Below are 461,373 nucleotides of genomic sequence, written 5' to 3' on the forward strand. Positions count from 1 at the left end.
AATCAGTCGCTGTTTGCTCTCTTCAGCGTAACGTTTCTCCGCAGAGGTGTTCTCAATGACGTCCGCCATGTAGTTAAAGGTCTCACCGATCTGGACAAATTCCCTCTCGGCTGAGATCGACATCCGTGTACTATAATTTCCTTGTATCATCTGCGTAAGACCCGAGGAGAGGATGCTGAGTGGTTTTTTGATTCTCCGTGCGACCCAATAGCTATAGACAAAGATCAATAATAAAACCAAACCGATGCCAATCATAATGTAAAAGGATAATGGATGTTTCAGATTGGTAATCAACTGATTATCATTAATTCGCACGCTGACCAGATCACGCGGGATTTTCAGCAACACATACGCTGCCGCTCCTTCTGTCGAGAGAGGAGTGATCGAATAATAGTATTCCTGGTCACTCCGATTTTCCAGTCCATCATACAGATCGGCTTCACTGTATTGTGTGAACACATCTTGCTTGTCTCCCACATGACGAATGACATTGCGATTCGCATCCAGAATTTCAATCCAGCCACCGCTGTCCTTGAGACGTTGAATCTCTGTGTCTTTGCCTTTCGACACCGAACCTCCACCGGAATAAAATTCGTTCTCCAGCTCTTCCACATACACGTGGGCTTCAACATTCAGATCCGGATCAACCACCTGATCCGAAATGCGAAAATCCACGACATCAAGTGAAACCATAAGGTACACGATCAGTACCAGTAACAGCAAAAAGAAGTTGAACAACAAGAAGTCCAGTGTCAGAGATGTCTGTAACAGTCGCTTTTCTCTAGCTTTCCATGGGCGCTTCAATTTTGTATCCCAGTCCCCTTATCGTTTTGAGATATTCCGGTTGTCTGGAGTCACGCTCGATCTTCTCCCGAATGTTGCTGATATGTACCATAATCGTGCTGTCCTCGTGCGCATAATAATCGCCCCAGACCGCTTCGTATATTTTTTTACGGGTGAACACTCGGCCAGGTTGATCAAGCAACAATTCCATAATTTTATACTCTGTAGAGGTCAATGTTACAGGCGTTCCTGAACGAAAAAGGATACATTGGGATCGATCCAGGGTCAGATCACCTAATACCAGATTCTGTTCTTTCGCTGCGGGGATCTCCGCTGCATCAAATTGATTGACTCTTCTGAGCAACGCCTCTACTCTGGCGACAATCTCAAGCGGGTTGAACGGCTTCGCTATATAATCGTCTGCCCCAAGTCCGAGTCCAAGGATTTTATCGTGATCCTGACTTTTGGCGGACAGGAACAGTACAGGCATGTGATGTGTAGCCCTGATCTGTTTGATCAACTGCAATCCATCCATTACAGGCATCATAATGTCCAGTATGACCAGATCGATCTGTGTTGAACGTATACATTGTAACGCCTCGGCTCCATTCACCGCAGTCTTAATCGTATAGTCCTTCTCCAGATAGAGCTGAAGCAGTTCCACAATTTCTGGTTCGTCATCTGCAATTAATACGGTGTATCTCATGTTATTCCTCTCATTTCCTATACTCTATGCCTATCTCTACATTAATACTATATACTACGTCTCTTAATTCAACCTAAATCATTTCTAAAGATAATCTAAATAAATAGAAATAGAGCCCTGGCGCAAGCCAAGGCATCAACTAAAATAGGGCTGTTTTCAGCCTACATTCAAGCTTTTCATTCTTAATTCAGGCTTTACAATCTTCATTCGGACCATTTGTTTTATCATCAGATCAGTCCTTAAGCGAACGAAGCCACGGTTCAACTTTTCCCAATAAACGTTCCTTGTCATACTGCACATATTGGTTCGCCCGATTGCGCACGGGATCACCCGCGTAGAAACGTTCATATAGATCATGCCTTGCTCCGAGTGGACTTCCAGTCAGCTCCCATGCGAGTTGAAAGAGACGAATCTTCTCCGGGGCTTGCATCGTTACTCCACCAAGATATTTGCCTACCATAGAACCCATCATTTCATTTATTTCAAACGTACCTGAAGGAATCTGAATCAGACCACCCGCAGCAATGGTCTTCAAAATCTCCACCGCACGGGGATAATAGCGATTGCCCAGATTACGTGCGGTTTCAATATATTTGAATTCCGGCAACCAGTTGCCAAATGTGTCTGGTTTGGACTGTGCTTCAGCAGCAATAATCAGTCCCTCGATAGTCTGCATCTGACTGATCAGCTCTCCAAGTTGTTCCTGCACATTCAGGAAAGAGTCCACCCCAATCTCCTTGGCAATGGATGAGGTCACGGCTGTAATAAACTCCAGTTTCGAGTGTAATCGAATGACACTCTGATGGTAGGCCAGACTGGCCGAAGCTGTATTGCAGCGAATCTGCCATACGGCTTCAGGGTTATTGTGCAGTAATACACGTTCCCAGGGCACAAATACATCGTCAAAAAATAATACAGCATCCATCTCATCATACTGCGCACTGAGTGGATGTGATTTATCTGTATCTTTTGTGGCAAAAGATTCACGACACATCATGTGCAAGCCCGGACTGTCCGCGGCTACAATTACCATATGGGCCAGCTCTGGCAGGTGGCCTGGAATTCGTTGAACGGGATAAGCAATGATATCATCGGCATAAGGCGCTGCTGTTGCCACCATTTTGGCCCCGCGAATGACTACGCCCTCCGTATTGCTTTTGACAATTCGCAGCATGGCATCCTCATCTTCACCAACAGGCAAGGAACGGTTAATCTGCGGGTCGCGCTGGACAATGGTCAGGAATGCATCGTTTCGTTTGGCTTGTTCAAAATAAGCCGATATTTTACCTGCAAATGCAGGATCATGTGCTGTCATCTCATGTCGTGTTGCATACCAACCGGTCAGCCTGGATCGGGCATAATCAGACAATCGGCTCATCACCCCATACGTCCGATCGGCCCACAGCCGAAAAGCATCCGCCCTGCTGTTCACGTCAGGAAGTGAACGAGGCACAAGAAAAGAGTGATGCACGTAACTTCCCGTCTGTTCGTCCCAATAGGCCACGGTTTCCCTTGTCTCCGGGTCATCCACCAGATTGAACAATCCTTCTATGGTTTGAAGTGTTCCCTGAAAGGCCTGATGCCCAGTTACCTGGATACGCTCTCCGTCCAGCCATACATTCCGCTCATCATTCAGACGCTGAATGTAAGCTTGTCCACGAGACATCGTGATACTCATGATATGTCCTCCCTCTCAGGCACCGGCCTGACATTTCTGTAACTCCATCCTTCTAACTGCTTGAGAAACTATGTAATGATACATTCTGTATCTAACAAAATAGTACTGTGCCAGAGATAGAAAAGTCAACAGACACCGAGCGAAGAGTCCGGTGTCTGTTGGGCCATGCTATTTTAGACTAACTTGGAATACATATGACGCAAGTACCGCCAGCGCACAAGTGCAAAATACAGGATCTGCATGGAAGCAAACACCAGGAAGATGCGAAGACTGTATCCGAAGACTGAGAAATCAACCAACTGTTGCAACGCTACAAAGGCCACCGAACTGTGGATGACGGCAATCAGAATCGGCAGGAAGAACATAAGTAATAGCTGCCTTGTTACGATCTGGCGGAGTTCGGGACGGCTGAGTCCCATCTTGCCAATCATGCGATACTGCGCTTCATCCCGTTCAAGGTCTGCGTAGAGTCTGAAATAGGTGAAGCTTGCTGCAAAGGTGAAGAAAACAATGCCAATCAGGCCGCTCAAAATTAGAATGATGCCATTGGTCTGCTTGGAATTAAGCCAATCCACCACAAGCGCGCTAACCTCGTAATAACCTTTGTCGGAATAATCATCTTCAATCGATTTGATCAATTCAGGAGCAAAACTGCGTGTGCCCATCCAATCTTTCACGATAAATTGGATCGTTCGCCTCGAATAGAAACCTTCAGGCATGCCAACTTCCTCGTTGTACGCAGGCCTCATCTGATTAAATAATTCGTCAGTTACGATATAGAGATTAATTTCACCTTCAAAAGGAATCACAATCTCGGTGCCAGGTGTCGATAGCTGAACAGGTACGCGCTCACTAGTCACCTCCAGAGTGACCTTTCCTCCCGAGAATCCTTGTTCAGCCTGTTTACGGTACGTCTTGCGAACCGCCAAATTGCTTGGTGTCATAAATGACTCATCGACTTGTTTCAACGTACGTTCTTCATACCCAAGTGCCTTCGCCAGACGGTTATAATCACTTAACTTGATAATCTCTCCATTATTATTTTCAGATACAGGAGCATAACTGCCCTTCACGTAGGGAACTTGATGATCAATCAACGCTTCTTCAATCTGTTGAATATGTTCGTCTGACTGAGGAGTATCCCATGAATTCATATAACTGAATGCGTACGGATTCGACATCGACGACAACCCCGGGTCAGCAATCGCGAGCATGGTGCCAATTCCCGTAAATGAAGAAGCCGAAATGATACTTACCATGAAAAACATAATGGCGTTATCTTTCATTCGATACGTAAGTTCTGATAGAAAGAGCATATTGGTTTTACGGAAAAATAACCGTGAATTGCCTTTGAGTGCCCGGATAACGTACACACTGAGCTGTGTGAACAGTAAGTATGTACCTGCAATCACGACCATAACACTCGCAAATAATAGCGGAAACGAGAAGCTTACCCAGACAAAGGTGAATACCCCAGCATAGCCCCCGCCAATGAACAATACGGATAACAAGGCGAGCAGACGCGATGCTTTCGGTTCCGGTTTTGGCTTTTCCTCCGATTTCACAAGTTCAATAAGTGAACCTTTGCGTATGAGCAAGGATGAACACATCGCGATGACAACGAACAACAGCAGAAATGCGCCAACCGTCAGGGCAATACCCTTCAGTGGAAAATAGAACCGAAGACTGTTCTCGACAGCCAGCATGGAGCCACAGATGAGCAGAATCAATTTGCCGAAAATGAGCCCAAGTCCGATGCCCGTAACGATCGAAGCTAATCCGATACACATATTCTCCATAAACAGGAGCCGGTTCATCTGTTTGGGTGTCATGCCAAGGATCAGGAAAATACCAAACTCTTTCTTGCGTGTCTTCAGAAATGAACCTACCGAATAGAGCAGGAACAGAAATGAAAAGATGAATATAATGATCTCCGCAATCATAAACCCCTGGTTGGCAAGCAAGGTAACCGTTCCATTGGAACCCTTTAACCCTTCTTTCAAATCGGGATGGAAGAGGAGCAATGCGTAGATAAAGAAGATCATGACGGAAAATGTACTGCTCAGAAAATGAGCCAGATAAATTCGTTTGTTGCGAACAACGTTATTAATGGCGAACTGGCGAAAATTCATGTCCGGACCCTCCCATTAGGGATAATACATTAATAATCTTCTGGTAAAAGGCTGCACGATTATCGCCGTAGTGAATTTCGTTGTAAAGTTTGCCATCCTTGATAAAGACGACCCGGCTGCAATAACTTGCGGCGACTGCATCATGGGTAACCAGCAGCATCGTAGCCCGGTCTTCCTGATTGCGGGTTTCCAGAATCTCCATCACATCTCTTGCCGCCTTCGAATCCAGATTACCTGTTGGTTCATCAGCCAGAATCAGCTTGGGTGAATGAATTAGCGCTCTGGCAATAGCCGTACGTTGTGCCTGTCCACCTGAGATCTCATAGGTCCGCTTGTTCAAAATGCTTTCGATTCCCAGCTTGCCCGCAAGTCGTTCCACACGTGTGTTCATCTCTGTCAGTGAAACGCCGTCAAGCGTAAGGGGTAATACGATGTTTTCCTTAACCGTCAGTGTGTTCAACAGATTGAAGGACTGAAAAACAAATCCCAGCTCTTTACGCCGGAACAGCGCAAGATCGTCTGGTTCAAGTTCAAACGGATTCTTGCCTGCAATCCGCAGTTCTCCGGATGTGGGATGATCGATTGTAGAGATCATGTTCAGAAGTGTCGTTTTGCCACTACCCGATGGTCCCATAATCCCGACAAACTCTCCTTCCTGAATACTGAGGTCAATACCTGATAATGCTTCATACGATACAACGCCTTTATAGATTTTGCTGATCTGTTTGACAGAACAAATCTCCATAGTTACAACTCCTTAGTCATGTATAAAATTTAAATCAAGATACGTTCATGCTGTGTGCATGCGGTTTATGCATGGCCTTCCTTTGATCTTCTGACTACAGTCTATCGAAGTTTCGGCCATTCTCCTATGGTTTAACCTTTCACTAACATGACAATGTTGTAAGGTTGCATCATGAAAATCAAAAAGACGCCTTCGCCCCGATCAGGCAATAGACGTCTATACTTACACTTACACTGTAATTCATACTCCACTCACACTTCTTCAACCTGTCACTTCAGGAGTTGAATGTAATTCGGACAGTCGTTCCTTCGCCGTACACGGATTCAAGATCAATCTGATGATTCATCCGCGTTAACACTTCTTTTGCTATATACAATCCCATGCCTGTGGACTCTTTGAAATGCCGTCCGTTCTCCCCGGTGAAGAAAGGTTGGAATACCCGATTCAGATCAGACTTCGGAATCCCGATGCCCTGATCCTGCACTTCCAGCATGATAGAGCGTTCCGCTTCATACGCACGCAGATGAATCTTTTGTCCGTTGCCCGCAGAGTACTTGATTGCGTTCGACAGTAACTGTACCAAGACAAAACGAATCCACTTGGCATCGGATTGTACAACCAGCGCAGAATCTATATGCATCTCTGGATAGACGTGATTGCGAATAAAGAATCGCTTGAGCTCATGGATCGCTTCTTCCCCAGCGGTCTTCAGTATCACAGGTTCCACACTGAAATCCTGCTCGAAGGTATCCAACCGCGCCACATACAGCACAGTCTCCAATCCCCGTCTCATCTGGTCTGCTTCCTCTCGAATGCTTATGAGCCTAGGGTCGTCATCTTCCTGACCTTCCACGGTCAACTCGATGACGGATAACGGTGTCTTCATCTGATGGACCCACTGGTTCATGAATGTCAGATATTCTTGCTGCCGTTGTTCCAACCGATGCAGATGTGCGTGATACTGGCCGTATTGTGAATCCAGCAGCTTTTCCAGTGCCAGTGATAATGGACTTGTTTCGTTCAAGGGTACAAATTCCTTCAGCGAATCCATCGACCGTGACATCCGGGTATAAAAGGAGCGATGTGAATAATAACGATACACCAAATATCCAACGTACAAAAATAATCCCAGCGTTACGGCATAAGCAGCCGTGACCCAATCGTTGTAACCGTCATACCAGAACACTGCAACAACGGTGAACAAGATGGCAACAACCCAGCACGTTAAAGCGAGATGTTCTCGTATAAACAATCTCATGATGGAGAAGAAGCTTTCCAGTTATTGTTCAATCGGTAACCCGAACCTCTGACCGTTTCCAGTGCATCCGTAATACCAAGCTCAGCTAATCGCTTACGCACCCGAGTAACGTTAACGCTGAGTGTATTGTCATCTACAAAAGAGTCATCCCACAGCTTCTCCAAGATTGTCTCTCTGCTCACCAGCTTGGGACTGCGGCGCAGTAACGTTTCCAGCAGAATCGTTTCCTTCTTCGTCAGCTGCACTTTGCGATCACCAAGCTGAATCTCCAGTCTTTCCAAGTACACGACCAAGCCGTCCAGTTCCACCTTGCGTTCTTCGTCACGTGCAGCATAATCCCCATATACCCGGCGTAGCTGACTTCGAATTTTCGCTATAACAATCTCATGCTCAAATGGCTTCGTAATATAATCATCCGCCCCGTTCTCCAGTGCCATGACCTGATCCATCTTCCCACTCCGCGCGGAGATAAACAAAATGGGGCATGTGGACAGCGTACGAATCTGGCGGCACCAATAGAAACCATCGTAACTGGGCAAGTTGATATCCAGAAGTACCACATGTGGCTGTACCTGCTCAAACTGTTGCACAATCATCTCAAAATCCTCGACCAGAACGGCCCGGTCCCCGTAGCGTTCAATATGTGATTTCAATAATCCCGCAATCTTGGGATCATCCTCTATTATCATAATGGTATACATTATTGGATCTCACCTCTGGCAAAATCATAACACAGGATTTATTATCTAGCATCGATTTGCTTACGCCAATCCACAATATCTGCATTCAATTGCTTCAGGTCTCCAGAAGCTTTCTGATCATCCGATAACTTGTATTGTTGCTTCAATGCCAGGATACGATATACACTTTCATCAATTCGGGACTCGGTGATCTTGCCTGACTTCACTGCACTTATTAGCGTATCAAAAATCGTCTTGGCACTCTCATAACTATGAGCTACCAACAGAATGTCACTTCCTGCTTTAACCGTTGCTAGGGCAGCTTCATCCAACTTGAAGTTCTTCGCGATTGCACCCATACTCAGGTCATCTGTGATGACCACACCATCATAATTGAACTTCCCGCGCAAATGTTCACCAATAATGACATCCGATAAGGAAGCCGGATGATCTGGGTCCAGCTTCGGGAACAAAATGTGTGCAACCATGACCGCCTCTACCTGCTCCTTCACTGCGGCCTTGAATGGAATCCATTCAAGTTCGGCCAGTTGTTTTTCAGTTTTGTTCACAACAGGCAGATCAAGATGGGAGTCCACGGACGTATCACCATGACCCGGAAAATGTTTCACTACCGGAATAATGCCTTCACTACGTAGTCCCTTCATCTCTGCAATCCCCATACGTGACACCAGTTCTGCCGAGCTGCCGAATGAACGATCTCCAATCACCGGGTTCTTCGGGTTACTGTTCACATCCAGCACAGGAGCAAAGTCCACATTAAAACCTGCAAGCTGAACTTGTCTGGCCAGCAATTCGCCCATCGTTTCAGCAAGTGCGCTATCATTCGTCTCGCCTACTTTTCTACTGGAAGGAATGGATTCCACCGTCTCTGGCATACGACTGACTTTGCCACCCTCCTGATCCACACTCATGAAGATCGGTACCGGGTTGGATTGATTCGCTTCCTTGATGGATTGTACAAACTTGGCTGTTCCCTCGAGTGTCGATACATTGTTGGCATAGAAAATAATGCCCCCTACCTTTTGATCCGTAATCATCTGTTTGGCTTGATCATCCAACGTTGTCCCTTGAACACCGGCCAGTATCATCTGTCCAATCTTCTCTTCTAACGTTAATGAACTGAGCTGCTCCTGCACCGGATCGACTTCTTCTTGCGGTTCCTCTGGTACTTCTTCCTGCGGTGGAGCGGTATTCTGCTCCGGCGATGAGGAAGATTGCCCTGAGTTGGAGCCAGCGTTTGAGCCGCCGGTATTCGAGTCTGTTGCGGAGGAAGGTTTCTGTGCTTGGCCACATGCCGATAAAAGCAAAACGATTCCCAGCAGAAGACACAGCATATGCAGTGGTTTTCTCCATTTATTGTTCGAGTTGTACCTATAATTGTGCAAGGATATTCATCCTCCTTATGTAATGTCATCTTGGTAATTCGAAGGTTCAGGCCTAACCTTATCACAAGGTGAATGATTTTCAAAATGAGCGCTTCTGAGGATTGAATCGTTGTACTGACACTTAAGCGGCAAAAAAAGTGGTTGCTATAGAACCTGAAATATTGAACTTAATGGTGTTGTGACCAAGCGCGTGCGGGACGTGTGGGGATAATCAATAGGAGCAACGGCGCAGGAAAGTGTTTTACTATTATGAATTTTTCATATGTTGAAATTATTATTATAGCTACATCAAAAAGCCGCCCAAAGGCGGCCTATTTGTTCGTTTTTGTTTTACTTTTCGTTGTAAATCGTTGCCGTTCAGCGTTGGTTCACCTTTCACCAAACGTTCTTAGGCTTCTATTAATGGAGTGTTTGCAACACTTCCGTTGTAAATGGAATGATTTCGGATATGCGACCTTCACGAACTTTGGCAGGCCATTCGGGATCACTAAGCAGAACACGACCCAAGGCGATCAGGTCAAATTCATTGTTCTCCAGCTTCTCATTTAATAGATCCAGATGGGCATCCCCTGTTCCCTGGTTCTCGGTTGCTCTGTCCACAAATTCAGCTTCAAGACCTACCGATCCAACCGAAATGGCTGGTTTGCCAGTGATTTTCTGCGTCCAACCCGCAAGGTTCAGCTCGGAACCTTCGAACTCCGGTAACCAGAACCGGCGTGTAGAGCAATGGAATATATCCACGCCAGCAGCACTGAGTGGTGCCAAGAATTGCTCCAATTGTTCTGGCGTCTCCACCAGACGTGCCTCATAATTCCCCATCTTCCATTGGGAGAACCGGAGCACAATTGGGAAATCAGGACCAACCGCCGCACGACAAGCTTCAATTACTTCAACCGCAAATTGAGTTCGCCGTACCAAATCACCACCATATTTGTCGGTCCGTCGATTCGTCTGCTCCCAGAAGAATTGGTCAATCAAGTACCCATGGGCTCCGTGCAGTTCAATGCCGTCAAACCCGATTCGCTGTGCATCCGCTGCCGCTTGGGCATATGCCTGTACAAGCCCTTGAATCTCCTCTTCCGTTAAAGGTTCACGTGATGGTTCACCTGCCATGCTAACCCCTGACGGACTTACAGGCTCAGCTTCTGCGTTAGGCAAGTCACCGGAACGACGTGCTGTACCCACATGCCACAATTGTGGCATGATTTTGCCACCCGCTTCATGTACTGCTTTCACAACATTAGCCCATCCTTGCAACGAATCTTCACCATGGAATAATGGAATACTGGCTCCACTAACCGAAGATGGATGATTAATGCCTGTACCTTCCGTTATGATGAGCCCCACTCCACCTGCTGCTCTGCGACGATAGTATTCAGCAACTTCTGGTCCAGGTACACCCTCTGGTGAGAATCCGCGAGTCATGGGTGCCATAACGATTCGATTAGACAATGTTAGCTTGTCCGAGGTGAAAGGTTTGAATAATGCTGAAGGTACGTTCATAGTACATTGCTCCTTTGCAATTGGAAGTATGGAACTCCGCATCCACATGAAATGCGACATGCTTTTGTATATTGTAACAAGTGTACTCCAGTTGACTGGTTTAGGATTATTTCTCTATCCATTTTATAGTTTCTTAATTTTATTTTCAAATTTTCGAAGTTGGGCGTTCAAACGTATCTTATAGAAAAAAAAGAAAGCTACCTTACGGCAGCCTCTGTTTGATCCACTACGGAAGCAGTCTGACATGCACTCTACTACATCTTAAAGTATTTTCCCGGTCACCAATAATGTGGATGTAGCATAGTATATAATCCATAATCTTCCTTCGAATTTAATTAGCATTCACAGGGATATCACTGCGGTTCACTCGAAGCAATTTCCCTGATGAAGTCGATAACACATCCGGATCGGTACCCAGACCAAAGTAGAAGTCACCCTCGTTCTCTTCGAAAGACTTGGCATAGGTGTCCTGATTAAAACGTAAAATCTCATTCCATGTGGTCAGATCCGTGGATTGGTAGACCCGATTGATATACAGATTGGCACTTTGGCGAGTGTACGTAAGCACATATACCTTGCCGTCTCGTAACAGCACATCCGTAGGAAGCGCCTTGGCATCTGGGAGATTAACTCGCCTTGCCTGATTAATGTCGGTCATGACATTCAAGGATTTGGGCAGCAGCTGCCCATCATTGAACACGCCTCCCGCTATATAGAGCAACTTGTTATTGAAGTTAACATTTTTGCCTATTTTATTATAAGGAATCGTGCCCGTTTGATAGGTTAGTCCAGGCAGCATTTTGCTGCCATAGATGACAACATCTCGTTTCTCAAGCTTTTCGTTAATCTCCAGAATATTAGTTTTGTCATTCCATATTTTATTGGCAGGATACATCATGCCAGATGCATATAACTTGCCATTAAGATGGAACATGGTATAAGCCCGGAAACCAAACGTATTAATGGTCGCATATTTCTGCCAAGTTTCACCTTCATCATGAGAGATTAATATCGTTGGTTTGGAATCTGTCCCCAGCGCGGCAAACATCTTACCCTGATAAGATGCCAAATCGTATACGTGTACACCAAGCGGCAGATTGCGATATTTGGTCCACACCTCTCCATCCAGACGATAAAAGTTACCCAGTTCCCACTGTTCACTATCGGAATCATTGCCAGGAATATATAACTTGTCGTTTAGTACTCTGTAGATATCAATCTGTTCCTCATCCACATACATCTTCGTTGATGGCAAGATGCCCGGGTTGCTGTTAGTCACCGATTGGGTCTTAAATTTCGCGTTCGCTGTATCATAATAAATGACTGGAATAGGGCCTGAATTTGGAGCTACGCCCAGATTGCTGCTATTTCCGTGGCCCAAATATATTTTGCCGTTGTACAGTTGCATGTCCCAGACGTTATTAGCATATGGTGTTTTGGTAAAAGGTCTGCCTAACAGTTCGATCTTCGATGTTACATCCGCTGAACTGATCGGTGCATTCGACACCTTGGCAAGCCCACGTTCCGTCGCAGGGGGTTGACTCGTTGACGTGGTGTTTTTCGGTTTGGAGTTCCCCATTAGCATCCAGCTCATTCCTGCGACAATGGTCAAAATTACGGCTGTCCATTTTGTATGTCTCTGCATGTCCGCTTCCTCCTTCATTTTTTCATCATCATTACCTTCACACCAAGATGATACAAATTGTATCTTTTTATACTATGTAAAACCACCCGCACATGCAACAAATTCCGCCCTATTTATACAAAAAAAGTAGACAATCACATCTGTTGATGTGCTGTCTACTTGTTCTTACTGTCTGTGATTTCTATTCAGCTTTTACCAAAATCTTAACCTGATTTTTCTCTTTCAACAGTGCTTCAAATCCATGCTCTACCACTTCATCCAACGAAATTCGTTTGGTCACCAGCTTGTCAGCCGGGAAGAAACCTTTATCCATCAGACTGATAACCGCCGGGAAAACATCGCGATAACCAATAATGCCATTAACTGTACGTTCTTTCATGACAATTGAGTTCGGGTGAATCGGTGCTTCCTGTTCAAAAATACTGACGATCATCAACTCTCCACCAATACGTGTTGAATCGATGGCTTGTTGCAGAACACGTGGAACACCAGTTACTTCATAGGCTACGTTAACGCCACCTTGTGTACGTTGATGGATCTCTTCCACTACATTAAACTGCATAGGATCAATCACAATGGCACCGAGCTCTTCGGCTTTTGCTTTCCGTTCATCCGATAACTCCACCACATAAATATCCGACGCTCCCGAAGCTTTAAGCGCTTCGATGACCAGTAGTCCGATTGGGCCTGCGCCAAACACGGCTGCCGTATCTCCCACTTTCAGTTTGCTTTGGCGCACAGCGTGAAGTGCTACAGCTGAAGGTTCAACCAACGCACCTTGCTCATACGAGATTGAATCCGGAATGGCATGTACCATGTTTTCTGCAGCAGTTACATACTCGGAGAATCCTCCTCCGCCTCCAGCGAGTCCAAGGAAACCCATCTGATCGCAAAGATTGTATCTGCCCTGTTTACAAGCTTCGCAGTGTCCACATGCATAGATGGGTTCTACCACAACACGATCGCCCGCCTTGAAACGTGTAACACCTTCCCCTACTTCAACCACCTGTCCTGAGAATTCATGCCCCATGACTATAGGCGCTTGTTCCCCTGTTAGCGGATGTGGCGCTTGAGCCGGAATGAAAATCGGACCTGCTGTGTACTCGTGCAAGTCACTGCCGCAGATGCCGCACCATTCCACTTTTATTTTGACCTTACCTTCTTCAGGGTGAGGTTCATTAATATTTTCGAGACGTAAATCTTTGACTCCATGCCAACGTAATGCTTTCATTCATTTCATCTCCCAGATCATAATGTGTGATATAATCGGAAACGTTTCCGTAAATTAAATATGTCACATTTTAGATACGCTGTCAAACATATTTCTCCACTAATATGTCTATTTCGTGATCATATCGAGTTTACTTTAGAATGCTTATACTTTAATTCAAGTGATCTTAAAACGATGTAATCCTTATTATTAACATATATCATGGCAAATAATATTGCAGACTGAATGAAATATAATCATACCTCGCCATAAATCTGGTCCTTTCACGGGATACTTCATTGCTCAAATGTTATAATCAAGTTATATAACTATCGTGAAGTTCATACATATTCCTAATAATTCGGAATCGTTTCCGATAAAGTGAGGTAACCGTACATTGAGGAAAGAACAGAAACTTACGATCAAGGACGTTGCAGAGCGTGCCGGCGTGGGCATCGCTACCGTATCCCGGGCCATCAACAATTCAGAAGGCATCAGCAGTAAAACACGGGATAAGGTGATGCAGGCCATTGAAGAACTGGGGTTTGTACCCAACACCTCGGCACAGAGTCTGAAAATCCGGCAAACGCACCAGATCGCGCTTGTTGTACCCGACATACGTAACGCCATCATTCCGGAAATCTCCTGGTCTGTAGAGCAAACGGCGAAGCAGCATGGGTACCATGTCGTGCAGATCAATACGGCAGGCAATGCCAGAACCGAGCTGGAAACCATTCGTAATGTCAAAAAATTGCATGTGGACGGACTGATCTTCATGCCTCTGGCGTACCCCAAAACGTTACCCGGACTGATTGATAAAGCGCCACTCCCTATCTCCATGATTAATTACGGCAAAAAACTGGAACCGGGCATGAAGGCAGATATCGTCTCTCTGTCTCAACCTGAAGGCAAATTGGTGATGGAACATCTGTTCAAAATTGGCCGGACTCGAATCGCTTATGCAGGAGCACCGAAGGACATTATTGAAGAACGCTTTCGTGCGTATGAGCAAGCCATAGGTCACGTAGACATTTCTCTCGTCTACTTTGGTGAGGACTTTTCATTGAATACAGGTGCCAATGCTGCAGATTATTTCTATGGACTTACGCATATGCCAGATGCCGTCTATGCCATTAATGATATGGTTGCCATCGGATTGGTTAATCGGTTCAAGGAGTTAGGGGTTCGTGTACCTGAAGATGTGGCTGTTGTTGGTGTCGATAACAATCAATGGACGACCGTCACGTCTCCTCAGATTAGTTCCGTCTCCATAATGGGCGAAGAAGTCGCCAGACTTGCTACCGAGCTGTTGTTAAAACGAATTCGGGAGATGAATACGACCGATTACGAACATATCCAATTTGAACCGCGCTTAATCGTTCGTGAATCAAGCGTAGCCATGATTCATTCCTCCCAGCGAGGACCACACAGTTAAGCTATTCCTTCATTTGTTCTGCTACACAGATATACTAAAAAGGTGTTGCTCAGGTCTAACTCTTTCCTGGCAGCACCTTATTTGTCGTTGATTCTATATAATTATAGCCGAGTCATACTCCGCATACGTTCATTCTAAGAAAGCAGTTGCCTGATTGGTGTTCCCTTCAGGAACATCGCTATATTCTCCACGGTATGATCATAATAGATTTCATAATTGCCACGAGTCACATAACCCAGATGCGGTGTGGCCAGAACGTTGGGCAATGTTCGCATCACATGGTTAACTGGCAGCGGTTCCTGCTCATATACATCCAGACCTGCACCAGCAATCACACCACTCTGCAATGCCTCCACCATAGCTTCCTGATCGACAATGCCCGCTCGCGACGTATTGATGAGTAGCGCACTCGATTTCATTAGTTGAAACTCGGCTTGTCCGATCAGATTCCGCGTACGATCACTCAATACCAGATGAATGGATACGATGTCGCTCTGTGCAAGCAATTGCTCCTTGGTCTCGGACCAGATGACACCATGTTTTTCGGCTTTCTCTTGTGTTAGATTCTCGCTCCAGGCCATCACATTCATACCAAATGCTTGTGCGATCTCAGCCATGCGAGTGCCTATCTTGCCCAAACCGAGCAATCCAAGTGTTCTCCCATGCAAATCCAACCCTACAGTGCTCTGCCAGTTTCGATTGGAGCGAAGTGCATTATTTTCCGTAACCAGTTGTCTGGACAGCCCCAGAATCAGTGCCCATGTAAGCTCCGTCGGCGGATTAGAGCTTCCCTCGGTTCCACACACAATGATCCCGTTCTTCTCTGTAGCCTTGAGATCTATCGACGCGTTGCGCATACCACTTGTAATCAGAAGTTTTAGCTTAGGGAGCTGAGAAATGACCTTCTCCGGAAACGGTGTACGTTCCCGCATCAGAACCACAATATCGAAATCCTGCAATTCCTGAATGACTTTTTCTTCCGAGCCCATATAGTTGTTGAATGTCTGAATCTCTACCTGATCCATCAATGGACTCCAGTCCGCCGACGTCAGCGCAACGTTCTGATAGTCATCCAAAACAGCACAGCGCAACTTTGTATTCATTTCTGATCTCCTCCTATATCTGCTCAATTCTTATCTGTATAAATTGTCTAAAGAATCTTTACACTGGTCACTCCAATGACAGAACAACCTTCTGATCGCTGTTATCCCCAGATTTTCTTCGATTCCTTTTTATAAAGGAAAAATCCGGGGATAAAGGCGAACGCTCCGCTTCCTCAGCTTATTTCTGTCCTCTCCGTTTTGTGTAAATGTTTAGTCCTATTTATGTATATTGTAGCAACTCTGGCTTCATCTGCCCAATGCCATCAGACACAGATAAGAGCAGGGAAGCAACTTACATAACCCTCGTATATTGAGGTACTCTGCATCATTTTAAAAAGTATCATTCCGATTACTGCAACAAAGATAGTGTAACCTGGATGCTCTGCTCTACAAACAAGCGGTCCGGTCCTGATTTCATCAGTACAGTCAGTCCAATCATGGATACTACCAGAGACTGTGCGACCGCATTCGCGTTCATGTCAGTAGACAACTCCCCGCTCTGTTGCCCTCGTTCTATCGTTTCCTTGAAAAGAACACCCAGATACATCTGATGCTCCCGTGTAAGGACAGCGAATTTGGGATCATGTGGAGCCAGTTCAACCATCGTATTAATGCAAAAACAGCCGTGACTAGGCTCGGTCACACTTCCCTCTGCTCCAATATGTTCAAACAATCCACGAAACGCTTCCCTCACGGATGAGCCCTGTTGAAGTCTGGCTCTGACTTGAGCCGCATGCTGAGTGGTATACCTGCGAAGTGCTGTTTCAAATAATTCCTTTTTATCGCCAAAAGCCGCATACAGACTGGGACGTTGTATGCCCATTGCGGTCGTCAAATCATTTAAAGATGACGCTTCGAACCCTTTGTTCCAAAACGTATGCATCGCTGCATCGAGTGCTTTATCCGTATCAAATTCCCGTTGTCTAACCATACAATTCACCTCTTTATGTATCGATCAGTATGTTTATATATTTTAACCTCATACCAATGGATAAGTCAAAGATCACTCAATAAAGATTATTAAAATTAAAAAAACTCTTCCATAAAGCGTTTTTAACTAAATTGAAAATCTCATCCAATTCTCTGTTGACAGAATTCACGTAAATAAAGTATGGTTATCCCGAAACATAACATACCGATCAGTACATAATAGAAAGGTGACAAATACGCATGCAAACTTCTTCTTCAGATGCACAATTATCCAATAAGGATCGTCCTGCCATGTCACGGTTAGTTGCTCTTCTCTTTGCCGTGTGCAGCGGACTTGCGGTCGCCAATATTTATTATGCTCAACCTCTGCTGGACTCCATTGCTCAAGAATTCAGTCTCTCTCCATCATCCATAGGGATTGTCATCACAGTGACTCAAATCTGTTATGCCTTGGGGCTGTTCCTTCTCGTTCCGCTTGGTGACCTCTTAAATCGCCGCAAGCTGATCATCATTCAAATGCTCTTATCTGTGCTTGCACTGGTTCTCGTAGGAACCGCACAATCCAGCTCACTTTTATTCACGGGCATGGCTGTCGTTGGTTTATTAGCCGTCATTACGCAAACGCTCGTTGCCTTTGCTGCACACTTGGCAACCCCGTCCGAACGTGGTCGCATTGTCGGGCAGGTAACCAGCGGAATCGTCATTGGCATTTTACTTGCACGAACGGTTGCAGGTACACTGAACGATTGGCTCGGGTGGAGATCGGTATATCTGTTCTCTGCCAGCCTTACATTACTCGGAATTGTCGCATTATTTTTTGTTCTCCCAAAGCAGCAATCACCACAAGTGAAACAAAGCTATATCCAATTACTCGGTTCCGTCTTGCAACTGTACCGTGAGTTGCGTGTGTTACGAGTACGAGGTGTGCTGGCCATGTTGATTTTTACAGCCTTCAGCATCTTGTGGACTTCTATGGTACTGCCACTAAGTAGCCCTCCACTGTCCTTGTCTCATACGGTCATAGGTGCATTCGGTCTGGCAGGAGCGGCTGGGGCACTGGCCGCTGCCCGTGCAGGTAAACTCGCCGATCAGGGCCTTGGGCAGAAAACAACCGGTGTCGCCCTTGTCATTCTGCTCTTGTCCTGGCTGCCCATCGGTTATGTCCATCATTCTCTCTGGTTCCTGATCCTGGGTGTTATCCTGCTCGATCTCGCCGTGCAGGCCGTACATGTTACCAACCAGAGCCTGATCTACGAAGTTCGCCCCGAAGCACAGAGCCGCCTGACGGCAGCTTATATGATCTTTTATTCCATCGGCAGTGCAATCGGCTCCATCGTTTCTACCCAAGTGTATGCATGGGCGGGCTGGACAGCCGTATGCTGGTTAGGTGCTGGCGTTAGTGCAGCAGCCCTTGTGTTCTGGATGATCGATCGTTATATGCATCGGAATCTCAATCGTTGAATTAGTCCAGTTTATTCCAGACCACAATAAAGAGGGTTGCTAACGGACCAAATAACAGGGAAATCAGAAACCAGTTCCGACCACTTCTGTTTTTTCCCTGGGCCAGTCCGGCATTAATCAAGGCAAGTGTGCCCCAACCTACAAAATATTCATTATCCATCAAACGTCTTCTCTCCTCTATCCCTTCAATTCTGGCTACTGTTCAAGTATCACTTTGAGCTTACGATTACGATCCTCTAGAAATGCCTGCATGTATCTCTTCAGCACAAGTCGCTCCGTTGCCCATCCCAGCAATCCTAGTGGAGCTTCGAATCGAAGTGTATCTCTCATGCAAGTCATCTGATCTCCGCATTCGCTAAAATGATGTTCATGTCGCATGCTCTTGAAAGCCCCTTTCTCCATCTGATCCACAAAGAGGAACGGTCGTTCAAACTGCACAATTCGGGACTTCAGCTTCTGTCTGACACCAAAGTGGGTAGCCTGAAATGTTACTGTATCCCCTGCTCCAATTCTTCCTGTGGTTACTCCTGCGACTGCTCGCTCTCGCGTATGTTTCCAGACGGTCTGAGTATGTACATCAATATCCCGGGCATAGTCAAAGCACCGTTCAATCGAGGCATGTATCGTAATCTCGGTTGTCACTTCAATCATGGCGATCGCTCCTTGGCAGGAAAAATAAGGTCTTTGCAAAGTATACGCTTGCTTCCTTGGTCGAACAACACATCTAGGATGATATAACAAAAAACGGGTCCCCTGTCTTAGTACAGGAGGCCCGTCCTCAATATAAGTAAGGAATACAGATCATATTCAGATTAAATAAGCAATTCATCAATGGCAAGCGTACGCTCTTTGGAGAGATCGCGATATTCTTCAGACTCCACTTTGATGAGTGGTTTGAAAATATCAGATGTATTGTTCATGACAATCACACCTTTTTCTCCATTGCTGAGCAGAACCTGTTTCCCGATGAAATTAGGAAGCAAATGCTGCATCAATGCCTGAACCGGTTTTTCATTCAGTTTACCAAATCCCATTCCATAGATATCTCTAAGGTTGTTGATCAGATTTGGATTGCTTCCTCCGTGATTCCCGGATCTCATGCCTATATAGATATCCGCTACAGATACAATTTGTGTATATGGATGAATTTCACTTTTCTCAAGTTGCATCGGATAACCCGACCCATCTTCCCGTTCGTGATGCTGCAGAGCAACCAGTGCTGTCGCTTCATCCGTCATCGAATTTTTGATAATTTCATGGCCATATATGGTGTGACGTTGCATTTCAAGCTGCTCATCAGCCGTCAACGGTTCTGTTTTGTTCCGAATCCGGTGGGATACTTTGCACTTTCCAATGTCATGCAGATAACCACCGCGACTAATCTGATAACTCTCCTTCTGAGAATATCCAAGCCAGTTCGCAAGGTAGAAGGACAACAATCCTACCTGGATTGAATGTGTATAGTTATTGACGTCATCCCGCTCCAGCATCATCAGGAGATGAACGACATCTTTCTGCTCATCCAGTCCCTCAACCATCGGTTGCAGTGCATCATCCACCATGGTGGCGTTGAACTTGCCAACGGTCAGAGCTTCGAGAAAAGCATTTTGATAATTATGTACAGTCTGAATAAATTGGGACTTCATCTCTTCTTCAGGCACTTCTTCCTTCGTGCTAGTACTTAACCCGGAAGCATGCTTTGCCGCTGCAGCAAAAAATTCTGCTTCAGTGATTTCCTCTTCGCGTGATTCAATATCTACATAATCTACACGGTGCTGCATAAGCAAGGAGATATCCTCACCTTTGATCACAGTTCCCTTCCCGAGAACGTGTAATCCTGCATCGCTGAATGTATCCGCAGTTAGACGGTCTCCGTCTTGCAGGTTCATAATATGGATTCTCAAATCGGTATTCCCCCTGAACAATTCATTATAGTAACAGCACCCAACGGAACGGGGCCACAAAAATACCTATACTTCTTTATATCGTTATAATTCTTCATTTCATACATAGTTCAAACGACCTTAATCACAATGGTAAATACGAACGTATAAGACTTTATCCTCACTCCAATATCCAAATTAGTCCCGGTTTTAAACTTTTACACACTTTTGTGCCTCATTACCGTATCAGAATAAGCAAAAGAAGTTCAAACTCTTTCGTTTGAACTTCTTCAGGACATCTCAAATTAGATTTTGATCGAACCCAGACTAGCCCCTTTAACAAATAAACGTTCAATGCTCTTCTCTACCGAAGCATCGGGAATCAGCGGCGGTGCCTGGTGAGGTTTGGTACGTGCATCAATAATGACCTGATCACAACCCCAATGCTTGTGGTCATATCCGCTATTAACCCCGTACATGTCATGTGAAGGGTTGCTTCGAGTAAACGTTGCCCATAAGAAGTTGCTGAGGTTAGCACTCAGGAACGAACTGTCGTCACATAGAATGATCATCGGACACGAGTCCAGATCGCCTTGTTCTTTCAATAGAGAAGTGAATGCTTGCATCTCCTGTGCTGTATCCGCATAACTCGTGAAGGCCGATGTCTGGATCGAAACGATACCCGGCATGATGAGCCGCGGATTCTCATAACCACGAATGTTTTTCAAAGACTCCGGCACTTCCGTGCACAGATCCCGAATCTTGTCGCCATAGGCTGCAAAAACAACTTTGCTACCGCTGTTTAGCCCTGTACCCGAGTAATCCAATGTATCAATGGTCGTATGGGTATGGAAATGAATATCCCGCTGCATATCCATGCGCTCCAAGATATAGGTCAGGAATTCAACTTCCTTATGCGTGTCCAGAGGCTGCTGATCCTCAGCGGTAATAAACAGGTACTTCGCCAGACTGAGCTGACCCGTACCCAAAATACGATTGGCAATCGTAAGCAACTCTGTCGGCTGCTTCACCGCCTGATACGGCGTGTAACGTTCACTGCCAATTGCAAATAGCAATGGATGGACCCCTGCCGCATCGACCGCATGCACTTCTTTGACACCTGGAATCTCCTGTTTGATCGCGTCTCCAGTAATCTCATGAATCAAATCCCCAAAAGCCGTATCCTCTTGCGGTGGACGACCAACAACCGTAAACGGCCAGATAGCATTAGGTTTGGCATATACTTTATGCACACGCATTAGCGGGAATTCATGCGTCAGACTGTAGTAGCCCAGATGATCCCCGAACGGACCTTCGGGCTTTGTCTCGCCTGGGTAGATATCACCCGTGATGACAAAATCGGCATCATTGCTAATGCAATACCCGTCCTTGTAACTGTACCGGAAACGACGTCCGGCGAGCAAGCCGGCAAATGTCATCTCACTGAGTCCTTCAGGCAAAGGCATAACCGCCGAGAGTGTATGTGCTGGTGGACCACCAATGAAAATACTAACTTTTAGTGGTTCTCCCTTTTTCACCGCTTTGGCTTGATGTATACCAATTCCGCGATGAATCTGATAGTGCAATCCAATTTCTTTGTTCATTTCAAAATCATTGCCATTTAGTTGAACCCGGTACATCCCCAGATTGGAATTCATGATGCCTGGCTTATCTGGATCTTCGGAATACACCTGTGGCAACGTTACGAATGCCCCACCGTCCATAGGCCAGTGTTTGATGAGCGGCAGGTCCGAGATTTGAATCTCTTGTGCCGACACGGGTAGGCTGATAGACTTCTGCTTTGGCAGTGCCTGCCATGCAGCAAGACCTGTGCGGACATGCTGAAATGGCGTCTTAAGCGCCTTCATGGGATCGTCACGAACAGCCATGACCCGTTGTACGCCTTCGAGTGTACCGCGGAACATGAATTTGCTTCGTTCCACCGTGCCGAACAGATTCGATACAGCCTGGAACTTTGAGCCTTTTACATTTTCGAATAATAACGCAGGGCCTTTAGCCTCGTGCACTTTCATGTGGATCGCTGCCATCTCCAGATGAGGATCAACCTCTTCTTTGACCCGAATCAAATGACCGTGCTGCTCCAGATCGTTAATACAATCTTCCATATTGCGATATTTCATTGGATGGCTCCATTCTGTGTATAATAAATTGATTAAGTTCATAGATTAACGTCTCTTCTATTTTATCAAATGATCCTCTGCTAAACAAAACTATATGTGAAATTTTGTCGCGAATACAGATATCAAAAAAAGCAATATGAATCAATCTGAATCCTGAACGCACAGGGACCGATTGTTTCCATATTGCTTCTCTCTATTTTGACTTGCCTTAAGATGTAATTACCGATCTGGGAATCGTGACAATAAACTGCGTACCTTTTCCGACTTCGCTCTCTACATCAATTGTACATTGATGCAATTTCAAAATTTTAATCACAATGGACAACCCCAATCCATTGCCTCGAAGCGAGCTGCTTCGGGCTTTGTCCACCATATAGAATCGATCAAAGATATACGGAAGAGCTTCCTCAGGAATGCCTTGTCCAGAATCTCTAATCAATACCTTCACAAATGAAGATGACGTCTCAATTTCGACATGAATGGTACCCTTAGGACCGGTGTATTTGATCGCATTGTTTATTAAATTCTGCCAGACCTGATCAAACAAATCTTTGTCCACTGTGATTTCGCAGGGCAACAAGTCCAACTCGATCTGGATATCCTTCTGCGCCCACTGCGGCTCCGCCAGTAAGATCGCCCTTCTTAATTGTTCATCCAACTGGAACGTGGTGAAATGAACCGGATGATGCTCTGAATCCAGCGAGGCTAACCGAAGCAGATTATCACTGAGCCTCGATAAGCGCAGCGTTTCCTCATAGATAATATCCAAATGCTCTTTCTGCTCTTCCAGAGGAATAACACCATCTTGTAGTGCTCTGGTAAATCCCCTGATCGAAGTGAGCGGAGACTGCATTTCATGAGAGACGTTGCTGACAAAGTCATCACGAACCGAATCGATTTTTTGCAACTCACTCGCCATATGATTAAAGCTCTCCATTAGTTCGCCAAACTCATCCTTGTTATTATGTTTCAAGCGGACCGATAGATCTCCTGATGACATCTCTTTCGCTGCCATCGTTAATCTCTTAATCGGTTTCACAATGTATCCGGACATGAACAGGATTAATAAGCTACCAATCACCAGAACCGTTAACAGTGAGGTTAAGAGCGTGTTTCGCAGTGTATGAAAAAGAGAGGAAAAATCACTTTGAATCAGAAATGTGCCAATTCCCTCGTTTGTTCCGGGAACACCTATGGTTGCAATTCCATCTTTACTGGACAAAAAAATGGCATCTATTGTACCCGTTTCAAATAACGAATGAACTTTGTCCTCTGGCATGGAAGATAACACTTCACTTTGTTCATTCACGGGAGTGATATTCAAGCCGTAGCGAGCAAAGATATCGAAGCTTGATTTCACTTTTTCAGGATCATCAATCAGGTTAATCAGTGTAGCGAGATCTTCAGCAAAAGTAACCATAAACCGATTAGGTGTCTTCTCCTGGGACCCGTTATTTAACATAAAGGAGAGAATCAAACTCACCAAAACAATCCCGATAAACGTAGCTACGATGCGAAGTCGCAAGCTTTTCCTAAACATGTTCATGCCCGCTCCAGACGATATCCAAGTCCTCTTATCGTTGAGATCACTAGCTCAGGTACAGGTTCAAGCCGTTCCCTTAACCGTTTGATATGTACGTCAACCGTACGCTCATCTCCTTCGTAATCGATGCCCCATATGTCATCTATAAGCTGTGTACGTGTGAATATTTTCCCTGGCGAACTCGCCAGAGAAAATAACAATTCACATTCCTTCTTTTTCAATTCGATAGTTTGTCCATCCGCAATGACCATCAGATTGCCCAAATCAATCGTCACACCGCTGATCTGAATCATGTTTGATGAATTTTTGTTATATCGTTTCAGTAACGATTTTACACGCAGGATTAACTCCACAGGATCAAACGGTTTAACCAGGTAATCGTCTGACCCGGCATTAAATCCTCTGACTTTGTCCTTGGATTCTCCCTTGGCCGTCACCATCAAGATTGGAATATCCAGATAGGACCGAATATCTTCCGTCAGTTCAATGCCGTCTATTCGCGGCATCATCACATCCACAATCGCCAGATCAACTTTCGTATGAGAGAGGATATCTAACGCCTCTTGACCGTCTGGTGCTTCCAGCACGGAGAATTGATTCTTTTCAAGATAAATTCGGATTAATTTGCGGATATGGGAATCATCGTCCACCACCAGAATTGTGTTCATGCAGCCATTATCCTTTCCAAAATTGATATTTATTCGTATCGTAAGGATTCCATCGGGTCCAGCTTCGCCGCTTTTGATGATGGCATCAAACCGGCAACAACACTAATCGCTGTACTTACCACGATACCAAACAAGATATAATATCCTGAGAGATTAATGAGTTTGGCTCCAAACGCATTGTCCAATAGAATATTTAATACATAACTAATGATCACTGCAAAAATTACCGCAATAATACCACTAAATACGCCTAATAAGGCAGATTCGGAGAAGAATATGCGCTTGATATCTTTCTTTCGTGCTCCAATGGCCCGAAGAATGCCGATCTCTTTCGTCCGTTCCACGACACTAATATAGAGGACAACCAATATCATAATACCAGATACGATCAACGAAATGCCTGCAATACCCGCGAGTACAATGGAAGCCATACTTACATATGTGGTGATATTCTCCATAACTTTGGCCATCTGGGAGCCTGCGAAGCCCGCATCAACAGCAGCTTCATTGATTTCATTTACATATTTCATATCGGTTGCATAGGCGTTAAGCTGAATCGGCCCGATTGTTATTCCCTTGTCCGTATACAATTGCTCCAACGTCTCTGATGAAATGTATCCCGGGGATTGCTGCATTGGAGATCGTGGATCTGCCGCTTCGTAGATCCCTGAGATGGTTACTTCTTTCTCCAACGTTAACGGTTTATTATTGCCATCCATCTCGTTGATATATAGAAACACAGACTTGCCGATCATGGTTTCAGCTTGATCATTTCCGCTTAATTGTTTCGCCGTATCGAGGGGTAACAACATCTCATTTTCTACCGGCAGAACACCCGTTGTTATCAATGCTGGATCAAAAGCATCCGTTAACGTTGTTAATTGCGTGAGTCCCACACTTTGTTTTTCATTCACTATAGTCGATTGGCCTGTAATGGTCGTAATTGTCTCTACGTGATCTACATTAGGGAAATTTCGGATCGTCTCGATATCAGCTTCGGTGAACGGTTCACCTGGTGCCATCAAAGCCTCGGGGCCTTGCATGTCCTTGGCTTCTTCACTCGGCTTTGTTATATCCACGAGCAAAGGGTCCATACTTGAATTGATCTCGTCATTCATATACGTCGTTATACCATTCCCCAAGGAGAGCATCAGGAGTACACTTAATATACCGATAGATCCACCCAATGCTACCAGTACATTACGCTTGCCGTTGAGTTTCATATTTTTGAGTGCCATCTTGAATGAAGCAAGCAAGCTCAGGCTCCGGGAAGAATCCTGACCACTCTCGTAAACAGCCTTAGAAGGATCTTTCAGGTAAATATCGTCACTAATGCGCCCCTCTTCAACCTTCACAATACGTGTACCGGAGTCAGCGACTTTCTGCGAGTGAGTTACGGCAATCACCAGCATTCCCTTTTTGGCTATACTGTCCAGCAAAGCGAGGATTTGATCTCCGTTTTCCCTATCCAGAGCACCCGTCGGTTCATCAGCCAAAATAATATCGGGATTGTTGGACAAAGCCCGTGCGATGGAAACCCGTTGCTTCTGCCCCCCGGATAACTGGTTGGGACGTTTGTTCAGATGATCCTTCAGTCCGACCTCTGTCAAAATATCAACAGCACGTTGGTTCCGCTCCTTCTCATTGGTATCCGTCATTTGCATCGCAATCGTCACATTTTCGAGGACAGACAGATGCGGGATCAGATTGAAATTTTGAAAGACAAAACCGATATTATTCTTCCGATAATCATCCATTTCCTTCTCTGTCATGGCACTTAAGTTCTTGCCACGAACAACGACGTCCCCTTCATAGTCGGAGTCCATGCCACCAATGATATTCATCAGTGTCGACTTACCGCAGCCAGATTCGCCAAGGATGGAGACAAATTCCCCTGTCTCAAAACTCAGGTTCAAACCGTGGAGTACGGGAACTTTTTCTTTTCCATATAAGGTGTATGATTTTTTCACATTTTTAACTTCCAGTATTTTCATATGGATCTCTTCCTCTCCTGATCATGCACAATATCTATCTATTTGATGTTTCATATCGTAACAAATCATTGTGAACTGATAATGAACTGGACCACTGCACCTATAAGAGATTCGAGAAAAACGATATGCAAAAAAACACCTACAGCTTGCTTGAAATAAATCATTTCAAGTAAGTGTAGGTGCAAAACAACCCGAATCCTTAGATATAAGGACTCGGGTTGTCTTATTTCGATACTGCATTTGATAATATAAGTTAAACTAATCATTTACACATAACGGAGAGGACAGAAAAAACCTGAAAAAGCGAAGCGTTCGCCTTTATCCCCGGATTTTCCCCTTTGGAAAAGGGAATCAAAAAATCTGGGGATAACAGCGATTGGAAGGTTATTCTGTCATCGTAGTGTCAGTGTAAATAATCTTTAGTTCAACTTATAAAGTTTAGATTAATCCGGCTTTTGCCAGCAGCCTTTTCACAATTGCCGCAGATTGTGCACGACTAATGTCTGCATCTGTCATCAGCTTGCCATCAGCACCTTGTACCACCTCTTGTTTAATCGCCGATGCAACCGGCTCTGCTGCCCATGCTTGTACTTTAGCGCTATCGCTGTATGTGCTCAGCAGACTTGTTGTCTCTGACGCGTCGGCCTGTGCCAGACCGACCAGTTTCATCGCACGTGACACAATGGTCAGCGCTTCAGCACGAGAAATTTCGCTGTTCGGACGGAAGCTGTCATCAGCATAACCTGAGATCAGACCGTAGGACACAGCCGTCTGGACCTCATCCTCATACCAGCTGCCCGTCTTCACATCCGTGAACGATGCCGCTTCTGTACTGCGCGGGGAGTGCAGCCCCAAACCTCTTAACAGAACAGCCGTAAACTCTGCTCGTGTAATACTCCGGTCTGGCGCAAACACGTTCTCACCGGTACCTTGTACGATCAGACGGGATGCCAGATCCTGTACGTCATCACGACTCCAGTGACTTGTTACATCGCTGAATGTTGCCGGATGATAGATCAGGGCGTAAGTACTGTTCGTCAAGCTGTTAATAATAGCAGAATCTTGCCCGTTACCTTGGATAACCTTGGTCGGTACATGCAGAAGGCTGCCATCTGGCTGAAGCACAACTCCTGTCGTGATCTTTGAACCATCGACACCTTCCGGCAATGTAATAGTGCGCTCTACATAGGAGTTAAAACGATCCACATTAACTTGCTGCCCATTCCAGATCGCTTTTACTTCAAAATCAACTGGAGTTGCAACCACAGTAGTGTTCTGCAGCTTGTCCGCTGCGGCCTGAATGGCTGTTTGTTTAGATGTGGCACTAGGCACAATAGCGATTTGGATTGTGATATCTTCCAATGGAACAGTGCTTCCGAATTGGTTCAGAATCTGATCTACCTGAATCTGATTAGCTGGAAGTGTGTACGTACCGCTATCAGTCTGAATGACAACTTCGGCATTACTGCCTTCCATCGTTTTGACCAGCTTGCCGTTCAGTTCACCAACGACCGCGCCCTTACCTGTACCTGTAATCGGCAGCAGCAGCGTTCTTAGTCCACTTCCAATCTGATTGATGACTTTGGCATTATCCACGTGAATCGTGGTGGTAACCTGATTGTTTACCGTTGATGTGGTAGCCGTCGCAGATTGTTCTTGTTTCTGTCCGTTCACATAGATGTCTACACCTTTGGTTACCGCCGGAGTCGATGGAACAGGGGTAACCACGGGTGAAGTTGGTGATACACTACCTCCTCCACCCGAAGAGTTACCAGGATTCGGTGTAGGTGTCGAACCAGAATTGTCGCCACCTGAGTTTGCTGCTGTAATTGTGATTGTTCCACCGGACAATTCAGTGTAGCTCTGATGTTCTACATTGGTAAAATGCCAATGTTCTGAATCAGTTTGATCTACGGATAGCTGTTTCGTTCCAGGCGTCGCATTGCTTTTGGCTTTGATTTCCATATCAAATAATTGGGTTTCATCTACAATTGAATGGTCACCCCCAGTAAAATCAACCCAGATGATCCGTACCCAGCCTTCCGCATCATTAATTTTGTACTGGAAGTCTGCTACACCCTCTTCATTTGGGGATGTGCTCATGACGTTGACAGATTTAGGTGTGATCCGAACGATTTCCAGTGCAGACGTATCATAATCAATCTGCATATTATAAGCTTTCACCCCGAAATGGGATTTTTTCAAAGCAACAGGAACATGAACAGTCTGCCCTGCCTGTACACTAACATTTGCAAATTGTACTTGTGATGGTTCTTCTGGTTCTGCTCCAGCTACATTAGGCAATATGAGTGAAGAGAGTAATGTCAGTGCGATCAGACCCGACATTGTTTTTCTGATTCTAGGACGTTTCTTTTTCGGTTGAAACATGTAATAGCCTCCATGTCTGTATCAATTGATAGAATGTATGATAACAATAGAATTTTTTTTGTTATCCGTTATCTGAATTAAAAAATGAATTAATCCGGGAGTTGTATTTTTTCTTTTCCAACAATGTATACTCGTCTAGGCTGCGTATTTGCATCCGAAGTGGAATGAGTAGTCACTTCGAGCACAAGATAATAACCTTCGTCCTCATCTTTAACGGTATACTGTTCTGCTATTTCTCCTTCTAGCAGCACTCTATCTTCTCCTGAAGGGTCTGTTGCGCGGTACCACTGATAAGAAGGAGTATTAAGGTAATCATCATAATCAATATCCATTAAATAGTAATCTGTCGAAAATACATTCTGCATGTACTCCTTCAATTCACCATTCAGCACATACGGCGCATCGTCCACTTGTTGGAAGGTCAACACATAGTCATTGTTTTTTCCGCCTAGTGTTTTACCTTTATATCCTTGTAATAAAGCATTCATGTCGCCTAACGCAGGTTCCGCATTACGATCCACGTCCATTCGGTTCATCTCTACATAGCTAAATCCGCGGCGAGTTACCATGTTTCGCAGATAATCGAACAGGTCTGCTGCATCCAGAGAATTCACTTTACCGTCTGCATTTACATCCCCTTTTTTACTAATGTAAAGTTCAATGTTATCCGTAACAGTCTCTGGTTCACCAGAGATCATATAATTCGCTTTCAATTCGATGTTGATTTTGCCGCTTTGGCGAGGAATAATCACCAATGTACTTGTAGGCGTTGGCATATTTTCATCTTGTCTCGTTTCTACATACACCTCAGCTATACTGCTATCATCTGAACTGGCTGTGAGCGTATTAAACTCATCAGATCGTAAATGGGTACTCAAATCGATTCTAACTATATTGTTCGTTACCTCGATGGGTACACCGGACACAAAAGAAGGATCGTTTTGTTCCGATGAATAACTTAACCAGTTAATTCCATCGTTAAGAACAGGTCGTGAAATGGTTATTTCCGGACCAATGGCTCCTGCGTTAGCCTGTGGGAGCGTTCCACCTATAGGCAATGCAATGCCCAATCCGAGCGCAGTCAACATGCTTTTTTTCAATATCGGCTTAAGCCGTTTTTTGTTTTGTTTCCCCTTCAATTCATGTTCCTCCTCGTATACATTTCAAATTTGAACAACTACATGCTCAGTATAACGACCCATTCTGAACCAATTCTGAACAGGACCATGGACCTATTCCCAGTTATAATTCGACAAAAAACGCTATGGAGTAAGCCTCCATAGCGTTTTGAGTACAAATATTTTTCCAGTTTGGATCAAATTCACTAAAAATTAAATTCCCTCAACAATTCTTTTTGCTCTAACCTTTACCTCACGGTAGAGTTCATCCTCATCAATCGTCAGCAGTTTCCTGCCTCGCATGAGGATCTGACCGTTCACAATGGTGGTGTCCACATCCGCCCCATTTACACTGTAAGCCAGTAGCGACTCTACCTCATGTACCGGTTGAAGATGTGGTTTCGCCAGATCGATCAGGATCAGATCAGCTTTGCGACCCACCTCCAGCATACCCACTTCATGCTGAAGACCCAGCAGACTAGCACTTCCACGTGTAGCCATACTTAGAACGTTCTTGGCTGGCAAGCGAGTGGGATCGCCATAGTCCAGCTTTTGCAGCCAGGTCGCGGCTTTGATCTCCTCGAACATATCCACGGTTGTGGCACTTCCCGCTCCATCGGTTCCGATTCCCACGTTAATCCCCTGTGCCAACATCTCGGTGATCGGAGCAATTCCACACCCCAGCTTCAGATTACTGACTGGATTGTGTGCTACACCGCCGCGCATGCCCTTCAATCTGCCGATGTCCCTTCGATTAAGGTGTACACCATGTGCAAGCAGCACATGTGCCTGTTCGAACATGCCCGCCTCTTCCAAATACTCTGTTGGTGTCATGCCATAGCGCTCACGGATCTTCACAACTTCTTCCTTCGTCTCAGCCAGATGAATATGTAGCGGGATATCCTCCGTGACAGCCAGAGCAATGACTTCACGTAGCGGCTCCATGGGACAAGTGTAGGGTGAGTGGGGCCCATACATGGTTGTAATTCGCCCATCGGCCGCTCCAGACCAGCGTTGCACCAGATCGGTTGCCTCCTGCAACCTGCGTCCCCCATCCTCCTCCATGAATACCATCCCACGTGTAAGCGATGCCCGCATACCCGTTTGCTTAACCGCTTCTGCAATTTCATTCATATGGATATACATATCCGCAAAAGCAGTGGTACCCGAACGGACCATCTCGGCGATGGATAACTTGGCACCCCAATAGATGTCTTCCGGGTTCATCCGCGCCTCGGCAGGCAGCATTTTGCGTTCAAGCCAGTCCATCAGCTTCAGATCATCCGAGAATCCCCGGAGCAGACTCATCGGTGTATGTTGGTGGGCATTAATCAGTCCTGGCATGGCAACCTTATTGCGTCCATCGATAATCTCATCTTGCGGTTGAGGCAGAATGTGATCAGTAATCTGCGTAATGCGATCTCCCTCAACACGAATATCCCCCGTAAAGGGGGCATCGGCATCTTTCATCGTTAGGATCGTAGCTTGCTGAATCAGTATACTCATTACATTCACGGCTCCTCTGGATTCGTTATCATTCCTTCCATATCCGAGAGTAAGCCTTTACGTAACGGCAAGGTCAAGTCATTTTAATTTTTGAATCGTCATCTTTCTGAAACTTTGTATAAAGGGTTTGGGATCAATTTCAACCATATATGGATACACGCCTGTACTTGTGTGCAGATAGAAAAATCCACCTTCATCACCCATACGGCGAAATGACATATCAAACACTTCTGTGATGTTGAACTCACGGTATTTGGTCACAATTTTATCTGAATACAGAATCATGGAGCGGGCATTCATCTCAATCTCTTGGGCGAGACCCGTCACTTCTCTCTGCACTTTGTAATAAGGTAATACAGCAACACAGTTCATGATCTGCCTCCATTCATGCCTTGATTATTGTTCCATCATAGCAGATCGGAGGTTCTCAGCAAAAGAACATGAAACTAGGTGATCTTGGTCTTCACCTTTAGTGGCATATGAAGTGCATCCTGAATGTCCTGCAAAGAAAGACACTGTTCAATATGAAATACACCATGTGGCAACTCTGTTTTATACACACGTTCTGCCACGGCTGCAGCTACTGCTGCTGTTGCATCTGCTTCCTTTGCGCCGACCAGTAGTTGTTCGACGCGGATTTGCTCACCATTTTCCCACCCTACGGCATCGACCTTGACTGCATACATCGGCTCTCCCCCAGGAATAAGGCCAAATGCCTTAACCGTTCCACTCCGAATAGACGGGATACGCAGCAACGAAAACAACCCTGCACGTTTGGAGATTGCCATGGATCTTGTGATCCAGCGGGAGTCCAGACAGAGTCTGGTAGATACGGTTGGAATACGTAACGTCCGAGCAACCACGTGCTGATCGGAAAAGTTAAATCGATACGCCTTCCTGTTCCCCAGTTCCGTTCCAAAATCAATACATTTGCCATCTCCGAAACTTTGGACCTCAGCAGGTTTGCCCTTTTGCATCACTTGGTAGGTGGCATTCATCTGATCAACGGTCCACTCCACGGCAGCTTTTCCGTGTTTCTCTCCAAGTCCCAGCATTACGGTAATGTCTGCTTCCTCCACCTGATCCATATGCATGGTCGCTTCACGTACAAGCAAATTAGTCACTCCGGGAGATAATCCAACGCTGAGGATCGCAGTCGATTTGGAACGTTGCATTTTGGTGTGCAGTTGTTCCACCTGGGCGAGAAAATCATATTTTGCAGAAATATCAATATAATCGGTTCCGGCTTGTGCACAGGCTTCAACAAACAGGGTATCGCTTTGGTCCACACACATGATGACCAGCTTCACTGGCCTTAACATAGATGGCTCTACAGGTCGTGTTACATCCAGTTGAAGCGGTAGTACAGCGCCACCTGTAGACCTGCTGAACTCTTCCGCACGGTTCATGCGTGTACCCGCAGCCCATACTTTACCCGGGAACAATTTCCCCAGTTGAGTACATATCATCTGTCCCACTTGACCATAACCGCCAACCACCCAGATCTGATCTTTCATAGGTTTCACGTTAGTTTCGAATTGCATAATACCCCTCCACCCAGAACGCCCCGAAGTAACGTGTAATATGTGAGAAACCGCATTCGGTCAGTAGCTGAGTCATCTCTTCAGAGCATATTGGGTCGGATTCACGGCCCAGGGAAGCAGCAAAGCGCTCCCATTCTTCAGGAAGAACGCCCACACTCAACATGTGATCCTTCCAAGCTTGCATCATGATTGGATGTGCAGGTGAACGAAGATCGGCATTTACAGCCGCAACAATCAATGGTGCACCCGGTTTAAGTCTTGCTGCGAGGCTGGTAAGAAACGTTCTCTTGGCCTCCATCCCCTGAAGGAAATGTAACATGAGCATGCTTGTCGCCCCATCATATACGATATCCTCCGGCAATTCTTCAACCGTGACAGGTTGCAGCTTCACTCTGGAACCGATGCCTGCTTCCTCGACTCGTTTCTCAGCAAGTTGCAGCATGGGCTGTGAAGGATCAACACCGATCATTGTCCACTCCGTATGGCGTGAGCCAAGCAGAGCAATCTCTTTTCCCCCTCCCGCTCCGGCTACAAGTATATGAATATCGTTGTTATCCGCAAACGATGCTGCGAGCAGCCGTTCCATTAGATCATGCATATGAGAATAACCCGGAATTTTCAGGGCTATCGATTGTTCGTAACGATGAACATCTGCCGTTTCCCAGCTCATCGTTGATGGATTGTGATTCATGGACACCGCACTCCTCTTGAATTGAAGTTAGACTTGACTCGTTGTTCGTCTAATTTCATTATAGAAGGATACGGCGAGCCTACAATCCCAGAACATTGGGATATGTGCGCAGAGAGAGGAGTAATTTTGTTGACATCACGTATTGATCGGAACCATAGACTTATCACTTCTCTTGAAAAAGGAACCTGGACCTCACGTACCTATCGGGAAGCTGTTCTCAAGCAGATCCATACGGTTGTACCTTACGACGCATACTGTTTTACCACCGTTGATCCTCTGACTCTTCTCTCCACAGGAGCCGTGACAGAAGATGGCATTGAGGCCATTCATGATCGGTTATTCGTCAATGAATATATGGAAGAAGATATACATAAATACGCTGAATTAATACGAAGCGGTGAACATACAGCTTTACTTCATGCATCCGTGAATGCACACCCTGAACAAAGCTCAAGGTACATCAACATTCTTCAGCCAGCTGGGTTTGGTGATGAACTGCGCGCTGTATTAGTCAGTGGAGACGCTTGTTGGGGATACCTGACGCTGTATCGCAAGAGTGAGAATTCTTTTTTTACAGAAGACGAACGGTTGCTGATTCAGACCTGGACTGCTTCTATTGCATCGATGCTGCGGTCCACGAGCCTGACACTGATCGATGAGATTACGAGTGACAGTCCCGAGGAACCCGGAATTTTGATCACCTCAGACACGTTCCAGCTCTTATCCCTGAACGCCTCCGCTCAATATTGGCTGTCCCAATTGCGCATGCTGGAACATGTAGGGCCTGATGTTCTGCCCCGTCCGGTACGTGCAGTGAGTTCCCACTTGCAACGCAAGAATCAGGCAGAACGGGCTGAAAATACTCAACTCACTCCTGACTCGCCCTCCAAAGTCTGTATCCAACTTCCGGATGGGCGTTACCTCCTACTTCATGCCAGTCTTATGCAACACCTCGCGGGACCGGATCAGATTGCCATCCGTTTGGAGCAGGCGATGCCGCAGGATTTGCTTCCCTTGCTCGCCGAGAGCCATGGATTATCCAGTCGAGAGCGGGAATTGCTCGGATATGTGCTCCGCAGCTATTCATCCAAAGAAATTGCTGCTGCGATGCATATTTCTGTCTACACCGTTCAGGATCATTTAAAATCCATTTTTGCCAAAACCAAAGTATCCTCACGGCGCGAGCTCATCTGGTATTTCGTTTCCCGTTTCCAACTGTCGGATGAACCGGCGATATAAATCCTGATGAAATTTTCCCGGTAATCAAATTGACTATCAAATAATGAGTAAAAATCAAAAGATGCCAATACGATATCATCGTAATGGCATCTTTTTCTATATGCTATTGATTGATAAACATAGCGGTAATGCAGGCTAGCTACGAACGTTGAACTTCATATCGTGCATTCTGCTTTTAAACGCAGCGTGCAGTTATCCCAACCCTTTTTCCACAAAATATCAAGACCATTTCATTGATTGTGTTATTTGGCTTTTGCTAGTAAATAAAGAAAATATGGAACACTAATGACTGTAATGACGATTCCTGTCGGCACATCTCCTACCAGGCTAACCGTGCGCGTAATCGTGTCAGCCAACACCACGACTAGTCCCCCGGCCAAGCTGGCAGCCGGAATGAGCAATTTATGATCGGGACCGACCAGTTTTCTGGCCATATGCGGAGCGATCAAGCCAACAAAAAAGAAGCTTCCCCCCACAGCTACACTTCCAGAGGATAAAGCAACAGCAGCGATTGACAATCCCAAAAACTGCCGATTTACGGAAACACCAAGCCCCTGTGCTGTCTGATTGCCCAGATGGAGGGCATTCAGTATGCGAGCCTTGTAAAAAATATAACCGAGTAAGATCAAAACCCATGGTGTCAGTATGGAAATATAGCCCCAATCATCGCCCCATAGGCTCCCCGCGAGCCAATACAGCATGAAATTCATCTGCGAATCATCCAGCTTGAGTGTCAAGAAAGTCGTCAGCGCCCCATACCCGCTTCCTAGCGCGACCCCGGTCAAGATTAAACCGATTGGTGAGATGTCTCGTCCGCGGCGATACGATAATAAGAAGATCAATCCCGCCGCCAATAGTCCGCCAACAAAAGCCAACAGAGGCAGAGCAATGAAGGAACTCTTCCCTGTTGGTGCAATGAATACAACGAAGAACAGGACAAACAAACCCGATCCCGAACTAATTCCCAGTGTTCCCGGACTAGCCATGTCATTGCGCAGCAAACTCTGCATCACGACCCCCGCCGCTCCCATCCCCAGACCTACCAAGATCGAAAGTACAATTCGTGGCAAACGAAAATCAAACACAATCAGATTTTGCTTATCGGTACCGTTTCCTATGAGAACGTTCAGCACTTCTAGCGGTGAAAGATTCATCTTGCCAGAATTCATGCTAATGATAGCAAACACAAGGATGAGCACCATAAGCACTGCATTGATGATAATGCCTCGTTTCACCGTATAACGCCGCTTGGTCATTCGTATTCCCTCCTTTGTCTTCGAGCCAAGAAGAGAAAATACGGCACACCAATGATAGAAAATATAATGGCAATCGGCGTTTCGAACGGTTTATTGATCAAGCGTCCAGCCAAATCGGCCGATACGGTGAGCAACGCACCATATATTGCCGCTGCCGGAATAATGTATCGATAGTCGACACCTACCATATATCGCACAATATGCGGGGTGATCAGACCCACAAAACCAACCGGGCCAACCACAACAACAGCCAATCCAGTCAGCACAAGTACAATAATGGTCGACAAAATCTTGACCAGTCCGCTACGAATGCCGAGTCCACTTGCCACATCATCTCCCAAACTGAGTAATGTAACGGAAGGGGATAAGGCCAGTGCCAGCAGTATACCACCAACAAAGAGCGGTGAGATAATCAGCAATTCTCCCCATTTGACACCCGCTGTACTACCCGCCGTCCAGAATGTTAATGCTCTGCCCAGGTTATAATTGATCGCCAAATACTGACTGAGTGCGCCAAACAACATTGAAATAGATAGACCTGCCAGTACAAGCCGCTGTGGCGTCATTCCGCGATTGCCCAGTGACGCGGTAAAGTAAGTCATACCGGTGGCGATCGCTGCTCCCAGACAAGCGAACAACATCATCTGCCAATACGAATAACCCGGCAGAAAGGCCAGGCATAGTGCAATTGCAAATGCTGCGCCAGAGCTAATCCCCATGAGCCCGGAGTCGGCCAGCGGATTGCGCGTTGTCCCCTGCATGATAGCGCCACATACCGCAAGGCTGCACCCAACGATCAGATCAGCTACGGTACGCGGAAGACGTATGGTTTGGATAATTTGATGTTCAGTGCGCATTGGATCAAATCGGAAAATAGCCTCCCATACCGTTGCTAACCTCATATCAGCAGCACCAAACATAATTGATGCCGCCGACATGAGAACCGTTAATCCAAGCCCTACTACCATGTACATGGTGAAGTTTATCGCCCCACGGCGTTTTTGTTCAGGCTTGCTTTTCATCTCGTTTCCCTTTCATCACCTATTGACAATCCAAACGAATATGGATATTAACGTCCATAAATTCGATTGGTCATGTTTGAAAAATTGGAGTGTTCAATTAAAATTTCGTTCTAACTCTTATTTAGCTAATGCCAGCAATTGACTAACAATATAATCAATCAATGCACTGGAAGTCATTACGTCGGTGGACCAAGATAGCGAAGAATCCACCTTTACGATCCGATTATGTTGCACAGCAGGTATGGCATTCCACACAGCATTATCAGAAGCAACGTTTCCATCTCCTAAGAAGATCATATAATCCCCAGAGTAAGCGGGTAATACTTCCATGGAGACATCACCCCAATATTTATCTGCATCGATAATATCCGTTTGGACTTTTGAAGGTGCCTGCAATTGAAGTTCATTGTAAACAAGCTCGCCAACGGCATGCTTGGCTCCAGCTATGTAGTTACTTTTATCACTGAATTCTCCAACCGTAATCGTCATATCGGAAAGACCCGCATTCTGAAAGGCTAGCTTTGCTTCTTCGATTTTTCCGTTATAAGCATTCAAGACATCCTTAGCCTCTTCCTGTTTGTTCAAAACATCGCTAATAAATTGTATCCGCTCTTCTGTAGTCATATCACCATAGGGAACATAAATGGTCGGGGCAATTTTGGATAAATCATCATACGACTCATCGCTCCATGCCAAAATGATCAGATCAGGCTCAAGCGTCATGATATCTTCCGGCTCCATGGCTACTTTTATGGAGTCTGTAATCTGGTTAGCATAAACAGGCTCTGTCTCTCCTCGTGCAGCTCTAGCCACACCTAAAGGAGTTACACCTAGGGCTACCACATCACCAACCAAATAATCGACTATAACTCGCTGAGGGTTGTTAGGTACCTCAACATCACCCTTAACTGTGGATATCGTTCTGGTCTGTGAGGCTGCTTCTGAAGCTTTTGTCTCCGACCCTTCCTGTTGTGCCGTCTGCTGTGCCTGCGCAGGAGTTGTATTTGCCGTTCCCCCATTATTCGCTGGCGTCCCTGACGTACATGCCGTCAATAACAGCATTATGCTTATCGCCGCCGCCAAAATTATTTCTTTACTTCTTAAAGATCCAAACATCGTTGATTCCCCATCTCTATAAGACTTGACTAGGCTCGCTAGTTCCCTCTCATCGTAAGGGAGATGAGAATCATTATCAATACCATCAACCTGCATGGATAGTGCGTTTATTTTCCGATAATCACTTGGCGTCATCTTGTAATGTTTCTTAAACATGCGGAACAGGTTTTTCTCATCTGCGAAACCAGCTCCAGTTGCGATTTCTTTAACCGTCGCTTCTGTATGTTTCAAGTCATGACAGGCAGCTTCAATCCTTCTCTGAATGAGATACTCCTGTAAGTTCATCCCTTCCCTTTTTTTGAACAACCGCGTTAATTGTCCACCACTGATCCCAAACATATCGGCAATTTGTTGAAACATAATCGGCTCCCTGTAATGTTTATCGAGATATATCTTGGCAGAACAGGCTGGATCTGGCTGGAGATACCGAATCTCACCACCCTCCAAATCCCTATACACCTCATGAATCAATTGATATAGAAAACTTTTGGCCTGTAGCTGATCCATCGCCTTGCCACGTTTCCAGCCATTCATCATCCGTTGGAACCAATCGCGTAGCAAGATGGGATTACTTGGCGTATAACCAAACTGTTGAACAAATGGATTGACTTGCTCCAGTAATTGTTGCAAATGTTTCTTGAAAAAGAGAGGTGATTCTGCTCTATAAAACACCATAAAGGTCTTCACCATCTCCTCTTTAGGTGTAATACTGAGCAGGCTCCCCTTCCCTCCGTGAACTAAACCGAAGCGTTCCATTGCAAATGTGGTTTCATTCAGTTGGATTTGCGCTTCTCCCCCATATGCATAGATAAACATGCTACTAGGCATTTTATATTGCTCCAACGGGTATTGTGACGCTACATTCTGAAAGCGTACATCTATTAATGTAATGATCGAACGTGTCCAGATACTGGCCATCATATCAATCATCTCCGGTGTAAATCCCTGTCTTGCTTCTTCCTCTTGCATCTATCCGCGCTCCTCGTTTCACTTTTTCCAATGTATACATCACTCAATAATTGATATTGATTATCAATATCATATTTGATCAGGTAAGTATATCATCATTAAGTGATATTGGGGAACAGGCAGTAGACGTTATGCTTTTCATCCGCTTTCGTAAAAAAAACTAAAAAGGAACACCTGAGAGTACAAAAAAAGCCTGATCCATATGGATCAGGCTTCTTCATTATGTTTTTTTGTATTCAACAAGTTTACGTAGTCACCATGTTTCTCTTGTCACCTGCGACCAAATTTATTAAGACTTTGCAGGTTTCCGAGAAGGTTTGGATGAGCTCGATTTTTTATTCTTTTTCTTACTTACTTCCACAACCACTGGCTCCTGTGGATGTTCCACCGGGTACATTTTGCGGAACAATAACGTCTGCAGTACCAGGAACGAACCCCCAACTGTCCAGTAGAGCGGCATCGCTGCCGGAGCTGTAAGAGAAAAGAATGCCATCATCAATGGGGAGAGATATCCCATGATGGCGAACTGTTTTCGCTGCTCAGGCGCCATATTGGCTTGTGATACCTTGGCTTGAATCAGATATATGACCGCGACCACCACAGCGAGTACATAGTCCGGCGCTCCCAGTTTGAACCACAGGAACGAGTGGGAGGACAACTCCGGTGTAAGTCGGATGGCTGTGTAAATACCGGACAGGATAGGCAACTGAATGAGCATTGGCAAGCAACCAATGTTCAGCGGATTGAACTTATGTTTCTTGTATAGCTCCATCGTTTCCTGAGACAGCTTTTGCTTATCAGCAGGGTCATTTTTGCCTTCATATTTTTTCTTGAGCGCATCCATTTCAGGTTTCATGGCGTTCATGATGACTCGTGTTCCCTGCTGGGACTTGGCTTGACGCATCATCAATGGCAACAGTGCTAAACGAATGACCAGCGTAATCACGATAATCGCGACCCCGTAGCTTCCGTTAAATATCGTGGCAATATGCTGAATCAGATACGACAGTGGAAATACAACATAGTGGTTAAAAAATCCCGGTGTCGATGAAGTAATCTCCGACACGTTGTTGCTGCATCCGGCAAGCAGCATGACTGCAAACAAAATGGCAATCAGGCCATAGATCCGTCCCTTGCCCGATCTAAAAGTGAATCCCTTGTTAGTCTTATGTTCCATATATATCCTCCTCGTTGATTTGTTGACCAATCGTTCAACGAGGAATGACAATCTGGTTCATCTTCATCGGGCGCTTCTCTTCGTCTAATCATTCGGCTCCAGTCTTCCTGTCTATGCTGTCTGTCCAAACACAGGGCAGGAAGAACAGGTTCAAGTCCACCACCGGCGCCACCTTCCATCCAGTACTCTGTCATGCCACAATGAAGATGGGCAATATAGGCATAACTGACGGTGAAGATGAGTCCAATCGAGAATAAATATGGTAATAACTCCTGCAGTTCAAACAAGGGATTCACCCCCTTTATAGGTTAGTTTTTATATTATAACACTTACATATTGTTTTTGCATAAATCCGTACGGGAAAACAACTACTATTCAGCTATTCCGTTCTCAATTTGGACATTTCTAGCTCAGCTCGGTGTCTTGCCACGTTATAAGAAGCCCATGAACGATCTGATGAATCCTCGTCCAAGTAGGCTTGACGTTCCAGCATTTCCCTCTTGAGATCCGGGTACTCCTCCTGAGCAAAATCTCGAAGTAACGGAACTGCATCTGCCGACAGACTTGCCAGATAGGTTACATCAATATTGCCAGTCTGATGATAACGTTCAATATTCAGCTCGGCAATCCGTTTATCCATGCCCACATAGTTGACAGCAACATATGCAGTGAGCGCAAGCACAATATACCAGCGGATCAGCGGTATTGATGTGTACCGTATACGAAGGCCAGCAATCAGCAAGAGGAGTGCGAGGAAGATCATGAATGCGTGTACCAGAAAGCGGATGTACGTATATCCATATGCCTGCTCATACAGATTAAGGCGCATAAACGCGGAATACAACATAATTGCTGAACAACTGACCAGAATCAGGAGAAGTACCTGATGCACGATGGAACCCGCTTTGCCACTCGAACGGGTATACTGCAAAGCAACAATAAGAATAAAGAAGTTAATACCTGTGACGAGAATTAACTCTGCGAATCCACTTCTCGCATAGTCTGCGTAAGACAGATCTACCGGAAGATGCCCCTCTCCTGCACCAAACAGATACGAAAACTGTACAAGTACAAACAAAACGTACACACAGTTAATGACAATCAGCATCGTCCCCACAATGATGGGGTCCAATCTGAATGGTTCCCGATGAACCGGAGTGCGTTCGGGCTCGGGTGTAATCTTATTTGTAACCTGACCTTCAGTGGCCGGGTCCACAGGAGAGAATATATAGGTGTGATCACGCTTATCAACCGTGGATGCTCCATTTTTCCAATGTGCGTTCTCTCTCTTCTCTGCCTCATATTGCATTGGCTGTACAAATCCCCATGCATAACCGAACAGCAATACACCTGCGATGACAGTCCAGATGATTCTCGGTATCCCTGGAGTAAAAGCCAGCTGATTCAGCCACTCCGGAAAACCGGCTAAATACTGATCAAAGACCCCGTCAGCGGAGGACAGTAATGCAACGACTACAATGAGGATAGGCAAGGACGCCACAAGACCAATGAGCACTTTGAACACAACTGTTTTCTGGGATTTGCCCATGCCACGCCCGCCTGCTCTCACAGCAATGGCAGCAATAGTCCCCCAATGACGTATGGCTTGAGGCAGCAAATGGTCAATAGCCGTACCAATCAAACCGATCTCCCACCACTGCTTCTGTTTTCTGCCCATCAGATACGTCATATGTAAGATAACTACGCCAGGTATAACCAGAAAATTAAGAACATACAGCAGTTCATTGTCGTATAACAGGAACGTTAGCGACAACAATAGCACTACAGCCGCTACAAAAGCATCAATGAACTTGAAAGACCTCATGCGGTCCCGTGCAAACAGATACATGAAGACATAAAAGAGAATTACAAAGATAGGATACGATACGCCAATCTCTTTACCATAGAATAAATACTGGTGAATGATCGCCAGCATCCATGCAGACAGTAGCGTGATTAGAGCGCGTTGCGGTGAAGCCATTATTTTATCAATCATGGGAATAACCTCCATTAACCTTTCTATGCTATATTCTAGATGATAAAATAGGAATATAAATAGAAATTAAAATCGACAAAACTTCTTATTTTAGAGGAATACGTCAGAGTTCGCCTCCAGGAGGGAATCAACACTTTGAAATTACATCAGCAATATCTGCTGTTGCATCGTCATTACGGCCACCATACAGAACATGAACTTACACTCGCCGATCTCGCTGAGTTGCTAAATTGTACGCACCGCAATACGTTAACGATTGTCAAAAAGATGGTTGCCCATGATTGGATTAGTTGGGTTTCCCAGCGTGGCCGGGGTCGGCGTTCTTCACTGACTTTGCTTGTTCCGGCTGATCAAATCGCCGCAGAATATATGATGCAGGCCATGAATCGCCGGGAGTTGCAGGAAGCTGCCGAGCAGGTGAGCGCATTCTCCAGTTCAACAATCATGCAGGATCATCTAAACCAGTGGTTGCTTGGATATTCAGGACATCATACGGAAGCCGGCACCAATAATGAGCAGATTGATACGCTTCGGTTGCCCCTGCGCCAACAGCTTCATGCGCTTGATCCGCTGTACATTAATCTATTAGCTGAATCCTTTGTTACCAGCCATGTCTTTGACGGGTTGGTTCAGCGGGGTGAACAGGGAGAGATTCTCCCATGTCTCGCTCATACCTGGGATGTCAGTGCAGACCGAAAGACCTGGATCTTTTATTTGCGAAAAGGTATTACATTTCACGATGGTCAGTTGTTGACGGCCCATGATATTGTGCATACGTTCGAACGGCTGCAATCTACAGATCTCCGGACACTGTACCGTGATGTAAGTAAACAGATTCTATCTATTGAAGCGGTCGATTCCTTAACCGTGTGTTTCCAGTTGAAAGACCCCCATGAATTGTTTTTGTCTTTCCTGACAACAAGTCGTGCGGCGATTGTACCCTCACCAGGAACAAACGAACATAAGATGAAGCTTTCGAGTGATGTGCATGGGATGCAAAAACCTGTTGGGACGGGATCGTTCAAGGTCACCGCCTGGGATGATCACTTGTGCAGACTTGAAGCCTTTTCATCGTATTTTCAGGGTAGAGCACATATGGACCGGGTAGATATCCTGCAAATTCCTTGGAGTGCCTCAGCAAAAATGGACGATAGCCAAGATATCGAAACTCCGTTCTTTCATCTTGTTCATAATCCGTCTTCGTCTGCGGGTGCAGACTGGACACAGATTAGTGCAGGGGTGATGGTTCATAAATTACTCACGTGTAATACGCAAAAAACCGGACCGTTAAACGATCCGGAAGTAAGAGCACACCTTCAGTCATGCCTTGCTGGAATGTATAGAGATGACGGACATGCAGATGACTCTGAGGTCGTCGCTCTTGACTCTGTTGCCGTGAATATCGGGATGGTTGAGCATGAGGGATTTAGAGATATTACTAAACGACTCACTTCGCCTAGTCCCATTTCCCTGCACATTGCAACCATTCCACAATATCGCAGGGATGCTCAACATTTGGCGTCCATACTGGAGCGGAGCGGTTTCACCTGTACCGTCCGTACCGCTACGATGGAGCAGTTCAAAGGGAATCTGCGGCTGGAATCTGATCTGATTCTCTTCTCGCTCATTCGGGACAGGGACGAAGAACTGCGCAGGTATGATCTCTACTCCACATTGTCTGAGCATCTGGAAGATTCTGCTCGTATAACGATCCATGAGATCTTGCAAACCATCGTCGCCTCTCCCATCGCAGCAGATCGAACTTCTGAATTAGAGCGAATTGAGCAATTCTTGGTGAGCCAGAACCTACTGTTCCATTTATCAGAAAAACCAGTAGAGACCGCTTACTTGCCTTCCGTGCGTGGTGTATCTTTCAACAGCCAGGGCTGGGCAAACCTGCTTCATATCTGGTTTCCTTCTGACGCACGAGCACGTCAGTTTGATTAAAACATCATATTACTTATACCATCCGATCACGTGTCTATTTTATTTTAATATTGTCGTGATCGGCTGTCTCGGTTTGCTTAATAAAATGGTATCTTTACGACGATATACTCCAAGCAGTAAACCCATCATGGCGTATTCTAATATTATATGAATGCCGCGCCCGATAAAAGGAAAGTTGACACTGACAATTGGAACCTTCCCGGTAGTCATCGCAAGAGAATATAACATTTGCAAAGCGAACGTGATTGTAATACTGAAAATAATCATTCGACCAAAATCATCCCTAATACACGGCAACGTCTTTAACATACTGGCAATAAACCATACGATTCCAAGCAATAGCAAAATACCTGCTGACCAGCCAAACACATCAATAAGCATCACACCGGGATAGTCCATATAAAACCTTTGGGAAATTCCAAAGGTTATGTCAAAACCGTTGCCCCACCATCCGGCTGACTGAAGGATACTTATAATTGAACGGTTATACTCGAAGTTCCCCAGCAGATCATTCTGAAGATTCAAAACGACAGAGAGTCTCTCAAAGCGCTTGTATTCACCTGTCAAAAACAACTGCAACATAATAACACTTCCGGTTATTGTAGCTCCGATGAAAGTATAGAGCCATTTTCGTGTAATCCAGGCAAGCATGATTAGCGTTGCCGTTCCGAACAGAAACAATCGTACCCAATCTGAAGCTTGAAATAGGCTATAAGACGGCAAAGCCACAAGAAGCATATATGTTGAGACGGATTGTACATCACACTTGGTGCTCAACTTATCCAGCATAATTGCACCTATGGCGAGAGGCAACACCCACATCGATGTTGTTGTAAGATCAATTGTAAAACCGAATATGCTCCAAAACCGTTGTACACCGTAATCAAACGGTGATACCAGCGGATTAATCCACAACATACCACTTAACAAAATATAGATCCACCAGGCAGCTTTTTTCCATTTTTGATAATCAAAATACATCAAAAACACCATCAGTATTAAACCAAAAATGGTATACATCAAATGACTTATATATATCAACTGATAGTTTTCATCTGAAATATTTGTCGTATAAATCCACATCAGCAGCAGGCTTACTATTAGCAAACTGGCAATTCCCGTTAACAGCGCCCAATGCATACGATGACGATGCAATCGGTGCATACTCTTGCCCACTACTGCAGGATCGCCCATCTGTTCAATGGCATATGCAATTGCTTCTTCTTCCGAATAACCTTCTTGTTCTTTGTCCAACATCATTTCTTCCATGTGGTTTCCCAACTCATCACGCAAGTCGTTATGTACTTCGCGAGCTTTAACCTGAACACACATGTGATCAAGATAATGCTGAATTCGGTCATGTCGATTCGTCATGTGAGGCTTCCTTCCCCAAGCACCCGATCCACTGCTCGACGGAACAAATTCCACTCTGCTTTTTTACTTTGTAAGGCCTCCATCCCCTTGTCACGAATCGAATAATATTTCCGTTTACGGCCTTCAACCTCCATCCAGTACGACTCTACCCATCCTTCAATCTCCATGGCATGCAAAATAGGATATAACGTGCCCTCTTTCAAATTAAACACACCCTCAGATTGACGATGTAGTTCCTTAATTAATTCATAACCATACAACGGTCGTTCCTGAAGCAAGGTCAGAATCAATGTCTCGGTACTGCCTTTAATCATTTGTTTGTTAACCTGCAACGCGCTCACTCCTTCCTTTTCAATTCATTTAGCAAGAATTTTTAGATTTTGAAAAATGACACTTTCAAATCTCTTCTTTTCACATACATCGGAAACCTATGCATAGAACAACTAGGTATGATATTACCTTATCCTTCCTTTTCTGTCTAGCCAACAAGCTTCTTTATTTATGTTAAAATAAACAAGTCCTTCATTCACGAACTCTAATGATGGATCTATATATTCGTGTATTTTTCAATTACATATCCTATTTTTTCAATACATTAAGGAGGCATTACATTCATGAGCAAACTAATTTTCTTTCTCGGCGGGGCCGGAAGTGGCAAGACCACACTTGCCAAAGCCCTTTCCCGTAAACATAAAGCTGCTTTCTTCGACATGGATATTCTGCTTCGTCCTGCGGCTGAGGCAATCATGACCCTTCAGGGACTTGACCCATCCGACCGAGATTCGCCTGAATACAAAAGGTTGTGCCGTGATCTTGGGTACCGCATTACGATGGACGCCGCTCTGGATAACGTTCAGTTGGGTATCGATACAATCGTTGTGGGCCCATTTACCAAGGAAATCGGTACCCCTGACTGGATCGAGCAGGAACTCGCACGGATTGGACGTTCTCTGACAGATACGGATGTGCGAGTTGCCTATATTTATCTAGAGAATGAAGCGTTGTATCACAAACGGATCTCAGCAAGACAATCCCCACTTGATGAATGGAAGTTAGCCAACTGGGATGCCTTCACAGCTTCTCTCGTCCGTAAAGAAGTAGCTTGGCCGCTCCCTTCTGCATCCGTCGCATATATTGATAATTCTAGTGATGATCCTGCGATTGCCTATGCTGAACTTGAACGACGGATGTACGAGTAAACAGAATGACACACTCAATCTTACTTTGGTGATAGGTATAATAAACGCTTCTCTCGCCAACTTCTGACTCACTTCTAACACGCTAACGAATCCCAGGCACATTATTACCTCGTTTGGACTAACATGAAAATTCTAACGAACCTCAGTAACGCTAAACTGGAGCAGACAAGTGGAAATGGGCAAAAACGGGCTATACACGAATTGATAAGGTGTCTCAGATTCCTTACGATTTCAATCTGACTCATATGCTTGGAATAGGGTGCGCCAGGTTCGTTAACTTTCCAAAGAGTGCCCAGCAATGAAGCCAATTGTGCGCAAAAATGCTTCTGAATGCTATTCGAATGTGATCTGAATGAAAGCTGTACACCGATCACATATACATATCTAACAATATCAAAAAAAAGGGGTCCGTCTCACCAAGCCTAGCAGGCCGATGAAACCGATCCCTTTTTCCATTAAACATCCCCGCACAACACAGGGAATAGACGATACCTTCTACTCCAATTGGACATCAGATATCTGCCGAGAAGAATACTTCACATTCCTCCGTCCCCCTACCATCCACCTATCCATGCACTTAGCATAAAATATACCCATCTCCCTATCCGCGCTGACGCGCAGCATGACGTTCAGCAATACGGGCCGTGATTATTCCATGACTCTCATCGATTTCTTCCGGTGTACACGCGGCTTTTAATTCATATACTTTCACCGGAGAACGGTCGATAATATCCAAAAATGAATCAAAGAAGGTCATGTCTTTACTATGGATGTATGGACACCAATGATCTGCCAACCCTACGGTTTCATGAATATGCACGCCAACCACGTGATCAATCAACGCGTTAGCCTCACGTACATTGTCATACAACCCCATTCGATCCATCATCATGCCGTGACCAATATCGTACCAGAGACCAAGCGGCGCGCCCTTCATTTGTCCAATAATCGTTCCGGCTTCGTGCAAAGTCGGCATCTGATAACAGCGTGAACGGGTCTCAATACCAAAATTCACCCCGTATCCTCGCTGCTCAGACAAGTCACATACCTCTTCCAGACTCTCCTGAATCCGTCTCAGGTAATGTGCGCTGACATCTGCCCGCTTCTCCAGCATCTCTTGCCATAAAGATTGATATGCCGGTGAGTCCGGTCCTTGATCGTGGTATATCTTTTTCAACGCTTCATCTATATTGTATTCAAACGGAACCTCACCCGGATGTACAACGACAGCCTTGGCCCCATAACGATGAGCGTACTCGGCTGAGCGAAGTAACAGTTCAATCGCCCGTTTGCGGCGCGGCTCATCATCGAATCCGAGCAGGACGGAATCCGTCCCGTAATCTGGATCAGCCACATGCGGGAATGTATTATGCACACTGGATACACCGATTTCTCCCCGTTCAATCATCGGTTCTATCGTCTGCAGCATCTCTTCCGTAACGTTATAATTCAATTCAACCTGTCTGAATCCGAGAGACTTGATCTCTTCGATCATGCCTTGTCCGGTCGTATGACGTTTGATATTCCAACATGTTGAAAACGAATATTCCTGTTTGTCCGTATACATGATTGGTCCTCCTATCTCTCGTTCTATCGCCTTCCCCAGATTTTTTTGATCCCCTTCTCCAAAGGGAAAAATCCGGTGATAGCTTATGCTTCCGATGCAGCTTTCTTGCAGAAAGCTTTCAGGCGAACGCTCCGCTTCTTTAGATCCGTTCTGCACTCTTCGTTCTCCTGTAAATGTTCAGTTCATCTTATATACCTATTTATTCCTCATACCGTTGTCTTCACGGAGAGTCAATTCAAATTTCATCTTGTTCGCAGTTTTCCCAGGCACATAACGATAGATGATCTCCGCATGATTCACGTACATTAATACGGATGGTTCAGGCGCTTCAGCCTTCACGGTACACGTAAGTCCAGGGAACTGCCATAACGCTGGTGTAATGTCCTGCTGACGAAGGGATGGCCCTCTGATTTCAAAATAAACATCGATCTCTTCCGCCGTATCCAGCTCCACATCAATGGTTAACGAATCTGGCGTGAGATCCACGTCAAACGTCACTCCGCGCAGATGACTGTTCCACCCCTCGCCTACCTCACGGCGGATCAAGCGAAGATAATAACGCTCACCCGTTTCTGTCTGCCAGTGGATTGTAGCTGGATGCATCTGGCCGTTGGTATTCACACTTCCCGACATGGCCCCGATCATCCGGTCCTCACCAATCCAGGCTTTGGCCGTACATAGATTCCGGTTAGACGTTGGATCATTGCGCTCACACAGTTCCATGAACTGTTTCTGCACAAGCCGATCCTCTTGATGAGCCTTGAAATACGGCACGGCTTCCGTGGGCACATCCACCCCAAGGAGCGCAATCAGTGGATCATGGCCTGACTCACAGTTGATTCCTGCCAGATATTCATACCCTTCACCTAACAAGAGATAGATAAATACACCGATCGAACTATGCTCTCGCATCTCCATGTCGTACGCCCGAGAGAATGGGCCGGAGAGATTCTCGAGGTTGGCATTGTAATATAGCGCAATGTTATTCCACAGCCCATGTTCAATCCGTTGTCCAATATCAACTAAATGTTTGGTGAGTCCATACTTTCGATACATGCCAAGCACGGAGAGATCCACCCCGTAATACGTTGTTGTATTGAATTCAGCGAATGTCCCGTCGTACTGTTCAAACTCCTTCATCAATCCCTCCGCCTTTTCATCCGAATGCTGAATCCATTCTGTTCGGTTCAAGCGATGGCCGTAGTAGTGGGTAATGAAAATATGCATTAACTCAATATTGGTGTTCATGGGGATTACGTCAGATAACCTGCGTTCTATTGACCCTTGCACAGCCAACTCCATCGCATGGTCCATCCGTTTCATGAGTATCTCCGGTATAAGTTCACCGAATTCGGCAGTTACGACCACACAGACACAAGCGATAAACTCACGCCAGTTGGGATCATAGCTGATCCAGACCGGTGGCAGAATCTGATTCACTGCCGAATGAAAAAGGCGTTTCAGTTGTTTGGAATCTGCCGCCTCTGTGAGCAGAGATCCATCTTCCTGTAGTTTATGGATAAACTGCGCAGACACCTTCTCAAAGGTGCGTTCCAGGAAATAGGCCGTGCCTGGCGCAAAAGATTTCCAAGCATAGTGACCCGCTGGTGGATGCGCATCAGTTGGTCGGGTCGCAAAGGTTCCGTGATAGATCTCATCCGGAGCGTCATATTGAACATCGAGCACCTTGTGGAACACTTGTATCGCGCGTTCCACATCACCAGGCTCATTTCGAATCAACAACCCAAGCGCATAATGTGCACTGGCTCGTGTGCTGTGCTGCGATGAATCCTCTTCTTCAAAACTCCGAAGCAGATCCAGTTCCTTATCATAGAAGCTATCCATCATCGTCATGGACTGGTTTACAAGATACTGCTGCTCTTTCGACATCTTTTCTACCATTCGTTGTGTCATGTCATGCAACCTCCCGAGACTATAGGTGCGTGTTCAAAAAGATCAGTTTTCAGTACCAAGAAGATGGAATTAAGCTAGAAATGGAGTAGCGGAGCGTAGGACAACTACGTGAGCAACTACAATGTTTCTGAAGGAAACATACTTCGTAAGCATCAACCTATTTCGGCTAAATTTCATATTCGATGCTGATGATGCCACTAGGCATCATTCGTAATCAAAAGTGAACTTTTTGAACAACCTCTATTAACCTTTTACAGCACCTACCATTACGCCACTGATAAAGTACCGCTGCAACCACGGATACACAAGCAAGATCGGTAAGGTTGAGAAAATAACGCTGGCTGCTTTCAGACTCTCAGGCAGGACTTGAACGGCACCAATGCCTTCGTTCTGCATCAGTTCTGTAATCTGGTTTTGCTGAATCATCTGATACAATTTCAATTGCAAAGGGTATAGTTCAGGCTTGGTGATATACATCAGTGCATCCTGGAAACCATTCCACCGTCCTACTGCGTAGAACAGGCTCAGTGTTGCCATAACCGGAAGGGATAGCGGCAAAATAATACGCATAAGTGTTCCGAAGTGGCTGCTTCCATCAATGCCCGCCGCTTCTTCGAGACTTTCGGGAATCCCTCGGAAGAAGGTGATGAGGATAATCATATAGAATGGACTAATCAATCCAGGCAGAATAAGTCCCCATGTGCTGTCGAGTAGATGCAGATTTTTGATCAGAATGTACTCGGGAATAATGCCCCCACTGAAGAACATCGTCACCACAATGACAAGCATGAACCACTTACGCCCTTTCAGATTACTCTTCGCCAGTGGATAAGCTGCTGCAATGGTCATCGCCATGCTTAACACCGTACTCAGGACGGTCAGCCAGATCGTATAGATCAGGGAACGAATCATCGATCCATCTGCAAATACTTTGGTATACGCCTCAAAGGATAACTCTTTTGGGAAAAAGGAAACTTCTCCTGAACCGATCGCCCGGTTTGAGCTGAGCGAGATCGCAATAATATGAATGAATGGTGCAAGACACAGCACCATCGTAATGATAATAAGAATGACGTTTACCGTGTTGAATATTCGATTCGCCGTGTTTTCAGACATCTCACTCACTCCTTACAGATCATATGTGAATCAAATCCACTACATAATGCTCTCATCGGTCAATTTCTTGGACGTATAGTTTGCTCCGAGTATGAAGACAAGTCCAACTAATGCCTGGAACAAACCTACAGCTGTTGCGAGCGTGACCTGACCGGATTGTAAACCGACACGATACACAAACGTGCTGAGCACATCCGAGTATTCACGTACAGCCACATTTCCGATAATAAATGGTCGGTCGAACCCGATAGAGATCATGTTGCCGACATTGATGATCAATAAGGTAACAATCGTTGTTTTGATGCCTGGCAAGGAGATGTGCCAGATTCTGCGTAGCCGACTTGCTCCATCCACTTCTGCCGCTTCGTACAGTTCCCGGTTAATTCCTGTCAGGGATGCCAGATACAGAATCGTACCCCAGCCGGCACTCTGCCACACGCCTACCGCAAGATACGTGAAGAGCCAATAGTTTTTGTCTGAAAGGAATGGTAATGGATCAAATCCCATGCTCATCAAGATATTGTTAATAAAACCCGATTGTGTACCAAATACTTGAAGTACGATCCCTCCAATAATGACCCACGAAATAAAGTGAGGAATGTACAGTAAAGTTTGTGCCAGTTTTTTGAACCAAGCCTTTTTAAGCTCGAACAATAAGATGGCCAATATAAGCGGCGCCGGGAAGGACACCAGCAGATCCAGCATGTTAAGCACTAACGTGTTGCGTAATGCCGTGTAAAATCCCTGATTTTGAAATACTTCTCTGAATGCATCCAAGCCAATCCACTCACTACCGGAGATCCCTTGAAAGAAGTTAAAGTCCTTGAACGCAATCTGCACGCCATACATTGGCCCATACTTGAAAATAATGAAGTAGATCATGGGCAGTAGGAGCAACGCATATAGTTGCCAGTTTCTGCGGAAATAGATGCTTGTTTTCATAAACCTTCCCCCCATGTCATTCAGGATTCTTCATCAAGGCGATGTTGCCATCGCCCTAATGAATTCCCTGTTCTTTGTTGTCATACACATTAGATGTGAACTCTACTCTACTTATTTCATCGCTTTGTAAGCTTCTGTACGTTCATCCAGGATCGCTTGACCACCGCTTGCCATGTAGTCTTTCATCATGCTGTCATACGTGGCTTCAAAATCAGCGGGTTTGGAAATGGTTGTTTTCACGAAGAACTCCATAAATTTGTCTTTCAAGCCGTTACCGTAACGTGCTTCTGCATCAATCGGTTTGGAGAAACGTACCGGTTGAATCGTGTCCGTGTTGGAAATGGCTACCGACTTGCGCATGTCATCCCGATACTTCGACTCTACCTGTACGACATAAGCCTCTTCATTTTTCTTGTCATCCCCAACGTATTTACCATTAACGATAATGGCAATGTCACCGGAATTATAGATACGACCTGCGATTTCAGGTGAAGCATCATCTTTGATCAGTGGTACACCATCCACGAGCTCATAGTTCTCATTTTCAACACCGAATTGCAGGTCGAACAGGTTGTTGCCCGAAGCCATCCAATCCAGATACTTCATCGCTGCTTCCGCATTTTTGCTCGATTTTGGAATCATGACATACATCGCATTGGGTGCATATGCCGGTTTGGCAAATTTGCCTTCGGAGTTTTTGAATGCATCAATCGGTGTCATTACTGCATCCGGTTGATTGGTTTGCAGGTTTTTGTACGTACCGGAGATGTAAATCTCCCCCGCATCCTCGGTGTAGAATCCAACTTTGCCGTTAGATACATCTTCCCACAGCTTTTTCTTGTCTTTATCTAGTCCAAAGTCCTTGCTCATTAATCCTTCATTATAAAGTGTGTTCATATATTTCAGGGCGTCTTTGAAACCAGGCAACAACGTTGGATAGTCATTGGAACCCAGTTGTTGTGTTAACGTATATTTTTGTTCTTCCGTCAGTGGTTCAATGAATGACCAGATGAGTGGTTCATATTGAGCCGAGGCAATCGACATCCCCATTGGGATAAGTCCTGTGCCCACCTTACCTGGATCTTTTTCCTTAAAGGCCTTCAATGTTGTATGCAACTCCTCAGCTGTCTGAGGTGAAGGCAGTCCGAGTGCATCCAGCCAGTCCTGACGAACATAGGATGCGTACTTGCCAAGTACAAGACGTTTACCTGGAACCGCAAACTGTTGACCATCGTATTGACCGTAAGCCAGCGTTTCATCTCCCAGGAACTTCTTCAGGTTAGGACCGCTTTGATTGATCAGATCCGTAAGTTCAGTCAGACCTCCTTGCTCTGCATATCGGTTGAATGTTCCCGAGTCGTAGGTAAATACGATATCAGGTACTTCAGAGCCACTCGCCATCAGAACGTTAAGCTTCTGTACTTCCTCCGAACGTGGTACCGGAACAAACTGAACATCAATGTTGTTTGGATCACCGAACTTCTCTTGTATGAAGCGAGTCAGATAACTGTCCGAAATGGTGTAGCCCGCCGGAGTATTTCCGCGGTCGAAGATTTCTACTTTCAAAGTCGTTTTTTCCCCCGAACCCGACGCTCCTGATGAAGATGCAGATTCGCTTCCTGATGAACATGCGGATAATAATAGAGTGAATGCTGTTACCACTGCGAGGATTGAACTTGCCTTGCCTGCCTTACGTCTTTGAAATAATCTCATTTGACCTTTCCCCTTTCGCACACTCTCTGAATGAATTCACATGATTGCCACTCCACTTTGTTCAGCCCATTTTGTTGCACCTGTGAATGTCACCAATCATTACATACAATCTGATATTCAGACAATAAACTATTTTCAAAATGTAAAATTCACGTTTTTTAAGTTAAATACCGCGATATATAAACATATTTCCTGACAATATACAATTTTCACGCCGTTAATGTTAACTATAATAACATATAATGTTGTATTAAGATCGATTTCTCATGCCTAATTTGGCATCACCCATCTTGCAATAATCCTTTTTCCATTGAATCTCTCTTCAAAAAAAGAAAAAGAGACCACATCTTATGTGATCTCCTTGTTTAGCAACACGTGTAGAACGTTTCGACGTACTAATTCCTCGGTGGAAGATTAAACTTCACTTGACCAAACAACGTATCGATGGCATTTCCTGCAAATTGATCGATAACATGTTCGTTGTTCGTATCCGTATGTTCCAAAATCAATACATTATACTTCTCATCATAATGCATTCCGCCCAAAATAAATCGTACAGGAATGTTCTGAGCCGCCCCTGCCTTCGAAATGGCCTGAATAAGTTCGGATTCATGCCTTTGTTGACTTGTCGTGTAGGTGCCCACAGGTATAGTTATCGTATATGACGAGTTATCTACCTGAAATGTAAATGTATTATTGCTTGCTGTAATGGTAACCCGCCTATTGATATCTACCGATCCCCACACTTGCTGTCCGTATGTATACATCATCTTCAACTTCTTCCCTATGAATTAATGGATTGTCATAATGCTAGTATAGGTCATTCGTAAAATTCCTTAACGCACCAGCTTAATGGGCCTAAGATGTTGTATTCAACATCCAAAAAATCCCCTGCAAAGGACGATAAGGTACGGACCTTATTCCTTCATACAGGAGATTTCATAGATATCTCTAGGATTAATTGGATTTCACCCGATACCTGGATGTTCTAACACGATCCATATCGTTATTGATCCCCTGGTTTACCACTCTGCTTGCGGTAGTCCCCTGGTGTCACGCCCATAATCCGTTTAAATACTCTGCCGAAAGAGATGGCATTGGCATAACCCACTTGCAGAGCAATATCCTGAACAGCCATATCGGATGCAGACAACAGACGGCAGGCCTTTTCGACCCTCAATTTCACCAGAAAATCAACAAACTTCATCTCAAACTCTTCCTTGAACAGATAACTCGCATATTTACCCGAGATCTGGAACCGATCACTCAGATGTTTCAGCGAAAGATCCGGATCATCAAAATGCTCTTCAATATAAATCCGCAGCTCGTTGATCATCGCGCGATGACTTTTCGTTTCATTTACAGATACATAATTGCGATAAACCTCTTTAAGCCACTCCTGCAAAATCTCTTGAATTCCCTCCAGTGTCTCCACCTGCTGGATATCACTGCGAAGACGAGTCAGGATTTCCTCGGCAAATTGGCTTTGCAACCGCTCAGACAGCTCCCCGAATTCACGGGACAACATCTGGATTAACGCCTGCAGCAACATGCGAATATCGTTATCTGTAATCTGATCTTCGCTGAACGCAACAAACATCTGATCCAGCTGCGTTCGCCAACCATCACCGGTTAGTCTGAATTCACGGACAAAGTCTGCGAGCATCTGCAAATACTTGTACGATTGCAGCTCAATACGATCGGGCAGTTGCTCACTGAGAACGATGGCATCTTTACCAAGGGTAAGTCTATGCTGCAAACCCGCATCTGCACTCGCATAGGATCGAGTAATTTCCTCCCAGCCCGATACGGTTCGTCCAATCCCGAACGTAAACCGTAAGCGGAAGTTTTCCGCAATCCACATATGCATCTGCTTAGCCAGATCCATAAGCAATTCACGGTCCAGTCCTTCCTGCTCATCCGACGCAATCACCACAATAAGCCTGCGGTTCCCAAACCATTCAGCCCAACCACCGAATTGAGTCTCGTTCTGCACAAGTTCTTCCACTACGTTCATGAGCGCAATCTTCAGAATATTCTGATTGGTCGAGAGATCGTCACCATTCATCTCCGCAATGAGGACAGCAACACTCTTCGGTTCCATGAATCGTTCCTCTAGTGGTTGCAGATGGCGAAGTCGCTGACGGAACGAATCCATTCGCTCTCCTTCCATCAGGTCAACAAGCAACTGTCTGCGATGAATCAGCAAGTTTTCATGATGTTGTTTCTCATAGTCAACCGTCTGAGCAATCAGATGTTCCAGCGCACGGTCGATGAGTGCCAGTTCATCCTTGACGGATGGTGCTGCTTCATCCTCCTCAGCACGTGGCTGTAACGCCTGAATTCGATTCATGATGAGCTGGATGGGCCGCGTATTTCTGCGCGTAATGTAGATTAGTCCCGCCACTGCACCAACAATCGTTAATAATCCAATACCGATCCACACATAAGAGACAAGTGATACCCATGAATACAGCTGTCCGGATTGAATGCCGCTCTCAAAGACCAGACCAAGCTTGTCCGCAGTCACACGATTAAGGATTTCACCTGCAGAAGGGTCCATTTGATGCGCGGTATAGATCAGATTGTCGCTCTTGTCCCGAACCTGAAGAACAGATAACTTTTCATTGGTCATGTTATCAATCTGCCGTTCTACTGCATACATGCGGATGGTAATGACGAGCAGTCCTTCCCCGCCCCACGGCAAAGGAAGCCACTTATTCATGCTAATCACCTGTGAAGGTACGTCGAAGGAACGTTCCTTATAATCACGTGGCAAGTTCCAACCGAGATTCTCCCGATCTTTCAAAGCTTGCTCAATATAGGCGCGATCTTCAAAATCTTCCAAACGCATCATGCCTCTGGGCGTAAGAATCTGGGAATCGGACATGCGATAGAGATAAATGGATTGAATCATATCCTGCTGATCCAGCATACGTCCCAGCCCACTTGCTGCATCATAGATGAATTGACTCGATAATTGTCCCTGTTCAGCTTCCAGAAAGCGACTATATGTTTTGTTCGCACCAATGTCTTCAAGCAAGCGAAGTTCAATGTCACTTAGCGATCGCTCCAGTGTATCCACGATATAGCGGGTGGAGATCATGTCGGCTTTTTGTGTTTCGTTACGTGAGAGTTCGTTGACAATCAGGAAGGAGAGAAAGATCAGAATGGAAATCGTAAGCAGAAAAATAGGAAAATACGAATACATCAACTTGGTGTGCCAATTCCGCTTCAGATTTACTTTCATAGGCTCCAACTCCTTCCATCTCTATTCTAATGAGTATGCTCTTCTCTGTTCTTTGGCCTGCCTGCTGACGATATACAGAATCACTGATCCTAGTGCCGCACTGATCGTGCAAGCCAGATACATCAGTGATGGACCGCCGGAATCGAGTAAATATCCGTTAAGCATATTACCAACAATTCCGCCCAGGCCAGCAAACACCATGTTAAATAAACTTTGTCCTGTGGCTTGCATCTCCCGTCCCGTAACGGAAGCCACATATTCCACTGCTGCGATATAGAAGAATCCGAAGGATAACCCATGCAGCACCTGAACGCCAATCATGACCTCAGGTGTCGGCCATAGCCATTGTATCCCCCAACGTAACATATACGCCCCGGCTGCAAGCAGCATCGTCCGTTCATGTCCCCATTTTCGGAGTATGAATGCTGCTGCCAACATGGATGGAACATTGGTAATCGATGCAAGCAATAGCGCTGTACCTGTCATCGTCACAGAACCGCCAGCCATCTGAAATGAAATAACAAAAAAGGAGTTAAACGCAGTGAGCGTTTGGTTAACCAGGAAACAACCTGTTAGAAATAGAAGGAATGTCCGGTTTCGGAGCAATCTTGCCAAACCTACGGAGAAGGTTACCGAGGACGAGGAGATACTCGTCTGCCGGGGAAGTGTACTTGCCAGTATAGCGCTCAGAATGTTAAACAGGAGAAATGGCAGCCATAACATGTGAATGGAAAACTGGGAGAGATACATCCCTGCGGCAAATCCACCAACTCCCGTTCCTATGCTGCCGAAGAGTCGGATCATGCCATATGAGGTGTTTGCGGCTCTCGCGGCTGTAACCGCATAGGAGTCAGCAACGGGTATTTGAGTCACTTGGAATATAGTGCATAAAGTATAAATCAATATTAATATAAAGTACACTTGAATATTGTAGAAGTACGCTAACGATGCAGGAACAAGCAGGCTTATCACCAGGACGAACCGTGTCTTTTTAAACTTATCTACCAGAATTCCCCATATAGGTTGAAGAATAATGGATACAAGTGTGCCAAACGCCATGATAAATCCGGTTTCTTTACTGGAAAAACCTTGTGCAACCAAAATGGGATTAATGTACGGGTTAAACATCCCCCCGGCAAGCCCCATAAACAGATATAGGCCCTGCAATTGGAGTAAAACACGTTTTGCATCATTGGAATCGGCTTTTGTTTTCTCTGTGTAAGCCTTCATATGTCTGCTTCTCATCCGGATCTCCATCCTTTATTTCTGTAGTTGCTTCGCCTATTCTCTATTTTTATGTGCGTTTCAGACTCGACTTGATTGCAGCCAATGCCCCGATTGCTCCTGCTTTGTTCCCCAGTTCAGCTACAGCTAAAAGTGTAGGCAGAACGGTGTAACGTTGGAGGCGTGTGCGCACTTCATTTAGATAATAGGATGGGTTGGATGCAGCCACGCCACCACCGATCACTATGATGGAAGGATTGAGTAAAGCCGTAATATTCGCCAAACCTCTAGCCATATAACGCATGGGCAGTTCCAGAATCTCCAGGGCAGCAAGATCACCTGACTCGGCTGCTTTGAATACATGCCTGGCTTCAATCTGTTCCGCTTCCCCTCCTGCCAGACTCATGATCAGGGATAAGGAACTTCCCTTTCCAGCAGCAAAATAACGCCTCGCCTGTTCGGTAATTCCCGTACCTGAAGTCACTTGCTCAAATACGCCAAAGGAATCCGCATCTGCAACGTAACCGGTATGAAGCCCTTCGTCTCCTGCAATGAAATGCCCAATCTCACCTGCTGCTCCATTCTGGCCGCTGTAGAGCTGTCCATTCAGGATAAGAGCAGCTCCAATGCCTGTTCCAACCGTGACCATCACACAGTGTTGATGTCCCTGTGCTGCCCCTTGATCATATTCTCCCATTGCAGCCAGATTCACATCATTGTCCAACATGATATTCCCGCTATAATACTTTGCAATCACAGGGCGAATATCATGCTCAGGCCACTGAAAAGCTGGAGCATTTCGCAGTATTCCCTCCTCCTGCAAAATCACACCAGGGAATCCCAAGCCTACACCGTTAAGTTGATCCAGACTGCATCCAACTTCGCGGCAGAATGTTTCCAATTCAGCGAATAACCATCGGAAGAACTCATCCGGCTGATCACTGGCAAGAGTAGGAAAGATACGTTCATGAACTTCACTTCCAGCCTGTTGTGATGACATGAGCATTAATGTTTTGGTGCCTCCAATGTCAACACCTGCTATCCAACCGGATCGATCACCTCCAACCGTACCATCCTGATTGGACAGATCATCATTACTTACGTTTTTCACGGATTCTGTCATCCCGTTTTCCTCCTCACATGTTGTATATCCATTCTCTTAGTCCAACGCTTCCTGCTGAAGGTTCAGCATCGTTTGTTGGATGGCCACCTGCACCGCACCAGTGACAACAGCCTGCTCACCAAGCTTGGAGCAGATTAACTGTGGTTGCACCGGGAATTGCTCAGATATGATCTGCCTTAGTACAGGCAATAACACATCGCCGTTCCCTCCTACGCCTCCGCCAAGCACAATGAGATCTGGAGCAAGCACAACGCTAATCTGACGCAGAGCTGAAGCAATCATCTGGCTGTATTGTTGTAGAATGTCTAACGCCTCAACTTCTCCACTGCGTGCAGCTTCAAATAACTTTTCGGGAGTCAGGTATCTGTGAAGATCATCTGCAACTATATGTACTTTTCCATCCACATCCGCGTCCATATCAGAAGAACCAGCTACTTCCATTAGTTCATCGTGCGGATTAAGATGAAGATTCGCCAGTTGCATCAGACCATCAGCTGATAACACTTCCTCCAGACGTCGACCATCCTCCATCAGCATCTCTGCAATCTCTCCAGTTAAGCCACCAAGACCTCGTAGCAGTTGGCCATCTACCATGATGCCAGCTCCCGTCCCTGTACCGATGGAGAAAAAAACAAACAAGGGATAACCTGCTGCTGCACCACTCCGATACTCCCCAAGTGCCGCAAGATTCACATCATTTTCCAGGATTACTTCACAGGGAAAAGCTCCTGACAACGACTCTAGAGAGAAAGCTTCTTCCAGACCCGCTAACGGGTCCACAATACGATGGATACGCCCTGAATCAGGCAGCACTACGCCTGGTATACCAAACCCGATGCACTGAATCTGATCCCAGTTCAGATGATTCTCATCAAGCAATTCGTTCATATGGCTTCGAAGAAGGTCCAGCATCGTTGCTTCTGCTCGTTCATAAACTTTTTGAACAACCATGGGATATGTTTGATAGGTAATGATCTCTCCATTCAGATCGGATAATGCAATCCGAATACGTGTTGCGCCGATATCTATACCACAGACATAATAAGCCGTTTCATTGAAACGAATGAGGGTTGCTTTGCGACCCTGAGCGTTGTCAGCTGGCCCCATTTCCCTTACCAGATTACGGTTAATCAGATGTTCGACTGCCAAAGACACCGTTGGTTTACTAAGTCCTGTCTGACGGCTGATATCCGCTCTCGACATGGTCCCCTGAGTTATCAGGGCATCCATAATGAGATTTTCATTCAGATTGCGGATAAATTGCGGTGTGCCAGCCATGCTATCGCCTCCTCTTATAGTTAGTTAAGTTTATTAACAAATTAATTAAATTCAATATATCATCGTGCTTGGTAGGTGTACAGCTTTTTGTCATTGCACTCTCTTACTAGAAAGAACCAACCTTCACCTGTAACACAAAAGCCTAATAAAGGAATTATTATACAATAATAGACGTTTATACATTTCCGAAACAGTGACGCGGTCATATAATACCTTATCACGATCAGGGAGGTTTTAATATGTATAGAAAACATCATAAATGTCATCATCCAAGACCAAAGTGTTTTTACAAAAAAATTACGAAAACTTGTGTTACCAAAATCAAATATGTCCCTACAAAGTGTAAAAAACATTGTTGTGTCACTGTTGAATATTGTCCAGTCAAAAAAAGAAAACATTATTAATATTCTTTTGCCCTTCTCTATAGAGAAGGGTTCTTTCTATTTGAACTAGATTAATACCGGATACCATTAACCTATCAAAAAAGTTGCGGTGATATTTCACCGCAACTCCTTTCTTCCTTATATACATATTCATTAAGTTTTGGAGAGTTCAATAAATCCTTCACCGAATACATCACGCACGTCATGAATGGTGATAAAAGCAATCTCATCTTCCGCTCGTACAATCTTCTTCAGCATAGAAACTTCCTGCTTACTAATCACAATGTATAGAATTTCTTTCTTATTTTTCGTGTAATAGCCATGACCAGACAGGACGGTTACTCCGCGATCCATCTTCTCAATAACTTGCTTCGCGATTTCATCCTGTTTGGAAGAGATAATCATGACTGCTTTTTTCGGATTGAGCCCTTCAATAATGAACTCCATTGTTTTGGTTCCGACAAACAGCAAGACAATTGTACACATTAATCCTTGTGGCCCAATGATGAAGTATGAGGAGAAAGCCACAATCAGATCGAAGAACAGAAGTCCGTAACTGATATTCCAATCCAGATATTTGTTGGCAAGTCGGGCCAGGATCACTGTTCCCGCCGTTGTGCCTCCCACTCTAACAATTAAGCCAATACCAAGACCGGCAAATACTCCAGCAAAAATGGTATTGATCCAGAGTTCATCCGATGCAATCGTCCAACTCTCCGTCAGATGCAGGAACAACGAGTTGAATACCACCGCAATAATCGTATATACCGTAGTCGTTTTATCAAGAAACCGATATCCCACAATTAACAAAATACCGTTCAGAATCAAGTTCATCAGTCCAGGGGACCATTCAAACAGGTAATACAAAATAATCGTGATACCCGTGACGCCGCCTTCAGCCAAATCGTTCGGGATGACAAACAGGTTCACCGCCAGTGCAAACAGAAATGCACCTGCCATAATAAATAGGATATCCGTAATTCGTTTCTTCATTATGCATTCCATCCAATCCATCAGAAATCAACCTAATCGACCCGTCTCATAAGTTGTCATAACCACTCAAAGATAGATTTTACCATGCTCTCAACAAAATTTGTATACATAATACAAATTGTTGCGTAATTTGTGCAAAGGAATTTGTAAAACCTGCTCTTCCGTCTTCTGCAGAGCTATTGAGCATCATACACCCATGACAAATGTCATGGTCCGTCATTGATATTCATCATTACAGAAGGCTGACGTTTATGACTTACTGTCATGTTCGGATTGTTTTACAATGATAAAAATGCTTCCTACAGGAAAGTCTAGCGGGAAACGCCAAGTTGTAGCTGATTACAGTTATAACGATTGAGGAGGACACAATTTTATGAACAGATCAAAAGAAATGGCCTTAAAAAAAGAAGTTACCCCTTACGAAAAAAATGATCTCAGATTAAGTATCCGTCAGTTAATCAATACATTGCTCCCGCTCTTCTTGTTATGGGCTGCAGCTTACTTTAGCTTATCGGTTTCCTACTGGCTGACCTTCCCGATTGCTTTGGTGGCATCCGGATTTGTACTTCGGACCTTTATTATTTTCCATGACTGCTGTCATGGTTCGTTCTTCAAGAGCAAACGCGCCAATGATATTCTCGGTACCATTACGGGTGTATTAACAGTCACACCTTATCAGCAGTGGAAAAACGAGCATTCTATCCATCACGCGACAAGCAGTAATCTTGACAAACGTGGTGTAGGTGATATCTGGGTTATGACGGTTGACGAATACAAAGCAGCTTCTCCTTGGGGACGCCTCTTCTATCGGATTTATCGTAACCCGTTTGTATTGTTTTGTATCGGACCTATCTACGTGTTTCTGTTGGCTTACCGTTTTAACCGCAAAGGTGCAAGACGTAAAGAACGTATCAACACACATCTGACTACAGTATTAATCGTAGTGCTCTATGCATTCATGTCCTGGTTAGTCGGATGGCAGGCTTTTGTAATGGTGCAGGCACCTATCTTCTTCTTCTCCGGTTTCTTTGGTATCTGGCTGTTCTACGTTCAACATCAGTTCGAAGAGACGTATTTTGAACATGAAGATGAGTGGAGTTATGTAAAAGCAGCTGTTGAAGGCAGTTCTTATTACAAATTGCCAAAATTATTGCAATGGATCAGTGGTAATATCGGGTTTCACCATGTGCATCACTTGAGCCCACGTGTACCTAACTATTTCTTGGAAGAAGCACATAACGCAACACCACCCTTGCAAAAAGCAACTACTATTACACTACGTTCCAGTCTGGTTGCCCTTCGCTTCCGTCTGTGGGATGAAGATTCTAAACAGTTTATTAGCTTCAGACAGCTCAAAAACTTGTCCCGCAAGCCGTATGTTCAACCGCCTATCCGAGTAACGAATCCAGCGGGTCTGACAGAGAAGCCTTAACTCTGTCGGATTCGTTTTCTTGTGTTCAAGCCATAGTCATGCTACAGTCATGCTAAAGTTGAGTACAAGTGCAAGGAGGAGAATTACATTCAAAAGTGGATGCAGATTTTTTATAAAAATACAGGGTTAAATCCTTATGTATGGCTCGTCTTTTTCATCCTGCCCTTCTATTACATTTCACAATATTCCAAATTATGGACGATGGTAACAGGTATTATTATCATTCTCGTTTTCTTCGTCTGTTATCTGCTCGCTTTCATCACCAAAGGCTGGCAGGTATACATGTGGATTGGATTGCTCATTGCCATATCCATTACGATGACGATCGCCTATGATTATGCCTACTTCTCATTGTTTCTTGCTTTTTTTATTGGGAATATTAAAAATAAAGCCGGTTTCTTCACCTTATACTCGGTGAATTTGGGAGCCAGCTTCCTAACCATTAATTATGGTTTTATCAATCAGAGTTCATTGCTCGTGAGTCAGTTCCCGTTTGTATTCATCAGCTTAATGGCCTCCATCCTGCTCCCAATCAGTACGTATAACAAAAACAAAACTGAACATTTGGAAGGCCAATTGGAGAATGCGAACAAGCGACTTGATGATCTCGTAAAAATGGAAGAACGCCAGCGTATCGCTCGTGACCTGCACGATACACTTGGACAGAAGCTCTCTCTCATCGGTCTGAAAACCGATCTGGCGAGACGGCTGCTCCGCAATAATCCCGATCAGGCCGAGATTGAATTGAACGACCTTAGACAAACGGCAAGCACAGCTCTGAAAGAGGTCCGGGAAATGGTCACCACCATGCGTGGTACACAATTGGTTGATGAACTGTTTCGAGCGGAGCAGATTCTGAAGGCCGCTTCGATTGATTTTGTGCTGGAAGGCAATCCGAAGTTACAGGATACATCACAATTGAATGAAAATGTGCTCGGTATGTGCTTGAAAGAAGCCGTCACCAATGTCGTCAAACACAGTCAGGCAACAACCTGTACCATCATCATTAAGGAAACCCTAGCGGATAATGTATTAACCGTTCAAGATAACGGTGTTGGAATAGAACGAACTCGCAAACAGGATCGGCGCGGAACAGGAATTTTGGGCATGAAGGAACGACTTGAATTTGTGAACGGTTGTCTGGATATTCGCTCTGCGACAGACATCCCGGGTACAGCGATCATTATTCATGTTCCAAAACTCGTCCGCAAACCGATAAAGGAGGCAGAATCATGATTAGAATTGTAATCGCGGAAGATCAGCGCATGATGCTCGGCGCCTTGTCCTCCCTCCTCAATCTGGAGGAAGATATGGAAGTCGTCGGACGTGCCAGCAACGGCCAGGAAGCCCTCTCCCTTGTCCAGGAGCTTGCACCAGACATCTGTCTGATGGATATAGAAATGCCCGTGAAAAGCGGCCTTGAAGCCGCAGAAGAACTCAAAGGAATGAGCTGTAAGGTCATTATCCTGACCACTTTTGCCCGGACCGGATATTTCGAACGTGCCCTAAAGGGCGGTGTCCGTGGTTACCTGCTCAAAGACAGTCCAATTGAAGAACTTGCCGAGTCGATCCGCCAAGTTATGAATGGCAGACGCATCTTCGCTCCCGACTTGGTAGATGAAGCTTATGTAGAAGAAAACCCCCTGACAGAACGGGAGAACGCCGTACTAGGCCTCATGGCAGATGGGAAAAACACCAAGGAAATCGCCGGGCATCTTTTCATCACAACGGGAACAGTGCGTAACTACATCTCCATTATTCTCAACAAGTTAAATGCCAGTAACCGCATTGAGGCCATCACTCGCTCCAAGGAAAAAGGGTGGTTCAAATGAAAGTACCGCTTTAACCCACTGAAACAAAAATAAACATGTGTCCCGGCTGCATAAGCTGCGATAACATACTCAAAATAAAAAGCTTGGCCCAGCAATTTCTTCCTGGGCCAAGCTTTTTTATGTGTATCGTCACAATCCAACACTCATCTCTTCTACATTGCAGAATATCCGTAAAACACTTAAGATTTCACAGATACAACCATGCCAAGAGCTTCTAATGGCACTTGATCGGTCTTAAGCTGATGAATTTGGTTACCGTCCTGCCATGAGATCGTTACATGAACAGACTTTCCACCATTTGGATATTCAACCTTGATATACCCTTTATCTTTGGGTACAGGCAACGTATTTGACTCCAGGTACTCCACCATTTTCTTCGCTATGCCCAGATTATTCATTTCATCTTCGGAAACCGAACGAATTTCCAGCGTCCATCTACCTTCTTGCCAAGTCAGATATTGACTGCCTGCGGCACCTTCACTGATGCCTTTGATGCCATGTCCCAGATCCACTGCCATATCTGCTGGAATATCTTTCAGGTCCGTCTCAGGGAAAATTTCTGACTGATTCGGGTCCTTATAGGTCTTCACTTCATAGGAAGCCAGTACAGGTATCTTACTGTCGGATGCAGTTAAAGATTGATCATTAATGGCAACAGACTGAGTGGTAGCGTAGAAGTTTACCTTAAATGCATCAGCAGTATTGGACAGTATTGCAGCACCCAAAGATGTACCCTTGTCCAATGTGAATGAAGTGGGTAACGCTGCATCCTTCATCTTCAACTGGTTGCGAACTTGCTTGATCACATCATTCACACCTGATTGACCCGTGGCAACTTGGTTGTCATTTGCCTTCGATCCTGATGTGTCTTCATTATCTGTTGTGCCCGTGTTCTCTTTGGTTCCTGTTTCATTTTCATTAGAGAAATCAGCACCACCGCTGCCGGTCTCGGTCTGCTCACCCACTGTTGTCGTTGGTGAAGAACTATTCTCTGAAGATGCTGCATTTGAATCCGGTCCTCCACATCCTGCCAGAGCAAGTAAAACGGCTGTCGTTACTGGAATCGTGATCCATAATGGTTGTTTCTTCATGATGTGTGCCTCCTTCGTTGTAGCCAATCTGTAGAAAAATTAAAAAGATTAACGCTTGTCGTTCCAGAAGTTAACCGGCTGCACTTTTTTGCTTAATACTTCAAAACGATACCCTTCTGCCTTCAATGTTTTCAACACTTGCGGTAATACTTTCAGCGTTGCTTCCTGGTCGTGCATAAGCACAACTGGTGTTGTTCCGCTCTTTTGCACATTGTGGATTTGCTTCATTACACTGTTATAGACTTTCTGGTGATCTTTCTTGTATTTCCAGTCTTCCGAATCGACATTCCAATCCCATAGATGGAATCCACCCTGGCCCAGCAGTACATTACGGAATGCCGGTTTGAGATAAGGTTTACTACCATATGGCGTTCGCACGAGACTTGTTTTAACTCCGGCAACCTTGTTCAGACTTACATTGGCCTGCTGCATCTCTTTTAATCCGCTATATGCAGATTTATAGAATTTGCTTGGAACGTGAGACACACCATGCAGACCCAACCCATGCCCGTCAGCTACGATTCGTTTGGTAGCCTTCTGAAATTTCTCCATTTGAGGACCCAGCATGAAAAACGTTGCCTTCGCATTATACTGATCCAGAATATCCAGTAACTGACCCGTATGAGCGGTTGGCCCATCATCAAACGTCAGGTATATGATTTTGGAATTTACTTTGCTTGCACCATCCTTGGATGCAGCTGATTTGGCAGATACCGACTGCGGCAATAAGAGTGGAATGATTAGTAAAATAGCAAGTGTGACCATGATAGATTTACGAATATGTAGCATAATTAAAAGTCTCCCTTATGTGTTATATTTCCCCGGGTGTCCATGTTTTTCTACCTTCATCCCTTGGCGATTAATCCTAATACTATCAAAGATAGTGGCTCCTGTTCTCGCTCCAAAGGCTACGGTAGAGTTACACTTTTGTCAGATAAACCTAAAATTTAATACGAATTTGATAGATTTGCGCAAAATAAGATCCCGCCAGGATAGATCAATTGTGACATATCCTCTATTACCCACATTCAGAATTTTGATAGACTATTACTCCAATTCAAGCAAATCAATACAATCATTAAATATCGTTGCATGCAAAAAAACCTGCACAAGTGCAGGCTTCTATGTCTTCAATCAGCATATGGCATCAAACCATCATCCCTTGCAAGGAGATTGCCCCCATTGCATTCAGGATCATTACCTTATGCTGTATGTACATGGTGTTTTGACGCTGGAATCTTATCGACTCCTACGTAAAAGTTATTCAGCAGGAGCAGTGAACGAACGTTTGCCAAACTCGGCATCCAGCATGTAGAAGGCATTGCTGTCTTTTTCAATGCGGCGCAACTTCTGAATAATGTTGTCAAACAATGCTTCCTCTTCAACCTGCTCATCAATGAACCATTTCAGGAAATACATCGTTGCATGTTCACGTTCATTCAGAGCGATGTCAGCCAGATTGTAGAATTTTTTCGTGTTTTGCTGTTCATGAGCATAACCATGCTCAAATACATCCAGCATCGAAGCATATTCATTCTTCGGTTCTGGCAAAGCCGCAAGTGTGGCACGTTGACCACGATCATTCAGGAATTTGTATATTTTCATGCCATGGAATCGCTCTTCTTCCGCTTGCACGATAAAGAAGTTCGCAAATCCATCCAGACTTTTGCTGGAACAATAAGCTGCCATAGCCAGATATACATGAGCGGAATAAAACTCAAAGTTCATCTGTTCATTTAAAGATTCTGTTAACGTTTGGCTCATAATCAAAACACCTCTTTCTTTCTCTAGGGATGGTTATATTCTAACATAACGTAAGCAGGACTAACACCGATTTTCTACAAAATTCGCCAATGACTGAACGAACAAAAAAGCTCTGCCATGATGGCAGAGCTTCTTTCATTCTTTAGAGATATGCAATTATACCAAGAACGCTTTGGAGATGATAACCAACAGGATGAACAGAACCAGAATGGCACCTACAGAAGTGAAACCTCCGTATCCGTAGCCTCTTGTTTCTCCACCTAATACTTCGCTCATTGACCGTACCTCCTCTGCAACAGGTATGGGTTATCTTATGCAGGAAGAACGACTTTGACAGGGCGGATGCCCTAATTATTCAGATTGCTATTTTTTTCGTTCAGTACCGGGGAGATTGCACACGCATGATATCCAGAAAAGGTACCTTCGCTGTGAACTCTTCTTCGGTATACTCTACATGCACTAGTCGTGTACGGGAGTCCATTTTGACGATGACTCCTTGTACCTGATCTTCCTTGCCCCATACCGTCAACAGTACTTCCGAACGTTCCCGAAAGGCTTCAACCAGCTGGTTTCCCAACTCTTCAAGTTCAAACTCATCCCGTGTAGGTCTTTTTGCTACTTTTGCTTTTGCCAATGTGGCTGCCTCCTCTACTCCGACGTCCCGATTCCACGGGTTGATTGCCGAGTTCATATTCAATTAGTATACCATTCATTTACGTTCGTGTAATCTCATGGCATCCAGAATGAGCAAATTCCTCAGGCAAGTTACCGTTAACCGTGATACCTCCTATTCTTCTCCATACTCCACAATGATGCTGTACTCATTCGATCGGGTTTCGCCAGCGCGTTTTTGTCCATTCCATTCATACGTGTACCTAGCAATCAAGGCTCCTTGCAGCGTCCCCGTCTTCTCAGAAGCTAACTTCGCTACATAGGAGATGTTCTTTTCCGTTCCAGGCTCAATCACACCCACATGCAGAACCCGTGGTGTGGAATACTCTGGTAAGCTCAATTGGATCTCACCCGTAGCTTGCCCAAGCCATCTGGCACCCTCAGGTAAAATGCTCCCAAGTTGTACACGTGCCGGCAAATTGCCCGTATTCTCCACACGTACCTGAAAAGTGACGGTACCTCCCTGCTCGACCAATGTGGGTGTCACTTGAACATAAGCCTGAATTATCGGCGCTTTTAATTCGACCACAGCTTCATTGGATGTAATCATCCGCTGCACTGATCGTGAATCCGGCAATCGAAATGTATACATCAGGCTAGCATGATTCACATACCTGTAATCATCAGGCATCGAATCATCTCGATCTGGAAGTTTCGCTTCAAACTGAATATTCAGAACCGACCGGGCTGTCAACATCCCCAGATTAAGCCCTCTAGCTAGATTGGTTCCGGGACGTTTAACCCCATTCCAGCCCAAACTGCCTTCGACAAACGTCAAACCTGTTGGCAGTACATCCAAGAGAATTCCATCCACCGCATAACTGCTTGCATTGGAGACGGTAATATTATATTGGACGGCATCACCCAATGTGGCCGTTACCGGGAGCACACTTTTCAGCACAGAGACCTGGGGCTGTATAACTTCCAGGGTAACCTGATTGGAGTAGACCGTCTCCTGCTGTCCTGCCGAGATATACGCCAGTACAGCTACACTTGATATTCCGTTCGCATCGCTTCCCCCCATAACCTGAACCCGATATTGTATCCTCATTGAGCTTCCGGGCAAAATCTCTCCAAGTTGTATGCCCGTATCAGGCGTTACTTGTGGCGCAAACATTTCATCTACGATGACACTCGCAGGTATAAAAACAATACCTTGTGGCAAAGAAATCGTTACTTGGGCATTCGTGGCTGTAATAAAACCCGGATTGCTCACGATGACGGTGTACATGACAATATCCCCTGAGAAGGTATAGATGTGATCCGCCTGAAAGGAGATCTCCAGCCGGGATGAGACCATATTGACCTCCACGATATTGGATTGTTCCACACCCGTAACCGTTCTGCCTTCCGGTGTCAAAAACTCATAGTTAACCTGTGCCTGATTCAGCAGCTTCAGTGTCTCAGGTAAACGTAAGATTACAACTTGGAAGTGGTACCGCAACATGGCTCCGGGCGCGATTTCAGCTGGAGGCAATCCTCTCTCCGGTGATGCTCCCGGTAACGGAATACCATCACGCAATACACTGTTGGGAAGCAGTGCCGTCTCTGCAGATAGCTGATCCAATAGGTGCACTAGGGCCGTAAGATTTCCGGTGTTAACAATTTCAACACGGTAGATAAGAGACTGCCCCAAGGCAGCCTCTGTGACATTGCACACTTTTCTGACTTCAAGCCTGGGGCCGATCCACGGTGTTACAACCGTATTCGAATAGGATACCTGTTCCAGTTCAGTCGCACCCGAGCTGAATCGAACCAGGGACTGATTCTTTAGCCAGTGGGACAACGGACCGGAAGATTGGCTCATATCACCACAACCTCTACTCTGAATGTAACCGTAACGGAAGCACCCGCAGCAATCGAACCAAGCGTGATGCCTGTATTCGGATTCCCTGTTGGTCTTGGCACACCATCCACCGTAACACTTCCTGGCACAAATACTGTACCGACAGGTACCGGGTCAACCATGACCACATTATTCACCACTTCAATGCCGCTATTGGTTACTACAACCGTATAGGTGATTACATCACCAACAACAGCATCAATGGCACTTGTGCTTTTGGCAACAACAACATTTGGTGCGGATACCGGGATAACCAGAACATTCGAAGATACGGTCCCCGTCAACAGACGGCCATCGGGTGGACTAAATGTATAGTTGGCCACCGCCTGGTTAACCAGTTGCTGATCCTGCGGCAACGTATCTACAGTCACTTCGAGGGTAACCGTTACAATAACCGTACCTCCGGACGGTATGGCACCCACAGCGATACCCGTCTCCGGATTGGCACCTGGCTGTGGAACACCATCAATCAGAACACTGTTGGGAAGCAGTACGGCTCCATTCGGTATATTGTCCGTTAATGTCAAAATTGCATCAAGATTCCCGCTATTGTTAATGGCAAAAGAATAGGTGATGGTGTCACCAATCGTTGCATTGGAAGTGCTCCCCGTTTTGGTTACGGCAATAATCGGCTGATAGATTGGTGTTACAACCGTATTGGAATACGCTGCTCCCGAGAAGACACCCGATGTGAAACTTACGGAAGACTGACTGCTCACTTGTGGTGGTGTTGGAAGCGTATTGACCCGCACTGCATACGATACCGCTATCGATGCTCCAGGCGCCAAACTACCAAGAGCTATGCCCAGCGCAGGGTTGGCCAAGGCACGTGGGACGCCGTCCACCAGAACACTGCCTGTAACAAATGTGGTGGCTGGGTTAATCGGATCGGTGATCACAATGTTGTTTACCGGGTCAATTCCTTCATTGGTCACAACCATCTCGTATACAATCGTATCGCCCACCACAGCATCAATCACCGGAGTAGTCTTCACAACGCTGACATTCGGAGCAGATACCTGAATGTTGAGTGCGTTGGACGTAATCGTGCCTCCAAGTGTTCTTCCATCAGGCAATGTATACGAAAATGTAGCAGAAGCCTGATTGGTGATGGACTGGCTCAAAGGTAACGTCACAATCACAACGGAGAAGGTAACTAGAGTTGTTGTGGAAACGACACCAAGCGGAATACCCGAAGCCGGATCTGCACCTGGTGCAGAAGCCCCGTTAATAATAACGCTATTTGGAACAAGCTCTGTTCCTGCTGGAATGGTATCGGTCAACGTGACGGATGCCCCATAGTTCCCGGCATTGGAGATGGCGATGCTGTACACAACGGTATCCCCTACCGTTGCTATCGTCTGATCTCCCGTTTTGACTGCCGACAGAATAGGTTGATAGACCGGAGTTGTAACCGTATTGGAGAATGTGGTCGCTGAGAAAACACCTGATGTAAAGCTGACCGTGGACTGATTGTTTAACACTGCACTTGCCGGGAGCGCCGTAACCTGCACACTAAATACAACGGTTACCGTAACACCAGGTGCGATGGAACCAAGTGTTATTCCCGTAGAAGGATTGGCACCAGGGCGCAGAACACCATCGACAAATACGCCGGTTGGCGCAAGAACGGTACTTGTCGGCACTGCATCCGTGAAAACCACATTGTTCACCGTTGCAATTCCGTTATTGGTTACAGCGATGCTATACGTTACGACATCACCAACAGATACCGCCGTTGAAGTTGTGGATTTGACGACATCGACATCCGGTGCCGATACGGTAATGGTCAGCACATTGGATAGAACGGACTCCGTGATGTTCCGCCCATCCGGCAATGTATATGATAGAGCTACCGTAGCCTGATTCACCAGTTGTTGCGGACTTGGCAGCGTATCAACAACTACTGAAAAGGTAATGGTGGTCGTAGCTCCAGGAGCCACATTGCCTGCGGGGATGCCCGTTGCTGGATTTCCTGCTGGCAGTGGTTGACCGTTCACAATAACGCTATTTGGAACAAGGATGGTTCCGGCTGGAAGGTTATCTGTCAGGTTAATCTGGGATCCATAGTTTCCCTGATTGCTCACGGTTATCGTGTAGCTGACCGTATCCCCAACGGTAGCGTTTTGTGTACTGGCTGTTTTTTGTGCTGAAAGAATAGGCTGGTACACCGGAGTGACCACGGTATTAGAGAAGGTTGTGCTTGAGAATGTACCTGAGGTAAAACTGACCGTAGAGCGATTGCTCAACTGATTGCTTGGCGGGATCACGTCGACACGGATACTGAACGTGACCGTTGCGGACGTTCCGGGCCCCAATGTCCCAAGGGATACCCCACCTGCTGGATTGGCTCCAGGTTGCGCAACCCCATTCACTGTGACACTCCCTGTTACAAAGGAGGCTCCAGCTGGAATCGGGTCCGAAAACTGAATATTGTTCACCGGTGCAATTCCGCTGTTGGTCACCAGAATGGAATAGGTCACCGTATCGCCTACCGTAGCCGCAGTGGAAGCTGTGCTTTTGACAACAGCGACGTTTGGTGACGAGACTGGAAACGTGAGCGTATTCGAAGTGGCTGAGCCAGTCAATGTTCGCCCATCTGGAGGTGTAAATGTAAAGGATGATGTAGCAAAATTGCTAAGCTGCTGCGGAGATGGAAGTGAATCCACAACAACGGCAAACGTGACAACAGCCGTCGCCCCCGCTGCTACAATGCCTACCGGAATGCCTGCTGCTGGCGTCGCTCCAGGCTGTGGCACACCGGATACAACCACACTGTTGGGTACTAAAGTAGTCGCAGCAGGAATGGTATCTGTCACGGTAACATTTGCCTCCAGATTGCCTGTGTTGCTGACCGTTACCGTGTATACAACCGTATCACCTACGGTCGCATTTATGGTATTTGCCGTTTTGACAAGTGAAATCTGCGGTTGTATGACCGGAGTCTGAGTGGTATTGGACGATGATGACCCTGAAAATGAACCGGATGTGAAGCTGACCGTCGACTGATTGTTAATCTGCGAAGGAATCGGCATGGTAATCGTCACCTCAAAAGTTACGGTAACCTCGGCTCCTGGAGCCAACGTACCGATTGGAATGCCGGCTGTCGGATTGGAGAGCGGGAACGAAGTCCCGTTCACAATGACACTTCCGGGTACAAATGGGGTATTTGAAGGAAGAGGATTGACATATACCACATTATTAACGGCTACTGTGCCGTTATTACGAATAACAGATGTGTATCGAATGACATCCCCGACTACGCCGTACTCTACATTGTCACTGTTAACAATCGTAACATTGGGTAGAGACACTGGAATAGTGATGGTGTTTGATGACGAGAGACCGGCAATCGTTCTACCACTTGGAAGCGTGTAGGCAAACGAAGCAACCGCCTGATTAATTAACTGTCTTGCATCTGGCAAACTGGTAACCGTCGCAACAAAGGTGACCGTTGCACCTGAGCCCGCAGCAATCTCTCCTAGACTGATTCCTATTTCCGGGCTGAGCCCAGGTGTAGGTACGCCATTAATAATGACACTATTTGTGCTGAATACTGCTCCTGCTGGAATGGGATCTGTCAAGGTAACCGATGCAGCTATATTACCTGTATTGTTTATCTGGATGGTGTAATTAAACGTATCGCCTACCGTCAAACTTGTTGTACTTGCTGATTTCACCACTTGAATCACTGGCAGAAATATGGGGGTATTTACTGATACGGAAGAAGAAACACCATTAAAACTGCCTGATGTAAATGCTGCATTGGCCCGGTTACTAACCAAACCTGTGGATGGAACAGAATTCACTCTGGTCTGATAGGTCACAGTTACACTACTTGAGCTATTCAATGTACCCACTGCGATTCCCGCAACGGGGCTTGCGCTGGTAACAGCAGATCCATTAATCGTGACACTACCCGGGACAAATTCAGAGCCGGATGGTGCATCCGAAATCACCAGATTTTGTACTGCACTAATTCCTGCGTTTGTTGCAACAACGGTATACGTAAGTACATCTCCTACTGTCGCATCCGGTGTATTTACTGTTTTACTAATAGAAATATTCGGAGCCGATGCAGATATACGAACGATATTGGATAAGCTGCTGCCTGAGAGATTCCGTCCACTTGGAAGCTGGTACGTATAACTTGCAGTCCCTTGATTCTCCAGTGTCGGGGGAGTCGGAAGTGTGGTGAGTGTAGCGCGAAACACCACCGTAGCCGTAACTCCCGGCAGGAGGCTGCCCAGTGTTATTCCGGTTAATGGGCTGGTTCCAGGACGTGCAGTACCATTCACGGTTACCGAATTCGGGACAAACGTCAGCCCCGCTGGAATCGTATCGGTCACATTCACTTGAGTCGCTATGTTCCCACTGTTCATGACCACAAGTGTGTATGCAATCTGATCCCCCAGTGTCGCATTGGTTTGGCTTGCCGACTTGTTGATCCCGACAACAGCTTGGTATACAGGGGTTGTAATGGAATTGGAGTTGGAAATACCCGTGAACGCACCTGAGCTATACGATACTACCGCTCGGTTGACTAATGAACCCGAAGCAGGCTGGGACTGCACATTCACCTGAAACGTCACCGTTGCAGAACTTCCGGCCGCCAATGTCCCAATAGAGATTCCACTGCTCGGATTCGCAGACGGTACGGCAGTTCCCCTTACGGTTGCACTACCGGAAACAAATGTTGTTCCAGCAGGGAGCGCATCTGTAAGTACCACATTGTTAATCACCTGAATACCGCTGTTGGTAGTAACTACGGTGTACGTGAAAGTCTCCCCGACAGCAACATCGGTAACGGATGCTGATTTTACCGTGTTCACATTGGGCAATGTTACCGGGATTGTTAAGGTATTCGAGGCGATGTTTCCCGTGATCGTCCGACCATCGGGTGAATTGAAGGAATAAGAAGCCGTAGCCTGATCCACAAGAGTCGGAGGTGTCGGCAAGCTTGTTACAAGTACCTGAAAGGTCACGGTATTGGCACTTCCTGCCGCGAGGCTCCCCAGATTAACGCCGGTAACCGGATTGGCGCCAGCAATCACATTTCCATTCAGAAGAAAGCTTCCTGCTACATATGAGCTACCACTTGGAATGTTATCCCTCAACGTAACGTTGGCAGCAACATTCCCTCCGTTGTTCACTTGGAGTGTATAGGTTACCAGGTCACCCACCGTGGCATTGGTAGTACTCGCCGATTTCACAATGGACAGGTTTGGCGAATAAACAGGAAGGGTGGAGTTATTGGACGGAATAACTCCGGTAATGACCGGCCCCCCTGCTACACTTTGAAATGTAAAGGCTGCATTGGCCGAATTCACTAGTTGCAGGATGCTTGCATCCTGACCGATGAGTGCTCGATAGGTTACAACGACACTGCTGGATAAAGTTAACGAACCCAGCGGAATGCCTGCCGTCACATCAAGTGTTGGACGAGGTACACCTGCAACCGTGACACTGCCTGGAATAAAGGTAAGCCCTGCAGGAAGTGAATCGGATAAAACAACACTGGCCGCACTCGCAGTGCCTGCATTGGTAACGGTAACCGAATATAGAATACTATCCCCGGCAACTGCACCGGCGGCGACCGTTGCCTTAGCCAATGTGATCTTGGGTGCATTAATATCAACTTGAATTGCATTGGCGTTGACAATGTAGGCATCCCCCGAGGTCGTTAATGTCAACACCGCAGATGACTGGTTATTGATCAGTCTTGCTGAAACATCCACATTGGTAATATCCCAGCCTTGACGTCCACCGATAATATTGGTACCTGGAGCTCCGTTGATCTGATTTCGTGTCCCAAACGTTCCGGTTGTATTAAGCGCTCCGGTATCTCCGTTAATCTGAGAAGCAAAAAAGTTCGCAGCTAGATTATTGGGCCCGGACAAAGCAACCGATGTAGCTGAGGTTGGCCCGAATAATGCCTGGTCACCGGTCCGGTTCGCGTCGCCCTCCTGCGCACTGAACAGTATTCTTCCTCCCAATACACCGGAAAGGGGCGTTGCAAATCCAGTCAGTGTGGTAACGACAGGGGGTGAAGTAGATTGAACGAGTACGCCCCCTGCACGCAAAGACATGTTGCGAAAAGGCAGATTGGGATTCTGATAAATGACCCCAAGTGTCCATCCCGCATGATTGGCCGTGGAATCATTTGTAATAACAATAGTTCCTACCACTGCTCCGGTGATATATGTACCTGCTCCCCCATTTTGTACAAGTGTCGTCACATTGGCGGAACGTACATAGCCAGCAGCACCGCCCCCAAGATCGAATTGATTGTAGGTAAGTGGATCTGGGGTGACACTGGAAGTCCCTGCGGGTGTAATAAACGTAACCGGATTGTTGATGGCAGCACTCAGATTGACTGTACCATTGATGTAACTGCCGCCCCAGATCAATTCTGCATATAGAACGGTACTTCCAGCAGGTAGTGTAAGAATGGCTGCTGAACTGTTGCTCTGATACAGGCTTGTAGTTCCCAGTGGATAGGTGCCGTACTGGAGGCTGGTGTTGGTTGTGATAAAACCTCCAATACTGTCCTGTGTTCCAGGTACCCCCGCTGTTTCCGAACGACTCAGTCCAAGCGTATTTCCTGTAAATGTAATTGCTCCCGTAGCATTAACGGTTGAACGAACGACAAGAGGAATGAAGATCACCTCCCCTTCATCAATGATTTCCTACATATGGAACGGAGCCATGTATATAGTCTATGAGTGTATCGTTGAGTTTTGTTTGTCCTCCACAAAAAGTTTGTGACAACTCGAAACTTCTGTGAGTCTTGTTCTCATATAACAGTTAAATACATTTGCGTTTTGTTCATTGTCATTTATAATCATCATATACGAGAGTAATTCTGTCGTACCATTATGATGCAGTCAGCGGTGATATATGAAAGGTTTCCATACGCAAAATAGTCACATTCCAACAGAATACGAGTTCAAACATTCCAAATGGATTCAAAAAATGCTCCATGCCTACTGGATAGTCATCATTGCACATTTCGCCATTCAGATTGGCTGTTTCCTGTTTCTGGATTATGATCGCACACCTACAGATTTCTTGATGAATGTCCTGTTCTGGCCTACGGCCGTCAGCAGTTCATGCATTTTGTTCGCAAGTTGGGTTGATCGGCGCTTCAGTTCATATTCCTTTTACACCATGTCTATAGCCAGCACGGTTATCGCCTGGACGATTATTCATGTCAATTATGACATTCGGATTATATTAGCGATCTGCCTGTTGCCCATCTTTGCTTCGGTGCTGTTCTTCAGTAAAAAGAGAGTCTGGATTGTCTTTCTGATGCAGATGGCTGGTTACCTTCTGGTTTTGTTCGATCCGGCCTACCGGTTGTACCTGTCTTCATTTGACATGGTATCCATTCCTGCTTTTCTAATCTTAGGTACATATGTAGCACAGGTTATCGTAACTAGCGGCGTTGAGGTGCTCGATGATCTTCAAGCCAGCATGCTTGCCAAGCAGGACCTTATTGTGCGGAATGCCATTATGTCCAAACAGTCCAAAACAGACGGTTTAACCAACCTTTATAATCAAAGCTCCTTCAAGGATTATTATGAAAAAGCATTTGAGTATGCCAACAGTGGCATGAGTCTGCATCTGGCCCTGATCGATATTGATGACTTCAAATCCATTAATGATACGTATGGTCATCGGGTTGGAGACATCATTCTGGAGAAAGTGTCCCTGATCATTCAGGAAACCATTACCTCAAGTGATATTGCAGCACGGTACGGGGGCGAAGAGTTCGCCTTATTGATGTTTGAGCAATCTTTCAAGCAGGCCTATGCCTTGGTGGAACAGATTCGTCAGAAGATTGCCCTGATGGGCCATCTGGAACTTGAAGGAGCTTCCATCACGGTGAGTATCGGTCTCAAAAGCTACAGTCCTAATCTAACCAAAGACAAATTGTTCGAGGAAGTGGATGCCTGTCTGTATGCCGCCAAACGAACAGGTAAAAATAAAACCGTAACATCACTTGATCTGACTTCGTCCTTGGCAGAGAAAATATAAATAAAAAAGTTGTGCTGTACACCGGAATTCCGGTGTACAACACAACTTTTTTTTGGGTCTGAATACGATCAGTAGGCCGATCTTCTTCATATGTCTATGTTTTCATTCCGCCCATTCCCAGCGATGACGATTTTGCTCCAGCCTGGGATGAAGATCACCTGATGGCCCGTCAATGATGAGACGAAGCTCTTTGATCCAATCCTTGAAGGAATCAAATGAAGCAAACATATTCGCCATCTCTATCGTCAAATAAAGAAAGTGAGGGGCTGGATATTCCGCAGTGATATGGCGCAGCGCGCTATCCACAGGTGTATATTTCTTTCTCTTGCCCTCAAGCCCCTCCACACGTATACGTGAAGTCGGATGTTCTCGCCGCCAATCATGAAGGCGATCTTCTCTTTTGTAATATGCCTGTATCGTATCCTTGCTCATTCGCTTAAACGTGCTCTCGTGTAAAGGATACAGCACAAGCTGTATGAATGAACGGGTATCTACCGTTGCAGCGGCGCGCTCGAGTTGCTCATCCGTCACATGTTCAAACGAGTCATAAAAAGTCAGTGTGCCCTTGCGGCTGGCCGTAGGTGGCTCATAACCATAAGGTACAGTTGTATATTTTCCAGACATTTCACCCCTCCTTGTTTATACGCGCATTCGCACAAAGGTGATTGGGATAACCCAGCTAATGTTATTATACGCTAACGATCCTGCTTCAACTCGGAATAAAATGTCATTCTGTTCTTCCCTGCACGTTTGGACTCATACAAAGCTTCGTCCGCCATCCGGATTATCTCACTTGGGTTGTCGCTGTTGGTTGGATATTCAGCTCCTCCAATGCTACATCCAATTCGAATGCGCTCGTATTCGATAATAAACGGCTTGTTCAGACTTTGAATGATGGCTTCTGCATAAGCCATGGCTTCTTCCCTCGGATGATTTCCAACAGATTGAAGTACAATCAGGAATTCATCCCCGCCCAATCGGACTGTTATACCCTTCACCTGACCAAGAGCAGACAATCGCTGGGCCACTTTCTGTAGCAGCACATCTCCAGTCTGATGCCCAAGTGTATCGTTGACCCGTTTGAATCCATCGAGATCCAGATAGAGAAAAGTCAGCGTGTGATTTTCACTTTCGGTCTCCAGAGACTCCTCCAGATACACTTCAAGAGCAGTGCGATTCGGCAGTCTAGTCAACTGATCAAAATGCGCCAGATTCTGCATCACGACCAGCTCTGAGTTTTTATTCATAAGAGAGGTCAGCATATCCCGAAGCGAACGGGACAACACTTCAATCTCCTTAATCCCCTTAATCGCAGGAATCTCAAGCTCTTCCCCTGCACGCAGTCGATTGGCTACTCTGGTAAGACGCACAAGTGGGGCAGAGATCAGACGTGAGACAAACCAGCCAATCAATGCAAATAGCACGGTAACGGCAAGTCCCGCCCACACATTAAACCACATCAGGTCAAACACAGAAGCAAAAGCAGTCGACTTGACTTGACGAATGACTACAGTCCAGCCTAATCCGGGATAATCCAGATGACCCTGGCTGTAGGCAAACCCTGTCACATATTCATTACCGTCAGGCCACTTTTCTATGGACCAACTGCTTTTGTTGCGCTGGGCCTCTTTAATGCCGGGCAATACCAACGGTTTACCGATCCATTCCTTCGGCCCGAGCAGTACTGTATGTTCCTTTTTGCTCACGATAAAGAACTCAATGTCTTTTTCTTCCCTTTTCAATGGGGCGAGCACGGATTCCTCGACTTCCTTCGCCCATTCCCAGCTTAAATGTGCAGCGAGCACACCTTGAATCATTCCTTTGCTATCCTTCAGCGGAAAACTGATATCGACAAATTGCAACGGCTCTCCCGTTGGATTCGGTAGCAGCTTGGCAAGAAGTACTGCATTATGCACATCTCCAATGAATTTACCCTTGATTCCCTCCTGATACACAGGTCGCTCTGATAAATTTTCCCCAAGCAAGATGCCATCCGTGGCTGCTAACACTTTTCCTTTGGGGTCCATGAATCCAACCCATGAGAATGAGGGAAAGCTATCTTGTAACTGATCCAGCAGCATCTGAATCTCATCAGGTTGGAATTCATCTTCCAACGAAGCCATTTGGCCCAGCAGGTCCAGTTCACCCGCGCGAGCGGACATGAATCGATCCAGCTTGTCCGATGCCTGTGATGCCGTTCCTGTAAGCGAGTGACCAATCTCAGTCTCTACAGCAACAAATGACTTTTGGCTAAAAATAGACCCAATCGTCAGGGTAACCAGCAAGGATAACACAGCAAAGATGACTGTAAGCACAGTTCTAATTTTGAATGACATTACTTCCTCCATTACACGGTGAAACCATCTTGCTTTTCAACATAACTATGCTGCAAAGAGTACACGGAATGTCACCTAATCGTTTTCATATTTATCGGAACTTGTGTGTTTTTTTATTATACATGCCCATACAATATTATACTGAAATCTTCACCGTGTTTCTTCCATTCAAAGAATAGACACGATTCTGTATATACATACTTGGGTTATGAATATAGAGAGCAAGCATATCCTTCAAAGGATCATGCGCCTGTATGTCACAGAGAGAGTAATCGAAATACTAAACATTGGGGGTGTAATGTTGAGCCTGCTTCATGTTGCTGTTATTCTGCCTTTTGCCGCTGGCATTCTTCTTGCCATGCTGCATCGTTTCTTCCGTAAATTACATTTGGGATGGCCGGTTCTCCTTGTCCCGGCACTATTATTTGTATACTTTGCGAGTCTAATACCCGCTGTGTCACAGCGCAATACCGTATCCGGAAATATCCCATGGATTCCTTCACTGGACATTGGATTTAACCTGTATCTGGACGGTTTGAGCCTCATGTTGACACTGCTAATCACCGGAATCGGTGTCCTCGTTGTTCTCTACTCCATCTTCTACATGGATATGAAAGAAGCGCTGAACCGTTTCTACCTGTATCTGTTGATGTTCATGGGAGCCATGTTGGGCGTGGTGCTGTCTGATAATATGATCGTGCTCTACGGATTCTGGGAATTGACCAGTATTACGTCATTCCTGTTGATTGCATTCCATTACAAACGTAAAGCCTCGACTTCAGGAGCACAAAAATCATTCCTGATTACGGTATTTGGCGGTTTCGCCATGCTTACCGGATTCATGATGATGTATCTCATTACCGGAACGTTCAGTATTCGTGCAACCATCACAGGATTGGGTCAGTTTCAGGAAAGCGCACTATTCCTACCCGCACTTATCTTGATCCTGATTGGAGCTTTCACCAAGTCAGCTCAGTTCCCGTTCCATATCTGGTTGCCGGATGCCATGGAAGCTCCTACACCTGTCAGTGCCTATCTTCACTCAGCCACCATGGTTAAGGCCGGACTGTACGTTGTAGCCCGCTTTACACCGATCTTCGGTGGACAGGGACTCTGGTTCTGGCTCGTTACTGGCGTTGGTCTTCTGACTTTGTGTTATGGGTCATTCCTGGCGGTGAAAAAAAACGATCTCAAAGCGATTCTTGCCTATTCGACCATCTCTCAACTTGGTCTGATCATGTCCCTCTTAGGGGTTGGATCTGCTGCTCTCTACTTCGGATATGGCGAATCCTCTGCGATGTACACTGTGGCAATAACCGCTGCGCTGCTTCACCTGTTTAATCATGCGACCTTCAAGGCCGCTCTGTTCATGGTCGTAGGAATTGTTGATCATGAAACGGGTACACGTGACATTCGGAAGCTCGGTGGACTTGCTTCATTCATGCCAATTACATTCACCGTGGCATTGATCGGTTCACTTGCCATGGCGGGTATTCCGCCGTTCAACGGATTCCTGAGCAAGGAGTTATTTTTCCAGGCGATGGTGGAAGTCACGAATCTGCGAATCTTTGGACTTGGGTCCTGGAGTGTTCTATTGCCGGTATTCGCTTGGCTTGCAAGTGTGTTTACCCTGATCTATGCGCTTATTATTGTGTTCAAAACATTCCTCGGTCGTAGCCAAAGCGAAATCCCTGCCGAGAAGCTGCACGAAGCGCCCGCTGGCATGCTCATTCCGCCTGTTGTTCTAGGTGTTCTTGTCATTGTATTCGGACTCTTCCCGAATCTGCTGGCCGGATCACTGATTGAACCGGCAATGGCCGCTGTGCTTCCATCCCTCTTGAATGGGAATGAGCGCTTCGATGTACATTTCTCCCTGTGGCATGGATGGACTCCGGAACTGATTATGACGATCGGAGTCGTGATTCTCGGAATCACTCTCTACAAGCTGTTGCCACGATGGAGGAATATTTATGAGCATTATCCACAAGGATTAACAATTAACAATATGTACCACGTCGTGCTGGATAATCTTCAGCATTATGCACGCAAATGGACGGAAGCCTATATGAATGGCTCGGTTCGTAATTATCTCGTTTACATTTTCTCATTCACGGTCGCGTTGCTGGTCTATGCCTTCTTCCGTTCAGGAGAAAATATCACCTGGAATCTGCAGGGCAATGCACCTTACTCATTCTACGAGGTCGTACTGCTAGTCACGCTCATCGGTGCTGCAGTTTCGATTCCTTTTGCCAAGAACAGACTGTCAGCAGTCATTATGACCGGAGCAGTTGGTTACCTTGTAACTCTGCTGTTTGTACTCTTCCGGGCGCCGGATCTGGCGTTGACACAGATGATTGTTGAGACGGTATCCGTTGCACTGTTCCTGCTCTGCTTCTACCATCTGCCTGAGCTTCAACGTGGCAAATCAAGCCGCAGTTATCTCACGGTGAATATGATCGTAGCGATTGCAGTCGGAATTGTGATGACTTTTGTTGCATTGGCCGCAAGCGGAACAGCCTCACTGGACAGCATTTCTACCTTTTTCCTTCAGGAAGCGTATGACTCGGCTGGTGGTAAAAATGTCGTGAACGTGTTGTTGGTAGATTTCCGTGGCTTCGATACGTTATTGGAGATTATGGTGCTTGGCGTTGCTTCGTTATCCATCTACTCCATGATTAATCTGAACCTTGAAGCAAAAGATCTCGGAGCCCGCTTGAAGTTCCGTAAGAAGGACGAGAGTCATGATTCCGAACCTGCTCTGGATGATGAAGCGGACAATACGAAAAAGTATGGTAACCGGGAACGCAGCTCATCCTCGTGGGATACCGTCCCCTTGCAGAGTAATGATGTATTGCTGCAAACGACTACCAAGGTCGTTGTGTTCATCATACTGACGTTTGCCATGCACCTCTTCTTTGCAGGTCACCACAATCCGGGCGGAGGTTTCATCGGCGGCTTGGTAACAGCGGCAGCGCTCGTATTGATTGCCCTGGCATTCAGTACAGATACGATACGCAAAGCGTTACCGGTTGACTTCCGTATTCTAACAGGAATCGGATTGGGTATAGCCTTACTTACGGGTGCGGGTTCATTTATATTCGGAGTCCCGTTCCTCAGCCAAACCTTCGGTTATTTCGAACTTCCTTTGCTGGGAGAGACAGAACTCGCCACAGCCATGCTGTTTGATCTTGGCGTGTATCTCGCTGTCCTGGGTGTCACCATGACCATCATTCTACAGATCGGGGAGGATCGCTGATATGGAAATATTGATGTGTGTAGCCGTTGGCATTCTGTTTGCGGTTGCCGTCTTTTTAATCTTGTCGCGGAGCCTGCTCCGTATCGTACTTGGCATGTCCATACTAACCCATGGCGTGCATCTGCTCTTGATCACTATGTCACGTCTTAAAACCGGGGCACCACCACTGCTTGGGGAGATGGCTGAACGTTATGTCGATCCTCTTCCTCAGGCTTTGATACTAACTTCGATTGTTATTAATTTCGGACTCACTGCGTTCTTCTTTGTTCTCTCCTATCGTTCTTATCTGAAGCTGAGAACAGACGATATGGAAGAAGTAAGGGGGCGCCCATATGAATAATCTCGTCGTTCTGCCCATTCTTTTGCCTTTGATTACAGGTGTTCTGGCTCTGCTATTTTTCCGGAAAACAAATATCCAGCGGATCATTAGTGTCATTGGACTTTTGTTTACAGCAGCGGTCTCAACGATACTCATTACGCGGGTAGCTCAGACTGGAGTTCTAACACTTAATATGGGTGGATGGGCACCTCCCTATGGTATTGTGCTTGTTGCGGACATGGTATCGGCGCTACTTGTCGTTGCCGCTTCCATCATTGCACTGGCGTGTTTGCTGTATGCGTTCCGCAGTGTGAACAAGGAGCGGGAAGAGCACCACTTCTATCCGTTCTTTCATTTTCTGATCGCGGGCGTTAACGGTTCATTCCTAACCGGAGATTTGTTCAATTTGTTTGTCAGCTTTGAACTGATGCTCATCTCTTCCTATGCACTAATCGTATTGGGAGGCACGGAAAGACAGCTTCGGGAAACGATCAAATATGTCTTGATTAACATCGTTTCTTCAGCTCTTTTTGTCGCTTCCATCGGCTTCCTCTACTCCATAACTGGCACACTGAACATGGCAGATTTGTCCGTCAAAATTGCTGAGGTGGGACAGAGCGGAGTCATTACCTTAATTGCTGTTCTCTTTCTGATCGTATTTAGCATTAAGGCCGGGCTGTTCCTGTTCTTCTGGCTTTCGGGCTCTTATGCGGCACCACCTGCTGTCGTCACTGCATTGTTCGCAGGATTACTCACCAAGGTTGGCTTGTACGCGATTGTGCGAACATTCACACTGATCTTCTATCATGATCCGGATTTCTTCCATGCACTGATCGGATGGATGGCTGGTGCAACGATGGTCCTTGGTGTCATCGGTGCGATCTCATACCGCGATGTAAACAAGATTCTCATCTACAACGTGGTCGCAGGTGTGGGGTTTGTAGCTTTTGGTATGGCCGCGGCCAGTCGCCCTGCACTGGAAGGTCTGCTCTTCTATATGCTGCATGATATGTTAATCAAAACTTTGCTCTTCCTGCTCGGGGGTGCTTTGATCGCTGTTGCCGGAACATCCAAACTCGATAACATGGGCGGGCTGATCCATCGCTATCCGCTGCTCGGCTGGATGTTCTTCATCAGCGCACTTGCCTTGGCAGGTTTGCCGCCATTTAGTGGATTTCCAGGGAAGTTGCTTCTCTTTGAAGGCGGCTTGCAGGCAGGCTTGTATGGTCTTACCGGCATTGCGGTGCTTTCGAGCTTGTTGATGTTATATTCGGTACTGCGTATCTTCATACAAGCGTTCTGGGGCGAACCGCCTTCCGGGGTTACAAGACGCCCTTACGCGGTGAACGGCCTGCTGATTCCTGCCGGAATTCTGTTTGTATTCATCATCGTAATGGGTGTGGGGGCTGAAGGCATGTTCCAATTGACCTCCCGCGCAGGCGATATTCTACTGCATCCCAATATTTATATTGATGCCGTATTGAAGGAGTAGATGTCTATGGCCTTTCAGATTGTACTGAATCTTATCATTGCTTTTGTATGGATGTTTCTGAACAACGCCTGGAATGGTGTTGGTTTTCTCATAGGTTACCTGCTCGGACTGCTTCTCATCGGGGGGATGCGCAGATTCTTCCCCCAGCGCTTTTATATTGTGCGAGTCTGGGCCATCTTCAAACTGATTACACTGCTGTTCAAGGAACTGGTGCGAGCCAGCATTGAGGTTATACGCCAGATTATCAAGCCCAAGCTAGATATAAGGCCCGGTATTTTTACGTATAAAACTCAATTGTCCTCGGATTGGGAGGTTACTCTGCTCTGCTTACTCATCTCATTGACACCAGGTTCTCTTCCGCTTGAGATCTCGGGTAATCAACGCAAACTGTTTATTCACGCACTGGATATCAAGGATGAACAGAAAATGAGAGATGATATCCAAAATACATTCGAAAAAGCAATTATGGAGGTGACGCGTTAATGTTATCCTCACTGTTGTTCATCTCATTGCTCATTCTCTCCTTAGCCATTCTGGGTTGCTTGTACAGGGTGCTGCGGGGACCATCCATGGCTGATCGGATCACGGCACTGGATACCATCGGTATCAATGTGATTGCCATCGTTGCCGTTCTGTCGATGATGCTGCAAACCCAGGCCTATCTGGATATTATCTTACTGATTGGCATTTTGGCTTTTCTAAGTACAGTGGCATTTGCACGTTATATTGAACGGGGGGCGGTATTCAAAAATGATGGAGATCGTTAAAGTAGCCGCTGAAACCGCTATAGGTCTACTCGTACTGCTCGGTGCACTACTCAGTGCACTCAGTGCATTCGGACTTATTCGTCTGCCTGATGTATATCTACGTGCCCATGCCGCAACCAAAAGTATGACGCTTGGTGTGTTCTGTGTATTAAGCGCTACATTTTTCTACTTCTGGTATTTCGATAACTATATCAGTGCCCGCTTGTTGTTAGGTATCCTGTTTGTATTTATCACGGCTCCGGTCGCCGGACATCTGAACGGACGGGCCGCCTATCGCACAGATGTACCACTGTGGGAGCAGAGCGTGCAAGATGAACTGGAACCCTTGTTAAAAGGGAAAAAAGTGAACCATGAAGCCAAGGATATGATGGAGTAATCCCCAGCCTAGGCATAACGAATACCCCCGAGGATCAGCCGCTCGTTTCGCGGTATGTTCCCGGGGGTATTTTTTTATTTTTCATACACGGATCATATCAAGCACTGATTATGCAGACAGATTAAGTAGTAAAGTCAGAATCCATTCAGTCCCTGTCTTCTCAGATCCGCAGCCACAATACGTGCAAGCTCCGCAGCCCCTTGACGATTCGGATGCAGACTATCCCCTGTCATATACAGACCAAGTGTTGCCGCTGGACCAATGGACGTGAAATAGGCAGAACTTAACTTATTCAGTTCAACCAGGGTGACTCCCTCTTCCTGAGCGAGTGCACGTGTGGATTGATTGTACCAGCGGTTCTCCGCTTGATGTACATTGGCTGTATTAAAGTCTGTTGCCCGGCCCTGAGGCGTGGAGAGGATAACCGTTGCTCCTTTATTCTTCGCCTGACGTACCATATCCCGCATAATCTCCTTGAACTGCGCCTCCGTTGTATTGTTCTTGGCATTAGTATCGTTAATTCCGAATTGCAAAATAAAATAATCTCCCGGCTTGATATACTTCAGAATCGCTTCCATCTGACCATCATCGCGGAAACCTCTCGCAAATTGACCACTTGACGCCATATTTCGAACCTGGAAGGTAGCATTGTTCACATAAGACGGAAACAGCTGTCCCCAACCTCCTTGTACACTGCTACCCAGCGGATAGTAATTGCTAACTGTTGAATCACCACCAATGTAGATTGTGCGGTTGGTAACGGTCTGATTGGATAACTTTCGGATTTCGAGTGCACTAAGTGTGAAGGCGGTGCCTGTCTTTCCTTCCGTAATGAGCAAATTTAATTGCCCGTCTGTTATCGGAATTTGAAATTTATCCGTCGCCCCGTTACCCGTCATATTGATGATCTGGTATACACCTTCTGCCGCTACACTCGCTCTGGCTGTATTGCCCAGGACCACTTTAACTTCATATAGTCCATTGGACAGATTCACATTGAAGGTATTGGTGCTCTTAGTGCCGTAAGTCAGAAACTGGACAGCGTCGCTCATCACTCCGCTTCCGGAGGCAGACACATTTCGCATATTGGCAGGTGTATTGAACCCATATCCTTTGGTCGCAGTATAGGCATCTCCTGCGGACACACCTGTGTAACCGCTCTCAACAGCACCCGAACCAAAATCAAATCTGTAATTGTCCGTTGCCGCTTCGGCGACTTGCCCTACACTGCTTCCCAGACCAATGCCCATCGTACTTGCAAACAGAACAAGACAGAGCAGAAACTTTACCGATGTTGACCATTTCATCACTGAATTCTCCTCTCGAATCAGAATTAACTCGGTGCACGATCCACAACTTCACAGAACTTGATCAAGCCAGTCGTAGGCCTTCGCTCCGCTAATCTCATGTCCACCTGTAAAGAAATCCGCATCCAATGATTCTGATGCTCCCGCCTGCTCATATATGTGTGTCAAACGCGCATACGCCTCTCTCGCTGCATGGATCGGGAACACCTGGTCATCACTTCCGGCTTCAATAAAGAGTGGTCTAGGCACAATCAGGCCAATGAGATCCGGCAACTCCGCTTCACGCAGGATACCTGGCACATAGTTGTCGAGACAATGGTTCCGGTCCAGTATGCTGCCCTGGAATGTATTTGCATAACCACTTACTACAGCTGCACGGAACCGTTCATCCAATGCGGCTGTAAATGCGGTCACCAGACCGCCGCCCGAGATGCCCATGCTTCCAATTCGCTCCGAGTCCACTTCAGGTCGAGTTGATATATAATCCAGTACTCGTGTTGTTTCATATACCCGATGCCCGGCGAGAGTTTTCCCCACCATAAGCAGATGCGCGGCAATCTTCGTACAGGAACTTACCCCCGGTGGCGAATCGCGGTCTTCTTCCAGTCTTCGATCACCAAACCCGAGCAGCTCTGGAGCCGCAACCACATATCCACGCTTCACAAGAGCTACTGCAAAGTCCTTGTGTAATCCGGGCTCTCCTGTCCGCGGTGACCCATCCGGTTCCATACCCGATATCTCTCGGCTACCGTAGCCATGCCCATGACAAGCAATGATAGCAGGTCTCTTAGTATCGGTAACGTTACCCTCACCTGGAATTAATAAATACACAGGCATGCGAAGTCCTGCATAGGTTGTGATTTCAATCCGCTCCCGAATATATCCGTCACATGTAATGCGCTCCAGTAAGACAGGATTCAGTGCTGCACCCATTGTTGGAACCCCCCCCAGCCGTTCTTTCACGCGGGTACGTAACTGACTGCGCCATAATTCCAGGGGTTGATCTGCATGATACGCGGAACGACCACGGAGATTCGTTTGTTGTTGTAGATAGGCTTCAATATCCGACATGGGCCTGTGTCCCTCCTGTTTTTCATAGGTTAACGTAGATGAAATACTATCTTATGGAATTAATCCCATCCATTATAGAACATCTAGGTCAGCCATGAATTGAACATGTTTGCCTGTTTTGAATGGAATCACACGATTTCTAGCCAAAAAGGATATCTCCAACCTGAAGACAGGTTACGGAAATACCCTTCATTTTATCTGACCTGGCAGCCACCAGTTCCACCTGCCCATTAATTTCATGAGCGCAGGTACCAGTATTAGACGAATCAACGTAACATCAATCAACACCGCTGCCGTGATTCCGATCCCTAACTGCCTCACACCTGCGACTTCAGCAAAAGCAAACGGCACGGTCACCGCAAGCAGAATTGCCGCTGCGGAGGTAACCAGACGGCCTGTAGAAGCCAATCCCTGTTGGACAGCCACATCACTGTCTCCGGTTCGTCTATACACTTCCTGAATACGGCTCAGCATAAACACACCATAATCCATGGATATGCCAAACACCAATCCTGCAATGAATACAGGAATCATAATGGCAATGGCTGACGACTCCATACCCAGATGTCCTTCATTGAACACCCACACCAATATGCCAAATGAAGCGGCTAAGCTGAGCAGATTCATCACAATTGCCTTGATTGGAATGAGCATCGATCGGAATGCCGCCAGTAACACAAGATAATTGGTGACCACTACAAATACCAGCACTTTGGGCAGTTGACTTGTGACTTCCTGCATTATTTCATACTGCTTGGCAGCTTCCCCACCATAACGTATTTTTACGTTGTTGAAACCTGGTGCATGATCGCTATTCCTCATTCGTTCAAGCCAGTCTGCAACCTGTTCCGAACCAGGCCCCCCGTGCACGGTGGCTATCAATCGTATGGAATGCTCAGAGACCGTTGAACGCAGCCATGCCGTCCTTGTTGACTGTTTGCCTTCTATGGAAGGAGTGAGCGACGACGGTGGGATCCGAAAAAGACTTTGCGAGCCAGTTTGATTCGGCTGTAATAGGCCCCATGGTGAAACAATGCTCAATACGTCTGAGTCCTGCAGTAGTTGACGGGCTTTGTTGTGGGCCATCTGCCAGTGTGAGGCAGTCAACCGTTCCTGCTGTCCGCCAATCAGAATCTCGATAGCGGAGTTGTCCTTTTGCCCCAGATCATATTGCAACTGCTCTGCTGCCTGGCGGGACTCCATTCTCTCTGGCAGTGAAGAAGCATCCGGGACAGACAGTTCCAACCGGGTCACTGGATAGACGCACAGAAGCAGCACAACGGTACCTCCAATGGCCATACTGACTGGTCGTTTCATGACCATTGCTGACCATCTATGCCAGACCGAGCTTCTGGGTAACCAATGGACTAACTTTCGCCTGAAGACCCGATCCGCAGACAGTGACAGCAGAGCTGGCAGCAGCGTAACATTTAACAGTAGCGATAGGAGCAGAACAATAATAGCCCCCAAGGAGACACTCAGAAACATCGGCAGTCTGATCCAGAGCAGACCCAGCAGCCCAAGGAGCACGCAAGCCGCCGAGAACAACACCGCTCTGCCTGCTGTACGTAATGTTCGCTGAAGAATCTCGCTCCGCAAAACCTCGCTCTGCATATCCAGGCTGCTGCCCGTAACGTTAGCTTTGCCTTCATCTTCATACACCCGCTGAAGTTCTTCCCTGTACCTGCTCAGGATGATCAGGGCAAAGTCTGTGCTCAGTGCCATGCCCACCATGGGAATCACATTAATGATAAAGTTGGACAATTCCAGATGATAACCAAGGAGTGACGTGACTCCCATAGCGGTAATCACAGCACTGATCCCCATCATGACAGCAATCAACGCGGCATATAGCCCCCTGAATGCAAAACACAAAACGATCAGGGCAATCGGCAGTCCCACCATCTCTGCCCGTTCCAGATCACGAAAGCTCAGATGATTGACATCCTGCTGGACGACTACCTTTCCCGTCAATTGCACCGTACCTGGACCGTCTGTTGCCAGCACGGCGCGCAACTGCTCCAGTGGGGGACCCATCTGATGCGGGGGCACATCCATTTTCACAAGGGCATATGCCCTATGGTCTTGAAACGTCACCCTTTCTCCAGCATCCAAAGGGGACGTGATAGATGTTACCTCAGGCAACACTTGAACCTGTGTCAAACGATCCTTGATCCACTGCCGGAACTGTAAAGGCGAGGTATTTTCCTTTTTCTCAAAAACCAGAATAACCGGATCAGCAGGAGAACCGAATTCGTCCTCCAGAACAGCTTCAACTGCTTGAGCATCGCCGTGAACCCGTTTTAATCCGTGATCTTGAACAATATCAGGTAACTTATATGCCCAGACCGCTGACATCCCGATGATAAATACCCAGCAGAGAATAATGAACCGCGGATATCGGCTGATGAAGGCAGCAAGTCTGCGATAACCCATACCTAAGCTCCTCTGCGATCAGATTAGTCATTCGATTATGTTCATCGGTAAGATCATAAGCACATTCATACACTTGCGGTGTATGTCTCCTTCACTCGGGTTCGCGAACTATTGGATACCATGATTCACAGGTGTTCTGTTCGCTATGGGGGCAGGGATGTATGTAAAAGGAAGTAACTCTGCTGTTAATCCCGGGCCAAAGGCCAGCGCTATCCCACTGGAATGCTCTTCCTTCTGTCTGTAATCCTCGCGGATGGCTTGAAGAACAAAAAGAATCGTCACGGACGACAGGTTGCCATAATCCCGCAGGATGTTTCGGCTGTAGGAGACCTGCTCATCTGTCAACTGATATAGCTTCTGAACGGCATCCACGATGCCTCTGCCTCCCGGATGGATCGCCCATATTTCCGGTAAACTGCTACCCTCCAGCAACCGTTCTATCTCTGGACCGAGATGCAAACCAAGCAACTTCGGAATCTGTGGTGACAGGTAGAGATCAAAGCCTGTATTGCCCACTTCCCAGATCATTTCTTCTGCACAATCCGGGAGCAGCGTTGATTGCCCACGACCTAATCGAAAACATTCATTGCGGTCTGTTCCGGACGCACCAATAACACAGGCAGAGGCACCGTCTCCGAAAAACGATGCGGCATACAGGTCGTCCCGTTTGGCAGATGGCTGAAAGTGAAGTGTGCATAGTTCCACACACACGATGAGAACTGTAGCCTTCTGATCTGTCGTTACAATGGAATTCGCCAGTTGGATCGCCTTTAGACCGGCTGCACATCCTTGAAACACCAGTGGAATCCGGTTGATCTGCGGTGAAAGTTCAAGCTGCTGGATCAGCCGAACATCAAGTCCGGGCAGGAATTGCCCCGTGCAACTCACCGTAATGAGATGTGTAAGTTCCGAGGAGGATATGTCTGCATCCTGAAGGGCCTGTCCGGCCGCTTCCAGACCAAGTGGAACAGCAGCAGCTTTGTATTTTGCCATACGCTCGGCTGTAGTCGGGACTTCCTCCACAGAAGTAAAGGGTAAATATCGGCAAGCCTCCACAGGCTCAAGCAGATTCGGTTCACATGTATACCGAGTCTCCACACCGCACTGATTAAAGATTCGCTTCGCCCATCTTCTCGCATCCGGCTCATGTTCCAGCGCCTGTGCGAGACGGGCAGACACATCCTTTTGCTCAATACGGTGGGCAGGCCACGCCGTTCCTATTCCCATAATACTTGCCCCAGTTGTTGCCTCAAGCTGGTTCATCGGCTTAACCTCCTATATCGTACGTGTTCAAAAGTAGGCTTTTTAAACAACCTATATATAAAATAGGTTCATATGACATATGTGCAGGATATAGTACAAGTCTATTCACTACCTGTCCTGTTTATGTTCATATTAACAAGCAAAGGCGGACAACATATGCGAGTTTCGCACGTGCTGTCCGCCTTTGCTACCGGATTAAACCCATTCCTTATTACATGTTCGATCTGTCAGAACTATTCAGGTCGAATCACCGTGAATCTCTCCCCAAGCTTGGCATAATCATTACCCGCCAGTCGGCTGACTGGTTTCAAATGATCCATCAGGATATAGCCCTTGTCCGGATTGTAGACTTGTTCGCTGAAATGATACTGAACAATGCGAACCAGCAGCAGGTCACTCACCGGTTTGCCCTCATCATTCGTGATCGGAATGTGCTGATACAGCTCACACTCCATCCGAATGAGTGCTTCCTGAATTCCTGGCACAGCAACCTTGGTGCTTGGCACTGTAGTAAGTTTTGTCCGCTCAAGCTCACTTTCGTGGGGTTCCAGTATGGCTGCTGTCTCATTCACTTCTGTTATGATTGCTTCATCACAGATATGCACGACCAGTTCTTGATGAGCAAGCACATTACGTGCAGTATCTTTCATGGTACCGTCTTTACGTGCAATGGATATGGATAACAGCGGTGGGTCCGAACTAACCACATTAAAGAAACTAAAAGGCGCTGCATTAATTACACCATTCTCATCTGAAAGTGTCGTCACAAAAGCAATTGGACGTGGTACCACCGAACCACTCATCAGTTTATAATTGTCTCTTCCCGTTATTTCACGTGGATCCAATGTATACATATGTAAATATCCCCTTCCATGCTCATGTTACGTTAATCGTGGTTCACTTACGTTACTTCCTCGTTATTATATATCCATATCTGTTCAAAAAACAAAAAACGCCTTGATGCTCATGGCATCAAAGCGTTCAAATGACTGTTTCGCATATGTTTGGTTGTTACTTCACAATACTGCTTTGAATATCTTGCAGAATTTGCGTATTTGCTTGAACGCCACTGTACAACCAGCTGCTTGTGCTTTCAAATTCAAACACATTACCTGTCTTTACAGCAGGGATGCTCTGCCATACGGCATCTTTCAGCGCTTCTGAGCCTGCTCCCTTGTCACTGTTCACCAGGAAAAGATAGTCTGCGTCCATTTCCGCGATCTTCTCCAATGAAATCTCAGACCAGTTACCCGTTGCCTTTGCGGATGCTTCCTTCACAACATTAGGCTCTGCAAGTCCAAGTTCGTTGTACATCACTTCACCACTGGAAACATTGTTGCTTACAACATAAAACTTGTTATTGAACAACCACAACGCTGCGGCCGATTTTGTTCCTCCAGTAACAGCAGTTACTTTTTCTTTGACATCCTTTGCTTTGGCATCATAATCGTCAAGCGCCTTCTGCGCTACATCCGATTTGTTCAGAAGCTCGCCGATCTTGAGCAGAGCCTGACGCCAATCCTTGTTGACCTCATCTCCGAGTACATACGTAGGGGCAATTTTATTGTATTGTTCGTATTTCTCCCCTTCAACTGTACTTTCAGAACCCATAATAATCAGGTCTGGTGAGAAACTGGCCATGGCTTCAAAAGGTAGGTCACTTGCAATACCAGGTATGCCATTCAGATCGTTTTGCAGATAATCCTGCAAACCACTGCCGTTGTTGATGGACCACTGTGCTGCTGGCTTAACACCGAGTGTAACGAGATGGTCTTCCAGATAAGACGCGATGACACGCTCAGGATTAGCCGGGATGGTTACTTCATGTCCCATAGCATCTGTTAGTGTGCGCTCTGTCGGGACTTCTGTTTGTGTCTCTGTCTCCGTTGTTGTATCGTTCTCTCCTGCTGCTCCATTCTCTGCCGTCTTTGTTCCACACGCGGCCAACCAGATGGACATAACCATCACGGTCATTAAAAGCATGAGCATCTTTCTATTCTTCTTAAGCAATTTGTTAACCCCTCTCATTTCATTATGAATACCTTATTCGGCGTTATTGGGACAGATATCAACGTTCAAAAATATTGAAACTATTATTGATACATATAATATCCGTATGTACATTTGTCCGATTCCATTGACAATGATAATTGTTATCAGTTCACTTGTCAATTCGATTATGTGGCGAGGCGATCATATACAATCTTCTTGGCGGCACTCACATATAGGCGGATGCCGCCATATGCTGAATGCAGAATACGACGACAGGAAGGATGTTCTGTACATGTATTACGAATATAACCCTTATCTAAGTTATGGAGAAGACCGTTCCTTTCAATTGCCTCCACTGTTCCCAGGAGGTGGCGGCACACCGGGTGGTCCGACGTTTCCTGGTATACCTGGCGGTCAAGGCTCCTATCCTCCATACATTCCAGGCGGAGGACCCGGTCCATATATCCCCGGAGGCATTCCAGGTACAATCCCGGGTACAGCACCGGGCGTACCTGCGCAGCTGACTCAAGGCAATCTGCCCACCCTGCTTAGTGCCTATCCTCGTCCGGTAGGTCAGCCTCCGGCAGAAATGCTTTTTCTATACAACCTGATCAAAAGCAGCCCGGGTCTGCTTCCGCTCTTCCTCCAGCAACAGCCGCAAAGCCTCACTCAAGCTGTGCAATTTGCACAAACTGGTACAGCGGCACCACGAGATAACGAAGAACGTGCGCTGCCCTACTTTTGCTACAACCGATGGTCCCTTGTCTTCACATACAATGATGTCTACCTGATGTGGCCTGCGATTAATCTGTTTGGTTTTGTGGTGGGGTACTTTTATCCATTCCTCACGCCAGGTATACTGTCCAATACACAGATTTTGTTTGCACTCTGCTAAACCCGTCCTTACCTACAGCAAGAGCCCCACTTGGAAGCATAATTCCTTCCAAGTGAGGCTCTTGTTCGTTCTTTTATCCAGATGTACTTTTACATTATTAAGACTCCACAAATGCAAGGTGTGCAGAATCAGTACATTTAACTCAACACTTGTTCGTTCTGGCGCTTCCTGCCTCTACTGACCATTAGGAAGTAAATCACCAAGGCACCGAGATCAGCACACGCGATAACGATTCCCATTGGCACAGCTGTGCCTTCTCCCCCGAGACCTACGAGGGGAGCGACAATACCACCGAACAGGAACGTCATCACACCAATAAGCGCAGACGCACTGCCTGCCGACTTCTCCTGATTGGCCATCGCCAAGGCAAAGGACGCGGTATTGACCAACCCAACACTGGATACCACCAGAAATAACGGAATCAGTACAGAGATTAGATTACCTCCAGCCAGAATGGCGATGAGCAGTGAAGTTCCTCCGAGCGCCGCGGTTAGCAGCCCCGCGATTAACAGCCGGGTTTCAGATACCTTACCTGCAAGTCTTCCAGCAACCTGACTGGCCAGAATAATGCCAAGTCCGTTTATGGCAAAGCAAACACTGAACATTTGCGGAGATACCCCGTATAATTTCTGAAGCACAAACGGTGAACCGGATATGTACGCAAACATGCCAGCAGCTACAAAACCCTGGGTCAACGCATAACCCATAAACTGACGATCCCCTGCGATTTGGCGAAACGTAATTAATGTCTGCTTCAATCCCCCGCTTGATCTGCGATTGGAAGGTAATGTCTCTCCAAGACCGAAAATGACAGCCAACAGCGTCAGTATTCCGATGAGGCTGAGCAAAATAAATACGCCGCGCCACGACGTATACGTCAACAATTGTCCACCAATGATTGGTGCAGCAATCGGGGCTACGCCGTTAATCAGCATTAACAGAGAGAAGAACCGTGTCAGTTCCGGGCCCGAATATACGTCTCTGACGATCGCGCGCGAGATGACAATCCCTGCCGCTCCAGCTACACCCTGAATGAATCGCAGCACAACAAAAGAGCCCATCGTAGGGCTGACCAGGCAAAGTATGGAGGCGATCGTATAGAGCACAAGCCCTGCAATGAGCGGTGTTCGCCGACCACGTACATCACTTAGAGGTCCGGCAAGCAACTGTCCAACCGCAAGTCCAATCATACACGCCGTCAGACTGAGTTGGGCATACGATGTAGATGAACCAAACTCATCAGCCAGCGTGGGCAATGCGGGTAAATACATATCCAGGGACAACGGCCCAAAGGCCGACAGTGTCCCCAGAATTAAAGCCATCCGTACACGAGATGTGGAGTTTGTGTTCAATGAAGCTGTTGTACTTTTCATCAAATACTACTCCCCGCTACCCAGCAGCTTGAGCAGGTTGGACGGCAGTGTGAACTGTTGATTGTTAATAATAATACGGCGCAGTTCTTCTTCATCCCGCTCGTTCTCGGCGTCCTTGATCTCCTGAATTTCACGGTGAAGTCGTTCCATCTGTTGATCCAGTGCATTTGCCGAATCTGCCGCACTCTTTAACTCTCTCGTCAAATGCTCGGGAACATCCTTATTGTATTTATAAAAAATCTTATGCTCCAGACTCGCCCAGAAATCCATCGCGATTGTACGGATCTGGATCTCCACACATGCTCGTTCTTCACCATTGGACATGTACACAGGCACTTCCACCAGAAGGTGAAGGCTTTGGTAGCCGTTTGGCTTTGGATTCTCGATGTAGTCTTTGACCTCCAGTACACGCAGATCACTCTGGTTGCACAGCATATCCTTAATGCGATAGATATCCGAGATAAAGGAACATGTAATCCGTACCCCGGCGATATCCTTGATATTTTGCTTGATGCTCTCAAATGTTAACTCATGATTTTTGCGGAACATCTTGTTCATAATGCTCTCAGGTGATTTCAGTCTGGACTTTGTATGCTCAATTGGACTGTAATCATGCAAAGACTGGAATTCTTCCTTCAGGACTTCAATCTTGGTCTCCATTTGATCCAGAGCAAATTTATAGATCATCATAAATCTGGTAATTTCATATTTGAATTTCTTGAATTGATCAATTGGATGTGGAGCGTTCATCATAGCTTTCTCCCTTTCTTTCTGCACACTAAAATTAGTTTTATAAAAATGAGGACAGCGGTCAATGCATATGCCTCCTGAACCATTATAAATCATATGGAGCCAATAGACGAATTTCTTACATTCGGGCTGGCGATTCAGCCTGGAAGGTATGGGAACTTGTTTTACGCGCATCCTATAGAAGCATGCCTGTTATTTGGCCCGCAATTATTAATAAAAGAGGTGAATTTTACTGCTCTATCAAGTGACATATTCATCCGATACACTTCGAGTTAAAGCTTATTTATACCTGCCACAAGGTTGTTCATTAACTGATATCACGACATATGAAACTTCTCATCCCGGCTCTGTCTCCTCTGCCTTTCCGGAATTCGCTTCCATACATACAACTCTACATTTGCAACCACTCGCCAGCCATTACCCTGCTGCAAAAATGCATGATATCGCTCACACACAGGAACAGTGGCCTGTGCTGATCTATTGTCGCGGCGGACTTGGCAGCTATGGCGGGGTAAATACTGTTTGGCTTGAGCAATTTGTACATAAAGGTTATATCGTGTTCGCCCCATCCTATCGTGGCAACGAAGGCGGTGAGGGGCGTGACGAGTATGGCGGAAGAGATGCCGAAGATGTGCATGCCGCTTATCGGTTGATGCAGCGTTTACCTTTTGTCGACCCGACTCGGATATCGTTAATGGGGTTCTCCCGTGGAGCCATTAATGCTGTACATACCGCAACTACCTATAATGAGGGACCGGACAAAGTACATAAGTTAGTTCTTTGGAGCGGTGTCACCGATGTGGAACGCACTTACCATGAGCGAACCGACCTGAGGCGCACATTGAAACGGGTGCTGGGTGGCTCCCCACGCGCAGTTCCGGAAGCTTATCTCGCCCGTTCTCCCTTGTCAAAAGCAAACAAACTATCTTGTCCCGTGTTAATCATGCATGGTACATCAGATACACAGGTGAATTACAGTCACGGAACCCGAATGTATCACTGGCTTAAGCGCCGAGGTGCAGACGTCACATTTCACGCTTATGGCGGGCAGGATCATCATTTTCACGAGAAAATACATGAGTCAGCAGTGAACAATATGTTTGCTTGGCTCGCTGCACCTTAAGTCTTTCGCTATGAATTCATTTTGAAGAAGCATGGGTTATGGCTGTATACTAGAGGGGTTACGTTTTTTTGAAAGGACGGATAGGATGAATCATAGTACCCTCCAAAAATACGCCATGCTGCTTCTCTGCATGTCTGCCGGAATGGTGGATCTGATCGGATATCTGGGACTGGGGCATGTGCTCACAGCCAATATGACGGGAAATATTGTACTGCTCGGTATTGCCATCGCCCGTGCGCAGGAATTTGTTGTGCTGCGGTCACTGCTTGCTCTCATTGGTTTTATTGCTGGCAATGCCATTGCAGCACATATGGTCGGACATGTGCAGACCAAAAATGGCTGGTCTTCCAAGGTCACAGCTGTATTTACTGTTGAAAGCATATTGCTCCTGCTGTTCGCGATCGCTATGATTAGTCCATTTTCAGAACAACTGTCTTATCTGTTAATTGTCATCCTAGCCGTTGCAATGGGGATGCAAACAACTGCGGCACGCCGCATTGGAATTGCTGGCATCTCAACAACCGTACTCACCAATAATTTGGCCGCTGTGGTTGAAGATACCGTAAGCATCCTCAAAAAGCTGCGACATGCCAATATCCGATCGTTAGCCAAAGCCTTGTCCACAGACTCCTACCTTCGTGCAGGTGCTGTTGTCATCTATTTGATCGGCGTCATTGCAGCCGCATTGTTATTCCACCGTGTGCCCTTGATTGCAGTCTGGATTCCTGTCCTGATCATTGGCGGCGTAACCCTATACGCCCGATTACATGCATGGGGAACTTCACAACAAAGCGAAAGTTAATAGTTAAAAAGAACCTATTCATTTTCAAGAGGATGTTCAAAAATCCGCTTTAGGGTACTGAAAACTGGTCTTTTTGAACACGTATTTTAAGTTGTTTTAAGTACAACCACGCTATTTATTTCATCAAAGCAGCTTCTTGGCGGATAAGCTTGACCAGATGCTGTGCAGCAGGCGATAATACCTCCCCGGCTCGTGTACATACGGCAACCGTATTTCTCAGCTGTACACCTCGAACAAACACACGTGCCAGCCTGCCTTGCTGCACATCTTCGTTCACAACCAAAGAAGATATAAAGTTGGCCCCATAACCTGCCTTCACCGCACTGATCGTTTCGTTCAGCCCGTTGAACTGAAGCGCAATGCGGGGAGCGGCCAGGTTATTTGTAGTGCAAAGGGAAACGAGTCGCTCACGTGTGGCACTGCCTTCTTCGCGCATGATGAACGGCTCTGCCATCATCTCATGCAGCTCGATTTCTTTTCCCGCATACGGATGGTCAGGGTGCACAACAAACCACATCTCATCGTCAAACAATTCATCCCATTGCACACCTGCATGTGTAATGCCACTTCCACCATACACTGCAATCTCTGCCTCATAACGAAGCAACTGGTCAAAAGCCATCCGGGTGTTGGTTGTGCTCACAACAATCTCCACATCCTCGTGCATTTGCTTAAACCGCGCAATCCAGCCAGGCAACAGAAAATTCGAAGGCAAGTAGGTTGCCGTAAGACGGATTAGTCCTTTCTTGCCCTCCCGAAAATCCTGCACAAAATTCTCGACATCCTGCTCCAGCATGAACAGACGTTCCGCATATCCTGTTAACTGTAACCCCGCATCCGTAAGCACCAGTCTTCTTCCCTCCGAAACAAAAAGCTGGATTCCTAATTCACGTTCAAACTTCTTCACCTGAGAAGATACCGCAGGCTGACTAATATTCAGTTCCTCTGCGGCACGAGTGACCCCGCCATATCTCACGATGGCATGAAATAATCGTAATCCATGCAGATTCATGTTTACACCTCTTCCACGTCAATTACATAATCTAAATTTATATTAACATACATAATATATATTTTATTTATATATCTACTCCATCTATAGTTGAAATATGAAATCCAATACATGAAACAAGGAAAGGAACATGTGAACATGAAAAATATAAATACGACCAACCTACAGCATACCTGGACTCAAGTCGACGATTACATGAATGATCTGCTGATTCCATCCGATTCCCTGCTTGAACATACACTGCAAAGCAATGCCGAAGCTGGACTCCCTGCTCATGACGTAACACCAAATCAAGGAAAGTTACTTCAGCTCCTGCTGCAAATCCAAGGCGCATCCCGTGTACTTGAAATCGGCACATTGGGTGGATACAGTACCATCTGGATGGCAAGAGCGCTGCCTGAACACGGATGCATCGTCTCACTGGAATCGGAATCACACCATGCAGACTTGGCCCGGGCCAATCTCACACGAGCAGGACTGATGCACAAGGTTGACCTGAGAGTTGGTCCTGCCCTAACCACCCTTCCCGATGTTCAGGAAGAATACAGGGAACCATTTGATATGATCTTCATCGATGCTGACAAACCGAGTAATCCCGATTATCTGAGATGGGCCCTGCGACTGACTCGGCCGGGGAGTCTTATAATTGGTGATAATATCGTCAGGGACGGTGAAGTGATCCGCACAGACAGCACAGACCCCAGAGTTCAAGGCGTTCGATCATTCCTGCAGTTGATCGCGGATCACCCTCGGCTTGAAGCTACAGCATTGCAAACGGTTGGTAGCAAAGGTTACGATGGATTCGTCATTGCTCGTGTGATTGATGCCCCTTAACCAAAATAAACAGTGGTCAATTCTTCCGCAAATTCCCCTTTCCTGTTAAACTGGAATCACTGCACAGGCAGACTGGGGGGAACCACTTGAGAGTTTTACAACATATTCATGATGAAATTCGCGGCTGGTCCCGCAATATTCAACTGTTTTTCCTGGCTAGCATTCTGTATCAGATCGGAAATGGCATGTTCTCTGTCTTGTACAATCTGTACATTCAGGGGCTGGGCTATAATGATACAATGAACGGCCAGATTGTAAGTATTCAATCACTCGCAACAGCCATTATGTTTGTTCCTATCGGTCTATGCGGTGATCTGTTCAGCCGCAAGCGATTACTCATTACCGGGGCGTTATTCAGCGGAATCTTTCTGATCGGACGCTCCTTCGATTATTCGGCTACAGGACTGATTTGGTTCGCGGTATTTTCTGGCCTTTTCGCTGGGGTATTCCAAGTACTGGCCATTCCTTATCTGGCGGAAAACGTCAAGAAAAGCCAGCGGCTGAAAATGTTCAGTTATTATTCATCCCTTGTGCTCGCTTCCCAGGTGCTTGGTAGCCTGGGCGGCGGTGTATTCGCAGATTTGTTACATACGGCAGGACTCGCCAAAGTGACCGGATTGCAAACCGTTTTGTTTGTCGGCGGTGCAGCAACACTGGCTGCATTTATTCCACTGTTATTTGTAACCGAAGGCAAGGCCGCTCCGCAGACAACAATTCCGGGGCAACCCGTTCTTCAACCCGATTCGGATCTAAAAGAAAGTTCAACGAATACGTCAAGCACGGACGATTCGATCACGAAGAAAAAAGATTCCCGACTGATTGGTCGGTTTATAGTGACTCAGTTGTTAATTGGATTAGGTTCCGGACTGGTTGTACCGTATCTGAATCTGTATTTCACCAATCGGTTCTCGGTTTCTCTGAGCGGTATGAGCTTACTGATTGCACTTGGTCAGATTATGACGATTGTATCCATGCTGATTGGTCCTACCCTGGCGGCAAAGGTCGGAAGCGTAAGAGCCGTTGTCATTTTCCAGGTCATGTCGCTGCCCTTCCTTCTATTAACAGGCTTCACCAATCTGTTGTTCATTGCTTCGCTCAGTTTCTTATTCAGACAAGCATTGATGAACGCAGCCAATCCCATTCATTCAGCCATACTGGTGGATCGGATCTCTGACAAACGCCGCGGCATTGCCAATTCACTGATGCAGACCTCGTTCATGATCGGTTGGGCTACCATGGGACCTGTCCAATCCTATCTGGTCACCACGTACGGAACGTATTGGGGTTATGCAATCACATTCAGCATCACAGGCTGTCTATACGTTATTTCATCACTGATGTACTTTGTAATGTTCAGAGAACCCAAACCTTCCGCTACGGCTCTCGCAGGATCTTAATGAGTTGAACAGAAGTAGCCTGGTTGTTCCGCAGATAACGCAACGTATCTCATCATCAGGAGTGATCACACATGAACATGAATCTTTCATTACACCTGAATGTATACCTGAATCTCATACCACCTCATTCAACCGGTAGGCTAAACGGATGGAACTGATGCATAAGCTCGGTTCCAACGTTGTCTTTCGGTTTTTTCTTAGTCTGGGTGTCTCTGTTCTTGGCGGATTGCTGTTCACAGTCATTCGTACACCGATCCCGTGGTTGCTCGGGCCAATGGTATTCATGCTGCTTGGTTCCCAAGTTGCCAAATGGCCGCTCATGTGGCCTGCCTCCATACGGGACTATGGCATTCTCATTGTTGGTTATTCAATTGGTCTCACCTTAACAGAAGAGGCACTGCAAGGCATCCTGCAACAACTTCCCATGATGCTGCTGATGACCTTGCTGTTAATTGCATTGTGTGTAATTACAGCCTACATCGCTTCAAAGGTAACCGATTTTGATTTTCCCTCCCTGCTGGTTGGCAGTATTCCAGGAGGGCTGTCCCAGATGGTGTCCCTTGCAGAAGAGATGAAATCCATCAATCTGACGCTGGTTACTTTTTTGCAGGTGACTCGGCTGATCATGATTGTCTTCTGTGTTCCGTTCCTGCTATTTAGTCCTTGGATTGGAGGTACTGTAGGTGGTGGAACAGATCAGCCTTTCATTGACGTAGCAACATGGGGTACCCTTTTTCCTGAGATTCTTCTCTATGCTCCGCTCTGTGTAGCGGGTGCATGGGTTGCACGCAAACTCCGATTTCCGACGGCCTTTATGTTGGGTCCCATGATTGTTATGTGTGTCGTTCAATTAAGCACAGCGCTGCACACACCCAGTCTGCCAACCTCCCTCTTAAACGTATCGCAATTGATGATTGGCAGTCACGTTGGACTGATGCTCAAGCCGGAACAGTTGCAACGCAAGACACAGACAGTCACGCTAGCGGTGATGAGTAGTTTACTGCTCATTGTTGGTGCGCTTGGATTGAGTTATCTGTTAATGAATGTGTTCTCCCTCTCCGCGGCAACCTCACTACTCAGTATGGCCCCTGGCGGGATGGATCAGATGAGTATCATGGCACATGAAGTGAATGCCGATCTTTCGGTTGTATCCGGGTATCAATTGTTTCGGATTCTATTTATTTTCTTCATCGTCTCTTCCGTACTGAAGATGATTCTTGTACATATGTTGAAAGAAAAGAAAGCTAAGCCCTATCCTCAATGATCATATTCCTACCTGATCCCATGCCAAAGAGAGTATCCATTTGATGTCACATCCTGCGGATACTCTCTTTTATTTGTACACACTCATCTTCAACATTTGGCCTCATTCAATTTTAAGCATAATGACTACTTATGAATAAATTCGGTTGTACATCCAGCCTACAATGCCCACCGTAACCACTGTTGCCCCAATAATAAATGCATAATAGCCAATCTTACTTTTGGACTCCGAAGTCTGATGGTCATAATAATCCGAGTTACGTCGGTAAAATCCCATCCATAACTCTCCGATCATATTCACAACTACCAATACAAAACGTTTAACAAGCCCCATGGTATTCGCGTCTCCTCTCTCTGATCAACCTTCTTCCATATTAAGTATAATTATCCTATTTAATTAAAACAAGTCACTCAAACTACTTTCGGTGTGATTACCTTTGGCGCAGTTTCTTGTTCCAGCCAGGTTAGAATATCAAATGCTTCCTGATCGGTGCTACCACACATCTCTTCCTCAGCTTGCAATCCGCTGCATACCGCAGGACGATCTTTTTGGCCAAAAATTCCGCAGCGATTATCATCCGTAAGCTGCACACAACGTACACCTGCCGGCTTGCCATGGGCCATGCCCGGTATCGGTGATGATATGGAAATCGCGATACAACATGCGGCACAGCCTGTCCTGCATTCCATACATAGTCCCTCCTAATTATAAAACTTACAATATGTGTTCAAAAAGACCGGTTTTCAGTACCAAGAAGATGGGATGAAGCTAGAAATGGAGTAGCGGAGCGTAGATAGAGCTACGTGAACAACGGACATTTCGGCTGAATTCCATATTCGATGCTGATGATGCCATTAGGCATCCTTCGTAATCAAAAGCGGACTTTTTGAACTACCTCTGATATTATGATCGATTTATCCAGGTCCAGGTTCGAGCAAGCCCCTGAGCAATTCTCCGATTCATGCTTCGATTGGAAAAATACCCCCCATGACTTAGCGGATTCCAACTCATAGCCACGCCGCCAGAGTTCACTTCAATGTCTTCTTTGACCGCTTTCTCATAAGCAGGATCAATGGGGCGTAAAGGATAACCCAGAATATCATCCCGATCGTAGAAGTTCACCCACTCCCCTTCCAGCCCGGCATAATACTGATTCACATGGGAAGAGGGCACCTGAATTGGGCAACTAAAGTCATGATAACGCAAACTCCATAAGGGCAGGGTTGTACCAAACGAGTAAAAATTGGTCAGGGTGTCACCCCGCTCCAAAGCCGAGTTCACATCCACAACTTCAGGAACACGACTGGACGGATATTGCAGATCGTAGAAGAAGTTACTGGCGATTACGGCACCCAAACTATGAGCAACCACACAGAGTGGAGCTTCCGGTCCATTACGCTGTGCAAGGGTATGCATCGCCTGATTCAACGTTCGATGTACGGCATCATAGTTATGGCCTTGATTTTCCACCGGTTGATAAGCAACCGCATCAGCCAGGTAATGGATGACAAATCGGCGCAACGCCTGAAAGTTCAATCCCGGAGAGCTGACGAGCTGTTGAAAGAGCGCCTCTTCCCGCTCCTCAAATACATCCGCCCAATATACAGGTTCGATATCCAGCATCTGTTTGGAGGCTCCAGGCAAGACCATCACCTTGTCCAATTCCTTATGCAAACAAGCAATCAGCCTGTCCGCGTACCCATCCTTCCGCATACCCAGCCCATGAATGACCATCACCGCAATACGTGTCATGGCTCTCCTCCTCATCGATTGACTAGGATCTCTTTCTCCACCATATGAACGCCACGACTCGAACATGCCTGAAGCTTGCTTTGTCAGAAGAACCTTTCCAACCACCATTATTTAAAAAATGTGATTCTTCCATTTTATATACAGTTTACCATGATCGTCATGAAAATAACGATCATACAACAAAAAGGAGCTGCACATCACGCAGCCCCTTCTTGTTGTTGTATTCAATTAACCTTTCAGATGAACCTTCAACACACCATTTTGATTAGATGTAACATCACCTGTCGTGACTTCCACCCTTTCAACCATATCCTGACCATCTGGAATGATAATCGGTGTAATCAGCGGGTATCCCGCATCTTCAATTACCTTACGATCAAACTCCAACAGTTTTTGTCCAGCCTTTACATGCTCGCCAGCTTCCACATGCATGTTGAAGCCTTCACCTTTGAGGGATACTGTATTAATACCGACATGGATCAGAACTTGTAATCCACTTGCGTGTTCAAGAATCACCGCATGTTTACTTTTGATCACATGAGCTACCTGAGCATCAAACGGGGCAACAACCAGGTTGCCGGAAGGTTCAATCGCTACACCTTCACCCATCTGTTTCTCGGCAAAAGCCGGATCAGGTACTTGCTCCAGTGACACAGCCTGACCTGTTAATGGCGCCATGATTTCAAGTGTATTCACTGCTTCGTCCCCTACTTGAGCTGCACTACGTGTGCGCTGGTTTGGATCTGTTTTTGCAGTTGAAGAGGTAACGCCCGAAGCAGACTGCGATGTAGCCGCTTTAGGCTCATTAACGGTTTCATTGCTTGCACTACGATTTTCTTTTCTCAGTTTGGCTCTGCCAAAAAGGACGGTCAGTACAAAGGGTACAACCAGGACAATCGCCATGCCGATGAAGAAGACGCCCCATTTGTTAGGGAAAATCGACAGGAATCCCGGTACGCCACCTACACCGATGGAGGTTGCCTGAACATTATTCATCGTCAGCAACACACCACCAATCGCGGAACCGACCATACCAAAGATAAACGGATAACGGTAACGGATATTCACTCCGAAGATCGCCGGCTCAGTTACCCCGAGGAAGGCCGATACCGAGGACGTTGCCGCAAGTCCTCTCATTTTCTTCTCACGCAGGACAAGCATCATCGCAAGTGCAGCAGAACCCTGTGCGATATTGGACAATGCCAGCATCGGCCACAGGAACGTACCGCCCTGACTACCAATGAGCTGAACATCCACCGCGAGGAACGTGTGATGCATACCGGTGATAACGAGCAAAGCGTACAGACCACCGTAGATCAAACCACCCAGCGCCGCGTATGAATCGTATACATAGATCAAGCCGGATGTAATTGCATTTGCAATAGCAAATGTAACCGGCCCAATAATCGTAAATGCCAGGAATCCGGTAATCAGCAAGGTAACTGGTGCAACGACCAGCAGTTTGATCGAATCATGTACCCTTTTATTCAGGAAAATTTCCATCTTCGCAAGCAGATAGGCCGATACCAGTACTGGCAGAACCTGCCCTTGATAACCGATCTTCTCAATCTCCCAACCGAACAGATTCCATGTTGGCACCGTGCCATTATTCACAGCATCAGCGTAACCATATGCACTCAGCAGATCGGGATGTACCAGAATGAGACCCAGCACGATCCCGAGCAGCGGACTGCCGCCGAACCTTTTTACAGCTGCCCAACCAATCAGAGCCGGCAGGAACGTAAAGGCTGTACTCGCGATCGTATTAATGATGGACGCAAGATCCTTCCAGGCTGGATAGACATCCACCAGTGATTTTCCATCAAAGAAAATGCCTGGACCTGTCAGAATATTGTTAATCCCGAGCAATAGACCTGCCGTAATGATTGCAGGCAAGATTGGAATGAAAATATCCGAGAGTGTTTTAATCGCTCGCTGGATTGGATTTTGCTTTTTACCAGCAACCGCCTTCACATCATCTTTGGAAGAACGATCTCCCCCGGTAATCTGAATCATCTCATCATAGACTTTATCCACCAGACCAGGCCCAATAACGACCTGGAATTGTCCTTGGGAAGAGAACTGTCCTTTGACCAGATCATTCTGATCCAGGCTTTCGGTATCCACTTTACTCTCATCGTACAAGGCAAACCGGAGTCGTGTAACACAGTGTGTTGCAGCTTCAATATTTTCTTTGCCGCCAACAGCCCGGACGATCTCCTCAACCTGTTTTTTGTCAATTGCCATAGTGTCACTTCCTATTTATAAAATGTAATTAGTCCTGTTGTGGCACAAGCCACATATAGGATGCATACGGACTGAGAGAGATTTCCTGCGTCAGCGCAGGGGCTGCCTCCGTATTTCCTATGAGTAACTCTGCTGATTTGCCTGCAATGTGATCATTCCAGACCGCTTCCGGAAGCGAGAACGTGACGTCTCGTTTACTGAAGTTGGATACAACAATCAGGGTTTCATTTCCATTGGTCCGTGCGTACGCGAATACATCCGGGTGTGCATCGTCCAATCGTTCATACAGACCGTCGATCAGCACGTTAACCTGTTTACGCAGGGCAATCAATTTGCGGTAGTGGTAGTAGATCGAATCTGGATCAGCCAGCTGCTGTTCCACGTGAATGGAAGGATACCGCTCATCCACCTTCAGCCAAGGTGTTCCGGTAGTAAATCCGGCGTTCTTACTTCCATTCCACTGCATCGGTGTTCGGGAGTTGTCCCGGGAACGCTCTTTTACAATGTTGAAAGCTTCTTCAGCGGATTTACCTCGTTCTTCCTGAAGCAGGCGGTACATGTTCGTCGATTCAATATCGCGGAACTCACTAACGTCATTCCAGACTGGATTGGGCATTCCGATCTCTTCACCCTGGTAGACATAAGGTGTACCTTGCATTCCGTATATCGTTGTTGCAAGCATCTTCGCACTCTCGGCACGATAATCACCATCATCGGCGAATCGGGATAGCGCCCGCGGCTGATCATGGTTATTAAGGAACAGCGCGTTCCAACCTCCACCGGCCTGCATGCCTGTCTGCCACTCACTGAAGAGCTGCTTCATCGCTTCAAAATCATACGGCATCAGTTCCCACTTCTGACCATTCGGATAATCCACTTTCAGGTGATGGAAGTTAAACGTCATCGAAAACTCCCGGGAAGCCGGGTTCGAATATTGGATACAATGTTCCAGTGTTGTCGAGGACATCTCGCCTACCGTCACCATGTTGTAAGGCCCAAATACTTCATCGTACATCTCGGTGATGTACTCATGCACACGTGGTCCATCCGTGTAGTATTTGCGTCCATCACCCGGTGACACGCTTCCATCATCATCAGGGAACCGCTGGTCTTTGGAGATCAGGTTAATCACGTCCATACGGAAACCGTCCACACCCTTATCCGCCCAGAACTTGATCATATCCCGTACAGCTTTGCGTACTTCTTCATTCTCCCAATTCAGATCTGCCTGCGTTTTATCAAATAAAGTCAGGAAATATTGTCCCGTTTGTTCATCATACTGCCAAGCGGGTCCACCGAACTTCGATTGCCAGTTGTTTGGCACACCGCCATCCGGGGCAGGATCTTTCCAAATATAATAATCCCGATACGGATTATCCTTGGAAGAACGGGATTGCTGGAACCACTCATGATCGGTCGAGGAGTGATTCACCACGATATCAATCATCAGTTTCATATCACGAGCCTTCAGACCTTTCAGCAGTTCGTCAAAATCCTCCATCGTCCCATAATCCGGATTAATTCGGTAATAGTCCGCTACGTCATATCCATTATCATGCTGCGGGGAAACATATACCGGCTGCAACCACACAATATCGATACCCAGATGCTGCAAATAATCAAGCTTCTCGGTTAATCCACGAATATCTCCAGTACCCGATCCCGTTGTATCATTAAAACTCTTCGGATATACCTGATACACCGTTGATGTCTTCCACCAAGATGACGGAGTGGTGTTATTAGAACTCATGTTAACGCCTCCAATAAATTGTAATGCTCTCATGTGATGTTCTCGGTTAACTTCATATCTATATTACATAAGTAAACATGTATATACAAGTTGAAACTATAATATGTATATTCTTCGCCTCTTCTACACATTCCCCATAAATCTTTCCTCTGTAACATTTATTTTGGAACCTGCGTTCGTGAACCCAATGATATCTGTATTGGGACAACAAGAAACCGTCTGTTCTTCCCACGATCGGAGTGGGCAACAGACGGTCTAATTGGGTTGAACTTGGTTGAACATTTTAAATGTATTTTACTGTCTTTTTACTGTTGTAATGGATTGTTATTTTTAAGTTGCTGTCACTTCACTTAATCACCACAGCGGAGACACGCCTCTTACGACATCTCCGGTGAAACTACGGCTTTCTCTTGTTTTTCCTGCATATTCAACTTCAATAGAGATAGTGCAGCTTGCTCTTCTCTTTCCAGTTCAGCAGCACTGATCTCACCAGAGAGTACGGCACGCATTCGCTTTTGATCCAGCAGACCTTCCCATTTTGCGACCACAAATGCTGCAACACAGTTGCCCATCAGGTTTGTGAAGACACGCATTGTATCCATGAATCGATCTGCACCAAGCAGCAGAGCAACCGCTGCTACCGGAAAAGCATTGACGGCCACTGCCGTTGCGGACAGGGCCAGAAATGCGGAGCCAGGTACTCCTGCCATGCCTTTGGAACTTAACATCAACACCAGTAAAATTGTAATCTGCTGCATCAATGTCAGTTCAATCCCTACGGCCTGAGCAACAAAAACCGTTGCCAAGGATAAATAGATCGAAGCGCCATCCAGATTAAACGAGTACCCCGTCGGCACTACAAGACCCACAACCGCACGATCACAACCCGCCTTGGTTAGTTTGTCCATCATGCGCGGCATCACCACTTCTGATGATCCGGTTCCAATCGCCAGCATCACTTCAGAACGGGTATACTTCACAAATTGCAGGAAATTCAGCCCGGTAATCCACCAGGCAGCCAGTGCCAGCATGACCAGAAACAGCAGCGCTGCGCCGTAACAGGCCAGAATTAACAGACCAAAGGACGATAATGTGGAAGCCCCATAGGCACCTACCGTGTAAGCCATGGCTCCAAATGCACCAATTGGCGCGAGTTTCATGATATAACCGATGATGCGGAACACAATGCTGAGCAAGTTCTCAATCAGCGTCAGTACATTCTCTTTTGCCTTGCTCTCTGTTGCTGCCAGAGCAACCCCGAACAAGCATGCCACGAGCAGTACTTGCAGAAGTGCATTTTGTGCAAAGGCATCTACAACACTTGTCGGAATAATATTCATAATAAAGTCTACCGTATGTGGCAACTCGGAACCATTGGTTTTCGCTTCAATGCCGCTTGCATCTATGGTTGAAGGGTCCACGTTCATTCCGGCACCGGGGCGAAGCAGATTGGCTGTTCCCAATCCAAGTACCAGTGCCACTGTAGTTGCAATCTCGAACCACACGATAGCTTTCAGTCCAATGCGACCTACCGACTTCAGATCACCGATCTTCGCAATGCCTGTCACAATGACCATGAAAATCAGTGGTGCGATGATCATCTTGATCAATTTGATGAAACCTGTTCCGAGCGGTTGCAGCAAGCTACCCAGATCCGGCCACAGGATGCCTACACCAATCCCGATGATTACCGCTACAATAATTTGAAAAAATAATGATTTCATAAATGACATGAACGCTCCCCCTGTTTGCGGTCAATTCGGATTTCCGTTTGGTTTCCGTGTAACTTTTTATATCATTCTAAACGGGAGTTCAACAATGGAATTTCAATGTTTTTGTCATTTGTACCAACTCTATCGGTGAAAATTGAACCTGGAACCGAAAAAAGACGAATATCGCGTCAGTTATCTTGACGTGATATTCGTCTTTATCCAGAAATCCATTTATTATTGAACAGGGGTTAAATGTGCATCACAGGGTAATAGATTCTCCCGGGGCCAGCACACGGCCTTCCAACCCTTTTGCAGCCAGTTGTTGCACGAAGTGTTCCGCATCCTGACGAATCACCGGGAATGTATCATAATGAACCGGAATCGTCAGTTTGGCATTAAACCATTCCGCCGCTTGTAGCGCATCCTCAGGTCCCATGGTGAAATGTCCACCAATCGGCAAGAAAGCTACATCAATATCATGGCGATCACCGATCATTTTCATATCCCCGAAGAGACTTGTGTCTCCGGCATGCAAAATCGTTTTGCCACCAATAGTAATGATATATCCAGCAGGCAAACCTGCATACATGATCCGTTGTTCTTCTTCGAGCACAATCCCGGAAGTATGGAACGCCTGAATCATTTTAGCTTGAGCAAAGCCAAGATCTACCGTGCCGCCCATGTTCATGCCGAGTGTATCCAGACCTTTCCAGGACATATATGTAGCCAATTCCACAATAGCCACAACTTTGGCGTTATTCGCTTTGGCAATAGGCTCAGCATCGAGGATGTGATCCATATGTGCATGTGTCAGCAACACAACATCGGTCTTAATATCTTCAGGCTTTGTGACGGCAAGCTCGTTGCCACGCAGGAAGGGATCAATGATCAGAGACTTTTCTTCTGTGCCCAGCTGTACACTGGAGTGACCGTGGAACGTAATATTCAACAACTTGGATTCCTCCCGACATATGTTTTGATTATTTTGAAACCACTATTCATTATAAATCATAGCTCTTCACCAACGCAAAATTACGCTAGCCTCCGTGTCACCGCTGCTTACGATATACCCTTGCCTCATACGGCTGAAGCTGAATGGCACCTTCATCGGTAGAATAACGTCTGCTTACGTTGCTAATGATCAGTTTGGCATGCTCGGAATCCCAGCCTTCCGGCCAGTGCATCTCAGGTTCATGGCCACGGAAATTCAGAATGACCAGCATCTGCTCATCTTCCAGCGTTCGGGTATAGGCATAGATATCCGGATCATCCGGCAGTAACAGCTCATATGCGCCATAGATAAGCACTTTATGTTGTTTGCGAAGCGCAATTAACTTACGGTAATAATGCAAAATGGATTGCGGATCACTTTCGGCATCAGCCACATTAATCTCAGGATAATTATCATTCACCTGAATCCACGGCTGACCCTGGGTAAACCCTGCGTGTTCCGTCTCATCCCATTGCATCGGCGTGCGGGCATTATCACGACTCTTCAGCCAGATCGCCTGCATGACTTCGTGCTTCGACTTACCTTGACCAATGTAATGATTGTAATAATTTTTGGTCTCAATGTCCCGGTATTGTTCGATATCCTGAAAAGCGACATTGGTCATGCCGATCTCTTCTCCTTGATAGATGTAGGGGGTCCCTTCGAGTGTAAGCATCCATGTCGCCAGCATTTGAGCAGAACGCACCCGATATTTACCGTCATCACCAAAACGGGAAACCGGACGTGGCTGATCATGGTTGCCCATATAATTGGCGTTCCAGCCTCTACCATGTAAAACTGTTTGCCACCGGCTCATGATTTCTTTGAGATCTGTCAATTTCCATTCCTTATAGTTCCATTTACCAATTCCGGAGGATTTGGCATCGATAAACATATGCTCAAACTGGAATACCATATTAAGTTCGTCACGATCCGTCCCCACATAAGCCAAGGCCTGCTCAGGCCCAAGTCCGGAAGTCTCGCCAACCGTCATGGGTCCGTAAGGTTTCAGGATCATGTTATTCAGTTTCTTCAAAATCGAGTGTACCTGTTCCAGGTTGGAAAAGAGCTGATACGCTGGAACCACCGGCAGATTATCCGGATTGTGGGCACTTGGCAGACCCTCTGCCTTGGCGATATGCGCTACTGCATCGAAACGGAATCCGTCGACCCCTTTTTCCAGCCACCAATGCACCATCTCATACATCTCTTCTGCCATCTGTGCATTGTTCCAGTTGAGATCCGGTTGCTGTTCCGAATACAGATGCAGATAATACTCATTTGTCTCGGGATCATGCTTCCACACCGAACCTCCAAAATAGGACTCCCAGTTATTCGGCACCTGACCATTTTTGCCTGAACGCCAAATATAATAATCCCGTTTCGGATTTATCTTTGATGAACGCGATTCAGCAAACCACGCATGTTCATCCGACGTATGATTCAGTACCAGGTCCATCATGATCTTGAGACCACGCTTGTGTGCCTCTGCCAAAAATCGATCAAAATCCTCCATCGTCCCATACTTACGTAAAATGCCGTAGTAATCCCGGATATCATATCCGTTATCATGTCCTGGTGAATCGTAAATGGGACAGAGCCAGATCACATCTACGCCTAAATTCTCCAAATAATCGAGCTTCTCATAGATTCCCTGCAAATCACCATATCCATCCCCGTCCGAATCTTTAAAGCTGCTCGGGTAAATCTGGTATACCACACTCTCTTTCCACCAAACGATATCGCCCACCTCGCTCTCATCATTGTTCACCATATAATCTCTGCTCACGATATAAATAAGCCGTTAATATGTTTTATCCGAAATGATTCCCTTGTAAACATTTGAAAGGTATCTTATGCAAAAAGACCCGGTCATGACCACGATCTGCGGGTCAATTCCGAGTCCTTCTTCGTGAACATAAGATTAACTTAAATCCGGCGTAACCTATCCAGGCACCGATCGTGTTCAGAATAATGTCATCCACATCAAACGAACCTACACGTGTAATCAATTGTGTGACCTCAACACCCAGCAGAAGCAAAACAACTGTAGATGTAAAGGTCAGGAACGAACGACACCTCCGAAACAACCATGGGATCCAGATGCCCAGCGGAATGAACAATACGATATTGCCAAACAGGTTTTTGACCCAGGTATCTATATTGTACCTCTCCCTCTCCAACAGAAGTGGACGAATCGTCTCGAAGGGTACGAGATTATATTGATAATACATGCTAGGTGTTCGTCCACTGACAAACAGTAAAATGCCCATAATCAGTAGGTAAAGCACTGCCATGCAAGCAACAATGGTCAGCATCCACTTGGAGTGGAGCCACGACTTTTCGTTCATTCCATCAATCCTCCGACCTTGTTTTCCGCGAAGCGGTAAGGTCTATTTTAACGGGATATAGATCTTCATGTCCAATTGTTCAGGGGTCGATTTCCAGACATCCGTCACTTCAAAGTCCGGCCCTTCCCTCCGTTCATAGTTGGACTGCGGCAGCCAGCTGCCATAGATCATTTTCCGAATATCCTGCCCAGAGCCTTCCACGGTGAACTCTGCATACAAGCCGCCCGGAATTTCAATCGAAGTAAAACCGGGTTCAAGTGTCTGTGATGCTCCACTGCTTTCTTCACCCACAATAAAAGAAAATGCTCCATCCTCTTCAAAATGACAGGCCACACCGTAAGCCATATCAGGGCGTGTCCTCTCCGGGATCGCCATGAATCTCTGTTCCATGCCAAAATCATGATAAAATCCGGGGATTTCAGCATAATGTTGATTGTCATTCAGGTTGGTCTTATATTCATAGCCGACAATCCAGTTTGGTGCCAATGTGACCAGACGGGGTGTGTTCATGTGGAATGTTCCACCAATCTGGGTTCGATAATCGTTAAAATCAATGCTCTGTTGCATCTTCAGAAGAGACAACTGATCCACTTCCAGCTTGCGCAGCTTCGCGGGTGTCATTCCAAAATAGGCTGAAAATGCACGGGTAAATGCCTCCTGAGATTGATAGCCGAAGCTCATCGCAATGTCCAATATGCCTTCCGACGTGTCCCGCAGCATCCCTGCAGCTTCCGTTAATCTGCGTCTGCGCACATATTCCAGTACCGTTAATCCGGTGATCGCCTGGAATAAACGCTGAAAATGAAACGCCGAAAAGCTCGCAGCAGCAGACGTCTCTCTGATATTAAACTCATCTTGCAAATGCTGTTCCAGATACTCAATAGCAAGCTGAATTCGTGTGTAATGATCCATAGCGCCGAGTCCCCTATCTAATTCGAAATATCAAACGATTTCTTATGTAGTATGACTGAGATCCAGATCATTTTTTTGATTTTGTGTGCGAACTTGTATGATGAAAAATACGCGAGTTTCGCTTATCTTCAAGTTGAATGACACTATGATACACTGTATGCCAAAATCCCCTTGTTCTACAAGGAGATACTCTCTACTCTGGTTGATTTACCAGCAGAGATGTCTCTTGTGAACAAGGGGACTTGTTAGTCTAACAATCTATTCTTAACCTTTCCAGTTCCCGGACACGGGATGAATACCCCAGATATCTGTCGCATACTCACTAATGGTACGATCACTGGAGAATATGCCGGAATGTGCCGTGTTTAATATCGCTTTCCGAGTCCAGCCCGGAATATCCCGATACGCTTGGTCAATCGCAGCATGCGCATCTGCATAAGCAGCAAAATCACGCAAGACAAAGTATTCGTCACCATGGGCCAGCAAGGAGTCATAAATATCCCAGAACTCCCCGTCACGATAACAGAATGCACCTGGATGCACTAATTGCTCCACGACCTCGCGAATGCGTTCATCGTGCTGCACAATCTCATTCGGACGATAGCTGCCCGAACGATAGTACTCAAGCACTTCGTCTGCACGCAGACCATAAATGAACATATTTTCTTCTCCGACCTGCTCCGCCATCTCCACGTTGGCTCCATCCATCGTGCCAATCGTTAAAGCACCGTTCATCATAAATTTCATGTTGCCCGTACCGGAAGCTTCCTTGCCTGCGGTTGAGATCTGTTCACTAACATCCGCAGCGGGAATGATCTTCTCTGCAAGAGAGACGGAATAGTTTTCGAGGAAAAATACCTTCAAGCGGTCATTTACGGCCGCATCCCGATTCACTGTGTCAGCCACGGTGTTGATCAGCTTAATAATTTTCTTGGCAAAATAATAACTCGGCGCTGCCTTGGCACCAAAGATGAAGGTACGTGGCACCATATCAAACGAAGCATCATTCTTAAGCCGGTTATACAGATGCATGACATGCAGAATGTTCAACAGCTGACGTTTATACCCGTGCAGCCTCTTCACCTGTACATCAAAGATGGAATCCGGATTCACTGCTGTCCCGGTATGATCCAGAATATACGCAGCAAGCCGCTCTTTGTTATCCCGCTTAATTAAACGGAACTGCTCCTGGAATGATGTATTATCCGCAAAACCAGCCAACTGGTCCAGCTTGCCCGGCTCTGTTATCCATTCGTTACCGATTGTATCCGTAATCAGATCCGAAAGTTTCGGATTGGCATGCATCAACCAGCGGCGATGTGTAATACCATTCGTTTTGTTATTGAAACGCTCTGGATACAGCGCATAGAACGGAGCCATCTCGCGCTCTTTCAAAATCTCGGTATGCAATGCAGCAACACCATTCACGCTGTGACTGCCCACAATCGCCAGATGCGCCATCCGTACCTGATCGTTCGCAACAATCGCCAGATGCCCTATGCGATCCTGATCTCCCGGATACCGATCCAGCAGCATGCCACAAAAGCGTTTGTTGATCTCTTCAATGATCATGTAGATCCGTGGCAGCAGCCTGCTGATCATGGATACAGGCCATTTCTCAAGCGCCTCACTAAGCGTTGTATGATTGGTGTACGATACAGTACGCGTTGTGATATCCCATGCTTCATCCCAGCCATATCCCTTCACATCAATCAGGATGCGCATCAGTTCTGGAATAACCAAGGTTGGATGCGTGTCATTAATGTGGAAAGCCACTTTATCAGGCAAACGATCATACGGTAGCTCCAGCTTGTTGAACGTACGCAAGGCGCTCTGTACACCTGCTGAACACATGAAGTACTGCTGCTTCAATCGCAGCAGCTTTCCTTCGTACTGGGAATCATCCGGATACAGGAATTCCGAGATTGATTCAACCGAACGACTATAATCCAGATAACCGTAGTAGTTCGAAGGGGTGTCGAGTGAAGTCTCGCGCTTTGGCTCGGCACTCCAGAGTCGCAATGTATTTACATGGGTTTGACCATAACCAATGACAGGCACGTCATAGGGAATGGCGACAACCGATTCGGCATCTTTTGTAACAAACTGATATTCTCCATCCTGCTCATGAGCTTCTACCCGGCCCCAGAACTGTACTTCCACCTTTTTGTCTGGACGGCGGACTTCCCATTCATTGCCCTTATCCAGCCAATTGTCGGGTAACTCTACCTGATTACCATTGATGATTTTTTGCTCAAACAAACCGTATTTATAACGAATCCCGCAACCATGTCCTGCATATCGGAGTGATGCCAGTGAATCCAGGAAACAGGCAGCGAGTCGTCCCAGACCTCCGTTACCGAGTCCTGCATCCGCCTCCTGTTCTTCCACCTCTTCCAAGGAGAAACCCAGATCAGCCAGACTGTCACGCACCAATTCCAATTCATTTACATTCAGCAGATTGTTGCCGAGCAGACGTCCAATCAGGAATTCCAGCGAGAAGTAATAGACCTGTTTATCCTGGCGCTGCTTGAACCCCTGATTCGACGCTGCCCAATCCTGGCCTGCATATTCACGAATCATGCTTCCCAGTACGTGGTACACGTCTTCCTGTGTTGCTTCTTCAATCGGTTTGCCCAATTTGCTGACCAGATTCCGTGTAAATATACTCTTGAACGTTTCCTTGTTGTCAAACAAAAGTAGGTTCCTCCCGGGGAAATCCTGCAGGACGGTGGTGGTTCACACACTCAGTTCCTCAGCACTCTGCAAAGTGGCCGTTCCGGTCACGAATCGTTCTTCTGATCGCTGTTGTCTCCAAATTTTCTCAATTACCTATATACATTGAACTAAACCGTATTTACACTGGCCACTCCGATGACAGAATAACCTTCCGATCGCTGTTATCCCCAGATTTTTTGATTCCTTTTTCAATAGGGAAAATCCGGGGATAAAGGCGCACGCTGCACTTCTTCAGGTTCTTTCTGTCCTCTCCGTTTTGTGTAAATGTTTAAGTTGAATTTATATAGTACAAGGTTGAAATTTGGAGACAGTCTATGCTCCTTCAGAATCGATTTCGTCCCCTCCACTACGTTTGCATGTTAGTGAGAACTTTCGAAGATGCAATTCTTGCATCGAATGTGTATGAACCTTAAATCCATCCTACAGGATTTTTATTTTATATATATTTATAGAAGATATCGGTTACGTGTGGGCATTAGATAATAGTACTTTTCGCTAAAATGTATGGATTCGACGGGTCACCGATCAGTGTCTGTCCTCCGGTCAGCCTCACGTCTTTATCGAGAATGACATTCTCAAGGACCGTCCCCTCACCAATGTAACATTTCTGCATGATGATGGAACCTTTTATTTTGGCACCCTTGGCCACCTGTACACCACGGAACAGAATGCTGTCCTCCACCTCTCCACCAACAATGCAGCCATTCGCGAGAAGTGAATGTTTAACATCGGCGGTATCCAGGTATTTGGCAGGCGCTTCGTATTTAATTTTGGTCTGGATTGGATCTTCCTTGAACAGTTGTTCATATTGCCCTGTGTTCAGCAGATCCATACTGTTGCGATAATAACTGTCAATGGAATTGATGACTGCGTGATAGCCATCATATGCATAGGCAGCGATATTCAATCCATCCGGATTTTTTTGAATCACATCCCGGAAGAAATGACTCTCGCCATGATCAATGCAGCGTTGCACCTGGCGCAAGAACAATTCTTTTTCCATAATGAAAATTTCTGTATATATATTCGGGTGATTAGCGCTTTGGTGAATGTCCACCACGTTACCGTCCCCGTCATGGTCAACTTTGACACAGGCGTCATGCTCAGGCAGCAGCTGATCTACCTTTTTGCAGACCAGTGTAACGTCCGCTCCTTTACTGATGTGATACCTGTAGACATCCTGGAGGTCTGCTTTGGTCACATGGCGACTGCCCGCATGCACAACATATTGTCCTGCCCCTCTATGGAAAAAGTCCAAATTGTTATGGAAATGCTGCAAGTCCCCCTGTGATGTATCTGTTGGATCATTCCAGTCTGGTGGCAAAATAAACATACCCCCATGTTTGCGATCCAAATCCCAAGGCTTACCATCACCAAGATGGTCCATCAACGAGCGATATTTTCGCCGTACAAATACACCAATACTCTCAATGCCTGCATTCATCATATTGGATAGAACAAAATCGATCAGACGGTAACGCCCGGCATATGGCACCGCGGCTCCGCAGCGAAAATACGTCAATTCCTTCAATTCTTCAAGTTCATGGTCAAGGTTAATAACTCCGATCAATGGTTTCATCGCATGCACCGTCCTTTTGACTTCAATTAGGCCTTGCTGGTTATTCCTTGGCGAAGCTGACGTTCCAATTCTTCCTGATCCACGAGCAATATATCACTCTCATCTCCCGGTGCAGGCGAAATCTGTGTTCCATCAGGAATAACCAATCCTTCTGCGATAATAGCTCGGTAAATGCGCACATTTTGCCCGATTTTCACTTTTGGCATGATCACCGAATCGATGACAGCACTGTTCTCACCAACTTCAATTCCGTAGAACAGAACAGAATGATTGACCTCACCATGCACTACAGTGCCTTCACTAATAATACAATTCCGTACCTTGCCCGAAGGTGAGATATATTGTGCAGGTTGGTTCGGATTGCGTGTGAAAATACGCCAGTCCGGATCATTGAGATTAAATGGTGTGTCTTCGTCCAACAGGTCCATATTGGATTCCCACAGACTGCGAATGGTACCAACGTCTTTCCAATAACCTTCGAATGGATATGCATATAAGGATTTTTCGTTTTCAAGCAATAAAGGAATAATATCTTTACCAAAATCATAGGAGGTGGATGCCTGTTGTTCATCCTGGATCAGGAAACGTTTCAGTACATCCCACTTGAAGAGATAGATACCCATGGAAGCTAGTGTGCTCTTGGGCTCAGGAGGTTTTTCTTCAAATTCATAGATGCTATAGTCATCGTTGGTGTTCAGCACCCCAAATCGGCTGGCTTCTTCCAATGAGACATCGATGACCGATATGGTGCAATCCGCATCTTTTTCTTTGTGATACTGGAGCATTTTTTCATAGTCCATCTTATAGATATGATCCCCTGACAGAATGAGCACATGCTCAGGATCGAATTGTTCAATAAAGTTCAGGTTGCGGAAGATCGCATCCGCTGTACCCCGGTACCAGTTGCTACCGTCTTCACGTTCATGTGGAGGAAGTACATATACCCCGCCGTTTTTCCGATCCAGATCCCAGTCACTGCCAATGCCAATATAGGAATGTAAGACAAGTGGTTCATATTGAGTTAATACACCCACTGTATCAATACCAGAATTAGAGCAGTTACTCAGCGGAAAATCAATGATTCGGTACGTGCCCCCAAAATATACAGCTGGCTTAGCCAGTGATTTGGTCAATCCTTTTAACCTCTTACCTTGCCCTCCGGCAAGTAGCATCGCTACAACTTCTTTTTTCGCCATCATTACAGCCTCCTCCACGTGCATTCGTTCTGATTCATTTCAGAGCCCATAATCGATATTCTGTTGTGTGGACACTGTTGTCTTGATTAGGAGCATGCTGTACAGATGTGTAACTGGATGAATCTTGTTGCAGTTGAACTTCTTGGATTGTAAAGCCTGAAATAGAGATGATTCTGGTGTAGAATTGCCTTGATTGTCTTACAGAGGTGAATGTTAGATGCAGAACTTCAGGTGTAGCTCGTGCAAATGAAATAGACTACTCCTATTTAACATTAAACACGAAACGGACTGGGGAATCTTACTGGAAAACATCGACATCAAGTTTTGGGTGAGATTACCCTTTCTCGTGCCGCTGTTATTTATATTGTATTCGATAATAGAGAAGCAAAATCCTTTAGTTTTTGTGCAATCATTAAGTGGAAAAATAAGTAAAAATCATGAGTTCACATGACAAAAAAGCCGACTTTCGATCCCGGCTCATTTTGTCTGTTATTTTTTGGCCCCTGCTTGGTCCATGATGCTCTAGCTTCAACAGGATCGTACTTTGGTGTATCCGTTTCTGAATCAGTCTATATAATTTTGCGGAACAGCTCCATCACTTCATCCTTGGACGGTTGATAGGGATTGCCTGGTGCACAGGCATCTTTCATCGCGTTATCGGCAAGTAGTTCCACATCGGGATCTTTTACACCCAGTTCAGACAGTTTCTCAGGGATCCCAACTTCCTTTGATAGCTGACGGATGGCCTCAATGACGTAATCGGAACACTCCTCATCACTTCTACCCTTCACATCCATACCAATTGCCTTAGCAATATGACGGAATTTGCCGGGTACATGCTTGGCGTTTAACTCTTCCACATAGGGGAGTAACATTGCGTTACAGACACCGTGCGGCAGATCATATACGCCACCCAGTTGATGTGCCATCGCATGGACATAACCCAGGCCCGCATTATTAAAAGCAATCCCGCCAAGGAAACACGCATACGTCATATGTTCCCGCGCTTCCAGATCACTGCCGTCTCTCACGGCTCTTGGCAAATATTCAAAGATCAGTTCAACAGCTGCTGCAGCTGTCGCACTTGTCACTGTAAATCCACCCGGTGTAACCATCGCTTCCACGGCATGGGTCAACGCATCCATTCCTGTGGCCGCTGTGAGACTTGCAGGTTTGCTGAGCATCAGCTCCGGATCATTAACCGACAGGGAGACCAGACTATTGCGGTCCACCATCACCATCTTCACTTTACGTTCCTCATCTGTAATCACGTAGTTTATTGTCACCTCGCTCGATGTGCCAGCCGTTGTGTTAACAGCCACAAGTGGCACGGACTTATGTTTCGATTGATGAAATCCTTCATATTCACGGATATGCCCACCGTTGGTAGCTACAATGCCAATGCCTTTGGCAGCATCCTGCGGTGAACCTCCGCCTATCGATATAATGGCGTCACAGCCATGATCCTGGAATACTTGAAGTCCATCATGTACATTCTGACATGTTGGATTAGCCTGAACCTCATCATATACTACATAGTCTAACCCTGATTTTCTTAATATAGACAGTACCTGTTCAGCAACGCCTGAAGTAATCAACTGACGATCACTTACAACCAGCGCCTTGCGGATACCCATCTGTTCAATCATCTGACCTGCTTCCTGTAAACATCCTCTACCCATCAAGTTCACGGGCGGAACATAATATGCATGTGTTGCCATTTGAACCAGCCTCCTGTAACCCCTGATTTACTATCTCCATTGTAACTGAATCCGTTTTCATATATAGTGAAATAAATCACAATAAGTCCGATAAATGTTACACTTGAGGTTGATTTTTACCCATAATGAAAAAGACGACCCAGACACCCGAAGGTCTCCAAGCCGTCTTACTTATCTATCTTAAAGCTTTATCCAGTGCTTATACCTTACCGAAGGTACTTTCACTAAAAGCATCCTTACGAAGGTTTACAGCGCCTTATCGTTCACGCCGTCAAGCCATGCCTCAATATCGCCAATTACGGAGGATACACAGCCATCCTCGAATGGAGAGTTCAATCCAGCCAGTTCGACTAATCCGGTGAAGGACAGGCTTCCTCCCGCTTTGCACAATGTCAGATAGTCGGCCCATGCGGACTTCATGTCCTCATTGCTGCGTTTCCAGAACTGGAATGCACAGATTTGTGCCAACGTGTAGTCAATGTAGTAGAACGGCGATGAGAAAATGTGACCTTGCTTATGCCAGAAACCACCCTGCTCCAGATACGCATTATCTTTGTAATTGATGTGTGGCAGATAGGTCTTCTCAATGTTGCGCCATGCCTGCTTACGCTCCGTTGGTGTTGCATCCGGGTTCGCATACACAAAATGCTGGAATTCATCCACGGCTACGCCATACGGAATGAACAACAGACCAGAAGACAGGTGATCAAACTTGTACTTGTCCGTATCTTCCTTGAAGAACAACTGCATCCACGGCCATGTGAAGAACTCCATACTCATGGAATGAATTTCAGCCGATTCATATGTCGGCCAGTTGTATTCAGGCACTGCAAAATCACGGCTCTCATACACTTGGAAAGCATGACCTGCTTCATGTGTCAATACATCAATATCACCGGATGTACCGTTGAAGTTGGAGAAGATAAACGGCACTTTGTAATCGTTCAGGAACGTACAATATCCGCCGCCCTGTTTACCTTTTTTGCTTACCAGATCCATAAGCTCGTTTTCGGTCATCATTTGGAAAAAGGCATCCGTCTCTGGTGATAATTCAGCGTACATTTTTTTTCCATTATCAATAATCCAGTCCGCGTCACCTTTAGGTGTCGGGTTACCCGTCTTGAAGCTGAAGCCCTGATCGTAATAATACAGTGTATCCACATCAATCCGATTACGCTGACGCTCTCTGAGCTTGGTCGCCACAGGTACGATATAATCACGAACTTGTGCACGGAAGTTGGCAACCATCTCTGCGTTGTAATCCGTGCGGTTCATACGATCATAGCCGAGTTCCACATAGCTTGGATAACCCAGTTTCTTCGCAATCTGTGTACGTACTTTAACCAGTTCATCATAAATGCGATCGAATTCAGCTTCATGTTCAGCCATGAAAGTGTATCTGGCCTCCGAAGCACGCTCCCGCATGGAGCGATCCGTGGACAGTTCAAATGGATGAAGCTGTGGCAATGTGCGCTCTTCACCTTCGAACGGAATTTTGGCGGATGCGATCAACTGATTGTATTCTGTGGAAAGTTTGTTCTCCTTCTGGAGTTCTTCAATAATTTCCGGGCTGAATGTTTTTAATGAAAGATCCGCCAGCTGGAACAGCTGTGAACCCCATTTTTGTTCCAACTCATTGCGGAATTTCGAGTTAACCAATGCACGGTAAAAATCCGTGATGTATTCCTGTACAATTGGTGCATTCTCATCCAGAAATTCGTTCTCCGCCTTGTAAAACTCATCATTGGTATCAATGGAATGACGGATGTAGACCAATTGGGCTTGTGTCTCAAAATCACTGCGCAGCGCGTTAATCTGATCCATGAACCCACTCTGTTCTTCAACCGTTGCCGCAGCTTCAAAACCGCTCAACAGCTCACGGAAAGATGTCTTGATGTGCTCCAGATTCGGACGTGTATACGTATACTCACTAAATTTCATTTATGTACACCCTTTCCTGTTTGGCAGAATTTCGGGAGGATCCCGAGTTAAACTACCCCCTATTATACAAAAGAGCAGCTAAAAAATCCCATCTTTACGAAAAATATTTGTCCATCGGTCAAATTGTGCAACATGAATGGTTACATATATTACTTACTTATGTAAGGTCAGTGCCTCAAAATTTTCCCAACACAAATAAGCCCGCCTCGCGTTAGCGAAGCCAGCTTATAGGTTGTCTCTCTTCTTTTCACATTTAAACAATACTAGCTTTGGTCTTTATCCATAATCTGATAGAACCAGCCCATTCCGACCATGCCCACGACCATAATAACAGCCATAATAATGATATATGTCATGAATGTAACCTCCCTGCTTCCGTATATTCATCACACTACTACTAGTGTACACGGTGAAGCGCCGTTTGAATTGACCGAACATTGACAAAAATACGAAATCTTTAATTTTAATAAATGGATTATTTCCCCGATCACACTAAATCATACGTACCTCATTGCACGGTTCAAAGTTTCATCCGCCATGCTTACGGTGTATACTATACTTCTATGAAATGGAATTTGGATTTTTACGCAGAAAGGTTGAAAGACATGTCAACTCGCATCCCCGTACGTCAGTTATTTCTTACTGTTTTATTAGCCCTTATGTTATGTATTTTATCCGCCTGTGCTGATGGAGAAGCCCATCTAACGGTGAATATGGATGGATCAACGGATCTGGATCTCAATCTCAACGTAAAGAACTCCGCTCTTGGAAAAATTGGACAAGACAATCTTATGCCTCTGATCGCAGATGCATTGAATCGAAATAACTTCCAGGCAGAGGTTTCGGAACAGGGAGATCAGAAGCAGCTCACAGCGACCACCCATTATGAAAAAAGCAATAAAACCAGCTTTGATACGTCCAAGTTACCACAAGGGATCAAGGTTGAACAATCAACTTCACCCGGCTTCTTCACTTCCAAGATGCACATTACAGCAGAAGCCGATCTCATGGAGTCCATGCCCGATGGTGAGATCAAAAATCAAATTAACAAGGTGCCTAGCTTTCTTAAAAACCTCTTGTTAAAAGATGTTAACTTTGACTTTAAGTTGTCTTTGCCCATCAAGGCAGCCGATTCCAATGCAGATCAGGTGGAGGATGGCGGAAAAACGCTCATTTGGCACGTTTCACCCCTCCAGATGAATAAACTGGATCTGACTGTACAGGTTCCCAATATCCGGAATATCATCATAATTGCAGTCATTGGTCTATTATTTATCGCTGCTCTGCTCATTTGGTTTTTTGTTCGTCGCAGACGGGCCAGACAGCGCCAAAGTGCAAGATCACATCGCGGAAAAAATTAATTCTTCACACCAATTTTATTTGTGACTTGCCAAACGGTGTTATGGATAGTAGAATACATCCGTACTGTGTGAACGGTTAATTTTTTATTAAGCAAAGCTAAAGAGGTGACAGGTTTCATGAATATCCGCGAATGCCCACTACCTGGTATCGGAGTTAAGTACCAGTTTGATACAAAGGGCGGCCATCAGTTAGTCATTATTGTGCATGAGGACGGACGCCGTGAATTATTCTCCGTTGATCCACAAGACAACGAAGAACTCACTCTGATTGCAGATTTGGAAGATGACGAATGTGTGACTCTCTCCGGTTTAATCGGAGGCTGGTCCTGATTTTTGTTGTCGGTGCCAACTAATTTGAGTAAATGACAGAATAACCTGTACCTTGAATTTCAAGGCGCAGGTTATTTTTCCGTTACGTTACCCTTTGAGAGCGAATATATGGAACCCATGTATTCAGTACGCGGCTAATCTCCGTGGAATGAAACGGTTTGCTGATAAAGTCCTGCATCCCGCATTTCAGACACTCCTCACGGTCACCGGCGCCTGCAAAAGCTGTAATCGCTGCAATAACCGGTATGTCTGGGTGGCTCTGTCTGATGTGGCAGGTCGCTTCAATCCCATCCATAACTGGCATTTGAATATCCATAAACACCAGGTCATATTGAACCTTGTTCAATGAATCGACGGCCTGTGCCCCATTCTCAACGATATCACACACTCCGCCAAACTTGCGCAGCATCTCCTCCAACAGATGACTGTTGACCGCTTGATCCTCAGCAATCAAAATTTTGATGTCATGGGCAAGACTAGCTCGATCCAATTGCAATTCATCATTCGTGGTGATATCGATCGGGTCATTACTTTCCTCTAACCACCGCTCCACTACGAGGGTGAACTGGAATTCTGCCCCCTCACCGATCTCACTCTGTACGCCAATCGCTCCGCCCATTAACTCCACCAGTTTTTTGCTGATCGCAAGGCCTAGACCTGTCCCGCCAAACTTACGATTGATGGCCGGATCAAGCTGTGAGAAGGATTGGAACAATTGATGCTGCTTTTCTATTGGAATGCCGATCCCTGTATCTCTCACCTTAAAGGTCAACATCAGGTTATCCTGACCATGCTCATCTGAGAAATCAGCACCTACGCTTACCATAATGCGGCCCTGCTCTGTGAATTTAACGGCATTACCCACTAGATTAATCAAAATCTGCCGGATTCGTGTCTCATCCCCTCTAATGCGTTCAGGAATGTGATCCGACACTTCATAATAGAGTTCAATATTTTTCTCTGATGCCTTCAGTGCAAACAGCTCGATCACCCCACCCAACATCGCCTTAATATCTACAGGTGCGCGCTCAAGATCCATTTTGCCTGCTTCGATTTTGCTGAAATCCAAAATTTCGTTCAAAATGTACAAAAGGGATTCGCCGCTATCAATCATGATTTCCGCAAAACCTTTCTGTTCATCATCCAGCTCGGTTTCCATTAACAGATGGGCCATGCCCATGATGCCGTTTAATGGCGTACGAAGCTCATGACTCATGATGGCGAGAAACTCAGACTTTGCCCGGTCTGCATGCTCTGCTGCTTCCTTGGCACGTATGATGTCCTTAACAGATGTCATATCACGGAAAACCAACACTGCCCCGCGGGTTCTACCCTGATCCATAATCGGCTTCAATTGGAACTCCGCCAGGAAACTGGATCCATCCTGTCTCCAGAATACGGATTCCGTACGCGGCAGACCTCGTCCCTCACGAACAGCCTGTAGAATTGGTGTATCCTTGGATGGGTAGGGGATGCCTTCGCTCTGCATTTGGATCATCATCTGGTCAAGGGGCTTGCCATTCATTTCACTTGGACAGAAGTTCATGATCTCCGCAGCGGCTGGATTGGCAAAGTTCAGATTCCCATCCAGGTCCAGTCCGATAACACCCTCAGACATGCCATTCAAAATCAATGCCCGTTCATAACTAAGATTCTCGATTTCCTCGACGTAACGTTTGGACTCTGTAATGTCACTGGTAATCCCGTAGACCCCGACAACTTTGTCCTCAAGTATAATAGGAACATTAATCACATTTGTTTCAATTCGCTGCCCATTTTTGTGAATTAAGCCTATCTCGTAGCTCTGTGCATTGCCCTTCACCGTTTCCTCAAAATGATATCGAGTCTTCTCCAGATCCACAGGATCAATGAGGTGATCAAAAGGCCGACTCAGCAACTCCTCCTTGGTGTGTCCTGTCAACTGTTCCTGACCCATATTGGCTTTCAGCAGATTGCCTTCCAGATCAAGAGAAGCCACACCTAGGGGATTACAGTCAAATAACGATCTGTACTCCTGCATGCTTAACTGTTGTTGCTGGCTGGCAGTGATATCCCGGGTTACAGCGACGAGCTCTATCAGTTCACCTGCACTGTCATAAACATAATGTGTAATGGTATCTGCCCACACCGTAGATCCATCCTTATGTAAAAGACGATAATTGATTCGTTTGGGAGCCAGACCCTTTCTCTGCTCTTCCACGTACGCTTCAACCATAGGCACATCCTCCGGATAGATAACAAATGTTCCCGGCTTACCTATAATTTCTTCTGGCTCATAGCCCAACATGCTCTTACATGCATTCGATACATATTTAAATGTACGACTAGAATCGGCATCATGTATTGCAATCAGATCTAATGAAGACTCCGCCAGCAGGCGAGAGATACGACTGCTCTCTTCCAATTGCTTACGTTGCACGATGAGTATTTCCTCTGCATCTTTTTGTTTCGTAATATCAGCAGCTTGTACCAGCAAATACAAGGGCTCACCATTCGTTTCATCCCTAACAATGCAAGCTCTAAGGGTTGACCATAATAACGAACCGTCCTTTCGTTTCAGACGAACCTCCGTCTCGTACATCGGACTTGTTTCATGGGTCATTTCCCAAAACTTGCTGCGGAATTCCTCCATATGCAGATCTTCTTCGTAGATCATATGTATGACCGAAGTATCGATCAGTTCATCTTCACTGTATGCAAGCATCTCGCAAAATGCAGGATTAAGCTGCAACCACCGTCCATTTACATGCGATGCGACAGCAATGCCGATTGGTGCGTGCGTATACAATTGTTCGAACAGAGATCGGCTCTCTGTAATGGATTTCGACATTACATGTCCTCCTTTATGAGAATTCGAATGTATTCCGTATGAATAGATCGACCTGAACATAACTTCATCTATAGAGTACTACCCCAAATGCCATGATTGATAAACGAGATCGGACAAAATCCCTGCATGAAGCGACATTTTTAATTTTGAATGCTGACAACTTTCATTGTGTACATACCAATTCGAACACATCACGTCATATACTACACAATACCCGTGCTCTCCCGATTATACAATGTTGAATATTCGAATAGGAACGGAGGTTATGGATCATGATCATTGTTGCTAATCACCCCGCCCAGCTGAACCGCTCGGAATGGTCTGCTTTTGAATGGCATTGGTTACAGCAACTCCAGAATCGGCCTACAAGGTATGTGTACCAATCCATGGATCATCTTCGTTTTGAGTGGGACTTGAGGGGCTCTCTCGTGGATGCAGCGGAAGGATTGGATCGAAGCGGTGTGAGTTTTGCATCCTTTGAAAAATCCAGATGTAATCCTGCCTACTGGAATCGTAATGCGGAAGGTGGGTTCGAGCTAAGATCAAACGTGACACCCGCCGACGGTATCCGGGATATCTGGAGGAATGGACACTTATATGCCTTTGAATGTGCAACAGCTACCGTTATTGTGCTGTATGGTGGCGTGCTGGGAAGCATTCGCGAAGACGCCTTTAATTCCCTGTTTCGAAATCTGTTACTCTTCGACTGGCATTATGACAGTGACCTGCGATTAACCGAAAAAAACGGTAGCGAAACCGCCCTGCCAGGAGATGTGCTGTATTTCAAAAATCCGGATGTTTCTCCGGAAACCCCCGAGTGGCAGGGAGAAAATACGTTCATGCTGCGTGAGAACTGGTATTATGGTCATGGCATTGGTATTGCACGCGGCGAAGAAATTATACGTACCCTGAACCAGTTCCGCGTTCCAGGTAGCCGGGTCTCCGCCTACTTAATGGATATGGTGATCTATCCGGACTTCTTTTATTTATCCCGATTCGCCAAAAACAGCCAGAATAATATGGCCGCTGGTTCCACGCCTGTATTACCTGGGCAGTTATATGTACGTCTTGGTGGCAGCCGTTATTTACGCAGCTGAACTACTGGAACAGAAACGGCTTTTGCATTAAATTGGACGACACCTCAATCCAAGTGATGACAAACAAGCCCAATACAGCAGCAGTTAACCTGCCACCTCATTGGGCTTTCTTTACATCCAAAAAATCATTACTGTATCGACATTCGTTACCTTTGTGCTACATCGAGGATCGCTCCTGGCAGTTTAAGCAATCGGGTCCAGTTGCACAACAACCTGTTTACCACTTACCTGAACCCCCGTTGTTTTGCTACCGAATTCAGCCAGCGATTTACTCAGTTGCTCTGCCCATTCTTTCCCTGCAACTCCTTCTTTGGCTCCGTGCACCTGGATGACGAGTTTAACCGAATCACCCTTCTTCAGGATGCGTTCCGCCTGAGACTGCTTCGTATCCCGGTCATGATCCTCCATACCAAGGTTCAAGCGAATTTCCTTTACTTTACGTTTATCGGGAGATTTACTCGCTTTTTTCTTCGCCTGCTGCGCTTCTGCTTTGGCGGCTCCAGCTGCAATCAGCTTGCAAGGCGGTGGACTCGTCATCAAGGACAAGCACACCAGATCTACTTTATGCTGCTTCGCAAGTTGAAGTGCTTCCTGCGTGGACATCACACCCAGATCTTCACCATTCAGGCCGGTCAGCTGCACTTCGGCTGCTTTGATCTTTTCATTTTTGATCATGATTCTTCCTCCTCTACATCAAAAGCCTGTCCTGACCATTTACGGATCAGAGCAGGCTGGGATGGTGTTGCTAGTTATTTGTAATACATATCAGAGTATGAATACGCTAATCCGTCTGATTTACAGCGTGTTGAATGCTTCCGTCAGAACCGGTACGATTTGTGATTTGCGTGATACTACGCCTTTCAAGATAGCTCTGCTATCAGACAGCGTCACATTGTAGGCTTTCTCCACTGCTTTAGTGGATGTACCATATGCCAAAGCTACGGAATCGTTATTCAGAATGTCTGTTACGACAAATACGAACAGGTCGAGACCTTTACTCGAAATAATCGCTTCAATAGCTGCTGCAAGCTCAGGTTGCTTCACGAGAACATCATTCACGTCAACGGCATTAACCTGTGCAATTTCCACTTTGGATTGACCCATTACAAATTCTTTTGCATCCAGGGAGATTAGTTCAGCAATTGTTTTTTGGCTCAGATCCGCGCCGGCTTTCAGCATGTCCAGACCATAGCTGTCTGCATCTACACCAGCAATGGCAGCCAGTTCACGCGCAGCGGCTACGTCTTGCTCTGTGCAAGTCGGGGATTTGAACAACAGGGAATCGGAGATAATGGCAGACAGCATCAGACCAGCAATCGGCGCACTCACTTCGATATCATTTTCTTTGTACATTTTATTCAAAATGGTTGCTGTACAACCTACAGGCTCTGCACGGAAATACAGAGGTCCACTTGTCTCAAAGTTAGCAATACGGTGATGGTCAATAACTTCAACGACAGTCACTTCCTCAATATCGCTTACACTTTGCTGACGCTCGTTGTGGTCAACCAGAATGACTTTGTTTACTTCATTTGCAGCTGTTTTAATCAGACGTGGTGCTGCAATTTTGAATTGATCCAGTGCAAACTGGGTTTCACCATTGACTTCGCCGAGACGAACAGCTTCAACGTCCTGACCCAATTTTGTTTTCAGATCCGCATAGGCGATTGCCGAACAGATCGTATCCGTGTCGGGATTTTTGTGACCGAAGATTAACGCTTTCTCCATATTTATAGCCCTCCGTCAATTCTCATTTAGAATAATACATGTCATATTTTAATCATACCCTACTGATTATAGCGCTAATAAGGCTTAATTCCAATCCTTTTACAGCGAATTGATTGCAAATCATTCTCAGGTAAGTCATTTTGGAAAATAGCCAAACTTGGTTCATTCCCCTCAAGTCGATATGATATGTATCGTATTTATTCATCGTACAACCTTATAAAATTAGCATACGAAACCCTGATACGCAACGAAAACATTAAATCTCAGGCTCTTCCGCGCTCTGCCCTTGTCGTACAAAAAAGGCCTGTAGACTGCCGTCTTCGCTAATCTCCAGCAGGTTCAATTGCGCTCCGTAGGCACAACCACCGTCAATGCCAATTTTGTCTCCGCTCGGGTCAAACCAAATGCCTGTCTCATCATGCAAATGCTTCACGGGGGTGTGGCCAAATACGACCGTTTCTCTAATCGTCGTTGGTCTGGAATAGAATGATTCACGAATCCAAATGAAGTCCCGCTCGGACTGGTTTCTCCAATCCTCAATGTCAGGGTTGATCCCGGCATGCACAAAAATATAACCCGGAATCTCGTACACCAGCGGAAGCTGTTCCAGAAAACGAAGATGGTGTTCATAGTGTGTACGTATCCACTTTTTGGCTTCAGTATAAGCTTCCCAATCTATCTGTTGCTCATCATAAGTAAGCTCCAGATCCAGATAACTTGCCATCGTCTGTAGTCCACCATTACGAATCCAGTGTTGATCATATTGCTCAACATCCTGGGTAAGCGCCTTCACCATCATGGCATCATGATTGCCTTTGATCACCATAATATGGTGCTGTTGCTGAAGCTGCATGATCTGTTCGATGACCTGTTTGCTGCTTGGACCGCGATCCACATAATCACCAAGTAAAATCAATTCATCCTGCTGCGGATTATAATCTGCAAGCTTAAGCAGTGCATTAAATTCATCGTAACAGCCATGAATATCACTAATGACACATCTGCGCATGTGAATCTCTCCTCTCCCTGATCACGCAAGAGTATAACCGGAACCTTGCATGAGCAAGATTCCAGTCTGTTTAGAGTAGTTATTCCCGCTTGCTTACCATTAGTCCTGCTTGAGTCCAAAGGCTTCTGCAATCAAGCCAAATGAGCGCATACGTGCTTCAAACGAATGAACCGCTGATGCAATAATGACTTCATCTGCTTCATGGCGTTCTGCCATTGCGGTAATTTTGTCTTTCACCTGATCTGGTGTTCCCACGATGGAAAAAGAACGACGTTGACGGATCTGTTCCATCTCCATCGCTGTGTATGGATAGTTGTTCACCGTCTCCAGAGATGGGAAGGAACTTTGTTCAAGACCTCGTCCAAGGCGTAAGAAGAAAAGTTCATTGCTGCGCGCAAGTTCAGCCGCTTCTTCCTCTGTCTCCGCGCAGAATGCCGAGACAGCAATCATTGAATGTGGTTTGTCATTCAGGATGGACGGCTTGAAATGTCTGCGGTAATGTTTCATCGCTTCTTCGCCGCCTGGTGTTCCGAAGAATTGGGCAAACGCATACGATGTCCCTTGTGCCGCAGCAATTCTTGCACCTTCGGAGCTGGAACCCAGCAACCACACTTCGGGTACCGTGGGAACCGATGGTCCGGCTACCAGAGATGCAAACCGATGATCCTCAGGCAACTGCTCGTGGAAGTATCCGCCCAGATCCGTGATCTGTTGCGGAAAGAATTGTACATTCGATGATTTGCCTTCATTCAGCGCTCTGCTGGCAATTGGCATGCCTCCCGGTGCTCTGCCAATCCCAAGGTCAATCCGTCCCGGATGCAGAGCTTCCAGCAGACGGAAATTCTCTGCAACCTTATAGGCACTATAGTGAGGTAACATAACGCCACCGGAACCTACGCGAATTCGATCCGTATGTGCAGCCACATGTGCAATCATAACTTCAGGACTGGAGAAAGACAGCGCACCACTACCGTGATGCTCCGACATCCAGAAGCGGGAGTACCCCAATTGATCCGCATGTTGTGCGAGTTTCACCGTTTCCTGCAACGTATCCTGTACACTTCGTCCTTCGTTGATATGTCCATGTTCGAGTACACTCAGTTTCATATATATTCAATCCTCTCGTCTGTTAGGTTCATAAGTACTTTGAATATGAGATCTGCGAATATTACGCGCTTTTGCTCACTTCATTCTTGCTCATCCCATTGTAACATTAATTATTACAGTTTCAAACTTTAGTTATCCTCTTTATTACAACACTTGTGCAAGAAACATGCAAAAAAACGCCACCAGCTTTTGAACTGGTGACGTTTTTGATCTGACCTATTGCAGAAAAATTGATTTATGGTGCACGTTTCGGTAACAACTTCACATACTCGTCAGACAGTTTCATCAGGCTGAGCACATGTTCATAATCGGCACGATACGGTTCCAAATCCGTTACTGGCTCGTATGTCTTCAGCGAATAGGCTGTTCCATCGTCAAAGCCCGCACCCGGGATAAACATGATGTCATCGTTGACAAATGAACCCGTCGGCAAGTAATACCGGATACCGAAGGAATTGTGGTCCATGTTGAGCAAATCATGTCCGAAGGCAGTGAATTTCTCATCCTGGAGCGAAACTCCCATCAGGTTCATAATCGTTGGCAACATATCCAACTGACCGCCTGGCTGCTCAATCAATTGCCCTTTGGTCTGTTTCGGCGTGTGAATCATGAACGGGATGTTGAATCGACTTACTTTACCGTCATACGGGACGCCCAGATTGGCCTGAATCTGCTGTGTAATCTCTTCGTCAGCAGGCAGACCAAAGTGGTCTCCGTAGAGCACTAAAGTAGTATTATCCCATAATCCGTTCGCCTTCAACTCATTAATGAGTTGACCGATGGCATAGTCCGTATAGTTGATTGCTTGCAGATAATCGTGAAGCAATTTGTTCGTGATGGTCGCAGGAATCGTAATTCGTGCACGATCAGCGGGAACCGTAAACGGCGAGTGGCTCGATGCCGTAATGAACTGAGCATAGAACGGCTGATTCGCAGCCTGATGCGCAGTCATTTTTTCCACACCTACACGGTACAACTCTTCATCCGATGGTCCAAAGTCATTGAATCTGTCGTTAGTGAAGCTGGGCTTGTCGAAGTAACGAGTGAATCCGAGTGCCGGATACATTTTGTTCCGGTTCCAGAAGGTGACGTCATTGACGTGGTACGTCTCGGACTCATATCCTTCTTTCCCCAATAACTTGGGAAGACTCGGCAGTTCGCGGTCACTATACCCTGCTGACATGGGAACAACTCCGGTTGGATAGATAGACGTGTTCGACATGAACTCCGCGTCTGATGTGTTTCCCTGTCCGATCTGTTGGAAAAAATGAGAGAAATAATAGCTTTCTTTGGCCAGATCATTCAGTACCGGCGTTAACTCCTGACCGTCTAATGAAGCATTAATCGGGAAATTCTGAAAGGACTCCAGTTGCAGTACAATCAGATTGCTGCCTTTGGCCTGACCAAAATATTTGGCTTTCACGGCTGAGCCGTTACTTGGTTTATCCTGATACGGATATTTGCTAACCAGCGCATTGATCTTGGCAATTGTTTCGTTAATGTTACCATTCGCAATGGCCTCATTCTCTTTGCTCGTCAGAATGGCAGACGATACCTGATAGTTCAGGAAACCGAGATTCTCCGCCCGAACCAGTTCGTTATCAATCGTTTCACCTTTGACAATAAAACTGCCAGACAACACGATGCAGAATGCAGCAGTAAGCGCAACGCCGAGCTTGCCCCAGTAACGTCTGCGAATTCTGCCAAACGTCAGACCGCTATCGCGGTAACTGCTGCGGTTACGTCCGCCGGAACGTCTGCGCATAATCAACCATATTGGCAATGCCAGTACGATGTCTGCAAAAAACAGAAAGTGCTCCGGTCGTACCAGTGGTCCGATACTTCCCCGTACTTGGGCAACTTGCCCCAGCTCACTTAGCGCGGTATAGGTGGGTACCGAACTGAAATGAACGTTATACAGCGTAGCCGCGAACAGCACCAGAGAAAACAGAACATTGAATCCTCCATATACTGCTCGCTTCCAGCCTTTGGGCACGATCAGATCCAGCAGGCATACCACAGTTAGTGCGCCTAATGCGTCAGTTAACAGACCGATGCCGGACAGACCCTGGAAAAAGAAATACCGCAGCAGTGACAGCTTCAGCAGCATAAGAATGAATAACACGGCGAATAAGGTCCGTGATGAAGTTCGTTCATTTTTGGAATTATACATGGTCGCTTTCAACCCTTACCCTGAAATTTTACGTTCATTTTACAAAACGCATATTTCAGTATAACAGTTTTCTGGTTGCTATTCCATGGAAGTTCCGTGTAGGACAGGGTGAGCGTTACGCAATTGTAGATATATCCGTTTTCTGCGTGTCTGCTCCCTCTCTCTGTGCCTTAATGGCTGCTTGTGCAGCAGCAATTCGTGCATATGCGATCTGTTCAGGCAAACAACTTACGTAATCCATACCAATGCGGTGACAGAAGGTTATGGACTCTAGATCCACAACATTTTCTCCGCAGATCCCTGTCTTCAGATGAGGTTTTCGAATTCGACCTTGGACTACCGCCATCTCAATCAGTTGTCCGACTCCCTCAATGTCCAGCACATGAAATGGATTATTCATTGCCGTACGAGAGTCCGTATCCAGTTGAATGAATCGCTTCTCGGATTCATGGCGACTATATCCAAATGTCATCTCTGTCAGCTCATCCGTGCCAAACGAGAAAAAGTCAGCCTGGCGAGCAATGTGAGTCGCCGTCAGCGCCGCTCTCGGAGCTTCGATCATCGCCCCCACTCTATAGAGACAATGCCGCTTCTCGTCACCAAGCACTTGGTCAGCCACATGATCCACCAGATCTCTCATCACCTGAAGTTCATGCACATGACCGATCTGCGGGATCATAATCTCGGGACGTACCCACCAGCCTTGCCGGATGCCTTTCACCGCTGCGCGAAAAATCGCTTCAAGCTGCATATCAACGATCTCCGGGAACACCGTACTCAGCCGACAAACCTGTTGCCCCAATGTCGGATGATGTTCATGCAATTCACTGACTCTGCGAATTACACGTTCCAGTTCCTCCAGTTCAATCTGATGGTCTTTTTGCTCCTGCCACTCCTCTGCTTGTAACCACTCACGTCGTTTCTCCAACACTCCCCGATCCGGTAGCAGTTCATGCAACGGCGAATCGAGCAAACGTATCGTTACCGGGTATCCATCCATCGCTTCGAATATCTGTTCAAAATCAGACTGCTGCATCGGCAACAGACGCTCCAAACCACGCCTGCGTTCGGATTCACTGTCTGCCAGGATCATTTTTTGTACAAATGGTAACCGCGCAGGTGATAACAGCATGTTCTCCGTCCTGCACAGACCTATTCCCTCAGCCCCCAGTATCCGTGCTGTTATGGCATCTTGTGGTCGATCAGCATTGGCCATTACCTTCAGCTCTTTCACTTCATCAGCCCAATCGAGCAGTAGTTGCAGATCTGCTGATAAAAGTGAATCTGAGTTGTTATAAGCTGGACATTCATCATTAGTTACTGGAAAATTTCCAGTGCTCGCTTCGTTGATAGAACTAGGATTTGTGTAAAGCTTCTGCACTTCCGTTATATGCGCAGGTTGGATGCGAAGAAGTGCATCCTCCTTGGTGATGAATCCTTCATGGACAAAATCCACGGTACTCCTCAGTGTGGCTGTGGAGGATAATCGTGCGGGCTGGGTCTGCACAACATACATCGCGCCGGCTTCAATCACAAACGTGATTTCCTGCACTTCTCCATTACGCGTCTCCAACTGGTCTCCAATCTCCTGCAAACTTGTGTACAGCTCAGGTTCGTCATTCCGTAAACGCCCCAGACCATGATCTGTTTGGCTCGCGTTCCCAGTTGGGACGTATTGTCCATTGATTCCCCTTTCTCCTGTAAGTGGACTGCGCGTATACATTGTTCCGGTACCGCTTGATTCTCCACATTTTCCATGCATCATCGTCTGTATAAGAACAGGAGCGCTTTGCTCCGAAGAGATGTAATATGATTTACGCATGATCTCGTCCTGAGATCTGGATGCTTTACTACGCTGTGAATGATATACCGCACGTACTGCTTCTTTAAATTGAATTTGAACATCTTGAGGAAAAGGGTTCCTCCCCTCCCCTTCGATTAAATATTTAAATTGTGTAATGGTTAATTCAAGTTCCGTTTCATCCCGACCCTTGACATGACTCGATATTTCTGTGAAAAATTCAGACGGAATTGCATACACCAGCTGTCCATATTCCTTTAAATAATCTAGATAACATTGGAGTGCATACAACCGATCACCGGTTTGACGTGCGAGTCCTTCCACAGTAGCATCATTAAGACCAACATTGAGCAGTGATCGTGTTGCTGATGCTCGATCCTGGTCCGTACGTACCGCGAGTAGTAGCGGGTTCTCCGAATGTCCGAAGAACTTCCCTGTTTGCTGTTCCAGATGCCGGATCGCGTTAATAATCTCTTCCTCTCCTTCACCGGAAAGATGTCCAAGACGGGTACAGAACTCGCGACAGCATTCCGTTGTGACCATAAATCCGGCTGGGACAGACCACCCTGCATGGATAAGTTCTGCAAGATCAGCCCCTTTACTGCCCATTATCCCTTTCATCTCTGCCGTACCTTCTTCCAACAGAATTACCCGTTTTGTCATTACAGCTCTCCCATCCGCCATTCAAGGCTATGCTTGAAGACTTCAAACTCTGCGTTACAGATCAGCCTTCATTCTAATGGTATGTCACAATCGTTCAGTCAAGGACATCCGCTTTTGCATTTTGTGCTCGTTATCCAGTTTTTTTGTAAACGCTACACTAAAATAAGATGAAACAAGCCTTTCGGGTAGTTGCATTGGCTCATTCATCACTGTGAAGCAAAAAGAAGCCCCTTTAGCCTAAGCTGAAGGAACTTCACATTTTTTAGTATTCACTTACCTCAAACGTCAGCACCCGATCAAACAGGATATAATCCTTCCGACTCTTAAAAGGTCCTTTGTTATTGTCGTGTTTATCGATCGCATACGATGCTTTTCCGCTTCCCGCTTGCTTGGCTTCATACCAGTTGATGAAATCACTTCTTTCATGCTTAGGTCGAATTCTGGAATTTTATTTTTTATTGGATATAAAAAGAGCCCAAGAAGAAAAACCTCTCCCTGAGCTCCTCAATTGAAAATTAATGATTTAGTTATTCCCATTCGCCTTTTTTAACGTAAGTTGCATCATAAGCAATAATTACATTCGTTTTATCTGTTACCTTTTGTACATCATCGAACACGACTTCTTGTTCGCCGTAATCTACTAAAATCGAATCCACTTTCTCGTAGACCCCACAATCCTTCACATAAATTACATCTGGATGCTTGGAATCATATCTTAAGCTTGCAGGAAGATCTTCACCCGAAATTTCATGCGATTCGGCAACCGTAGTCGTCGATACCTCTGTAACAGGAATCATCACAATAACAGCTACTACTAAAAGTAAGGCCCAGATTTTTTTCTGCATAACATGTCTATTCCCCAATTCATTTTTCCTATATCATACAGTAAATCCGAATAATAGAGTATTTTTTAATTTTTATTCGAAGTTGAATCTTAATATTGAAACCAGCTCGTTTGTAGCTTTAGCTCCCATCCCTCAAGCCATGAACCGCAATACATCCTCAATCTTTTTCCCATGAGAGATCACACCGTAGTTCATCCACGACATGAAATCCACCTCATACACATTGCCACTCTTCACCGCAGGCAGACATTTCCATTCGTCCCTGTCGAGCAGTTCGCGCTCATCTCCAGGTTTGGCAGAATTTCCAGTGTCAAATGTAATCAACAAGTGATCCGCATTAAGTTGACTTAACTGCTCCAATCCAATGAAAATCCTCCGCTCGTGTCTTGTCCATTGCTGTACACGGGAGTGCGGAGTCAGTCCAAGATCCTGATAAATTACAGGTCCAACGTAGCCCAACTGATCCCCATAGAGAGTAATATCCGACGCGGATATACGCAAAAAAGCTACGGTTTTTCCACGCATATAACGCGATAACCGACTCTTAGCCTCTGCTGCCTTGTCCTCATAAGCACCAATTACATCTTGAACCCGATTCACCTTTCCCAATACATCGGCTGTCGATCTCAAAATGGAGCGCCAATCTTCTCCCAGGTGTTCCACGTAAAACGTAGGTGCTACCTGCTCAAATCGGTCCAGATTCCATCGATCATGTCCCTTGTTCAACATGATAAAGTCCGGTATATTGCCCACATTAAATTGGGCATCCTGCTGGCTCACATCAAATTCAGGTACGTCATCCAACCCCAAATATTGCTGTTTTCCCCAGGAATGATGCGAACATTGCAATACGGGTTTTACGCCAAGAGCCAACACAAAGTCTTCTAGATACGGAGCAAAGACACGAACCTCTTGACGGTGATGACGGCGGTATAACCCAGGTGAAATACCAGCATATTGCTTGAAACGGCGACCAAAATAATACTCGCTGCTAAATCCCACATTTTGAGCAATTTCATGGATGCGATCATCCGTCAGCTGCAATAGTTGCTTCGAGCGTTCAAGCCGAACCGCATTTACATATTCAAGCGGGAGCTTACCCGTAATTTTTTTGAATTGCCGAGTGTAGCTGGCTCTTGTTAGACCAATATCTGCTGCGAGCTCATCCACGGTTATGGTCTGATCATAGTGGTCGCCAATATAACGAATTGAACTTTGAAGACGGGCACGGTCATCGGGTACTTCTGTTTCGGGGACACTATGGCGAAGCAAGGCACGGAACCACTCCTGGAAACGAAGCTGTACCTCCCATTGCTCCAGCCAATCGTCAGTGACCTGTTGACGCAGTATTTGTTCCAAGGCTTCCAGACAGGAACTCCACGGACTGTAGCTGAGTTGCATAAGCGGTAATAATGTCGGAGAATCTGGACTTTGGGAAATTTCCTGCTGCTCCTCCGTGTTTCTTCTATACAAAGCATTCGAAGTCTCTTCGCTTAACTCAGCCACCATCAGATCAAGCTTATAGTACTGCAATTCACTTTCTGTCCAAGGCGAACCTACTATTTTAACGGATGTTCCAGCCGGAACAAACATAATCATTCCTTTTTCCAGATGAGATTCCCGATCTGAGCAAACTATTGAACCTTTCCCAGACGTTACAACAAATATGGAGTGTGAAGTCGACATTCTGTATAACAAACGTTTATCGATATGAGATTGATGGTGATCTACGTATTCCATATGCTGAAGTGAGCATAGCCAGGGCTTGGGGATCAGTTGTATTATGGTGTGGCACATGTTCATCGTCCTTAACTGAGAATTATTATCATTTAAAAATAGTGTATACGAAAAAAGAAAGCTCTTCAACCCTGGCTGAAGAACTTTCTTTAAGTAATCGATTCAATTATGGAGTCATTTTTTCCAAAATATCATCTATTTTCATGGAATTCGCTGTAATCGCACCTGATTGCCAATGTGATCTTTCCATGATGTACACCTGATTGTTCTTAACGGCCGGAAGAGATTTCCACAATTTGCTGTCAAGTACCTTCAAGGCTTCCTTGTTCTCAGGAGAAGACCATTCTCCATTGGAAGGGAAAATAATAAGATGATCTGCATCAAGTTGCGGCACGGCCTCCTCAGACAGAATTTCCTGATATTCTTCCATCTTGCTAACCAGAGGATGTGGTGTTAGACCAAGCTCGGGATAAATAAATCCGGTAAATCGATTCTTCACACCGAACAACGCCAGTGTGTCATCGTTAACATTCAGCCGGACAACTGCGACAGTCTCGTCTCCAACCGCTTCCTGCAACTTCGCCTTAGCATCTGCAATCTTGGCCTCAAATGCCGCAGCAACTTCTTCACCCTTTTCCGGTTTCCCTACAACATCGGCAATGGTTTTCAAAACTTGATTCGAATCCTGCAGTACGCTCTCAGGCAGACGATACGTCGGTGCCACCTTGGAATACATCTCATATTTCTCCGCATCCGCTCCACCATCTACAATAATAAGATCCGGATTATATTCCAATAAAGCCTCAATACTCCCTGTAGTATCAAATTTCGGAACATCCAGTTCTAAATAATCCTGCACGCCCCACATCGGATTATACCACTGCACGACTGGTGTAATATCGAGCGCCTTCAGATAATCTTCCACATATATTCCAGCAATCCGCTGTGGCTGAACCGGAATCGTCACATCTCCAAATTCATCCTGTACAACTCGTGTCGCAGGCTCTGTCTCGTTTCCAGAAGTATTTTCTCCAGAAGCTGCACTTTCAGTTTCAGTTGCAGGAGTCTGTTCCGCATTCGTAGCGGTATTTGTACTACATCCTGAAATAACCAGACCCATGAGCAGTAATGTAATTGTCCACCCTTTGAAACCTTTAACTAAACCTACCATGTTACCCTTCACCCCTATGTGATCTGTTGATGTAACCGTGAGAATGTTTCACATATAATGATTATCATTCTCATCGATTGCTTAGGTGAATTGTACCTTATGCCTCAGCCGACCCACAATGTACATTTGATGCTGTTTTTTTATACAAACGAAAACAGCCCTGTTGGTCCTCCCCCGCTTATCGCAGGGGCAACCTGCCTTGACGATAACTTTCCAACAGTTCATTAACAAATGGTTCATGTACCACATCCTGTAACAGTGCAGCGCCAATTAAACCGATATCATCACTTACATACCCCGCTAACTCAGGTTCGCCGGTGAGAGCTAAAGTTTGTTTGAAAGCCTGTTCCCTGCATGCGCGCAGCACCTCTTCTTCAGCCACCGCTGTAACTCGAGCCCATCGTTCAAAAGCTTGCATCCACTCGTCAGCAAATACAGAGGCATCCCTTTCGTCCAGGTAAACTTCCACATCCAGTCCTTCGAATGTCTGCTGGGTCAGAATCCGTCCCTCGTTAAGATCCAACAGTAGCTTCTCCACATCCGTTCTGCTCATTGATCTCTCCTCCAGTTCCTTATCATGTCAGATACATCTCTGGTATAACGAAACGTTTCATCATCTGCTTGGGATCGGCAGTAAAATGATTCAATTGAAGTTTCTCATATTCGCTAAGAATACATTCAAAGATATCAGCGATCACACTACAATCTGCCAAAGCATTGTGCCTGTGAATTCCATCTGTATTCAGATCATAATACCCAATCAGAAAATCCGTTGAGACGACCTCGGTAATCTCAGGATGAATATAGGTAAACATCGCTTTTGTATCCAGCACCGGGTTGGTCAACATCGGGAGGCCATACTCATCACAATGCCGCTTCAAGATGGGCAGGTCATACTCATATCCGGCTTGTGTCACCAGGACGTTATCCCCTATGAATTCCTGAAAGGTCTGAAATGCTTCTACAAACGAAGGAGCTTCCAACATATCCTCATTCGAAATGCCTGTTAACTTGGCCACAGGTTCTGGTATAGGTTTGTTCGCACGTGCAAGTGAAGAAAATGTTGTATTACATTGTTGACCTCTCTGGTAATGCATCGCACCAAATTGAGTCACACTCTCCACCACAGGATTAATGCCTGTCCCTTCGAGATCAAATATGCAGTACATTCTATCCTGTAATGAAGATACGCTTAGATTTTCAATAAAGTATGTATCAGGCAAAAGCGTAATTTTCATCCGTCCAACTCACTCCTCTCCACTATCATTCTGGTTAATACATTTCTCATATATAACTCTGTCACTCCCACAATCGGGTGACCTGGACCAACTTGCGCGTTCCATCAAACCGCAACTTATAGATATCCGGCATCGTAGTACTTTCCCAGAAATCATAACCGTAGGAAGAATCATAGTGTTGTAAAATAAGCGTCATGACATCTCCATGGGTTCCGATGACTACCTTGTGACCCACATGTTTATCCAAAATTTTCTCGATCGCCGTTACTGCTCTTAAGCGAGCCTGTTCACCAGACTCTCCTCCAGGATACGCATACGTAGGATCACGGTACAATCGTTGCTTGGCTTCACGAAAATTATCATGCCTCACATCCGAACTCGATAACTGGCGTTCACGCAGATCTTCCTCTGTCACCACAATTCCACCTGACCGATCTGCCAGAATCTGAATCGTATCCACCGCTCGCCTGTAAGGGCTAGAATAGAACAGTTGAATCTGCTCCCCATGGAGCAGACTGGCAACCGTTCCCGCATCTTGATGACCTTGCTCTGTTAGTCCACGCTCGCGTTCCTGTCCTCCAACATACCGTGACTCCGCATGTCTAACAAAATACAAAACCGTGCTGGCCTCGCTCATCATCCATCCGCCAATCCTTTCTTCTTCTCAATGACAATCAGGCAGGTACTGTCTGGCAAAGGCGCAGGTTCTCCATCTTCCCTCATAAAGATAATTCGTTCACCTAGTGCCTCCGTGTAACCCCCCTGAAGGAAATGTCGTAACGTAATAATGTCGGCTTGTTCACCCAGCGCTTCTCGAATACAGTTCTCATAGGCTGTTGGCGTGAATATACCGAACTGCTCCTGAATTTCATGGACGTATGCCTCTTCCCCCCACGTATAGGTATAGAGAAATTCCATCGCATCGTTGATCGGCAATACGACCTCATTGTCTGAGACCCGCTCATATTGAATTGCACGTCCCTGAAAATCCTCTGCATACCGCTCCAGCCAGCGCATCCCATCCGGTTCCAGAAAACGAATCCGGCGCTTCTGTGCCTCCGGTTCACTCATGATGCCATCCCGAATCAGAATTCTTCCTCCAGGTGACAGCACACGGAATGAACTTCTCAGCGCTGCCACAACCGTATCAGAATTAAATCTTCGACCGTCCAGTTCAATATATGAATACAGTTCATGCAGAATGGATGAAAAAATAACCGTATCCACAGTGCCCGGCTGCACATATTGCTCCAGTTGCAGGGCATCGCCCTTCATCACTTGCCAGCGATGTCCCTCACGTTGTTTTTTGCGTTCCAGCGCTTCAATGACATTGGCTGAGATATCGATACCAATCGGCTCCACTTCCGGTTTTTCCTGCTCAATCAGATCCAGTAGAATCCCTCCACCTGGACCGATATCAAGTACCCGTTTACCAACGATATAGTCGAGCAGTACTTTTTTATAATCACCGGAGCTGTTCATATCGGACAAATACGTCTCTTCGTTGTGGAAACGGTCATAGGCATCCCGGCGCAATCCGAACAGGTCAAATAACAGCAGTACAGCCTTCTCGTATAACGGTGACTTTTCCGCTTCGATACAGAATGCAATCAGCTTCTCCGCCGCTGGAGAAAATTCAAAGGTCACAAACAGTGTATCCGGCAGATCCGCATGACGTTCAATGCGATGGGTTAGATGGGGATAAACGATCTGCTCCCCTGACACAATCTGTTCCCACGAATACTGTTCCAAATATTTTTCAATCATTCGTTTCTTGTAAATATTGAGCTTCTTAACGCCCTTGTAGTCGTAATACATCGTATTCATCAATGGTTCGAAGCTGATATGGCGAACGATTTCAGATCGACTTTCCATGGATATGGGATTCAAACTTTCGCTGCGAAGCGCCAACAGGAACACTTTCACCATCTCCTGCAACGAAAAATCCTGCATGGCCGACTCCACATACCATAATGTGCGATGAGCCAGCGGAGCCAACGTCTGTTCTACATCCAGTTCCGTTTGGAGCTTGGCGTAAGCCGTATCCATAGCTTCTCCCTGCCGAATGGATGAACTTCTTAAGCGGGATAACCGTTCCTTCACACTCCAGTCCTCGTGATCCGGTCCAGCGATAATCCAGCCTACAATTCGTTGTACCTCAGCCTGAACCTGAACCCATAACACTGGATCAACGCCTGCAATAATGCATTCATTTAATGCCATCAGTATGGTGTGCAGTTCATCTGTAGTAAGCCATCCTTTGACAATCAAGGCGTGAAGCGGAGCATTCTCGGCAAATGGAATCTCTCCGCGTATGTATTGACCAATAAGTCCATGTGTAGCAATTAGAGTACGAATAATCTCATGCCTTGGTGTGTATGACATCGGCGCAGTATGCTCGCTTATATCTGTACTCTTACTTTGGGTAGCACTCGGAGATCCAGGTTGATTTATACTCGTCTCCCTGCTCTTACCGATGTCATTATCCAGGTGCTCTGTGCCTGCGTATAGATCATATAACTGAGCGGACCCCACATTGTGTACAAACAAGTTAACGCCCTGCTTTTGCCATACCCGCCGCTGCTCTAATGATCCGGCCTTCGCCGTCTCTGACCAGATTAATACGTCCTCCAGAATTTCTCGCACCCAAAAAGAAACCTGAAGTTTCTCCAGCACGTGGAGTGTACGCTCGGTGTAATCCAGCACCGGATTTGTGCCCTCAAGTTCGGCAATGGAATGAATGCGTTCGAGGTTAATATGGGGCTTCTCCGCTGCTGCCAGCAGTTGCAGCCATTGCTGCTGGGCTTCCGGTGTGTTACCTGACTTGTATGATTGTATGGCCTTTAATGAATGCAGCATGAATATGTCCCCTCTCTTTCTCTACCCTTTTTATATAAAATCATTAGATTCGTCTAACAGAAGAATTCGTTCCTGAACAAACTTGAGCAGCTGTTCCACCTCTTGAGCAGGCAAACCCTCGTCAAGACGCGCGGCGGCAACTGGCAGCATCCAGGACTCTATTGCTTCGCGTGTAATCCCCGAAAGTTGCATATAATGATGGATGTAATATTCAACCAGCGATTCACGAGCCGTTTCAAAACCCATTCGTATAGCAGGATCTGTATCTTCCGGTAATGTGCCGCTCATTAATATTACCCAGCTTCGAGCCACATCACCCGCAGGATCACCGGACATACCAGTCATCCAATCGATGACCCAGTATTGATCGCCAGCCTCACTGAGCATAACATTATCGGGGTGAAAATCGCCATGACAGATCTGCTGTTGATCAGGCAATGTTGTTAAGTAAGAAAGGACTCGCGCTTGATCACCCTCCGAAAATAATCGAACATTGTGAATCGCTCCCGATAAAATCTGCTTCTGTAAGGGAAGTGTCCCTTCATCATCTCGCTCGCAATGAAGTCTGTAATGGCAGTCAGCCATTTTAATCGCCAGTTGCTCCAGCAACTCCGGTTGCTGAATGATAAGTGATAACAGGGTAATCCCCTGGATTCGCTCAAAAACGATGCCTGCTCGCGATGTAGTATGTTCCATCAAGGATACTGCCTGTGGGACGGGTAGTCCTTTTTTGTATGCCAACTCACTTATTCTAAATTCATTCTGTACTGCGTCGAGTGGAAAATCCATTCGATATAACTTCATAATGTACTCGTTCGAATACGTATAGATCTCCGCAGTTCTTCCCTGACCGATTCGCTCCATACCTGTCCTCCCTTTACCCAAACTCACTGCCTCTGACTTTGGAGAAAACCATACAATCGACCAGCGTACCTGTACTGTCACGCCGCATCTTGCGCAATATACCTTCCAGCGTATAACCCGCTCGTTTGGCTACTTTGGCACTTCGCACATTGCGGGCATCACAGCGGATCTCCAGCCGGTTCGCCTCCAGATGAGTAATGGCAAATTGCTCAATGCCTTTTACCGCTTCTGTCATCAAACCCTCACCAGTTCGCGATGATCGAATCCAGTAACCGATCTCAAAACAGCGTGCATTCCAGTCAATACGATGTAGCCCGCTGCTACCTACGAAATCATCCGTATGTCTATCACGCAAATGTAACATCATGTCGGTACGTTCCAGATATTTCAGCCTTGCTTTGCGAACAGTCACTTCAGACTCTTCCAATGAAGGGATTTTCTCGGCAAAAGGTAACCACAACCGCAGCTGCTCCGCACTCTCACGGACCGCTTCATTAACGGCTGCGCCATCCCCCCACTGCGGTGCTCGAATCGTGAGGCGTTCCGTATGGAAGCTCTCGGGTATCGTTAACATGATCGGATTAAATGAAGACGACTCTGCCATCGTTATACCTACTCCTCCACTTGAAATATGGAATCTATGATCAGCGGCAAGTTGTCCCTCACAGAAACTGCACCGAATACTGAACGGGCGTGTATTCCCTGTTCCCCGAATACCTCCATCATCAGATCCGAGAACCCATTCAGAACCTTATGATGCTCCTGATATGAAGCGGACGCATTGATAAAGCCCTGCACTTTAACCACTCTCTTCACCCGATCCAGTGAACCCAGCACATCTCGAACGACAGCGAGCACCTCCAGTCCGGCGTTTCGGGCAAATTCATATCCCTGTTCTGTTGTGAAGTCTGATCCCAGTTTGCCGCGTTCAGAGGTATCCGGTCCTTTCCCGGATACATACATGATTCCATTGACAATAACGGCATTGGCATATTTTGCTGCGGGCGCGCTGGCCTGTGGTAAAATGATCCCCAGTTCATTTAATCTTGCTTCAATCATTTTATATTCTCTCCCTCTTTTATGGTCCTCACGGAACCCGATTCCTTGTATTCCTGTCGGTAGACTCTTGGTGATACCTGAACGGTACGTTTGAACATCTTGCCAAAATGAGAGAAGTTACTGAACCCCGCAAGCCAGGCGATGTCCGTGATGGATTCTTCACTTTCTCGCAGTAAACGCTGTGCTTCCTTCACCCGTAACAGATTCAGATAATCACTGAAGGTAAAGCCCGTCGTTTGTTTGAACAATCGACTCAGGTAATGCGGACTAATGCGAAACATGCCCGCCACCTCCGGTAATGTCAGTGGCTTCTGATAGTTCTCATTCAAGTAACGAACAACTGCCTGTGTCTTGGGATGAAGAACCGGCTCACGATCATCGGAGCTTAACCTGCCCAAGTGTTGATTCCGATAGGCATGCAGCAATAATTCAATAGCCCGGTGACGGAGCAACAGGTTGCTTCCAGGTTGAGGACAAAGCATTTCATCCACCATTTCGCTAACCATCCGTTTTAGAACCTCCGTGACCTGTGAAGGAAACCTTACAATAGGAATCTCCCAGCAGAAGGGTTCCTTCAAGCCTTCAACTAACTCCGCGGAAATAGCTATGGCTGCAAAAAGCTCAGGCTTCAAATACAGCACCATCCGCTCATGGTCAGGCATGCCACTCTCCAATGTTTTATGAACCGTATTTCGGTCAACAAACACCAGATCACCAGCCTTTACCCGGTAGGTCCGGTCCTTAATAAAATAGATACGCTCGCCAGACAACAGGTAATACAACTCATAATGATCATGCAGGTGGTCATCCGTCATCGAGAAGTATCCAATGCGACGATCATATTCGATATGTAGTAAATCCGTGGGATCATGAAAATCTGCACTGAAAGGTTCTGTCATGTCGGCCTCTCTCCTTTCCATAAATTATAGCAAAATATGCGGCATTTGAAAGCGGTTACGCATAAAATGCGGCGAAAGAAGTACTCCCTTGTTATAGTCTAGAGCTATATTCAAGGAGGCGATAGACATGAGTAACAAGAAACGTTATGTATTAGTCGGAACCGGCGGCCGCGCTGAATTTTTTTATGGTGCTTTGACCCGGGATTACAGGGATACATCCGAGCTTGTCGGCTTTTGCGATATAAATCAAGTCCGTATGAACTACGCTAATCAACTGTTAAAGGAAAAGTACAATTATCCCGAGGTACCCACCTATACTGCAGATCAATTTGATCAGATGATTGAAAACGAGAAGCCTGACTATGTCATCGTAACCAGCGTTGACCGCACCCATCACAAGTACATCATTCGTGCGATGGAACTGGGTTGTGACGTTGTCACCGAAAAACCGATGACCATCGATGAGGAGAAATGTCAGGAGATTTTGGATGCCGTCAAGCGGACTGGCCAGAACGTCAGAGTAACCTTTAACTACCGTTATGCACCGCACCATACTAAGATTCGGGAACTTATTCTGAATGATACCATCGGGAAAGTTACTTCCGTTCACTTCGAATGGCTGCTGAATACCCGCCATGGGGCAGATTATTTCCGCCGCTGGCATCGGGACAAGCGTAATAGCGGCGGACTGCTTGTGCACAAATCCACCCATCACTTCGACTTGGTGAATTTCTGGATTGGCTCACAGCCAGATACCGTGTTTGCATTTGGTGATCTGATGTATTACGGCAGAGAAAATGCAGAAGAACGCGGTGTAACGCAGTTCTACAATCGGGCAACCGGCAATCCGATCGCAAAGGATGATCCTTTTGCACTGCATTTGGATTCGGATGCTCATATGAAGTCCATGTATCTGGATGCCGAATCAGAAGATGGTTATCAGCGGGATCAGAGCGTATTTGGGGATGGCATCAACATTGAGGATACGATGGGTGTTCTTGTGAAGTATCGGAACAAAGCGATTCTGACGTACTCCCTCGTCGCCTACCAGCCATGGGAAGGTTACCGCATTGCCATTAATGGCACCAAAGGTCGGATTGAGATGAACATTGTGGAGCAATCCTATGTCAATTCATTGGGTGATAAAAGTAAGGAAGGTGCATTGATCGGTAAAACATTGCGGGTTCTTCCAATGTTTGATGCGCCATATGAGGTTGAAGTGGAAGAGAAAGCAGGTGGACATGGCGGAGGTGACCCGGTTCTGCTGAATGATCTGTTTGGAGAGCCTGTTGAAGATCCGTATCATCGCGCTGCTAACCATGTGGACGGTGCCAGATCCATTCTGACGGGTATTGCTGCCAATCGCGCCATCGCGACGGGCTTGCCTGTCAACGTCAATAATCTGGTTCGTTTCTAAGTCTCCCAGGTCGTTACCATATACGCCAAAAAGCGCAAGTTGCGAAGGCTTACTGCCCTGCACTTGCGCTTTTACATCTCAATATATTCTGTTGCTGGTATAAGTAAGATCATGGCCAATTTGATTGGAGAAGAACCCTCCCTCTGGTTACAGAGGAAATATCTATCCTTTTACACCTTCCGGTTCCACGCCGGGTGACGATAAAATTCAATCGTATCAATATAATTTACGGTGAATTGCTGTTCCACATCCGACAGGTTCAACAGTTTGCGGTCGATTTGCTTCATCCCCATGACCACATCGTGCCTTAGCAGGTCCATCGCAATTTTGCCTACAAACCCGCCTTCCATCTCTTTATGCTTGGCACGGAACTCTTCATTGTAGATCAGTTCAGGTGTGAATGCCGCTTCAACGAATGCATTAACGAGCGTAAGCTCATTGCCATCCATCTGTACTGCCAGATAATAATTGCCACGCTCATCCTGAATGAGGTCTTTATACATCTCTACGATCAATTAAATCACTCCTCTATTATAAAATGAAACCCCGTTAGCCGTAACGAACATGGGCTATCAAACGTACACCTTCCTACCCCGTGCCTTCATATACTAGGTACAAATGGCGAACGGAGGAATTCTTATGAGCTGGCAGCATCTCCATACTGGAAAAACACTTCAGCAGCGTCTGGCAGAACTCCAGGGGCACCTTGCAGAACTGAATACACCACTCTCCGGGTTGGAACCGGGACGTATTCGTCGTGTCTACCCAAGGCAGTTTATCAAAGTAAACCGTCAAATATTCATTCCACTTAGTCTGAATTCCATTCGGGTATTCGATATTCCTCGTACACGGCGAGGCGTCAGAGTCGGAATCCGTACGACTTTCCCTTCCTGGAATGCATTTAACAATATTAGACTGGTGGGCGTAGGACTGGATTATCTTGAACTCCAGGGAAAAGGCAGAGTCCCTTCCCGTATATTATTTCCTCTCTCCAGCGTCGAGTCAATCTATCGGCCAACCACCGGAAGAAAAAACCTGAAACGGCCTTGTAGGCGGAAGTAAAGCTGGTTCTTTTCGTAAGCCATACAATGGTTCCCGAATGTCTGCATACGGGTGCTCCCTTCCAATATATAATTATAACCCATGCAACCACTTATCTGCTGAAGAATCATTTTATGTCAAAAAGCGGTGAGAACAGAACTGCTTCTGTATCTCACCGCTCAGCCAGTTACGGATCAAGCTGACCCTTCACATGTGTATATCAGATGCCTGTCCATACATCCTTGGCATAACGACCTTCCTGCTGAAGCTGATTAAGCCACTCTTCTGCTTCTTTCGCGGACTTGCCATGAATATCAGCGTATGCCTGCTGGAGTGTAGCTTCCACATCAGGTGCCATCTTGCTGCCATCACCGCAGATATACAGATGCGCACCCTCTTCAAACAAAGGAATCAGGTGACGGGCATCGTCTCTCATCAGATGTTGTACATAACATTTCTCCTCCCCGTCTACACGGGAGAAGGCCGTATGAAGCTTCACAAGCCCTTCTTGCTGGGCTGCTTCCAGTTCATTTTTGTACAGATAATCATGCTCGGGCTTCCGGCATCCAAAGTACAGGTGGGCTTCGCCAACCTCTTGACCTTGTTCCTTCAATACATGCCTTGCCTGCAAGAAACCTCGGAATGGAGCAACACCCGTACCCGGCCCTACCATAATGACGGGAACCTGTGGATCCTCCGGCAGTTGGAAACCCGATTCCGGTGTCCGCGTGAACATGACGATCTCGTCACCCGCTTTCAGGTTAGCCAGATAGTTGGACGCAATGCCTTTGTATTCTCCCTGCCCACTCCATGCCGGGGCACGCACCACACTCACCGTAATACTTGCCTGGTCAGGCTGAACACGCGGTGAACTGGAGATCGAATAATATCTGGCTTTTAATGAAGGCAGTAATTCCAGGAAACGCTCAAACGGCAGTTCACATGCCTCATATTTCACCAGATAATCCAGCATGGAGATCCGTTTGTTCCGAACTTGATCCATATACACCGATTCATCAAGCAGCGCTTCAAGTTCCTTCTTATGCGGTGGACATACCGTGTATGCTGCCATTTCTCTCAACTGTGCACGAGTTGCCGCTTCCTGAAGCTCAACGCTATGACTGAGCAGATCATACAGGTTCACCGGTTGATGCAGCGGCAGATGCGCGGCACTCCGACCCGATGCATCCAGAACGAGATGCTCCGTTCCGGTAAATCCATATCGACGCAATACACGTTCCACCAGTTCCGGTGGGTTCTGTGGCAGAATGCCCAGATGATCCCCTTCCTTGTAGGTTATGCCTTCAGGCAATTGGATCTCCAGGTGACGTGTGCTGCGTTCACTGCCCGCGTCGTGAAGCTCCCTGTTCTCGAGTACTTTTGCCACATGGGCATCATACGTATCCGCAAGCGGTGTTACGGCGAGCCCACTGACAAACTGTACAGATAGTGAGCTGCGTTCGCTATTGGAGCTTGTGTTTAGCTTCAGTCCCATCGTTCGTGCGAGATCCGGCCATAATTGCTCTGTCCAATCCCCCACCTGTTTCTCGAAATCTCCGCTAGCATCTGACTCACCCAGCGGTGATAACCGCTCTGCTCCTCTGGAAGATAACTGTTCATCTATTAAACGCGGAATACGCTGATAGGTGCTGGCCCAGTTGTGGTCACCGCATCCAAGAACAGCGAAACGCACACCTTTGAATTCATTGGCATCCGCATGTTCGATCCACTCGACAAACATCTTGGCATTACTTGGCGGCTGACCGTTATAGGATGCACTGACAATAATGACGGCACCCTCCTTTGGCAGTTTGCCAACACGATCATCCAGCGCAGCGACCTCACTCCGGAAACCCTGATATCTGGCGGTATCCGCAATTTCACGTGCAATGCCTTCAGCTGTACCCAGATTGGAACCGTACAGAACAAGCATCGGTGTGTGGTGTGCATTTGCTGCATCCGGCTCCGTTCTTTTGGCAACCGGCTTTGGTTCTTCGACCGCTACACCCGGAACGGCCATGACTGGCTGCCCCCCACGCGCACGTACACGAATTGTGAAGTTATCCGGTTTAAGCGTCAGCGTTTCTTTCACCTTTAATTGATAATCCGAATGATCTATGAAGTCAAAATGCTTCAGCACCATGCCCAGTACCAGCGTTGCTTCCTGAAGTGCAAACTGCTGACCAATGCAGGCCCGTTGACCATTACCAAAAGGTTTATAGGCATCATGCGGCACTTTGCTCGGATCTTCGAACCGTTCCGGGCGGAATTCCTCTACGTCATCTCCCCACGCTTGGCGGTCGCGATGCAGCTTGGGAATAAGCACACTGACGCTGTCTCCTTTTTGCAAAGGATATTGACCCGCAAGTACCGTGTCCTCTTTTGCATACAGAGAAAATGCCGGGGCCGTTGGCCATAACCGCAATGCTTCATTCAAAACCATGCGAACGTACTTCAGATTGCGAACCTGGTTGTACGTGGGAACCGGATCTTTCAGAATCTGATCCACTTCTGCTTGGGCCTTAGCCAGCGTATCCGGATTCTTCATCAGATAATAAACGGCGAAGGATAACAGCCCACTTGTGGTCTCATGTCCAGCAATCAGGAATGTAATAATCTGATAACGGATGTTCTCATCATCCAGTGTTTCTCCCGTTTCCGGGTCCTTGCCGCTGAGCATGTGGGACAACAGATCATCTGCCCCTTCCTGCGGTTTCTCTTTGCGCTCGGCAATAATGTGATCCACCAACGAGAACATGGAACGGATATCCTGTTCAAACTGTTTCTTTTTGGTGATCATCAGCTTGTCTTGCAGACGCAGTCGCTGCAATGAACTCATGGATTCATCCAACGCCCGAACCATGCTCGTAATGAATGGATGTGGTTCTTCCCGGTAGAAGCTGTTAAACCGATAGTTGAACCCACACAGGCCAATCGTGTCGAGCGTAAGACGTGTCATATCATCCGGAACGTTAACCGTCTCATCCGGGTTCAATCGTGACCATTTCTGAACCAACTGCACAGCCAGATCAATCATTTTGTTGTGATATCCCTGCATGGCACGTTGACTGAAACTTGGCAGCAGTACGTTATGGGCTTTTTTCCAATTCGGTTCTTCGGTCCAACTCGTAAACAGTCCATCTCCTGCAAAAGCACGAACCTTCGCAAGGGGTGCCCACACACGTTTGTCGAATTTGGATTCATCCGTTACCTCGGCGACCAGTTCGTGACCGGAAATATACAATTCACTTCGCCCAGGGTACTCCATTCGAAAGATCGGTCCATATTCCTCAGCAAGTTTCACCAAAGATTGTACGGGCTCTTCAAAGTTCAATTGCGGCAAATTGCCCAGTGGGCCAAATGTTTTCGGTTGAGGCACTGAAATTGGTGGCATGACACTCACTCCTTCTTTCCAAGTTAAGAGTTCTACAACTAAAAATAATGACTTGATTTACAGACGCGATTACACTTACTCTTCAGATCAACAGATTCAAGTTATTTTTTGCAGTTTTTCATATTTCATCCAGATAACGATAAAACCATCAAAGAACTAACTGACCGAAATGGTATATTGGTCATTTTTGATTAAAAAAAATGGAGGACTTCGTTATCTTCTTTTACCCTAACATTTCCAGTTCTAATCTTCAACAGTCCCAAAGTCATAGGACCTCAGGACAGGGATTAAGGTATACTTATAATTTCTTTAACAGAATTTGAATAGCCGACTCCATCTCTGATGGAGCAACTGTCGTTTCATAACGGCCATGGACGTTCCCATTGCGGTCAATCAGGAATTTGGTGAAATTCCATTTGATCCCGTCTCCTTGATACAATTCTGGATGCTTCTCCTTCAAAAAGGTGTCCATCCACTGTCCTTCTTGCGTATCCAGATCATAACCTTTAAACGGCGCTTCTTCAATCAGATAACGGAACAAAGGATGCATCGATTGCCCAACAACCTCGACCTTCTCCAATATCGGAAAAGATATCTGAAATTGACTCCTGCAATACTCGGCTACCTCAGCGCTACTGCCAGGTTCTTTCTCGTTAAACTGGTTGCATGGAAACGCCAGAATCTCCAGCCCCTGTTCACCATATTTCTCATACATCTGCTGAAGTTCACTGAATTGCCGGGAGTAGCTACACCGACTTGCTGTATTCACAATAAGCAGAACTTTCCCTTTAAAAGCAGAAAAATCACCTTCGTGGCCACCCATAAACGGAACTTGGTAAGAAAATATACTCATCTGTATTCATCCTCCTCTTTCTCTTTTGTATCTCATATGAATTCTATCTTGAGATGGATTATACACCTCTATTTTTAATAGGTTAAATATATAATTAATATAATCTTAATAGTTTCTGACTATAGTAGACAAATAAAAAACTGCCCTCAGCAGACGAATTCTGCATCTAGGACAGTTATCAAAATCATGATGCGCCATCACGTTCAACACACCGTTAACCCATAATTAAACCATATACAATGCCTGGTCCGTGTACCCCAATGGTTAAATCATTTTCAATATCGGAAGATCGGCTTGGCCCTGAAATAAAGTGGATGCCTGCTGGAAGGTTTTCTCTTCCCGCTTCGTCAAATCGATCCAGCGTCTCACCCAGTCTGGTGTACAGTCGATCTACTGGAATAATGATGATGAGTACCGTAGGCAACAGACTCACTGAACGACCTTTTTCCGGTGAAGAAAGTACAGTGACCGAGCCTGTGTATGCTGTCGCATAATCTGCCATGACCACACCGATATCCGCCTCAGCTGCCCGAGCCTTCCAGTTCTCATCCGCCTGACTATTCCACACTGAGATCTGCACATCCGGAAGCTGCTCTTCCAATCCGAGATCTTGTAACGCCTGTTCATTCTGGCGAATGATATATTTGGCACTCAGCTCATGAGATTTGGTGGCAATAAATCGGGACACTTCTTCCAGGTTTTGAACCCGGGCAATGTGTGCGCCTACACTAACAAAGTTATCTGTAAATGCTTGAATACGCTTCTCTTCATCCCATTCCAGCCCAGTCCAAAAGTCGGGTGCTCCCCGAAAGGGTTGGGTCGGCGCATGTCGTTGCCTTGGTCTTCTCAATTTCGAAGCAATGTCATTCATGAACTGCTCCTGTTTCTCCATGGACTTCTTCTCCAATTGCGCGAGCCATTGCTGATGTTCAGTTACCATGCTGAGTACCCTCCCCTTCTTCTCGTTCACGAATAATCTTCTCCATACGGCTGCGAACGGAAGAATCCATGGCGGGTTGCTCCTGGTTCAGTTCCTGATCCAGCTTGTTCCATTGTTGCCGGAAGGATTTCTTGGCGAGACTTGGGGCAACCCGATAATTGTTCCAACCTTTGAGAGGACCCAACTTGAGAGAAATGCCGTTGTTGCGTACAACTGCCTTCTGCCCGATCTGTCCCAGGCGTATGGCCGCACTGAAACGTTTGGAATTGGATACAACAGCGGCAAATCCCTTCATGCCCATGCTTTCCATTTTGTTACCATGGCCGTCTTCCACTTTACGCCTGCGTAAATAAACGAGCATATCATGCAATGGAATTTTGACCGGACATGCTTCATAACAGGCTCCACATAGACTCGAAGCACCCGCAATATCGTTCCATTCATCAATGTTGCCATTGAGTGCAGGTGTCAGTACCGCGCCAATGGGACCACTGTATGCCCCACCGTAGGCATGACCTCCAATATGACGATATACCGGGCAAGCATTCAGACAAGCACCACAGCGAATACAATTCAGCAACTCCTGGAATTCAGGATCACCGAGCTGAAGAGATCGACCGTTATCCACGATAATAATGTGCATTTCATCGGGTCCATCTCCATCCGCTGTACGACGCGGACCTGTGATGCCTGACATGTACATCGTCAGTTTCTGACCTGTTGCGGAGCGTGGCAACAAGGTTGCCATGACCTCCAGATCCGTCCACGACGGGATGATCCGCTCCATGCCCATCAGTGTAATCTGCGTTTTCGGAACAGTGGATACCATACGGGCATTGCCTTCATTTTCGAACAAAACCATGGAACCTGTCTCTGCAATCGCAAAATTGCAGCCGGTCATGCCGATATCTGCTTCCAGGAATTTCTCGCGTAACTTTTTACGTACAAATCCAGCGAGCACCGTTGTGTCCGGCTCCAGAATTTCACCCGCTTCCTTCGATAACAACTCTGCAATCTGATAGCGGTTCTTATGGATGGCTGGAATGACAATATGAGACGGGGCTTCGCCTGCCAACTGAATAATATATTCACCCAGGTCAGTCTCAATGGCTTCAATGCCCGCCGACTCCAGCACATGATTCAGATGTACTTCCTCCGACACCATCGATTTGGACTTTACCACCGTAGAAGCCTGCTTGTGAGCCGCAATATCCAGCGCAATCGCCGCTGCTTCCACCGATGTATCTGCAAAATGAATATGAACCCCGTTCGCACGGGCGTTATTCACAAATTCATTCAGATAATAATCCAGATACGCAATCGTATGCAGACGAATCTGACGGCCACGCTCCCGCCATTCATCCCAGTTTCCATGTTCTTCTGAGGCAGATTTCTTCCCGTTACGCAATCGTTCTGTCGTGAATTTGACCGCTTTACGCAGAAAATCATCATTCAAGGCCAGTCCGGCACGTTCTTTGACCGTAGTATCCATAACTCCCGGTTGGCTCATCCTGTTCGCACCCCCTCATACAGTAGTTCCGCCAGATGCATCACACGCACCGGTTCATTCCGATAACGCAGATTACCTGCGATATTCATCAGACAGGCCATGTCCAGACCAACCAGCACTTCAGCTTGTGTCTCTTTGACATGATCGACTTTCTCCGTCACCATCGCTCCCGAAATATCGGACATTTTAATGGCAAACGTACCCCCGAACCCGCAACAATCCTCAGCGAATGGAAGTGGAACCAATTCCAGACCTTTTACTTGAGAGAGCAGCGCCATCGGCTCATCCTTTACACCAAGCAGACGGCTGCCGTGGCAGGATGGATGATAGGTTACTTTGTGCGGAAAATGTGCGCCCAGATCGGTTATCCCGAGTACCTGAACAAGGAATTGAGTAAACTCATAGGCTTTGGCTTCCAATCGTTTTGCCTTTTCCAGCCACACCGGTTCATCCGCGAACAGTTCCGGATAATGATGAATCATATACGTACAAGATCCGGATGGACAGACTACAAAATCACTGTCGTCAAACGCTTCAAGAATCGTCTTGGCCGCTACCCGAGTCTCATCCCAGTACCCGCTATTGTAGGAAGGCTGACCGCAGCAGGTCTGAATCGGCGGAAAATCCAGCCGAACGCCATGAGCGGCGAGCAATCTGACCATGGCTTCCCCCACTCGGGGATAGATGGCATCGCTGAGGCAGGTAATGAATAAGGAGACCTTCATAATTACACGCTCCTATTAACTGATTAGTAGATGAATTGACTAAGAATATTTGCACTAAACACTCCGTTACGTGTAAATGTTTAGTTCAATTTATATAGATTAAATCTGAAAGATTAAACCGTGATGATACCAATATCGTATCCGCTCAAACGGTCAGTCTGTTCAGCCTCCAATGGCTGATTGGTAATGATCGTATGGACTGCATTTAACCCGGATACTCGGGCAAAAGCACGGACACCAAATTTACTGGCATCTGCAAGTAAGATGACTTGATCGGATATGCCAACCATCTTCTGCTTCAGCCTTGCCTGGAGTTCATTGGATTCACTGATTCCTCCACCTTCGAGATGTACACCTTTGCACGACATGAACATTTTATCCACATGATACGTTTCCAGAGAACGCTCTGCGAGCGGCCCAACAAAAGACAACGAGCGAGCTGCCAGCTGGCCCCCTGTTGAGATGACTTCAACCTTGTCACGGCTGCTGAGTTCAGTGGCGATTTGGATCGAGTTGGTTAAAACCGTCAGCGGGAAATCCGGCATATTCGCTGCCATATAACCTGCCGTTGTGCTCGCATCCAACAGAATACGATCACCCGGATTAATCATCGCCAGAGCCGCTTGTGCAATCCGCTTTTTCTCTTCCGCATGGGTTGTCTCCCTGATCCGGTAAGGGATCTCCGGTTGATCTTCCTTCACACTCACTGCACCACCGTGAGATCGGCGCAGTCGTCCTGCCTGTTCCAGCCGATCCAGGTCCCGCCGGATGGTTTCCTCTGTCACCCGGCAGCGCTCACTAAGCTCGGATACACGCATACTGCCCTTTTCATTCACCATCTCCACAATCCGGTCATACCGCTCGGCTGCCAGCATGTTACACCTCACTCCCCGCTTGTGAATTAGATGAAGCCGTCACACGCAGAAATCTGCCGTAAGCATCTTCCCAGATTGACCTGTCCTGCGGCTCATATGCAGTTACCGAAAATGAATCACGAATGGCCTTACGTGCCTCCCAGATATCTTTAAAAGCTCCGCTCGCCATCCATTGCACAGCCATATTCCCGATGGCACTTCCCTCTGCCGGACCTGCCCATACCGGCTTGCCAATGGAATTTGCAGTCCACTGACATAACAGTCGGTTCTGGATACCTCCTCCGACCATATGCAATCCGTTGAACGTCTGTGCCGATAATTGTTCCGTCCATTCCAGGACTCTCCTATACTTCAATGCCAGACTCTCCAGAATTGCCCGGGCAATAGCCCCCTGATCCTCTGGTACTACCTGCCCTGTAACACGGCAATACTGACGTATACGCGTCGTCATATCTCCTGCTGGCATGAACAGTTCATCATCCGGATCAAACAAACTGGCAAATGGAGGTGCCTGTTCCGCCTTTGCTAATAACGCATCATAGCTAATTCCCTGCCCTTGGCGGTCCCACTCCCGCATACTTTCCTGCAAAATCCATAAGCCCATAATGTTCTTCAGCAGACGGGAAGTTCCACCCGCCCCGCCTTCATTCGTGAAGTTCAAGGCCAGACTCTCGGTACTAATCGCAGGATGATCTATCTCCGTACCCATCAGGGACCAGGTTCCACAGCTCAGATAAGCAAAAGAACGTTCCGTTGCAGGAACAGCCACAACGGCTGAACCCGTATCATGCTCCGCAACAGCGATCACGGGAATCGGGGACAATCCCAGATCGTTACAGATACTGCTTCGCAATTGTCCAACACGGGTACCTGGCAGCACGGCTTCACCAAACAGTTTCTCCGAAATACGAATATGCGCCAGCAACTCACTATCCCACTGCCCCGCTGATGGATTGTATAATTGTGTTGTGGTTGCATTGGTGAACTCATTCACCGCTTCCCCTGTCAGGAAATAACGTAGCAAATCCGGAATCATGAGAAAACGCTCTGCTTCATGAAGTAACGGGGAACGGCTGCGTTGAAGCGTTGCCAATTGATACAAGGTATTAAAGCTAAGAAACTGAATCCCTGTACGTTCGAAGATTCGCTGAGAGCTCAGCTCTTGGCGTACCTGATCCATCATGCCGTTAAACTGTGTATCACGGTAATGATACGGGTTACCCAGCAACTCACCATTACTGCCAAGCAAACCAAAATCAACGCCCCAGGAATCGATCCCCAGGCTCTCCGGCTTTTCTCCCTGCTGTTTCACAAGTGTAAGCCCTTGCAACAATTCATGATGCAATCGCAGAATATCCCAGTGCATCCGCTCGCCAACCTTCACCGGTTCATTCTTGAACCGATGAATTTCGCTTGTTTCGATCCCACGATCATTTAGATGTCCCAGTAACGCTCTCCCGCTCCCAGCGCCCAAATCATAAGCCAGCACACTCACCGCGCTTCACCAACCTTTCGAACCCATCCTATTTTCCAAACGGCATCTCTTGAATTCAGTCCGTCCGTAACCCTGTACTTTATTCTGTATTTATTGTTTGTTTGTTTTTGTTTAATACTGTTTTACTTTATTTTACGAGTATATCACCATTGTAAGCGTTTGAATACCCTTCGGTTTTTCTTTCTTTTGGGCATAGCAAAAACGACTCTCTCCCAGCTGGGAGGAGCCGCAGTTCTTTTTTTACGTATAAAATTGACCTTTGCTTACCCCCGACTGGGGCTGTACATCTCTCTCAAAATGCTTGAATCGTGTCCCCTGATACGTCAGCATCCCTCGATCATTTTCCACCATCATGCCATAATGGTTTCCGCCAACAATCAGTTCAGTGCGCTCCCCATTGTCGAATTCAAATGTAACATAATACCGGGTAGTCGCACTGCTATCGCCGCCTCCACCTGAGACTTCGGTTCGTTTGGCCACCACCGTTGAATGCAGGGTTAACAAGGCCGCTGTGTTATTCGATGACCACGTGCGTACCCCTGAAATAATAACAAAAACAATAATTCCCGCAATGATGAGAAATATGCCGCCAATGAAAATCGAAGCAAATGCACTCATTGTAGCAAACTCATTGAATCCCGAAAAGAAACCACCCTGATTGCCTTCAAAACCCGGTACTCCATTCATGTCGTCAAACACACCAAAGCCGTCCACGCTTAATCGGCCCAATGAGGACACGCTCGTTAACGCCATTCATCATCGTTCCTTCCCCTCGCAAAATAAGATGCACCGCCCCCACGCAAGGAAGGCGGTGCATGCAGACAACCCGTTCTGCCTTGTCCGTATACTATATGAACCAGATCAGGAATACAGACGTTCAAGTTCGTCGACAAGACTGCCGACATAAGCAACCGCAGAACGAATCGGCTCAGGTCCCGACATATCCACACCCGCAAGCTTCATTAACTCCTGCGGCGTGAGACTTCCACCGGCTTTGAGTGCATCGAGCCAGCGATCTACCGCAGGCTGCCCTTCTTCCCGAATCTGCTGTGCAGCCGCTGTGGAAGCTGTCAAACCTGCCGCATAAGTATATGGATATAGTCCCATATAATAATGAGGTTGTCTCATCCATGTGAGTTTGGCCCCTTCATCAATAACCAGATCAGGTCCCCAGAATTCGGAAAGGATGTCTCCTTTGAGCTGACTTAACGTCTTCGCTGTAATCGGCTCATCATTGGTGGCGCGTGCATAGACCCTGCGCTGCAATTCACCTTCCAGCAGATGTGTAACGAAGTTATGGTAATACGTATTCAACAGTTGCAAAATGACCCAGCGACGCATTCTCGGATTATCGGAACGTTTCAATAGATGATCTGCCAGCAGCATTTCATTCATGGTCGATGGTGCCTCAATGAAATAAAGAGATGGTCTTGTATTCGTGAGCCGTTGGTAACGTCCCGCAAGCATAAAGTGGCCTGCATGTCCCACTTCATGGGCAAGTGTAAATGCTCCGCGCATATTGTTTGCCCATGAAATTAAGATATAGGAGTGTGAACCATATATAGAGGAGCAAAATGCCCCTGTGGATTTGCCTGCATTATCTGCGTAATCCACCCAGCGATCACGAAATGCGCGCTCTACGATCTCGCCATACTCCGGCCCAAGCACATCAAGTGCTTCTCGAATGAGTGTGCACGCCTCGTCATATGTAATGGCAGGGCTAAATTCAGGATCAAGCGGGGCCTTCAGATCACAGAACATCAGCTTGTCCAGACCCAGCTCACGTTTCTTGAGAGCCGCCAGTCTGCGCATATGAGGTGCGAGTTCCTGCTGGATAATATCCAGAATATTATTGTACATCTCTTTGCTCACTTGCTGTGGGCTGAGAAGCATATCTGTAACATCGTCGTAACCACGCAGCCTGGATAAAACAACCTGTTTCTTCACTTCAGTTGCATAACCTTCTGCGAACGTATTTTTGTAATCATTTAATGTCGAGCTGAATGCAGCATAAGCAGAACGGCGCAGCTTGGTATCAGATGACATCTCATAATTATTTTCATAGAATGACCAGGACAGTGGACGATTATTGTCCTCTCCATCAAGAGCATCGTCAAACGTCATGTCTGCCAGTTTACCGCGCAGATAGATACGGTATGGCGAATCCAGCACCTCTCCAAGTGAAGCGAGTACCTTCTCGGTCTCTGGCGTAAGCCGATGTGCTTTTTCTCGAATCAAACGCTCCAAACTGCGCGCATACGTCTCCAATCCCGGAAGCTCTTCAAGGTAACGTTCAATGGTTCCCTCCGGCAGATCCACGATCTCCGAATTGACAAAAGACAAGGACGACGACAGATTTGATAGGATATCTCCTGCTTTAGCTGAATTCTCAATATTCACCGGATTGGTGCTGTCCTCTGACTGCTTCAAGCGGGCATAAGAAGCCGTCTTGCCGATACGCTCCTGCAAAGCTTCACGAGCATCCAGACAAGCCAGCAATTGTTCAGCGCCTTCGCCAAGACGTCCTTTGAACGTTGCGATCTGGGCAGCAGCCTGAGGAAGTGATCGAAGCTCCTGCTCCCACTCTACATCGTTTACAAACAAGTCTCTCAGATCCCAAGTGGTTTCTGGGTTTACCTCAGCACGTGTACGTATTTTTTCCATCTGTATATGTCATCCTCCTTGCATTTCCAATATCTCTCATCGTATCATATTCCGCTCATATATACATGACATCTCCTAAAATGAGACCTATGGTCCAGATGACAAATTAGTTTATCCGTATCACTCCAATGACAGAATAGCCTTCTGATCGCCGTTATCCCCAGATTTTTTTTGATCCCTTTTCCAAAGGGAAAGTCCGGTGATAAATGCGAACGCTCCGCTTCTTCAAGCTATTTCTGTCCTCTACGTTCCGCATAAACTTTTGCTCATGTGACCAAAATTTAAAAGCAACTAAAAAACCGCTGGTTTATGGAAGAATCCATTTACCTAGCGGTCATTCTGAATATAACTTATTTAGCTTTCTTTCCAGATTACATTTTCACCGTAATTTTTACCCCAGTTATACATCGCGTGCAGCACAGGCATCAGGCTCTGACCGTGATCCGTCAACGTATACTCCACCCGAGGAGGTACCTCTGCATACACCTTTCGCTCAATCAGCTTATCTTCCTCCAGCTCACGAAGCTGGTTGGTCAGCATCTTCTGGGTAATATGAGGGATTAGGCGTTTCAGCTCACTGAAACGTTTGGTACCTTCCAGACCCAAATGCCACAAAATAATCAGTTTCCATTTGCCACCGATCACCGCAAGGGTCAATTCCTTCTCACAGTTGATTTCTTTCAGATTAATCCGTTCCTTGACTTCGGCTGCCATGGCTCCGAGCCCCCTCATCTTCAATCTTATATTGCGTATATTACACATATCACGGGGACACTTCACACGAGGTAAGCTTTCCGCTCCATGCATGACGTAATAAGTACATTCATTCGATACAGCTATCTATTAATTCTACTACAGCCTGGTCGGGATGCAAAGTTTAACTGTAAACCACATATAAAACCTATACAGATGAATAACTATATATCGCAGAAAAGACCAGAACCCTCATAATCAAAGGATTCCGGTCTTTCATCTATTCACTATTCCAGGTTCGCGTGGCGACCAAACATATCCGCTCCGGTCATCCCCTTCATTTCCATCATCGTAAGGATGAGAGCATCCATACCGATTAACAGTCCTTGTTCAAACAACGAGCCCATCGGCTGAATGGTTACTGCCGCTCCGGAAGTTGCTGTGTCCTCTTTGGCTGAAGCCGGGAGACGCACTACCGTAGTCGCCAATTTCCCAATCGTGGACTCTGGCTTAATCGTAATGAGACCTACAGGTGCACCAGCTTGACTAGCCTTTTGAGCCATGGCTACCAGACTGCCTGTCTCTCCTGAGCCAGAGCACAGCAAGAGGAAATCCTTCGAGCTGATCCCAGGTGTTACGGTCTCGCCCACCACATATACACGAAGCCCCATCTGCATCAGTCTCATGGCAAAAGCCTTTCCCATAAGTCCTGACCGGCCTGCTCCTGCTACAAAAATCTGTTCCGCAGCCAGAATGTGTTCAGCCATCGCTTGCATCTCTGCATCATCGATCTGGCTTAGCGTACGTTCCAGCTCCTTCAAGATGTCAGCTGCGTACTGTGTTTTGCTCATCTGCTTACCCTTGTTTAACAAGACGTTGCATTTCAGCTGCAACTGCCGCTTTGTCTGCTTGTCCTGTGATACCGCCGCCTACAATAACCAGATCCGGTTGTGCTTTGATTACTTCTGGCAATGTTTCCAGCTTGATTCCACCAGCAACAGCAGTTTTAGCATTTTTCACAGCAGCTTTGATCGTTTGCAGATCTTCGAACGGGCTTTGTCCTTCAGCTTGCAGGTCATAACCTGTGTGTACACAGATGTAATCTACGCCAAGCGCATCAATCTCACGAGCACGTTGTTCAAGGTTAGGCACGTTGATCATGTCCACAAGAACTTGTTTGTTTTGTTTCTTCGCTTCTGCTACTGCACCTTTGATCGTACTGTCATTGGTTGCCCCAAGCACAGTGATCAGATCCGCACCAGCTTCAGCTGCTTTCATGATTTCATAACCACCAGCGTCCATGATTTTAAGGTCTGCAAGAACTTGCAGATTAGGGAATGCTTCTTTCATCGCTTTTACCGCGTGCAAACCTTCATTAATAACGATTGGAGTACCAATCTCAACGATATCAATATATTGTTCAACCTCTTTAACCAGTGCGATACCTTCAGGGATGTTTACCAAGTCAAGTGCCAATTGCAATTTCATCATTTATTTCTCCTTTGTTATTCAAGTATGATTCGTTCCTGTAAAAATAATAATCAGATATTTAGCCTGCACCAATTTGTCTGTTCAGATGCATGCAGTGTTTGTTTTGGCTACTCACTCATTGTAGACCCTGACTATCCATTCAGGAAGTACGCACTTTGAAGTGGGGTAGTTACTTGGACGATACTATTGATAATTGTTGGTTGTTAGGTGAATCAAATATAGAATTAATCCTTTATTCCAATCCGCCCGCTTACAGCAGAGCAGCAGCCTAATCATCCCATTACATATTCAATATAAAAAGACCCCGCCACATGGCAGGGTCTTTATCGTTATCATTTTCAATCCAGCCAGGGCTGGTTTAGAAATTTATCATTTTACAGATATACTGGTTTCACGCATACCGGCTTGGATACACCTGTGCTGTGACCTGTGTATTTCAGACGTCCGCTCTCCTGATCTACCGTGAATGTCACGAGGTTGTTTGTATCGCGGTTAGCTGCGATCAGCAATTTGCCGTTAGGTGTCAGAGCAAAGTGACGCGGGTGCTCACCTTCCGCAGATACATGTTCAACCAGTGTCAGGTGACCTTTGTCTGCATCTACTGCAAATACAACGATGCTGTCATGTCCACGGTTAGAACCATATACATAACGTCCATCATTGGAAACTGTGATTTCGGCTGTTGTATTCTCTTTGCCATCATATCCATCAGGTAATGTGGATACCGTAGACAATTCAGTCAACGTGCCCGCTGCTGCATCATATTTGAACGAAGTAATGGAAGAATCCACTTCATTGATGACATATGCGAATTGACCATTCGGGTGGAACGCCAAGTGACGTGGGCCAGCTCCCGGATGCGTTTTGGTTTCACTGTGCAGCACAAGTTCATTTTTGTCTGCATCAATGGAATAGATCGCGATGTTATCTGCGCCCAGATCCTGTACCATCATGTATTTACCATCCGGGCTGAAGAATGCGGAGTGAACATGTGGCTTGTCCTGACGCTCAGGATGCGCACCTTGTCCTTCATGTTTCTTCTCGTCCAGAAGCGCTCCAACTTCACCGTTATCCGTCAAGGCTTGCAGACCTACCAGACCACCGTGGTAGCTGGAGAGAATCAAGTATTTGCCGGAAGGATCACGCTGGATATGACATGGTGGAGCTGAAATGGAGTCATTCCGGTTCAGCAACGTTAATTTTCCTGTAGAAGGATCAATGCTCAGAGCTACAGCTTCAGACATTTTGTTGCCTTCTGCTGACGCTGTTTCACCAATCGCATACAGTTTGTTTCCTTCAGCATCCACGTTGACAAACGTTGGGTTTTTCACGCCCGCTATGCCGTCAAGCTTGGACAAGCTGCCTGTATCCTCATTCAATTCATATGCATAAATGCCCTCATTTTCCGCTTCGGCGTAAGAGCCGGCCAGTACGAGCAAGCGTTTTGATTCACTCATTACAGTTTCCTCCTCTATGTGTATGTAATCTTGTTGCACCTCTTCTATAATAAATCTGCCATATCAAAATAGCAATCCGCTGTCGCTGCACATCAGGGAAATCCTTAGTTAAGCAAGGCGATTACTACACATGATCATACTGAAATCCATTCATATGAGGTGCATCTTCTGCTATGATAAGATAGGTTTTTCATCCAGAAGGGACTGAATTGCATTGCTTCACTCATTTTTACTCACCTTATACCATGTGTTCCTGCCGATATCACTTCCCGTGATTGGAGGTATTCTGTTAAAACGCTTCAAAAATTGGGATACCCGGTCGCTCTCGACCTTTTCCCTTTATATTTTGAGCCCTGCACTCATCTTCAATACATTGCTGCATGCAGAGATTACCTGGACGGACGTCACCAGCACGTTCTGGTTCTCTATTATTAATCTGATTGCTCTGTGGGCACTCGCCGAGCTGTTAAGCCGGGTTTTCCGTCTGGGTGCAAGCGAAAAAGCGGGCCTAACCCTCGTCTCCACGTTTACGAACTGCGTGAATTACGGGCTCCCGCTTGTACTGCTTGCCTTTGGTCAGCTTGGACTGGACAAGGCTTCCGTCTACGTCATTGGACAGATGATCATTGTTAATACGGTAGGTATCTTTTTTGCCGCGCGATCCGAATTCACGGTGAAAGATGCGATTCTGTCCGTTTTCCGCATGCCATCCATCTATGCTGCTGGCATCGCCATTGCGCTGCGTGCGTCCAATCTGAGCCTGCCTGAAGCGCTGGATGGAGGGATTTCCATGCTGGCTGCGGGCTACTCTCCTGTCGTTCTCGCCATTCTGGGAGCACAGATGCTCAGAGCAAAAGGTGCAACGGCACCTTGGCTGCCCAATGTACGCCGAGCTTTCTGGACCGGGCTTGTAGTCCGTCTCGCAGCTGCGCCGATCCTGTCCTGGCTGATACTGACCGCGCTTCAGGTCGAAGGTACGTTGTTCAGTGTGCTGCTGATCCTCGCATCGATGCCGACCGCAGTGAACGCCGTTATTTTGGCTGAACAGTTCAATGCTTCTCCGCAGTTTGTATCCCGCTGCATTCTGTGGACCACAGCTGCATCCATGTTGATGCTGCCCATTATGATTGTGATGGCTTCCTGATTAATACCGGAGGTGATACCGAAGCGCTATCCGCTTGTCGGCGTTTCTCCAGCCGGCGTTCATAACGCCGGTTGAGCGCTCTGACGTAGAAGAATTTTACGACAAAGTACGAAATCACACCCAGAATGACACCAAATACGGACATGCCTGCCAGAATATCCAATCCACCAAGCAACAATTCACTCACGGCCGACCAGTTTCCGCGAAACAGCTCCATGAATGCACTCTCATGTACCAGTCCCTGTCCCATGCTGTGAGCAGGCAATATCCATGAGCCAATTTGTTTGGCGAGTGGCATCAGAATAATAGGTAAAAACGTAAGTTTCCCGATCACATTACCAACAATCGCTGCTGGCACCGAACCCCCAGACAGTCGCACAATCGGATAAAATACGAGATATATCAGGGAAGCGGTCGAGATCACGATCAGTTCCAGTCCGAACCCTATAGCAAATCCGGTAGATACTTTATGGGCACCTCCGGGAGCACGTAACAATTTGAGAAAATTCAGCTTCATAGCACGTGTTAAACGTACCCAGCGGTTAGTCTTGCGCTTCTGTGTGTTCATACCGAATTACTCCTTATTTTACACAAATGACAATTTGAATTGTCTATTCTTCAGTATATCACACCGCGTTAGCTCCTGTAGTAACAATGACCGGCTGTGTCTCCATCTGGACATTACCTGCCACCGCTCGGGAGATCATACAGGAGGATTCAGCCTTATGCGCCAGGCGCTCAGCCTTGGTCAGGTCCGCCTCTGAAGCATCTTGGCTGAGTACAATCCGGGGTCTATGTACGATTCGTTCGTACGTAAATACGTTATTTGTAACATCTACCGTTGCTTCCGATTCAAGCGTCAATTCATCCGGCGTAATATCCGAACGCTCCAGCATCGCTGCCAGCGTGATCAGGTAACAAGTGGAGGCTGCACCCAGCAGCATCTCGTCCGGGTTAGTTCCCGTACCGGGTCCGCCCATCTCCTGCGGAATCGATATGACCGTTTTTAACCCACCTGCATCGATTGTTCCCTCACTGTTACGCCCACCATTCCATACCGCTTTCAGATGAAAAGGATGTTTCATGACATTCATTCCCTTCTTGTTTACACACGTATACACGTAATATTCTGCTCAATCAATGCGCTAACATGCTCTTCATCTACGCCCTGATCTGTAATCACTTTGCCCACACTGCTCATCTCAGCAACTCTGGTAAACGCCTGTATGTTAAATTTGCTGGAATCTGCAAGTAAAATGACCTCATCTGCAATATGGATCATTTTCTGCTTCACCAAGGCCTGTAATTCATTGGATTCACTGATGCCTTTGGTCAGATGTACTCCTTTGCAAGACAGAAACACTTTGTCCACATGATAAGCATCCAGCGAACGTTCGGCCAGCGGTCCTACAAAAGACAGTGACTTCGAAGCCAATTGCCCACCTGTGGCAATCACACGAATCTGCTCCTTGTTACTCAGCTCTGCGGCCACTTTAATCGAATTGGTTAGTACCGTCAGTGGAATGTTTGGCAATCCTGCCGCCATATACCACGCCGTTGTACTTGCATCCAAGGCGATCCGGTCGCCGGATTCCACCATTTTCACCGCTTCGCTTGCAATTCTGCGCTTCTCTTCGGCGTGGGCTACAGCCCGTTCCGGATACGGAATCTCCGACTGTAACTCATCCTTGTATTTTACGCTGACCGCCCCGCCATGGGACCGTCTGAGCCTGCCCGCCTGTTCGAGCTTGTCCAGATCACGACGAATCGTTTCTTCCGTCACCCCGCAGCGCTCACTAAGTTCGGTCACACGCATGCTGCCTTGCGTATCCACCCATTCCACTATTTTCTCATACCGTTCAGCTACGAGCATATTCCTTCACTCCAAACCGTTGATTATCCAGTTGATCCTGTTCATCCATCATACCACAGAGCGATGACAAGAAGAATCTGGACCATGTGCAAAAAGAGGGAGCTTTCGCCCCCTCCATTCCAGTTCTGAAGTGTATGTTATTTATCTTCTGCCATAGGGAACCAGCCTGGCGTGTGGATGATTGCATTCCACAATCCGTCAGGGATAACCAGACGTTCCTGATCGGATTTGGTCAGAATTGTCTCGATATCTTCTTCGCGTCCGCTCTCGATTTTCTCAACCCAATCCGGTTCAATAATCAACTCACGTCCAATGGCAAGTAGTGGTACTCCCGTTTGAAGCGCCTCAGCAGCCTGATCAGCCGTATGAATTGAACCTACGCCAATTACAGGCAATTTGCCGTTCACACGATCCAGGATGAATTCCATTCTAGAACGCGTATCTGCTTCGCCACGTCTTGGCTTGGACCAGAATTCGTTCAGGGAAACGTGCAGGTAATCCAGATTTTTATCTTTCAATGCATCCACCAGTGCATACGTGTCTTCCATTGTGAGTCCCGGTGTTTCCGGTTCTTCCGGGGAGAAACGGTAACCAATGATGAACGGCAGTTTGGTATGTTCGGCAACCACTTTCTGAATCTCATCCACTACAGCAAGCGGGAAAGTCAGACGTTTCTCGACACTTCCGCCCCAACTATCTTCTCGTCGGTTGGAATGCGGGGAGAAGAATTGCTGGATCAGATAACCATTAGCACCGTGAATCTCAACACCATCAAATCCGGCTTCAATGGCACGACGTGTCGCTTCACCAAAGTCTTTGATAATCGAAGTCATCTCGGAATCCGTCAACTCTCTTGGTTCAGGAGAGCCCGGACGCTCGCTTGCAACCGCACTAGGAGCAACAACTTGACCCGCAGGTACAGCTTGTTCAGGCGTCAGACGGCCCGCATGGAAAATTTGCAATACGGCTACGGAGCCCTGTTGTTTCATGGTATCAGCCAGTTTTTTTAGACCAGGAATGAAGCGGTCGTCATATACGCCAAACTGAGCCGGGAAACCAATGCCATGCTCTGTTACATGCCCTACAGCCGTAATTGACATGCCAGCACCACCGGTACGACGTGCATAATAAGCAAGTTCAGCGTCAGATATCGTACCATCAGCATTCGAGGACATATGAGTCATGGGAGCGAGCACGATACGGTTTTTCAGTGTAATACCAGTCGGCAGTGAAACTTGTTCAAACATCTGGTTAAACTTTGGATTCATTCGTGGTTCCCTCCTGATTATAAATATCTCTTTTAATAGATATATGGATATGTGCGTTCACTTACTGTAATGATTATAGTTACGTTTCACTGCAATTGCAACTTTTCATTTTCTGAAAGGAAAAAAAGAGCAGAGTGTCTCCAGACTCTCAGCCCTCTTCATCTTCTTCACATCATCCAAAGGATATTCAGAAACTCCGAACGTAAGCCAGCTTCTGATCCATCTCTTCCACGCATTCGTAACAATCGTGTTCATCGTTGGCGACCATTGGGGTGACTGGATACAGATTCATCTCTGTACTGTTATACGATTTTAATAACGGTAGCAACTGAGTCACCCGTGTATTAGCCGGATCAAGCCAGGTGTTGATCTCTTCCTCAGAGAGGATCGCTGGCATTTTACTGCCAAACTCGCGTGTAACCATATTCGCTCCTGTCATAAGCATCGTGCAGGTACGAAGCGGCTCTTTCCGTGTATCTCTCCACACCTCGTATAACCCAGCAATACCGAAGAGACCACGATCCGGCATGACAACACGAACTGCATAACTTTTTTTGCCCTCTTGCCGCCAGTAATATAATCCATTGCAGGGAATGACGCAGCGCTTGGTCTCTACCAGTTTGTAATAGGAAGGATTCTCATGCACCGTCATAAGATTTGCGTTAACGGCATCACGACCCCAGAATGGAATGAACCCCCACCGGAACTCATCCAATACACGCTCACCATCCTGATGCAAAATAATCGGCGTATGCTGGGTTGGGCTGATATTGTATCGGTTTTTGTAATAATACATCACTCGCTGAATTTTGAAATGATCTCTGACTTCGTCCAAATCGGCTGCCAATGAAAAACGGTTGCACATGCTCAAGCACTACCTTTCCCTGTGAGAAGTTGTACGTATTGTTTGTTATTTCAGGGAAATTATGCATGCATATCGAACAGAAAATGACTTATTTTGACACCATTAGGGTCTGATCTAGATATATTTCATGTTTTTCACGACAAAAACAACGACCTCGGACTCATTTCAACTCAAATATTACTTGTTACTATAATAGAGAATAAAATACATTTATTGGAGGTTTTAAGTATGAAAAGGAAGTTTTTGATGAGCATCATGTTGCTCTCAGCGATTGCGATGTTTGGCAGTACCATCTATGCGGCAACCTTTCTGACCTACGGTTATCCCAGCACCACCATCCCCATTCGTACGTATAATTACGCCTCCGCATGGCAGACTCCCATGGACGCTTCCCTTACCAACTGGAACAATGCAGGTGCCAAAGTTAAATTCACCAAAACAAGTAACTCCCCAAACACCATCACCGCAGGAAACTTTAATAATACAGCATATGGTGTCAACTACGCCTCCGTATCCGGCAGTCAAGTCGTAAGCTTCCGCATCGAACTCAATGCATCCACGATCACCCCTGACGCAACCAACTTATCCAACTTCATTCAAAGCGTATTTGTCCACGAACTCGGACACTCCATCTGGCTCGGTGACAACCCAACAACAAGCAGTCCTTCCATTATGTCTTACTCCCGCAACCGCAATTCCATGACCCAACCCCAAACTTTTGATATCAATAACGTAAGATCCAAGTACTAATCCGCTACGAACTTATCCCAAAAATCCAAGGAGGATCCATATCCATGAACAAAAATCGAGTATTAACGCTGCTTCTCTCTTCCATTTTCATTTTATCTGCTGTTGGATGTTCTTCTGTCACACCTACCGCGTCCCCATCCGATGCACCCATGACCATTATTGCTTCTGAAGATTACCCGAGTTATGCCAGCATTGGCGACCTGTCCGAGAGAGCAAATACAATTGTGAAAGGCAGTGTTATTGAGACTCGTGTGGAAGCTTTAAACGATATCGTACAAGTTACTGATGCTGCTAATGAAAACGAGTTAAACCCCGCGTCCAATCCGGGCGGAGAGCCATCTTCTTTTGACAAAATCTATACGATCCACACGATTCAGGTCGCTGAATCCTATAAAGGCGGTTACACTGCCGGGGAAAAACTTGAAGTGAAGCAACTTGGTGGACAACTAGGCAACACCGAAATTATTAATGATGACAACCTCAAGCTGATTCCTACCAAAGACTATGTACTCTTCCTGGAAACGTATGAAGACACCCCTGCCAGCCTGCTGAACTCCGTTCAGAGTCTCTACGTGATCAAACCTGCCGCCAAGTCGAACCAGCCGGGTCAGCAACAATCACCGTCAAAAGTCATTGTGAGTGCAAACCCCGAGAATGACCTTACACTCCAGCTGGAGGATCTGCAAGAAATTCAGAACGAACAAAAGAGCGAATAAACTCTTATACGGTAATCACACTGCTACTTCATCTCCCTACAGGCAGCTAATCCCCTTCTACTGTTCAGTCCTACATAAGAATATGAAAACCGTGCTGCTCAGCAAACTGGGTAGCACGGTTTTTTGGAGTATCTTACTTAGACGGTGTATTAAGTCCAATAATCCATTCAGCCAGATCCTGTGTCTGTTTCAACAAGGCGATGGGGTCACGGAACCAGGATTGTTCTTCCGTCCATATGTACACTTTTCCATTTTTGATAGCAGGCAATGAACCCCAGACCGGATCTGCCTGAAGGTCTTTCAGCTGAGAGTTACTGGTCAGCACAATGTAATCTCCAGCGTATTTGGAGAGCAGTTCTATGGAGAATTCATGATAGGCGCCCTGCATCAACTCGGATGGAATGTTCTTTGGTGCTTGCAATCCAAGCAATTCGTAGATGTTACGCCCTCCCCGACCCGACTGATTGCCAAAAATGAAGACTTGACGATCATATTCCTGCATAACGGAGAATGTAGCGTCAGCTGGAACAACGCTCTGCACCTCCTGCTTGATTTTGGCAATCTCTTCATCGAAATCAGCCAGCCATTTCTCTGCTTCCGCCTCTTTGCCAAGGACTTTACCGAAGTAGTTTACTTCGTCCTTCAGTGACGGGAAAGTGATGGATGCGACCGAAACGGTTGGCGCAATCTTGCTGTATTTCTCATAAGCCGCCTCATCCGGATTCAATGTAATAATGAGATCAGGTTCCAGCTCCATCAATTGTTCAACGGAATCCCCTATTGTTTCAAGACCATCCATGTGACCTTCCAGGTAAGGACTGTTCATTAGAAATTGGCCTCCACCAATCGGTTTGACACCAAGAGCAAGCACCGTTCCCAGATAATCAATGGCAGCAACTCGCTCCGGATGTGCAGGAATTTCTACCTCACCAAAAGTCGTATTTACCATTTGCGTTTCCACGACTGCCGGATGTTCGGGTTTAGCCGCAACTTCGGATGTTTCTGCCCCCTGCTGGGCTGTTCCACAAGCACTCAATGTGAGTACAAGCGCAAGCGACATGATCGCTGATTTAAAATGGTTAAACATGTTGATTTCCTCATCTCCCGTATATTGATAATGATTATCATCATCAATTAAAGGATAACGTTCATCCCCTCCTGTTACAATGGATTCATTTGTTTCATTTAATGTACTTTCTGAAACTGATTTCGAGTTATCCTGCTGCTTCAACCGATATTGCCCCGGTGTGATACCGGTCTCTTTTTTGAATATACGATTGAAATAAAACGGGTCCATATAACCCACATACGCGGCAATCTCCTGTAATGAAGCTTCTGTGGAAGCAAGCAGACTCCTTGCCTCACCCATTCGTAACCGAATCACATATTCTGTCGGTGTACATCCCGTCTGTTCCTTGAATTTGCGTGATAAATATTGCGGACTGTAATTCAAGGATTGGGCAAGCGAGTCAAGTGAGATCGTTTCCCGGAAATGAGCTTTGATATATCGCAAAACCTGATCGGTAAGCGAAGGCTGTTGAACTTCGTCAAACATGCGACTCCGCTGTAACAATACAATCTGTACCAGTTGAAAGAAGTACACTTTAACCTGAATTTTGCCCACTTGCTCCTGCCTTGACCAGCATTCATGTATATTCCGCACCAGCTCACGCAGTTCAAGTGCATGATCCGGCGCTGTCGCCCAGGACTCTTCAAACGGATTGTGCTGGTTCAACATTATTCGATACTCCATAAGCACGTTGGAGGGCAAGGTTGATTTGTACAAAATCAGATGTACCTCTGTAACTCCGGTCGCTTCAAGTGTTAGACGCCTTCCTTTTCCCCCGTGCAGCAGCAAGAACTGGCTTGTAGTCCATACCTCTTCATCCAGCCAGACCTGCCCCCTGCCTTGAACATACACAAATGCACTGGTCGGTAACACATAATTGCGTATGAACTCGTGTGTTGCGAGTGATATAAGACGCACATCTAGCACGCGAACCTGTACCTGATCCCACAGCTTGATGTCATTCTGAATTCCCATATAAACTCCCTCTCCTAAGCAATCAAACACACACAATACCTTGGCATTGTGACTAAAAACCCACCTATAATTGATAATGATTATCAATTATAACAATGATGGAACCATCTTAGAAGCCTACCTCCATTTTTGTTAGATGCCGCGAAATAAAAAACGGTCGAAATCCCTTATAGAGAGATCTCAACCGTTCTAAAATTATGGCCTTATTACCTTTTGATAAAGTCAGACAATAAATACCCGTATCGTTCTTCCTCCATCTTGTCTAACGGAATAAACCGGATCGATGAACTGTTAATACAGTAACGTTTGCCGCCGCGATCTTCGGGACCATCATCGAACACATGACCGAGGTGGATGTCACCTGCCCGGCTTCGTACCTCCGTGCGATCCATACCAAAGCTCGTATCCGTTGTATAGGTAACAACCTCAGGTACAATCGGTTTTGTAAAACTCGGCCACCCGCAACCGGAATCATACTTATCCCGGCTGGTGAATAACGGCTCTCCCGTTGCAATATCCACATACAGACCGGGCTCCTCATTATCCCAATATTCGTTACTGAACGCATGCTCCGTATCATTGTTTACCGCAACCGCATACTGTTCGTCTGTTAATCGTTCCTTTAATTGTTCATCTGATGGACGTGGATATTGAGCGGGATCAATTCCAATCTCCAGGTCATCCAGGACAGTCATATCAATGTGACAATATCCGTTCGGATTTTTTTCCAAATAATCCTGATGGTACTCCTCCGCCAAATAATAATTCTGCAGAGGCATTACTTCCGTTACGATGGGTTGGTCATATTTTTCTTGCTCTGCCTCTACAGCTTGCTCAATGATTTTGGCATCTTCAGGCAACGTATAATATATTCCTGTCCGATACTGAATGCCACGATCATTGCCCTGCTTATTCAAGCTGGTAGGATCAATAACTCGAAAATAAGATTCAAGCAATTTCTGCAAAGATACTTGCTGCGGATCATATTTTACATGAACGGTCTCCGCAAACCCCTGGTCCCCGCGAATAACCTCCTCATAGGTTGGATTCTCTCCTTCACCGTTGGCATAACCGGAAGTCACATCCTGGACCCCCGGAATACGAGCCATATATGCCTCCACACCCCAGAAACAGCCTCCTGCCAAGTACAGGTTACTCAGGTTTTCCTCGGAGACACTCGATGCCTTGACAGGTTGAGTGGATATCGAAGATGAAGCTGAATGGCTCTCAACCCTGTTTCCACAAGCAGACACAACTATCGCTATAACAAGGAGGCACAAGCCGAGCAGCGTCCTTTTCATGACACTTCCTCCCTTCTCACAAAATCTCTTGTAATGATTCCATGATCTGTTCATTGGATGCATGCCCTGGCTGCGATTTCGCTAAAATACCATCAGAGCCAATATAAAAAGAACTAGGATACGCTCTTACACCAAATTCCTTGGCCCATACACCTTTCTCATCCAAAAGAACAGTTATGTTATCATATGGCTGTTGGTCAAACCATTCGGTAAACGCTTGGGAGGATTTCTCTCCTTTGTAGTCTGGCGTCACAATCGTAATGACTTGAAAATCATTGTTTTGACCAGCCAGATTGTTCAGGTCTTCCAAACCCGCAAGACAGATGGAACACCAGGAAGCCCAGTATTTCACATACACTTTCTTGCCTTGAACATCAGAAAGTCCAACCGTGTTTCCTTTCAGATCAAGCAATGAAAATTCAGGAGCCGTCTCTCCCTTGTTCATCATGGTTGACGAACTCATATCGGATGTTGATGCTGGGGCTGATGATGACCCCGTTTGTTTTGATTCAGTTTGCTGTGATCCACATCCGCTCAAGATCAACAGGACTCCAGCAAATACGATTACAGATACCACCCATCTCCGTGCAATCTTCATACCGAATTCCTCCAATGATTATTGAAACCAGGTCACCAAGCTGTTTAGTCGGTCTGTCATTAACAATAGTCCCATGACAATAAGAATACAGCCGGAAGTTATTTTGATAACACCCATGTACCTGTATAAACGACGTATCCGCTTCATAACATATTCCGAAAAAATGGACAGAATCAGGAAAGGAATCGCTAACCCAAGGGTATACAGGAACATGAGAAACCCACCATACAGTGGAGAGCCTTCACCTGCGGCGATACCAAGAATGGCAGCCAGCACGGGCCCAATACAAGGCGTCCAGCCGAAACTAAACGTCAGACCCAGCAGGAACGCTCCGACATACCCTCCCCGTCTGGCATGATCGCTTGACAACTTTCTCTCCCGTTCCAGCCAGGATAGTCGAATCAACCCGGTTTGATAAATCCCGAAAAGCACCACGATGGCTCCGCAGATGGCAATAAACACAGGACTTGAGATCATATTCCCAACGATGCCGGAACCAAAACCGAGTAATACAAATACCAGGGACAGCCCAAGAACAAATAAAAATGTCCGCAAAACAAGTGTAGACCGCAACTGAACCGAATTGTTGTCGGACTGCTGCTGATTCGTACCGTTGACCATGCTTCCGGACAGATAAGACACGTATACCGGGATCAGCGGCAGAATACATGGCGCAAAAAACGATAACAATCCTGCACCAAAAACGCCGAAAAGAAATACTAAATCACTGGTCAAGTCATTCACCACCTGAATAAATACTACGTTTGATTAACCAAGGTTAACGACTGACGTAGATCGGAAGCGTGAACCAGAAGCAGCTTCCTTCTCCTTTTGTACTCTGAACCCCGATCTCGCCACCATGGAGTTCCACAATCGATTGAGCGATGGCAAGGCCAAGCCCGGCCCCCCCATTGCTCTTGCTACGTGATTTGTCAATTCGATAAAAACGTTCAAATATACGCGAAGTTTCCTCCGCTTCGATGCCTTCCCCTTCATCCGTAACTGAAATTTGTATAAACGGCCCCTTTTCTTCGGCAGCCAGAATGATTTTTCCTTCAACAAGAGAGTATTGAATGGCATTTTGCAGCAAATTGGAAAGGACCCGCTTCATTTGTGCAGGCATCATGACCGCGGCTGGTAATTTATCGGGCAAATCGATTTCAACGTTCAGCGTTTTCTCGGCGAGATGAAACGAAAAACTCTCCAACGTACTGAGCAGCAACTCATCGACGTGACAAGGCTGAGGGTCAAATACCTCCCCTTGCGCTTCCAGGCTGGATAATTCGAACAAATCTTGAATAAGCCCTCCCAAACGCTTCGTCTCAAGTCGTATCGTGTTCAGGTAACGTTGAAAGGTTTCTTTATCCTGAATGACATCATCCTCCAACGCTTCAACGAATGACTGAATGGATGCCAAGGGAGTCCGTAAATCATGGGAAACATTGGCGATCAACTCTCGTCTCGCGGTTTCTGAGTGATGCAGATGATCAAAGCTTTCCTTCAGCTTGGAACTCATTTCATTAAATTGCTGTGCCAGGAGCTTAAATTCCTGCGTACCGATGAGAGGGACTTCCGTATGGAAATCCCCTTCGGCAATTCGTATTGTCTGCTGTGTAATTCGCGCAATTGATTTCTCTAATGGCTTAGTCAGCAAATATTGAAGAATAAACGAAAGTAAGCCTACCCCTGCCGTTATAGCCGATAACCAATACAATTGTTCGATCGTAAGCAGCATTTTGGAATAACTGATGAACAAACAAATTAATAATACGCCAATGCCTGTTAGGCTGGACAACACCAAGTATGTGCGAAGTTTCATGAACTGCCACCCGCAAACTTGTAGCCTATACCCCAAACTGTTTTAATATATTTTGGATCAGAAGGATTCTGTTCGATCTTCTCTCGTAATCTCCGAACATGTACAGTCACCGTTGTTGTATCTCCCTCATAGCTAAAATCCCAAATCTTGCTTAACATCTGGTTACGGGAGAACACCTGACCCGGGTGACTTGCCAGCAAATACAACATCTCAAACTCCGTAACTGTCAATTCAATGGCCTGCCCGCTGATGTGCACTTCACGCTTGGTAAAATCAATGGTAAGCCCTTCATAATTGATCGCATATTCAGATGTTGTAACAGGTGATGCCTGCGCAATTCGCATTCTCCGCAGGATTGCCTTTACACGTAAGACAAGTTCTCTCGGACTGAATGGTTTGGTCAGATAATCATCCGCCCCCATCGTCAGTCCCATCAGACGATCCTGTTCCTCACCCCGGGCCGTCAGCATTACAATGGGCACATCCTCAGTTTGCCGAATCTCGTTGCAAACTTCCCAGCCATTCTTATGCGGCATCATCAGGTCGAGCACGATCAAGCTTGGCGTTTGGCTGTGCCACAGCTCTATAGCCTCCAGACCATCCTTGGCCGTCACGACGAGATAACCTTCCCGTTCCAGATACCTGCGACAAACGTCGGTAATATTTGTATCATCATCAGCAACCAGTACACATTCATTCAAACGAACCCACCCCATATTCCAGAAAATACATTTGAGCCAATCATATCATATGGTGATGGCGATGCTTAGCCCTTAAATTACTTCATTCCCATGGCTGGCATCATGTACTGTTTAATTACAGATTCAGCCGCATAAGAATTCCCTTCAAGGATGACAGGCATCGATTTCAAGTTAACTTGCATACCGTCTACCATGATTTTTTTCGATCCAATCCACAATTTAATCGTTTTTCCCGCAGGCATCATCGTGTCTTCCATCATCATGTCGTCTTTCATCATCTTATCGTCTTTCATCATCATGTCATCTTCCATCATTTTGTCATCTTTCATCTTCATGCTATCTTCCATCATGTTGTCGTCTTTCATCATCTTGTCGTCCATTTTGCCCATATACATCAGAGTTACAGATCTGTCCTTGCTGTCCCACATAATGCTGTAATCATACATTTTGGCTGCCTGTCTCAATTGAACAAGCTCCATGCCATCCTTTTTAATTGTTTTCATATCTGCAGCACTTGCCAATCCAGAAAAGGCCATAGACATCATCAATACCGCTGCTACCATCGCTTTTTTGCTCTTATTTGTTTTCATCATTCTTATCACTCTCCATTCGTTTATTACTTACATGGATTACAATAAGCAAGATTGCTTACGATTCTCTAAGCGAAGTATTACGAAACCATTACGATATATAAATGAGGTCAGGTCTCAATAAAAAAACGGTTGAAATCTCTCTTACGAGAGACTCCAACCGTGTCTTCTAGGTCAAACGAATAAAATCAATCATGGATCGAACCTCGATCGGTCCCGGATTTGATATCACATCATTAGACTGCAATCCCTCTCTGGAAGTGAACTGCACCTTCACCGGAATGCCAGGAATCAAGTCGAAGAAGTTATCCGAGAAGACACCCTCCACATCCGAAGATAGCCATACCTGTTTAGCAAGCACGTCACTTTCCAGTACCAGATGAACGCCGTTCTCATCCGCTCCCCCGCTTACATTGATGTTTGCAGGCTGCAGAGCAAGGTCTTTGGACGGTACAAAATAGTGTTCCTGTACGATATTCGCCGCACCTTCCTGTTTCAGATCCAGGCGCAGCAGCGTGTTAGCTGTATCATGACCTTCAAGCCACTCCGCGTTACGTAATGACAGCACTCGTTCACCTGTATTAGGTGCCAGGGTCACGTCATGTGTTTCATCACGATGCACCGTTCCATCGAACCCGAGCAAACGAATCTGTAACTGCCCTTTTACAGGTTGTAATTGATCCGAGATGATATATATATCTGTTGTATCTTCTTTTGTTCCATCTACCGATACCAACACATCGCTGAAGCTGCGTTTCGCATAATATTGCAATGCTTTCCAGCGACCAAGGTAGTCCATACCTGCCCATGAAGCTACCGGCCAGCAATCATTCATTTGCCAGTAAAGTGTGCCCATGCAGAATGGTTTGCGGCGACGGTGCGCTTCAATGGCTGTCTTCATCGCTTCCGCCTGAAGCACCTGGCTCATATACAGGAACGATGGGAAGTCCTTCGATTCATGCATGTACATATCCATGTACTGTTTGATCAGACGATTGCCTGCCCCATTCTTTTGATGAGCCAGCATGACTTCCGATTCCAGAGCAAGATCCTCTTCTTCCGCGTAAGTGCGTACTGACTTGTACTCCGGGAAAGACTGGAATCCGTATTCACTCATGAAACGACCCACATGCACGTTATAGTTCTCGAATGGTTCTACATTGTGCCACACGCCCCAGTAGTGGATATCCCCTTCGGCTGTGGATGGGTGCGCATGTTGCGTCTCATCCCCTGTCAGGGATACCAGTGGTGAGGAAGGCCAGTAATCCACACCTGGAGCATACGCTTCAACCACTTCTGGCAGCAGATCATGGAAGATGGCTTCGTAATCGGCCCAGATGCTTTCACGCTGCTCGGCAGTAAATTCCTTTTTCCAACCCCAGCCACCATTCTCAACATAGTGCGCCCACGCCGAATCAATCTCGTTGTTCCCACACCAGAGTGCAATACTTGGATGGTTGCGCAGACGTTTCACATTATCAATGGCTTCATGTCTTACACTGTTCAGGAACGCTTCATCTCCTGGATACATGCTGCAAGCAAACATGAAGTCTTGCCATACCAGGATTCCATATTCATCACATAGTTCGTAGAACACATCCTGCTCATAGATTCCGCCACCCCACACGCGCAGCATATTCATATTGGACTCGGCTGCGGATACGATCTCATGACGATAACGTTCATGAGTAATTTCAGTGATGAAGCTATCATTTGGAATGTGATTGGCCCCTTTGGCAAAGACCGCAACACCGTTTAGTTCAAAATAAAAGGATGCCCCTGCTTCATCTTTGTCACGTACCAAGCGAATGGAACGAAGCCCAGTCTTCACTGTAGTTTCAGCCACAGCTCGTTCACCTTGAAGCACTTCGGTAAGGAAGCTGTACATATGCGGATCACCAAGTCCACGGCTCCACCACAGTTTCGGTTCATCAATGGAGACTTGAATCTCCACAGTCTGAGTTCCAGGTTGTAGCGATACGGATCTTTCCCATCTCTGTCCATCTGCGCAGATACGAATAATCGTATCTACCGCTTGGGATGTCTCGACTTCCACAACAGCAGTTAATGAAGCTGAGGTAGCGCTTACTTCATTTTGCTGGATATACACATCATTGATTCGTACCTGTGTCCAACCTTCAAGACGTGCTTCACGCCAGATCCCACTGGTTACAAAACGCGGACCCCAGTCCCAACCATAGTGATACGGGGCTTTACGTGCAAAAATACTTACTCTTTTGTCGCCAAGTCCGCCAACATCGGACTGATCATTGGATGCAGGTAATGCATATCCGAGCTTCTCCAGCTTCGGCAGATCTTCCTGAATCGGAGACCGAAAACGTATTCGGAGAATGTTGCCTTTCCCTTTTAATACGGCCTTCACATCCGCCTTCCATACCCGGAACATATTATCTGCTGATAACACATGCACATCATTCACATACACATCCGCATATGTATCCAGACCATCAAACACCAGTTCCAGATGTTCCTGCGAGAACAACCCTTCGGCAACGTCAAATTCCGTCTGATATTCCCAATCTATCTTATCAATCCATTGTACTTCCTTCTCGTTTGTTCCATAAAAAGGATCTGGAATCTTGCCCAGCTTCAGCAAATCTGTATGCACACAGCCGGGCACCTGAGCCGGCATCCACTCTTGATCTTCGCAAGCCTTGAACGTCCAATTCTGAAAAACATGTGATTGTATTGTGCTCATGACAGCCTCCATTGTTGTTAGAGTTGGTAAACATTATTTTGTTAGGTTTTGTTATTATAAAAACAAATAACTTACAAAACAAAATTAACACGATATGCTTCTTATAGTCAATCTGTTTTGTAATTTAATTTGTTAAACAATCTCTGCATACCAAAAAGACATGAAGCTCTAACCTCTCCATGTCTTTCACCTAATTTCATTTACCCTAATGATCATTGTTAAATTGAGCCCATAAGTTCATATCCCATTACTGTATACTGGCGTTATATTCATCACGAATAATTAATTCCGAATAGATCAGCTTGCGTTCATATGGTTCATCCAGGTGTTTGATCCGCCACAACAGCTGATCTACTGCTCGTGTTCCCAGATTCTCTTTGTTAATATGTACCGAAGCAAGAATGGGTTCATCCGTCTGGGTATTGTCAAATCCGGTTACGGCACAGCGTTCAGGCACCTTAATGCCTCGACTTTGGAGTGCCTGAATGACAATGACAGCTGTATGGTCATTTGCGCACACGATAACTTCAGGGATATCCTCCAGCTCCATTTCAGCAACGGATCTCCGAATCTGATCATACTCTGGTCCCAGCAAGCCTTCTTGCTGTTCCCCCTCCAACTGCTTCTCTTCCAGCACCGTACGATATCCAAGCCAGCGTTCTCTAAAACTTGCTGCATCGGGCAGTTGCCCGGCAAACTGGAACCTTCTATACCCTTTTCCAATGAGCATGAGAACCAGTTCTTTCATACATTTCATATTGTCCGTAAAAACCGAGTCTGCGTATATGGCAGGGTCTTCATGATCCACCATGACAAGCGGAATACGCAGCCTGTAAATCTCCAGCAATACCGATGTCGAGATGGTGCCCACGGTAATAACTCCGCTGATCGCTTCCGGATTAAGGACCGAGAACATCCGGTCTGAAGAGGGTTCTGTTAACGTTAAAATATCCATTCCCTTCTCATTCAACCTCTCAGAAATGCCGTCAAACACAGGACCCCAGTACAAGGAGGACCGATTCTGAGAACGAATGTTGGGAAATAAAATCAATATCGTGCCTTGTCGCTCCGCTTCTGGCTTCATCTCCGCTGATATCTGTGTCTCCCCCGGATAACGCTTAGGCTCAGTTCTGAAATACCCAAGCTGCCCCGCCGTTCTGACAATCATCTCGCGTGTATGCTCACTCACACCAGGCTTGCCTGTCAGCGCACGGGAGACTGCGAATTTGGACACCCCCGCAGCATCCGCAATTTGCTGCATTGTTACTCTTTTGGCCATCCTACTCACCCGTTTTTCCTAATTTTCCATTCAGTGTAGCATAAAAAACAAAAATCAACAAAACAAGGTTATGTTATTTTGTTTTTGTTAGGTAGTTGATTATCTGTTTCACAAGCTATTCGACATAACCAAAAAAGACCCTCTCCCCACCTTCCATAGAAGATGACGAAAGGACCCTTTGTCCGCCAATTATACACCTGGTGCTCCCTGATCCCCAAGTTCCGACTGTAAAACCGGGCGTTTTCTGCGCCAGAAGATAGGCTGTGGAAGTTTGATCTCTGTGATCAGAACACCGACCAACATCAAAGCTGCTCCTGCATATCCTTGCAACGTTAGCGATTCCCCTTGAAAGGTAAATGCAAATGCTGCTGCAAACAGTGGTTCGAGTGAAAAAATCAGACTTGTTCTTGTAGGAGAGGCATGACGCTGCGCGAGTGTCTGCAGAATATACCCCAAGCCGCTACACAAAACACCTAAGCCGAGAATGGCTGCCCAGGATTCAGCCGTAGCGGGCATACGTGGCGTTTCCAGTATAAATGTAGCTGCAATTCCCCACATCGCTGCAACACCTAATTGAACTGTCCCCAATGTTAATGGATCATGCTTCGGTGTGAACTTGCCAGCAATCATTATATAGATGGCATACACAAGTGCTGCTAGTATGCAGAGAATATCCCCCGTGTGCAGACTAAGCTGATGCTGAAGCGTCAGCAAGCCAAGCCCGGTAACTGCAACCAGGATACTGAGCGTCAATCGTTTGTCCGGCATACGACGATGCTGGATGGTCGTCAGGATCGGTACAAAAATAACGGCCAAACTTATTAGGAATCCCGCTTGGGATGTCGTTGTTCGTTGCACACCATAGGTGATGAATACAAATGCAGCAAATAAAGCTGTCCCCATAATAGCTCCTGCCACAAGTGTTCTGCGATCCATGTTAAACAACCGCCGATGAAAAAGTAGCCCTGCCGCAATAAAGGCAATTCCAAAACGAAATGCGACCAGATTCAATTCTTGCATGGACTCCAGGCCTGATTTCATAAACAGGTAGGATGATCCCCATATAACCGTTGCGAGCAGCATCTGTATGTCCGCTCTTCTTGTTGCCTGACCTTGATTAACCTGTACACCATTCATCTTGCTTCAACCTTCATTCTATGTATTCTGAGCTGTGTGATCGTGCGTCAAACTAACTCGCCTTGGCAAGTATAAACGATCTCTTTGCATTATTAAAATGAATATTTATAATGGATTATATTAAATAAACTCATGCAACCAAAATGGGAAGGAACTGAACCGTTCATGTCACTGATCAAATACGAAATATTGAATACCGTTGTGGAATATGGCAGTCTCACCAAAGCAGCAGAAGCATTAAACATCACCCAATCCGCCGTCAGCCATGCCATCGCCAGTCTGGAGACAGAATGTGGTTTTTCACTGCTCCATCGCGGCCGCTCCGGGGTGCGGGTTACCGCTGAAGGCGAACGCATTCTGGGATACACACGTGAGATTCTGCGCTGGACGGAACTCATGAACCAGGAGATCTCCCTCATTCGCGGCGCGGAGATTGGTACGGTGCGTATTGGCACCTTCGCCAGTGTCTCCACACAATGGTTGCCAGGCATCCTGAAACAATTTCGCCTGCGTCATCCAGGAATTGAGATCAAGCTGTGGGAGGGCGATTATGCTGAGATTGAGGGCTGGCTGGCTGGAGGTGCCATCGATCTCGGATTTCTGTCCCTCGGCGATTCATCACCTTTTGAGACGATCCCATTGCAAAAAGACAGGATGATGTGCATCCTGCCTCTCGATCATCCTCTTGCCTCAGAGGAATCTGTTTCGTTTGATATTCTGCTGGAGCAACCCTTTATTCTGCCCAAATGGGGCGGAGACAACGAGATTGAACGGCTGATCCGGCAGCATGCAGCCAAGCTCAATGTCGTCTATGAAGTCGCAGAAGATCAAGCCATCATGGCGATGGTCCGTAATGGTCTGGGTATCAGCTTGTTGCCGGAAATGGTACTTCAAAATCATACGGATTCGCTCGCGCTCGTACCACTCACTGGAGATCCTTATCGCACGATTGGCATGGCCTGCCCGTCTTTGGTTAATCTATCGCCAGCTACGCGGCGTTTCATTGAAGAGGTGCAACAGTGGCTCAGCCAGGCTATGTAAGTAAATTCGGAGAATCACTACCTTTGTCGGTATGATCCATTCCTCCTATCCGTTACTCACAAATTGGATAACACCAAGAGTCAGCAGCAGTACAAATATAACCGCAATTGTGATACCCAAACCGATCAGGAAGCGCTTGCCAGGTGAGCGTTTGTTCTGCTGGTTGCGTCCCAAGCTATCCAGCTTTTTCTCAATTTGATCTAACCTTTCATTTACCTGTTTCAGATCTTGATTGGAGTTCATTCATCCATCTCCCTTTTCTACGTATTCGATTATTCCCACACCCGATCGAGCTGATCTGCGTAGTAACGGATTGCTCTGTTATAGTCATTGATTCTCTTGTCACTTGATGTGTCCGCAAGTTGTACGAGCAGTCTTTGCATCGCTTCTGCATGTTCACCCAGATTATAGAGCACCATGGCATAGAAAACTTCAAATTCCCGGTACGCCGGGAATTCTTTCATCCCTTTTTCAAACCAAACTTTCGCCTGCTCGTACTGTCCAAGCGTTCTGTATGTACTGCCTAATCCGAGTATTGCACCTGCTCTGTCCTCCCCAGAAAGTCCAAGACTCAGTGCCTTCTCATAATACGGAACAGCTTCCCGCTCCAATCCAAGCGAATCATGTGCCCAAGCCAGCTGATACCAAACATTCGCATTCTCGGGTTCCTGGACTGTAATCTCTTGCAAAAGTTCAATCGCTTCCTGCACCTTGCCTTCTTGTCTCCATTCTACGGCCTGTTCCAAATCACTCATGATGTCACTTCCCATCTTGCATTATAATTTCCACATATATGATTCAATTGTTTTATTATACCAAAAAAGCACACTGGAGAATATGTTGTAACAACTCAAGGTTGTCCAAACGCTATTCCATCGTGTGCTTTTTCATTCGATGCAGCTTGTTATAAAAAATGGACTAAAGCATATTTCCACTGGACACTTCGATGACAGAACAACCTTGCGATCGCTGTTATCCCCGAATTTTTCGAATCATTTTAACAAAGGTGAAAATCCGGGGATAAGCGTATGCTTTCGATGCAGCTTTCTTTCAGAAAGCTTTTAGGCGAACGCTTTCGCTTCTTCAGGTTTTTTCTGCCCTCTCCGTTTTGTGTAAATGTTTAGTTCAATTTATATAGCATAAGCTGAAATCTCTCTGAAAACGATCTGTTCATCGTCTAATTATGACCATACCGTATTCGCTACCATCACAATAAATACAAGCATAAGGTAATTCACCGAGATCAGAAAGTTTACTTTTGCCCATTTCTCATCATCCTGTGTCTTCAGTCCGCTAAGTGTATGCACGAACCAGATCAGTCCACCGACCAGAGATACAATCAGAAATACCAGACCAACGTAGTCGTAATAATACAACAGAAATACAGCAGGAAGCAGCAGAAAAACATAAGGAATCATCTGAAACTTGGTGCGTTTCACCCCTTTAACCACTGGCAACAACGGGAAGCCAGCAGCACGATACTCCTCTACCCGGCGAATACCCAATGACCAGAAGTGTGGTGGTTGCCACAAGAATAATAGTGCAAACAGCAACCAGGCACCTGCATCAATCTCATTGGTTACAGCCGTATAACCGATGACAGGCGGCATCGCTCCTGCAATTCCACCGAGCGACGTGCTCCACGTTGAACTGCGTTTCAACCACATCGTGTAAATCACGATGTAAGCGAACCATCCAAGCAGTGCCATCCAGCCTGATAACGGATTCACCAGGAGATACAGTACTGCTAGTCCCACAATACCAAGGATAATGCCATAGCCAAGTACAAACCCTGGCTTCAGATGGTTAATGTAATCCATCCTTTTTTTGGTGCGCTCCATCTTTTGGTCCAATTCACGATCCCAATAATTGTTGATTACACAAGCTGAAGCAATAACCAAGGTTGATCCAATCACGACCATGAGAAGAGATAACCAGTTGATATCCCATTTTGAAGCTACCCAGAATCCTACCGCCACCGCAAACACATTTAACCTTAGAAGTCCGGGCTTAGTTAATGCAATCATGTCTTTAAGCATGAGGCTCCTCCTGAACTATGTAAAAACGCCATTCCAATAATGATACATGTACCTACCATTAATTACAATCGCTTTCATGAATTTGTCATAACCAAAAAGCATCCCTCACCGTTCCAATGAACAGGAGGAATGCTTGAATGATGAATTTAATCTTATTTTTATGGGATGTATTGTTGTACAATTTTAGTAACTTTTCCGTCCTGCACCGTCAGATGATACGGGAATACGGACAGATCAAGAATACGGGTATTCTCATACAACGATTCGAACTTGGATAATGTTACAGGTTCATTCCACTGAATGTCTGCGCCCTGCATCGTACCATCCCGATCATACAACTGCATCAATACTTCAGCATTGGCACTAACCTCAACTTGTTCCTGCTCTTTGCTATCGTTGACAATATAGTAACCATCTGGAGCACCGTCTATACCTGCTTCCGGATTGCGCTGTGCAAAAATCGCATCGGCTTCTTCACCCTGATACCAGCCAATCTTGTCCACTGTCATAAACAATTTGCCATCTTCTATGTGCATACCTTCAACATAGGCTGTAAACATCTCGGAGTTTGCAACTTGAGCTTCTTTCGCAGAAGGTTGTTGAGCGTCCGTACTACCTTGAGCATTCGCAGGGGTAAGTAAATATGTAGTCAGCACAATCATACCAAGTAAAGCAACAACTGCACCGATCATTCGTAGTTTCCATTGTTTTGTCGCGTTCTTCATAGGTAACATCTCTCCTTAATATGAACGTTACTATTCCTTAACCGGAAGTCTTGCTTCTCAAACGCTCATGTGAACTATCGATTCCAACGTTCTTTCTTTTCCTATCATACTTGTTAGGGAGATTATAAAAGTATCAGCCAGATTAAAAATAGTTACAATGTGCGTCATCCTTCTGTCTGTAGTCTCCGTAAACGGCAATAACCCCTGAAGGCATCGCCATTCAGGGGTTATTAACTTACTAATCTTAATGATTGGGTGTGGAGCTTTGTGCCAAACGAACGAGCATATGAGCCAGCATGTGACGTTCATCTTCCTTGCCGACATTCCACAGCTCCTGAAGCAATTTTTCTTCACGGTTACGGGGTTCTTCGTTAGCAGCCAGATGGTCAGCAACTTTCTCAGCAATTTTGGCCATCTGCTCCTCACTTAGTCCGATTGATTCACCCATCGCAATTCGCTTACCCAGGTATTCTTTGAACGCATCAAAGTTCTGTAGAATCTGTTCTCTTTCTTCCGGCGCAATCTTCTCGATTGCATTGTCCACCTTGTCAGTTGAAACTTGGCCATCTTTATGGATTACATGATTTTCTTCATTCATTTGAATAACCTCCTGCATAATAGTTGTTTATTGGTTTTGAGATTTAATCTTTGATACTCATTGGTTATCTATAATATAAACGTATTGCAGAAGTTTAATCAGTTCGTTCAATTCTGTATATATCTTTTATATATGAGCAAGTACGCGTTTCAAAAGAACTACAGCGGTTAATCGTTTACATATACGTAACGGTGTTTGGATATGTTAATGAACACCTTATACAATATCGAACCAGGAGGGATTTCCCATGCGTGATAAAACCAAACATGAGAAGACAAACGATGAACTTGAACCAGGAGTGAATACTGTTATCCATCCAGACAAAAATAATCCCGGACCAACCGATATGATCGAAGGCGTGGTTGGCGATATCGTGGACAACATTCGCAAAGATTTCTCCCATGAATCGAAGGACAAGACGTCCTCTTCCAAGTCAAAGGATTCATCAGACAAATAAGCGTAATCTTTTTCTTCCTAACAAAAGATAGCTCAAAAAGTCCTCCTGCCATATGTATGGCTTGGGAGGACTTTTTTTGGTAATGAACATTAAATAATCAACCTCATATTTGAAGGTGAAATTCAACGTGAATCCTTTGTCATCTGCTGTAACGCCTTATGAATCCAGATCGCGGCAATGGAACCTTCACCCATCGCAACGGTTGCTTGTTCTGCGTGCAGTCCTAAATCCCCGGCAATCCATACATTATTTGCTGCCTGCAAGCTGCGCGGATCCGCTTCTACATGTTTATTATCTGCGATTACAGCTCCAAGCTGCTCCGCCAGTTCATAGTGTACACGATTGCCTCCAAATGCGATAAATCCACGCTCCGACTCAAAAATCTGTCCATCTTCGGTCAGAACACCGGTGATATGACCATCCTCAATCTGTTGCACTTCCTGGACAGCCGCTTCCAGATAACGAACTCCCGCCTCTTTCATGCTGCGATGCAGCTCTGCAGATATGGGAGCCTGCTCATGATTGATATATAACAGATCATTCGTACGCTGAATTAAAATCATCGCCATATTGGCACCTGCTTCACCAGATCCCAATAGTACCGTACGTTGATCCTGAATCTCATAACCATCGCAATCAGGGCAGACATACACTGTTCGGCCCAGCGTTGGAGTTAATCCCGGAATATCTGGAACTCTATCCGAGAGCCCCGTTGCCAATAATACGGTTTTGCACCTATATTCAGATCCGGAAGTACCGAATAATTGAATATTTTCTCCCTTACGTTCCGCTTTAAAGATACGGTCTTTCTCAAAAGATACACCAGTCCGCTCTGCCTGCATCCTGCCTCGTTCTCTAAGCTCTTCACCGGATACCCCATCGGGGAAACCGAGGATATTATGATAAGTCCGGCACAACGTCGATCTGCCTTCTCCCGCGTCGATTACCAACACCTGATGAGCTGAATAACGTCCAAGCTGAATGGCTGCCTGAAGCCCTGCGAGCCCTCCACCTACAATTATGCAATCAACCTCTCGCATGCTCCTTCTCCTCCTGAACTTCCATTTATCTAATTTAATTAAACTGTTTGTCCTTATATACATTAAACCGTTCAGCCAAGCTTAAACGATTCCTCATATTGCTTATCTTATACCAAAACAAAGAGACCCAAACCATCCGCCGGAATCACGGTGAGTTTGGGTCTATAAGATTCATGATTGCTTAGAAGTTATACGATTCAAATCGCGAAGCATTTGAAATGGCGTTCCATACATCGGCTGTTTCGCCGCCCATATACCAGTAAGCCAGTCCAGCGATTTGCCGTTGCTCACTCATTAACACTTTGGCTGATAACGAACGACTATCCTCTGCCCATATATATCTTGGCTTACCATTACTGTTGTACCCGATAATATATTGAACCAGACTTGAATCCCATCGTCTTACAGATCCCGTAGCATGCGCACGCATTCCCTGGTCTGCCAGTGTAATGTCCCAAGAGCTGGTTGCTGGATTCACGGAAGACCAGTCTCGTGTATACAATGGAAGGGCCAAAATTGTTTTGGCACGTACGACCTCGGAGAGCATGGTATCCAAAGCCTTTTCCACCCATGGAAGAGACGCCACTGATCCTGCTTTCGGATCACCGTTCCAGTGTTCCTCATATCCCATCAGCACCATATAATCCGATACAGCGCCCAGTTTGGCATAATCAAATGCATCCGTCCAATCAGTACCCAGGTCTGGCGAAACGTCCACGGACACCACCGCACCGAGTGCGTGCAACGTAGCCGTCAAAGAGGTCACAAATGCCGTTAACCCTTCACGATCCGCAGGATCAACATTCTCGAAGTCCACATTAATGCCGTCCAGTTTATAGGTTTTGACATAAGCTGCTACCTGTGAGATCACTGCCGCTCGGTTGGCCGAACTGGATAACATCTGATGGGTAAGTGCCGAATCCGAACGATTACCCAGCAATGGCCATAGCTGCCTGTCTGTGGCGGATGCCCAGGAGATCAATGCCGGGTCCGCGTGATCTGTTACTTTCATACTGCTGTTCAGGAAAAACCAGCGTGGGACAAGCGTATTCACTTCAGACTGTTCCACTTGCTTCTTGAATTCAGCGGTAGTGGAGTTATATTGCCACCCCAACTGAACGCCGAGTTCATCTCCACGTTGTAACTGCTCAGACCATGTTTTCTTTTGTAAAATGGCATCAAGCATTACGGCTGCTTCTTCTCGCGTTACCTGGTCATGTGGTCGAAACATGCCTCCACTTCCCCGCATTAGACCAAGTTGATATACCGTCTGAACATAAGGACGTGCCCAGTACGAGATATCCGCTGCGTCGAAATACGTTGAAGATAAGAGTGATGTCTCAACGGGTTGTTGTTTCAACATTCGCACAAGAAGGGCAGCCGCTTCTTCGCGCGTAATGGAAGCATTAGGCTGGAACGTTCCCTGACCCTTACCCTCCAGAATAAAAAGATTCGTCATGGCGGCAACGTTGCCGTAATACCAAGCATTCATGCTTATATCCTGATATGGATTTATATTATTTTTAACGGGCTTCAAACCTAGCAATCTCACCGCAAACGTCGCAAATTCTGCACGAGTAACGGCTTTCTTCGGTTCAAACGTAGTCTTTGACGTACCGGCAGCAATACCTTTGGCCACCAGATGTGTAATGGCATCCTTGGCATAACTGGTGCGCGTATCCTGAAATTGTTGCTGCACGGTTGCGGCCTGAACGGTGGAGCCGTATCCAGCCACAGATCCAAGTGTTAATAACCCGCATAAAGCCATTTTCCATATCCGTTGGTTTGTTATGTCTTTTAATCTATTATTCACATCAAAAAGCCTCGCTTCATTGGATTACGATCAACTATCATCGTATCAAATTGAAGCGAGGCCGTATGTGGTTAAATGTTGGGAAATGCGAAGCTTACTTGTGCACTTTTACGCGCTCTTCAATTGGTTGGAATTCTTTCTCACCCGGTGCTGCCGTTGGTTTACCAAATGGCATCTGAGCGATCAATCTCCAGTTCTCAGGAATGTTCCATTCTTGCTTCACTTTCTCGTCAATCAACGGGTTGTAGTGCTGCAAAGATGCACCCAGACCTTCTTGCTCCAGAGCAGTCCAGATTACCAGTTGCAACATACCGTTGGATTGGTTAGCCCAGATTGGGAAGTTATCTGCATAAGCTGCAAAATTTTGTTGAAGCTGTGCGATCGCATTGTTATCTTCGAAGAAGAGAACCGTACCATATCCGCTGCGGAATCCAGTCATTTTTTCTGCTGTGGATTTGAAGGCTTCTTCATTACCTACTACTTCACGCAAAATTTCTTCTGTGTGATTCCACAATTTATCATGTTGTTCACCGAGCAATACAACGGCACGGGATGTTTGTGAGTTAAAGGAAGTTGGTGTATATTTCACCGCTTCTTCTACGATTTCCTGGATTTTAGCATCCGAAATTGTAGATTCCTTGCTGATTCCATAATAAGATCTTCTGTTTTTCAACGCATCAAAAAAAGTTGTCATTCTTATTCGCCTCCCAAAATTTTTTTTTCAATTGCCAACATAGTAACTATAATATAGTAACATACATTAGTCAACAAACTAATTTATTTTCACTAAATATACATTCACCGAAAACATTTCAACAAGTTTGCCCATAACAGCAATTGGAATTATCCTTCGCCCGTCTTTTTGCGATAATCCGCCCGGTATTTCTCTTCCGTAGACGAGTTACTTTTTGTCTGATCTTTATTCTTCTCTTCCTGAGCTTCCATATTCAGATCTTCCATCGGAATTGGATCTACAGTCTGTTCTTCTTCATGTCGGTCAAGCAGACTTTCGTGCTCTGTCTTATATTGTTCAGGATTGTCATGGGATTGTTCCTGATGGGTATCGCTGTTATTCTGATCCGGTGTGCGCTGTTTCATTCATATTCGCCTCCTCTGGGTTCATTACCTTTCTTTACCTGTTCTGCGTGTCCTCTAAACACAGTGGTATGCATTCCTCAAACGAAAATTAACAAAAAAAGCCGACCAGACAAGCTGGTCAGCTCACAGAAGGCTTCTATGATTGGCGATGCAATTGGGTACGGTACAGATCAGGCGAACATCCCACACTTTGTTTGAACATCCGACTAAAATGCGAAAGGCGTTTGAAACCGGACAATCGACTGGCTTCTGTCACGGTGATCTCAGGCTGGAACTGAAACAAAAGCTTCGCCTGATTGATACGGCGGTCATACAGGTATTTGAATATCGTCAAACCTGTCATTTCCTTAAACATGCCTGCCAGATATGGCTTGGACAGATGTAATTCCAGTGCCAGATCATCCAGACCAATGTCCTTCATATAATGGGTATCCACATAACGAATAATGTGTTGGACATGTCGCTCCCTCTCCGATGAGGGAAGTTGTTCTTGGACATCGCCCTGGCAGATCTCTGCTACAAAATACAACAGATCACACAGTCTGACATTCATTCGCTCTTGCCTGAAATTGCTCTCACTTTGAGACAGACGATGAAGATCATGCAATAGAGCTTCGAATTCAGAGCGACTATCTCCCTTCAGATTGACCCGGCAATTTCTGAGTTCTTCAAATGGCCTCAAGACCTCAGCCATACGGTCCGGATGCAGGCTGCTGCGAATGGCAGACGGATCAAAATGCAGTGTGCTTCGCTCATAAGCACTGCCTGGCTTCGGATGTGGTCGGTGAAGAGTCAAGCCATGCATTAATACCAGATCACCCGGCTCCAAGTTATATACCCGGTCTCCTATGATATAGGTACATTCTCCATCATGAAAATAATAAATCTCATAATGTGGATGTGAATGGAATCCATCTGACTTGCCTGGGTTAAACGTACTGGTGGATCGGTAACTATACTCCAGTGAAGCACTAAATTGCATCATGCTCGGCACATTCATGCACCTCCTGTTCGGAAGAGGGGAACGATTTGTGTCATGCCCCTGTAGGATATATGAAAGTGAAATTAAAGAAGCTGTTTAATACTCTCTTGAATCTCGTCGATGGAGTCGATAGGTTCGAAACGTCTGACCACACGACCCTCTGCATCAATCAGGAATTTAGTGAAATTCCATTTGATTGCATCTCCATGTAACCATTCCGGTGCCTTCTCAGCCACCATTAATTTCAATAATTTGGCCTGTATATCTGTTTCATCAAAGCCAGCAAAAGGCCCTGATCTTTTCAAAAAGTCGTAGAGCGGGTGTGCCGCTTCTCCATTCACATCCAGTTTGGAGAACATCGGAAATTTCACACCATAGTTAATCTGACAGAAGGATTCTGCTTCTGAACTACTTCCAGGCTCCTGCTCTGCAAACTGGTTACACGGGAAACCAATAATCTGAAGTCCTTGATCCTTGTACTGGTCATACAGCTTCTGCATATCATCAAACTGGTGCGTATATTTACATTTACTTGCCGTGTTTACGATGAGCACAGGTTTTCCTTCATATTGATAGAGTGGGAAACGCTCTCCACTGGTTCTGGTTACGGTAAAGTCGTAGATGGTTGGCATAAGTCTAGTGCACCTCGCGATAGTTATGTAGTCATACAGCATCATATGTCATTGTTAATTATATACGAAGTTTTAACTATTGTATTGGAGAAGTATTGATCGTTCAGATTAGACTCAAAGATATTTGAAAATATATCGATTACTCGACTGCTCTAATACTCATAACATATTTGGTTCTGGGGGGATACTTTATTTCCAGTGTTTTATCTCGATTTTCCCATGCGATATCTCAAACAATAAATATGATTATACTCAGTTTCAACAACATCCTCTTCCTTCATTTAAATGTGTCCCATGAATCCCGATAAAATCACTGCAAAGCTACATATATATCAATCTCATTGTTGGGACTTTCCGGTTGATAACGCTCATCCCAAATTTCAAAATCATAATCTTTGGGTTCATGTCCCGTCTCACCAAACCACTGTCCATATATATAATCATATGTATCACCAATCTCTGACTCAACCCCTCGATGCGTGCACGTCACATACTGACTGTCAGGGACCTCATGACTTATCATCTCTGAAGGAACATTCTCCGAACTAATTACTTCATATCCTATTAGATGTGTAAACTTATCTGTCTTTGCGTTGAAATCCTCGTTCACCGGGTAAATCTGCATCAACATGACGTTGTCATTTTTTCGATGTTGAAATTCATCTTTTCTCTCAACAAGCTTATGATAGTGGCTCTTGGCCAGACCCGATTCGAACTCTTTTATAGTCGCTTCGATTGAATATCCTTCAACGCAAAAAGCGGGCAATGTGATCACTTTCATTTCCATGAGAATCTCCTCCAATGAATAAACTCAGATCATGGATTAATTCTCCCTTTTAACAGAAAACCCTTCTGCCGCGAAAATCTCTTCGTTCAGCAAAAGGGTTATATTATGGGAATGTAAGATCGCAGCTTCAACCCTTCACGGCACTTCCGGCCACGCCCTGGATAATATAATGCTGTCCCACCAGAAAAACGATGATCATCGGAATAATACCTGCCGTGGCAGCGGCCATCATGCCGTTGTAATCCACATTGTTCTCCAGAATAAAATTCTGCAGTCCGAGTGGCACGGTGTACAGGTCTTTGTCGATCAGGAACACGAGCGCATTCTCATAATCATTCCAGTGCCAGGAGAAATCGATGATCGCCAGCGTAGCCAGCGCAGGTTTCGCCAAGGGCAGAATCAGCCTGAAGAATATACGCAAGTGTCCAGCACCGTCGATGAACGCAGCTTCCGAGATTTCTGAAGGCACTGACAGGAAGAATTGCCGCAACATAAACACCCCAAAAATCGTGAACATTCCAGGCAGGATTAAGGCCCAATGCGTATTATATATGCCAACCCACTCAAACATCAGAAACTTTGGTACAAAGAGCACCTGCGGTGGCACCATCATCATCGAGAGATAGATCAGGAACAGTGTCTCCCGACCTTTGAATTGAATCCGTGCGAAGCCATAGGCTGCAAAAGCCGAGAGAAAAACAGCTCCGACCGTGCTAATTAGCGATATTTTCAACGAGTTCAGATAATACGTGGCAAAGGTGTCCGCCCCACTCCAGACCTTGATATGATGCTCCCAGTTTAGGCTGGAGGGTATCCACTGGATGGGATAGGTGAATACGTCCGCAGGAGATTTGAACGACGTGCTGATCATCCAGATGAACGGCATAATCATCAGCAAGGCAAAACCAGACATCAGAAGTGTCAATATGATTCTCCGCATCTGGGTCAAAGACTCTCTGCGGACTTTCACTTTAGGTGATTGCGGAACTGTAGGCTTCACGTTCGCGGCAATTTGTTTCTCCATAACGATCCCTCCTCTCCTAGTAGTGAACCCAACGTTTCTGTCCGAGCCACTGCAATACAGTGAAGATCATGATGATGGCAAAGAGCGCCCAGCTAATGGCAGCAGCGTATCCCATCTCGTAATATCGGAAGGCATTCTGATAGATAAAAAGCGACAGCACGGTTGTACTGTTTCCCGGCCCACCCTGAGTTATGGCCTGAATAATGCCAAAGTTTTTGATCGTCATAATCAGTCCTGTAATCAGCAGCAAAAAGGTCGTTGGGCTCACAAGCGGCCAAATCACGTGGCGTATCGTCTGCCAGGGGCGGGCTCCATCAATCCGTGCTGCCTCAACCAATTCCTCCGGAATTTCCTGCAAAGCGGCCAGATAAATAATCATGTTGTAACCCAACATGAACCAGATCCAGATGATATCAATCGCATACATGGACCATTCGGTTGTTGATAACCAGCCCGGTGGGTTCGTAATACCGATTCCGCGCAAGAAACCATTAATTGGCCCCGATGTTGGCTGAAACAGCAGCATCCAGACAAAGGCGATGGCAACGCCGCTGGTGATATAGGGCATGAAATAGAGGGCACGCAGTGTTTTTTGCCAGTACACCGACTTATTCAGCGCCACAGCCACGATAAATGCCAAACCCATCGATACTGGAACCGCTAACAGAAATACAAATGTATTTCGCAGGGCCACCCCAAACAGATCATCATTCAACATTCGGCGGATATTGTCCAGCCCTATGAAATGTGTCTCCGGGCTCATGAATTTGTAATCAGTGAACATGAGATAGAACGAATAGACAGCCGGTATAATAAAAAACAACAGCACGCCAATCATATTGGGCCCAATAAACAGATACCCGAGCCTGCTCTGCCGTTTCATCCAGGATTTATGCATATGCTCCCCACTCCTTAACATCTGTTCTGGAATTAAGCATAACAAGATGTCCTCTAACATTTAAGGAACATAACCCTGTACCTGATATCACAGATATATGTATTTCGGCAGTGCCTTTCGGGAGGAAAACAACATGGAATTGTTCTATTTCCTTTAGTCCGGAAAGCCCTAGCTAATGCCATACATCTAATGCTGTATTGTTCTATTGCTTATATAGAAAAAACCGTCCCATTGGGGACGGCCTTTGGACTCATTACTTTTGCATTCTATTGATTCTGCTTCAGCCAGTCATTATGGCGTTTGACCATGTTCTGTACCGTAACTTCGGCAGTCTGGTTACCAAGGAAGAACTTTTCATACTCCTGTGCACGCAGATCGACCACTTCCTGCGCAATGCTGCGGACAAACGTAGGTGTCTCGTCACCATACAACACAAATTCCAGTGACTCTTTATCATAAGAATCGGCATAATCGCCCAGCAGGTGATCAATAGCAGTCTGTTGATCAACCGCATTTGAGGAAGGCAAACGTCCACCCGCAGCCATTGGCATCATTCCCCCATCGGCGTACCATTTCAGGAACTCCCATGCGGCTTCTTTATTTTTCGACTTGGAATTGATCGCGATAAAGTCACCAAGTCCTCCACTCTTCACCATATCTGCTTCTTGTGCAGCCAGTCTCGGTACAGGTGCAAAGGCGATTTTCCAATCCCGCGGAAACTCGGTCATATTGTTTGATGTGCGAATTAGCCATTCGCCGATATTAATCATGGCAGACTCACCGCCAAGGAACATGTTTTCCACCGGCATTTTGGAAGTCAGCTGCTCTCCGAGCGGAGGGGTAGTTGCATCCTCCTTCATCATTCCGTTCAACGTCTCCAGCCATTTAGTGACAAGCGGATCATCGAGGTTAGAAGTACCGTCTGCCTTAACATAGCCGTTCTTCACCAGAACGGAATCGAGCGGGTCTACATAGGAAGCGGTATGCTGCACCAATCCGTACTTGAAGCCAGCCGTCTTCAGTTTGAGTGCATACTCACGGGCTTCATCCCATGTCCAGGCTTTCGGTACACTCAGTCCGGCCTGATCAAGCGCTTTCATATTTAAAGCGAAGAAGGCAGCGTTTTTCTTGGTTGGCATCCCGTAATATTTGCCGTCCACTTTCCAGGAAGCCGCATCTTCACCCATTTTCTCATCAATGTTGTAGTCGGTGAACTCGCCCAGATCCAATGCTGTACCGCCCTTGATGCGTTTATCGAGGTTCGTGAGAGTGTAATTGACATATAAGTCAACGTTCTGCCCGGTGGACAGCGCCGTATCCAGCTTCAGGTTGCCATCATCGTCATTCACAAACCGCACATATTCCACCTGAATATCAGGATGCTCCGCATTCCAGGTATCCACCACTTCCTGTGGACCATTCTCGGGCGGCACCGCGCCCCACATGGTGAGCTTCACTTTTCCCCCTGCCGCTCCACCTCCGTTATCTCCACCGTTCGTCTCATTTTTACCTACACAGCCGGCAAGCAAGCCCAGCATCAGCGCACCTACGATTAATCCCGTTAATCCTTTTTTGATTCTCATCTGGTCACATGACCTCCCTGAATTGAAGTGTACCTTCCGTTACATCGTAGCAGGGACCTTGCTGGGTTCATAAGATACATATCCATGATTCGGATTGAACAAAAATACGGATTTATCCTTGCTTGCCTGAGCCCTCGGTACACATATTCCTTCTACTCCTCCTGTGAGTCACGAGCGATGGCGATACTGGCTGGGCGTGCAACCGGTCCAACGCTTGAATATTTTGATGAAATAATTATCACTTCCGAACCCTACCCGGTAACCAATCTCCTGTACGGGAAGGTCCGTCTCGCGCAAATATTCAGCCGCTTTCTCCATCCGTACCCCATGCAAGTAGTGAATCAGGGTATGGCCGGTTTTCTTTTTGAACAAAGCGCTCACATAATTCTCGCCCATCATCACATATCGTGACATGGATTTGACGGTAATGTCCTGGTCATAATGCTGTCCGATGTACTCAATTATTTTGCTAATCTCCGGATGCTTCACAACCGGCTCACGAACAGGTGTAAATGGAAGATCCGTATCAGACGGGGTCGCAGAAGAGACCGTAAGAGAATTAGGCAAAGCAGGCGTTGATGTGAGAACCGGTGTGGAAGGCGGCACTTCATGTTGATCTGTCTCTGTCCGGGCTTCAGCAGAAGCTCCCAGTTCCGCACTTACTTTACGCAGAGTATCACGCAGTGAATTTACACTCATCGACAGCTTCAGAATATAATTGGAAGCCCCGTATTCCATTGCACGGCGTACATATTCGAACTCCCCCATACAGGTGAGCATGACAAATTTGGTTTTTAACCCGGCCTGACGGGTCTGTTTGAGTAATTCCAGACCATCCATACCTGGCATGACAATATCGGTCAGCACCAGATCGGGTGTATCCTTTATAATCATCGCCAGCGCTTCGGTCCCGTTACCGGATTCTCCGATGACCGTGAAGCCCAGCTCTTCCCAGGAAATAATCTCTCTCACCGACTCTCGTACGAATACCTCATCCTCCACAAGTAATACTTTCCACATGCCAGATTCCCCTCTCCAGTCGTGTAGGACATGTCTCAAAAACTCGCGAAGTGCATCTTTTACCGCCTTTTCGCCCCATGCTGCGTCACTTCCCCTTGACGTGGCCCCGGCACGCCTGCGGAAAACTTCCTTGCTTGGAACGAAAATTCAGCAAAATCTGCTTCTTCGGAGTTTTCAGACACGCCCTAGTCTGACCGCTTCTGTACGTAAGGCGTCGACAATAAAAAAGGAATGCTGAACCTCACTAATGTCCCCGGTTTGGTATCAATCACTTCAAGTTCACTTTGGCCTTTGAACAATAACCGCAATCGTTCCTTAAGGTTAGACAGACCGATCCCCGGACGCGTGCGGGTCATCTGCTGTCGCCGGGATTCCTCCATTCCAATTCCGTTGTCTGCCACCTCCAGCATCAGCATTCCTGTGTCTTGCCTGTAAATTCCAATACGGATCTGACCAAGTTGCTCCAGTGGCCCGACACCGTGATGAATGGCATTCTCCACCAGTGGCTGCAAGCTCAGCTTGGGCACCAGCGCATATTCCAGTTTATCGTCAAATTCACAAGTCACCTCAAAGCTATCGCGGTAACGAATCCGCTGAATATGAAGGTAGGCTTGAACCAACTCAATCTCGTCCTTCAGGTATACCAATTCGACCTGTGAATTCAGGCTGACCTCCAGTAATTTGCCCAAGGAAACACACATCTCGGAGATCTCTTCATTCCCGCTGCGGATCGCACTCCATTTCATTGTATTCAATGTATTCAGGAGAAAGTGCGGATTCATCTGGGCCAGGAGCATATGAAAATGTACCGCTTCCTTCTGGCGTTCCTCCGCCTTGAGTCTGTTGATCATCTGATTGGCATCATCCAGCATCGTATTAAACGTGCGTGTCAGTTCCAGTACTTCCCCACGGCTGCGGCCTTCGGGAATACGAATCTTGAGGTTTTTGCGGACAACCTCCTTCATCTTATTCTGTAAGTGCGACAAAGGGCGCGTAAACGTTGCCGAGATCATAAAAGCCATCACTACAAATGCTCCTGTGAACCCAAAAAAGGTCAGAAAGTAACGCTGTTTAAGCTCGGATATCTCTGTAAACAGGATGGAAAGTGGAATTCGATTTACCATATACCAATCCAGTGATTCGATGTACACGTAGTTAATCAGCGTCTCCGAGGCTGGATCGGTCAGATAAGCCTGTGCCGGATGAAGAGCTATTTCACGCGTAACTTCCGGGGAAAGCGCCGCTGTTTTGGATGAACTGGCTATGGTCTCTCCACTACCTGTAATAAGGTAATATTCCTGGTTACTCTGTGAATCCTTCAGCATGGTTTGGAACCAGTAGGAATAATCGATGCTAATTCGTGCCAGTCCGTATCGCTTGCCGCCGCTATCTTTCATGTAAGCGTACAGCGACAACAGATACGGGCTGGAGGATAACTCTCTAAGCACAGGGTTGGTATCCCGTGCATCCCAGCGATAGAAGAGTTCTTCCGGTTGAAGCGATTGTGATTTCGCACCGCCTTTTGGAATGGTTATTTCCCCCAGCCGCTCACGAAATTGTTCCAGATAGGGGCCATAAGTCAGTGCTTGTTTCGGCAAATACGAAGTGTAAACGCTATCATAAAAATCCAGCAAGGTAAAGTACACCGAAGGATTATATAGAAAAAAACTGTTGTTGATCATCTTGAACTTTTCTTCTACCAGCGACTTGTTCTCAAGCTGCGTACGACTGTCCGGGGAGGTTAGCACATTTCTTACCGCGGAATCCTGTTCCAGAAAAATAAGCGTTTTGAAGGCAATGCTCATCTGGTCCTCCAGAGAGCGGTACATCTGGACGAGCTGCTCATGGCTCTGCTCACTGATTTTCTGCTCGACCAGCGATTCAATCTGCTGATAATTGTAGACATTCAATGCACTGAACGGCAAGAGAATCAACACCACAAACGCACCGAACAGACGGTACCTGAGCCGCTGTGGCAACCAACTTTTCCAATTTGGCTTCTTCATTCCTTAGTGCTCGCTCCCCTACAATTAATGACCCCATTATAGCACCTGCCTGCCATTCACAGCCGGAGTCGAATGATTTGCATGGATTTGTGATATTCGTTGCCTAGATCCATGTGAACTACACAGATATGTTCTATTGGTGTAAGCAAGAAATGAATGAATGAATGAATGAATGAATGAATGAATGAGTGAGTGAATGGATGGATGGATGGCTAGATGGACGAGACCCTTTACCTCATACTTGATGTCGTCTCCGATACTCCGAGGGACTGATTCCTATGGTGGACGAAAATACACGGCTCAGATAAAATCCGTTCTCGTATCCACATCTCTCGGCGATCTGCGTAAGGGTCAGACGACTATCTGCCAGCAAAGCTTTTGCTTTTTTGAGACGAATCGCTTTCAGATAATCGGATGGTGTTTCTTGAAAGGCTTCCCGGAACCTTCGGGTGAGCTGGACAGGACTCAAAGCCAAATGTTCGGCCAACGTTCGGAGACTGACCGCCTCTCCTGCCCACTCCTCCAACAATACCGCCGCTTCAGCCATGAGGGCATCCTCCGTGAACTTCGTTTCCATTAGCCTGCTCTGTCTGCGCTCCCATTGATACAGCCGCCACAAATCCAACATCAGATGGGTTTTCCATCCTGTTGTAACTTCATCGTTGTCCTCACTCGCCAGACGCAGGTAGGCATATGTTGAAGCCAGACGCTTTGTATCATTAATGAGAGATTTTCCGATTGGCGGCAGGAGACTCTCACCCTCTGTGGAGTTACAACGGAACAGCATATAGTGAAATGTCAGCGGGGTTACCGTCTCTCTGCGAAAAGGAATGTGGGGCGGACATAACACCAGATCAGCAAAACCCGCCTCTCCGCTCTGCCCGTCAATCTCGTAACGAAATACGCCCTCTTCAACAGCAAAGACCACCCAAGCGTCGTAGATATCTTCTGCTAGAGCAAATTCAGCTTTCTTCTTCCAGTAGATGTGATTAAGGAGGTCCATGACACACCTGCCTTTGTTATGAAATAAAGTATATGCTCGATGATAATATAGTGTATTTGAAAAGTAAATATATAGAACTAATATGAAATTATAGATATGAAATAGGAAATCTGAGCTTAGGCTCATCCATATTCAATGAGAGAGGTGTTCATATGAAGCACGAACTCGTTAAACCGGATATCACCGTCATCGGGGGTGGGCTTGCTGGCGTATGCGCTGCCATATCTGCTGCCCGGCTGGGCCAACAGGTCGCTCTGGTGCAGAATCGTCCTGTGCTCGGCGGCAATTCCAGCAGTGAAGTACGCGTATGGGTCTGCGGCGCTACCGCCCATGGGATTAACCGCTATGCCCGCGAGACAGGCATCATGGGGGAACTGTTTGTAGAGAATCAGTATCGTAATCCAGAGGGCAATCCTTATCTCTGGGACTTGATCATTCTGGAAGCCGTTCGAGCTGAATCCAACATCAGCCTGTACCTGAACACGGATGTACATGAAGTCGAGGCCACTGGGGATGGAGATGAACGCATGATCACCTCCGTTACCGGATGGATGATGGGTTCTGAGCGCAAAATCCGATTCGAAAGTCAGATCTATCTGGACTGTACGGGTGATGGATTGGTTGGCTTTCTGGCTGGAGCCAAGTTTGCACTCGGCCGGGAAGCCCGCAGCGAATATGGTGAAGAATGGGCACCTGAGGTGGCTGATCAGATCACGCTGGGCAGTACACTTCTCTTCTATACCAAGGATGCTGGTGCACCTGTCCGTTATATCCCGCCTTCTTTTGCCAAGGATATTACACAGACCAGCATTCCGATTCGCCGGGTCATTCGCAGCGGGGATTCCGGTTGTCATTACTGGTGGATTGAATGGGGCGGTGAACATGACACTGTTCATGACAATGAGCTGATCCGTGATGAACTGTGGTACGTGATCTACGGGATCTGGGACTATATCAAGAATTCCGGCAAGTTTGATGCCGACCATATGACGCTGGAGTGGATTGGTTCTCTGCCTGGCAAAAGGGAGTACCGCCGCTTCACGGGTGACTATGTGCTCACCCAGAACGATATTATCAGCCAGCGGGAGTTCCCGGATGCCGTTGCCTTTGGCGGCTGGTCCATCGACCTGCATCCTCCGCAGGGCATGTACGCCGAAGCGAGCGGCTCGAAGCATATGCATGCCGACGGCGTATATCACGTGCCGTTCCGCTCGTTGTATTCCGCAAATGTGCGGAATATGCTCATGGCCGGGCGCGACATCAGCGCATCACATGTCGCCTTCGGCACAACGCGCGTCATGGCCACATGCGCGGTCATCGGCGAAGCCGCGGGTACGGGCGCAGCGCTCTGCGCGTCCATGGGTGTGTCGCCGCGCGAGCTGCACGCGAGGCATCTGGCGTTGCTGCAGCAGACATTGCTGCGGCAGGACGCTTCCATCATCGGGGTGCGCAGCCACGATGAGCTGGATCTGGCCTGGCGTGCCAAGGCTACAGCCTCCAGCACGCTGACGGGCATCGCCCTTGAGCAGCCTGGCGAGACGTACCCGCTGGGTACGGATGTTGCCCTGCTGCTGCCTGTGCATCCACTGCTCAGCGGCCTGGAGCTGCTGCTGGATGCATCCAGCGATACCGAGCTGACGGTAGAGCTGTGGGATACGGGACGTAAGGAGAACTACGTCCCGCATTCGTTACAAGTTACGGTGACTGTTAACGTTACAACAGGAACTGCGCAGTGGGTGAAGCTTCCGCTCGAATGGCGACCGGAAGAACCGCAGAATGCTTTTATGATCATCCGCTCCAATAAAGCCGTCTCACTCTACCATTCGATAGAAGCACACAGCGGGGTGCTGATCTTCTTCAAAACAGAAGAAAACCACGTGTCCAAAAATCTGGAGGATCATGCCACGGATCAGCCTGTCGTATTATGGTCCATGCAGGGGTTGGCGCGTCAACCGTTCTGCTGTCGTACCCTCTCTGAGACCACGGCCTATTCAGCGGACAACACGATCAACGGTTACCATCGCCCCTTCGGTGGGCCCCAACAGTGGATGTCGCAGCCGATGGAGTTTGGGAAGCCAGAATGGGTACAACTGACATGGGAAGAGCCACAAACCTTGGCTGAATTGCACTTGACGTTTAATGATGATGTAAACGAGGATCTGGTTAACCTCCATCACCATCACACCACATTCCGTGTGATGCCTGAGTTGGTGCGTGATTATCGGGTGGAGATATTGAGTCCGTCTCGGGAATGGATCGAGATTGTAAGTGCAACGGAAAACCGCAAAAGAAAAGTCATTCATACCCTGGATACACCTGTGTATTCACAGGCGCTTAGAGTGAACATGGATGCCACCAATGGCAGCAAGTACGCGGAGTTGATCGAGATTCGGGCCTATGGGGAGCCAACGTTGACAGGCAAGAGCTGAACGCAAAACACATTGGAATACCCCCCTGGGATTTCTCATGAATTCTAGGGGGTACTCCAATGCCTTTAAAGAGTCCATTTCAACTAGCCACTCTTTCACTGGAAAAACCAATGATAATCAAACTGATATACATAAAAATAGGGTTATTTCAGCTTTCATGATATTAACCATGATACGAGCATTTTTATATTGTCGTTCTGCATTCTCTGCATTTAAATTTTGATAATTATACGTATGTGGATATTTTTCAAGTTTTGATAACCCAAGCCATAATATAAGCCCGTCCCTCACTAATCTCTTTTATGGTAACGGATTGATAGCTTGCAGAGTTATTGATTAGGATAGGTTTCTTTTAAAAACTGGACAGACTGCATGATTAACGCTTTTAAAACATCCACTTGAATGTCTGCTACTTTGTTAATGTAGACACAAGCTTTGCCCGTCGTATGTTTTCCAAAGTCCTTTAGCAGATCCGCTCTTTTGTTATCACCTGTGGCAAAATATAAACTGATCTTTGCTTTTCGGGGTGAAAAACCCACCAGTGGTGCATCGCCTTCGTGACCTGAATCATACTTGTAATGATATGTACCGAATCCAATAATACTCGGTCCCCACATTTTTGCTTCATAACCTGTTGTCTGCGTGAAGATATCCAATAATTGATAGGCATCCTCCCTTTTTTTCGGATGTTCTATCTGTTCAATAAATGCAATGACACTTTGGTCTGTTACGGTTGTTTTTGGTTTGTACATTGTGGAATTCACTCCCTAATTTAAGTCCATTCATCAAAATGCTTTTCAAGAAAGGTTAGCTCTTTTTCATAGTGGGCCAGATGACCCTCTTCGACCATCTTCATAAAAGCGACATCTCCATCAGCCGCTCGATCAGTCAGTGTTTTACACATGAAACGGATACGGGATATGACCCAATCCTTCAAATCTGCTGGAACACTCAGCCCGTACGTAGCCATAAATAAGGCAATCCGTTCTTTTCGAACAGTTCCGTGCGCCTGGCTGTCGTATGGCATTACACCTTTTCCATCCATCTCTGGTGAAAATTCTGCGAGTGGAACGGATGTATACAAGGCATAGGCGATATCCCACATTCGCGGACCTGGACCCGCCATATCAAAATCAATAATGCCTTGAGGACGGCCATCCTTGTACACCACATTATACGGCGCAAAATCGTTATGACATACAACTTCATCTTCAGTTAGGCCTGGATATCTGTTCGTTGATACTGATGTTGTTGTAAATCCAACGGTCGCATCATGGTAACTTCTCAACAGTTTCGCGACTTCAATCAGAGATTCGTCTGACCACATATACTCTTCTAGATCAGGATAATCATTGCCTGGAACGATGCCTTCGAGGTAAGAGAGCGTTTCTCTCCCCTGTTCATCTATTCCCAGAAATCGAGGGGCATGATCATAACCAACTTTTTCGAGATGTAAAAGCAATTCAATCACATATGGATTTGGTTTCGCATGCCGGCGAACCGTCTCACCTATTCTGACGACCTTATTCACATTACCTCCCGATAACACTTCCTCCTGTTCGGCCACTTTCATCCCTCCTCAAGCTAAACTTCCTTGCTATGCCCATGATTACGATTTTTCTTATAACTCCCCGGGAATCCCGCGACCAATAGTATGAATCCAACAAAGAACATGAAGTATACGAGTAAACCTGTTGGATGCTCGTTCGTCTGAGCAAACTGGGGTACGTTGGTCCCTCCTGAAGCGTATCCTGCTTCTACTATAGCGACAGAGACTCGTATTGAAATTCTCTCCATCGTTGAAATAAACACACTGCCAAGCATGAGGACTACACCCAAAATCTTGTTAATATTATTCATTTCATGCCTCCTTGATTAACCGTCCAATTTTTAAGAGGTTATCTACTTAATGTCTTTCGATTCTCTAGTCTATATTCCTGCATGTTATATTCACGGTCCGTTCCTATATCATCATAGCAAATAGCGCCGTCATCTCTGACGCCGCTGTTTATGCTCTCTGAATAAGTTACGTAGCTACCACTTGGTGCAGATCCATACTATTTTCGAAAAAGGCTGACTGTCCAACATAATACAGATCATACATCTGTTCATTCATGTTGATCTGTTGATATACATCTGGATACACATCATTGGCTAATTTCACATAAGGCAGTTTTTGTACGGCTTTTCTGGATCTTATATTTTGCTTGCGTATCTTCATAAATACCGTTTCAATCCCATGTTCCAGAAATAGTTCAACAAAGAAGGCTGATTTGGCTCTTTGGCTATACCCATTTCCAAAAAACGGTGAACCAATCCATGTGGCTAAAAAACCGGTTTGATGCTCAATATGATATAGATCAATGGTTCCAATAGGCTGCCCTGTTTCATTCAAAATCGTTCGGGAAATCACCGTTTTTTGTTCTTCTTCGGCCATCAATTGTTTGGTGAGGAATAGATATTCTTCATACGATTGGCATTGATAACGAACGTAAGGAGAAACTGCGGGGTCCATCATTAAGCTGTACAGTGAAAGGCATTCCTGCAAATCACGTTTTTTTAACATTCTGTCTACCACCTAGTCCTTTTAGTTCGCTATATCAAGCAAATTAAGTATATAAAAGCTAGTGTGGGATTTAATGAATTCTGTATGTGGCTTATGTAAAATGCATTGGTAAATGTTGTTCAACTTTATCTCAGGGTAGCACAAAAAACGGCATGTCCCTTTTGAAGGAACACACCGTTTGTACGGATGCTGATAGACAGTAAATTATTGCATACCTTGCATGATCGCATTAATGATATTTTGCTGCGTCACGGTATTATTCGAACGGTTAAACAATGCAAATCCATGTTGACCGTTGTGCCCGTTATCCCAGTAAACAGGAACCATTTTGTATTTCTTGGCTTTTGCGGTAACTGCTTTTGCGTATGCAGCACGATATACATTGTTGCTGGAATCGTAGGACGTTTTATCAATGGAACCGAACTCACCAATCACTACAGGATAGCCCTGAGTTACAAATTTGTCGTACATGGACTTGAACTGCGATTCAAGATAATCCTCTTGTCCCCATGTAGACTTCTTGGCAGGATTCGTAGAAGTTGCACCCCACTGTGTGATATTACCGTTTTCCTCACCTGCAAAATCCCACGGAGAGTAATAGTGTGCCGAGATCATGATTCTCTTCTGCGAACTAGGAATAGCCGAGGATCTGTAATTATCTGTAGGAAGAGCAAAGCCATAATTACCAACAGTGTAGTCAATATTGGTATTCCAGCCTGGAATCAGCAACCATCTGGCATTGTTGTTACCACCAGTCTGACGAACCGTATCCACGAAGATTTGATTGTATGCGTTCAGATTGGCGTAATACGCCGAGTTTGGATTGCCATAGTTACCATCGAATACTTCGTTCATGGATTCGAAAATAAGGCGATCATTGTAGTTGCTAAACTTGGAGGCAATCTGCTGCCACACCTTTTTATATTTTTCCTTAATGGCAGCCTGATTGCCACCATTCACGAGCAGCCATCCACCCTGTACGGAATTATACCCATCACCATGAATATTGATGATCACATACAGACCTTCATTGTACGCGTAGTCTACGACTTGCTGAATTCGATTCAGCCATGCCGCATTGATTGTATAATTGGGAGCGCTTCCAATGTTGTTCAAATAGGAAACGGGAATACGAATGGATTTGAAACCTGCCGCTTTTACCTTTTTGATTAACTCTGGAGTTACCGTAGGATTGCCCCAAGCTGTCTCATTCGGTGTACCGTTCAACGCTGCTTCCAGCTGATTGCCGAGATTCCATCCTGCACCCATCTCAGATACTATTTGCGAAGCGTCAGCTGCTGATGCTTTAGCGCTCCATCCGGTAAAGGCTACCGCAGCCACTAATACCAGTGCCAAGCTGCTGATGCCAAACTTCTTCCATTTTTTGAACATAACCATACCTCCGCTTATTCTATTATTTTTAACAAGCAGTGCAGTTAATCTATCCATACAGATTGAATGATTCGAGAATACGTGCCTCCTCTCCCTATCGATCAAACAAATGAATTTTCCGTCTAACACCAACATAATAACACATTTATGGAAAATAAAGCGATATCTTTATTGTTTTTTGTGACTATTTACTACAAAATAATCCATCTATCCGTTTAAGTGGATTGCTTGAATTTGTTCTCTGTCAAAATCAATAATCATGATGTGATCGCGCAGGATATTATCTCCGCAAGATATTGTTGCGCCGTAGTCGGTTATACCGTTAAATGTGATATCCACACGATAGACTTCAATCTCATTAAACCAATTCTGATGTACCTTTTCATCAAGTTCATTCTCATAATATTCTCGAAAGACCGTCTCACAAATAGAAAACCACTTAATGTAGTCATCTATTTTATTAACCATTGAATCTAACGGTGTATTTGTGGACACATATATTCGGACGTCATTTAAATCCTCATCCTGTATGCAATGTTTAAATATTTGCACTGTATTTTGCAGAGTGTAACACCGGTAACTCTCATCACTCTCTTCTTCAAGCTCAATGAATTCACTTAACAATATGATCTCGCTCCTTTCAATGCATCTTAAAATAGCTCATTTAACCACTTTACGAATTCTTCTTTCTCCTCAAACTGTGGGTAATGCGCCGACTCGTTGAATACAATGAAGTCTTTGATCGGTGCATTCAATACATCAAAATAATCACGTGCTGCATTCGCAGTGGTCATATAATCATATTTACCCGTTACAAAATAGGTAGGAATCTCCAGATGATCAACAATATCAGGTAAATTTTGATCAAATGCTTCCTTCAGTAAGATGTCTTGTGAACTGAACATCCCTGAATAAAAGCGAATCATATCCAGCCCATTGTATTCGGGATTTAAAAGGAATCCTGAAATATAATCTCTATTCTCATGGATGAGCCTGGCTGCACCACCGTACTTTTGCAACAAAATTCTAGGCGTAAGTTCCTTTCCTTGCTCAATCGAGCTGCGAATTAGCTCCAGTTTTTTAACGTCCTCTGCATTACCGGCTTGTTTCGCTTGCTCGTACGTGTACTCCAAACTTTCCAGTTCGCTCTGAAGTGTATTAGCCATCTGTCCGATGCCTATATAAGCGTGAAACTGAGTAGGTGCTTTAGCCGCAGCTTTCATCCCGATGTATGTACCAAATGAATGACCGATTAATATAACCTTCTCTTGACCTAACTCCTTAGATACATAATCCCTTAACGCTAACAAATCATCTACTAATACATCTGTTGTGAGATTCGAGTAATCCTCAAAAAAGTGATAGGACTTCCCACTCCCACGTTGATCGTAATGCACCACCGTGAAGTGTTGCTCAAGCTCTTTCTGATACTTCCTTACGTAAGGAATCTCCGAGCATCCCGGCCCGCCATGCACAAAAATCAGGATAGGGTTAGTCCGATCAACACCCCTGATCATGACTTCATGTCCTGTACCGTTAATTTCGACCTGCTCTAACATGCTGATGCTGTTTTCACCTTTAATTTTGGGTGTCCATGTGGGAAATATCAGAGCTACTATGACCATTAAAATAATACTGAATATGCTGTACTTGAGTGTTTTCCGTATTTTTTTGCGCATGTAATGCTCCTTACGTCATAAGTTTCATTTGTCATTCTACCAACGGTTCATTTATCGTAACGGATACATCAATTCAACGGGTTCTTTCACCAGCTCTTCTTGGAAAATATAATTATGATCGGCTCCTACGATACAGAGGATTCGTTTTTCTGGATGAGCTTCAATTGTATTTTTGACTCTTTGAATCATAATCTGATTACGGACAACCCAGCGAAAGTTCTGTGCCTTCGCGTTTACCTCATGCAACCATTCATATTTTTGTCTGGTTACGCGATCGAACTCCTTTGAATTAAAAGGAATCTCGCCAAACCGATACGTCTCCATTTGCTCCGCAAACCAATGATCGTCCCGTTGTTCAAGTTCTTGGCGTTCCTCGCCCGAATAACCGTTGAATGGATCAAAAGCATTCCACACATCCAATTCAAACCAGTCAATAGGAACAAATGGGATGTTATGCTCCTCGCATAAAGGGAAGACCAATTCCCAATACTCACTAGCTGGTTCTCCCCAGTATCCTCTATCATGTTTGTCCTTCAGGTACCTCAACCAACTCTGTGGATGAACTTCACCACAAATGAGATCTGGTTTAAACTCAGTGATCACATCCTTGTAAAGGGAAAGGGAACAATGATATCGCTCTCTGAGTTCTGGATTATGAATGGTTCCGAGTATCCCAACCGTTGTCATGGGCCCAGCTCCTTTATCATGTGTATATCTTTCGGCTCTTTGTCATAAAGTTCTTGATCAATCTCGCTTGCAATCTGACTGCCCTGACTTTTATAAAAGGATACCGCTGATTTCGTCTCTGTGGAGGAGATATACAGATACTGTGCACCACGTTTCTTAGCCTCTTCACCTAACTCGTTTAGAATACGTTTTCCAATACCTTGTCTTCTGTACCCGCGTGAGACATACATCAAGTCAACTTGTAATTGATTTCGTCCTTTTCCTCTATATTGATGTGCCAGCACACCAAATCCGATTAATTGATCGTCAGCAAACGCGCCATATGCCATGCCACCTTGTTCTAATTCGTACACATATCGATTTTGAATCTCTTTCAAAAGCATCTCATCCCAGTTGGAGCACTCATGATTTTGTTCAAGCTCAACCAATCGGTTCTCTCTCATTTCATAGATGAGATCAATATGTTCCGAGCGATCTATTTCCTGCAGCTGATTCACATCATCAAGGGTCAACGTTCTATACGTTATCATGATTGATCGTTGCCATCTCTCTTTCCACATATTATTTCTAAGACCTATGGTTTTATAGATCGAAGTCTGTATTTATCAAAAACTCTTTTATCGTACAAAATAGTGTATTCCTTGTTCTCTTCAATTATTTTTGACATATCCATTGGAACGGCTATTGTTCTTTCAAGATTATTAAAATTAATTACAGTCATTTCATTTTCACTAATCTTTTGAACAGTAACTGCTTCAAAAATTGAAGTTCGAAAGGAATTCCATAACAAAATTAAAATCAATAAAAGTAATAGTGACATGATGAGTCCCTTATTCTTATTCACTAGTTCTTTTCATCTCCTTTAGTTTCAAAACAGAGTTCCTCCAACTAAAACTAGCTTATTTTAATTACTGGTAACTCATTCAAATGATTTATTTCGATAGTGTATTTCTTAAACTTATGGTTCTCAAGTCCATCCCATCTGTCTGAGAAATGATAAAACATATCTCCAAAGTTCATCCCTTCTGGTAATACATCCACAAGCTTTATTTCATCAATTTCAGACTCCGGTAAGCTCTCCAGCAATTTAACCTCAGCATAAGAAACCATACCAAAGCTCCCATTCCATTCATATACACCATAAGGTATTAATTCGAAGCGTACTGCCCCTGTCTCTTCATAGAGTTCTCGACTTGCCGTGTGTAAAATTGTTTCCCCTATTTCTTTGTTGCCTCCTGGGATCTCCCAACCTCCTCTTTTCCTATTTTTTATAATGATGAATTTATTATTGTATTTCGCGATCATAACTGCAAATTTGATTAACTCTGGATCAAGTTCATCTAGATCAAACCATTGGCTCATGTTATCTCTCCCATAAACAACTATTCTTTCAAAATATAATTGTTAAACCATTGAAGTGGTAACAAGCTATCATCGGATATAATCGTTGTGAATACCGCAACCAATCCTCGCTTTTGGTTAACAAAGATATATTGCCCTCTTCCACCGCCCATACCCATAGCATAAAACGTTTTATTTTCAGCGTCTTCTTCCTTGATGCTTTTCATTATGCGCCAGTGGTAGCTATATAAGGGTTCGCAAGTAAGAGAAGGACTTACACTTCTAGCAATCCAGTCAGCAGAGATGAGTTGTTTAGAATTCCACTCCCCATTCTGAGCGTATAACAGCCCAAACTTCAGCATATCTTCGATCTTCATTCGCAAACCAAAACCACCGATCGCAATCCCTTGTGTATCCTGATACCAATGGAAATCGTTAATACCTAGAGGTGCAAATAAGTTCTTTCTTGCAAATTCCGAAGTGTTCATACCAGTAGCCTTCTGCAATATGGCGCTAAGTATATGCGAACTCCCGCAACTATATTTCATTTGGATTCCAGGTTCGAATTCAATGGGTTGCTCAAGAACAAATTTCGTCCAATTCCTAGATGGGATCATCGCTTCATTCCCCGGATAGTACAAGCCCGAGGACATCGTTAATAGATGCTTAATCGTAATCCCCTTTTTGCTGTCATCCAGATCGTTAAAATAATTCACAATTGGGGTATCTTCATTCTCAATGTAACCCTGTTGTATAGCTATTCCCACCAATGCGGAGAGCACACTTTTTGTAATTGAATTCACTTTATGTTGTTTTTCTTTCGTTTTTCGATTCCGATAAAATTCATATTGAATTGCGTTTTCTCGGTATATCATGCAGCTCTCCGCTTTATTTCGTTTTATCTCTCTTTCGAGATCATTAAATTCAGTGATATGTAACCCTCCCTTGTGGCTCGCATACTTTCCGCTATCCTTTTGTTTCTCCATAAAAATTCATCATTCGTTAAATCCAATATATGTTAGGTACTCGTCTTATAATCTTTTCTTCATAAAATATTGAATGATTCCATCAGGATACTCATCAATTAATCCAAACACTTCATAGCCCATTTTTTGATAGAATTTCGGTGATTGATATGAAAATGTGCTTGTGTGTGCAAGCTTACATCCTAATTCAGAAGCCATGCTTTCTGCTTGCATGATTAAAGACTTCCCATATCCTTTCTTTCTGTGTTCCTCATCTATCCAAAAATTATCAATATATAATGTTTCACAATATGTAGCACAGAAGATCCCACCAACTGCCTTACCTGTCTTGTCCCGTAAAAAAAGATTGATAGTCTTTCCAGGCTTATTTAATAACCCATTTGTTTCAGAGACATTATAGTTATATAAGTTATTACAAACTTTTTTGTAGTCTTCTTCATGATTATCAAATGCGATTTGTAACTCTTCTTCATGATTCATACGATTCATTGTTTAAGTCACCTCATTTAGAAAATCATCACATGTAATCTTTACACTATTCAAATTTCTTATTTTATTGCCAACCTGTAGATCACTTCATCATCTGAATTGGTTTTGTTCTCACTAATGAAGGACATGCTCTTGTACAAGTTCTGTGCTATTTCGTTATCACGTTCAACCGTTAATGAAATAACCTTGCATAATGGATGCTGTTTCGTGATGTAATCTAGAATGGCTCTTATAGCGAGCCTTCCCATTCCTTTACCTTGATAGGATTTATCGATTTGAAAACCACCAATCCAGTAATTATCTGTACTATCTGGCGTATAACTCAGATAAAAGAAACCAAATACCTTCCCATCGATCTCAAGTACGTAAGGATCAAATGCTTCATCCCACGGTTTTATATAGGCGTAAGCGAGTCCCTCAATAACAGATGGAACTAATGACGCTTGGTGTTTATACAAAGAGATCTTCAGCGCTTCTTCCCAATTCTCTCGTGTGACTGGTTGAATTTTTATATTCACCACTGTATCTCCTCTTTGGACAATCCTTGATTACCTCTAAGGTTCTTTTCACTTTCACTTACAACCACTTCCAAATGATGTTCAATCAACTGTATCACTTGTTTTTTATTCTTTGTGATTGTTGCAGTTTTGCGGTTTGTGTTAATTGTACATATAACTTCTTCTATATTATATTGATGGTTCCATTTTACAATCATCTTGCATAAGTCCGTGAATGACTGCTTGTAATTCCACGGTTGCAGTCCCATTCTAGACAATACAAACCTCTTTATAATTCGATAATCTCTAATGAAAACATTTGGAGCTAATACAAAAATCAAATCTGCTTCCTGGATGGACTTAATTGTCCAATCTTTGCACTGTACTCCTTCTATGATCCAAGCCTCTGAACTGACAATAGATTGAACGGATTCATCCCTAACACTTTCAGGATATCTCAGATTTTCGGCGCTTCTGTCCCATATGAGATTGTCTAATTCATAGGAAGGAATACCGTATTTATCCGACAATTCTTTGGCTAATGTTGATTTCCCACTACCGCAAGATCCAATAATTCGTATTTTCATACATATTCTTTCTTCAAAAATGCATAGATGACATTATCAACAAATCGATTTTTCCAAATAAAATTCTCTTTCAATATGCCTTCTTCACTGAACCCAATTTTCTCAAGCAACTTTCTTGATCCCGCGTTCTCTGGCTCTACAAATGCTTCAATTCTGTTTAATTCAAGGTTCTTGAATCCATATTCAACGATTTTCTGAGTTACCTCGGTCATATAACCCTGTCGCCAAAACTCAGGTGCTAACTCATATCCCATCACAGCTTTATGATGTTGTTTCATCCAACCATGAAATCCACATGTTCCAATAATTCTGTTGTCCGATTTCAAAGCAATTCCCCAACGGATGACCTGACCATTTTTGAATCGTTCATTCCATCTTTGTATGAGTTCTTCTGCTTGTTTTGTATTCGTAAAACTTTCTACATCGTAGAACCTTGTAACTTCATCTGAAGAAAAAATATGAAATATGTCTTGGGAATCACTCTGTTTAATCTCTCTTAACAGCAGTCCTTTGGTTTCAAGTTCAGGAAAAGGAGTCATATTCACTTCACCTCAATCGAGTACACTGCTACATTTTTCCCTATTATGTCTACGTCCTTCTCGTGTTTCATGCCATTCTTTTGCGCGACTTTCATAGAACCCACATTGCCATGTTGAATTAAAGATATTAATCTTTTCTGCTTCATGTGATCCATGCCATATTCTTTCCACGCTTTTGCTTGTTCATATCCGTAACCCATTCCCCAGTATTGCTCTATGACCCAGTAACCAACTTCAAGCTCATCAGTGCCTTCAATGATTTGAGGAATCAGTCCAGAGGTTCCAATTAACTTGTTATCCTCTTTATTAAATGCGAGAAACAGCCCTTTATCGTCTTTATTCCAGTTGATGAACTTTTCCAGGCTTTGCATGGTTTCTTCCTTCGTCCAGGGTCCGCCATGTCTTATAAATTTCATCATATTCGGCTCACGTGTCATTTCAAAAAGTAAATCGAAATCATTTTTGGTATATTTCCGAAATATAAGTCGTTCTGTCTCCATCTTTCTCTCAGCTCCTTTTTTATTCACTTCAAAATCGTTTGTTCGCGCTCTACTGTCGATGTGAAAAACACTTGCCTTATCTCGTCACGAAATACTTCTTTATACCGATGTCTTCCAATCTGATCAAAACGGGCTTGAACTCGCTTTACGTGATCTGTATCTGATTTTATCTTTTTCTCAATTTCTTCGTATTGTTCAAGAGTGTCGTATTCCCACATCGCAAAAATTTCGCTGGTTTCATCATCGATTGGTGTGTGCCATCTCCCAATAAGTCTTGATCCGTATTTCAATTGGGATGGCAGCAAAATATCATTAAATAGAGCATTAAACTCATCTACAAAAGAAGTCGCAATAATATAGGTTTTTCTCCTATATATCATCATCTGTACCTCCTTATGAGTAATAGAAGCTATACACCTATCTCGTCACGATTCCCGATGTAATTTTCATGTTCGGAGCATAGGTTAACCATGAGTTCTCATTAAACTCCCTAGCAAATACACTCTCTGCTTCATATTCTCTATTCGCTTCTTCTGAATTCAGTCCTCTTTCCATCAATTGAGTAACAGCTTCATGTCTGGCATTCGGTTCTTGTCCCAGTCCTTCTTCTTTTAATGCAAGAAAAAGCTTTTCCTTATCCGAATCTGCCATGTGTTGATCTAAGAAGTTAACTTTGTCACTCACCCGGCATTCTACATTTCGCAAGCCAAGTTGGCTAAGCAGAATTGGAATCTTCATACCGATATTTCCGTCTTTACCACTGCGTTTGGCATCCTCCTCGAACAATTTTTGGAGAATACCTAGCTGAATAATCTTGGATTGTTCAAGTCCATGTAATTCATAGTTTGACATATTAGCGATCCAATGAGGTTCAAAACATATGATTCTACCCTCATCTACTACACTTTCGATCATCTTCTGAAGAACGGTGATAGGTTCTGTCATATGTAATAAGAAGGCATGACTTATCGCAATATCGTATTGACGTTTCACTTGCACTGTTTCAATGTCATCTACTATAAAAGTCGTTTGATAAGAGGTCTTTGAGAAACTCTCTTTGGCCTGCTTAATCAATTCTTCACCCTTGTCTAATCCGGTATAGGTTGATCCTTCGGGTAATAAAGGAAGCAGTTTCAATCCGAGATAGCCATAACCACATCCATAGTCGATAATATCTACTGAATTTTCAATCTTCCATACACGTTGAACCAAAAACTCAAGATAATCATCGTTATAATATAGCCACCGCGTATTTCTCAGATATTCAATTTGGTCATCCCAATAGTAATCAGACAAGGTGAAATCCCTCCCCCATATGGTGTAATCGTATTCATAAATATTCAAAAATTATAGAAGATTTTCACTCACATCCTGGTTGATGAGCTAGTGAGCAGAACCCTCATAAAATGCCTATCATATGTAATGACAATGTATTCCGCTCCTCTATATCGTCACTATAAGACTAACCATTCCAATTACTTACATAATTGTACTACGAAAGCATGGGAGGGTCTATCCAACCTTAGCAGTTAATCCCATGCACCTTTATCACCAGACCTAAAATTAAACCTTGTAGTTGCCAATAAACTAGAGAAAAATGATAAACTGATCTTAGTATACATAACATATTGTAGAGGAAAGATTTTTCACACTAACGCAGTACCTTTACTTTATCTGCGTATATTTGCTTTATATTTTATGATTGGGAGGTCAACATAATGGATTTGGTGAACAAATTTTTAAATGGATTAAGAGCAGCATTATCACCAGAAGAACTTGAGGAACTGAATACAGCGAGCGGTGCTACAAAAGAAGATATAAATACATTACGATCAAAATATCCAAATTTTCCAGAATCACTCATCGGTTTACTTGAAAATATTGATGGTACATATTGGAGGAAGTACGGAGAAAAAGAAATTACGGTTTGTATTCTTGGCTCAGATGTTGAAGAAGGTAGATATCCCTATTACTTACTGTCTACTCAACAAATGCTCGAAAGTTCAAAAAATGAAGAAGACGTCTCTTATCTTTTAGAATACGAAGATGAAGAGGATGCCGTTGACTCTAAGATCAATCGTGAGGGGCTTCTTCCAGGGAAATATATTCATTTTTCAGACTGTATGAACAATGGTGGAACATCCAGACTTTATATTGATTTTAACCCTACTGATGAAGGTGTACGTGGTCAAATCGTTCGCTTTTTGCACGACCCTGACGAATACGTAGTGATTGCAAACAGCTTTGACGAGTATTTACAGGGGCTTATTGACAGTGGTTTTGTTTTTCTAAACGAAGAAGAGTAACTTCGGTAGGTTTGTTTAAAGTTAAACATAGATTGGTTTAGATGAATAAAAGGGGCAGCTTTTTCGCTGTCTCTTTTACAATCAAGTTGTTTCCTTTCAAATTGATCTTTTATATCACGGATGCCTTCTGAGACTATGACTGCTCATATTCAGTTTTTAAGATACTCATGCAAACACCATCCCAGTATTTTCCCTTTTTATATATCTTCTTTCTATATCTTCCCTCTTCTTTAAAGCCACATTTTAAATAACACTTGTAAGCAATCTCATTGTACTCATACACTTCAAGTTCTAATCTATTTAAATTTAGCTCTTCGAAGACAAACTTCTGTAGTATACGAATGGCTTCACTCCCATAACCTTTACCTAGAAATTCTTTTCTTCCTATTACAATTGCTAAAGATGCAAAGCGGTTTTTCCAATCAATTTTGTACAGATCAATCTGACCTATATATTCTAACGAGTCTTTCAACCCGATAATAAAACTTTTATTTGAAGACTTGCCTTCAACCATTGTTCTGAAAAAGGATTCCGTCTCATAACTCGAATGAGGATACAAAAAATTATCTGATAAAGTCCCTGTAATTTCCGGATCATTCACCCATTGTTTGATGTAATCCACATCAGAATCCTGGTATTCTCTTAACACAATTCTTTCTCCATAAATACGAGACATCGTTAATCCTCCCGGCTAATCTTTTTTTTCTTTTGCACCATTCTTAATAAAACCCAACGCTTTTCTACCTTGTATTAGTTATTCAACGCTCGTGCATTTTTACAATTCGAAGCATAATAACAGTACAGTTATTTCACCCGATATTTCTCATTTTTTATAATTTCATTTACTATTTCAGGTAATTGTGCTTCTGTAAAATGACTAGTATACAGCTTGTTATCTACTCTCAGATCTGGATGATTTTCAAACTCATCCAGCAGAATTATACTTCTTTCTTTCATTTGATATTCTTCTGCTCTTAGACGGTCTCTACGAATAATGGTTTGACGATCAACCATTAATACAACATAGATTATGCGAACATGATAGTTTGCCAATTCGGTCATTAATCCATTAATGTCTTCCGGAAAGGCCACATAGTCCAGAACTACATCGTATTTATAGTCCAATAAGTTTTTCACTAGACTGAATATATTTGTCCAAGTTAAGTTATGTGTATCCTTATCAAGCCAGGGTTTACCTCGCCCTTTGACCGGAAAGTGACTAACCGCATCTCCAGAAATATACGCACTTCTCTCTAAAGTCTGAACCAGCAGCTTGGAAGTTGTAGATTTCCCTACTCCAGGGGGACCAGATATAATATATAGGTTTCTACTCATTCTGTATTCTCCTTACAATATCTTTTGGAAACTTCCAATATCCAGCTTTCTATCGAATTTATATCCAATCTCTTTAAACAGAGCACATTGTTCATAACCATTTCTCTCAAATAATGATTTACTTCTTGTATTCTCCATGCAAATCGTCGCAATTAAGGTATGGAATTCTTGTTCTTTTGCAATCTTCTCAATGAAACTTAATGCTTGTTTCCCCAAGCCTTTTCCCAAAATGTCGGGCTTTAGATATATGGTGACTTCACCGCAAATATCATATGCCTGTTTACTCTTATATTGGGTGATCAGAACATAGCCCATCATTTGATTGTTTTCAAGAATTACATAAGTTTTATACCGCGTATCCTTGTTCATCACAGAGGATTTAATCTGATCAAGATCTAATTCCTCCGTATGAAACGAAATCGTTGTATTCATTACATAATAGTTATAAATCTCTCTAATTTCAGGGAGGTGCTGTTCGGTTACCTCTTCAAAAGTCACAGTCGTCAATTAGGTTCCATCCTCTTCTGTTCAATTTCTTCAACGAAACCAGCGTCTATCCAAGAAATCTGACATCACTGCATGTTCTCTAAGTCAGGAGGTAGCGAAAATCTCCCTTCTTCATTAGGCTCAAAATCATATGTATGAGATACAGCGTCAAGATTTAACTCACCGTAAATATGAGGATATTCCCTGCCTTCATTATACAGATCTTCCCATATAACTACTGATTTTATTTTAGATGCATCCAAGCAAAGTAATACTAACCCCTTTGTCCCGTGGTAATTATAATTAGCCACAGCTACGATCTTATCCACAGGTGAGCAATGAATAAAACCTTCCTTTTCTAAAGATGCTGCTCTGTATACCCCATTGATCACGGCGGCTTCCCATTCTTTTCTCGAGAGCACATGTACAATCATCATCATCATAAATCCCTCCTATTAAAAAAATGATAATTATTTGGATAGGACCTTTTTCAATATGAGTTCTATGATTTCACTAGTATCCAAATGATCGGTAATAATGCGAGTTTGAAATTGTTCATCCTTGAAAGCTTCAACACACTTTGGTGCTTGTTGATACTGCCAGCCTCCATATTCATCTCCGCGTTTAGCCAAACGATGATAAATCGTCTCTTCTTTAGCCGTTAGGCAAAAATGATGAATGTCCTGATCGATCTCTTTCAACCCGTTATAAATGTAATTAAAGTTTTCCTCTTTATAGATGGTCATGGGGACAATTAAGTGTCTGTTGTATTTCTGCTTTACTTCTTTAGCTGTCTTTACGGTTAGAATTTTCCATAGATCGATATCTTGAAAATCATCCGTCCGTTCCCTTTCCTCTCTACAATTCTCCGGAAGAAGTTTTCTGAGCATATAACCTATTTCTTCAGGATCGTAAATCATGCTGTTTGCAATTAAGGGCTGAAGTGCTTCTGCTGCAGAAGTTTTCCCCGAACCAAACGCTCCGTTAATCATAATGATCATTTGGTCAATCCACTCCTATTCCATAAATAGTTTCAATACAAACCAAATTCTTCCTTTCCTCAATTTCATCCATTATAAATGTTTTCCTTCCACTTTTGTGTTACAAAATGGCAAAAAACATAATGAAATCCCATTGGATCAACCCAACGGGATTTCATCATAGTGAATTATTTTTCAATCAACCTTGAGCTTGTTAATGTATTTCCAAGTAATCAATATAGATATCCCATGTCCCGTCATCGGCTGTTACAACCAACTCAATGACCTGATTTCCCGTCCCATGACTGACATTATTCAGGGTATAGACCGCTGGAGAGCTCCCGCCAAAGTAAAAGGTTCCCTTCGTCTGTCCACCAATCTTCAAATCAACTCTAGCCATGTTGGCATTGTTTGAAGCTCCACGAAGTGAAAAATTGTGAGTGCTCGTTGCAAAATTCTGAGTGTATTTAACCAAATCATTGTTAGCATAAAGGACCACGCCATTGAAAGGAGAACTGATATTGCCGGTGTATTGCCCACCTTTGGTCATATTCTCAGCTTCCACTTTTGTTCCGTTACTTGGCGGATTCGTAGTGCTACTATCGGGTGCAACTGCCCGACCGGTCGTTGATGAGATCATGCCGGAGCAAAGGCCACGATTCTTCAGATTTTGTGCAATCTGCGGAATGGCTTGAAGTGTCGTCTGGTACTGATCATGCATTAGAATGACGTCACCACTTTTCATCGTGTTCACTGCAGCTACAATCTGGGCTGCGCTGGCACCATTCCAGTCTTGGGAATCTACGTTCCACAGTATTTCCTTCAGGCCGTTTTGGCTCACAACGGATTTCAAGGTAGCATTTGTCGCACCGTAAGGAGGTCTGAACAGTTTAGGTGAACTTCCGGTAATGGACTGGATTGTCTGCTGTGTCCGAGTAATCTCTGACGACATCTGAGAACTGTTTAATGTAGTCATGTTTGGATGTGTATAGGAATGATTGCCAATCCACATACCAGCTGCTACTTGTGCAGAAACCAGAGATTGATTATTTTGTGCATTTTGTCCAACATTGAACATCGTTGCCCGTAAGCCAGCCTGCTTCAACGCGTTAAGCATGTTTGTTGTGTTTCCAGATGGGCCATCATCAAACGTCAAACCTACATAACCATTCGGACAACTTGCATCTGCAGCACGAGCATCGGGTACCGCCGGAATAGAAAATAAGGTACCGAAAAGCGCGAGAGATATTACCGCCTTTGCTAGCTTTACTTTAAACATAAAATTACCTCCTCATAATATATTCACAGCATACTACCTTCTACACTCCCTCTCTTTATCAAACTTTCACCCTCGAAAAAAAAGCGCTTTCATATACACGTAATCCGCTACGTCCTTTCTCATAGATAAGAGCTTTAGTTCAAGGTGAGTTCAGTATAAACGATAAGTTTATTTAAAGTAAATTGAATTTTATCCAAAATATTCTATTTATTCACGAATTCTAGAATCGCCTGTTGTACATCTCCCGTTTAGCACTCTCCTGTGTAAAAATGTCCTCCGGGGGCGCCATGCGCTTTGGGAGTGTACGCCCTGCAATAATTTCTTTTGTAGCCTGCATAAGCTGAGGACCAAGCAGCGGGTTACATTCCACCACAGCGTTGATTTTCCCACTCGCCAGAATTTCAAGTGCTTTGCGGGAGCCGTCCACCGAGACAATGATAATGTCCTCTCCCGGCTTCAGCCCAACTTCTTCTATCGCTTGTATGGCGCCAAACGCCATTTCATCATTATGGGCAAAAAGAACCTGCGGCCGTTTGTCTTCCGGGACCTGAAGGAATTCTTTCATCACTTGTTTGCCATTGTCCTCCGTAAAATCGGCAGGAGCACTTTGTGAGAAGATGATATCTGCTCTGGTGTCAAAAATGCTTCTAAAGCCCTCGCCACGCTGGATAGAGGGTGTAGAACCACTCGTGCCTTGCAGTTCGGCAATCCGTATCAAACCCGGATGATTTCGCATCCGATCCTGAATGTACTTTCCGGCCTTCACACCTTCCTCATAAAAGTCCGATCCAATCGTTGTTACAAAAAGTGAAGTATCTTTGACATCAACTGACCTGTCTACGATAATCACGGGTATACCTGCATCCCTGGCCTCCTGAAGAATACCATCCCAGCCCGATTCCACGACCGGTGCAATGGCAATGACATCCACCTTTTGCCTGATAAACGACCGAACAGCCTCGAACTGTTTCGTCTGAGACTGTTCTGCATTTTTTATTACAAGGGAGATTCCCGATTCAGCTGCGGCATTTCGAATAGACGTGGAGTTTGCCAGACGCCAGGCACTCTCTCTGCCCAGTTGTGAAAAACCCAAAACAATCGGTTTCGTAGAGGTATCCCTTGCTACCGCTGATTCCATCCATTCCTCAACAGAAGGAAGAGTTTCCAAGTTGTTAGACGAGATGGGAGGAGGCACAGTTTCAGACTCAGGGGTTGTGCAGCCGACAAGCAGCAGTAGAATGAACAAACACAACCCGTTCACATATCTTCTCACTCACGCATCCCCCATCTCCATGTTACGCTCAGCATTCACCAATGCAGAGCGCATCGTGTTATATCATTGTTTCGGTATCCGTGTTCAATATCATTTAATTTGATCAACTTAATGCAGTGATTTCGAGGATACTCGCCGCCCGCTAAGAAGTCGCTGGAACAAAATAAAAACAAACAGCATCAGACCAATCACAATCTTGGTCCACCATGAGCTGAGCGTACCTTCGAAGCTAATTATAGTTTGGATAGCCCCCTGGATCAATACACCAATAAAGGTTCCCGCTACATACCCCACACCACCTGTTAACAAGGTGCCTCCTATCACAACAGCCGCGATGGTATCGAGTTCAAGACCCATGGCGTGTAATCCATAACCGGATAACATATAGAAGGTAAAGACAACACCGGCAAGCGCGGAGCACAAACCGCTGAACGTGTACACCAGGATTTTGGTACGTGCAACCGGCAGTCCCATGAGCAACGCGGATTGCTCGCTTCCGCCGATGGCGTAAACGTTGCGCCCAAACCGGGTGTAATGTGCCAGGTAAATCGCGAGTAGTACAATGACCAGAGCAATAATCACATTAATGGAGACAAAGCTGCCCCCTGGCAGAGAAATTTTCGCCTGCGCAACCTGTGTGTAAAATGGATTCGTAATGGTAATGGTGTCGAGACTGATGACATAACACAGCCCCCGCGCCAAAAACATGCCTGCCAGTGTCACGATGAAAGGCTGGATTTTGAAATAGTGGATGATCGCCCCCATGACTGTGCCAAACAACGCACCCATGACAAGCACCATCGGTATAACGATCGCAGGCGACCACCCTTGCTTCTCGACCAGACTTGCGCTAATAATGGTCGTCAGCGCAATGACAGATCCTACCGACAGGTCGATTCCTCCCGATACAATCACAAAAGTCATGCCAATCGCCGTGATGATCAGAAATGCGTTATCAATGAGAAGATTAAGCAGTACCTGAGTGGAGAAGAACCCCGTATACCGGAAAGAGCCTATGGCAAACATCACAGCCAGCAAGCCGAAGGTGACAAAGACCGGGAGATACTTACGATTAAGAAACATGGCGGTTAACCCCCTGTTCGGCTGGAAACTTCCGTTTTTTCCAACGGATCACCATGGAATTGCGGAATGAATCGGATTGAATCAAACATACGGCAAGTACAACAAAGGCTTTGACAACCAGCGTAACTTCTGGCGGGACTCCAATCATATAGATCGTTGTTGTTAAGGTTTGGATAATGAGTGCTCCAACGACGGTACCCATTAGATAGAAACGACCACCATTGAGCGAAGTACCCCCGATGACGACAGCAAGAATGGCATCAAGTTCATACCACAGACCTGCGTTATTTCCATCCGCACTGGATACATTTGAGCTGAGAATAAGCCCGGCAATGCCGGCGCACAGCCCACAGAAGACATATACCGTGAGAATAACCGTTTTTGAACGAATACCTGCCAGTTGGCTCGCGTTTGCGTTACTTCCAACCGATTCGATAAACAGTCCCAGTGCCGTTTTTCTCGTCAACAGTGAGGCAACAAGCAACACAGTTAATACGATGAAGATGGAAAAAGGCAATGCTGCAAGCGAACCTGCCCCGATATAGGCGTAGTTCGCGTTGGATACAGTAATAATCTGTCCACTCGTAATTAATTGCGCTATCCCACGTCCAGCTACCATCAGAATAAGCGTTGCAATAATGGGTTGGATTCGGGCAACCGAAACAAGCGCCCCGTTCCACATGCCCAAGATCAGGGAGAGACCTATAGATAATCCAACTGCACCCAACACAAGCCCGAAGGAACTCTGATCTACTCCTCTGCTAATGCTCATACAAGCCACGGCACCGGAGATCGCTACAATGGAGCCCACGGACAAATCAATACCTCCGGTCGCAATCACCAGTGTCATGCCGATCGATACCAGAATTAAAGGTGCTCCGAAATTGAGAATATCAATCAAGCTGCCATACAGATTCCCTTCACGCATGACGAGGGAGAAGAAATCCGGAGAGTACAGCAAATTAAAGATTAAAAGTAAACCAAGCATACATAACGGCCAAAACAAATGATGTTTACGCATCTTGCCCGCCATCTCTTTAACCTCCTGCCATTGCTTTCATGATTTGCTGTTGATGGATCTGATCCCCGCTAAGTTCTTGCACTTTTTTGCGGTCCCGGATTACGGCAATCCGGCGGCTGACACGAATCACTTCTTCCAGCTCGGACGAAATGAACAGCACGGCCATGCCCTGCTTCGACAGAGAAAGCACTAGCTTCTGTATTTCGGTCTTTGCACCGATATCAATTCCACGCGTAGGTTCATCGAGAATCAACAAATCGGGGTTCATCAGCAGCCAGCGTGCAAGCAACACCTTTTGCTGATTACCGCCGCTCAGATTTTTAATTAAATGCTCTGGGTTTTTCGGATGGATATTTAACAGGTTGATGTACTTTTCGGCGATCTCATCCTGCTTCTTGCGTGAGATTGGTTTGGACCAGCCTCGTGTCGCTTGTAAAGCCAGAATAATGTTCTCCCGAATGGTCAAATCATCGATTATGCCTTCGGTTTTACGGTTCTCGGAGCAAAAAGCAATATTCTGATCAATTGCATGACGCGGCGACTTGACCGTACTTCCTGTATCCACAACGAGCAACTTGCCTTCATCCGAGCGATCTGCACCAAAGAAAAGGCGAGCGATCTCGGTACGACCAGACCCCAATAGCCCAGCCAAGCCCACAACTTCTCCTTTGCGAATGTCCAGATCAAATGGCTCAATCGCTCCTTTGCGTCCAAGTGCCTTGGCGGTAATTAACAGTTCTCCTGACTCCGACTCGACAGCATCCGTTTCCTTCGGAAGCTCCTCTAGCATCTCAAGCTCCTTGCCGATCATCTTGAGCACCAATTCCATGCGTGGAAGTTCTGCCGCTATGTACTCTCCTTCCAATTCCCCGTTACGGAGCACCGTTAGACGATCCGACATTTCGTATACCTGATCAAGAAAATGAGTAACAAAAAGAATCGCCAGACCTTCACTCTTTAATTTGTGCATAATTCGAAACAGTTGCTGAACCTCGTTTTTGTCCAGACTGGATGTGGGTTCATCGAGTATGAGCACTTTTGCCGAGATGCTGAGTGCTCTTGCAATCGCAATCAGTTGTTGAATCGCGACGGAGTAGGTCTGTAAAGGAGCCTTAACGTCAATGGACAGATGTAATCTGTCTCGCAGCAGGTTATCCGCATCTTTGTTCATTTGCTTCCAATTGATTTTGCCAAATCGCATCGGCTCCCGCCCGATGAAAATATTCTCAGCAACCGTTAAGTTCGGGCAGAGATTGACCTCTTGGTAAACGGTACTGATTCCCGCCTTTTGTGCTTCGAGCGGACCGGAGATCAAAAGATCACGGTTATCCATCGTTACCGTTCCTTCGTCAATGGAATAAACGCCAGTCAGAACTTTAATCAGCGTGGACTTTCCCGCTCCGTTCTCCCCCATCAAGGCATGAATCTCGCCCGGAAACAAGCGAAAGCTGACGCTGGACAGCGCCTTAACGCCGGGAAATTGTTTGGTGATGCCTGTCATTTGCAAAATGGGTGTTTGCTCGGCCATATAACCCTCTCCTTTGTTATGGAAAAAAGTCATTTAGCGACAGCCTGGTCGAAAAATGACTTTTCGGTGTTATACGAATCTGCTTTTAATATTCGCGTGTTGGCAATGCTTCTTTGGCTTGCTCCGATGTGAAAGTTGTCTCATCCGTTACGATTCGGGGTTCGATATCTTTCCCGTCCACTACCGCTTGAACCGCTTCCATTAATTGAGGTCCTAACAACGGATTACATTCAACGATAAAGTTGATTTTGCCATCAGCAGCAGCCTGCATCCCATCCTTCACGGCATCCACAGAGATAATGGTGATATCTACGCCTGGTTTCAGTCCTGCCGCTTCAATGGCCTGAATTGCACCAAGTGCCATATCGTCATTATGTGCATAGAGAACATCTATTTTTTTATGTGCTTTGAGGAAAGCTTGCATGACTTCTTTGCCTTTGGCACGTGTAAAGTCACCTGATTGTGAAGCAATCACTTTAAGCTTCGAATTGGAAGCAATCAATTCCATAAAGCCCTCTTGACGGTCATTCGCGGGTGCGGAGCCTGTTGTGCCCTGCAACTCAACGATATTGATCTCTTCTTGAGTGTCCTTGTATTGGTCAATAAGCCACTGACCTGCTTTACGTCCTTCTTCTACAAAGTCGGAGCCAATAAAGGTTTTGTAGAGGGTTTTATCTGGCGAATCCACAGCGCGGTCCGTCAAAATTACGGGAATGCCTGCATCCTTCGCTTCCTTCAATACGGTATCCCAACCGGATTCCACAACAGGGGAAAATGCAATTACCGTCACCTTCTGCTGGATGAAGGATCGCAAAGCTTTAATTTGATTTTCCTGCTTTTGCTGCGCATCCGAAAATTTCAAATCATAACCTGCTTCTTTGGCTGAATCCTGAATTGACTTGGTATTTGCCGAACGCCAGCCACTCTCTGCACCAACCTGCGAAAAACCAAGCGTAATGGTTTTGGCGCTGGCAGGTGTACTGCCCTCCCCACTTGTTGAAGTTGCATTATCGGAGCCTGCTCCTCCATTCGTACTGCTACATGCCGTGCTAACCAGCATCACCATAGCCAATGTTATGGCAAGTCCCCACTTTTTTTTGGTTCGCATGTTGTGATCCTCCCTTTTTTCGTTTCACCTTGTGGTGTGACCACATTATAGAACGCTTTCATTCCGAGCTTATATGGAGTCTCATACTTTATTTATGTAATAATTTAGTAATTTCAAAAAATGGAGTTTAAAAAGTGTAATTTCTTTGTTTAATTGTGTAGTATTTAGCGATTCTCTTACATATTAGAAAATCATGTTATACTAATGATACATTTTTGATCCCTTCAGATGGAGTGGAATACGTTGAAACTCATTCAATGGATTGCTTCAAGCCTCAGGCTTAAATTACTCAGCATGTTTATCATCCTCAGTTCAGTACCACTGATCGTGGTTGGATTGATTTCTTACCACAAATCCTATACGGTCGTATCCAATCATAACAAGGCCTCAACACAACTGGTTGCCGACCAGCTTGCCAGGAACATTGACATCTTGTTTGAGGATACGGAACGGCTGCTTGAACTGGGCAAGAACCCGCAAGTGCTTCAATACCTGTATTCTCAATCGGAGTCCTACCCGGAAGCCAAAGCCATCCTTCAGACATACAATCTTTATCGGGAAACCTACAAGTATGACAAGGTACTTAATATCTCATTCGTGAATTTTTATGGAAAAGGCATAAGTGAACGAAAAGGCGTGTTCAAGCTGGAACGAAATCCGCTGCGTAACCCGTACTTCAAGTATCTGATACAGTATCCGGATGCCATTCTGCGCATCCCTCATTCTGCAGCCTATGCCGAATATAACAGGCTGGATGGGTTTGCTTACCCTAAACAGAATGCGCTCTCAATTATAACCACGGTCAAAGAGCGGATTACGCATGAGGTCATCGGGTTCATCGTAATTGATTTGAATGATTCGTTCATTGATGATTTTTTGACGAATACCCCCATTAAGGATTCCGGTTTTTTCTATATTAGTGATCAATACGGAAATACACTCTTCAGGCCGGATACCACCCCGGCATCCATAACCATGATGGATCAGATCCGATCGATTCCTTTACATCTACAGCACGACAGCTTTATCCTGTCTGCAGGATCCAAGCCCCAGTTTGTTGTATACAGCACCTCAATACAGACCGGATGGAAAATGATCGGGGTAGCTCCTTATCAGGAAATCATTGCAGAGGCCAATAGCATTCGCCAATTGATCATCATCACGGTGTTGTTAAGTGCGTTCTTTGCAATATCGTTATATTTTTTCCTGAATAATCGATTGATTCTTCCCATCCGAATTCTGATGAACAAGATGCGTAAAGCTGCAAACGGTTACTTGGAAGCCAAAGTCACACCACACGGCTCGGACGAAATTGCTGATCTGGGCAAAAGCTTCAATGTGATGCTGGATAAGCTCAAAACACTAATCGAAAAGAGCATTCGAGAGAATGAACAGGTGAAAATAGCTGAACTACGTACGCTGCAAGCTCAGATCAACCCTCATTTCCTCTATAACACGTTGGAATCCATTCTCTGGATGGCTGAAGCAGAGAAAAAAGAAAATGTAATCAAACTTGTGCAAGCCCTCTCGAAGTTCTTTCGTTTGAGTCTGAGCAAAGGATTCGACTGGGTATCCATTCAAACCGAGCTTGAACATGCGCGGAGTTACTTGGTTATCCAACAGATGAGGTACCACGATATTCTCACCTACGAGATCAGCGTTGATCGTGAGCTTCAGGATTATCCCATTTTGAAAATGACGCTGCAGCCCCTGATTGAGAATGCGCTCTACCATGGGATCAAGAACAAACGCGGTCAAGGGCTTATATCCATACACGGATATGTAGAGGACAATAGCATCATTCTGACCGTACAGGATAACGGAATTGGCATGTCTGCGGATCGATTGGCACAATTACGTGAAGAGCTGGAGAAGCCGGCCGGTTCCCGTTCACCCCAAGATGACGAGCAGGAAGATGGATTTGGTCTGCTCAATGTACATCACCGGATTCGACTCTATTTCGGACCAGCTTATGGCGTTGAAATGAAAAGTACGTATATGGAAGGCAGCACATTTATGATTCGTATCCCCAAAAGCAAGGAGGTTAACCGTTGAAAAAGGTGATGATCGTGGATGACGAAATTGGAATTCGGGAGAATATACGGAGCTGCATTGATTGGGAAAAGGAAGGTTTTCACTATTGCGGGGATGCACCCGACGGCGAGCTTGCGTTACCTTTAATTCATGAATGGGCTCCGGATATTCTGATTACGGATATCAAAATGCCATTTATGAACGGATTGGAACTGACCTCCATCGTTCGCACTCAACAACCTGATATCAAAATCATTATCATGAGCGGTCATGATGAATTCAGCTATGCCCAGGAGGCCATCCGACTTGGTGTGACCGAGTACTGTCTAAAGCCCATTAGTGCAGCAGAGCTAATCCAAATGCTTCATAAGGTCAGCAAACAAATGGATGAAGAACATCAACGCATGACAAACCGGACGATCACCAAAGAAAAACTGCTGGCCGATCTGTGCGGAGGACTCATCGGTACAACCGATGCGATTGAATCAGCCAAACAACTCTCACTTCCACTCTCGGCCCGGTATTATACAATTGTCATTATCGACGTTCGATTAACAGATGACTCCCGGGACCCGGAATCCCTGATGAAGAAGCTGCTTCCCATACTGGAGGAAACTCGTGATCCCCACGTAGAACTTCTTCCCTATATTCGAAGCCGGACCGAGTTGGTGCTTCTGCTCAAGTATCACTCCGATGACAGCATATCCGTATATCTGGAGCAGCTTCGCGGGCGGGTTCGTATGGAACTTGAGCATACGTTCAAATGTAATATTATTCTGGGCATTGGCAGTCAACAGGAGCGGCTGCAAGGAATTCATGTCTCGTATCTGGAAGCGGAGGAGGATAAATATATTACCCGGCTCACCCTTCAGAACAGAGCTTCTCTACGTGAAAATAACCTGGATGAGCAAACGACTCTTTTTCTCGACAGGAATTCGTTTCTTGAATTCCTCAAAATCGGCAGCCCCAATCTGCGTGACCATTTTGTGCAGGAGTTTGCCGCTCCATTACAGTCCTTCGACTGGAAGTCCTCCTCGTATGGCTTCTATCTGTTGAATGATCTTACGCTGGAGTCGTTTCGGCTCGCGAATCAGTTGTTCCGCATGAGTGATCATTCGGATGAGAACATTACTTCCTTACAACAGACAATTCGGAAGATTACGTGCTGGGAGGATTGCACCCAATATCTGTGTTCCCTGCTTAACTTGTTATGGCAGAGAAGAGCAGCCTGCTCCGGTAAATACAGTGATGTCATTGATCAGGTGAAAGCTTATGTATCCCGTGAATACAATAACGAACAGGTCTCGTTGAAGATGATTTCTGCACACGTCAGAATCAGTCCAAGTCATCTAAGCAAGATTTTCAGTCAGGAAACCGGTCAAACGATAACGGAGTATCTAACCCAGATTCGAATCGGTAAAGCCAAGGAGCTGTTGAAAACAACCAACAACAAAACCTTTGAGATTGCTTACAAAGTTGGTTACAACGATTCTCACTATTTTTCTAATATATTCAAGAAAACAACAGGTTTTACGCCAAGAGAATACCGAACTCAAGGAACCGAGGAATCGCAGGCCAGACCATCAGATATGAGAAAAGAGCAAATGTATGAATAAAGCCAGATTTGCACTTTTACTTACACTAATACTTCTGTTCCCGATGATCATTTCATCCGGTTCGGCACACATTCGGCCACAGCAAATGGCTGCAACACTTCCTGCAACTTCACCTGTAGAGAAATCTGCAGCGAGCAAAACTTTTGGTATTATCTATCCAATGACGTATCCAACCTATGAGATGATCACGAAGGATGCAACGGAGTATGCAGGGAAACACAATATCACGTTAATTGTAAACGCTCCTGATGAAGCCAATACCGAACAACAGATCCGTATCATGGAGAATATGATTAAACAGCATGTGGACGGAATCGCTATATCTCCTGTGGATGCTGCTGCACTTACACCCGTTATTGATGCAGCCCAAGCTGCGGGTATTCCTGTCATTACATTTGAGTCAGATGTCCCATCCAGTCATCGAATCGCTTATGTGGGCGCCGATAACTATCGTACTGGCCAGCAATTCGCGATGACGACTACAAGACTTCTGCATAATCAAGGCATGATTCTTGTCGAGAATGGCTTGGAGGAGATGCAAGGTTTGCAGCAGCGGCTTAATGGATTCATTGATTATATCCGCAGTGAAACAGACATCGAAATCTTGGAAGTTCGTTATCATCAAGGGAATGAAGATCAAGCCATGTCCGATATGGAGAACATGATTCAAGCTCACCCTCACTTCAATGCGATTATCGGGCTCGATTTTGTTTCTGTCTCTGCCTCTACTCTGATCTGGAAAGCCAAAGGCCTTAACCGGCATTTAATCGCGTTCGGTGACAGCCCGACCAGTGAAAACGGGTTGCTCAACGGTCAATTGTCTGCCGTTATTTCGCAGAATGAAGGAGTCTGGGGTACCAAAATGATGGAGACCCTGTTACTCGCTAGCGACGGAGTGCCTGTGAAGGAATTTATTGATACGGGGATCATTGAAATAAACCAGGAAGGTAGTAATTAAGGGGAGGTCCTCCTGTCATTCTGATGACATGAGAACCTCCCCATTTAAATTTTCGTACACGTAGTTATTACATCCGTTAATCGAAGCATGAAAGATGACCTTTTTCTGAGAATTGCTCATATCTATCCTTTACGTTTAAGCTTCATAATGAGCCGATCCAGGATGAACCCCACTCCGCCCCAAAAAATCAAATGTAACAAGTATATTAACGGCCTGAACAATGAGTTCGTCTCTGGATTTGTATTTATTTTGGTCAACCAGTCATTCAGCAACGGATTTATAGGATTCGTTAGGTAAATCAGAATATTCTTATCATCGTTTCCTGATAAATTAATGAAACATACGGTTAGCGAGAAAATGACAAACCAAAAAGTCAGCTTTTTCAGTATGTTCAGCATGACGAGTGGGTGAACCTCCTCTCAAGTATATGATGCCTTTTGAGAAGTTATTTTTTCCATTCATCTTCCAGAATGCTCATCTCAATAAGATTCCAGAAGGTATCTTCATATCTTCTTGCATCACGAATAAGTCCCTCTTGTACAAAGCCCGCTTTTTCATAACATCGGATGGCTGAGACATTAAAATCAAATACGCCCAGACTGATCCGGTGTAACTTCTCCTCTTCAAATCCAATTCGAAGTGCCTCATCGATCATTTGCTTCCCATAGCCTTTACCCTGATATGGCTTGCCAAGGAGCACCTTACCAATGCGCCCTGAACGATTATATCGATCGATACCGCCAAGAGCAATATGGCCTACAATCTCCTGGGTCGATTCATCCATCACTTTATAAATGAACTTATTTGAAGTGTTTTTATCATTGGCACCATGCAAATAATCCGATAGCTGTTCTCTGGAAAGTGGATAATGGAACTGAGGGCCGGCCCACTGGAGCAGAAATGCTTCATCCCCACTCCACTCGATTAGTTGTTCAAAATCTTCCGGTTCAAAGTATTGGAATGTAATCATATCAATCTGCCCTTTCTTTTTTATGTCATATCATAACCTATTTCAGTTCTCTTGTGTCGTCATAATTATGAGTTTCATCAAACGCTTTGTTTCTTATATTCATTTCTCGGATGGAGTTCTGAATCCAATTCATTCTAGCTAATAAACAGATAACTCCACCCAAAATGCATATCGCGCCTATCCAATAATTCAGTGCAAAATTCACCTGATAATCACTCGGAGTATAACTGCCAGCTGCTGCTGACTGGAATGCTGCATACCCTAGCTTGGGAATCACCTCTTCAATTATTTTTGAGATCGTAATAATCACAATGCCTAACATGATAAAGAGTAATGAGAAAATAATGTGTACATGCTTCAAAGACAAACTACCTCCTTTACAATCCAAATCGCGTGCGTTTGGGCACTACTTGCATCTTAGAAGCCGAACAACTTCGCCATCAATCAGCCCTTCACTTACTCTCTGAAAACCAAGTGATTCATACAAATTCCCGGCGATACTATTTTCCGGCCTATGTCCAATCATGATGCATTTGCATTTCAGTGATTCTTTCATTAGATCAATCAACTTCCTAAGCGCTTCTCTTCCATAACCTCTGCCCTGATATTTTGTATCTACCATTAGAGCAAGAAGCCAGTAGTTATCCTCATGATCCGGCTTATCTGAGTACACAGCAAAACCAACCAGATCCGAATCATAATAGATGGCCATGGGGTGAAAATCGGTCACCACCTTGGATTCAGCAATCCAATATACAACCGGCGCGGGAAAACTTTTTTTCTGCTCTTCCGTTACATTCAGTTGGGTACATGCATACCAATTATCCACCGACACACGTTTTAAATGAATCATAGTTTGAAATTCCTCCTCGTGAAGATTACACAGAGGAATCCCTCGGAACCCTTCCTTGGGTCCTCTGCGCTAGACAAAAACACCTGTGGCAACTTTATTTCTTCTACTCAGATTCGTATTGTTTCTCATATCACATCACTCCTTTCACGTATATTTCAGCGTTTCAACGAAATTTCACGATTAAGCCTTGTTAAAGCTCGCTTGCAGTGTCCATTCTAATCTGCGCAGCCATTCCCTATGTACATCTGGATGAGCATTCTTGATTCGGTTCATGATCTGAATTACTTTGGATGTGGAATATGCCCGAATTAGATCATTTGTTACTTCAATATTTGTACGTTCTGTATATGCATTTAAGAAGACTTCTGACAGATCCTTTGCCATGTGAGGATAATGAAGATGCACAAACCACACCACCCATGCGATATCAAACAATGGATTGCCCCATCCTGCCCACTCCCAATCCAAAATGAACATTGAATCGTTGGATAACATGACATTATGCGGTCCGTAATCTCCGTGAATCAGAGTTTGCTCCCCATGATCGGAAATGTGCAACACTTCTTTTACCATGCTTTTGATTCCGGAGGGTACAAACTCAAGTCCCTCCACATCCATAGCGGACTTCGTTACGACTGGCAACTCTACTTCGCAATCATCTCGTTTGATGGAGTGCACATCTCTGGCGAGATATATACCAAGCTGCTCATAAATTTTCCTGCCTTGTTCACGTTCATCTTGATCCAGCAGCCTCTGTGCGTTTATTCCTGGAACGTAATCCATTATAACAAACAGCCAGTTTTCTTTTTCAAAGCAATCATGCAATCGCGGAGTCACGCCAGAATGATTTAACAACGTTAGCGCGCTTATTTCTGTCCTTGCATCTGTATTTTCTACATGATAGATTTTAGCAATCTTCTGCGGATCAGTTCCTTCGAGTAAGAGGGTCGTATTGGTATAACCACCTGTTAGTTTAACAATGTTCACATTCGGAAATCTGTTTAACAAGATGTCATGGTTCACTTCATGCATTCCTTCTTTCTTATTTCTTGAAGTGCAGTCCTCTTTTATGCAAAGTCAAACCTAATCTTCGATCTCTGAAAGCACAGGGCTATGTTTAATGAGCTCAGCGATTTCAAAAGATTCATTGGCACCTAGCGCTTCTCTAACAGCCTCAACCCCTTCTGACTTCCATACCGAACAGACATATTTAGAAAAAGCATACCCATTCAAAGCATATCCGCTGTTCTGCAGCCATCTGAATAACTCCACACTTTCCTCTACCTTTTCAATATCTGTCAAAATACATGCCAGATTGTTCAACGCAATGTGAACATCTCTCTGTGAGTTACTGGATGAATTCAATTGTCCCCAGCTACCTACAACTTCCTGATTTTTTATTTGATCTAATGCTGACCAGTCGATATTGTTTATCAAATTCAGCGTTTCATCCAGAAGCAGATTTACTTCTCTAACGTCACTGGAATGATGCAGATAGGCCAGACACTGTTTGTTATATGTAATCCGGGCAAAAAGAATATTGGACCATGACTCATCTTCTTGTATGAGTTGGTTCATATTTTCAAGCACACTGCCCATTTCACTGTATCTCTCCAAAACCCACAGTGAACCACCCAAAGCCCGATGGCTCTCGAATCGAACACCTCGGTTGGTATCCACCTCCGGGGCATGATCACAAGCATATTGGTACCAATCCATCCAATGATCAAAGTAGTTTCCCAGAGATAATGACAACGCTTGTGTTGAATCCGAAACAATCCAGTGTAACTGCTCCGGAGCGAGATTTTCTTTCCCCCATTCGAAGAATGCCCGGTGATTGGCATAAAGCAGTTCCGGCTCTCTTAACAAGGCATAACCATCAGAAATATTCCAGTAGACCCAGCCTCTTTCATGGACAGACAATTTCCTGGATTGTTCGAAGTTTTTCAGTAACTCAATCATACCCTGATGATCCCCTCGAACTACTAATTCCTGAAAAGATTGAACGAGATTCATCCCCATCCTCCGTCCCTAATTAGTTTCAACCCAGCTATGTCAATGGCTTCGTGCCGCAAGCTGTAATGAAATTCATCATGGCATAGGCTTTCGGCGAATAATTTATAGCTTCAGAAGCTTGTTGCAGCTGAGCAAATTCCTCCGAACTGATCACACCTTTTTCAGCAAAATGTACAAAACGATTAAGATTAAACTGGTGCTTAAAGCCTTCTATGCCTAACAGATCACTATGTTGAAGGACAGAATCAATGTCGACATCGATGTATCCGTTCTCAGAAAGGAGACGCGGCAGACTTCTACCAATTAAACGATTACCGCCGTGTTGTGCCACATAATCCGAAATTTTCATTAATACCGTATGCAAAGCAGGAACATCAGGATTCACCGCTCCAAAAACGCCGTCATCCACATCAATAATGGCAAGACGGCCGCCAGGCTTCAGTACACGATATATCTCTTGTGCAGCTTCGTCAGGATTGTTCAAATGAAGAAAGATCAGTCTTGCCACGACAAAATCAAAAGAATCATCAGGCAGATCCATGTGGTAGATGGAAGATTCTACAAATTGTAATCGCGTGGAAGGAATATCTTTCAGCCGTTCTTTGGCTTGTGCTTGCAGTGAATGATCAATCTCAAGCGAGGTAAGCTCGCTGTCTGGCAGACTGTTCAATAGTTGCTCTGTAATGTAACCCGGTCCGCTTCCGACCTCCAATACACGCATTCCATTTTTCAAACCATACCATTCTAGATTTCGGAACTCTTTGGGCCACCCCATTACCGCTTGCATCTTTAACCTCTCTAATTCCTCTTGTAAACTTAAAACTGCCGTTTGGATACTGTATGTTGAACGCGGATCACTCATATATTCTCTCCTGTTCTTCAGTAGATTAATAAAAACATATATTCTTAGACCTTTTTCTTCCCAAGAAAAAGAGCAACCTTATGTTGTTTCTCTATCGTTCCACCTGCAGCATCTATGGAATCTTTGACTCGCTCCAGAAGTGAACGCCGAACATCCTCAGCCAGCTGTTGATGCTTGGAATTTGTATTTAATAAAGCGACATATTCTTCGCTGGAGCAAGTCTGTATCCAGTTATACTCCTTAACCTCAATATCCGTGAACAAGCCGGATTTTTCTGTTATTTCTTTACGCTCCTGGATAACTTCATCTGGCGAAGGATAGTGAGAATCATCCAGATGAGGGGCTAATGCTATGTAGTGTGAACGAATTTCATTGTGCAGCTGGTCATAGACCGGTACATGAACCGTCCAGAAAAGTCCAATGCCGCCTGTATTCTCTAGCAATTCCCAAGCCCGGCGATAACTAACTTCCGGATCAATGAAGTGAAAGGCCGTTCCAGACACAATCAATTGAAATCGCTTTCCTTCGTTATTCCAGTTCTCAAAGGAAGTGTTGATTACTTGAATCGTTGGATATGACTTGAATTTGTCTGCGGTGAACTGTGCCAAGTTGCTGCCTAATTCAATACACGTGATGTTTGTATAATCCTTGCTCACCAATCCGCCAGTGGCCTGCCCCGTTCCGCAGCCAATCTCAACAATGGAATCCTCTTTATTAAGATTCAGATATGTAAAAATATCATCAAACATTTCACTCGGATAGACGGGTCTATATCGTTCATATTCATTGGTTACGAGATTAAACGTTTCCTTATTTTCCAAGTTCGCATCCTCCGATTTCAATTGTGGTTTTCCCATAATACATTGACTAAACTTACCATATCTTATTATTCTTGATAGTAAGAGGATAAACCTTTCAATAAGAGAATGATGATAGTTTAAGTTCAAATTTTATATCCTAGAGGACTGAGGTGTTCTTGTGAAAAGTATATTTGATACGATAAATGCTGCTGAAATTAAAGAGCGCATGGATCAACTTAGTGAAAATTCCATCCCTAAATGGGGCACGATGCAGGTCTCTCAGATGCTGGCTCACTGTTCAGCATTTCATGATATCCCCTTAGGAAATGCTTTTCCACCTAGAGGATTACTTGGGAGACTTATAGGACGGTTCGCAAAACCAATGTTTTATAATGACAAGCCCTTGCCCCATAATATGTCTACGATCCCGACAATCATTATTGATGACCAACGACAGTTTATGGCAGAAAAAGAAAAGCTTAAGCAGCAGATTAATATCTTTCAACAAGGTGCTTCAGAAAAATTCTCCCGCCACCCCCATCCCTTCTTCGGAAAATTAACAGCCGAGCAATGGGGTAAAGGCATATACAAGCATTTAGATCATCATCTAAAGCAATTTGGAGTTTAGCGGTTATGCACTGCGATTCCTTGATTATTAGATTGCGAAATAGCAAGATAATCTTTTGCTTCAATCATACTTCCTTCATCCAGAGCTAAAGGATAATTGTTCCCGCTCGCATTCCAGAAGGGAGATTAGATTTCATTCGAAGGTTAGGCTTGTTAATTCCCTATGCCTAAATAACACGTTCATCCTTTTCATTCTAAATTAGCAGTGACTCAATTTCATTAACCCAATCTCCTTCTTCGTCAGCCAGTAAAGTCGTCCAGCCAAGTAGCTTAGCAGAATGTAAATTCTTCTCTTGATCATCTATAAATAGAACCTCTTCTCCAGCTGCCAGGAAGGTTTCGACCCTTTGGTATATTTCAATCTCGGGTTTGCATAAACCCACTTGATTAGAGATGGTTACACTTTTGGTAAATGAGCTTAAACGACTCAGATTCGGCTCAATCCATTCCTTACAATGATTGCTGAGCAGATGGATATCGGCGGACTCACTCCATCGCTCAAGGTATTGAGCGGTTGGTAAGGGAACAATTGAATTGTATAAGATGTCCTTCGCTCGGCTTATTGATAATTCGGGATACATCTCCTTTAACGATTGCCAGAACTCTTCTTCCCTCATCATTCCTGTCCAGAGCTTTCGTTTGATTCCTGCAAAATGTACTTTCAAAGATTCTGCCGATAGGTTGGTTTCCTCACTCATATCTTTCCAGCACGTCAACGACATATTACTTAACAAAACCCCTGCGATATCTAAAACGATCTGTGGTCTGCCTTTCATTTTATCGACCCCCGAGTTCAACTAATACGACGTATAACAGGCCTCAAGTTACTTAAAGGCATCATGTGGAAGGACAGCATGCACACCCTTTGGTAAATGAACCAATCAGATTTTCCTGAGTTAATTCAATCGTATGTGTACTCACTACAATCCCTCCCTGGTTTGGGATACGTATTATATTCAAAGCAAGCCACATGCTGCATTCCGTGCCGCCTCCTACATGCTAAATCCTTTACGCTTCAAGATTGGCAAGATATTTCTTCAACGGTTCCATATGATGCTGGTCATGCCATATAAAATCTTTAAGGTACTGGGGAATATAAAATACGTTCCCCTCTGCGTCTAAATACGTCTGATGAAGCTGTTCCTCCGCTAACCCTCGAATGTCATTCATAATTTTATGGCGGTACGTGATAGCCTTATTTACGATTTCGGACGTCTCTGTGCGGTTACCAAATTCAATAGCTTTGCGATTAAACTCTTCAAAATTCATATGTTTTAACGTAACTGGCTGCTTCAGAGCAATCTTCTCAATCGCTTGCTTGTAAAAATATCGGTCCCATAACATCACATGGCTGACGATGGATTTTATCGTCCATTTCCCTTCTTCCATGCTGGAATTCCAGGTCTTCTCTTCAAGATGATTCATCGTTTTGACAAACAACGCCCATTCTTCAAAAGTTCGAAGCAAATGTTCAATCTCTTTGGTCATGAGTACATTTCCCCCTTCTTTCTTTTTGAAATGATTCACTACTCTACATGTTCTCTTCGGTTCCGATTCATCCATTCCAAAGCATAATCAACCATCTCTCTTTGGGGTATCAAATAACTCACAGCTTTCCCTACAATTCCTTCGGTAACAGCGTTAGTCTGGATCTTAAACTCATTAAAAATCAATTCAAAATCATCCGATTCATTGTTAATATCATCGTATGTAGTCCATTGTTCAATCCCATTCACCAGCATTTTTACTCCCCAGACTTTTGGCTTAACAAATGTATTCTGCTGTTTATACTCTGCCAGGTGTAAGGAGGTGTTACTATTTGTAGGCGCACCAAGTAACAGAATGTATCCACTCAAATCATAGATTTTTCCTAACGGAGATTTCTCATTTAATGCATAATGCAAGTTGTGATCTTCTATTATCCGTTTGCCCTCTTTCCCCCAGGCAGCAAAAGACATGTGCGGATGTGAGCTTCGTAACACACCATCTTGCTTCCGAAACACCTCAGGAATGATGCCCATATACGAGGTTGGGGTTAAATCAGGATAATAAATAGGCATATTGTCTTTGATGAACTCAATTTCCTCTGAAGACAGGTTCGCATCATGCTCTGAAGGTTCACAAAGATGTTCTGTTTGAGTGGGCATGACAATGGTTCCATTGATTCCAACGGCTTCTTCCAGAGCTAAAATAACATTTACCGGGCCGCCTATAACCTTACCTATTGCTTTGAAGGAGGAATGAACGATTATCGTCATGCCCTTCTTAACACCTAAGCCTATTAAATCATTAATGAGCGTACTTTTTGTAATTCCACCTGTTATCATATGAACTTTTAATCCCACCCTGTATTGATAATTCCCCGTCTAACATTCCATTCTTTCAGCATTTTTCGTTTTACGGCAGCCTGCTCTGCTATGGCTAATTCCAAAAACCGCATATCATTTTGGATCATCATTATTCACCTCTCTAATAAGTACTGCATAAGCGCTTCTCTCGTCATTGGATGCAGAATAACATCTTCCGAGTTCATCATACGTTCTGCCAAATTGGAATCTTTGACTCTGCGGCCCCATTTTCTTGAAAAAGATCTCCAGTCACATACCATTTCTATAAAATATTTTTTTGGCATAGGCAAAGCTTCTTTTGTAGTTCTGTTTACAATCCAATACTCCCAATGATGTTTATTATGATTCTGGTGATGTAACCATGCGTTCTTCCATCTTAGTTCTGTATCTTCGTCTTTACGGCCCGCATAAAACTTGATTGCATAAGGGATAAATTCTTGAGGACAAAACTTGGATAAATCATGAAGCAGCCCCTGTACATATAAACCTTCATGCCAGCACTCGATTAAAACATTCAATTTATGTTCAGTTACATATAAAAAGTACCTCCAATATGCAGAAAGCAATGTCATCCCCCTAACCTACTATTTTCGAACCCTACAGCTTCCTGGCATGATTGAAGCAGTTTATCCCAAATATCTTGAAATCTTAGTTTAATACAGCCTCCCTTAAAGGATATAAATTCGTTGTAAATCGCAGATGAACTCCTCTGGCAAAAGCCTTTCTACCAAGTGAACTACTTTCTCTACGTAGCTTGGTGTAATCACCTGATCGGAAAATAATAGGTAAATTCATGTTGCTCATCAATTGCCTGCTCTGTCAATGGATGATATCTCGTTTGTCATGAAGAAGCAGTCGTGCCCTACAGTCAAAAAGCTAGAACATCATGCTATCCATGCTATAGACGCCCCAGCTTCTTTCTTTCATTCTCTTCAATTCATACAGTGAAGCTTTATTCACTTTTAAACAGCGTATTGATAATCCTCTCCGCACATTCTTCCGGTGTGTTCATACTTGTATCAATCGAATAGCTATAGTTGATGTGTTTGGCCATGATTTGATGCTGCTCATCCGATTGCTCTTCTCTTCGGTCGCCACGTTCGATGTTCCGCTGACGGCAGATGTCGAGGGGACAATATAACTCAACGATATCCAGTGGATACCCTTCAAAAATCTGTTTGACTTGTTCATAATGCGGCGCGAGCTCCGGTCTTTCCACAAGTATGCCATCGATCAGAACATGCTTTCCATGGTCTGAAAATACTTTTGCCGTATGATACATCATTACAATCGCTTCACTCAGATACTTCCAGTAATCCGTCTGAAGATGTTTATCACCGATCGTATTTTCAAATAAATCATTAGCCACAACATAGAAAAACGGATCATCGTATGATTGCATCGCCTCTACAATTGAAGTTTTACCAGAGCTGGTTACACCGTTCAAAAATATAATTTTGCCTTTTTCCATGATGTTCATCTTCCTTTGCTAAGTATAATTTTATAAATGTAATACAGCGTGTACTACGTGTGTTTCATTGATTTTTTGAGCAGCATGATCTGGCCAATATGATAGGCATTATGAATACATAGATTTGATACAACTCCCCACCATGGCGCGTTGAAATAGGAGGGAATTTCACGAGTCAATTTATGTTCTTCACTATCTTCAAGTGCCCTGTTCCAATCACCAAAGACGTTTTTCAGTCTATGTAATGTCTTGCCCCACTCCACATCATTCAAGTTAGACAGATCTATGTCAAATGTATCCTCATTATTCACTGAATGCTGCCCGTCGACCTGTTCGGCAACATATCTCTCAAGCCACTTCTCATTCCAGAAAATAAGATGATTGACGATCGCCCAAATGGAGTGCTCCCCTTCATTCTTTACATAAGCGGCCTCCGCCGCATTGAGTTCTATCAAAATATCATGCAGCGGAATAAACCAGCTCTTGTCATGATAACAGGCATTTAATTGGTCTATGAGAATAGCTTTGTAACTCATCGTTGCACCTCATTCAGATTAAACTTTGAATCAGAAGTTACGTAAGAACCATTTTGGTAAATTAAACCATTCAATTGCATTCCATAGGCACATCCACCATCAATGCCTATCTTGTCTTCACCAAACCAAACATCCGCAGATCCATGAATGTCTATCGTTGTTGTATGTCCAAAGACGATCTTTTTGTGTAGATTGGTGAACGTATGATGAATAAATTTATCTTTGATATACATAAAATCATGATCTGGTTGTTTCCGCCATTCTATGTAATTAGGATTTAATCCGGCATGAACGTAAATATGTGTCTCATCCTCATGGTATAGAGGTAATTCACTCAAAAAATCAATATGATGACCGTAATCTATTTTTATTGACTCTCTCGCATGGTCCAACATTTCATCAGAAATTGCGCCTTCAATATTACAATAGCTCTGAAGTGTTTGAAGCCCTCCATGTTCAATAAACTTGGCTTTAATTAATGAACTTCCCTCATTTATAAAATCAACGAATCGTTGGTCATGATTGCCTCTTAATGCAATCGCATGATGTTCATGAACTAATTGAATCACCTTATTAACGACCTCTTTGCTGTTGGGGCCTCGATCTACGTAGTCTCCAAGCAGGATTAGTTGATCATATTTCGAGTTGTAATTGATATCATGCAATAACTGATTAAATGGATCAATGCAGCCGTGAATATCGCTAATCATTATCTTCCGATTCATAGAAACTCCTTTTAGAACAGTTAGAATATAAGCATTATCCGTTCATAGACTTCGCAATCTTCATCACAAGATCTTCTGACATCTTTCTGCCAATGATCTCGTATTGCAGTGCCTTCCCATGCACATCCTCTTCGATCCATATCAATTGGGAAGTTTCGTTATTGAAAATATAAAATGCTTCGACGCCACGTATGGCTGCTTGTTTAACCGTAGTACCGCCATGATCAGGCAATGGGATCCGGCTCTTTGTTGTCCCGAAAATATTAAGTTTATAACCACCGTATTCTTTATACGTAATGCTGATGCCCACAACCTTCTTATTGGGCTTCAGGTCTCGTATCACTACATTTCTGCCTGACCTGTTACTTTCTTCAATCATTTCATCAATTTCTTGCGGAGTTAAATTATCAAATCCATAAAATACATGAATGGCATCTATATCAGAATCAATCGGAAATTTCGGCTGCCATGGAGAATAATGTTTCTGCAATTGTTCCAAACCGTCTTCCCATGAAATGGGTGCATAATTGGTCTGTTGCGTGAATTGGTTCTCTATAACATCTGCGGTGTATATCGCTTTCCCGTCACCAGGCTTTAAGTCAATGACGATTCGGTCAATCGCATTATCGCGTAAGGATTCAATTTAAATTTTTCCAAGCACATCTCCGCTTTTGTTTTTGATATCCATTGATCTTCACTCCTTTCCTTTCAAAACATCTTCCTGATCCTCATACAATAGAAGCTGATCCCTGCAAAAGATAAAGCGATCATGAGGGCTCCAAATATGCAAATGGTCGGCAAGATATCCTCGTAACCATAACTTGTCGTTTATTCGTCTGAGATAAAAACCTTTTGGAAAATCGTTATCCTCCGTAAGGGCTTCAGATGCTATAGTAATGGAGCCGGACGGAGCTTTGTAACCGTCTGAAATATTGGTAGAACATATCTCGGGCTGATCCAAATATTGCATTCTTAGATAAGGTCCTAACTCAACCGGACAACATTCTAACCCAAGATCATTTGCTCTTCGAAATAGCTGAAAAGTCGTAGCGCCATCCGAAAATCCAAGTTGTCTGACGGTTAACTCAACCGTTTGCAAGCTTTGCTTTCTACTGGAAACCATAAATCTCTCATCATTTAATAACTGTTCTCCATATTTATTCAATGAAATAGAGTATTGATCCAGTTTCTGAATAAGCTGTGGCTTTGTTAAGCCGCCAATGTCTACAGTTCTTATTTCAACTGAACAGTCAGGGTATACGTTCTCATCTTCAATCAACATCCGTATCCCCCCCTAATCTAGATTCACTTCTATTTGACTTTATATATCAAATGCAGTCACTCACCTAGTTCTGAATCCGTTTACATACAGATCTTAGGTGATTGATAGCAGCAGATCAAGGCTCCTCAGAAATTCAACTCACAATTCCCCATATGTTACCTCCACACTTGAGATGTGTATAAGACCCTACCACCCTTGCGATGTTATACAAGATTTAATTTGAGCAATATGATGCTGCCCGTGCCATACAAATCTTTGAATCGCGATATCCAGTGTAATTGTACCTAACACTTCTGTTCGGAGTTTTCGTCTAAACTGATCGGGATGTACACCATACAACAGCGTGAGAAATCGCTTGTGTAGTATCTCCATCAGCAAAATTGAATCTTCGATGGGCGTATTCCTGTAATCATGTAAAGATGCCCATAAATCCTCTCGATATGAGTTTGCCATCGGTTCATCTTCAGTTAACGCTCTCTTGAACCTTGGTGCACAATCTGTGTGATCGTCCAACCGCCATCACGATAAGGAGTACAAAGTTGATCATCATTAAGATGTAGTGTAATCTCTCTTAAGGTCTTCGTAATTCCGGGAATTTGACCAATGATGTGGATTCGGTCCTCATTAGAGAATTTAAGACTTGGCTCAAAGTGTCCATCCGGAAAGCGTACATTTTCATCCAAAGTTGACCACCTCTCCATTTCTCTACTATAGAACCAAATCATATCCAATATAACCCACAATGTTCCATTTGCGAAGTGTAAAAAGCAAAAAAAACGCCCCTATCTTGGGTCGAATGGTGTTTGTCTAGAACATCACCAACCAAGATAGGAGCGACTTTAAGGTGGAGTCTACCATAATGCAGAGCTTATGGAGTGTCATAAGGAGTCGTTTTCTCTCAAATTTATTGCGGTCTCGTCTTCGGGCGAGGAAGTAAACCCGATGCGTTAATGTATTGTTAGATCACTCTCATCTACTTTTTAACGCCAGCCCTCTTATCCTATAATTGGATATCACATCCATCAAAAGGTTTGTCACTTTCAATACGTTTTACCGCTTCAATAATAGCATTCTTCTGAAAATCAGTAAGATTCTCTTCATTCCCATTCCAATTGGTAAGCCACCAAAAGAAGGAACTAATATTTCTATATTCCATAAACAAAGGAATCCTCTGGATCCATTCTTGCTCTATACTATTCTGCTTTATATAACCTTGTAGAAATTCATTTAAGAAATGCTTTGCAAATTCATCTTTCGATCTCCAAGCCTTAAAATGTGAACCCCACCAAACAGCGTGAGTAGCGGCGATTCCAATATCAAGTGCAAACCACCCGTACAACGAATCATCAAAATCAAAAACAGTTATTTTTCCTTGATCGATAAGAAAATTATAAGGATGAAAGTCATAATGGATCAGACCATATGATTCTTTATCCTTAGGCAAGTTTTTCATTTCCTCTTCAATTGTTCTGAGTTTATTGAGGAGTATTTGATAATTACCAAAATGTAAATGTGGATTGTTTATTTCCGCCACATTCCATTCCATCCTTTTGTATTTCAAATCGCCAGGATCATAAGATTTTGTCAACCGATGCATTGACCCCATTGTTTCGCCCCATGTTTTAAACAAGCTCTGTCCCCATAATTGTGGATCGCTATCGAAAAAAATTCCAGGGGCTCCTTCAAACACAGTCGCAATATAGCACTTTTCATAGTCCTTACATACAGCAGTTAATTCACCTTCTATAGTTTGGATTGGCAAAGATGCATGAATGCCTCTTTCAACTAAATACCGTACCCAATGGACTTCTGCCTTAATATTAAGTTCAAATTCAACTGGTTTTTCAGATAAACGTAAAAAATATTCCTTATTCCCTTTGTTAAACCTATATACTTCATTACAAGAATTGCTTACGAACTTTAACGTATTAGTATCAAATCCAAATGAATTAGCTGCTTGAGAAAGTATTTCATTACCAACCAAAATGATTCTCCTTTTCTACTTCAATGTTATTTCATTCAAGTGTGAGTTTCGGAGTGTTTCATCTAACGTTCCTGTATTCACTAACCAGCTTACGCAGGGTGTGCGGAGAATGCCGGACCAAGGACGAATGTCCGATGCGTTAATGTATTGTGATCTGATGGATGCCCTTATTCTGAAAATTCAATCAAAAATGGATGGCTTTTCTCATCTAATGCATTTTGAATTCTGTCATAGAAATTCCCCCATGTTATCATTTGCTGAGCTTCTTCTAAAGTAAAGTAGCCCACCTCTTCACTTTCATCACTGGTAGTTAAAGCTCCACCAATCGGTTTTCCAGTAAATATATTGTTGCATACGCCGCGCGTTATATTCTGATACAATCCACAAAATTTAATTAATTCAATGTCAATCCCTGTTTCCTCTTTCACTTCTCGAACTGCTGCCTGCCTAATAGTCTCTCCTTCTTCAACACAACCTTGAGGCATTTCCCAACCTCTTCGACCTTTCATGAGTAAAATCTCATTATGTTCATTGAGAACGATTACACTTGCAGAAACGATAAATTTCATTCTAATTCCTCCTATGATGTTTTAAATAACCACTCTTCCTCCAAAAGCTACAGCTAAATGCCTAGAACTGAAACATAATCTTGAGTTGTTAATTGCTTTTTAATCCATACAACAAACTCTATAATTAATTCACGAAGTCTCTGAACACTATTGAGAAAATCTTGTTGAAACTCATCTTTAGAACTGCCAAAGAAGAAATACACATGTTCATTTATTAATTCCATTGTTACTTTTTCATCAAGGAGATTAGCGAACGTTTTCAAATCCTCAAGGATCACCTCCCACGTTTTTCGATGTATTTCGTTAAATGCATAATGATCATATCCAGAAAATATACTTTCAATTGTTTTCTCTATATAGCCGAATACTTCTTCATCAAAGTAAATTGAGTTTTCATTCCAACATTGCCCAAGGTACTTCCCGGGTAAAACTTCAATATAACCAGTTCCTTCAAGTTCTTCCCGATCTCTTATTATCTTCATTGTTCACCCTCGTTAAGTAGTTTCGCCGATTTCAAATGGGGAGCTATATGATTATACTGCCTTCATTGAGTAAACTTATCATTTTCCTGTTGGTTTTTAAGATTATCACTTTGTCTTTATACGGGGACAAGAAATCGCAGATCTCTTTTCGATTTGTGCTATTAAATTTATGATTCCAGATAAGCATTTCAATGAGTCCTCTTAATGTTTGCTTGTATATAGATCTTTCTACGCCTATTCCTTGTTTAACAAATCTCATGATAATTCTAAAATGTCGAATCAACACATTAGTATCGAGGTAATAAATTACATCTGCTCTTGAAAAGCTATCAGAAAGCCATTTATAATATACTCCCTCTACAATCCAACTATCATTATCAATTATTTTATGTAGTAATTTATCTCTCACGTCTGGAGGATTCTTCCCTGAAAATTCCACTCTACTGCTCCACATTACTGTATCTAGTTCGTAATATTTTATATTTAATTTCTCTGATAAAACTTGACCAAGATATGTTTTTCCGCTACCAGTTGAACCTATAATATGAATTCTTAAAGGTCTAGACATAATTAGCTTCTCCTCTTTAATTTATTGCAGTGATTTCTAATCACCTTCCTGTTTTTATGCAGTTCAACAAACTCGGAGGTGTCTACCATAATATCAACTTCGAAATCCATCCAGCAGACCAAGACTCCATTAGGAGCCGCTGCTTGAATATTATGTTATACGACGGAATCTCAACTTTGAGTAACCAGCAGATGTTATCATCCCATCATTGATCTGCTATATGCTCCAATAGATCTCCAGGCTGACATCCCAATGCCGTACATAATTTATCAATTACTTCTAAAGATACATACTCATTCGTATTAAGTTTTGCCATTGTTGCCGATGAAATCCCCGTAATTTTCAATAAATCCTGCTTTTTCATCTCCCTGTCAATCAATAATTTTTGAAATGGTTTATAACTTATCATCTGGTATCCCTTCATATCCGAATTGAAGTTTTATATAGCGACCTTCTCAAAAACAACTCCATCTATAATCGATTCTCGTCTGATCGGAATCTTTACTTCAATGCTATACCATATCTGAAATAAACATGGCTTTAGTTCCTTCTTCTGGTTTAAATCCAAATAATCCATAGAATTTTTCTGCACTATCATAAGATATAAGCACTTTTGTTTTGATATTAGAATATCGACTAAGCATTTGTTCCATCATTCTTTTTCCAATTCCTAAAGATTGATATTCTTTGTGTACTAACATGTAATGAAAATATACTGTCATCACGCCGTCAGACAATGCATTTATTAAGCCAACTAATTTGGTATCATCCCATGCAGTAATAACCGTATGCGAGTTGTTTATTGCTTGTCTAAGATCTTCTGGGAAATCTCCTGATTTCCAGTCCACCGAATGAAACAGTTCTTGAATTGCCTGTGTATCAATGTCTTTTATTTCTTTGAACATGATTGTCATTATATTGCTCCTATGCTTGTTGTTTGGATTGGGAGTATTGGACAACGTTTCTATATTCAAGAACCCCGAAGGGATGTTTGCTGAAACTCTTCTCGAAATCCATCCGCAGCCCCAGGCTCCCAAGGAGCAATGTTTGAATATTATGTTATAGGATGGAATCGCTTCTCGAATTGACCTTCACGATTTATTTTTCTCCTGGTACGTATTCAATCAAATCAGATAATTTACAATTAAATGTATCGCATAGCTTGAATAAGGTTTCCAGCTTTGTTGTTTCTATATTTGTTTCCCTATAGAGCTTATTGATCGAATTCCGACTTAAGCCCGATTTTGCCATCAATTCTGTTATATCATCTATTCGATGTTCCGCCATGAGTTCTCGTATATTACACTTGATTATGTTCATCTTTTCCCCTCCATAATTCTATCTTATCTTTCATATTAGCAATCATCAACAGAAAGCAAAGTTTTAACTCTACAAAGTCAAATATTCACCTTGTAATTAACCTTGAGGGGTTATATAATAACTTTATAGAGTTAATTAAAGGAGGAACAACATATGATTAATACAGTAGAATCATTAACAGAACCACTGATAAGAATACGTTTAGATTTGCTCTATACTAAGCTTCTGGAGTGTCATAGGGAGTACACTCAGCTTTCTGCTGAGACAGATGAATATTTTAAAACACTTCGTGATGCTTTGCCCGATCAACTTCAACATACAGTTTTTCTTTACGAAGACGCACAAATCTCACTCCAATCCATCCTAGAAAGAAGTATCTACATACAAGGTTTCAAAGATGCCCTACAACTATTTAGTGAATTGCAGAATTCTAGTATTTAGAGGGTTATATGACCCTCTTTTTCTATTGTTTTTGATTCTGTCGTATAACATACCCGTTTTTACGCCCCCTGCGAGGCCATTTCCTTGGAATCCTCGGTTGGACCTAGAGTTAGCACCAGTCAGTTCATGTGTGAATATGAGTTTAGTGATGCTGTACTGAATTAGCCCGCAATATAAATGCCTTTAATATCTTGTACTAAATTCTTGTACATATTTTTTTCGATCTTGTACATAGTGTTCAGTGTAGTTAGTTCCTTTAAAACCTTCTATTACACTTCTCCAAAATGTCCTTGCCGGAAGATTGCTCTCCATTTGCGAAATCTTCCAATTCGCTTTGTACATTTTAAATGCTTCTATTGCTGCTTTACGACCTATACCTGATCTTCTGTATTTCTGTAAAACCATAAAATCGTATATCACATGCGTCGGATCTGGATCAGTATCCATATTCTCAAAAAGGACTACTATAAAACCAACGATTATACCTGCTACTTCTATAAAAAATGGATTCCATCTTTCGTCGCCTTCCCAATAATAATCTATGTTTACTTCAAATTTTCCGTTTCTATCTATATCTCGACCTGTATATTTACTGAAGTCATACTCGTACAATTCATATAAATTGATTAGTATACTTTTATCTTCAGGATTTACTGGGACAAGTTTTAATTCCATGTTTGCATCTAGCTCCTTTTTGTTTTTTCAATGCACTTTGCGGTTTCGCCTAACGTATGTCCATTGCTAACTTTGATTCCCATTAGATAGCTATTATCTTAGGAAAAATCAAAGTGTCGTCTGAATTCACTTCATCGAAACGTCTCAGGCGACCAAGGCGTGGTATCCCCGCAACTTGAATACATTGTTATGTTCCGTTACCCTCTTCGAAGTATCACCTAAAACCTTTGATCCAGATTCCAATTCTATTTTTTACTTTAGTATAAAAACTCAACTTCACCATCTAACAAATATCGATATTCAAATAATTGCATTGTTCTTTCCCTAATTCTCTCCCGTATAACCGTGCCTAGGCTTACCGATCCTTGTGATCCTAGGTAACCATTATTAATAAATGTCTTCTCTACAAATTTTGTTTCCCTTAAGTGATACTGTAGCCATTCTTTCTGCGATTCAATTAGTGCTTCTCTTGGTTCTCTATCCAACTTAGAAAGCAGCTTTTTATATATTTGATTCATTTCTTTATCCCAAATCTCGGTATATTTGCTTTCCAACGCCCCCCATCCCAATGTTGTAATAATCTCTTTGGAAGTTTATTAAATTCCACTTCATAATCATGATCTATAGGATTTCGAAGCATTTCATCATAAAAATCTCCAGTCGAATCATAGTTCCCAATACTCATGGATAACACTTGATTATTAGAAGGATCTGATTGACCTTCAGTTATTTCTTTCGATTCTGTTCGATTACCTGTACTCACTACATCAGGAGGCAGTTCAGAATTCATTATTGATTTAGTTTCGCTGTTCATGGTAGTCAATTGACTACTATTTTGGCAAGATGAAAACACTATCGTAATAAATAATAAGAAGAGTATCTTACCTTTCATAAATTATCTCCTTAAATATTATCTTTGATATTTACCGATAATGGGGCATAACGTTGTTGTATCCATGACCCTCCCACCGACTTAAGAGACCAATTGGAGCGGCCGCGATGCGGTTAGTCTTACGGATGTGTCCGCTAATTCTCTCCCCTGCCGATTGCTTCTCGCGGACCGTGGAGCCTTTAGGCGCCGAAGCACGGATATGATGTTAGAAACTCCCTAGACCTATGGCCTCAAAGTCCTTAATAAGTCCTTTTGCTTCCCCAATATTATTTAATCCCCATTGAGCATAATCTTTCGCGTCCCTATCATTACCTAGAAATTTATGCGTTCGTGCAATTAACAAAACCAACCTTGAATCAAGTGGAGCTCCAAAATCTTCAATCTTCTTAGATCTAGCTATTATCTCGGCCAATGAAATTGATGTAATCATCCTAGGATCATTAAATTGAGAAAAATAACTCATTCCTTGATCCAAAAATAACTGTGTCATTTCATCTATAGTAACTATTGCATCCTCGTCTGTTTCTCCGTATTGAAACCATCTTTCACGCTCCACTGTAAAAAATCTCTTAAACCAATTTGCTTTTTTATCAAGACGTTTTCTGAATTCACAATCATAGGTCGTGATTTCATTCGAAGACTTAAATTCACCAATAGAATTCGGGAGAAAATCTAGATGTACCCCCATCTCCATAACACAAGATCCACCGGATTTATCTGCCTGAATCACCAGAGTGTAAATAAAGTGATTATCAGTTGTCTTAACAAAATGATGATCGGTTCCCATAAACCCAACCTCATGTAGTTTTGGAGCAAAATACACCCTAATTACCTTTCTAAAATCTTTAGTATTCACGTTTTCATATCCTTTGTGAGATTTTCGATAACGTTGTTTTATTCACAAACCCGAGAGGTTAAAGAGCACCAGCGACTGGGTCGAAGACCTAGCATCGTAGGAGTTGTCTGTCTGATACGAGTTCCGCGAAATATCTCTAACTGACCAAGGGGCATTAGCCCCTGCAGCGTGGTTAATTTGCTATCGGATGTTTTAGTCCCATTGAGCAACCTACAAGTTCTTTCCATATTCATTAAGTACTTTATTTACAAATTCGGTCTTCCCATCCGTATAAGACTGACGATTTTCTCTATATTTAATAGCAAGTTCTTTCTTTAGATTGGCATATTCGACTACAAATTCGGGATTGCTAATTAATGCATCTCTGAAGGATATATGTCTTAATAACTCTTTGCTCTCTTTATTACAAACATATAAATGATGTTCAGGTTTCTGTATTTTTACTATACTATAAGGAACATTTGCATCTTTTCTTGCAAAAGCTTCTCTGTTCTCAACACCCAAATTCCCTTCATGATAGTAACCTAAACTTTCTAATCCTTGAATTACATCTGGAAGCAAGTCCATAGAATCAATTACTACATCAATATCTAAAATAGGTTTTGCCGCTAGTCCAGGTACTGCGGTACTACCAACGTGCTCAATTCTAAGTACTAGATCCCCGAGTCTTTGTTCTATGATGGATTTCAGATCAGAAAACATTTCAGGCCATTCATTGTTGTAATCTTCAATAATTATTGTTTTTTCACTCATCCTTGAGATGCCCCCAAAAAATAAAGTATTTACGAATATTTCCGATAACATTCCTGTATCTACGAACCCGAGAGGCGTAAGATGTATCGCGCCGGGTCCGACGGATTTAACCTCGCAGGGCTGTCGCTGACTAGTCCGAATTAACCCACAATCATTATTTAAAGATAGTTGTGAATATCTCTTCGAGATTCTCCCACTCATTCCCTATCCAAATCATTTCCTCGATAAACCGACTCATTGCTTTATCTTGACTATACTTTTCATGTACCCACTTAAACTCTTTGTACCAAGTTAATTTAATCGATAGTACCAACTGTTCTATCGTAAGATTAGTATGAATTCTATAACCATCAATGTATGCCCTAGTTGACTCAACATTTAATTTCCCGTCATCTAAAAGTGCACTTGAGAGTATTGCGCGGGAAATGTCGAAATCTGAATATACGTAGTGTAGTCTATCAAAATCTAAAATATCTTCTAGCCTATCTTCGTGAAATAATAGATTGTCGACATGCATATCCCAATGCGCCCATCCTTTAGCACACTCATTAAATATATCCAAATCTAATTCTTTAAGAATAATTCTTTGATTCTCTATAGCTTCTATGTATCTTTGATTAGTAATTTTTTTCATTTCATTTAGATTTGCTTGTATCTTTTCAGACATCTCTGCCTTTGAAGGTAACTCCCACTGTAAGTATGGTAATTTCGGCATATGTGTTTTCATCCACATATGCATACGACCAGTAGCTTCACCAAGACTATACATCTGAAGACTGTTTAATTGCCCTGCTTTTATTAAATTCCCTGTGCTAAAACCAGAAATCATATAATCCTCGCCGGAAAATGTGGTATGAATATATTCACTGTTGAAACTATATACTGGCTGACAAGGAATTCCATCAAGATGCATAAGATGTTGATACTTCAGTGCGTCTCGAACCCCATCTAATCCGCGTCGATACCTTATCTTGCAATATTGTTTAACAAAGATGGACCCAATATTAGTTGTCATAATCCACTTTAAATTACCATAACCCAAATAGTTTGATTCAACTGCATGTACAATCCATCCATATTTTGTTTCGATATCTTTTATAATTTCGTTTTGTACGGATTTAGTATTTATAACACTCATCATTTCACCATCTTTCGAATAAATTAATTCCTTATTCACGACTCGAGAATCTTAAGTGACCGAAGCGAACGGGTCGCCAGACTTATGCTCGCAGGGGTATCCGGCTGTTTTCACTTTCCTGCTAATCGCTTCTCGCGGATCGAGGAGCTGTCAAGCTCTGAAGCGTGAATATAATGTTAAATGAAATCAGTTGCTTCTAGCGTTAACTCAATCCTTCTCTTACAATTTGCAATAGTTCTTCTTTGTGGTCTGGGTGACATGCAATTAGATAAGGTTCTTCTTTCATTCCATTAAACTTATTTCCTTCAAAATCTATAACAAGCCCCCCTGCTTCCTTAACCATTAAGATACCTGAATACAAGTCATCACCCTCAGAATTGTACAGAACAATTCCATCAATATCTCCTTTGGCCAACATACACCATTGAAGCGTTGGAGCCCATAATCTTAACATTCGTTTAAATCTAATATCAATGTGTTGTCTTAGTTTTACTGCTTGTGGGTCGTTTTGTACTCTGTGACCTTGAATCCAACCTATATTTCCTTTGAAAATATTAGGGTTACTCTTAATTTGTATTTGTCGATTATTGCAGCTTGTCCCTTCACCAATAACAGATACAAATAAACGTTCTGTTAGAGGTTCATAGACCACTCCAATCACAGGCTCTCTTTTGTACATTAAGGTAATTGATATCGAAAAAACAGCTAAACCAATTGCAAAATTATTAGTTCCATCTAAAGGATCAATTAACCATAACCAATCGTGCTTAGTTCCAATAACCCCTGCCTCTTCACTGTGTATCTGATGATTTGGAAATACGTCTTGTATTTGTTTGATGATGATTTCTTCACAGATATGATCTACTTCAGTAACCACATCCCCAAATTCATCTTTAGATCTCAGTTCAACAAAGTTATCAAATTTCTCTTTAGAGATTAGACCTGCTTCGCGAATAATTCTTATTGCTATCTCTTTTGCGGTTTGAATAATCTTACGATCCATTACGCACCTCATATTAATTTTGATTTTAACTGATTTCTTTTGAATTTCATGTGTTCGGATCATTCCAATTCCAATTTCTTCTGTTGAATTTACCTCTTTTAATTCACCTCTAACTTCTGCCGAATCGAGGGTAGCTTGATGCCTGAACATTGTGTTATGTGGAGTCAGTCACTACGTTGAATTACTCACAAATTGATTTTTGAAACCTTTCTTAAAATTATTCTTATAACTTCTTCTGTTTCTTTATTATCTGTGTCAATATGTTCTTGAAATTTAATATCTTTAAATGCAATTAGACCCGCGTTTGTTTGCTTCTGATACCAAAAATCAAATTTGTCTCCACGTTTTTCAATTCGTTTTTTGATCATCTCTTCAGATGCTAAGAGGCAAAAATGAAAAGTATCTCGATCGATACTTCTAAATCCATTTAATATGTAATTGAAATTTTCAGACTTATAAATGGTCATTGGAACAATAAGATGTTTCTTATACTTATTCATTAATTCTTTAGCTGTCTGTACTACAAGTATTCTCCATAGTTCCATATCCTGAAAGTCATCAGTTCGTTCTTCTTCAAAGTAGATGTCTTCTGTTATGATTTTTCTCAACATATATCCAATTTCTTCAGGATCATAAATCATACTATTAGGTATTAGAGGCTGCAGCTTTTGAGAAGTCGAGGTCTTACCGGATCCAAATGATCCATTAATCATAATAATCAAGTGATCACTCCTTCTGGTTTAGTTTTACATTGTGCACTTGACTGAGCTTGAACATGTGGTTAGGCGATGTCGTTGCCCTTCATGATTACCCTTACATACTCATCCCAATCCTTACCATCTGTATTGATTTCTATTGTTGGCACTCTTGAGATTTGAGCTTGATGTCTTAAAACATTTTGGATTTTTAATAATTCATTTACCGACGATCTTACATCTTCTTCTGTTTTATAGATCCATTCTTCGGGTTGTCTACTTTTAATTCTTTCTTCTACGACTTCGGGCGAGATTGTAAGCAAAATACACTTGGCACCTAAAGACTCAAGCTGTTCTTCTATTTTATTTATCTCATCCAAATCCGAATCTACAAATGCGGCTCTATGATTTAAATGAAACCTTTCCAGAACATAAAATAGTCCCCTAGATCCTCTAGATGCAGGACCAAGTTGAATTGCCCATTCGTTAAGTTTCTTTAGCATTTCAACCCGCTCTTTAAGTAACTCAATGTGTCCTTCTCGGGTCAGACTTACATATTCTCCATGTTTATTATTCAAAATTTGAGAATAATGTTCTCCAAGAATAACTACGCTCCGTTCTGAGGATTCTTCTTGTGATTGATAACGTTTAATTGCTTTTAATACTGAAGTCTTCCCGGCATTGGAGTATCCTTCAAGAATTATTCCTCTAATATGCATTTAAATCTCCTTCCACTAGCAATTATTTCGCTTAACGTTTCTATATTCATCGTTCAACGTAGTTGAATATATGATGAAGCGCTTTCACCCTGCAGACCAAGACTCCGCAGGAGCCGCAGCGTAAATATTATGTTATCTGATGCTGATACTTCTTTTAACTCCCCCATACATTCTTTAGTTTTTATCTTTCAAAAGATCTTCCCATTCTTCGATTGATAATTTATTGGCTATATTCTTTAAGTTTTCAGGGACACTTACAAAACACATAATTCTAAACTATTTCCATCTGGATCATTGAAGTAGACCGAAGCATTTCCCTGATTAGGCCTTACAAATGGATTTATTGAATCTCTTTTTCCAAATGGGACAGGCTCTATTTCAATAGTTTGAAGCCATTTCACACTGTCTTTAAGATCTTCATAACTCACTCGAAATGCTATATGCCTTAATGATGGATGATAAGAAGTGAGATACTCTTCGCCTTGCCATAGACCGACCCAACTCTTTTCTTTTTCAATCCAGAAGAAAGCTGTATCTTCATCTCTCCAGGCCAGCTCTAATCCTAATTTAGAATAAAATTCGATCGATTGATGTAAGTTACTTACTGGTAAATGTGCTTCATACAACCCAAGTATCATTTTTCTCCTTTCAATCTTGCCAGTGATGTCCCGACGGGCTTAGGGGCTGAATCGCTTCTCAGAGTGACTACGAGCGTCAATATGTTGTTAGCCAAATAAATTTCTGGAAGCAGCCATTGTGTTTAAGGCGTTCTCAAAATAGCTATATACTTCATCTGCGATTTCCAGAAACTCTTCAACAGATACATCGCTATCCAAGTAACAAGCATACAGATACTCAACTAAAGCGGAGTTAATCTCACAATAGTTTAATATGGCATTCTTCATCTTAATGATTTCATCTTCCCATACCCCTGTATCTTCTAAAACCAAAGAGTATAATGCACGAATTAATCTCTTAGAGTAACCTTTAATATATCTAGTTTTCATTGAGTGATCACTAACATTAGAAAGTGAACGATGTACACGATCTACTTCCTCCTTGGTATCTGTATTTAAGTCTAAAATGAATTCTGGAGAAATTATGATCGGGGGTACTTTTTCACCAATGTCCTCCCCATGTATGCAAACACAAATGATCTTAACCCAAAAACCCCAATCGTTCGGTCTACTTAATACATCATCAATCGAGCAAATGATCGTATCCATCTTAGTGACGAATGGATATTCTTCCAAAAGCCTGTCTTTGATATTTGACAATCTTTCGTAATCAATATCTTCGGGATTTGCACATACAATAGTAAAGTCTGCATCTGACTTAAAAGGTTGAGCTGTTCCTTTTGGAATCGAGCCACACATATAAATGCTATGAATCTTACCTTTAAATTCGTTAAGTATATGATCTATATACTTATCAACCAAATCCTTATATTCACTTTGTATTGCAATTCTATTTATAACTTTTTCTAATATCATATAGACTCCTCCTAGAATAAGAACTTCTTTCGGCTAAACGTTGTTGTATTCCTGACGTTCAAGCAGCTTACCGTAGGGAACAGGTTAATAGACTTAGCTGATTGAATGTGTCGCCTTAATTAACTTCTCCGATATCCTTCTTGGCGACCGAGGAGCAAGTGCGACGGTGTATGAATCTATTGTTAGATAAAGTAACCTTGAGTTACCCACAAAATCTTTCTAGACTTACAGCAACACCGTTTTCATCATTATTAACGGTTATTTCATCAGCAATTTCCTTTAATTCCCTAATCGCATTCCCCATAGCAATAGAATATCCAGCCTTCTTAAAGAGGCCTACATCATTATGATCGTCACCAAACACAATGACGGAATCCAATTCTACATTATATAATTCACAGAGTTTAGTAATTGCCATTTCCTTAGATGCCAGAAGAGGCATGATTTGTACTAGTTTATTATTATCCGTAATTAGTATATTCACTCTACCCTGGAATTTTTCAATCAATCCAGAACTGTAATTATTGCCAGAAAGGAGTATCTTCGTAGCATCATATTGCTTTAATTCTTTTAAAGGTTTTACTACGGGGTTTGATTGTGTGTTCATTGAGCTAATATAATCAAGCTCTCTTAAACTAAACCACTCATCCTTCACTTCCATAGTCAGCTCAATTTGAGGGTCACACTTCAAACAGTAATCAAGAATTTCTGTAGTTACATGAGCAGGGATTGATTCATTAATTTCTATCTTTGTTTCCTTACATATCACTTGAGCTCCGTTATAATATACAAAAGCCCCGATATCTACTAATCCTTGTGGAAGCAACCAATTAACCGCCCTCGGCGGTCGAGCTGTTGCAAATATTATTCTCATTCCTCTCTGATAACAAGATAAGACCGCATCTATGTTTCTCTTAGATACTTCTTTTTTTGAATTTAATAATGTTCCGTCCAAGTCAAGAACTACAGTTGAATACTTCAATGAATCAACTCCCAATACAAACTTCTTCGTTATTTTATCTACCGTTGTTGTATTCACGACCCGTGAGGCTTAAAGGAGCGACTAAGTCGAAGACTTAGCCTCGCAGGAGTTGTCTGCTCCAAACCCACTGGCAGAACAAGGGGCTTACCCCGCAGCATGAATAAGGTGTTAGCAAGATTTCAGGGGCTTATTCGATTCAATGTGCTTGGTTCATTATGATTGAGATATATTCTTCATCTTTAAGCCTTGTCACTTCACAGTTCTCATTGGATTCAAATTCTACTATTCTCTCTTCAATTGTTTTATTAGTACTATCTTTAAATATGTCCTCTCGATCATAGTGAGGAAAAATAAGCTTGTCGGTTACACCTAATGCCTTAAAATCCGTTAAATTCATTGTGTTCATCTGTGGAGTAAAGAAATCGACAATGTTAATATTCGGGCCCAGTAATAACGTTCCTGCACTTACTCCAACTATAATTACATTCTGTGCAGCCAGTGTTTTAATAACTTCATCAGCACCACTTTTCTTCGCGTAATACAATAATGTAAATGGATTTCCACCATTGATATATATAACATCTCTATGTAAGAGAATTTGCGGGTCATCAAATTCTATATCTACAAAATTGATATGCTGAAATCCCATGTCCTTAAACTCTTGCATTGCTCTTTGTGCATATCTATTAGTTTCTTTTCTAGGGGATGCTGTTGTAATAATTGAGACTTTTAATTGAGAAATATCTCCATCAATAAAATCCAGAAATTGATTTTTAATATCTTCAGTATAAAAACCACAAGAGGTTAGTAACAAGCTACTCATTGAAATCCCCGCCCTTAAATAATAGTTATCTTAATCTTTATAATTTATTTAAGCATTCCCCTGATTTCTGCTAACGTTTCTTTATTCATGAACCCCAAAGGGGTTGTCTGCCGAAATTGCCTCATTGGAATCCTTCCAGCAGACCAAGGCTCCAACGGAGTCGCAGCTTGAATATTTTGTTATGTGAAGTTCCCTCTTCTCGAAAAGCTATCAATTTCTTTACAATCGATTTTCTAAGTCATTTATTGTATTTAACCAGATTGGGTATTCTTCTGATTCTTCCCATAGCTCTTTTAGTTCTGAATCTTTCTTAATTTTCTTAACTGCTCGTTTAGCTTTTGAAATGAGTTTTTTTCCTTTTCCTTTATGTTTATCGATCCAGTCATATAGATCCTCTGTATTACTTTGATTATTCAAAATTTCTGTCCCAGGATTACCTTGTAATGCTACAAGGATCTCAATTGCGCCTAAAGCATTGGAAGCTAAATCTGACTCAATATAATCTTCTTCTAATACTTCTTCAATCGTCTCTTCAATTAATTCGATGTCATCAGAATCAAGTAAATCTGCCTTCCAATCTAATACATTATCGTTCTCGAAAATTCCAGTTCCCCATGCTCCCATCAATTAACCTCCAAAAAGTGTCATTATGTTTTAAAGCTATTATGGACATAGCGTTCCTGTATTGATGAACCCCGAATGGGTTGTCTGCCGAAATCCCTTTTCGAAATCCTTCCTGCAGACCAAGGCTCCATGAGGCGCCGCTACTTGAATATGATGTTATAGGATCTCAGCGTCTTCTTCGAAAATACTTACACTAATATTCCACTTCCCATGATGTTAAATATATTTTTTCAATTCAAGTAAATCATCAATAATATAATCCGCTTGTTTAAGCTCCCATTCTTGGGCAAAGTCAAATCGACAACCAAAAGCCTTCAATCCATTGTTTTTTGCTGCATTGAAATCAGAGATCCTGTCACCAACTACAGCAGCGTTGTTGATGTGATATTTCATAAGGATATATCTAACTAAGTCATCCTTATTCTGAGTCTCTATTTGTTGGATGCTAAAGGTTTCTGTCACCCAATTATTTAACTTGTAACAGTTAACGATAGCATTGAGGTATTCGATTAGTCCATTACTTGCAATAAAAATTAAGCAGCCTTCCTGTTTTAAAAAATCAAAAACTTCTTTGACATGCGGATAAAGCGCACCTTTGCCATAATTAATATTTGCAATTAGCTTCTCTAGGAAGATCTCGTCCACAATTCGTCTGATTTCGTTTGAATGGTTCGGTAGTAGCGTTTCCCAAACTACTGGTAGAGGAACTCCCATAATTTCACGATATTTTTGAGTTGGAGTTTCACTCGACCATTCGTTACGAGACCTCAAGACAGAAAACGTTTCTTCTAACGATAACTCTAAGATTTTGTTTGTTTGAAATAGTGTACCATCCATATCGAAAATAACCGCTTCCAGCATGATTTCACTCCTATTCAGAGTTTGAAAAATTTATTTTGTATTTTTATACGCTGATTTCCTATAACGTTACTGTATCCACGACGCCCCACCGACTTAAGCCACGTTAGGGAGCGACCGCGATGCGGTTAGTCCGTGCGGATGTGTCCGCCTGATTCCACTTCCCTGCCAATTCCCTTCGGGCTGACCGAGGGAGCGCCAGAATCCAAAGCTTGGATATAATGTTATCTGACGTAAACCTCTACAGTGAATTAGCTATAATCTTCTTTGTTAGGTTAAACTCATGACGGCATTCATAGTAATAACTTTTGAGTTTATATCCCCCAGCTTTAAATACAGGCTTATGTTGATACCACACTATAATTAGCGTTCCTTCAAAAAGGATTCTACGAAGGATATAAACTATTCTGTTAAAGAGAACGTTCCTATTTTGAGCAAATTTATGAAGAGTTTCGGATTGAAACTGAACATGTTTCTCCTCATCACTTAAAATCTGATTACATAAATCTATTAATACTTCTGACTTTGTAGATTTTTGCAAAGCTTTATAGTACAACTTAGCAATGATCTCAGCAGTTAATAGAACAATGACTGATTGTTCTAGACTCGCATATTGACGTAATCTTCTAAATACATTGTCCACCCAATGTCTACGGAGGAGTGGGATTCCCTGTAACTTCATAAATCTGCCTAGATCTCTAGCGTGCCTCTGTTCTTCTTTAATGAATTCTATAAGCGCTTCATAGTAATCCTGATCTTGTGTCTGATGTACATATTCTTGCGCACGTTTAATTAGATGTTTACCTTCAGAGTTTTCTCCTAATTGAAACTGTTGAATTGACTTAATGATTATTTCTCTTTCATTAGTTGTTAATTTATAGTTGTCATCCCAATGAATATATTTGAGGTTTTGATTATTTCTTCGATAATATTGAACCCATGCCGAGAAAGTGATATTCATTATTTGCTCCTAAAATGTAATAGTTTTATGTCAGATAACGTTGCGCATTTCTGACGTCCAAACGGCTCAAGGACCGGAGGTCCGGGTGGCTTTGCCACTTAGCCGGTTGGATGTGTCGCCTGATTCCACTTCTCCGAAATCCCTCTTGAAGACCGAGGAACGTCAGCGACGAAGCAAAATGCATTGTTATACGCTGCCCCTTCTTCTTCGATTCCACATCCTTATATGTCTTGTGTGTTTTATGTATTTAATATGTCTTTACGTGTTTTGTCTCTTGGTTCTATCTTTTGCTCCTATCAAATCCGTTTCCGCATAGGAAAGATCCCCTCATTTACTCTCGTACGCCTTCAGCAGTATCAACTTTGGTTTGTTTAGTAACTTCATCCAATGAATGCTAGCCTTATAAGAGGCTCGTGTTCCTCGGACCGGAGATTTGCCGATGGCTTATTTCAGATTCCTGCTCACGTTGGACACGCCTGCCTTAAGCTATGGCTTACTTCTAACCTCACCATTCGAGACCTAATCCTTGATATAGAATACATGCTGAACGCACAATCAAAATTTAAGAGGATTGTTGTCCTCCCTTTAATTCGCAATAGACACATATGTATTAATGACATGCACAATACCAAAAAGTACTGTTGGTATAATAGCCAGATAATTTTGAAGCCAAATCTCAGCTAATATAAAATATACTACCGGGAGAACGGCCATCCCCAAAAAAACAATCGAGTTTGCGTTGCCTGTAAAATACAATATCCATAGCCCATAATAAAAAATCAACATTATTGCCATACCAATTATATAAGGACATCGCATTTCAGATGCTTGTTTTCTTACAACAAATATCAGAAGAAAGAAAAATATCGCCTGACTTCCGTGCTCCAAAACATCTAAAATCAAATGGCTATTTGCATTGTTTCCTGATATATCTGACGCAGGAATTAAAAAATAAAATACATTTGGTATCATTGGCAATAAAAAGATTATCAGACCCTTCCATGAAAAGCCAAAATGATAATTCATTTGATCCTCTCTTTCGCATAATAGAAATATTCTATAGTTTGCACTTTATTATGAATCCGCTTCTCTGGTATTTCTCTTGATGACCAAGGAGCATAACTAACGATGTGGAAATTTATTGTTATATGGTACACCTTCTAATATTCCGTTCATCTTGGTTTTCAACTGCTACGTGTAAATGTATTCTTTCACCTATATTTATTATTTGTTATTAATTGGTTGCATGGTTTAACATTCTTAAGGGGTTGCGTATAACGTTACTGTATCCACGACGTCCCACCGATTTAAGCCCCGTCAGGGGCGGATGTGTCCTCTGAATCTGCTTCCCTTGACAATCCGCTTCTTGCGGACCCAGGAGCTGTAAGGTTCCGATGCGTGGATATGATGTTAGATGGTGGTCACGACTTCTTGAATTACTATAGAGGCAAGTTGTTTATCATTTTCTTTAGCTTCTGTTTCTCCGAATAAAAATTTTTCTGAGAACTAGAAAGACAATCCCACATTTGCTTCACTTTATAATCTGCTAATTCAAGAAGTTGGTCTTTATCCTTATTTTTCTTAATAGAAAATTTAAAATGGGACTTTATATGATTTATTTTGTACTTTTCCAACCTCCAAATTAATGTTGAAAGCTGTTTTGGAGTAAAGGCTCCATTATCTTTTAAGTATTTAATAAAGCTTTCAATCTCAAATTCATTATCAACTTTTGAGAGACTTACTAAGGAATTAATTACACTTTTTACTTTTGCTTCGGTTACTAGCTTGTTTTTATCTTTATTCACTTTCTTTTTTGCTTTCTCAGAGGATAGTAGCACCCCTTTATTATCAAGCACTCCAATCTCAAATCTATTGATACATTCTGACCCTATTTGAAGTGTATTTGAATTAATTATATTTACAATTTCAAATTGATATCTAATGTGTGGATGATCACATAATTCACACGTTTCTTCTGCAATTTCAACATCATACATATCACCTTCGTAAACCCATTCTTTTAAAGCCTTTAGCACATCAATTTGTTCTTCACTTACAGGGAGGATATTATTTTTCACTCTTTCCAGCCAAGTTGAATTCATTTAATCACCTCCTTTAAAAATGTTCTTCGTGGCTTTCATCTAACGTTTCTGTATTCACGACTCGACGCATGTCGAGTGTCCGGCAAATGCCGGACCAAGGACGTATGTCCGCAGCGTGAATATTATGTTATAGGATGTCGGTGCTTTAAAGGTTTATAATCTATTCAATTGATCCCTTTTATGCTTTTTCTAATCTCTTCATCAGTAATCAATTTATTAATACTTCCGTCTTGATTTCTTATTAATAATTTATGCTTCCCATAAGGATCAACTTCAATTGTTTCATCAGTCTTTGAAAATGGAATACAATATGATAATCCTAACAATTCAATCAAATGACCAGAAATCTCAAGAAATTTCCCTTTCAACCAAAAAGAACCCTGTGCCATATCCTCAAAACCATTTTGTATATTAGTGGATGATAATTCACTTAACGACGTGATAACATTTCTATTCTCATCATAAAAATTTTCTATAAGAACTTGAATTTTACCTTCTACTAATTTTCCTTCTTTTATCAATTGGTCAATCTTGTCTTTTCCGTTCTCCGAAAAAATTGGTGTGTAAACAATCTCATCATCTTTGGGAGTAAAGATACTTATAATTACAAGAATCTTCATTATTCTTCCTTCTTCATCTAACTCTGTTGACGGTCTTAAATTGTACAATTGTATATCCTTCCCAAACATCTTCGAACTTGCTTCTGCATATTCCATGGCTGGCTTTGTATAGTCCGTTGCAGAAAAGAATGCTCCACCTGTTACTTCATTTAGATCCACTAAAGCTCCGCTTAACTTTTGAATATCTCCTCTCCCTACTTTTGCTCCCTTCACAGTATAATCCTTCGCCTCGCCCATTCTTTTTTTGGCTTCCTCTTCTAGCATCACATCTATTTGATATAATGTGTCGCTAAACTCTCCTCTAAGTTTTTCATCATGCGTCACCTTGCTATCTTTGTGTAGCAATTTCATAACAGCGGCTGAAATTTTCTCATATGCTTCTCCACTTTTTTTAGGCTTGAATCCAAAAAGCTCTTCAAATAAAATATCAATTTTTGAAGTCATTTTCTTCCCTCCAATAATTATTTAATACTCTTCTATACCTTTAATTGATAGTTCTTACCGATTTCCTATAACATCATATATACGAACTTCGTAAATACCTCTCTTTTCAAACAATATCCGAACTACATATAATATAACCCATATTAATCCATCTGCGAAGTCACAAACATACTCAAAAAAAGCAGCCCCCGTGAACTGTCCCATATGTTAGCCATAACTAACATGTAGGATGCAGTTTAACATTTGGGCTGCTCTTTCTTCACTCAACTTTACGGATAACCTTTAGTAATCAACCTTTGCTCCCCTTCACCTAAAACATTTACTTCGCTCCGCTACTCCACACCACGCGCTCTCTCATCGCTTTATGTTGTGCAATCAGACAGAGTTCTGCCGCTTTGAATGCATGTTCCTGTGTCATGGCGGTCTCGGTCCGATCCAGACAATCGCGAATGAGCTGACCGAAGAAAGGATAACCGACCTTGCCTTTTACATTGTAGCGGTACTCCCCTTCATGATTGACCAGGTACACCTGATCCCCCTGAGGTTCCCTTGCGATGTCGATATACTTCCGCAGCTCGATATAACCGTCCGTTCCCAGAATAACTGTACGCCCATCGCCCCATGTGCCCAGACCATCCGGTGTGAACCAGTCCACTCGGAAGTAACCGGACGCTCCGTTGTCCCCGATCAGAGAAGCTTCACCGAAGTCTTCCAGTTCCGGGAACTGTGGGTGATTGAAGTTATGCACACGACTGAACCCTACCTCAGCGTCCGTACATGATGCAAACGTCAGAAATTGTTCGATCTGGTGACTCCCGATATCACAGAGAATGCCGCCATACTGCTCATGCTTGAAGAACCAGTCGGGTCTTCCTCCGGCATTCAAGCGATGCGGGCCAGTACCCATAACTTGCACTACTTTGCCGATTGCCCCTTGTTCAATGAGTTGCCCCGCATAGATCGCACTTTCTACATGCAGTCGTTCACTGTAATACACCATGTACTTCTTGCCTGTTCGCTTCACTTCTTCCCGTGCAAGCTTTAATTGTTCCAGCGTGGTAAATGGGGCTTTGTCTGTAAAATAATCCTTGCCTGCGGCCAGAACTCTCATGCCAAGCGGCGCACGATCTGAAGTGATTGCTGCACTTGCCACCAATAACACCTCATCATCTGCAAGCACTTCGGCTTCAGATCCAGCAACTTGAGCCTGTGGGAACTGCTTCCGAAATGCCTCTACCTTCGCCGGGTCCGGATCATATACCCACTTGAGGGTAGCTCCAGCCTCCAACAATCCCCCAACCATGCCGTAGATGTGTCCATGATCCAGCGCAACAGCAGCAATAGTGAACTCACCCGGACCACATACAACCTCTTTTGTAACACTTTTTGGTGCATAAAACATCCCGTCTTTAGCCATGTCATCCCATCCTTTTTATAAAATGTTGATTACAATGAACTCGTCTATATAACGAATCGTCTTCATTTAAACGTCTGACTCAGATCAGCAGGTTGACTGCCACTGAATGCCTTGTCTTTCTTCGTCGTTGATCCAGCAATGCGTTCCTGCAGATGCTCATGGAACAGATCCTCATCGATCGGCAGATCCACCCAGTTATCCGTCCAGGTGGACAGCAACATAGCGTTCGATAACGTCAATCCGTGTATACCATCCTCACCGGGAGCAATAAGTGGTACGCCTGTACGAATCGCATCAACCCAGTTACGAATCAGACCCGGGTGCCCCGTTTCCACACCTGTAATCGGAATTTCACATTTCCAGCATTCTGGCTGTCCAAAACCTCCGGTAAACCGCTGATTGAATTCAGGCTCAGATTCCCGAAGTCGCCAGAACGTAAGTTTTCCGTCTTCGATCACGATTTTACCTCGGTCTCCGTTGACCTCGAATCGGTTCGTACCCGGTGCTTCGCCAGTAGTCGTTACAAAGACACCTGTTGCTCCATTTTCATACTCCACATAAGCCGTTACATCATCTTCCACTTCAATGTTCCGATACTTACCAAACGAACAGAAAGCACGCATTCGTACCGGCATCATGCCGATGGTCCACTGCCACAGATCCAGTTGATGCGGGTCCTGGTTAATCAGTACACCGCCACCTTCTCCTGCCCAAGTTGCACGCCAGCCGCCGGAATCATAGTAACTTTGGGATCGGTACCAGTTCGTAATAATCCAATTGGTACGGCGTACCTCGCCCAGTTCCCCCGACGCAATTAAGTCTCTTAGTTTAATGTAGAGTGGGTTGGTCCGCTGGTTATACATCATGGAAAAGACTTTACCGCTGGCTGCGGCTGCTTCATTCATCTTGCGTACCTGTTTCGTATATACACCGGCCGGCTTCTCAATCATGACATGCAAGCCATGCTTGAAAGCCTGAATGGCCTGTTCCGGATGATCATAATGCGGCGTTGCAATAATGACTGCATCAATCGTACCCGAGGCCATCATCTGCTCTGCATCCTGCCAATAGGTGACTGTTGCCGGAAGATGACTGGATACCCAGCTCTCCATCTCTCTTCTTACATCACATACGGCGACCAATTCCGCACCGGGTACTTCTCCAGCCACCAACGTTCTGGCATGTGCTGCTCCCATGTTTCCAATACCAATAACCGCTACTCGTACGATACTCATGACTGCTCCTCCTCGTCCACACGACGCTCAATTTCGGCGAAAACGTCTGCAAAATGCTGTAACATCGCCTTGGATTCCAAGGCACCACTAAAGTCCTCTATTCCGTAAAATCCGTCATACCCGACGGCACGAAGATCCCGCACCATCTGTACCCAATCGACCATGCCTTCAGTCAGCGGCGTCCAGTGACATTTCCAGGCTGTATTCAGAGCCACTCCGCTGTTCTTCTCCGTCACATTAGCCGTTTGCGAATCTTTCCCTTCTGCTTCAAACCACCCGGCATTCTTCACATGTACATGAGCCAGGTAAGGGCCTAACAACTCAAGTCCCATTCGATGATTCTCATATCCTTCATGCACCATATTGCCTGGATCGTACAATACACCCACATGCTGCGGGTCGAGCGATTGCACAAGCCGATAGGCCAGCGATGCGGTCGGTGCAATCGTCTGATGATGCGTCTCTACAATCGCCTTGATGTTGTACTGTTTGGCCAGATCTTGCACTTCACTCAGGTAATCAACGGCTTTACGATACAACTCAGGGTAACTGGTTTTGCGATCATATCCTGGAACACCCACACGCATCATAGATGCTCCTAATCCAGCCGCAGCCTGAAACGCCTGCTCGGTGGCAGACAAATCTCCACAGTTCAGATACGGTACAAGTGCAATGGATTTCCTGCCTTGCCCTACCGCCGCTTCACGAAAAAAAGGAACCTGTTCCTGCCAGCGGCTCGGATCTACAGAACATCGATTATTCCTCCAGTAAGAAGGCTCTTCAGACATAGCATCTTCAGGAATTCCACGGAATCTCCACTCAATTCCATCAATCCCCGCTGCAGCCGCAGCCGATGCCAATTCTTCTGCATTCAGATCAGGGGTAGCCACGGTGAATACAGACAGTTTCATCATGATCCATCTCCTTATGTAAACGTATTCATTTTATGTCGTAAACGCATTGTATCACTCCACTGAATGTCACCATAGGGGAAAACGGCAACAGATGAATGACAGATAACGAACAGAGCACATTCCCCATTCAGAGATAACTTTCAAAGAGAATGATATGATCAAAAATCAAAAAAGACATCCTTGGAACAGATTTCAATTCTGTTCAAAGATGCCTTGTACAATAATTATATATAGGATGTTTGATGAAAAGGTTCCCTATCAGTTATCCAGTCGCGACTTCAGAAGCTGGGTATTCTGGTACTTGTACTCTTCCGACTTGCAACCAGCGCATATCTCTCTAATCCCGATCAAAGAACACGTGTTCAGCCTGTATTTTCCCCTGATCTATAGTCATGATGCCAAATGAGTATTGCTTCTGAAAACGCCGATCCGTAGGCGACCCCGGATTAAATACCAGTGTGTTGTCCACGGTATGCATCACCGGGATATGTGAGTGTCCGTAGATCACAGCATCCACATGCTGGCCTGCAAAGGTATGAATTGCATTCTGCTCCGTACCCTTTGATCCCAGATGACCGTGCACAAGTCCCAGACGAAGTCCTTCCACTTCAACAATACGGGAATACCCCAGTTTTTCAGCGATTTCGGACGGGTCCGTATTACCCGCTACCCCTTCAACAGGTGCATACTCGCTAAGCAATGGATATACGCCCCAATCCGACCAGTCACCAGCATGAAGAATGAGATCGGCAGTCGGCAGTACCTCAAGGAGCCTAGCCGGTAATTTCTGTGATTTACGTGAACAATGCGTGTCAGAGATTACTACAATTTTCATATAACAACCCACCTTTCCTTTAAGAGGTCGTTCAAAAAGTTCGCTTTTGATTACGAAGGATGCCTAATCGCATCGCAGCATCGAATATGGAATTCAGCCGAAATAAGCATATGCTTACGAAGGTTGTTTCCTACGGAAACATTGTAGTTGCTCACGTAGTTTCCTACGCTCCGCTACTCCATTTCTAGCTTCATCCCATCTTCTCGGTACTGAAAACCACCCTTTTTGAACATGCACTTTAAGTCTTTATTGCAATCTATTCTGTCTGTGATGGAACAGCTTGCATCTGGGAACTGGAACGTTCCATATCTTCGAGTGTAATGGATGCAAAGAACTGCTCTACCTTCTCCTCGGCAACCTGATACAGATTGGTCAGCAAGCTGTCAATATGCAAGCCCACTTCACAATCCGGGTTACAATTGCCGTGAATCGGGAACAATGGGCCTTCGTCCTTGGCAGCCTGATAGATCATGGCTAATGTGATTTCACTTGATGGCTTCGCTAAGTAGAAGCCTCTTGTTCCAGGAGAGGAGTTCACCAATCCTGCCTTTTTCAGCCCGCCCAGAATACGTCTGACGACGACAGGGTTGGTATTCACGCTACCTGCAATATGTGCAGACGTGATTCGTTCAGGCGCGCTGAGTGACAATAACAACAAACAATGCACACTGACCGAAAAATGAGTACTCATGATTAACCACCTTTATTTGATATAATCCAAGACATGCTGACCTTATTCAGAGAACAGATCCTTCTTTTATTCAGAAAACAGATCCTTTTCAGGACGTGCTCTGATCTTGAGCTGTCGCACACTGTATTCCAGTTGTTTCACAATATCATCCAGCTGTTTGCGATCAATCTTGGTCGGATCTTCCACCGGTTTCGCGGACGACTTGAGATCACGGATCGTTAACTGCTGTTCTTGCCATTTGTCCATCAGATCTGCAATATTGGCATAGAAACGTTCGTAATCTTTGATGACCAGATCAAGATAAGCATCTACCTCATCCGGATCATAACCACGAAGTTTATAATTAAATTGTTTTTCATGAATCGATAACGCATCTAGCTGCACACCCAATTGTTTGAACAATTGTCTCTGTTTATCCAATCTTCGTTTCATATGTTCATCCATATTGACAACCTCCATTATAAGCCAAGCCGTGGTTCTATTTCCTGCATAGAACATACGGCATTTTCTCTCTCTATTTTTTATAACACATAATCCGTCAGATATAAAATGATACAGCCCTATTCCTTACGAAATGATTGCTTTTCATCCAATTCGGGTAAAGACTCACTACACCCCACAACGGGAAAGGAGCATGTCCTTATGAGTACATTAACTAAAGATCAACGCCAAGAACTGAAAAACGCCCTTTTGGAGCAACGTGAAAACTTGCAGCGTCATTTTGAATCCAGCATGGAAGACGGTGCTCCAGTCGAGTCGCTGAAAGATTCAACCGGTGAGCTGTCCTCCTATGATAATCATCCGGCAGATGCCGGTACAGAAACATTTGAACGTAGCCGTGATCTGGCAATTGACGATACATTAACAGACGAATTCAATCAAGTGAACGACGCATTGGAACGTATGGAGCAAGGTACATATGGAACCTGTGTAACGTGCGGAGAAGATATTCCCTTCGAACGACTTGAGGCTATCCCTTATACCGCTTACTGTATTGATGACACGCCTAACCGGGAGATCAGCAACGATCGGCCCGTTGAAGAGGAAGTAATGACCATGCCTCCGAGTGGTGCGGGAGAAGGAAGACAGCAGCGGGCCGGCAAGTTCGACAACGCAGATGCCTGGGAAGCGGTCGAAGAATACGGTACATCCAACTCCCCCGCAACTGCAGCCAAGCGTGTTGTGAAGGACTATGATGAGAACATGTAACTTCGTTATGAACTGAAACGGTAAGCGTCAAAATTGAATTTGATTTCATAGGCTGCTCCACCATTAGCCTTGCTTATCATGCATTAAAAAGCCGCCATTGGGCGGCTTTTTCTAGTTTTCTCCAATACAGTTTCTCACGTTTGCCGTAACTTGCTTTCAGCGATAACGCTGAACCCATGGATATCGTCCTTTTATTCTTTCGATTCATTACCAGATGATGAAGATTCCTGCCGCTTAGACACAGATCGAGACGTTTCCGGAGTTGATTTGCCCTTATTAGACGTAGCTTTCTTTTTCTCTTTTGCATCTGTCTTGGAAGCAGGTATTTTCACTATAGGTTTGGAAAGCGCTGAGAATAACTGAAAGACCTCATGTTCCCCTTGTCGATTCTCTTTTGTTGTATAGGGTTCACAAAGTTTTATGATGTTTTTATACAACTGCTCTACTTCCTCACGAGTTGCATAGAGCGTGATGTCCGAGAGAAACATCCGATCTTCATTTTCCGCCTGATACATGAATCGCTGACGACTTTGTTCAAACATCTCATTTAATAATTTGAGCGTCTCGGACCGAAACACCTGTTTTAATGGAGAGTTTTCCTTGTCTTCATCTTCGTGACGGAGATGAATCTCTCCGGTAAACGGTTCGTAGTATTTTGCGATAATCCCATTAATCTCACGCGTGGAAACGATCGTCAGTAGACCGATTTTCTCCAGCTTTTTTACATGATAGTGAACTTTGGCTGGCACCTCACCCATCTGGTCGGCGATCTCTTTGACCGTGGATGGTCTGCCCTGCTTGTTAAACATATTCATAATCTGTATCCGATACGGATCGGAGTAGATTTTAATTTCTTCAATTGTTGAAAGAACCTTGTGCTCCATCCCTGTATCCTCATTTCCGGGGTACCTGTTGTCCATCGATGTCTCTATTATACCGCTGCGTCAGGACTTCGGTCAAAACGAGCCGGAAATGACTTGATACAGAAAATCGGCTAATGATCACTTCTGAATATCATCACAGAGCACTTCGAAAACTTTTGCTAAATAACAGCATACCTGCTGACATGGCAAGCATAATACCAAAAACGATAAACAGAACAGGCATGGTCAGCCAATCTGCAAGTGCTCCCGAAACCAGACTGCCAAGCGGTGCAACACTCAAGACAAGCATAGTCTGAAGGGCATACACTCTGCCCAGCATCTCCGATGGGGTAACTTCCATAAGATAGGTACCAAGCGGTGTTGTAGCCAGCGGAATCCCCATACCCATCAGTAGACAAAAGGCCGCTGCAACCGGCAGTTGGAAGGAAGTCATATAAGCGGGTAGTGCCGTCATCGCATAACTGAGACCCAACATGACAATACCGCTGATGACCAGCACACTTTTACGATATTTCGCTCCCCTTTGTGTCAACCATACACCGCTAAGTAACATGCCTCCCACCATCAGCCCACTGAGCAGACTTAATCCCCCAGCGCCAGCATGCAGCGTTTCAATGACATAGGGTGTACGGAGAACATTAAACGGCATCAGGCAGAAATTAATGAAGGCAAACAGGATGGAGACGATTAACAATAAGGCATGTTTACGGAGAAAATGAAAAGCTTCTGCCATTTCGGAGAATATACTACTTTTTTCGGATGGAAGAGAATCTATTCCAGTTGATGTCCTATCATTATTGTTAGCAGATGTTAAGGTTTCAGGATAGCCCACTCGGCTCATAATTAAAGCACTTAGCGCAAACAACCCCGCATCAATCAAGATCGTCCAGGCAATGCCTATTGTAGCAATAAGGGCACCAGCCACTGCGAGTCCTGCGAGTTCGGCCACTCTGGTTACGGAAGAGGACATGGCATTACCCGAAAGTAGCATCGATTGGGGAAGCAATCGGGGAATACTGGACACTTCCGCAGGAGTAGTGAAGCATTCCAGCAAAGAATTCAGAATTGTAATGACAAACAGATGCCAGACTTCAAGTTGGCCCAATCCAAACAGCAGAGCTGTAATACCCACAAACAACCCGCGACCGGTATTCGTAATCACAATCACTTTTTTGGGAGACATGCGATCAACCAAAGCCCCGGCGAACAGACCCAGAAGGATATTTGGCAAAAAATTCACCGCCAGCAATGTACCCATCAGCACTTTCGAACCGGTTAGAATGTACACCATCCAACTGTAGGCAATCGAGTCAATCGAATCACCAAATCTGGATACAACTTTACTAAGCATAAATTGCATGTACGGTCTGATTCGTATTAACTCACCCATACCTTGCTTGCCAACTGCTATGTTATCGTTCATGACTTTCCACTCCCTAACGTTAAAATATTTTTCATGTTAATTTTATTTTAACGTAAGTTATGCAGAAATCAATACCTTCGTGAAAATAATTTTAACGTTAAGTAAGTAAAGTAAAATCTCGCTCTACTTTCAGATGATTCGTAATCAACACAAAGACTTTTTGAACAACCTTTTCGAACAACCTCCTATAACACAAAAAAACAGACCACATGTGGTCTGCTCGGCTGGACGGATTATATTTGAACTGCCTTTATTTGCTGCCTACTTCTCAACACGCAATTGAAATCCAGCCTGTTCAGCCTGTACCTCCAACATCAAATCACGTACCCGGCCTGCTTCATTCCCCAGTCGTTCTTCGCTAATTCGGTAGTTGGTCCATCTTAGCTCTAGTGGAAGTTCAACCGTACCCGTCAGGCAATCCCATAGAGCGTCGAGATTACCCCCATAAAAATCCGGCAGCTTCAACTTATCCTTTAATTGCTGATGAAGTTCAGCGCTACTAGCAAAATCTTCTCCATCCAGAATCACGGTGTTCATGGCTGCTCCTTCCTCTACTTCATGCGTGTAAATGATGCATAGTGATCTGTCGTTTTGTAGATGAGTCCATCATTGGAGTACACAATCCGATCCGAATTACGGAAGCCGGAAGTATAGTTAATATCCGCTTCGCGCCATATACGTCCACTTGCTGAAGGCAGAAGCCCCTCCCGATTGCCAAATACGTCTCCGCCGATACTTTTCCCAGGAGCCACTACTGCCAAGTTTCCTTGTGAAGCTACCCAGCCGAGTCCTGTTGCTTGTGATTTGGTAATAAAGTTACATGGCAACGTTCCGTTTGCACTCAAATAATTTGCTACACCCGTAAACGTATTGATGATGGTACATGTTGCAGCAGATGCCTTCTGCTGTCCGACTGGAGTGAACTGTGAACCTGTGAGGAAAACAAACGTTAACAACAATGCCAGTAATGCGGTGGATATCAACTTTTTCATCAATCCGGCCTCCCGATCCTTCAAAGTAGATGAACGTTGTCACGATATGCATCCTGCAAGCTGTAACTTTTCTAGTTGTGCGTTCTGCTAGATTATAGTAAACGAGTCATCTCATGACTATTTATATCACATCAATTTGGTAGAAATATAAAATTCAGACGATTAAATTGTAAAATATTATAATTGTAACATTTTAAGACAGAAAAAAAAGACTCTCATCCCTGAAGATGGAGTCTGTATTTACTAGTATGTTTAAACTGACTTGACCTATCTAATCGATCAGTTGCACACGTTGACGAGTTCGAGCCGATTCCAGGCACGCATCAATCACGCGCATGTTTTGAATGGTATTTTCCGGACTGAAAGGTAGGGCAGCTCCATCAAGCACAGCCGTTGCAAACGTCTCCACCTGAAGCACATAGGAATTCGACACCGACACACGCTCCTCACGGCTAACCGAATCGGTGTGCACAATAATCTGAGGTGGAATATCACTGTTCTCCCAGCCAAACACCTTTGGCAGTTCAATCCGCCCTTCCGTCCCGAGAATCTCCATCTCCGCTCGTCCTGAAGCCCACATGCCACAGTCAAAAGTTAAAGCTACCGAATTCGGAAATTCTACCAGTCCCGACGCCATCATATCCACGCCATCATGCTCGTCCGAGAATAGAGCGTGTACGGTCACCGCTTCCGGTTCCTGTCCCAGATACATCCGTGCTGCCGAGATCGGATACACGCCAAGATCGAATAATGATCCGCCGCCCATCTCTCTTTTGAACCTTACATTTTCCTTGTCATCAGCGGTATTACACGTAAAGTTACCATGGATGGCTCTGACGATACCAATCTCCCCACTAGCTATAATCTCTTGCACACGTCTGTGCTTGGGATGATATCGATACATAATCGCTTCTGCAAAAAGAACACCATGCTGCTCACACGCCTCAATCATTTCTGCTGATTCATCTGCATTCAGGGCAGCTGGTTTCTCACACAACACGTGTTTTCCAGCCTGTGCCGCTTTGATGGTCCATTCTTTGTGCATATGGTTAGGCAAAGGAATATAGACGGCTTCAATGTCCGGATCAGCGATGAGCTCTTCATAACTGCCATATGATCTGGCAATGCCGAGTTCTTCGGCAAGGGTTTCCGCCTTTTCTTTGCTGCGGCTGGCAATCGCCAACACCTCACCACGTTCGGACTGCTGGATCGCCGGAATGACTGCATTTTTGGCAATGGTTGACGTACCGAGTACTCCCCACTGTAACTGTCTGTTCATGCTCATCTTCCTTTCGTACCGTAATTGTCCTCTTCTGCCTTGTGTAACATGCCGAGACAACGATCCAAATCCGTTTTGACCTGTTTCTTGTATAACTCAGCTTTCTCCGCACCATCATCCGTGAAATGATATAGAACGATTTCCTGAAAATCGACCTTTGGATCATTACCTTTCAGCTTCTTCGTGCGATAAAATACCCCCTGCTGTACCAATTCATGCAGTGCCCGATATACCTCGCTCTGGGGTGGAACATAACCGTAGTCTTTGAATTCCTGCTTCATCGCCTCCAGCATCTCGTAACCATACCCTCTGTGCTGTTCAACCATCGTAATTAGATACAGCTTGATAAATGCCCGCTGTGCAATCATAAAAGCCACGTTCATTCCCCTCCTGTCAGAACCTATATATCTAGTATTATAAAACTTATGTTCGGGTTCTGCCATCTTTCTCCGCTTGGTCTGCCTTTTATCCATCTTCAAAGAGGGTGAGAAAGAAATCGCCTGAATACGGAATAGCCTGAGAAAGCACGGAAAAAGATTTTCTGTTGTGAATTTTTCATGTATTGAAATTTTAAAATATTTTCAAAAAATTTTGTGTATTCAGGCGCTCAGCGAGTCGTTCGATCGAATTTTAAAATTTTAATCATAAGACTGTGCAGAGGCTGTTACATCTGTACTCCTGAATCCTGTATCCTGCATACCTGAATCCTGTGTAGCCAATCCTGAATTCCTATACCGGCATTGACCCTGTACAATCCTGTACAGTTGTGATTCTGTTATGAATTTTTCATATGTTGATGGATTCATTTGTTGCGGGCAGGCTTGGGGACAGTTCCTACAATCCATTTGCCCCAACTTATGCGCGAGATGAGCCATGTCAGCACACAGGATAATGTAAGAGCGAGCAACCAGGTAATGATCATTCGAACGACAGGGTTCAAGCCCATAGCAACATAGAACAACTCATCCGGAATGTAGCTATACCGCAGCATCAACATATGCATCAGATAACCGCCATACGATACACCACCAATCCATCCCAGCAATCGTGTAGCCCTGAGGTTATGCAGTTTCCCGGCCAGCTGGTACATGACCATAATGGAAGCGATCAGAAAGAGTGCCATATCAGGGCGGATCAAGCTGACTGTGTAGAAAGTAATTTTGATTCCTTCCGGCTTCTGAAACTCCAGCATTAATAAGTAAGTAAACCGCAGACCCAGAACAATAAACACTGTCCAGTATATCCAGCGCAATCGATGAATCCATTCATTCCAATGCTGGACGGATAACCCCGCGGCTGCACCTAGCACAAAATAAATAAAAAAATAGAGGAAATTGCGGTCTGCATACGTTGTAAAAACATCTGTCAGCACCGGGATATTCAGTCGTTCCATGAATTTGGCGATGTTACCTAATTGATCTGCAAGCACCAGATACACCACGCCAGAAATCAATAATGCGATCATACGCCCCTTGGCCTCATATCGGTTATATACATAACGAATTGCACGTAAGAAGAGCGGAAATAACAGATAAAACTGGATCAACATAATGATGTACCAAAAGTGTGAAGTCGTTTTGCCAGTAATCAACTTCAGGCCTAGGTCCGGGATGTCATTCCATCCAAATCCGGTCCAGCCACGCGGTGCAAGTGTAAAATAAATGAGTGACCAAATTAGATAAGGCACGATGACGTCGTTTACTCTTTTTCTCATGAACTGGCCATAATGCAGCTTGTCTCCCGTGTTATAAAACAGCACCATACCTGTTATGAAAATGAATAAAGGAACTGCAAATTTGGAGAGCATCAGCAGTATGGCCAGTAACACACCATCCTCCAGTCTTGTTTCCGGGACCAAAGAGTAATGTGCGATGGAATGCTGAAGAACGACCGCTCCAAAGGCAATTCCCCTTAAGCTCTCTAATTCTGTAATTCGTTCTTTGCGAGGCATACATTCAGCCATCCTTTCTTGGTTTTGCGATAAAAACAAAGTACAATGAAGCCGTATATCTAATGAACGGGGTTGATTCACATATCTTTCACAGACAAAGACGTAACCACTACCGATTCCAAGTATGTCCAACAACATCTGGCCAACGAGCGAACTTTTCTGGCTTGGGTACGCACAGGTATTGCCATGGCGGGCATCGGCTTTCTTGCTGCCGGATTTGGCTTCAATTCCTCGGCATATGATCAACTTGCACATGTTGCGGCGATTATTACCGGTATCACATCTCTGATTGGCGGCATATCCATCATTGTGTATTCGGCAACAGCCTATCATCGGAAGCGTACACAAATCAATGAACAGACGTTTCAGGCATCGACCGGATTAATCCGGTTTCTTACCATGATGCTACTGGTGATTGGACTCGCTTTGGCTGTACTGTTATATGTATTGTTATTCCCTGCTTGACTGGGTAAAAACACCATCGCCATTATTGATGCAGACATGCAACACAGGGACAAAAGCCGGCTTCCCTTAAGGAAACCGGCTAATGACCATCTGGTGGATCATATATGTCATTCCATTTTGCAGATATTAAGTCATTGAGTTCTATTTCATATCGATTAAATTCGCAGCAAAATTACAAAAATGTATTGTTACCCAATCGCGCTGCCTTGGTTTGGGCTTCCAATCTGCGTTCTTCCATATCCAGATCCGGACGTTCGACTGGCACATCTCCGCGATGAGCTGCTTCGGCTCTGTCTCGGTTAAGCTGGCTGTTGCCACTGAACACATCGTACACATCGGAGTCCCGATCCGTAGAATCTACGAGCAGCAGAATTTTACCATTCTGTACATACTCCTCATACTGTTTAGCGTCCTCTTCCGGAATACCAAGACCCACAAGTCCACCCACCAATCCGCCAGCTCCTGCACCTACGGCTGCACCGGTAAATGCTGCTGCGATAGGGCCTGCGGCCAGAATCGGTCCTATACCGGGTATGGCTAATGCACCGATACCTGCGAGCAGACCGGCCACGCCACCAAGTACACCACCTGTTGCTGCACCCGCAGCTACACCCTCAGGGGCTTTTGTACCTGTCTCTTCCCGAATCGCCTTCAGTTCATCCCGATCTTGTGTAACAACGGAGATTTCGTCTGAAGTGAATCCTTGTGCCTTCAAACCCTCGATAGCCTGAGATGCTTCACGTTCTGTATTAAACACACCTACGATTTTCTTTTGCATAATGAATCCCTCCTCATCTGATTGAGTGGTTCGTTATGTTATTACCCGCCTTCGTTTCTTTCAAACGTTTGCAAGTCAATATACTATGTGTTGATAGTAAATAATTGCTGAGGTTCATTCCTTTTTATTCCTCATCAGGTTGCGCCTTCAAACTCAGGCATGTGATACGTTGTCAGGCATACTCTTACGCGGAAGGACGTCGGCGTCCAGATCATCTTAAAGTACAGGCTGGATGATCCTGGCGAATTGTCCAGACAATTTTCTAAGGAACCGAGGACGTCTTATTTAGCCTTCGGGTCTTCATTTAAGTTTGTAAGGAACATGAGACACGTTATTTACCAAAATTACCTGACAAACCCGTTGTAAACGGCTGGTTATTCAAATATAGCGTGTTTCAGATTCCTTAGATTACTACGGGCGCTTCAAATCGCTGAATAAGACGTCACAGGTTCGTTAGCACTCCGCTCCATGGTTCTGCTCCATCTTCAGCTCTAGGCACACGTCCAGTTACGCTTCGGCTTCGGCTTCGGCAGGTTTGAAGATACGCTCTGGGGTGTGCCTTCACACTCGAAGGAAGAAGACTTTGCCGAATTCTCGTTCCATGCCGGAATTTTTCGGCATGCGTGCCGGGGCACCTCAAGGGAAAGTGACGCAGCACGGGACGAAAAGGCAAAGTGACGTAACATGGAGCGAAAAGATAGTAGAAGATGCACGTTAGCGAGTTTGGAGACACGTCCTGGTTCAAGGGTGATTCTTTAAGACAGAGAATGATTCGATCAGCTACAAAACTGACTGTTGTTCAACAATGTCTAACCCTGATAACGCGCCCTTTGGGAACCAAATCGTTGATATTTGAAAAACGAAATAATTCATCTATTTCCCCCGTGGTTTAGCCCGATTTGTGGCAACCGCTTCAAGTGGATTATCCGGCCAGTAATGCTTCGGATAACGACCTTTCAGATCTTTTTTGACGTCAAAGTACGTCTCTCGCCAGAAATTGGCCAAGTCTCGTGTAACCTGTACAGGTCGCTGAGCTGGCGATAACAAGTGGATGGTCAACGGGACTCGCCCACCCGCTATACGCGGTGTCTCCTGTTGTCCAAACATCTCCTGTAATCTTACTGCCAGCGCCGGGTCCTCTGGACGACTGTAGTCCACAGGAATACGTGAGCCACTGGGCACCTGTATATGCGTCGGCGCTTCATCGTCCAGTTGTTGTCGTTGCGTCCAGCTCAATCCACCCAGTAATACATCCTGCATCGACAATCTTTTCAGGTCGGCTGCCGATCGCATGCCTGTCAGATAAGGGGTGAGATGTTCTGCCAGCTCTTCGGTCAGATCATCTTCAATCAGGTCAGGCCACTCAGGTAGATGGAGATGCAGGAACCGTAGCCTGTCCGCAAGTTGTCTGGATGTTTTTGTCCAGGGCAGACAATCCAGCCCTTCCATTCGTATTCCGGTTAATAGTGCTTCCAGCACCTGATCTTCAGGCGGCTGTGCAATACTGCTCTCTTTAATCACAAGGGCTCCAATACGAAGTCTCTTATGTGCGCGCACGCTGCGAGTATTGGAATCCCAAGCCACTTGCACTTCATCGTGCAGCAAGTGCTGACCTGCCTGCAACAAGGTCTGCTCCTGCAACGGCGCAGCCAGCAGGATACGTGCATCTGCGCCCTGGTCGTCTGCCTCGGCTGCGACCAGATACGCTGAACGGCTCAGCGATTCTGTCGCTGCGAGCCGTACGCCGCGGCCGCTGCTCAGCAGATAGCGGCCGTCCTCCCGGCGTTGCCCGATCCGGTCCGGATAGGCGAAGGACAGCAGCAATCCGCAGCTATCCTCATCCGGCTGCACCGGATCGGCCGCCGGGCCGAGCGCCGAGCGCAGCTGGCGGCTCTCCTGGAGCATGCGCCGCACGGCCGCGCCGTCTGCGACAGCTGCTGCCGCTTGCGGCATATTGCTGCTGTCAGCTTTCAGCAGCGCCTCTACGCGCGGGCGGAGGTCCGTGCCCGCGCCTGCACTGCCACTGCTGCGGAGGCCCGCAGGCTCCTGCAGCAGTGCCGCCAGCATGCTGGCGTAGCTGGCCAGCCCAAGCTCCGCTGCGCGGAGCAGCATGCTGGCCAGTCGCGGATGCACGCCAAGCGTGTTCATCCGCCGCCCGAAGGGCGTGATGCGGCCTGTGTCGTCCAGGCCGCCCAGCTGGCGCAGCAGAGCCTGTGCCTGGCCGTAGGCGGCGTCAGGCGGGGTATCCAGCCATTGCAGCTCTGCTGGGGACTGGACACCCCAGACGGCAAGCTCCAGCGCCAGCGGCGCAAGATCCGCGGAAGTGATCTCCGGGCGAGCTGCCTCAGGCAGTCCCCCGTGAACCTCTTCGCTCCATAGCCGGTAACACACTCCTGGGGCAATTCGCCCTGCACGCCCCCGCCGTTGATCGGCTGACGCCTTGGACACCGGCAGGGTGACAAGCCGGCTCATGCCCGTACGCGGCGAGAATGCCGATGCACGGCTCAGCCCCGCATCCACCACAATCTTAACTCCAGCGAGGGTGAGGCTGGATTCCGCAATGGAGGTGGAGAGCACCACCTTGCGCGTGCCCTCAGTAGCCGGGCGTATGGCCTCATCCTGTTGTTCTACCGGCATACTGCCATACAGAGAATGAACTTTCACATGTCCAGGAAGAGATCCATTTGATAACTCCCGCTCTGTACGATGTATCTCTCTAGCCCCTGGAAGGAAAACAAGCACGTCCCCCTCCTGTTCGGCTAATGCCTTAGTCACCGTCTGAGCCGTGAATTGTTCCAGCGGCATAGCTGTTGGTCTCGGCAAATATCGTGTTTCCACCGGAAACGTGCGACCCGGACAGTGAATTGATTTTGTACCTTCGCCAAGCAATGCACAGACGGGAACAGGATCAAGGGTCGCCGACATCACCAGCAATTTCAAATCTGGACGTAACATCGCTCGGGATTCCAAGGCCAGAGCCAGACCCAAATCCCCATGTAGATGCCGCTCATGAAATTCATCGAATATAATCATTGCCGTATCTTCAAGACCCTGGTCCTGCTGCAACATCCGGGTCAATACCCCTTCCGTCACCACTTCAATGCGTGTCCCCTGACTCACCCGGGTATCCATGCGTACACGATATCCTACAGTCTGACCCGCTTTTTCCCCAAGCGTAGCCGCCAGTCTCGACGCAGCCGAACGCGCGGCCAGCCTCCGGGGTTCCAGCATTATGATTTTCCGTCCCGCAACCCACGGTTCTTCCAGCAAAGCCAGCGGTACAACAGTTGTTTTTCCCGCTCCTGGCTCTGCAATTAACACACCTGTATCTTGATCCCGAAATAACTGTCTTAACTCGGGAATAATCTCTTGTATCGGTAACTCTATATGCATATGATCGCTCCTAATGAATGTACCCTACTGCTCTTCAGTATCTCTATTCGAATGTTAGCATTATAACAAAAAAAGCCGTTCCAGAGGAACGACTATCGCAGACACACCCTAAGACACGCCTTAGCAAAAATGAAATTTATCCAGAATGCTCACTTAGCTGAGCAATGATTCTGCACCATCAATCACGATCTCTGCTCCGGTAATATGTCTGGATTCGGACGATGCAAGGAAGCTTACCAGATCGGCAACATGTTCCGGCTGACCCGGCCCGTCCGCAAGCGGTTGCTGTCCTTCCGGGAACTCCATCGGAATAATGATCTGTTGTAGATCATCCGTTTTGACCGTACTTTGATCGATATTTGTCGCAATCGCTCCTGGGCAGATCACGTTCACACGTATCTTGAACTTCGCCAGCTCAAGTGCAGCCATCTTGGCAAAAGCAACCTGTCCTGCCTTGGACGTGCTGTACGCCGACATGCCAAAGCTTGAGAAACGTTGATTGCCATTAATCGAACTCGTGATGATGATACTGCCGCCACCCCGTTTTTTCACGTGAGGCAATGCATATTTAATCGTGAAAAATGTACCATTCAGGTTGGTTGTAATAATCTGCTGCCAATCCTCAACCTGAATCTCCTCAATGGGTGCCGAGACACCGTTAATGCCCGCATTGGCAAAAACAATATCCAAACCGCCGAATAACTCAACTGTTTCCAGTACAGCCTTTTCCACACGTGCCGGGTCGGAAATGTCTACATCAAATGCTCTTGCCGCACCGGGGTGCAGCGCATTAATCTCTGCTTCCGTTTCCGAGATCCGATCATTCACCAGATCAAACAATGCAACATGTGCACCCTCTTTAGCCAGCTTGACCGCAGTGGCTTTCCCAATCCCGGAGCCTGCTCCGGTAATAATCGCAACCTTGCCTTGGAACCGTGACTTGCCGTTATGTTGTGTCATTATCCATTCCACTCCTTCATTTTAGCAATTATGTAAGAATGTACGTTCAAACTCAAAGTCAATTCTTCACAAGATTACCCAAAAAGAGTGTCTTTTAAATCAACACCAGCAAGTTTTTTCACCGTTGATCAACACCAACGTCACAGCAATATCAGGATCGGTCCACAACTTTGTAACTGGCACTCACCATTCCAGCTCAATGAAAGCGGCATCATCTTCAAGACCGCCGGTATGTGTGGCATCCAGCAGTACCTGAATGTGTTCATCTGGGACATAGGCTTGAATGGCATCCAGATCATTTAATCCATCCGTATATAACTGAAGACGTAATGAATCTCCTGCGGATCCTTTCATCTCGTAAATGTGCGGCTTACCACCAACAGGTCCTTCAAGTGTAGACCAACGCTCATTTGTCTTGCAGTGAGTCTGAAATAATTCAGACTGTTCCTGGCCATTACGCCACAGACGAATGCGGGAATCTCCTTGCCACGCAAGCCACACCCGACTTTTGCGACCGCCTCCCGTAAGCTCAATCCGTCCACATACATACATGGCTTGACTGCCCCGACTTCGCTTTTCCATCAACACTTCACGCAGCAGCAAAGGGGAACTTTCCAGTGGCTGTAATTTCTCCAGTTGCTCGGATGCCGGAAGGGTGAGGTCATGAAGAAGACGCTCCACGGCATCCTCCGTCGGATGCTGCGTCGTTTCCAGCCAATCCAGTAAGGCATTCCCCAGAAAACGCGCTGCAAAATCACCCAGATAACTCATGCCTACCCCATCACACAATACAAAATTGCAGACATTTCCTTTCATACGTACCGCAGCAAAGTCCTGTCCTGTATCTCCCTGATGTACCGTCTCAGCCGCTCTGCCATAACCATATCTGCACTTAATTGTGCCCTGATAGCGGGTTAGTGGCTGTTCTCCCGTCTGTACACTCACATAGCGAAAGTTGCCATGCCGTTGCTCGGCATGGCCCCCCTTATCTCCAGCAGACAATGTTGCCAAACGCATCGCTCTCATGATTCCCCTCCTATCTCACAGGCGTAGCAGCGGACATCTGGAACCCGATTGATACCAATTCTGCACATGTACCTGGCAGCATCATGAGTGCACCGGGTGCAAGCAAATAATCAGCTTCAACAAGCATTTCCCGATAACTTTCGGGCAGGACGGATGACATATTCCGCAGCTTCTCTCCATGCTCATCCTGTAGATTCGTTTCCGAAGAGATTCCCTTCCATCTTCTAGGTTCAGCAATTGGTCCTTCCAGCAGATGATCCGATATAAAAATATTCTCCACCAGTACATTGCCGTCAGGTACACTCATGCCCATGATTCTTTTCGCAATGGGCTCAGGATCTTCACCTGTGGCTACCCCATCGGTCATATGGCACACAAGTGGTGCAGGACAATCCTGCATATTCGGAATTTCGGCCTGCAGAATCTTTTCCGCCTGCAGGAAAGCCTTCGCAGAATCTGAAAACCGTTTCGGTGTCAAGTCAGGCAGAGAACCAACGGCAGCGATCTCGTCAATTCCTTTGATACCGTTCAACAAGTCATATACATCATCGCTGTAAGCTAATATGGCTATACGATAGCGAGGTGTCAGACGATTTCCCTTTGTAGAGCGAAACACCATTTGGCGGATCGCGAGAGATAGGGCATCATAGACGACATCAATCCGTCGACGATTTTCCAGAACCATGTTCATGGAGGCGCTAATATCAATTAAATATATAATAAGTGCAGGTGTACGCTGTGATGCTTGAATCGTGTAGTTCATCTAGGGTGAGTCACCTCCATCATTCACATTAATTTACAAGGTTGTTCAAAAAGTCCGCTTTTGATTACGAAGGATGCCTTCAGGCATCATCAGCATCGAATATGAAATTCAGCCGAAATGTCCGTTGCTCACGTAGTTTTCCCTACGCTCCGCTACTCCATTTCTAGCTTCATCCCATCTTCTCGGTACTGAAAACCGTCCTTTTTGAACACGTACTATAAGTTGGGCAACGTGTAGCTGTTGTTGCTCAGGAATTTGTTAATGGCACTCATTCGAGCCGCTACTTTGCCGACACCTTTGAAATAGGAAGCATCGGTATTGTAAAGATTTTTGAAATCACGGGCATATGCTTCTGCATTTTCAATTTTTCTGCCTTTTTGCGCGTTATACGTCTTATTGTAATGAGCAATCAGCGTGACCACATTCTGGGCACGTTTTTTCTTCAGAGCTGCTCTCTGAGCAATCTCCTGTTGACGTTTAACTTCAGCTGCCGCTTTACGCTCCGCTTCCTGTTTTGCAAGCTTGGCATCATTCTCTTTTTTCCAGACCAGATAAGCTTCATATTTTGCCTGTTTATCGTACTTCTCCTGCTGCGCTCTCTTAGCGGCTTCTTTCTTCTGCTGCTCCTGCTTCACCAGATAGGCCTCATATTTCGCCTGTTTGTCGTACTTGGCTTGTAACGCCTTACGTTCTTCTTCTTTTTTCTTTGCTTCCGCTTCCTTCTGCTTGGCTTCAGCGAGCTTTTTCTTTTCCTCTGCGTCCAGTTTTGCAGCATCTGCGGCCTTTTGCTTCTCTTGTTCTTCCTGTTGTTTGAGCGCAGCTGCCTTTGCTGCTTCAGCCTCTTCCGCAGCTTTGATCTCTGCCAGTCGTGTGGCTTCCTGCTGTTCTTTCTGTTTCACCTCTGCCTGATCGGCGAGTATTTTAACCGTTGGCACGCCACCTGCCAGCAATAGAATAAGCACAGCGGAGGAAATCATGAACTTTTTGGATCTGTAGAATGGCACAGGTACAGGTTTGTCTGTGTCTTCTTTTGGATTAAGCTTGGCATCCAGTTCCTTGATTGCAGCCTCGACTTCCATCTGCATCGCGCTGTTATGAGGGATAAAATGATAAAGCGAGCGGTACACTTCCAGTGCTGCAGCCGGTTTATCTTCATCCTCCAGGGCTCTTGCTTGCAGGAACAGACGGTTCACAACCGCTTCCTGATCGGGAGATTGCGGCGTTTGAGGACGGTTCCCGTCTTGCGTATTCACCGGTTCACTTACTGGTTCTGAGCTCTTTTTCAGATTCACATCAGCTGCTTCGGACGGATTGGCAGTTTCTTCTTCCGATGTCACAGCAGCCGCCGCATTGGCCTGATCCACGTCTACCGCAGCCAATGCAACATACCACTCACCAAACGTCGGACAGCTGCTCAGATCGTGACTTTCCCAAGCTCGAATGAACAGATCTGACAGTTTGGAACCCCAACGCTTCTCAAGGGACTCCCGCATCGCATAATACCGTTCACTCACTGTTTGCATTTCATGCTGGTCAAAATAACTTTCGCCCCACGCTTTCTCTACAATCACAGGGTCCGACCAGCTTAACATTTCAGCAATAATAACAGCTCCGGCAAATCGGTCAGCATATGAACTCCACAAACCGCTGTGCACTGTTCGATGGGCTGCATAACCGGGTGACCCGGCAAGCAGGGCATCCGGACGATCCATTTTGGAACCGTACATCTGCTCGACATCCACAAGTTCTACCGCAGATGTCTTCCCCAGGTTCTCCACTTCGGAAAAAAACGGAATCATTACATTGGGAGCGGACATATCGCAATGAGCCAGTCCACGTTGTTCCATAGCCGAACCTGTTCCAGCAAGCGCTCTGGCCAGCTTCAGGCTCTCTTCAGCCGTCAACTGTCTCTGATCACTGATCACATCGAACCAGGTCTGACCTTGCACCCATGGCATCAACACCGCATATAACAGATCGGGATGTTTTCCAATGAGCGCTCCGTTTCTTTCCGGAGTGAGCACATCACGCTTGCATACCTGCAAACCTGGCAGTTCACTGTAAGACTCCATATGTTCAGACTGATACACCATAGCTGGAATACGGAATTTAGGAAAAAATACTTTTAGTGCTTTGGCCCCATGAATGGAACCATTACGGGGTATCAACTGATAAACAATCCCCTGCCTTCCGGCTTGGGCATAAGCCAGACCCGGCGCAGCCGGATGTTGCCCAATCGTATAGGCAATGTCGTTAATCACCACTTCATCCCCGGGATTTGGTTGAAAAGACATGCTTATCCCTCTCTCTGTCCTAGTGTCATAGTTGCAGCAAAAACCGGGTGTTGTGACAACGCCCGGTTTTTGCTGTAGTTGTACATCTTCAGCTTGCTATCCACCTATAATTCAGGACGAATTCAGACTTCACATCGGCCTGATCTATGTAAAGCAGATTAACGAGCTTGGTCAGCTGTACGGAATTTGTTAGCAATAGCTGTAAGTTCAGCGCTGATGCTGTTCAGCGTTTGAACGAATGATTGCATTTGTTTGCTAGCTTCTTGGAACTCTTGGAAGAAGCGTTGCTTTGTCATACCTTCCCATTGTCCTTCCATGCTTGTGATGGATTGAGTCAATGTAGATACGATTTGCTGACTTTGCTCACCGCTTTGTTTAAATTGGTTGGAAACCTGATCAAGCTGCTCTGGGGTAACTAAAATACGTCCTGCCATTTGTAAATTCCTCCTTGGTTTGTGCAATTAAATTTTTACTTGTTCAAATTGTACTATACCAGGATCGATCGGACAAAAGCCGAAGGACCTAATCCTATTTACCCCATTTTCAGTACTTGAAACTTCTCCTAACAGCCTATTTACAAAAAAAAGATTCACTTTCTGCTGTTACTTTTATTCATGCTGTTCAGGAAACCACAGGCTCGGTCCCTCTTCTTCCCCGAAAGGAAGGATCTGTGAATCTCCATGCTACAGGCTCAGGCTGCATAGCCTGCACCAGTGTAGCTGGGGAGCCATCAGGCGGAGCGGCATCCTGAACACGATATACGGCCGCCATTGCGGAAAGGGGATCGGATACTACAGCTACAGTTGCAGAATGTGCAGGCATGATTTCTCCTGTACGATTGTTCTGAAGAACATTCAGCATATTGACCGCATTACCATAGGCTGTGTTCACATGACTCAGCACGGAACGATACTCCATGTCTGCCTGCTGGAATAACAACGCTTTGCGTCCCAGCTGTACGCTTAAGTCCATTAATCGACGCAGCGCATCCTCGCCCAGTCGTTTACTGTGATTCCATTCATTCATCACCGCTGCGCGGGATTCAACCTCCCACTCCAGCGAATGAATCGCCTGATCCAACACTGTCATCTTTTGCTGTATTTGCTCCGCTGCATACTGAATCTGCTTGCTCAGTGCCCGAAGCACATCCGGTTCCACACGAATGCGCATTTACCATCACCTTTCCTCTTCCCCTGCAGGCTGTTTAAGCCAGTCCAGCAGCATCTCGTGAAACTGTTCTCTAGTCGTTAGTGCTGCAACAAGCCAATCATCTGAAGCCGCAGTGCTCATCCGGAACAACCAGTTGGATACCGCACTTGCAGCAAATGCTGCCGACTGCGACTTCCACCCGTCTTCATTCCATACAAGCAACCTGAGCTCCCCGTCTGACTCCTTACCCACCAGACAGCGTGCCAGTGCAAGTGAGCCCTCAGGATCACTTGTCTCCTGTTCGAGTTCCGCTGCTACGGTCTGTACTCCGCTGTTTTCGAGCTCATTCATGACATCATAAAATTTTTTCTTGGAGCACATTAGGGCCGGTTTCTCCGCAGGAGAATGGCCGCTCCATTTCATCCGCTCTATCAGAACATCAATGGCTTCACGAACACTTCCCAGATCGCTGAGCCGGAACGAGTCCGGTACGTCGTCAACACGGGAAACTTCAACGACCCGCTCATCCGTGCAATGTATATAACTCTCATGCGACTTGCCGTTGATCGTGTAGCGAATCCAACAAGCTCTGTCGGACAATCCGGCAATGGCTACCCTGGAGAAAACGGTCGGTGTCATGATCAGCTCATCGGTATCCTGATCCCGAATCAGATATCCTTTGTCAAGCAGGGAGGTTTTGACACGCTCCCACTCCATCGCGATATCCTCCGCCATATAGCCGCGAAACGGATCTTCCACACCAAGCAGTCGGTCTGAACCGAGAATACCAGCCAGGAAAAAAAGTTCCTTTGTTTGCAACGTGACTACCTTTTGCTTAGAATCATGAACCGTCAACATTATGAGCCACCTCCCCTCAAACTACAACATGCCATCGGTCACGAATTTCAGAAATCCAATCGGTCATTTTCCAGCTGTCATCACATGGAACTGCACCTTTAACCCTGGAATATTTACGTTTTACATAATAACCTTGACCCGGAGGCAGTACCTTCAGCCCACCTGAACTACCTCCAGATTCGGAATAAGGTATACGGAAGAACGAGAGATCGTTAGGGTCTAAAGTCCCGAACAGCATTCCGCTCTGGGAAGCCTTCACATCCGTTACCCAGTCAGAACCAAAGGTCGGGAAGTCTGCCGGAACCCCGGACAGAATCACGTGTACACCGCGATCCCTTCCTTGACGAACAATCGCTCCCAATTGATCTTTTACATTAAAATCGTTTAGCTGCTTGGACAAGGTGTCCGCATCATCGATGACGAGCACAAGTTCCGGTCCACCGGAAATCTCGCCTCTTTTCAGAACTTCATCGTACAACTGTTGAATCACAGGTGCAAGCTGTTCTTCTCGCGATACATGTCCACGGACATGGGGCAAACTGCTGATTTCCCCCAGCCCACCTGAGCCATAACGCATATCTACTGTGTATATTTGCACACCTTCCGGAGAAGCATGATAAGCCAGTGATAACATCCATGTCAATAAAAATGTTGTTTTGCCGCCTTCCATCGGACTTGTTACCATGAAATGCGGACCTTCACGCAGATTAAGCTCGAATGGTTCCAGATCATCCGTAAGCAGTCCCACAGGGACAGTTACAGACGATGTATCCCAAGCCTGACCATATGATCCTGTCCGAATGAGTAGATCTTTCAGTTTGATCTCTTCCGGAAGCGGAGCAATCTGCGGCGCTTCTTCCCCTGTCCAGCCTTGGCGAATCTCAGCAATCGTACGGCGCAGTGCCGATGAACGTTTGCCCTCATCTGCCCCTGAAGAAGGTAATGCCGCCTGGAACATTAATGGAGGCACTTGCCCTTTGACCAGACCTCTTCCTGGCGGAAGTTGGCTTGGTGCCTTGGAAGGTCTCCCCACGGCATAATAATAATCGCTTGGATCGGATAACTCAAATGAAACCGCATTGGGAATATTGCTTCTGAATTTTTCAAATACATCGGTTACCCGATTCGCAGTGAGCACAAAGGTGATACCCAAACTTCCGCCTTCACGCAGGATCGTCTCCAGAAGTTCATTTTCTTCCGGATAAGCATTGCGGAATGAAAGATAACCATCGATAACGACCACAACCTGCGGTACAGCCGCGTGAGCTGTCCGGCGGTACGCCGAAATCGTTTTAACACCCGCCTCCGAGATGATATCTTTGCGTTGTGCTGACAGCTTGAGAATATAGCGGAATAACCGCTTGATCCGGTCTTCCTCTTCAGCCATCATCACGCCACCGATCTGAGGTAGTGCTGCAAAGTCTTTCATCATGCGGCCCATGTCGATAATGTAACCGTGCCAAGGCTCAGTTCTGTGGGAACGGGCCAGGGACATAAGCAAGGTCTGAACAAATGTTGTTTTGCCCAGTCCTGGCATGCCGTAAACAACCAAATGGCCTTGATCCACAGGCAATGCGAGCGGTTGTTGGCGCTGATTCGGGAGATCATCCAGCAAACCAACCAGTGGTTTCAGACCACTCGCTCCGCCATCAAGCAGCAGATCCCGATTCTCTTCTTCCTGCCATTCCTGAAGACCTTCCCATTCCAGTGTCTCTGGTAAAGGTGGCAACCATGGTCCTGGCAAACGACGGATACCCGCATCCGCTGCAGACTGCGCAACATAATCAATAAATACCTGAAGCTGTTTCGGAACATCTTCACCTTTGAGAACGGCTCTACGCTCTCCAGTTAACAGAGGCTCCCGCTTACCGTTCAGGCGTACTTCCATAACAGGCAATACCGTCGTTGAATCCTCCTGCTGGTTATAGGGTGCACCACTCCAGGCGAATTGCATTTCTTCAAACACTTCATCACTACCAACCTGGAAATATCCACGACCAGGCTTTGTAATCCAGGCAGCATTTGGAATCTTGATCATATCCCTGCTATCTCCCTCACTCTGTACGCGAAGGCAGATCCGGAAGCGCGAATTACTCCATATTTTATCGTCCACAACACCAGCTGGCTTTTGGGTTGCCAGAATTAGATGAACCCCAAGTGTCCGGCCAATGGCCGCGATACTGATCAATTCATCCATGAACTCCGGCTGGTCCCGCTTCAATTGAGCAAACTCGTCAATGATAATAACCAGATGCGGAAGTGGCTGTTCATGTCTGGAGCGCAGAATTTTGTAATATTCATCAATATGCTGGAGGTTTCCCGCATCATTTAATATTTTTTGCCTTCTGACCAGTTCGGCACGAAGTGAGATATTCGCCCGCTCGATCAGATTCCCATCCAGATTGGTGATCGTCCCTACCACATGAGGCAGATCAACAAATGTATTGGACATCCCACCACCTTTATAGTCAATCAGCATGAAGGCCAGATCGTGTGGATGGAATTCAGCAGCGAGTGAAGCTACGATGGACTGGATGACTTCACTTTTACCTGAACCGGTTGTACCTGCAATCAGACCATGGGGACCATGACCCTGACGTTCAATTTTGTCATGCAGGTTTATCGCTATTTTTTTGCCGCCAGCTCGTACACCCATTGGTACGGGCAGTGTGTCAGGATATCTCGTCTGTCCCCACCTGGACACCACATCCAGATCTTCCACGCGAGATGTGCTCAGCATATCGAATAACGGAAGCACTTGTGGGATATCTGAAGCAGATGAACGCTTTAACCGGATCGGTGACATATAACGGGAAAGTGCCTCTGCCATCTCCTTCGAGATCACATCAGGCTTGTACGTTTGTTGAATAACATCTGCATCTTCCGTTTTTTTGATATACACCCCTTTGCCTTTAGAGGCATCCATAATCAACTGACAATGCATCGGCAGAGACTCCTTGCGATTAGCCAGTATGATGGTGCATACATCAATTTCCTGAGCCGATTCCAGCAGCAAGGGGAGTAACGGTTCTTCTTCAATCAATTGCGTATCGGAGAGAATTACAACGTAACATGGCGTTTGTACGCTTTTCTTGTAACGGTCTTCCTTATTGTTACGACGCCGGTTCAACACGGAAAACAAGCTGTCCGCTAATTGATGCGCACCGCTGTGCCTGTCGGCCATATAGCGTTGTCCTTGGTCTTCATCCCAGATATGGGGCATCCAGCGAAGCCAGTCCCATTCCTTGCTGTCCTTTTCTTCATAGAAAGCAGCAAGCTTCAATTCATCCGGAGAATGGCGTACCGTCAGCTGTGAGATGATGACTCGCAGGGAAGCAAGCACTTCCTCCCGATCACCGACAAGTCCCATAACCTTCGATTGGAACAAAGGCAATGTAATGGAAGCATCCGGTACCGTCTGGAATTCAGCCGCAAGTTCATGGGCCGCTTCAATTAGCTCATCCTTCTCGTATCCATCAATCCTCGGAACCTGAAGTTTGATGCGGAATGGAATCTCTCCCGTACCAATGCGCACCTGAAGGAAATCATCATCCTCTGGTGAACGCTCCCACAAGGAACTGTTCCGGTTCTTCACCACTTGAAGACACACACCCGGATCACCATGAATTTCGTACAGGCTCTTCACTTGCTCCGCCTGAGCTTCCTTCAGTTCTTCCCGGTGTTTGTCCAGTTGGGCAAGATACATTGTTTTTCGTTCTTCCAATTTTTTGCGATATGATTTCTTGTTGCTCAGATACACGAAGAATGGAATGGTGTAAGAAGTAAGCATCATCATGACCGTCATCATCTGAAACATCATATAACTGCTGTTGTTCATTTTGCCGGTCATATTGATATATACGTAGAAACCAATGCTGACCATGGTCATCATGATCGGCACAATAATGGATATCATGGAAAATGTGGGTTTGCTCGGTTCTGTTGGAGGCCTGAGTATTTCGAGTCCTTCTTCCTTGAGAACCGGTGTCATTCTTGGAGAACGCTGATATAACACATTCACGAAGAGAAGACCTCCTTTAGTTCGTTCAATAATGAATGTATACGTTCAAAAGCACTATTCGTTGCTGTCCTGTTGAAACAATGAACGTCTTCCATATACAGGCGCTTCTTCCGAAGTCGTTGAAAAAGCCCGCTGGACACGTACGCAACTGCCTTGTCGCAGCCCTGTTTCCATTAACTGCTGTGCGTTCTGCGGAGAGAACCACAGACCTTCCGGAAACTTGGCTTCAAGGATGTACTGAATGCCGTCTCCCGGTGCCTGTCCAAAAATGCGAACACCGAGTAATGTCTTCAAATGTTCAATGGTACATTCGTCCGGAACATCAATGTCGAACCATTCTCCTTCCTCGCGGCCGGAATACACGGTTAGAATCATCCGAATCCCTCCCATGGTCTCATATGTAAATTGTCCTAATGTCAGATTAAATCAAAAAAAAGAGAATGAATCGTTATATCAACCCTATTTTCTTACATAAACACCCTGTTTGCAATGTACCACCTGTAATTTTGTTACATATGACCCACGTATATATTAAAATATCGTACATTCGACTCAGAACTTTCGTGGCAGTTATGCATTTAAATATTGCGAGGATACGAAACTCTTCGTTTTTTGTTCCATTTAAATGGTAATTAAGTTACGTTTTTCAGGACTTTTATTCCTTCGCTCACAATTGAATTGTGAACACTTTTCAAACATTACCCACCTTTATGTTTTCATAAGCTGATTTTAAGGTAATTTTAAGCATTGGAATTTAATATTACCTGTATGAAATAACAACCGTGAGGTGATTTCAAGTGAGAACCCTAATAACCTTTCAAAACAAATCAATCCCTGTATATTTTAATCAAGAAAACAAACAACCTATGCAGAAGACATTAAGATTGCTTAGCAGTGCTCTTGAGCATAAAATTAGCAACGGTAAACGCGCCATTCAAAAATGTCTGCATTCTTTAATTAGTATTGAGATTGTTAATGGAGAAGCCATTCTCCACAGTCGAAGTGAAAACGACTCCCTTGCTTTATCGTTATATTAAAAGGAGTCAACCAAGACACATTCATTACAAGACATGAAAAAGGAAGCTGTCGTTATAGACAAGCTTCCTTTTTTGAGTTGTATACACGTTAACAGCGGATCGCAATTATTAGCAGCCATCACTCAGTGCAGTTTGCTCAGGACATAGGCGGCATCGTGTTCTTCCGCAATCTCGGCTTTACGAATACGAATGACAAACAGCCGAACCAAATTGGCACGTGTATGTTCTTCCTGACAGGTATTCAGTTTCCTCAGAATAAAGCGGTCAATGGACATGAATTTAAGCCCCTTTGCCATTGGATTTACGGATCGATTCTTCCGTGTATCCATAAATAACCAGATAGCGTCAGCCCCAAACAGCTTTTCCGCTCTTATATTAAGCCGTATTTTGCTGAGGTGTAAAATTGTGCAAAAAGCCCGTCCCACCAAGCTGGAGACGGACTTTCGCATGATTTGTCGATCTTTTTATAACCCACTCTAAACATTCATAAATGCCCCTGCTAGTTCACTTTTTTTCGACTTATTTCACTCCCGGATATTCCCGATATTGGTGCTGAATGCTGATCCAACGCGTACGTGTAAACTTCTCAATGGCCCAATCCCCACCGAAACGTCCAATCCCTGAAGCTTTTTCACCGCCAAACATCACATGCGCTTCATCGTTCACAGACTGATCATTTACATGCACCATACCCGATTCAATGCGCTGGGCAACCTGATATCCTCGATTCAGATCTTTGGTGAATACGGAACCACTAAGTCCATAAGGCGTATCATTTGCCAAACGAACAGCTTCCTGTTCATCATGAGCCTTCATGATCACTGCCACCGGGCCAAACAATTCCTGCTGCACGATATCTTGTTCAGGTTGAACATCGGCAAGTACAGTAGGAGACAGCACACTGCCTTTACTGGTCCCCCCGAGCAATAACTGTGCTCCTTCATTTTCAGCTTTGTTCACAAGTTCCAGCAATCGTTCTACCTCTTTTTCCCGAATGAGTGGACCCACGAGTGTTTTGGCATCCGCCGGATCACCTGCCTGGACATTCTTCGTTTTGGCAACAAATGAATCGACGAATTGGTCGTAAATATCGGCATGCACAATGATACGATTCAGAGCCATGCAGATCTGTCCCTGATGCAGAAACTTGCCAAAGACTGCCGCTTCGGCAGCACGTTCAATGTCGGCATCTTCCAGCACAACCATGGCGTTGTTGCCACCTAGTTCCAGTGCAGTTTCTTTTAAATGTTCACCCGCCAGTTTACCGATCCCTTGCCCAACTTCTGTGGAACCCGTAAATGAAATCACCTTGGGAACCGGATGAGTGACAAAGTAATCACCGATCTCGCTGCCACTTCCCGCGACGACATTCAGCACGCCCTCAGGCAGACCGGCTTGTTCAAACAAATCGGCAATGAGCCAACCTGCCGTAATCGGAGTGTCCGATGCTGGTTTAATCACTACACCATTACCAAGAGCAATCGCTGGAGCTACAGATCGCAGGCATAGATGCAAAGGGAAGTTCCATGGCCCGATAACACCAATCACTCCCTTCGGCTCACGAACCACACGGTTCTCTTTGCCAGGAGTATTGGACGGAATAATCTCACCCTTCATGCGATAAGGAAAAGATGCTGCTTCGTCCACAATGCGTTTAGCCGCTGCAAACTCCGCCTCCGATTTGATTCGGGTACTCCCGGATTCCGTGATCAACAGTTGAATGATCTCCTCTTTTCGCTCTGCCATCTGGGATGAAACTTTACGCAATACCTCTTCTTTCACAGCAGGTAATGAATTCGCCCATTCAATCGAATTTTTCTGAGCTGACTGATAAGCCTTATCTATGTCTTTCTTATTGGAAGAGCGCCATGTGGCAATAACTTCTCCCGTATAAGGATTGATATTCTCCATTGTTTTCTCACCGGAACCATCTACCCATTGGCCATTAATATATTGTTTCGTCCATGTTGTATGTTCAGTGTCCATTAAAGTCATGTGAATACGCCTCCTGATCAAGATTAAATGTCACACCTGCACAACGGTGTAATACATCATTAACCTTGTTCAGAATTACGCAAACGTGAAGACCTGAATTAGCTATTCCATTCTTTAAGCTTAAGGAAACAATACAACCCACACTATTCTGTCGCCATCTGGACGTCTTTCATCAGTCGGGCAGGCTCTTCTCTCCAAAGAGGCTCAAGTCTTCCCATCCGTAGCCAACTTCGATCAGATCTTGACCACCAATGCGGAGGGACTGTGTCTGGACTGGAGTGCCTCCCATCTTTTCATAGAAGCGACAAGCTGAATTACGCTCCAAAGCCCATATGATCAAACGTTTCATATTGTGGGTCTGCAGATGATGAACGACATGTGTCGCCAGTTGCTGACCTATCCCCGTTTGTTGCACTTCCTTCAGCAAATATATAGCGTACAACTCTCCATCATAAGGTAATTTGCCTTCACGCTCCTTACCCCCACACGCAAATCCGACAATGTTCCCATCATCTTGTTCAGCTACCACCAGAATCTGATCCTTTTCGCCAGAACGAATGGTCTTCTCCCACTGGGACAATCTTGATTCTATAGTCAAATGATCCAAAAAATCGTCGGGCACAATTCCCCGATATGTTGTTTTCCAACTCTCTGTATGTACATAGGCTATACCTTGCGCATCTCCTTCACGCGCCAGCCTGATCAGCATAGCTATCACTCACTTTCTCTCGTAACTGCCGTAGATTTACCATATTATATGTTCTTCTTTCTATAATTCCAAATTGATCCATTGAACTACCTCTTATAAAGTAAAATCCGGCCCTACGGCCGGATCGTTACCCTAGTGCCTACAGATACCTTGGAAGACAGGTCCAGTACATCCGAGTTGTACATGCGTATACAACCATGGGAGACGGATTTGCCAATAGACCAAGGCTCATTGGTTCCGTGTATACCATAATGGGGAGCAGACAGTCCCATCCAGAACACGCCAAATGGCCCACCTGGATTCGATTGTTTGTTAATAATAGTGAACTCCCCGTTTGGAGTCTGCGTGAGCATCTTTCCGGTGGCTACGGGATAACCCTTAATCACCTGATTGCCATCCAGAAGATATAACATGTGGTCAGACAGATCTACAATAATCCTGTAATCTGGCATAATGACATCCCTCCTGACCTATCTTATGCAAGATGCCGGATGATGCCCGCCTGATTTCAGGCTTCCTCCCACTCTTTCACACTACGGGAGTGCTTGGGTTTGCGACTATTGGCCGGTTTGCTGGAGGCGGTACGCCTTCTGGATGCCACTTCTTCCTTGCGTTGCTGATATTGCAATTCCTTCTGCATTTTCAGATAATTATTCAGTCTTTTTTCATCCAATGAACCATCCTGTATGGCCTCTTTCACTGCACATCCAGCTTCCCGTGTATGACTGCAATCCAGAAATCTGCACGTGGCCGCAAGTTCTTCAATTTCTCCAAACGCCTGCGACAGCCCATCATTGCCCTCATCCCAAAGATTAAGCTCACGCATTCCCGGAGTATCAATCAATACGGCACCCTGTGGAAGTACAAACATCTCCCGGTGTGTTGTCGTATGTCTCCCACGACTGTCTCCCTCGCGGACGGATTGTGTAAGCTGCACATCCTCACCCATCATCCAGTTCACCAGCGTAGACTTGCCACTGCCAGAAGATCCTGTGAGCGCAACAGTCAGCCCTGGCTGCAAGTATCGTTCCAATAAGGATTTCCCTTGACCCTCCACTGCAGATATCGCAAGCACTTCAACGCCTGGAGCAATCCCTTCTACACTTCGGATCTGTTCTTCCACATTGTTGCACAGATCACTTTTGCTCAAGACAATGACTGGCCTTACGCCACCATTCCAAGCCATCATCACGTATCTTTCGAGTCGTCTAAGGTTAAAATCATGATTAAGTGCAGCCACGATTAACAGTGTATCTACGTTTGCGGCGATTAATTGTTCCTTGGTCACCGGACCTGCTGCCTGTCTTGATACCCTGCTCTGACGTGGCACCAGATTGTGAATAATTGCTTCTTCACCTGCCTGACCTGTAATCGCCACCCAATCTCCAACCGCTGGTACCAAGCTGGTCTCCAGACTATCATGACGCATTCTACCCGATATTCTTCCCCAGCATTCGCCCTCTTCTGTAACCAAACGTTGCAGATGTCCATGGTCTGCGATAATTCTGGCTGGCTTTTTCTCCTGCTCTTCCATCCCTGTCTCTTGCCACAGTTCCTGCCACTTTGCAGACCAGCCGTACTTCTCAATATGGTTATCTAAAATAAAAATTCCTCCCAAAATAAGTTTGTTTACTTCGTTCAAGCCGATTGAACAATCATCTCCAGTTCAGATCAAAACAAAAAACCACGAGTAGAAATACACCCGCGGCAATAAGTAGTTAGCTGAATCAAAGACCATCCCTTCTTGTAGATCTACCGGATAGAGTACTTAACCCTCCGATATAAACAATTCAGGAACACCCTTTTATCGGCAAACAAAAAAGCCACGGGTGCGTCACCCGTGGCTTCATCTGAGCATGTGATACTTCACGTTACAATGGATACTGCTATCCAGCTAACGCAAAATTACATGCTTTGATCCGTTCCGGAGACGCTGTTCATATTCAAATTAACGTATACTGCATTTAAGTTTGTCATAAACAATCGCCTCCCTTGTAGAATTATCCATTATGTTACACACTGAGCTTTGCAGTTGTCAAGCCCAAACTATTTTACCTGTCTACTTTATTTGACCTGATCCCAGCGCGTCCACATTTCCTTCGGATTCAATTCATATATCTCCTCTTCCCGATACATGAACTGATGCATGATAAATTCCCGCCGAATCGTGGCAAAGTCTTCATGGTATTGCTTTATAAATGTATTGATTTCTTTCTCCGTATACTTCCGACCAAATTCAAGCTGCTCGACCAGATGACCAAGTACAATCAGTTTTTTCTTGTATTGAGCCGGAATCTGACGCAGTCGTCCATCTTTGGAGAAAAAATTTCTCATGACCGACGCTTTCAATGTTTCGTTCACATCACTCATATCCGTAACCTCCTCTCGCTTAAAGATAAAATCAACCGAAGCCTGTGCATTCTCGCGGATAAACGAAGGATTTAGTGTGAAATACACTGTATTTTTCTCCCGTCGTTCCTTGATCAGCGCCGCCTCTCTCAGCTTGGATGCATGATGTGTCACGGTTGGCTGTGACAGATTCAACCGCTCGGCAAGTGCCTGTCCGTGCAGTTCACCCTGTGCCAGCAACAGCAGCATGCGAAGCCGGGTCGGGTCAGCCAACGCTTTATGATAAGCCACAATTTTCTCCAGCTGCATCATCGTTCATCTCTCTTCCGTTTAGATATATATCTAATTTGATATTAGTCTTTTCTCCTCTCCACGTCAACTCCTTTGGATTCAAGTAAGCTTGTCTAATTTAAACTCACGCTTGAACTGGCATTGGCTCGTTATTTACGGTAGGATTATATTGCTTGAAATAAGGAGGATTAAGAACATGGAAGATGTCATTATTATCGGCGGAGGCCCATGCGGTCTGTCTGCTGCCATTGAATGTGAGCGGCTGGGACTGTCCGCTGTGATCGTTGAGAAATACAATATCGTTCAATCTATTTATCTGTATCCAACCCATATGCAGTTTTTCAGCACAGCCGAGCTGCTTGAGATCGGGAACGTTCCGTTCAGCACACCTAATGATAAACCGTTTCGTTATGAAGCACTTGCCTATTATCGCAGGGTAGCCGAACATTTTGGTCTGCGTGTTCATAACTATGAGGAAGCCCGTGAAATTAAACGCAAGGATGATGGTACGTTTGAGGTACATACGCTCAATCGCCGCGGGGAGGCCATCGTACATGTTGGACGTAATGTAGTTGTAGCTACCGGTTATTTTGACCATCCTAACTATCTGGGCATTCCTGGAGAAGATAAAGATAAAGTAACCCACTACTTCCGGGAAGCTCACCCTTATACCCGTACACGTGTCGCCATTATTGGCGGAAGCAACTCAGCCGTGGATGCGGCCATGGAACTGGTTCGGGTCGGAGCACATATTGATATGGTTTATCGCGGCAGTGGTCTGTCCCAGCATATTAAACCATGGGTACGTCCGCTATTCGAGAGCATGGTGACAAAAGGCCGTATTACACTCCACCTGGAATCACGCGTGAATGAAATACTGGATGATTCGATTCGTCTGATACACACGGATGGTTCCACTCGGGAACTGGATAATGACTTCGTACTGGCAATGACCGGTTTCCGTCCAGATCGTCAACTACTCACGTCGGTAGGTGTGGAGATGTCTGATGATATGGATAAACCTCTATATGATGCACAAACGATGGAAAGCAGCGTACCTGGTGTATATGTGGGCGGAGTCATCGCTTCGGGTCGTAATGCCAATGAAGTCTTTATTGAATCCGGACGCTGGCATGGACGTTACATTGCGGAACATATCGTTAGCAAACAACGTGGACAGACCGAAGGGAAATGAAAACAATGGATATGACCTCCCTGCTGTTGCTCGTATTTGCGGCTCTCGGGATTATCAGCAGCAACACACCTGTGACCGTAGCGATGGTATTTCTGTTGTTGCTACGAGTCCTGAACCTGAATCAGGCATTTCCATGGCTTGAAAAATACGGACTTACACTGGGCATTATCATTCTAACCATTGGCGTGATGGCACCTCTTGCCAGTGGCAAGATGAGTCTGCAGACGATCGGTGAGTCTTTCCTGCACTGGAAATCACTGCTCGCCATTGGCGTAGGATTACTGGTGGCATATCTCGGAGGACGTGGCGCTACGCTGATGGGTACACAGCCAACTGTCGTTGCAGGGCTGTTAATCGGAACGGTACTTGGGGTTGCCCTGTTCAAGGGTGTACCAGTGGGTCCATTGATTGCGGCGGGAATTTTATCATTGCTACTGGGCAAATCCTGATTCAAGTTGTCAAGGTTGTGACCTGACATGCTATGCAGATTGGCTGTATTTCCCACCGTTGTGTGATATACTTCTATTCATGCAAATCATGTACACGAGTCTACAACAGAATAATCCACATTAGAGGTTGTTCAAAAAGTCCGCTTTGATTACGAAGGATGCCTAGAGGCATCATCAGCATCGAATATGGAATTCAGCCGAAATGTCTTCTCGGTACTGAAAACCGTCCTATTTGAACACGTACTATTATGGTTAAGCTGTTGCATGAAATATAGATTCACTTTGCAACTATTAATGGCGCAGGAGGATTAAGGAACCATGTCACGTCAGTTTATTACAGAAGCCGTGATGGTGGCCATTTACGGTCAATTGCTAGCGCCGCCCGCGCCTGTTGAATATATTGTTCCTTATACCACCATCCTTGAGCTATATGAATTCCAGACCAGTCTTGATCCCATGATGGATAACCCGGCAGATGATCAGCATGTGAAATCCAAAATCAATGAAATGATTTCTTATTTCGAGGAACCGCTGAATAAGAAAAAAATAGAGCGTGCGTTACTTGTTCCATGGGCCAAAAGCCCCTCCATTTTATTTGGTGACCAAGTATCCATTGCCATTATCAACGCAATAGATACGGCACAGTACGGGGAGTATTTCGATCCCATTGAGACAGAACTGCTGCTGACATCTCAGCGACTGAGTATCCCAATTCTCACCGATCAGGTTGAACTGATCGCACGCATAATTGAGTCCGAATCACCTGTACAGGTATTTGATATTGATGATTTTGATTTTGCGATGGATGATGAACCACTGGATCAGGTGTAATTCATGCTCTGAGCACGTGAATCGGATTTTAAAAAAAATGACCTTGGCATCCACTTTATCGTGCATGCCAAGGTCATTTTTTTGCGTCAACACTTATTTTATTCTGCAATATCCCGCGCTAACAGAATTCGGCTAATCTGATTCAGAGGTGGTAACGACTCCAGCGAAAAAAACTTCAGACCTGCATCACTATTTACACGCGACTCCACAAGGCCATCCTGAATGATCACTGTCCGAAACAAAGCAATGACATAATACTCTTCATCTCCGCTTGAATGCAGATACCGAAGGTCAGGCCCCGAATAGAGACCTTCCAGTGTCATGGTATCAGCAGTCCAACCTGTCTCTTCCCACAACTCCCGATGTGCAGCATCTTCAATGGCCTCACCCGGGCGCATCTCACCTGCTGGCAACCGCCAGTGACCGTGTTCAGCATGCTGAATCAGCAGTAATTCACCTTGTTCGTTCTCAGCCCGCACAGCCGCCTTTACAACAATATGAGAGCGTTTTGCTATATACTGGGCCAAATCTCGTGCTGGCAGATTCACTGCTTATCCCCTCCTCCTACTCGGAAGCCGGTGGCGACCTGTAATCCATCTATTGCTTAGCAGAATACTTCAAGGATTAGACTTCGGTATAACGGTATTCGATATCCTGACCTTCATCAACGATATCCACATGCAGTTGGTGCCCTTTCAGATACCAATAATCGTGATCTTCCATAAAGAATTGAATCCCCGACACTTCGGTTTGATCCGCAGGATGTCTTGGTTTCTCCACAGCAATACCTAGCGAAAATCCAGGGTGAAGACCTCCGCCAGAGCTATAACGGGCAAAAAATCGAATGCTGTCTCCCTCGTTCAAATTCAGTTCTTCCTTGTACCAGCGAGCAGCTTGATCGGATACATGTATGGTACTCATTTGGTGTCAGCTCCTTCTGTATATATATGTTCCATCATATCTCGACAGGGACTTGAATACAAACCCAAGTGACCACATGAAGACAAATTAAGTTGTGAAAAATGTTTGACAGATTGTAAAAGCCGGTGTTAAGATGCAAACATACGAGGTCTACATTGTATTTATTTCCAAAAAAGAAAGGGTGATTACGGTGTTTAACAAACATATGATAGGTCAATTCAGCACACAACTAAATACCGGAGCACACCCGAAATCATTATTCCGTTCATAAGTCGGCATGACAAGGCGTTCTTTCATTAGAACCTCTGTGATGTTTACTCACAATCGAACTTATATATGGTGGCGGCTCTGTTCTCTGAGCCATGCTGCCGTATGATTATATGAAGACATACCGCCTGCGTGCGGTATGTCTTTTTTTGTGGGTACTTTTCGGCATACATGAACGGAATCTGCATTTCTCGGACATCGAAAGGAAGGGATAACACTTGTTCTCTGTACTTAAAAACCTGGCCTGGTTCTTCCGGCTGGAACGCAAACGATACCTAACCGGTGTCATCTTGCTTATTCTGGTGGGCATTGCCGAACTGCTGCCTCCTCGTCTTCTTGGTAATGCCATCGACGAGATTGTGCGCGGTTCCATTACCGGCACCTCACTTACCCGTTATATCTTGCTTATTCTGGGAACGGTCATCATTATCTATCTGGTTACATACGTTTGGATGCACAAACTGTTTGGTGGTGCCAATCTGGTGGAGCGGCTGCTTCGTTCACGCTTTATGGACCACTTGTTACGGATGACTCCTCCCTTTTTTGAGAAAAACAGAACAGGAGATCTGATGGCACGGGCCACCAATGATCTTCGTTCCATTGCCACTACAGCAGGCTTCGGCATGCTGACCTTAACAGACTCTACAGCCTTTCTGGCCACCGTATTGTTCGCCATGGGTTTCCTGGTTAGTTGGAAACTAACCTTAGCGGCAATCCTGCCATTACCTTTTATCGCCATTGCCATGATGATCTATGGTAAAGCTGTACATCAACGTTACACCCTGGCACAGGATGCATTCGGAGATATGAATGACCAGGTGCTGGAATCCATTGCCGGGATCCGTGTTGTGCGTGCCTATGTGCAGGAACGTCTGGACGAGAAACGGTTCGCCGACGTGACCGAAGATGTGTATCGCAAAAATCTGGCTGTTGCCAGAATGGATGCGCTATTCGAACCCACCATCCGGCTCTTCGTAGGACTCAGTTATGTGATTGCACTTGCCTACGGCATATATCTTGTATTTCATAATGAAATTACCCTAGGGGATCTCGTATCGTTCAACATGTACCTGGGGATGATGATCTGGCCCATGTTTGCCATCGGCGAATTGATTAACCTGATGCAACGTGGTAGCGCTTCGCTTGATCGGGTCAACGAGACTTTATCGGTAGAACCTGCCGTACAAGATGTGGAGCAACCTGCTCACGTTACGAATCCGGAAGAAATTGCGATGCAGGATGTTACATTCCGTTACCCCAGCTCCACTGTCGACAATCTCAGTCATATCAGCTTTTCGCTACGGCGGGGTCAAACATTGGGTGTTGTGGGTCGTACGGGTAGCGGTAAGTCTACTTTGCTCAAACAACTGCTTCATGAATACCCTGCCGGTTCGGGCACATTAAGCATCTCGGGTCATCCCATTCAGGATATCGCCAAAGATGACTTGCACAGCTGGATCGGGTACGTACCACAGGAACAAGTTCTGTTCTCCAAATCAGTTCGTCAAAATATTCAATTCGGTAAACCTGGGGCCAGTGATGAAGTCATCATGGAAGCCATTCGTACCGCCGCTTTTGACGGGGATCTGGGAACCTTGTCCGATGGACTGGATACACTCGTTGGTGAAAAAGGAATCTCTCTGTCCGGAGGACAGAAACAGCGGGTATCGCTGGCGCGTGCCTTTATTGCTAATCCTGATATCCTGATCCTCGATGATGCCTTGTCTGCTGTTGATGCACGTACTGAAGCCAAAATTATTGAAAATATACGCAACAAACGCTCGGGCAAAACCACGCTGATCTCGACTCACCGCCTGTCTGCTATTGAACATGCTGACCGAATCATCGTACTGGAGCACGGGAAAATTACGGAAGAAGGCACTCACCAGGAATTGTTAGCCATGAACGGCTGGTACCGTGAACAGTATGAACGGCAACAGGTCGAGTCCAATCTGTCCACGTAGGAGGTCAATTCATTGAAGTCTAATACAGGCAAAAGGCTGCTTGATTACGCCTTGAAAGCCAAAGGAACATTTATCGCTGCATTAATTATGCTTACCATTGGTGTTGCGGCCGAGCTTGCCGGGCCGTTCATCGCCAAATCCATGATCGACAATCACTTGCTCGCGATTGAGCAGCCTTTCTATGAGACGACAGCTTCAGATGAAGCCGCAGTCTACAACGGTAAGAACTACAAACGCGAAGGCTTGTTCGAACCGGATGAAAACAAAGGTTCGGAAGTGCGGGTATTACAAGCCGGCAGAAGTTTTTATTTTGTAAATGAACCGGTCAATGCACCTGACGGGGACCGCACATATGCGGATGGAACCCTCACGGTTACACGCGCAGGTGAAGTGACAGGCCAATATGCGGCAGCACCCCTGTCCGCTGGTGAACTGTTTGCTTTTTACAAACCGGAGATGCCCAGCATCTATCAATTAATTGTGTATTACATGATCTTCCTCGTGATCTCGGTCATTATGGAGTTTGGTAAAACATTCTGGCTGCAGTCCTCGGCCAATAAGGTCATTCAAAGACTGCGTAACGACGTGTATGCCCACATTCAGCGACTGCCGGTGCACTTTTTTGATAATCTGCCCGCAGGTAAAGTTGTATCTCGGGTCACGAACGATACAGAAGCTGTCAAGGATCTGTTCGTTGCCGTTCTTTCGAACTTTTTCTCAGGAATCATCACGATTACAGGTGTGTATGTCGCACTCTTCCTGCTTGATGTCCGCCTGGGCCTGATCTCATTATTCGTCGTACCAATGCTCATTACATGGATTGTGCTCTATCGCAAATTCGCCACTCGTTACAACACGATCATTCGATCACGACTTAGTGAGATCAATGCAATCATTAACGAGTCCATTCAGGGGATGTCCATTATCCGCGTATTCCGCCATCAGAAACAAACCAAACAGGAATTCGAAGATCTGAATGATGATTATATGAAACACCAGAACAAAATGCTTAACCTGAATGCCTTCACCTCACACAACCTGGTTAACGTATTACGGAATATCGCATTTGCGGTGGTCCTGTGGTACTTCGGTTCCAGTGTGCTGGATGGCACAAGTATTATCTCACTGGGTGTTCTATATGCCTTCGTTGATGTTCTGGGCCGCTTGTTCCAGCCAATTACCGGCATGGTGAATCAGCTCGCCAACCTGGACTCCTCCCTCGTATCTGCTGGTCGCGTCTTTGAGCTGATGGATGAAAAGGGAGAAGCTGTAACCGATGGCTCCATGCCAAGATACAAAGGGAATGTTGTCTTCGATGATGTATCCTTTGCCTATAAAAAAGATTACGTGCTTAACAATATCTCGTTTAAAGCATCCCAAGGTCAGACGGTCGCTCTGGTCGGCCACACCGGTTCGGGTAAAAGCTCAATCATCAACCTGCTATTCCGGTTCTATGATCCGCAAAAAGGCAAGATCACAATTGACGGTCAGAACGTCAAGGATCTGCCTAAACAGTGGATTCGCGAGCATATGGGGATTGTATTGCAGGACCCGTATCTGTTCACAGGCTCCATTGCTTCCAACGTCAGTCTTGGCGATGAGAAGATCTCCCGTGAACGGATTGAACAGGCGCTGCGTGATGTAGGCGCTGAACGTATACTGGCTCATTTGCCTCAAGGCTTTGACGAACCTGTCATCGAAAAAGGAAGCACATTGTCTGCTGGACAGCGTCAGTTGATCTCCTTTGCTCGTGCACTGGCGTTTGATCCGGCCATCCTCATTCTGGATGAAGCGACAGCCAATATCGATACGGAAACAGAAGCTTTGATTCAGAACGCACTCGAAGTCCTCAAAAAAGGACGTACCACCTTCATCATTGCTCACCGTCTCTCCACCATTCGTTCAGCAGATCAGATTCTGGTTCTGCATCGCGGGCGTATCGTTGAGCAAGGTGCACATGATGAACTGATGGAGCTTAAAGGCCGCTATTATAAGATGTATCAGCTTCAACAAGGTGCGCAAGCAGCAGCGGTCGCAACTCTCGAGAATCCGTCAGGTAATTCCGTTCCAACCTCAACCTCCTTTGCCGGAGGCAATGCATAACAGAGTAAAACTGAAAGTTCTTTAAGTAACCAATCAAAAATGATGCACTCGACGGCAACACAAAAACCGATCTACACAGCAAACCCTGAGGTAGCTGTGTAGATCGGTTTTTTGTATTTTCATCGGGATTCAAATTCCGATACTGTTTATTTCCTCCAGTCAAAAAAAACAATCCGCGTGCAACCTCATGGCTGCTGCGGATTGTCTATCCATCCTTTGATCGTATATCCCATGTACATCACGGTCTCTCTTGCGAGAAAAGGAAACTTGCTGCGCCAGGTTCGATACGCCGTTGTTCGTGTCGGAGAGGGTACGGCATCCATACCCAGACCGGCAGCCAGCTTCATGGCCCGTTTCATATGTAATGGATCACTCACAATCGTATAGGTTTGATAACCGGCCTGTTCACCAATTGGAATTGAATTGACTAGATTCTCCTCGGTAATTCTGGATTTGGTCTCTATGCGAATGTCCGCAGGATCTACTCCATGTGCGATGGCATACTTCTGACCCACTTCAGCTTCCGTATGTTCTCCCTCATCACCTGACCCGCCTGTGAAAAGCAGATTACGAACGGTACCCTGACGGTATAATTCAATCCCGTGTTCAATACGTTCGCGAAATACAGGTGAAGGGTTATCCCCCGCCACGGCTGCGCCCAGAATGATTGCTGCATCCGATATCCTGGATGAATCCTCATCCGTATATGCAGATATACGGATTGCGGTAACCACGGTCCACAGGATTCCACCCAATACTACAGCCAGAACCGTCATTAATATCCAGCGTTTCGTTATCCGTTTGCTTGTCATTCATCCTCTTCCAAAGCCCTTGCTTGCATACTCTCGGTATGAATCCGCTCCAGCGTTTGCAGAGCTGCTGCGGATTCGGCATCCAGACCAAGCTCTGCAATCCAGGCACCCGTATATTGCTGAAGACGGATCTCCAACTCCTGTGCACGGTCTTTGAAATCCTCCAATTCCTTAATCATGCGTGATCGTCCTTCCGGACTGAATGTCTCGTGAATTCGTTCCTTGAAATAATGATGTACGATACGGTTACGTTGCTGCCATAATTCATTCAACTGGCGAGTCTCTTCCTCAGAGAATGTAAAATGATGGCGCACTTCGTGAATGAGCTGCCCCAGTGAACTGCTCATCTTTCGTTCGTACAGATCTTCCAGATCCTCTTCAGACACGGCTTTGCCCTGAGACATTTTCATTAATAAAATCAGATTGACCAGCTGCTGTTCAAGCGCCTGCCCGTAGTACACTGCCAATCCGTAATAGGCAAACAATTCCCTGGAGTGTTCGCTGTCCAGCATGTCACCATTCTGGATATCTGTATTTTGCATATGCGAGCGCCCCCTTCAACCGTACAATGTTAACCATTCCATGTCCCTCTATCCTAACCAAACCAAGAGCAACATTCAAGTTATCGGGAAGCGCGTCTTCTAACTCCGCAGATCTCTTCTACCGGACAGCCACACATGGATGATTAGTAACCCCATTGCGTAGAGCACAGTCCACAGCATAACCGAAACAAAAGAGTCCATCTTTGATTCATCAAATAACATCATCTCACGAACCAGATAAAAAGCTGGCGGAAGAATGCGGCCAAGCCATTCTAACGATTCAGGCAAACGTTCACTTAAGGAACCTTGGATAAACGATAGTAATAATACAATAATGAGGGCAGGCATACTTCGACTAAGCAAGGGAATGTACGATTTTTGAAAAAATACACTGATGCCCAATCCCAGCAACGATAACCCCAGATGTCCTAACCAAGTCATCATCCACTCCTCACCTGTGGGTTGTCTCTCAAACATTCCTGCGAACACGGGATACAGCACAGTGATTACGGTGAGCATGAATTGCATGATCCAGGCACAGATGAGTTGACTTGTTACAACCTTACGCCTGCTTCCTGTATGAAGGACAAGTAATTGATACTGCTTAGCAGGTTCGGTATTCATCACCATTACTCCGAGCCAAGCAGCTGCCAGAAATAACAGCATAGCCGTAACACTGTAACTGTCCGCAATAGGGTTGGGTTTGTAGGAATAGATCAGCAACATGGCGATGATATAAAAGATAACCGGTGCAAAATATTTCTGTGAGCGAATGTGATGCCTTAACAAATATCGGGTCAGATAGATCATTTGGCTTCTCCCCCCGCATCATCCATGGAAGAGCTTAAGTCCACAGATTCTGTGACACCTCCACGACTCGCATGTACAGCTGGATGTTGTCCTTCCAGCAGACTTTCCATATGTAGTTGACTTTCTTCCTGTTGTACAGACACAACCGAACCTCCGGAAGCCAGAATCATTCTGAGGACATCATCAGTTGATTGTTGAACTACTTTCCAATCCCACAACCAAGACTTGGATTTCTCCGAGCTCGTATTACGAACTAAAGACAGTACTCCCGGTTGTTGTACAACGGATGGATTGTTGGCCAGATCCTCTCCAGCTTCCGTCAGACTTTGAATACGTACAACGGGTTCGCCAGCTTGTAATATATCTTCACGACTCCAGTAACGGAGCACGCGGCCTTGCTTCAACACAATCACCTGGTCTGCCAAACGTTCAATAAGCAACGGTTCATGGCACGCTGTAACGATGGATGTCCCTTCATCCTTCCATTGCCCCAATAAGGATACAACTGCCTCTTGAGCTGGAATATCCAAGCCTGATAAAGGTTCATCCAGCAACAAAAGACCCCCCGGTCCAGGTAACAGGGCCTGAATCAAATTTACTTTTTGCAGTGTGCCCTTCGATAATAAGGGTAACTTCTGATCAATCGCGGTATCGAGATATAAAAGTTCACTAAGTTCTCTAATCCGCCCACGCAGTACTTCGGGGCGAATGCCCCGAATCCGACCCATGTCCCACAAGTACTCTCCAGAGGTAAAGGGTAAACGTGGCAGGCCATCTACTGCATACCCATCAGAACCCTTCATTGTACGCTGGATCGATCCTGTATCGGGTAACAAAATACCTGCCAACATACGTAGCAACGTACTTTTACCAGAACCGTTTCTGCCAACAAGCACAGCACATTCTCCCTGCTTCACTTCCAGATTAATTTCATCAAGTACTTGAGCATTACCTAATCGCTTGCTCACTTGTTGAAGCAACATACCTCGACCTGATGAGTCTGCTACATCTTGATCGGCTTTCTTGAAAAGTCCACGTGTACTCCATATCACCTGGGATCACATCCGCTCTGGAGCTTGCACACCTAGCAAATGTAAACTGTACGCGAGGCGTTCGGCAGTCCGTTTGGCCAATGCCACCCGGAAGGATCTTGCATCAGATGACGCATCCGCAATCCGTTCGGCGTGATAGAAGCGGTTGAATGCTTGAGCGACATCTATTGTATATTTGGCAATGACCGCAGGCTCATTCCGATGAATTGCTTTTTCCAAATACTCGGGATATTCACCAAGCAGTTTCAGCAATGCCCATGAGGTATCTCCGATAAGGGATGGAGTGGTTACTGTGTTATTCTCACCTTCCGCAAGGTTGGGCTTAGTCAAAGGGTTTTCATTTTCCACGCGGCTCGCCTCTTCTGCCTTGGCAAGCACACTTTGAATCCGAGCATGGGTGTATTGCACATAGGGTCCGGTCTCCCCTTCAAAACTCACCGCATCTTCCAGTGAGAAGTCCACATCGTTTAACCGATTATTACGTAGATCACCGAAGACAATTGCACCTACACCAACAGCCTCGGCCACTTTCTGAGGGTTCTCCAGATTCGGGTTTTTCTCCTGAATAATCTGTAGTGCACGAGCAACTGCCTCATCCAACACTTCCTGCAAAAAGACGACTTTACCACGACGTGTAGACATTTTCCGTCCCTCAAAACGCATTAATCCAAACGGGATATGTTCACACTTCGCAGACCATTCATGACCCATCCGGGATAGGACCGCAAATACCTGCCGGAAATGTAGCTTCTGCTCGCCTCCGACCACATATAACAACCGATCTGCCTTCATCACCTCATGACGATAAACCGCCGTAGCCAAATCCCGTGTAGGATAGATTGTTGTTCCATCTTTTTTGATAATCAGGCATGGGGGTATGTTCTCATCTTCCAGACGTACCACGAGTGCTCCATCACTCTCTTCAAGTAAACCTTTTGCCTTGAGTTCTTCAACCACTGCACCCATCTTGTCATTGTAAAAGCTTTCTCCCAGCGTATGGTCGAACTGTACATTCAGACGTTCATACATCCGGTTGAATTCCTTCATGCTCACTTCCACAAAGAACGCCCATAACCGCTGTGCTTCATCATCCCCTTGCTCCAGCTTGCGGAACCACTCCCGTGCCTCAATCTCCAGAGAAGGATCGTTCTCCGCCTCATCGTGGAAACGCACATACAGCTCCAGAGAAGTACGGATCGGGTCTGCCTGCAAGGCTTCATCATTGCCCCACCGCTTGTACGCTGCGATCTGCTTGCCAAACTGGGTTCCCCAGTCTCCCAGATGATTCACACTTACGGAGGTATAACCCGCTTCGTTATACAACCTATACAGTGCTGCACCGATTACAGTAGAACGCAAATGTCCGATTCCGAAGGGTTTTGCGATGTTAGGGGAAGACATATCAATCACAACACGTGAACCTTGACCAAGCTGAAGCTTACCAAATGTGGCATTCCCCAGTTCTTTCAGCAGATTCGACGCGAGCTTCTCCCGGTTGAAACGGATATTTACATACGGCCCGGCGGGAGTTGCTTCAAGTCCTGCTGCCTGCAATCCCGTTGCGAGCTCGGTCGCAATGACTGCCGGTGCTTTTTTTAATGACTTCGCTAATACAAAACAAGGGAAGGCTGCATCCCCCATCTCCGCCTGCGGTGGGACTTCGAGTAATCTCAAAACCTCTTCTTCATTCAATCCCGTTAAAGGGGCAATATCGGCCGCAGCCTGCTTCATCAACATGTCGAACACTCCTTATCCATTCATTATTGGGTGAAAACAAACACAAAAAAGCTCTCGTCTCTACATAAGAGACGAGAGCTGACTTAACAGTTCCCGCGGTACCACTCTAGGTGAACAGCTACTCTTAATATGCATCAACATGCATACCAGTAGAACCTGTTCCGCTCGATGCGTATAACGGTCGCAAGCCGAATTACCCTCAGACAGATATAGTACACCCACACTCAGGATGCAAACATCTTTTCGGATAACCATCTCACGGGTGCGGTTCACTCAGGTCATATCATACCGGCTTCCACCTCTCCCGGCTCGCTGTCATGTATGGATCTGGTTACTCTCCCGATCATTGATATTCTTCGTTTCAATTCATTGCCCTCATTATACATACCACGATCAGACTTGGCAACCCGCATTAAAAATCCCCTACTGAAAGGCAACACATAGGCACATCGTCTCAGATGCCTGTGTTCACTGCCTTCCCTTAGGGGACAACGGTCATTATCGGTTTTAATTATATATATTCCAGAGAAAAAATAATTACGCTACTGCTGCCATCAATCGGCAAGCTTCTGCACATCTGCGGCAAGCCTCTGCACATGCTTGGCAGTGATCATGGTGATGTTTGCCACACTCTGCGGCGCAAGCTTCACAAGCTTTCACACACAATTCGCATATTTCAGCAATAAAATCACTTCCACGTGTCATCGCTTGTGCAGCAAAACTGCAAATCTCCGCACATTCCCGATTCAAACGAATGCAATCACGCAGCATCGCCAGATCATATTCTTTCAGACTCGATATGTAACATACGTTGCAAGCATTCATACACTCCAGGCAAGCATCGATACATTGTTGATATTGTTGTTGTGTCATTTAAAGTTACCTCCCAGGCAAAGTTTGCTATGCATCTTAATACCCAGTTCGGAGGAATATTGAATCATCTAACCTACTTTATCGCTTCCAATTCCAGTAATTGGTCACGAATGACAGTTTGGTCAAAATGTTCACCTATAAACACTGCAACATTAGGGACCTCTCCCTGAGGTGTGATCTTCATGTAGTCCGATTCACGGTAGGCATACTGGAACCAGAAGCGACTCGCTGTGTCACTAAACGATAAAATGCCTTTTGCTCGATACACATCCCGTGGCAAAGCAGATACAAATTGTTCAAACGCTTCGCTGTTCACCGGATGACTGAAATAATGCGTATATACCATAACATGTTCGTGTGATGCATGAGGAGCGGAATGCTCGTGACTGTGGGCATGGACATGGCTATGGGATGCGTCAGTATTCGTAGCATCGCCTTGGACTGTATGATGTGTATGTTCATGTCCATGACTGCATCCATCTGTGCCACAGGTTTCCGTATGAACATGATGTTCTTGGTGAGCCGGCTTACCTGCTTCAGAAGCTGAATCACGTACATGCACGTCTGCCCCACTGCGAAGCAACATATCCATCTCCACCTCACACTTGACCGTAGAGATTACAGGTGCGAAGCCATTCCATTTTGCCAAAAGCTGTTCCAAGTCCTTCAGTTCCTGTACACTCACCCGATCCGTTTTGTTTAAGAGAAGCACAGACGCACAACGAATCTGCTCCTGCATCAGTTTGAACGTCTGCCCCTTCTGTTCCTGATATAGGCCAGATAGATGCGCTGCATCCACAACAGTAATGAGACTTTTCAGTTCCAGTCGCATGTAGAGTGAGGTCTCCGTTACCGCATCCAAAATCTCCATTGGGTTCGCGGCACCGGTGGCTTCAATGATGATCACATCCGGTGATTCCTCTTGAACGAGATCAGCAAGTTGCAATCCCAAGTCACCACGTACAGTACAACAGATGCAGCCGCCTAACATCTCTGTCATCGGAACGGTGGAATCCACAATCTGACCATCCAGATTGACTTCGCCTAACTCATTCATAACCACTGCGGGACGCAAACCCTGCTGTTGCCAATGTTCGATCAACTGAACAAGCAGTGTTGTTTTGCCACTCCCCAAAAAACCTGACAGTATATATACAGGTATGGATTGTTCTTTTAAAATCGTTTCGTTCATCCTTAAACACCTCTCTGATTGTCCTTCTTGTAACCTGATCTAACTATATCTAGCGAGTGTACACCATCCCGCATTCGTTGTGCAATAACGTTCAACTCTTCCCCAGTACATTGCCTGATTCTACCGGATGGTCTATGCTATGAGGACATGTTGATTGAAGGAGGAAGTTTCATGACTAATTCAGTGGAACAACATCGCCAGGAAGCTCCGACCACGGTATCGTGCATGATTGTTACAGTATCGGACACACGCACTAAAGACACTGACACCAGTGGCCAGCTCATGCACCAGCTTCTGAATGAAGCGGGTTATCAGATTGTTGAATACATCATCACACCAGATGAAACGGAGAACATTCGAAGCATCCTGCAAGATGCAGCCGTTCGTGATGATATCGAAGCCGTGCTGCTTAGCGGCGGAACAGGGATTGCACCCCGAGATACAACCTACGAAGCGGTATCCTCACTACTCGACAAGGAACTCCCGGGTTTCGGCGAGATCTTCCGTTTTCTCAGTTACACCGAAGATATCGGTTCCGCTGCCATCCTGAGCAGAGCCGTCGCTGGAACGATTGGACGCACAGCTGTATTCTCCATGCCGGGTTCCAAAGGAGCTGTCAAATTGGCCATGGAAAAACTCATTTTGCCCGAGCTGCGGCATGTGATGCGTGAAATATATAAACCCGTCTGAAAGATCAGACGGGTTTTTCGGGTTTATTTTCAACTGTATGGTAAAGTACGAAGGGTATCTCGCTCTACTTATCTTAGTTGCCCCAGCACATGTCGGAACACCTGCAACACATCCTGTTCATACTTGTCCTTTTCCCCACCAGAAGCTGTATATACGAGTGAGACGTATCCTTTGCTGCGAATCGTTGTCCGGCCAAGCGCATTCTCCAAGACAGCCTCATCACGATTCTCACTATACATTTGTTTCATGCTGGCAGCCCGGGTTGTCGCATCACTGAAAATATGGACTTTCACGATGTGTCTGCCACTTCCATTCAACAAATACATATAAGAGATCCCACCATGGCCGTCATCGGCAGACATATTATTCATCAGCTGAATGCCTTTTGCTTCAAAACTCTTACTGATCTCACTCACCAATTCACCGTTTAATCCGTGTCCTTGACTCTGTGCCCGCACATTTCCTTCATCTGTCGCTTCGCGGGTGTAAACCTTCCGCTCCTGTTCAATGGATGATGCCGAACAAGCCACCAGGGACCAGACACTTGTGATCAACACGCCACTTACAAGTACCGACTTCATTGTTCTTCCAACCAGACTTCGCCCTTTTCTACCAAACCACATGCCAATCCTTCCTTTCCAGCCACGTGTACTGTGACCCAATCAGGTAGAATTAGCATGTCTAAGGACTTAGAATCTTATGCGGATGGCAGATCTGATATTGTATTGACCACCGTACGACCTACTGCACCACCTTGGAGTATCGTCTCCAGCGTATGAGGCAGCTGATCTAGAGAAATTTCCCGGATTCCCAGTTCCAGCGCGCGCTCCGGTTTCCATTCTCCACCGAGCAGTTTCCACAATCGTTCCCGACGTTCCATCGGACAATATACAGAGTCTATACCAATAAGCTGGATGCCACGCAAAATAAAAGGAAGTACCGTGGATTCAAAAGCCGTGCCTCCAGTTAACCCGGATACCGCTACCGCACCTCCGTATTGAATCTGTTTCAATCGCTCCGCAAGAGCCGGTCCTCCTGTTGGATCAACAACTCCCGCCCATAGCTGTTTCCCCATGGCTCCTTTGGCTGGAGCATCAGCTTCTTCACGAGTAATAACCTCTGAGGCGCCCAAGTTTCGGAGCAATGCCTCCTCCTGATCCTTCTTGCCTGTGCTAGCTGTTACTTCAAAGCCAAGTCTCGCCAGAATGGCAACTGCCATACTGCCAACGCCACCAGTTGCACCCGTAACCAGAACCTTGCCCATCTCCGGTGTCACTCCAGCCTGTAACAGCGCATCTACCGAAAGTGCAGCCGTAAATCCTGCGGTTCCAATTGCCATGGCTTCTTTTTCACTGAGACCCGCTGGCAGAGGCACCAGCCATTCACTGCGCAGACGAGCATACTCGCTGTACCCTCCGTAATGGGATACACCAGGTTCAAATCCTGTACTGATCACCCGATCTCCTGGTGCAAAACGTCCACTGACCGACTCCTCTACTGTTCCAGCCAGATCAATTCCCGGTACCATCGGGTACTCACGAACGACACCGCCTTTCTCAAGGGTCGCGAGTCCGTCTTTATAATTGACACTGGAATATTGCACCTTTACCGTAACATCTCCATTTGGCAGATCTTCCTTCTTCAGTTGCTCTATAGAAGCGTTCACTCCGCCCTGTTCTTCTTTACGGACAACGTATGAGTTAAATTGATTTTTCATTGATAGCCACTCCTTCTTTGGTTTTTTATATATTTTTCCATTAAGCACATGAAACGTTCGCATTCAGGCTTAACGGCTACCTTTTACTTCTGGATCTTCAGATATTGATGATCAAACTCTGTCTCTCCTGAGCGTCAATAGATAGATTAGTGGACCCACGATGGGTATAATGCCTGTCACTGCCCAAGCTGGTGAACGTCGACTCGCTTCAGTATCCCTGTATATCGCAATCATGGAAAGTAAGGTCAGCAGTACAAAATCAATCGTCATGATATGTACAAAGGCAGATTGATTGAATGCATCCATATATACATCCGGATGACCTTGCGTCACGGCATAGAATGCTGCCCCCAGTGTCAACAGCAGAAGGACTACATGCGTCAACTTATGAGCTGCTAACCGTCCAATTCCCCACTTCCGCTGACGACCAAAATGCAAGCTTGTGTAACCCGAAGATCTATTCGCGGACGATGACCATGCATAAAAGGGAAGCAGGGCAAAAGCACCCAGTCCAAAAGAAAGTATGACAAAAGGCCAAGCCGGAACACGGCCTCGTTCTTTCACAGATGTTCTTAACAGCATACAGGCATACACTGCCGGGAAAATACCTAACCACGAAAATACAGTAAGTAACCAAGGCTCTTTACTTTGCATTGTAATCAACTCTTTGAATATCGGATCACTTCCAGGTGACTGCCCCGGTGCCAACAACAATGCATAGGCAATAAAAGCAATCCAGACCAGTCCTAATATCCATCTCATGTCTGCACCTCCTCTTACTTTCATCCCCTACAGCTACGGGATTGAATCAATAGTTGCAGAATTTGGCGTCTCCTGCGCTTTCCCGAGAAATAATAACTGCTTTTCCCCTACATCTTGAATCGGGCATGGCTATTTCCAGTATAGCCTGCTACCTCGGCAGTCTGTCCATGAGATTTCTTACATCAATGGTCCATCTCATCGGGATCATATAAGAAAAAAGTCTATCAACTATCGACGTACTTTAACAGAAGACAGAACGCATTTAGCTGAAGTTTTTCTTGCGATCATCGAATCGTTCAACTCCGCTAAGAACGTATACATTTTATAGGCATCAAAAAGGCATAAGCCAGTATTCCTCACTGGATATGCCTCTCTGTAATTCTTATGTGTAGATCATTCCTCTGTGGATTTCACATGTTCCGCAATGAGCTTCTGCTTCATATTCCATGCCGCAGGGCTGATGTTCACACGATAGATCTCCGGATTGAGCTTCCGTTGGTATTCAGGCCAGAAGAGGTTCATCTGTTCCCGGTGGTACGCCCGAATCTCATCCAGATTAGGCAGTTCATACACTTTACGTCCATTCACAAAGATTGGCTCCAGCATATTAACCGCTTCGTAGCGGGTAACTGTCTTTTTCAGGTAAGGGTGTAGCGGGTTGAACAGCTTGAGCGGTCCGCCCTGTAGCGGCTGCTCTTCATCTGGATAGCAGATATAATCTGCAATCGCTTTGCCATGTTTCGGATCAATAATCCGGAACACTTCCTTTTTACCTGGAGTGGACACCTTTTCAGGATTGGCAGATATTTTGATCGTAGGTAGCATGGCACCGTCTACTTCACGCTCCACCAATTTGTACACTCCACCCAAAGATGGCTGGTCAGAAGCCGTAATCAACTGTGTACCAACACCCCATGTATCAATCCGTGCTCCTTGAGCCTTCAGGTTGAAAATCGTATTTTCATCCAAATCATTGGATGCAACAATTTTCACATAATCCAGGCCAGCCTCATCCAACATCTGACGTGCCTGAATCGACAAGTACGCTAGGTCACCACTGTCGAGACGAATGGCATTCATCTTTTTGCCTTGGCTCTCCAACTTCTTGGCTGTTTTGATAGCGTGAGGTACTCCACTGTTCAACGTGTCAAAGGTATCAACCAGCAGCGTAACCTGATCAGGTAACACTTTGGCATACACGTCAAACGCCTCCTGTTCGCTCATAAAGCTCTGTACCCAGGAATGGGCGTGTGTACCTGCTGTTGGGATCCCAAAGCGCTCTCCGGCCAGCATATTAGACGTTGCATGGAAACCTGCTACATACGAGGCACGTGCGCCCCAGATGGCAGCATCCGCTTCCTGTGCACGCCGTGTGCCGAATTCGAGCAACGTATCCTGCTGCGCTACCTGTTTGATCCGCGAAGCCTTGGTTGCAATCAACGTCTGATAATTCATGAAGTTAAGTATCGCTGTCTCCACCAATTGTGTCTCCATAATGGAGCCTTCTACCCGAATGAGCGGTTCGTCAGGGAAAACAATTGCACCCTCCTTCATGGAATGAATCGTCCCCTGAAATGAAAACTGGAGCAATTCTTCCAGAAAGACCGGATCGTAATTTTCCTCTTGTTTGGATAAAAATTTGATGTCGTCCATCGTAAACCGAAGCTGGCTGATATAGTTCACAATCCGTTCCAATCCGGCAAATACCGCATATCCGTTGCCAAAAGGAAGCTTACGGAAATAGGCTTCAAATACCGCCTTCCGCTTGTGAGTACCATTCACCCAATGGGCGTACATCATATTGATCTGATATTTATCCGTATGTAAAGCCAGGCTAGTTGTCTGCATTTGTCTCATCCTCTCTGACTTCCGCTCGTGTCCCCAGATTTGATCTGTGAACACGGGTTAACATATGGAGACTTATTCTTCATGATTCTGTTCATCCGTATTAAACAAACAAGTCTCCCGTAAAAAACTCTATACACCATTCACCACATTCATCCGGTTCCTAACATGAGGCCAACCAAACATGACTATGGAGTAAATTAAGCCAAGACTGTCTCGCTCGCCTTAACCACCGAAGCACCAAGGCTGGAACGAAAATGTCCAAGTGCCCACTCATGCCCTGCCGCATTGAAGCTGGCAACGGCATCTTCATATACCGTAATATGAAAACCTTTATTGTAAGCGTCCACTGCGGTATGCAATATGCAAATATCCGTGCATACCCCAATCAGTGCAATATCCGTAATACCACGTGCACGCAGTCTGAGTTCCAGATCGGTCCCACAGAATGCACTATATCTCGTCTTATCCATCCACTGTATATCTCTTTTACGTTCTTCCATCACTTGGGCAAGACGACCATATAACTGTCTTCCCTCCGTATTTCTGATGTTATGAGGTGGAAAAAGTGCAGTCTCCGGGTGATACGGATCATTCTCTTCGTGCAGATCCACAGCCATGATTACCTCATGTTTGTTCTTACAATAGGCCTCGGTTACAGCTGCAATCGTCTCGTCGATCTCTACTGCCGGCTGACCTACAGGCAAAGAACCTGTCACAAAATCCTTCGTGAAATCAATGACAATCAGTGCTTTCATCGTCAACACTCCCTTAGCCCAGAAATGGTTGATCCTGATTCAATCAGATTGACACATCTACACCTTATTACGTATAGATGGACAGGCGTGGTACAAGTTCTGTAAAACGATATAACTGCGCCGGTCGCTGCGAGTACTGGTTGGAACTCACCAGGTTCCCCTCTTCATCTCTTACTTCTTCCACAATGCCTTTACGGCTGCGGGTAGACGTAATCTTGCGAATGAAGTTTGGTTCTTCAAAATCCGGTACAACACTTTGAATAACCTGATATAATTCACTTAATGTAAACTCACGTGGCAGGAATTGACGAGCAATCGTCGTTTCCAGCATCTGCTGTTGAATACGTCGATAAGCATCTTCGATGATTGTTCTGTGATCAAAGGCCAGTTCCAGTTCTTGCAGCGCCTCCTGAATCGTGAACAATCCAACATCCTCAGCATCATCTGCTGCTTGGCGTTGATCCAACATCCATTCTTCCACAAGTGCAAAAAATGCGTGAGAGATAATCCAGCCCCTTGGGTCACGACCCGGCTGACTGTATACATTCAAGTATTCCAGATGTCCACCGTCTACACCTGTCTCTTCCATCAGCTCACGCTTAGCTGCACCATAGATGGATTCATTTTCCTGACAAAATCCACCGGGTAATGCCCATCTGCCTGCAAAAGGCCAGCCTTTGCGCTTGATCAGCATCACTTTCAGTTCCCGAATGGGAAGTGTCTTTGTCACCGTCTTGCGCTCCCGCTTGGTCAAGGTGAACATAACGATATCCGCAGGAACACCATCGGGGGTACGATATTTTTTGGAACTATAAGCACGTGCTGCTTGTTCGTCGCTCTCTGCATTAAAGTGTTCGTAGTTTTCGCTCATGGGCACCACCGACTATTTTCATTTTGATAATTTCATTATGACATAATAATATCTTTTGTCAACCGCAGGATTCTTGCGTTACGTTCTCGGGCGTGCTATGCGGAATGTCGCCGTAGCCATACATCCCAACGTGCCCGATGCATCACGAACCTCCGATTGAGTCGTAACACTGCGTCCTGCTTGATGCAGTACCGTAGCTGTCACCGTTAACTCCCCTTGTTTCATTGGTGCAAGAAAATGCACGTTCAGATTCGTTGTCACACAGCCGTCCACTTCCATTGCTGCTGTTGCGACCATCCCCATCGCCTGATCCATCAGTGAAGTCAATACACCCCCATGAATAATCCCCATGGAGTTCGTATGATGTTCGCCTGCTGTCAACGCGATCTGTACTTCTTTACCGTCTCCTTTAATATAACGACAGCCGAGAAATCCCCAGAATCGTCCGTCTCCGTCTTCCACCATTTTGTCCAAAATACTCATTATTCATTTCTCCTTTATTCACTGTACGTATCAAGCTCTCTTGATGTCATGTGCCTTTATCATTAAAAATCAGCTTCGCCACACAAAATAACCCCACAGCGTGGAGCTTTGCTTGGAATTATATTCCGAGTACTTGGCGATAGCCACTCCACGTTTACGGTTATGTAATGTCAAAAAAGGCGCGGACAGCGTCCGCACCCTTCCGTCATTTAACCGCAACTGGTCGGAGGTGAATCCGTTCCAGCCTCCACGTTTACTTTTTCAGATACCGTATCGCGGATTACAGAGATCACTAGTTGAAGCAAGTAGTTGATGTCGCTCTGGCTCTGCTGGAATTCCGTAACCAATGGAATACTGTCCAGTTCGCTTTGCAGATCGTCAATTTCCTGTTCAATTTTGCTGACCATCTCTACATTTTTGAAGCTTTCAAAAGCAACAATCTCTTTTTGTTTTTTCTTGATCGTTGCAATCAACTGCTGGATGCGCTCATGATCACGAATTTTGGTTTCAGCCTGTTGAAACTGTCTAACTTCCTCACTCGTTCCGAGCATATCAGCCAATTCTTTGGCTTTTCCCATAATGTCGTCGCGTATGACCAGATTGCGCGTATCGTAGGTTGGCATTCCATAATGGTTGTACTGCACTTCTTCCTGCGCCACTGAAATCGCTCCATTCTATGAGATGATATAAGATGAATATTCATGTTGCCCTAGCTCAGTTGACTGCTCAGTGACCGCTACGGTGTCGGATCGTTCTTTTGATCGCTGTTGTCTCCGAATTTTTTTCGATTGAACATATTCAAGGTGAAAATTCGGAGACAAAGGCGAACGCTTCGCTTCTACAGAATCGATTCCGTCACCTTCGCTACGCTCGGCGTAACCCCGCTAAGTGCAAAAAATCATTCATCTTATTGGTGTGTGTATTACTGATTGGCAGCTACCGGCTCGGAGAGCAGGTTGCCCCGAATATAAAAAGTCATCGGATCGGTGATTTCCACTTGTACGAAAGTACCGATCAATTCTTTGGGTCCTTCAAAATGCACCAGCTTGTTGCTGCGCGTACGTCCTGCCAGAACTTCGGAATTCCGCTTGCTCTCGCCTTCAACGAGTACTTCAACGATTTTGCCGCGTTGCTCTTCATTGCTTCGGTGGCTGTATTCGTTGATCGTTTCGTTCAAGCGTTTCAAACGTTCCTTCTTCACTTCCATCGGTACGTTGTCTTCCATCACCGCAGCCGGTGTACCTTCCCGTGGGGAATAAATAAAGGTATAGGCAAAATCATACCCTACTTCACGGACAAGGGAAAGTGTATCTTCAAACTGTTCTTCCGTTTCACCCGGAAAACCAACAATAATATCCGTTGTTAACACCACATTCGGGATGGCCTTTTTAATTTTGTCAGCCAGTTTCAGATAGTGTTCCCGGCTATACTTGCGGCTCATACGTTTGAGCACTTCCGAACTGCCAGATTGCACCGGAAGATGAATGTGCTCCACCAGGTTTCCGCCCTTGGCCAGCACTTCAATCAAGCGGTCATCGAAGTCACGTGGGTGACTGGTTGTGAATCGTACTCGCGGAATATCAATTTGGCGAATGGCATCCATTAAGTCACCAAAGCTGTAGTTCAGGTCGGTGAAATCCTTGCCGTACGCATTAACATTTTGACCAAGCAGCGTGATCTCCTTAAAGCCTTGTCGTGCCAAATCCCGAACTTCGGCAATGACATCTTCCGGACGACGGCTGCGTTCTTTGCCCCGCGTAAACGGAACAATGCAATATGTACAGAACTTGTCGCAGCCATACATAATGTTCACCCAGCCGCGCATACCCTCACGTTTCTTCGGCAGGTTCTCAATAATGTCGCCTTCCTTGGACCATACCTCAACAACCATTTCTTTGCTGAACAGCGCTTCCTGGATTAGATGTGGCAATCGATGCACATTATGTGTACCAAAGATCATATCCACAAATCCATGCTTCTGCATGATTCGGTTAACGACGCCTTCTTCTTGGGACATACACCCGCATACGCCAAGTAACAATCCCGGACGTTCGAGTTTTAGCGTTTTCAGGTGACCAAGCTCACCAAATACTTTATCTTCCGCATTTTCCCGTATGGCACACGTATTGAGCAGAATAATATCAGCTTCTTTGCGATTCTCTGTAGCCTGATATCCCATAGACTCAAGCAGTCCTTTGATGGTTTCCGAGTCATGCTCGTTCATCTGACATCCATACGTATATACAATATAATGTTTGCCTTTCCCTATGTTTTTCAGTTCATCGGGAACGGCATTTTCGTAAAGCACCTGGACGTCTTCCTTGCCCCGCTGTTTCTCCTGACGATGATTGGGTTCCGATTTGATGTTAATCTCACGGCCCCGGATTCTTATCTTTTTGCTGAATTCATCTTGCGAAATTACTTTGGCATCGGAGAAATCAAAATATTGGGAGTAATCCTTTTTTGAGTCTTTAGCCATTTCCTTCGGTCACTCCTTACAGCCTCTATTAATAAAAAATCGTTCATTCATCCCTGTTCCAGGTGAATTTCTTGCTTGGAACACCAAAAGAGCATTACAGCAAATTATAGCATGAATTGGGCTGTAGTTCCACATCCAAACCGCATGTCCCTTCGTCTAATCCGAAACATGCCATGCTCAGAAGAACACTCAGAAAACACAAAAAACCTGAGCCTTGCCATCAGGGCTGGAATTAACCGGCTCTGTTGGCTGTGCTCAGGTTTATTTGTTATTCAGACCGCCCCAATTGGCGGCTGAAGCTATTACATGTAATTAATCGATGATTTCAGCAGTGTCGCCATTACGAGCGCCAGCAGCATTAGCTTCATCTGTATCAATATGCATGTCCAGTGCGAAAGAATCGGATACACGAGCCAGTACATTTTCCAGTACAAGACCGCGATCTCCGCCGAGGCGAACTTTCAGCATTTGTTTGTCCTCGATACCCCATTTAGCAGCATCAGAAGTATGGAAGTGAATGTGACGAGCAGCAACGATAACACCTTTATCAATCGTAACTTCGCCAGCAGGACCTTTAATTGTGATTCCTGGTGTACCTTCAATGCTTCCAGATTCACGTACAGGCGCTTTAACACCAATGGCAAATGAATCTGTCATGGAGATCTCCAGTTGCGTTTCAGGGCGAACAGGTCCAAGGATACGCACTTTATCAAACTGTCCTTTCGAACCAATTACCGCTACAGTTTCGTTAGCAGCGTATTGGCCAGGCTGGGACAGAGGTTTAAATTCAGTCAGTTCATAACCTTTGCCAAACAAAATTTCAACGTGCTCTTGGGATACATGAATGTGACGGGCAGATACGCCCACAGGTACTGTTTTACTCATTGTAAATTTCACTCCTTGTTTATCTATGGCCTGTACTCAGGCTCTTAACAATCCAATGGTATTATACCCCTTTTTGGAGTGAAATGAAAACGAACTGGTGAAAATTCATGAAATACACTTATTTCACCATCATTCCCGTCCTTTATTTGGAAAACCAGTTTCAATTCAACCCATTCAACGCACACACCAGTTCACTATTTCATGGACGCCCCCTTTATCTTCAGATTGTTCTCTGGCAAGTGTTCCCCCAGATAACTCATTGCATTCCCCCACAACCAGCCACGAACCAGATGTTCATCATAATGCTTGAGCAGGATTTCCGTCAGTCTCGGATAATGTCCTGAATGTTCAAGTCTCTGAATATACGTTGAAATTCCATCAAAATCGGACCCCATCATCAGGTGATGTTGCCCGCCCAGAGAACAGATCTCCTCAATATGAGGCAACAGATCTTCTATACGTACCTCACCCTCCTGCTTTACAAACCAGGGCACAAACGTCAGTCCGATCCGCCCTTCCCGGGCAATGATGGCCTGAATCTGATCATCTTTCAGATTACGCACATGAGGACATACGCTATAGCTGTTGGAATGGGAGGCGATAAAAGGTCGTTTACTCAAATCAGCCAGCTCCCAGAAACCTTTCTCCGTCAAATGTGACACATCTAACAGCATTCCAATTTCATTACACTGGCGCACCAGTTCTTTCCCCTTCTCGGTCAGACCTGCTCCTCGCTTCTCCATCACTCCGTCAGCCGCCCAATTGGCATAATTCCACGTTAGTCCAATAATTCGAACACCCATCTGATAACATAACTCCAGATAGAACAGGTTGCCCTCCAGGCCATCTACACCCTCCAGTGTGATTAATCCCCACGGACCCTCTGTCTGCCCCACCTGAGCCATCTGTTCACGCCATAACAACGTCTGTGTGCCGCCAGGCCGCTCCTGACTTCTCTCCACACGTCTACGATAAATCTCCAATTGCCCCATCACATGTTCAAACTTGCCTCTGCCAAGTACTTCGGGTAAATAGATGGCGAACGCCTGCAATCCTACATTCCCCTCATTCAAACGTTGCAAGTTCACATCCAGTTGTGGAGCATCTTCAAATGAAAGAGCAGGCTGCATCAAAATTTTGCTCAGTGCATCACAGTGAAAATCAGCTACACGCCATTCAGACATGGACATCTTAAACCCTCCTCTATAAGTTATTGAAAAAAAAACGCAAAAAAACCTGTCTACATCGTAAACAGGTTCAATGCATACTGCATGTATTATCTGGGCTCCACAATCAGCTTAATGGCCGTTCGGTCCTCGCCGTCGATCACAATGTCTGTAAAAGCTGGAATACAAATCAGGTCAACTCCGCTTGGTGCTACAAATCCCCGGGCTATCGCTACCGCTTTAATGGCTTGGTTCAGTGCTCCCGCTCCAATTGCCTGCAGTTCAGCATTTCCACGTTCACGAAGAACCCCTGCAAGAGCGCCGGCTACAGAATTAGGATTGGACTTTGCTGAAACTTTTAATACATCCATGGTAAGTACCTCCCTGGGAATGTTGAAAGTTTGTTTCCACTTACTAGATGTTATTCGCGGGAGGCAAAAAAATTCCTTCTTTTTAGGCGGGTTTCCCTGCAAAATGGGACAATACCCCTATTCCATGCGCCACTCGTCCTCCATCAGACGAATTTTTTCGATGCGTGTTGCCGCACCTGTGGCTTCATCAATTTCAACAAAAACACCATGGAAGTGCCATTTGCCATCATCCACAACAAAACGTACAGGTAGCTGGGTGTAGAACTTACGCAGCACGGCCTCACGCTCCATACCCAATATGCCGTCACGAGGTCCTACCATGCCTGCATCCGTCAAGTAAGCTGTTCCTCCAGGCAAAATCCGATCATCATTACTCTGTACATGTGTATGTGTACCTACAACAAGCGACGCACGTCCATCCAGATGCCATCCCATGGCAATCTTTTCTGACGTCGCTTCAGCATGCATATCAACTAAAATACATTTATAGTCTTGGCGTAGCTCATCTACAATTTCATCAGCTACACGGAATGGACAATCCAGAGCAGGCAGGAATGTTCTTCCTTGCAGATTGACAATGGCTAGCTCTTTCCCTTCGCCTTTGACAACCGTGTATCCTCGTCCTGGTGTGCCTGGTGGAAAGTTCGCTGGACGAATCATGCGGGGCTCATCATCTATAAAATCAAAAATATCCTTATTGTCCCAAGTATGATTACCAAGTGTAATACCATGTACACCCCAGTTGAAAAACTCATTTGCGATTGCACCGGTAATGCCGCGACCTGCTGCCGCATTTTCACCATTCACAATCACTACATGTGGCTTATACTTCGATTTCAGATATGGTAAATTTTCCTTTAATGCCTTACGTCCCACGTTACCTACAATGTCACCAATAAACAAAACTTTCATTGATTACTGCCTCCTCAATTCCTGCAAAGTCCTCTTACTTCAAATGTTGAACCTTTGCAGGACTCTATCTCATGCTCCATAATGTGTAGTTGCCTTTTAACAGGCTATCAACAGGAAAAGTGGCCCACTACTGCGGCCACTTTTCCGTAATGCTCTATTTTGCGTATTCAACCGCACGGGTTTCCCGGATAACGGTGACTTTGATGTGACCCGGATAGTCGAGTTCATTCTCAATCATCTTCGTGATGTCACGGGCTAAGCGGAAGGCTTCAGCATCATCGATCTTCTCAGGCTGTACCATAACGCGAACTTCGCGTCCGGCCTGAATGGCGTACGATTTCTCGACACCTTCGAAGGATTCTGAGATTTCTTCCAGCTTCTCCAGTCGTTTGATATACGTTTCCAGCGTTTCGCGGCGTGCGCCTGGTCTTGCTGCGGATAGCGCATCTGCTGCGCCAACCAACATGGCAATGACCGAAGTCGCTTCGCAATCTCCATGATGGGACGCGATACTGTTGATTACAACCGGATGTTCTTTGTATTTCTTCGCCAGTTCCACGCCAATTTCGACGTGTGATCCTTCCACTTCGTGATCCAGCGCTTTACCGATGTCATGCAATAGACCTGCACGTCTTGCCAGAGTTACGTCTTCTCCGAGTTCGCCAGCCATCAGTCCAGCCAGATAAGCGACTTCCATGGAATGTTTCAAGACGTTCTGACCGTAACTTGTACGGAACTTCAACCGGCCCAAAATTTTGATCAGATCCGGATGCAGACCATGCACGCCCACTTCAAAGGTAGCTTGCTCACCGTATTCACGGATGCGCTCATCCACTTCTTTGCGGGATTTCTCAACCATCTCTTCAATCCGTGCCGGGTGAATACGTCCATCAGCCACCAGTTTCTCCAGGGCAGTACGGGCGATCTCACGGCGAATCGGGTCAAAGCCCGACAGAATAACAGCTTCTGGCGTATCATCGATAATGAGGTCAATCCCTGTAAGGGTTTCAAGCGCACGGATGTTACGTCCTTCACGACCGATAATCCGGCCTTTCATTTCTTCATTTGGCAGAGTAACAACAGATACCGTTGTTTCCGCTACGTGGTCAGCCGCACAACGTTGGATGGCGAGTGTAATAATCTCGCGGGACTTTTTGTCCGCTTCTTCCTTCGCTTGTTGTTCAATGTCCTTGATCATTTGAGCCGTCTCATGACGAACTTCCTGTTCTACGTTGGACAGTATGATACTGCGTGCGTCTTCCATGGTGAGGTTGGATATACGTTCCAACTCTGTCACCTGGTTTTTGTAGATCATTTCGATCTGCTGCTGAGTCTCATCAATTCGTTTCTCTTTGTTAGCCACTTGCTCTTCTTTACGTTCGAGTGATTCCAATTTTTTATCCAGCGACTCTTCTTTTTGCAACAATCGTCTTTCTTGTCGTTGAATTTCATTCCGACGTTCACGAGTGTCTTTTTCAGCTTCAGCGCGAATGCGATGGATTTCATCCTTCGCCTCCAGCACTGTTTCTTTCTTCAGTGCTTCTGCCTCTTTCTTCGCGTTCTCCACGATTTGTACGGCAGCTTGTTCCGCACTAGAGATTTTAGCCTCTGCAAGAGATTTGCGAATAAAATATCCTACTCCGAACCCAATGAATAGCGCGGCTGCAACGAGAGCGATCGTGATTGCAATTTCCATACTGTTCACCTCCTCGTTGGTTCCTCCAAGGCATTCCTTGGGTCAATTTGCAGTTTTCAAACCTTACATATGTTTGGGAATAACGAATACTCACGGCGATCCCCCGCCGATTTTCATTTCACATGTACATGTTTCCACGTACTATTCACTGTTTCCAGCGAACCCATAATTAAGAATGGTATAAATCTTAAGAAACCGAAACCGCTTTTTTGGAAGGAAAAAGGGTTGTCCATTTCTTACAGACTCATGTCCATTTTAGTATTTGACGAAAGAAATTGTCAAGAGAATGCAGTATAGAGACTCTAGTCTGCTAATCCCATAACAACGCTTCGTCATCTTCAGGGTCCCCAGCCTCATCTTCTTCAATTAAACAATTCACGACCCGGCGCACCATATCCATTGAAAAACCACGTCTCATTAGGAAGGGAAGCGTTTTATTTTTCTTCTCTTTGACGTCCCCTTTGACCTGATTCCATTTTTTGCGTCCGGCACTCAAGGCAGTCTCAAATTCCGCATCTGTACTAATACCTTCTAGTGCCTCAACAATGAGATCATTGGCAATGCCCTTTTGACGCAGCTCTTGCCTTATCCACAGTTTTCCCTTCCGCTTGCCCTCCATACGCTGTCTTGTCCATTCCTTCGCAAATAGATCGTCATCCACTAACTTCTCCCGCTCAAGTCGATCCAACGTCTCTTCAATTAATGGTGCAGCAAACTCCTTCTGACGAAGTTTCTGACTTAATTCATGGCGCGTACGCGGCTTATGCTCCAAAAAGCGCAGAGACTGTGCATAGGTCCGCTGTCGCTCGTCAGCTACAATGATTTCTTCCAGATCCTTTTTCATAAACGTATTGCCTTGAGTCATCCTGTATTTAATCATCACATCTTCAAGAACCGTAATGGAGTGGATGCCAAAAGTGATTCGATAACGAGCTTGCCTGCTCTTCGTTCGTTCTACACGTGTAATAATAAGTTCTTCGTTATCCGGAAATTGGGATAGGCCGTCCTCTTCTGCTTCTTCATATAAATCCTCGTCATGTTGATCCATTCAGGTCTCCCCTTTCATAACATTTTCATTCTGACTACGCCAAGCACATCTCCACACATAAGACAAAGAACACTAATAATACAAAAGACCGGGAACTCTGCCCGGCCTTTACTCCACAGTTAGCGTGCTAACAGCCCCTGTCCATTGGGACAGGGGCTGTTAGACAGCACGAGTACTCCCACTACAATCCATTATCCAGATTGATCCAAGCTCAATCAGATAAGTTTACGGAGCCCAGTGGGGAACACCCTCAGGGTCCTCCCTACAAGGGAGGACTTGAGAAATTACTCGTTGATTTCAAACAATTCTTGTTCTTCTTCTGCTTCTTTTTGTTGCTCTTCACTAGTTGGCGCAGGAACTGCGGTAGTCAAGTTACTAGCTACCCGAATTTTTTGTTCAATGATTTCAGCAATGTCTTTATGCTCTTTCATGAACTGCTTTGCGTTCTCACGGCCTTGTCCTAAACGCTCGCCTTCGTAGGAGTACCATGCACCACTTTTATTAACAATGTCCAGCTCTGTACCAATGTCAATGATACTGCCTTCTCTTGAAATACCTTCGCCATACATGATATCCACTTCCGCTTGTTTAAACGGAGGTGCCACTTTGTTTTTCACAACTTTAATACGAGTACGGTTACCAATCATGTCATTGCCTGATTTGATACTCTCAATACGACGCACATCCAGACGTACTGTAGAATAAAACTTCAGAGCACGACCACCAGGTGTCGTTTCCGGGTTACCAAACATAACGCCGACTTTCTCACGAAGCTGGTTAATGAAGATTGCGATTGTTTTGGATTTGCTGATTGCACCAGACAATTTACGCAACGCCTGAGACATCAAACGCGCTTGCAAACCAACGTGTGAATCACCCATTTCGCCTTCAATCTCTGCTTTTGGAACCAAGGCAGCTACGGAGTCAATAACAACGATATCTACTGCACCACTGCGTACAAGAGCTTCTGCAATTTCCAGCCCTTGCTCACCCGTATCTGGCTGAGATAGAAGCAATTCGTCAATGTTAACACCCAATTTGCTTGCATATTGAGGATCAAGAGCATGCTCGGCATCGATAAATGCTGCTTGTCCACCAACACGTTGTACTTCAGCAATCGCATGTAATGCGACAGTTGTTTTACCTGAGGATTCAGGTCCATATATTTCAACAATACGGCCTTTAGGCAAGCCGCCTGTTCCTAATGCAATATCCAAAGCCAAGGAACCACTGGGAATAATTTCCACATTCATATGAGTGGACTCACCCAGTTTCATGATGGATCCTTTACCAAATTGCTTCTCTATTTGACGGAGCGCCATATCAAGCGCGGCACGACGGTCTGACAATAAGCTCACACCCTTTACTGTTTATAAGATAATGATACCTTGTTTTAACACGTTTGCCAAGCTTTTTTTCGAACATACATTCGTTTTTTTTGTAAAGGCCGAGGCGCCTCTTCCTCAAGGAAACTTTCCATTAAACAGAAAAAAGAACCGTAAACAAGGCTGTAAAGCCTAATTCTACGGTTCTTCCGTCTTCCTTAATTATACTTGCTTGGAACTGTAAATGCAATCGAAGCTATTAACTAATCAATCCATCGCCACAAGTTTTTGCCATAAGCGATAGAGAATCGCTTTGGCTGAACGAATGCGAACAGTCTCACGATTACCATTAATACGCAGCTCATGAATTTCCGTCTCTTTTCCACGTTCAGCAAGAGCGATGAAGACAAGTCCGGGTGGTTTACGTTCCGAATATCCCGGTCCAGCTACACCGGTAACAGCCAGGCCAAAATCAGCATCGCCAATCATACGGATCTGTTCAGCAAGCACTTTTGCAACCTCAGGACTTACCGCCCCTGGTGCATCTTCACCTTCCAGATAATCATGAGGCACATTCAGCAACTTTTCTTTAATTTCATTGGAGTAACAAACAATTCCACCTTTGAGCATTGACGCACTTCCGGGTACAGAGGTCAGACTTTGCATGACAAGCCCCCCTGTACAGCTCTCAGCAGCGCTGAGCGTCAACCCCATGTCAGACATCATGGTTACAATCGTGTACTCTATAGGCACATCCTCGTTCGCGTAGAGATGTTCTGTCAAACGCTCCCGAATCTGAACCTCCATCGCATCCAGCTTCAGCTTCGCCTCTCCCTCACTCGCAGCCTTCGTGGAGACACGTACCGTAACTTCGCCTTCGCTCGCGTAAGGAGCAATCGTAGGGTCTGTCTGCGCGTCAATCAGATCCAATAGTCGATCTTCCAAAGCAGATTCACCAATACCTGCGAATTTGAGCATTCGGGAATAGATTGGCATCTCTTCTGTGAGCACATGCTGGAACAGCCAAGGCTTGACTTCCTGTTCAAACATTGGAATCAACTCTTTAGGTGGTCCAGGCATTACAACATAATATTTGTCATTGTCAGAAATCGCATTTCCTGCCGCAAGTCCTGTTTCGTTGGCCAGAGGTGTTCCGCCATCAATAACGATCGCCTGACGTCGGTTATTCTCTGTCATATCCACATTACGATCTCTGAAAAAGCTCTCAATTTTGTCCATTGCCATTCGATCTGTATGCAGTTTCCGGTTAAGAACAGCTGCGAGCGCATCCTTGGTCAAATCATCTTGGGTAGGTCCGATGCCACCGGAAAACAAAATAACGTCTGCACGGCCCTGCGCAATGCGTATAGCTTCACTAAGACGGTTCAGGTTATCCCCAACCACCGTTTGGAAATATACATCGATCCCCATCGCAGCCAATTCACGGGATAGGTATCTGGCATTGGTATTGACGATTTGTCCAAGCAGTAGCTCTGTGCCAACTGCAATGATTTCTGCCTTCATTGAGCATCCTCCTGTACACGTGGTGAGTGATCAAAGGGCAATAGGATAATTTCCTATTGCCCCTGACCCAATGCTTCCTTCATGATTACCCATTTAAGAACAAACCATTATGCTTTTGTTAAATGAAGCAAATTTTTGTTTTTGATAAAGTAATCGATACCCGACCAGATGGTAATAAGCGCTGCTGCCCATACCGCAATAATATCGACGTGAATACCCGTGTATGAAAACGGGAAATTGTTCAACAGCAACAGCACAATCGCCACAATCTGCACTACAGTCTTCAGCTTGCCCCAAGCACTAGCGGCAACAACCGAACCATCCAGCAATGCAATTTGACGCAAGCCGGTAACTGCGAATTCACGACTAATAATAACAACTGCAATCCAGGAATCCAGCTTGCCCATCTCCACAAGCGAGATCAAAACTGCAGTAACCAGCAGCTTGTCTGCGAGTGGATCGAGCAGTTTCCCCAGATTGGTAACCATGTTATTTTTCCGCGCAAGGTATCCGTCAATTCCATCTGTGCTTGCGGCGATGATAAAAATAACAGCAGCAATCAGTTGATTATACGGAAGCGAAAAGCTTCCAAGCTGCAACGGCTCTGGATAAAATGGAAAATCCACGAGCAGGAACACCATCAAAAAAGGGATTAAGCAAATTCGTGCAAGCGTAATCCGGTTGGGTAAATTCACAAGACGCCCTCCCTCATATCCTCCATTACTCCAAACAATCATCATAATCCCGTTATCATCATCCGGAACATGAAATGTACAGTTTCAATGTCAATCCATATTAACATGATCCCACTATGTAGAAACGCAAAAAATAAAGTCAACCGCTCAAAAGCAAAACCGCTTTAAACGTTCCGGTGACTTCCAGAAGATGTACTGCTTTTCACAAAGTCAGCAAACGATGAGGACTGGACTTGATGCATGACTGCCAGCAATGCACACTTAGTATAATATACGCCCAATACAGTGTCAAAAAACACTTTTGCTACAAAAAGGCCATATTACTTGAAATTTGTATATTGCAAATCCAGAGGTAGGTTAGCACCATTTAGCAGCTGCATGACAGCTTGCAAATCATTTTTACTCTTACCAGTTACCCGGAGTTGGTCTCCCTGAATCTGACTCTTCACCTTCATCTTGGAATCGCGAATTAGAATATTGATTTTCTTGGCGATGTCCTGATCAATCCCCTGTTTAAAATTCAAACGCTGTCGGACTGTACCAGAAGACGCTGGCTCTACCTTTGCGTAATCAATGTTTTTCAATGGTAGACCACGCTTCGCCATTTTGGATTGCAGCACGTCAATGACAGCCTTGAGTTTGGTCTCATCATCAGATACGATCGTTAACGCATCCTTATCCAGTTTCAGGCTGCTCTTGCTGCCCTTGAAGTCATAACGAGTGCCAATTTCCTTCTCGGTTTGTGTAACGGCATTTGTCAGTTCTTGCAAGTCCATTTTGGACACGATATCAAATGAATTTTCTGAACTCAAACCAGTCACCCTTTCAGTTAATCGTATGTTCTGTAACATTATAGAGGATACCTTAAGCAAAAGTCTAATTTCAAGCTGTTTTAGACAAAGAAAAAAGCATTTTTGGCTTCCACTTGAAGTGGCTGCCAAAAATGCTTGCTGGTCCAGCTTCCAACCTAATAGCGGCTGCGGTTGGGCTGTCTGAACATATCGAGCACACCCAAAAGCACATGTGCAAGTCCAAAACCCAATATTCCGTAACCCCAAGCACTTGGAGTCAGGTAATAACCCAGGAGGCTGACAATGATCCCTAAACCTGTTACGATCCAGCTGACTGTCACAGCCATCCACCTCACTTCACCAAAAGTTAACTGCAAGTTAAGACACGGTTATTGTCTCCTGCAGTTGACCCGGTTATTCGCTCCCCGTGGTACCCCCTGTACCGTCCGTTGATCCATTTTCAACACCTGTAGAAGAAGTAGTACTACTACTGTCTTCACCAAGCTTCAAACGGATCCGATTGGTCGCCTTGCCATCCGTTACAACTTGCCCGCCAACCTCAATCGTGGTCGCTGCAGCGTAACCGGACTTAATATACATGCCTGCACTATCCAACTCAAAGGTATAGCTGTCACCTTCGGCTGTGTTACCATACTCCAACTTCTCTCCACTGGAGTTTTCGCCTTTGTACACTTCCAGCCAGCTATGACCTGTTGCTTTGATCGTAACCGTTACAGGTTGCCCTGCACTACCGTTAACTTTAAAGTTCGTAATATTTCCTGATTTCCCATCTTCCGCAACAGTCACATTAGACGGTGAATTGTCAGTTGGTTCTTCCTCAGTTTCATCCGTCTGTCCGTCCGTTTGGCCATCAGTTTGACCATCCGTCTGTCCTTCCGTGTCTGTACCGCCGCCGTTACCGCCAGCTTCGCCCTCACCAGTACCGTCAGTACCTGAATCTGTCGCAGGCGGATTAGATGCCTGTCCGTTGTCGGCAGGTTGATCCGGTTTATCCTCAGGCTGTTGTTGACTGTCCGTAATTTTGACCTGATCAAGCCCCGGATTATCTGATTCATCACCATTGTTATACACCACGTATACATACAACAGTACTACGATCAAAACAGGGAATGTCCACATCAGCGCGACAGACATCCACCGATTACTACGCTCAACCGGACGGCTGGAACGCTTCTGTATAACCGGTTCCATCGTTGCTTCCGCCTCTTCTGCGGGTACGTCTTTTTTGTGTCCCTCCAGCAGCTCATCAGGGTTCAGTCCCACGGTCTCCGCATAGGTTTTGATGAAAGCACGCACGTAGAAGCTACCCGGCAGCACTTTATAGTCTCCTGCTTCTATGGCCTCCAGATACCTCTTGCGAATTTTTGTCATTTCCTGTACATCGTCAAGACTCATCCCTTTTTGCAGCCGGGCCTCCCTTAACTGCTGACCCAGTTCAGACATGCCATCTCCTCCTTATGTTTATCTCTTGAGTTGTTGCTAATCTATTTCATGATTCCGTACGGTTCCTTACAATTCGTCGGTGTAGCTAGCCGTAAACGTATCATAAATAATTTCTTCATTCGGATTGTTGCGAAGTTCAATAATAATATCAAAATCATTAAAATCATATTCGGATTCCTGTACAAAAATATCCGGATGTTCAATAACTTTGGTGCTAGGCATGGTCATAATATCCTGCAACAGGTTGTAATGCCGCTCACTGGAGCGTATCGTGCTAACAATACCGTCGATAATGAACACATTGTTCGGGTTCAATTCGTCTTCGGACATTTGACTCCTTATCGTCTGACGAAGAAGTGTGGAGGAAACAAACGTCCATCGCTTCATTGCACATACGCTACCCGCAATAATGGACTCCGTTTTACCAACACGAGGCATTCCGCGCAAACCAATGACCTGATTGCCTTCCCTCTTAAATACTTCACCCAAAAAGTCCACAAGTAACCCAAGTTCATCTCGTGTGAAACGAAATGTCTTGCGATCATCCGAGTCACGGTCAATGTATCTGCCATGACGAACGGCCAAAATATCCACCAATTTAGGTTGACGCAAAGCCGATACGGTGATGCTGTTTACTTTGCCAAGCATTTCACCAAGCAAACGGATTTTTTCATCATCATCCGATTCAAGCAGCATGCCTCGAGTTTTGCCTTCAACACCGTTAATGGTCAATATATTCACTTCAAGCATCCCCAGCATAGAGGCAATATCGCCTAACAAACCGGGTCTGTTCTTATGTATTTTATATTCCATGTACCATTGTTTAGATTCCATTTCAACACCCCGTAATGCATTATTCCACATTATTCGACAGCAACAGAACGTGTCCACTGGACAACAATCTGAGACATCTTCTAAAAATGGGTCACGTTAATGATATATAAAATGAAAATGAATTACAAGAACAGCTCTGTAATCCGTTTGTAATCATTAGAGAAAAGCCCCCTTGCGGGAGCTCTTCATCTGTAATCTTATGCGTTTTGTTTGGCCAATTTGACCATCAGGCACGCAATCGTACGACGCTCATCTGCATCGCCGACATCCCATAACTCTTTCAATGCCCGGTTGGAATGGTTCGCCGGATCGACTTTCTCATCAAGGAAGTCGCCGATTTCATACGCAAGTTTGTTGATGGTTTCTTCACTCATCCCCATCTTCTCTGCTTGCAGTACGCGGTCACCCAGGAACTTCTTCCATGTGTCAAAACTGGAGAGCACTGTTTTTTCTGTTGACATGATAAATCCTCCTTAGATGACGCATGAGATTTAAAATCAACAGTTGTAATATGTGCTTTCGAGGCATTTTATATACGAGCATTTTGAAAATAATCCGGAAGACGGTTGCTTCCAGGCAATCTTCACCTGTTTCATCTACAGCCAGTCAAGTTTTCTTGCTTTTTTACGTTAACCAACCGCCATTTGGACTGATAATCTGCCCATTGATATAACCAGATTCAGGGAGTGCCAGAAAATAAACCAGTGATGAGATTTCATCAGGTTGAGCAAGTCTTCCTGCCGGAATTTCCTCTTCCAGCATCTTCAGTTCACTCTGATCCAGATGGTTCAGCATGGATGTCTGAACGGCGCCAGGAGCAACGGCATTTACGGTTACTCCGGAAGGTGCGAGTTCTTTCGCAAGCGCTTTGGTGAATGCATTCACCCCACCCTTGGTTGTGGAATACAGCACCTCACAAGAAGCACCAGACAGTCCCCAGATCGACGATACGTTAATGATTCGGCCATACCTTTGGGAGATCATGTGAGGCATCATTTCCTGTGTGCACATAAACGTGCCTTTGAGGTTAATCGCCATCACTTCATCCCAGATCTCCTCTGTAACATCAGACAACATCCCGTAGTGCGAGATTCCTGCATTGTTCACAAGGATATCTGGCATGAGATTATGTGACTCGAGCTTCTCACGCATGCGCTCAATCTGTTCCCGGCTGCGAAGATCCGCAGACACGGTCATGATTTTTCCACTGCCCTGTTCCATACACCGTCTGGCGGCTTCATTGGCTGCCTCATGCGATTTCATATAGTGTATAACAACATTCATTCCCACTCTGGCGAAGCGTTCTGCGATAGCCGCTCCAATGCCACCGCTTGCACCAGTTACCAGTACAGTCATTTCCCCGATTGCCTTCAATTGTCCTGTTCCCCTCTCCATATCAAGGACTCACGACTAGCGATACAGCCAGTTGATCCCAGCGAATATGCTCTCTCAGTCTGAGATTTACATCTTCCAGTGTAATCGATTCATAGAGCGGGAGCATATTGAAAAAATCACCGCCACGGAATTGCTGACGTGTAAATTCATGCGCAATGTTCTCCGGAGAATTGAGCATACGCAAATATCCGCCTATTTTCTTTTTGCGTGCACGTTCAAAATCCGTGGATTCGAACCCTTTTTCTACAATGGCATCCACTTCTTCACGTATACGCGCTAGCAGTTGATCCGGGTCTTTTGTATCACCACCAATGGCTGAAAACGCATATTGCGGCGAACTGTTATACTCATGTCCAAAGCTGTCCGAGATCAGATCTTCATCGTAGAGCTTCTGGAATAAACGTGTGCTTGAGCCAAACAAAAGATCCATCATCAGCTGTGTTGTCATATCTCGCCTTAACAATTGTTCCCCGGTAAGTCCAATGTCTGTCTCCTTGAATCCAAACAGACATTTGGGCAGTGAAACAGCCAGTTTTGCTTCCCGTCTGGCTTCTCCTACCTGCTCAGGCTCCGGTTCGAAGAAACGTTGAATGCTCCCCTGTGGCTTATAATCCTTCTGCTCCTGGTTCGATCGAACCATATCAATGACTTCCTGTGGATCTACACCACCCACCACAAACAAGAGCATGTTACTCGGATGATAGAAGGTGTTATAACACTCATATAACATCTCTTTGGTAATCGTACGGATGGATTCCACCGTTCCTGCAATATCGATATGCACCGGATGTTTCAGATACATGGCTTCGATCAATCCAAAATAAACACGCCAATCCGGATTATCAGCATACATGTCAATTTCCTGTCCGATGATGCCTTTTTCCTTTTCCACATTTTGATCCGTGAAGTAAGGATTTTGCACAAAGTTGACTAATGTTTGTATATTTTCATTCACATATTCGGTCGCTGAAAACAAATAAACCGTCTGATCAAAGCTCGTAAACGCATTAGCTGAAGCACCATGAGACGCAAATGTTGCAAAAATATCACCTGTTGGTTCTTCAAACATTTTATGCTCAAGGAAATGAGCAATCCCATCCGGGACCTTCACTTCTTCCTGCCCTTCAACCTGAAAATGATTATCCACCGATCCATACTTGGTTGCAAACGTAGCATACGTTTTCTGGAATCCCGGTTTAGGCAAAATATAGACATGCAGTCCGTTATCCATTACTTCGTAATATAGTGTCTCCTGCAAATGCTCATACCGAATGCTCTCCACCGATTATTCCTCCTTCTCATCCCGCAAGAAATAAATCGTATCCAGACGGAATTGTTCTGCCGCCTCACGCACATCTTCCTTGCTAATATGTTCTACTTGAGCCAACAGTTCTTCAGCCGTTCTTTCTTTGCCAGACAACTGTCGATTGAAGTCATAAGCGATCATCTCAAAAGCAGAATCCTGCATTTCCTTAAGCAGGTTACGGATCATCGCTTTGGTCTGGGACATTTCAAGGTCACTGATTGTACCGCTTTTCATTTCTTCCAGCTGCTGCTTGATGATCGTGACGGCCTTCTCATAATTCGGGATTTCAATCCCGGATTGAATCGTTGCAATGCCCTTATGTCCGTCATATCGCGAAGACGCGTAATACGCCAGGCTTTCTTTTTCACGAACATTGACAAACAGTTTGGAATGAGGATAACCACCGAGAATCCCGTTGTACATTAGTGCTGCTGCATACTGAGGATCTCCATAAGTGATAGATGTGCGGAGTCCCATATTGAGTTTTCCCTGACTCACATTCAGTCGCTCAACAACGGTCTCCACTTCCTTATCTCCTCGAACCGCTGCCTGTGTCTGGTAATCAGAAGAGGACGTTCGATCTACATTGAAATGACGTTGAACGAGGTTCTCAACCTCCTCCAATGTCGTATCACCCACCACATACAGATCCATACTCGCCTGTTGCAGCCACTCCTGATAAGACGCAGTCAGTGTGTCAGGCTCAATTCCGGGCAGATCCTTTCGCTCACCCAGTGGGTGAAGACGGTACGGCTCGTTCTTGCACATTTCCTCAATACTGCGTTCAGCGGCATAGCGCATTTTATCATTCACGATGGACTCCAGCTTTTTACGAACAGTCTCTCGCTCTGCTTGTACATAAGACGTCCTGAAATGTCCATTCTCCTGTGCAGGTCGTGTAAGAACCTCTCCTAGGAAGGCAAATGAACGATCCAGTAGCTGTTCATCGCCTCCAACAAAGGAATCATTAATGGTATCCATTCGGAACTGTACAATCTGGTAATCCCCGCGTTTATAAACGTCAAAACCAAAACCTGCTCCATACAGATGCTCCAGTTGCTCACGAAATTGCGTTGTTTCCGGATAGGACTCCGTGCCACGTCGCAGAACAAAAGGTGTCAGCGCTACTTTGGTTACTGTATCTTCCCGTAAGGGAACTCCTGCATATAACGATATAGCAAACGTTTTGAAACGTTTAGTCGGAAGCACATGTATACGAAACTCTCTCTTGTTACCTCGTTCGAATCCTGATGTATTCAAATGTCAAAACCCCTTTACGGCGTCATTTGTCATGCAATCGTATTAAGCTAAACGTAACAACCATTTTAACCCATTCAAAAGGCAAGAAGCAACCGAAGTCACGCCTTCTGGTTGCTTCCAACATCATCACATACAAAAGATATGCTGTCCGATTGTTTTCACTTGTGGGCGGGTCCAGATCCATTTGGATGTTGCTGTCTTCGGGTTAAAATAATAGAGACATCCACCGGACGGATCCCAACCATTCAGCGCCTGCTCAACTGCCTTTTTGGCTTGTGCGTTCGGTTCCAGATAGATCTGTCCGTCCGCTACAGCCGTAAATGCACCTGGTTGAAAAATTACACCAGAAGGCGTACTTGGAAAGCTAGGTGAATTTACGCGATTCAAAATTACTGCTGCTACTGCGACTTGACCTTCAAACGGTTCACCCCGGGCTTCACCATATACAGCGTTAGCCATAATCTTGAGTTCATTCTCTGAGAGACCAAGCGCATTGGCAGATCCCATATTATCTTGCTCTTTATCTGCCGTATTGTTGCCGCCTCCACCCCCACCTGAGGATTCCTTGTGCAGCGGCGGCTCTGTTGGCGACCATTTGGTTGACGCATTGTACAGCTTGAGCTTGGTCTCAGCTCCAACCACACCATCTGCCTTCATGCCAAACTCGGATTGAAACCATTTGACGGATTTCAGCGTGCTGCTGCCAAAATTACTGTCGATTTTACCATTGTAAAATCCCAGGTACTTCAGACGCCCCTGAAGCTCATATACATCCTGACCGTAACTTCCATATTTCACTGTATTGCTGCTAAACGTAGGCAAGGCCTTTTCTTCTAGCTGCGGTGTACGCTCGGCTGAACTTTCAGTGGCTGTATTCGCAGGAAGCAAATAACGAATCTCCAATGCGGATATCAGCAAAATAGCAGTGAAAAGCCATAGGTTCATTTTTCGCATCGACTGTGCTCTACCTTTCTCTTGTGGGATTAACAGAATCGCTAAGGTTATTATGACAAGCCTGCTTGTTTCCTATGCACCAAATCATCCGATCTTTGGAGTAGATGGCAAAACTACAGTCTCCTGAGCAAGCAAAAAGCCCTCAACCAATAAAGTTGAGGGCTTAAACGAATCGTTGTAACCATGTTACACTACGAACTTATTTTATTCTGCTGATACTGTTCAAGTGAAACCAGTACTTCCCTTGGTTTGCTGCCCTCGTAAGGACCGATTACACCCCGGGCTTCCATGGAGTCAATTAAACGCGCTGCACGTGTGTAACCAACCCGCATACGACGTTGCAACAGGGAGACTGAAGCCTGTTTTGCCTCCAAAATAATCTGTACAGCTTGCTCATATAACTCATCCTGTACTTCATCTGCTGCCTGAATGGAATCATCCACTTCAGGTACAATGGATTCATCATACTGCGCTTCACCTTGACCACGTACGTAGTTTACAATATTCTCAACTTCTTCATCGCTCATAAATGCACCTTGTACACGAACCGGTTTTGATGCGCCCATTGGCATGAACAACATGTCTCCACGACCCAACAGCTTCTCAGCCCCACCCATATCCAGAATCGTTCGGGAATCGACTTGGGAGGATACGCCGAAGGCAATCCGCGATGGAATGTTAGCCTTGATTACCCCGGTAATAACGTCAACAGATGGACGTTGTGTGGCAATAATTAGATGGATTCCGGCTGCACGAGCCATCTGAGCAAGTCGTGCAATGGCATCCTCCACATCTCCGGCTGCAACCATCATCAGATCTGCAAGCTCATCCACAATGACAACGATATAAGGCAGAACAGCCGCAGGATTATCTTTCATCAGGTTATTGTAACCCTCGACGTTACGCGTGCCTGATTTGGAGAACAGTTCATATCGTTTCTCCATCTCAACCACAATCTTTTTGAGAGCAAGTGACGCTCGTTTAGGATCAGTTACTACTGGTGCCATCAGATGTGGAATTCCGTTATATACGTTCAACTCAACCATCTTGGGATCGACCATCAGGAACTTCACTTCATCCGGCTTGGCTTTGTACAATATGCTGGTAATAATTCCGTTAATACACACCGACTTACCGGAACCTGTAGCACCCGCGACCAGCAAATGGGGCATACGAGCCAAGTTACCAATAATCGTCTGACCCGAGATATCTCGGCCAAATGCAATGGTCACTTTGGATTCTGCATCCTGGAACGTTGCTGTCTCCATTACTTCACGCATCGTTACAACTGATACCTCGCCATTAGGTACTTCGATACCAATAGCAGACTTTCCGGGAATCGGTGCTTCCATCCGAATATCCTTTGCCGCCAGAGCCAACGCGATATCATCAGTTAGGCTGACAATCCTGCTGACCTTAACACCAATATCAGGCTGAATTTCATACCTTGTAACGGCAGGGCCCCGGACCACTTCAAGCACCTTGGCGCGAACACCGAAACTCTCCAGTGTAGCTTCCAGCTTGCGTGCTGTCTGCATATAATCCTTCTGGTCACCCGCCTTGCCCCCATTGTTTGGCTTGGCAAGGAGACGGAATGACGGCAGCTTGTACGGCTTAGGAGGTGGCGGTGGTGGTTTCACCGGTTGTGTTTCCTGCCCTTCAGGAGTAGGAGTATCTGTTCCCTGCATTGCATCATTAGGTACTACTTCTCCACTCTGAATCTCATCCACAGCATTCAACCCGTTCGTACCCGCATCGGATGCAGACCACTCTGTCTCTACCAGTTCATCCGTTATTTTAATGGCATGCTCGCCCTGTTGTACTACGTTTGGATCAGCCAGATCATCCGGGAAAGGATAAGCATCGTCCAGATCATCTTCAATGCTTGCCTCTTCTGCTCTGACGTGCTCGAAAAAGTCTCGAATGATCGGCGCTGAGTTAGGTTTAGCCTGAACAGGAACACGTGATGAAGCTGATTTGTTCGCTACGTCTTCGGTTGCATCCTGCCACGCCTCTACATTGTGATCTTGTTCGGCGCGGTATACAATCTGTTCTGTTTCTGACGAATCGACCTCATCCAATTCACGTCCTGATGTCGCCTGTTCCCGATTAGCTCCCCATTTCCCAAAAAGTTGGAAGAATATTGGCGATTTTCGTTTTGGCAGATGCTGTTCCTCTAATTCATCCTCATACTCGTCTTCGTCATCTTCAACAGGAACAGGCACCACTTTACGAGCGTTACCTTTCTTCCTTCCATCAGATGCTGAAGCAGAACGTGCAGAGGGCCTCGACTCCAGCTTCTTGTACATCGAACTCCCGGCATCCCAAATCTTTGTACGGAATATTCGAATCAGATCCACATAAGATAGACTTGTAATCAGCATAAAACTGATGATAAACATGACAATCATGATGAGTCTCGCCCCAAGGCTGCCGAACAGCCACAGGAAAAGAGCAAATTGCCCAGCTCCGAGATAACCACCACTGATGTCCTTGTTAAGCATGGAGTCCCGCTCCCCTGGCGCAGCAGGGGTTAGCAACTCGGTTTGCATATCATTATGTACCTGTGTAATTACAGCACCAGGCTCAAGCGCACCAACCGGAATGAGCTTCTGGTGCATTGCAGAGACAGTACTCATCAAGGTTAAAGCAAAGACCAGCAATACCAGTCCTGTTTTGCGTGTGGTCCAGCCACTCGGCCATTTCCGGTGAATCATGACCATAAGGCCATAATAAATACCAACAAGTGGAATCGCAAAATAAAACTTACCAAGCATCAGTCCGAACATCTTGGAAAGCGAACGTCCAACGGTGGCTTCACCCGATAATGCTATGACAGCAAGGGTAATAAGCACAATCCCGTAAATTTCATATTTTAAAACGCCACTAAAACCAGCGCCCTTTTTTTTCCTCTTTTTTCTTCTGGCCAAAATCAGGTCACCCCCAGAAGAATATTATACCATACAAATATAATCCGTACATATGTTCTTTTTCTGCTCAATTTGTCTGAATTCGTCGCGTTATGCTGATCCCAAGTTACCCGAAAGCGGAATGGTCGAACCGGGCATATTAGCAGGATTGAGATAGGCTTCAAGTGGACAATCCAGCAAACGTACAATGACGGCTTCATTGTCATTAACAGGTCTCACCTGCATCAATAAACCATTCATCTTGATCTCCTTTGTATCTTCGCCCTCTTTCCACATTCCCGACCAGAGTTGTTCCGGGGGCATCACTGTATATAATGTCATTGGGTATAACCTCCCGCCTGCAGGGTCTGTCTCTTGTCTCCTATGAGCTGATTTAACTGAGCAATGGCTTGTCCAATTCCTCCTACTGCATCCATCAATCCATATTTCACTGCATCTGCGCTTCCTACAGCTGTGCCGATGTCCCGATTCAACTCACCGGTCTTAAACATCAGCTCTTTAAACATCTCTTCAGAGATATTCGAATGCGAAGTCACAAATCGAACAACCCTTTCCTGCATTTTCTCCATATACTCAAACGTTTGAGGTACACCAATGACAAGGCCGTTCATCCGAATCGGATGGATCGTCATCGTTGCACTTCCGGCAATCAGGGAATACGTTGAAGCTACAGCAATCGGTACTCCAATGCTATGCCCGCCTCCAATGACCACAGTAACCGTAGGTTTGCTCAGAGAAGCAATCATCTCTGCAATGGCCAGACCCGCTTCTACATCTCCACCTACCGTGTTCAAAATGATCAGAATACCTTCAATACGCTGATTCTGTTCCGCAGCCACCAGCTGTGGAATGATATGCTCATACTTTGTTGTTTTATTTTGTGGTGGCAAAATCAAATGCCCTTCGACCTGTCCAATAATGGTCATACAGAAAATATTCGATTCACCTGCAGGCGACTGTGTCTGCCCAAATTGCTGAATAGTCTCTGTCACGGGAGAGATGGCCTTGTCCTCCTGAATCGGAATCTCCGGCGCTTCAACTTCCGGTTGATTGGATCTTGATGCCTGCTTGCCATTCATACGTTCATTCATTTCAATAATCCCCTTCTCCATAAACATTTAATGTATTTCCTTAGTATGGGGATTTTTCCAACCGCCTTATACCCGGTACAGCAAATTGCTTCACATATTGATCCTATTGCAGATCTTCCTGAAAACGCAAAAAAAGCCCCTTCTCTACGAGGAACCGTCCAATATTACTCGTAGAGAAGGGGCGACTGTGTGCCTGAATATATGTTTTTGTTTAGCCTATTTTAAACTTCCATAATGATTGGCAAAATCATCGGTCTACGACGAGTTTGCTCATACAGGAAGCGTCCCAGTGCATCTTTAACATTTGTTTTGAGTGAAGCCCACTCGTTAACGTTCTCACTCATCAACTTCTGCAATGTGCTGCTAACGATCCGGTTGGCCTCATCCAGTAGTCCTTCCGATTCACGTACATACACAAATCCACGAGAGATGATGTCAGGACCGGAAACAATTTTTCCATCCTGTTTGCTCAGTGTCACCACAACAACAAGGATACCATCTTGTGACAACAATTTGCGGTCACGAAGTACAATGTTACCCACATCACCTACACCCAAGCCGTCGATCAACACATTACCTGCAGTAACTTTACCTGCTCTACGTGCTGCTCCACCTTGAATTTCGATCACTTCACCGATATCCGTGATGAAAATGTTCTCAGGTTCTACCCCTACAGATTCAGCAAGAACCGCGTGGCGACGCTGCATACGGAATTCACCGTGAATTGGCAAGAAGAATTTCGGTTTCATCAGGTTGAGCATCAGTTTCAGCTCTTCCTGGCTACCGTGACCAGATACGTGGACGCCACTGTTAGCACCGCTGTAATGCACGTTAGCACCCAGACGGAACAATTCATCAATCGTACGGCCTACATATTTTTCATTACCTGGAACCGGTGTTGCTGCGATAATGACGGTATCACCTGGCAGGATGTCCACTTTACGGTGTGTGGAACGAGCCATACGTGTCAATGCTGACATTGGCTCTCCTTGACTTCCTGTGCAGAGAATCACGACACGATCAGCTGCCATCTTGCCTACTTCTTCAGGTTCAATGATCATGCCATCCGGAATCTCAAGATAACCCAGTTCGGAAGCAATACCAACCACGTTCACCATGCTGCGTCCGATAACTGCAACTTTACGTCCAGTCACTTCTGCTGCATTGATCACCTGTTGGATACGGTGTACGTTGGAAGCAAATGTCGCTACAACAACACGTTGACTAGCTTTACGGAAGATATCTTCCAGAACGATACCCACATTTTTCTCCGATGGTGTGAATCCAGGTTTCTCAGCGTTTGTACTGTCGGACAACAGCGCTAACACGCCATTTGTTCCGATCTGTGCCATACGCTGAAGATCTGCATATTGACCATTGACTGGAGTATGGTCGAATTTGAAGTCACCTGTGTGAACAACTGCACCTTCCGGTGTTTCGACACATACACCAACAGAATCCGGAATACTATGGTTAGTAGCGAAGAACGATGCTTTCAGAACAGATCCAAGTTGGATCTCGGAATCAGCATCAATCAGAATACGTTTTGTTTCACCCAGCAAATTCGCTTCTTTCAACTTGTTTTCTACAAGTCCAAGCGTAAGTCTTGTTCCGTATACAGGAACATTCAGATGTTTGAGAACATATGGCAGACCACCAATGTGATCTTCATGTCCGTGAGTAAGGATGATTCCTCTTACTTTGTCACGGTTCTCAGTCAGGTAAGAAATGTCAGGGATGACAATATCAATACCAAGCATATCTTCTTCCGGGAATTTAAGACCAGCATCTACGACTACAATGTCGTTGGCGTATTGGATGACGTACATATTTTTACCAATCTCGCCTACGCCGCCCAAAGCAAAAATCATCAGTTTATCGTTATTATTTTTCTTAGACAAATGAATCTAAACCTCCTATGGTAGTTGGACGTCGTACCTTATTATTTATTGTAAGTTAAGAAAAGTAGTCCATACATCACATACCCACCTATCGGGATGAATGCAAAAGAACACCTTTATTCACGATATTTGGAAGAAGTTCTTCGAAGTTATTCCCTTTGACCAACAAGTTGGATTTGAAATTCCCTCTTAGCCGTTCCTTCCTTTTTCACCGCAAAGCTACACCACGAAACGATGTCGCTTTCAATTTCAAAAAAATACCGCACCCAGTCACTTGACATCATTATACATGATTAAAAACAAAAAAAACAAGTCACTCTCTCGTTAACCTGTAGGTTTCCCCTTAGCAGTGGAAAAGAAACCTCACATTACTCGTAAAAAAAAGAACCGCAGCCTCTACGAAGAGGAGCGGTTCTTTTGCTAATCTGAAGGATATTCCCATGATTAATAAAATAGTCCATATACAACCAAAATGATTACAAATTAAGCAAACCTTTGATATAAACCTGCTCCTCTTCCGTTGGCGGAATAAGAGGCAACCGTACGGAACCAACGTCTAGACCACGCAATGTCAGCGCATATTTCACCGCTACCGGGTTCGGTAGAGGCTGTGGACACTCAAACAGGCCTTTGAACACTGGGAACAACTGCTGATGAATCTGAGCAGCCTGAAGAGGTGCTCCGCCATAGAAGGCGTCAATCATTTTTTTCATTTCTGCCCCTACGACATGACTGGCCACGCTGACAATTCCATGTGCTCCAACCGCAATCGCTGGTAAGCCTGAAGCATCATCACCGGAATAAACTCTGAAATTTTCTGGAGCACTTGCTGCAATCAGTGTAACCTGCTCCATGGACGCACATTCCTTCGTAGCGACGATGTTAGGAATCTGTGCAAGACGAAGCGTTGTGGCTGCTGACAGGCTGGTTACTGTACGCCCAGGCACATTGTAGAGCATAACAGGTAGTTTGGTTGAGTTTGCAATTGCTTCAAAATGTTTGAACAAACCTTCTTGACTTGGTTTGTTGTAATACGGAACAACCAGCAATATGCCATCCACTCCGGCACGTTCAGCTTCCTGTGTCAAATGGATGGAATGTGCCGTGTTATTGCTTCCCGTTCCGGCTATAATTTTGCACCGACCGGCCGCATGTTTCACTGCAAATTCGAATAATTGAACTTTCTCAGTATCACTAAGTGTTGGAGACTCCCCTGTTGTTCCAGAAACCACAAGCGTCTCCGACTTTTGATCTACAATCAGATAGTCGATTAGACGTGCCGTTTCCTCCCAATGAATCTCTCCTTGTTCATTGAACGGAGTGACCATTGCTGTAATCAATCTTCCAAAGTCCAATTCGATTCCTCCTTCAAAACAGGTTTGGCTCCTCTAACTTCAGTTATTTACAAATGAAGTTCGAATGAGGCGTGAAGTGCCCTCAGGGCCTGAACCATATCTTCTTTTTTTACGAGTACCCAGATCGTTGTGTTCGAATCTGCCGATTGCAGGATCTGAATGTCTGCCAGTGTCAATGACTCCACGATTCGAGCCATGATTCCAGGTACACCATTAATGCCTCCGCCAATGACGGACACTTTGGCACAACCGGACAGGCTTTGTGGCTTGAGACCTATCTCCTGCAATACCTGTATGGCTTTCTCGGAATCACTGTCAAAAACCGTATAGACAACTCCCGAGGGGGTAACATTAATAAAATCAACGCTGATTGAATTCTCAGCCATGGTTTTGAACACTTTTAGTTGCAATCGATCTGCACCACCAGGCACATCCACCGTAATTTGCGTTACATTGCTCACGTAGGCGATGCCTGTTACATAACGGTCAACAATGCCTGTCTGCACATCCTGGAATCCTTCCGGATGCGTAACCAGCGTTCCTTCCGTGTCTGCAAAAGTAGATCTTACCCGCACTGGAATCTGGGATTGCATCGCAATCTCGACCGCACGTGGATGGATTACCTTAGCCCCGTGGTGGGCCATGTTACAGATCTCTGCATAACTCACAACAGTCAGTGGACGTGCATCCTCAACAATTCGCGGATCAGCGGTAAGTATCCCGTTCACATCTGTGTAGATATCCACCATTTCAGCACGTAATGCTGCACCGAGAGCTGTAGCAGACGTATCGCTTCCCCCACGACCCAGTGTCGTGAAGTCTCCGTTCTCTGTCTGCCCCTGGAATCCGGTTACAACAACGACACGGCCAAGCTGAAGCTGCTCCAACACACGAACAGGACGGACATCCAATATCCGGGCATTCCCGAAATTGTCGTCCGTCACAAAACCTGCTTGTGCACCGGTCAGCACTGTAGTTGGAATGCCTTCATGTTCGAGTAAACTGCTCAACGTTGTCGCAGATATGATTTCACCACAGCACAGCAGTAAATCCTTTTCGCGTGCGGATAGTGCGTTTCCGTTCTGTGCAGCCCAGTCTAGCAACGTATCAGTCGCATATGGCTCGCCGCGGCGCCCCATCGCAGACACAACGATGACCAGACTCAATCCTGCTTCAAGTTCACGTTTAACGTGACGGAGCACATGCTCTCTCGCCTGAACAGTGGAGAGAGACGTGCCTCCGAATTTCTGTACCATGATACGCATCTTTATTCCTCCATTTGTGTACGCAAGAAGACTGGACACGGGTCAAATCAACAAATGGATCACTCTAGGGAGCGTTCTGATGCGATAATTTCAGCATTTTATACGGCATTCCATCCCGCTCCTTTTTTGTAATTGTCTAGGACAATCGCAAATTAAAGGTCGCGGTTGTTATCGAGGTCATGACGCATACATTCACAATAGACCTCTCCCGCTTGCTTAACCTGTACTGCCCGCAAGCAGGAATGCCTTATATACAGGAACGTGGACATAGTAGCTGTTCAATCCAGCATATCGTCCCCCATGATTTTCTTTGTCTCTCGAACCCCTTCATTTCTCCAAGCGCATAAACGTTGTCACCGAATCATTGTTCCATCAAGCCTGTGAAGAACGCTCCACAATCATTGGCTGCAACTGTTTGCCCTCAAGAGCACTCCAGCAAGCCTCTGGAATCAATTCCATTTTGGCGACTAACGAGTTTGGTTTTTTCACTGGATCGTCTTGCCCAAATGGCACAAAATACAAGTATTTAGCCACGAGCAATTTGGCGATATTCGCAGCATTCAATCCCAGACCGTCATTCGTGGAAATCGCGAGCACAAGCGGACGCTGATTGCGCATCTGCGCTTTGGCTGCCATAAGCACTGGACTGTCGGTCATCGCATTAGCCAGCTTGCTTGTTGTATTCCCTGTGCATGGAGCAATCACCAGCACATCAAGCAGCTTGGAAGGCCCTAATGGCTCCGCTTCAACAATTGTAGAAATGATATCATTACCTGTTATATCTTTCAACTGTTTTTGCCAATTTTGCGCCGTACCAAAGCGTGTATCCGTCGTCAGAACCGAATTCGAAATAATCGGAATGACGTTGGCACCTTCAGCTACGAAGCGGCTAATTACCGGCATAACCTCTTCAAACGTACAATGAGAACCCGTAATTGCATAACCTACCGTTTTTCCCTGCCAGTTCATGATTTAACCTCCCGTGCGTTCTGTTCTTCCAAAAGCAAACGGATCAACGCGTCGGCAATAATGCCGCCAGCCGTTTTGGGAGCAACAATGCCGGGGAGGCCAGGCGCAAGTAGCGCTTTGATACCGCGTTTGTCGGCATACCTGAAATCACAGCCGCCAGGAGCGGATGCGAGGTCGATAATGACAGCCTTTTGCGGCATTCTGGACAGGATTTGTGCTGTGATTATCATAGTCGGTATCGTATTAAAAAGCAAGTCAACTTCCCCGGTTTGAGCGGCCAAATCCGTTGTCATGAAAGGCTTCCAGCCCATTATTGTAGCGCGGGCAGCATCCTCTTCCCGCCTGATTCCCACCCGTACATTTGCTCCAAGTCCCTGCAATGTTTTGGCCATTGTGAATCCTGTTCGACCAATGCCAAGCACAATGCATTCCGAACCATGGATTGTGAAGTCCGTCTCCCGAATAGCTATGGCGATGGCTCCCTCAGCTGTTGGAATAGAGTTATAAAGTGCAATATCATCACGATCAAGTACTTCAACAAGTCGCAGCCCATTTTCAAGACAAAGTTCGCGCAAGAACGGCTTTGCCATACCTGTGAACACAATACAATGCTCTGGTAATGCTGCAATATGTTCCTTTTTCAAATAGATCGGTGTGTCACTGAATGAAGTACTTACTTTTCCCTGGTCATCGCATCCGACAACAGGCAGTACCAGTACATCTGCGGAAGCAAACACTTCATCCTCCAGTTCCTGGTGCTCGATCCCTGGAATGGAACGCTCTATTTTATCGAAACCCACCACACTTACCGTTGCATCCAGCTCAGCGCACTTTTGAATGACTTCAAGCTGCCGCGCATCTCCGCCCAGGACTACAATCCGGACTCCGGTCAGCATCGGGACGTCACTCCTTTCACCACATGTATGCCTTATCGTATGCAGGGGCCCACAGGGGGGTGAAAACAATAATTGCATTCCACCTTCCGTTTCTCGAATGTAAAAAAGAGCCGCCCCTATCAGGGACGACTCTAAAGAATGGGTATATTTACGCTGCTTATTTCCCGGTATGACCGAATCCGCCTTCGCCACGTACCGTTTCCGAAAGTTCATTCACTTCCGTCAATTCAACCGCAGGCACGGTCTGGAAAACGATCTGTGCAATGCGCTCTCCCCGTACAATCGTGAACGGTTCCTGACCCAGATTAATCAACAGAACTTTAACTTCTCCGCGATAATCCGCATCAATGGTCCCCGGTGTGTTGAGGCAGGTAATTCCATGTTTGAAAGCCAGTCCGCTCCGAGGACGGATCTGTGCTTCCAATCCAGCTGGCATTGCCATCGCAAGTCCGGTAGGAATCAGGGTACGCTGACCCGGCTGCAATACAACGTCTTCCTGAAGTGCAGCTACTACATCAAAGCCGGATGCCAGCTCCGACATTTTTTGAGGCAGTTTAATATCTTCATTGCCCGGCAGTTTCTGTATTTGAACGTAATGCAACAAAATCATCCCTTCTCAATCCAGCGATCGTCTTATCTGAAGCGCCAACCATAGCAAGTGCAAAAGGTTCAGCAAACATCAGATCAAGTACCGCGTTAATATCGTCCATGGTAACTTGCTCAATTTTGGTAATCATCTCATCCAGCGTATGGTGTCTGCCCAGCATGAGTTCGTTTTTACCCAGACGATTCATGCGACTGCCTGTGCTTTCCAAGCTCAGAATCAAGCTGCCTTTGAGCTGTTCTTTTCCTTTACGAAGTTCATCTTCGGACAAGCCGTTTACAGCCAGATCGCGCAGAACCTCTTTGGTCAGATCGAGCACTTCTTTGGTCTGTTTTGGTGCTGTACCCGCATATATCGTGAAAAGTCCGCTGTCCGCATGAGAGCTATGATAGGAATACACGGAGTACGCAAGACCCCGTTTCTCACGAATTTCCTGGAACAGTCTGGAGCTCATGCCTCCACCAATGGCGTTATTCAGAACAACCATAGCGAATTGCAGCGGATCTCCGATTTTACAGCCCGGGAACGAAATACAGATATGATTCTGTTCCGTTTTCTTTTTGTGAAAGAGCTGTCCGCTTTGGAAGGCTGGCATCGTGACTGCTTCCGTTACTCCATTTACATCAAAAGCACCAAAATGCTTCTCCATCAGATCGATTACACTGTCATCAATATTACCCGCGATACTAATGACCGTGTTCTCAATCGTGTAGTGCTCCTTCATATATGCACGCAGATGACTGGAATCCATCGCTTTGAGACGTTCTTCCGTACCTAGGATTGGGTATGCGAGTGGATGCTCACCATAGGCGGCCAAGGCCATCAGATCATGAACCATATCATCAGGCGTATCTTCATACATCGAGATTTCTTCCAGAATGACGTTTTTCTCCTTGATCAATTCACCATCATCCATTTTGGAGCGGAAAAACATATCAGACAATACATCAACCGCAATCGGCAAATGTTCATCCAACACCTTAGCATAATAACACGTGTATTCTTTGGAAGTGAACGCGTTCACGTTACCGCCAATCGCATCGAACTGCTCCGCAATCGCCTTGGCATCATAACGATCTGTTCCTTTGAACAGCATGTGTTCAATAAAATGTGATACTCCGTTACTTGCAGGTTGCTCATTGCGCGAACCTGTCTTGACCCATATTCCGAAAGACACAGAACGGCAGGTCGGTATCTGTTCCATGACAACTCTGAGGCCATTGCCCAGCTGAATTTTTTTCATGGTTGGCCCTCCTACATCTCTATAATTGCCTTGATCTCAACCTTGAAATTGAAATCGACATTTGGTTCCAACTGTTTGATATTAACAAAAAAACAACGTTCACTCAACCGCAGAGGTATTTACACGTTCCGAGGACAGCGTCTCACTTACTGTTCCGAGCACCAAACCTTTGGCCCGTATGGATTGAATCATACCCTTTAAAGCTCCCGAAGAAGCAGCTGTAGGGTGCATTAGAATTAACGTGCCTGCCTCGGTATTTTTAGCAATTTTGGCAACAACAGCATCCGGGCTTGGTTTACGCCAATCCACAGTATCTACTGTCCATAACACGGTTTGCAGTCCCATGGATGAAGCAATGTCAACGGTCTTTTGATTAAAGTCACCGGAAGGCGGAGCAAACCAACGATTCTCTACGCCCAGTGTTTTATGGAGCAGATCCTGGGTTTTGCTAATTTCCAGCTTGGCCCGTTCTGCGCTCAATCGGCTCATGTTAGGGTGAGAATATGCATGGTTGGACATCTCATGCCCATGCTTCTGAATTTCTTTGGCCAGTTCAACGTTTTTGCTTAACCAACTTCCATCCAGAAAAAAAGTAGCCTTCACTTTCTCGGCATCAAGCGTATCCAGCATCGGTTTAATGTATTCGTTCCCCCAGGCCACATTAATCATAAAAGAAACCATCGGTTTGTTTGCATTGCCCCGATAGATCGGATGTGCACCCAAATCTTTAAGCTGAATCTCCGGCTCAATCTGACGGTAGACATACGCTATTTTGGTATTCAACGTTCCACTCAGCGCCTTACGGTATGTCGCTTCCACATCAATCTCCATGCCATTATAACCAGGAATCGCTTTCCATACCCGATCCACTCTGGCATTCACCGGAGCAATTTTCGTTTCAGCCGCTTTATCCCGAATCGCAGACAACAGCGCATCTTCTCCAGTTGCCTCCTTAAACATGTCAAAAGCATTTTGCGTACCTGGCCCATCACGGATCTCCGTAATGTATGTACGTACACTGCCAACTTGTCCGATCAATATGACCGCAGTCACACCCGCCAGAACAGCCGCCAGCTTTTTGGATTGGTTTCCCACAGCTCCATCCTCCCGCCGTCTTTGTCCCCATCATATGAGGACAAGGGCAAAAATATGAATGCTAAGCCATGGTTTCATCCTTGCTTTACATATTTAAACGTTAAAAAAAGAGCCAGAAATTCACATTCTGTCTCTTCATTCAATCTATCCATTTATAACATGTCGCTTCGGTATCCTAGGATTGAGCCGGAGCTTCAGCAGTCAAAACTGCTTTACGGGACAAGTTGATTCGACCTTGTGGGTCAATTTCCGTTACTTTTACCGTAATGGAATCACCGATAGCTACAACATCTTCCACTTTGGCAACACGTTCAGTTGACAGTTGCGAGATGTGCACCAGACCTTCTTTGTTCGGAAGTACTTCAACGAATGCACCGAATTTCTCTACGCGTTTTACTTTGCCGACATAAATCTCGCCGACCAATACTTCGCGCACAATACCTTCGATGATCGCTTTGGCTTTATCATTCATCTCCTGGTTGGAAGAAGCGATAAAGACACGTCCATCCTGTTCAATATCAATTTTAACACCGGTTTCTTCGATGATTTTATTGATAATTTTACCACCTGCACCGATCACATCACGGATTTTGTCCGGATTGATATGCATCGTTGTAATTTTAGGTGCATATTGTGATAACTGCTCACGTGGCGTATTCATCACTTCAGTCATTTTGCTCAAGATATGCAAACGACCTTCTTTGGCTTGAGCCAATGCTTCAGACAAAATTTGACGATCAATACCATCAATTTTGATGTCCATTTGAATCGCAGTTACACCTTCAGGTGTTCCGGCTACTTTGAAGTCCATATCACCGAGGTGATCTTCCATACCTTGAATATCACTCAGAATGGATACATGATCTCCATCTTTGATCAGACCCATAGCTACACCCGCAACTGGAGCTTTGATTGGTACACCTGCATCCATCATAGCCAGTGTGCTGGCACAGATACTTGCCTGGGAAGTTGAACCGTTGGATTCCAGAACTTCAGATACGAGACGAATCGTGTATGGGAAGTCTGTTTCGGAAGGGATGACTTTGGAAAGCGCACGCTCACCCAGAGCACCATGTCCGATTTCGCGACGGCCTGGAGCACGTAATGGACGAGCTTCACCTACGCTGAATGGTGGGAAATTATAGTGATGCATGAAACGTTTCGTTTCTTCAAGGCTGATTCCGTCCAAAATCTGAACGTCGCCCAGTGCACCAAGGGTACAGATGCTAAGTGCTTGTGTTTGTCCACGTGTGAACAAACCTGAACCGTGCGTACGTGGCAGCAGGGAAGTATCACATTCAATTGGACGAATCTCAGCAAGTCCACGTCCATCCGGACGAACTTTATCATGCGTGATCAGACGGCGCACTTCTTCTTTAACGATATCGTGCAGGACTTCCTTCACGTCTTTAAGCAATTCAGGACTTTCAATATATTTCTCTTCGAAGTGAGCAACAGTTTCGTCATTCACTAGATCGATTGCATCTTGACGAGCATGCTTCTCGGCAATTTTAACCGCTTCAACCAGACGAGCACTTGCGAAATCACGCACACTGCTGTTGACTTCCGCATTAACGGCATGTAACTTAACAGCCATTTTTTCTTTACCAGCAACTTGCACGAGTTGTTCGATTACCGCAACAATGTTTTTGATCTCGTCATGTCCAAACATGATTGCTTCAAGCATTACTTCTTCCGGTAATTCGTTTGCTTCAGCCTCAACCATCATGATGGCATCCTTGGTTCCTGCAACCACCAACTCAAGTTCACTGATTTCAAGCTGTGCAATCGTTGGGTTAATGATGAACTCGCCATCAATACGTCCAACTTTCACGCCACCAATCGGTCCGCTGAATGGAACATCCGAAATGCTCAATGCTGCTGATGTACCAATCATTGCAGCGATTTGCGGTTCACAGTCTTGGTCCACACTCATAACGATATTCAGAACTTGTACATCATTCCGGAAGCCTTCAGGGAACAATGGACGAATTGGACGGTCTGTCAGACGGCTTGAAAGAATAGCTTTCTCACTCGGTCTGCCTTCACGTTTAATAAATCCACCCGGGATTTTACCTACGGCGTACAATCTTTCTTCATAGTTCACCGTTAATGGGAAAAAGTCCAAATCTTTCGGCTCACTTGATGCTGTCACGGTACACAATACCACGGTATCCCCGTATGTTACCTTAACGGCAGCATTAGCCTGCTTGGCCAAACGCCCGGTTTCAAACGTAAGCTTTCTTCCGCCAAGCTGCATTTCAACACGCTGTTCCATGAAATTCCTCCTTTTATTCGTCCTAACTCAATGGATTCTGCATATTCACAGTATTTCCTGCTTGTCCTGCATTCATTAGCTATGTAAGATCTTGCAACATGCTAATCTGCACAACAAAAGCTCCTCACGGAGCCCCATCTACAAATATATGGCAACATGTTCATCTACAAAACAACCCGGCTGTAGGTTCCGCTTGTCCTTTTAGACAAAAGAATGACGGATAACAGCCAGGTTGGTTTTGAAAACATGTACGATAATTAACGACGCAATCCGAGTTTTTCGATCAGTGCGCTGTAACGTTTAACATCTTTGTTTTTCACGTAAGCCAAAAGCTTACGACGTTGACCTACCATTTTCAAAAGTCCACGACGTGAGTGGTGGTCTTTCTTATGCGTACGCAAGTGGTCTGTCAAACTTCTGATGTTTTCCGTAAGGATAGCAACTTGCACCTCTGGAGATCCTGTATCGGACTCGTGAGTTTTGTGCTCGTCGATCAGTTGTTGTTTACGTTCTTGAGTCAATGCCATCCTGTTCACCTCCTTCAATATAATCGCCATTAGCCTCGTCACCGCCGGTGAGAGCAAGCAACCAAGCCAAGGTTAATGTTGTCTCAATCGACAACGTAGTACAGTATATCATAATTGCCTAGTTAAAGTAAATGTAAACATACATTTAATCCTGAACCTTTAAGATAACAGGCAGCCGGCAGTTAATGCATCTTCACGAATCTGGCTGATCAAGGCATCAATGGAGTCAAACTTTCGTTCCGCACGAATATAGTGAACGAGCTCAACCTTTAGTTCCTGGTCATATAGGTGTCCATCAAAATCAAGCAGGTGCACTTCAAACGTAGGTTTCATCCCGCTTTCGTGAAACGTAGGTTTCACACCGAGATTCATTACGCCATGCAGTTCCTGTTCGCCATACTGCACACGAACAGCGTAAACACCCTTCGACGGGGTAACGTAATGATCCGTGAGTTCAAGGTTGGCTGTAGGAAATCCAATCGTTCGTCCACGCTTCTCCCCGTGAATGACGGTTCCTCTGATGCTGTAAGGTCGGCCAAGCCAGTGACTGGCCTCATCCATTTCCCCACGCTTCAACAAGCCACGAATGAGAGAACTGCTCACTTTTTCACCATTTAACAAGAAAGGAGGAACGGTTTCCACCGTCATCTCTCCTTCTCCCAAAGTACGAAGAAGTTGTTCATCCCCTGCACCCTTGTGACCAAAACGGAAGTCAAAACCCACCACCGCTGTTCGTGTCTGAAGAGGAATTAACAAGTCGTGTACGAATTGTTTCGGTGTCAATCGTGAGAAATCTTCATTGAACTCCACCACATACAGTACATCAACGCCCATTCCTGCCAAGATGTCTTCTTTATCTCTCAAGGGAGTTAAATAACCCTCGTAATCCCCTTTGCGCATAACTTCCTTCGGATGTGGATGAAAGGTCATGACCGCTGCCTGCATGCCCGTTTCCCGCGCAATGCGGACAGCTGATAAAATGACACTTGCATGTCCGAGATGCAGTCCGTCGAATTGACCAATCGCAAGCACTTGGGGCAGTGTGCTCAGCTCAGTCGAATGTAACGTCTGCGGATAGGTTAGCATTACGGTTTTCACAATCATTCACCTGCATTTCACTAGATAGGCCAAGCTTGAGCATCACCACAACTCCAAGCCCGAAACCTCTTTATTCCGGCAAAAAGACTTTAACTGCCCTCACCGTTGGTTTTAGTTCATCCCGTTCAAATATCCCCAGAAACGTACCATCCTGAGCATACAACCGCAATAAACCAGGTTGCTCTACAGGCGGTTCCAGAAGACGCGCAGACAGTTTCTGACCTTGAAGTGCTCCTTTGGCCTGTTCTTCTCCAACCTTGTGGGCCGGAATTGAAGCAATAGCCTCGTCAACAGGAATCAGCGCCTCCGCCAAAGTCCCGTCAGCCATAAGTTGTTCCACTTCTTCAATACGAAGACAACGATCTGCAGAGATACCTGCCGATATCGTACGCTCCAGTTGAACCATGGTCGATGGATATCCGAGTTGCCGGCCAATGTCTACACACAATGTCCGAATATAGGTACCTTTTGAACACAAGGCCCGGAAGGATATATCGGTGGTCTCACCCTGAGTCTCAATCCCTGTAAGTTCGAGCTCATAGATTGTGACCTCACGGCTCTTACGCTCTACCGTCTTACCTTCACGAGCAAGTTCATAAAGACGTTTACCGTCTACCTTTACCGCAGAATACATGGGTGGTACCTGAGAGATCGTACCCAGAAACTGTTCAAGCACCTGTTGAACCTGTTCCTGTGTTACTTCCACAGTCGTTTCAGCCCGCTCAATGACTTCCCCTGTCATATCCTCTGTGTCAGTAGAGAGTCCCAATCTGAGCGTAGCAAGATATTCCTTCGGAAGCTCCTGCATGTACTCCACCACACGTGTCGCCCGTCCAAGACAGAGCGGCAGAACGCCTGTAACTTGTGGGTCAAGTGTGCCCGTATGCCCAATGCGCTTCATTTTGAGAATGCGACGCATTTTGGCTACAACATCATGAGAAGTAAATCCCGCCGGTTTATATACCGGAAGTACACCTTCAAATGGTTTTACCATTGTGAATTCACCTGCTTCAGTACTTTTGCGACAATATCATCAAGTTTGCCTTCCAGACGACATCCGGCTGCGAGCACATGCCCGCCTCCGCCAAAGGTCTGTGCTAGTGCAGCAACATCAATCTTACCAGCTGAACGCAAAGAAATCTTGACTGCATTCTCGTTGATGACTTTGAAAAAGATACCAACTTCCACTCCCTGAATGTTGCGCGGATAGTTCACTACCCCTTCAAGATCTTCATTAGCTGCCCCACAAGCCACCATATCATCTGGTGTAATAACAACCCAGGCTATCTTTCCATCATCTGTCATCTGCAGGCTTGATAGTGCCTGATTCAAAATCCGAACTTGCGGAAGAGTCACCTGCTCCAACAATGTCTGGGCGAGATAGGGTCCATCCACGCCGTGTTCAAGCAGTCTGGAGGCCGTTGTCATTACATTTGGGCTAGTGTTGGCATAGCGGAAGCCACCTGTATCCGTAAGCAATCCTGTATAAACTGCCGTCGCAACATCTTTATCCCATGTTACTTGGAACAGGTTAAGAAAATCGAACAAAATTTCAGCCGTTGCAGCAGCATCTGACTTAATGATGTTGACTGTACCATAACCGTCATTTGTAGGGTGATGATCAATATTCAAAATAACAGCATCGTCTTCGAAATAATGACGTGTCAAACCTACTCTGGCAAAGTCTGCACAATCCACACAAATAACAGCTTTGTATTTTCGCTGCGGTGGTTGTTCGGTCATGTTCACAATGTTGCCTGCTTCCCACAAAAATTGCATGCGCCCGGGGATTTCGCCTTCATTAATCATCGTGAATGTCTTACCCAGACATGACAGCAGCCAGCCCACCGTTACCGTCGAGCTGACTGCGTCACCGTCCGGCTGTACATGCGACACGACCAGGTAATCATCATGCTCCAGCAGAAATTGCTTTCCGGCCTGGAGCGCCTGTTCATAAGTGTGCATTGCCGTCTCCTCTATTCTGTTACTGGGATTCGTTCTTGTCGGAACCAATATCGCCAAGCAGCTTCTCAATTCGGCTGCCATAAGCGATGGATTCATCAATCTTAAATATCAATTCGGGAACATGCCGGAACCGGATACGTTTACCCAGCTCGGAACGCAAAAATCCATTTGCTTTTGCCAGAGCTTTGAGCGTGTTATCTTTTTGTTCCTGTTCACCGAAGACACTCAGATAAACTTTGGCTTGCGACAAGTCTCCTGTCACTTCGACTCCCGTTACCGTAATAAAGCCGATACGTGGATCTTTCAGTTCAGACTGGATGAGCAGACTGATTTCTTTCTTGATCTGCTCGCCCACTCTACCTGTACGAATCTTAGCCATCGTTGTTCACCTCATGCTTCCTTGCTTATCGTTGTACTGTCTCCATAATGAAAGCTTCGATAACGTCGCCTTCTTTGAGATCATTATATTTATCCAGTGTGATACCGCACTCGTAACCTTGTGCTACTTCTTTGGCATCATCTTTATAACGTTTCAGGGAATCCAGCTTACCTTCGTAAAGGACAATGCCATCACGAATCAGGCGTGCTTCCGCAGAACGCGTAATTTTACCCGAGGTAACCATACAACCAGCGATGGTACCCACTTTACTGATGGAGAACGTGCTCCGAACTTCAGCATGACCGATAACTTTTTCTTTGTAGATCGGATCAAGCATACCTTTCATCGCTTGTTCAATTTCTTCGATAACACTGTAGATTACGCGATGCAGACGAATGTCCACTTGCTCTTGATCTGCAGTTGCTTTTGCCTGGTTATCAGGACGAACGTTGAAACCAATCACGATGGCATTGGATGCTGCGGCCAAAATGATGTCGGACTCAGTGATTGCACCAGCGCCGCTATGAATGATTTTCACGCGTACACCTTCAACTTCGATCTTCGCAAGGGAACCTTTCAATGCTTCAACCGAACCTTGTACGTCACCTTTGATGATTACGTTCAGATCTTTGATCTCACCATCTTTGATGTGTTGGAACAGATCATCCAACGTTACGCGAGTATGTGTACCCAGATCGGATTCACGTTGCGTAATCGCACGTTTGTCAGCGATGGAACGCGCTTTGCGCTCATCTTCAAACACCATGAATGGATCTCCCGCACCTGGAACTTCAGTCAAACCTGTGATTTCTACAGGTGTTGAAGGTCCAGCCTCTTTCAGACGACGACCTTTGTCATTGACCATCGCACGGACACGACCGAAGCAGTTACCTGCTACGAAAGCATCGCCGACTTTCAATGTACCGTGCTGTACGAGGATACGTGCAACTGGGCCACGTCCTTTATCCAGCTCGGCTTCAATCACCGTACCACGGGCACGTTTGTCCGGGTTCGCTTTGTATTCGTTCACTTCTGCAACGAGCAGAATCATTTCAAGCAGACCTTCCAGACCCATTCTTTGTTTTGCTGATACGTTAACAAAGATGGTATCTCCGCCCCACTCTTCTGGAACGAGTTCATAGTTAGTCAATTCTTGTTTTACTTTATCTGGATCAGCGCCCGGTTTGTCAATTTTGTTGACAGCCACGATAATTGGAAGCCCCGCAGCTTTGGCATGGTTAATTGCCTCAACTGTTTGTGGCATAACACCGTCATCGGCAGCTACGACAATAATTGTAATATCCGTAACCTGTGCTCCACGTGCACGCATTGCTGTAAACGCTTCATGACCCGGAGTATCCAGGAACGTAATTTTTTTGTTGTTGATTTCGACTTGGTATGCACCAATATGTTGCGTGATTCCGCCTGCTTCGCCGCCTGTTACATTCGTGGAACGAATGGCATCCAGCAAAGTTGTTTTACCATGGTCAACGTGACCCATGATTGTAACTACTGGAGGACGAGCTTGCAAGTCAGCAGCATCATCATTCTCTTCCAGTGTTTCGAAACGGTCATCTTCAAGCACAATCTTCACTTCAACCTCAACACCGAATTCACCTGAAAGCAGAAGGATCGTTTCGATATCAAGCTCTTGGTTGATTGTTGCCATAACGCCCATAGCGATGAGCTTTTTGATAACTTCGGAAGCATCCTTATGGAGCAACTTCGCTGTTTCACCTACAGTCATGTCACCACGAACGATGATTTTCTTAGGTGTGTTATCAATTTTCTCACGTTGTTGGTACTGTTGTTGATTTCTGTTGCGGTTGTTCTTGCCACCACGGTTACCACGGAAGTTGCCACCACGGTTGTCATCATAACGACGTCCACCGCCACCGCTGTTCGAACGGTTACCACTATTGTTGTTGCTGCCAGTAGTACCACCTGGGCCGCTTCTACGTTGGCCTTGTCCTTGGCTCTGACCTTGGCCACCGCTACGGTTGCCAGCAGTACCTGTATTGCCACCGCTGTTAGGTCCTGAAGTTCTTACTTGACCGCCACCGCTGTTATTTGGACGTTGACCTGATCCTTGCGGACGGGATGCAGTACTGCTTTGTCCACCTTGAGCTGGTCTTGGACGGTTAGTTGATTGTCCTCCTTGGCTTGAGCCTTGGGAAGAGTTCGTTCTGTTGCGGCTGTCTTGGCCGCTGGGTCTTTGGGTGCCATTGTTATTGTTGGAATTTGGTCTATTGTTCATACCTACCTGCTTTTCCTGTTGTATTTTTGTTTGTACGGGACTACCGGATGGGTTACTGCTCTTCGGCGTGTTCACTCCGCCGGCCGGCTTGTTGCTGTCCACTGGTTTGTCACTGCGCACTGCCGAAGTAGCAACTGGTTTTGCATCGTTGCCTTGTTTCGAAGCAGCAGTGGATTTTATATCTTTAAAAAATTGTTCCACCTTACCGACTGAACCATTCTCCATGACACTCATATGATTGTTTACGGGAATTTCCAGCTTTTTAAGAATGGTTATAATTTCTTTACTACTCATATTAAGGGACTTCGCATATTCATAAACTCGCAATTTATCCTTGTTTTCCTGTTTACTCAATATACTCCACCTCCGACATTATACCGACTTGCTTGGAGATCATTTTTGCAAACCCTCGATCCGTTACTGCAAGAACAACACGCGTGTCTTTACCGATACTTGAACCCAGACTATCCCGGTCAAATCCGATCAACAGAGGAACCTTATAAGTTCCGCATTTATCGCGAAATTTCTTTTGTGTATTGGCTGAGGCGTCACCCGCAACAATAACCATTTTAGCTTCGGAAGAACGGATCGCTTTAAGTACAATTTCTTCACCTGTTACAAGTTTACCTGCACGCATAGAGAGTCCCAGATAAGACAGCGTTTTAATATTAGTCATGTTCACGCTCCTGTGCTGCTTTGAATTCATCCTCAACCGCGATGAAGTCAGCTGCTAATTGCTCGTAAATTTCAGGTGAGACTTTGCCTTTTAACGCCCGATCCAAAGCCCGGTTTTTGAGTGCAAGCTTAAAACAGGACTCTTTGCCGCATAAATAGGCACCACGTCCGGATTTTTTGCCAGTCAAATCGATCAGCACTTCATCCTCTGGCGTTTTAACAATGCGAATCAGCTGCTTTTTGGGCATCATTTCTTGGCATGCCACACATTTGCGCAGCGGCACTTTTTTTGGTTTCATACGTCAGCGCCCCCCGTACTTTACTTTAGTCGACGGAGACGGAATCCTGATGCATTTCAGAAGAAGAATCTTTTTCTCTGCCGAATTCCTGTTCCGCCTGGCTCTCGCTCTTAATGTCGATTTTCCAGCCGGTTAATTTGGCTGCCAATCTGGCATTTTGGCCTTTGATACCAATTGCGAGCGACAGTTGATAGTCCGGAACGATAACCCGAGCCATCTTTTCTTCCTCAAATACATGAACTTCCAATACTTTGGAAGGACTCAGTGCATTAGCAACATATTCGTCTACCTGATCGGAGAAACGAACGATGTCGATTTTTTCACCGCGCAGCTCACCCACAATGGTCTGCACGCGCATTCCCTTAGGACCTACACATGATCCAACTGGATCAACTTCTTCGTTGCGGGAATGAACGGCAATCTTGGAGCGGAACCCTGCTTCGCGAGCGACGGAGCGAATTTCAACTACACCGTCAAAGATCTCTGGCACTTCCAGTTCAAAGAGACGTTTCAAGAGGCCCGGATGGGTACGGGACAAAATGATTTGCGGCCCTTTGGTCGTATTCTCGACCTTGGTGATATACGCCTTAATACGGTCACCATGAACAAACTTCTCGTTCGGCATCAATTCGGTCAGCGGTAAAGCCGCTTCGATTTTGCCCAGATCGATGTAGATATTGCGCAAATCCTGACGCTGCACCACTCCCGTAACGATATCTTCTTCCTTATCTACGAAAGCGTTGTAGATCAGGCCGCGTTCGGCTTCACGAATCCGCTGGGTCACTACCTGTTTGGCAGTTTGTGCCGCGATACGTCCGAAATCACGCGGCGTAACTTCAATCTCCGCAATATCTTCCAGCTGGAAGTGTGGGTTGATTTCTCGTGCAGCAGGCAATGAAATTTCGGTACGTGAATCCAGGACTTCTTCCACGATCAATTTACGGGCATACACCCGAATAACTCCCGTATTACGGTTCATGTCAACACGCACATTCTGGGCCGTGTTGAAATTCCGCTTGTAGCTGGAAATTAGTGCAGCCTCGATCGCTTCAAACAGCACATCCTTGCTGATCCCTTTTTCCCGTTCCAATTCATTCATTGCTTCAATAAAATCCATACTCATGAATGTTGATCCCCCTTTCAAACATGGCATCTCATACGTAAAACGGCGAAAGGCTCTGAACTCATGAGCACCTTGCCGTTATCGTGAGATGTGTCTTTTTCATTAATAAAGTGAACAAGGCACTTAAAACAAAATAGCTAGGCGCGCACTGGCAACCTTATCATAAGAAATGGCATGCTGTTTTTTGCCTGCTTCGATCACGAGTTCCCCGTCATCAAAGGAAAGCAGCTTGCCTTCAAATTCCTTCAATCCGTTCACCGGCTCGTAGGTTGTAACAAAAACATTTTTGCCTACAGATTTGGTAACGTCCTCAGGTTTTTTCAGTGGACGCTCCGCACCGGGAGAAGACACTTCAAGGAAATAGATGGTTGGAATCGGATCGTTCTCATCCAGCTTGGCGCTCAGCTTTTCGCTGATCAAGACGCAATCGTCGATGTCGATGCCACCCTCTTTGTCGACATACACCCGTAAAAACCAGTTGCTGCCTTCTTTGACGTATTCGATGTCAACCAGCTCGAAGCCTTGTTCGTTCAAGTAGGGTTGGATCATTTCTTCCACGGTAGATTTAATGTTCGTTGTGCTCAAAACCAATAACCTCCAACTTAGGTTACACCAGCAAAAAAGCACTGGCAGATTATTCAATACCCAAGATTCTTGTATACCAAAGACTAAAGAGTGGGTTTCCCCACTCTTTAGAAATTCGTACTATCTCGTTCACTTCAAAAATTATAACATAGTCTGGTAATAGTGACAAGTAAGCGATGGTTCAGGCAGTTTACTTACTAATGAAGGAAAAATTACGTTCCCCCAACAATCGCTATGTTTAAATCCAAATTCAATCCTAGAAAAGGGAAAGCTGATTGCTCTCTGGCAAGCCACGAAAACATCCCATATTCGACAGGAGTTCAACAATGGTCTTACTTGCTTTCGACTTCTGCTGGAAGTCCTCAACCGATAGAAACTCACCATGATCTCTTGCTGCAGCAATATTGCGAGCAGCATTATCCCCGATTCCTGCCAACGCCGAAAATGGAGGGATTAGTGATTTTCCGTCAACGATGAACTTTGTCGCTTCCGAACGGTATAAGTCAATGGACTTCAGCGAGAATCCGCGTGCTGCCATTTCCAGACCCATTTCCAGGACAGGTAACATGTTTTTCTCTTTGGGAGGTGCCTGGAAACCTAATTGCTCAATCTCCGTAATTTTGCGATAGATCGCATCATATCCCTGACACATCAGTTCGATATCAATCTCATCCGCCCGAACGGTAAAGTAAGTTGCGTAATATTCAATCGGATGATACAGCTTGAAGAACGCCGTACGTACTGCCGAAATAACATAAGCGGCCGCGTGAGCCTTCGGGAACATGTACTGGATTTTGAGACATGAATCAATGTACCATTGAGGCACTTTACAATTCTTCATCTCGTCAATCCATTCCTGTGGCAGCCCCCGTCCCTTACGAACACTCTCGGTAATCTTAAAGGCAAGACTTGCGTCCATTCCCGTTTTATAGATCAGGAATAACATGATATCATCCCGACAACCAATTACCGTCTTAATGTTACACGTTCCGTTCTTAATCAGATCCTGAGCATTTCCAAGCCATACCCCTGTACCATGGGACAATCCGGAAATCTGCAGTAAATCGGCAAAAGACGTCGGCTGGGATTCGACAAGCATCTGACGTACAAACTTCGTTCCCATCTCTGGCACGCCAAACGTCGCGACTGGCGACCTAATCTGTTCCGGTGTAACGCCCAGAGCGTCGGTTGAGTTAAACATGCTCATGACTTTGGGATCATTCATCGGAATGGTCGTTGGATCGACACCTGTCAAATCCTGTAACATCCGCATCATAGTTGGATCATCGTGCCCCAGAATATCAAGTTTCAGCAAGTTTTCTTCAAAAGCATGATAATCAAAGTGTGTCGTTTTCCACTCCGCATTAACGTCATCAGCTGGGAACTGAACAGGTGTAACGTCTTCGACCTCAATATAATCAGGTACAACGACAATACCGCCGGGATGCTGTCCAGTACTCCGTTTCACCCCAGTACAGCCAGAGGCCAAACGATTCAATTCAGCTCCGCGCCATTTCTTGTGATGTTCTTCCTCATACTTCTTGGCAAAACCAAATGCTGTTTTCTCAGCCACCGTACCAATGGTTCCCGCACGGAAAACACTCTTCTCACTAAATAGTACTTTCGTATAGTTGTGAGCATGAGGCTGATAATCACCAGAGAAGTTCAAGTCAATATCGGGAACTTTATCTCCTTTAAATCCAAGGAAGGTCTCAAACGGAATATCCTGGCCTTCTCCTTTAAGTGTGCCACCACAATCCGGACACTCTTTCTCTGGAAGGTCAAATCCACTCCGAACACTGCCATCCAGGAACCACTCGCTGTGTTTGCATTCCGAATTCACACAAATATAATGAGCAGGTAGTGGATTAACCTCGGATATACCCAGGAATGTAGCAACAACAGAGGAGCCTACCGATCCCCGTGAACCTACGAGATAACCATCCTGATTCGATTTTTTAACCAAGCGTTCCGAGATCAGATAGTTGGCAGAAAAACCGTATTTAATAATTGGAATGAGCTCTTTCTCTAGTCGTGCCACGATTACTTCTGGTAATTCCTCGCCATAAATTGACTTGGCAGTGTTATAACAGGTATTACGGATTTCTTCGTCCGCACCTTCCAGAATCGGAGTAAACAGTTTGTCCGGGAATAACTTAATTTCCTCAAATCGGTCAGACAACTCCACCGTATTTGTAACAACGACCTCGTATGCTTTCTCTTGACCCAGGAACTGGAACTCTTCCAGCATTTCCTCTGTCGTTCTAAAATGTGCATCCGGTTTACGCTGATCTTTCAGTGGACTAAATCCTGTAATTCCGTGAATGGTGATATCCCGATATAACTTGTCACGCGGTTCCAAATAGTGCACGTTACCTGTGGCTATGACCGGTTTATTAAGTTTTGCACCTATATCAATGACTTTACGGATCGCTGTTTTGATTTCTTCGGGTGTGGCCACCAACCCTTTATCCACCAAATGCATATACATTGTAAGTGGTTGGATCTCCAGTATGTCATAGAACTCAGCGATTTCTTCCGCTTCTTCAAGCGATTTGTTAAGCACCGCTTCGAAAAATTCCCCTTTTTCACAGCCCGATATAACTACAAGACCTTCACGCAAATTAATCAGTTTTGATTTGGGAATACACGGTACCCGCTTGAAATGTTCCGTATGAGAGAGAGATACCAGCTTATATAGATTTTTCTTACCGACATCATTTAATGCATAGATTCCACAATGGAAAGGTCTTGTATTCGACAAGTCGACACCTACATAATCGTTCAAGCGATCAAGCCTCGTTAACCCTTTCATTTGAGCAGCATCATTTAATAATCCGATCAGGATACCCGCTAGTGCAACCGTATCATCAATGGCACGGTGATGACTTTCGAGTCCAACCTTATATTTATCCGCCATCGTATTCAGACGGTGGTTCTTATTTTTTGGAAATAACAATCTCGCCAGTTCCAATGTGTCAAGGACCGGGTTAGGAAGCTCTGGCAATCCAATTTGCTTTAGGGAAGCCTGGATAAAGCCCATGTCAAAACGTGCATTATGCGCAACAAGCACACCATCACCAGCAAACTGCACAAAATCACGGATAACAGGCTCCAGCTCAGGTGCGTCTTTTACCATGTCATCATTAATATTGGTCAACTGCTGAATGTTGTAGGGAATGCGTTCATGCGGATTCACAAATGTTGCAAACCTATCGATTTCTTTACCATCTTGCATCTTCACTGCTGCAATCTCAATGATTTTGTTCTGTGTTACCGACAAACCTGTGGTCTCGATATCAAATACGATGTATGTTGCTGTTTGGAGATCCAATGGCTGAGGAGCCATTACAACGGCAACAGAGTCATTCACAACATTGGCCTCAAGGCCGTAGATCATCTTAATCCCGTTTTTCTTAGCAGCCTTGGAAGCCTCGGGATATACCTGCACACCACCATGATCAGTGACAGCAATCGCCTTATGCCCCCACTCGGCTGCCATTTTTACGTATTTGTCAATTGAAGTTACAGCATCCATCGTACTCATTGTAGAGTGCAAATGGAACTCCACCCGTTTCTCTGGTGCATTATCTTTGCGAGACGGCGGTGCTTTAACTTCAATCAAATCCGAAGGAATCATGGCGAGTTCAGGAATTTGCATAAACCGGTCATATTCTACACGACCACGCACTTTTACCCATTTACCGTTAGCCAGCAAACTGAGAATTTTAACATCCTCTTTTGTTTTGGCAAACATCTTCATTTGCATGGAATCCGTGAAGTCGGTCAGGTAGAAGGTAAACAACGTATTTCCGTTTCGCAATTCTTTACGATCCAGTCCAAACACCGAACCTTGAAGCGTGACCTTTTTCTCTTCATCTTGGATTTCCTGCATGGGTACTGCTGGCTCCTTGATGTCATAACCCATTTGCAAACGCAGATCACCCTGCTCCTCATCCACCGGGATTTCTGTGTCCACTTCACTCATCATCTTTTCGATGACCTCAAGTTCCTCTACACGTTTTTGGGCCTGGAACTGTTCCATGGCCTCTTTATTGCTTCCTACTTCGCCCACTTGCATCTTGATGCGAAGAGGTAGATGAAAGTATTTTTCATAGAATTTTGTAATAGCCTGATCAATCTGTTTCTTACGAGCCAATTCCATCGACGTTGCATCACTCATTGTCAGTTGTAGGAGATCCTCTTCACATTCAAAGGTTGTCCGATTCATCCAGCCATTTACAGACGGAATTTCACGGGTAACCCACTCCAGAAACAGATTCCAATATTCACTGACGATATCACCATTTTGTACCTTGTCCGTATATTTGAAGCCAAATGAAATTTTGGCGATATGATTCATCTTCTCTTGAATATGCAGACAAAATGTGCGATAGATTGGAGCGGGTACCAATGTGTCCTTCGCAATCAGAATATTCCATTCGCGATTACTTCGATTGGTCTCTACTTGTTCAATCCATCCATCCAAAAAATAGGGCTCTAACAGACCAGCCGGAAGCTCTGCCTGTTTCATCAACAACTCAAACCGTTTTCTCTTCTCCTCGAATCCGCTCATCGTGTTCCTCCTTGTACCCCCTTAAAGCATGAAAAGCCCCTGCATTCAAAAATGTCACCGATCCGAACTCGCACCGACTCATTTTATCCGACAGAAGCTCTCCATTCATTACTTAAACGGTGAATAAGTGCCTTTCGTCAAGTGATCCTGACTTAGTATGCTCTTGCAAACACAACCGTGTGTTCTGCCTGTTCACCACAAGCCAGGCACGTATGCTTTTCTTCCGCAGGCTGGAACGGAATGTTCCGGCTTGTTGCACCTGTAACTTCTCTTACTTTATCTTCGCAAGCTTCTGAACCGCACCATCCAGCCAGTGTAAACCCGCGTTTATTTTCCATCAGTTCTTTCATCTCATCGAGTGTATCCACGGAGTAGAAGTTATCCGACATAAATGTGCGAGCACGCTCTAACATATCAACCTGGATCTGTGTCAGCATAGACTGGATTTCTTCTACCAGGTTTGCTTGTTCTACCACTTTCTTCTCACCTGTGATGCGTGATACGAGTACACAAACACCATTTTCCATATCACGTGGACCAATCTCCAGACGAATCGGAACACCGCGCATCTCGTATTCATTGAATTTCCAACCTGGGCGAACATCGCTGCGATCATCCATTTTCACACGGACTCCAGCTTTTTTCAACTCAGTGAACAACTCATCTGCACGCCCAACAACAGCATCACGCGTTTTCGGAGGTCCAATTGGGATCATGACCACTTGTGTTGGTGCCACTTTAGGAGGAAGTACGAGACCACGATCATCTCCGTGAACCATAATTAATGCACCGATCAAACGTGTGCTTACTCCCCATGAAGTAGTGTAAGCCAGCTCCAGCACATTATTTCGGCTAAGATATTGGATTTCAAATGCTTTTGCAAAGTTCGTCCCCATGTAGTGAGATGTACCTGCTTGTACAGCACGTCCATCCTTCATCATGGCTTCGATCGAGTACGTATCCACCGCACCCGCAAACTTCTCGGATTTGGTTTTCTGACCCACAATTACAGGAATAGCCAAGTATTCCTCAACCACTTCACGATAAATCTCCAGCATTTTCATCGTTTCTTCACGTGCTTCTTCTTCCGTCTCATGCGCTGTATGACCTTCCTGCCACAGGAACTCACTTGTGCGAAGGAAAGGCAACGTTCTTTTTTCCCAACGAACTACGTTAGCCCACTGGTTGATCAGTACCGGAAGATCCCGATAAGACTGAATCCACTTGGAATACATGTGACCAATAATCGTTTCGGATGTAGGACGGATTGCCAGACGTTCTTCCAGCTTCTCTCCGCCAGCTTCCGTAACCCATGGTAATTCAGGGTTAAAACCTTCCACGTGCTCTTTTTCCTTTTGAAAGAAGCTCTCAGGAATGAACATCGGGAAGTACGCATTGCGATGACCCGTTTCCCGGAAACGACGATCCAACTCATCCTTAATGTGTTCCCAGATTTCAAAGCCGTCTGGTTTAAACACAATACAACCGCGTACGGGTGCATAGTCCATGAGATCAGCTTTTTTGATAACATCAATGTACCAGCGTGAGAAGTCCTCACCCTGTGGTGTGATTTCAGTCACGAACTGTTTATCATTTTCCTTTGACATAAGACTCCAGCGTCCTCCCATAACGACTATCTCTGAATGTTCAGAGCGTAGTCCAACCGTAATTATCCGTTAATTAAACGTAATATATCATTGTAAGTTACTGCCAGCATCAACACAAACAACATCGCAAATCCGATGAAATGCACCATGCCTTCGCGATTGGGATCAACAGGTCTGCCGCGCAGCGCTTCAATTCCTAAAAAGACCAGACGACTGCCGTCCAGTGCAGGTATTGGTAGCAGGTTAAAAATCCCAAGATATAGACTCAAAATCGCTGCCCATCTCGTTAACTGCTCAATCCCTTGTTTAGCAATTTGCCCTGTCACTTCGAATGTACGAACTGGACCACCAATATCATCCATGTTGAATTGATTGATCAGATGTTTAAAACCTTCAAATATTACTTTGGTTGTATCAACCATGGCCACGCCTGAGACTTTAAATGTCTCTACAAATCCAACAGATCGGGTTGGTAACGTAGGTACGATTCCCACTTTACCGCCATCTTGTCCTTCTACAGCACGTGGAGTAATCGTTATATTAAACGTATCCGAACCCCGGCGCAGCGTCCATTCCATCGGCTTGTCTTTGGAATCGGCAATCATCGACACCATTTTTTGTGAATCTGTACCAATCACAGTACCATTGATCGTCTCAATAATATCACCCTTTTGCAGGTTCGCCTGATCGGCTGCCCCACCTTCAAGGACTTCACCAATTTCCAGATTTTTTGGATTTTCCACCGGAACTCCTGCCATCTGTGCATATACAGCAAACAGCACAAAGGCCAAGATAAAGTTCATGAGTGGGCCTGCAAAAATAGCCAATGCACGCTGTCCAACGGTTTTGCTGCCGAATTGACGATCTTTCGGTGCAATCTGCGTTTGTTTGCCACGACTTACCAACATTGCTTGAGGATGAATACGATACTCCTGAATCTCACCATCTACATCCAGTTGAAGCTTCAGTGCATTCTCCATATCAATGGAGATGACTTCACCACGTATTACATTTTTACGGTTATCCAACTGATCCAGATAGATCATCTTCACCTGGTCATCCGCTGATCTTACCGCAATGGTCTGTCCTTCCTGGATCTCTACCAGTTCCGGATCTTCCCCTGCCATCCGTGCATATCCACCAAAAGGCAACAAACGCAATGTAAATTGGGTCTCGTTTCTTTTATATGAGAACAATTTGGGACCAAAACCGATCGCAAACTCCCGTACAAGAATACCGGCGCGTTTGGCAAAATAATAATGCCCCCATTCATGAACCGTCACGATGACAAAGAACATGAGCACCGTTAGAAATACCACTTGTATGGTTTCCAATCCCTATCCATCCTCCTTCACGGCACATACCGCAGTCTGTCCCTCTAGATTATCATTATTCTCTGATGCCGCACAAGAGAATCACTTCTTCCAATTTGTTATGAAAAAAGAGATTACAGACTGGCCGCAAGCTTACGGCTCTCCTGATCACAACGCGCGATCTCCTGCAGATCAGGCTCGTCCACATTGTGGTGTGCTTCCAGCACAGAAGCAATAATATCTTCTATTTTAAGGAATGAAATCTCTTTACGCAAGAAACGGGCTACAGCAACCTCGTTGGCTGCATTAAACGCCGTTGTTGCGGTTCCTCCCATTTTACCACACTCATACGCCATTCTTAAACACGGGAACCGTACCATATCCATCTCACGGAAATGTAATTTCCCAGCTTGAGCAAGAGACAGACGCTTTGCTGGTGATGGCAAGCGGTCAGGGTAAGTCAGTGCATATTGAATTGGAACTCGCATATCCGGATTCCCCAGTTGTGCGATGATGCTGGTGTCATCAAATTCCACATAGGAATGAATAACACTCTCTGGGTGAAGTAATACATTAATCTGATCATATCGAAGACCAAATAACCAATGTGCTTCAATGACCTCGAGACCCTTGTTAACCATCGTTGCCGAGTCTATCGTAATTTTGGACCCCATTGACCAATTCGGATGTTTAAGCGCATCCTCTATAGTCACGCTCTTCAACTGTTCACGGGTAAGATCACGGAATGATCCACCTGAAGCGGTGAGCGTAATGCCTGCCAAGCGTTCTCTGTTTTCACCATTCAAGCATTGGTATATCGCAGAGTGCTCACTATCGATGGGCAGCAAAGAGACTCCTTTGGCAGCCGCTCTTGTAGTAACAATATGTCCCGCCGTAACCAATGTCTCCTTGTTGGCCAGCCCAATCTGTTTGCCTGCGTCTATGGCAGCAAGCGTTGACTCCAATCCAACACTCCCCACCACCGCTGTTACAACCGTATGCGCATCAGTTCCTGCCGCAACTTCTACGAGTCCTTCTGTGCCATAAAATAGTTGCGTTCCTGCAGGCAAATGTGGAGCTACCTTCTCCGCCAATTCTTTGGACCCCACCGATACTTTCTTCGGCCGATAACGTTTGGTTTGTTCGATCAGCAGGTCTGTATTGCCTCCGGCAGCCAGTCCCTCTACTTGAAAGAGTTCTGGATGCATGTCAACTACATCCAGTGTCTGGGTTCCAATAGAACCGGTTGACCCAAGAATCGCAATTTTTTTCATGCTGCACCTCATCTTAAATTATCCAATGCCTACGGCGAACAATGCTGTTATCTCAGACTCATGTTCTTCTTTAGTAGGGCAGTAGCATTAGTATATGTACGAATGGAAAAACAACAATCCAGCTGTCGCACCGATCAAGAATGCCTCCATGCCCTGGGAGAAGACTGCCTGAATCCTTGATATTATATACACGTTTGTATGCAGACTGGATCAAGTCACCCATCTGACCTACAACTGCACAGGCAATTCCGATCACAATCGCTCTCTGCCAGGAAAGCAAACCATCTGATACTAATGCAAAAATAACAGAAGTAACAATTGCAATCACGATGCCACCCAGCGCACCCTCCACGGTTTTGTTTGGACTGATGGAAGGCCACAGTTTGTTTTTACCAATTAGTTTCCCTACAAAATAAGCTCCTGCATCACTGGCCCATATGGAGCCCAGCAACAGGAATGTCCAGAACAACCCATGAAGCAGATGTCTGGATTCTGCAATGTAATAGAAACCGATCCCTATATACAACACGCCAAGGAAAAGCATCGCCACTGTATTCACGGGAACCTTATTTTTGGTGACAACCGAAGCTGTCATCAGTACAAGCATTACTATCCAGATGACCTGAAATAAGGATAGCGGTCTTGCCTCCCAAAGCATTTCCCAAGGAAACACAATGGCAAAAACACCAGCATATCCAATCAGGGCCACACCTGAAAAAGGCATCACCCCGGTCATTTTAACAAATTCATAATAACCGATGAGAGCCATAAGCAATACCAAACCATGGTACCAGGGTCCGCCCAGCATGCAAAAACCTAAAAACAACACACCTGCTATGATTCCTGTCGTTAATCGCTGTTTCAACGGCTTCATCCTCCATCTATTTCAAACCGCCGTAACGCCTTGTTCTGCGCTGATATTCGGCTACTGCTTCAAGCAAATGCTTTTTGCCAAATTCGGGCCAGTATATATCCGTAAACCATAATTCACTATATGCAAGCTGCCAGAGCATAAAGTTGCTTAATCTCAACTCTCCACTCGTCCGGATCAGCAGATCCGGATCGGGCATGTCAACCGTCAGCATATGTCTATCAATGAGTTCAGGTGTTATGTCCTCTGCCGATAGTTCCCCCGATTTCACCTGCAGAGCGATCTGTTTAACACAGTCCGTCATTTCACGACGACTTCCATAGTTCATTGCAAAGTTCAAAACGAGACCTGTATTATGTTCCGTAAGACGAATGGCTTCCCGCAAGGCATTAATGGTATGAGAAGGTAAATGTTCCTCTTGACCCATCATGCGAATGCGCACATTTTTTTCTATAAGTTCATCCAGCTCTATGGCTAGAAATTCTTGCGGAAGTCGCATCAGAAAATCCACTTCTTCTTTTGGACGCGTCCAGTTTTCTGTCGAAAAAGCGTACATCGTCAGATATTTGATGCCCAGTTCATCCGCCGCGATGGTCGCACGTTTGACCGCCTTCATGCCATTTTGGTGCCCGGCTATACGCGGGAGTCCCAAACGTTTGGCCCATCGTCCATTGCCGTCCATGATGATGGCGACGTGCTGCGGGATATTGTCCTCGGATATAGTCAGCGTTTCCTGCTTGTCAGCCCCATTCCACCACGACCGAACCCGTTTGATCATTCCTGTTCCTCCAAAATCCCTGAAGTTTCTTTATCTGAAGCTTGGAAAAAGAGACAAAACCCCACCGTATTGGAGGGGCTGCGCTTGTCTTACACTTCCATGATTTCTTTTTCTTTGGCAGCGAGTACCTTATCGACTTCAGCAATAAACTTGTCGGTCGATTTTTGGATATCGTCCTGATGTCTCCGCGATTCATCCTCGGAAATATCTGACTTTTCCATTTTCTTAATGTCATCATTCGCGTCACGGCGAATGTTACGAATCGCTACTTTACCTTCTTCACCGAACTTCTTCGTCAGCTTAACAAGTTCCGCTCTGCGTTCTTCCGTCAATGCCGGAATAGACAAACGGATCATGCTACCATCATTGGCTGGAGTAAGACCCAGATCCGATTTCATGATGGCACGCTCGATGTCACCCATGGAGGATTTGTCCCAAGGCTGAATCATCAGTGTACGGGAATCCGGAGTACTGATATTAGCGAGTTGATTCAATGGCGTCATTGCCCCATAATACTCTACCTGAATTCGGTCCAGAAGAGCTGGAGTTGCGCGGCCTGCACGCAAAGTAGCCAGGTCACGACGCAATGCTTGAATTGCTTTTTCCATACGCTCTTCGGCATGTTGTTTAACCGCTTGTGGCATTAATCTACACTCCCTTTAACGATTGTTCCGATACGTTCGCCCAGAACAACACGTTTGATGTTACCTTGTTCCGTAATGGCAAATACGATCAACGGGATGTTGTTGTCCTTACAAAGCGAGGATGCCGTTGAATCCATTACACCAAGGTCTTTGTTAAGAATATCCATGTAAGTCAACTGATCAAATTTCACAGCTGTACTGTCCTTAAACGGATCTGCTGAGTATACACCATCAACTTTATTTTTGGCCATCAAGATAACTTCTGCTTCAATCTCCGCTGCGCGCAGTGCTGCTGTTGTATCCGTGGAAAAGAACGGGTTACCTGTACCTGCTGCAAAAATAACGACCCGGCCTTTCTCCAGATGGCGAATAGCTCTACGACGAATATAAGGCTCTGCAATCTGTTGCATTGCAATAGATGTCTGTACACGCGTAGGCACTTCAATCTGTTCCAAAGCATCCTGCAGTGCCAGCGAGTTCATTACTGTCGCCAGCATACCCATATAATCGGCAGTTGCACGATCGATGCCGTTTTCGCTACCGGCAATACCACGCCAGATGTTTCCGCCGCCACATACGATAGCAACCTGTACACCAAGTGCAACAACCTCTTTTACCTGTTGGGCAATCGACGAGATCGTATCTGCATCAATACCGTAGCCGTTTTGACCGGAAAGAGACTCTCCGCTGACCTTTAAGACAACACGTTTAAATACTGGCTGTTCCAATTATTCACCCTCCACTTTGAATCGAACACGCTTGGTGTTCAACCAACAAAACTTCTCGCGCATGGCCTCCTGCTTAAAAAGAAAGGAACACAGTTGTGTTCCGCTCTTTTAGGAAAAACGTTTAACCGGTAAGGCACTGTTTTCCTGAGATATAAGGGAGTTTACGCTTCGAAGTTTCATCATTCTTATATCTTCGAAAATCAATTCTGCTCGCCGGTTTATAGAAACCGTCTTATTTGTTTACTTGGGACATTACTTCTTCTACGAAGTTGTCTACTTTTTTCTCAAGACCTTCACCCAGTTCGTAACGAACGAAACGACGGATGGAGATGTTTTCACCAATTTGGCTGATTTTTTCGTTCAGCAATTGAGAGATCGTTTTGTCTGGATCTTTAACGAAAGTTTGTTCCATCAGGCAGTACTCTTCGTAGTATTTACCGATACGGCCTTCAACCATTTTTTCAATGATTTTCTCTGGTTTACCTTCGTTAAGAGCTTGAGCTTTCAAAATTTCTTTTTCTTTTTCCAGCTCTTCTGTAGGAACTTCTTCGCGTGTAACGAATTTAGGATTAGCTGCAGCGATTTGCATAGCTACATCTTTAACGAAATCCTTAAATTGATCCGTTTTACCAACGAAGTCTGTTTCACAGTTAACTTCAACCAAGACACCAATACGTCCACCAGCGTGGATGTAAGATTCTACAACGCCTTCAGTTGCTGCACGGCCTGCTTTGCTTGCTGCTGCAGAAAGACCTTTCTCACGCAACAATTCAGCTGCTTTTGTTACATCACCGTTTGCTTCTTCCAGTGCTTTTTTGCAATCGAGCATACCAGCGCCCGTTCTTTCGCGAAGTTCTTTTACTGCACTCGCATTAACTGCCATTATAAATTCCCTCCAAAATTAAGTATTGTACGTACACTCTAAAAAAAGGGCAGTGAGAGGTTATCCACCTGCCAACCACCCTTTTCATTTAGTTTATAACATATGTTCGAATCTATTAAGCGGAAGTTTCTTCGCCTTGGTTAGCTTCGATTACAGCATCAGCCATTTTACCTGTCAGCAATTTAACAGCGCGGATCGCGTCGTCATTACCTGGGATAACATAATCGATTTCATCCGGATCGCAGTTAGTATCAACGATACCTACAATTGGGATACCCAATTTGCGAGCTTCCGCAACAGCGATACGCTCTTTGCGTGGATCGATGATGAACAGGGCGCTTGGCAGGCCTTTCATATTTTTAATACCGCCCAAGAATTTCTCCAGACGATCTTTTTCTTTGCGAAGCAAGATAACTTCTTTTTTAGGCAATACAGCGAATGTACCGTCTTCTTCCCAAGCTTCCAACTGTTTCAAACGATCAATACGTTTTTGAATAGTTTGGAAGTTAGTCAGGGTACCGCCGAGCCAGCGTTGGTTAATGTAGAATTGACCAGCACGTTCAGCTTCTTCTTTAACGGAATCTTGAGCTTGTTTCTTAGTACCGACGAAAAGAATTTTACCATTCTCTCCTGCGATTCCTTTAACGAAGTTGTAAGCCTCTTCGACTTTTTTCACCGTTTTTTGCAAATCGATGATGTAAATTCCGTTTCTTTCAGTGAAGATATAACGATCCATTTTTGGGTTCCAACGACGAGTTTGGTGACCGAAGTGTACCCCAGCTTCGAGAAGCTGCTTCATGGAGATTACTGCCATCTTCACACACCTCCTAATATGGTTTTTATTGTGTCCTCCGCCGGCATCATTTTTCGCCAAGACTCTCCATAAGGAAAGCACCCTCAACAAAATTAGCACATGCGTGTGTTTTAACACCGTTATCTAATATAGCATAACTGACTGTCCGATGCAACAGTCTTTAAAGCTAAAATCTACTTTTCGTTTTTTGCTAGTATCGAATCATTTTAAACTTGATATGTAACTCAACGCTTATTATTATCAAGCTTTGAAAATGCACCGTTTAATACGCAAAAACCGTCCTGTCCGAGCATGCTCAGTTTGACGGTTCTTTCGTAATTTTTGCGATAATGGATTTGAAACTTTCACCTTTTTCAAGCGCATAAGTACCCACTTGGATTTTGGTATTGATTCGCTCAGCTTTGCCAGCCTTTATGAATGCTTGAGCATCATCTACGATTCCCGCGGTTTTGAGATTTGCTGCAACGATCGCCAGACTATTGCCTGAACGTACTTTGAATGATACTGTTGCGCCTTTTGGATTACTCGGCGTTACAGGTTCTGTTGTCTTCGGCTCAGTTATCTCTTTCCGCCCTTCACCTTCACTTGCAGCAGGCTCTTGTGGGTTCTCAGGCTCTGCAGGTGTCTGCGTAGAGGTTACTGTCTCAGGCGGCGTTGCTGTATTCCCCTGCAACTCACTGCTTTCCTGCTTTTTCTTCTCTACCCACTCAGCTTCTGTGTATAATTCCTCTTCAGAACCGACCACCTTCATATCCAGGCTTTTTGCGACTGTTTCAAGCTGTTCTTTGGTCATATTGGCGGTCTGCTCGGGGTCCAGATTACTATCCGACAAAGCATTTTGTCCAACTGTGGCCAGTTGAAGCAAAACCGCACCAATAATCATGCCGCTCCCCAGACCAATCCATAAGGATCGCTTGTCCATGACTTAGCTTTCCTCCCGTTCTGCCAGTTGCAGTATTAACTGTACCTCACCACGCTGAATACCTGTCTGCTTGGATATGGCATCCATCGACTTACCCTCAGCGTGTAGATTAAAGAGTTCTGCATATCGATCTTTAATAGATTCACGCCCAGGCAAAGATTCGACTTCACTGGTCTGTACCTCTGCTTCTAAAGCTTGCTGGGCCGCCTCAGCTTGTACACTTTTCACGAGGGCTTGTGCTTGCAAACCTTCGGAAGATTGTACGGATACATTCCCGGAGTGTGGAACAGGTGATGCGACAGGTTCGTTCTTTTTGCTCTGTTCGAGCTGATCCAACCGCTGCTGTAATTCCTGAAGTTGCAATTGCATACGTTGATCGGCTGCTGTCGCTTCTCCCTTCATTTCAGCCACACGTTGAATAAGAGCATCATTATCATTTTCGATCTCGGTCATGTAGTGTTCAAGCGTAGATTCCATCTCCTGCACCAGTTGATGCCCGGGCTCTTGCGCCTTGTTTTTCCGAGGCATTATATAAGCGTAGGCGATGGCGCAGGCCCCTAATATGACAATAATGATCCATGGTGACAAATTGGGTTCTCTCCTTCTGATTCAACCATCGGTGCGCAAGACTCCATGTCCATAACAACCATTTATTATAAAGACAGATCTATGTGTTTTCCTTTGTACGGGTGCTCTGCAGGTTTAACAGTTTCTTGAGCCTGAGCAGTCTCCTGTCCATCGGAACCACTCTGCTGATCCCCATCATGTTTATGACCATCACGCACCGAAGTCTGTGAAGTTTCGTCCATTGCTTCACTTCGTTGCCTTGCTTCATTTGCTTCTTTCGACGTTTGCTCTGCCAAAAGATTCTGATCCGTAATCGGTCGCTGCTGGGCTTCACTTTGATAACGTCCCGCTTCACTTGTTCGTGGTACCGCAATCTGCAACTCCACTGCTTTGAAACTCATACGCTCACCTCACGGTTTCGAATGGATTTCTTCCTGTGCCTGAATGCTGTACTTAAACGTATGGAACCATCGTAATATCACCATCGTGATAATAAAATGAAATTCGACTCACTGGATCTTTAATAAATTTCGTGTATCTGCCGATAACTATTTTAGAGCCTCCATAAATCATCTTCAGAATATCAACACGAGCTTTACTTGTATCTTCAAGTGCCTTCTCAATTTCAAAGATACGCATTTTCGTTTCTTCACTTATACGAAGAGCGGATTTCTGCGTAGCATTCAGCTTGATTCGCATCGACATCTTATCTGGAGTTAGTTGTCCAGCGGCAGCTAATTGATCCAGCAATGTCAAAGCTTTCTTCGTTTTATCCAAGGAATCCATCTGCTCTCTGACTTCCTTGCGCAGATCATTAAGTTCGTTACGCAGCTTTGGCAGCACACCAACTTCAATGGAAGTGACCGTGGACATGCTGTTGCCCACAACACGCGCTGAGACGTTCTGACCAGCCTGGATCGAGCCACCAACGATAAGACCCTTGGTGCCCGCACAGATGACACCATGGCCAGCACGAATATTGGAATGCATAATACTTTGGGAAACCAGAACATCTTCACCGGCATCCACGTTGCCTTCTTGAATGAAAGTACACTTGACATTATGGCCTGCTTGTACCAGTCCTTTGTTATAACCAATAATACCACCGGTAATTTCGATTGAGCCGCCTGCTTCCAGTTCAGCTCCTTCGACACCTCCGACGACACGAATGTCACCTGCTGCTTTTACTTTAAATCCGGTAAGTACATTGCCTCGTATGACAACGGTGCCTACAAAGTCGATATTACCGTTATTGTAGTCAACGTCTCCATTGACTTCATAAACCGGAAACACATTCAGTTTGTTACCGTCCGTTTTGGTAACCAGCCCATCCAGTGCAGCATACATCGCAGAACCATCCGGGTTAATCACAACGTTTTTCCCAACTTTAAACCGAGCTTCTTTTCCCGGACGATAAGGAATTTCCTCACCCGTTACTGCCCTGCCTGGTATGCCATCGCTAGGAGCGATCCGCTCTGCAATGATCTGACCACTACGAACATTGTTTAACCGGGTCACTTCTTTGTAATCGACGGTTCCATCTTCCGATTCCAATGGTCGTCGTTCATTCGTATCGTCCATCCCAACCAGGACCTTGATGAAGCCATCTGTTCCTTGAATGGGAGCGACACCTTCTGCAATCTTGTATTTATCTTTCAAATAGGTTTCAGGGTTGCTCACAAAAAGTAATAATGCCTCTCGCGATACACCTTGTTTGATGCCCTTGTCCGCCACAAATTGTTCAAGTTCATCGATCGTGCAGGCAAAGCCTTCTTCCTCTTTGGAAAATTCAAGGTAGGCTGTGCATTTGTCGTCCGATAAAACAATGTTTAAACATTGTTCCAAAGCAGTCCGCTGTGTCACTGCAATTCTTCCCCCTTTTAGACTTTCCACTCCCCAAACTCCAATGATATTACTTCTCTTTATTAATCTTTACGCATCAACAAATCTTTCTGTTTGTCCAACGTGCCGCGTAATCGTAATATTGCCTTGGAATGTAATTGGGATATACGAGACGGAGAAAGAGACATAACCTCAGCAATTTCACTAAGAGAAAGATCTTCGTAATACAACAGTGAAACAACCGTTCTCTCTTTTACCGTCAACTTGTCAAGCCCTTGCACCAAAGCTTCCTTCAAATAAAACTCATTCACTTTATAATCTGGATTTTTGGCTTTCTCATCCACCATCAAAGACAGACGAGTCTCAGACTCTTCCTCACGAATTGGGTCCTCCAGCGAGCACAGTGACATGACTGCCACTTCCTGAAGCATATGTTGAAAATCTTTAGTGGATACGTCCAGGTACTCGCTCATTTCCTCATCACTAACAGACCTGAGATAACTTTGTTCCAACTGTTGGTAGGCGTCTTCAATTCGCTTGGCCTTCTCCCTGACAGAACGCGGAACCCAATCACCTTGACGCAGACCGTCAAGAATGGCTCCGCGGACCCTCCATGATGCATAAGTTTCAAATTGCAGACCACGTTCATAGTCGAACTTCTCCAATGCATCAATTAACCCCATAACACCATTGCTCTCCAAGTCATCCTTGGGAACATTTTTGGGCAAACCAACAGCCAGTCGACCGGATACATAATTTACAATATGAAGATACTTTTCAATCAAAGTTTTCTTGGCTTCAAGATCTCCATGTTCTTTCCACTTTTCCCACAGATCAGAATGGTTCAAATGTGAAGCTTTACGCTCGTTCAATTGCTTTCACCCTCCTTATTTGTCTGTCAGGTGACGAACGGCCTGCGCCAATTCCTCCGGATCCTTGGTCCGGACAAGTTTAGGCGGATCCAAAGGGGCGAATCCCGTTGGAGCTTTCGTCTCAGATGGCGGAAGATCGTCCCCAGATGAAGCGTTCTGTCCACTCTTGAGCAAATCATTCAGCTCTTGTCCATCGTCTTCGATTTTAATGTCCACCTGTGAACCTCTTTGATCTTGAGCATTTGGTGAATCATAACCATACCCATTTCCCTCGATCTGAGGGTTCAGCAGCAATCCCAATCCCCAGCGTAAACCATATGCAAGGACAAACCAGGCTACGAATCCGATCAATCCGCGAATTAAACTGGTCATCAGCACATTGCTGCTGTATGCTACAAAAAAAGTAAGAATAAACCCAACGATGCCTGCTCCAAGATTAATGCGGTAGTTTCCTATCATAGTCTTATAGTTCCTTTACACCCATTTGTACACTTCGAATAGTCAAAAGTCCAGTTTCACAGTCCATCTCAATCGTTCGTCCATAATTCCCACCCGTATCTTCTGCTAGAAGAGGGATATTGAGTTTTTGAAGCCACTCTCGACAAGAATCTGCATTCCTTGGTCCAATGCGCATTGTATCTCCAGCGCCAGCAAAGGCAAACATCTGAGAGCCTCCGGCCATTTTAGACACAATACGTGAGTGAGAAGCGCCTAGTTTTATCATCTTTTCCAAAAGCTCAGGCAACGCCGTATCCGCATATTTCGCAGTGTTCAGTTTCCCTTCACGGGCGATCTCTGAAGTAGGAAGCATGACATGCGCCATTCCAGCCAGCTTCAAATGTGGGTCATACATTGTTAATCCCACACACGAACCCAAGCCAGTCGTACGGATTACACCAGGAAGATGAGCGATGTTTAAATCCGCCATACCGACTTTAACGACGCTTTTGTCCTCAATCATGGCTCAGTGGCACCCCTAGCGATTCAAATATCTTTGCAAAAGATGGTGGATCCGGAATGAGGAAAAACTGACCCTCAACTTGATCTTCACCTTCAAAGAAAGATGTGTCAATTAACAATGCAGCGTCACCCATCTCGCCAAATTGCAGCAAGCCATAACTTAGAATGGCACCCGCCATGTCGATGGCAAGTCCAGGAACAGTTGGATACATAGACAACTTCGTGAAATCTGCCAAAGAAGAAAGATAGGATCCAGCCAAAATATTTCCAATCTCGGAAAGCGCTGATTGTTCCATATCTGTAAAAGCGAGTCCTTCTTTCAGATCAAACCCGGCAAGTCTATTCAACAACATTTTAGCAGCCTCTGGTGTCATCATAAAGAAAAGATTTCCCGGTGCTTCGCCTTCTACACGAAGAAACACGGTAACCACGATGCGTTCATCTCCGCCCACTTTTTCGGCAACTTCTTCAAAAGGGAGCATTTGTACTGTAGGTACACCCATGTCAATCGGTCTGTTGAGGAGTTGAGACAACGCCGTTGCGGCGTTGCCTGCTCCAATGTTACCGACCTCTTTGAGCACATCCATCTGGAATACCTCAAATCGGTTGAACATCTCCACGGTACTAGCCCTCAACACTTTCCAGCTGTACAATCTCGCTTTTATTTAATACTTCGTTTAGGTTGAGCATAATCAACAAGCGTGAATCCTCCAATTTAGCAACACCTCGCAGGTATCTCGCTTTGACGCCACCAACCACTTCTGGTGGGCTATCGATTGCACTGCTCTTGATATCAATAACATCATTGGCTGAATCAACGATAAAACCAACTTGCATGTCGTCTACACCTACGATAACAATACGAGTCTGATCCGTGTATTCCGTTTCCGGAAGGGAGAAACGACCGCGTAGATCAATGACCGGAATTACAACACCACGTAGATTAATAACTCCTTTTACAAAGGAAAGTGTCTTGGGAACACGTGTAATTGGCATCATACGCTCAATCGTCTGAACCTTATCTACCTCAATACCATACTCTTCGGTACCCAATTTAAAGACGATGACTTTCAACTCTTCTTCCATGTAAAAAACCTCCCTATTAAATGTAAGACTTAGCTCAATGCTTATTTAATAAATGCATTAGGATCAAGAATCAGGGCTACTTGTCCATCTCCGAGAATGGTTGCTCCAGAGATTCCTTCAATAGCAGGAAGATAGGTTCCCATTGATTTGAGAACAATCTCACTTTGTCCAATAAATTCTTCAACAGCTACGGCTGCAAGACGGTCGCCTTTGCGAATCACGACTATTTCTGTTTCTTGCTCATCAGCGTCATTGAAATCCGGTACCGAGAATACTTCGCTCAAGGACAAATACGGAATCAGTGACTCACGGAACGTGATCATTTTATTGCCGTGAATATTACGAACTTGCTCACGTTGTACAATGGCCGTCTCTACAATGGAGGACAACGGAACAGCGTATTTCTCTGAACCAAGTCGTACAAGCATTGCAGCAATAATGGATAGAGTCAACGGAAGCTGAACAGAGAAGTTTGTGCCTTTGCCTGGAGTTGAATGAATCGTTACATTACCGCCAAGCGAAGTGATCTTCGATTTTACTACATCCAAGCCAACGCCCCGGCCAGAGATATCCGAGATAATATCGGCAGTACTAAAACCAGGTGCGAACAACAGTTGATTCACTTCATCGTCACTCATCTTGGCACCTTGTTCTTCGGTTACAACACCACGTTTGATCGCGGTTTTCAAAAGCTTGTCGCGATAGATACCTTTACCATCATCTTCAATCTCGATAAATACGTGATTTCCACTGTGGAAGGCACGCAGGTTTACTATACCCATCTCTGGTTTACCTGCAGCTACACGCTCTGCAATGGATTCCACACCATGGTCAACCGCGTTACGCAGTAAATGCACAAGCGGATCACCAATCTCATCAATTACCGTACGATCCAGTTCCGTCTCAGCACCTGTAATCACCAGATCTATTTTTTTATCAAGTGTCTTAGCCAGATCACGGATCATGCGCGGGAATCGATTGAATACGGTATCTACCGGAACCATCCGCAATTTCAGTACAATATTTTGCAAATCTGTGCTAACTCGACTTAAATGAGCTACTGTATCGGATAAATCATTGTTGCCTGTTTCACTGGCCAGTTGCTCCAGACGTGAACGGTCAATCAACAATTCACTGAACAGGTTCATCAATACGTCGAGACGTTCAATATCCACACGAATGGTACGTGAAGGTGCAGCAGCTTGCTTCGGTGCAGCAGTTTTAGCTTGTGCCGTTGTGGTTTCTTCTTTGGGTACAGAATTCTTATCCGGCGAAGCAACCTCAGCTACAGCTGTTGGTACGGGTGGCGCTTCAACTGTAGCTGCTACCTGATTGGCCATCTGCTGAAGAGTCTCCTGATCCAGTTGAATGAGCTTCGCACTTTCAATTTCAGAGATACTCATGATGCCTTCTTCCAGTTCGTGCGCCTCTTTAGTTGTTATGTAATACAACGAGAAACTGCGCTCAAACTTCTCCTGCTCAATATCCTGGACAGATGGGTAAGCCTTAACGACTTCACCTGAACGTTCCAGCATATCAAAGACCATATAAGCCCGTACACCTTTTAACTGGCTATGCTCGCTAACAAGCACATCCACGTAGAACACACGATGACCTTCGGCGATCGACTGATCCAGCACTGAATATTGGAATTCATCCAGCTCCACAGCCGAAGAGATTGAAGCGTTAGCCGGCTTGTTTGTTTCTGTAGCAAGTCCATTTCCGTTTGTCATTTCACCATTTTCAATGGCTTGAAGTGAAGCTACGATTGACGACACATCTGCTTTACCTTGTCCACCTTCGGTAATATCCTGAACCATGGTTTCCAAAGCGTCCAGACTCTTGAACATGGTATCAAAAATGTAATCCTGCATTTTCAACTTCTCATTACGAACCAGATCCAACACATTTTCCATTTTATGTGTCAGTGATGCCAAATCTTCAAAGCCCATAGTTGCTGCCATACCCTTCAAGGTATGAGCCGAGCGGAATATAACCTGAACTATGCCCAGGTCTTCCGGATTGCCTTCAAGTTGAAGCATGTTTTCGTTAAGCGATTGCAGATGATCATTAGACTCATCAATAAACATGGATAAATATTGGTTCATGTCCATTGTGAGGCACCTCCTCCGTGAGTTACACTCCGTTATTTCACTGCTTGAACAAGTTTAGAAGCAATCTCCTGCAATGGCAGAAGATGACGAACGCATTGCAGCTCTACAGCAGAACGCGGCATACCATATACAACACATGTTTCTTCATTCTCGGCAAAGGTTGATGTAACTCCAGCTTCGTATAATCTCTTCATCATACGTGCTCCATCACTTCCCATTCCCGTTAGCAAAACAAGATGCCTTTGTAAAGATGTAAACGGCAGAAGTGACTCAAACATCGTATCCACTGAAGGTCTATGTCCATTCACTGGTTGATCTTCAGTCAGCTTCACGATAAACTTCCCGTCTGCTGTTTTGTTAACTTTCACATGGAATCCGCCGGGTGCTATATAGGCGGTTCCTTTTTTCAGAACCATGCCATCTTCAGCTTCAACCACATGCAGTGGACTGAATGTATTCAATCGTTGAGCCAGAGAACGGGTAAAATTGGGCGGCATATGCTGCACAATAATGACCGGTGCAGGCAAATCAGCAGGCAACTGCTCAAGCAATGTCTTGAGAGCCCTCGGTCCACCCGTAGAACAACCTATTGCCACAAGTTTGTTGAATGGTCCTTCCAGCCCCCCTCCACCTTTGGGAACAGGATTAGGCTTGATTACATCCTTGGCTTTTGCAGAGGCAGAGGTTGCCGCTATTTGATCAGCTGCCACTCTAGCTGCATTAGGTAGTCGAACTTCCTTTGGAGTCTGTACTGGATTAGCTGACCTCACTGCTTTTTCTGCCTTCGTCCCCAAATTACGCTCAGCCTTTGGCAAAGGCTCCGGTTTGTTCTCTACGCGACCTGGTTTTGAAGTTGACAATGGTTCAATTGCTTTCTTTGATTTGGCCTGAAAGGCTTCAGTCCGCTCCCGAAGAGAGCGTTGACTCGTTTGGACAGGTTCGATTGTTTTTTTCACAGGCTCCGCTGGATCCCTGACCGGCATTTCTTTCTGCACTGGCTGAGTTGGGGGAGCAACTACTCCTCGCAGCATGTCTCTATTTTTCATGGATAACTCACGATCAGCTTTTCTTTTGATCTCATTCATCGCAGCACGCATGCGCTCAACCAAGGCTTTACCGACTTGAGCAATATCCTGGTCATGTGAAATAGATGGTTTGCGAATGAAGTCAAATGCCCCAGCTTCAAGCGCCATAATGGTTTCTTTCATGCCTTGTTCATTGATACCAGAGAGCATAATCACAGGAACGAAGGATTCCTTCATAATTGATTTTAATGCATCCAACCCATTCATTTCGGGCATCTCAACGTCCATTGTAATAATATCGGGTTTCAATTCTAGTGATTTTTGAATCGCTTCTCTACCGTTTGATGCCGTTGCCGTTACCTTGAATTCCGGATCCGCTTGGATCAAATCCGTAACAATCTTACGCATAAAAGCGGAATCATCGACAACCAATACTTGATACGCCGCCATGTTGTGTCACCCCTGTTTCCTTTATTCAGAAATCATGTTGTCCGTTTAAGCCACTTATTCATAAATCCCCTGATTCCTGTCAAGGTTCCGGATCCCGGAGTTGCAGGTACAGCCAGATAACGAAGAGCAAGTTTCTCTATATCTTTGGAGGCTTTGGCATTGGGATAAGCCAGACTATAGGGCATTTGCCTTTTGACAGCCTTGACTACCTGGGCGTCTTCTGAAATATACCCAAGCAGCGGAATATCCGTCTGCAAAAACCGCCTTGCCACTCCAGCTATTTTTTCTGCCACTCGTTCCGCTTCTCGTTCGTCTTCCACCCGGTTAACGATCATCCGAAAGGGTGTAGCATTTTCCTGGCCGTGCATAACTTTGACTAAAGCATAAGCATCGGTTATTGAAGTCGGTTCAGGTGTGGTTATAATCAGGCATTCATCGGCAGCACCGATGAACTTCATATTTTCTCTGGAGAGTCCTGCCCCAGTGTCAAAGATGACATAATCCATTTCCTGGGCAATATCCTCGACTTGACTGGCGAAGAACTCCAGATCACGATCAGACAATGAGAACAACTCTTTCATGCCCGATCCTCCAGCAATGTAAGGCAAGCCACTGGCACCCAGTTGTATGATTTCCCTTATGGATTTTTGTCGGTACAACAGGTGGTAAAGATTATAGGAAGAAGACGTACCCATAAGAACATCAATATTAGCCATTCCAATATCAGCATCAAATACAAGTACCTTTTGCCCCAAAGCCTGCAATGCCAAGGCAAAGTTCAGTGTAAAATTGGATTTACCAACACCTCCCTTACCACTGGCCACAGTAATGATTTTTGAGGATCGAATATCTCGCTCAATGCCTTCCAATTCCAATGGCGCGGAGACCATACTTCGAAGTGCAGCTGCCTGATCCTTCATTGTGACCATTCTCCCAGCAACTGTTTAGATAACGAATCTGCATCTGGTTTCAACAAATCGTCCGGAACATTTTGTCCATTTGCCACATATGCGAGCTTGAGTGGAAAACGGTGTAACAAGTTAAATAGCGGACCGCAGCTCCCAGTCTCATCCATTTTGGTGAAAATCACCTTATCCAGACCATATTTACTGAAATGTTCCGTGATCTGAACCATATCAGCACTTTTGGAAGTCATACTCATGACCAGAAAAGTTTCGCTATTCTCTACAGGAGCAAGCAAACTTTGCAGTTCCGAAACAAGTAATTCATTTCTGTAGTTTCTACCCGCTGTATCCATAAAGATCAAGTCACAATTCTCTAATCGAGAAATGGCACGTTGTGTATCACCGGGCGATTGTACCACCTCAAGTGGAACATTCAGTATAGAAGCATATGTTCTAAGCTGTTCTACCGCCGAGATCCGATACGTGTCTGATGTAATGAATCCAACTTTACGCTGTTTTTTGAACATTTGTTCAGCAGCCAATTTTGCAATTGTCGTGGTTTTCCCTACACCGGTTGGTCCAGCTACATAGACGATTCGCGTGGTAGGAAGAATGCCTTCTTCAATACGTTGCTCCAAAAAGTGCATGACCTCAAGCTTCACTACTTGTTCTACATCCTGTTCTTTCAATCCACCCTCAGACCATTTTGCTTGAATTGAATCAAACCAGGATTCCCATACTTCCGGCCAGACATCTTGTTCTGTCAAACGTTCTCGGATCATATGCAGTTCCTCTGGCACAGGGTCCGCAGAAGTACCTTGCTTCGAAAGCCTGGTCACCATCTGTTTAAGATCCTGCAATTCAGTCATCAACTTGTCCTGCTGCAGGTCTGAACCTGTTGGCATTGGACCAGTTGTTGAACCCGAAAAATCCGCCCCTTGCGGTCGCGGTTTATGATCCATGCTCGAAGAACCTGAGCCGCTGTCTATGTCTGAACCGATATTACGCGATTCAAACACAGACGGCGCAGCCGCAGATTGGTCCTGTACACTTTGATCAGCTGTATTCGTTGTCGCCGACTCATCAGAAGCCGCAACAAACGAACGAGCTGTTTGCCGATAAGCCTCAGGTACAAATGCACGAGGTACAGGTGTGAATTGATTTTGTACTGGCTTTGTTGTTTGCTTGTTTTCTTCCTTATCCACTGCAGCTACAACTTCGATCCGTTTTTTGCGAAACATTCCCATCACACCGCCCACCTTAATCTCTTTGGTGGACAGAATAACGGCATCACTTCCCAGGTCTTTGCGAATTTGAAGCATAGCTTCGGGCATGGTCTCAACAACGTATTGTTTTACTCTCATAAGTTCACCACCCCGATACTTTGAATTTCAACATTCGGCTCCAACTCGCTGTAGGAAAGCACAGGAATGTCCTGCATTGTACGTTCAATAACCTGACGCAGATACATCCGAATGGTTGGAGAAGTTAATACAACAGGTTGTTGACCTGATTGAATCAAACGGTTCACTTGTTCACTCAGCTTCTGATACACACTTTGTGTAGATACAGGGTCTAGCGCAAGATAACTGCCTTGATCCGATTGTTGCACACTTTCAGCAATTTTCTTCTCAAGACCAGGTCCAACCGTGATCACGCGAAGTGTCTCACCTTTCTGTGAGAACTGCTGAGTAATCTGACGTGAGAGGGATTGTCTGACGTATTCAGTCAGCACATCAGGATCCTTCGTATACGTACCATAGTCAGCCAGTGTCTCGAAGATGGTCACCATATCCCGAATAGATATTTTCTCACGCAATAACTTGGCAAGCACTTTCTGTACATCACCAATGGAAAGTAGAGAAGGGATCAGTTCATCCACAAGGGCAGAATAGTTCTCTCTGAGATTATCCACAAGTGCTTTTGTTTCTTGTCTTCCAAGTAACTCATGCGCATGTTTCTTAATCAGTTCCGTCAGATGTGTAGCTACAACGGAAGGCGGGTCTACGACTGTATATCCTGCAAGTTCCGCTCTGTCCTTGGTTACTTCATCAATCCAAAGTGCTGGAAGTCCAAAAGCCGGCTCCGTCGTTTCAATACCTGTCACGGACTCCTCATCATAGCCAGGACTCATGGCAAGGTAATGATTCAACAACAGCTCTCCTCCGCCTACCACATTACCCTTGATTTTGATAACATACTCATTGGGTCTGAGCTGGATATTATCTCGAATCCGTATGACCGGAACGACCAACCCCAGTTCAAGAGCACACTGCCTCCGAATCATAATGATCCGATCCAATAAGTCACCACCCTGCTGATTATCAGCAAGTGGTATTAAACCATAACCAAATTCAAACTCAATAGGGTCCACCTGAAGCAGGTTAATTACACTTTCAGGACTTCTAACCTCTTCAATCTGCTGTTCTTCTTCCAACTGTTCTTCCGCTACTTGTTTCATATTCAGATTATTCTGCATACGCCACGCGGCATATGCCAACACACCTGCCAACGGAAGCGTAGTAATAACATGAATTGGTGTGAAGAAACCGAGCATGGCAATAACGAAAGCTACGATATAAATAAGTATTGGATATGTAAACAGTTGCCCCGTAATATCATCTGCCAAGTTTCCTTCTGATGACGCTCTGGTGACGATCAGTCCTGCTGCTGTGGAAATAAGGAGAGCAGGGATTTGGCTTACCAATCCATCTCCGATAGTCAGTACAGAATACGTTGACATTGCATCTGCGAAAGCCATCCCATGCACAGTCATACCGATAATAAATCCACCAATGAGATTGATCAGGAGGATGATAATACTTGCAATTGCGTCACCTTTTACGAATTTACTTGCTCCATCCATCGCTCCATAGAAGTCGGCTTCACGTTCAATTTTGGAACGACGCTCACGAGCTTGTTGCTCGTTGATCAGACCCGCATTCAGATCCGCATCAATACTCATTTGTTTACCAGGCATCGCATCGAGGGTGAATCGGGCAGCAACTTCAGCTACACGTTCAGACCCCTTTGTAATAACGATAAACTGAACGACAACGAGGATCAAAAATACGATAAATCCAATCGCAATTTGCCCTCCAGCAATCCAACTACCAAAGGTAGCAACTACGGCTCCGGCATCCCCTTCACCAAGGATTAGCTTGGTTGTCGAAATGTTCAGTGCCAGTCGGAATAGTGTAGTGATCAACAGCAAAGCTGGAAAGATAGAAAACTGCAACGCTTCTTTGCTGTTCATTGCAACAAGGAGTATCATCAGTGCAATTGAAATATTGACGACCAGCAACAAGTCCAACAGCCAGGTCGGGATCGGAAGAATCATCATCAACACAATGCCAATGATACCCGCAAGGACAGCTATATCTTTAATCTTCAATGAATGTACGGCCTCCGATCCCCTTTTATTTCGTTCTGCCCTTTAGTTTATATACATAAGCCAGCACTTCAGCTACCGCTTGAAACAAATCGGCCGGTATAGCGTCACCAATCTCGGCTCTCTGGAACAATGCCCGTGCCAGCGGCTTGTTTTCCATCGTAATAACACCGTTTTCTTTGGCAATTTCCTTAATACGCAAGGCGACATAATCCTGACCTTTGGCAATAATCTGTGGTGCCTCCATCTCGGAACCTTCATACTTTAGCGCAACCGCAAAGTGGGTCGGGTTCGTAATGATTACATCCGCATTCGGCACTTCCTGCATCATACGCTGCATAGCCATACGACGCTGACGTTCCCGGATTTTACCTTTGATCAGCGGATCACCTTCCATTTTCTTGTACTCATCTTTAATGTCTTGCTTGGACATACGGATCTTCTTCTCATGGTCATACTTCTGATACATGTAATCAAATATCGCAAGTATCATCAATGCCGCTGCAATCTTGATACCAAGACTTAAAGTGATCGACGCAGCGAAATGTAAAATAGCATCCAATGAAAAATGAGAAAGTGAAGCAATATCTGACTGGTAGCCCTTAATTGTACTGTAAACGAGATAACCGATAATCGACATTTTCAAAATGGATTTAGCAAATTCCACTAATGAACGGAGAGAGAAAATATTTTTGAAACCTTTAATCGGGTCCAGTTTCTCAAGTTTTGGCTTCAAACCTTCCCCTACAAGAAGAAAACCAACTTGCATGTAGTTAACGATCAAAGCAACCAGTACCGCACCCAGCAAAACGGGAGCGATCAATAACAAAACTTCAATGCCATAGCGCATCATAAGCGCCATCACATTCTCTCCAGTGATTTCCATACTCAATCGATTGATGAAGATATCTGTGAACAGACGAACTATACGTTCTTTATAGAAATTGCTGAATACCATCATGATCAAAAACGCGAATAGAAGAATGGATGCGCCAGATAGTTCAGCGCTTTTGACAACCTGTCCTTTTTTTCGTGTATCCTGTCTCTTTTTCGGGGTAGCTTTCTCCGTCTTCTCCCCTGAAAACAACTGGAGGTCGAGTTGAAGTTTCATCCGTGTCTTTTCCTCCGTTTCACTCAGCCGGGCCTTTGTCCAATGGTTCCAAGCAATTTTTCCATGGATCTGAACATTACTTCGAACAATTGACTAAATACAAAGGAGAAACTGGGAACCAGCAAAAGCAAAATAGCAACCCCGACGAGTACCTTAAGTGGCATTCCGACAGCAAATACATTAAATTGAGGAGCAGTCTTCGCAAGAAACCCCAATCCCACATCCGTCAAAAACAAGGCAACTACAATCGGTGCAGACATCTGAAAAGCCAGCATAAATGATTCACCTAACGTCCGAACCAAAAATTCAGCAATACTTCCATCTGCCAACCGCAGGAAAAATGCGTTCGATAATGGAATCCACCGGTAACTGTATACGACGGCATCCAGCAGATGATGGTGTCCGTTCATTGTCAGAAACAGCAGCATAGCAAAGGCATACTTGAAGTTACCTGTAAGCGGGGCTGATGCACCTGTCATCGGATCATATACGTTAGCCATAGCGAATCCAATCTGTAGATCGATAAAGGTCCCCGCAGTCTGAACAGCCGTCATCAACAGATAAGCCACAAAACCTAAAAGCAGGCCAATTAGAATCTCTCTGATGATCAATAAAACATAGCTCAGATCGGTGGGTACGGTCTGGTCTATTCCGTAAATCAGATAGACAGACAATGTGACAAATGCAGAAATACCAATTTTAACTGAAGTTGGCACATTTCGAGCCGAAAAAACTGGCGCAGTTACAAAAAATGATGTGATTCGACAAAACATAAGCAGAGCGACAGGGAAACTTTGCAACAATGTCTCCATCTGCTAAAGCCTACCCTATGTATCTGTATAGATTATCGAGTATGTTGAACGTAAAATCGACCAATATATTCAAGATCCAAGGTCCAAACAAAAGTACTGCCAGAAGTACGGCAACAATCTTGGGCACAAAGGCTAATGTTTGTTCCTGAATTTGAGTTGTCGCTTGAAAAATACTGATTGCAAGTCCTACAACCAGAGCTAGTATAAGCATGGGTGCACTGGCCAGCAATGACGTGTATACCGCTTTCCCGGCCAGACCGATAATAAATTCCGAAGTCATGACCGTCCTCCTTTAACTTTCCGGATCAAGTGTTAAAACTCAGCAACAGTGACTTGACAACCAGATACCACCCGTCCACAAGGACAAAGAGCAGTATTTTGAAAGGTAATGAGATCATGACCGGCGGAAGCATCATCATCCCCATTGCCATGAGTGTACTCGCGACAACAATGTCTATAACCAGGAATGGAATGAAAATCATAAACCCCATCTGAAATGCTGTCTTTAACTCACTGATTACATATGCCGGTACCATAACAGTAATTGGGATATCCTGGTAGGTCTTTGGTTGTTCAGTCTGATTGTACTTCATAAACAGCAGAAGATCTTTTTCTCTCGTGTGACTAAACATAAATTTCTTTATTGGGTCCGCTGCTTTTTCAAGTGCCTCGGTTTGCGTAAGTTCTCCCTGAAGATAGGGCTGAAGCGCTACCTGATTGATGGAAGACAACGTCGGCGACATAATGAAAAGTGTCAGAAATAGTGCCAAGCCAACCAAAACCTGATTGGGTGGCATTTGTTGTGTACCCAAAGATGTACGTACAAAACCGAGCACAATCACAATCCGAGTAAAACTGGTCATCAGTACAAGCATTGCTGGTGCAATGCTAAGCACCGTAATTAACAGAATGATGGACAGTGAACTTGTGCTTGGTGTCCCTCCGTCACCGTTTCCGATTTGAATATCAATATTCGGAATGGGCTCGGCAAAGGCAACTGTAACAGAAGCTAGACTGATAAGTCCTAGCAAACAACACGCTAACCAAATCTTTTTCTTCATGAATCCCTCGACCGATCTGTAGTATTGTCTTTATCCAGGAGCTTCTCCATCTTCTCCTTACGGTTAGGCATCTGCCGAAGTTTGGATTCAAACATTTCGTGAAAAGAAGTTGTGTCCTCCAGTTCCATTTCCCGCGGCGGTTCATCTTTACGGAAGCGTTTTGTGAGCTTGGCAATGAGAGGTGACAGATTCCCTTGTTGTGCAGCAGCATCTCGTTCGAAGGAATCAATGATTCTTTGCGCCTCTTCCAGATCCGAAACCTTATCTATCAACTGGATGTCTTCACCTACACCAAGCAGATATACACTCCCACCAATTTCTATAATTTGCAGCGACTTGTTTTGTCCCAGTCCAACCCCGCCAAGAGTACGAATTGTGCCGTGCCGGAACATTTGCTGATTCCGTTTGTTTAAGAACCGGATCAGATAAACAATAAGGACCAGGATGACGGCCAGGACAACAATCACCCATACAAGCTGTAAATAATAATTGGCTCCCGCGCCAGCTGCTTCTGGAAAATCACCCTGAGCCATCATCATGTCTCTTAAACGCCCAGTGTCTTGCTAATCGCTTCGATAACCCGATCAGATTGGAACGGTTTAACAATAAAGTCTTTAGCACCTGCTTGAATAGCGTCGATTACCATCGCTTGTTGACCCATCGCGGAGCACATAATTACTTTAGCGTTAGCATCAATCTTCTTGATTTCTTTCAAAGCTGCAATGCCATCCATCTCAGGCATCGTAATATCCATTGTGATCAGATCCGGACGAAGCTCTTTAAATTTCTCAATTGCTTGTGAGCCATCCTGTGCCTCACCAACAACCTCATATCCATTTTTGGACAAAATGTCCCGGATCATCATTCTCATAAATGCAGCGTCGTCTACGACTAAAATTCGGTTTGCCATCTTGATTCAAGTCCTCCCTAAATTGTGCTTATTGTAATTTCTGAATTCGGTCCCATTGGCTAACGATATCTATAACACGAACACCAAAGTTTTCGTCAATAACAACAACTTCTCCCTTGGCGATCAGTTTGTTATTCACCAAAATATCGACAGGTTCCCCGGCTAACTTATCCAGTTCGACAATCGAACCCTGTGACAGTTCCAAAATATCTTTAATTTGCTTCTGGGTCCTTCCTAATTCTACGGTGACTTTAAGGGGAATGTCCATCAATAAATTCAAATTGTTTTCGTCTACCTGCCCATACGCCCCATTTTGCAAATTGGCGAATTGAACTGGTTGTACGTTAACATTCCTATTTGGCATTCCACCGTAATGTTGAGGTGCACCATAAGGTTGCTGCGGGGGCATGCCATAAGGCTGCTGCGGCGGCATTCCTTGCGGCATCCCCATAGGTGCCTGTCCATATCCGTTATTATAGTCCTGAACAGGCTGCTGAGGAGCCTGTGGGGACTGCTGGTGTTGAACGGGCGGCTGCTCCGCAACCGGTGGTGGCGTTGCTGGTACAGCTGCTGGTGCAGGTTCAGGTGTTGATGCCACTGGTGCGCTGGCAGTTGACTCCTGAGCGCCTCCAATCAGCATATCTACCATGTTTTTGGCAAAATGCACTGGAAGCAACTGCATCAGATTGGAATCGATCAGATCCCCGATCAACAAACGAAATGAAACTTGAATGAGGGTCTCATCTGCTGGAAGATTACTTACACCCTCTCCACTCTCCAGATTGAGAATATCGATTCCCGGAGGGGAAATATTCACAAAACGATTAAAAATCGTGGACATTGAGGTTGCAGAGGAACCCATCATCTGGTTCATCGCTTCCTGTACCGCACTAATATGGATTTCATTCAGTTCTTCATCGACCGGATTTCCTTCGCCCCCCAGCATCAAATCAGCGATGACTTGAGCATCTCTCTTCTTGATAACAAGTGAGTTAATGCCTTCGAATCCATCCACGTAATTGACATGAACGGCAACATGCGGCTTAGGAAAAGCTTCTTCAAACTGCGTTCGACTAATGATAGAAACTTTAGGTGTTGTAATATCTACTTTGAGGCCTAATAGCGTGGATAATGCTGTTGCCGCGCTACCAAATGTAATGTTACCAATCTCCCCCAAGGCATCCTGCTCCAACTCGGTCAAAAAATCATCAACCGTCTTTTCAGCGGGTTCCGAGCTGTTTATCGATTCCGATTGCCTGAGCAAAGCATCGATTTCTTCTTGGGATAAATAATCCTTACTCGTCAAATTCTTCAACTCCTTCGGTGACAATCTTGTCTATTTGCACAGCCACACGGTCTTTGATTGTCCCCGGACTGCCCATGTATTTCAGTTTGTCACCCACTTTAATGGAAAGTCCCTCATCAACTGGTTTGTTCAACGTAATGACATCACCAACGGACAGACCCAGAAATTCTGCAATTGAAATTCTCGATTCTCCCAATTCCGCAACGATGGGTAACTTGGCTTTGTTCACACGCTCTTTTAGAGCATCATACTCCTCCGGAGCTCTCGTTTTCTTCTCCGAAACAAACCACTGATGAGTTGACAACCGTGACATAATAGGTTCAAGAACGACATGCGGTATACATAGATTGATCATGCCTGTCGTGTCACCAATTTTGGTACTGAGCGAGATCAGAGCAATGGTCTCATTGGGAGATACAATCTGCATAAATTGCGGATTGGTCTCGAGCGCTTCCATCCTTGGGGAAATATCCAACACAGTCTTCCATGCTTCTTGCAAACTTTCAAATGCTCGGCTGAATATCCGCTCCATGATGGTCGTCTCAATCTCCGTCATGGATGCGATCTTGGTTGGAGCAGTTCCGGTTCCACCAAGCAGGCGATCCAACATCGCATATCCCACGTTTGGATGGACTTCCATCACCATTCGTCCCTGTAGTGGCTCCGCTTCAAAAATGTTCAATATCGTCATCTTAGGAATAGAACGGATAAACTCATCATAAGGCAACTGTTCGACCTGAACGACATTGATTTGAACGAACGTCCGCAGTTGGGCTGAAAAATAAGTGGTGAGAAAGCGTGCAAAGTTTTCGTGAATACGAGTCAAGCTTCTGATATGGTCTTTGGAAAAACGCACTGCCCGCTTAAAATCGTACGATCTGATTTTCTTCTGAGTTTCTTCCTTCTTCAATTCTTCTGCGTCCATTTCACCAGAAGAAAGGGCTGCTAATAGGGCGTCAATCTCATTTTGTGATAATACATCCACCATGTTCTCACCCCCTTACAGGTCTACAGCGTGTTCTGTTCATTTACATTGGTGCTATAACAATGTCTGAAAAACTAGTGCTTTTCAATTTCGGCTCAGGCAATGCCTCATTAATTAGACCTGTCAGTTTCTCATTGAATTGTTTCATACCCTTGGCCGAACTCAGTTCCTCAGCCTTGGTGTCTGCAAGTGCCTGAATAATAATGGGCTTCACCGTAATGCTTTTGATTTTTTCAAAATCTTCTTTGGCTGTTTTGTCAGATAACTTGAAAGAAAAACTAACCATAATAATACGATCCGGATCGGCCAGATTCGTTTTAATCTGTGCAAGCTCTGACGATACTTCTACAATTTCATCCGCAGTCATTTTTTTTTCTTCAGCAGCTGCCGCCGTATGTGTGTCGTCCTTATTCCCGTTCTGTCCTTGCATAAATACAAACACAACCACCACAATGAGTGTTATCGCCAGCAACATTGTTGCAAGCCAGGGCATCATTTTTTTCATCAGGATTCCTCCGTTTGCTGCACTTTAATAGTGGCTGCCTGAACCCCGATTTCACGGTTGTAATCTTTAATCTTGGAAATAACGTCAGTGGCTTTTTCAAGCACAATCAGTCTCTTTCCAGTTACCAGAGTAATATACGTATCCGGCGTCTCTTCCACAATTTCAACCATCAGCGCATTTAACCACATGGGAGAACCATTTAACCGCGTAACCGAAATCATGCTAAGCCCCCTTGATCAGAGTAGGAGGAGCAAGCTCCCCCACGTTTTAAAAATTCATTAATCAGTTATTAACGTTTCAGGTTAACAACTTCCTGAAGTATTTCATCCGACGTTGTAATGATCCGGGAGTTTGCCTGGAATCCACGTTGAGCTACGATCATCTCAGTAAACTCTCCAGTCAGATCCACGTTAGACATCTCGAGCTGTCCAGCAATGATTGCTCCTGTTCCGTCCTCAGCACTGTTCGCTGTTAAAGGATCAAGAGTACCGTCAGGATTTGCGTTAGCTGTCATCCGGTATAGGTTACCCCCTATTTTTTCCAATCCTTCAGGGTTAACTACCTTCCCTATTCCAATTTGAGTATCGCCTTCGATTGTTCCATCAGCCATTGTCTGATTAATCATACCGTTCTGTCCGATTGTGAATGAAACAACATCATCCCCAATTGTAATGGGCTCTCCCTCACTACTTAAGACGAACAAACCATCTGAAGTTACAAGATTTCGAGCAGCATCAACATGGAAATCCCCTGCACGTGTCAAGTAAGGAATTTCCTGATCTCCACCCAAGGAGACAAGAAAAAAGCCATCTCCGTTAATACGTAAGTCTGTCGGATTGTTTGTAGTCATTGGGCTTCCTGCGAGATGCAGTGTATCTATAGATCCCACAGATACACCCAAACCAATTTGCTTTGCATTCACACCACCAGATGGAGCATCAGTTGGGGCAGTTACCCCTGCCGTTGTTTGGCTCATAATATCTTTGAACATAACCCGACTGCCTTTGAAGCCAACCGTGTTTACGTTCGCAATATTGTTACCAATTACGTCGAGTTTTGTTTGGAAACCCCGCATCCCGGAAACGCCTGAGTACATTGATTTCAACATTTTTAAAAATCCTCCCAGTCTTCATTTGGTTACCGCATCAGTCGGTCAGCGGCATTCCGGCTCCCGAGAAGGGCCAGCCGGTCAAGAAATGATTACGGCACTATCAATCTGAGTGAACACATTATCCTTCATGCTCTCACTATCCATAGCTGTAACCACAGTACGATTTTTGACATTGACGATAAAAGCCATATCCTGCATTAAAATCAATGACTCTTTGGCTCCTTTGGCAGCAGCTTTGTCCAAAGCAGAACCAATCTGTTCCATTTGCTCGGTTTTGAGTTCAATACCACGCTGTTCCAGTCGTTTGGCAGCATGATTGCTCAATTTCAGAAGGTTATCTTCCAGCACCTTGGCAAAAGGTTTTTCGGGTATAGCCGAAGCTTCTCCCGTTTTGGGTCTTTGAAGCATATTCGGTGTAATCGGGCCTGCGTATAATTGTCCAACCGTTATGCGATCACTCATATCGTTTTCCCGCTATCTTCCGTATCACCCGTTTCAGCGGATGATTCAACTTCCTGGCTCTCGTTCGTTTCAGGGGTTACATCCTGAACGTTCTGTACCGGAGTTTGACTCTCTGCCTGTTTTGGATAATTCACCTGAATGATCTCATCCAGCTTAATCTCGTCGTTGCCCACTTTTGCGTATTGAACGCCATCTCTTACAATGATGGAATCTACAATACCCTGACGAAGAGTTCCGTTATCATCTTTATTAGAAGAAAGCCAACTTACCTCCATGCCAATCATACCGGATACAGCACCAAGGGACTGGTTCAATGTTTTAAGCTGCGTAGAAATATTGACCAGTTGTTCCACTGAGCTGAACTGTGCCATTTGAGCGATAAATTCCTTATCCTCCATCGGCTGCATCGGGTCTTGATTTTGCAGCTGGGTAATCAGGATTTTTAGAAACTGATCTTTACCCAATTCTTTTGTTGCAGCACTTGTGGTTGCTTTATTGGCTGCCGAATAGTTCGGCCAGGTATTATTCATTGAAACATTTTCATTAGCCATTTACTCACCTCATTTCTGCTTAAGCCTTAGCACTAAATGTATCTCTCTGTAATTCGTTTCCTTCGACTTGCTCGCTACGCCAGTTACGCAATTCTTCTTGTATCCCTGCTGTAGCTATAGCATCATCCGATTGTTCCTCACGCTCACGCGAACGGCGTTGTTGTTGAGAGTTACTTCCCGGCTGACGGCCTCCGTCCTGATACATCTGTGATCCGATTGAACTGTTCTGAGTAACCTCAAGTCGTTCCACCTGAATCCCCTGGGCTTGAAGTGAAGAACGCAGCTGCGTCATTTGTTGTTCAAGCATGTCTTTAGCCATCGTATGCTCAGTCATAAACCGTGCAACCAACTGCCCGTTCTGCAAGGTAATTTGAACATCCAACTTACCTAGATGCTCAGGCCGAAGTGAGATGGTCGCCTCGGAAAATCCTTTTTGCTGGACAATATCCAGCTTGTTAACAACAAACTGTGTCATTTCCTTGGCAAACTGTGATGTTTGCATTACAGGTTCAGCCGGTTTTCCTGCTGTTGTACCTGATGAACGCAAGGACAACTCTCCTGCAGTAATGATGGTTGAGTGTTCCACTTCTCCACCTGCATTTGAAGCAGATGTGGTCTCAGCCTCAGCTTTCACCTGGGTTCCAGAATTCGCGACTGCCGCAACAAGAACTTGTGGCACAACAGAATCCTGTTTGGATGTTTGAAGCGAAGCACTTGGAGCTACCTGTGCAGTCTGATCCTTAACTGCAGTCAATGTATCCAGTATGGATTTCAGTTCAGTCCATCCTTTGTCACTAGTGGTATCCACTCCAGCCTCTTGAAGCTGACTCTGCAGAGATTGTAACAAATGTTTGAATTCAGGAGCGTTCTTCGCAACGTTACTCTCAGGATCATTCATTCCAGCTACTAATTGTGTAAGCATATCTTGCAGAACAAAACGTACTGCTGCCGGATGCTGCGACAGTTCAATTGCGGGTACTGTTTTTACGCTTTCCGCTCCAGTCGAAGATTCGTCGGAACCTTCTGTATTAGTACCTGAAGGATTACTTAATTGTGTATACATCTGTTGAATCAGAGTTTGCAAACCTGCAAGTAGAGCTGGGTCATTTTCCAAAGCTTCGTCAAGCGAATCCAAGTCCGTGAACAACGAATTCAGTATAGCCGTGATTGATGTCGCTTCTCCTTCTTCACTTGTAGCAAAGGAAAACACCAGCGGATTGGCTGTTAAACTTCCAGTAGCGCTTGAACTATCACCTTCTGTGTTTCCTCCAGATAGCGATTGTGCAAGAGTTTGGAGAAATTCACCGCTAGCACCTGCAGCTGAACCTTTCGATTGTGCTCCGGTTGTCTGACCTGCTCCTGTTGCTTTTGCAGATGCTGTGGATGCCATTTGATATACAATCGACATTTATTTTCACCTCCTCTCAGATATCACATGAATCAGATCTACTTGTTACCCATTAATTTGTTCAAAATTTTTGCAGTTTCAACCGAGTCCTCTGAAGACATGTTCTCAAGCAATTGAGAGCGTGTTGCATCATCTACTGAATTCAGGATGGTCAATGTTTTGTCAGGACTTAACTTGTATGTTTCCAATAATAGCTTGGCACCACTTGAAGCAGACATCGAAGCAAATGTTTGACTAAGCTGGTTTTTATCCAGGTTTTTGCTTGTGGTTGTGGATGCAGTTGAAGTTGCTGCGGTTTCTTTCTTCAATCTGGATTGCAGTGCATCCAGTGCCAGATCCCCGGACGGTTTAGCATCCTTCATCATCATGGTGACATCGGCTGCTGTTTTCGGGTCCATCTTTTCAAGCACCTTGGTCCGAGCAGATGACTGCATGGCATTCAACAACAATACCATTTCCTCATTCGTCATATTTTGCAAAATAGGTGCAGCTTTGCTTGGGCTCATGTCAGCATACATTTTAGCCAAATCTTTGATTTGTTTTTGATAATCAGATTCCGTCTCTGGCGTTGCTGCTGTAGCCGTTTCAGCCGCTTTTTCCGCATCATCCAACTTCTTCTGAAGGTCCGTTGCCTTCTTTGCTTCGGTTGTTGTAGCTTCCTGTGCTGCCTTGAGCTCTGTTTCTTTGGCAGTTACCTGGGATTTCAGCTTTTCGATTGTGGCTTCAGCACTTTCAACCTGCTGCTCACTCTTCTCCAGCTTCTCCTTCTCCGGATCCAGTACAGGATCAGGTACCCATTCCTTGACTACCGGTATCTTGTTGGCGAATTCAAACAAATTATTACGAATATCTACATTAAATAGCGTAAGTAGTACACCTAGCAGTACTACGGTGAATACAATCGGGATTGAAATCATGAGAAATTTTTCCCAACCGCCTCCCGACTCTTTTTCCATGTCGCTATCATCTTTAACAGCCATCGTTCATTCCTCCTTCACGAGACAACTTCGCGTCCGGCTCACATCAATTCGCGCGTCCGGCTTTGGCAGCGAAGCGTACAGTAGCCATCTCGTCCAGATCGTTCTGTTCCCGGAGGAGCATCTCCTGCTGAAATTTGATTTTGGCCTTGTCTCTCGCTCCAAGCCATACTTTTTCGTCAATCATCTTACCGTTTAGAAACGTCTGATTCCGCTGCACATTGACCTGAGCATGTTTAACATCACTGTTTTTGCGTGAAATGCACTCGTCAAGGTGATGTACATAACGCTGCATCTCCTGCAGACTGTTTACAGACGCTGTATTTTCCGTAGCAGATTGGATAATGCCGATCAGATTACTTCTGTCGTTCAGAAGTTGTATCAGATGTTCTTCCTCCGTCTGAAGTTTGCCGATCGCTGTGGATAACATCCACTCTGCCTGTGTTTTTTCATTACTCTTCAGGTCAACAACTTTCTGGAAATGATATCGAAATTTCATCGTTTACCCATTCATCTCCTTGCAAATTCAAGAATCAAACGTTCCTGTACTTCACTTAAAGTGACTTTCTCGTCGACTTTCTGCTTGGTAAAGTTCCATATACTATCAATCTGGTCTATCGATTCATCTATGGCTGCATTTGATCCCCGCTGGTAAGCTCCAATATTGATCAAATCTTCCGATTCTTTATACACAGCCATCAAACGTTTCATATTATTAACGGCTTCCAACTGCTCTTCCGGAGCAATATCCTTCATAACACGACTTATGCTGGCTAGCACATCAATCGCTGGAAAATGACCTTTATTTGCAATGGATCGATTTAACACAATGTGTCCATCCAGAATACCCCTTACCGCATCCGCAATTGGTTCATTCATGTCATCCCCATCGACCAGAACGGTGTAAAAGGCTGTAATCGAACCGGTAGGTCCTGTACCCGCCCTTTCAAGCAGTTTGGGCAAACTTGCAAAAACCGATGGCGTATATCCTCTCATTGCCGGAGGTTCACCTACGGCCAGACCAACTTCCCTTTGTGCCATCGCATATCGGGTTACCGAATCCATCATGAGCATCACGTTCATTCCACGATCTCGGAAATACTCTGCAATAGTTGTCGCAATAACTGCTCCCTTAATCCGAATCAGGGCAGGCTGATCTGAAGTTGCAACAATGACTACGGAGCGTTCCAGTCCTTCCGGACCCAAATCCCGTTCAATAAAGTCGCGTACCTCACGTCCACGCTCACCCACAAGCGCGATGACATTGACATCTGCTGCTGTATTACGAGCAATCATGCCCATCAATGTACTCTTACCAACACCAGAACCAGCAAAAATACCTACACGCTGTCCCTTACCTACGGTCAGTAATCCATCGATAGCTCTTACACCAACACCCATCGTTTCAAGTACACGTGGACGATCCATTGGATTGACCGGAGTATTGGAGGTAGAGTACATCGGCATTCTTGATGGAAGAAGGGAACCGTCCAGCGGTTGTCCAAGTCCATCCAACACTTTACCGAGCAATTCGGAGCCTACCTGAACGCCGAGCGGTTTACCCGTACCTACTACATCGCAACCAGGACCGATGGATTGTAGTTCACCCAGTGGCATAAGCAGCACTTTGTTATCTCGAAACCCAACAACTTCGGCCTGAAGAGGCTTGGCTGATTTACCAGGATAGATATAACATACGTCACCGATACTTGCATCTGGCCCTTCTGACTCCACCATAAGACCAATGACCTGAGTAACTTTGCCGTTAATACGAACAGGATCGAATTGGCGCAAATGTTCCATATATCGCTGTGAACTAAGAACCTTCATGTTGATTTTTTCGCTCCTCATCCTCAAGTGCTATGCGGACCAGTTCTTTTTTAATCTCAGCAAGCTGTGTATCAATTCTCGCATCTACACTTCCGAACGAAGAACGAATGACACATCCCTTATCTTTGACCGTTGAATCAGGCAAAATCTGCAATTCTGCCTGAGAGTCAATGGACAGAGACAATTCTTCACGAGCTGCCTGTACAAATGTAAACTGATCAGGTGCCACACAGAGTGTGATTAACCCCTGCTCCCGTTTACGTGACAAACTCTGACGAATCAGTTCCAATGTATGATCGGGTTCAATGGTAAGTTGCTTATCAATGACTTTCTCAGCGATTCCGCAAGCGAGCTCCACGAGGAAAGGTTCGGCTTCCTGAATGATCTGATCTTTCGCTACATAAGCTTCCTTGAGCACTTCCTGGGCTTCAATCATCATCTTTTCGATCTGCACCTGGAGATCCAGTTCAGCTTGTACTTTGCCTTCTTCAAAACCCTGTTGGAAACCTTGTGAACGAAGCGCTTCAGTCAGATGTTCATCCTGTTGTCGTTGTTCCTGCCACCAGCTGTCGATCTGTTCACGGGCCTCTTGAAGCATGCGCTCTGCCTCTTCTGAAGCTTCACGTACTTGCTTTTCTGCAAACTCCTTGGCATCTTCCAGCATTTCTGCGGTAAGACGTTGTGTTTCTTCGTCCACGCGTGCTTGAAGCGTTTCTGCTTCAGAACCTTCAGCACTGTCACCGTATAATTCCGTTTCAGACTCCTCAGTACCACCATAATGATGATGATTTTCAAGTTTTTTGCGGTCATCAACGGGTACATACTGGAAAGATTTAATCAAATTAGACAATGATATCATCTCCTCCACCGCGTGCGATAATGATCTCACCGGCTTCTTCCAATCTGCGTATCGTTCCTACGATACGTGTCTGAGCTTCCTCAACATCACGCAATCGCACAGGTCCCATGAATTCCATCTCTTCTTTGAATGTCTCGGACATCCGTTTCGACATATTCCGGAACACGGCATCCCGAACTTCTTCGCTTGCCACTTTGAGTGCCAGCTGCAAATCTGCGTTGTCGATATCCCGAATAATGCGCTGAATCGAACGATCATCCACATTGACGATATCTTCGAATACAAACATGCGTTTTTTGATTTCCTCCGCAAGCTCAGGATCCTGAATTTCAAGCGAGTCCAAAATGGTACGCTCTGTACCACGATCGACTCCGTTCAGAATCTGAACGATCGATTCAATACCACCCGCATTCGTGTAATCCTGCGTTACGGTAGAAGAAAGTTTTTGTTCCAGAACCCGCTCCACTTGAGAGATGACTTCCGGCGAAGTACTATCCATAACAGCCACCCGGCGAGCGACATCTGCCTGTTTCTCTTGTGGCAAGGATGATAGAATCGCTGCTGCCTGTTCGAATTGCAGGTAAGACAGAACCAGGGCAATTGTTTGCGGGCTTTCATTCTGAATAAAGTTCAAAATTTGGTTCGGATCTGCTTTGCGTGCAAAGTCAAATGGTCTGACTTGCAGCGTAGCTGTCAAACGGTTAATGACTTCAAGTGCTTTTGAAGAACCCAGAGCTTTCTCCAGGATTTCTCTCGCATAATTGATACCGCCCTGAGAAATATATTCCTGCGCCAGACATATCTGGTGAAACTCGGCCATAATCATGTCCTTTTCGGAAGAATCAACCTTGCGCACGTTGGCAATTTCCAACGTAAGTTGCTCAATCTCCTCATCACGCAGATGTTTGAAGATCTGAGCCGATACTTCCGGACCTAATGTAATCAACAAAATTGCTGCTTTTTGTCTTCCAGTCAAACCTTGACTGCTTGCCTTCGCCAATGCGTTCACCTCTATTCGTCAGCCAGCCATGTACGCAGCAGATTGACGAATTCGTCTGGCTTTTTCTTGGCCAAACTCTCCAATTGTTTGCGCACCTGACTTTCGTTCGTTACACTGTCCAGCGTAATGGACGGGAACTCTGTTGCTATTGGAAGAGGAATCTCTTCTTCTTCGACTTCGTTTTGTTTGCGGCGACGGCGTACTAACAAAATAACTACCGCTGCGATCAATGCCGCTATGAGTGCGCCTCCACCCCACATCATCGTTGAGGAAAGCTGGAAACCTGTATTGTCTGTAGAGGCAGTCTGGAATCCTTGTGACATGACTGAAACTTTCTTTGTCAGATCGGCGTCACTTATTACAGTGCCTGAGTCTGCCAGTGAAGCACGAACAATGTTAACCAAAATGTTCTCAATTGCGTCCTGAACCGGTCCCTGTAATTCTGTTTCTCCATTCGGTGGTTCAACTGCAACGTTAATGGTTAAATCTTTTACAGTATACGGACTGGAAATAATATCCTTGGCGATTCGATTAACATCGTAGTTTATAGTGCTTGATGATTCTTCGGAGGTAGAGTTACCGGCTGCATCAGATGATGGATAACCCGGAACTTCCTCTTGTCCTGTGCCAGCAACTCCACCTGTTGGGTTGCTTGCGCCAGTGTAACTCTTTTGAATCTCCTGCACACTGATCTCGATGCCTTTCATATTATCTACATCAACAGGTGTGACCAGATTTTCCTTACGTGTTTCTTTGTCAAAATTAAGCTTGGAGGCTACCAAAACATTAACTTTGTCTTCGCCTACAATCTGGGAAAGGAATTGCTTTACGTTATTACGGACATCGTTTTCAAACTTTTTCTGTAATGCCATGTTCTCTTGGACTTCGGAAGACAACCCTCCACTGCCACCTCGGGCAGTTGGAATCAATTCTGCTTCATCTGTGTTCGTAATCGTGATGTTCTCAACAGGCAGATTAGGAATTGCAGTTTTAACCAAGTTAAAGTAGCCATCTACCGCTGCCTGATTGGGGTGATAACCCGGTTTGAATTGAAGAGCTACCGATGCTGATGCTTTGTCTTGTTCTTCTAAACCAGCAAAGATGTTATCTTTCGGCATATTAACGAGTACTTTAGCATCCTGTATCCCTTGCATCCGCTGAAGTAACTGTTCAACTTCTCCGTTTATAGCGTTGTTGTACTTTACATCAAACTCTTTATCCGTCATTCCGATCGGCGATGATGACTCCTCGAATGACTTATACCCTAATGAACCATTCTGAATAATCCCTTGAGATCCAACATTCACCTTTGCAATTGCAACACTTGTACTCGGTACGGATATGGTCTTGCCATCTGAACTTAATTTGTATGGAATGCTAGATGAATCGAGATAACTGATCACGCCCGCTGAATCACTTGCATTCAAATCTGTAAAAGCTACTTCATATTCCGTCTTGGACAATTGCATCGTGAGTACAACAGCAGCCAAAATCAGGAACAGGAAGGTGGATATAAATAATACTTTTTGCTTTTTGCTAAAACTATTCCAATACTGGGATGCCTTATCCCTGTACTGGGCGATTCTCTCATTCACTCTGTCACCCCATCCGAAACTTTGCTTAGTCTGTCCTTACTCAACCCTCGCCGTTTCATAGGTTGACGATCAGGAGCAGCATCGCAGCTGCTTTGTTGTAATGATCAGCGCTATTATCGAAGCGCAAGTAGGTTATTTTATAACTGCGTTCGCATAACTTCCTGGTATGCTTCGACCACTTTGTTTCGGACTTGAGTTGTGAGTTGTAGGCTTAACAAGGCCTGTTCTGAAGCAATCATCACCTGGTCCACATTCGCTTTGCCGACCAAAAATTGATTCGACATTTCATGCGATTGAGCCTCCTGTGCTGCGACGGATCCTAATGCATTCTGTAAGTATGTACCGAAGCTCTGAATGGTTTCGGCTGGTGTAGAAGGCTTACTTTCGGTTGCACTCTTCATCTGTAGCGGTTGTATCCCCTGTGTGCTAAACATGTTGTTCTGAATCATTAATGTCCCTCCCCTTCATCCCTGGTTTGTATTTTTCTTATTTTCATTTCAAAGCAGATTATCTTCCAATCTCCAAAGCTTTGGAGATCATCGCTTTGGTTGAATTCAGTGCTGTTACGTTTGCTTCATAGGAACGCGAAGCAGAGATCATGTCGACCATTTCTTTCGCAATATCCACATTAGGCATAAATACATATCCTTCTGCATTGGCATCTGGATGAGAAGGGTCATACACAGGCTTCAAAGGTGACTGATCCTCCCGAATCTCCGTTACTCTTACGCCATCTCCTGAACCGCTACCTCTCATCTGATTTTGCAACATCGTACCAAATGACGTTTTATTCGGCTCAAGCACAACCATTTTACGTTTGTAAGGGACCGCTTCACCATTGGATACGCTCGCGCGCGTCGTCTCTGCGTTGGCAATGTTGGAAGATATGACGTCCATCCGCAACCGTTGGGCTGTCAGAGCTGAGCTACTGATACTAAAACTATTACTAATGTTCAATTTAGGTTATCTCCCTTCCACGCCAACACGCATAATTTTAATTTGTTCGTTCACTTGCTGAATATAAGCGTTATAACGCAACTGATTCTCCGCCAGAAGACTCATTTCTCTGTCTATATCGACATTGTTTTCGTTGTTATTCATGGAGGTTGACTGGTCCATATTAACTACTGGCGTTGGTACGGAAGAGGAAGGACCTATGACAAAATGCCTTGCATCAGTTACTTTACCCTTAAGAACAGGCATATCTCCATTCATTTGCCCTTGCAACATTTCTTCAAAAGAAACGTTCGAGCGCTTGAAATACGGGGTATCGGCGTTCGCGATGTTGTCAGCAATCGTTCGTTGTCTGATATTGGACGCATCGAGTGCACCTTGCAATCTTTTAAAGCTGATATCGTTTAAAAGATTCACAATCCCCCTCCTCTCTTTAGAAGTAATGGAAAAAGATTGAATCTTTTCCCTTGAAAATTCTTATGTTTTTTTCGACAAAAACATTCGTCTTTACACGGTTTTCTAGGACTTAAGTAGAATTAACTCTGATGTTGTCGTATAACATAAGTTTCTTCGAGTTTGGGATTTATTACAATAAGAAAAAAGCCCTATCTTTTCTGAAAGACAGGGCTTTTTGTGTATTTTCTGCAAATTATGAATTTTTTCGTAAATGTTCGGGCCCAAAACAAAAGTATGTTAATACTCTCCCTGATTGTTCTTAAACATTCTTAAAATAAAAAAAAACTTTCAAGTCTCAACATGAGCTTACAACGCCCGTAATTATGTATATTTCCGAATATTTCATAGTTGATAATGTTAGAATTTTTTGCCGTTGTAGTAAGGGTTTATGGACAATATGATAGATATACATACAAAGCTATATATTAATCAATTGACAAGTTATCTTTCAATGATGAAGAAAACTCGACCTTCCTACACAACACTTTCTTAACAATTAAGCGGCGTCTATATATTTTAATTTTAAGAAAACAATTAGTGGGTTCACACTTTTCAACAATTCATCATTTTGCGCATTTACGCAACATTTACCAATCTATCGACTAAACCGATGACCAGACTTGGAATAAGAAAAATTCTTTTAATGGGAATCATTGGGTATGTAAACGAAGAATAACTACCACTCCGATAGGTTTTAACTTCGTATACATGCGGCACAAGTCCTAGGTTTTGTCGATCCGTATAACAACCCCACATCTTTTATCGGTTGTAACATTGAAATCCTTTAGATAAAACAAAAATAAACGATATGCGTCGTCAAGTAAGAGAGCCTTTGTGGATCGCTAAAGGAATGCTTCCCTTTGTGGATCACACAAATGTTCTCTACTTTCTTGCATACCGTTCATTTATAACATCATTTTAACAACTACATTGCTAGTTCCATGTTACAGGATATACTGACTCAAATCACGATCAAGCGCAATATCATTTAATTTCTCCCGGACATACTCCGGAGTGATCACCATACGTTCCAGTGTAAGCTCAGGTGCCTCAAAGGATAAATCCTCCAAAAGCTTCTCAAGAATCGTATGCAGTCGACGTGCACCTATATTTTCTGTATTTTGATTGACGGATTCGGCCAATTTGGCAATCTCGCGAATGGCCTCATCCGAGAACTCAATCTCAATATTCTCGGTGCGCAGTAGATCAACATACTGCTTGGTCAATGCATTTTGCGGTTCAGTCAGAATGGATACAAACTCCTCCAGTGTAAGACTACTTAGTTCCACACGAATTGGGAAGCGCCCCTGAAGCTCAGGAATCAGATCAGAAGGTTTGGCGACGTGGAATGCTCCAGCTGCCATAAACAGAATATAATCGGTTTTGACAGGGCCATACTTCGTCATTACCGTTGAACCTTCGACGATAGGCAGTATGTCACGTTGCACACCCTCGCGGGACACATCAGGACCACTACCGCGCCCTTGACTGGCCACCTTGTCGATTTCATCTATGAAAATGATACCTGTCTGCTCCGCCCGGCGAATGGACTCCTGGGTAACATCATCCATGTCGATCAATTTCCCTGCTTCTTCCTGGATCAACACTTTACGCGCTTCTTTAATAGCGAGTTTACGTTTTTTCGTACGACGAGGTAAGAGGCTGCCAAACATCTCCTGCATATTCATGCCCATCTGATCATTACCTTGACCAGCAAACATGTCCATCATATTAGGAGCAGTGTCTTCTACATCAATTTCAATGATGTCATCCTCCAACTTGCCGGACAACAGATCAAACTTGATCTTGCGTCGACGCTCCGCAACTCCTGTATCCGGTTCTGGCTCATCCTGCTCCTGAACGTTGTTACCATTATTGCCAAAGATCATCTCAAAGGGATTGCGCTGATTCTTGGACTTAGACTGTGAAGGAGCCAAAATATGTACAATTCGTTCGTTGGCAGCTTCTTCAGCTTTGTCTTTCACTTTTTCAGTCCGCTCCAGCTTCACCATCCGCAGTGATGTCTCAATCAGATCACGCACCATCGATTCAACGTCACGGCCAACGTAACCTACTTCAGTGAACTTGGTAGCTTCCACTTTCACAAATGGCGCACCTACCAGTTTAGCGAGGCGACGGGCGATCTCCGTTTTACCCACACCGGTAGGTCCAATCATCAAAATATTTTTAGGCACAATGTCGTCCTGAGTGTGTTCAGGCAAAAGGCTACGCCGATAACGATTACGAAGGGCCACGGCTACCGATTTTTTAGCTTTCTTTTGACCTACAATATACTTGTCAAGCTCTGCAACAATCTGTCTCGGTGTTAACGCTTGAGTATTCATATTGCTTCCCTCCTACCAGTATGTTGAATTTATTTTACCTAACAAGGACAAAGAATCCCCTGGACGTCCTGGAGCAGATTACAGAATCATGCTCCACTACGGGAGATTTCTTTGGCTTATAATTCTTCTACAATAATATTACTGTTGGTATATACACATAGCTCCGAGGCAATCTGAAGTGATTCACGCGCAATATCTTTCGCTTCCAGGTTTACTGCATGACGTTTCAACGCACGTGCAGCAGATAAGGCAAAGTTTCCACCTGATCCGATAGCAATAACGTCATCATCCGGTTCAATAATTTCCCCGCCGCCTGAAATGAGCAGCATACCTGATTTGTCCATCACAATCAACAGTGCCTCAAGCTTACGCAAGATCCGATCCTGACGCCAATCCTTGGCAAGCTCTACAGCAGCACGCTGCAAGTTACCATGGTGCTCCTCCAGCTTACCTTCGAATTTCTCAAACAGGGTGATCGCATCCGCCACAGAACCAGCAAAGCCAGCAACAACCTGTCCGCGGTACAAACGTCTTACCTTCTTGGCTGTATTCTTCATCACAACACTTTGGCCCATGGTCACCTGACCATCTCCTGCGATTGCAGCCTTACCATTATGACGAACAGCACAGATCGTTGTAGCATGAAATGACATATCCATGATATCAGCATCCTCCCACGAATAATTTATACGCGTTCTGGAACAGTTAGACCTTCTGCCGCAGCAAAACTAGTGATGCCATCCAGTGCACGCTGTGCAAGAGCTTCATTTTTTTCCTTTTTGTTACGAATCTTCGTTTCAAGCTTCGGCAACAAACCAAAGTTTGCGTTCATTGGTTGGAAGTGCTTGAAGTCAGCCGTTGTAATATACTGAGCCATACTGCCAAGTGTTGTTTCTACCGGCAATACCACCAGTTCCTGCCCAAGTGCTGCTTTGGCTGCGTTCATGCCGGCAATCAGCCCTGATGCAGCAGATTCCACATATCCTTCTACACCCGTCATCTGACCTGCAAAGAACAGGTTTGGACGCTCTTTAAACTGATACGTCGGAAGAAGCAGTTTAGGAGAGTTAATAAATGTATTTCGGTGCATTACGCCATAACGAACGAACTCTGCATTTTCAAGTCCAGGAATAAGGGAAAAGACACGTTTCTGTTCTCCCCATTTCAGATGCGTCTGGAAGCCCACCAAGTTATAAAGGGTTCCAGCTGCATTGTCCTGTCTAAGCTGAACAACCGCATGTGGCAACTCTCCTGTATGAGGGTTAACCAGACCTACCGGTTTCATAGGTCCAAACAGAGCCGTCTGTTTTCCGCGTTTCATCATCACTTCGATTGGCATACAGCCTTCAAAGTAGATTTCTTTCTCGAACTCTTTCAATTGAGCGACTTCAGCAGTAATGAGAGCTTCATAGAAGACATCAAACTCTTCTTCTGTCATCGGACAGTTCAGATATGCCGCTTCACCCTTATCATAACGTGAAGCCAGATACACTTTGTTCATATCAATTGAATCTTTTTCGATGATCGGTGCAGCTGCATCATAGAAGTAGAAATACTCTTCCCCCATTAGTGCCTTAATTTGCTCAGACAATGCGGGTGAAGTCAGCGGCCCCGTTGCAACAACAACGATGCCATCTTCTGGCAGAGAAGTTAATTCCTCATTCACCACTTCGATGAGCGGATGTTGGTGCAACGTGGATGTAATCTCACCTGAAAATCCATCTCGGTCCACAGCAAGTGCCCCACCTGCAGGAACTGCATGTTTGTCTGCTGCTGACAATACAAGAGAATTGAGCATTCTCATTTCTTCTTTTAACACACCCACTGCATTGGTCAATCCATTCGCACGCAGCGAGTTGCTACATACCAGCTCTGCAAATTTATCCGTATGATGAGCTGGCGTTTTCACAACAGGTCTCATCTCGTATAATTTTACGCGTACGCCGCGACTTGCAATCTGCCAGGCCGCTTCTGTTCCTGCCAGCCCGGCACCAATAACGGTTACTTGTTGTTCATTTGTCAAAATCATTTACCCCCATAAAGCAATTTCATATTTCACTATAATTGAATTGATTCACATATATACTAATCTGCTGATTCGTCATCCGGTTCATCCACCGGCTCCTGATGATCACATGAAGTGCACTGCAATCGTGCTCCCTTTTTGTTCCGCTTTTCAATCATTAGCGATCCGCAACTTGGACATGGTTTGGCTGAAGGTCTGTCCCATGAGACAAAATCACATTCAGGATATTTGTCACAACCGTAGAAAATACGTCCCTTTTTGCTACGACGCTCAACAACATGACCTTCCTTACACTTCGGACAAGTCACGCCGATATCCTTGATAATCGGTTTGGTATTCCGGCAATCAGGGAAGCCAGAGCACGCAAGAAACTTGCCAAAACGTCCAAGTTTATAAACCAGCGGTTTGCCACACTTCTCACAGATCTCATCCGATACTTCGTCTTCAATCTCGATTTCTTTCATTTCTTCTTCCGCAAATTCAAGCCGTTTCTCAAAAGATTCATAGAATTCTGTGAGTACTTTGACCCAATCCTCGGAACCTTCCTCCACATGGTCAAGATCACCTTCCATGTTTGCGGTGAACTCTACATTCAGGATTTCCGGGAAAAACTCTTCCATCTGTTCGATGACCAGTTCACCCAGCTCGGTCGGCATGAATTTCTTTTCCTCAATTGCAACATATCCGCGCTTCTGAATGGTCTCCAGTGTTGGCGCATATGTACTCGGACGCCCTATTCCCAATTCCTCAAGCGTCTTAACCAACCTTGCCTCCGTATACCGGGGTGGCGGTTGTGTAAAATGCTGTTTTGGCTCAATCTCCTGCTTCTCAAGCACATCTCCACTTTTCAACGGAGGCAGCAGACGATCTTCATCGGTTGTACCATCGTCGTTTCCTTCAACATATACCTTCATGAAACCTTGGAATCGTACCTTAGAACCTGCTGCACGGAAAATGGTGTCCCCCGCAGCAATATCTACAGAGAGTGTATCCAGAATAGCCGAAGACATTTGGCTCGCTACAAAACGTTCCCATACCAGTTTATACAACCGGAACTGATCGCGACTCATGAATGACTTGATTGAGTCAGGGTCACGCAGAATTGAAGTTGGACGAATCGCTTCATGCGCATCCTGAGCATTAGCTGCTTTTTTGGAATAGTTTCGTGGAGTCTCAGGTGCAAATGGCTCACCATACTTACCAACGATATATTCTTTGGCTTCTTCTTGTGCAGATGCCGCAATTCGTGTGGAGTCCGTACGCATATACGTGATGAGACCTACTGTGCCTTCTTTTCCAAGGTCTACACCTTCATATAGTTGTTGGGCGACCGACATCGTCTTGGAGGCTCTGAAATTCAATTTACGCGCCGCTTCCTGTTGCAGAGAACTCGTCGTAAACGGGGCGGAGGGGTTACGGCTCCGTTCTTTCTCTTTAACTTCCTTGATCGTAAAGTCTGCACCTTCGATCTGTTTCAGGATCGCTTGAACTTCCGCTTCACTGCCCAGCTCTGTTTTGGCCCCGTTCAGTTTATGAAACTTGGCTTCAAACGGATTGCCGTCTGCTGTCAGTTTGGCGGTAATGCTCCAGTATTCTTCCGGCTCAAAATCATCAATTTCATTTTCACGATCTAAAATGATTTTAACAGCCACGGACTGAACCCGGCCTGCAGACAAACCTTTTTTCACTTTCTTCCATAATAACGGACTAATTTTATATCCAACGAGCCGATCCAGAATACGTCTTGCCTGCTGCGCGTTAACCAAATCCATATTGATTTTCCGCGGCGTTTTGAACGCATCTTTGACCGCCTGTTTTGTAATTTCATTAAATACAACCCGGCAATCTGCCGTATCGTCCAGTTCAAGGGCATGGGCCAAATGCCATGCAATAGCCTCACCTTCGCGATCCGGGTCAGCTGCGAGATATACTTTTTTCACTTTCTTCCGTGCATCCTTCAGTTCTTTCAAAATTGAACCTTTGCCGCGGATCGTAATATATTTCGGATTAAAATCATTCTCTACCTCAACGCCGATCTGACTCTTTGGCAAATCGCGAACATGCCCCATCGAAGCTTTTACGATGAACTTGCTGCCTAAATATTTGCCTATCGTCTTCGCCTTTGAGGGCGACTCCACGATTACGAGTGCATCCGCCATAGGTTCATCCTCCTCTCAGTCATGAAACTGTCATGAAACTGTTTCTGTAAGCTTATGCATAGTTAATAACTTCTGCTAATTATATATTTCCACGCACCACGTAGGTTGTAGCTTCGTCATACCCTCGCGTATTTAGTGCCTGGTAATTGGCTAATCTGCTTTTTTATGATTAAAGATAACAGAACTGAATGCAAATGTCCAAAATCCCAACCAAGCAGCTCAACCAGTTGATCCAATGATTGTTCTCCCTGTTCCAACAGATAAATCACGCGTTGTTCATCTGGAGAGAGCTTTACCTCAGCGAATATCCCTCGCCCGGAAGGCTCGGTTGTTTCGGTCGAACGTCCTCTATTGTAAGGAAGTTGTTCTGCATTTGGCAAGCCCAATCGATACTCTTCCAATACATCTGCTGCACAAGTGACCAATTTGGCCCCTTGACGGATAAGATTGTGTGCTCCCCGACTTTTCGGCGATGTAATAGGTCCAGGGACTGCAAATACATCCCTGCCTGCTTCAAGCGCAGCATCTGCTGTAATGAGTGAACCACTGCGAATGTCAGCCTCAACAACCAATGTTCCCAGTGTCAGACCGGCAATGATTCGATTCCGTTCCGGAAATAATCCCTGGCGCGCTCTCGTACCTGGTGGATATTCCGACAAAAGCAGACCCGTATCCGCGATTCGCTCGGCGAGGCTTGTATTTTCGGGTGGGTATATATTATCAATCCCTGTTCCGAATACTGCAATCGTTTTTCCTTTAGCACGTAGTACTGCCTCATGACATACGCTATCAATACCGCGGGCAAGCCCGCTTACAATCGCAAGTCCTGCATTGCATAATTGCTCTGCCAGCTTTTCTCCAACTTTGCGCCCATACACGGTTGGCATACGAGTTCCCACCATGGCAATAGACGAATTGTGTAGCAAACTAACATCCCCTCGTGCATACATTACCCAGGGAGGCTGAACGGTTTCCTTCATTAATATGGGATAATTCTGATCCAGATAAGTAATAACCTCTATCCCCTGATTGTAAACGTGTTCTCTTTTACTCTCAATCCAGTCGATAGTAAATTGGCTAGCCAAACGGGCAGCCTGATCTTTGCGCAAGCCTGCTGCGACCCAGTCGCTTTCCCCATAATTCAATAGATCGGGTAATTCATGTTGTCCCAGAATCAATTTCGAGATTGTTTTTTTACCAATACCCTCCATCTCATGCAACCCAAACAAGATCCATCGTTCTTCCATACCATAAACCTCCCAAAGCGGGAAGAGATCTTCCCTCATATTGTGTGTTAAGTGACCACGGAATGCAAGCGTTTACGTCGATGAGAGACAATCCAACCCCCTTTTCCCGTAAAAAAACGCAAAAAAGCAACCCTTCGCCCTGTTCAAGGACAAAAGGTTGCTTACCTTTTCCGTAACCATAATAGTCGATCTACCAGAAATAGATCATTTCCGAGCCGTTTCTTCTATTATAACGAAAAAGAATTAATGTGTCGTGCACAAATTCAAAATACCGCGTTCCTCAAGTACACTCACCAAAGTCGAACCCATCTCAGCAGGAGTTGGTGCTACTTTGATTCCACATGATTCCAGCTTCGCAATCTTCTCTTTGGCTGTACCTTTACCGCCAGAGATAATAGCGCCAGCATGGCCCATCCGTTTGCCTGGAGGCGCTGTTACGCCACCGATAAAGCCAACAACCGGTTTGGTCATGTTTTCACGTACCCAATCTGCAGCATCCTCTTCAGCTGTACCACCAATCTCACCAATCATGATGACCGCATGAGTCTGTGGATCTTCATTGAACCGTTTGAGGATATCAATGAACTCGGAGCCTTTTACAGGGTCTCCCCCGATTCCTACAGCAGAAGATTGTCCAATGCCACGTGTCGTCAGTTGATGAACGGCTTCATAGGTAAGTGTTCCACTACGGGAAACAACGCCTACGTGCCCTGCCATATGGATATAACCAGGCATGATACCGATTTTACATTCGCCTGGTGTAATGACACCTGGACAGTTTGGTCCGATCAGGACGGTATTTTTACCTTCCATGAAGCGGTCAACCTTGATCATGTCAAGAACCGGAATACCTTCTGTAATACAGATTACGAGGTCCAGCTCAGCATCAACAGCTTCCATAATGGAATCTGCTGCAAATGCAGGAGGAACATAAATGACGCTCGCTGTTGCGCCTGTAGCTTCCTTCGCTTCCTGTACAGTGTTAAACACCGGCAGACTAGCTACTGTACCGTCTTCCAACGTGATATCCACATTAGTTCCGCCTTTACCCGGTGTAACTCCGCCTACCATCTGGGTTCCGTAGTCCAATGCGCCCTTCGTGTGGAACATTCCCGTTGAACCCGTAATGCCTTGCGTAATGACTTTTGTATTTTTATCGATCAAAATACTCACGTTGCTTCACATCCTTACGGTTATTTTTCAATTCCCGGACAGCTCCGGTACTAAGGAATGAACTTATTTTACGAGGGCAACAATTTTCTGTGCACCATCGGCCATGGAATCAGCAGGAACGATATTCAGGCCAGATTCACCCAGAATACGTTTGCCAAGCTCCACGTTAGTTCCTTCAAGACGAACAACCAGCGGTTTGGTCAGGCCAAGCTGCTTCGCGGCTTCAACAACACCATTGGCGATAACATCACAGCGCATGATGCCACCAAAAATGTTAACAAAGATCCCAGCTACTTTGGCATCGGACAAGATGATCTTAAATGCTTCAGTCACCTTCTCTGTTGTTGCACCGCCCCCAACGTCAAGGAAGTTGGCCGGGTCTCCACCGTAGTATTTGATAATGTCCATCGTTGCCATCGCAAGTCCCGCACCATTGACCATACAGCCGATGTTGCCATCGAGTGCTATGTAGCTGAGGTCGTATTTGGAAGCTTCGATTTCTTTTTCATCCTCTTCATCCAGGTCACGCAGTTCCAAAATGTCTTTGTGACGGAACAGGGCGTTGGAGTCAAAGTTTAATTTCGCATCTAGCGCGATAACGTTTCCATCTCCGGTAACAACGAGAGGATTGATCTCGGCAATAGAGCAATCTTTTTCGACAAATGCAGTGTACAGCGCGAGCATGAACTTAACAGCTTTGTTCACCAGTTCATTCGGAATCTTAATGCTGTAGGCCAGTTTACGGGCCTGGAACACTTGCAATCCAATGGCAGGGTCAATGATTTCTTTGAAAATTTTCTCAGGTGTAGCTTCAGCTACTTCTTCAATCTCAGTACCGCCTTCTTCGGAAGCCATCATAACTACACGGCCTGTGGCACGGTCCACAACAACACCCACATAATACTCTTTGCGGATATCGCATCCTTCTTCAATCAGAAGACGTTTCACTTCTTTGCCTTCTGGTCCAGTCTGGTGTGTTACCAATACTTTGCCCAGAATTTCGGAAGCATAGGCACGAACTTCATCCGTACTCTTCGCCACTTTTACGCCGCCGGCTTTACCCCGGCCACCTGCGTGAATTTGCGCTTTAACAACAGTCACCGGACTGCCCAGTGCCTCTGCGGCCGCAACCGCTTCATCGACTGTATAAGCAACCTTTCCATTTGGAACGGTAACTCCATACTGTTTCAGTACTTCTTTTCCTTGATATTCATGGATATTCATTCTCGAATCCTCCTATCAACATGACTGCAACAAGGCGGGTTGGTAGACTAACAAAAGACAAATGTTGACTATTTTCACTTAAACCCAATTCATTGTAACACGTTTTTAAAACGCTTTCCTTAAAAAATTAATGGTTAATAGACAGTATTTTGATATGAGTATGATCCCATATTGTGAATGCTTGGGTATATATGGAAAAAACCTCAGCTAAAAGCTAAGGTTTCCTTGATGTAAAACTACATTTTATTTTTTGGCTGCGTTAGTGTTGGTTTGGTGAACTTTCTCCAGCAACCCTTTGAACTGACCCAGCAAAGCTTCAAACTCTGTACTGTTCAAACACGCATCTCCCTGAATGGATTCAGGGATGGACAATGCCTTGTTCCGCAGCTCACGGCCGGAGTCGGTTAATGTAATTAATACTTTTCGTTCATCCTGAGCAGAGCGTTCGCGATTAATAAGTCCTGCTGACTGCAACCGTTTGAGAAGTGGTGTCAATGTTCCCGAATCGAGATAGAGTGCCTCCCCGATCTCCTTAACCGTACATTCTTCACGTTCCCACAATACCATCAGAACCAGATACTGTGAATACGTTACGCCGAGCACCTCCAGATAAGGCTGGTACATCTTCGTAATCTCACGTGAACAAGCATATATGGCAAAGCATAATTGGTTATCCAGCTTCAAACTGTCAGTCTGCATATATCTTTCTCACCTGCCTATTGTGCATTCTATTCCTTATAAAAAAGGAACTATAAATCTATCTTATCACAAATTAGAAAAAAAACAGAATAATTGAGCACAAATGATTTTACTATTCAATTTAATTATGATAAATTAAATTGTGTAAAATATAAATATAGATAGAAAATCAGCAGTACATCCCCATGATTTAACAACAATAATAGCTAAGTCCAGCGAACAGATTCACGCTTTCTCGGGTCAAATTTAATAATCATAATGAAAGTTTATACTTAACTATTTTCGCCAAAGCTATTTAATGATTTCCTTCCAGAAATAAAATTCAGGGATCCGGAGAGATGACTACAGCAATGATAATGACTGGTTGACTCCATGATTCCTTTTATATAAAATGCTTAATAGAAGCTGAGGAAGCACCTTAATTCGTAGACTGGCCCGTATTATGCGGAGTCAAGAATCGAGTGAGGTGTTTCTTTGTCATGTACGGAAAATTACACAGTGCGTGTTTGTACGGAATCGATGGCGTTCTGATCGAGGTGGAAACCGATTTATCCAATGGTCTGCCACAGACATCCATCATCGGTTTACCGGATTCAGCCATTCGAGAGGCCGTTGAACGTGTTCGTGCAGCGATTAAAAACTGCGGATATCAGTATCCTTTACAGCGGATCACAATTAATCTGGCTCCCGCTGATCTGCGCAAGGAAGGATCTTCCTTTGATCTAGCCATTGCTATTGGTTTACTTATGACAAGCGGCCAGCTTGTACTTCCTCCCCAGGAACGGACACTAGTGGTTGGCGAACTGGCGTTGGACGGTTCGATCAGGTCCGTGCCCGGCATTTTGTCCATGGTGGATCTGGCCAAACGACAAGGCTTTACTTCCGTGCTTCTGCCTTTCGATAACGTAGAGGAAGCGTCACTGATTCGAGGTATCCAGGTGTTTGGCATTCGTCATTTACAGGATATTGCTCCGGAAAACCCAGATGAACGCGCTAGTTCAGTGGGAATACCAAATAATTCGAATGCAGGACCAGTCGTATTGAAAAATTATGCACACCTCGCTTCTCCTATAACAGATAGGCCACAGAAGAAAATGGATAAAAAGACGAGACAGACTCCATTACTGGTAGATGACTATAGCGATGTTCTGGGGCAGCACCATGTAAAACGTGCGCTTATGATCGCTGCAGCTGGCATGCATAATATACTGCTCGTTGGACCGCCAGGCACGGGCAAAACGATGTTAATCAAACGGTTGCCTACCATCCTTCCACCTTTGTCAGAAGATGAAGCGTTAGAAGTAACCAAAGTATTAAGTGCCGCAGGCAAATTGAAAGAAGCGCCTCAAGGCCTGATTGCAGATAGACCTTTTCGCTCCCCTCACCATACAATATCCACCTCTGGTCTGATTGGAGGCGGTGGTATCCCAAAACCGGGTGAAGTGAGCCTTGCCCACCGGGGCATATTGTTTCTGGATGAATTACCTGAATTCCAGCGTCAAGTGCTGGAGGTATTAAGGCAGCCGTTAGAGGATCGCACAGTGACAATTAGTCGGGCACGCGCTGCATTCACCTTTCCGGCCCAGTTCATGCTAGCATGTTCCATGAATCCCTGTCCCTGCGGTTATTTGTCCGCTCATTCGGAGGAGCAACGCTGCATATGTAGTCCAGCCCGTGTTGCCGCGTACCGAGCCAAAATTTCAGGGCCACTGCTGGACCGCATTGATCTTCAGGTTGAGGTTCCTCCACCAGGCGAGTGGCGCAAGTCTGCTGCTTCCCCTTCCTCTGAAGAAATGCAGACAAAAGTGATCCACGCTCATCAAATTCAGGCTACACGTTATGCCAAAAGTTCGGTTCGTTGGAATAGCCAGCTTTCGGGCACGCTTTTGCGACGGACGATCCATCTCCCCCAAGAGGCAGAGCAACTGTTAGAGCAAACCTTGCAAACGTTAAACCTGAGCATGCGGGCACATGATCGGATTATTAAGATGGCACAAACAATTGCCGATCTGGACCATGAAGGTGAAATTGTGACAGCTCATGTGGCTGAAGCCATCCAGTATCGTCAACTGGATCTTAATTTATTTTGAAGCTATTTTAGAAGCATATGGAGGAAAGAACAGCCCGATTTACCCAAAGGCAGTGAAATGGGCATGAAACTGCAGACAGCAGAGGAAGATCGAGAAGGATTCCTTATAGAGATTCTACAATGCGGATATGCCAACATGACAAAAAACGTACAAGCCCTTCTCTTCTGTGAAGAAAGGAACTTGTACGTAAATTTCCCTGTAACATAAGGGGATCGTATATAGCTAAGGTCTACAAATAATTTATTATTCAAAAAGAGTGAGTTTGTCCTTAGCTGGTGTGCGTTCTTTGGCAGAAGGAATAACATCAGGGTATCCCATATAAATCATGCCTATAATCTTCTCTCCCGCCTCTATTCCAAGCGGTTTGCGGAATTTGGGGGCGTACAAGAATGGCTTGGTCACCCAGAACGTTCCAATGTCTTCACTCCAGGCTGCAAGCATAAAGTTCTGAACCAATGCACTGACCGCAGCGAAGTCTTCGTCCCAGATATTCTGTCTTGGATCTTCTTCCAGCACGACAAGCATAACGGATGGAACTTGCATAATATTGGCTGAGAATTTGTTGTCTTCTCCCATTTCTGCGTCAATAGCCTCAGCCAGTTTCTTCCGTCCATTTCCGGTAAACAACAAAAATCTCCAAGGTTCACGCAGTTTATGGTTAGGAGCCCAGACTGCGGTGTCCAGCAATTCTATAATCTGCTGTGTAGGAACAGCTTCTTTTTTGAATTTTTTCACCGTACGACGGTTTTGAATCGCATTTCTAACTTCATTTGTTGTTTTCGTAGCTTCACTCATCGGCCGTACCTCCTGTTTATAATATGATTTGTAACCGTAACGATAGGTTACAGTCTGGAACAATTCGTTTATGACAAATCAAAAGATTAAAACGCCAGATTACATCCTTGATTATACACCCTTCTGTTCACGAGATTCAAAGGGAAGGCCTCGACTACTAGGGCTACAGGTATTAAAAACGGTAAAGACGGCTCCGAATCCTGATCTACCGAGGGCGATCATCATGTCGGAGCCGTCTAATTAAATTAGCATCTTATACAAATCACACTATCATATCAATGATGAATCAATATGAACCCGCGCCTTCAAATGTGCCATTAACAAAATCCATTTTGTTGTACTTCTCCTGGTTACCTGCAACATCTGTACTATAGTATTCTACCACCTTGACATCGGGAGCATAAAACTTGACGGGTCCTTCATACGTGTTCCATGCTCCCCCATTGATTCGATATTGCGTTGTTTTAACGCCCGAACCTTTGACTTCGTCCGTTGCCTGAAGTCTGAATGTAAATCCTTTAATGTACACCTTCCCGTTCACAGTATCTGTAATAGGAACTAATCTGTACTTGGTTACTGGAGGTGTAATATCTGCATCTTTCTTAAGTACGATATTAAACGTATTATGATCTCCTTGTACGAGGGGAATGTTCTGAGTCGATTTTAAGTACCCTGCTGCTTCTCCCGTTATAGTTATGGTGCCTGTTGGCACGCGCTTTATGAAATAATTCCCTTGAGCATCCGTTGTTGTTGTTGCCAAGCCTCCGGCATTCACTTTAGCTCCACTCACTGGATTGCCCGCCTCATCTACTACTTTCCCCCGTACATGTGCGGCTTCTGTCAAAACAACATCTACGATTAAGGTTTTTCCAGCCTGAACATTCAAACGATCCTGTTCATAAAGCATATAATCCGCAGAATCTACCCAGATCGCAATGTTCGGATTGTAGTCGAAATCAAGCCCAGTAACGGCATACCGACCTTGCTGATCTGTTTTAACCGGGCGATCCAAGGCCCCTGTTACTTTGACCAGGGCATCTGGAATCGGTTTGCCTGTTTGATCGGTTACAGACCCTACAATCGTAGAAGGTTCATATAGCTCGAAATTAACCAGAATCTGTTCCCCTTCTGACAAATAGTAGGTATTACGGTGCCTGTCAGTCACATAGCCCTCTGCTTCAATTATAAAACTAATTTCCGTATAATCCTGGACAGACTCAAGTATAGAATAACTTCCAGTACCATCTGTCTTTACGCTTTTTTCAGTTTCTTCCCCTTGATATCTAAGGGAATACTTGATTGTTGCATCCTGGATAGGAAACCCTTCAAGATCAGTAACTTTACCTGATATTTTTGCCTGTGTAGACGGATCTGCTGCATAAGAAACTCCAGAATACATGATTCCAAACAAAATGAAACATAAAGATAGTGTACTTAGTCGAATTATCCATTTGATACTTGTCTGCATCTTCTCACTACACCTCACCATTTATTTTTATGGATCAAACATTCCTCTATAGCCTCTTTAATTAACTGACTAAAAGCTCAAGTTTCCAGAATTCTCCGTCCCAAACATATTGCCAAATCCCCTGTCCACCGTTCATGGTCTCGCTGATATCCAGCACTTCCATCCGAGGACACTCCCATACTCTTTTTACCGTGTTGCTCGAAGCGTTCTGAAGCTCTTCCATACATCCCACCAACCTCTTTTTAAATTTTTCAACGTTCTTATTTTATTATAAACGATACGATTTGTATCTAAAAATTCTGAAATATAATGATTTTATCATCATTGCTCTTTCCTCTTTTTTATGATTCTATACTTAAATCAAAAAAAGCCGCAGTTCCTGTATGAAGAGGAACTACGACCTTAGTATATTAACTAATTCAAAACTAAAACGAATGCAAAGATAAGACATAATTAAACTTGTACTTCGAAATAACTAATCGACTCACATTAAACAAAGATACATTTAGTATCAATCAATACAGCAATAACTTCGAGTGTAATTCTTAAAAAGCATTAACAATATGATTCACAGAGACAGTCTCTCCTGCTTGATCAAGCATTACGGCAATTACATCAAAACGGATCTGAAGTTCCGTCTCTCCCGTCATTTGCAAATACACAGATGCGGTTGAACGTACCTGCTGCATTTTACGCATATCAACCGATTCCTGAGGTGTACCGTACTGAGCGGCTCCACTTCTGCTTCTTACTTCCACAAAGACAATCAGGCCCTCGCAGGAAGCAATGATGTCAATCTCACCGCTACGGCAACGCCAGTTCTGTCTAATGATCCGATAATCGTGCTCTCGCAACCATTGACAGGCAGCCTCTTCACCTAATCGGCCTTTCTGCTGTCGTGTGAGCTTTAATCCTGGCTCCTGACCCAATCTACGTTCTACCATGACTCATTTTCCTCACGTCCTGAGGCCATTCGATCTGCACGGTAGACATACGTTAGCACCTCTGCGACCAGTTGATACAGTTCTGCCGGAATCTGTTCATCCAGATCCAATTTGGAGAGCACCTCCACAAGTGCTGCATCCTCCTGAACAGCCACGCCGTTTTCTCTGGCTTTATCCAGAATGGCTTCTGCCACTTTGCCGCGCCCCTTGGCTACAACAACAGGTGCTTCACTCTCTCCAGGGACATACTTTAGGGCAACCGCCTTTTTGGAAAGCAGGTCCGGTTGTGACGACTCGTCTTTCATACCTTCAAGTCCACCCCTTTGTATCGTTCAGGACTATAGTCCGAGGCCCGCGTTTTTCGTTCCGCGCCCGGTTCCTGCCCCACAGGCCACGGTTCCGCCTTGAAGGTCAGCAGTTGATAGCCCAGCTTGTCCAATGCCTGATGGATTACCTCTCGTCCGCTCTCCAGGAGCGGTCCCATTCCTTCGCGATCATTTAATACACGCAGACTGACAATGTTATTAACCACATGGACATCTACCAGAGTAGGCCCAAGACTTTTCATATCCAGATCAAACCATAGACGGCAGTTGGACGCATCCAGCTCACCACGAGGTCCACGACGTGATTGAATCTGAACAGACGCCGTTTCTTCCCCGTCCGGTCCAGTGATCGGAATAAACCAGTGCATCTGTGCAAATGTAGCACTGCGATCTGTCGTCAGCAATAACTGCTGACCTGTCAGATATTGCACCGCTTGTCCGGCGGCATCCTTAAGCGCCGCCGGTGCACCTTCGCTGCTGGCAAGCTGCAGCAGCAAACCCTTCAGCGTGTCCGCATTTGCCGGACTCGCCGCATCCCCCACGCGCGGCTGCGCTGCCGCGCCGTGAACGGCCTGCTGCTCGTGCTCCGCACCGAGCAGCTTCAGCACGCGCCCCACCCACGGGTCCCCCTCGTGGGTGACAGGCGCGTGCACTGCCGCAGCTCCCGCAGGTGCTGCGGCACTACCGCCAGCCGGCGGCGCATCAGCGCCGGCTGGCAACGGCTGCGGCACGCCTCCGGCAGCCGCAGCCGCACTGGCCGCCCTGCGATGCAGGGGCGGCCTGTACTGCCGCACCAGGCTGTGCCGGTGCGGCAGTGGACGCGCTGCGCAGGGCGTCCAGCAGCGCCAGCAGCTTGGGCGCCAGCTGCGCTGCCGTAGGCGCTGCTGGCGCCGCCTGGCCTGCTGCGGACGGAGTCCCCGCAGCAGCAGGCGTTTCAGTGCGGCCGTCAGTTCGCCCGGCCGCGCCTGCTTCAGGCTGGCCTGCACTTGCACGGCCTGCCACAGATTCAGCTGCCGCCCCTGGTGTACCCGGGCGGCTCCCAGCTTGCCCCGCGTCAGCACCGCGCGGGCTCTCTCCAGGTATTCCGGTTCCAGACGGAATACCCGCACCTCCTTTGCCAGCCGTTTCAACGTTGCTGGCAACTGCCTTGGCCCCGGCTTCAGCATTTCCTGCGCCTGCGACGTTCTGCTGGTTTCCTTTCATCGCAGTACCTGCATCCTCTGCCCCGCCATCCGTCATGGATATAGATCCTGCCAATGCCGCTTGTCCTTGTTGCGTTGACAAAGCAGGTGTTCCGGTTACAGTCACCTGACGACCACTACCTGATACAGCCAATCCTTCTTCCGTCTGTGATGCATTTGGTACAGCAGGTGCACCAGCCAAGACTGCTGGTTTCAACGTAGCAGATTGTTCTCCAGGCAATACCGGTTTACCTGTTGTTTGAGTAAGCATCGTTTCCAACTGGTCAGCCAACCCGCTTAACAACTGATGCAAAGGGGGGCCAAACACCGTCTGGTGTAACCCTTTTACTGTTTCCGCCGTAACCGGAAGGCCACGCTGAAAAGCAATCCCTGTCGCCTGCACCCATTCTTCCACAGGGACCTGTGCAGGTTTGGCAGTCATCATATTCTGGACCATAGCCACATTATCCTTCGTTAGCGGCACTCCGCTACGCTGCATGGCAAGTAACAGTTCCCGGTTCCCTTTTGTATCCGGCAGTCCTACATCCTTAAGCAGGTTGTTCAGCGAAGCTTGTGGCAGCTCAGCAAGTGTTCCGGACATAGGTTTCATTACCGTTATGCCATTTTCACCTGGAGGCTGCACTTGAAGCAACGTGGTCTCACCCGGACGGAGTGGAGTCTCCAACTTGGCGCGTACCTGCACACCTTGAATCTGCAGAACTGCTTCTCCCCCATCATCGGATACACTAACGACGGAGCCACGAACCACCTGACCTTCCTTTAATTCAAGCGGTTTGGCATTGCCGGGCTTACTATCTCCCATTAACCCCTTAATCATGGAACCGATATTCAAATCTCTCCCCCTCCTTTCTTCAAACCTGTGTTAAAACAAAGATTGCTGCTCTCCAAGCAGGTTGCCGAGAAAACTGCGTCGATGCATCGGGGTTGCCCCCAATGCCATAATTTGCTCCCGATGAACTTTTGTTGCATATCCTTTATGTATCGACAAACCATATTCCGGATATAACGTATCCCATTCTTCCTTACACAGCCGATCTCGCGTTACCTTGGCAATAATAGATGCCGCTGCGATCGATTGACTATTAGCATCACCTTTAATGATGGACAGTTGAGGTACATTGACATCTACCTTCTCGGCATCCACCAGCATATAATCAGGAGTTTCTCCCAATGCTTCAACAGCTCGTTTCATCGCAAGTCTCGCAGCCTGCTTGATGTTAAGCCGATCAATTGTCTCTGCATCCGCGTACCCGATACCTACCGCCAGCGCTTTTTCCATAATGATGTCATATAATGCATCACGTTTTTTCTCCGTCAATTTCTTGGAGTCATTCACACCTTCCAGAATGAGATCCTTCGGTAAAATAACCGCCGCTGCGACAACATCCCCAAACAAACAGCCCCGTCCTACCTCATCAATACCAGCAATACGTTCAAATCCACTGTCCCAATACTCCCGCTCGTAGATCAGCAGGTCTCGAGGTTCACTGGCTTCTTTTTTCTTCTTCGGTCCAACCGGGGTATCCAGTAGATTCAACCCGATCTCTTCATTATTTTCAACCATAACGCTCATCTCCTCTACCCACGCTTTTTCAGCATGCGTATCACTTACAACTTTTTTATAATATAGACGTAGATCCTCTGTCTTTTGTTCTGTACAACCTGTCACTCTCAGCAAAACTTTTCCTTGAGATTTACAATATAAAGATAGTGATGTCTTCATTTATCGGTATTTGATGGTTTAAATTGAATATATCAGACCTCGACTAATCTAAATTGCACCACCATTCATCATAGCACGATTTAGACGCACCTGATATATAGGCCAGCCAATTCCATAAAGCGTACTGTTCTTCAATCCTCTTCCATTTTATCGTTTCGACATATGTTCCAGCGCTACTTCCGCGTTTGTATACACAAAAAAACGACCGCTCCGGGTAATCCGGTAACGGCCGCTTCTTTCGGCACTTGTATATATGAAATGAACAGATAAAGATAATGATCTTCATCGTGTAGAGTCCATTTTTTTAATAGGGAGCTTCCATAGAAAAACGTCCCATTTTACCCGCGCGCAATTCACGCAGAAAAGCTCGTGATGCCTTTTCCAGATCAATGCGTCCACCGCTTACAACACATCCACGGACACGGCCGACTTGTTCCATAATCGCAATAACACTGTCTGAATCATCTGCATCCTTGGAGAACTCCTGAAGTCCGTATCTCTCTTCCAAAGCGTCCCAGTAATAACGCATCAGGTAACTGATTCCAAAAAAGGCAATATCCTCTGCATTCAGAATTTCCTCTTTGATTGCACCTGTTACGGCAAGACGATAACCTACATTTTGATCTTCAAACTTAGGCCACAGAATACCCGGAGTATCCAATAACTCCATTTCTTTGCCTACCTTGATCCACTGTTGCCCCTTCGTCACACCAGGACGATCTCCTGTTAACGCAATACTCCGTCCAGCCAGTCGGTTAATCAGTGTGGATTTACCTACATTGGGAATCCCTACGATCAACCCGCGAACCGCACGAGGATTAATCCCTTTAGCAATTTGACGGTCAATTTTTTCTTTAAGAAGAAGCTTGGCCTGCACGGGAATATCTTTAACATTGGTTCCCGTCGAAGCATCTACAGGAAAAGCGGTAATTCCTTCTTTTTTGAAATATTCAATCCATTCTTGCGTCACTTTGGCATCTGCCAAATCCGATTTGTTCAACAAAATCATCCGGGGTTTATCCAGCAATATTTCGTCAATCATCGGATTACGGCTGGAGACAGGCAGACGGGCATCCAATAGTTCGATGACCACGTCGATGAGCTTTAACTTATCCTGAATCTGGCGTCTGGCTCGAGTCATATGACCTGGAAACCATTGTATCGTCACCTTGTCTTCACCTCATTATTTACTTCAATTTCAGTGGTTGATCCACTTAATCTCACCGATCGGCCAGAAAATCACATCTGCACGACCAATAATATCTTTTAACGAAACATAACCGATCATACGGCTGTCTGTACTATTTGGACGGTTGTCTCCCATGACAAACACATGACCTGCCGGCACTTTGCCATCAGGGAACTGCTCATTCGGGAAATCCTTCACGTTATAGGTTCCACCATTTGCTTCAGCTGCATCAATGGCTCCTTGAATATACGTTTCATCAACCTTTTTACCGTTAACCATCACGGTGTCGTCCTGAACCTCAACTGTATCACCTTCTACAGCAATAACACGTTTAATGAAATCTCGACCTTCGGATGGTACGTGGAAGACGATAACTTCACCACGCTTCGGTTCTCTGATATCATATAAGATCTCGTTGACGATCACACGTTCACCCGTTTCAAAGTTCGGCTGCATGGACGGACCGTCCACAACAAACGGTTTGAAGAGCAACCACCGAATCAGAATGACGAGAACTAATGCGATAACAATGGCTTTAAGCCATTCAACAATTTCATTTTTGGCTTTTTTGGATCGACTGTTTTTCTCTTCGGCAGGATTGCCCCGGTCATGTTGAACTTCTTGTTCCATTCAAGATCTTCCTCTCTTCACAGTACATGTTTATAGCAGTACACACATCCAGCATTCTGTATCGTTCCAATAACTCCATGGATGGATACAAAACATTCACATCAGTTATGTAATCTTTCACCAAGCATTACAGTACATTTAATCCACAATTCAAATGCCTTCAAGAGGTTGTTCAAAAAGTCGGTACTAAAACCGGTCTTTTGAACACGCACTTCAATAACTGATTTTACAAGCCTCCCGGACTATTCACCGCATGTGTTGCCATACCATTTTACTCGGAAGTGTACCTCCGGTTCAACTTTTCCCGGACAAAAACGAAAAGGGCTTGTCTCCAAGCCCTTCCCGGTATCCGTTATATTAACGAATTTCTTTAATTCTCGCTGCTTTACCGCGTAGTTCACGAAGATAATAAAGCTTCGCACGACGCACTTTACCACGGCGAGCCACTTCGATTCTATCGATTTTTGGGGAATGAAGCGGGAAAGCTCTTTCCACACCTACACCGTAAGAAATTTTACGAACTGTAAAAGTCTCACTGATTCCACCACCACGGCGTTTAATCACAACACCTTCGAACAATTGGATACGCTCACGAGTTCCCTCGATTACCTTAACGTGCACTTTCAAAGTGTCACCAGGACGAAAACTCGGAATATCCTTACGAAGTTGTTCTTGTGTAATCGCTTGAACGATATTCATCTATGACTCCCTCCTTCCGTACAGGCGTTCATACTTCTTCCAGAGATCACCTTGTCTCCTTCATTATCCATAGAGGACCGCCGTATTCCACATAACAGACTTATTGTATCACGCAGCATATCAAAACACAAGAGAAATTAAACAAATGCCTATTGTTCAATCTGCCGCTCTGAAACTCATACATCACATGTTGACTTCATTCTAAAATACATTCTCTCATATGGACCGTGAATCAACGCTCTCATCTGCAAGTCAAGCTGATACAGGAAAAAATACTGTAACTTCCCGTGTAGAAATATCGTCTATGATATAACTTAATGACCACTTTAAAAGGAGAACCCCAAGACTCATGAAATATTGGAAAAAGATCACACTTGCCCTACTCGCCATGCTCATATGCTCCATTACACTGTATGCATATGCCGTAACTCATCCAACGAATGCACTGTCACACAAAGCCTGCACATCCTGGGACATAGTCAAACGCAAAGCATTCGAGCTGTCACACACTGACTTCTCTAACCAATCTGCGCTGGATCGTTCTACCTTCAAGATTGAACAAGGTACTGCTACAGAAGTTCCTGTACTGATGTATCATTACATAGAGCCCAAATTGAATAATCACGAGACAGATAATAAATCCATCATTAATCTGGAGGATTTTGAACAAAATATGAAATACCTGCATGATGCAGGTTACACAACGATTACATTGAATCAGCTTGAACAATATGTTAGCGGGAAGATTTCCCTACCACAAAAATCCATTGTAATTACCTTTGATGACGGATACCAGAACAATTATACATTAGCTTACCCTGTGCTTCAGAAATATAATTTTCATGCCTCGCTGTTTGTCATAGGCAGTAAAATTCAGGATAAACCTTCGGTATTTGAGCCCGCCATCAACAGTTTCATCTCCAAGCCAGAGATGCAGGCAGCAACCGACGTATTTGAATTCAACAGCCATACCTATAACCTGCATCACAAGGGATTTATGCGCTGTGGTAACAGTGTGCCTGTCGGTCTGGACACCAGTCTTCTGGATGATGATATCCAGCGTATGAAGCAAACCGGAATAGACACACCTTATCTGGCATATCCTTTTGGTTATACCAGTACACAGATGATCTACAAGTTACAACAACATGGATATCGCATGGCCTTTACCGTAAAGTCCGGATTTGTGCATCCAGGAGATCATCCAATGAAGCTGCCTCGCTTGACGGTCACCACAGGTACTGATTTGGCGACCTTGCTTCAACCCGAATCCAGTCCGCAGAACGAATCATCTGCATCGGAGAATGACCAATAAAATCTAGACTTTAACTTCACCGCCCGGATACAGAGTCGAGTTATACAGCCTTTTGAGCTGTGGCTTGGCTCTTTTTGCATCGGTAAGTGATAATGTCATCGGAGAGCTGGAATAAATCACTGCTTCCTCTGCGTCATAGATAATGATCTGTTCTTTCCCCGTCTGAACCAGGTCTGCATGTACCGCATATCCCTCTTTCGGGAATTCAGTAACCGTTTTCATATCTCCATCTATCAAAGAAGGCAACACATCTCCACCTCGGCGATATGCCAAAATATAATCGAGTCCACCCTCATCCCAGTTACATACAGGCTCTATAATGGTTAACCAGCCACGAGTCGTGCGATTTTCTTTCCAAATTTCTTTCCCTGCACTATCCAGCATGAACATTCCATCCTTACCATGCTCATCCCCTCGGACAATCCGGTCCAGGCCTGCAATCTGTAAACCTTCCATTCCAGTACAAAAATGACCCAATGCAATATGCTGTGATTCAATCGAATCTTCATAACGCCACTTCTCATTACCATAGCGGTCCATCATGACCGTGACACTGCCACCGATAACAACCTCAACTTCCCCATCACCGTCAACGTCTCCAAACCATATACAGTCAGCATGATCCTCGAGATTATGACAAGACCATAATAAAGTCCCATCATGATCCAGCATGTCATATCCGGCCATCACTTCATCTTTCCCATCTCCATCGATATCATATACCCATGGAAAATGTCCTGGATTCCCCTCATGCTTCCATAACAAATTGAAATCATGGTCAAGTGCCCATAACGTCTTATAGCGGTCTTTCAGTATAATGTCCATTCTCTGCTGATTACCCGTCAGGTTGGCGAGAATAATGCAGTCATGTGCTTCATCATCTGGCAGATCACGTGTTTCTTTGATCTCTCCGGTCCGGCCATCCAACACGAGAAATTGTTTGTCCATGACACACAATACTTCATTATTTCCATCTCCATCCCAATCTGCGATCTGAGCGGGATAGTCTGAACCCGGACCACCTGCATCGGGATCAGGAGTTCCAACCTGCCATAGTAATGTTCCTTCCAGATCAAACGCAGTCAAACAACATACCTGATGCGGGACATACCGATCGTCTATACCCCCATCTGCCTGTACCAGCAACATTTCAAGTCTGCCATCCCCATTCAGATCTCCCAAAAGCATTTTGCAGCGTTCTCCGCCTTCGCTAATATCTACTCTGGCGATTTCATAAGGCTGATGATTCATAACCTTCCTCCTCAGCTATCTACCTTTATTATTCAGTTCCAGCTGAGTTCACCATAAAGAAAATCCCTTTCTTTTACACCCCTATTTAGAATCATGCAAAAAAGTTCAAAGCTGCAAAAAAGTGCCTACGTAATTAAACGACTTAAATGAATGGTTTTAAACCCACTCTAAAAACTCAAGACGATTGCCAAAAGGATCATTTATATAGAATCGTCGTACACCTTCATCTGCTCTTGCTTCGTCATCGACAATATGAATTTGGTTATGAATGAGATGATCACGTAACTGATCCAATTGTTGTACATGAAATGCCGGATGAGCTTTTGTAGCGGGAATAAAATCTTTTTGTACCCCAATATGCACTTGGTGTCTGCCACACTCGAACCATACACCACCCCGTTTTCTCAGAATTTCAGGTTTGGGAATCTCCGTCCAGCCTAACACGTTATTGAAAAAATGACGTGCCTCCGCTTCACAACCTTCTGGTGCTGCGAGCTGAATATGATCAAGACCAATAATATTGTAAGTCATTCTCACACCGCCTTTCGTTTCATTTAATGAAACTTAGTTCCATTAATTATACTTGTATTTTATAGAATAGACTAATGAAAATCCAGTTCTCTTTTCAATGTACACAAAAAAAGCCAACCTGTAGTATCAAGGTTGGCCCTTTCGAACTCTGGAAAATAATATTTACGTGTTTATACGATACAAATACTTACTCTGTGCTATTTTCACGGTTTGAGCGTATCTTTTTCAGCCAAACTCGCTCTTTATCCGTCAAATCGGCCGTTTCCAACATCTCCGGTCTGCGCTCCAGCGTACGAAGCAACGACTGTTCTCTGCGCCATGCCTCAATGTTAAGGTGATGTCCCGACAACAGCATATCCGGTACTTTCATGCCCCTAAACTCGGGTGGACGTGTGTAGTGTGGATATTCGAGGAGTCCAGTACTGAATGAATCCGTCACCGCACTTGTCTCATTGCCAAGCACTCCGGGTATAAGACGTACGATGCTGTCGATCGCAACCATAGCAGGTAACTCCCCACCCGTGAGTACGTAATCACCAATGGATAGTTCATCCGTCACGAGAAATTCGCGAATACGCTCATCGTAACCTTCATAATGTCCACATATAAAAATCAGATGATCTTCCTGCACAAGTTCTTCTGCTTTTTTCTGTGTAAACGTCTCACCTTGCGGACACATTAGAATGATACGTGGAGCTTTCATCGTTGCCGAGGCTTCTCCGCGTTGCTCCAGAACATCTTCTACAGCAGCAAAGATCGGATCTGGTTTCAGCACCATACCTCCGCCTCCGCCATAAGGGGCATCATCTACTGTATTATGTTTATTGGTCGCATAATTTCGGAAGTTGGTTGCACCAAGGGATACGAGCCCCTTCGTTTGAGCTTTGCCCAGAATGCTTGCTCCGAACACACCATCAAACATCTCCGGGAATAGCGTTAATACATCCACTTTCATGTTACAGCAGCCCTTCCATCAGGTGAATCTTCACTTGCTTCTGTTCGATGTCCACATCAAGTACTACATCATCAATAACGGGAATCAGCACTTCTTTACCAGCTGGCGTTTTGACAACCCATACATCATTGGCACCAGGAGTCAGTATTTCAGAGATCGTTCCGAGCGTTTCACCCTCTTCGGTGATGACCGAACACCCAACGATTTGATGGAAGTAGTATTCACCTTCGTCCAGCTCAGCCAGGTTCTCTTTTAACACTTTGGCCATGCCGCCTTTAAACTTTTCTACTTCATTAATGTTGCCGTACTCTTTCAGACGAAGAATATACATATTTTTATGCAAACGTGAAGATTCCACGTTAACCATGACTGGATGATTATCTGGTGTAAAGAAAAACAACTCTGCATTTTTCGCAAAACGCACTTCCGGGAAATCAGTTAAAGGCATGATTCTCACCTCACCGCGAATTCCATGCGTATTAACGATTTTACCTACATTCATAAACTCTGCCATATTTCCTCCTACGAAATTAAATCAAACTAAACAGCTACTTCGACTCTCGTACGGTCGTTCCGGCGACAGTTCGTTCTTTCGCTGGCTGTTACCCCCTCATTTTTCGAACTTAATTTAAAAGGTGAAAATGAGGTGATTGCGTATGCTTCCGATGTAGCTTTCTTTCAGAAAGCTTTAAGGCGAACGCTAACGCTTCTCCAGAATCGATCCCGTCCCCTGCACTGCTCCGAAGTCACTCATACCCCAAAATATTTTAATTCAATATCTAATCCAACTTATTAAGTTCAGCATGCACGAAAAGGGGCTAGGACATGCATCCTAACCCCCTTTCGTATATCTTTAAGATATGATATCAACGGTAACCCGTTTATCCATCTTAACTGCTGCTGATGTGACGACCGTACGAAGTGACTTCGCGATTCGTCCCTGTTTACCAATCACCTTCCCGACATCGTCAGGATGAACGGTTAACTCATAAACGACAAGCCGGTCTTTCTCAACCGTCCGAACCGCCACATCTTCCGGATGATCGACTAAAGCCTTAGCAATTATGCTTACTAATTCTTCCATAGATGACCCTCCGAATCAGCACTTTATTTAGATAATTTAGACTCGTGGAACTTCTTCATCACGCCCGCTTTGCTAAGCAAGTTGCGGACAGTGTCAGATGCTTGTGCACCGTTTTGAAGCCATGCCAATGCTTTATCTTCATCGATCTTAACAACAGCCGGTTGTTCAACCGGGTTGTAGTAACCGATCTCCTCGATAAAACGACCGTCACGTGGGGAACGGGAATCCGATACCACTACGCGGTAGAAAGGAGCTTTGTGAGCACCCATACGTTTCAGACGAATACGAACTGCCATTTGAAAATTCACCTCCTTCAATGAAATCTGTATATGATCCAGCTTCGCTTAAATCAACGGAAAGGAAACTTCATTCCTTTACCCATACCTTTAAGCTGCTTCATCGCTTTATTTTTGCCGCCTTTAGGTCCCATCATATCCGAGAACTGTTTCATCATGCGGCGCATCTCATCAAATTGTTTGATCAGACGATTTACTTCAGCCAGAGATGTTCCACTTCCGGTAGCAATACGCTTCCGGCGGCTATGGTTGATCATGTCCGGGTTACGTTTCTCCTCGGTCGTCATTGAGTAAACGATCGCTTCGATCCGGCCCATCTGTTTATCATCAACCTTCAGGTCCTTGGCTTGTTTCATCTTGCCCATGCCGGGAATCATATCCATGATCTGGTCGATTGGTCCCAGCTTTTTCACTTGATCCATCTGCTCCAGGAAATCTTCAAACGTGAATTCTGCATTACGCATCTTCCGTTCCATTTCCTTGGCTTTATCGGTATCAATGTTTAATTGTGCTTTCTCAATCAGAGATAACATATCACCCATACCGAGGATCCGTGAAGCCATACGTTCTGGGTGGAAAGGCTCCAAAGCGTCAAGTTTCTCTCCAAGGGAAGCAAACTTGATTGGACAACCCGTAACTGCTTTGACGGAAAGCGCAGCACCACCACGAGTATCTCCATCCAGCTTTGTCAGTACAACCCCGGTCAGATTAAGCTGCTGATTAAAGTGTTCTGCTACGTTAACCGCATCTTGACCTGTCATACTGTCTACGACAAGCAGTACTTCATCCGGATTCACTACGCTGTGAATCTGGCGAAGTTCTTCCATCAGTTCTTCATCAACATGCAGACGTCCAGCTGTATCGATAATAACATAGTCATTACCGTTATCTTTGGCATGTTGAAGACCTTGACGTGCGATCTCAACAGGGCTTGTCTGATCTCCCAGTGTGAATACCGGCGCTTTGATCTGCTCGCCAAGTACTTGCAACTGTTTTATCGCTGCCGGACGATAAATATCTCCTGCAACAAGCAATGGTCTGCTGTTTTGCTTTTGCAGCATTTTAGCCAGTTTACCCGATGTGGTTGTTTTACCAGCACCCTGCAAACCAACCATCATCAGCACCGTAGGCGGTTTGTTCGCTTTAGCCAGTTTTGCTTGGCTTCCACCCATCAAATCCGTCAGTTCCTTGTTAACGATGTCGATGATGACCATTCCTGGCGTGAAGCTCTCCATCACTTCTTTGCCAACAGCCTTCTCTTTCACCTTGGCGATGAATTCCTTGACCACTTTGAAGTTTACATCCGCTTCGAGCAATGCCAGACGTACCTCGCGCATAGCCTCGGCAACATCTTCATCAGACACCTTGCCTTTGCCGCGCAGCTTGCTGAACACATTCTGTAATCGGGTCGTTAATCCTTCAAATGCCATGATCCCACCTCCTTAAGCTTTAATACTGTTTTCAAGACCGATACGTTCCGCTCAGCCAATATTTCATTCGCTAAGCTGAGCAACGATATCGTGTATTTGTTTGTTGTTATCAATGGAGACGCCTGCGCGTTCCAATGCATTTTGCAAATCTTCAAGATTGCGATTACGCCGTTCATGCTTTTCCAGCAAGCCCAGCTTGCTTTCGTAATTTTCCAGCACTTGTTCGGCACGCTTGATATGCTCGTATACCGCCTGGCGGCTGATCTCAAACTCGGCTGCAATTTCACCAAGTGAGAAATCGTCATGAAAGTAATACTTTAGAAAAGTCTGCTGTTTCTCGGTAAGTAACAATTCATAAAAAGCAAACAGCAAGTTAATCCGGTTTGTCTTCTCAAGCCGATTTTCTTGACTCACATCGGGGCACTCCCTTCGTCAAGGAAAAACACTTTACACTCTTGCAACGTTCCTAATAATACCTAAAACAAATCAGGTTGTCAAGCAAAAATACTTGTCACAATAAAAACAGCTCTGATGATATGTTATTTCGATGTTTAACGGGTGGTTTATACCCTTTTCGCTACAAGCAAATCCTGTCTGTATCTCTGCGATCCACCTCTATGTAGAAGAAAAAACGAATGCGTCTCAGTCCGTGGAGATGCATCCGTTTATGGTGTTCTAGCGAAGTGGTGTCAGATACAGCAGTACCATAAAGAAATGAAGAATACTGCCTGCTAACACAAAGAGATGCCAAATCGCATGGTGGTACGGAAATCCACGCCATACATAAAAGAGCGTACCCAGTGTATACATCAGGCCTCCAGCAACCAGCAGCACAATGCCGCCTGTAGGAATGGTAGCCATAAGAGGTTGCCAGGCAATAACGATGAGCCAGCCCATCGCAATATAGAAAATCGTGGACATGAATAGAAACTTTTTCGTAAAAAACGCCTTAAAGATCACGCCGAATAATGCGATACCCCAGATTATACCGAACAGAGTCCATCCAAGTGTACCGCGAACAGCAATAAATAAAAGCGGAGTGTACGATCCCGCAATAAACAAATAAATGGAAGAATGGTCGAAAATCTCAAATAAATCTTTCACTTTTCCATCTTTCCATGCATGAACGAGTGTAGAGCTTGTATAGAGCAGCAGCATGGTGATCCCGTAGATCGTGAAACTGACCACATGCCAAGCCGTGCCTTTCATACTTGAAAATACAATCAATATCACCAGTGCAGCTACACTGAGTGCAGCGCCGATTCCATGTGTCACCGCATTGGCGACTTCTTCACGGCGAGAATAGGTATACGTATTGGCCATTTTCAACTGTCCTTTCTAACCCTTTAACATTGCCTTCTTTATTCCCATTATACACGTATTGCCAGTGACATTACACGTGACACTTATCACGTATATCACTGGCAATACGGTTAACATTATTAATTCAACCTATTATTAAGGATTCTAGGAATTAGCTTCCTCTTCTTCAGCACTTTCCGCTGGCTGTTCCTGGATCAATCCGGCGAACAAAGCATGCACAAATTGCTCCGAATCAAACGGCTGCAGATCATCAATCTTCTCACCCAGTCCTACGAGCTTCACAGGCAAGTCCAGCTCCTGACGGATCGCAACAACGATCCCCCCTTTGGCTGTTCCATCCAGTTTCGTCAGTACGAGGCCAGTTACACCGCTTTTCTCACCAAAAAGTTTAGCCTGATTTAAGGCATTTTGACCTGTTGTTGCATCCAGTACCATCAGTACTTCATGCGGAGCATCCGGAATTTCACGCTGAATGACACGATAGATCTTGTTAAGCTCGTCCATCAGGTTCGATTTGTTTTGCAGACGACCTGCTGTATCACAGAGGAGAACATCCGCACCCCGTTGTTTCGCTGCCTGCACCGCATCATACATAACCGCTGCTGGATCAGAACCAGATTGCTGTTTGATCACATCGACGCCGGCACGTTGTCCCCATACTTCCAGTTGTTCAATGGCTCCGGCACGGAACGTATCTCCAGCTGCCATGATGACTTTTTTACCTTGCTGTTTAAATCGATGTGCCAGCTTGCCAATCGTTGTTGTTTTACCAACACCGTTAACACCAACGAACAAAATAACGGTAATGCCATCCGGATTCATTTTCAATTCATTATTCTGTTCACCGCGAAGAAGATCCGTCAGTTTCTCAGACAGTACAGGCTGCAGCTCAGCCGCGTCCTCGATTTTGCGTTTTTTCACCTCAACGCGCAGGTCTTCGATCAGATTCATGACTGTATTCACGCCAACGTCTGCTCCGATCAAAATCTCTTCCAGTTCTTCATAGAACTCTTCATCGATTTTTTTGCGGCGGATAACGAGATCCGACACTTTTTCCACTAACCCTTTACGTGTCTTTTCCAATCCATCCTTGAACTGTTTGGTGACCGACTCCGTTTTGCTTGCAATGCTGTCTCTCAGCTTTTTAAAAAAACTCATAAAGCCCCTCCATCGTGTACATAATCTAAGCGCTTTTGCAAAAATGCTCAATCTGAATGATTTTCAATAATTACAATGAGTTCATTTATCCGCAGGTTTGGATCAGATCAGGCAATTACTGCTTCCTCATCTTCCAGTTTAACCGAAACAAGCTTGGATACTCCGCCCTCTTCCATCGTAACACCGTACAGCACATCAGCCTCTTCCATCGTACCTTTACGATGGGTAACAACGATGAACTGTGTCTGTTCAGAGAATTCACGCAAGTACTGGGCAAAACGTACCACGTTAGCTTCGTCCAGCGCTGCCTCTACTTCATCCAGCACGCAGAATGGTACAGGTTTGACATGCAGAATAGCAAATAACAAAGCCATCGCCGTCAAAGCCCGCTCCCCACCGGATAACAGTTGCAGGTTTTGCAGTTTCTTGCCTGGTGGCTGAGCCACAATATCTATTCCCGTTTCAAGCAAACGCTCCGGGTCCATCAGAACAAGGTCAGCACGTCCCCCGCCAAACAGCTTGGTAAACACGGTACCGAACTCACGGCGGATTGCATCAAACGTGATCTTGAATCGCTTCGCCATCTCGTCTTCCATTTCCCGAATAACCTGATACAACGTTGTTTTGGCTTCCACCAGGTCATTCTTCTGTTCACTCAGGAACTCGTATCGCTCATTGACCCGCTGGAACTCCTCAATCGCTCCCAGGTTAACATCACCCAGGGCGGATATACTGCGCTTCAGCTTTTGTACCTCTGCCTGTGTATGCTCTACGTCTTCCGGCACAGGATAACGCTCTTTGGCCAGTTCATAGCCCAGTTCGTATTCATCCGTCAGCTTTCGCAGTATATTTTCCAGCTCAACATCCAACCGGTTCACGGAAATTTCTGTTTGTCGCATCTGCTCTTCCACTGCTTTTAACTGCGTACGCTGTTCCTTCGTTTCGCTCTCGGCAAGCTCAAGCTTTTTCGACAACTCACTTCGGGCAGCACGTTTGAAGTCCAGCTCCTGGGAAGCTTCCGCTTTTTTCAGCTTGTACTGGTTCAGATCTTCAATCTGTTTGACACTCTCGGTTTGTGTTTTCTTGAGATCTGCTTCCATCGAAGCTAGCAACGTGCGATTCTGACGCAGATCTTTGACCAGCGACTCTACTTCCCGCTCCAGACGCCGCAATTGTTCCCCATTGGAGAATCGCTCCTGATCGAGCTTGCCTTCGCGTACTTTCAGTTCGGTGAGTTGGCTCTGCAATTCTTCCTTCGCGGATTCATTGGCTTTTCGGGCAAACTCAGCTGCATGAATGGCACGATGAGTCGCTTTTTCTTCCTCTTCAAGCTGCTCCAGCTTCTTCACAGCAACGATGCGAGCCGTATCCAGCTCTTTGATCTCTTCGGTAAACCCGCTCTTCTCCTGCCCGGCAACGGCCACCTGTTCAAGCACGTGGCGAAGCTCATGCTCTACCTGCTTCATTTCCATCGAAGCCTGCTGTTCTGCATTTCGGGTATCGTCACCGGACTGACGAAGTTCATCCAGTTTGTCCTGACACTGCTCCAGTTGAACTTTTACATCATCCACACTGCGATGCAGTTTCACGATCTGATTTTCGGTATCCAAAATATCCTGGTCGAGCTGGTCCAGCTGCCGTTTCCGGCTGAGCAGACTCACATTTTTCTTGTGCTGGCTACCACCCGTCATGGAACCACCCGCATTGACCACGTCACCTTCAAGCGTCACAACCCGGAAACGATACTGGCAGCGAGCCGCAATTTTGTTCGCGACCTCCAGCGTTTCAGCAATAATAACATTACCTAACAGACTGCCAATGATCGAAGCATACTTGGATTCGAATTGTACGAGATCAGCACCGATCCCCACAAAGCCCTCCATGCCTTCAATCATGGAACGTTCAGCCGCGCCAATGGCACGTGGGCGAATGACATCCAGAGGCAGGAACGTTGCACGGCCCAATTGACGTTGCTTAAGGAAAGCGATTGCCTGTCTGGAAACTGATTCATTTTCCATGACCACATGTTGCAAGGATGCTCCCATTGCTGTCTCTACCGCAAGCTCGATCTTTTCGGGAACTTTAACGAGTTCAGCCACAGCTCCATGAACACCGGTAAGCGTGCCCTTACGCGAAGCCTTGAGAACCTCCTTGACACCCAACATGAATCCGTCAAAATCATCCTGCATCTCTTTCATCGTATCGCGGCGGGAGACCTGAGCTTCACGCTTCTGTTCCCATTTACGAACTGTGCCCCGACTTTCTTCGAGCAGCTTCTGCAGCGACTGGAGTCGTTCACTTTCCGTAATGTAACCACCACGTAGATCACTGATTTCTTTGCCCAAGCGAACAACTTTTTTCTCGATGTCCGCTTTGCGACTTTCCAGTGTCTCTTTCTGCTCTTCCCATTTGCCTGATTCTTCAGCCGCGCGATTCATTCTGCGCTCCAGCGTTTCTTTCTGCTGATCCACATAACGAATTTCATTGCGTGTCTGAGCCATCTGATTCATCAGTTCCAGCAAGTTGCCTTTGAGGCTTTCCTCTTGCTGCTGACTAATGCCACCTGTAACACCGATGAGTTTGGCTTCTTCCTGGGACAACTGATTTCTCACATCATTCAGTTCATGCTCAAGTTTGCCAAACTTCTCACGCAGTGCAAGCAGCTCGGTTTCCCGTTCGGAATGTCTCTCTTCACTGGCAGCAAGTGTTACTTTGAGCTGCTCCTGATTTGTTTGCAGATGGTGGGAGCGCTCCTTGAGCAATTCTCCAAGCCCTTCACTTTTCTCTGTCGCTTCACTGAATTGCAATAAAGCGGCTTGCAGTTGCTCTGTCTCTGTTTCTAGGATACGCAGCGCATTCCGATCATTTTCCAGCTTGGCATCATGCGTAGAGACAATCGCTGCGAGTCCAACCTCTTCGTGTTTTAGCGATTGCAGGCGCTCGTTCGCCTTACTCCAGGACGCATGAATCTGTTCGATCTGGTACACATACATGGAAATTTCCTGTGATTTGAGCTGAGAACGAAGTTCCTTATAGTGGATCGCTTTCTCTGATTGTTCTTTTAGCGGTCCAATCTGATCTTCGAGTTCAGTCACCAGGTCATGAATACGCAGCAAATTCTGCTCTGTCTCATCCAGTTTGCGCGTCGCATCCCGCTTGCGGGATTTATATTTAACGATACCTGAAGCTTCTTCAAAGATGCCTCTGCGATCTTCTGAACGGGTACTCAGAATCTCTTCGATTCGCCCCTGTCCAATAATCGAGTAGGCTTCCTTACCGATGCCGGTATCCATAAACAACTCTGTGATATCCTTCAAACGACAAGATTGCTTGTTAATAAAATATTCACTATCTCCGCTGCGATGTACACGACGAGTCACCGTCACCTCACCGAAATCCAATGCAAGTGCATGATCCTCGTTATCAAGTGTTAGCGACACCTCACCGAAATTAACGGCCTTCCGTGCGTCACTGCCTGCAAAGATGATATCTTCCATTTTGCCACCACGCAGCGACTTGGCACTTTGTTCCCCCAGAACCCAGCGAATTCCGTCTGATATATTACTCTTGCCACTTCCGTTCGGACCTACAACAGCCGTAATGCCACGAACGAACTCCATCTCCGTTTTGTCGGCGAATGACTTGAATCCACCCAATTCAATCCGTTTTAAAAACATAGGGTTTCTCGTCACCTCCTCTTGCAAATTTCAAGTATTGCATTCCAGCGCCTAAATAAATTGAACCATTGCATTACACATGATCACTCCAATTGCAATACCATCCTCCGATTGCGATTGGTTCTGCACTCTTCGTTTTGTGTAAAATACGGTTCAACTTATTAGTTAACGATCAGGCAAACTCCGCCTGAACCTCTTTACAAAAAAAAGAGCAAAAAGCAGTCCGGCCGATTACTTCCGCCGGGGCGGACCCGCGGGCTGCTCTTTGCTCTTCGTTTGTCTATGCGCTATCGGTTAAGCTCCGGCTTCCGGAAGCTTCAGTCGATCAAGTGCTGCAGATGCAGCCTGTTGCTCCGCTTCCTTTTTGGAACGTCCTGTACCTCTGCCAAGCCGTTCTTGACCCATATGGACCTCCGAGACAAACTCACGTTCATGGGCAGGTCCCCGTTCCTCAACGATACGGTATTCCAAAGCTCCCATATTGTGATGCTGAGTAAGTTCCTGCAGTTCCGTTTTGTAATCACTCATTTGCAGCTTGCTGCCCAATACGATTAATGGGAAGACATGCTGGTCGAGAAATGCCCGGACAGGCGCAAGCCCCTGATCCAGATACAATGCACCAATGAAAGATTCAAACACATCTGCCAGCAGAGCCGGCCGTGTCCGTCCTCCAGTTAGTTCCTCACCTTTACCAAGAAGTACATACTGCCCAAAACCCAACGCTTCAGCAAATTTGACGAGGGAAGGCTCACAGACAATGGATGCCCGCAGCTTAGTTAATTCACCTTCCGGACGGTTAGGATACAAATGATACAAGTACTCCGATACAGTCAGTTCCAGCACGGCATCGCCCAGAAACTCCAGGCGCTCGTTGTCCTGATGCTGACTGAACCGGTGTTCGTTTACATAGGAAGCATGGGTAAACGCTTGTTTTAAAAGCTGCCTGTTGTCAAATTTGATTTGAAGTTTATGTTGTAACTGCTTCAGATCTTCACTCAAACGAACTAGCCCCTTATGCTTCAAATTTTTTGAGAATAATGGTGGCATTGTGACCGCCGAATCCAAATGAATTGGACATGGCAATATTAACTTTGGTTTGACGTGGAACATTTGGTACATAATCCAGATCACATTCCGGGTCCTGATTTTCCAGGTTAATCGTTGGAGCCAGTGTCTGATGTGTCAGGGACAATCCGCAGATGACCGCTTCTACACCACCAGCAGCGCCAAGCATGTGACCCGTCATGGATTTAGTGGAACTCACGGCGAGCTTGTACGCATGATCACCAAACGCCTTTTTGATCGCAAGCGTTTCGGATCTGTCGCCTACAGGCGTCGAAGTTCCGTGTGCATTAATGTAGTCCACTTCTTCAGGCTCAATACCCGCATTACGAAGTGCCATCTTCATGCAACGTGCTGCTCCGTCCGGATCTGGTTCTGTCATGTGATGTGCATCACCTGTCAGACCGTAACCGATCACTTCACCATAAATGCGTGCACCACGTTTTTGAGCATGCTCCAGGGATTCCAGAATCAGAACACCAGCGCCTTCGCCCATAACAAAACCATCACGTTCTGTATCAAAAGGACGGCTTGACTTCGCAGGATCATCATTACGTGTAGACATTGCGCGCATCGCACAGAACCCTGCAAGACCCGTTGGTCTGATTGTTGCTTCCGCACCACCACAGATCATGGCATCTGCATCACCATTGGCAATCAGCTTAAAGGAATCTCCGATGGAGTGTGTACCTGTTGCACAAGCGGTAACAACGTTAATGTTAGGACCTTTGGCACCAAGGGAAATAGACATTTGGCCTGAAGCCATGTTGGAGATCATCATGGGAATAAAGAATGGGCTTACCCGTTTTGGACCTTTTTGCAACAATGCATTATGTTGGTCCTCCCAAGTACCCAATCCACCAATACCTGATCCGATGGATACACCGAAACGCTCTGCATCAATATTCTCGTTAATTTTCAGACCACTGTCTTCAACGGCTTTGAAACCTGCTGCCACAGCGAACTGTACAAAACGGTCCATTTTGCGAGCATCCTTGCGATCCATATATTCTTCCGGGTTGAAATCCTTGATCTCGGCTGCAATCTGTGTCGTGTATTCACTAACATCAAACGCCTCAATCTGAGAAATTCCGGACTTTCCTGCCATTAAACTGCCCCAGAACGTTTCCAAATCTTTTCCGAGCGATGTCATTACGCCCATTCCGGTAATTACTACTCTTTGTTTCAAACCGAGTCACCTCTATATCGACTGCATTACGCAAGTATTTTGTGGGAATATCCGCAAACAGACATCTATTCAACCAAGATAGGCCTGTTTGAGTAGAGCTGCTTGCGGAATGAGAAAAACCAATGAATGATGAGAAGTCCCGCCTGTTCGAAAACATGTGCGGGACTAAAAATGACTTTAGGTATGAGATTGTATGTAGTTTACAACTTCACCTACGGTCGTGATTTTTTCTGCATCTTCATCAGAGATTTCCAAATCAAATTCATCTTCCAATTCCATGACCAATTCCACTACATCCAAAGAATCAGCACCCAAATCTTCTTTGAAAGATGCTTCAAGTGTAACTTCAGCTTCGTCTGCGCCCAAGCGGTCGACGACGATGCGTTTTACACGCTCCAATACATCGGACATCCGGTTCACCTCCTTCTTTGGTATTATACGAGAATCGCAGGCAAAATGCCATAGAAGACATATGCGGCTCCCGGCCGGGGAACCCGGCCTTTTTCCGGCATTTCGGATCGTCCAGCGCCTGTTCCCCGACTATTGTTCAAGTCCGGGAAGAATTACATGTACATGCCACCATCAACATGCAGCGTCTGCCCTGTCATATAAGATGAAGCCTGTGAAGCCAGGAAAGTGACTACACCAGCGATTTCATCCGGCTGACCCAAACGGGACAACGGAATACCACTTAGCATACCGTCCACCAGCTCCTGGGACAACTCTTTTGTCATATCTGTCTCAATGAAACCTGGTGCAACACAGTTAACTGTGATTCCACGAGAAGCCAGTTCACGAGCAGATGCCTTTGTCAGGCCAATGACTCCTGCTTTGGCAGCAACATAGTTCGCTTGTCCAGCATTACCGAGCACACCTACAACCGAGGAGATATTGATAATTCTTCCCGACCGTTGTTTCATCATTGGACGTGTAACCGCCTTAAGGCAGTTAAACACACCTTTGAGATTGGTTTCAATAACCTGATCGAATTCTTCCTCTTTCATACGCATGATCAGATTATCACGGGTAATTCCAGCATTGTTCACCAGAATATCAACGTTTCCCCATGCTTCGAGTGTAGCTTTGACCATTTGTTCAGCTTCATCCATCAGGCCAACATTGGCTTGAAGTGTAATCGCCTTGACTCCTTTGGCACGAATCGCTTCCGCTACTTCCTCAGCTGCCGCTTGGCTACCCGCATAATTCACGGCTACGTTCGCTCCAGCTTCTGCAAGTGCCAGTGCAATACTGCGCCCAATGCCCCGGGATGCCCCGGTAACGAGTGCATTTTTACCTTCTAATGGTTTAGACATAATCATTCCTCCTTTCCCCAAATCTATATCAGTTCAACCAAAGAATGTTTACACTTGCCACTCCGATGACAGAATAACCTTCCGATCGCTGTTATCCCCAGATTTTTTTGATTCCCTTTTCTAAAGGGAAAATCCGGTGATAAAGGCGAACACTCCGCTTCTTCAGGTTTTTTCTGTCCTCTCCGTTCTCGTGTAAAAAGTTTAGTTTAACTCATATAATTCCTTCTAATTCACTTGCCGTTGCTTCGAGCGTTTCAAGACTGTTCACATTGTACAGTTTTACGGTTTTATCTGTTTTTTTAATCAAACCGGTCAATACACTGCCAGATCCAATCTCGATGAACGTATCCACGCCTTGCTCAATAAGCCATGTCACACTGTCTTCCCATAATACAGGAGAATAGACCTGAGCTGTCAACAAATCCTGAACCTGTCCATCCTCTGCAGGTCTTGCAGTCACATTAGCGACTACAGGGACCGCTGCCGGTGAGAACGTGACGGTTTTCAGTTTCTCTGCCAGCTTCTCAGCTGCACCTTTCATCAATGAAGAGTGGAACGGACCGCTTACTTCAAGTGTAATAGCGCGTTTACCACCCGCTTCTTTCACTCGTTCTGCGACAGCAGCTACGCCTTCCTTCACACCAGAAATGACGATTTGTCCCGGACAATTCATGTTGGCAAGTTCAACCGCATGACCACTTTCAGATACGTCACGGCAAAGCACCCCCAGCGCTTCCCGATCCGCACCCAACACAGCAGCCATCGCTCCTTGTCCACCCGGTACTGCCTGTTCCATATACTGACCACGTGCCCGCACAGTGCCCACTGCGTCAGCAAACGAAAGAACGCCCGCTGCCACCAGTGCACTGTATTCTCCCAGACTGTGTCCAGCCGTATAATCAGGCTGAATTCCTTTTTCTTTGAAAGCTTCAAGCAAGGCAATACTTGCTGTCAACAGAGCCGGTTGTGTATTTGATGTCTGTTTCAACTCGGTCTCCGGTCCTTCAAATACAAGGTTGCTCAGCGAGAAACCCAATGTTTCATCTGCTGTGCGAAAAATCTCGGTTGCCGCAGGCACGGACTCATACGCGTCCTTGGCCATGCCTACAGCCTGTGATCCCTGTCCGGGAAATACAAATGCTATTTTACCCATCTCATTCATCTCCCAGATGTCTATTTTACCAAACGAGTACCGATGCTCCCCATGTCAAACCGCCACCGAATCCAACCATCAGAACGGTATCTCCTGCTTTCATACGACCTTCCTCCGCAGCTTCTACCAGAGCAAGCGGGATGGAAGCAGCAGATGTGTTTGCATACTTATCCACGTTGACTACAACCTTTTCTTCAGGAAGTTCAAGTCGTTGCATCGCAGATTGGATAATCCGAATATTCGCTTGGTGAGGAACAAACAGATCCACATCCGTACGCTCCATACCAGCCTTGCGTAATACCTCAATGGTAGCCGTCCCCATGACACGTACCGCAAACTTGAACACTTCACGACCGTTCATGTAGATGTAATGTTTTTTATTTTCAACGGTCTCTGCGGAAGCAGGCAGACGGGAACCGCCGCCTTCCATCTGAAGAAGACTACCGCCAGCACCTTCGGCACCGAGATCGAATGCTTTGAAGCCGCGACCTTCGGGAACTTCACCAACAACTACCGCGCCTGCTCCATCACCAAAGAGGACACATGTGTTACGGTCTGTATAATCCGTAATGCGAGACAAACAGTCCGCACCAATAACAAGTGCATTGTTGTACATACCGCTTTGGATGAAGCTCGTAGCACTAGCCAAACCGTATACAAATCCGGAACAAGCAGCCGACAGATCAAATGCCGCGGCACCTTTTGCACCCAATTTGTCCTGCAAGATGCAGGCTGTCGATGGGAAAGAAGAATCCGGAGTAATGGTTGCAACAATAATCAGATCAAGATCACTGCCTGTCATGCCTGCAGATTCAAGGGCTTTAATAGCCGCTTCATATGCCAGATCAGAAGTTGCCTGATCGGGTGCAGCGATGTGACGCTCTTTAATTCCAGTACGACTGACGATCCACTCGTCATTGGTATCGACCATTTTCTCCAGATCGCTATTTGTCAAAATTTTCTCAGGCACATATTTCCCTGTACCAATAACCCCTACTGGGCGCAAATTATTCATATCGTCACTCACTTCCCGCTAATTTCCTTAGATATACTCTCTACCAGCTGATTCTGCACTGCAATCCGAGCTTGGCGCACAGCATTTTTGATGGCATTGCCATCAGCAGATCCATGACTTTTCACAACCAGTCTGCTCAAACCAAGGAGCGGCGCTCCGCCATGCTCCGTATAATCCAGCTTTCGTTTCAACCCACGCAGCTCAGGCATTAGTACAGCTGCAGCCAGTTTACTTTTGAGAGAAGATGAAAATTGTTCCTTAAGCAAGGCGAAAATGGCACCTGCTGTGCCTTCCAGCGACTTCAGCAGTATATTCCCTGCAAAACCGTCACATACAAGCACATCACAAGCACCAGTCAGCACATCACGTGCCTCAACATTACCGACAAACCGAATTGGGAGTTGTTCCAGTAAAGGATATGCATGTTTGGTTAACTCATTTCCCTTGCCTGGCTCTGTTCCTACATTGAGCAAGCCCACTCGTGGGGACTCAATGCCCTGTACTTTTTGCCGATACAAACTGCCCATCAGGCCATATTGTGCAAGGTGCTCCGGTTTGGCATCCATATTCGCTCCCAGATCCAGCGCAAGCACACCTACATCATCAATCGTTGGAATCATAGGCGCAAGCGCCGGACGTTCAATGCCTTCCATGCGACCTACAACAAGCAAACCCGCTGTCATCAGCGCTCCGGTATTGCCCGCCGAGATCATCGCGTCCGCTTCGCCCTCTTTCAGCATGCGGCCTGCGACCACCATGGAGGCATCCTTCTTGCGACGCACTGCTTTGACAGGTTCATCATCCGAACCAATAACTTCGGAAGCATGCCGGACCGTAAGATTGGCAGGTCTCACACCTGACTGACTCAAAAGAGGCTCCAGCTTGGCTTCATCGCCGATCAGGACGATCTGTGTATCCGCCCATTCCGTGGCTGCGGCAATTGCACCTTCTACCGTTGATGCAGGTGCATTGTCGCCTCCCATGGCATCAATGACGATTTTCATTCCAAATGACCTCCTTCTCCGCTGTCTTCTCCACCTGAATGGTAGATTACAAAGTTGCCTTGAAACACCATTTCTTCACCTACATAAGTGAATACTTCCACTTTGGCTTTGCCCTTTTGACCCGGAATCGATCTCACATAAGCCTTTGCAATACATTTCTCTCCCAAATGAACCGAACGGACAAAGCGAATGTCTGCTGATGCAGTCAACGCGATCTCGTCATTAATAATCGCTACAGCCAAGGAGTTAGCCTGTGCAAAGACATAGTGTCCACGTGCAATGCCTGTTCTGGAAAACACGTGTTCTTCCTTAATCTCAAACAGGGAAATCCCGCTTTTGTCCAGTTGTAGATCCACAATATCACCGATAATCTCATGCAAGGGCAACGAGCGTACCTGATCATACGAGAGCTCTGCCATCAGTTTCATCCGCTCCCGAAGTTCGGGTATTCCAAGTTCCAGCCTGTCAAGACGAATCGTCTGAATACTTACCTTCAATTGGCGTGTAAGTTCCTGATCCGTCACAAACGGGTTCTCTTCTATCATTTTGGTTAACTGCTGTTGCCTCTGTCTCTTCGGTACACGTTCGATGCCTGACACCCCCCGCTGTATCGTTTACGGAACCGTCCCGTCCGGCCAGTTCAACCATTCTTTCGTGTTGCTTCTATAGTTGCATCCCTGGTCACCAGGGTCGTTCTCAAACGGATTATGGTTCATCTATATGTAACGTCAAATCTTAGAACCTGGTACTAAACTATAGTATATCTCATCCCGTGTCAAAAAGAAAGACTGGCCTAACAAAAACAATTCACCCTTGTGGAGCAAGGATTTCATGCTAGTTAGCTCACTCTACCTACACTCTCTAATCCAAAAAAAGTAGCACCTCATCGAAATGAAGTGCTACTTAATGTCCAACTATTATTGAGAGATGATCTCTCTTGCTTTGTACGTTCCGCACACTTTGCACACGTGGTGACTAAGTTTAAGTTCGCCACATTGTTCACATTTCACCATGCCCGGTACAGCCAATTTAAAGTGAGTGCGACGTTTGTCGCGACGCGTCTTGGACGTTCTCCGTTGAGG

At 45.3% G+C, this 461,373-nt stretch carries 441 protein-coding genes and 2 pseudogenes (2 of these 443 only partly in view); 49 read left to right on the forward strand and 394 right to left on the reverse strand.

The genetic code is table 11. The features are described from left to right. From MHI14_RS17885 to MHI14_RS17935, 11 genes are all read right to left on the reverse strand, one after another. A protein-coding gene (locus MHI14_RS17885) for a sensor histidine kinase (RefSeq protein ID WP_091031231.1) crosses the window boundary here: on the reverse strand, nucleotides 1-804 show its 5' portion. Its footprint begins 654 nt before the window's first position; the window shows 804 of its 1,458 coding nt (coding positions 1-804); its start codon is at nucleotides 802-804; the stop codon falls past the left edge of the window. Further along, entirely contained in the window at nucleotides 782-1,489 is a 708-nt protein-coding gene (locus MHI14_RS17890; protein ID WP_091031234.1) for a response regulator transcription factor, read from the reverse strand. Before MHI14_RS17890 ends, MHI14_RS17885 begins: the two co-directional genes overlap by 23 nt. Nucleotides 1,490-1,721: 232 nt before the next feature. Beyond that, the gene (locus MHI14_RS17895; RefSeq protein WP_091031237.1) at nucleotides 1,722-3,167 is read right to left on the reverse strand and encodes a 4-hydroxyphenylacetate 3-hydroxylase family protein; all 1,446 of its coding nucleotides are present in this window, start codon (nucleotides 3,165-3,167) and stop codon (nucleotides 1,722-1,724) included. Between the two features lie 173 nt (nucleotides 3,168-3,340). Then, nucleotides 3,341-5,299, reverse strand: coding sequence for an FtsX-like permease family protein (locus MHI14_RS17900; RefSeq protein ID WP_091031239.1), 1,959 nt, complete (start codon nucleotides 5,297-5,299; stop codon nucleotides 3,341-3,343). After that, the gene (locus MHI14_RS17905) at nucleotides 5,274-6,044 is read right to left on the reverse strand and encodes an ABC transporter ATP-binding protein (RefSeq protein WP_091031241.1); all 771 of its coding nucleotides are present in this window, start codon (nucleotides 6,042-6,044) and stop codon (nucleotides 5,274-5,276) included. The genes MHI14_RS17900 and MHI14_RS17905 overlap by 26 nt, the downstream gene beginning before the upstream one ends. Nucleotides 6,045-6,318: 274 nt before the next feature. After that, nucleotides 6,319-7,302, reverse strand: coding sequence for a sensor histidine kinase (locus MHI14_RS17910; RefSeq protein WP_176872664.1), 984 nt, complete (start codon nucleotides 7,300-7,302; stop codon nucleotides 6,319-6,321). Beyond that, nucleotides 7,299-8,003, reverse strand: coding sequence for a response regulator transcription factor (locus MHI14_RS17915; protein WP_091031246.1), 705 nt, complete (start codon nucleotides 8,001-8,003; stop codon nucleotides 7,299-7,301). Before MHI14_RS17915 ends, MHI14_RS17910 begins: the two co-directional genes overlap by 4 nt. Nucleotides 8,004-8,044: 41 nt before the next feature. Then, entirely contained in the window at nucleotides 8,045-9,388 is a 1,344-nt protein-coding gene (nagZ, locus tag MHI14_RS17920) for a beta-N-acetylhexosaminidase (RefSeq protein ID WP_341130926.1), read from the reverse strand. A 399-nt stretch (nucleotides 9,389-9,787) separates the two neighbouring features. After that, nucleotides 9,788-10,891 (reverse strand): NADH:flavin oxidoreductase, encoded by a 1,104-nt coding sequence (locus MHI14_RS17925; RefSeq protein ID WP_249910892.1) that lies wholly within the window; start codon nucleotides 10,889-10,891, stop codon nucleotides 9,788-9,790. A 331-nt stretch (nucleotides 10,892-11,222) separates the two neighbouring features. After that, nucleotides 11,223-12,536, reverse strand: coding sequence for a hypothetical protein (locus tag MHI14_RS17930; RefSeq protein WP_341130927.1), 1,314 nt, complete (start codon nucleotides 12,534-12,536; stop codon nucleotides 11,223-11,225). A gap of 181 nt (nucleotides 12,537-12,717) precedes the next feature. Further along, nucleotides 12,718-13,767, reverse strand: coding sequence for a 2,3-butanediol dehydrogenase (locus MHI14_RS17935; RefSeq protein ID WP_076249528.1), 1,050 nt, complete (start codon nucleotides 13,765-13,767; stop codon nucleotides 12,718-12,720). A gap of 376 nt (nucleotides 13,768-14,143) precedes the next feature. On the opposite strand from MHI14_RS17935, the gene MHI14_RS17940 reads away from it, so the two are divergent. Next, the gene (locus MHI14_RS17940; RefSeq protein WP_341130928.1) at nucleotides 14,144-15,181 is read left to right on the forward strand and encodes a LacI family DNA-binding transcriptional regulator; all 1,038 of its coding nucleotides are present in this window, start codon (nucleotides 14,144-14,146) and stop codon (nucleotides 15,179-15,181) included. Between the two features lie 134 nt (nucleotides 15,182-15,315). On the opposite strand, the gene MHI14_RS17945 is transcribed toward MHI14_RS17940, so the two are convergent. Together MHI14_RS17945 and MHI14_RS17950 are read right to left on the reverse strand one after the other, a co-directional pair. Then, nucleotides 15,316-16,284, reverse strand: a complete 969-nt coding sequence (locus MHI14_RS17945; RefSeq protein ID WP_341130929.1) for a D-2-hydroxyacid dehydrogenase family protein — start codon at nucleotides 16,282-16,284, stop codon at nucleotides 15,316-15,318. A gap of 349 nt (nucleotides 16,285-16,633) precedes the next feature. Continuing rightward, entirely contained in the window at nucleotides 16,634-17,215 is a 582-nt protein-coding gene (locus MHI14_RS17950; protein ID WP_341130930.1) for a TetR/AcrR family transcriptional regulator, read from the reverse strand. 239 nt (nucleotides 17,216-17,454) lie between these two features. Here MHI14_RS17950 and MHI14_RS17955 point away from each other — a divergent pair, with 239 nt between their 5' ends. Next, complete coding sequence (locus MHI14_RS17955; protein WP_341130931.1) at nucleotides 17,455-18,675, forward strand: MFS transporter; 1,221 nt, start codon at nucleotides 17,455-17,457, stop codon at nucleotides 18,673-18,675. 1 nt (nucleotide 18,676) lies between these two features. Here MHI14_RS17955 and MHI14_RS17960 read toward each other — a convergent pair whose 3' ends face one another. From MHI14_RS17960 to MHI14_RS18020, 13 genes are all read right to left on the reverse strand, one after another. After that, nucleotides 18,677-18,838: a hypothetical protein gene (locus tag MHI14_RS17960; RefSeq protein ID WP_155985038.1), complete on the reverse strand. Its 162-nt coding sequence runs from the start codon at nucleotides 18,836-18,838 to the stop codon at nucleotides 18,677-18,679. A gap of 32 nt (nucleotides 18,839-18,870) precedes the next feature. Continuing rightward, entirely contained in the window at nucleotides 18,871-19,326 is a 456-nt protein-coding gene (locus MHI14_RS17965) for an SRPBCC family protein (RefSeq protein WP_341130932.1), read from the reverse strand. Between the two features lie 161 nt (nucleotides 19,327-19,487). After that, on the reverse strand, nucleotides 19,488-20,579 hold the full coding sequence (locus MHI14_RS17970; RefSeq protein WP_091031264.1) for an HD-GYP domain-containing protein: 1,092 nt from the start codon (nucleotides 20,577-20,579) through the stop codon (nucleotides 19,488-19,490). A gap of 284 nt (nucleotides 20,580-20,863) precedes the next feature. Further along, a complete protein-coding gene (locus MHI14_RS17975) occupies nucleotides 20,864-22,699 on the reverse strand; it encodes a UbiD family decarboxylase (RefSeq protein ID WP_341130933.1) in 1,836 nt (611 codons plus the stop codon). A 208-nt stretch (nucleotides 22,700-22,907) separates the two neighbouring features. Continuing rightward, nucleotides 22,908-24,239, reverse strand: a complete 1,332-nt coding sequence (locus MHI14_RS17980; protein WP_341130934.1) for a HAMP domain-containing sensor histidine kinase — start codon at nucleotides 24,237-24,239, stop codon at nucleotides 22,908-22,910. Nucleotides 24,240-24,241: 2 nt separating this feature from the next. After that, nucleotides 24,242-24,910: a response regulator transcription factor gene (locus MHI14_RS17985; protein WP_289392257.1), complete on the reverse strand. Its 669-nt coding sequence runs from the start codon at nucleotides 24,908-24,910 to the stop codon at nucleotides 24,242-24,244. Nucleotides 24,911-24,939: 29 nt separating this feature from the next. After that, nucleotides 24,940-26,904, reverse strand: a complete 1,965-nt coding sequence (locus MHI14_RS17990; RefSeq protein ID WP_341130935.1) for an ABC transporter ATP-binding protein/permease — start codon at nucleotides 26,902-26,904, stop codon at nucleotides 24,940-24,942. A gap of 438 nt (nucleotides 26,905-27,342) precedes the next feature. Then, nucleotides 27,343-29,292 (reverse strand): S-layer homology domain-containing protein, encoded by a 1,950-nt coding sequence (locus MHI14_RS17995; protein ID WP_341130936.1) that lies wholly within the window; start codon nucleotides 29,290-29,292, stop codon nucleotides 27,343-27,345. An 89-nt stretch (nucleotides 29,293-29,381) separates the two neighbouring features. Continuing rightward, on the reverse strand, nucleotides 29,382-30,431 hold the full coding sequence (locus tag MHI14_RS18000) for a hypothetical protein (protein WP_341130937.1): 1,050 nt from the start codon (nucleotides 30,429-30,431) through the stop codon (nucleotides 29,382-29,384). Nucleotides 30,432-30,623: 192 nt separating this feature from the next. Continuing rightward, nucleotides 30,624-31,916, reverse strand: a complete 1,293-nt coding sequence (locus MHI14_RS18005; RefSeq protein WP_341130938.1) for an amidohydrolase — start codon at nucleotides 31,914-31,916, stop codon at nucleotides 30,624-30,626. A 78-nt stretch (nucleotides 31,917-31,994) separates the two neighbouring features. After that, entirely contained in the window at nucleotides 31,995-32,288 is a 294-nt protein-coding gene (locus tag MHI14_RS18010) for a hypothetical protein (RefSeq protein WP_076214685.1), read from the reverse strand. A 74-nt stretch (nucleotides 32,289-32,362) separates the two neighbouring features. Further along, a complete protein-coding gene (locus tag MHI14_RS18015; protein WP_341130939.1) occupies nucleotides 32,363-33,460 on the reverse strand; it encodes a saccharopine dehydrogenase family protein in 1,098 nt (365 codons plus the stop codon). Next, nucleotides 33,444-34,151 carry a class I SAM-dependent methyltransferase gene (locus tag MHI14_RS18020; RefSeq protein WP_341130940.1) on the reverse strand — a complete coding sequence of 236 codons (708 nt, stop codon included), beginning with the start codon at nucleotides 34,149-34,151 and terminating at the stop codon, nucleotides 33,444-33,446. The genes MHI14_RS18015 and MHI14_RS18020 overlap by 17 nt, the downstream gene beginning before the upstream one ends. Before the next feature lie 129 nt (nucleotides 34,152-34,280). On the opposite strand from MHI14_RS18020, the gene MHI14_RS18025 reads away from it, so the two are divergent. Then, nucleotides 34,281-35,390, forward strand: a complete 1,110-nt coding sequence (locus tag MHI14_RS18025) for a helix-turn-helix transcriptional regulator (RefSeq protein ID WP_341130941.1) — start codon at nucleotides 34,281-34,283, stop codon at nucleotides 35,388-35,390. A gap of 242 nt (nucleotides 35,391-35,632) precedes the next feature. Here the strand turns inward: MHI14_RS18025 and MHI14_RS18030 are convergent, their stop codons facing one another. From MHI14_RS18030 to MHI14_RS18055, 6 genes are all read right to left on the reverse strand, one after another. Beyond that, nucleotides 35,633-36,646 (reverse strand): FecCD family ABC transporter permease, encoded by a 1,014-nt coding sequence (locus MHI14_RS18030; RefSeq protein WP_341130942.1) that lies wholly within the window; start codon nucleotides 36,644-36,646, stop codon nucleotides 35,633-35,635. Continuing rightward, nucleotides 36,643-37,668 carry a FecCD family ABC transporter permease gene (locus tag MHI14_RS18035; protein WP_289392247.1) on the reverse strand — a complete coding sequence of 342 codons (1,026 nt, stop codon included), beginning with the start codon at nucleotides 37,666-37,668 and terminating at the stop codon, nucleotides 36,643-36,645. Before MHI14_RS18035 ends, MHI14_RS18030 begins: the two co-directional genes overlap by 4 nt. 117 nt (nucleotides 37,669-37,785) lie before the next feature. Continuing rightward, nucleotides 37,786-39,753, reverse strand: a complete 1,968-nt coding sequence (locus MHI14_RS18040; RefSeq protein WP_341130943.1) for an AraC family transcriptional regulator — start codon at nucleotides 39,751-39,753, stop codon at nucleotides 37,786-37,788. A 289-nt stretch (nucleotides 39,754-40,042) separates the two neighbouring features. Next, nucleotides 40,043-40,930 (reverse strand): membrane protein insertase YidC, encoded by an 888-nt coding sequence (yidC, locus tag MHI14_RS18045; RefSeq protein ID WP_091031298.1) that lies wholly within the window; start codon nucleotides 40,928-40,930, stop codon nucleotides 40,043-40,045. Next, a complete protein-coding gene (locus MHI14_RS18050; protein ID WP_176872672.1) occupies nucleotides 40,867-41,217 on the reverse strand; it encodes a hypothetical protein in 351 nt (116 codons plus the stop codon). Before MHI14_RS18050 ends, yidC begins: the two co-directional genes overlap by 64 nt. Before the next feature lie 92 nt (nucleotides 41,218-41,309). After that, complete coding sequence (locus MHI14_RS18055) at nucleotides 41,310-42,926, reverse strand: DUF4153 domain-containing protein (protein ID WP_341130944.1); 1,617 nt, start codon at nucleotides 42,924-42,926, stop codon at nucleotides 41,310-41,312. Between the two features lie 135 nt (nucleotides 42,927-43,061). Between MHI14_RS18055 and MHI14_RS18060 the strand changes: the two genes are divergently transcribed. Further along, nucleotides 43,062-44,873, forward strand: coding sequence for an ABC transporter substrate-binding protein (locus MHI14_RS18060; RefSeq protein WP_341130945.1), 1,812 nt, complete (start codon nucleotides 43,062-43,064; stop codon nucleotides 44,871-44,873). Nucleotides 44,874-44,912: 39 nt separating this feature from the next. On the opposite strand, the gene MHI14_RS18065 is transcribed toward MHI14_RS18060, so the two are convergent. After that, entirely contained in the window at nucleotides 44,913-46,247 is a 1,335-nt protein-coding gene (locus MHI14_RS18065) for an FtsW/RodA/SpoVE family cell cycle protein (RefSeq protein WP_341130946.1), read from the reverse strand. Next, the gene (locus MHI14_RS18070) at nucleotides 46,244-46,579 is read right to left on the reverse strand and encodes a PadR family transcriptional regulator (RefSeq protein WP_341130947.1); all 336 of its coding nucleotides are present in this window, start codon (nucleotides 46,577-46,579) and stop codon (nucleotides 46,244-46,246) included. Before MHI14_RS18070 ends, MHI14_RS18065 begins: the two co-directional genes overlap by 4 nt. Nucleotides 46,580-46,861: 282 nt before the next feature. Here MHI14_RS18070 and MHI14_RS18075 point away from each other — a divergent pair, with 282 nt between their 5' ends. Next, nucleotides 46,862-47,446 (forward strand): AAA family ATPase, encoded by a 585-nt coding sequence (locus MHI14_RS18075; protein ID WP_341130948.1) that lies wholly within the window; start codon nucleotides 46,862-46,864, stop codon nucleotides 47,444-47,446. Nucleotides 47,447-48,047: 601 nt separating this feature from the next. Here the strand turns inward: MHI14_RS18075 and MHI14_RS18080 are convergent. The 11 genes from MHI14_RS18080 to MHI14_RS18130 form a co-directional block, all read right to left on the reverse strand. Beyond that, nucleotides 48,048-49,013: a sugar phosphate isomerase/epimerase family protein gene (locus tag MHI14_RS18080; RefSeq protein ID WP_341130949.1), complete on the reverse strand. Its 966-nt coding sequence runs from the start codon at nucleotides 49,011-49,013 to the stop codon at nucleotides 48,048-48,050. 195 nt (nucleotides 49,014-49,208) lie between these two features. Further along, nucleotides 49,209-50,927 (reverse strand): hypothetical protein, encoded by a 1,719-nt coding sequence (locus MHI14_RS18085; protein ID WP_341130950.1) that lies wholly within the window; start codon nucleotides 50,925-50,927, stop codon nucleotides 49,209-49,211. A 243-nt stretch (nucleotides 50,928-51,170) separates the two neighbouring features. Then, nucleotides 51,171-52,043, reverse strand: coding sequence for a carbohydrate ABC transporter permease (locus MHI14_RS18090; protein ID WP_062834079.1), 873 nt, complete (start codon nucleotides 52,041-52,043; stop codon nucleotides 51,171-51,173). A gap of 39 nt (nucleotides 52,044-52,082) precedes the next feature. Next, nucleotides 52,083-52,985: an ABC transporter permease gene (locus tag MHI14_RS18095; protein ID WP_062834078.1), complete on the reverse strand. Its 903-nt coding sequence runs from the start codon at nucleotides 52,983-52,985 to the stop codon at nucleotides 52,083-52,085. Between the two features lie 111 nt (nucleotides 52,986-53,096). After that, entirely contained in the window at nucleotides 53,097-54,698 is a 1,602-nt protein-coding gene (locus tag MHI14_RS18100; RefSeq protein ID WP_341130951.1) for an extracellular solute-binding protein, read from the reverse strand. A gap of 395 nt (nucleotides 54,699-55,093) precedes the next feature. Next, nucleotides 55,094-55,468, reverse strand: a complete 375-nt coding sequence (locus MHI14_RS18105; protein WP_341130952.1) for a hypothetical protein — start codon at nucleotides 55,466-55,468, stop codon at nucleotides 55,094-55,096. A gap of 236 nt (nucleotides 55,469-55,704) precedes the next feature. Next, nucleotides 55,705-57,948: a helix-turn-helix domain-containing protein gene (locus MHI14_RS18110; protein ID WP_341130953.1), complete on the reverse strand. Its 2,244-nt coding sequence runs from the start codon at nucleotides 57,946-57,948 to the stop codon at nucleotides 55,705-55,707. 21 nt (nucleotides 57,949-57,969) lie between these two features. Next, nucleotides 57,970-59,193 (reverse strand): MFS transporter, encoded by a 1,224-nt coding sequence (locus tag MHI14_RS18115; RefSeq protein ID WP_240661826.1) that lies wholly within the window; start codon nucleotides 59,191-59,193, stop codon nucleotides 57,970-57,972. 49 nt (nucleotides 59,194-59,242) lie between these two features. Beyond that, nucleotides 59,243-60,295 (reverse strand): ROK family protein, encoded by a 1,053-nt coding sequence (locus MHI14_RS18120; protein ID WP_341130954.1) that lies wholly within the window; start codon nucleotides 60,293-60,295, stop codon nucleotides 59,243-59,245. 36 nt (nucleotides 60,296-60,331) lie between these two features. Further along, nucleotides 60,332-61,573, reverse strand: coding sequence for an ROK family transcriptional regulator (locus MHI14_RS18125; RefSeq protein ID WP_341130955.1), 1,242 nt, complete (start codon nucleotides 61,571-61,573; stop codon nucleotides 60,332-60,334). Between the two features lie 536 nt (nucleotides 61,574-62,109). Next, nucleotides 62,110-62,949 (reverse strand): YitT family protein, encoded by an 840-nt coding sequence (locus tag MHI14_RS18130; protein ID WP_062834072.1) that lies wholly within the window; start codon nucleotides 62,947-62,949, stop codon nucleotides 62,110-62,112. Between the two features lie 373 nt (nucleotides 62,950-63,322). Between MHI14_RS18130 and MHI14_RS18135 the strand changes: the two genes are divergently transcribed. From MHI14_RS18135 to MHI14_RS18145, 3 genes are all read left to right on the forward strand, one after another. Beyond that, nucleotides 63,323-64,381, forward strand: coding sequence for a fatty acid desaturase (locus tag MHI14_RS18135; RefSeq protein ID WP_091016855.1), 1,059 nt, complete (start codon nucleotides 63,323-63,325; stop codon nucleotides 64,379-64,381). Between the two features lie 87 nt (nucleotides 64,382-64,468). After that, nucleotides 64,469-65,617 (forward strand): sensor histidine kinase, encoded by a 1,149-nt coding sequence (locus MHI14_RS18140; protein ID WP_133384507.1) that lies wholly within the window; start codon nucleotides 64,469-64,471, stop codon nucleotides 65,615-65,617. Further along, the gene (locus MHI14_RS18145) at nucleotides 65,614-66,213 is read left to right on the forward strand and encodes a response regulator transcription factor (RefSeq protein WP_289392230.1); all 600 of its coding nucleotides are present in this window, start codon (nucleotides 65,614-65,616) and stop codon (nucleotides 66,211-66,213) included. Before MHI14_RS18140 ends, MHI14_RS18145 begins: the two co-directional genes overlap by 4 nt. Before the next feature lie 179 nt (nucleotides 66,214-66,392). Here MHI14_RS18145 and MHI14_RS18150 read toward each other — a convergent pair whose 3' ends face one another. From MHI14_RS18150 to MHI14_RS18180, 7 genes are all read right to left on the reverse strand, one after another. Further along, nucleotides 66,393-67,304 (reverse strand): hypothetical protein, encoded by a 912-nt coding sequence (locus tag MHI14_RS18150; protein ID WP_341130956.1) that lies wholly within the window; start codon nucleotides 67,302-67,304, stop codon nucleotides 66,393-66,395. Nucleotides 67,305-67,352: 48 nt separating this feature from the next. Further along, on the reverse strand, nucleotides 67,353-68,093 hold the full coding sequence (locus MHI14_RS18155) for a polysaccharide deacetylase family protein (protein ID WP_249910925.1): 741 nt from the start codon (nucleotides 68,091-68,093) through the stop codon (nucleotides 67,353-67,355). A gap of 471 nt (nucleotides 68,094-68,564) precedes the next feature. Continuing rightward, nucleotides 68,565-69,068, reverse strand: coding sequence for a ferritin (locus MHI14_RS18160; protein ID WP_076217026.1), 504 nt, complete (start codon nucleotides 69,066-69,068; stop codon nucleotides 68,565-68,567). Between the two features lie 156 nt (nucleotides 69,069-69,224). Then, a complete protein-coding gene (locus MHI14_RS18165; RefSeq protein WP_017688846.1) occupies nucleotides 69,225-69,344 on the reverse strand; it encodes a hypothetical protein in 120 nt (39 codons plus the stop codon). A 100-nt stretch (nucleotides 69,345-69,444) separates the two neighbouring features. Continuing rightward, nucleotides 69,445-69,702, reverse strand: a complete 258-nt coding sequence (locus tag MHI14_RS18170; protein ID WP_036608707.1) for a YolD-like family protein — start codon at nucleotides 69,700-69,702, stop codon at nucleotides 69,445-69,447. Nucleotides 69,703-69,855: 153 nt separating this feature from the next. Continuing rightward, nucleotides 69,856-71,547, reverse strand: a complete 1,692-nt coding sequence (locus MHI14_RS18175; RefSeq protein WP_341130957.1) for a DUF11 domain-containing protein — start codon at nucleotides 71,545-71,547, stop codon at nucleotides 69,856-69,858. After that, entirely contained in the window at nucleotides 71,544-78,245 is a 6,702-nt protein-coding gene (locus MHI14_RS18180) for a DUF7507 domain-containing protein (RefSeq protein ID WP_445670373.1), read from the reverse strand. Before MHI14_RS18180 ends, MHI14_RS18175 begins: the two co-directional genes overlap by 4 nt. A gap of 241 nt (nucleotides 78,246-78,486) precedes the next feature. On the opposite strand from MHI14_RS18180, the gene MHI14_RS18185 reads away from it, so the two are divergent. After that, a complete protein-coding gene (locus MHI14_RS18185; RefSeq protein WP_091031356.1) occupies nucleotides 78,487-79,626 on the forward strand; it encodes a GGDEF domain-containing protein in 1,140 nt (379 codons plus the stop codon). A 102-nt stretch (nucleotides 79,627-79,728) separates the two neighbouring features. Here MHI14_RS18185 and MHI14_RS18190 read toward each other — a convergent pair whose 3' ends face one another. Next, nucleotides 79,729-80,250 carry a hypothetical protein gene (locus tag MHI14_RS18190; protein ID WP_341130959.1) on the reverse strand — a complete coding sequence of 174 codons (522 nt, stop codon included), beginning with the start codon at nucleotides 80,248-80,250 and terminating at the stop codon, nucleotides 79,729-79,731. Between the two features lie 71 nt (nucleotides 80,251-80,321). Beyond that, nucleotides 80,322-81,962: a sensor domain-containing diguanylate cyclase gene (locus tag MHI14_RS18195; protein WP_091031360.1), complete on the reverse strand. Its 1,641-nt coding sequence runs from the start codon at nucleotides 81,960-81,962 to the stop codon at nucleotides 80,322-80,324. Between the two features lie 301 nt (nucleotides 81,963-82,263). Between MHI14_RS18195 and MHI14_RS18200 the strand changes: the two genes are divergently transcribed. Genes MHI14_RS18200 through mnhG form a run of 6 tightly spaced genes read left to right on the forward strand, consistent with a single transcriptional unit; the run spans nucleotide 82,264 to nucleotide 88,172 of the window. Continuing rightward, complete coding sequence (locus tag MHI14_RS18200; protein ID WP_091034942.1) at nucleotides 82,264-85,218, forward strand: Na+/H+ antiporter subunit A; 2,955 nt, start codon at nucleotides 82,264-82,266, stop codon at nucleotides 85,216-85,218. 1 nt (nucleotide 85,219) lies between these two features. Then, nucleotides 85,220-85,558 carry a Na(+)/H(+) antiporter subunit C gene (locus MHI14_RS18205; RefSeq protein ID WP_036608715.1) on the forward strand — a complete coding sequence of 113 codons (339 nt, stop codon included), beginning with the start codon at nucleotides 85,220-85,222 and terminating at the stop codon, nucleotides 85,556-85,558. Next, nucleotides 85,551-87,029 carry a Na+/H+ antiporter subunit D gene (locus MHI14_RS18210; protein ID WP_341130960.1) on the forward strand — a complete coding sequence of 493 codons (1,479 nt, stop codon included), beginning with the start codon at nucleotides 85,551-85,553 and terminating at the stop codon, nucleotides 87,027-87,029. The genes MHI14_RS18205 and MHI14_RS18210 overlap by 8 nt, the downstream gene beginning before the upstream one ends. 6 nt (nucleotides 87,030-87,035) lie before the next feature. Further along, nucleotides 87,036-87,512: a Na+/H+ antiporter subunit E gene (locus MHI14_RS18215; RefSeq protein ID WP_036608718.1), complete on the forward strand. Its 477-nt coding sequence runs from the start codon at nucleotides 87,036-87,038 to the stop codon at nucleotides 87,510-87,512. Further along, nucleotides 87,512-87,796: a Na(+)/H(+) antiporter subunit F1 gene (locus MHI14_RS18220; RefSeq protein WP_017688855.1), complete on the forward strand. Its 285-nt coding sequence runs from the start codon at nucleotides 87,512-87,514 to the stop codon at nucleotides 87,794-87,796. The genes MHI14_RS18215 and MHI14_RS18220 overlap by 1 nt, the downstream gene beginning before the upstream one ends. Beyond that, a complete protein-coding gene (mnhG, locus tag MHI14_RS18225) occupies nucleotides 87,780-88,172 on the forward strand; it encodes a monovalent cation/H(+) antiporter subunit G (protein WP_017688856.1) in 393 nt (130 codons plus the stop codon). The genes MHI14_RS18220 and mnhG overlap by 17 nt, the downstream gene beginning before the upstream one ends. 134 nt (nucleotides 88,173-88,306) lie before the next feature. On the opposite strand, the gene MHI14_RS18230 is transcribed toward mnhG, so the two are convergent. The 6 genes from MHI14_RS18230 to MHI14_RS18255 form a co-directional block, all read right to left on the reverse strand. Continuing rightward, nucleotides 88,307-89,422, reverse strand: a complete 1,116-nt coding sequence (locus MHI14_RS18230) for a rhamnogalacturonan acetylesterase (protein ID WP_341131721.1) — start codon at nucleotides 89,420-89,422, stop codon at nucleotides 88,307-88,309. Between the two features lie 108 nt (nucleotides 89,423-89,530). After that, complete coding sequence (locus MHI14_RS18235; RefSeq protein ID WP_133384497.1) at nucleotides 89,531-90,550, reverse strand: dienelactone hydrolase family protein; 1,020 nt, start codon at nucleotides 90,548-90,550, stop codon at nucleotides 89,531-89,533. A gap of 189 nt (nucleotides 90,551-90,739) precedes the next feature. After that, a complete protein-coding gene (locus MHI14_RS18240; RefSeq protein WP_339309234.1) occupies nucleotides 90,740-92,986 on the reverse strand; it encodes an MMPL family transporter in 2,247 nt (748 codons plus the stop codon). Between the two features lie 108 nt (nucleotides 92,987-93,094). After that, a complete protein-coding gene (locus MHI14_RS18245; RefSeq protein ID WP_341130961.1) occupies nucleotides 93,095-94,249 on the reverse strand; it encodes a type III polyketide synthase in 1,155 nt (384 codons plus the stop codon). 233 nt (nucleotides 94,250-94,482) lie between these two features. Continuing rightward, a complete protein-coding gene (locus MHI14_RS18250) occupies nucleotides 94,483-95,103 on the reverse strand; it encodes a flavin reductase family protein (protein ID WP_133384494.1) in 621 nt (206 codons plus the stop codon). Between the two features lie 157 nt (nucleotides 95,104-95,260). After that, nucleotides 95,261-96,208, reverse strand: a complete 948-nt coding sequence (locus tag MHI14_RS18255) for an ABC transporter substrate-binding protein (protein WP_341130962.1) — start codon at nucleotides 96,206-96,208, stop codon at nucleotides 95,261-95,263. Nucleotides 96,209-96,491: 283 nt separating this feature from the next. Here MHI14_RS18255 and MHI14_RS18260 point away from each other — a divergent pair, with 283 nt between their 5' ends. Further along, a complete protein-coding gene (locus tag MHI14_RS18260; RefSeq protein ID WP_133384492.1) occupies nucleotides 96,492-97,136 on the forward strand; it encodes a hypothetical protein in 645 nt (214 codons plus the stop codon). A gap of 137 nt (nucleotides 97,137-97,273) precedes the next feature. On the opposite strand, the gene MHI14_RS18265 is transcribed toward MHI14_RS18260, so the two are convergent. Together MHI14_RS18265 and MHI14_RS18270 are read right to left on the reverse strand one after the other, a co-directional pair. Further along, nucleotides 97,274-98,509 (reverse strand): multidrug effflux MFS transporter, encoded by a 1,236-nt coding sequence (locus MHI14_RS18265; protein WP_249910934.1) that lies wholly within the window; start codon nucleotides 98,507-98,509, stop codon nucleotides 97,274-97,276. A gap of 6 nt (nucleotides 98,510-98,515) precedes the next feature. Then, the gene (locus tag MHI14_RS18270) at nucleotides 98,516-99,259 is read right to left on the reverse strand and encodes a GTP pyrophosphokinase (protein ID WP_062834047.1); all 744 of its coding nucleotides are present in this window, start codon (nucleotides 99,257-99,259) and stop codon (nucleotides 98,516-98,518) included. 244 nt (nucleotides 99,260-99,503) lie between these two features. Here MHI14_RS18270 and MHI14_RS18275 point away from each other — a divergent pair, with 244 nt between their 5' ends. Both MHI14_RS18275 and MHI14_RS18280 read left to right on the forward strand, forming a co-directional pair. Further along, nucleotides 99,504-100,382, forward strand: coding sequence for an alpha/beta hydrolase family protein (locus MHI14_RS18275; protein WP_133384490.1), 879 nt, complete (start codon nucleotides 99,504-99,506; stop codon nucleotides 100,380-100,382). An 85-nt stretch (nucleotides 100,383-100,467) separates the two neighbouring features. Further along, nucleotides 100,468-101,184: a YoaK family protein gene (locus tag MHI14_RS18280; protein ID WP_249910935.1), complete on the forward strand. Its 717-nt coding sequence runs from the start codon at nucleotides 100,468-100,470 to the stop codon at nucleotides 101,182-101,184. A gap of 115 nt (nucleotides 101,185-101,299) precedes the next feature. Here MHI14_RS18280 and MHI14_RS18285 read toward each other — a convergent pair whose 3' ends face one another. Continuing rightward, complete coding sequence (locus tag MHI14_RS18285) at nucleotides 101,300-102,196, reverse strand: LysR family transcriptional regulator (RefSeq protein ID WP_091031383.1); 897 nt, start codon at nucleotides 102,194-102,196, stop codon at nucleotides 101,300-101,302. Nucleotides 102,197-102,334: 138 nt separating this feature from the next. Here MHI14_RS18285 and MHI14_RS18290 point away from each other — a divergent pair, with 138 nt between their 5' ends. From MHI14_RS18290 to MHI14_RS18300, 3 genes are all read left to right on the forward strand, one after another. Continuing rightward, the gene (locus MHI14_RS18290; protein WP_341130963.1) at nucleotides 102,335-103,030 is read left to right on the forward strand and encodes an O-methyltransferase; all 696 of its coding nucleotides are present in this window, start codon (nucleotides 102,335-102,337) and stop codon (nucleotides 103,028-103,030) included. Between the two features lie 86 nt (nucleotides 103,031-103,116). Then, on the forward strand, nucleotides 103,117-104,427 hold the full coding sequence (locus MHI14_RS18295) for an MFS transporter (RefSeq protein WP_341130964.1): 1,311 nt from the start codon (nucleotides 103,117-103,119) through the stop codon (nucleotides 104,425-104,427). Between the two features lie 148 nt (nucleotides 104,428-104,575). Beyond that, a complete protein-coding gene (locus MHI14_RS18300; protein WP_341130965.1) occupies nucleotides 104,576-105,691 on the forward strand; it encodes an AbrB family transcriptional regulator in 1,116 nt (371 codons plus the stop codon). A 129-nt stretch (nucleotides 105,692-105,820) separates the two neighbouring features. On the opposite strand, the gene MHI14_RS18305 is transcribed toward MHI14_RS18300, so the two are convergent. The 15 genes from MHI14_RS18305 to MHI14_RS18375 form a co-directional block, all read right to left on the reverse strand. Beyond that, a complete protein-coding gene (locus MHI14_RS18305; protein ID WP_017688872.1) occupies nucleotides 105,821-106,024 on the reverse strand; it encodes a hypothetical protein in 204 nt (67 codons plus the stop codon). Nucleotides 106,025-106,101: 77 nt separating this feature from the next. Then, on the reverse strand, nucleotides 106,102-106,380 hold the full coding sequence (locus MHI14_RS18310; protein WP_133384486.1) for a YkgJ family cysteine cluster protein: 279 nt from the start codon (nucleotides 106,378-106,380) through the stop codon (nucleotides 106,102-106,104). A 214-nt stretch (nucleotides 106,381-106,594) separates the two neighbouring features. Continuing rightward, nucleotides 106,595-107,443 carry a chemotaxis protein gene (locus MHI14_RS18315; protein ID WP_249910939.1) on the reverse strand — a complete coding sequence of 283 codons (849 nt, stop codon included), beginning with the start codon at nucleotides 107,441-107,443 and terminating at the stop codon, nucleotides 106,595-106,597. Between the two features lie 228 nt (nucleotides 107,444-107,671). Continuing rightward, complete coding sequence (gene treP / locus MHI14_RS18320) at nucleotides 107,672-109,690, reverse strand: PTS system trehalose-specific EIIBC component (RefSeq protein WP_341130966.1); 2,019 nt, start codon at nucleotides 109,688-109,690, stop codon at nucleotides 107,672-107,674. Between the two features lie 28 nt (nucleotides 109,691-109,718). Then, on the reverse strand, nucleotides 109,719-111,440 hold the full coding sequence (gene treC / locus MHI14_RS18325) for an alpha,alpha-phosphotrehalase (RefSeq protein ID WP_341130967.1): 1,722 nt from the start codon (nucleotides 111,438-111,440) through the stop codon (nucleotides 109,719-109,721). A 377-nt stretch (nucleotides 111,441-111,817) separates the two neighbouring features. Then, nucleotides 111,818-113,173, reverse strand: a complete 1,356-nt coding sequence (gene dctA / locus MHI14_RS18330) for a C4-dicarboxylate transporter DctA (protein WP_341130968.1) — start codon at nucleotides 113,171-113,173, stop codon at nucleotides 111,818-111,820. 238 nt (nucleotides 113,174-113,411) lie between these two features. Then, nucleotides 113,412-114,104 carry a metal-dependent hydrolase gene (locus MHI14_RS18335; protein WP_341130969.1) on the reverse strand — a complete coding sequence of 231 codons (693 nt, stop codon included), beginning with the start codon at nucleotides 114,102-114,104 and terminating at the stop codon, nucleotides 113,412-113,414. Nucleotides 114,105-114,201: 97 nt separating this feature from the next. Then, nucleotides 114,202-115,917, reverse strand: coding sequence for a glycoside hydrolase family 13 protein (locus MHI14_RS18340; protein WP_341131722.1), 1,716 nt, complete (start codon nucleotides 115,915-115,917; stop codon nucleotides 114,202-114,204). A gap of 118 nt (nucleotides 115,918-116,035) precedes the next feature. Beyond that, complete coding sequence (locus MHI14_RS18345) at nucleotides 116,036-116,494, reverse strand: VanZ family protein (RefSeq protein WP_341130970.1); 459 nt, start codon at nucleotides 116,492-116,494, stop codon at nucleotides 116,036-116,038. 42 nt (nucleotides 116,495-116,536) lie between these two features. Then, nucleotides 116,537-117,406: an AraC family transcriptional regulator gene (locus MHI14_RS18350; protein WP_341130971.1), complete on the reverse strand. Its 870-nt coding sequence runs from the start codon at nucleotides 117,404-117,406 to the stop codon at nucleotides 116,537-116,539. Between the two features lie 264 nt (nucleotides 117,407-117,670). Continuing rightward, nucleotides 117,671-120,103: a glycogen/starch/alpha-glucan phosphorylase gene (locus MHI14_RS18355; protein WP_091031406.1), complete on the reverse strand. Its 2,433-nt coding sequence runs from the start codon at nucleotides 120,101-120,103 to the stop codon at nucleotides 117,671-117,673. A 517-nt stretch (nucleotides 120,104-120,620) separates the two neighbouring features. Next, nucleotides 120,621-121,724 carry a glucose-1-phosphate adenylyltransferase subunit GlgD gene (glgD, locus tag MHI14_RS18360; protein ID WP_091031408.1) on the reverse strand — a complete coding sequence of 368 codons (1,104 nt, stop codon included), beginning with the start codon at nucleotides 121,722-121,724 and terminating at the stop codon, nucleotides 120,621-120,623. 26 nt (nucleotides 121,725-121,750) lie between these two features. Then, nucleotides 121,751-122,920: a glucose-1-phosphate adenylyltransferase gene (locus MHI14_RS18365; protein ID WP_091031411.1), complete on the reverse strand. Its 1,170-nt coding sequence runs from the start codon at nucleotides 122,918-122,920 to the stop codon at nucleotides 121,751-121,753. A 569-nt stretch (nucleotides 122,921-123,489) separates the two neighbouring features. Continuing rightward, complete coding sequence (locus MHI14_RS18370; RefSeq protein ID WP_150367542.1) at nucleotides 123,490-124,641, reverse strand: iron-containing alcohol dehydrogenase; 1,152 nt, start codon at nucleotides 124,639-124,641, stop codon at nucleotides 123,490-123,492. A gap of 246 nt (nucleotides 124,642-124,887) precedes the next feature. After that, nucleotides 124,888-126,582: a M3 family oligoendopeptidase gene (locus MHI14_RS18375; protein WP_076217123.1), complete on the reverse strand. Its 1,695-nt coding sequence runs from the start codon at nucleotides 126,580-126,582 to the stop codon at nucleotides 124,888-124,890. A gap of 605 nt (nucleotides 126,583-127,187) precedes the next feature. On the opposite strand from MHI14_RS18375, the gene MHI14_RS18380 reads away from it, so the two are divergent. Beyond that, on the forward strand, nucleotides 127,188-127,943 hold the full coding sequence (locus MHI14_RS18380; protein WP_341130972.1) for a hypothetical protein: 756 nt from the start codon (nucleotides 127,188-127,190) through the stop codon (nucleotides 127,941-127,943). A 117-nt stretch (nucleotides 127,944-128,060) separates the two neighbouring features. Further along, nucleotides 128,061-128,273, forward strand: a complete 213-nt coding sequence (locus tag MHI14_RS18385) for a hypothetical protein (protein WP_017688899.1) — start codon at nucleotides 128,061-128,063, stop codon at nucleotides 128,271-128,273. Nucleotides 128,274-128,355: 82 nt separating this feature from the next. Here the strand turns inward: MHI14_RS18385 and MHI14_RS18390 are convergent, their stop codons facing one another. Further along, nucleotides 128,356-131,103 carry a PAS domain-containing hybrid sensor histidine kinase/response regulator gene (locus tag MHI14_RS18390; RefSeq protein ID WP_341130973.1) on the reverse strand — a complete coding sequence of 916 codons (2,748 nt, stop codon included), beginning with the start codon at nucleotides 131,101-131,103 and terminating at the stop codon, nucleotides 128,356-128,358. A 272-nt stretch (nucleotides 131,104-131,375) separates the two neighbouring features. Between MHI14_RS18390 and MHI14_RS18395 the strand changes: the two genes are divergently transcribed. Further along, nucleotides 131,376-132,200: a protein-glutamine gamma-glutamyltransferase gene (locus tag MHI14_RS18395; RefSeq protein ID WP_341130974.1), complete on the forward strand. Its 825-nt coding sequence runs from the start codon at nucleotides 131,376-131,378 to the stop codon at nucleotides 132,198-132,200. 183 nt (nucleotides 132,201-132,383) lie between these two features. Here MHI14_RS18395 and infC read toward each other — a convergent pair whose 3' ends face one another. The 18 genes and pseudogenes from infC to MHI14_RS18485 form a co-directional block, all read right to left on the reverse strand. After that, nucleotides 132,384-132,875 (reverse strand): translation initiation factor IF-3, encoded by a 492-nt coding sequence (infC, locus tag MHI14_RS18400; protein WP_133384465.1) that lies wholly within the window; start codon nucleotides 132,873-132,875, stop codon nucleotides 132,384-132,386. Nucleotides 132,876-132,995: 120 nt separating this feature from the next. Next, the gene (locus MHI14_RS18405) at nucleotides 132,996-133,928 is read right to left on the reverse strand and encodes a manganese-dependent inorganic pyrophosphatase (RefSeq protein WP_341130975.1); all 933 of its coding nucleotides are present in this window, start codon (nucleotides 133,926-133,928) and stop codon (nucleotides 132,996-132,998) included. 256 nt (nucleotides 133,929-134,184) lie between these two features. Then, nucleotides 134,185-134,937 (reverse strand): metallophosphoesterase family protein, encoded by a 753-nt coding sequence (locus MHI14_RS18410; protein ID WP_133384463.1) that lies wholly within the window; start codon nucleotides 134,935-134,937, stop codon nucleotides 134,185-134,187. A 99-nt stretch (nucleotides 134,938-135,036) separates the two neighbouring features. Next, the gene (locus MHI14_RS18415; RefSeq protein WP_133384462.1) at nucleotides 135,037-136,044 is read right to left on the reverse strand and encodes an LLM class flavin-dependent oxidoreductase; all 1,008 of its coding nucleotides are present in this window, start codon (nucleotides 136,042-136,044) and stop codon (nucleotides 135,037-135,039) included. 235 nt (nucleotides 136,045-136,279) lie between these two features. Further along, on the reverse strand, nucleotides 136,280-138,217 hold the full coding sequence (locus MHI14_RS18420; protein ID WP_341130976.1) for an LTA synthase family protein: 1,938 nt from the start codon (nucleotides 138,215-138,217) through the stop codon (nucleotides 136,280-136,282). A 115-nt stretch (nucleotides 138,218-138,332) separates the two neighbouring features. Next, nucleotides 138,333-140,681, reverse strand: a complete 2,349-nt coding sequence (locus MHI14_RS18425; RefSeq protein WP_341130977.1) for a putative PEP-binding protein — start codon at nucleotides 140,679-140,681, stop codon at nucleotides 138,333-138,335. A gap of 262 nt (nucleotides 140,682-140,943) precedes the next feature. Then, nucleotides 140,944-141,122, reverse strand: a pseudogene (locus MHI14_RS18430) (fibronectin type III domain-containing protein); the annotation flags it as partial. Between the two features lie 86 nt (nucleotides 141,123-141,208). Further along, nucleotides 141,209-141,526 carry a hypothetical protein gene (locus tag MHI14_RS18435; protein ID WP_341130978.1) on the reverse strand — a complete coding sequence of 106 codons (318 nt, stop codon included), beginning with the start codon at nucleotides 141,524-141,526 and terminating at the stop codon, nucleotides 141,209-141,211. A gap of 132 nt (nucleotides 141,527-141,658) precedes the next feature. Then, on the reverse strand, nucleotides 141,659-143,125 hold the full coding sequence (locus MHI14_RS18440; protein ID WP_341130979.1) for an AraC family transcriptional regulator: 1,467 nt from the start codon (nucleotides 143,123-143,125) through the stop codon (nucleotides 141,659-141,661). Between the two features lie 304 nt (nucleotides 143,126-143,429). Then, nucleotides 143,430-144,434, reverse strand: coding sequence for an ABC transporter substrate-binding protein (locus MHI14_RS18445; protein WP_341130980.1), 1,005 nt, complete (start codon nucleotides 144,432-144,434; stop codon nucleotides 143,430-143,432). Nucleotides 144,435-144,612: 178 nt separating this feature from the next. Beyond that, nucleotides 144,613-144,987, reverse strand: a complete 375-nt coding sequence (locus tag MHI14_RS18450) for a hypothetical protein (RefSeq protein ID WP_289392184.1) — start codon at nucleotides 144,985-144,987, stop codon at nucleotides 144,613-144,615. 22 nt (nucleotides 144,988-145,009) lie between these two features. Next, the gene (locus MHI14_RS18455; RefSeq protein ID WP_091031447.1) at nucleotides 145,010-145,672 is read right to left on the reverse strand and encodes a 3'-5' exonuclease; all 663 of its coding nucleotides are present in this window, start codon (nucleotides 145,670-145,672) and stop codon (nucleotides 145,010-145,012) included. A 61-nt stretch (nucleotides 145,673-145,733) separates the two neighbouring features. Next, a complete protein-coding gene (locus tag MHI14_RS18460; protein WP_341130981.1) occupies nucleotides 145,734-146,309 on the reverse strand; it encodes a histidine phosphatase family protein in 576 nt (191 codons plus the stop codon). After that, nucleotides 146,309-148,531, reverse strand: coding sequence for a class I SAM-dependent methyltransferase (locus MHI14_RS18465; RefSeq protein WP_341130982.1), 2,223 nt, complete (start codon nucleotides 148,529-148,531; stop codon nucleotides 146,309-146,311). Before MHI14_RS18465 ends, MHI14_RS18460 begins: the two co-directional genes overlap by 1 nt. Before the next feature lie 30 nt (nucleotides 148,532-148,561). After that, nucleotides 148,562-149,395 (reverse strand): phosphotransferase family protein, encoded by an 834-nt coding sequence (locus tag MHI14_RS18470; RefSeq protein WP_341130983.1) that lies wholly within the window; start codon nucleotides 149,393-149,395, stop codon nucleotides 148,562-148,564. 13 nt (nucleotides 149,396-149,408) lie between these two features. Next, nucleotides 149,409-149,999 carry a GNAT family N-acetyltransferase gene (locus MHI14_RS18475; protein ID WP_341130984.1) on the reverse strand — a complete coding sequence of 197 codons (591 nt, stop codon included), beginning with the start codon at nucleotides 149,997-149,999 and terminating at the stop codon, nucleotides 149,409-149,411. 8 nt (nucleotides 150,000-150,007) lie between these two features. Continuing rightward, on the reverse strand, nucleotides 150,008-150,454 hold the full coding sequence (locus MHI14_RS18480) for a RidA family protein (protein ID WP_091031457.1): 447 nt from the start codon (nucleotides 150,452-150,454) through the stop codon (nucleotides 150,008-150,010). Next, nucleotides 150,451-151,353 (reverse strand): AraC family transcriptional regulator, encoded by a 903-nt coding sequence (locus MHI14_RS18485; RefSeq protein WP_289392178.1) that lies wholly within the window; start codon nucleotides 151,351-151,353, stop codon nucleotides 150,451-150,453. The genes MHI14_RS18480 and MHI14_RS18485 overlap by 4 nt, the downstream gene beginning before the upstream one ends. A 127-nt stretch (nucleotides 151,354-151,480) precedes the next feature. On the opposite strand from MHI14_RS18485, the gene MHI14_RS18490 reads away from it, so the two are divergent. Further along, complete coding sequence (locus tag MHI14_RS18490; protein ID WP_091031462.1) at nucleotides 151,481-152,770, forward strand: Gfo/Idh/MocA family oxidoreductase; 1,290 nt, start codon at nucleotides 151,481-151,483, stop codon at nucleotides 152,768-152,770. A 170-nt stretch (nucleotides 152,771-152,940) separates the two neighbouring features. Here MHI14_RS18490 and MHI14_RS18495 read toward each other — a convergent pair whose 3' ends face one another. Continuing rightward, the gene (locus tag MHI14_RS18495; RefSeq protein WP_289392176.1) at nucleotides 152,941-153,285 is read right to left on the reverse strand and encodes a hypothetical protein; all 345 of its coding nucleotides are present in this window, start codon (nucleotides 153,283-153,285) and stop codon (nucleotides 152,941-152,943) included. A 124-nt stretch (nucleotides 153,286-153,409) separates the two neighbouring features. On the opposite strand from MHI14_RS18495, the gene MHI14_RS18500 reads away from it, so the two are divergent. Continuing rightward, a complete protein-coding gene (locus MHI14_RS18500; protein ID WP_133384455.1) occupies nucleotides 153,410-153,832 on the forward strand; it encodes a hypothetical protein in 423 nt (140 codons plus the stop codon). Between the two features lie 199 nt (nucleotides 153,833-154,031). Here the strand turns inward: MHI14_RS18500 and MHI14_RS18505 are convergent, their stop codons facing one another. The 13 genes from MHI14_RS18505 to MHI14_RS18565 form a co-directional block, all read right to left on the reverse strand. Next, nucleotides 154,032-157,205: a bifunctional cytochrome P450/NADPH--P450 reductase gene (locus MHI14_RS18505; RefSeq protein ID WP_091031469.1), complete on the reverse strand. Its 3,174-nt coding sequence runs from the start codon at nucleotides 157,203-157,205 to the stop codon at nucleotides 154,032-154,034. 298 nt (nucleotides 157,206-157,503) lie between these two features. Beyond that, entirely contained in the window at nucleotides 157,504-158,058 is a 555-nt protein-coding gene (locus MHI14_RS18510; protein WP_289392174.1) for a glutathione peroxidase, read from the reverse strand. A gap of 214 nt (nucleotides 158,059-158,272) precedes the next feature. Then, nucleotides 158,273-158,998 (reverse strand): LutC/YkgG family protein, encoded by a 726-nt coding sequence (locus MHI14_RS18515; RefSeq protein WP_091031473.1) that lies wholly within the window; start codon nucleotides 158,996-158,998, stop codon nucleotides 158,273-158,275. After that, a complete protein-coding gene (locus MHI14_RS18520) occupies nucleotides 158,988-160,508 on the reverse strand; it encodes a LutB/LldF family L-lactate oxidation iron-sulfur protein (RefSeq protein WP_341130985.1) in 1,521 nt (506 codons plus the stop codon). The genes MHI14_RS18515 and MHI14_RS18520 overlap by 11 nt, the downstream gene beginning before the upstream one ends. Continuing rightward, entirely contained in the window at nucleotides 160,505-161,233 is a 729-nt protein-coding gene (locus MHI14_RS18525; RefSeq protein ID WP_091031478.1) for a (Fe-S)-binding protein, read from the reverse strand. The genes MHI14_RS18520 and MHI14_RS18525 overlap by 4 nt, the downstream gene beginning before the upstream one ends. A 113-nt stretch (nucleotides 161,234-161,346) precedes the next feature. Further along, nucleotides 161,347-162,108, reverse strand: coding sequence for a DeoR/GlpR family DNA-binding transcription regulator (locus tag MHI14_RS18530; protein WP_341130986.1), 762 nt, complete (start codon nucleotides 162,106-162,108; stop codon nucleotides 161,347-161,349). A 1-nt stretch (nucleotide 162,109) separates the two neighbouring features. Continuing rightward, nucleotides 162,110-163,603 (reverse strand): rhamnulokinase, encoded by a 1,494-nt coding sequence (locus MHI14_RS18535; protein WP_341130987.1) that lies wholly within the window; start codon nucleotides 163,601-163,603, stop codon nucleotides 162,110-162,112. A gap of 240 nt (nucleotides 163,604-163,843) precedes the next feature. Next, nucleotides 163,844-164,356: a DUF2500 domain-containing protein gene (locus MHI14_RS18540; protein WP_341130988.1), complete on the reverse strand. Its 513-nt coding sequence runs from the start codon at nucleotides 164,354-164,356 to the stop codon at nucleotides 163,844-163,846. A 108-nt stretch (nucleotides 164,357-164,464) separates the two neighbouring features. Next, entirely contained in the window at nucleotides 164,465-166,267 is a 1,803-nt protein-coding gene (gene pepF, locus MHI14_RS18545) for an oligoendopeptidase F (RefSeq protein ID WP_341130989.1), read from the reverse strand. Nucleotides 166,268-166,621: 354 nt separating this feature from the next. Beyond that, the gene (locus MHI14_RS18550; protein ID WP_062833989.1) at nucleotides 166,622-166,981 is read right to left on the reverse strand and encodes a winged helix-turn-helix transcriptional regulator; all 360 of its coding nucleotides are present in this window, start codon (nucleotides 166,979-166,981) and stop codon (nucleotides 166,622-166,624) included. 266 nt (nucleotides 166,982-167,247) lie between these two features. After that, a complete protein-coding gene (gene hxlB, locus MHI14_RS18555; protein ID WP_047842632.1) occupies nucleotides 167,248-167,811 on the reverse strand; it encodes a 6-phospho-3-hexuloisomerase in 564 nt (187 codons plus the stop codon). 4 nt (nucleotides 167,812-167,815) lie between these two features. Next, complete coding sequence (hxlA, locus tag MHI14_RS18560) at nucleotides 167,816-168,448, reverse strand: 3-hexulose-6-phosphate synthase (protein ID WP_036670570.1); 633 nt, start codon at nucleotides 168,446-168,448, stop codon at nucleotides 167,816-167,818. 377 nt (nucleotides 168,449-168,825) lie between these two features. Beyond that, nucleotides 168,826-169,908 carry a lactonase family protein gene (locus MHI14_RS18565; RefSeq protein ID WP_036670568.1) on the reverse strand — a complete coding sequence of 361 codons (1,083 nt, stop codon included), beginning with the start codon at nucleotides 169,906-169,908 and terminating at the stop codon, nucleotides 168,826-168,828. Nucleotides 169,909-170,122: 214 nt separating this feature from the next. On the opposite strand from MHI14_RS18565, the gene MHI14_RS18570 reads away from it, so the two are divergent. Then, the gene (locus tag MHI14_RS18570) at nucleotides 170,123-171,052 is read left to right on the forward strand and encodes an AEC family transporter (protein ID WP_341130990.1); all 930 of its coding nucleotides are present in this window, start codon (nucleotides 170,123-170,125) and stop codon (nucleotides 171,050-171,052) included. Here MHI14_RS18570 and MHI14_RS18575 read toward each other — a convergent pair. The 5 genes from MHI14_RS18575 to MHI14_RS18595 form a co-directional block, all read right to left on the reverse strand. After that, the gene (locus MHI14_RS18575; RefSeq protein ID WP_091031495.1) at nucleotides 171,030-171,620 is read right to left on the reverse strand and encodes a DUF2062 domain-containing protein; all 591 of its coding nucleotides are present in this window, start codon (nucleotides 171,618-171,620) and stop codon (nucleotides 171,030-171,032) included. The two genes, MHI14_RS18570 and MHI14_RS18575, sit on opposite strands and share 23 nt — an antisense overlap. 58 nt (nucleotides 171,621-171,678) lie before the next feature. Continuing rightward, a complete protein-coding gene (locus tag MHI14_RS18580) occupies nucleotides 171,679-172,137 on the reverse strand; it encodes an OsmC family protein (RefSeq protein WP_076216163.1) in 459 nt (152 codons plus the stop codon). A gap of 20 nt (nucleotides 172,138-172,157) precedes the next feature. Then, nucleotides 172,158-172,925, reverse strand: coding sequence for a DeoR/GlpR family DNA-binding transcription regulator (locus tag MHI14_RS18585; protein ID WP_036608860.1), 768 nt, complete (start codon nucleotides 172,923-172,925; stop codon nucleotides 172,158-172,160). Between the two features lie 137 nt (nucleotides 172,926-173,062). Beyond that, on the reverse strand, nucleotides 173,063-174,193 hold the full coding sequence (locus MHI14_RS18590; RefSeq protein WP_341130991.1) for an NADH-dependent flavin oxidoreductase: 1,131 nt from the start codon (nucleotides 174,191-174,193) through the stop codon (nucleotides 173,063-173,065). Between the two features lie 187 nt (nucleotides 174,194-174,380). Then, complete coding sequence (locus tag MHI14_RS18595; protein ID WP_091016984.1) at nucleotides 174,381-175,058, reverse strand: SOS response-associated peptidase; 678 nt, start codon at nucleotides 175,056-175,058, stop codon at nucleotides 174,381-174,383. 228 nt (nucleotides 175,059-175,286) lie between these two features. Here MHI14_RS18595 and MHI14_RS18600 point away from each other — a divergent pair, with 228 nt between their 5' ends. Both MHI14_RS18600 and MHI14_RS18605 read left to right on the forward strand, forming a co-directional pair. Next, nucleotides 175,287-175,808, forward strand: a complete 522-nt coding sequence (locus MHI14_RS18600) for a hypothetical protein (protein ID WP_076216169.1) — start codon at nucleotides 175,287-175,289, stop codon at nucleotides 175,806-175,808. A gap of 44 nt (nucleotides 175,809-175,852) precedes the next feature. Then, on the forward strand, nucleotides 175,853-176,524 hold the full coding sequence (locus tag MHI14_RS18605) for a hypothetical protein (protein ID WP_341130992.1): 672 nt from the start codon (nucleotides 175,853-175,855) through the stop codon (nucleotides 176,522-176,524). Between the two features lie 133 nt (nucleotides 176,525-176,657). Here MHI14_RS18605 and MHI14_RS18610 read toward each other — a convergent pair whose 3' ends face one another. The 10 genes from MHI14_RS18610 to MHI14_RS18655 all read right to left on the reverse strand — a co-directional run bounded on the left by MHI14_RS18610 (nucleotide 176,658) and on the right by MHI14_RS18655 (nucleotide 188,712). After that, nucleotides 176,658-178,568: an AraC family transcriptional regulator gene (locus MHI14_RS18610; protein WP_341130993.1), complete on the reverse strand. Its 1,911-nt coding sequence runs from the start codon at nucleotides 178,566-178,568 to the stop codon at nucleotides 176,658-176,660. Between the two features lie 206 nt (nucleotides 178,569-178,774). Next, on the reverse strand, nucleotides 178,775-179,869 hold the full coding sequence (msrB, locus tag MHI14_RS18615) for a peptide-methionine (R)-S-oxide reductase MsrB (protein ID WP_133384439.1): 1,095 nt from the start codon (nucleotides 179,867-179,869) through the stop codon (nucleotides 178,775-178,777). Between the two features lie 16 nt (nucleotides 179,870-179,885). Continuing rightward, a complete protein-coding gene (locus MHI14_RS18620; RefSeq protein ID WP_133384438.1) occupies nucleotides 179,886-180,467 on the reverse strand; it encodes a redoxin family protein in 582 nt (193 codons plus the stop codon). Between the two features lie 18 nt (nucleotides 180,468-180,485). Then, nucleotides 180,486-181,211, reverse strand: coding sequence for a cytochrome c biogenesis CcdA family protein (locus MHI14_RS18625; RefSeq protein ID WP_240768115.1), 726 nt, complete (start codon nucleotides 181,209-181,211; stop codon nucleotides 180,486-180,488). Nucleotides 181,212-181,245: 34 nt separating this feature from the next. Next, complete coding sequence (locus MHI14_RS18630; protein ID WP_133384436.1) at nucleotides 181,246-182,286, reverse strand: sensor histidine kinase; 1,041 nt, start codon at nucleotides 182,284-182,286, stop codon at nucleotides 181,246-181,248. Then, a complete protein-coding gene (locus MHI14_RS18635; RefSeq protein ID WP_133384435.1) occupies nucleotides 182,283-182,987 on the reverse strand; it encodes a response regulator transcription factor in 705 nt (234 codons plus the stop codon). The genes MHI14_RS18630 and MHI14_RS18635 overlap by 4 nt, the downstream gene beginning before the upstream one ends. Nucleotides 182,988-183,064: 77 nt before the next feature. Further along, the gene (locus tag MHI14_RS18640) at nucleotides 183,065-183,580 is read right to left on the reverse strand and encodes a hypothetical protein (protein ID WP_165980124.1); all 516 of its coding nucleotides are present in this window, start codon (nucleotides 183,578-183,580) and stop codon (nucleotides 183,065-183,067) included. Between the two features lie 166 nt (nucleotides 183,581-183,746). Then, nucleotides 183,747-186,296, reverse strand: coding sequence for a beta-mannosidase (locus MHI14_RS18645; protein WP_341130994.1), 2,550 nt, complete (start codon nucleotides 186,294-186,296; stop codon nucleotides 183,747-183,749). Nucleotides 186,297-186,543: 247 nt separating this feature from the next. After that, nucleotides 186,544-187,557, reverse strand: coding sequence for a LacI family DNA-binding transcriptional regulator (locus MHI14_RS18650; protein ID WP_341130995.1), 1,014 nt, complete (start codon nucleotides 187,555-187,557; stop codon nucleotides 186,544-186,546). A gap of 207 nt (nucleotides 187,558-187,764) precedes the next feature. Further along, entirely contained in the window at nucleotides 187,765-188,712 is a 948-nt protein-coding gene (locus MHI14_RS18655) for a DMT family transporter (protein ID WP_091031522.1), read from the reverse strand. Nucleotides 188,713-188,877: 165 nt separating this feature from the next. On the opposite strand from MHI14_RS18655, the gene MHI14_RS18660 reads away from it, so the two are divergent. Continuing rightward, nucleotides 188,878-189,753: a LysR family transcriptional regulator gene (locus MHI14_RS18660; protein WP_133384432.1), complete on the forward strand. Its 876-nt coding sequence runs from the start codon at nucleotides 188,878-188,880 to the stop codon at nucleotides 189,751-189,753. A 45-nt stretch (nucleotides 189,754-189,798) separates the two neighbouring features. On the opposite strand, the gene MHI14_RS18665 is transcribed toward MHI14_RS18660, so the two are convergent. The 5 genes from MHI14_RS18665 to MHI14_RS18685 all read right to left on the reverse strand — a co-directional run bounded on the left by MHI14_RS18665 (nucleotide 189,799) and on the right by MHI14_RS18685 (nucleotide 193,115). Further along, nucleotides 189,799-189,996, reverse strand: coding sequence for a hypothetical protein (locus MHI14_RS18665; RefSeq protein ID WP_091031528.1), 198 nt, complete (start codon nucleotides 189,994-189,996; stop codon nucleotides 189,799-189,801). Nucleotides 189,997-190,025: 29 nt separating this feature from the next. After that, nucleotides 190,026-190,508: a tetratricopeptide repeat protein gene (locus MHI14_RS18670; protein WP_339309193.1), complete on the reverse strand. Its 483-nt coding sequence runs from the start codon at nucleotides 190,506-190,508 to the stop codon at nucleotides 190,026-190,028. 426 nt (nucleotides 190,509-190,934) lie between these two features. Beyond that, on the reverse strand, nucleotides 190,935-191,792 hold the full coding sequence (gene cyoE, locus MHI14_RS18675) for a heme o synthase (RefSeq protein WP_091031533.1): 858 nt from the start codon (nucleotides 191,790-191,792) through the stop codon (nucleotides 190,935-190,937). Nucleotides 191,793-191,950: 158 nt separating this feature from the next. Further along, nucleotides 191,951-192,517 (reverse strand): hypothetical protein, encoded by a 567-nt coding sequence (locus MHI14_RS18680; RefSeq protein WP_091031535.1) that lies wholly within the window; start codon nucleotides 192,515-192,517, stop codon nucleotides 191,951-191,953. 244 nt (nucleotides 192,518-192,761) lie between these two features. Next, a complete protein-coding gene (locus tag MHI14_RS18685) occupies nucleotides 192,762-193,115 on the reverse strand; it encodes a DUF3243 domain-containing protein (protein WP_091031537.1) in 354 nt (117 codons plus the stop codon). 247 nt (nucleotides 193,116-193,362) lie between these two features. Here MHI14_RS18685 and MHI14_RS18690 point away from each other — a divergent pair, with 247 nt between their 5' ends. Then, nucleotides 193,363-193,572, forward strand: coding sequence for a hypothetical protein (locus tag MHI14_RS18690; protein ID WP_091031540.1), 210 nt, complete (start codon nucleotides 193,363-193,365; stop codon nucleotides 193,570-193,572). A gap of 122 nt (nucleotides 193,573-193,694) precedes the next feature. Here the strand turns inward: MHI14_RS18690 and MHI14_RS18695 are convergent, their stop codons facing one another. The 14 genes from MHI14_RS18695 to MHI14_RS18760 all read right to left on the reverse strand — a co-directional run bounded on the left by MHI14_RS18695 (nucleotide 193,695) and on the right by MHI14_RS18760 (nucleotide 207,458). Further along, on the reverse strand, nucleotides 193,695-194,612 hold the full coding sequence (locus MHI14_RS18695; protein WP_341130996.1) for an NAD(P)/FAD-dependent oxidoreductase: 918 nt from the start codon (nucleotides 194,610-194,612) through the stop codon (nucleotides 193,695-193,697). Nucleotides 194,613-194,793: 181 nt separating this feature from the next. After that, a complete protein-coding gene (locus tag MHI14_RS18700) occupies nucleotides 194,794-196,425 on the reverse strand; it encodes an S-layer homology domain-containing protein (protein ID WP_341130997.1) in 1,632 nt (543 codons plus the stop codon). A 94-nt stretch (nucleotides 196,426-196,519) separates the two neighbouring features. Further along, nucleotides 196,520-197,119: a nitroreductase family protein gene (locus MHI14_RS18705; RefSeq protein ID WP_036670536.1), complete on the reverse strand. Its 600-nt coding sequence runs from the start codon at nucleotides 197,117-197,119 to the stop codon at nucleotides 196,520-196,522. 149 nt (nucleotides 197,120-197,268) lie between these two features. Beyond that, a complete protein-coding gene (locus MHI14_RS18710; protein ID WP_133384427.1) occupies nucleotides 197,269-197,523 on the reverse strand; it encodes a hypothetical protein in 255 nt (84 codons plus the stop codon). 136 nt (nucleotides 197,524-197,659) lie between these two features. Then, a complete protein-coding gene (locus MHI14_RS18715) occupies nucleotides 197,660-198,508 on the reverse strand; it encodes an AraC family transcriptional regulator (RefSeq protein ID WP_249911808.1) in 849 nt (282 codons plus the stop codon). Between the two features lie 80 nt (nucleotides 198,509-198,588). Next, on the reverse strand, nucleotides 198,589-199,137 hold the full coding sequence (locus MHI14_RS18720; RefSeq protein WP_076216217.1) for a glutathione peroxidase: 549 nt from the start codon (nucleotides 199,135-199,137) through the stop codon (nucleotides 198,589-198,591). Nucleotides 199,138-199,447: 310 nt separating this feature from the next. Then, on the reverse strand, nucleotides 199,448-199,924 hold the full coding sequence (locus MHI14_RS18725) for a GyrI-like domain-containing protein (protein ID WP_341130998.1): 477 nt from the start codon (nucleotides 199,922-199,924) through the stop codon (nucleotides 199,448-199,450). Between the two features lie 127 nt (nucleotides 199,925-200,051). Further along, on the reverse strand, nucleotides 200,052-200,864 hold the full coding sequence (locus tag MHI14_RS18730) for a carbohydrate ABC transporter permease (protein ID WP_249911809.1): 813 nt from the start codon (nucleotides 200,862-200,864) through the stop codon (nucleotides 200,052-200,054). Between the two features lie 100 nt (nucleotides 200,865-200,964). Beyond that, a complete protein-coding gene (locus MHI14_RS18735) occupies nucleotides 200,965-201,846 on the reverse strand; it encodes a carbohydrate ABC transporter permease (protein ID WP_133384424.1) in 882 nt (293 codons plus the stop codon). A gap of 266 nt (nucleotides 201,847-202,112) precedes the next feature. Next, nucleotides 202,113-203,429: an ABC transporter substrate-binding protein gene (locus tag MHI14_RS18740; RefSeq protein ID WP_339309190.1), complete on the reverse strand. Its 1,317-nt coding sequence runs from the start codon at nucleotides 203,427-203,429 to the stop codon at nucleotides 202,113-202,115. A gap of 168 nt (nucleotides 203,430-203,597) precedes the next feature. Further along, nucleotides 203,598-204,449: a response regulator transcription factor gene (locus MHI14_RS18745; RefSeq protein ID WP_289392156.1), complete on the reverse strand. Its 852-nt coding sequence runs from the start codon at nucleotides 204,447-204,449 to the stop codon at nucleotides 203,598-203,600. A gap of 59 nt (nucleotides 204,450-204,508) precedes the next feature. Further along, nucleotides 204,509-204,631: a hypothetical protein gene (locus tag MHI14_RS18750; RefSeq protein ID WP_341130999.1), complete on the reverse strand. Its 123-nt coding sequence runs from the start codon at nucleotides 204,629-204,631 to the stop codon at nucleotides 204,509-204,511. A 3-nt stretch (nucleotides 204,632-204,634) separates the two neighbouring features. Next, the gene (locus tag MHI14_RS18755; RefSeq protein ID WP_341131000.1) at nucleotides 204,635-206,455 is read right to left on the reverse strand and encodes a cache domain-containing sensor histidine kinase; all 1,821 of its coding nucleotides are present in this window, start codon (nucleotides 206,453-206,455) and stop codon (nucleotides 204,635-204,637) included. Nucleotides 206,456-206,690: 235 nt separating this feature from the next. Further along, nucleotides 206,691-207,458 carry a helix-turn-helix domain-containing protein gene (locus tag MHI14_RS18760; RefSeq protein WP_341131001.1) on the reverse strand — a complete coding sequence of 256 codons (768 nt, stop codon included), beginning with the start codon at nucleotides 207,456-207,458 and terminating at the stop codon, nucleotides 206,691-206,693. A gap of 152 nt (nucleotides 207,459-207,610) precedes the next feature. Between MHI14_RS18760 and MHI14_RS18765 the strand changes: the two genes are divergently transcribed. Beyond that, entirely contained in the window at nucleotides 207,611-209,887 is a 2,277-nt protein-coding gene (locus MHI14_RS18765) for an FAD-dependent oxidoreductase (protein ID WP_341131002.1), read from the forward strand. Nucleotides 209,888-210,216: 329 nt separating this feature from the next. On the opposite strand, the gene MHI14_RS18770 is transcribed toward MHI14_RS18765, so the two are convergent. The 19 genes from MHI14_RS18770 to MHI14_RS18860 all read right to left on the reverse strand — a co-directional run bounded on the left by MHI14_RS18770 (nucleotide 210,217) and on the right by MHI14_RS18860 (nucleotide 222,446). Then, nucleotides 210,217-210,639 (reverse strand): DUF1801 domain-containing protein, encoded by a 423-nt coding sequence (locus MHI14_RS18770; protein WP_341131003.1) that lies wholly within the window; start codon nucleotides 210,637-210,639, stop codon nucleotides 210,217-210,219. Nucleotides 210,640-210,659: 20 nt separating this feature from the next. Then, the gene (locus MHI14_RS18775; RefSeq protein WP_445670343.1) at nucleotides 210,660-211,454 is read right to left on the reverse strand and encodes a phosphotransferase; all 795 of its coding nucleotides are present in this window, start codon (nucleotides 211,452-211,454) and stop codon (nucleotides 210,660-210,662) included. A 17-nt stretch (nucleotides 211,455-211,471) separates the two neighbouring features. Beyond that, the gene (locus MHI14_RS18780; protein ID WP_091031581.1) at nucleotides 211,472-211,747 is read right to left on the reverse strand and encodes a hypothetical protein; all 276 of its coding nucleotides are present in this window, start codon (nucleotides 211,745-211,747) and stop codon (nucleotides 211,472-211,474) included. A 166-nt stretch (nucleotides 211,748-211,913) separates the two neighbouring features. Further along, nucleotides 211,914-212,453: a GNAT family N-acetyltransferase gene (locus tag MHI14_RS18785; protein ID WP_341131005.1), complete on the reverse strand. Its 540-nt coding sequence runs from the start codon at nucleotides 212,451-212,453 to the stop codon at nucleotides 211,914-211,916. Nucleotides 212,454-212,657: 204 nt separating this feature from the next. After that, a complete protein-coding gene (locus MHI14_RS18790; RefSeq protein WP_341131006.1) occupies nucleotides 212,658-213,902 on the reverse strand; it encodes a glycoside hydrolase family 5 protein in 1,245 nt (414 codons plus the stop codon). Nucleotides 213,903-214,052: 150 nt separating this feature from the next. Beyond that, nucleotides 214,053-214,469: a hypothetical protein gene (locus tag MHI14_RS18795; RefSeq protein WP_091031591.1), complete on the reverse strand. Its 417-nt coding sequence runs from the start codon at nucleotides 214,467-214,469 to the stop codon at nucleotides 214,053-214,055. A gap of 26 nt (nucleotides 214,470-214,495) precedes the next feature. Continuing rightward, nucleotides 214,496-215,524: an alpha/beta fold hydrolase gene (locus MHI14_RS18800; RefSeq protein WP_091031593.1), complete on the reverse strand. Its 1,029-nt coding sequence runs from the start codon at nucleotides 215,522-215,524 to the stop codon at nucleotides 214,496-214,498. 51 nt (nucleotides 215,525-215,575) lie between these two features. Then, complete coding sequence (locus MHI14_RS18805; RefSeq protein WP_341131007.1) at nucleotides 215,576-216,211, reverse strand: hypothetical protein; 636 nt, start codon at nucleotides 216,209-216,211, stop codon at nucleotides 215,576-215,578. Then, on the reverse strand, nucleotides 216,208-216,741 hold the full coding sequence (locus tag MHI14_RS18810; RefSeq protein WP_341131008.1) for a GNAT family N-acetyltransferase: 534 nt from the start codon (nucleotides 216,739-216,741) through the stop codon (nucleotides 216,208-216,210). Before MHI14_RS18810 ends, MHI14_RS18805 begins: the two co-directional genes overlap by 4 nt. 44 nt (nucleotides 216,742-216,785) lie before the next feature. Next, on the reverse strand, nucleotides 216,786-217,055 hold the full coding sequence (locus MHI14_RS18815; protein ID WP_341131009.1) for a hypothetical protein: 270 nt from the start codon (nucleotides 217,053-217,055) through the stop codon (nucleotides 216,786-216,788). 50 nt (nucleotides 217,056-217,105) lie between these two features. Next, a complete protein-coding gene (locus MHI14_RS18820) occupies nucleotides 217,106-217,573 on the reverse strand; it encodes an NUDIX domain-containing protein (RefSeq protein ID WP_341131010.1) in 468 nt (155 codons plus the stop codon). Between the two features lie 20 nt (nucleotides 217,574-217,593). Beyond that, complete coding sequence (locus MHI14_RS18825) at nucleotides 217,594-218,538, reverse strand: serine hydrolase domain-containing protein (protein WP_341131011.1); 945 nt, start codon at nucleotides 218,536-218,538, stop codon at nucleotides 217,594-217,596. A 45-nt stretch (nucleotides 218,539-218,583) separates the two neighbouring features. Then, a complete protein-coding gene (locus MHI14_RS18830; protein ID WP_091031601.1) occupies nucleotides 218,584-219,027 on the reverse strand; it encodes a GNAT family N-acetyltransferase in 444 nt (147 codons plus the stop codon). A gap of 59 nt (nucleotides 219,028-219,086) precedes the next feature. Continuing rightward, nucleotides 219,087-219,545, reverse strand: a complete 459-nt coding sequence (locus MHI14_RS18835) for a GNAT family N-acetyltransferase (RefSeq protein ID WP_341131012.1) — start codon at nucleotides 219,543-219,545, stop codon at nucleotides 219,087-219,089. Next, on the reverse strand, nucleotides 219,542-220,111 hold the full coding sequence (locus tag MHI14_RS18840; RefSeq protein ID WP_341131013.1) for a hypothetical protein: 570 nt from the start codon (nucleotides 220,109-220,111) through the stop codon (nucleotides 219,542-219,544). The genes MHI14_RS18835 and MHI14_RS18840 overlap by 4 nt, the downstream gene beginning before the upstream one ends. Next, a complete protein-coding gene (locus MHI14_RS18845) occupies nucleotides 220,108-220,650 on the reverse strand; it encodes a GNAT family N-acetyltransferase (protein WP_341131723.1) in 543 nt (180 codons plus the stop codon). Before MHI14_RS18845 ends, MHI14_RS18840 begins: the two co-directional genes overlap by 4 nt. Before the next feature lie 2 nt (nucleotides 220,651-220,652). Beyond that, nucleotides 220,653-221,177: a GNAT family N-acetyltransferase gene (locus MHI14_RS18850; RefSeq protein ID WP_341131014.1), complete on the reverse strand. Its 525-nt coding sequence runs from the start codon at nucleotides 221,175-221,177 to the stop codon at nucleotides 220,653-220,655. Continuing rightward, nucleotides 221,174-221,530, reverse strand: coding sequence for an NIPSNAP family protein (locus MHI14_RS18855; RefSeq protein ID WP_341131015.1), 357 nt, complete (start codon nucleotides 221,528-221,530; stop codon nucleotides 221,174-221,176). Before MHI14_RS18855 ends, MHI14_RS18850 begins: the two co-directional genes overlap by 4 nt. Before the next feature lie 37 nt (nucleotides 221,531-221,567). Beyond that, on the reverse strand, nucleotides 221,568-222,446 hold the full coding sequence (locus MHI14_RS18860; protein ID WP_341131016.1) for a methyltransferase domain-containing protein: 879 nt from the start codon (nucleotides 222,444-222,446) through the stop codon (nucleotides 221,568-221,570). Nucleotides 222,447-222,868: 422 nt separating this feature from the next. Here MHI14_RS18860 and MHI14_RS18865 point away from each other — a divergent pair, with 422 nt between their 5' ends. Next, the gene (locus MHI14_RS18865; RefSeq protein WP_341131017.1) at nucleotides 222,869-223,456 is read left to right on the forward strand and encodes an SMI1/KNR4 family protein; all 588 of its coding nucleotides are present in this window, start codon (nucleotides 222,869-222,871) and stop codon (nucleotides 223,454-223,456) included. Nucleotides 223,457-223,589: 133 nt separating this feature from the next. Here MHI14_RS18865 and MHI14_RS18870 read toward each other — a convergent pair whose 3' ends face one another. The 11 genes from MHI14_RS18870 to MHI14_RS18920 form a co-directional block, all read right to left on the reverse strand. Further along, nucleotides 223,590-224,132, reverse strand: a complete 543-nt coding sequence (locus MHI14_RS18870) for a GNAT family N-acetyltransferase (protein WP_341131018.1) — start codon at nucleotides 224,130-224,132, stop codon at nucleotides 223,590-223,592. A 128-nt stretch (nucleotides 224,133-224,260) separates the two neighbouring features. Further along, the gene (locus MHI14_RS18875) at nucleotides 224,261-224,791 is read right to left on the reverse strand and encodes an AAA family ATPase (protein ID WP_341131019.1); all 531 of its coding nucleotides are present in this window, start codon (nucleotides 224,789-224,791) and stop codon (nucleotides 224,261-224,263) included. A gap of 12 nt (nucleotides 224,792-224,803) precedes the next feature. Continuing rightward, nucleotides 224,804-225,289: a GNAT family N-acetyltransferase gene (locus MHI14_RS18880; protein WP_341131020.1), complete on the reverse strand. Its 486-nt coding sequence runs from the start codon at nucleotides 225,287-225,289 to the stop codon at nucleotides 224,804-224,806. A 74-nt stretch (nucleotides 225,290-225,363) separates the two neighbouring features. Further along, a complete protein-coding gene (locus MHI14_RS18885) occupies nucleotides 225,364-225,717 on the reverse strand; it encodes a DUF952 domain-containing protein (RefSeq protein ID WP_341131021.1) in 354 nt (117 codons plus the stop codon). 30 nt (nucleotides 225,718-225,747) lie between these two features. Continuing rightward, entirely contained in the window at nucleotides 225,748-226,278 is a 531-nt protein-coding gene (locus tag MHI14_RS18890) for an AAA family ATPase (RefSeq protein ID WP_341131022.1), read from the reverse strand. Nucleotides 226,279-226,471: 193 nt separating this feature from the next. Next, nucleotides 226,472-227,536, reverse strand: coding sequence for a polysaccharide deacetylase family protein (locus MHI14_RS18895; RefSeq protein ID WP_341131023.1), 1,065 nt, complete (start codon nucleotides 227,534-227,536; stop codon nucleotides 226,472-226,474). Between the two features lie 220 nt (nucleotides 227,537-227,756). Then, entirely contained in the window at nucleotides 227,757-228,809 is a 1,053-nt protein-coding gene (locus tag MHI14_RS18900) for an ABC transporter substrate-binding protein (protein WP_341131024.1), read from the reverse strand. Nucleotides 228,810-228,917: 108 nt separating this feature from the next. Beyond that, nucleotides 228,918-229,892 (reverse strand): galactofuranose ABC transporter, permease protein YjfF, encoded by a 975-nt coding sequence (gene yjfF, locus MHI14_RS18905; RefSeq protein ID WP_017689006.1) that lies wholly within the window; start codon nucleotides 229,890-229,892, stop codon nucleotides 228,918-228,920. Continuing rightward, on the reverse strand, nucleotides 229,882-230,925 hold the full coding sequence (locus MHI14_RS18910; protein ID WP_341131025.1) for an ABC transporter permease: 1,044 nt from the start codon (nucleotides 230,923-230,925) through the stop codon (nucleotides 229,882-229,884). Before MHI14_RS18910 ends, yjfF begins: the two co-directional genes overlap by 11 nt. A 4-nt stretch (nucleotides 230,926-230,929) precedes the next feature. Continuing rightward, nucleotides 230,930-232,441, reverse strand: coding sequence for a sugar ABC transporter ATP-binding protein (locus MHI14_RS18915; RefSeq protein ID WP_341131026.1), 1,512 nt, complete (start codon nucleotides 232,439-232,441; stop codon nucleotides 230,930-230,932). A gap of 85 nt (nucleotides 232,442-232,526) precedes the next feature. Continuing rightward, nucleotides 232,527-233,549, reverse strand: a complete 1,023-nt coding sequence (locus tag MHI14_RS18920) for an ABC transporter substrate-binding protein (RefSeq protein ID WP_341131027.1) — start codon at nucleotides 233,547-233,549, stop codon at nucleotides 232,527-232,529. A 243-nt stretch (nucleotides 233,550-233,792) separates the two neighbouring features. Between MHI14_RS18920 and MHI14_RS18925 the strand changes: the two genes are divergently transcribed. From MHI14_RS18925 to MHI14_RS18935, 3 genes are read left to right on the forward strand one after another with little or no spacing between them, the layout of a single operon-like run. Continuing rightward, on the forward strand, nucleotides 233,793-235,604 hold the full coding sequence (locus MHI14_RS18925) for a cache domain-containing sensor histidine kinase (protein WP_341131028.1): 1,812 nt from the start codon (nucleotides 233,793-233,795) through the stop codon (nucleotides 235,602-235,604). A 5-nt stretch (nucleotides 235,605-235,609) separates the two neighbouring features. Further along, nucleotides 235,610-237,199, forward strand: a complete 1,590-nt coding sequence (locus tag MHI14_RS18930) for a response regulator (RefSeq protein ID WP_249911811.1) — start codon at nucleotides 235,610-235,612, stop codon at nucleotides 237,197-237,199. Beyond that, nucleotides 237,192-238,157, forward strand: a complete 966-nt coding sequence (locus MHI14_RS18935) for a sugar ABC transporter substrate-binding protein (RefSeq protein ID WP_249911022.1) — start codon at nucleotides 237,192-237,194, stop codon at nucleotides 238,155-238,157. The genes MHI14_RS18930 and MHI14_RS18935 overlap by 8 nt, the downstream gene beginning before the upstream one ends. Nucleotides 238,158-238,602: 445 nt before the next feature. Here MHI14_RS18935 and MHI14_RS18940 read toward each other — a convergent pair whose 3' ends face one another. The 7 genes from MHI14_RS18940 to MHI14_RS18970 form a co-directional block, all read right to left on the reverse strand. Further along, on the reverse strand, nucleotides 238,603-239,127 hold the full coding sequence (locus MHI14_RS18940; RefSeq protein WP_091031643.1) for a GNAT family N-acetyltransferase: 525 nt from the start codon (nucleotides 239,125-239,127) through the stop codon (nucleotides 238,603-238,605). Nucleotides 239,128-239,164: 37 nt separating this feature from the next. Continuing rightward, on the reverse strand, nucleotides 239,165-239,488 hold the full coding sequence (locus tag MHI14_RS18945; protein ID WP_249911023.1) for a hypothetical protein: 324 nt from the start codon (nucleotides 239,486-239,488) through the stop codon (nucleotides 239,165-239,167). A 45-nt stretch (nucleotides 239,489-239,533) separates the two neighbouring features. Next, the gene (locus MHI14_RS18950; RefSeq protein ID WP_249911024.1) at nucleotides 239,534-239,980 is read right to left on the reverse strand and encodes a GNAT family N-acetyltransferase; all 447 of its coding nucleotides are present in this window, start codon (nucleotides 239,978-239,980) and stop codon (nucleotides 239,534-239,536) included. Between the two features lie 180 nt (nucleotides 239,981-240,160). Further along, a complete protein-coding gene (locus tag MHI14_RS18955; RefSeq protein ID WP_341131029.1) occupies nucleotides 240,161-240,988 on the reverse strand; it encodes a phosphotransferase family protein in 828 nt (275 codons plus the stop codon). A gap of 75 nt (nucleotides 240,989-241,063) precedes the next feature. After that, the gene (locus tag MHI14_RS18960) at nucleotides 241,064-241,996 is read right to left on the reverse strand and encodes a hypothetical protein (RefSeq protein WP_341131030.1); all 933 of its coding nucleotides are present in this window, start codon (nucleotides 241,994-241,996) and stop codon (nucleotides 241,064-241,066) included. Nucleotides 241,997-242,030: 34 nt separating this feature from the next. After that, entirely contained in the window at nucleotides 242,031-242,858 is an 828-nt protein-coding gene (locus MHI14_RS18965; protein WP_341131031.1) for a methyltransferase domain-containing protein, read from the reverse strand. Between the two features lie 44 nt (nucleotides 242,859-242,902). Then, nucleotides 242,903-243,679 carry a class I SAM-dependent methyltransferase gene (locus tag MHI14_RS18970; RefSeq protein WP_341131032.1) on the reverse strand — a complete coding sequence of 259 codons (777 nt, stop codon included), beginning with the start codon at nucleotides 243,677-243,679 and terminating at the stop codon, nucleotides 242,903-242,905. Between the two features lie 157 nt (nucleotides 243,680-243,836). Here MHI14_RS18970 and MHI14_RS18975 point away from each other — a divergent pair, with 157 nt between their 5' ends. Beyond that, nucleotides 243,837-244,286 (forward strand): DUF1569 domain-containing protein, encoded by a 450-nt coding sequence (locus MHI14_RS18975; RefSeq protein WP_091031656.1) that lies wholly within the window; start codon nucleotides 243,837-243,839, stop codon nucleotides 244,284-244,286. A 193-nt stretch (nucleotides 244,287-244,479) separates the two neighbouring features. Here the strand turns inward: MHI14_RS18975 and MHI14_RS18980 are convergent, their stop codons facing one another. From MHI14_RS18980 to MHI14_RS19065, 18 genes are all read right to left on the reverse strand, one after another. Continuing rightward, the gene (locus tag MHI14_RS18980) at nucleotides 244,480-245,061 is read right to left on the reverse strand and encodes an HAD-IA family hydrolase (protein WP_091031657.1); all 582 of its coding nucleotides are present in this window, start codon (nucleotides 245,059-245,061) and stop codon (nucleotides 244,480-244,482) included. Nucleotides 245,062-245,293: 232 nt separating this feature from the next. Continuing rightward, a complete protein-coding gene (locus MHI14_RS18985) occupies nucleotides 245,294-245,773 on the reverse strand; it encodes a DinB family protein (RefSeq protein WP_165980146.1) in 480 nt (159 codons plus the stop codon). 38 nt (nucleotides 245,774-245,811) lie between these two features. Further along, entirely contained in the window at nucleotides 245,812-246,630 is an 819-nt protein-coding gene (locus tag MHI14_RS18990) for an aminoglycoside N(3)-acetyltransferase (protein ID WP_341131033.1), read from the reverse strand. A gap of 116 nt (nucleotides 246,631-246,746) precedes the next feature. Beyond that, nucleotides 246,747-247,205 (reverse strand): DUF5662 family protein, encoded by a 459-nt coding sequence (locus MHI14_RS18995; protein ID WP_240767979.1) that lies wholly within the window; start codon nucleotides 247,203-247,205, stop codon nucleotides 246,747-246,749. A gap of 380 nt (nucleotides 247,206-247,585) precedes the next feature. Beyond that, nucleotides 247,586-248,104 carry a phosphotransferase-like protein gene (locus MHI14_RS19000; RefSeq protein WP_341131034.1) on the reverse strand — a complete coding sequence of 173 codons (519 nt, stop codon included), beginning with the start codon at nucleotides 248,102-248,104 and terminating at the stop codon, nucleotides 247,586-247,588. A 53-nt stretch (nucleotides 248,105-248,157) separates the two neighbouring features. Then, complete coding sequence (locus MHI14_RS19005; protein ID WP_341131035.1) at nucleotides 248,158-248,640, reverse strand: DinB family protein; 483 nt, start codon at nucleotides 248,638-248,640, stop codon at nucleotides 248,158-248,160. Beyond that, the gene (locus tag MHI14_RS19010; protein WP_341131036.1) at nucleotides 248,637-249,365 is read right to left on the reverse strand and encodes a metallophosphoesterase; all 729 of its coding nucleotides are present in this window, start codon (nucleotides 249,363-249,365) and stop codon (nucleotides 248,637-248,639) included. Before MHI14_RS19010 ends, MHI14_RS19005 begins: the two co-directional genes overlap by 4 nt. A gap of 34 nt (nucleotides 249,366-249,399) precedes the next feature. After that, nucleotides 249,400-249,864 carry a DUF4367 domain-containing protein gene (locus tag MHI14_RS19015; protein WP_341131037.1) on the reverse strand — a complete coding sequence of 155 codons (465 nt, stop codon included), beginning with the start codon at nucleotides 249,862-249,864 and terminating at the stop codon, nucleotides 249,400-249,402. A gap of 195 nt (nucleotides 249,865-250,059) precedes the next feature. Further along, nucleotides 250,060-250,647 (reverse strand): helicase, encoded by a 588-nt coding sequence (locus MHI14_RS19020; RefSeq protein ID WP_341131038.1) that lies wholly within the window; start codon nucleotides 250,645-250,647, stop codon nucleotides 250,060-250,062. Nucleotides 250,648-250,833: 186 nt separating this feature from the next. Beyond that, entirely contained in the window at nucleotides 250,834-251,100 is a 267-nt protein-coding gene (locus MHI14_RS19025) for a DinB family protein (RefSeq protein WP_341131039.1), read from the reverse strand. A 14-nt stretch (nucleotides 251,101-251,114) separates the two neighbouring features. After that, nucleotides 251,115-251,330 (reverse strand): hypothetical protein, encoded by a 216-nt coding sequence (locus MHI14_RS19030; RefSeq protein WP_341131040.1) that lies wholly within the window; start codon nucleotides 251,328-251,330, stop codon nucleotides 251,115-251,117. A 317-nt stretch (nucleotides 251,331-251,647) separates the two neighbouring features. Beyond that, a complete protein-coding gene (locus MHI14_RS19035) occupies nucleotides 251,648-252,631 on the reverse strand; it encodes a phosphotransferase enzyme family protein (protein WP_341131041.1) in 984 nt (327 codons plus the stop codon). A gap of 167 nt (nucleotides 252,632-252,798) precedes the next feature. Next, nucleotides 252,799-253,200 carry an NUDIX hydrolase gene (locus MHI14_RS19040; RefSeq protein WP_341131042.1) on the reverse strand — a complete coding sequence of 134 codons (402 nt, stop codon included), beginning with the start codon at nucleotides 253,198-253,200 and terminating at the stop codon, nucleotides 252,799-252,801. A 53-nt stretch (nucleotides 253,201-253,253) separates the two neighbouring features. Further along, the gene (locus MHI14_RS19045; protein ID WP_249911034.1) at nucleotides 253,254-253,682 is read right to left on the reverse strand and encodes a hypothetical protein; all 429 of its coding nucleotides are present in this window, start codon (nucleotides 253,680-253,682) and stop codon (nucleotides 253,254-253,256) included. 43 nt (nucleotides 253,683-253,725) lie between these two features. Continuing rightward, a complete protein-coding gene (locus MHI14_RS19050; RefSeq protein WP_249911035.1) occupies nucleotides 253,726-254,250 on the reverse strand; it encodes a DNA topology modulation protein FlaR in 525 nt (174 codons plus the stop codon). Between the two features lie 205 nt (nucleotides 254,251-254,455). Continuing rightward, on the reverse strand, nucleotides 254,456-254,659 hold the full coding sequence (locus tag MHI14_RS19055; RefSeq protein WP_249911813.1) for a helix-turn-helix domain-containing protein: 204 nt from the start codon (nucleotides 254,657-254,659) through the stop codon (nucleotides 254,456-254,458). A gap of 103 nt (nucleotides 254,660-254,762) precedes the next feature. Continuing rightward, nucleotides 254,763-255,164 (reverse strand): GNAT family N-acetyltransferase, encoded by a 402-nt coding sequence (locus tag MHI14_RS19060; protein WP_076330751.1) that lies wholly within the window; start codon nucleotides 255,162-255,164, stop codon nucleotides 254,763-254,765. 184 nt (nucleotides 255,165-255,348) lie between these two features. After that, nucleotides 255,349-255,570, reverse strand: a complete 222-nt coding sequence (locus MHI14_RS19065; protein ID WP_179086413.1) for a helix-turn-helix domain-containing protein — start codon at nucleotides 255,568-255,570, stop codon at nucleotides 255,349-255,351. A gap of 153 nt (nucleotides 255,571-255,723) precedes the next feature. Between MHI14_RS19065 and MHI14_RS19070 the strand changes: the two genes are divergently transcribed. Further along, nucleotides 255,724-256,011, forward strand: a complete 288-nt coding sequence (locus tag MHI14_RS19070; RefSeq protein WP_036609138.1) for a hypothetical protein — start codon at nucleotides 255,724-255,726, stop codon at nucleotides 256,009-256,011. Between the two features lie 183 nt (nucleotides 256,012-256,194). On the opposite strand, the gene MHI14_RS19075 is transcribed toward MHI14_RS19070, so the two are convergent. The 25 genes and pseudogenes from MHI14_RS19075 to MHI14_RS19190 all read right to left on the reverse strand — a co-directional run bounded on the left by MHI14_RS19075 (nucleotide 256,195) and on the right by MHI14_RS19190 (nucleotide 277,185). Next, complete coding sequence (locus MHI14_RS19075) at nucleotides 256,195-256,686, reverse strand: GNAT family N-acetyltransferase (RefSeq protein ID WP_249911036.1); 492 nt, start codon at nucleotides 256,684-256,686, stop codon at nucleotides 256,195-256,197. Nucleotides 256,687-256,943: 257 nt separating this feature from the next. Next, nucleotides 256,944-257,240 carry a lysozyme inhibitor LprI family protein gene (locus MHI14_RS31150; protein WP_445670344.1) on the reverse strand — a complete coding sequence of 99 codons (297 nt, stop codon included), beginning with the start codon at nucleotides 257,238-257,240 and terminating at the stop codon, nucleotides 256,944-256,946. Further along, entirely contained in the window at nucleotides 257,201-257,578 is a 378-nt protein-coding gene (locus MHI14_RS31155; RefSeq protein ID WP_445260316.1) for a hypothetical protein, read from the reverse strand. The genes MHI14_RS31150 and MHI14_RS31155 overlap by 40 nt, the downstream gene beginning before the upstream one ends. A gap of 205 nt (nucleotides 257,579-257,783) precedes the next feature. Further along, entirely contained in the window at nucleotides 257,784-258,434 is a 651-nt protein-coding gene (locus MHI14_RS19085; protein WP_341131043.1) for a DUF4304 domain-containing protein, read from the reverse strand. Between the two features lie 210 nt (nucleotides 258,435-258,644). Continuing rightward, nucleotides 258,645-259,187, reverse strand: coding sequence for a GrpB family protein (locus MHI14_RS19090; RefSeq protein ID WP_341131044.1), 543 nt, complete (start codon nucleotides 259,185-259,187; stop codon nucleotides 258,645-258,647). A 154-nt stretch (nucleotides 259,188-259,341) separates the two neighbouring features. After that, complete coding sequence (locus MHI14_RS19095; protein ID WP_341131045.1) at nucleotides 259,342-260,364, reverse strand: phosphotransferase; 1,023 nt, start codon at nucleotides 260,362-260,364, stop codon at nucleotides 259,342-259,344. Between the two features lie 163 nt (nucleotides 260,365-260,527). Then, the gene (locus MHI14_RS19100; RefSeq protein WP_341131724.1) at nucleotides 260,528-261,328 is read right to left on the reverse strand and encodes an inositol monophosphatase family protein; all 801 of its coding nucleotides are present in this window, start codon (nucleotides 261,326-261,328) and stop codon (nucleotides 260,528-260,530) included. Nucleotides 261,329-261,513: 185 nt separating this feature from the next. Beyond that, nucleotides 261,514-262,041, reverse strand: a complete 528-nt coding sequence (locus tag MHI14_RS19105; protein WP_339312815.1) for an AAA family ATPase — start codon at nucleotides 262,039-262,041, stop codon at nucleotides 261,514-261,516. A gap of 68 nt (nucleotides 262,042-262,109) precedes the next feature. Further along, a complete protein-coding gene (locus MHI14_RS19110) occupies nucleotides 262,110-262,742 on the reverse strand; it encodes a hypothetical protein (RefSeq protein WP_339309161.1) in 633 nt (210 codons plus the stop codon). A 174-nt stretch (nucleotides 262,743-262,916) separates the two neighbouring features. Beyond that, nucleotides 262,917-263,380 (reverse strand): annotated as a pseudogene (locus MHI14_RS19115) (VOC family protein). A gap of 87 nt (nucleotides 263,381-263,467) precedes the next feature. Continuing rightward, complete coding sequence (locus MHI14_RS19120; RefSeq protein ID WP_341131046.1) at nucleotides 263,468-264,235, reverse strand: nucleotidyltransferase domain-containing protein; 768 nt, start codon at nucleotides 264,233-264,235, stop codon at nucleotides 263,468-263,470. A 202-nt stretch (nucleotides 264,236-264,437) separates the two neighbouring features. Further along, complete coding sequence (locus tag MHI14_RS19125) at nucleotides 264,438-265,274, reverse strand: Cof-type HAD-IIB family hydrolase (RefSeq protein WP_133384372.1); 837 nt, start codon at nucleotides 265,272-265,274, stop codon at nucleotides 264,438-264,440. A gap of 139 nt (nucleotides 265,275-265,413) precedes the next feature. Next, nucleotides 265,414-266,040 carry a Type 1 glutamine amidotransferase-like domain-containing protein gene (locus MHI14_RS19130; protein ID WP_341131047.1) on the reverse strand — a complete coding sequence of 209 codons (627 nt, stop codon included), beginning with the start codon at nucleotides 266,038-266,040 and terminating at the stop codon, nucleotides 265,414-265,416. 219 nt (nucleotides 266,041-266,259) lie between these two features. Next, the gene (locus tag MHI14_RS19135; RefSeq protein WP_289392094.1) at nucleotides 266,260-266,664 is read right to left on the reverse strand and encodes a DUF4259 domain-containing protein; all 405 of its coding nucleotides are present in this window, start codon (nucleotides 266,662-266,664) and stop codon (nucleotides 266,260-266,262) included. Between the two features lie 216 nt (nucleotides 266,665-266,880). Next, nucleotides 266,881-267,525 carry an HAD hydrolase-like protein gene (locus MHI14_RS19140; RefSeq protein ID WP_091031713.1) on the reverse strand — a complete coding sequence of 215 codons (645 nt, stop codon included), beginning with the start codon at nucleotides 267,523-267,525 and terminating at the stop codon, nucleotides 266,881-266,883. Between the two features lie 238 nt (nucleotides 267,526-267,763). Next, a complete protein-coding gene (locus MHI14_RS19145; protein WP_091031715.1) occupies nucleotides 267,764-268,483 on the reverse strand; it encodes a ferritin-like domain-containing protein in 720 nt (239 codons plus the stop codon). A gap of 585 nt (nucleotides 268,484-269,068) precedes the next feature. Further along, nucleotides 269,069-269,509 carry a hypothetical protein gene (locus MHI14_RS19150; protein ID WP_133384367.1) on the reverse strand — a complete coding sequence of 147 codons (441 nt, stop codon included), beginning with the start codon at nucleotides 269,507-269,509 and terminating at the stop codon, nucleotides 269,069-269,071. A gap of 413 nt (nucleotides 269,510-269,922) precedes the next feature. After that, complete coding sequence (locus tag MHI14_RS19155) at nucleotides 269,923-270,585, reverse strand: hypothetical protein (protein WP_341131048.1); 663 nt, start codon at nucleotides 270,583-270,585, stop codon at nucleotides 269,923-269,925. 164 nt (nucleotides 270,586-270,749) lie between these two features. After that, entirely contained in the window at nucleotides 270,750-271,649 is a 900-nt protein-coding gene (locus MHI14_RS19160) for a restriction endonuclease (protein ID WP_133384365.1), read from the reverse strand. 319 nt (nucleotides 271,650-271,968) lie between these two features. Further along, a complete protein-coding gene (locus MHI14_RS19165) occupies nucleotides 271,969-273,066 on the reverse strand; it encodes a Gfo/Idh/MocA family protein (RefSeq protein ID WP_341131049.1) in 1,098 nt (365 codons plus the stop codon). Nucleotides 273,067-273,128: 62 nt separating this feature from the next. Further along, nucleotides 273,129-274,301: a Gfo/Idh/MocA family protein gene (locus MHI14_RS19170; RefSeq protein ID WP_341131050.1), complete on the reverse strand. Its 1,173-nt coding sequence runs from the start codon at nucleotides 274,299-274,301 to the stop codon at nucleotides 273,129-273,131. Then, nucleotides 274,298-275,212 (reverse strand): sugar phosphate isomerase/epimerase family protein, encoded by a 915-nt coding sequence (locus MHI14_RS19175; RefSeq protein ID WP_341131725.1) that lies wholly within the window; start codon nucleotides 275,210-275,212, stop codon nucleotides 274,298-274,300. Before MHI14_RS19175 ends, MHI14_RS19170 begins: the two co-directional genes overlap by 4 nt. A gap of 340 nt (nucleotides 275,213-275,552) precedes the next feature. Continuing rightward, nucleotides 275,553-276,050, reverse strand: a complete 498-nt coding sequence (locus MHI14_RS19180) for a metallophosphoesterase family protein (RefSeq protein ID WP_341131051.1) — start codon at nucleotides 276,048-276,050, stop codon at nucleotides 275,553-275,555. A 256-nt stretch (nucleotides 276,051-276,306) separates the two neighbouring features. Next, complete coding sequence (locus MHI14_RS19185; RefSeq protein WP_091031743.1) at nucleotides 276,307-276,741, reverse strand: Rrf2 family transcriptional regulator; 435 nt, start codon at nucleotides 276,739-276,741, stop codon at nucleotides 276,307-276,309. A gap of 66 nt (nucleotides 276,742-276,807) precedes the next feature. Next, the gene (locus MHI14_RS19190) at nucleotides 276,808-277,185 is read right to left on the reverse strand and encodes a DivIVA domain-containing protein (protein ID WP_017689054.1); all 378 of its coding nucleotides are present in this window, start codon (nucleotides 277,183-277,185) and stop codon (nucleotides 276,808-276,810) included. 198 nt (nucleotides 277,186-277,383) lie between these two features. On the opposite strand from MHI14_RS19190, the gene MHI14_RS19195 reads away from it, so the two are divergent. Further along, entirely contained in the window at nucleotides 277,384-277,950 is a 567-nt protein-coding gene (locus tag MHI14_RS19195; protein WP_341131052.1) for a TraR/DksA C4-type zinc finger protein, read from the forward strand. 191 nt (nucleotides 277,951-278,141) lie between these two features. Here the strand turns inward: MHI14_RS19195 and MHI14_RS19200 are convergent, their stop codons facing one another. The 7 genes from MHI14_RS19200 to MHI14_RS19230 form a co-directional block, all read right to left on the reverse strand. After that, complete coding sequence (locus MHI14_RS19200) at nucleotides 278,142-278,834, reverse strand: ArsR/SmtB family transcription factor (protein ID WP_341131053.1); 693 nt, start codon at nucleotides 278,832-278,834, stop codon at nucleotides 278,142-278,144. Between the two features lie 133 nt (nucleotides 278,835-278,967). Next, entirely contained in the window at nucleotides 278,968-280,257 is a 1,290-nt protein-coding gene (locus tag MHI14_RS19205) for an MFS transporter (protein ID WP_341131054.1), read from the reverse strand. A 261-nt stretch (nucleotides 280,258-280,518) separates the two neighbouring features. Continuing rightward, nucleotides 280,519-280,794 carry a barstar family protein gene (locus MHI14_RS19210; RefSeq protein ID WP_091031752.1) on the reverse strand — a complete coding sequence of 92 codons (276 nt, stop codon included), beginning with the start codon at nucleotides 280,792-280,794 and terminating at the stop codon, nucleotides 280,519-280,521. A gap of 14 nt (nucleotides 280,795-280,808) precedes the next feature. Further along, nucleotides 280,809-281,249 carry a ribonuclease gene (locus tag MHI14_RS19215; protein ID WP_249911056.1) on the reverse strand — a complete coding sequence of 147 codons (441 nt, stop codon included), beginning with the start codon at nucleotides 281,247-281,249 and terminating at the stop codon, nucleotides 280,809-280,811. 271 nt (nucleotides 281,250-281,520) lie between these two features. Further along, the gene (locus MHI14_RS19220) at nucleotides 281,521-282,528 is read right to left on the reverse strand and encodes a Gfo/Idh/MocA family protein (protein ID WP_017689060.1); all 1,008 of its coding nucleotides are present in this window, start codon (nucleotides 282,526-282,528) and stop codon (nucleotides 281,521-281,523) included. 2 nt (nucleotides 282,529-282,530) lie between these two features. Further along, complete coding sequence (locus tag MHI14_RS19225) at nucleotides 282,531-282,905, reverse strand: helix-turn-helix transcriptional regulator (RefSeq protein ID WP_036609188.1); 375 nt, start codon at nucleotides 282,903-282,905, stop codon at nucleotides 282,531-282,533. Nucleotides 282,906-283,330: 425 nt separating this feature from the next. Then, complete coding sequence (locus MHI14_RS19230) at nucleotides 283,331-284,479, reverse strand: acyltransferase (protein WP_341131055.1); 1,149 nt, start codon at nucleotides 284,477-284,479, stop codon at nucleotides 283,331-283,333. Nucleotides 284,480-284,551: 72 nt separating this feature from the next. Between MHI14_RS19230 and MHI14_RS19235 the strand changes: the two genes are divergently transcribed. After that, nucleotides 284,552-284,944, forward strand: coding sequence for a YidH family protein (locus MHI14_RS19235; protein WP_240767978.1), 393 nt, complete (start codon nucleotides 284,552-284,554; stop codon nucleotides 284,942-284,944). Nucleotides 284,945-285,116: 172 nt separating this feature from the next. On the opposite strand, the gene MHI14_RS19240 is transcribed toward MHI14_RS19235, so the two are convergent. From MHI14_RS19240 to MHI14_RS19290, 11 genes are all read right to left on the reverse strand, one after another. Further along, a complete protein-coding gene (locus MHI14_RS19240; protein WP_133384360.1) occupies nucleotides 285,117-285,722 on the reverse strand; it encodes a general stress protein in 606 nt (201 codons plus the stop codon). Nucleotides 285,723-286,595: 873 nt separating this feature from the next. Then, nucleotides 286,596-289,115: an ATP-dependent helicase HrpB gene (gene hrpB, locus MHI14_RS19245; protein WP_341131056.1), complete on the reverse strand. Its 2,520-nt coding sequence runs from the start codon at nucleotides 289,113-289,115 to the stop codon at nucleotides 286,596-286,598. A gap of 153 nt (nucleotides 289,116-289,268) precedes the next feature. Then, nucleotides 289,269-290,075, reverse strand: a complete 807-nt coding sequence (locus MHI14_RS19250) for an SDR family oxidoreductase (RefSeq protein WP_017689067.1) — start codon at nucleotides 290,073-290,075, stop codon at nucleotides 289,269-289,271. A gap of 183 nt (nucleotides 290,076-290,258) precedes the next feature. Beyond that, on the reverse strand, nucleotides 290,259-291,101 hold the full coding sequence (locus MHI14_RS19255; protein ID WP_091031765.1) for a protein phosphatase 2C domain-containing protein: 843 nt from the start codon (nucleotides 291,099-291,101) through the stop codon (nucleotides 290,259-290,261). Between the two features lie 10 nt (nucleotides 291,102-291,111). Next, the gene (locus MHI14_RS19260; protein ID WP_076330724.1) at nucleotides 291,112-291,864 is read right to left on the reverse strand and encodes a vWA domain-containing protein; all 753 of its coding nucleotides are present in this window, start codon (nucleotides 291,862-291,864) and stop codon (nucleotides 291,112-291,114) included. A gap of 215 nt (nucleotides 291,865-292,079) precedes the next feature. Continuing rightward, nucleotides 292,080-294,158 (reverse strand): hypothetical protein, encoded by a 2,079-nt coding sequence (locus tag MHI14_RS19265; protein WP_341131057.1) that lies wholly within the window; start codon nucleotides 294,156-294,158, stop codon nucleotides 292,080-292,082. 158 nt (nucleotides 294,159-294,316) lie between these two features. Beyond that, a complete protein-coding gene (locus MHI14_RS19270) occupies nucleotides 294,317-294,592 on the reverse strand; it encodes a WXG100 family type VII secretion target (RefSeq protein ID WP_017689071.1) in 276 nt (91 codons plus the stop codon). Between the two features lie 187 nt (nucleotides 294,593-294,779). After that, nucleotides 294,780-295,328, reverse strand: coding sequence for a WXG100 family type VII secretion target (locus MHI14_RS19275; RefSeq protein WP_017689072.1), 549 nt, complete (start codon nucleotides 295,326-295,328; stop codon nucleotides 294,780-294,782). A gap of 6 nt (nucleotides 295,329-295,334) precedes the next feature. Next, nucleotides 295,335-296,165, reverse strand: coding sequence for a hypothetical protein (locus MHI14_RS19280; protein WP_341131058.1), 831 nt, complete (start codon nucleotides 296,163-296,165; stop codon nucleotides 295,335-295,337). A 16-nt stretch (nucleotides 296,166-296,181) separates the two neighbouring features. Then, nucleotides 296,182-300,186, reverse strand: coding sequence for a type VII secretion protein EssC (gene essC, locus MHI14_RS19285; RefSeq protein WP_341131059.1), 4,005 nt, complete (start codon nucleotides 300,184-300,186; stop codon nucleotides 296,182-296,184). A 54-nt stretch (nucleotides 300,187-300,240) separates the two neighbouring features. Next, a complete protein-coding gene (locus MHI14_RS19290; protein ID WP_074094613.1) occupies nucleotides 300,241-300,561 on the reverse strand; it encodes a hypothetical protein in 321 nt (106 codons plus the stop codon). A 422-nt stretch (nucleotides 300,562-300,983) separates the two neighbouring features. On the opposite strand from MHI14_RS19290, the gene MHI14_RS19295 reads away from it, so the two are divergent. Further along, nucleotides 300,984-301,223, forward strand: coding sequence for a hypothetical protein (locus MHI14_RS19295; RefSeq protein WP_074094612.1), 240 nt, complete (start codon nucleotides 300,984-300,986; stop codon nucleotides 301,221-301,223). Between the two features lie 122 nt (nucleotides 301,224-301,345). Here MHI14_RS19295 and MHI14_RS19300 read toward each other — a convergent pair whose 3' ends face one another. The 6 genes from MHI14_RS19300 to MHI14_RS19325 form a co-directional block, all read right to left on the reverse strand. Next, entirely contained in the window at nucleotides 301,346-301,552 is a 207-nt protein-coding gene (locus tag MHI14_RS19300; protein WP_133384357.1) for a hypothetical protein, read from the reverse strand. A 190-nt stretch (nucleotides 301,553-301,742) separates the two neighbouring features. Continuing rightward, nucleotides 301,743-303,218: an aldehyde dehydrogenase family protein gene (locus tag MHI14_RS19305; protein WP_091031771.1), complete on the reverse strand. Its 1,476-nt coding sequence runs from the start codon at nucleotides 303,216-303,218 to the stop codon at nucleotides 301,743-301,745. Nucleotides 303,219-303,390: 172 nt separating this feature from the next. Further along, nucleotides 303,391-303,927, reverse strand: coding sequence for a GNAT family N-acetyltransferase (locus MHI14_RS19310; RefSeq protein ID WP_091031773.1), 537 nt, complete (start codon nucleotides 303,925-303,927; stop codon nucleotides 303,391-303,393). 113 nt (nucleotides 303,928-304,040) lie between these two features. Then, the gene (locus tag MHI14_RS19315) at nucleotides 304,041-304,379 is read right to left on the reverse strand and encodes a L,D-transpeptidase (protein ID WP_076249779.1); all 339 of its coding nucleotides are present in this window, start codon (nucleotides 304,377-304,379) and stop codon (nucleotides 304,041-304,043) included. 56 nt (nucleotides 304,380-304,435) lie between these two features. Further along, the gene (rsgA, locus tag MHI14_RS19320; protein WP_371129075.1) at nucleotides 304,436-305,461 is read right to left on the reverse strand and encodes a ribosome small subunit-dependent GTPase A; all 1,026 of its coding nucleotides are present in this window, start codon (nucleotides 305,459-305,461) and stop codon (nucleotides 304,436-304,438) included. A 530-nt stretch (nucleotides 305,462-305,991) separates the two neighbouring features. Further along, a complete protein-coding gene (locus MHI14_RS19325) occupies nucleotides 305,992-306,585 on the reverse strand; it encodes a DUF2087 domain-containing protein (RefSeq protein ID WP_091034982.1) in 594 nt (197 codons plus the stop codon). 178 nt (nucleotides 306,586-306,763) lie between these two features. Here MHI14_RS19325 and MHI14_RS19330 point away from each other — a divergent pair, with 178 nt between their 5' ends. From MHI14_RS19330 to MHI14_RS19340, 3 genes are all read left to right on the forward strand, one after another. Then, nucleotides 306,764-307,762, forward strand: coding sequence for a YpdA family putative bacillithiol disulfide reductase (locus tag MHI14_RS19330; protein WP_017689082.1), 999 nt, complete (start codon nucleotides 306,764-306,766; stop codon nucleotides 307,760-307,762). Nucleotides 307,763-307,767: 5 nt separating this feature from the next. Beyond that, nucleotides 307,768-308,211, forward strand: a complete 444-nt coding sequence (locus MHI14_RS19335) for a DUF441 domain-containing protein (protein WP_036609212.1) — start codon at nucleotides 307,768-307,770, stop codon at nucleotides 308,209-308,211. Between the two features lie 318 nt (nucleotides 308,212-308,529). After that, nucleotides 308,530-309,042: an ADP-heptose synthase gene (locus MHI14_RS19340; RefSeq protein WP_249911064.1), complete on the forward strand. Its 513-nt coding sequence runs from the start codon at nucleotides 308,530-308,532 to the stop codon at nucleotides 309,040-309,042. 98 nt (nucleotides 309,043-309,140) lie between these two features. Here the strand turns inward: MHI14_RS19340 and MHI14_RS19345 are convergent, their stop codons facing one another. Continuing rightward, the gene (locus MHI14_RS19345; RefSeq protein ID WP_133384355.1) at nucleotides 309,141-309,590 is read right to left on the reverse strand and encodes an NUDIX domain-containing protein; all 450 of its coding nucleotides are present in this window, start codon (nucleotides 309,588-309,590) and stop codon (nucleotides 309,141-309,143) included. Between the two features lie 76 nt (nucleotides 309,591-309,666). Further along, nucleotides 309,667-309,963, reverse strand: a complete 297-nt coding sequence (locus MHI14_RS19350; protein WP_036609218.1) for a HesB/YadR/YfhF family protein — start codon at nucleotides 309,961-309,963, stop codon at nucleotides 309,667-309,669. Between the two features lie 485 nt (nucleotides 309,964-310,448). On the opposite strand from MHI14_RS19350, the gene MHI14_RS19355 reads away from it, so the two are divergent. Together MHI14_RS19355 and MHI14_RS19360 are read left to right on the forward strand one after the other, a co-directional pair. Further along, nucleotides 310,449-312,194 carry an ABC transporter ATP-binding protein gene (locus MHI14_RS19355; RefSeq protein ID WP_091031779.1) on the forward strand — a complete coding sequence of 582 codons (1,746 nt, stop codon included), beginning with the start codon at nucleotides 310,449-310,451 and terminating at the stop codon, nucleotides 312,192-312,194. Between the two features lie 12 nt (nucleotides 312,195-312,206). Then, entirely contained in the window at nucleotides 312,207-314,297 is a 2,091-nt protein-coding gene (locus tag MHI14_RS19360) for an ABC transporter ATP-binding protein (protein WP_341131060.1), read from the forward strand. 185 nt (nucleotides 314,298-314,482) lie between these two features. Here MHI14_RS19360 and MHI14_RS19365 read toward each other — a convergent pair whose 3' ends face one another. The 7 genes from MHI14_RS19365 to MHI14_RS19395 form a co-directional block, all read right to left on the reverse strand. After that, a complete protein-coding gene (locus MHI14_RS19365; RefSeq protein ID WP_091031784.1) occupies nucleotides 314,483-315,109 on the reverse strand; it encodes a YdcF family protein in 627 nt (208 codons plus the stop codon). Beyond that, nucleotides 315,106-315,651, reverse strand: a complete 546-nt coding sequence (locus MHI14_RS19370) for a hypothetical protein (RefSeq protein WP_091031787.1) — start codon at nucleotides 315,649-315,651, stop codon at nucleotides 315,106-315,108. The genes MHI14_RS19365 and MHI14_RS19370 overlap by 4 nt, the downstream gene beginning before the upstream one ends. A 99-nt stretch (nucleotides 315,652-315,750) precedes the next feature. Then, nucleotides 315,751-316,461: a hypothetical protein gene (locus tag MHI14_RS19375; protein ID WP_249911068.1), complete on the reverse strand. Its 711-nt coding sequence runs from the start codon at nucleotides 316,459-316,461 to the stop codon at nucleotides 315,751-315,753. Next, nucleotides 316,458-317,513 carry an ABC transporter ATP-binding protein gene (locus MHI14_RS19380; RefSeq protein ID WP_341131061.1) on the reverse strand — a complete coding sequence of 352 codons (1,056 nt, stop codon included), beginning with the start codon at nucleotides 317,511-317,513 and terminating at the stop codon, nucleotides 316,458-316,460. The genes MHI14_RS19375 and MHI14_RS19380 overlap by 4 nt, the downstream gene beginning before the upstream one ends. Nucleotides 317,514-317,519: 6 nt before the next feature. Further along, the gene (argS, locus tag MHI14_RS19385; protein WP_341131062.1) at nucleotides 317,520-319,250 is read right to left on the reverse strand and encodes an arginine--tRNA ligase; all 1,731 of its coding nucleotides are present in this window, start codon (nucleotides 319,248-319,250) and stop codon (nucleotides 317,520-317,522) included. Between the two features lie 537 nt (nucleotides 319,251-319,787). Next, entirely contained in the window at nucleotides 319,788-320,123 is a 336-nt protein-coding gene (locus MHI14_RS19390) for a four-helix bundle copper-binding protein (protein ID WP_036609230.1), read from the reverse strand. A gap of 73 nt (nucleotides 320,124-320,196) precedes the next feature. After that, entirely contained in the window at nucleotides 320,197-321,315 is a 1,119-nt protein-coding gene (locus MHI14_RS19395; protein ID WP_341131063.1) for a CobW family GTP-binding protein, read from the reverse strand. A 171-nt stretch (nucleotides 321,316-321,486) separates the two neighbouring features. Here MHI14_RS19395 and MHI14_RS19400 point away from each other — a divergent pair, with 171 nt between their 5' ends. After that, nucleotides 321,487-322,005, forward strand: a complete 519-nt coding sequence (locus tag MHI14_RS19400) for a MogA/MoaB family molybdenum cofactor biosynthesis protein (RefSeq protein WP_047842524.1) — start codon at nucleotides 321,487-321,489, stop codon at nucleotides 322,003-322,005. Nucleotides 322,006-322,073: 68 nt separating this feature from the next. Here the strand turns inward: MHI14_RS19400 and MHI14_RS19405 are convergent, their stop codons facing one another. The 105 genes from MHI14_RS19405 to MHI14_RS19925 all read right to left on the reverse strand — a co-directional run bounded on the left by MHI14_RS19405 (nucleotide 322,074) and on the right by MHI14_RS19925 (nucleotide 429,469). Next, complete coding sequence (locus MHI14_RS19405; RefSeq protein WP_341131064.1) at nucleotides 322,074-322,628, reverse strand: hypothetical protein; 555 nt, start codon at nucleotides 322,626-322,628, stop codon at nucleotides 322,074-322,076. A gap of 74 nt (nucleotides 322,629-322,702) precedes the next feature. Next, a complete protein-coding gene (locus MHI14_RS19410; protein ID WP_341131065.1) occupies nucleotides 322,703-323,722 on the reverse strand; it encodes an oxidoreductase in 1,020 nt (339 codons plus the stop codon). Between the two features lie 111 nt (nucleotides 323,723-323,833). Beyond that, on the reverse strand, nucleotides 323,834-324,484 hold the full coding sequence (locus MHI14_RS19415) for a hypothetical protein (RefSeq protein ID WP_341131066.1): 651 nt from the start codon (nucleotides 324,482-324,484) through the stop codon (nucleotides 323,834-323,836). Nucleotides 324,485-324,877: 393 nt separating this feature from the next. After that, entirely contained in the window at nucleotides 324,878-326,332 is a 1,455-nt protein-coding gene (locus MHI14_RS19420; RefSeq protein WP_091017227.1) for a nicotinate phosphoribosyltransferase, read from the reverse strand. Between the two features lie 197 nt (nucleotides 326,333-326,529). After that, nucleotides 326,530-327,087, reverse strand: coding sequence for a cysteine hydrolase family protein (locus MHI14_RS19425; protein ID WP_091031807.1), 558 nt, complete (start codon nucleotides 327,085-327,087; stop codon nucleotides 326,530-326,532). A 67-nt stretch (nucleotides 327,088-327,154) separates the two neighbouring features. Continuing rightward, nucleotides 327,155-327,958 carry an NUDIX hydrolase gene (locus MHI14_RS19430; RefSeq protein ID WP_091031809.1) on the reverse strand — a complete coding sequence of 268 codons (804 nt, stop codon included), beginning with the start codon at nucleotides 327,956-327,958 and terminating at the stop codon, nucleotides 327,155-327,157. 78 nt (nucleotides 327,959-328,036) lie between these two features. Beyond that, a complete protein-coding gene (locus MHI14_RS19435; protein ID WP_036609249.1) occupies nucleotides 328,037-328,441 on the reverse strand; it encodes a PaaI family thioesterase in 405 nt (134 codons plus the stop codon). A gap of 209 nt (nucleotides 328,442-328,650) precedes the next feature. Beyond that, on the reverse strand, nucleotides 328,651-329,064 hold the full coding sequence (locus MHI14_RS19440) for a RicAFT regulatory complex protein RicA family protein (protein WP_272907590.1): 414 nt from the start codon (nucleotides 329,062-329,064) through the stop codon (nucleotides 328,651-328,653). 299 nt (nucleotides 329,065-329,363) lie between these two features. Then, nucleotides 329,364-330,920 (reverse strand): tRNA (N6-isopentenyl adenosine(37)-C2)-methylthiotransferase MiaB, encoded by a 1,557-nt coding sequence (gene miaB / locus MHI14_RS19445; protein ID WP_339309136.1) that lies wholly within the window; start codon nucleotides 330,918-330,920, stop codon nucleotides 329,364-329,366. 312 nt (nucleotides 330,921-331,232) lie between these two features. Beyond that, nucleotides 331,233-331,805 (reverse strand): phosphate propanoyltransferase, encoded by a 573-nt coding sequence (pduL, locus tag MHI14_RS19450; RefSeq protein ID WP_017689107.1) that lies wholly within the window; start codon nucleotides 331,803-331,805, stop codon nucleotides 331,233-331,235. 194 nt (nucleotides 331,806-331,999) lie between these two features. After that, nucleotides 332,000-332,995 carry a dipeptidase gene (locus MHI14_RS19455; protein ID WP_445670345.1) on the reverse strand — a complete coding sequence of 332 codons (996 nt, stop codon included), beginning with the start codon at nucleotides 332,993-332,995 and terminating at the stop codon, nucleotides 332,000-332,002. Between the two features lie 86 nt (nucleotides 332,996-333,081). Beyond that, on the reverse strand, nucleotides 333,082-333,342 hold the full coding sequence (locus tag MHI14_RS19460; RefSeq protein WP_007430104.1) for a stage V sporulation protein S: 261 nt from the start codon (nucleotides 333,340-333,342) through the stop codon (nucleotides 333,082-333,084). 117 nt (nucleotides 333,343-333,459) lie between these two features. After that, nucleotides 333,460-334,254: a TIGR00282 family metallophosphoesterase gene (locus tag MHI14_RS19465; RefSeq protein ID WP_145146946.1), complete on the reverse strand. Its 795-nt coding sequence runs from the start codon at nucleotides 334,252-334,254 to the stop codon at nucleotides 333,460-333,462. A gap of 154 nt (nucleotides 334,255-334,408) precedes the next feature. Further along, nucleotides 334,409-335,950 carry a ribonuclease Y gene (rny, locus tag MHI14_RS19470; protein WP_036670418.1) on the reverse strand — a complete coding sequence of 514 codons (1,542 nt, stop codon included), beginning with the start codon at nucleotides 335,948-335,950 and terminating at the stop codon, nucleotides 334,409-334,411. 310 nt (nucleotides 335,951-336,260) lie between these two features. Beyond that, on the reverse strand, nucleotides 336,261-336,998 hold the full coding sequence (locus tag MHI14_RS19475; protein WP_341131067.1) for a regulatory protein RecX: 738 nt from the start codon (nucleotides 336,996-336,998) through the stop codon (nucleotides 336,261-336,263). A gap of 284 nt (nucleotides 336,999-337,282) precedes the next feature. After that, nucleotides 337,283-338,347 (reverse strand): recombinase RecA, encoded by a 1,065-nt coding sequence (gene recA / locus MHI14_RS19480; protein WP_062833851.1) that lies wholly within the window; start codon nucleotides 338,345-338,347, stop codon nucleotides 337,283-337,285. A 243-nt stretch (nucleotides 338,348-338,590) separates the two neighbouring features. Beyond that, complete coding sequence (locus MHI14_RS19485; RefSeq protein ID WP_091017238.1) at nucleotides 338,591-339,847, reverse strand: competence/damage-inducible protein A; 1,257 nt, start codon at nucleotides 339,845-339,847, stop codon at nucleotides 338,591-338,593. 107 nt (nucleotides 339,848-339,954) lie between these two features. Then, nucleotides 339,955-340,542 carry a CDP-diacylglycerol--glycerol-3-phosphate 3-phosphatidyltransferase gene (pgsA, locus tag MHI14_RS19490; RefSeq protein WP_062833849.1) on the reverse strand — a complete coding sequence of 196 codons (588 nt, stop codon included), beginning with the start codon at nucleotides 340,540-340,542 and terminating at the stop codon, nucleotides 339,955-339,957. A gap of 320 nt (nucleotides 340,543-340,862) precedes the next feature. After that, complete coding sequence (locus MHI14_RS19495; protein WP_017689115.1) at nucleotides 340,863-341,354, reverse strand: YajQ family cyclic di-GMP-binding protein; 492 nt, start codon at nucleotides 341,352-341,354, stop codon at nucleotides 340,863-340,865. Nucleotides 341,355-341,509: 155 nt separating this feature from the next. Then, nucleotides 341,510-341,674, reverse strand: a complete 165-nt coding sequence (locus MHI14_RS19500) for a hypothetical protein (RefSeq protein WP_167350848.1) — start codon at nucleotides 341,672-341,674, stop codon at nucleotides 341,510-341,512. Between the two features lie 73 nt (nucleotides 341,675-341,747). Beyond that, entirely contained in the window at nucleotides 341,748-342,797 is a 1,050-nt protein-coding gene (locus MHI14_RS19505) for a helix-turn-helix domain-containing protein (RefSeq protein ID WP_341131068.1), read from the reverse strand. A gap of 66 nt (nucleotides 342,798-342,863) precedes the next feature. After that, nucleotides 342,864-343,631, reverse strand: a complete 768-nt coding sequence (locus tag MHI14_RS19510; RefSeq protein ID WP_024630282.1) for a DUF3388 domain-containing protein — start codon at nucleotides 343,629-343,631, stop codon at nucleotides 342,864-342,866. 197 nt (nucleotides 343,632-343,828) lie between these two features. Continuing rightward, nucleotides 343,829-344,092 (reverse strand): DUF3243 domain-containing protein, encoded by a 264-nt coding sequence (locus MHI14_RS19515; RefSeq protein WP_017689119.1) that lies wholly within the window; start codon nucleotides 344,090-344,092, stop codon nucleotides 343,829-343,831. A gap of 163 nt (nucleotides 344,093-344,255) precedes the next feature. Then, on the reverse strand, nucleotides 344,256-345,026 hold the full coding sequence (gene ymfI / locus MHI14_RS19520; protein WP_026081137.1) for an elongation factor P 5-aminopentanone reductase: 771 nt from the start codon (nucleotides 345,024-345,026) through the stop codon (nucleotides 344,256-344,258). Between the two features lies 1 nt (nucleotide 345,027). Then, nucleotides 345,028-346,308, reverse strand: a complete 1,281-nt coding sequence (gene yfmH / locus MHI14_RS19525) for an EF-P 5-aminopentanol modification-associated protein YfmH (protein WP_341131069.1) — start codon at nucleotides 346,306-346,308, stop codon at nucleotides 345,028-345,030. Between the two features lie 3 nt (nucleotides 346,309-346,311). Next, the gene (gene yfmF / locus MHI14_RS19530) at nucleotides 346,312-347,592 is read right to left on the reverse strand and encodes an EF-P 5-aminopentanol modification-associated protein YfmF (protein ID WP_289392043.1); all 1,281 of its coding nucleotides are present in this window, start codon (nucleotides 347,590-347,592) and stop codon (nucleotides 346,312-346,314) included. 126 nt (nucleotides 347,593-347,718) lie between these two features. Beyond that, the gene (gene sleB / locus MHI14_RS19535) at nucleotides 347,719-348,546 is read right to left on the reverse strand and encodes a spore cortex-lytic enzyme (RefSeq protein WP_341131070.1); all 828 of its coding nucleotides are present in this window, start codon (nucleotides 348,544-348,546) and stop codon (nucleotides 347,719-347,721) included. 191 nt (nucleotides 348,547-348,737) lie between these two features. Then, nucleotides 348,738-351,476: an FtsK/SpoIIIE family DNA translocase gene (locus MHI14_RS19540; RefSeq protein ID WP_341131071.1), complete on the reverse strand. Its 2,739-nt coding sequence runs from the start codon at nucleotides 351,474-351,476 to the stop codon at nucleotides 348,738-348,740. 90 nt (nucleotides 351,477-351,566) lie between these two features. Next, on the reverse strand, nucleotides 351,567-351,797 hold the full coding sequence (locus tag MHI14_RS19545) for a YlzJ-like family protein (RefSeq protein WP_036670404.1): 231 nt from the start codon (nucleotides 351,795-351,797) through the stop codon (nucleotides 351,567-351,569). After that, the gene (locus tag MHI14_RS19550; RefSeq protein ID WP_223869123.1) at nucleotides 351,794-352,567 is read right to left on the reverse strand and encodes a ClpP family protease; all 774 of its coding nucleotides are present in this window, start codon (nucleotides 352,565-352,567) and stop codon (nucleotides 351,794-351,796) included. The genes MHI14_RS19545 and MHI14_RS19550 overlap by 4 nt, the downstream gene beginning before the upstream one ends. A 221-nt stretch (nucleotides 352,568-352,788) precedes the next feature. Next, nucleotides 352,789-354,468 (reverse strand): ribonuclease J, encoded by a 1,680-nt coding sequence (locus tag MHI14_RS19555; protein ID WP_076208870.1) that lies wholly within the window; start codon nucleotides 354,466-354,468, stop codon nucleotides 352,789-352,791. A gap of 476 nt (nucleotides 354,469-354,944) precedes the next feature. Continuing rightward, complete coding sequence (gene dapA / locus MHI14_RS19560; RefSeq protein ID WP_249911078.1) at nucleotides 354,945-355,823, reverse strand: 4-hydroxy-tetrahydrodipicolinate synthase; 879 nt, start codon at nucleotides 355,821-355,823, stop codon at nucleotides 354,945-354,947. Nucleotides 355,824-355,870: 47 nt separating this feature from the next. Next, entirely contained in the window at nucleotides 355,871-357,088 is a 1,218-nt protein-coding gene (gene dapG / locus MHI14_RS19565) for an aspartate kinase (protein ID WP_017689129.1), read from the reverse strand. 372 nt (nucleotides 357,089-357,460) lie between these two features. Beyond that, a complete protein-coding gene (locus MHI14_RS19570; protein WP_062833836.1) occupies nucleotides 357,461-358,057 on the reverse strand; it encodes a dipicolinate synthase subunit B in 597 nt (198 codons plus the stop codon). Beyond that, a complete protein-coding gene (gene dpsA, locus MHI14_RS19575; RefSeq protein WP_076208873.1) occupies nucleotides 358,054-358,953 on the reverse strand; it encodes a dipicolinate synthase subunit DpsA in 900 nt (299 codons plus the stop codon). Before dpsA ends, MHI14_RS19570 begins: the two co-directional genes overlap by 4 nt. 157 nt (nucleotides 358,954-359,110) lie before the next feature. After that, nucleotides 359,111-359,557 carry a dUTP diphosphatase gene (gene dut, locus MHI14_RS19580; protein WP_017689132.1) on the reverse strand — a complete coding sequence of 149 codons (447 nt, stop codon included), beginning with the start codon at nucleotides 359,555-359,557 and terminating at the stop codon, nucleotides 359,111-359,113. Beyond that, nucleotides 359,517-360,800, reverse strand: a complete 1,284-nt coding sequence (locus MHI14_RS19585; protein ID WP_062833834.1) for a M16 family metallopeptidase — start codon at nucleotides 360,798-360,800, stop codon at nucleotides 359,517-359,519. Before MHI14_RS19585 ends, dut begins: the two co-directional genes overlap by 41 nt. Before the next feature lie 99 nt (nucleotides 360,801-360,899). Next, the gene (locus MHI14_RS19590) at nucleotides 360,900-361,895 is read right to left on the reverse strand and encodes a polysaccharide deacetylase family protein (RefSeq protein ID WP_341131072.1); all 996 of its coding nucleotides are present in this window, start codon (nucleotides 361,893-361,895) and stop codon (nucleotides 360,900-360,902) included. Between the two features lie 175 nt (nucleotides 361,896-362,070). Then, entirely contained in the window at nucleotides 362,071-364,173 is a 2,103-nt protein-coding gene (pnp, locus tag MHI14_RS19595; RefSeq protein WP_249911080.1) for a polyribonucleotide nucleotidyltransferase, read from the reverse strand. Nucleotides 364,174-364,430: 257 nt separating this feature from the next. Then, nucleotides 364,431-364,700, reverse strand: coding sequence for a 30S ribosomal protein S15 (gene rpsO, locus MHI14_RS19600; protein ID WP_056700672.1), 270 nt, complete (start codon nucleotides 364,698-364,700; stop codon nucleotides 364,431-364,433). Next, the gene (locus MHI14_RS19605; RefSeq protein WP_256719971.1) at nucleotides 364,678-364,812 is read right to left on the reverse strand and encodes a hypothetical protein; all 135 of its coding nucleotides are present in this window, start codon (nucleotides 364,810-364,812) and stop codon (nucleotides 364,678-364,680) included. Before MHI14_RS19605 ends, rpsO begins: the two co-directional genes overlap by 23 nt. Before the next feature lie 47 nt (nucleotides 364,813-364,859). Continuing rightward, nucleotides 364,860-365,798, reverse strand: a complete 939-nt coding sequence (locus MHI14_RS19610) for a bifunctional riboflavin kinase/FAD synthetase (protein ID WP_445670346.1) — start codon at nucleotides 365,796-365,798, stop codon at nucleotides 364,860-364,862. Between the two features lie 70 nt (nucleotides 365,799-365,868). Next, entirely contained in the window at nucleotides 365,869-366,792 is a 924-nt protein-coding gene (truB, locus tag MHI14_RS19615) for a tRNA pseudouridine(55) synthase TruB (RefSeq protein ID WP_076318528.1), read from the reverse strand. Next, nucleotides 366,786-367,763, reverse strand: coding sequence for a DHH family phosphoesterase (locus MHI14_RS19620; protein ID WP_341131073.1), 978 nt, complete (start codon nucleotides 367,761-367,763; stop codon nucleotides 366,786-366,788). Before MHI14_RS19620 ends, truB begins: the two co-directional genes overlap by 7 nt. A 19-nt stretch (nucleotides 367,764-367,782) precedes the next feature. Next, nucleotides 367,783-368,142 (reverse strand): 30S ribosome-binding factor RbfA, encoded by a 360-nt coding sequence (gene rbfA, locus MHI14_RS19625; protein ID WP_017689140.1) that lies wholly within the window; start codon nucleotides 368,140-368,142, stop codon nucleotides 367,783-367,785. Nucleotides 368,143-368,167: 25 nt separating this feature from the next. Beyond that, nucleotides 368,168-370,753: a translation initiation factor IF-2 gene (gene infB / locus MHI14_RS19630; RefSeq protein WP_091031850.1), complete on the reverse strand. Its 2,586-nt coding sequence runs from the start codon at nucleotides 370,751-370,753 to the stop codon at nucleotides 368,168-368,170. After that, entirely contained in the window at nucleotides 370,746-371,075 is a 330-nt protein-coding gene (locus MHI14_RS19635; protein ID WP_017689142.1) for a L7Ae/L30e/S12e/Gadd45 family ribosomal protein, read from the reverse strand. Before MHI14_RS19635 ends, infB begins: the two co-directional genes overlap by 8 nt. Beyond that, entirely contained in the window at nucleotides 371,068-371,373 is a 306-nt protein-coding gene (rnpM, locus tag MHI14_RS19640; protein WP_017689143.1) for an RNase P modulator RnpM, read from the reverse strand. The genes MHI14_RS19635 and rnpM overlap by 8 nt, the downstream gene beginning before the upstream one ends. Before the next feature lie 25 nt (nucleotides 371,374-371,398). Beyond that, nucleotides 371,399-372,496 (reverse strand): transcription termination factor NusA, encoded by a 1,098-nt coding sequence (nusA, locus tag MHI14_RS19645; protein WP_062833827.1) that lies wholly within the window; start codon nucleotides 372,494-372,496, stop codon nucleotides 371,399-371,401. 123 nt (nucleotides 372,497-372,619) lie between these two features. Beyond that, nucleotides 372,620-373,081 (reverse strand): ribosome maturation factor RimP, encoded by a 462-nt coding sequence (gene rimP / locus MHI14_RS19650; RefSeq protein ID WP_091017262.1) that lies wholly within the window; start codon nucleotides 373,079-373,081, stop codon nucleotides 372,620-372,622. A gap of 256 nt (nucleotides 373,082-373,337) precedes the next feature. Continuing rightward, entirely contained in the window at nucleotides 373,338-377,657 is a 4,320-nt protein-coding gene (locus MHI14_RS19655; RefSeq protein ID WP_341131074.1) for a PolC-type DNA polymerase III, read from the reverse strand. 152 nt (nucleotides 377,658-377,809) lie between these two features. Then, entirely contained in the window at nucleotides 377,810-379,264 is a 1,455-nt protein-coding gene (gene proS, locus MHI14_RS19660; RefSeq protein WP_062833824.1) for a proline--tRNA ligase, read from the reverse strand. A 62-nt stretch (nucleotides 379,265-379,326) separates the two neighbouring features. After that, complete coding sequence (gene rseP / locus MHI14_RS19665) at nucleotides 379,327-380,598, reverse strand: RIP metalloprotease RseP (protein ID WP_341131075.1); 1,272 nt, start codon at nucleotides 380,596-380,598, stop codon at nucleotides 379,327-379,329. 113 nt (nucleotides 380,599-380,711) lie between these two features. Continuing rightward, on the reverse strand, nucleotides 380,712-381,851 hold the full coding sequence (locus MHI14_RS19670) for a 1-deoxy-D-xylulose-5-phosphate reductoisomerase (protein WP_091031860.1): 1,140 nt from the start codon (nucleotides 381,849-381,851) through the stop codon (nucleotides 380,712-380,714). A gap of 70 nt (nucleotides 381,852-381,921) precedes the next feature. Beyond that, complete coding sequence (locus MHI14_RS19675) at nucleotides 381,922-382,716, reverse strand: phosphatidate cytidylyltransferase (protein WP_338593833.1); 795 nt, start codon at nucleotides 382,714-382,716, stop codon at nucleotides 381,922-381,924. A 16-nt stretch (nucleotides 382,717-382,732) separates the two neighbouring features. Further along, nucleotides 382,733-383,500, reverse strand: coding sequence for an isoprenyl transferase (locus MHI14_RS19680; protein ID WP_017689151.1), 768 nt, complete (start codon nucleotides 383,498-383,500; stop codon nucleotides 382,733-382,735). Nucleotides 383,501-383,589: 89 nt separating this feature from the next. Further along, on the reverse strand, nucleotides 383,590-384,144 hold the full coding sequence (gene frr, locus MHI14_RS19685; protein WP_017689152.1) for a ribosome recycling factor: 555 nt from the start codon (nucleotides 384,142-384,144) through the stop codon (nucleotides 383,590-383,592). Beyond that, the gene (gene pyrH / locus MHI14_RS19690; RefSeq protein WP_017689153.1) at nucleotides 384,144-384,872 is read right to left on the reverse strand and encodes a UMP kinase; all 729 of its coding nucleotides are present in this window, start codon (nucleotides 384,870-384,872) and stop codon (nucleotides 384,144-384,146) included. Before pyrH ends, frr begins: the two co-directional genes overlap by 1 nt. A gap of 232 nt (nucleotides 384,873-385,104) precedes the next feature. Then, complete coding sequence (gene tsf, locus MHI14_RS19695) at nucleotides 385,105-385,755, reverse strand: translation elongation factor Ts (protein WP_062833819.1); 651 nt, start codon at nucleotides 385,753-385,755, stop codon at nucleotides 385,105-385,107. Nucleotides 385,756-385,870: 115 nt separating this feature from the next. Beyond that, on the reverse strand, nucleotides 385,871-386,569 hold the full coding sequence (gene rpsB / locus MHI14_RS19700) for a 30S ribosomal protein S2 (RefSeq protein WP_017689155.1): 699 nt from the start codon (nucleotides 386,567-386,569) through the stop codon (nucleotides 385,871-385,873). Nucleotides 386,570-386,864: 295 nt separating this feature from the next. Further along, a complete protein-coding gene (locus tag MHI14_RS19705; protein ID WP_341131076.1) occupies nucleotides 386,865-387,491 on the reverse strand; it encodes a hypothetical protein in 627 nt (208 codons plus the stop codon). Between the two features lie 3 nt (nucleotides 387,492-387,494). Continuing rightward, nucleotides 387,495-388,079 carry a hypothetical protein gene (locus MHI14_RS19710; protein WP_341131077.1) on the reverse strand — a complete coding sequence of 195 codons (585 nt, stop codon included), beginning with the start codon at nucleotides 388,077-388,079 and terminating at the stop codon, nucleotides 387,495-387,497. A 65-nt stretch (nucleotides 388,080-388,144) separates the two neighbouring features. Next, entirely contained in the window at nucleotides 388,145-388,459 is a 315-nt protein-coding gene (locus tag MHI14_RS19715) for a hypothetical protein (RefSeq protein WP_091031869.1), read from the reverse strand. Nucleotides 388,460-388,511: 52 nt separating this feature from the next. Further along, nucleotides 388,512-389,921, reverse strand: a complete 1,410-nt coding sequence (locus MHI14_RS19720; protein ID WP_133384327.1) for a DUF342 domain-containing protein — start codon at nucleotides 389,919-389,921, stop codon at nucleotides 388,512-388,514. Between the two features lie 62 nt (nucleotides 389,922-389,983). Further along, complete coding sequence (locus MHI14_RS19725; RefSeq protein WP_017689160.1) at nucleotides 389,984-390,772, reverse strand: FliA/WhiG family RNA polymerase sigma factor; 789 nt, start codon at nucleotides 390,770-390,772, stop codon at nucleotides 389,984-389,986. A 15-nt stretch (nucleotides 390,773-390,787) separates the two neighbouring features. Then, complete coding sequence (locus MHI14_RS19730) at nucleotides 390,788-391,231, reverse strand: hypothetical protein (protein ID WP_076208888.1); 444 nt, start codon at nucleotides 391,229-391,231, stop codon at nucleotides 390,788-390,790. Between the two features lie 4 nt (nucleotides 391,232-391,235). Further along, nucleotides 391,236-391,733 carry a chemotaxis protein CheD gene (locus MHI14_RS19735; RefSeq protein ID WP_017689162.1) on the reverse strand — a complete coding sequence of 166 codons (498 nt, stop codon included), beginning with the start codon at nucleotides 391,731-391,733 and terminating at the stop codon, nucleotides 391,236-391,238. Beyond that, on the reverse strand, nucleotides 391,726-392,346 hold the full coding sequence (locus tag MHI14_RS19740) for a chemotaxis protein CheC (protein WP_091034987.1): 621 nt from the start codon (nucleotides 392,344-392,346) through the stop codon (nucleotides 391,726-391,728). Before MHI14_RS19740 ends, MHI14_RS19735 begins: the two co-directional genes overlap by 8 nt. 10 nt (nucleotides 392,347-392,356) lie before the next feature. After that, nucleotides 392,357-392,818, reverse strand: coding sequence for a chemotaxis protein CheW (locus tag MHI14_RS19745; RefSeq protein WP_091031877.1), 462 nt, complete (start codon nucleotides 392,816-392,818; stop codon nucleotides 392,357-392,359). A gap of 41 nt (nucleotides 392,819-392,859) precedes the next feature. Then, on the reverse strand, nucleotides 392,860-394,932 hold the full coding sequence (locus tag MHI14_RS19750; protein ID WP_289392031.1) for a chemotaxis protein CheA: 2,073 nt from the start codon (nucleotides 394,930-394,932) through the stop codon (nucleotides 392,860-392,862). Between the two features lie 32 nt (nucleotides 394,933-394,964). Continuing rightward, nucleotides 394,965-396,407, reverse strand: coding sequence for a protein-glutamate methylesterase/protein-glutamine glutaminase (locus MHI14_RS19755; RefSeq protein WP_091031885.1), 1,443 nt, complete (start codon nucleotides 396,405-396,407; stop codon nucleotides 394,965-394,967). Between the two features lie 32 nt (nucleotides 396,408-396,439). Further along, nucleotides 396,440-397,327, reverse strand: a complete 888-nt coding sequence (locus tag MHI14_RS19760) for a MinD/ParA family protein (RefSeq protein WP_017689167.1) — start codon at nucleotides 397,325-397,327, stop codon at nucleotides 396,440-396,442. After that, nucleotides 397,324-398,676 carry a flagellar biosynthesis protein FlhF gene (gene flhF, locus MHI14_RS19765; RefSeq protein ID WP_091031887.1) on the reverse strand — a complete coding sequence of 451 codons (1,353 nt, stop codon included), beginning with the start codon at nucleotides 398,674-398,676 and terminating at the stop codon, nucleotides 397,324-397,326. The genes MHI14_RS19760 and flhF overlap by 4 nt, the downstream gene beginning before the upstream one ends. Then, complete coding sequence (gene flhA, locus MHI14_RS19770) at nucleotides 398,673-400,706, reverse strand: flagellar biosynthesis protein FlhA (RefSeq protein WP_133384326.1); 2,034 nt, start codon at nucleotides 400,704-400,706, stop codon at nucleotides 398,673-398,675. Before flhA ends, flhF begins: the two co-directional genes overlap by 4 nt. Nucleotides 400,707-400,731: 25 nt before the next feature. Beyond that, a complete protein-coding gene (gene flhB / locus MHI14_RS19775; protein WP_206105731.1) occupies nucleotides 400,732-401,814 on the reverse strand; it encodes a flagellar biosynthesis protein FlhB in 1,083 nt (360 codons plus the stop codon). Between the two features lie 23 nt (nucleotides 401,815-401,837). After that, nucleotides 401,838-402,626, reverse strand: coding sequence for a flagellar biosynthetic protein FliR (fliR, locus tag MHI14_RS19780; protein ID WP_133384324.1), 789 nt, complete (start codon nucleotides 402,624-402,626; stop codon nucleotides 401,838-401,840). Between the two features lie 10 nt (nucleotides 402,627-402,636). Then, entirely contained in the window at nucleotides 402,637-402,906 is a 270-nt protein-coding gene (gene fliQ, locus MHI14_RS19785; protein WP_047842485.1) for a flagellar biosynthesis protein FliQ, read from the reverse strand. Nucleotides 402,907-402,931: 25 nt separating this feature from the next. Further along, entirely contained in the window at nucleotides 402,932-403,687 is a 756-nt protein-coding gene (gene fliP, locus MHI14_RS19790) for a flagellar type III secretion system pore protein FliP (RefSeq protein ID WP_133384323.1), read from the reverse strand. Next, nucleotides 403,684-404,220: a flagellar biosynthetic protein FliO gene (locus MHI14_RS19795; RefSeq protein ID WP_206105785.1), complete on the reverse strand. Its 537-nt coding sequence runs from the start codon at nucleotides 404,218-404,220 to the stop codon at nucleotides 403,684-403,686. The genes fliP and MHI14_RS19795 overlap by 4 nt, the downstream gene beginning before the upstream one ends. A gap of 11 nt (nucleotides 404,221-404,231) precedes the next feature. Beyond that, the gene (locus MHI14_RS19800) at nucleotides 404,232-404,597 is read right to left on the reverse strand and encodes a response regulator (RefSeq protein WP_017689175.1); all 366 of its coding nucleotides are present in this window, start codon (nucleotides 404,595-404,597) and stop codon (nucleotides 404,232-404,234) included. Nucleotides 404,598-404,625: 28 nt separating this feature from the next. Further along, on the reverse strand, nucleotides 404,626-405,903 hold the full coding sequence (gene fliY, locus MHI14_RS19805; protein ID WP_341131078.1) for a flagellar motor switch phosphatase FliY: 1,278 nt from the start codon (nucleotides 405,901-405,903) through the stop codon (nucleotides 404,626-404,628). Next, nucleotides 405,893-406,891, reverse strand: a complete 999-nt coding sequence (gene fliM, locus MHI14_RS19810; RefSeq protein ID WP_074094566.1) for a flagellar motor switch protein FliM — start codon at nucleotides 406,889-406,891, stop codon at nucleotides 405,893-405,895. Before fliM ends, fliY begins: the two co-directional genes overlap by 11 nt. A 40-nt stretch (nucleotides 406,892-406,931) precedes the next feature. Further along, nucleotides 406,932-407,393: a flagellar basal body-associated FliL family protein gene (locus tag MHI14_RS19815; RefSeq protein ID WP_133384320.1), complete on the reverse strand. Its 462-nt coding sequence runs from the start codon at nucleotides 407,391-407,393 to the stop codon at nucleotides 406,932-406,934. After that, nucleotides 407,393-407,614, reverse strand: coding sequence for a flagellar FlbD family protein (locus MHI14_RS19820; RefSeq protein ID WP_074094564.1), 222 nt, complete (start codon nucleotides 407,612-407,614; stop codon nucleotides 407,393-407,395). The genes MHI14_RS19815 and MHI14_RS19820 overlap by 1 nt, the downstream gene beginning before the upstream one ends. Before the next feature lie 68 nt (nucleotides 407,615-407,682). Beyond that, complete coding sequence (gene flgG, locus MHI14_RS19825) at nucleotides 407,683-408,501, reverse strand: flagellar basal body rod protein FlgG (protein WP_036609361.1); 819 nt, start codon at nucleotides 408,499-408,501, stop codon at nucleotides 407,683-407,685. Between the two features lie 81 nt (nucleotides 408,502-408,582). Continuing rightward, nucleotides 408,583-408,966 carry a TIGR02530 family flagellar biosynthesis protein gene (locus MHI14_RS19830; protein ID WP_047842481.1) on the reverse strand — a complete coding sequence of 128 codons (384 nt, stop codon included), beginning with the start codon at nucleotides 408,964-408,966 and terminating at the stop codon, nucleotides 408,583-408,585. Then, nucleotides 408,963-409,517: a flagellar hook capping FlgD N-terminal domain-containing protein gene (locus tag MHI14_RS19835; RefSeq protein ID WP_341131079.1), complete on the reverse strand. Its 555-nt coding sequence runs from the start codon at nucleotides 409,515-409,517 to the stop codon at nucleotides 408,963-408,965. The genes MHI14_RS19830 and MHI14_RS19835 overlap by 4 nt, the downstream gene beginning before the upstream one ends. A gap of 19 nt (nucleotides 409,518-409,536) precedes the next feature. Then, nucleotides 409,537-410,925: a flagellar hook-length control protein FliK gene (locus MHI14_RS19840; RefSeq protein WP_339309134.1), complete on the reverse strand. Its 1,389-nt coding sequence runs from the start codon at nucleotides 410,923-410,925 to the stop codon at nucleotides 409,537-409,539. Between the two features lie 38 nt (nucleotides 410,926-410,963). Next, nucleotides 410,964-411,905 (reverse strand): MotE family protein, encoded by a 942-nt coding sequence (locus MHI14_RS19845; RefSeq protein WP_076208900.1) that lies wholly within the window; start codon nucleotides 411,903-411,905, stop codon nucleotides 410,964-410,966. Between the two features lie 43 nt (nucleotides 411,906-411,948). After that, a complete protein-coding gene (gene fliJ / locus MHI14_RS19850) occupies nucleotides 411,949-412,401 on the reverse strand; it encodes a flagellar export protein FliJ (protein ID WP_091031905.1) in 453 nt (150 codons plus the stop codon). Nucleotides 412,402-412,412: 11 nt separating this feature from the next. After that, nucleotides 412,413-413,732: a flagellar protein export ATPase FliI gene (gene fliI / locus MHI14_RS19855; protein WP_036609365.1), complete on the reverse strand. Its 1,320-nt coding sequence runs from the start codon at nucleotides 413,730-413,732 to the stop codon at nucleotides 412,413-412,415. After that, entirely contained in the window at nucleotides 413,719-414,582 is an 864-nt protein-coding gene (locus tag MHI14_RS19860; RefSeq protein ID WP_074094560.1) for a FliH/SctL family protein, read from the reverse strand. The genes fliI and MHI14_RS19860 overlap by 14 nt, the downstream gene beginning before the upstream one ends. Further along, on the reverse strand, nucleotides 414,575-415,591 hold the full coding sequence (gene fliG, locus MHI14_RS19865; RefSeq protein WP_047842476.1) for a flagellar motor switch protein FliG: 1,017 nt from the start codon (nucleotides 415,589-415,591) through the stop codon (nucleotides 414,575-414,577). Before fliG ends, MHI14_RS19860 begins: the two co-directional genes overlap by 8 nt. A gap of 11 nt (nucleotides 415,592-415,602) precedes the next feature. Then, nucleotides 415,603-417,186 (reverse strand): flagellar basal-body MS-ring/collar protein FliF, encoded by a 1,584-nt coding sequence (gene fliF, locus MHI14_RS19870; protein WP_339309133.1) that lies wholly within the window; start codon nucleotides 417,184-417,186, stop codon nucleotides 415,603-415,605. A 137-nt stretch (nucleotides 417,187-417,323) separates the two neighbouring features. Further along, complete coding sequence (gene fliE / locus MHI14_RS19875; protein WP_017689190.1) at nucleotides 417,324-417,635, reverse strand: flagellar hook-basal body complex protein FliE; 312 nt, start codon at nucleotides 417,633-417,635, stop codon at nucleotides 417,324-417,326. A gap of 58 nt (nucleotides 417,636-417,693) precedes the next feature. Then, nucleotides 417,694-418,143 (reverse strand): flagellar basal body rod protein FlgC, encoded by a 450-nt coding sequence (gene flgC / locus MHI14_RS19880; protein WP_017689191.1) that lies wholly within the window; start codon nucleotides 418,141-418,143, stop codon nucleotides 417,694-417,696. A gap of 6 nt (nucleotides 418,144-418,149) precedes the next feature. Beyond that, nucleotides 418,150-418,557 carry a flagellar basal body rod protein FlgB gene (flgB, locus tag MHI14_RS19885; RefSeq protein WP_076208905.1) on the reverse strand — a complete coding sequence of 136 codons (408 nt, stop codon included), beginning with the start codon at nucleotides 418,555-418,557 and terminating at the stop codon, nucleotides 418,150-418,152. A gap of 983 nt (nucleotides 418,558-419,540) precedes the next feature. Then, complete coding sequence (hslU, locus tag MHI14_RS19890; protein ID WP_076208906.1) at nucleotides 419,541-420,941, reverse strand: ATP-dependent protease ATPase subunit HslU; 1,401 nt, start codon at nucleotides 420,939-420,941, stop codon at nucleotides 419,541-419,543. 116 nt (nucleotides 420,942-421,057) lie between these two features. After that, entirely contained in the window at nucleotides 421,058-421,600 is a 543-nt protein-coding gene (gene hslV, locus MHI14_RS19895; RefSeq protein ID WP_076208907.1) for an ATP-dependent protease subunit HslV, read from the reverse strand. Nucleotides 421,601-421,626: 26 nt separating this feature from the next. Then, nucleotides 421,627-422,970 (reverse strand): FADH(2)-oxidizing methylenetetrahydrofolate--tRNA-(uracil(54)-C(5))-methyltransferase TrmFO, encoded by a 1,344-nt coding sequence (gene trmFO, locus MHI14_RS19900; RefSeq protein ID WP_370511405.1) that lies wholly within the window; start codon nucleotides 422,968-422,970, stop codon nucleotides 421,627-421,629. Nucleotides 422,971-423,026: 56 nt separating this feature from the next. Next, nucleotides 423,027-425,126 carry a type I DNA topoisomerase gene (gene topA / locus MHI14_RS19905; protein WP_341131080.1) on the reverse strand — a complete coding sequence of 700 codons (2,100 nt, stop codon included), beginning with the start codon at nucleotides 425,124-425,126 and terminating at the stop codon, nucleotides 423,027-423,029. A 116-nt stretch (nucleotides 425,127-425,242) separates the two neighbouring features. Further along, nucleotides 425,243-426,373, reverse strand: a complete 1,131-nt coding sequence (gene dprA / locus MHI14_RS19910) for a DNA-processing protein DprA (protein ID WP_341131081.1) — start codon at nucleotides 426,371-426,373, stop codon at nucleotides 425,243-425,245. A 243-nt stretch (nucleotides 426,374-426,616) separates the two neighbouring features. After that, nucleotides 426,617-427,546, reverse strand: a complete 930-nt coding sequence (sucD, locus tag MHI14_RS19915) for a succinate--CoA ligase subunit alpha (protein WP_036609382.1) — start codon at nucleotides 427,544-427,546, stop codon at nucleotides 426,617-426,619. A 63-nt stretch (nucleotides 427,547-427,609) separates the two neighbouring features. Then, entirely contained in the window at nucleotides 427,610-428,770 is a 1,161-nt protein-coding gene (gene sucC / locus MHI14_RS19920; RefSeq protein ID WP_036609384.1) for an ADP-forming succinate--CoA ligase subunit beta, read from the reverse strand. Nucleotides 428,771-429,013: 243 nt separating this feature from the next. After that, the gene (locus tag MHI14_RS19925) at nucleotides 429,014-429,469 is read right to left on the reverse strand and encodes a MarR family winged helix-turn-helix transcriptional regulator (RefSeq protein ID WP_076208912.1); all 456 of its coding nucleotides are present in this window, start codon (nucleotides 429,467-429,469) and stop codon (nucleotides 429,014-429,016) included. A gap of 479 nt (nucleotides 429,470-429,948) precedes the next feature. On the opposite strand from MHI14_RS19925, the gene MHI14_RS19930 reads away from it, so the two are divergent. Further along, a complete protein-coding gene (locus MHI14_RS19930; protein ID WP_133384315.1) occupies nucleotides 429,949-431,559 on the forward strand; it encodes a YifB family Mg chelatase-like AAA ATPase in 1,611 nt (536 codons plus the stop codon). 243 nt (nucleotides 431,560-431,802) lie between these two features. Here the strand turns inward: MHI14_RS19930 and MHI14_RS19935 are convergent, their stop codons facing one another. From MHI14_RS19935 to rplS, 11 genes are all read right to left on the reverse strand, one after another. Further along, nucleotides 431,803-432,354: a nitroreductase family protein gene (locus MHI14_RS19935; RefSeq protein ID WP_289392003.1), complete on the reverse strand. Its 552-nt coding sequence runs from the start codon at nucleotides 432,352-432,354 to the stop codon at nucleotides 431,803-431,805. Between the two features lie 286 nt (nucleotides 432,355-432,640). Beyond that, entirely contained in the window at nucleotides 432,641-433,822 is a 1,182-nt protein-coding gene (locus MHI14_RS19940; RefSeq protein WP_341131082.1) for a carboxypeptidase-like regulatory domain-containing protein, read from the reverse strand. 61 nt (nucleotides 433,823-433,883) lie between these two features. Continuing rightward, entirely contained in the window at nucleotides 433,884-434,045 is a 162-nt protein-coding gene (locus tag MHI14_RS19945) for a paeninodin family lasso peptide (protein ID WP_133384312.1), read from the reverse strand. A gap of 322 nt (nucleotides 434,046-434,367) precedes the next feature. Beyond that, a complete protein-coding gene (locus MHI14_RS19950) occupies nucleotides 434,368-434,766 on the reverse strand; it encodes a YraN family protein (RefSeq protein WP_341131083.1) in 399 nt (132 codons plus the stop codon). Next, a complete protein-coding gene (locus MHI14_RS19955; RefSeq protein ID WP_036609395.1) occupies nucleotides 434,760-435,071 on the reverse strand; it encodes an EscU/YscU/HrcU family type III secretion system export apparatus switch protein in 312 nt (103 codons plus the stop codon). Before MHI14_RS19955 ends, MHI14_RS19950 begins: the two co-directional genes overlap by 7 nt. After that, entirely contained in the window at nucleotides 435,068-435,823 is a 756-nt protein-coding gene (locus MHI14_RS19960; RefSeq protein ID WP_341131084.1) for a hypothetical protein, read from the reverse strand. The genes MHI14_RS19955 and MHI14_RS19960 overlap by 4 nt, the downstream gene beginning before the upstream one ends. After that, on the reverse strand, nucleotides 435,795-437,111 hold the full coding sequence (locus MHI14_RS19965; protein ID WP_341131085.1) for a hypothetical protein: 1,317 nt from the start codon (nucleotides 437,109-437,111) through the stop codon (nucleotides 435,795-435,797). Before MHI14_RS19965 ends, MHI14_RS19960 begins: the two co-directional genes overlap by 29 nt. A gap of 45 nt (nucleotides 437,112-437,156) precedes the next feature. Continuing rightward, nucleotides 437,157-437,858, reverse strand: a complete 702-nt coding sequence (locus tag MHI14_RS19970; RefSeq protein WP_091031930.1) for a ribonuclease HII — start codon at nucleotides 437,856-437,858, stop codon at nucleotides 437,157-437,159. A 463-nt stretch (nucleotides 437,859-438,321) separates the two neighbouring features. After that, entirely contained in the window at nucleotides 438,322-439,185 is an 864-nt protein-coding gene (gene ylqF, locus MHI14_RS19975) for a ribosome biogenesis GTPase YlqF (protein ID WP_062833774.1), read from the reverse strand. A 30-nt stretch (nucleotides 439,186-439,215) separates the two neighbouring features. Next, complete coding sequence (gene lepB, locus MHI14_RS19980) at nucleotides 439,216-439,836, reverse strand: signal peptidase I (protein ID WP_017689211.1); 621 nt, start codon at nucleotides 439,834-439,836, stop codon at nucleotides 439,216-439,218. A 357-nt stretch (nucleotides 439,837-440,193) separates the two neighbouring features. After that, complete coding sequence (gene rplS, locus MHI14_RS19985; RefSeq protein ID WP_024630190.1) at nucleotides 440,194-440,535, reverse strand: 50S ribosomal protein L19; 342 nt, start codon at nucleotides 440,533-440,535, stop codon at nucleotides 440,194-440,196. A 349-nt stretch (nucleotides 440,536-440,884) separates the two neighbouring features. Here rplS and MHI14_RS19990 point away from each other — a divergent pair, with 349 nt between their 5' ends. Then, nucleotides 440,885-441,850, forward strand: coding sequence for a polysaccharide deacetylase family protein (locus tag MHI14_RS19990; protein WP_091031932.1), 966 nt, complete (start codon nucleotides 440,885-440,887; stop codon nucleotides 441,848-441,850). A 3-nt stretch (nucleotides 441,851-441,853) separates the two neighbouring features. Here the strand turns inward: MHI14_RS19990 and MHI14_RS19995 are convergent, their stop codons facing one another. The 20 genes from MHI14_RS19995 to rpmF form a co-directional block, all read right to left on the reverse strand. Next, complete coding sequence (locus tag MHI14_RS19995; RefSeq protein ID WP_133384309.1) at nucleotides 441,854-443,101, reverse strand: hypothetical protein; 1,248 nt, start codon at nucleotides 443,099-443,101, stop codon at nucleotides 441,854-441,856. A gap of 156 nt (nucleotides 443,102-443,257) precedes the next feature. Then, on the reverse strand, nucleotides 443,258-443,632 hold the full coding sequence (locus MHI14_RS20000; protein WP_341131086.1) for a VOC family protein: 375 nt from the start codon (nucleotides 443,630-443,632) through the stop codon (nucleotides 443,258-443,260). Nucleotides 443,633-443,819: 187 nt separating this feature from the next. After that, nucleotides 443,820-444,587, reverse strand: a complete 768-nt coding sequence (gene trmD, locus MHI14_RS20005) for a tRNA (guanosine(37)-N1)-methyltransferase TrmD (RefSeq protein WP_133384307.1) — start codon at nucleotides 444,585-444,587, stop codon at nucleotides 443,820-443,822. Between the two features lies 1 nt (nucleotide 444,588). Continuing rightward, nucleotides 444,589-445,101 carry a ribosome maturation factor RimM gene (rimM, locus tag MHI14_RS20010; protein ID WP_091031941.1) on the reverse strand — a complete coding sequence of 171 codons (513 nt, stop codon included), beginning with the start codon at nucleotides 445,099-445,101 and terminating at the stop codon, nucleotides 444,589-444,591. 339 nt (nucleotides 445,102-445,440) lie between these two features. Then, nucleotides 445,441-445,671, reverse strand: a complete 231-nt coding sequence (locus MHI14_RS20015) for a KH domain-containing protein (RefSeq protein ID WP_024630185.1) — start codon at nucleotides 445,669-445,671, stop codon at nucleotides 445,441-445,443. 23 nt (nucleotides 445,672-445,694) lie between these two features. Next, entirely contained in the window at nucleotides 445,695-445,967 is a 273-nt protein-coding gene (rpsP, locus tag MHI14_RS20020; protein WP_017689219.1) for a 30S ribosomal protein S16, read from the reverse strand. A 53-nt stretch (nucleotides 445,968-446,020) separates the two neighbouring features. After that, nucleotides 446,021-447,397, reverse strand: coding sequence for a signal recognition particle protein (gene ffh / locus MHI14_RS20025; RefSeq protein ID WP_062833767.1), 1,377 nt, complete (start codon nucleotides 447,395-447,397; stop codon nucleotides 446,021-446,023). Nucleotides 447,398-447,460: 63 nt separating this feature from the next. Next, nucleotides 447,461-447,811, reverse strand: coding sequence for a YlxM family DNA-binding protein (gene ylxM / locus MHI14_RS20030; protein ID WP_017689221.1), 351 nt, complete (start codon nucleotides 447,809-447,811; stop codon nucleotides 447,461-447,463). A 261-nt stretch (nucleotides 447,812-448,072) separates the two neighbouring features. Then, entirely contained in the window at nucleotides 448,073-448,720 is a 648-nt protein-coding gene (gene trhA / locus MHI14_RS20035) for a PAQR family membrane homeostasis protein TrhA (RefSeq protein WP_133385935.1), read from the reverse strand. Between the two features lie 144 nt (nucleotides 448,721-448,864). Continuing rightward, entirely contained in the window at nucleotides 448,865-449,878 is a 1,014-nt protein-coding gene (gene ftsY / locus MHI14_RS20040) for a signal recognition particle-docking protein FtsY (RefSeq protein ID WP_091031943.1), read from the reverse strand. A gap of 107 nt (nucleotides 449,879-449,985) precedes the next feature. Next, a complete protein-coding gene (gene smc / locus MHI14_RS20045) occupies nucleotides 449,986-453,555 on the reverse strand; it encodes a chromosome segregation protein SMC (protein WP_339309125.1) in 3,570 nt (1,189 codons plus the stop codon). A gap of 294 nt (nucleotides 453,556-453,849) precedes the next feature. Continuing rightward, entirely contained in the window at nucleotides 453,850-454,554 is a 705-nt protein-coding gene (rnc, locus tag MHI14_RS20050; RefSeq protein ID WP_091031948.1) for a ribonuclease III, read from the reverse strand. Between the two features lie 13 nt (nucleotides 454,555-454,567). Further along, nucleotides 454,568-455,806 carry a beta-ketoacyl-ACP synthase II gene (fabF, locus tag MHI14_RS20055; protein WP_062833763.1) on the reverse strand — a complete coding sequence of 413 codons (1,239 nt, stop codon included), beginning with the start codon at nucleotides 455,804-455,806 and terminating at the stop codon, nucleotides 454,568-454,570. 177 nt (nucleotides 455,807-455,983) lie between these two features. Further along, entirely contained in the window at nucleotides 455,984-456,217 is a 234-nt protein-coding gene (acpP, locus tag MHI14_RS20060) for an acyl carrier protein (RefSeq protein ID WP_024630176.1), read from the reverse strand. A 152-nt stretch (nucleotides 456,218-456,369) separates the two neighbouring features. After that, nucleotides 456,370-457,119, reverse strand: coding sequence for a 3-oxoacyl-[acyl-carrier-protein] reductase (fabG, locus tag MHI14_RS20065; RefSeq protein ID WP_017689228.1), 750 nt, complete (start codon nucleotides 457,117-457,119; stop codon nucleotides 456,370-456,372). A gap of 211 nt (nucleotides 457,120-457,330) precedes the next feature. Further along, nucleotides 457,331-458,272 carry an ACP S-malonyltransferase gene (gene fabD / locus MHI14_RS20070; RefSeq protein ID WP_341131087.1) on the reverse strand — a complete coding sequence of 314 codons (942 nt, stop codon included), beginning with the start codon at nucleotides 458,270-458,272 and terminating at the stop codon, nucleotides 457,331-457,333. Between the two features lie 25 nt (nucleotides 458,273-458,297). Continuing rightward, the gene (locus MHI14_RS20075; protein WP_091034990.1) at nucleotides 458,298-459,287 is read right to left on the reverse strand and encodes a beta-ketoacyl-ACP synthase III; all 990 of its coding nucleotides are present in this window, start codon (nucleotides 459,285-459,287) and stop codon (nucleotides 458,298-458,300) included. 8 nt (nucleotides 459,288-459,295) lie between these two features. Beyond that, nucleotides 459,296-460,291 (reverse strand): phosphate acyltransferase PlsX, encoded by a 996-nt coding sequence (gene plsX, locus MHI14_RS20080; RefSeq protein ID WP_017689231.1) that lies wholly within the window; start codon nucleotides 460,289-460,291, stop codon nucleotides 459,296-459,298. Further along, nucleotides 460,288-460,836: a transcription factor FapR gene (gene fapR / locus MHI14_RS20085; RefSeq protein WP_047842457.1), complete on the reverse strand. Its 549-nt coding sequence runs from the start codon at nucleotides 460,834-460,836 to the stop codon at nucleotides 460,288-460,290. The genes plsX and fapR overlap by 4 nt, the downstream gene beginning before the upstream one ends. A 372-nt stretch (nucleotides 460,837-461,208) precedes the next feature. Further along, nucleotides 461,209-461,373: the 3' portion of a 50S ribosomal protein L32 gene (rpmF, locus tag MHI14_RS20090; protein WP_017689233.1), read on the reverse strand. Its footprint extends 9 nt past the window's final position; 165 of the gene's 174 nt are visible here — the last part of the coding sequence; its start codon lies beyond the right edge, outside the window; the stop codon is at nucleotides 461,209-461,211.

The organism is Paenibacillus sp. FSL K6-2393 (assembly GCF_038002545.1).
Taxonomy (GTDB): domain Bacteria; phylum Bacillota; class Bacilli; order Paenibacillales; family Paenibacillaceae; genus Paenibacillus.

Coding starts and splice junctions, on each gene's coding strand:
- MHI14_RS18620 (WP_133384438.1), bottom strand. CDS start 180,467: ATGAAGATTGCACGGAGATGGGTGGTATCTGTAATCGTATTTGCTGGA.
- MHI14_RS19455 (WP_445670345.1), bottom strand. CDS start 332,995: ATGTCCATGTCTGAATGGCGTGTAGCTGATTTTCACTGTGATGCACTG.
- MHI14_RS18005 (WP_341130938.1), bottom strand. CDS start 31,916: ATGAGTATACTGATTCAGCAAGCTACGATCCTAACGATGAAAGATGCC.
- MHI14_RS19395 (WP_341131063.1), bottom strand. CDS start 321,315: ATGAACGAAACGATTTTAAAAGAACAATCCATACCTGTATATATACTG.
- MHI14_RS18610 (WP_341130993.1), bottom strand. CDS start 178,568: ATGGGAATTCAGAATGACATCAAGCTGTGGGATCAGGTACAGGTTCGC.
- MHI14_RS18590 (WP_341130991.1), bottom strand. CDS start 174,193: ATGAATCCAAAGTTTAACCAGATGTTTGAACAAGTTTCACTGCCGACT.
- MHI14_RS18870 (WP_341131018.1), bottom strand. CDS start 224,132: ATGTCTCGTATTTATGGAGAAAGAATTGTGTTAAGAGAATACCAGGAT.
- MHI14_RS18780 (WP_091031581.1), bottom strand. CDS start 211,747: ATGAATAATATTAACAAGATTTTGGGTGTAGTCCTCATGCTTGGCAGT.
- fliJ (WP_091031905.1), bottom strand. CDS start 412,401: ATGAAATTTCGATATCATTTCCAGAAAGTTGTTGACCTGAAGAGTAAT.
- MHI14_RS19350 (WP_036609218.1), bottom strand. CDS start 309,963: ATGAGTACCATACATGTATCCGATCAAGCTGCTCGCTGGTACAAGGAA.
- MHI14_RS19300 (WP_133384357.1), bottom strand. CDS start 301,552: ATGGATACACGGAAGAATCGATCCGTAAATCCAATGGCAAAGGGGCTT.
- MHI14_RS18085 (WP_341130950.1), bottom strand. CDS start 50,927: ATGACACAACGAATGGTAGAAAAGATGTCGAAAGAGCAGCAGTATCTT.
- MHI14_RS18365 (WP_091031411.1), bottom strand. CDS start 122,920: ATGGCGAAAAAAGAAGTTGTAGCGATGCTACTTGCCGGAGGGCAAGGT.
- MHI14_RS18380 (WP_341130972.1), top strand. CDS start 127,188: ATGTCAACTCGCATCCCCGTACGTCAGTTATTTCTTACTGTTTTATTA.
- MHI14_RS19400 (WP_047842524.1), top strand. CDS start 321,487: ATGACTAATTCAGTGGAACAACATCGCCAGGAAGCTCCGACCACGGTA.
- MHI14_RS19435 (WP_036609249.1), bottom strand. CDS start 328,441: ATGAGTATTTTGGACAAAATGGTGGAAGACGGAGACGGACGATTCTGG.
- MHI14_RS18490 (WP_091031462.1), top strand. CDS start 151,481: ATGAGTAACAAGAAACGTTATGTATTAGTCGGAACCGGCGGCCGCGCT.
- MHI14_RS18485 (WP_289392178.1), bottom strand. CDS start 151,353: ATGACAGAACCTTTCAGTGCAGATTTTCATGATCCCACGGATTTACTA.
- MHI14_RS18985 (WP_165980146.1), bottom strand. CDS start 245,773: ATGACCAAAGAGATTGAACATTTGCTTCGAACTTTTGAAGAATGGGCG.
- MHI14_RS18585 (WP_036608860.1), bottom strand. CDS start 172,925: ATGCTCGTAGCTGAACGGTATGAGAAAATAGTGGAATGGGTGGATACG.
- MHI14_RS19475 (WP_341131067.1), bottom strand. CDS start 336,998: ATGGATCAACATGACGAGGATTTATATGAAGAAGCAGAAGAGGACGGC.
- MHI14_RS18685 (WP_091031537.1), bottom strand. CDS start 193,115: ATGAATGAAGAAAATCATGTAATCCATAAAGATGGCCAAGTTTCAACT.
- MHI14_RS18255 (WP_341130962.1), bottom strand. CDS start 96,208: ATGTCCATCTGGTTGGCCGCGTGTGGAACAAAGACGGCAGAGAATGGA.
- hxlB (WP_047842632.1), bottom strand. CDS start 167,811: ATGAGCAAAACACAGTACGCAGCTGACATCTTGAAGGAGCTGGAACGT.
- MHI14_RS18315 (WP_249910939.1), bottom strand. CDS start 107,443: ATGACACGTATTGCGGTGATGGTCATTCATGGGCTGGGTATGCGGAAG.
- MHI14_RS18855 (WP_341131015.1), bottom strand. CDS start 221,530: ATGATATATAGGAGAAAAACCTATATTATTGCGACTTCTTTTGTAGAT.
- MHI14_RS17890 (WP_091031234.1), bottom strand. CDS start 1,489: ATGAGATACACCGTATTAATTGCAGATGACGAACCAGAAATTGTGGAA.
- MHI14_RS18310 (WP_133384486.1), bottom strand. CDS start 106,380: ATGGAATGCAGGACAGGCTGTGCCGCATGTTGTATCGCGATTTCCATA.
- MHI14_RS19670 (WP_091031860.1), bottom strand. CDS start 381,851: ATGAAAAAAATTGCGATTCTTGGGTCAACCGGTTCTATTGGAACCCAG.
- MHI14_RS31155 (WP_445260316.1), bottom strand. CDS start 257,578: ATGAAAGGTAAGATACTCTTCTTATTATTTATTACGATAGTGTTTTCA.
- MHI14_RS19230 (WP_341131055.1), bottom strand. CDS start 284,479: ATGCCTCGCAAAGAACGAATTACAGAATTAGAGAGCTTAAGGGGAATT.
- MHI14_RS19200 (WP_341131053.1), bottom strand. CDS start 278,834: ATGGAGCACAAGGTTCTTTCAACAATTGAAGAAATTAAAATCTACTCC.
- MHI14_RS18425 (WP_341130977.1), bottom strand. CDS start 140,681: ATGACAAAACGGGTAATTCTGTTGGAAGAAGGTACGGCAGAGATGAAA.
- MHI14_RS19145 (WP_091031715.1), bottom strand. CDS start 268,483: ATGAATATCACTTTCTCGGCATGGGTTCAATATTATCGAAGAAATAAT.
- MHI14_RS18040 (WP_341130943.1), bottom strand. CDS start 39,753: ATGCAAGAGGAAGAAGCAAGACAGGGATTTACACCGGAGATGATTGAT.
- MHI14_RS19755 (WP_091031885.1), bottom strand. CDS start 396,407: ATGGCGGCGTATCAAGTATTGGTTGTCGATGATTCCGCTTTTATGCGT.
- trhA (WP_133385935.1), bottom strand. CDS start 448,720: ATGGCCAATACGTATACCTATTCTCGCCGTGAAGAAGTCGCCAATGCG.
- MHI14_RS19205 (WP_341131054.1), bottom strand. CDS start 280,257: ATGAACGATAACATAGCAGTTGGCAAGCAAGGTATGGGTGAGTTAATA.
- MHI14_RS17955 (WP_341130931.1), top strand. CDS start 17,455: ATGCAAACTTCTTCTTCAGATGCACAATTATCCAATAAGGATCGTCCT.
- MHI14_RS19330 (WP_017689082.1), top strand. CDS start 306,764: ATGGAAGATGTCATTATTATCGGCGGAGGCCCATGCGGTCTGTCTGCT.
- MHI14_RS18475 (WP_341130984.1), bottom strand. CDS start 149,999: ATGGCAGAGTCGTCTTCATTTAATCCGATCATGTTAACGATACCCGAG.
- MHI14_RS19425 (WP_091031807.1), bottom strand. CDS start 327,087: ATGAAAGCACTGATTGTCATTGATTTCACGAAGGATTTTGTGACAGGT.
- MHI14_RS19995 (WP_133384309.1), bottom strand. CDS start 443,101: ATGAATCATCAGCCTTATGAAATCGCCAGAGTAGATATTAGCGAAGGC.
- MHI14_RS18185 (WP_091031356.1), top strand. CDS start 78,487: ATGAAAGGTTTCCATACGCAAAATAGTCACATTCCAACAGAATACGAG.
- MHI14_RS18010 (WP_076214685.1), bottom strand. CDS start 32,288: ATGAACTGTGTTGCTGTATTACCTTATTACAAAGTGCAGAGAGAAGTG.
- MHI14_RS19250 (WP_017689067.1), bottom strand. CDS start 290,075: ATGACACAACATAACGGCAAGTCACGGTTCCAAGGCAAGGTTGCGATT.
- MHI14_RS18135 (WP_091016855.1), top strand. CDS start 63,323: ATGAACAGATCAAAAGAAATGGCCTTAAAAAAAGAAGTTACCCCTTAC.
- MHI14_RS18075 (WP_341130948.1), top strand. CDS start 46,862: ATGAGCAAACTAATTTTCTTTCTCGGCGGGGCCGGAAGTGGCAAGACC.
- MHI14_RS19100 (WP_341131724.1), bottom strand. CDS start 261,328: ATGGATCGTAAGATTATTCAAACCGCAAAAGAGATAGCAATAAGAATT.
- MHI14_RS18540 (WP_341130988.1), bottom strand. CDS start 164,356: ATGGCGTTAACGAGCGTGTCCTCATTGGGCCGATTAAGCGTGGACGGC.
- MHI14_RS18415 (WP_133384462.1), bottom strand. CDS start 136,044: ATGAAACTGAGTGTACTCGAACATGGACATATCAACGAAGGACGAAGT.
- MHI14_RS18250 (WP_133384494.1), bottom strand. CDS start 95,103: ATGTATACATTGGATCCACGTGAAATAACGGGAAGAGACAATTATAAA.
- hxlA (WP_036670570.1), bottom strand. CDS start 168,448: ATGAAATTGCAATTGGCACTTGACTTGGTAAACATCCCTGAAGGTATC.
- MHI14_RS18110 (WP_341130953.1), bottom strand. CDS start 57,948: ATGAAAGTAAATCTGAAGCGGAATTGGCACACCAAGTTGATGTATTCG.
- nusA (WP_062833827.1), bottom strand. CDS start 372,496: ATGAGTATGGATTTTATTGAAGCAATGAATGAATTGGAACGGGAAAAA.
- MHI14_RS19990 (WP_091031932.1), top strand. CDS start 440,885: ATGAAATATTGGAAAAAGATCACACTTGCCCTACTCGCCATGCTCATA.
- MHI14_RS18915 (WP_341131026.1), bottom strand. CDS start 232,441: ATGGCCGAGCAAACACCCATTTTGCAAATGACAGGCATCACCAAACAA.
- MHI14_RS18500 (WP_133384455.1), top strand. CDS start 153,410: ATGAGCTGGCAGCATCTCCATACTGGAAAAACACTTCAGCAGCGTCTG.
- MHI14_RS19505 (WP_341131068.1), bottom strand. CDS start 342,797: ATGTCTGAACTGGGTCAGCAGTTAAGGGAGGCCCGGCTGCAAAAAGGG.
- MHI14_RS19515 (WP_017689119.1), bottom strand. CDS start 344,092: ATGTCAACAGAAAAAACAGTGCTCTCCAGTTTTGACACATGGAAGAAG.
- MHI14_RS18660 (WP_133384432.1), top strand. CDS start 188,878: ATGTCACTGATCAAATACGAAATATTGAATACCGTTGTGGAATATGGC.
- rbfA (WP_017689140.1), bottom strand. CDS start 368,142: ATGGCTAAGATTCGTACAGGTAGAGTGGGCGAGCAGATCAAGAAAGAA.
- MHI14_RS19050 (WP_249911035.1), bottom strand. CDS start 254,250: ATGTCTAGACCTTTAAGAATTCATATTATAGGTTCAACTGGTAGCGGA.
- MHI14_RS18965 (WP_341131031.1), bottom strand. CDS start 242,858: ATGAGTGATCCGCGTTCAACATACAGTATCCAAACGGCAGTTTTAAGT.
- MHI14_RS19335 (WP_036609212.1), top strand. CDS start 307,768: ATGGATATGACCTCCCTGCTGTTGCTCGTATTTGCGGCTCTCGGGATT.
- MHI14_RS20000 (WP_341131086.1), bottom strand. CDS start 443,632: ATGACTTACAATATTATTGGTCTTGATCATATTCAGCTCGCAGCACCA.
- MHI14_RS19000 (WP_341131034.1), bottom strand. CDS start 248,104: ATGGAAAAAGGCAAAATTATATTTTTGAACGGTGTAACCAGCTCTGGT.
- proS (WP_062833824.1), bottom strand. CDS start 379,264: ATGTCAAAGGAAAATGATAAACAGTTCGTGACTGAAATCACACCACAG.
- MHI14_RS18640 (WP_165980124.1), bottom strand. CDS start 183,580: ATGATGAAAACAAATAAGAGCAAAAAAGCGATGGTAGCAGCGGTATTG.
- MHI14_RS19965 (WP_341131085.1), bottom strand. CDS start 437,111: ATGATTAAGGGGTTAATGGGAGATAGTAAGCCCGGCAATGCCAAACCG.
- MHI14_RS19060 (WP_076330751.1), bottom strand. CDS start 255,164: ATGACAATCATGTTCAAAGAAATAAAAGACATTGATACACAGGCAATT.
- MHI14_RS19740 (WP_091034987.1), bottom strand. CDS start 392,346: ATGTTCAACCGATTTGAGGTATTCCAGATGGATGTGCTCAAAGAGGTC.
- MHI14_RS19415 (WP_341131066.1), bottom strand. CDS start 324,484: ATGAGATGGATATTAGGACTGGTCTGGATTGCTTTTATTGCCTATGCA.
- MHI14_RS18245 (WP_341130961.1), bottom strand. CDS start 94,249: ATGAACCAGCTTGAGGCAACAACTGGGGCAAGTATTATGGGAATAGGA.
- MHI14_RS18960 (WP_341131030.1), bottom strand. CDS start 241,996: ATGAATCTCGTTCAATCTTTTCAGGAATTAGTAGTTCGAGGGGATCAT.
- MHI14_RS18665 (WP_091031528.1), bottom strand. CDS start 189,996: ATGAACTCCAATCAAGATCTGAAACAGGTAAATGAAAGGTTAGATCAA.
- MHI14_RS18760 (WP_341131001.1), bottom strand. CDS start 207,458: ATGGACCTCCTTAATCACATCTACTGGAAGAAGAAAGCTGAATTTGCT.
- MHI14_RS19420 (WP_091017227.1), bottom strand. CDS start 326,332: ATGCAGACAACTAGCCTGGCTTTACATACGGATAAATATCAGATCAAT.
- MHI14_RS18065 (WP_341130946.1), bottom strand. CDS start 46,247: ATGACGAATCGACATGACCGAATTCAGCATTATCTTGATCACATGTGT.
- MHI14_RS18765 (WP_341131002.1), top strand. CDS start 207,611: ATGAAGCACGAACTCGTTAAACCGGATATCACCGTCATCGGGGGTGGG.
- MHI14_RS18220 (WP_017688855.1), top strand. CDS start 87,512: ATGTTATCCTCACTGTTGTTCATCTCATTGCTCATTCTCTCCTTAGCC.
- MHI14_RS19430 (WP_091031809.1), bottom strand. CDS start 327,958: ATGAGCGAAAACTACGAACACTTTAATGCAGAGAGCGACGAACAAGCA.
- MHI14_RS19135 (WP_289392094.1), bottom strand. CDS start 266,664: ATGGGAGCATGGGGAACTGGAATTTTCGAGAACGATAATGTATTAGAT.
- MHI14_RS18090 (WP_062834079.1), bottom strand. CDS start 52,043: ATGTCTGAAAACACGGCGAATCGAATATTCAACACGGTAAACGTCATT.
- MHI14_RS18670 (WP_339309193.1), bottom strand. CDS start 190,508: ATGAGTGATTTGGAACAGGCCGTAGAATGGAGACAAGAAGGCAAGGTG.
- MHI14_RS18205 (WP_036608715.1), top strand. CDS start 85,220: ATGGAAATATTGATGTGTGTAGCCGTTGGCATTCTGTTTGCGGTTGCC.
- MHI14_RS19275 (WP_017689072.1), bottom strand. CDS start 295,328: ATGCGCATTCGTGTGGAACCGGATGTGCTTCGGGCACTGAGCAAGCAG.
- MHI14_RS19370 (WP_091031787.1), bottom strand. CDS start 315,651: ATGCAAAATACAGATATCCAGAATGGTGACATGCTGGACAGCGAACAC.
- MHI14_RS17910 (WP_176872664.1), bottom strand. CDS start 7,302: ATGAGATTGTTTATACGAGAACATCTCGCTTTAACGTGCTGGGTTGTT.
- glgD (WP_091031408.1), bottom strand. CDS start 121,724: ATGAAACCATTGATCGGAGTTATTAACCTTGACCATGAACTTGAAGAA.
- topA (WP_341131080.1), bottom strand. CDS start 425,126: ATGGCGGATGCACTCGTAATCGTGGAGTCGCCCTCAAAGGCGAAGACG.
- MHI14_RS19265 (WP_341131057.1), bottom strand. CDS start 294,158: ATGTCTTTTCAACCAAATCCCGGGGATGAAGTGGTGATTAACGACATT.
- MHI14_RS19950 (WP_341131083.1), bottom strand. CDS start 434,766: ATGGTAGAACGTAGATTGGGTCAGGAGCCAGGATTAAAGCTCACACGA.
- MHI14_RS17985 (WP_289392257.1), bottom strand. CDS start 24,910: ATGAACACAATTCTGGTGGTGGACGATGATTCCCATATCCGCAAATTA.
- MHI14_RS19570 (WP_062833836.1), bottom strand. CDS start 358,057: ATGAACTGGCAGGGAAAAACGGTAGGTTATGCAATTACGGGTTCTCAT.
- MHI14_RS18150 (WP_341130956.1), bottom strand. CDS start 67,304: ATGAAGAAACAACCATTATGGATCACGATTCCAGTAACGACAGCCGTT.
- MHI14_RS18160 (WP_076217026.1), bottom strand. CDS start 69,068: ATGAGCCAAACGTTAACAGAATCTTTAAATGAACAGATGAACTTTGAG.
- MHI14_RS19970 (WP_091031930.1), bottom strand. CDS start 437,858: ATGGTTGAAAATAATGAAGAGATCGGGTTGAATCTACTGGATACCCCG.
- MHI14_RS18530 (WP_341130986.1), bottom strand. CDS start 162,108: ATGCTGGCAGCCGAGCGGTATGACCGGATTGTGGAGATGGTGAATGAA.
- MHI14_RS17995 (WP_341130936.1), bottom strand. CDS start 29,292: ATGTTTCAACCGAAAAAGAAACGTCCTAGAATCAGAAAAACAATGTCG.
- MHI14_RS17930 (WP_341130927.1), bottom strand. CDS start 12,536: ATGCAGAGACATACAAAATGGACAGCCGTAATTTTGACCATTGTCGCA.
- MHI14_RS18370 (WP_150367542.1), bottom strand. CDS start 124,641: ATGGCAACACATGCATATTATGTTCCGCCCGTGAACTTGATGGGTAGA.
- MHI14_RS18890 (WP_341131022.1), bottom strand. CDS start 226,278: ATGATCATTATGATTAACGGAGCGTTTGGTTCGGGGAAAACTTCTGCA.
- MHI14_RS19680 (WP_017689151.1), bottom strand. CDS start 383,500: ATGATCAAACGGGTTCGGTCGTGGTGGAATGGGGCTGACAAGCAGGAA.
- MHI14_RS18645 (WP_341130994.1), bottom strand. CDS start 186,296: ATGAGCACAATACAATCACATGTTTTTCAGAATTGGACGTTCAAGGCT.
- MHI14_RS18175 (WP_341130957.1), bottom strand. CDS start 71,547: ATGAGCCAATCTTCCGGTCCGTTGTCCCACTGGCTAAAGAATCAGTCC.
- MHI14_RS19010 (WP_341131036.1), bottom strand. CDS start 249,365: ATGAATCGGAAGATAATGATTAGCGATATTCACGGCTGCATTGATCCA.
- fliR (WP_133384324.1), bottom strand. CDS start 402,626: ATGGAGACATTGTTGCAAAGTTTCCCTGTCGCTCTGCTTATGTTTTGT.
- MHI14_RS18470 (WP_341130983.1), bottom strand. CDS start 149,395: ATGGAGCGAATCGGTCAGGGAAGAACTGCGGAGATCTATACGTATTCG.
- rpsP (WP_017689219.1), bottom strand. CDS start 445,967: ATGGCAGTTCGTATTCGTCTGAAACGTATGGGTGCTCACAAAGCTCCT.
- MHI14_RS18115 (WP_240661826.1), bottom strand. CDS start 59,193: ATGAGAAGCAGACATATGAAGGCTTACACAGAGAAAACAAAAGCCGAT.
- MHI14_RS19945 (WP_133384312.1), bottom strand. CDS start 434,045: ATGGAAGAGCTTCAGAACGCTTCGAGCAACACGGTAAAAAGAGTATGG.
- infC (WP_133384465.1), bottom strand. CDS start 132,875: ATGATCAAAAATGAAAAGATCAAAGCAGCCGAAGTGCAGCTGACCGGC.
- MHI14_RS19240 (WP_133384360.1), bottom strand. CDS start 285,722: ATGCAAAAGAAAATCGTAGGTGTGTTTAATACAGAACGTGAAGCATCT.
- MHI14_RS18450 (WP_289392184.1), bottom strand. CDS start 144,987: ATGAGCAGAACGGATGTGGAGAAGCTACTGTTGGATCTTAACGAGGGA.
- MHI14_RS19550 (WP_223869123.1), bottom strand. CDS start 352,567: ATGAATGAACGTATGAATGGCAAGCAGGCATCAAGATCCAATCAACCG.
- MHI14_RS19840 (WP_339309134.1), bottom strand. CDS start 410,925: ATGTCGATTGTATATCAAATGGCATCCACAGCATCTGCAAAAGCAACA.
- MHI14_RS18480 (WP_091031457.1), bottom strand. CDS start 150,454: ATGATTGAAGCAAGATTAAATGAACTGGGGATCATTTTACCACAGGCC.
- flhB (WP_206105731.1), bottom strand. CDS start 401,814: ATGAAACTTCAACTCGACCTCCAGTTGTTTTCAGGGGAGAAGACGGAG.
- MHI14_RS19815 (WP_133384320.1), bottom strand. CDS start 407,393: ATGAAAAAAATGATGCCCTGGCTTGCAACAATGTTGCTGGCGATAACA.
- MHI14_RS20015 (WP_024630185.1), bottom strand. CDS start 445,671: ATGGAAGAATTAGTAAGCATAATTGCTAAGGCTTTAGTCGATCATCCG.
- MHI14_RS17980 (WP_341130934.1), bottom strand. CDS start 24,239: ATGTTTAGGAAAAGCTTGCGACTTCGCATCGTAGCTACGTTTATCGGG.
- MHI14_RS18385 (WP_017688899.1), top strand. CDS start 128,061: ATGAATATCCGCGAATGCCCACTACCTGGTATCGGAGTTAAGTACCAG.
- MHI14_RS17900 (WP_091031239.1), bottom strand. CDS start 5,299: ATGAATTTTCGCCAGTTCGCCATTAATAACGTTGTTCGCAACAAACGA.
- MHI14_RS19750 (WP_289392031.1), bottom strand. CDS start 394,932: ATGGACATGAACCAATATTTATCCATGTTTATTGATGAGTCTAATGAT.
- MHI14_RS19830 (WP_047842481.1), bottom strand. CDS start 408,966: ATGAGTGATCGCATAACGGTTGGACAATTATACGCAGGCCCGATTACA.
- hslU (WP_076208906.1), bottom strand. CDS start 420,941: ATGAATACTCAAGCGTTAACACCGAGACAGATTGTTGCAGAGCTTGAC.
- MHI14_RS18015 (WP_341130939.1), bottom strand. CDS start 33,460: ATGCAATTCGAAACTAACGTGAAACCTATGAAAGATCAGATCTGGGTG.
- yidC (WP_091031298.1), bottom strand. CDS start 40,930: ATGGAACATAAGACTAACAAGGGATTCACTTTTAGATCGGGCAAGGGA.
- MHI14_RS18165 (WP_017688846.1), bottom strand. CDS start 69,344: ATGAGCGAAGTATTAGGTGGAGAAACAAGAGGCTACGGATACGGAGGT.
- MHI14_RS19760 (WP_017689167.1), bottom strand. CDS start 397,327: ATGAAGGATCAGGCAGCTGCACTTCGAAGTATGGTCTCCGCGCCATTG.
- fliQ (WP_047842485.1), bottom strand. CDS start 402,906: ATGACTTCGGAATTTATTATCGGTCTGGCCGGGAAAGCGGTATACACG.
- MHI14_RS18720 (WP_076216217.1), bottom strand. CDS start 199,137: ATGCCAACCATCTACGACTTTACCGTAACCAGAACCAGTGGAGAGCGT.
- MHI14_RS18260 (WP_133384492.1), top strand. CDS start 96,492: ATGCTGAATGCAGAATACGACGACAGGAAGGATGTTCTGTACATGTAT.
- MHI14_RS18125 (WP_341130955.1), bottom strand. CDS start 61,573: ATGGCTGGCACACCGCAATTTATCCGCAATCTGAATGAAAATCTCATT.
- truB (WP_076318528.1), bottom strand. CDS start 366,792: ATGGTAAAACCATTTGAAGGTGTACTTCCGGTATATAAACCGGCGGGA.
- lepB (WP_017689211.1), bottom strand. CDS start 439,836: ATGGAACAAGAAGTTCAACATGACCGGGGCAATCCTGCCGAAGAGAAA.
- treC (WP_341130967.1), bottom strand. CDS start 111,440: ATGAGTTCTAATAACACCACTCCGTCATCTTGGTGGAAGACATCAACG.
- MHI14_RS19045 (WP_249911034.1), bottom strand. CDS start 253,682: ATGAAGATAATAAGAGATCGGGAAGAACTTGAAGGAACTGGTTATATT.
- MHI14_RS20075 (WP_091034990.1), bottom strand. CDS start 459,287: ATGAATAATTTGCGCCCAGTAGGGGTTATTGGTACAGGGAAATATGTG.
- MHI14_RS18195 (WP_091031360.1), bottom strand. CDS start 81,962: ATGTCATTCAAAATTAGAACTGTGCTTACAGTCATCTTTGCTGTGTTA.
- fapR (WP_047842457.1), bottom strand. CDS start 460,836: ATGATAGAAGAGAACCCGTTTGTGACGGATCAGGAACTTACACGCCAA.
- MHI14_RS19375 (WP_249911068.1), bottom strand. CDS start 316,461: ATGATCTATCTGACCCGATATTTGTTAAGGCATCACATTCGCTCACAG.
- MHI14_RS18240 (WP_339309234.1), bottom strand. CDS start 92,986: ATGGGTTATCGCAGACTTGCTGCCTTCATCAGCCGATATCCGCGGTTC.
- fliE (WP_017689190.1), bottom strand. CDS start 417,635: ATGATTCAGAACAACATGTTTAGCACACAGGGGATACAACCGCTACAG.
- frr (WP_017689152.1), bottom strand. CDS start 384,144: ATGCCACAAGCGGTTAAACAACATGCCGAAGAGCGTATGGAAAAAGCA.
- MHI14_RS18565 (WP_036670568.1), bottom strand. CDS start 169,908: ATGAGTGAATCAAAACGCTTGCTCGTACTGGCCGGCTCTTACGCCGAA.
- MHI14_RS17990 (WP_341130935.1), bottom strand. CDS start 26,904: ATGAAAATACTGGAAGTTAAAAATGTGAAAAAATCATACACCTTATAT.
- MHI14_RS18805 (WP_341131007.1), bottom strand. CDS start 216,211: ATGACAACGGTTGGGATACTCGGAACCATTCATAATCCAGAACTCAGA.
- MHI14_RS18340 (WP_341131722.1), bottom strand. CDS start 115,917: ATGGTGAACAATGATGAGAGCGAGGTGGGCGATATCGTTTGGTGGAAA.
- sleB (WP_341131070.1), bottom strand. CDS start 348,546: ATGCGAAAAATGAACCTATGGCTTTTCACTGCTATTTTGCTGATATCC.
- acpP (WP_024630176.1), bottom strand. CDS start 456,217: ATGTCCGATGTATTGGAGCGTGTAAAACGCATCGTCGTCGACCGCTTG.
- MHI14_RS19210 (WP_091031752.1), bottom strand. CDS start 280,794: ATGAACACCGTGATTCTGGATGGAGAAGATTTTGCTAGTAGCGCTGAA.
- MHI14_RS18785 (WP_341131005.1), bottom strand. CDS start 212,453: ATGTTAAAAAAACGTGATTTGCAGGAATGCCTTTCACTGTACAGCTTA.
- pduL (WP_017689107.1), bottom strand. CDS start 331,805: ATGAGTAAAACAGTACCTGTGGGCGTATCTGCCCGTCACATTCATGTA.
- MHI14_RS19705 (WP_341131076.1), bottom strand. CDS start 387,491: ATGGACAAGCGATCCTTATGGATTGGTCTGGGGAGCGGCATGATTATT.
- MHI14_RS19605 (WP_256719971.1), bottom strand. CDS start 364,812: ATGATATACTGTACTACGTTGTCGATTGAGACAACATTAACCTTGGCT.
- pnp (WP_249911080.1), bottom strand. CDS start 364,173: ATGGAACAGCGTGTTGAAATGCAGCTTGGCGGAAGAAAGCTTACGTTT.
- MHI14_RS19545 (WP_036670404.1), bottom strand. CDS start 351,797: ATGACATTATATACAGTGATGCCCCCGGAACAACTCTGGTCGGGAATG.
- MHI14_RS19460 (WP_007430104.1), bottom strand. CDS start 333,342: ATGGATGTATTAAAAGTTTCAGCAAAGTCCAATCCTAATTCTGTAGCC.
- MHI14_RS18605 (WP_341130992.1), top strand. CDS start 175,853: ATGAACAAAAATCGAGTATTAACGCTGCTTCTCTCTTCCATTTTCATT.
- MHI14_RS18345 (WP_341130970.1), bottom strand. CDS start 116,494: ATGAACGAAAAGTCGTGGCTCCACTCCAAGTGGATGCTGACCATTGTT.
- MHI14_RS18100 (WP_341130951.1), bottom strand. CDS start 54,698: ATGAGATTATTTCAAAGACGTAAGGCAGGCAAGGCAAGTTCAATCCTC.
- MHI14_RS18715 (WP_249911808.1), bottom strand. CDS start 198,508: ATGATGCAATTTAGTGCTTCACTGGAGTATAGTTACCGATCCACCAGT.
- miaB (WP_339309136.1), bottom strand. CDS start 330,920: ATGGCTAAAGACTCAAAAAAGGATTACTCCCAATATTTTGATTTCTCC.
- MHI14_RS18650 (WP_341130995.1), bottom strand. CDS start 187,557: ATGCAGCAAATTGCGGATGCTGCGGGGGTGTCCAAATTCGCAGTCTCC.
- MHI14_RS19110 (WP_339309161.1), bottom strand. CDS start 262,742: ATGCATATTAGAGGAATAATTCTTGAAGGATACTCCAATGCCGGGAAG.
- MHI14_RS19290 (WP_074094613.1), bottom strand. CDS start 300,561: ATGATTCTAACCGTGTATTCCGGCCGCGAGGAAGGAGAATGGTTCGAC.
- MHI14_RS18695 (WP_341130996.1), bottom strand. CDS start 194,612: ATGCGAGAGGTTGATTGCATAATTGTAGGTGGAGGGCTCGCAGGGCTT.
- MHI14_RS19075 (WP_249911036.1), bottom strand. CDS start 256,686: ATGGAATTAAAACTTGTCCCAGTAAATCCTGAAGATAAAAGTATACTA.
- MHI14_RS19105 (WP_339312815.1), bottom strand. CDS start 262,041: ATGATTAATGGATCATTTGGATCCGGTAAGACCTCGACTTCTCAAAAG.
- treP (WP_341130966.1), bottom strand. CDS start 109,690: ATGGCAATTGACAAAAAACAGGTTGAGGAGATCGTCCGGGCTGTTGGC.
- MHI14_RS19005 (WP_341131035.1), bottom strand. CDS start 248,640: ATGAGTTACAAAGCTATTCTCATAGACCAATTAAATGCCTGTTATCAT.
- MHI14_RS19510 (WP_024630282.1), bottom strand. CDS start 343,631: ATGGAATCTAAACAATGGTACATGGAATATAAAATACATAAGAACAGA.
- MHI14_RS19620 (WP_341131073.1), bottom strand. CDS start 367,763: ATGCACACTTATGAACAGGCGCTCCAGGCCGGAAAGCAATTTCTGCTG.
- MHI14_RS18950 (WP_249911024.1), bottom strand. CDS start 239,980: ATGATTCATTTAAAACGTGTGTCGGTGGATAATTGGTATGCATGTACC.
- MHI14_RS18825 (WP_341131011.1), bottom strand. CDS start 218,538: ATGGAGAAACAAAAGGATAGCGGAAAGTATGCGAGCCACAAGGGAGGG.
- hslV (WP_076208907.1), bottom strand. CDS start 421,600: ATGGATATGTCATTTCATGCTACAACGATCTGTGCTGTTCGTCATAAT.
- MHI14_RS19260 (WP_076330724.1), bottom strand. CDS start 291,864: ATGAACTACACGATTCAAGCATCACAGCGTACACCTGCACTTATTATA.
- MHI14_RS17965 (WP_341130932.1), bottom strand. CDS start 19,326: ATGATTGAAGTGACAACCGAGATTACGATACATGCCTCGATTGAACGG.
- dapG (WP_017689129.1), bottom strand. CDS start 357,088: ATGCGTATCATGGTACAGAAATTCGGAGGCACGTCTCTCTCCACTGTT.
- ftsY (WP_091031943.1), bottom strand. CDS start 449,878: ATGAGTTTTTTTAAAAAGCTGAGAGACAGCATTGCAAGCAAAACGGAG.
- MHI14_RS19585 (WP_062833834.1), bottom strand. CDS start 360,800: ATGAAAAAAATTCAGCTGGGCAATGGCCTCAGAGTTGTCATGGAACAG.
- MHI14_RS18920 (WP_341131027.1), bottom strand. CDS start 233,549: ATGCGAACCAAAAAAAAGTGGGGACTTGCCATAACATTGGCTATGGTG.
- MHI14_RS18840 (WP_341131013.1), bottom strand. CDS start 220,111: ATGAAAATACGAATTATTGGATCTTGCGGTAGTGGGAAATCAACATTA.
- MHI14_RS18300 (WP_341130965.1), top strand. CDS start 104,576: ATGGAACTGATGCATAAGCTCGGTTCCAACGTTGTCTTTCGGTTTTTT.
- MHI14_RS18235 (WP_133384497.1), bottom strand. CDS start 90,550: ATGTCGGATATTGAAGCCTATCTACAACAACAAACGAATCTCCGTGGT.
- MHI14_RS17895 (WP_091031237.1), bottom strand. CDS start 3,167: ATGAGTATCACGATGTCTCGTGGACAAGCTTACATTCAGCGTCTGAAT.
- MHI14_RS18745 (WP_289392156.1), bottom strand. CDS start 204,449: ATGTGGAAAGTATTACTTGTGGAGGATGAGGTATTCGTACGAGAGTCG.
- MHI14_RS18550 (WP_062833989.1), bottom strand. CDS start 166,981: ATGGCAGCCGAAGTCAAGGAACGGATTAATCTGAAAGAAATCAACTGT.
- MHI14_RS18395 (WP_341130974.1), top strand. CDS start 131,376: ATGATCATTGTTGCTAATCACCCCGCCCAGCTGAACCGCTCGGAATGG.
- MHI14_RS18120 (WP_341130954.1), bottom strand. CDS start 60,295: ATGACAGAATCCGTGAAAAACGTAAGTAATGATGATCTGTCCAATCAG.
- fliI (WP_036609365.1), bottom strand. CDS start 413,732: ATGAAGGTTCTTAGTTCACAGCGATATATGGAACATTTGCGCCAATTC.
- MHI14_RS18845 (WP_341131723.1), bottom strand. CDS start 220,650: ATGACTCCTTTTCCTGAACTTGAAACCAAAGGACTGCTGTTAAGAGAG.
- MHI14_RS19170 (WP_341131050.1), bottom strand. CDS start 274,301: ATGAGTATCGTACGAGTAGCGGTTATTGGTATTGGAAACATGGGAGCA.
- MHI14_RS19065 (WP_179086413.1), bottom strand. CDS start 255,570: ATGAACATAATCAAGTGTAATATACGAGAACTCATGGCGGAACATCGA.
- MHI14_RS18435 (WP_341130978.1), bottom strand. CDS start 141,526: ATGCAGAAAAAAATCTGGGCCTTACTTTTAGTAGTAGCTGTTATTGTG.
- MHI14_RS19040 (WP_341131042.1), bottom strand. CDS start 253,200: ATGAAATTTATCGTTTCTGCAAGTGTAATCGTTCTCAATGAACATAAT.
- MHI14_RS18755 (WP_341131000.1), bottom strand. CDS start 206,455: ATGAAGAAGCCAAATTGGAAAAGTTGGTTGCCACAGCGGCTCAGGTAC.
- MHI14_RS18390 (WP_341130973.1), bottom strand. CDS start 131,103: ATGTCGAAATCCATTACAGAGAGCCGATCTCTGTTCGAACAATTGTAT.
- MHI14_RS18940 (WP_091031643.1), bottom strand. CDS start 239,127: ATGATTACATTCCAATACTTTGAACCGGAAGATTTTGAACAACTAATC.
- MHI14_RS19390 (WP_036609230.1), bottom strand. CDS start 320,123: ATGACACAACAACAATATCAACAATGTATCGATGCTTGCCTGGAGTGT.
- MHI14_RS18210 (WP_341130960.1), top strand. CDS start 85,551: ATGAATAATCTCGTCGTTCTGCCCATTCTTTTGCCTTTGATTACAGGT.
- MHI14_RS19220 (WP_017689060.1), bottom strand. CDS start 282,528: ATGAACAGACAGTTACAGTGGGGAGTACTCGGTACGTCAACCATTGCC.
- MHI14_RS18420 (WP_341130976.1), bottom strand. CDS start 138,217: ATGTATAATTCCAAAAATGAACGAACTTCATCACGGACCTTATTCGCC.
- MHI14_RS19270 (WP_017689071.1), bottom strand. CDS start 294,592: ATGGCAGGACGTATTTTAGTTACCCCAGAGCAGCTTGATCAGGTTTCC.
- MHI14_RS18215 (WP_036608718.1), top strand. CDS start 87,036: ATGGCCTTTCAGATTGTACTGAATCTTATCATTGCTTTTGTATGGATG.
- MHI14_RS19140 (WP_091031713.1), bottom strand. CDS start 267,525: ATGCTGGAAGCGGTTATTTTCGATATGGATGGTACACTATTTCAAACA.
- pepF (WP_341130989.1), bottom strand. CDS start 166,267: ATGGAAAAAATACGTACACGTGCTGAGGTAAACCCAGAAACCACTTGG.
- MHI14_RS19165 (WP_341131049.1), bottom strand. CDS start 273,066: ATGGCTAAAGACGGGATGTTTTATGCACCAAAAAGTGTTACAAAAGAG.
- MHI14_RS19305 (WP_091031771.1), bottom strand. CDS start 303,218: ATGACTTTAATGGACACTGAACATACAACATGGACGAAACAATATATT.
- MHI14_RS19090 (WP_341131044.1), bottom strand. CDS start 259,187: ATGAGTGAAAAAACAATAATTATTGAAGATTACAACAATGAATGGCCT.
- MHI14_RS18980 (WP_091031657.1), bottom strand. CDS start 245,061: ATGAAAGGCAGACCACAGATCGTTTTAGATATCGCAGGGGTTTTGTTA.
- MHI14_RS19340 (WP_249911064.1), top strand. CDS start 308,530: ATGTCACGTCAGTTTATTACAGAAGCCGTGATGGTGGCCATTTACGGT.
- MHI14_RS18810 (WP_341131008.1), bottom strand. CDS start 216,741: ATGATAACGTATAGAACGTTGACCCTTGATGATGTGAATCAGCTGCAG.
- MHI14_RS19735 (WP_017689162.1), bottom strand. CDS start 391,733: ATGATTGAGGACAAAAGCGTCGTTAAAGTCGGTATGGCGGATTTAAAC.
- MHI14_RS18875 (WP_341131019.1), bottom strand. CDS start 224,791: ATGAGTAGAAACCTATATATTATATCTGGTCCCCCTGGAGTAGGGAAA.
- MHI14_RS18405 (WP_341130975.1), bottom strand. CDS start 133,928: ATGGAGAAAGCGTTAATCTTCGGTCACAAAAATCCCGACACGGATACG.
- MHI14_RS18080 (WP_341130949.1), bottom strand. CDS start 49,013: ATGTATACGGACAAACAGGAATATTCGTTTTCAACATGTTGGAATATC.
- MHI14_RS18230 (WP_341131721.1), bottom strand. CDS start 89,422: ATGGGCATTGGTCTGGGAAGCAGTGTAGGGCAAGTCGCCGAAGCGGCA.
- MHI14_RS18460 (WP_341130981.1), bottom strand. CDS start 146,309: ATGAGCGAGGCCAGCACGGTTTTGTATTTTGTTAGACATGCGGAGTCA.
- MHI14_RS18095 (WP_062834078.1), bottom strand. CDS start 52,985: ATGAAAACAAGCATCTATTTCCGCAGAAACTGGCAACTATATGCGTTG.
- dpsA (WP_076208873.1), bottom strand. CDS start 358,953: ATGCTGACCGGAGTCCGGATTGTAGTCCTGGGCGGAGATGCGCGGCAG.
- tsf (WP_062833819.1), bottom strand. CDS start 385,755: ATGGCAGTTAATGCGAGTGCAGTAAAAGAACTTCGCGAAAGAACGGGC.
- MHI14_RS18820 (WP_341131010.1), bottom strand. CDS start 217,573: ATGAGCCAATGGTTTGATCTAGATGAACTTGATCCAGAGTTAATCAAA.
- MHI14_RS18995 (WP_240767979.1), bottom strand. CDS start 247,205: ATGACATTGCTTTCTGCATATTGGAGGTACTTTTTATATGTAACTGAA.
- MHI14_RS18035 (WP_289392247.1), bottom strand. CDS start 37,668: ATGAAAAGCAAGCCTGAACAAAAACGCCGTGGGGCGATAAACTTCACC.
- dprA (WP_341131081.1), bottom strand. CDS start 426,373: ATGGAAGAACGATGGATCTTGTTTGGGTTGCATGAGATGGAGGGTATT.
- MHI14_RS18655 (WP_091031522.1), bottom strand. CDS start 188,712: ATGAATGGTGTACAGGTTAATCAAGGTCAGGCAACAAGAAGAGCGGAC.
- MHI14_RS18725 (WP_341130998.1), bottom strand. CDS start 199,924: ATGGAAATGAAAGTGATCACATTGCCCGCTTTTTGCGTTGAAGGATAT.
- MHI14_RS18705 (WP_036670536.1), bottom strand. CDS start 197,119: ATGACAACTTTTTTTGATGCGTTGAAAAACAGAAGATCTTATTATGGA.
- MHI14_RS18280 (WP_249910935.1), top strand. CDS start 100,468: ATGAATCATAGTACCCTCCAAAAATACGCCATGCTGCTTCTCTGCATG.
- flhF (WP_091031887.1), bottom strand. CDS start 398,676: ATGAGAGTAAAACAATACGTTGTTGAGACCATGCCCGAAGCTATGCTT.
- MHI14_RS19215 (WP_249911056.1), bottom strand. CDS start 281,249: ATGAAAAAGTTGATATCCACCGCATTACTGGCATTGTTGTTAACGTTT.
- ffh (WP_062833767.1), bottom strand. CDS start 447,397: ATGGCATTTGAAGGATTAACGACCCGATTACAGAATGTGTTCAGCAAG.
- MHI14_RS18290 (WP_341130963.1), top strand. CDS start 102,335: ATGAAAAATATAAATACGACCAACCTACAGCATACCTGGACTCAAGTC.
- MHI14_RS19795 (WP_206105785.1), bottom strand. CDS start 404,220: ATGGCTCAGGGTGATTTTCCAGAAGCAGCTGGCGCGGGAGCCAATTAT.
- MHI14_RS18740 (WP_339309190.1), bottom strand. CDS start 203,429: ATGAGAATCAAAAAAGGATTAACGGGATTAATCGTAGGTGCGCTGATG.
- MHI14_RS19130 (WP_341131047.1), bottom strand. CDS start 266,040: ATGAGTAGCTTGTTACTAACCTCTTGTGGTTTTTATACTGAAGATATT.
- MHI14_RS18155 (WP_249910925.1), bottom strand. CDS start 68,093: ATGCTACATATTCGTAAATCTATCATGGTCACACTTGCTATTTTACTA.
- MHI14_RS19930 (WP_133384315.1), top strand. CDS start 429,949: ATGTACGGAAAATTACACAGTGCGTGTTTGTACGGAATCGATGGCGTT.
- MHI14_RS19315 (WP_076249779.1), bottom strand. CDS start 304,379: ATGCCAGATTACAGGATTATTGTAGATCTGTCTGACCACATGTTATAT.
- MHI14_RS18455 (WP_091031447.1), bottom strand. CDS start 145,672: ATGAAAATTACGCTTTTGCCTGATACATACTTTATTGAAAATCTAAGC.
- fabD (WP_341131087.1), bottom strand. CDS start 458,272: ATGGGTAAAATAGCATTTGTATTTCCCGGACAGGGATCACAGGCTGTA.
- MHI14_RS19160 (WP_133384365.1), bottom strand. CDS start 271,649: ATGACTTCAAAAATTGATATTTTATTTGAAGAGCTTTTTGGATTCAAG.
- MHI14_RS19310 (WP_091031773.1), bottom strand. CDS start 303,927: ATGCTGATCAGGCTGGCGCGTGAAGGAGATGCGCAAGGTATAGCCTAT.
- MHI14_RS18800 (WP_091031593.1), bottom strand. CDS start 215,524: ATGCGCAAAAAAATACGGAAAACACTCAAGTACAGCATATTCAGTATT.
- MHI14_RS18680 (WP_091031535.1), bottom strand. CDS start 192,517: ATGAAGAACGCGACAAAACAATGGAAACTACGAATGATCGGTGCAGTT.
- rsgA (WP_371129075.1), bottom strand. CDS start 305,461: ATGGAAGAGCAGGAGAAAAAGCCAGCCAGAATTATCGCAGACCATGGA.
- MHI14_RS19325 (WP_091034982.1), bottom strand. CDS start 306,585: ATGCAGCTGGAGAAAATTGTGGCTTATCATAAAGCGTTGGCTGACCCG.
- MHI14_RS19195 (WP_341131052.1), top strand. CDS start 277,384: ATGAGTACATTAACTAAAGATCAACGCCAAGAACTGAAAAACGCCCTT.
- MHI14_RS19820 (WP_074094564.1), bottom strand. CDS start 407,614: ATGATTTCGGTTACGCGGTTAAATGGTTCTCCCATGTGGTTAAATGCG.
- MHI14_RS19655 (WP_341131074.1), bottom strand. CDS start 377,657: ATGAGCGGATTCGAGGAGAAGAGAAAACGGTTTGAGTTGTTGATGAAA.
- MHI14_RS18690 (WP_091031540.1), top strand. CDS start 193,363: ATGCGTGATAAAACCAAACATGAGAAGACAAACGATGAACTTGAACCA.
- rimM (WP_091031941.1), bottom strand. CDS start 445,101: ATGGCAGAGTTTATGAATGTAGGTAAAATCGTTAATACGCATGGAATT.
- msrB (WP_133384439.1), bottom strand. CDS start 179,869: ATGAAAAGGACGCTGCTCGGCTTGTGCCTCCTTGTTATAGCGATAGTT.
- MHI14_RS19835 (WP_341131079.1), bottom strand. CDS start 409,517: ATGGCTAATGAAAATGTTTCAATGAATAATACCTGGCCGAACTATTCG.
- MHI14_RS19845 (WP_076208900.1), bottom strand. CDS start 411,905: ATGGCTGTTAAAGATGATAGCGACATGGAAAAAGAGTCGGGAGGCGGT.
- MHI14_RS19405 (WP_341131064.1), bottom strand. CDS start 322,628: ATGTGGTTTGGTAGAAAAGGGCGAAGTCTGGTTGGAAGAACAATGAAG.
- rpsB (WP_017689155.1), bottom strand. CDS start 386,569: ATGGCAGTAATCTCCATGAAGCAGCTTCTCGAAGCTGGGGTACACTTC.
- MHI14_RS19175 (WP_341131725.1), bottom strand. CDS start 275,212: ATGAAACTGTCTGTATTCACCGTGGCTACCCCTGATCTGAATGCAGAA.
- MHI14_RS18350 (WP_341130971.1), bottom strand. CDS start 117,406: ATGGATCATTACACACGAATTCAGCTTGCTATTGAGTATCTGGAACAG.
- cyoE (WP_091031533.1), bottom strand. CDS start 191,792: ATGCTTAAAGACATGATTGCATTAACTAAGCCCGGACTTCTAAGGTTA.
- MHI14_RS19020 (WP_341131038.1), bottom strand. CDS start 250,647: ATGTTGATTGAAGATGAGAACGTATACCCTGACTGTTCAGTTGAAATA.
- MHI14_RS18935 (WP_249911022.1), top strand. CDS start 237,192: ATGAATAAAGCCAGATTTGCACTTTTACTTACACTAATACTTCTGTTC.
- MHI14_RS18020 (WP_341130940.1), bottom strand. CDS start 34,151: ATGAATCACAATCCATCAACGATGAGCTGGGAAACGGCAGATGTTCAT.
- MHI14_RS18505 (WP_091031469.1), bottom strand. CDS start 157,205: ATGCCACCAATTTCAGTGCCTCAACCGAAAACATTTGGCCCACTGGGC.
- yjfF (WP_017689006.1), bottom strand. CDS start 229,892: ATGTTTCTTAATCGTAAGTATCTCCCGGTCTTTGTCACCTTCGGCTTG.
- MHI14_RS18305 (WP_017688872.1), bottom strand. CDS start 106,024: ATGGGGCTTGTTAAACGTTTTGTATTGGTAGTTGTGAATATGATCGGA.
- MHI14_RS19180 (WP_341131051.1), bottom strand. CDS start 276,050: ATGAAAATTGTAGTAATCTCTGACACGCATTGTTCACGTAAATCACAG.
- MHI14_RS18525 (WP_091031478.1), bottom strand. CDS start 161,233: ATGAAGGTCTCCTTATTCATTACCTGCCTCAGCGATGCCATCTATCCC.
- rplS (WP_024630190.1), bottom strand. CDS start 440,535: ATGAATATCGTTCAAGCGATTACACAAGAACAACTTCGTAAGGATATT.
- MHI14_RS18145 (WP_289392230.1), top strand. CDS start 65,614: ATGATTAGAATTGTAATCGCGGAAGATCAGCGCATGATGCTCGGCGCC.
- MHI14_RS17950 (WP_341130930.1), bottom strand. CDS start 17,215: ATGGTTAGACAACGGGAATTTGATACGGATAAAGCACTCGATGCAGCG.
- mnhG (WP_017688856.1), top strand. CDS start 87,780: ATGATGGAGATCGTTAAAGTAGCCGCTGAAACCGCTATAGGTCTACTC.
- MHI14_RS17945 (WP_341130929.1), bottom strand. CDS start 16,284: ATGAATACAAAGTTGCGCTGTGCTGTTTTGGATGACTATCAGAACGTT.
- MHI14_RS19925 (WP_076208912.1), bottom strand. CDS start 429,469: ATGCAGACTGACAGTTTGAAGCTGGATAACCAATTATGCTTTGCCATA.
- MHI14_RS19745 (WP_091031877.1), bottom strand. CDS start 392,818: ATGGAAGAAGAGTTGAAAGTCATCGTCTTTAAATTGGGTACCGAAGAG.
- MHI14_RS19190 (WP_017689054.1), bottom strand. CDS start 277,185: ATGGATGAACATATGAAACGAAGATTGGATAAACAGAGACAATTGTTC.
- smc (WP_339309125.1), bottom strand. CDS start 453,555: ATGTTTTTAAAACGGATTGAATTGGGTGGATTCAAGTCATTCGCCGAC.
- MHI14_RS18410 (WP_133384463.1), bottom strand. CDS start 134,937: ATGCGCAGATGTGTCATTAGTGATATTCATGGCTGTTACGATGAATTT.
- MHI14_RS19485 (WP_091017238.1), bottom strand. CDS start 339,847: ATGAAGGCAGAAATCATTGCAGTTGGCACAGAGCTACTGCTTGGACAA.
- MHI14_RS18465 (WP_341130982.1), bottom strand. CDS start 148,531: ATGCTGCATTCATTAAAGGCCATACAATCATACAAGTCAGGTAACACA.
- MHI14_RS19440 (WP_272907590.1), bottom strand. CDS start 329,064: ATGCCAACCTACGATACGCGCAATCTGGTCATACGCGACGACATTATG.
- fliP (WP_133384323.1), bottom strand. CDS start 403,687: ATGAAGAAAAAGATTTGGTTAGCGTGTTGTTTGCTAGGACTTATCAGT.
- MHI14_RS19185 (WP_091031743.1), bottom strand. CDS start 276,741: ATGAGTACTCATTTTTCGGTCAGTGTGCATTGTTTGTTGTTATTGTCA.
- argS (WP_341131062.1), bottom strand. CDS start 319,250: ATGTTGATGAAGCAGGCTGCGGCCGATATTGCCCCTTTAACGGGATTG.
- fliM (WP_074094566.1), bottom strand. CDS start 406,891: ATGGTGGATGTATTATCACAAAATGAGATTGACGCCCTATTAGCAGCC.
- MHI14_RS19800 (WP_017689175.1), bottom strand. CDS start 404,597: ATGGCAAACCGAATTTTAGTCGTAGACGACGCTGCATTTATGAGAATG.
- MHI14_RS19280 (WP_341131058.1), bottom strand. CDS start 296,165: ATGTTGACGGTTCATGATTCTAAGCAAAAGGTAGTCACGTTGCAAACA.
- MHI14_RS19410 (WP_341131065.1), bottom strand. CDS start 323,722: ATGAAAAATCAATTTAACTCATACGTTGTCCGTAAAGAAGAACAGGGC.
- MHI14_RS18520 (WP_341130985.1), bottom strand. CDS start 160,508: ATGAGCCAACCGGGAGTTATGGATACTACGGTCAAAGAACGTGCCGGA.
- MHI14_RS18030 (WP_341130942.1), bottom strand. CDS start 36,646: ATGACCAAGCGGCGTTATACGGTGAAACGAGGCATTATCATCAATGCA.
- MHI14_RS18375 (WP_076217123.1), bottom strand. CDS start 126,582: ATGAAATTTAGTGAGTATACGTATACACGTCCGAATCTGGAGCACATC.
- MHI14_RS19715 (WP_091031869.1), bottom strand. CDS start 388,459: ATGAGTTTCAAAGCAGTGGAGTTGCAGATTGCGGTACCACGAACAAGT.
- MHI14_RS18575 (WP_091031495.1), bottom strand. CDS start 171,620: ATGAACACACAGAAGCGCAAGACTAACCGCTGGGTACGTTTAACACGT.
- MHI14_RS18595 (WP_091016984.1), bottom strand. CDS start 175,058: ATGTGCAACCGTTTTTCATTGGCAGCCGATTTGGACGAAGTCAGAGAT.
- MHI14_RS18285 (WP_091031383.1), bottom strand. CDS start 102,196: ATGAATCTGCATGGATTACGATTATTTCATGCCATCGTGAGATATGGC.
- fabG (WP_017689228.1), bottom strand. CDS start 457,119: ATGTCTAAACCATTAGAAGGTAAAAATGCACTCGTTACCGGGGCATCC.
- MHI14_RS19155 (WP_341131048.1), bottom strand. CDS start 270,585: ATGAATTCAACTTGGCTGGAAAGAGTGAAAAATAATATCCTCCCTGTA.
- rny (WP_036670418.1), bottom strand. CDS start 335,950: ATGGAAATTGCAATCACGATCGCTCTCGTTGCAGCCGCGCTATTCATT.
- MHI14_RS19025 (WP_341131039.1), bottom strand. CDS start 251,100: ATGGCAAACTCATATCGAGAGGATTTATGGGCATCTTTACATGATTAC.
- trmD (WP_133384307.1), bottom strand. CDS start 444,587: ATGAAAGTGGATGTATTAACGCTATTCCCGGAGATGTTTGATGGTGTG.
- MHI14_RS17915 (WP_091031246.1), bottom strand. CDS start 8,003: ATGTATACCATTATGATAATAGAGGATGATCCCAAGATTGCGGGATTA.
- MHI14_RS18055 (WP_341130944.1), bottom strand. CDS start 42,926: ATGATTGATAAAATAATGGCTTCACCGCAACGCGCTCTAATCACGCTA.
- dctA (WP_341130968.1), bottom strand. CDS start 113,173: ATGTCATTTATGAAATCATTATTTTTTCAAATTATTGTAGCGGTAATC.
- MHI14_RS18885 (WP_341131021.1), bottom strand. CDS start 225,717: ATGATGATGATTGTACATGTGCTCTCGAGAAAAGAATGGGAAGCCGCC.
- MHI14_RS17905 (WP_091031241.1), bottom strand. CDS start 6,044: ATGGAGATTTGTTCTGTCAAACAGATCAGCAAAATCTATAAAGGCGTT.
- MHI14_RS18790 (WP_341131006.1), bottom strand. CDS start 213,902: ATGGATAGATTAACTGCACTGCTTGTTAAAAATAATAGAATAAGCGGA.
- MHI14_RS18865 (WP_341131017.1), top strand. CDS start 222,869: ATGGATTTGGTGAACAAATTTTTAAATGGATTAAGAGCAGCATTATCA.
- MHI14_RS18130 (WP_062834072.1), bottom strand. CDS start 62,949: ATGAAGAAACGAATTACGGATATCCTATTTATTATGGCAGGTGCATTT.
- sucC (WP_036609384.1), bottom strand. CDS start 428,770: ATGAATATCCATGAATATCAAGGAAAAGAAGTACTGAAACAGTATGGA.
- MHI14_RS19940 (WP_341131082.1), bottom strand. CDS start 433,822: ATGCAGACAAGTATCAAATGGATAATTCGACTAAGTACACTATCTTTA.
- trmFO (WP_370511405.1), bottom strand. CDS start 422,970: ATGATTTTGACAAATGAACAACAAGTAACCGTTATTGGTGCCGGGCTG.
- MHI14_RS19070 (WP_036609138.1), top strand. CDS start 255,724: ATGATTAATACAGTAGAATCATTAACAGAACCACTGATAAGAATACGT.
- MHI14_RS18910 (WP_341131025.1), bottom strand. CDS start 230,925: ATGGCGGGCAAGATGCGTAAACATCATTTGTTTTGGCCGTTATGTATG.
- MHI14_RS18515 (WP_091031473.1), bottom strand. CDS start 158,998: ATGGTAACTGAACATCAGCAATGGCTCGCGCAATTGGAGAAGAAGTCC.
- rpsO (WP_056700672.1), bottom strand. CDS start 364,700: ATGGCATTGACTCAAGAACGTAAACAACAACTGATCGACGAGCACAAA.
- MHI14_RS19055 (WP_249911813.1), bottom strand. CDS start 254,659: ATGATAAGTTATAAACCATTTCAAAAATTATTGATTGACAGGGAGATG.
- hrpB (WP_341131056.1), bottom strand. CDS start 289,115: ATGCATATAGAGTTACCGATACAAGAGATTATTCCCGAGTTAAGACAG.
- rnpM (WP_017689143.1), bottom strand. CDS start 371,373: ATGAAACCAAAAAAAGTGCCGCTGCGCAAATGTGTGGCATGCCAAGAA.
- MHI14_RS18190 (WP_341130959.1), bottom strand. CDS start 80,250: ATGTCTGGAAAATATACAACTGTACCTTATGGTTATGAGCCACCTACG.
- MHI14_RS18265 (WP_249910934.1), bottom strand. CDS start 98,509: ATGAAAAGTACAACAGCTTCATTGAACACAAACTCCACATCTCGTGTA.
- MHI14_RS19150 (WP_133384367.1), bottom strand. CDS start 269,509: ATGAATTATCATTTTGGCTTTTCATGGAAGGGTCTGATAATCTTTTTA.
- MHI14_RS18710 (WP_133384427.1), bottom strand. CDS start 197,523: ATGAAACAGCGCACACCGGATCAGAATAACAGCGATACCCATCAGGAA.
- MHI14_RS19465 (WP_145146946.1), bottom strand. CDS start 334,254: ATGAAAGTTTTGTTTATTGGTGACATTGTAGGTAACGTGGGACGTAAG.
- MHI14_RS19255 (WP_091031765.1), bottom strand. CDS start 291,101: ATGAGAGCGATGCGTTTGGCAACATTGTCTGCTGGAGATAAGGGGGGC.
- MHI14_RS18270 (WP_062834047.1), bottom strand. CDS start 99,259: ATGAACGCTCCACATCCAATTGATCAATTCAAGAAATTCAAATATGAA.
- MHI14_RS18895 (WP_341131023.1), bottom strand. CDS start 227,536: ATGTTTAAAGTAAAGCTAGCAAAGGCGGTAATATCTCTCGCGCTTTTC.
- MHI14_RS19730 (WP_076208888.1), bottom strand. CDS start 391,231: ATGATAGGAAACTACCGCATTAATCTTGGAGCAGGCATCGTTGGGTTT.
- MHI14_RS17925 (WP_249910892.1), bottom strand. CDS start 10,891: ATGAACGTACCTTCAGCATTATTCAAACCTTTCACCTCGGACAAGCTA.
- ymfI (WP_026081137.1), bottom strand. CDS start 345,026: ATGGAGAGGGGAACAGGACAATTGAAGGCAATCGGGGAAATGACTGTA.
- MHI14_RS18445 (WP_341130980.1), bottom strand. CDS start 144,434: ATGGTAGGTTTAGTTAAAGGTTTCAAAGGGTGGACAATTACATTACTG.
- MHI14_RS17935 (WP_076249528.1), bottom strand. CDS start 13,767: ATGAAAGCATTACGTTGGCATGGAGTCAAAGATTTACGTCTCGAAAAT.
- MHI14_RS18440 (WP_341130979.1), bottom strand. CDS start 143,125: ATGATTATGTTTGTTCCGGCTGGAACATCCGTTAAAATAGTAGGTTCG.
- MHI14_RS18105 (WP_341130952.1), bottom strand. CDS start 55,468: ATGATGTATACATACGGACAGCAAGTGTGGGGATCGGTAGATATCAAT.
- flgG (WP_036609361.1), bottom strand. CDS start 408,501: ATGTTGAAATCAATGTACTCAGGCGTTTCCGGGATGCGGGGTTTCCAA.
- MHI14_RS18830 (WP_091031601.1), bottom strand. CDS start 219,027: ATGAATCGTATGAATCATGAAGAAGAGTTACAAATCGCATTTGATAAT.
- MHI14_RS19635 (WP_017689142.1), bottom strand. CDS start 371,075: ATGACTAATATTAAAACGCTGTCTTATCTGGGACTCTCTATGCGTGCA.
- MHI14_RS17975 (WP_341130933.1), bottom strand. CDS start 22,699: ATGAAATATCGCAATATGGAAGATTGTATTAACGATCTGGAGCAGCAC.
- MHI14_RS18580 (WP_076216163.1), bottom strand. CDS start 172,137: ATGAAACATCCTTTTCATCTGAAAGCGGTATGGAATGGTGGGCGTAAC.
- MHI14_RS18600 (WP_076216169.1), top strand. CDS start 175,287: ATGAAAAGGAAGTTTTTGATGAGCATCATGTTGCTCTCAGCGATTGCG.
- MHI14_RS19955 (WP_036609395.1), bottom strand. CDS start 435,071: ATGAAAGACGAGTCGTCACAACCGGACCTGCTTTCCAAAAAGGCGGTT.
- MHI14_RS19365 (WP_091031784.1), bottom strand. CDS start 315,109: ATGACAAGCAAACGGATAACGAAACGCTGGATATTAATGACGGTTCTG.
- MHI14_RS18730 (WP_249911809.1), bottom strand. CDS start 200,864: ATGCGGAGAATCATATTGACACTTCTGATGTCTGGTTTTGCCTTGCTG.
- MHI14_RS18510 (WP_289392174.1), bottom strand. CDS start 158,058: ATGAGTATATTTTCTTACCAAGTTCCGTTTATGGGTGGCCACGAAGGT.
- MHI14_RS18770 (WP_341131003.1), bottom strand. CDS start 210,639: ATGTACAAACCAAAAACAACCGTAACAGACCAAAGTGTCATTGCATTT.
- MHI14_RS19935 (WP_289392003.1), bottom strand. CDS start 432,354: ATGAGTGAAGCTACGAAAACAACAAATGAAGTTAGAAATGCGATTCAA.
- MHI14_RS19120 (WP_341131046.1), bottom strand. CDS start 264,235: ATGATATTAGAAAAAGTTATAAATAGAATTGCAATACAAAGTGAATAT.
- MHI14_RS18735 (WP_133384424.1), bottom strand. CDS start 201,846: ATGCATAAATCCTGGATGAAACGGCAGAGCAGGCTCGGGTATCTGTTT.
- plsX (WP_017689231.1), bottom strand. CDS start 460,291: ATGAAAATCGTCATTGATGCCATGGGAGGCGACAATGCACCTGCATCA.
- MHI14_RS18630 (WP_133384436.1), bottom strand. CDS start 182,286: ATGAAACTTCGCACATACTTGGTGTTGTCCAGCCTAACAGGCATTGGC.